Here is a 461,373-nt window from a genome sequence, read left to right as displayed (position 1 = left end):
CGTGTTCCACCATATAAAGCAATATGTCCAATTTGGTGTTATAACCAAGATAGCGTGCCACTTAAAAATGGCACGCTATCTTTTGTCCTGTCGAAAAGTAAAACTTTCGCCAAGGCTCGGTATAAGCTTTGTTTTCTTTATAACGGAGAAGTAGTGATACAACTAAAAATATATATTGACCTGTCTATTGCTTTATACTTTAAACTCTCTACTATAGAAAACCGAGAGGGAGTGGATTTATGAGAAAGAGTTATCTTTGGATTCGATCGTTTTACTGGTTGGGAGCCATTTTGGATGTTCAAAGTGAGGTGTCTGCAGGTGCTCCTGATAAATCGAAACTTTAGTCTGCTTTGGTTTGGGCAGTTAGTGTCTCAACTAGGTGACAAGGCGTATAACATTGCCCTGATGTGGTGGTTATTTGAAAAGACTGGTTCACCACTTTTTGTTAGTTCCTTTTTGATCACATCAATGCTGCCTGAGTTGATTTTGAGCCCGGTGGCCGGGGTATATATTGACCGCTGGAATAAAAAGAAAATATTGGTTGCCGCTGATTTTGGTCGCGGAATTATTATCTTAACGCTTGCGGCTCTACATCAGGCGGATCTTTTGACAACATGGCATATTTATATTGCCGCTTTGTTTATATCGCTGTGTTCGGCGTTGTTTAACCCAACTACCATGTCAGTAATACCGGTTGTCGTGGAAAAAAGCCGTCTTCAACAGGCTAATGCATTGAGTCAAATGGTAGCTGGTGCGGTGGCAATAATTGGTCCGCTATTAGGAGCTTCCAGTGTAGCCATGTTGGGTTATATGGGAGTACTTATATTTAATGGCTGTTCCTATATCATATCGGGAATTGCCGAAAGTTTTCTGCGAATAACTGTAACAGAAAATACAACGAAAGAACCGGTATTTTTCAGCCTCATGCAAGGGGTTCGCTACATTCAGGGAGATGTGCGTGTGTCAACAGCTGTAATTTTAGTTGCAATCATTCATGTGTTTGTCGGCGGCCTGGTGGTAAGCTTGCCATTTCTGGCAAACTTATTGAAGGGAAACGGTCTTGAAAATTTGGGACTGTTGCAGGCTGCCTTCGGTGGGGGAATGATTGTCGGCGCAGTTTACATTTCTAAATATAGCAGTGATAAACTCAAAAGATCATACCTTTTTTATGCTATCGTATGTATGGGAACAGGGATATTAATGTTAGGGGTACTGCAGCTAAGCTACATCCACTCAGTAGTACTTTACGGACTAGATTGTGTACTAATAGGTGTCTGTGTAGCTGGTATAAGTGTATTCTGGCGAACATTGGCACAACTTTGTGTTCCTGAGGAAATGACCGGAAGGGTTTTTAGTGTATTGTCTGCTACCGGGAATATTTCTTTACCCATTTCGATGGGGTTAGCCGGTTTGTTATTAAACTTCGTAACTCCCGTGTTACTGCTTTCTTTGGCAGGAATTTTCCTTATTCTCATTGGAATAGGAATAGAATATTATAACCGAAGCATTTTCGATGACATTAGTATCACATAAGGAAGTTATAGTACAATTATTCTTACAAGAATTCTGTTTTAGCAGTATATCGGTTTCAATAAATGGGAGTGGAGAGTATGACGTTTACCATTGGCAAATTAGCTCATAAGTTTAATCTGTCTAGAAGTACGCTGCTCTATTATGATTCCATTGGATTACTATCTCCTGCTGGAAGAGGCAACAGTAATTACCGGATATACTCCGAATCTGATTGTAAACGACTAGAGCAAATTGCTATATATCGACAAGCGGGTTTGTCTTTGCAACAAATTAAAGAGATATTAGATAGTAAGAAATGTAATGCAGCTGTTAGTTTAGAAGCAAAAATTGACGAGATAAATGAGGAAATAAATACGCTTAGGCAGCAGCAGCATTTTATTATCGAGTTTTTACAGAATAGTAAACTTTTGCAACGGATAGGTATAATACCCAAGGATGATCTGGTAGAGCTGCTGCATTCCGCCGGAATAGATGAAACGGGGCAGTGGAAACTTCATAATCAATTTGAAAATAAGTTTCCAGAAAGACATGAGGCATTTTTACAACTGCTTGGATTAAAGTCTAGTCAAATAAGTAAAATTCGGGAGTGGGCACGTAGAGAACAAAAATGATATCAGGTTTATGACGACGAAACAATAGGGTATACCAAAATTTGTTTGGTGCGAATAGACAGCCGGCAGGCATGATTTGTTTTAAGCTAAAAATATGGTAAAATATCTATGACTCTAATGTTTATCGTTGATAACTTGGAGACTAGTTTAACGAAAGGAGCTGTTACTTTATGTTTAACAATAATATGTTGGAGATTGTAGCAAGGCGGGAGGTGCGTACAAAATAATTTAGTGTATAAACCTCCCGGAAGTTACGAATAAAACTTTTGGAGGATGAAATATTGACTACTACAGATATGAAAAATTTAGGACTTAGTGAAAGATTTGTTACTAAGTCTGGTTTATATACAGGTTTGTTTATTGGCAGGGTTATTTCCCAATACAAAGACTTATACAAGGTAGTAACCGAAAAAGGTGAGTTAACAGCGGAAATTTCCGGGAAGTTTCGCTTTGATGTAAGAAATTTGTCTGATTATCCAGCCGTAGGCGATTTTGTTATGATTGACCGAACCGATGACACGGGTGGAAATGCAATTATTCACCATGTCCTGACCAGGAAAAGTGCTTTTATTCGAAAGGCCGCGGGAACAGCGAATGAAGAACAGATCGTAGCGGCAAATATTGATACGGTTTTTATCTGCATGTCGCTAAATAACGATTTCAATCTGCGCAGAGTGGAACGTTATCTTGGAATTGCTTGGGATAGTGGGGCAATTCCGGTGATCGTCCTTACCAAATCTGACTTATGTGAGGGTCTTCCTCAAAAGTTATCAGAATTGGATGCTGTCGCCTGTGGTGTTGATGTACTTGTTACATCAAGTAAGAGTGAGGATGGGTATTTATCTGTCCAAACATATCTTGGCAGTGGCAAAACGATTGCATTTATTGGTTCTTCCGGTGTTGGGAAATCGACCTTAGTTAACAGGATTATTGGTAAAAATGCGCTAGAAACCCGGCAAATAGGTAAGAACGATAAAGGCAGGCATACTACCACCAGACGGGAGCTCATTATGATTCCTAGTGGTGGAGTTGTTATTGATACTCCGGGAATGAGGGAACTCGGCCTTGAGAGTGCAGACCTGTCAAAAACCTTCGCCGATATTGATGAACTGGCAACGAAGTGCAAGTTTTATGATTGTACTCATACGAATGAGCCGAACTGTGCAGTACAAAAAGCCATAAACGACGGCTTGCTGTCTGTAGACCGGCTTGCAAATTATGTAAAGCTGAAAAAAGAGGCTAAGTATGAGGGCTTGAATTCGAAGCAGATTGAAACGGAAAAATTTACTGCGATGTTCGCAGAAGTTGGCGGAATGAAAAATGCACGAAAGTTCATCAAAGAAAGAAATAAGAACAGACAGGGTTTTTGATCTGAAAATTAATATAATATAAGCAAAAGACTTTACGGAATTTCCGTAAAGTCTTTTGCTTATTACTGTTTGGTCAGTTCTTTTGGTACATTTGTGGGTGAGATGCTTTTATATTTCTTGAACATGCGGCTAAAATAGTTGCTGTCATTAAAGCCGACGGCTAAGGCAACTTCACTGATAGGCAAATGCTGTTCCTGCAATAATACCATGGCTGTGTTCACACGCAAATGATTAACATACGCAACTGGCGGCATGCCTGTAATGCTTTTGAATAGGCGGCATAAATGGTGAGGACTAAGGTTTGCCATAGCCGCAAGGCTTTGGAGCGTAATTTTTTGATCAAAATGCTCGTCGATGTATTGTAAAACCGGACGCAACTGATGGTGCTGCCGGTAGTTGATTTCATCAGTAACGGGTATGGTGTGATTCATAAGTAAAACAAGAATGCGGTAAAAAGCGGCCTTAATCCAGAGTTCGTAGCCCGGCCTTTTCTGTTCATATACTCTGAGTACCTCCTGGATTTGGCTAATCAATTCACTATCGTTTTCAATTTTGGATTTAAAACGGATACGGTTTAAGAGCAAAGGAGTGATATATTTTGTTTGGCAAATGTCATCCTTATGACTGCGTAAAAAGTTAACATCGAGAAGGATCCAGGATTCGATGAAATGATCGCAGCAGTTTTCTATATAATGCAGGTCATTGCAATTTATAACGGCTACGTCTCCCGCGCGAATAGGTGTAACCTCAGAGTTGCAGTGAATAAGAGCATTTCCTTTCTCTACGTAGAAGACCATCAATTCCTCGTGCCAATGCTTCTTCAAAATAGGTCCCGGCTCATGATACTCTTTATGAGCGATATTAATTGGGAAGTCACTTTTAATGTTTTGGTGGATCATTTGCCCATTGCCGGCAATAATCATAAAGCAATTCCCCCTTTTTAACAACAATATCAAAATTGTGCTAAATATTAATAATATTATTCATGCCATAATTCGAATTTTCTACTATAATTGGAACATACGGAACTTGCTGAATCAATATTATCCTAGTGAAAGCTGTTTTGTCAAATACTATGTAAGGAGTGAATATATGTTTCGTTCTGTAAAAAATGTTCCCTATCTTATCTGGTTAATAGCATGTGCCCATGCCGTTGCCGATTTGGCCGTAGGTGCTTTATTTGTAGCTTTGCCCTTTTTTAAAGTGAAGTTTGGTCTCAGCTATGCTGAATTAACAGCCATTGTATTATTGCAAAACTTGACATCCTCTGTTAGTCAGCCAATTTTTGGTTACTTAAGCGATCGGAAGTCAAGACCGTGGTGGATGCCTCTTGGTTGTATAGTTACCGGGGTGGTTATGCTGATTTCTTTGAAAGTAGAGACATATCCGATGGTTCTGTTGTGTACTGCCATTAGCGGCTTTGGTAGTGCTATTTTTCATCCGGAAGCAGCGAAAATAGTCAATTGGCTAAGTGGTAACGCGAAGGGCAAGGGAGCTAGTTTGTTTTCTGTTGGCGGTAACGTAGGCTTTGCACTTGGTTCCTTATTTCTCGGAACATTGTTATTAGGGAGTCCAGCCATTCTTTATATGTTTGCATTACCTAATATTGTAATTGGAGCTTTGTTATTTTCGGTAATTAAGCATTTTAACCGTTTACCGCAGCGTCAACAAAGTAGTTCTGTTAAAGCCAAAGTGTCCGTCGCAATGAGTCTGCCCTTGCTAGCACTGCTTGGAATGGTACTTTCCAGGGCAACGGTTAATTCCGGATTGAATACTTTTATACCGTTGTACTACACATCATTTTTGCATGGAAGTCCGGCCTACGCCGCTACATTACTAACCGTGTATTTAGCAGCTGGCGCGGTGGGAACTTTACTCGGCGGGCCGCTAAGTGATCGGTACGGCAGTAAGAAAGTTATGCTGTACTCGATTTTGCCTGTTGCTCCACTCTTGTATTTATTTAAAGCAATGGATGGCTCCGGGGCGTTTATCATCCTGTCACTTATTAGTATTCTGCTGGCTGCGACTTTTACCAGCAGTCTGGTAATGGCACAAAAAATGATGCCTGGCAACGTTGCCATGGCGTCGGGGCTAACATTAGGGTTCAGTATTGGGCTTGGGGCCATGGGAGTTCTGGGGCTTGGTCATGTTGCAGATGCTGTAGGGCTGCCCTGGGTATTTAATCTGTTGTCATTTTTGCCTATAGTGGGCTTTATACTGACCTTATTTGTTCAGGATCCTGTTGATCTGTCGGGAAAGCAACCTGTACCTGAAGCGTAAGCTAGGCTTAGTCAAGATCTTATTGGAGGATTTATGAATGAGTAACAAGTATAACAATATGACGCTGGAACAGTTAGCGGCAGAATTGGCGGAGCAAAAAGAACTATTGCTACCGCGTAACTGAGAATGAGCATGTCATAAGCTCTCTAGAAAAATTGCAAAACATAAATGAGATTGCCAGCAGTTTGTAACTGCTGGCAATCTGTCATTATTTAACCTTTGTAACGAGAGGTACTCTTTATCACATTGTAGTCGCTTTTTGCAAATAGCAATGTCTTTTTTTGTATAAATATAATTAATGATTTTTTACCAAAACTGCTTATAACAAATTTTAAAAGCAGAAAAAATGCGTAATTCTATACATGAAATACCCAGGAAAAGTAAATGAAAGAATGAATATATTTGCAAAATATGGCAATTTAGTCCCGGGGTTTGACTGATATCTGAGGGTTTCTCAGAGTAATTTCATTTTTTCGATAAAATGATCTAATTTGTGTTAAGGAGGAAGAGGGTTTCGTTTCTATCAAACCCCAAAAGAGGTATTTTGTATACCTCCCTACGCTATCCTACGAAAAAATACAAAAAATATTTGTATATTTAAAAGGTTTGTAAATTGATGTAAATGCTGGAGAAAGTTATAATTATAATAGTGTGTAAAATAACTTTGAGGAGGTAAAGGCTTGATTATTAGTAGTAGCTTGAAAACCAGGTTAATTGTATTATTTGTGTTATTTGCCTTTATTCCAGCTTGTGTCGGGGGTATTGTCGGTGGCTACATAAACTCTCAATCAATAAAAGCATCGACGATTGTGGCTAATCAGACTACTGCTGAACAAATTGGCGGTGAAATCACTCGGATGGTAGACGATGCGCGCATCTTTACCGAAACCTTGGCTGTCTCGCCTACAGCTAAAACCATGGACGCTGCAACTGTTAAAGAAATGATTGTGGCGGCACAACAGAAAAACTCTGTTTTTGAACTGATTTTTGTTATGGATACAACCGGAATGCAGATTGCCAGAACCTCTGGAAATTTAGCTAATCGTGGTGACAGACCTTATTTTAAGGAAGCTATGAAAGGCAATACCTTTTTTACTGATGCCTATATTTCAGGATTTACCAATGCTCCCTGTGTGACGATATCTGTTCCGATAAAAAATAATGCTGGCCAAATTGTCGGTGTTATCGCGGCCGATGTTAGCCTAAAAGCAATATGGGAAATTGTTGATAAAAACCACATTGGCAAAAGCGGCTACGTAGATATTGTTGATAATACGGGAACTGTATTAGCACATCCTGATAAAGAACGGGTTCTTAAAAAGGAATCATTTACTACATATGATTACGTGGCAAAAGTTATCGAAGGCAAATCTGGTGCTACGGAAACAATCTCTACCCGGGGTGATAAGACCCTGACTGTTTACTCCAGTATTGCTGCAAATAAATGGGGAGTTATTGTTCACGAGCCGATGAGTGAAGTGATGGCTGCAGTATTCCAATCGGCGCTGGCTACCGGTGTAATTACTTTATTGGCCGTGCTCATTGCGCTGGTTAGTGCTTATTATGTAGCTCGTAATACAGTGCGCCCGTTGGAAAAATTGATTTTTGCAGCCGAACAAGTTGCCCGGGGAGATATGACGCATAGGATTGATATCCATGGTGTAACCGAAATAAATAAACTTACAGATGCTTTTAATACTATGATTACAGCACTTGGTACGCTTGTTAAAAAAACCTCAGCCACTGCGCAAACGGTAACTGCTGCCTCCGAAGAGTTGGCGGCTTCTTCAGGGGAAGTTGGTAAAGCCGCAGAAGAAGTGGCCATTACCATCCAAAACGTAGCAGAAGGCGCTAATAAACAAGTAAACCTGGCTGACAATTCAGCCCAGACCATTAAACAAATGGTGGAAGCTATTGCCAATACCAGTAAAGCGGCTCACGCCGTAGCGGCAGCTTCCGAGCAAAGTGAAAAAGCAGCAGAGAATGGCTCAGAGCAAATTGGTATGGCTGTTGTTAAAATGAATCAGATTCAGCAGGATGTTAGCCAGGCTACCAGCAAAATTCACGCACTAGGGGATAAATCGCGCCAGATCGGCCAAATTGTTGATGTTATTACGGGAATTGCCGGTCAAACCAACCTCTTAGCGCTTAATGCAGCGATTGAGGCCGCCCGGGCCGGTGAACAAGGACGTGGTTTTGCCGTAGTTGCTGACGAAGTCCGCAAACTAGCAGAACAGTCCGAGGCAGCGGCGCGTGAGATCGCTACTATCATCCAGGCGATTCAAAATGAAACCGTGGAAACAGTCAGCGCCATTGACAAAGGCGGCCGTGAAGTTGCGGTAGGTGTACAAGTAGTTGAAAGCTCAGGGGCTGCATTTAAAGAAATTTACGACGCTGTCAAGAATGTACGGGAAGAAGTAATACGGATAGTGTCTTTGACTGATGAACAGCAGCGGCGCAGTGTTCAAGTGGAAGAAGCTGTTCATGGTATTGCCGATGCAGCTCGCCTGAATGCTGCCAGCTCCGAACAAGTAGCAGCCGCCAGTCAGGAACAAAACGCCAGTGTCCAGGAAATTGCTGCTGCCTCTGCCGGCTTAGCGCAGATGGCAACAGAACTTCAGCAGGCAGTGTTAAAATTTAGGATGTAATACGGAAGTACTTATACATGAAATCCCTAACTGACTGTTCCAGTTAGGGATTTTTTGCATAAAATGACCTTAGAGGGCAAAATATTTACAAAAAAATATCATTAACAACCGGTTCTTGCTTTTGGAAAGTCCAGGAATGTTGTATAATGTAATGATATAGAGTGGACAACCTAAGGAGGATTTGCATGAATACCGAAATGGAAGCTGTTGATAAAGAAGTTGCGGCTAATCCGAATATGCCGTCTAATTTTATTGAAAACATTATCAACGAAGATATAAAGACAGAGAAATACGGGAAAAGAGTACACACCCGTTTTCCGCCTGAACCAAACGGATACCTACATATCGGCCACGCTAAGTCAATCTGTCTGAATTTTGGTTTAGCGCTTAAATATGGCGGTAAATGCAATTTGCGGTTTGATGATACCAACCCGACCAAAGAAGACGTTGAATATGTTGATTCTATTCAAGAAGATATAAAATGGCTGGGGTTTGATTGGGAAGACCGTAAGTTTTACGCTTCCGATTATTTTGAGAAGATTTATGAAGTGACAATAGAGCTTATAAAAAAAGGTAAGGCCTATGTCTGTGATTTGTCGGCGGAAGAAATGCGGCAATACAGGGGTACTCTTACGGAACCGGGCAAAGAAAGTCCCTATCGCAACCGGAGTGTGGAAGAAAATCTCGATTTATTCGAAAAAATGCGTGCCGGAGAATTTGCTGAAGGCAGCAGAGTTCTTCGCGCTAAAATTGATATGGCTTCCCCGAACATCAATATGCGCGACCCCGTTTTATACCGAATAATACGCATCAAGCATCATCGCACCGGTGATGAGTGGTGTATTTATCCTATGTATGACTATGCTCATCCTATCTCAGATTCGCTGGAAGGTGTAACCCATTCCATTTGTACGCTGGAATTTGAAGACCATCGTCCGTTATATGATTGGACTTTAGCGTCACTGGGAATTTATCAAAGCCAGCAAATTGAGTTTGCCCGTTTGAATTTGACCAATACTATAATGAGTAAGCGGTATTTACGCCGTCTAGTCGAAGAAGGTTATGTAAGTGGTTGGGATGACCCCAGAATGCCGACCATTTCCGGATTAAGACGGCGGGGATATACGCCGGAGTCAATTCGGGATTTCTGTGACAGAATCGGTGTTGCTAAGAGCAACAGTACGGTAGATGTAGCTTTGCTTGAACACTGTATCAGGGAAGACCTCAACACCAAAGTCGCACGGGTTATGGCTGTACTGAAGCCGCTCAAGCTGGTTATTGATAATTACCCGGAGGGACAAGTAGAGGAATTAGTGGCAGAGAACAATCCGGAGAACCCCGAGATGGGTTCGCGTACAATTCCTTTTTCCCGGGAAATATACATAGAGCAAGATGACTTTATGGAGAATCCGCCCAAAAAATATTTCCGCCTTACACCAGGCGCCGAAGTTCGTCTTAAAAATGCCTATCTGGTAAAATGTGAACAGGTTGTTAAAGATGAGCAGACCGGTGAGATTCTCGAAGTACATTGTACTTATGATCCGGATACTAAAAGCGGCAGCGGTACTGTAAGCCGTAAAGTTAAAGGTGTACTGCATTGGGTGTCTGCCGCACATGCTGTAAAAGCAGAAGTTCGCTTGTATGATTATCTGATGAAGACTGAGGAGCAAAAGGAAGAAGAAAAAGAATCAAGGGATTTCATTGATTCTTTAAACCCTAATTCTATAGAAGTGCTGAAAAATTGTTTAGTTGAACCAAGCATTAAAACTGCTCAAGCGGGAAGCAGGTTCCAGTTCTTAAGGAACGGGTATTTTGTAATGGATCGTGATTCAACGGCCGACATGCTGGTGTTTAACCGTATTGTATCTCTTAAAGATTCCTGGGCTAAGATGGAAAAGAAATAGCAGCTGAAAAGACTTTTGCCGTAAGGCAAAAGTCTTTCTGACTATACTTTTCGTAAATGCCATTTTACTATCTTAGAAGGTAAAAGCGGGGTATTATCACGTGCTGGTTTTTATAAAGTTTCTATATATAAGTTTTTTATTGCCGCCGGGATTGTTTATTGCCGCGTTGGCTTATGTAAGCTACTGGCTGTACCGGCGAAACCAGCGGGGAGTAGTTCCTTTAGTGCTAATTACCGCAATTTTGTATCTTATTTCCACGCCCTTGGTGGGAGATGCTTTAATGCGGTCGTTGGAAAGCAGGTATACTCCACCTGCTGAAGTGCAGGGGGATGCTATAGTCACTCTGGGTGGCGGGGCAACTGCCGATACACCAAATGTTCATGGCAAAGGGCATTTGATGGGATTTGCCGCCAATCGTGTACTGACGGCAGCTCAGTTGTATCATATCACTGGCGCGCCAATTATTATTTCCGGCGGCCAAGTTTTTGCCAACACCGGCAAGGAAGCCGAAATTGCCCGGCATATTTTACTTGGTTTGGGCATCCCTGATGATAAAATTATCGTAGAAGGGCAAAGCTTGAATACGACCGATAATGCTAAGTTTTCTAAGCAAATTATTGATGAACGGGGCTTTACTAACCCGATTTTGGTAACTTCAGCCTTTCATATGGATCGGTCGGTACAACAATTTGCCAAGTTTAATATCAGCGTTACACCCTATCCTACCGATTACCAAACAAATACGAGCTTTTTGTTTGAATGGCACCTATTATGGCCGCGAGCCGATGCTTTCTATAATACTCAGCTGGCAGTCAAGGAATATCTTGGACTTGCCGCTATACGCTGGTTTTAATATTGAAAAATACCTGTCGGGATCATTATGAGGGGGAGTAGGATTTTGAATATTTTACTTATTGGCGGCGGTGGACGCGAACATGCCCTGACCTGGAAATTGGCGCAAAGCCCCCGGGTAAAAAAGCTATACTGTGCGCCAGGTAATCCTGGGATTGCAGCAATAGCCGAATGTGTAGATATTGATGTAACTGACAATGAAGCGTTAGGGAAATTTGCCCTTGAGCACTCCATTGGTCTAACCGTAGTCGGTCCGGAATTGCCGTTAACCAATGGTCTTGTCGATCATTTTGCCGGTTTAGGTTTAAAAGTTTTTGGTCCTTCCCAAAAAGCGGCACAATTGGAAGGATCTAAAGCCTTTGCCAAAGAAATAATGCATAAATACAATATTCCCACTGCTGCTTCTGCTGCTTTTACCAACGCCGACAGCGCTATCGCCTATATAAAGAAACAAGGTGCGCCTATTGTAGTTAAAGCCGATGGCTTGGCGGCAGGAAAAGGCGTAGTTGTAGCCATGACAGTTAAAGAAGCGGTTGACGCAGTAAACATGATGATGTGTGATAAAGCGTTCGGTCAGGCAGGAAGCCTGGTAGTTATCGAAGAATATTTAGAGGGCGAAGAGGCCTCGCTGCTGGCATTTACTGATGGCTTTATCGTAGCGCCCATGGTAGCCGCCCAAGATCATAAGCGGATATTTGACAACGATCAGGGCCCCAACACCGGCGGTATGGGGACCTATGCTCCGGCGCCGGTTGTTACTTCTGAAATCCGTGACCAGGTAAGGCGCGAAGTATTACAGCCGGTAGTTGATGCTATGCGCCAAGAAGGCATTATCTATAAAGGCTGCCTGTATGCCGGGCTGATGATCACTGCCAAGGGCCCCAAAGTTATCGAGTTCAATGCCAGATTCGGCGACCCGGAAACCCAGGTTGTACTGCCACTTTTAGATAGTGATCTGGTGGATATAATGGAAGCTTGCGTGGATGGTAGATTAGCTGATGCCAATATAGTTTGGAAACAGCAGGCTGCTGTTTGTGTAGTACTGGCTGCCGGCGGTTATCCTGGCAGCTACAACAAAGGCGACGTCATTTCCGGAATCGGCCAGGCGGAAGCCCAAGGCGTTATGGTTTTCCATGCCGGAACAGGTACCAAAAACGGCCAGTTAGTTACAAATGGCGGCAGGGTGCTTGGCGTAACCGCCGTAGCTCAAGATATTAAAACTGCGGTAGATAAGGTATACCAAGCAGTACCAAAAATAGAATTTGCCGGCAGACAATACCGGACAGATATTGCGCACCGGGCTTTTAATCGAAAGTAAGCGATAGCCGTAGCAAAGGGAGTGCCTACTTTGGATGCAGGTTTAACAGTTGTTAATCTACTTGTTATCGTAGCTTCAGTTATTGGAATCGGTATGACCGTTATTGGTCTGCCTGGAAATTGGCTGATCTTTTTTACTGCTCTTGGTTATGGATATTTAGATAACTTTAGTCATATGAGTAGTATGGTACTCATCATCCTGTTTGCTGCTCTGGTGATCGGAGAAATCGTTGAATTTATAGCGGGTTCGCTCGGAGCGAAGAAAGAAAACGCGTCCCGTTCAGCTATCATAGCCGCTTTTATCGGCGGAATTGCCGGTGGGATTATTGGTACGGGAATTATGCCGGGGCTTGGCTCTATTGCCGGAGCTATCGGCGGGTCTTTTACTGCCGGTTACTTAGCGGAGTATTGGGCCACAGGCAGCTCAGAAAAAGCAGGACGTGTTGCCAAAAGTATTGTTATTGGCCAAACTTTGGCTATGATTTTTAAGTTAGCAATGGCCATAGGGATGGTGGTTTTTGTGATCTCCAGACTAACGTGGCAGGTCTAGAACAGGAGGAAACATATGAAACGCCGGCAAATACTCGATGCTGCCTATACTGTTTTTTCCCGTAAGGGGTATCACCGCGCCACAGTTGATGAAATTATTGCATTGGCCGATACCGGTAAAGGCACAGTATACAACTATTTTGTTAATAAGGAACAGCTATTTTACACACTTATTAAAGAACGCAGCGCTAAATTTGAAAGTGAACTTAACGATATTGCCGGGCTGTCTGAACCTTCTTTAGATAAAGTGCAGAAAGCAATCAAGGTTTTTTTGGATTTTTATGTGGAAAACGCAGATTTGTGGCGGGTGCTTATGCATGAGATGCGCGGTCTTGGACATGAAGAACCATCAAGCTTCACCGAGGCGCAGCGGGAAAAGTACCGGGAAAGATTTCGAAAAACCATTGGCGTGCTGGAACGGATTTTAGAAGAAGGTATTGAGCAGGGGACTATTAGACCCTGTAACGCACACAAAGCGGCTCACGGCCTGTTCAGCGTAATTGTCATGATGGTATTCCAGGGGTTTGTTGGCCCCAATATGGAGTCTATTGAAAAGGCAGCTCATGGCATTGCCGACACTTTTCTCTACGGTATTGTTGCCCGATAACGTGAAAAAAGGCTTGCGCCTACTGGTGCAAGCCTTTCGTTACTAACCTTAGAGAGGGATGGCTTTTTGGATATAATAATTATATTTTTTCTTTTCTTTGCCTCGTTGCTTTTCAGCATTTATCATAGTATATCAATACTCTACCCTTTACTTTTCGGGCTTAGCTGCTTTACACTTATATCCCTTCGTAGAGGCTATACCTTAACCGATTTATTGAAGATGATGGGAGACGACTCAAAAAAGTCGTTGATTGTAATTAAGATTTTTGTATTAATCGGGATAATAACGGCGGCTTGGCGGGCTTGCGGCACGATTCCCTTTATCGTGTATTACGGCATAATGTTTATGAGTGCCAAGTACTTTATAGTATCGGCGTTCCTATTGTCCTGTCTGGTGTCCTTTTTGCTTGGCACTTCTTTCGGAACCGTTGGGACAATTGGGGTAGTGCTGATAGTTTTGGCGAAGAGCGGTAACGTTGATATAAATATGGCTGCCGGTGCAATCATTGCCGGGGCTTATTTTGGCGACAGATGTTCGCCTATGTCTTCAAGCGCCAACCTTGTAGCCGCTTTGACTAACACCAAGCTGTATATCAATATTGCAAACATGAATAAGACGGCAAGCATTCCCTTTGCCCTTTCCATCTTGGGGTATGTATATTTGTCTTATACCAATCCGTTGGCTTTTTACAATAATCAAATTGTAGATGAAATAATAAATTCTTTTGATATAAGCCTGATTGTGTTGTTGCCGGCGCTCATTATACTAGTGTTTGCTGCTTTCCGGGTAGATGTGAAGCTATCAATGGGTGTCAGTATTTTATTAAGTGTATTGATTGCTCTTTTTGTTCAACACATACCGTTTCTTAAATTAATGAATTATATTGCCACAGGATACCGTATGGAAAATGGGGGCTTCTTTGCCGATATAATTCGGGGTGGCGGGTTGTATTCTATGCTGAACGTTTCCCTCATTGTGCTGATTTCTTCAGCCTATGCCGGTATCTTTCAAGGGACTGGTTTACTGAGTGACATTGAAGTTTTTTTTGAAAAAATCAGCACGAAAACCAGTGTATATCTCACGGCTGTATTGTCAAGCATAGCCACAGCCGCATTTGCCTGCAACCAAACACTGGCCGTAATGCTTAGCCATCAAATTACCCATAAACTTTATGAAAGAAATCAATTAAGCAATTACCGGTTAGCAGTTGATCTGGAGAATACGGTAATAGTAATCTCTGCACTGATTCCGTGGAATATTGCCGGCGCTGTCCCTGCGGTAATGCTATCGGCAGATGCCGGATTCATCATTTATGCTTTTTATCTATTCTTAGTACCGCTGACTAATTTAGTTGTACGAACAAAGATATAGATATATTTTTGAGGAATCGCAACCAGTAAAATAGGTCATTGATATATTCAAAATGATGTTGTATGATTAAATAAAAAAATTTTGGAGGAGCCTGTCACCAGGCTCTTTTATTGTCTAAATGAGTCTGGAAGAAGACTCTTTTTTATTTGCGTGCTTTCTTAGGTGGTTTCGGCGGGCCGGAATGAGAATTTTCATTCTCTATATATACTATTTATATGAAATAAGTAAAGTAAATGAATACAAATTAATTAAAGTATGGTAAAATTAGGAAAAAGAATATAAAGATAAATGCACCAAAAAAAATATATCGCGGAGGTATGAATATTTTTGGTTTTTGAAAAATATAATTTGTTTTGAAGTTCCGATAGGATATAGATATGTTTTTAAATCATAAGTAAGGCAATCGCCGAATTCCAATCTCATGGAAGCGGGGGACCCATTTTCGGGGTGAATCCTGTAGAACAGGTAGGGCAAATTTCTTTCTGCCCGAATCCGTCAGCTAACCTCGTAGGCGTTGAAAGAGAAGGATGTGTTGTCCTGCCAATCATTAAAGGCCATTTACGAGTCTTTAAACATTCCTTCTCGGAAGCTGATTTTGTAAAGCTACTGCGTCATGCAGGATGAGGTAGTAAAAAAACAAACTACAGTTTTAAGGAGGAATTTTGAGTGGAGAAAATTAGAATTGGCATTTTTGGGTTTGGGAAGACGGGAAAAATTATTGCTAACGAATTCCTGCATGATAATCTATTCACGCTGGAGTGGGTAGTGCGTAAAGGCTATGAGGATCACCGGAAATATGCCAGCCGCCTATTAGGTCATGAATGTGACGCAGGGGAGATTTTTTCTATTGGGGACATTGACGATAATTTTTTTGACACAAGACCAATCGATGCTCTCATAGATTTTTCAGGGCTTACCGGGCTTTACTTATACGAAAAGGCTGCGTCAGCCGGGATTCCTATTATCTCTGCGATTTCCCAATATGAGAAAGAGGAACTGGACTTATTACAGTCTTTTGCTGAGTCTGCGCCGGTGCTTTATTCTCCCAACATTACATTAGGGATTAATGTTTTGCTGGTAGCCGCTCAAATTTTACAAAAAATAGCTCCTCATGCGGATATCGAGATTGTTGAGGAACATTTTAAAGGCAAAAAAGAAGTTTCAGGAACCGCCAAAAAAATAGCAAAAGCACTTAATCTCAATGTTAAAGAACACCTACATTCAATTCGTGTTGGCGGAATCGTTGGCAGGCACGAAATCATCTTTGGGATGCCAAATCAGACAATCCGCTTGCTCCATGAAAGTATCAGCAGGGCCGCCTTTGGGCAGGGGGCAATTTTTGCCGCCAAATTTTTATTAGGTCAACCCCCTGGGTTATATACCATGGAAACAGTAATTGCGGATATGTTTAGAAAAAACATTCCGGTTTACTAACCCTTTATGATAACAGTTTTTTAATAAATCACACCCACCCGTTATACGGGTGGGTGTGATTTATTATGCTTCTTCCTTAATAACCAGTAAGACCCCGGATAAGATTAGCAAGGCGCCGATCCAAAAGGTCAAGCCAACTTGCTCCCCTAAGAAAAGCCAACCTAGCAGGGTGCCAACCACCGGTTGAAAGAAAAAGTAAAGTCCGGCGCTTGTCGCGGTAACTATTTGCAGCCCTTTGTTCCAAAGAAAGAACGCACCTGCAGTGGAGACGGTACCAATATATAGTACTCCTCCCCACACTTTGGGCTGAGTAAGAACTTGAAGATCGCTTGTTGTTATTTCGGTGACAGCAAATGGTGTAATTACTACCGTTGCAACCAATATTGCGTATGTCGTAATTACAAGTTGTGAGTAATCGTTAGGCACTCGTTTTATGAGTACAGACATTAGCGCCCAAGTAAGTGCGGCTATTGCCAATATGCCGCCGCCAAGCCGGGATGAATCGCCTAGATCACCAATGCCAACAATCATTAGAACACCTGTAGTTGCCAAACACACTGATAATGCTTTTTTAAAAGTGATTTGTTCTCCTAATAAAATACGGGCAAATATAGCCATAAACGCAGGCGTTGCCGAAGTAATTACTGCGCCCATCTGAGCCGAGGAGAGCTGTGTACCGAGAAATTGCATCCAGATTGAAATTGAGTAGCCAATTATTCCGATGGCTATAATCAGTGGAAGGTCTTTTTTTCGGATTTGCCACGACTGGCGGGTAATAAGGCCCAATATACTCAGTGTTAGCAGGGCCACAAAATAGCGCAGCCAAACTAGCTCAATTGGAGATATAACTGCAAGCACAACTTTGCTCACTACATACATACCACCCCAGATGCTTGCGGCTAGGGTCAGGTATATTTGTCCGGCATAATTCTTTATCATTAACAATCCCTCCGTCTTTTAGTCGGTTATGATTTACAGACGGAAGGCCTATGCTCAAGCAATCCTTCCGTCTTAGGAATGGATTGCTACCGGAGTATCATTTTCAAAAAGAGGCTTAAAAAGCATCCGTAATCCTCCTTTCAACGGAAAGCGTTTTTGTCTTCAGTCACATTGTATCATAAGCATGGTAACCATACTATTATTAAAAATATAAGTACTTTTTTTGTGAGAAGCAACGTAGCATTAAAGTATAACAGTCTGCACAAATTCCGGCTTTTTTCATAAATTATATTGATGGTAACAAAAACAGGCTTTATTTTACATAACGGAATTTACAAAGTGAAAATCATAAGTTATCGGTCGCAGGAGGGATTAGCAATGTACTGTACTCAATGCGGTCAGCCGGTAGCTGAAGCAAGCAAATTTTGTTGTCAATGCGGTACCAAAGTTGCTCTTGCAAGCACTCCTGGGGACAAAACTTTGGCCAGCAGTAAAGAGGACATCCTGACGGCTGTTGCCGGAGCATTGATGCAAAATGATCATCTAACCCTGACTTACAGACAGAAAACAGATATTGGAATTTATAGCACACTGGCTGACGTCAATTGGACGGTGGGAAAAAAGAAAATCGAGTATTTTGCCAGTATATTAGCGGAAGAAAATTCTCAAACGATTGTTCTTTGGGAAATGATTAAGGAAACCAGTTGCGGATTCGACCCTGTTTTTTCATTTACTACGGAGAAATTTTATAGTGATGGCAAGACTACGTCCGGAAAAATAACCGAATGCGGGACTGGCTTAGACGAAAAAGTCATTGATTATCAATGGGATTATTCTCAGATAAGCCTTCAGATTCAACATATTACCCTAGCGAAGGGATGGCGTTTTAAAAAGGTTATAAACCAGGGAAATGCTTCTTATTAAGAACTAAAATAAAACAGGCTTGCTCCTTTTCTAAAGAAAGGTGCAAGCCTGTTGCATTACAAGCTTGCTTGTTTAACCAAGGCTCTAAACAATGCCAACATGGCAGGGTATTTTTTTGCTATCATTTCGGGATGCCACTGTACGCCTAGCACAAAATGGTCGCCAGCAAGTTCAATGGCTTCGATAACCCCATCTTTAGAATAAGCTGTGATATTAAAGCCAGGAGCGGCAGTTTTCAACGCTTGATGATGAAAACTGTTAACGAGGATGTTGTCCTCGCCAATGATGGATGCCAAGGTGGATGCTGGCTTAATAGTCACAGTATGCCACAAGGCGTCTCTTTGGGTAACCTCCTGAAAGTGTTTAATGCTTGTCCCTTCAATTTGGGATATATCTTGATATAGTGTCCCGCCATAGGCAACGTTGATAATTTGTACACCGCGGCAAATGCCCAGGATAGGTTTTTTTAATTGGGCAGCTGCCTTGACTACTAACAATTCGTATTCATCCCGGACATGATTTACACAGCCCAACTTTTCCAGAGGCTCTTCTCCGTATAATTGCGGATCAACGTCAGGCCCGCCTGACATGATTAAGCCGTCAACTGCTGCAACTTGTTCGCTGATAAGAGCTGGATTTGCTACAGGTGGTAATAAAATTGGTATCCCTTCGGCTTTCGTGACGGCGTCGATGTAATCGGTATTGGCAAATGCTCTTATCATACCGGGAAGTACTGTGCCCTCAGCCAATAATGTGTTGCAAGTAATTCCAATAACTGGTTTGCGCAATATATCCATCTCCCAACGATTTTACGAATAGGGCAGGCATAAGGATGAGCAGATTGAATGCGCACCTTTATACCAATCTATTATTATTAAGTTATCGATAATAATGCAAAATTCCTTCCATATAAGAGAAAAAAGGCATGAAACTCATTTTGACAGTATTAGGCTGACCCAAAACAGATAAAAGAGGGTTTTATAAGGGAAGTTTTGAAAGATAATACCCTAATATGACTAATTGGTTATCATCAGGTTACCAATAGGTTAACCTATTGGTAACCTGATGAGTGGGATAAGTTACTGATAACTGTATTTTTTTAGTCTAATTGTGTATGTAGTGAATGTACAAATTACTTTAAAAAATGTTCATAAATAGATGTATGGCAAAAAAAATGCTGCAAAATTGTTCTGTTTGTAGTAGGATTAATCACAGATGTTGATAATTATTAAAATAAACATATGGGTCATACATGATTGTATTTGTCTCCACCCTCAGGATATACACAATATTAAAAATGTAAAAAAAATATCTTTTTCTTTATGTTATTCGGTTGGCATAAAAGTTGCAATATATTCTCATTGTTATTTATCCGATGACTAGCCTGCTCTAAGATTCCCTCTTCTCCAAACGGAATTTAAGAGCGTTTGGTAACCGGATAAGGGGACTAAATTTCAGGTAGGATTAGTCTGTTCTATAATTGTTCCGTGATTATTATATAATCGGAACCTGACAAAGGAGGTATGTGCAAGTAAGCAGATAACTGCTTTTATATAATAGGCGGCCCCAATACGAAATCGGATTATGCTTAAGGATGTTGGGTAACTCAGCCTATGATACTTGTAGTATTTATTACATAAGGAGGTAACAATTAAATGAAGCCATCAAAAATTCTTAGTCTGCTACTTGTTAGTATGTTAGCTATTGGTTTATTGCTGACAGGCTGTTCAAAGTCAAATCAAGCCAGCGGTGATAAAAAATCAAATGAAATGGTGGTAGGGCAGGATGCCAATCCGACAACCCTAGATCCGCATGATACGCAAGATACATTAGCTTTTGGTATCCAAAAGACTATGTATGAGGGACTCTTAGGCTTTGATAAAGATATGAAAGTTATACCTGTATTGGCAGAAGCTATTCCGGAAATGGCTAAAGATGCTAAAAGTCTGACCTTTAAACTCAAAAAGGGTATCAAATTCCAAGACGGAACAGATTTTAATGCCGAAGCCGTTAAGCTTAATATTGAACGTCTAAAGGATCCTGCCAATAAACTAAAGCGTGCTTCTTTGTTGGCATCAGTAGATCGTGTAGAGGTTGTTGACCCCTATACTGTCAAAATAGTATTGAACAAGCCGTTTGCGCCGGTTCTTCAGGCATTTGCACATCCTGCTACAATGATGATCTCGCCAAAGGCTATTAAGGAAAAAGGTAAAGACCTCAATCGTAATCCTGTAGGTACAGGACCGTTCCAGTTTGTTGAGTGGAAAGATGGTCAATATGTAACTGTTAAGAAATTTGACGCTTATTGGGATAAGGCTAATGCTGCCAAAGTAGACAAAATTACTTTTAAACCTGTGCCGGAAGCCGGTTCTCGGGTAGCTATGCTAAAGACAGGCGAAGTACAGTTTATCTACCCGCTGCCGTCGGAGCAAGTAGACAATGTTAAAAGCGATAGTAATATTGTAGTTGATAAGTCTCAATCCATTATTGAACGTTATGTTGTCTTGAATGTGACTCAGAAACCATTTAATGACCAACGGGTTCGTCAGGCGCTGAACTATGCCGTAGATAAAGAGGCTTTGGCCAAAGTAGTATTCAAAGGATTTGCTACACCGCCGGAGTCGGTTATTTCTTCTAAAGTATGGGGCTTCCAAAAACAACAGATGTATGCTTATGATGTAGAAAAAGCCAAAAAGTTATTAGCTGAAGCTGGCTTACCTAATGGCTTTGAAGTGACTCTCTGGACACCCAATGATCCTATGCGTGTAAAACTTGCTGAATTTGTTCAACAACAATGGCAAGCAGTTGGCGTAAAGGTCAAAATTCAGCAAATGGAATTTGTTGCTGTGACCAATGCAATGTCAGTTAAACCTGAAGATAGTAAATTACAGGCTGCTATAAATGGGTGGTCGCCGTCAACCGGTGAAGCTGACTGGGGTATTCGGCCTTTGTTAACAAAAGCCATGTTCCCGACTGCCGGATTCAATACTGGTTTTTATGTTAATGAAAATCTAGAGAAATTTGTGGTTACAGGCTTGGAATCAGGTGATGAAAAAGAACGTCTACAGGCTTATGCCGATGCACAGAAAGTAATTGTTGAAGATGCTCCCTGGGTATTCTTGACTGTGCAGGATAACATAGCAGGCAAACGTAAAAATTTGTCTAGTGTTTATGTACTTCCGGATGGTATGCTGGACGTCAGAAACGCAGAGTTCAAGTAATTGGCCGCTGGTCCAAGAATATCTTGGACCAGCGTATTGTTTTGTATAGTAAGGGAGGAAGCAAGGTGCTGATCTATATTGCTAGACGTTTAGCTGCGATGATCCCAATTCTGCTGGTAGTATCTGTGGTCATTTTTATGTTTTTGCATATGATTCCAGGGGATCCGGCGCAGGTTGTAGCCGGACCCGAAGCATCAGCACAGGATTTGGAAAACACACGGATTTTGCTTGGTCTGGATCGTCCCCTATATGAACAGTACTGGCGGTTTATATCAGGAGTTATTCAGGGTGACCTCGGAAATTCTTTCCGGACACGTGAACCGGTTTTGGATATGATTGCTGACAGGATTATGCCGACTATTACCTTGAGTCTTGCCAGTATGGTGTGGGCCATTGTCGCTGGTATGTTTTTCGGGGTGGTAGCGGCCACCAAGCGGGGTAAATGGCAAGACCAGATAACTATGTTTGGCGCTACTACGGGCATTTCAATGCCATCTTTTTGGCTGGGACTTATGCTGATTGAGCTATTTTCCGTGCAGCTAGGCTGGCTTCCCACCGGCGGTAATAATTCTATCGAGAATTATATACTGCCTGCAATCACCTTGGGTTCTCAAGTTGCTGCCATTATTGCCCGCTTTACACGTTCTAGCCTTTTGGAGACGTTGGGCGAAGATTATGTGCGTACGGCCAGAGCCAAAGGGGCTAAAGAGATGCGTGTTATTTGGCTGCATGCCTTGCGTAATGCGCTGTTGCCTGTTGTCACAATGACCGGCTTACAGTTCGGTTTTTTGCTTGGCGGCTCAGTGGTAGTGGAAGCCGTGTTTTCCTGGCCGGGTATGGGTGATATGTTGATTACCTCAGTCAGCATGCGGGACTATCCTGTTATTCAAGCCGAAATGCTGCTATTTGCCATCCAGTTTATGTTGATCAATCTGTTGGTTGACGTGCTCTATGCTGTTTTAAATCCACAGATTCGGCTAGATAGCTAAAGAGGAAAGTGAGGGAATTTAATGTCACAATCTGTTACTTCTGTAAGTACTGCTCAGGGTGCGCTAAGTCCGGCAGCAGGCGATTCACCTTTCCGTCAATTTGTCCGGAGATTTTTGCGTCAAAAGCTGGGTATTGCCGCTTTTGTTGTACTGATGATATTGTTTCTGTTATCCCTCATTGGGTCGGCAATTTCACCCTATGATCCAGTAAAGCCGGATTATAACGTATTGCTAATGCCACCTTCTGCTGAGCATTTAATGGGGACTGACGAATTTGGAAGAGACGTATTAAGCAGGGTAATTAATGGGGCCAGAATTTCTCTGGCGGTAGGTATAGGCTCAGTTCTCATAGGCTCAGTGATTGGTGCTGTTATTGGTCTTACGGCCGGCTACTATGGCGGAAGATATGACTCGCTGGTTATGCGTAGTTGTGATGTTATGTTTGCATTTCCGGGTATACTGCAGGCTATTGCCATTATTGCTATCCTGGGGCCTGGACTGTCCAATGTGGTTTGGGCGGTGGCAATTTATACTATTCCGCAGTTTATTAGAATTATCCGGGGCAGTACTTTAGCGCTGAAAAATATGATGTACATTGAAGCCGCACGGGCTATGGGAATTCCAGACTGGTCAATTATCTGGAAACATATCTTCCCAGGTACCTTTTCTATTGCTATGGTATACTTTACCATGCGGATTGGGACGGCTATTCTGATTGCAGCCTCTTTGTCGTTCCTAGGGTTGGGCGCACAGCCGCCTATGCCGGAATGGGGAGCCATGCTTAGCGGCGGCAGGCAATATTTGATGTCGGCGCCTCATGTTGCGTTATTTCCGGGACTGGCTATTTTAATCACTTGTCTGGCGTTTAACTTATTTGGTGACGGTCTGAGAGATGCGCTAGACCGTAAGATTATTGACTAAGGGGGGAGAGAGGATGGCTACGCAAGCAAAATTGTTAGATGTTAAGGATTTGAAGATTACATTTCGCAGTCAGGATACAGTTGTTACTGCAGTGACCGGAGTATCCTTTCACCTGAACCAAGGAGAAACTCTTGGTATAGTAGGGGAATCCGGCTGCGGAAAGTCGGTTACATCACTTTCAGTTATGCGGCTGTTGCCACAAGCGACGGCTAATATTGAAGGCAACATAAATTTTTGCGGACAGGATTTACTCACTCTGGCGGAGTCTGAGTTGTATAACATTCGTGGCAATCAGATTTCAATGATTTTTCAGGAACCGATGACCTCCCTAAATCCGGTATATACCATTGGGAAGCAAATTGATGAAGCTATTATGCTGCACCGCAAAATGAGTGCACGGGAAGCACGGGTTCTAACAATTGAAGTCCTGAAGAAGGTTGGTATTCCCCGAGCTGAAGATATTGCTAAAGAATATCCTTATCAATTGTCAGGAGGAATGCGTCAGCGGGTAATGATTGCCATGGCGCTTGTTTGCCAGCCTAAATTATTAATTGCTGATGAACCGACTACCGCACTTGATGTTACCATTCAGTCGCAGATTCTCAATTTGCTTCGTCAGCTACGTCAGGAAACAGGTACTTCTATTATTATGATAACCCATGACTTAGGTGTGGTAGCTGAAATGTGCGAACGCGTAGTGGTTATGTATGCGGGGCAGATTGTGGAAGAGGCTGATGTAGTTAGTCTGTTTCGTCAACCAAAACACCCCTATACCATAGGGCTCATGGAATCTATACCACAGTTAAATAAAAAAGTTGACAGGCTGGTGCCAATTCCGGGTCAGGTGCCGCCGCTTACCAATATGCCGCCAGGGTGCAGATTCGCCCCCCGTTGCCAGCATGCTATGAAACAATGCCTGACAAATAATCCTTCGTTACTACCTGTGACAGAGGGGCGTAGCTGCCGTTGCTGGTTGTATGGGAAAGGGGGCGAAACAGATGGCGCAAAATAAATTGCTGGAAGTAATGAATCTGAAAAAGTACTTTGAAATTCGCGGTGGTCTGTTAAAAAGAGTCACAGGCTATGTAAAAGCCGTTGATGATGTATCTTTCTCGGTTTATCAGGGTGAAACCTTAGGTATTGTCGGTGAATCCGGCTGCGGTAAATCTACGACAGGCAGAACCATTCTACGCTTGCTGGAACCTACGGGCGGTCAAGTATGCTTTGATGGTGTCGATCTGGCAAAACTGAGCCGGGAGGCGATGCGCCGGAAACGAAAAGACATCCAGATGGTATTTCAGGATCCGTATGCGTCACTTAATCCTCGGAGGACGGTTGCTGATATTATTGGTGAAGCTTTGCCTGCTCACGGAGTGTCAGATAAGCAGGAAATAACACGCCAGGTAAATGAGACGCTGGAACTTTGCGGCTTGACAGTTGAGCAGGGGAGGCGTTATCCCCATGAATTCTCCGGTGGTCAGCGGCAGCGGGTAGGAATAGCCCGTGCGCTTATTCTGCAGCCCAAGCTAATTATTGCCGATGAGCCAGTTTCTGCCCTGGACGTATCCATCCAGGCGCAAATCATAAATTTATTGCAGGACTTACAAGCAAAGTTGGGCCTTACCTATTTATTTATTTCTCATGACCTGTCGGTAGTTCGGCATATCAGCAAGCGGGTTGGCGTTATGTATTTGGGAAGAATGATGGAACTTGGTTCGGCCGAGCAGCTATATGCAAATCCGCGTCATCCTTATACGCAGGCGCTATTGTCTGCTATACCGCTAGCCGATCCGCTTGCGAAACGTGAACGCATTATTCTGGAAGGAGATGTACCTTCTCCGGCCAATCCGCCCCAAGGGTGCGTTTTCGCACCTCGTTGTCCCAAAGCTATGGATGTATGTAAGGCGGTTAGGCCGCAAATGACCAGTTTTACCAATGACTATCAAGTGGCTTGTCATCTTTATTCCAAGTAATAGGATTCAATCGCTACGATAAGCAACTTTTTCATAATCGGGGGAGTTTAGTCTATGGACAAAAATAAAATTACCATTATTACCCGGCATGACCATACTCTCCAGTCTATTATTGATCAATGCTATGAACTTGATATGATGGAAGATTTTAACATTGAAGGCCGTATCATTAGTCAACTTGCCTATCTACCTATTGCACAAGATTCGTTGATTGTAACCACCAGTGATCTTTTTATTCCGGCGATTAAGCCCTATCTTGCCGAAAATGCCAAAATAATTGTGGCACAACGTTGCATCAACCATACTAATATTCGTAGTATGTTAGAAATCCCCCGAGGGATGAAAGTATTGCTTGTAAACGATGGTAAAGAGCGGGCCCTTGAGACCATCGCCATGTTAAAAGAAATGGGTATTGAACTGGAGTTTTATCCCTATTATCCAGGTGAGACAACTTACCCTCAAGACATTACCATAGCTATTACACCTGGTGAAGCTAAGCTTGTGCCGTCATCTATTCCCAAGGTAATCGATATTGGCTCCCGTGTAATCGATTTAGCCACATGGATTGAGATTTATGCACATTTTAATTACGGAATGCTTGATTTGCGTAAATTAACTTCACGTTTTGTCAAATCTGTTTTTTATATTACCCAAGAACTGAGTGTTGAAATTCAAAAAGCAAATCTTCTTTCCATGCAATTAGAAGTCATTGTTGACAGGATTGAAGACGGTGTGCTGGCTATTGATGAAGAGGACATTATTCGCAGTATCAACCACAAGGCGTTGGATGTTTTGCACCTGCAAGGCCGAAATGTTATCAATCAAAAGGCTTCAGCTTGTATACCTGCACACTTTTATCAAATTATCTGGCAATTGCCTTATGAGCGAGAAGAAGTTATGAACTGGGAGGGGCAAACCTTCTTTTTCCGCAAAACGCATATTACCATTGAGGGAAGAACCTTCGGCTATCTCATTCTTTTTCGCAGAGCATCCGAAATTAATAAATTGGAGCATGATTATCGCCGCAAGCTGACCAACAAGGGGCTTTTTGCTAAATATACCTTCAATGACCTTACCGGTAGAAGCAGTTCATTCAAAAAGTTGACAGGCATTGCTGAAAAGATGGCTAAAAGTAATACCACCGTTTTATTATTAGGCGAGACGGGAACAGGAAAAGAACTGCTTGCGCAGGCTATTCATAATGCCTCTCCACGGCGGTGGGAGCCATTTGTCGGAGTCAATTTTGCAGCCATAGCTGAATCGTTACTTGAAAGTGAACTGTTTGGATATGAAGAAGGGTCATTTACCGGCGCAAAAAAAGGTGGTCATATAGGATTATTTGAGCAAGCACATAAGGGGACCCTTTTTCTGGATGAAATTGGCGATGCATCGCCGCTTATTCAAAACCGGTTATTGAGAGTGTTGCAGGAACGGGAGATCATGAAGGTTGGCGGTAACCGTGTCATTCCCATTGATATTAGAGTAATTGCCGCTACCAACCGTAATTTGGAGCAAATGGTCGGAGACGGATTGTTCCGGGCTGATCTTTATTACCGTCTAAATGTTCTTCCCCTATATATACCGCCTTTGCGAAAGCGGAAAGAAGATATTCCTTTGTTGATACAGGAGTTCATAAAACGGGTATGTCATGAGCTTAAACGACCGGCTTTTCAGTTTTCGCAGGGCGCCATCGAAATTATGCTGCAATATGGCTGGCCTGGTAATATTCGAGAACTTGAAAATGTCATACAGTACTTGGGCCACATTGTCGATGATGTTGTGTTGACTGAACATTTGTTGTTTAACAGAGAGGAAAAGTATAGTCAGGTGGCTACAGATGCTTATAATCATGAATTTGAAACAATGTACCAGTCGTATGTAAGTAAGGGGTTTATTCATGAAATGCAAGGGATTCTGCAGACTATAAAAAAAGCCAATTATGCTGTCGGCAGAAACTATATAATTAGCCAAATGAGAACCCAGGGATGGGATATAACCGAACAACAGCTTCGCTACCGTTTGCACTTGTTAAAGCAAGATAACTTACTGGAAGTCGGGCGGGGACGGCAAGGCAGCAGCCTGACAAAAAAAGGAGAGGAATTCATATGTTGGATGAAAGAATAAAAAAACTGGCGGTTAATCTTATTAATTATTCGGTTCGTCTGCAAAAGGGAGAAAAACTGCTTATTGAAGTTTTTGACGGCGGGCAAGATCTTGCCCGGGCATTAATATCTGAAGCCTATAAGGCAGGCGGTATGCCGTTTGTAACTTTCAAGAGCCAGGCTTTACAGCGGGCATTATTATTTGAATGTGATAAAGAGCAAATAGACTTAATCGCTGGTTGGGAAGCTGTGCGAATGCAGAACATGGACGCGTATATTGCTATTCGTGCCTATGACAATGTAAATGAGCTGTCTGACATTCCAGCTGAAAAATCCCTGATATACCAACAAAACTGGTGGAAGCCGGTACATACAGATGTTCGTATTGCTAAAACCAAGTGGTGTGTATTGCGGTACCCCGGACCTGCCATGGCACAGATGGCGGGCATGAGCACCGAATCATTTGCCGATTTTTATTTTAAAGTCAGCAATATGGATTACGCCAAACTGGCAGCAGCTGAGGAACCGTTGGTGAAACTTATGGAACAAACCGATCAGGTGCGTATAACCGGTCCAGGGACCGATGTGGAGTTTTCCATCAGTGGAATCCCTGTTATGAAATCCTGTGGACTGAGAAATATCCCGTGTGGAGAAGTATTTACCGCCCCGGTCAAAGACTCGGTGAACGGTGTTGTAACCTATAATTGCCCGACTATTACTCAGGGAAAGGCCTTTGATAATATTTGTCTCCGGTTTGAGAAGGGGAAAATTGTTGAGGCTACTGCCAATCATACCGCAACTTTGAATCAGATTTTGGATACTGATGAGGGAGCACGTTATATTGGTGAATTTTCCTTAGGGGTAAACCCCTATATTCATCACCCAATGCGGGATATATTATTTGATGAAAAGATTAGCGGCAGCTTTCATTTTACTCCCGGTAATGCCTATGCTACTGCTTTTAACGGCAATAAATCGGCTATTCATTGGGATTTGGTGTGCATTCAGACCCCGGCTTACGGCGGTGGAGAAATCTGGTTTGACGGCAAGCTGGTTCGCAAAGACGGAAAGTTTGTGTTGCCTGAACTGGCAGGACTTAATCCGGAAAATTGGGAGTAGAGAGAAAATAGATAATAAAACAGGCTTGCTCCTTTTTATAAGAAAGGTGCAAGCCTGTTGCAATTAGAACGCAGGTACTACTGCGCCTTGATATTTGTCATTGATAAACTTCTTAACTTCCGGTGAAGTCAGAGCTTTTGTCAGCTTCTGGATTTCAGGACGATTTTCGTCACCTTTGCGCACGGTAAGGATATTAACATAAGGGGAGTCATTTTGTTCAATAAACAGAGCGTCTTTGGTAGGAACAAGTTTGGCTTCAAGTGCATAGTTGGTATTGATCACTGCTAAGGCAACATCGTCAAGAGAGCGGGGCAGTTGCGGAGCTTCGAGTTCGCGGATTTTTACGTTTTTAGGATTTTCAGTAATATCTTTTATGGTAGCGTTAACACCGGCACCATCTTTTAGCTTAATAATTCCGGCTTTGGCTAGCAATGCTAATGCGCGTCCACCATTGGTAGGGTCGTTAGGAATACCGATTTGAGCGCCATTTTGCAGATCGTTAAGGTTTTTAATTTTCTTGGAGTAAATACCCATTGGTTCGATGTGCACTGCGGCAGTGTAGGTGAGATCCAGTTTGCGTTCGGCGCTAAATTTGGTCAGATAAGGAATGTGCTGGAAGAAGTTAGCATCAAGCTCTTTTTCAGCTACGGCAATATTGGGACGTACATAGTCGGTCATCTCAACGATAACCAAATTGATGCCTTCTTTTTCTAACAGCGGTTTAACCACATTAAGAATTTCGGCATGTGGTACAGCGGTTGCACCCACTTTGATTGTTGTTTTATCTGAAGCAGCAGGAGCGGCTGGTTGTTTGCTGCCACAACCGGCAACAAAAGCGGATAAAGCCAATATGGCGGCAATTAATAGTAAAGTAAACTTTTTCATTAAAAATTAATCCTCCTTAAAATTGCATGTAAATTACTTTATGTGCTCCTCCTTTCAGAAATAAATAAAGCCTCTTCGGCAGTCCGAAGAGGCTTTGTTGTCCAGTTCTTCATCTGCCAGGAATTAATCCTGTGGAATTGGCACCGTTCGCGTTTGCGATGGTTGCCGCGGCGTCATTGGGCCATTCCCTCAGCCAGCTCTTGATGAACAATATGTAATTTACTTGAGCTTTATATTAACATGGCGCTCAGAGACCTGTCAACAAAAAAATAAATAGTATTATTTGCCAAATAAGTGGGAATGTTTATTTTAGGGTATTTTAATTAAATAAAGAAGAAAAGAAATAAAGAAGGAAAAATTCTGCAAACAGCGAATAAGCTATGTAATAACAAGTATGTACAGGGAGGCGTAGCTGTATGACAGCAAACCCTAAGTTAAAAGACGATATTACCGACCAACTGTTCCGCGCTATTTTATCATTGAAAACCGAAGAAGAGTGCTACCAATTCTTTGAGGATGTATCTACCATTGGCGAGCTAAAATCGATGGCACAGCGGCTGGAAGTTGCCCGGCTGTTGAAAGCAGGGGTAATTTATGATGACATTGTTGCCGCAACCGGTGCCAGCACGGCAACGATCAGCCGAGTTAAACGCTGTCTGTATTACGGGGCAGATGGCTATAAGACAGTTTTGGCGCGCCTGGAAGAAGACCAGGCAGATCAGAATGGAGTGTAATTATGAATAATAATAATTTCGTGCCTCAGATTCCGTATGGCACGCGGGATTTATTACCGCGTGAAGCCAAACAGAAACGGATTGTCGAAGGCGCGCTGGCGGAACTCTTTTCCCGCTGGGGTTATGCAGAAGTTGTAACTCCGACCTTTGAGTATATGGAAACCCTGACGGTAGGTACAGGGAGTGATATTCAACAGCATGTCTTTAAGTTTTTTGATAAAAACAACCGGACTTTGGCGCTTAGGCCGGATATGACAACTCCAATTGCCCGGGTAGTGGCCACCAGGCTGAAAGAAACTCCTCTGCCTATCAGGCTGTTTTACCTCAATAACGTCTTTAGACATGAACAGGCGCAGGCTGGCAGGCAGTGCGAGTTTTATCAGGCCGGCGTTGAACTTTTGGGAGCGCCTGACCCGGCCGCGGATGCTGAAGTTGTGGCGCTGGCTGTAGAAGCTATGCTGGAGTCCGGGCTGACTAATTTTCAAATCAGTTTGGGCCAAGTTGATTTTATCAACGGCCTTATGGCAGAAAGCGGCCTGAGTCCGAAATATCAGCAAAAAGTAAAGTATGCCATGGTTAGCCGCGATTTGGTAGGGCTGGGCGAGCTCTTAGACCAAAGTGGTCTGAGCCCGGCAGCACAAGAATTGCTAAAACAGATTCCGGTATTGCATGGGCGGGACGAAATGCTGAATAAAGCATACCAGCTAACAAATAATGAACTTAGCCGGACGGCACTGGGTAACCTTGCCGACATCCGCAAGCTCTTAACAGCCTATGGTGTGGATAGCTATGTAAATTTTGATTTAGGTATTATTCGTGATTTTGATTATTATACAGGAATGGTATTCGAAGGTTATACGCCTGGCTTGGGCTTCCCGCTGTGTGGCGGCGGACGGTATGATAACATGCTGTCGGCATTCGGTGTTGATAGTCCGGCAACCGGCTTTGCCCTTGGCATTGAACGGGTGCTTTTGGCACTGGAACGCCAAGGAATTAGCGTTAGTGTTCGCAGTAAAGATGTCTATGTCGCCTGGGCCGAAAATAAGCTGGCCGAAGCCATTGCCACTGCTAATCGCTGCCGGAAAGAGGGGCGGCAGGCTGAACTGTCATTGTCGGCAGTTCCCAAGGCAAAGGCGGAAGCTGCTGCCCGCGAGCAAGGCTATGAGGAATTGATCTATATTGAGTAAACGTGTAAAACAATTTATTTCGGCAATCACTGCCCGGATTACGGAAGCAGATAGGTCTTTCGTTAAAAAGTATTTAAATAACGAACAGGCCGCTTTCTTTTGGCAGATGAACCTGCCTGATCAGCGGCATGCTTTAAATGTAGCCTATACGGCGCTTGAACTGGCCGCCGGGCACAAGGATATTGACCGTCAATTGTTGATTACTTGTGCGCTATTACATGATGTTGGTAAAGTAAAAGGCGATGTCAGTACAGCGGATAAAGTTCTTACCGTTATTTTTGATAAGTTTTCACCCGACTGGGCAAAACAATGGGGGCGACTGGGACGCGGCAGCAAAATTGATAATCTGCGGCATGCCGTCTATATCTACTACAATCACGCGGCACGCGGGGCGGCTATGCTTCGAGCCGCCGGCGTGCCGGAAAAAATTACAGAGATGATAGCCAAACATCACGAGGCGCCTGCAGCCGGAGAGCCGGCTGAGCTAAGCCTCTTAAAAACTGCCGACAGCCTTAATTAATAGCCTTTGCTTTTGTCAATAATGTTTATCATATCCCGACCCTGAATGAACCGGGCGAGATTATCGGCAAACAGTTTTAAGGCCCGGTCCAAATAAGCGGGTGACAGGGCGGCAATGTGAGGTGTAATAATAACATTCGGCATTTCCCAAAGGGGGCTTGTTTCCGGCAGCGGTTCCTGCTCGAACACGTCCAGACCGGCGCCTTGGATTAGTTCTTGGTTTAAGGCCGCTACGAGGTCAGCTTCATTAATAATATTTCCCCGGGCAATGTTAAAAACATAAGCTGTGCGCTTCATGGCGGCAAAGTGTTCAAGCCGGATTCTATTCTTGGTTTCTTCCGTGAGCGGTAAAGAAATTACTACATAATCCGCCAAGGACAGCATTTCAAGCAAACTGTCATCATCGGCGGGATAAAGTTTATCGACAAAGATTTCAGTAGTTGCCTCTCGCTTGCTGGCTAGGACGTTCATACCCAGCGATTTGGCCTTTTTGGCAATTTCACGGCCAATGGCACCTAATCCGACAATAGCGATGGTATGCTCGTGTAATTCATCTGTGGGCATCCTTTTCCATAGTTTGGCCCCTTGCTGGCGGATACTTATGTTTAGGCCACGGCTGAAGGCCAACATCATGGCAAGGATGTGTTCTGATACCGGAATTCCGTGAATACCTTTGGAATTTGTTAAAATGGTGTCGGCGGCTTGAATTTCGGGGAAAATAAGCTTTTCGACACCGGCACTTAGCGCATGTATCCACTCTAAATGAGGGGCGGCTAAGTACAATGGTTGGGTTTCCGCCCAGCCCCAGGTTACTAAGATGTGACAACCAGGCATATGTTCCATGGCATTTTTTTGGTCGGTGACAATTATATTGACATTAGGGTCGGCGGTTGTAATGACTTCTTTATGACGGTCTGCTAATTGATTGAGTACAACAACATTAAGTACAGCCATATGAAACCTCCTTATCAAGCTTATCCGTTGACGATTCGCCTTAAGACTCACATGGATGAGCGAATTTAAAAGCGGGTCTTGGATAAGGGCGGGCTCATCTTCAGAAGGTCTACACCTCTACTTGAAGCTGAGTCTACTTTATTATCCTGCCATTTACTTCTACATATGCAATTGGTTTTCCTACTGTGCAGGAAAAGATTGATAGTTTGAGTTAAAGTTTTAAATGGATAAAAAATAGTAACACAGTATTGACGATAGTGTCAGGGAGTGTTACTATATTATTATATTAATACTTTAACTAATTAAAGAAAGAAAATAACAGGAGGCTATTATGACCTCAAATGATATGGATTATCTAACAATTGCTTTGCCGAAAGGCAAGCTTTTCGATATGTCAGCTAATATGCTGGCGAAAATCGGTTATACAGCCGAAGGACTTAGCGAGAATTCCCGCAAACTGGTAATCGCTAACGAAGAACAGAAAATCCGTTTTATTATTACCAAAACTGCCGACCTTCCTACCTATGTCGAGTACGGAGCGGCTGATATCGGAATTATCGGCAAAGACGTGTTGTTAGAAGAAAACAAAGACGTTTACGAACTGCTGGATATGAAATTTGGTTTTTGCCGGATGATGGTGGCCGTACCGCAGGCTCTTAAACAAGAAAAACTGAGTGATTATGCTCATATGCGGGTAGCAACCAAATATCCCCGGGTGGCGGAAAGCTTTTTTCACAGCATTGGCATTCAGGTGGAAATTATCAAGCTGAACGGTTCAATCGAGTTAGCGCCAATGGTTGGGCTTGCGGAAATTATTGTCGACTTGGTGGAGACCGGCCGCACGCTTAGAGAAAATAATTTGGTTGAGGTTGCCCAGATTCATCCGGCAACGGCCCGGTTTATTGCTAATAGGGTAAGTTTTAAGATGAAGTTTGAGCGTATTAATAAAATGATAGAAGGGCTAAAAGCTCTGGTTGAGGAGTGAGGGGTAAGAATGAAGCGGATCCACAGCAGTTTTCTAAGCAAAGAAGAAATGACGGAAATTTTGATAAAGCCGCCATTTGATAAAGTGATGCTTGGCGCGGGTGCGCGTGCTAAAACCAAGGAGCTGTTTGGTGAAGAACTTACTGCCCGGCAGGTTGTTGAGCGAATTGTCGAGGAGGTACGGCAGCAAGGCAACGGCGGTGTGTTCAAATACACAAAGTACTTTGACGGAGCCGAACTTTCCGCCGAGACCCTGGAAGTTACTAAGGCGGAGATTGACAGCGCGATGGCCGCAGTAGACGCGGCGGTATTGGAGGCTTTAGAACTAGCTGTTGCCAATGTTAAGAAGTTTCATGCCGAGCAACTGCCAACATCTTGGCTTACGGAACGAGAGCATGGCGCTATGTTGGGTCAAAAATGTACGCCGCTCGACCGGGTGGGGATTTACGTACCGGGAGGAACAGCCGTATATCCGTCCTCGGTTATTATGAACGCTGTACCGGCGGCGGTAGCCGGGGTAAAAGAGATTATTATGGTGGTGCCGCCGGACCGGGAAGGCAAAGTGAATACCAATGTATTGGCAGCGGCGAAACTAGCCGGTGTTACCAGGATATTCAAAGTCGGCGGAGCACAGGCCGTGGCGGCGCTGGCGTTCGGGACAGAGACCATTCCGAAGGTGGACAAAATCACGGGACCTGGCAATATATTTGTAACACTTGCGAAAAAGGCCGTTTATGGCTATACCGATATCGATATGCTGGCAGGCCCCAGTGAAATTCTGATTGTTGCTGACAGCACGGCGGATCCGGAGTATGTGGCAGCTGATATGTTAAGCCAGGCCGAGCATGATGTATTAGCGTCAAGCATTCTTATAACCGACAGCTCTGAACTGGCCGGTAAAGTAGATAAGGCTGTCACCAGGCAGTTGGCCGCTTTGCCGCGCCAAGAGATTGCTGCTCAGTCTCTGGAAGACAATGGTCTAATCATTATAACTCCGACAATCAAGGATGCTGTGGAATTAGCGAACCTGTCGGCACCGGAACATTTGGAGCTGTTAACTTTAGATCCGTTTTCGCTATTGCCCTATGTAAAGCATGCTGGTGCAGTATTTATGGGAGCTTATTCGCCTGAGCCGCTTGGCGATTATTTGGCAGGTCCTAACCATGTACTGCCAACAGGCGGCACGGCCCGGTTTTATTCGGTGCTGAACGTAGAAACCTTTATGAAAAAGACCAGCATAATTGCTTATACCCAGGAGGCGCTGGCGGCGGTAAGCAAGCATGTAATCCGGCTGGCTCAGGCCGAGGGACTCGATGCTCACGCTAATGCCGTCAGAATAAGGGGGAATTGAGAATGTTTTTACCACGGGTTGGACTCGAAACTTTAAAACCTTATTCGGTAGAAGAAATAAATTGGCCGATTAAGATTGATGCCAACGAACGGCCGACCGATTTACCGCCTGCTGTTAAAGCCAAAGTTATGGAAAAATTAGCGGCATTACCCTTTAACAGGTATCCCGAAATAAGTGCACAGTCGTTAAAGACGGCTATTGGTGCAGCGTATGGTTTAACAGCAGCTAATGTCCTTATCGGCAATGGTTCCAGTGAAGTCTTAGAAGCCTTATGTTTCTCCTTTAGCGGTGCCGGGCGCAGTATTGTGTATCCCACTCCGTCGTTCTCTATGTACGGCATTTATGCCAAACTGGCTGACAGCCGGCCTGTACCGGTGGAATTAAATGCTGATTTTAGTTTGGATGCGGATAAATTACTGGCGACCGCTGCCCAGACCCAAGCCGGCGTTGTTCTTCTTTGCAATCCTAACAATCCAACAGGCACTGTGATGCCTCAGGACCAAGTGGAATACATTGTGGCCAACACCAAAAGTCTGGTTGTGGTTGACGAAGCCTATCATGAGTTTTATGGGAGCACTTCAGTAGGCTTGCTGAAAAAGTACCCTAATGTTGCTATAGCCCGTACTTTTTCCAAAGCCTACGGCCTGGCGTCTGCCCGGGTGGGTTATCTCTTGGCCAGTGAGGAAATTGCGAAAACCGCCGGAAAAGTACTTTTGCCCTATAACGTAAATGCTTTGACGCTGGCTACCGCTGAAATCGTATTCAGCATGCGTCAGTACTTTGCTGACAGTATTGCGGAAAACAGCCGTGAGCGCACGCGGATGGCTGCGGCTTTGGGTGCTATTTCCGGCATCACCGTATATCCTTCGCAAACCAACTTCCTGCTGATCAAGAGTGAAAACGCGGCAGCTATTGTTGCCCGTTTAAACGAGCGCGGCATTGGCGTTCGTGATTTTAGCACCGCTCCCGGGCTTAGCGGCTGTATCCGGATAGGTATTGGTACCCCGGCGGAAAATAACGCGGTTCTGGAGGCTATCACGTTATGAGCCGTACAGCCTGTATTGAACGCGTAAGCGGAGAAACGGCCATAAAAGTAACGTTAACTATTGACGGCAGCGGGCAGACCCAAGTAAGTACCGGCATTGGCTTTTTTGACCATATGTTAACCTTGTTGGGAAAACACGGGTTATTTGACCTTGTGGCGGAAGCCAAAGGAGATTTAGCGGTTGACGGACACCATACGGTAGAGGATATGGGAATTGTCCTGGGGCAAGCTTTGGCGAAGGCATTAGGCGACAAAACCGGTATCAAACGCTACGGCACTGCTTTTGTGCCCATGGATGAAGCCTTAGCGATGGTATCGCTGGATGTCAGCGGCCGGCCGTATTTAGTGTTTGAGGCTGTGCTGCCAAGTGAACGTGTCGGTCAGTTTGACAGTGAACTTACCGAAGAATTCTTTCGGGCGATGTCAATTCATGCCGGACTTACGCTGCATGTCCGACTGCTGTCAGGCAAGAACACCCATCATATTATTGAAGCCATTTTTAAAGCATTTGGACGGGCGCTGGATGAAGCCACCCGGCAGGACGACAGGATTAAAGGTGTTATGTCCACAAAAGGAATATTGTAAGGAGGCTGGCTATGGCGCAGGAAATTTTAGCAATTATTGATTATGGTATGGGCAATCTGCATAGCGTAGCCAAAGCGTTTGCCAGACTGAATAACGAAGCCGGGAGTCAATACGAAATTGTTGTTACGAGTGACCCGGCAGTGATCAGGCAGGCGACAAAAGCCGTGCTGCCTGGAGTGGGGGCTTTTGGCGACTGCATGGCTAACCTTGCTGATTATGGCCTTATTGACTGTATTAAAGAAGTGGCCGGACGCGGCACGCCTTTTTTTGGCATTTGTCTTGGTTTGCAATTGTTATTCGATGGCAGCGAAGAAGCTCCGGGGGTTGCAGGCTTGGGAATTTTGCCGGGAAAGGTATGTAAGATAATTGCCCCTGGTCTAAAAATCCCGCATATGGGTTGGAATAGTCTTGAACTGCGTACAGCCAGCCAGTTGTTTACCGGACTGCCGCCGGCGCCTTATGTGTATTTTGTGCACAGCTATCACGCCATACCCGAGGATGCCGGTGTAGTTACCGCAGTTACCGATTATGGGGGTGCAGTAACAGCGGCTGTTGGCTGTGGCAATGTGCAGGCCGTGCAATTCCATCCCGAAAAATCAAGTGCGGCAGGACTTACCATTTTGGCTAATTTTCTTGTACGGTAGGAGTTGAACATATGATTATTTTTCCGGCAATTGATATTCGGGGCGGGCGTTGTGTTAGGCTTACCGAAGGACGATTTGATAAAGAAACAGTTTTTGCTGATAACCCGCCGGAAATGGCGCGAAAATGGGTGGCTGCCGGGGCGGAGTATCTGCATGTGGTTGACCTGGATGGTGCGGTAGCCGGTAAGCCGGTCAACCTGGAGGTAGTCGGCGCCATCGTAAAGACAGCAATAATCCCGGTACAACTGGGCGGTGGTATTAGGACAATCGATACGATTGAACAAGTGCTGGCAGTGGGTGTCAGTCGAGTAATTTTAGGTTCTGTTGCTGTCCGTAACCCGGAATTGGTACGGGAAGCCTGCCGGCAGTTCGGCAGCAGGATTGTTGTTGGTATTGACGCCCGGGACGGTCAGGCGGCGGTTGATGGCTGGGGAACAGCCGGCGGGATTGGTGCGGAAGAATTGGCCCAAAAGATGGCGGCAGCCGGGGTTGCCCGGATTATTTACACAGACATATCCCGGGATGGTACCTTGCAAGGGGTTAATGTAGCGGCAACCGCAGCACTTGCCAAGGCAGCCGGAATTCCGGTCATTGCCTCCGGCGGCGTTAAAAGCCTGGACGATATTACTGCGCTTACTGCGGCTAACGCCGACGGCGGTATGGAAGGCGTAATCGTTGGTAAAGCCATTTATACAGGCGCTGTTGACCTGACGGCGGCCATTCGTCTAGCTAAGGAGGGAACAGTCTAATGTACACTAAGCGGATTATTCCCTGTCTTGACGTCAAAGACGGGCGGGTGGTGAAAGGGACTAATTTTGTTGGCTTACGTGATGCCGGTGACCCGGTGGAACTGGCTAAGGTCTATGACAGTAAGCTTGCCGATGAGTTGGTTTTTTTAGACATTACTGCTTCTTCCGACGGGCGTAAGACTATGGTCGACGTAGTTGAAAGAGTGGCATCCGAAGTGTTCATCCCGTTTACCGTAGGTGGCGGCATTCGTACGGTTGAGGATATCCGGGTAATGCTCAAAGCCGGAGCGGACAAAGTTTCGCTGAATACGGCAGCCGTCAAAAATCCGGAGCTTTTGGCCGAAGGTGCCAAACGGTTTGGCCGCCAGTGCATTGTGTTGGCAGTAGATGCCCGCCGGTCGGGAGACAGTACCTGGGAAGTCTATATTAACGGTGGTCGTACCCCGACAGGTATGGATGTAATCGAATGGATCAAACGCGGCGTCGAACTGGGTGCCGGGGAAATCCTTCTTACAAGTATGGATAAGGACGGAACCAAAGACGGCTATGACATACCGTTAACTAAGGCGGTATCAGAGGCTGTCAATGTGCCTGTCATTGCTTCCGGCGGAGCCGGTGAACTCGAACATTTTGGTCAAGTTTTGACAGAAGGTAAAGCCGATGCCGTGTTGGCTGCGTCGGTATTTCACTATGGGCAGTTTACTGTTGGTCAGGTTAAGGAATATCTGAAAACCTGTGGGGTTGAGGTGAGATTATGAATTTGGATAAGATAAAATATGATGCCGGCGGCTTAGTGCCGGCAATTATTCAGGATGAGGCGTCAGGAACAGTGCTCATGCTGGCCTACATGAACGCCGAGGCGGTAGCCAAAACACTGTCAACCGGAGTGACTTGGTTTTACAGTCGCAGCCGTCAAGCGCTGTGGAAAAAAGGGGAAACATCCGGACATGTGCAGGCAGTCAAAGAAATTTATTATGATTGTGATGGCGATACTCTCTTGGTTAAGGTAGTGCAAACAGGGGCTGCCTGTCATGAAGGTACCTTCTCCTGCTTTAGCCGCAGGCTGGATACCGAGGCAGAACAGGCCGCCAGACTGGTTGATCCGGATAAAGTGTATAAAGAGCCATTAGCCAGCGTGCTGTATGAACTCTATCATGTAATAAATGACCGAAAGCATAACCCCCAAGAGGGTTCGTATACCAATTACCTGTTTGAAAAAGGGCAGGACAAAATCCTGAAAAAAGTTGGCGAAGAAGCGGCTGAAACCATTATCGCTTCAAAAAATAATGACAAAGCCGAAATACTCTACGAGATGGCCGACCTCTGGTATCATTGTCTGGTACTCTTGGCTAACCACAACATTACACCAAGCGAATTGTTTGAAGAATTGAAGAAGCGCCGGAAGTAGAGATATATTGCGATTACAAAATCTTCATTAACCCCTTTTTTGGGGGGGACTCACGGAGTCCACAATAACTCCCGTAACTCCCATAACCCCGGGCCCTTTGCCGGAAAAAGCGTTCCGCAGGAGAAAAGCCAGGCGGTATTCCGTTAATAAATCCGTACTGTTTGAGCACAGCGAGTTTACGGATTTTAGGAGTACCGCCTGGCTTTTCAGCTTTTGGAGGCTTCGGGCCTAGACCTTTTGGTACTTTTGTGGCAATGACAAAAGTAAGAACCTCTTCAGCTTTATACTGGAATTATAATATCGAATTTCGGATGTACTTAATACCAAAGGACCGCGTAAGCGGTTTTTCTTATTATACTTTTAACGATTGACATAACTCCAGGAAAACTCTGATTGCTGGCGATAGCCACTTTTCTTTGTGATAAATAAGCTGGGTTTTAATAGCAAATGCAGGGCCTTGCCAGGGTAATTCAATGAGTTTTTTTCGTTTCAGTTCATCGGTGACGGCAATTTTGGGCAATACGGCAACTCCTAACCCACAGGCAGTACATTGTATAATTGCACCAACACTGGAAAGTTCCATGATGGTGGCAGGTTGGACTTGGTGTATTGCCAAGGCATTAAGAACAATAGGGCGGTAGCCACAGCCTTCGGTTGTAAGGATGAGACTTTGATTGGCTAAATCCTCCGGTCTAAGGGCTTGCTTTGCGGCAAGGGGATGCTGGGGGCTTACCACGACAGCCATAGCCTCATCATAGAGAGTGGTTACCTGCATGTCCGGCTGATGAATTTGGTCGGTAAGCGCCAGGGCGACATCGATGGCATTATCCCGCAGTAAGTTAAATAACTGCTGACAGCTTTCTGTTTGTACCCTGATTTCAATCAGCGGGTATTTACTCCGGTATTTGGTTAGTAGTTTTGGCAGTCGATTTACGCAGAGTGTTTCTGCAGCTCCAATATGTAAAACTCCCGTTTGCGGGGACAACTCTTCTTTGGCTCTTGTGCACTGGTCAAGGATGCTTATTGCATGTTTACAGAACTGCTTTCCTTCATTGGTTAAGCGCAGACTTTTGCCGAAACGTTCAAATAGCCTAACGTTCAATTCGTCTTCTAACTGCCGGATTTGGCTGGTGATATTGGATTGCGTATACCCCAGTTTCAAAGCCGCTTTAGTAAAATTGAGAGTTTGGGCTGCCGTAACAAATATCTGTAATTGTCTTAGCTCCATAACGCACTCCTTTTTAACTATTATTTATAGTGATTGATGATATAAATAACAATAATTTCTATTTATAACTATACCCATGATATACTACCCTCAAACCAAAGTCTATACAAATGAGTATAAACATGGGAGAGAGGTGGGTAACATGGATCATGTATTTTATCGTAATGTAAATAAAAACTACATGGAAGTACAATATGGTGAAGGGATATACCTGTATGATACCGATGGCAACCGCTATATGGATGCCTGTTCCGGTGCTGCCGTATCAAACCTGGGGCATGCCCATCCCCGCATCCTGGCTGCTATGGCGGAACAAGCCGGCAAGGTTGCGTTCAGTCACTTATCCAGGTGGACTTCAGGTTCTATCAAGGAATTGGCTGCGCTTGTTGGTGAACTGGCGCCGGGAACCTTAAATAAACTCTATTTAGTTTCCGGGGGATCGGAAGCGACCGAAGCTGCTTTGAAAATGGCACGCCAGTACTACTTGGAGCGTGATGGTAAATCAAGTAAATACAAGATAATTTCGCGGTGGAAGAGCTTCCATGGCAATACCATAGGGGCGTTATCCATGACCGGCGACAAACGTCGGAAAAAGTATGGTCCGCTACTATTGGATTTTCCCCATATAGCGCCAGCTTACTGCTATCGCTGTCCGTTTGGCAAAAATCAGGACAGCTGCAGTGTAGAATGTGCCTTAGATTTAGAACGGGCGTTAAAAATGGAAGGAGCCGACAATGTTGCCGCCTTTATTGCCGAAAGTGTCGGCGGTGCTGCTTGCGGTGCCATTGTTCCGCATAAAGAGTATTTTAAGATTATCCGGCAGATCTGCGATCATTATGATATATTGTACATTGACGATGAAGTAATGGCCGGATTTGGCCGTACCGGTACTATGTTCAGTATTGCCGACTGGGGCGTTGTTCCCGACATGATTTGTGTGGCTAAAGGCATGAGTGCCGGTTATTCGCCGATCGGCGGGGTTGTTGTTAAAGATGAAATTCATGCAGCCTTTAAACAGGGTTCCGGTGTTTTTGTTCATGGGCATACGTATGGTGGCAATCCCCTGTCTGCCGCTGTTTCCGTAGCTGTGGTTAAAACCTTGATCGAAGAGAACCTGGTGGAAAACTCCCGTCTAGTGGGCGAGTATCTCCTGGGTAAACTTCAGGAAAAACTGCTGCCGTATTGGTTTGTGGGGGATGTTAGAGGAAAAGGCCTGATGTTGGGCGTAGAACTTGTTAAAGACAAAGACACTAAAGAACCCTTTCAAGTTGCCTTAGGTATGGCAGAAAAATTGACTGCAGCATTAATTAAACATAGTGTTATCGTCTACCCGGGGACAGGTAGTGCAGATGGGGAAAATGGCGACCACATTCTTTTGGCACCACCCCTTACGCTGACCATAGAACAAGCTGACGAACTGGTAGCTGCCATGGCCGACGGTTTTGCCGAATTTGAAAAAAGAATTGCATTTAATAAATAAATAAGGGGGAAATAAGATGGAAAAACTGATTATTACCATTGCTCCTACCGGTAATGTGCCGACCAAGAGCATGACACCGTATGTGCCGGTTACTCCGGCGGAAATTGTAGAAGATGTTGTTGCCTGTTATGAACGGGGGGCCGCTGTCGTTCATATTCATGCCCGGGATGCCGAAGGAAAACCTACTTCGGAGCTAAATTGCTTTGCGGAAATTGTTAATGCTATCGATAGAACAGGCTGCCCGATTATTAAACAAATATCTACAGGCGCCCGCGCTGGTAAAACGGCAGAGGCCCGGGCTGAAGCACTGGCCTTAAATCCGGTATCGGCAAGTTTGTCCACCGGTTCTTCCAATTTTCCTAACTCCGCCAATCTTAACGAGCCTGGCTTAGTAGAATACCTGGCGCAAACCATGATCGAGAGAAACATCAAGCCGGAGATTGAAATTTTTGACGCTGCTATGATTAGTAATGCCCTTGATCTCAAGAAGAAAGGACTGATCAAAGAGCCACTTCAGTTTAATCTGGTATTAGGGGTTAAAGGTTCTTTACCTGCTACTCCCAAGAATCTTTTCTTCCTTGTTGAGAGTCTGCCGCCGGATGCGGTATGGAGCGTGTCAATCGTAGGGGCGCAGCACCTGCCACTGTCCGTCATGGCTATGGCGTTAGGCGGACATGTCCGGGTTGGTATCGAAGATAATATTTACTACTCCAAAGGTGTACTGGCAACAAATATTGCATTGGTGGAACGTATAGCCGGCATTGCCAAGGCTATGGGCCGGGAAATCGCTACACCGGGTGATGTAAAACGAATCTGGGGCTTAGAATAAATACAGAGGCGCAGACATTACAGTCTGCGCCTCAGAGTGTAGACAAATCCCGCTTCAGGCCGGAAGGCCAACAAGCGGGATTTGTTAATAGTTACGAGTTTCATAAATTTTGATAACATAGACGGAAAAGTTCTTGAAAAAGGCGGTAACATACCGCGCTTTTTTTTCCACATTGCTAACTTCTTTAAATTCATACACGCAAAAAGAAGCGTGAGGTAGTGTTGTACTTTCCTCAAGCCACGATAGCGAGTATAGCGCATTCCATGTCTTTCTTTCGCATCTGCGAAGACACGTTCAATGGTTTGGCTTCGGCGGCGATATAGGTCTTGGCCTTGGTGAGTATGACGGACATCCTCTGCATATTCAACGTAAGATTCCCAGATATGCCGGTTTACGACTTTTGTAAAGTTTTGGCTTTGGGTACATTGTATACGCAGTGAGCATTGGACACATATCTTGGGATTGCTTTTGTATTCCCGATAGCCTTCTCTATTTGTAGTGGAATATTTTAGCACTTGGTTATTGGGGCAGATATAGCAGTCATAGTATTCGTCATAAACATACTCGTATTTCTTAAAGTATCCTTCTTTAGTCATGGGGCGTTTGTAGGGCATAACCGGTATTTTATTTGCTTGCATAATTTCACGACATACTCCCGGCGTTTTGTAACCAGAATCGGCAACTACTGCTTTTATGTCATTAAATTTTTCAATGACATCTTGAAATACATCGGTAAACACCTGACTATCATGAACATTACCTGGGGCTGTTTTAACACCAAGAATAAAATTGTTGCGCTCACAGGCCACTGTGGCGGTGTAAGCAAAGCAACGCTCTTTTTCACCTTTATGGAACATACCACTTTCTGGGTCAGTTGTACTTTCTTTGACTTCCTTTTCTTCAATCATTGTTCCGTCAGAATCATTGTCGTTGTCATCGGTAAAAGGTTTCTTGCCATGTGATTCACGGTCAGCGTTAATTTCAATCATCAATTCACGCTTATATTTATGTACTCGATGCTGGGCCATCTTTTTAACATACTTGTTTTTATTGGCGTTGGCCTTAATATGACTAGCATCAAAAAATACAGCATCTGCTTTGATAAAACCACATTCTATGGCCTCAAATAACACTCTTTCAAAGATTTTTTCAAAGAGGTCACTTTCTTTAAACCGTCTTTCATAATTCTTCCCGAAGGTAGAAAAATGCGGTATCTTCTCCTGAAAGCCGTAGCCTAAGAACCAGCGGTAAGCAAGATTGACTTGAGCATCGCTAATTGTTTGACGCATAGATGTAATACCGTACAAAATCTGCAGTACTAGCAATTTTATCAGAACGACCGGATCGATACTGGGTCTGCCAGTAGTATCACTGTATAAATCTTTAACTTCATCATATATAAAATCGAAATTTATGCTTGCATCAACTAAGCGCAGTAAATGATCTTGTGGAACTAGCTCGCTTAGACAAACAAATTCGACTTGGTCGGTTATCACTCTGTTTTTCTTCTTAAGCACGATTATCTCTCCCAATCTCTTATTATCTCTTATTATCTCTATTTTACTATATTTCACACCAGATTAGAAGAGGTTCTCAAATATAAAAAGGCTGCCGACTTTGTCGACAGCCTGAGGCGCAGACATTACAGTCTGCGCCTTTTATCTTAATGCCTCTCCACATTTAGAATGCGAACAGGCAAATAAAGGTTGACAGGGCTAAAACAGGAGGTTTTTTGGATATAATAGAGAATTATGGTATTGATTACTGTTTTCTAGGAAAGGGGTTACTGGTTATGGCAAAAGATTGCTCGTTCGATATTGTATCAGAAGTAGACTTGCAGGAGATGGACAACGCGGTTAACCAAACAACGAAAGAAATTGGACAACGCTATGACTTCAAAGGCAGCAAAGCCGAAATGGTTTTAGACAAGGAGTCTTTGAAGCTTTCGGCGGAAGATGAGTATAAACTGGGTGCCATGTTGGATGTCCTGCGGACAAAAATGGTTAAACGTAATGTTCCTCTAAAATGTCTTGATCCGGGAAAAATCGAGTCGGCTTTTAGTGGTACCGTAAAGCAGACGATTACTATTCAAAAAGGCATCGGCAAAGAAAAAGCCAAGGCGGTAGTAAACTACATTAAAGAACAAAAGCTAAAAGTTCAGGCACAGATCATGGATGACCAAGTACGGGTAACCGGGGCTAAGAAAGATGATCTGCAAGCAGTTATGCAAAAGCTGAAGGAAAAAGACTTCGGCATTGATTTACAGTTTATTAACTTCCGCTCATAAACCTAAAATAACAACGGGATTGCATGGTGCCATTCCTCCTTCGTGAGTGCAGCAGGCAATCCCGTTTTATTGTCCTGTAGGAAAGGTTAACTATCTCCTACGCTACTGAGGACTTGCTGTCCACAATAGTGAAGGCTTTAGTCAGCCGGGTTCGGTCAAAAGTTTCCTGCACTGCGTTGCCAAGTCCCCGCAGTACAACCGCTCCGTCGTTTTGACGGGCCCGCTTCTCGATATTAACAAGCATGCCTAACCCGGTTGCATTAATGGAGGTTACCTGGGAAAAATCCATCATGAAATGCGAGTAGCCTTTGGCTATGTATTGGAGAACTGCTTCCCGGACGGAGAACGCCAATTCTCCCTGCATACTGCCTGATAAGGTGATAACTACCTCGTTATCGACAATGTTATATTCCGGATAGACCATGTTCCGATTCCTCCTTGTTTTGATTAAAGGTGAAAAAACTGATAGCGGTTTTCAGTTTACCAGCCATCGTATTAGTCTCAACAGAATTAGTGGCAAGTGAGTCCATGACGCTGGCCGTTTGTTTGGTGGCGGCTGAAACCTCTTCTGCCTGGGTGGCAGTGTTTTCGATAACAGTGGCAAGAGAATCAATTAAATCAATAATCCTGTCCGATTGTGTGACTTCTTCATCGGTAACCGACAGGACAGCACCAATGTCTGTTACTGTATTATTCACGGCGTTCAAAATATTTTCCAGGGCCAAATTAGCCTGCCCGGCGCTGGCTACGCCTGCTTCCACTTCGTTGCGGCTGCTTTGCATGGCTCTTACCGCGGCCGAGGTACTCTCCGTTACCTTTTGAATTAATGTCGCTACTTCAGCTGCTCCCTGGGTTGATTGTTCCGCTAGTTTCTGGACTTCCTTAGCTACTACCGCAAAACCGCGTCCTGCTTCACCGGCCCGGGCGGCTTCAATGGTGGCATTGAGAGATAAGAGCTTGGTTTGCGAGGCTATGGCGGTAATGGTTTCGGTAATGGCACCGATTTTGGCAATATACGCATTGAGGGCAGTCATTAATTCTTCGGTTTCCAAAGTTTTGTGCCGGATGCTGTCCATGCTTGTAACCGTATGCTCTACTGTTTCGCGACCGGACAGTGCGGTGGTAAGTGTCGTTTTGGAATTAGCTGCTGCCGAGGCTGCTTCCCGTTTGGCAATATCAATAAGTGAGGATAGTTCTAGCAAAGACTTCGATACTTCTACCACAGAGCCGGTACCGATGGCGGCGTCACGGGCAAGTTCGGAGCTGCTGGCGGCAACTTGGGCCGCGGTTGTCGATACTTGCTCAACCGAAGCCGCTGTTTCCTCTGACGAGGTGACTACCTGCTCGGCTGAGGTGGAGACCGTTTGCGCCAGCGAACGCAATTTTTTTACCATAGTATTTATGGCAATTCCCAGGCGGCCAATTTCGTCATTTGCCGTTACCGGTATTTCAGTTAATGCCAAATTACCTGCAGCTGCTTGCTCTACACAGGCCACCATAGTACCAATGTCCCGAAGTACCAGCCGCAAGAGATAGAGCACAAGGCCGATGGCTGCAAGTAAGCCGGTTACAATTAGCGTCGTGAAGGTGACAACAAGCCTATGATAGTTGGCGTCCGCCTGTTGGCACTCACGTTTAGCCAACTCCAGCTGCAGGTCCAGCAGTTCGGAAAGCTTACCGGAGACAGGTTCAATACTTGAATACAATTCTTCGATCATAAAAGAGGCTAACGCTTGTTTATCTTCTTTCATCATGATGTCGGATGCTTTAGCGAGGGCGCCATTGGCGATACCGAAAAAACCGTCAATTTCGGCAACAACATGCTGTTCGTCAACCGTCAGCGGCTGGCTCTTGTAAGCAGTCCACTGACTTTGAATCGAGCCCGCTCCTTCATTCAGTTTATTCCGTCCCAGTGCCCATGCCATATGACCGTCACTAACCTTATGGCAGGTATCAATAACCTGTATGGTAAAGGAATCGGAAATAATTTTTATATGCTGCAGCGATACAATCCGGTTATTATACATTTCTCTGAGGGCGTCATTGGAAGACTTGCTGCTTTGTAGACCGGCCACACCGACGACAATGGATAGTACCGACAGGATGGCCACAGCGGTTAGCAATTTGGCTTTTAAACTTAGTCGATTCAGCAATCGGTCTAATGCACAGTTGGCAGCAAATAATGAATTGCGAGTACATTTGCAATGATTGGCGATACGCTGTAAAAAGTTCACGGTAAGAACTCCTTTGCATCCGATTTGAAGTCTATATTAAAAACGTTAGTTTTTTCCAGACCATTATCCTCCCAGGCTTTTTTAAGGTACGGTTAACACAAGGTTAAGGTTTTGTTAAGTCTCGTTACAAGAAACAAGTAGACACGACAGACAATATAACTTTATAATTATGTTGAAATCTAAAAATAAGTTTGCCGGATAATTTGCAACTACTACAGTAGACAAGGAGAACTCGCATGGCTAAAAAAACGTCATTCAATAAGAAATGGATACTGGCAATTGTGGCAGTGTTGGCTATTATTATTTTTTATCAAATGAATCAAACCCCGGAAAAACAGCCTTCGCCTACTCCCGGTTATAACTTGGAAAAGACCGGTGCCGGGGTGGTGCTTAATTTTACCGACACGGCTTCTAAAATTCATACTGCCGTTGATACGGGTCTTGCCAATAGTAAGCTTTCTCCGAAAGAGACCAAGGAAGCCAACCGCGAGGTTCCTCGCAAGGGTGTGGAAGGTACTATCCGCTGGCATGCCCGGAGTATGCTGCTGGTACCACCGGAAAACGTGAGCCCGGAAGCAGTCGTACAGACGTTAACGCCGCTGGTTGCTAAAGCTGGCGGAAAAGTGCTTGGCACAGAACCTGATACCTATAATGGGGCCCCGGCCACCAGGATTGATGTAGGTATTAAAGATGTGTTAAATAATGAACCGCTCACATTAGTAACTGACAAGTTATATATTGTGAAAGATAAAGGCACACTGCCGCCGGAAAAACCTAAGGCGGAAGGCAACCGGGGAAAAATGGCCATACTTGTTGATGATTTTGGGTATACGCATGACCCGATTGCCGGTTATCTCGAAATGGGGCGGCCAATTACCTTTGCTGTTCTGCCCTATCGTACGTATAGCAATGAAGCTGCTTCCCGTGCTGCAGCGGCCGGTCATGTGGTTATGCTGCATTTACCGCTGGAACCCATGGCGGCAGCCGAAGCACAAGAGCCTGTTGTCATTACCGTAGACATGAGTGACGAGGAAATAAAAGAAAAGGTAACGAAAGCGATTAACTCAATCCCCGGGATTAAAGGGGTTAATAACCATCAGGGCTCGCGGGCAACGTCCGATAGACGGGTTATGAAGACCGTGCTTAGCGTTATTAAGTCAGAAAACTTGTTTTTCCTTGACAGCCGCACCAGTGGCAAAACCATAGCCGCCGAAGTTTCCCGGCAGATGGGGATCAGAACAGGGGAAAATGAATTGTTTATCGATAACAGCCCGGATATAGACTTAATAAAAAAACAACTGCGAAAAGCCATAGATATGGCTCATAAAAATGGCAGTGTAACCGTGATTGGCCATGCCCGGCCCAATACCGTTATCGCTGTGCGCGAGATGATACCTGAGATTGAAGCAGCTGGAATCCGGCTGGTGTATGTCAACCAACTGCTTAATTAATTTAAAAAAACAGACCCCGGCGATTGTGTAGAGCAATGCCGGGGTTTAGTATTTAATTTCCGGGAAGTAGTAAGCTGGCTAAGTAATACGCAGGAGCGATAATACGATTTCCAGAGCGATAAGGACAATGATGGCAATCTCCATGACTTCGGCCCGGTGGGTAACTACTTCGTCAGTCAGCAGGTTGTAACTGCGCTGAATGATTTCAACCCGCTGGTCAATACTGTCCGTCCAGTCATGGATACGCAATATGCGGAGATAGGTCGTATATACTCTGGCATAGAAAATGTCTTCGGTGATTCTAAGTGAGTTTTCTATTTCGCTGGTGATTGTTGTGATATCGGCCATAAGTTCCAAAAGCTGCCGGCGTATGCGGCGGTATTTGGCAAGCCGGCGGTAGACGATGGTACGCTCGGCTTCGGCGATAGAATCGTACATTTTATCTATTTCTTGATCGAGCAGCAGGTCGTAGTAATGTAGCTCAAGGAATTGCGCATTGGCGAATTCTAAGAGATCGGGAATATCCGGACTGCCGGTTGGATCGAACACCAGTGTCGTATTCCAGCCTAAGATGGTAAAATCGTTGGCATAGGATAAGCGATAGGCCAGTGTTTCCCGGCGTGTTTCGGGACTTACAGGCTCTTTTTCCGCCAGGAGAATCGGAACAGGATCCCAGTCTTCCTGCCATTCGCGGAAATAATATATGGTAAAGTCTTCTTCGACAGCAGGCGGGCGCTCGTGTTCAATGGCCGGTCTGATACCGGCAATGACCGTTTCTAAGGTATGCAGGAAAATAGTATCCGGAATGTGATCAAGCAAGGGTGCCAGGTCAATCAAATCCGGGTAGTTAAACTCAGGCGGCAGATTAACCCGGAGGGTAATGCTGATTACACCCAAACCATAAATTCTTGCCCGGACATCGGCAATAAACGATTTGTCGCCAATGGGAATTTGTTGTTGGGTTAAGAGAACTGTGACAGGCGGATCTTTAAAAGCGATAGCCTTGGGCGAAACACGGGTCAGACGTAACCTGGAAACATGCCCGCCGGTCGCCAGCAACGTCTCTGCCATGGCTAGATCAATAGCATTAGCCGTGTCGTATAAGCGATAGACTAAAATCGATGCCTGCATAGAGCAGCTCCTTCGTTGAAATTACAATAGTAGTATGGCTAAAACAAAGTAAAAAACACCCTGAGTGAGGCAGGGTGTTTGCATTTGTCTCGGCACAAGCCGCGTTTTCTTTATGTTAAATTAGGAACGGGTAGCTTCAAAATCTTCAGAGGAAATTTTAATCGACTGCGGCTCTGGTGCTTTGAGTACAATGGTCATGGTTGGGTCTGACCGCCTAATCCGGTGTTTTGAAGAATACGAAAGGCTCTGGAGGGTTGCACCCCCATTTTGTAATTGGATATTCATCCGTAAGTAATAGTCTGTTGGCACTTCTATCTCAATTTTTTCAGAATCTGATGAAGCGGCAATCGTATAGGTCTTGCCATAGCTGGAAATGGTGATCCGGTCTAATTGTTTGCCAAAAAACGGGTATTGCCAGAAATAATCGGGGTTTTCAATTTTGACCAATACCGTTACACGGGTCAGGTCATTGCCGTTAGCTAAAACGGTTGACGGCACAGTTGTGCCCAGCATAATAACCATACACAGGGTAAGACATATTCTTGTTATCCAAGCCATAGAAAATACCTCCAATCTCCTACATTTTAAAGTCCAAGAATATATTCTTCAAATATCCAGAGATTTCCTCTTTTTTTTTATCCTGATAGAAAGTAAAACTTTCGCCTGGATAAGGGCAACATCGACTTCCGCTTTCGCCAAAGGCTCGGCGCAAGCCGTGTTTTCTTTATGATAAAATGACAGATTTTTCTTATGTTATGTCTATTTTGGCCGCCAAAAGGCGGTATGTTTTTGTTTCAACTGCTGGCGGTCCAGTTCGGCAGGCCATAACTCGGTGGGCTTACCGCCACGCATGGCTGCGGCCAGATGGGCATAGAACGCCGGATCGGTTTGTTCCAAAGCGGCAATGCGTTCCTTGACCTCCTGGCGTTTAGTTTTACCATTAATCGGGCAGGGACTGGCAACAGGCGTCAGTCCAAGTTCAGAAATGATTTCTTTTATTTCTCTTTCCCGGAAGTATACCAAAGGGCGGATTACAGTAAGGCCGGTCCGGCTTAGGTAGGTTACCGGGGTGAATGTTTTTAGGTGGCCTGCATAAAGAAGCCCCATATAGAAAGTTTCCACGGCGTCATCGTGATGGTGTGCCAAGGCTACTTTGTTATAACCATGTTTTTTCGCGTATGTATTAACTGCACCGCGGCGGAAGAACGCACAGGTAAAACAAGGGTCCTTTCCCTGATTACTGGCGATGACTCCGGCAATATTGGCTTTTTCGGTGCCAAATGGGATATTTAGTTCCCGGCAAAAGTTTGCGATCGGAGTTGCATCAAAATTATCGGTAAACAGGGGATCAAGTGTAAAAGCGCCTAACTCAAATTTCACCGGCGCTATATCTTTAAGAACAGATAACGCGTAGGTTAATAATAAGCTGTCTTTACCTCCGGACAGGCCGACAAGAACTTTGTCGCCGTCCTGGAGCATATCGAATTCGATAATTGCCCGGATGAACCGGCTAAGATAGGCTTGCGGCAGATCTTTTTTCATTACTTATTTGGAAGCCTCGCTTTCCAGAATTTTGCCTTCAGCTAACCAGTTCCAATATTTCTTGGGAATAGCATGCTGGGCAAGTTTAATATTCTTACGGGTGGCAATATATTGCGACTGATAATAGGTTTCCCAGGCTGTGTTAAAATCCTGGCTTTCCAGATAGGGCAGATATACGGCAGCGGCTGTGTGTGTCAGCTTGCCGTCAGCCAGTAGGAGTGCCTTGTCTTCCTGGATAAACACCAGGCGGGTATTGGGATAACGCGGTACAAAACTTTTAAGAATAAGGTCTGCGGTTTGGTGAAATAGTTTGGGTTTAGCGACGAGCGTGTTGTCGGGAGCCGGATGAAACCGTATGAACCCCAGCATTTTATGTACTTCATGGGAGACTACTTTGGCCCGGGACAGAAAAACCCGGCTAATATCGCCGATGCCGCAGAAACAGTAGGAGTGCCCGTAGCGGATGGCTTGTTCGACGGCGGCAAAAATCACGGCAGCCCGGTCGTCTGACTGATACCGCAGGTTGGCGGCAATCAGCCGGGACAGAGTTTGGCCGGGAGAGCCCAGCAGCCAGGCCGCATTTAGTCCGCAGGTATCGGCGAGTTGCTTGATAGCAGACCCCAGGGCTATTTTATCAGCGTTATATATTGTGGTGTCTTTAAAGAGGCCAAGGCTGTCCTGTTCGCCATGAAAACACGGCAAGTCATTGTGGATTTGCGCCAGTAGTGCGGCTTTAATGATCGGCCATGGCGACTGTGAGCAAATGATCACGCGAGTCCCCCCATAAAGTAGACTTAGCTTCAGGTGGGATTTTAATCCCATCTGAAGGTTATGTCGCCCTTATCCAGAAACTTAGCCGCTCTAACTCCCATTTGTTGAAGATGGGAGTCTTAGAGCGAGTTAGTTCCAGGATAAAGTGAGTTGGGTATAGTTTTGCCGGCAGGGCTTGGTAAGCTTGGCTTTATCGCCATAAAACCGGCCATCAATAGTAATGAACGATAGTGCCCGCTTTAGTACAATACCGGCGTTTTTTAATTCCGCCGGCTGGCTGAAACGGTACTCACGCCGCACCCGGACAATTTTAGTTGCCGAACGCGGGCCAAGACCGGGTACTTTCAGCAGTTGGTTATAAGAAGCCTTGTTTATTTCCAGCGGGAAGATTTCCGGATGATGGAGTGCGTACGCCAGTTTGGGATCCAATTCCGGATCAAGGTTTCCGTCATGGCTAAAAATCAAATCATGATAACGAAAGCCATAGTTGCGCAGTAAAAAGTCAGACTGATATAAACGGTTTTCACGAATCAGCGGAGTCTGGCCTATTGTGGCCAGCGGTGTTCCGTCTACAGGCTGGAAAGCGCTAAAATACGCGCGTTTTAGATTATACTGACTATACAGGTTTGTTACCGACTGCAGGATATCGCGATCCGCTTCCTGGGCCGCCCCGACAATATATTGAGTAGAGTGGCTGACCCCCGGCTGATTGTGTAAGTGTTTATGTATTTTGGCCATGCCGTCCAGAATTTCACCGGCAAAATTTTTGGTTTGGCTGAGTTTTGCCAGATGGACGGCGCTGGGGGCTTCCATATTTAACGAAACTCTATTGGCGAAACCCATAGCGGCAGCGACATCGACATCAGTCGCTCCGGGCAAAATTTTCAGATGTATATAGCCGCCAAACTTATACTGACTGCGGAGAATTTCCGCGACTTGGAGCATTTCGCTCATAGTTCGGCTGGTAGAGTGGGAGACCCCGGAACTTAAAAACAGGCCTTCCACATAGTTGCGCCGGTAAAAGTCCATAAACAAACCGGCCAATTCCGCAGGCGCAAATTTGGTACGGGCAACATCGCGGTCAGCACGGTTAGGACAATACGCACAGTCCTTCACGCAATAATTGGTTAAAAGAACCTTAAATAACGAAATACAGCGGCCATCAGGCGTAAAAGAATGGCATACTCCACTGGGTGAGGCAGCGCCAATATTCCATTTTCCCGGTTTTTGTACCCGGGTAGCCGTGGAAGCGCATACATCATACTTTGCACCTTCGCCCAATATTTTTAATTTGTCTAAAGGACTCAATGTCCTCATGGTATTTCACCACCATTGTATTGTAGCTTAACGGACAGTTAAACTCAATGTTTACCCTAAAAATAAAGCTATAAAAATTATATAACAAGAACATATGTTTTGCAAACATATGTTCTTGTTATATAATGTCATATTATGGTTATAAAAGGCAGGAACAAGGGCGGATTGTGTCGAAACAAATGGTAATATTTGTGTGGAGGGCTTGGTATGCAGGTGCTTACCCGTTTTTTTACTTTTACCAACACCTTATTAAACCTGAATACGCTCAAGTCACAGCTAAGATTCTGGGGATTTATGCTGGTGCTTTTGCCCAGTATAAGTCTAATGCTTATTTTTACTTATTATGAACTGGAGAATACCAAACGGGAAAATAGTAATAAACTGCAGATGATGATTGCTATGCAGCATCTGACAATAGACACCTGGTTTGACGAACGGGCATCCGCAATCCGGGATATGGCCACTTGGCCTGGTATCAGAAGCGATATAGAGGATGTTACCGCTGTTAACAAAAGGATTAGCCAGTTTTTGATGAACCAGAGCGAATTTTTCACCGTGACGCTGGTAAATAAAGACGGCATAACCGTAGCCGATCCCTTAGCTGCTCCGGGCATCGATGTATCTGACCGGCTATATTACAGGGCGGCTAAAGAAGGGAAAGAATATATATCAGAGGTGCTGATTGGGCGGGGGGCCGCGAGCAATCAGCCTGTACTTTTATTTTCGGTTCCGGTTTACAGTGATGAATGTGAATTTAAAGGCCTGGTAGTCGGGACGGTTAAACTTACTACAATTGATAAATTTATGCGTCAGTTTCGTTTTGGCCAGACCGTCGAAACTTATTTGCTTAACCAGGACGGATTCATGATAACTGAATCGCGATTTAGGGATGAATTGAAAAAAGACGGTGTTATAGAAGATACTGCCAGGTTACATTTACAAATGAATACAGAAGCCTACCGTATGGCGAGTAAAGGGCTGTCCGGCCACGCATCCTATGTCAATTATCGCGGCAACAAAGTAATTGGAGCTTATAGCTGGATGGAATGCCGTAACTGGATTATCGTCGGAGAGGTTCACGAGAGTGAAGTATTAGAGCCGTTTTATCGGCAGATCAGTATCATGTTACTATGTTTCCTGCTGGTGGTGCTGATTTCACTGCCTTTATCCATGATACTGGCCAACAGGCTGGAGGTACCGATCAGAAGGTTGATAGATGGTGCCAGTGCGATGCAGGGCGGCGATTACAGCTATCGCATTGATCGTCAGCTTATTGATCTTTCGGTAGAAGAAATCAAACATTTATGCAATGTTTTTAATTATATGGCGGAGAACATTAGTAATAAAACTGAAAACCTGAACAGTGTTAATAAAGCGTTGATAGAAACACGCGATGCGGCCCTGGAAGCGTCTGTTGCCAAATCACAGTTTTTGGCTAACATGAGCCATGAGATTCGTACCCCGCTTAATGCTATCCTGGGTATGGGGGAGTTGTTGTGGGAAACGAACCTGACACCCGAACAGAAGAAGTATGTAGGTGTTTCCCGGCTGGCGGGTGAAAATCTGCTTAATATTGTGAATGACATTCTGGATCTGTCCAAAGTTGAAGCTGGTCAGTTGACCCTTGAACAATCGTATTTTGACTTACGTGTTTTCATAGAACAGACGATGGAAGTGTTAGCGCTTAAGGCTCACGAAAAAGGTGTGGAAATCAGCCACCATATAACAACGGGTACACCTGTCGGCCTGGTGGGAGACCCGGCCCGGCTGCGCCAGATAATCCTTAACCTGGTGGGCAATGCCGTAAAGTTTACCGAGCTTGGCGAAGTAGCCCTGGAAATTAAAATGCTTGCACAAAATCAGGATAACACGGTAGTTTTGTTATTTACTACTAGAGATACCGGGATTGGGATTCCCCAGGATATGCTTGAACATATTTTTGAACGGTTTACGCAGGTCGATTCTTCCGGAACTCGCAAATATGGCGGCACAGGCCTGGGATTAGCTATTGCCAAACATTTGTCTGAACTTATGGGAGGCCATATCTGGGTAAAAAGTACCTTGGGCAAAGGAAGTACCTTTTATTTTACGGCTGTATTTGCTTTAGGCGACGATCCTGCCTGCTTAGATACGCCGGCCACTCAGGGCTTACATGGTAATGAATATAACAGCCGCGAAGGAAAAGAGACAGTTGCCGCCAGTGAGCCGGACTCTTTGAAAATTCTATTGGTTGAGGATTCGGACGATAATATACTCTTGGTCGAATCATATCTTAAAAAGACTCCACATCAGGTGGATGTAGCTGTTAATGGCGAGGTTGCGGTGGAAAAGTTCAAACGCAGCAAGTATGATTTGATTTTAATGGATATGCAGATGCCGGTAATGGATGGATATCAGGCTACACAGTCTATCCGTGATTGGGAACGTCTCCAGCAATTACAACGGACACCCATTGTTGCCTTGACAGCGTATGCATTGCAGGATGATGCGACAAAAACCCGGGCTACAGGTTGTGACGCCCACCTTGTCAAACCGATAAAAAAGAAGGTGCTGTTAGAAGCTATAGCGCAATATGCGAGGAGGGATATGGCGTGAAACAGGTAGTTGTTGTTGATAGTGATCTTGAGGATTTGATTCCCGGTTTTTTAGCCAAACGCCAGGAAGATATTGCGGCGGTCTTGACAGCGATCCAGACTAATGATTATGAAACAATAAGAATTATAGGGCATACGCTGAAGGGAATTGGTGGTGGCTATGGATTTGATCAACTAACCGAATTGGGAGCGGCCCTTGAATTAGCGGGAAAACGACAGGAAGCAGCCCCGGCACGGGAATTGGTGCAAGCCATGAAAGACTATCTGGCGGTTATTGAAATAAAGTTTGAGTGACAAGGCGGAGGTGTAATGATGGCAATCTTAATTGTAGATGATTCACCAGACAGCAGGAATTTGATAAAACGGCTGCTAGAGAAAAACGGCTTTGCTGATATTGTCACTGCGGGCACGGCAACCGAAGCCTTTCTATTACTGGGGATGAACCAACCAACGCAGATTACATCTCAAGTTGACTTAATTATTATGGATGTGATTATGCCGGATATAGACGGTATAGAGGCTTGCTTGAAGTTAAAATCGCACGAATCTTTTAAAGACATACCGGTAATTGTAATCACCGGCAATGATAACGTTAAGACACTGGACAGAGCCTTCGCCGCGGGGGCTATGGATTTTATTACCAAGCCGGTAAAACAGCTGGAGCTAAAAGCAAGAGTTTATTCGGCGCTAAAAATTAAAAGCGAAATTGACCGGCGTAAAGCCCGGGAAGCTGAATTGGTCAAAGTACTGGCAAAATTGGAAAAGGCCAATAAAGAGTTAAGCCGCCTGTCTTCGCTGGACGGGTTAACCGGCATTGCGAACAGGCGGCATTTTGATTATATCTATGATATTGAATGGCGGCGGGCGGTTAAGTCGGGTTATGAACTGTCTGTTTTGTTTTTGGATATCGATTTTTTTAAATACTATAATGATACCTATGGCCATCAGGAAGGCGACGAATGTTTGAAAAAGTTAGCCGCCGCGGCAGGCCGGGTATTAGAGCGGCCCGGTGATTTAATCGCCCGTTATGGCGGCGAAGAGTTCGTCATAATTTTGCCGGAAACAGGCTTGGACGGTGCAATCAGTGTTGCCCGTACTATTCTTAGGGCTGTTGAAAAATGCAATATTCCCCATAGCGCATCCCAAGTAGCTGACCATGTGACGGTAAGTATCGGAGTATCCAGCGGACAGGCTGCGTTAAACGGGAAACCACAGGAGCTAATTGCGCAGGCGGATAAAGCTCTCTATGAGGCCAAACATAGTGGCCGTAATCAAATCAAAGTCTTTCAGGCTGGGTAAGGCCGGTTGATTAGATACTGCCAGAATAGTTCCAGACACGTCGGACGCAGCGGCTGACGGCTGATAGCATAAAACTGGCGCTCAATAACCGGTTCAGGTAATGGCAGGGTGATAAGCCGCCCTGATTTTAGTTCGCTTTCCACTGCCCAGGCAGAAATAAAACCGACCCCGATTTTCCCTAAAATGGCTGCTTTAACAGCCTGATTGCTGCCTGCTTCCATAACGACGGTAAGTTCGTCGGCACCAATGCCGAACCGGCTGAGTGCCTGGAGAGCCGAACTTGCCGTACCGGACGATTTTTTTCGTAGAATAAAGGGCACTGCGCGTAACCATTCCTGAGCCGGACGGTCCTGAACAGTCGCAGAAAAATCAGGATGGGCCACCAGGACGAGATTATCTGTCCATAACGGTTGGCTCTTAAGATTAGTATCATTGGTATCCGGTTTGGTGCCAACTACGGCAATGGGAATTTCGCCACGGTTAACCTTTTCTAAGATAGTGAGACTATCACCGGTTATCAGGGAGAAGGTTAACCCGTTATGCTCCTTAATAAACCCGGCCAGCAGTTGTGGCAGTATGTAATCAGCGGGAATGGTGCTGGCGCCAAGCAGTATTTTTCCGGCTGAGCCTTGAACCATGGCCTGAATTTCATTGTGGGTGCTGGCCACTAAATCATTAATTGTGCGGGTTGTTTCGTATAATTTGTCGCCATATATTGTTAGCAAAACTCCTTTGGATGTTCGTGTAAACAGCGGACATCCAAAATTTTTTTCCAGGTTATCAATATGGAAGGAGACCGTAGGCTGTGTTAACTCCAGCTTTTTTGCAGCGGCTGAAAAACTGCCTTCTTCAGCAACATGCATAAATACTGTTAGCGATTGAATATAGGACATGGTTTCACCTCATGACATTAGTGAAATTATAACAATAGTATATACGTATTTCGTGTACTACAGTAAATTTCCTGTCGAATGGCAAAATAAGCAGGATTAATTTATTTGATATATAATAATTATATACGAACTAAAAATATTTTATATGAAGGTGATAAGGTGAATTGGTTATTAATTCTTACAGGCATTGTGTTCGGTCTTGGTGCAGTTATCCTGGTGAAATTCGGCAATCCGGGGAACTATGGTTTTTGCGCGGCTTGCCAGCTCAGAGATATTGCCGGGGCGCTCGGCATTCACAGTGCAGCCACTTTACAGTATGTCAGGCCGGAAATCCTGGGTTTTGTTATCGGCGCTTTTAGTCTGTCTCAGGTTACTGGCGAATTTAAAGCGCGCGGTGGTTCTAACCCGCTGATTCGATTTATACTGGGTATGGCAATGATGATTGGTGCACTCGTGTTTTTGGGATGTCCGCTCAGGGCAATTTTACGGGTAGCAGGCGGTGACCTTAACGGTATTACCGCATTGGTTGGCTTTGTTGCCGGAATCGGTGCAGGCATCATGTTCCTGAAACGCGGTTTTAACTTAGGACGGTCACACGTACATACCGAGGGGGCCCGCTATACCGGGTATTTGGCCATAGCCGCCGCGATAGTACTGCTTATTGCTGTAAGCATCGGCGCAGGTTTCTTGAACTTCAGTGCCAAAGGCCCCGGTTCCATGCATGCTCCGATAGCGATAAGCTTGATTGCCGGTCTGGCCGCAGGCGCTTTGGCCTGGCGGACACGCATGTGCTTGAGCGGCGGTTTTCGTGACTTTATCCTGGTAGGAGATACCTCGCTGCTCAAAATATATGCCGTTATGTTCCTGGCCGCTATGGCCGGCAATATGTATTTCGGCTTCTTTAAGCTAGGCTTTGAAAATCAACCGCTTGCCCATACCATGCATGTTTGGAATTTCCTCAGCTTGTTTCTGGTCGGCTTAGCCGCTACGCTGGCCGGTGGTTGTCCGCTAAGACAATTGATTATGTCGGGTGAAGGCAGCACAGATGCCATGGTTTGTGTATTAGGCATGTTAGCCGGCGCCGGTATTGCTCACAACCTGAATCTCGCCGGTTCGCCAGCCGGTGTCAGTATCAACGGACAAGTGGCTGTACTGATCAGCATTGTTTTAGTGGCCGGTATTGGCTTGGCCTGCCGGGAAAAACTTGCATTTGTAAGCAAAGGAGTTTGATAAGATATGGCGAATGTACTTGATTTAAGAGGTTTAAGCTGTCCGATTCCGCTGATAAAGACCAAAGATGCTTTGAACGATTCGGCTGCTATTACTGTTTTAGTTGACGAGCCACCGGCTAAGGAGAATATTATTAAATTTGCCAGGTCACAGAATTTCCAGGTTGAATGTTCTGAGGCCGGCGGTGAATATACTATTAACATCTCCAAATAATTGCAATATACGATGCCGGTATGCGAAAGGGTTGGAAGATGGCAAGTTGTGTAATTACTTTTCCCTCAGTCTATCATGCTTTCCGGGCAAAAAAGTTACTAAAGGAACAAGGCATTATTACGGAGCTTATACCTATACCACGGGAACTAAGCGGTTCTTGTGAGGGATTAGCCGCTAAGGTTAATGAAGCTGATGTGGATAAAGCCGTAGAATTCCTGGGGGCGAAAGGGATAGTCATGGTGCAAAAAGGGGTTAAACTTGTACAAACGTATTAAGGCACGGATTTAGAGTCTGCCGCGGCAGGCTCTATTTTTTTCTTCCAACTGCGACAGGGAAAAGGGGAAAGTATGTAGAAAATAAATATCCGATGACTAAGCCACTCTAAGACTCCCGCTTCTTCAAGCGGGAGTTAAGAATGGCTAAGTCTACTTTATGTTTGACCCTACTGAATATTGGAGGACGTTATGCAGAATATATTTGACCGTTTGAATCCGTCTCAGCAGGAAGCTGTTGCCCATATGAATGGACCGCTGTTAATCATGGCAGGAGCCGGTTCAGGTAAAACCAAGGTACTAACAAGCCGGATCGCTCATCTCTTAGCCCAGGGAGTAGCGCCGTATAATATTTTGGCGATTACGTTTACCAATAAAGCGGCGGCCGAGATGAAGGAACGGGTGGCCGGCATTGTTGGTCTTACGGCCAAGGATATTTGGCTGAGTACCTTCCACGCTTTTTGTGCTAAGTTTCTGCGGATGGAAATAGAAAACCTGGGCGGGTATACCCGGAATTTTGTTATCTATGATGCCAGTGACTCCCAGTCGATTATCAAGACCTGCCTTAAGGAACTCAATCTTGACGAAAAGCAGTTTACGCCGTATGGTGTTCAATCAACTATCTCCAACGCCAAGAACGCCCTGCAGGATGTAAGGGAATTTACCTCGCAGGCCGACAATTTTTATAACCTGAGAGTTGCTGAAGTGTACAAGCTGTATCAGCAAAAGCTTAAAACCAACAACGCGCTGGACTTTGACGACCTCTTAATGCTGGCGGTTGAACTCCTGGAATATAATGCCACAGTTCGGGAAAAATACCAGGATAAGTTTCACTACATTTTAATTGACGAATATCAGGATACCAACCGCGCCCAATACCGGCTGGCCCGGATTCTTGCCGCCAAATACCGGAATATTTGTGTGGTAGGTGACGTTGATCAGAGCATCTACGCCTGGCGTGGCGCCGATATCCAAAATATCCTGGATTTTGAATCCGATTATCCGGATACCAAAGTTATCAAATTGGAGCAAAACTATCGCTCCACCCAGACAATCCTTGATGCCGCGAATGCCGTGATCGAGAACAACTGCAACCGCAAACCCAAATCCTTATGGACCGACAACCAGTCAGGGGAAACGATAACTCACTATCTGGCCATGGATGAGCGGGATGAAGCCCGGTATATTGCTGATAATATTGTAAAACTCAATACGGTCTACCGGACTCCGTACAAGGATATGGCCATCCTCTACCGGACGAATGCGCAGTCCCGGGCTATTGAGGAAGGGCTCAGGAATGCGGCGATACCGTACACGATGGTCGGCGGTCTCCGGTTCTATGACCGTAAAGAGATTAAAGACATTATGGGTTATATAAAAGTTATATTTAACCCGTCTGATGCCATCAGCCTGCTCAGAATTATCAACGTGCCCCGCCGGGGAATCGGTGACACTACGATCGGACGACTGCAGGAATATTCGATAAAAAATGATGTGCCGCTGTTCGACGCCGTATCCAATCCTGATTTAGTGCCAGGGCTCACCTCCAGGGCTAAACATCAGTTGGAGGCGCTGGCTGAGCTGATTTTCAACCTGATGTCTTGCCAGAACACGCTGCCGATCGCCGATTTTGTTGATAAAGTCATGCGGGATTCGGGTTATTTAGCGGAACTGGAAGCCGACAGCGATCCGCTGGCTCCCAACCGTATTGAAAACCTCAAAGAATTGGTTAGTGACGCCAAAAAGTTTGCTGAAACCGAAATCGAGAACAGCCTGGAAGATTTCTTAAGCCGTGTCTCGCTCTTGACCGACAGTGACAAAGCCGAAGACGGGGACGACCAGGTTACCGTTATGACACTGCACTCGGCCAAAGGCCTGGAATTCCCGATCGTGTTCTTAGCCGGGCTGGAAGAAGGCATTTTCCCCCATGTCCGGACACTGATGGACGAACGGGAGATCGAGGAAGAACGCCGCTTATGCTATGTCGGCATTACCCGGGCTGAGCGCAAACTCTATATATCAAATGCCCGGCAGCGGATGATTTACGGTAACATTGTCTGCTATTCGCCCTCCCGGTTCCTTGATGAAATTCCGCCGGAACTTATGGAACGGTATGCGCCGGCCCGGCCCAGTCATGCTGCTCCTGTTCAAATGCAAAACCGACCGTTTGGTGCTGCTACCATGCCGCCCAAACCGGCTCTCAAGCCGCAAATGACCTTACTAAAAGATCCTATCCCAAATACCAATAATGCCAAACCACAGAACGCAAACTGGAAAGCCGGAGAAAAGGTATATCACGCCAAATGGGGTACCGGCACCATTGTCGCCGTTACCGGCACGGGCAATAATATGCAGCTCAGCATTGCGTTTCCTAATGAAGGTATAAAAAAGCTGTTGGCCCAAATGGCGCCAATCAGCAGAGTTTAATCTACTCGTCGGGGGTTAATAGATATGAGTACCACAATACCGGACAGCTTGACGGCTGCCGCCCAGGAAATTGCAGAACTAAGAAAAATGATTAACTATCACAGCCATCGCTACTATGTACTTGACGATCCTGAGCTTACCGACAGCGAATTTGACAAGCTGCTACGGCAGCTTATTGCCATTGAGACAGCCTATCCTTCCCTGATTACCCCGGACTCACCCAGTCAGCGGGTGGGAGGCGCACCGGCGGAGGGCTTTGAGCGGGTTGCCCATCTAACCCCCATGCTGAGCTTAGGTAACACTTTTTCCGGTGCAGAGTTGAAAGCCTTTGACGCCAGGGTGCGGAGCGGGCTAGAGAGTGACAACGTAGAATATGTTGTTGAACTTAAAATCGATGGTTTAGCCATGAATCTGGTCTACGAAAATGGCCGCATGGTTCGGGGTGCGACCCGGGGGGACGGCACTTATGGCGAGGATGTTTCGACAAATATCCGTACTATCAGGTCAGTGCCGCTGGTGCTGCATGAAACTGACGGCATGCCGCCGCTGTTAGAAGTCCGCGGCGAAGTATATCTTCCCCGACGCGAATTTGACAGGCTTAACAAACTGCGGGAGGCGGCCGGAGAGCCGCTTATGGCGAATCCGCGTAACGCCGCCGCCGGTTCGATTCGCCAGCTTGACCCGAAAATTACGGCAGAGCGGGCGCTGGATATTTTCATGCATGGGTTAGGTACCGAAGAAGGGCTGGGAGTAACCACCCACTCCGCCATGCTGGAAAAGCTGCAAAAACTGGGCTTTAAAATTAACCCTAATTACCGGTTGTTTACCTCTATTGATGAAGTAATCGAATACTGTGAAAGCTGGGCGGAAAAGCGCGTTGACCTGCCATATGATATTGACGGTCTGGTTATCAAGGTCAACAAGCTGTCAAGCCAGCGGGCGTTAGGCTCCACCGCCAAAGATCCGCGCTGGGCTATCGCCTATAAGTTTCCGGCAGAGCAGGCAGCTACTATTGTTGAAGATATCTTTGTGCGGGTAGGACGGACCGGCGTGTTGACCCCTACTGCCATCCTGCGTCCGGTAAGACTGGCCGGTACTACTGTCAGCCGGGCTACACTGCATAATGCCGACTTTATTGAGGAAAAAGATATTCGCATTGGCGACACCGTCATTGTCCATAAGGCCGGAGAGATTATTCCCGAAGTGGTGTCGGTAGTCACCAACCGGCGGACAGACAGCGCGCAGCCATTTATTATGCCGACAACCTGCCCCGAATGCGGCAAGCCGATCGTGCGCGAATCAGGGGAAGTAGCCTATAAATGTGTAAACGTTCGTTGTCCGGCACTCCTGCGGGAAGGACTGATCCACTTTGTTTCCCGTGATGCTATGAATATTGACGGACTAGGCCCGGCTGTTATTGCCAGCCTGCTTGATGCCGGTTTGGTCAAAGACGCCGCCGACCTATACACCCTCAAGCCAGACGACTTAGCCGCACTGGAACGCATGGGGGAAAAATCGGCCAAGAATCTGGTTGACGCGATTGCCGCCAGCAAACAGGCAGGTTTATCCCGGGCTCTGTTCGGGCTGGGAATACGCTATGTCGGCGCCAAGGCCTCCGCGATTCTGGCCCAGCGGTACGGCGACATCGACAACGTGGCGGCAGCCGGTGTGGAAGAGCTGGTAACAATTGATGAAATCGGCCCTAAGATTGCCGAAAGCGTAGCAAGCTATTTCGCCGAGCCGGAGAATCTGGCGTACATCGAAAAACTTAAAGCCGTTGGCGTAAAATTGACCGAAGAACGTCAAACTCCGGTAAGCCAGGAACTGGCAGGCAAGACCTTTGTCCTTACCGGTACCCTGTCAATGCCGCGGAAGGAAGCCGAGAACCTGATTGCCGCCTGTGGCGGTAAAGTATCGTCTTCTGTCAGCAAAAAGACCAGCTATGTCGTAGCCGGGGAAGAAGCCGGCAGCAAACTGGATAAGGCGAATGAACTGGGCGTACCCGTATTGACTGAAGAAGAGTTCCGGAAGCTGGTACAAATGCCTGAGGCATGATATAATAATTTTTATTGAAAATAATGGCACATTTTGCTTATAGGAAGGTGAACCCTATGAAAATAACCCGCCAAGATGTTGAAAACGTGGCGTTGTTGTCGCGACTAGAGATGACGCCGGAGGAACTGGATGCGTATGCTGTACAGCTTAATGCAATTTTAGAATATGCGGATGTGTTAAATAAGCTTGATACCAAAGGCGTAGAGCCGACTGCCCATGTTCTCCCGCTCAAGAATGTCATGCGGCCAGATGAAGTCAAACCTTCACTGCCACGGGAACTGGCACTTGCCAATGCTCCCGAAGCAGAAGACGGCTATTTCAAAGTGCCTAAGATAATGGAAGGCTAATCCGAAGAAACGTTGTAACCGATTGGAGGTCAAGAAGTGGACTTATTTAAATATACAGCCCATGCCCTGCATGACATGCTGGTGAAAAAAGAAATTTCGGCCGTCGAACTGGCCAAAACGGCTTTTGCCCGCACCGACGCCGTAGAACCTAAGATTCACTCCTACATAACTGAAACCAGGGAACAAGCCTTGAATCAGGCGGCTGCTGTCGATGCCAAGCTTACCAAGGGGGAAACGATTGCACCCCTCGCCGGTATCCCTGGCGCTCTGAAAGATAATATTTGCACCAAAGGCATTAAGACAACTTGTGCGTCTAAAATTCTTGCCAACTTTGTTCCGCCTTATGATGCCACCGTGGTAGAAAAACTGGCGGCTAATGATTTTGTGCTTGTAGGTAAAACCAACTGTGACGAATTCGCCATGGGCGGTTCGACGGAGAACTCCGGCTTTTTTGCTACCCGTAACCCCTGGGATACCGACCGGGTTCCCGGCGGTTCCAGTGGCGGCTCGGCTTCGGCTGTTTCTGCCGGACAAGCTATCTGGGCACTGGGCTCTGACACCGGCGGCTCGATCCGTCAGCCTGCCGCTTATTGCGGCAACGTCGGTCTGAAACCAACCTACGGCCGTGTGTCCCGTTACGGCTTGGTCGCTTATGCTTCCTCGCTCGACCAAATCGGACCCTTTACCCGCGATGTTACCGACTGCGCGCTGGTTCTTAACGCCATCGCCGGCCATGATGCCAAAGATTCCACTTCGATTAATGCCCAAGTGCCTGATTATACCAAAGCGCTTGTAAAAGATGTCAAGGGTCTGAAAATTGGCCTGCCCCAAGAATACTTTGCCGCCGGCATTCAGCCTGAAGTGGCGGAAGCCATTCAAAAGGCAGTAGCCCAGCTTAAAGCTATGGGCGCAGAAGTCAAGGAAGTATCCTTGCCGCATACCCAGTATGCCTTACCAGCCTACTATCTCATTGCTCCTGCCGAAGCCAGCTCCAACCTGGGTCGCTATGACGGCGTAGGCTTTGGCCATCGCGCTCCCGGCAATGATATTATTGATATGTACAAAAAGACCCGCAGCGAAGGCTTCGGTGACGAAGTTAAACGCCGCATTATGCTTGGTACCTACGCTTTAAGCTCAGGCTATTATGACGCCTACTATCTCAAGGCTCTGCAAGTCCGGACATTGGTTAAACAAGACTTTGATAACGTCTTCCAGGATGTCGATGTGCTTATCGCCCCGACAGCACCGACAACTGCGTTCAAGATCGGCGAACTCAGCGACCCGCTGGCTATGTACCTGCAGGACGTTTGCACAATTCCTCTGAACCTTGCCGGTCTGCCCGGTATCTCCATCCCGTGCGGCTTTGCTCAGGGCTTACCTGTCGGCATGCAGATTATTGGCAAACCGTTGGCCGAAGCAACGATTATTCAGACGGCGTATGCCTTTGAACAAGCCAACGACTATCATACGCGTTTTGCGCCGGTAGGGGAGGTTTAATCCATGAAATACGAAACAGTTATTGGACTTGAAGTTCACTCTGAACTTAAAACCCAATCGAAAATATTCTGCGGCTGCAGCACCCGGTTCGGTTCTGATCAGAATACCAACGTTTGTCCGGTATGCCTGGGCTTGCCGGGTGTACTGCCTGTCATTAACGAAAAAGTAGTCGAATTTGCCATCCGCGCCGGTCTGGCCCTCAACTGCAAAATTCTGCCGTTCAGCAAATTTGACCGTAAAAACTACTACTACCCCGATTTGCCGAAAAACTACCAGACCTCACAGTATGACCTGCCGATCGCTGTAAACGGCTACCTGGATATTGAGGTTAACGGCGAAACCAAACGGATCGGGATTACCCGTGTCCATATGGAAGAAGACGCCGGTAAGCTGGTGCACTCAGGCACGATCAGTAACAGCGAGTACGCCCTGGTTGACTACAATCGTACCGGTGTACCGCTTATCGAGATTGTGTCCGAGCCTGATCTCCGCTCGCCGGAAGAGGCCAAAGCCTATCTGGAAAAGATGAAGAGCATTCTTCAATATATTGATGTTTCTGACTGCAAAATGGAAGAAGGCAGCCTGCGCTGCGATGCTAACATCTCTCTGCGGCCTGTCGGCACCGAACCCTTTGGTACGAAAGCCGAACTCAAGAACCTCAACTCCTTCCGTTCGGTACAACGCGGCCTGGAGTATGAAGTAGAACGGCAAACCGAGGTGCTGGAAGAAGGCGGCCGGGTTATCCAGGAAACTCGCTCCTGGGATGATAACAGAGGCGTAACCTTATCCATGCGCAGCAAGGAACAGGCGCAAGACTACCGTTATTTCCCCGAACCGGAACTGGTTCCGATTGTGACGGATGAGGCTAAAATCGAAAGCATCCGTGCCAGTCTGCCGGAATTGCCTGACGCGCGTAAAGCCAGACTGATGGCTGACATTGGCCTGTCTTCCTATGATGCCGAAACCATCACTGCCAGCCGGGCTATGGCCGACTATTTTGATGCCGCAGTGAAAGCCGGAGCCGAGGCCAAAGCGGCAGCGAACTGGCTGATGGGCGAAGTGTCCAAGCATCTTAATGCCGCTAATAAGTCCGCCGAAGACTGCCCGGTTGCGCCAGCGCAGTTGGCCGGGCTGATAGCGCTCATTGACAAAGGCACTATTTCCGGTAAAATTGCCAAGACAGTGTTTGAAGGCATGTGGGAAAGCGGGAAAGATGCGGATACCATTGTTAAAGAACAGGGTCTGGTACAAATCAGCGACGAAGGCGCCATTGTCGCCATTGTTGAGGGTGTAATTGCCGCTAATCCGCAATCTGTTGCCGATTTCAAGGCAGGAAAAGAAAAAGCCATCGGCTTCCTGGTCGGTCAGGTAATGAAACAAAGCAAAGGCCGTGCCAATCCTGAGCTTGTAAACAAACTCTTAAAAGAAAAATTAGCGTTACTTTAATATCTGTTTTGATTTAAACAGGGCGTGGACAAAACCGCGTCCTGTTTTTTCATCGTTTAGCCAAGTTTTTCTTGTGCATGAAAGCGGGTATGCACGCACATAATGGTATTGATACGTCTAAAAAAGAGGTCAAAATTTATGCTAAGAGCTACCTGGGATTTGAAAGCCGTATTGTCTGTCCATATTTTGCGCATTGCCGTGGGAATCATTATTGTCCGGCTGGTGTATCCCCTGTTTTTCGAGGCCAATTCCTTTGTTATTGAAGTGACTGACCGCCTGATTGTGTTAGCGCTGGTCGTATGGAAAGTCCGCAATACGAAAGGTGATTTGGCAGCGTTGGGCTTTTCCCTGAATAACTGGGGCGGCAATGTTGCCAAAGGCTTGGTCGGCGGGGCAGCCTTACTATTTTTTAGCATGTACAGTGAGCGCATATATACCACGGTACTGCTTGTGGCACCTACCCAGCATCCGATCGTAGCTCAGGTACAGGCCGCCGTCCATTGGCAGCAGTTAATTATCCCCCTGTTTTTAGCGGGAATTGCTGCTCCGGTCACGGAAGAAATGCTGTATAGGATGTTTACCTTTTTGCCGCTAAAAGACAAATGGGGACTATGGGGCGGAGCGTTAGTAAGTGCCGCTATTTTTGCCCTTTTCCACTTTAACGCCTATTGGCTTGTCGAAATGATTATTGTCGGCATTGGCTTTGCGCTGCTCTATTTCTGGACAGGATCGCTGGTAACTTCGATTACGGCTCATTCTTTTATTAATACAAGTAAAATAGTAATGATGTACTTAGGCGTACCGCTCTTGTAGCAGGAATTTTCCAGTGGTCGGTAGAATGACATTTATGTGGAAAAATCTACATAGATGGAGTGATTTCGTAATGTCTGAACAACAAGCTGTAAGCTGTTTGAAACCTGAAGTAAATTGCCCATGTCCTAAGACCGAGTGCGAAAACCATTCTCAATGTTGCAAATGTATAACAAATCATCGTGCTAGTGGTAAACTTACCGTCTGCATGGCCCAGATAGCAAAAAAATAATTCATGGGCACGGTCTGCGGCGTAGCGCTTAGGAGATGAAGACAAAGGGAGGACTTTTTTCATGACGATAAGTCAGGAATTGCCGATTGAAAAGCTCCGCTTCACCTGTGATGAGAAGGTTTTTAACTTTGCTACTACCGAAACATTACCACCGCTTGACGTAATGATTGGCCAGGAACGGGCGGTCAAGGCAGTGGAATTTGGCTTGTTTACCAAAAATCCCGGCTATAACATCTTTATTTCGGGATTAGTCGGCACCGGTAAAATTACTTATGCCGAAGCCTCTGTGAAAAAAGTCGCTGCCCAGCAGGAAGCGCCTACTGATTGGTGCTATGTAAATAACTTAGAAACACCGGGGCAGCCGATTGCCTTGGCTTTACCTTCCGGTATGGGATATGTTTTCAAACAGGATATGCAGGAATTAGTAGAAGACCTGAAAACAGACATCCCCAAAGTGTTTAGCAGTGAAGACTATGAACAGGCCAAGGCCGGATTGGTAAAACAATATCAGGAACAACGCTCGGTTATGGTCGATGAATTTACCCAGTATGCCGAGTCGCAAGGCATTTCCCCGCAATGGAGTTCCACCGGTTTTGTCGGTATGCCGATGGTTGGTGGCAAAGCCGTAGGACCCGAAGACTTCCAGAAGCTTGATAAAGAACAGCGTGACGCGATTGAAAAAAATATGCTGGCTGTGCATGAAAAAGGAATGGACGTTGTCCGGCGTATTCAGCTCTTAGAGCGGAGCGTCCGGGAAGAATTAAAACAGCTGGATGTCAAAATCGGTTTATTTGCTGCCGGTCACGTCATCGATGATCTTAAGGAAAAATATAAGGACTACCAGCCCGTAGTCGATTATTTAGAGGCTATCAAGCAGGATGTATCCAAGAATATCAATGAGTTTAAACCGCAAAGCGAGGAAGAAAACAATCCGCTTATGCTGTTTAAACGGCCTGCGCCGGATGCCAAAGATAAATATTCCGTTAATCTATTAGTAGATAACCGGGAAGTGCAAGGCGCTCCCGTTATCGTCGAAATTAATCCCACGTACTACAATTTAGTGGGCAGGGCGGAATATGAAACCCGCATGGGGGTTGTCAGCACCGACTACACCATGATTAAGCCGGGAGCTTTGCACAAAGCCAACGGCGGCTACCTGATTTTAAATGCCCGCGATGTGCTGACGAACGTCGGAGCCTGGGAAGCGCTCAAACGGGTGCTCAAAACCAAAAAACTGCAGATCGAAAATCTGGGCGAACAGTATGGCGTGTTAGCCATGGCTTCTCTCAAACCCCAGCCCATTCCCATCAATATAAAAGTTGTCCTTATTGGTAATCCCTATATTTATCAACTCTTATACAACTATGATGAAGACTTCCGGAAACTGTTCAAAGCCCATGCCGATTTTGATGTCGTCATGGAAAACAATCCGGTGAATATTCAAAAACTCGCTGGTTTTATCAGCTCCACCGCTCTGCGGGAAAACCTCAAGCATTTTGACAAGTCGGCAGTGGCCCGGGTAGTGGAATACAGTTCACGCCTTACCGGCTCCCAGAACAAGCTGACGACCCGCTTCAATGATGTTGTCGAGATACTGTGTGAAGCCGATGTCTGGGCAACCATGGACAACAGCCCGCTGGTTACCGCGCAGCATATTAAGAAAGCCATTGAAGAAAAACGGTACCGTTCCAATAAATACGAAGAACGCCTGCAGGAAATGTTTGCCGAAGGTCATCTGTTAATCGATACCGAAGGGGAAAAAGTAGGTCAGGTCAACGGGCTTGCCGTATTGTCGGTCGGCGAGTATATGTTCGGCAAACCATCCCGCATTACCGCGAATACTTACCTCGGCAAAAGCGGGGTAGTCAACATTGAACGCGAGACCAAAACCAGCGGCACCAGCCATACCAAGGGCGTACTGATCTTAAGCGGTTATCTTGGGCAAAAATATGCTCAGAAACATCCGCTGACCTTAACCGCCAGCTTGACCTTTGAACAATTGTATGACGGAGTTGACGGCGACAGCGCCTCCAGCACCGAATTGTATGCCATTTTATCAAGCTTGTCTGAGGCGCCGATCCAACAACAGATTGCCGTCACCGGTTCGGTTAACCAAAAAGGCGAGATTCAGCCGATCGGCGGCGCCACCGAAAAAATCGAAGGCTTCTTTTCGGTCTGCAAGCTAAAAGGATTAACCGGTAAGCAAGGGGTTATGATCCCGCATCAAAATGTCAGCAACCTGGCCTTGAGTGACGAAGTCATCGAGGCCGTAAAACAAGGAAAATTTCATATCTATCCGGTTGAGACAATTGATCACGGGATTGAAATTCTCACAGGCAAACCGGCAGGACAAATGAGTTCTGACGGCACCTACCCTGCAGGTACCATTAATGCTCTGGTCAGTCAGAAACTCAAAGAATATACCGACACTCTAATCAAGCTGGGCAAATCTGCAGAAGATAAGAAAGACTAAGCAAAGAGGGCGGAGAAACTCCGCCCTCTATTTAACATAGTTCGGTTAATTAAGTTTTCAGGAAAAGGTGAAACACGTGTCAAAACAGCAAGTAACAGCGCCGGTGGAAGCCGGTAAAACCTATAATATAGCCATTACCGGTCTCGGCCACAGCGGCGAAGGCGTAGGACGGTATCAGGACTTTACCGTCTTCGTTCCGGGGGCTCTACCCGGAGAACAAATAACAGCACAAATAACAACAGTCAAGAAAAATTATGCTGTTGGCCACATAACAGAAATAGAGGTCCCATCCCCGCACCGGATACCCCCCGAATGCAGCATTTATCAGCAATGTGGCGGCTGTCAATTGCAGCATTTAACTTATGAGGAACAGCTAAACGTCAAACGCCAGCAGGTTGTTGACGCCATTACCCGTATCGGCAAACTGCCGGACGTTACCGTTCATCCCACCCTGGGAGCGGATAACCCCTGGTACTACCGCAACAAAATGCAATTCCCGGTAGGCTTACAGCAAGGCAAAGTGGTTGTCGGCTGCTACTCGCAAGGCAGCCACGATATTGTCGATACCGATAACTGCCTAATTCAGCAACAAATCAACAATGCTATCGTCCGCGAAGTTAGAACGGTTATTGCGGAATTGGGCATTGAACCCTACAACGAACATACCGGACAAGGGGTTATTCGTCATGTCCTGGGGCGGGTAGGCACGGCAACCGGTGAAGTCATGGTAGTCCTGGTAACAGCAACCGACCGCCTGCCCAAACAAGACCAGGTTATCGAACGGCTAAAAAACAAAATCCCCGGCCTAGTCAGCCTAGTCCAAAACATTAACCCAAAGCGCACTAATATCATAATGGGCAATAAAACAGTAACCCTATGGGGACAGGATACCATCACCGACAAACTGGGCGAATTCCGCTTCGCCATATCGGCCAGATCCTTCTTCCAGGTAAACACCATCCAAGCCGAAGTCTTATACAATCAAGCCGTAAAATACGCCGGACTGACAGGCAGCGAAACTGTGATTGACGCCTACTGCGGGACAGGGACAATTACCCTGTTCCTGGCGCGAAAAGCTAAGAAAGTTTACGGCATAGAGATTGTGGAGCCAGCGATTTTGGATGCGAGGAAGAATGCCGTTAATAACAATGTGGCTAATGTTGAATTTATGGTTGGCGACGCTGTTCAGGTAATGCCGCGCTTGTTTAAGCAAGGTATTAGGCCGGATGTTATTGTTGTTGACCCGCCGCGGGCGGGGTGCGAGCAGAAGGTACTGGAGACTTTTGTGAATATGGAGCCTAAGCGGATTGTTTATGTGTCTTGTAATCCAGCTTCGCTGGCCCGGGATTTGGCTGTGCTGGCAGAAAAGGGTTATGTGGTGAAGGAAGTACAGCCTGTGGATATGTTTTCGCAGACGTTTCACGTTGAGTGCGTGGCGTTGATTTTAAGTTAATCGAATAATTGAAGGGGTAATGTTATGTTGAAACCCGCAAGCAATAGAAAAATAATTTTAGATTTAGCGGTAACTTTAGACGGATTTATCGAAGGTCCAAATGGAGAAGTTGATTGGTGTATTATGGATCCAGATATGGGCTTTAGTGATTTCCTAAATGATATTGATACAATTCTATACGGACGAAAAAGCTATGACTTGTGGGGACAGTACTCTCCAGGAAACGAGGTTTCTAATCCTGAAAAAGAAATTTGGGAGTTAGTTCACAACAAGAAGAAATATGTATTCTCAAAAACCCTAACAAAAGTGGATGGTAAAGCAGAACTAATAAATAATAATATTGAGGAAGAGGTAAATAAACTAAAAAATCAGCCTGGTAAAGATATTTGGCTTTATGGTGGCGCAAGTCTTATAACAACTTTTGTAAACCTGGGACTTGTTGATGAATATAGATTAGCTGTTCATCCTGTCATCTTGGGAGCAGGAAAGCCTTTGTTCGTTGACATAAAACAGAGAGTGGGTCTTAAGCTTACTAATGTTAAAAGATTCTCCTCGGGCGTTGTACAACTCTGTTATCAGCCATCCAATGGCATTGTTGAAAATCAGAGCGAGTTCCTTCGTGGATAAGTGGGTAGACCATAGTAACGGAGACGACATCCTTAAACGAGTCATTATCACACTTCTATCAAAACACACGTTGAGAGTATAATAATGATGACGTATTGTGGTGATAAGAAGAAATAAGAGGGTTTAGCCACAAGATGCTGTGGTTTTGGAGTGGAGATCGAGCAAAAAACGGGGTCAAAAAGTGCAATTTTTGACCCCGTTTTTTGGCCGTTTTTATAGATGACATTAGGTTTTTTGACTCCATTCTTGAATTTTTTAGAGATGGATAATAAAATGGTAAAAAATGAGTCTTTTTATAAAGCATGTAGATAAACAGGAATTTGGAGTGTAGATTATTTATAATTTGTGCAGTAATTAATGGCATCCGTAAACTCCTGCTGCAGTCAAATTATGGAGGCTATCGGCAAGCAACTTATCTCATATGTGCAACTTATATCAGGTAATTGTCTGTGAGAATTGATATTATGGAGAAAGGAGTGAAGCAAATGTCCGTTCAAACAATAGAAGCAATGGCAAAGTGGGTAGAAAATAACATAACGGAAAACCCAAGCCTGCAAGATATGTCATCATATGTTGTTTATTCACCGTACTACTGCTCTAGAAAGTTTCGGGAGCACATGGGTATGACATATAAACAATTTCTTGCCCAATGTAAATTAAAAGCTGCCGCTTATGATCTTTGCATAACTAATGACAGAATAACCGATATTGCTTTCCGATACGGGTACTCATCATCAGAATCCTTTGCAAGAGCTTTTTCTCAAGCATTTCAATGCTCGCCACGTCAATATCGGAAAACTTCCTGTCTTTCTCTTGGCTCACCCTAGTCTATAAGGCGTATTGCTCCCTCCGAATTTGTAAATGGAGGAGATAAAATGTCTGACAAGTTTGGAAGAAATGATCTCTGCTGGTGTGGCAGCGGTCGAAAATATAAGAAATGTCATGGACCTATTGAGGAACGAATTGAAAACTACCGCTTAAAGGGATATGAAGTACCTCATCGAAAATTGCTTAAAACAAAACAACAGATTGAAGGTATTCGGGAAAGCAGCAAACGAAACATCGCTTTACTGGATTTCATTGCAAATTATGTAGTTGATGGAATCACCACGGAAGAACTTGACCGGCTCATCTTTGAAAAAACCAAGGAACTGGGAGGCGTTCCAGCAACACTTAATTTTGACGGCTACCCTAAGAGCGTGTGTATCTCAATCAATGATGTTGTATGTCATGGTATCCCCTCTGATCGTGTATTCCTGCGAAACGGCGATATTGCAAATATTGATGTGTCTACAATTTACAACGGCTTTTTTTCAGATTCTTCACGCATGTTTTGTGTCGGTGCTGTTTCCGCTGAGAAACAAAAACTGGTTGATGTTGCGAAAGAGTGTGTGGAGGTGGGCATTGAACAAGTAAAACCGTGGGGATTTCTTGGAGATGTTGGGCAAGCGGTTCATGACCATGCAAGGGAAAATGGATATTCTGTTGTTCGAGAAATCGGAGGCCACGGTATTGGTCTGCAATTTCACGAAGATCCCTGGGTCGGTTATGTGACAAAGCAAGGAACAGGAATGCTCTTAGTTCCAGGACTTGTTTTTACTGTAGAGCCTATGATAAATATGGGAAAATCCAAAATAGTAACAGATAAATGCGATAATTGGACTGTTCGCACTGCTGATGGGAAGCCTTCTGCACAATGGGAAAAAACAGTTTTAGTAACCGAAACGGGTTCTGAGGTGTTGACATATTAGAATAAGTTTCCAGTTGATGAGATTCCGAAAACAATAAATGTGGAGTGTGTAGAGTTGATAGAACGGAAAGAGAAATAGTAAAAATAGAAGCGCCATTGTGTACGAAAAAGCATTCGTATACAATGGCGCTTTAGCAAAATATTACAAAATAAAAGGTTGTTTCGGGAGAATAGAGAAAAAACTCAGGTTTAAGAGAAATTATTGATGCTCTAAACCGCATTTAACCTATCGATAGACAGGCTAATCCGGCTAAAATAACCGTAGCGGCAGTTATGCGAAGTTTTGCGTCACCTTCAGCCAAAAATCGCGCACCCATTATGGCCCCTATTAGGATGCTAACTTCTCTAGCAGGGGCAACGTAACTTACTGGTGTGAAAACCATAGCAGTGAGAACAAGAATATACGATAATGGACACAAAATTGCGACACCAATAACTGAGAGGCGTTTTGTTATCCATTGATGTACTATTTCTTCGCGATTTTTCAGGGCATAGGGGAGCAGTAAAAAAGCCTGGCCGACAGTAGCTCCCCAATACATCAGTACCGGAGGAACATTTATAGTGCTGACTGAATACTTATCCCAGAGTGTGTAGCTTGCAATAAAAACGCCGGCTAAAACGGCAAACAGGACGGGTTGAGAAGCGTTTATTTTAACGTAATTTGCTGGGTTGCCCAACAGAAGAAATACACCAATCGCAATAAACACCGTACCTATTAAGGCGAGTAAAGAAGGCTGTTCTCCCAAGAATAGAATGGCTGCAAGTACGGAAATTAACGGGCCTGTGCCACGGGCTAAAGGATAAACTAGCGAAAGGTCACCCACATGGTATCCTTTATTTAATAGAAGGAAGTATCCAACATGAAGAACAGCGCTGCCCAGCATGAAAATCGTGTAATCCCAGCTAAAGGAGGATTGGGTGACCCACATTGAGCCAATGACAATTGGAATATATACTATAGAGGCGGCTGCATTGAATAGCCAAACGAAAATTGCTCCGCCACAAGCCTGCTTTGCTATAAAATTCCAGGAAGCATGGCAGAAGGCAGCACAAATGAGAAGAAATAAAGCTAGTCCGGTCATCTATAATAACTGATTGAGCTTGCTTTCAGGCTCTTTACCATTCTCTACACGTTTTATATTATTCACAAAGAAATCATATCTTTTTTTATGGAATTTGCGACCGTCCGGCATGCCTGCCGTATGGGGAGTAAGTATCACATTACCCAGACTCCGGAGCTCACTGTCAGTTGGAAGCGGTTCAGATTCAAACACATCCAGGCATGCACCTGAAATGTCCCTGTTTTTTAATGCATCTATCAGGTCTCTTTCATTGACAATCCCGCCGCGGGCTGTATTGATAAAAAGTGCGGTCTTCTTCATTTTCTTGAATACTGCTTTATTGATCAGCTGTTTGGTTTGCTGATTCAGGGACATATGTACACTTACTATGTCCGATGCGCCTACAAGAGTATCGAAATCCGTCATTTTCACAAAACCGTCAGACTGTTGAGCGGCATCTCTAGCATAAGCCAGCACATTCATATCAAAAACCCTGCAAAACTCGGCAACTTTTTTACCGATGGCGCCCAAGCCGATAATTCCAATTGTTTTGCCCTTCAATTCACTCCCTGTATAATCCAATTGACTTTCATCCATCCTGTTTTTCATGAAAGAATCAAGAAACGGTATGTTTTTATAATAAGACAATATCAGGGCCATTACATGCTCAGCCACTGCCTGGGCATTCACTCCGGCAGCATTGGCCACCCAAATGCCGTGCTGCGTACAGGCATTGATATCTACATTATCAAAGCCTGCACCCGTCTGGACCAATTTTAATTTTTTTGCTATAGACAGCAGGCTGCGGTCCACTTTTATATGTTCCGGTATGATCACCTGGCAATCTTCAATATGATGCAGCATTTCTTTTCCGGGCGGGACAATTACAATGTCCCAGTCTTCCAGAAAATGCCTTGCAATCTTTGCTTTTGCGGTCTCGGAAAAATAGCCGACCATGAGAATCTTCATTGCTAAGCCACCTTTCATGCTCTATACCATGCTTCGAAGAAAACCCGTTTGCTATTTGCAATGTTATCCTTTTAAAGAAGCAGTAATAATTGCCATATTATAAACTTCCTCTGCATTACAACCTCTTGAAAGGTCATTTATCGGTGCATTTAACCCCTGGAGAATCGGACCGTATGCCGCAAAGTTTCCAAGACGCTGAGCTATCTTATAACCAATATTACCGGCATTAATATCCGGGAATATGAAAGTGTTCGCTTCCCCGGCGACAGGAGAGCGTGACGCTTTTATTTTTGCAACCTCTTTGGAAAACGCGGCATCAAACTGTAGCTCACCGTCAATTGGAAAATCAAGATTCATACTCTTTAATTTTGCGGCTGTATTTCGCATTTTATCAACTGATTCTCCAGTGCCTGAGCCTAACGTGCTATAAGATAATAAAGCAACTTTTGGATCAATGGAAAAGACTCTTGCCGTTCTTGCCGTTTCAACAGCAATCTCGACAAGTTCATCTTCACTTGGATTCAGGTTAATGGCACAATCGGCCATAGCGTATTTTTCCTCAACATTCTCTATTTTGCGATATAGAATAAAGCTGCTGGAAACAATTTTGTTTCCAGGTGATGTTTTAATAATCTGCAGTGCCGGGCGAACGGTGTCGGCAGTAGAATAGGTTGCACCACCTAAAAGGCCGTCAGCATACCCTGTTTTTACAAGCATCGTACCGAAATAATTAGTTTTCAGCAAAGACTCCCGGCAGGTGGCCTCATCCATTTTTCCTTTTCTAAGTTCAACCATCATCAGAGCCATGGATTCTATAGCCGGATATGTTTTAGGATCTATAATTTCAATTTCATTTGTAAGAAAACCATACTTTTGCGATACCATATGTATCTCTTCTGGAGCACCTAACAGTATCGGTTCGAGGATCTTCTCTTTTTTTAAACGGCTTGCAGCCTCAAGAATTCTTGGGTCGGAACCTTCGGTGAATACTAGCTTTTGCTGTTTGGTTTTTAATTTTTCAATCATACTTTCAAACATTTTATAACCTCCATTTTTTCTTATTGGATTTTGTTTATGATTTCTCCAGTGAAAAAACGTTTGACCATCGTCTCTATTAATGATAATTTTAAACATAAAGAATATTGTTGTAAAACTCAAATATTTTGTGAACTATATTAATTATTTCTATATATCGAGAGGTGTTCTATGTATTTTCCTGGGGTTGAGGCGTTTTTAGCTATCGTACGGACCGAGAGTATAAGCAAGGCGGCCGAATTGTTGCACTTGTCACAGGCTACTGTAAGCTATCGGTTAAAGACCTTGGAGCAGGAAATGGGTGGCCTTTTGGTTGAGCGAAGAAAAGGGGCAGCCAAAATCCGTCTGACACCAAAAGGGGAGAACTTTTTTAGCATTGCGGAAAGATGGGATGCTCTCTGGCGGGAAACACAAATTTTACAGGCCAGCGGCTCTCAGTTAAGTCTGGCAATTAGCGCCGCCGAAAGTATAAGTCACTTTGTTTTGCCTCCTGTATACAGCTTGCTAAATCAGCATACCCCGCCGATCCGACTGCAAATTCGTACGCAACATACGCAGGAAGCATTTGATAGTATTGAGCGACGTGAGATGGATGTGGCATTTGTGGTGCGAGAAATAGTGTCGCCTAGTGTCACGGTGAAACCGTTTTTCTCTGAAGAAATGGTGTTGTTGCGTCTGGCTGGGCCGGGGCGGCAGGCCGGAGATACTGTTGAAATGGGAGAATTGGCGGCAGAGCACGAAGTCTTCATAAATTGGAACAGAGAGTTTCAATTCAGGCATGACCAGTGGTGGGATCCTCTTTGCCCTTCCCGTGTTCATCTGGACACGGCGGGACTCATCGCTACTTTTTTGAAGGATGCAAGACAATGGACTATAGTTCCCGCCTCTATTGGCGCACATATGATGCGGATTGGTGATTTTGTTCTTCAGAAATTATCGGCACCGGTGCCTCCAAGGATATGCTATAAGGTAACTCACAAGTTTCCCAACCAGGCTTTACACGATACCCTTCGTATTCTTGACCAGTATCTGCAAGATATATTTGGAGTGCAATGATCTGCTGACCAGTCGAGATAATAGCTGTAATTGATTCTGGGCCTGCAAACTGAAACTTAATAAAAATCAAAAGATGTTTCTTGTTTGACCTCTTTAACCGCTTCAGTGCACCAGCAAATTTGAGAAACTACAAAACATTATCTAAAAAATATTAAGCATAATAACTGAACTAATTGGCCTGACTGTCAGGGGGATGGGGTTGCTGACAACATATTCTAAAAAGACTTTAACCTTGTTGATTCAGGGTTAAAGTCTTTTAAATTCGTGGAGGAGTCAAGGTGATATTTTAGATTAGGTCACTAGGATATGTTTCTTGTTCCAATAAGGATAACTCAAGAGCTTTGACTCATTTGGCTCAACCTTGACAACCTAACCCCCTAGGCAACCAAAAACTTAAAGGGAAAATATGGATATAAAGAGAATGTAATAATAGGTTTTTTGTCAAGGAAGACGGGATTATGAATGATATTGAATATAGATGAGGAGCAGCCAAGAGAAAAGGAAAAACTGTCAGTTCACATCGTTGAAAGTTGAGTTAGCTTGATAAAAAAGTATTTAAAAAAATCGAGGTGTTTGTAATGGGAAAAGGAAGTAAGTTATTATTTGTGCTTATAATGATTTTGATAGGTACAGTTAGTATTGTAAGTGCCGAAGAAGTAAAAGTTAGCCAGGCTTATGACAAGGTGCATGCATTTTCTGATGATGGTTATGCAGTAGTTGAGAAGGATAAAAAATGGGGCATAATTGATAAGAATGGGCAGGAAATTGTGGCTCCAAGTTGTGGATATATTAGTAAAATTGCTAAGGATCTTTTTGTTAATGGCTTTGTTGCGTTGAGGCGTGATGGTAAATGTGGATATATTGATCAAACGGGTAAAATGGTTATCGAGCTTCCGTAGAGAAAAGCCACGGGGACGGTGGAAATGTCTCAAATGAAGACACAACCACCGTCCCCATGGCGTCCCATGTAAAAGTATGGAAAAAAGTTAATGATCATTAGAATTTACAAAGTTTTAAATAAATCGTATAGATCCGATTTTTAGAAATGAGGTGCAATGACTATGATATATCAATCGGATAGCAGTGGAATTAATAGTTTAAGGGGGGGTTCATTTCAAGTTAAAGTTTTTGTATACTATATGGTTATGCTTAAGAAAGGTATGCAAATCGAATTTGAAACACTAGAAGACGTCAACATTTAAAACTTAAAGAATGAAAATATTGACCAAAATAGTGAAAACTTTTTACCTTGGATATTTGAAATTCAATTAATTTTTAAGAAGGAGTTGAGCAAATGAAGCGGTTATTTGTATTAACACTGGCCGTGCTATTTTTCATTCAACTGAGTGGTACAATTGCGGCTAAAGAGAACGATCAGGAGAATCAACACGTCGCAGTAAAAATTGATGGTAAATGGGGATATATCAACAGAACGGGAAAACTGGCAATACAACCACAGTTTGATAAAGCCCAGCCGTTTAAAGAAGGACTGGCTGCTGTTAAAATTGACGGCAAGTATGGATTTATACGCGAAACCGGGGAGCTTGTAATCCAACCGCAATTTGACGATGCACGGCCTTTTATCGAAGGACGGGCTGCGGTTAAAATTAATGGAAAGTGGGGATATATCGACAAAACCGGCGAGATGGTAATCCAACCGCAGTTTCAAAGTGTATTAAGTTTTCAAGAAGGAATAGCTGTGGTTGCAATTAATAGGAAGGGCGGCGTTATCGACAAAGCGGGAAAGTTTATAGCGGAACCACAGTATGATCGGATATGGCCTTTTGAAGCAGGGATATTTAAAGAAGGACCGGCTGCTGTTGTAGTTAATGACAAACATGGTTACATAGACAAAACCGGAAAATTGGTAATAGAACCTCAATTTGACGCTACAAAAGGAAGTGGCTTTGGAGACGGATTTATTCTGAATCCGGCAGGAGAATTTCACGAAGGGCTGGCTGCTGTTAGAGTCAATAACAAGTTTTTCTATATTGATAAAACAGGTAAGACGGTAATACCGCCGAAATTTGAAATTGCGCTGGATTTTCAGGAAGGGTTGGCTGCGGTCAGAAGCAATGGCAAGTGGGGCTTTATCGATAAAACCGGGGAACTTGTAATCCAGCCGCAATTTGGCCCTACGGCACCAAGTTATTTTCAGCAAGGACTGTCTGTGGTTAGAATCAATGGCAAGTTTGGCGCTATCGACAAAACCGGCAAGGTTGTAATTCAGCCGCAATTTGATAACCGGTTTGAATTTCACGAAGGATTGGCAGCGGTTAAAATTGATAATAAGTATGGCTATATCGACAAAACCGGCAAATATGTAATCCAGCCGCAAATTGACCTTGGCCTCTATCCTTTTAGGGAAGGGCGGGCTATGATTATGATTAGAGGCAATGTCAATCCCAAGTATGGCGCTATTGACAAAACAGGCAAGATTGTAATACAACCTCAATTCGACCATGAATTTGAATTTTATGAAGGAATAGCTAAAGTAATAAACCACCACAATTATGGATACAAGTACGGATTTATTGATAAAATGGGTAATTTTATAGCACAGCCGCAATTTGACGAGGCATACAGCTTTTATAAAGGTCCTTTATATTATTATCATCCTTGACTGAAGATAAAAGGTCGGTCGCAGTACAAGGTAATTTAGTGACTTTAGATGTAAAAAAGCGGATTGCTTATGTTTCTTGTAATCTAGCTTCGCTGGCAAGGGATTTGACTGTGTTGGCTGAAAAAGGGTATGTAGTGAAGGAAGTTCAGCCGGTGGATATGTTTTCGCAGACTTTTCATGTGGAGAGTGTGGCGTTGATAGAACGGAAATAGCCTATTTTCAAAGGGTTTGAGGAGGCGAACTTCAACCCTTACACGAAATTATACAATTACATAGAATGATGGGTATTATGCGTTTTATAGCTTAGTGTTTAAGATTAGTCAAGGTGAGGGCCATCACCCGTAACACAATTAGCAGCGAAGATTTGTAAGAATATAGCAGGATATATCGTTTAGGTAGAGAAAATAGCCATAACTTACTGAAAAAGTAAGTTATGGCTATTTTTATATCGATTTATTGTAATACAGTATATATTTAACAACTCACGTAATCAGGAAGCGATAGAACTATCTCGGGCAATGAATCCACTCATTTGGGATTTATTTTGAGAGTACATTCTGGTGTCAAAGTGGGAACGTCAGACCAATGTCATAAAGCTTAACTGTAATAAAAAGGTAAATTGTTAAAAAGCAGAAAAAGTTTAGAGAAATCGTAAAAACACTTGACTTTTTAGAAGTGTCCCAATAATTGGGATGGATACCCTTTTTAGGGTATATCCTCTCATTGTTGGGTGATATAATGATGTTAAAAAAATTTATGACTTCTCTTGAAATAGCCAGAGAGCAAATTAATGATTCTCTTTTTATGCTTACCAACCGTACCAAAAGCACATATTTTACAAAAGATACTGCTAAAATGAATTTCAAGGATGCAATATACTTTATTTTAAAGGGATTAAGAAAAACGCTACAAATTGAAATAGATGATTGGTTTGAATTTTTAGGCGGGGAAAATACTATGACAAAACAAGCTTTTTCGCAACTGAGACAAAAGATTAAACCAGATGCGTTTATACAGCTGAATGAAAAATATATAACTTGGTTTTACAGCGATGATGACTTTAAGAAATATAAGGGTTATCGATTGCTTTCGATTGACGGCAGCATTACTGAAATTCCAAATACAGTTAACAGCAGAGAACATTTCGGATATTATCATAACCAAAGTGACAGGCAGCAAGCAAGGGCGATGGTATGTGTAATATATGATATAGAAAATGATATCATACTTGAATCTGATATCCGTACATGGAGAGCTGCCGAAAGAGATGTAGCAAAAGATCTTATCGAAAGGCTTGAGCTTAAAAGCTTTAAAAATGACCTATTTTTGTTCGATCGGGGTTATCCATCAAAAGATATGTTTGATTTTTTAGAAAGCAAACAATTGAAATACTTGATGAGAGTAAAGGTTAATAAATTTCATCCGGAATTTGACAAAGCAAATGATCCGGATCAACTTATCACGCTTATTCATAAAAATAAGACTTTAACAGTTCGAATCATTAATGTGATTCTGCCAACTGGTGAAGTAGAAAAGCTAGTCACCAATATTATGAATGTAGATCTAACTACTGATGATTTCAAAGTTCTCTATTTTAAACGCTGGGGAATTGAAGTTAAATACAGTCAGCTAAAAAGCAGATATGAGCTTGAAAACTTTTCAGGAGTTAACCCGATTTCTATCATGCAAGACTTTTATGCAACAATATATTTATCAAACATTATGACAATGGCAAAAGCGGAAGCAAATGAAACCGCAAAATTCAATAAAGAAGACCTGAAATACGAATATAAAGTGAACATGAATATATTAATAGCAAAGATGACGCGAACACTAATAGAGTGTTTCTATGAGGACGATCCTAAAAAACGAACCATTTTATTTAATAAAGCAATGAGTAACATAACCAAGAATCTTGTCCCCATACGACCGGACAGAAGCTTTCCTCGAAGAGAACCTTCAAGAAAAAATAAATACCCGGTTAATAAAAAACGCTCTTTGTAAAATATGTAAGTTAAGCTTTATGACATTGGTCTGACGTCCCCAGTGTCTCCCACTCTGATGTCATGAGGATGGTTTTTTAGAGGAGGATACTAGGGGCGGTTCGTTTTGTTTCCTTCTATTGTCTAATATTGTCGTTTGATCCGATGCGGAAAAACATTACCATTGGAAACGGGCGAACCGTCCCCTAGTATCTTCCTGAGGAACAATTACATAGCAAGCGGCAGCAGGTGGTTGATGCTGTTACCCGTATTGGCAAATTGCCTGAGGTCGTCGTTCATCCGACACTTGGTGCTGATACTCCCTGGTATTACCGCAATAAGATGCAGTTTCCTGTGGGGCATAAAAACGGCGAAATCGTTGTAGGCTGCTATGCCCAAGGCAGCCATGATATTGTAGATACAGATAACTGTCTGATCCAGCATCAGGTCAATAACGATATCGTCCGGGAAGTCAGGTCAGTGATCGGTGAACTCGGCATTGAACCGTATGATGAGCTTACCGGTCAAGGCATTATTCGTCATGTCCTGGGGCGGGTAGGTACGGCTACCGGCGAAGTCATGGTAGTACTGGTAACAGCAACTGACCGCCTGCCGCAGCGTGAAGCACTGATTGAACGGCTAAAAAGCAACATAGCAGGACTTGTCAGTATTGTTCAAAGCGTTAATTCTAAGCGCACCAATATCATAATGGGTAATAAAACGGTTACCCTTTGGGGGCGCGACACGATTACCGACAAGCTGGGAGAATTTAGTTTTGCCATATCAGCCAGGTCTTTTTTTCAGGTAAATACGGCCCAGGCCGAGGTGCTCTATAACCAAGCAGTAAAGTACGCCGGACTGACCGGTGCTGAAACAGTCATTGATGCTTATTGTGGCACAGGCACCATTACCCTATTCCTAGCCCGCCAAGCCGCACAGGTATACGGCATTGAGATCGTCGAACCGGCCATCATCGACGCCCGCCAAAATGCCGTCGCCAATAATGTGCCTAACGTCGAGTTCATTGTTGGCGATACCATCGACATTATGCCGCGCATGTTTAAACAGGGAATCAGACCAGACGTCATTGTCGTTGATCCACCCCGCGCCGGTTGTGAGCAAAAAGTACTGGAGACTTTTGTGCGCATGGAACCAAAGCGCATTGTCTATGTATCTTGCAACCCCGCGTCACTGGCCCGTGATTTGGCTGTTTTGAACAGCTTGGGTTATGTGGCACGAGAGATTCAGCCTGTTGATATGTTTCCACAGACGTTTCACGTGGAGTGTTGTGTTCTACTGAAAAGAACTAATTCGCTGGCGCTCAGGCCCCTCAAAATCTTATAATACTTGTAATCCAAACTGATGCGTAGATAAAATGGCATCAGTTTTTCTCATTTTTCCTACCAGAGGCAATAGTCATCGATAACTGCTGTTAGTAGTGTTGTAAGATATTGCTGTGGAACAAAAAGAGATTGTAACAATTTTAATAATATATGGTGTTCGGGCTCCTCCTCTAAAAAGTACGGTTACTATTTAAAATTAGAGGAGGCCAAGTTCATGGACATATTGGGTAAGCTGTTATTTGACCTTGAGTTGAGTGGCTTCAGTAACGTCACACAAAATAACTATCTATATCATGTCAGCCAGTTTGCAAAGTACTGTAAAAAACCGCTCCAGGATACAGATATAGAGGATGTTCGCAGATTTCTACACTATATGCGAAGATCGAAGAAACTCAGCGCTGGTACAGTGAATTACTATCACACCTGCATAAAATTTTTATTCGAAGTTACTCTGGAAAAACCGTGGAATGACAAGAAATTGCCTCGTCTTAGAGAACACAAACCATTGCCGGAAATTTTATCCCGGGAAGAAATCGATGTACTACTGGACGCTGCCATTAATCTGAAACATAAAGCAATCCTTGCTACCGTTTACGGCGGTGGTTTAAGAATCAGCGAAGTCGTCCGGCTAAAGGTTAAGGACATAGACAGCAAAACCATGCAAATCTTTATCCGTGAAAGTAAAGGGAATAAAGACCGTCGCACCCTTTTATCCGAAAAAAACCTAATGATCTTGCGTGAATACTGGAAAAACTGTGGTAAGCCCATGGATTGGCTATTTCCCGGGGAAAAACCGGGAGCACACATGACTGTGACAGCGGTACGTAATTTTTTGAAAAGAGTCTGTAAAGCTGCCAAAATTACCAAACCGGTTACTATCCATATGTTAAGACATTGCTTTGCAACTCATCTTCTGGAGTCGGGTGTCAATCTCTTTATCATCAAAATATTACTGGGACATTCCAGTATCAGCAGTACTAGCCGTTATTTACATCTGGTCAATCAGAATGCCTTTAACATCAAAAGCCCTCTGGATCTGCCGATAGGTGACAATGATGCTTGAAGTGCAGGATATCTTTAAACTCTATTGGCAGGAGTATCAAAAAAAACACCCAATGACGCCTAAGCAGTACAAGGCGATGATGAGTATCGTCAACTGCAGGACGGCGTCATTGGGGGAACATGTGGACGAATGCGAAGAGTGCGGCTATACCCAAATATCCTACAACTCTTGCCGTAATCGCCATTGTCCCAAGTGCCAAAGCTTTTTAAAAGCGAAATGGATTGATGCAAGAAAGGAAGAACTGTTGCCGGTCCCCTACTTTCACGTGGTGTTTACAATTCCGGAAGAATTAAATATGCTTACCTATCAGAACCAGGAAAAGGTGTATAAAATCCTGTTTGAGGCTGTAGCAGGGACGCTGCTGGAATTGACCGCGGATCCTAAATACTTGGGAGCGCAGATTGGCTTTACCAACATCCTTCACACATGGGGCCAAAACCTTATGTATCATCCCCATCTGCATTGCGTGGTGCCGTCTGGGGGACTAACTCCCGAAGGAAAGTTTAAAACCGGAAAAAAGAAGTTTTTCATCCCCGTAAAGGTTTTGTCGCGTAAATTCAGGGGAAAGTTCCTGGCAATGCTAAGAAAAGCCTATGATAATAATGAACTGAGTTTTTATGGCAGTATCCTCGAATATTCCTATGATCATTGTTTCCAGGATTTTTTAGATAGGCTTTACCGGAAAGAATGGGTGGTCTACTGCAAAGAGCCTTTTAATGGTCCCGGTGCTGTCATTGAGTATTTAGGCCGATATACGCACAGGGTCTGTATCTCTAACAACCGTATCCTAAATATTGACGGCGGTAATGTTACTTTCAAATGGAAGGACTATCGGGACGGCAAAATAAAGGTCATGACAATAACCGCAGAGGAATTCATTCGGCGGTTTTTGATGCATATCCTGCCGACAGGGCTTATGAAAATCCGGTACTATGGTCTTTTATCCAACCGTAATCGTGGTACAAAACTAAAACACTGCCAACAGCTAGCCGGTTATAAAAACCGCAAAGCTCAATTTAAGGAATTGCATGCGGTAGAAATCATCAAAATTCTAACGGGAAAAGATGTAAGCCTCTGCCCTTGCTGCAAAACAAGCAGACTGAGAACCATTAGAACGATTGCAAAAGGTGTTTCTCCACCCCTGGTAGCTTAACAAAATACAAAGCATTCATTCATAACCCGGTTTTTGGGGGAGGGGGAAAGTCTGCCTTGAAACAGGTGAACTTTGGCTTTACGTATCAATTTTTGCATAACTATAATCATTCGCAAGGGTAATCTTGTGAAAAAAACGATCTGGAAAATATTACGAAATTCCATAGCGAGTGCCCATAATCCGCGAATTAGTTCTTTGGTAGGAGATCGACACTTTCGCGGAGTTTAACATAAGTTTAATACAAGTGCCCAACACGGGTGCTTGTTCTTTTTTCCCGCAAAACTATCGATTCCTCGCTATTCAAAGTAAACACAGCCCTTGAAGCCAGGCGGGGACTGGGTTCATATACTGTGGGAAAATATGGGATATGTTTCCCCGGACATGGCTAGAAAACACATATGCTGCAGTATTATGTCGAAGAAGGTACGCGACAATCAGCACCCCCTTTGCAGGCTGTAACTGAAGTGAATAAATGACCTTGCTGAAGTGTTAATAGTTGTCCATTAGTTCATTATTCTTGACTAGAATATAGCTTAATCTAATACCTAAGTAGACTTGCTTTTTTGTCTACTAGTCCGAATTAAACTTTTAAATGCCCTGGTGTACAAATTCTCCAAAATGTCTTTTCTGCTTTTCCTGCAAGCATTACTTAATATTTTTGCTGTTTTAATTTCTGGCACATAGTCTACGAGATTTATTTTAAATGCCAAACTGATAAGAATGTAGGAAAGCTGGTCGAGGTGAAATTTGTAATAACCTTGACTGGCTTATTTTCATATTGCATGGATGTGTTAAATAATACGTACATCAAGAAATTGGACCAATATAGATAGAGGTAAAAGTACTTTGATGAGGTGTTTTTTGATCATCAGGCTCTTGTGGCGCGTTAACATATCGGTTGAGAATATAGAGAAGATATTTTAAAAGGTATAAGTTGATACGGTTTATTAAACTTATTTTATCTGGATTGGTAAGTGCTGAGATTGATACAGCGTTATATTTTTTTATATTTTGCAAGGATTGAAAGCTGACGGTAATTGAGTGCAGGTATGATGTTAGTCTAAAAGTATTGTGAACTTGTGAGCTTTCAACGATACAAGAGATTTGTTGGTTGGTAATGTAATCAAGACTTTCGTAGGACGCAACAACATTATGTATAATTTTTTATATGATTTGACTGTAGCACTGGATAGTGATAATATTTATATAAAAAAATATATAAAAATAGGGGGATAATTTTGCATCCAATATTAAAAGCAATTATTCCAGTAGCAAATATAATCACGAAAACATTTGGGAAAAGTTGTGAAGTGGCAATTCATGACTTGACGCAACCGGAGAATTCAGTTGTATATGTCGCCAACGGGACAGTGACTGGGCGGAAGGAGGGGCAATCATTTAATCACCTTATACGGCAAGTTTTGCTTAGTAAAAAGTTTAAAAATGATTGCACCATGAATTACACGTTCGAGACGGATGATGGGAAAAAAATTAAGTCTTCTTCTGCTTTGATTAGGAACTTGGAAGGCGAAGTGGTAGGCATGCTTTGCATCAATTATGATCTTACACTATCTTATCTCATTCAGGAGGAGTTAGAGAATTTTTTGCCCCAGACCGTTCCGGAGCCATCTGATGGGGAAGAGACGTTTGAACAAGATGTGGTTACTATTGTTGATGAGTTGATTGACAACATCATCGGGACTAAAGATGTCGGATGCTTAAAAAGGAAAGACAACCTGGAAATCATTCGTTTTATGGATGAGAAAGGAATCTTTTTAGTTAAGGGAGCTATCGATAAGGTAGCTGCTAGCATGGGTTTATCGAAAGTGACCATTTACAGTTATCTAGATGATGTGAGAGGAAAATAAGAAAGAGAGGGTAACAGCATGAAGAAAATCATACCTCAATACGGAAGTGAAAGCAAAGGCCATAACTGTCAGGAATGATTTCCCGTGGCATGCTCTATATCCGGTCAGTTACCGATTGATCAGGATACACGCAAAGTGCCAGAAGGCGGGATTGAGGAATAGGTTAAGCTGGCGCTGGCCAACGTGGAGCGCGTGTTGCAAGGGGCTGGTGCTACGCGCGCGACGTTATTCAGTGCCGGGTATATAATCGGATATTGCACACTGGGACAGGGTTAATGAGGTATACGCGAGATTTTTTGGTGACCATAAGCCTGCACGTATTGTCGTACCGGTGGGTAAACTCCATTTTGGATGTTTGGTTGAAATTGAAGCAGTTGCGGAGGTTAATGAATGAAATATGTTTGCTCAAAATGTAAGGCTACGGCAGAGGTATCTAGATGGCCGAGGGAATTGCAATTGGCATGCCGAGGCGCAGTGAAGAGATTCTGGAGTATATCTACAAATACGACATCAAAGTAATTACGGCACCGGAGGAACGCATTTTGGAAGCCAGAATGGCTCTTGCAACAAAAGGGATTATTGTGAGCCACTACAGCGGCCAAGTACGCGGTCTATTGAAATATTGCGAAATGAACGGAAAAACGTCAGACTGTCTAATCCTTATGTGTGGCTCAGGCTTTAAATCTGATCACTAAAGTGGTTTTCGAGGGCAATCTAATGAGTTTGTTAGAGGGTGGTGAAGAAAAACTCGACACAAGCTATGAACAGACCAAATAGCATTTATTTTATGTAAAAAAGCTAAAGAGACAGGAGTGGTGTATTTTTGTAATGCTGCTTTGATTGAAAAGTAGTTATCTATCAGACTTCATAGAAAAAGGAGAGTAGCAGTTTGAGAGGCCACTGAAAAACTTGTGGTTTTGACGGAGCAAAGCTCAAAGAGTACGAAACAGAAGACGACCCTTGTTCCCAAATTGGGATGAGGGTCGTCTTTTACCATTTTGGAAACCTTTATAACTTGTCTCTTACTTTATTAGTTTTAATATTCTCTTAATATTCACAGTAAAGATCGCCATCGCCCCCTGTAACTCCATGCCAACAAGACCCGACGATGACGCTACGTCATACCCGTGTCTGTGTTTGAGTTCACTATTCTTTGCTTCAATCTTGTAGCGCTCCTTTGCCTTTTCCTTGAAGTACTCGCTTTCCTGGAACGTCATTTGCTCGGTGTGCTCGCCAGATTTAATACTCACCGAGTAAGTTTTGCTTTTGGCTCCCTCTTTGTAGCACCCTTCTTTGAAAGGGCATCGCTTGCAATGCTCAATATCGAAATAGTACGTATCAGCTTGGTTTTTCCCAACGCCTTTCTTTCCTTGCCGTGCTTTTCGGATTGCCATGTGGCCAGCCTTGCACACATACATGCCCGCATCTTTATTGAATTGGAATTCGTCTTCGTTCTTTCGGCTCCCTTGCGTTATGAGAGGGTGGAGCTTGGAAATGAGCTCTATGTTATTGTTCTTGGTGTACGTTATGTTATCTTTTTCAGAGTAAGCCGCATCTCCAATGACCGTTTTGACTTCCATGCCGGCTGTCTTGCTCTTTTCAATCAGCTCCTGTAGTTGCTTACCGTCGTTTTTTTCACCCGTTGTGACGACTGCTGCCGTAATAATCCGTTCCTCAGTCATAGCAAGATGTGTTTTATATCCAAAAAATGAGGAATCTGCACTCTTATGACCGACTTTTGCATCTTGGTCCTCCGAGATCCGCAACTGCTCGAGGTCATCTGTCACCGTTTCTTTGAGCAGATTGAGAGGTTCTTTAATTTTCGGAAGCTCGCAAATGCCTCCTTCCGCTTCAATCACATCGACGAGTTTTTGGCAATAGGCGATTTCGTCTTCGAGTACACCGCTGGTATTTTTCGTTGGGAACTTCGCTTTCAAAGATTCGTCGACCTTGTAGACGGCTTTTCTCAGTTTTCGGGAACGGTCTTGCAAGATTTCTACGGGGGATTTCTGATTATAACGGGCTTGTGTATGGGTTGCATCAACAATGATTGATTTGCTGTTGATAATACCCTTTTCGATTGCGATTTCAACGGTTTTGTTTATGAGCATATCGAGCAAATTTAGATCCTTTAACCGCAGCTTCCGGAACTTTGTTAAAGAACTTGGATCAATCACCGGATCTTCCGGTGCCATGTGGAGAAAGTACTTAAACGACATGTCGTATTTGGAGCGCTCGACGATGTCAACGTCAGATAGTTCGAAGATCGTTTTGAGCAGCAAATATTTAAACATCCGAATCGGATCAATCGCATTTCTGCCGTTATCCAGACAATAACGCTCTTTCAATTCCTTATATACAAAGGAGAAATCGACAAGCTCATTGATTTGCCGCAGCATATTATCCTTGGGAATAATCAAGGTGTAGAGCTCTATATAGGGACTTAAAATCATGGATTGTTGTTGTTGAATCATTTGAATCACCTACTCCCCTTTGATACCTTTATTATACAGGAAAAAAGGTACAGCCTCCTCAGTTTTTCTTGAGGGACTATACCTTTTTGTATCAAAGGGACTTTTTCAGTGGCCTCGCAGTTTGAAACTCTTCTTTTTTTGTATATCTTTTATATAAAAAAATATATGAATGCTTGAAAAGGTATAATATACTATATATAATTTAAATTAAAGGTGAACATTAATAAGATTTGCATAATTTTTTTATATAAAACAGAGGCTTTCACCTTAAAAAAATAGGAGATGGTTATATGTTTAAGTCAAGATATGGCCAAGTTGATACACCTGCGCTTTTGATTGATGAGGATATCATGTTGGAAAATATTCATTTTATGCAAAACAAAGCTAATCAATATGGTGTGAATTTGCGGCCGCATACTAAAACACATAGAATGCCAGAATTAGCAGAACTTCAGATGCGTAAGGGAGCGGTAGGTATTACGGTTGCTAAGGTAGGTGATGCGGAGATAATGGCGGCATATGGATTAACCGATATTTTTATCGCCAATGAAATTGTAGGAATTACAAAATTAGAACGAGTCAAAGCATTAGCCGAGAAGATTACTATTCGTTTGGGAGTCGATAATGAATATCAAGTCGATCAACTAGCACAGGTTTTTAAAACGGCAAAATCACCGATTGAAGTACTGATTGAACTAGAAGTTGGTGAAAATCGGTCTGGGGTTATAACCGATGAGGCATTGCTTAGTTTAGCAAAATATATTCATAAGCAAGAAAAAGTAGTTTTAAAGGGTGTTTTTTCGCATGAAGGTCATAGTTATAAAGCTCAAGATACCGCAGACTGCTGTAATTTGGCGCTAGAAAGCCAGCGGAGAACGCTGCGTGCCGCTAATCTAATCAGAAGAGAAGGAATTGCTTTAGATATAGTGAGTATTGGTGCAACTCCTTCTCTAATGCAAACCGAAATCATCGAGGGAATTACTGAAATAAGGCCTGGAACCTATATTTTTATGGATGCTGGGCAAGGGAATGCGATAAATGATTACAGCCGTTGTGCTGCAACTGTATTGGTTACGATTATCAGTAAACCAACTGAAGAACGTGTAGTATTTGATGCAGGAGCAAAAACCTTGACCTCACAGAATCGTCCAGCTGGAATATGTGCAACAGAGGGACAAGGCTTAGTTAAGAATTCTAATAATATTCGTGTAGCAGGGTTGTTTGATGAACATGGTTTAATTTATGATCGACAGTTTAGAACAGAGGTTGAAATTGGCGATAAAATTGAAATAATCCCCAATCACATCTGTCCAACCTGCAATTTGTATGAAAAAGCCTATTTAGTTTCTAAAGGGAAAGTTTTAAAAGAAATTCCTGTATTAGGGAGAGGAAAATCTCAATAGGCCCTTGTGACCTTACCCATATTTGATGGACATGGAGAATAACCCGTATAATTGAAGAAATGGATTTATTCAAAATGAGCCAATCAAAGTATGACCGGGAATTTAAAGAACAGGTTGTTCAACGAATTGCACGAGGAGAAACAACGATTACCGAGATAGCCCAAGAATTAGAAACTGCACTATACACGATTCGCGATTGGGTCAGACAATATAAAAAGGACGGTAGTCAAGCCTTTCCTGGAAGCGGCAACTTAAAAGAAGAAGATGCCGAAATCCGAAAACTACGTAAAGAACTCTCCGATCTGAAAGAGGAAAACGCCATACTAAAAAAAGCAGCCGAGTCTTCGGTGCAGACACAGAAAAGAATTGTCAGCAGCCATCAAAGAAGTAATTTTATAAAAAACCATCGGATTTACGGTGCGCCACGGGTTGCGGCCGCCCTTCCCCCAGACCGGAAAGCTAGCGTCAATACGGTAGCAAAAATTATGCGTGAGAATGGGTTACGTCAAAAACAACGAAAAAGTATAAAGCGACCACGAACTCCAAGCATTCTCTGCCGGTAGCAGACAACCTTTTAAACCGAAATTTTATGGCAACGCATCGGAATGAAAAGTGGGTATCCGATATTACCTATACCAAAACAGATGAAGGATGGCTCTATCTAGCTGCTCTACTCGATTTATACGATCACTCCATCATTGGATGGTCTATGGACAGCCGGATGAAAACGCAACTAGTAATTTCTGCCTTAAAACACGCAGTGGACCGAACGAAAGCACCCAAGGGGCTCCTGGTCCATTCCGATCGAGGGGTTCAGTATGCCAGTAAGCGATATCAGAAGCTTCTAAAAGCCAACGGATTCCCCTGTAGCATGAGTCGAAAAGGCAACTGCTACGATAATGTACCCATGGAAGCCTTTTGGGGCAAGTTAAAAATGGAATGGCTTTATGGTGTTCGATTGAAGACGCGAGCCGATGCCAAACAGGCTGTTTTTGAATATATCGAGCTATTTAAGTCTTAGTTGGCGATGAAGTTATGGAGTTAGAAAAAAGAATGGGTGTACCAACTTTAGATGAGTTGAAAAGACAGGCAGAACGGGCCCTAAGCCAGGGGGCTATTCCCAAGTGGGTGGAAAAGATGCAGGGGGTAAAACTGGAGTTGTAGGAATTATGGACTTTGGCAAGCCAGGATACACCGTGGCTTTGCGTTTTGACATGGATGCAAATGATTTGATGGAATTAGCAGATGATTCTCATCGGCCTTTTCGGGAAAATTTTTCTTCAATAAACGAAGGGGCTATGCATGGTTGTGGGCACGATGGGCATGCTGCAATGGGGCTTGGTATTGCGGAAGTTTTGGCTGAAATGAAAGATGAATTAATCGGGAAGGTAAAGTTAATTTTCCAACCTGCCGAGGAAGGAGCCCGTGGTGCCAAGTGCATGACAGAGAAAGGTATTGTGGACGGCGTTGACTATATGTTAGGAGTGCACTTAGGTTTGAATGCACAAAAAACTGGTATGGTAGCATGTAGTTCGGCAAGCTTCCAAGAAAGTATTAAGACTAATGCCGTATTTAAAGGAATATCTGCGCATGCTGGTGCTGCTCCGCAGCAAGGGCGCAATGCATTGCTAGCTGCGGCAACGCTGCTTTAAATCTTCACGCAATCAGTCGTCATAGTAAGGGTGATACTCGTGTTAATGTCGGTGTGTTAAATGCAGGAACGGGACGTAATGTAGTGCCAGCTAATGCAGTACTAAAATTTGAAACGCGGGCAAATAACACCGCTGTAAGTCAATATATGCACGAGGAAGCGACACGTATTATTAAAGCTTCGGCAGAAATGTATGACGTTAACGTAACATTTTCTATAATGGGCCAAGGTATCAATTGCGAAAGTGATGCGGTTTTGGTTGAGCGAGTGAAATATGTAGCAACAACAACGGGTATTTTTAATGATATTCTCCCCACTGTAAATTTTGGCGGCGGTGAAAACTGCACTTTCCTCATGAAAAGGGTACAGGAATGTGGCGGACAGGCGAATTATATCATTATAGGTACTGAACTTGCGGATGGGCATCATAACTCGCGCTTTGATTTTAATGAAGATGCTATGCTTTTGGGCGTAATTTTACTGAGTAACATAGTTGAAGACATACTAGGACACTGATATAAAAAGCAAATAGATGCATATCCGATAACCATATGCGTTTTTTTGCATTCGCAAATATCCATATTGTAATGGTCGCCTCCAGAATTGCATGTATAGGAAGAAGTACAATAATAAATTATTGATAAAGAGTCTATTTTGATTTTTTTTATAAAATTTTTATACATATCATTGACCTATCTTGTAAGAATTGATAATGTTTATATAAAAAAATATATAAAGATAGGTGGATAAAGATGCATTCAATTTTAAAGGCGTATATTCCGATAGCAAATATGATCACTCAGACATTTGGGAAAAGTTGTGAAGTTGCAATTCATGATTTGACGCAGCCAGAGAGTTCAGTTGTATATGTAGCCAATGGAACTGTGACCGGTCGAAAGGAAGGACAATCCTTTAATCATCTTGTATCGCAAGTTCTACTTAGCAAAAAGTTCAAAGACGATTGCACTGTAAATTATACATTTGAGACCGAAGACGGCAAAAAGATCAAGTCTTCTTCCGCTTTAATTCGAGACCTGAAAGGTGAAGTAGTGGGCATGCTTTGCATTAACTTCGACCTATCTATATCGTATTTAATCCAGGAAGAGCTAGCAAGCTTTTTGCCTCAGACAGGTTCTGAAGCACTCGCTGCAGAGGATGAAGAAGCACTTGGACACGATGTGTTGTCTATTGTTGATGAACTTATTGATAACATCATCGGTATCAAGGAAGTCGGTAACTTAAAGAGAAAAGACAACCTGGATATCATACGCTTTATGGATGAAAAAGGGATATTCCTGGTGAAGGGCGCTGTCGACAAGGTTGCTGCAAATATGGGTTTGTCGAAGGTAACTATTTATAGTTATTTAGATGAAGTGAGAGGAAAAAAATAGACAAAAGATTAAGTGTGATGTGTTGATGAAAAGAATCATGCCGCAATATGGTATGAAACCCAAGGACATTACACTCCTGGAATATTTCAAGGGCATGCTGTATGTCTCAGGCCAGCTATCTATGGATCAAGAACTTAAAAAGTTTCGAGAGGACGGACTCGGGAGCATTCCAAACTAGCCTTGCTAAATGTGGAGTGGTTACTTCTTATAGGCGGAGCTACTTGAAACAATGTAGTATAATGCAGAGGTTATGTTTCTGATATTGGTACTAGGACAGTGTGAATAAGGTATATACAGAATTTTTTGGTGATCATAAGCCGGCAAAAAATGTAGTGCCAGTAAGTATACTTCATTTCGGGTGTATGGCAGAAATGGAAGTAATAGCGGAGGCTGAGGAAAAATGAAATATGTTTGCGCAAACTGCAAAGCTACGGCAGAAGTAACAACGCGAGCAGCTAAGTGTGATTGTGGAGGTCTTTGGAAGTTGGATTACAAACCACCGCAGTTCGATTTGTCTTTAGTGGATCGTGAGACGTGGAGTATTTTCCGTTATCGGGCTTTCATGCCTTTGGAAGGTGAGTATTGGCGTGAAATCAGCTTGGGTGAAGGGATGACTCCCATTGTTCCATTCGATGAAGATGTGCTTTTGAAAATGGATTATTTTATGCCGACTCTATCTTTTAAGGATAGAGGAGCGGCCGTATTGATTGCACATTGCAAAGCTATCGGTGTAGATTCTGTTGTGCAGGACAGCAGCGGCAATGCAGGAAACAGCGTGGCAGCATATTGCGGCAAAGCAGGTATTGACTGTGAAATTTTTGTGCCAGAAGGTACATCGCCTAAAAAGATCAATATGATTCAAGCGCATAATGGGCATGTCAATGTTGTGCCTGGTTCGCGAGATAACTGTGCAAATGTCTGCAGAGATAAAGTGGTTAAAGAAGGAAAGTATTATGCGAGTCATGTCTATAATCCGTTCTTTTATCAAGGAACAAAAACTTATATTTATGAGACTTATGAACAATTGCACAGAATACCAGCGAATATATTGATTCCTCTGGGCAACGGTACGTTGGTAATTGGAGTTATCAAAGCACTTGAAGAGCTTCTGGGAAGCGGCGTGATTGAAAAAATGCCGCAGATCATTTTGGTGCAAAGCGAGTATTGCGATCCGTTCGTCAAAGCCGTGCAAGTCAAAGCAAAAAGTGCCGCCATGAATACAACCCCCAGACCGACAATGGCGGAAGGAATTGCAATTGGCATACCGATGCGCAGTGAAGAGATTCTTGAATATATTTACAAATACGATATCAAACTCATTGCTGCGCCGGAAGATCGGATACTGGATGCCAGAATGATCCTTGCAGCTAAGGGTATATATTGCGAACATACAACTGCAGCCAACTATGCGGCCTATTTGAAATATTGCGAGGTATACGGTAAGACTTCAGACTGTCTAATTCCCATATGCGGTGCAGGGCTTAAATCCGATCATTAAAAGAAAGATTTCTGAGGCAATGGACAGTTAAAGCCGATCAGTATAAAGTGAGGCTGTATCTGTATACCAAACACATAAAGTGACACCATTGGAAAAATTATAAAAAGAGCTAGGACTCGTGACATTACTGTCGCTAATGTGCGAGCCATCTGCCCGAGAGAAACTTCAGTAATTTTTAGCAGCTAGGAAAGAGGAGAAAATATGTCCGAAATTATTGTGCTGACTGATCAGGACGTAGCAAGTCTAATCTCGTTTGACGAAAATATGCATATGGTCGAGCAAGCCTTTCATGATTATAGTTTGGGTAAGAGCTACGCATTTCCTGTTGTTAGGGAAGAAATAACAAAGCATACAGGAATTTTTGGCATCAAGTCTGGATACTTGGAATCGCAGGATGTATTGGGTTTCAAAGCAGGGGGATTCTGGACTAATAATAAGGGCAATGGATTACCGAATCATCAGTCGGCGATTATGCTGTTTAATCCTTCCACTGGTCAGCCAACTGCAATTGTCGCGGCTAATTTCGTAACTCAAGTCCGTACAGCAGCAATTGGTGCGATAGGATGTAAATATCTCGCCCGTAAAAATAGTAAGATTTTAGCAGTGATAGGTAATGGACAGCAGGGAAGAAATCAGTTGGAAGCTGCATTGACGATTTTGCCTGACATTAAAGAAGTTTATTTGTTTGATGCCTATCCTGAAGCATCTCAAAATTTGTTGCGTGATATTGTTCGTTATCCTTTAAAATTAGTCATTGCTGAAAGTGCTGAACAAGCCTGCAGAAACGCTGATGTAATCATTACTGCGACTTCCAGCTATCAACCAATTGTACTGGATGAGTGGATCAAACCTGGGACCCATATCAATGCGATTGGCACTGATACTCGTGGCAAGCAGGAACTTGATCCCCGAATTTTTGCGCGCGCAACAGTTGTGGTCGATGACATAAACCAGTGTTGCTATCTTGGAGAATGCCAGCATGCTTATGATGCAGGCATTATTACAAAAGATGCGATTTACGGACAAATTGGCGAATTGATCAACGCGAACAAGCAGGGACGCCGAACGGATGAAGAAATCACTGTTTTTGATACCACGGGAGTTGCAATTCAGGATCTAGCCACCGCTGGCTATGCTGTTTCCGAAGCTGTGAAAAAAGGCATTGGTCAGAAAATAACGCTCTAGTGTCTCGTAAGAAAATTTGTGAAAGGCAACAATGAGAGTTTGGTTAATTGCAAAAGTTTTTTTTGACATTAACCTGTAAGGAACTAAAATCATGTTGTTGACTATTGAAAAGGGGAAGGGGTCATAGTGAAAAGAATCAGTCGAAATGAATCAGTATTGTACTTATCCAATGATATCCAGCCGGTAATGACTGTGCTGTCGGGTGAGACAGTCATTTTTGAGACAGTTGATTGTTACAATGAGCAAATAACCAGTAATATGACCTTGTTTTGCGATATCAAAAAAGAAGTAAATAATCCGGCAACAGGTCCCTTGTATATTGAAGGGGCGGAGCCCGGAGACATATTAAAAATCGACATCCTAGATATCAAGGTGAACAAATGGGGAGTTATGACTGCTCGACCTGGAGATGGTGTATTGAAAGACTTCTTTACTGAGTATAAGTCGAAAGTTATACCCATCGAAGAGGAAATAGCGAAGTTCAATGAAAAAGTCAGCTTTCCCATCCAGCCAATGGTTGGAGTCATTGGGGTTGCTCCGGCGGGAGAACCGATAAAAACGACAATACCAGGTTTCCATGGCGGGAATCTTGATTGCAAAAAAATTGCAAAAGATTCGTCCGTTTATCTCCCCGTTTTTGTTCCTGGCGGTTTATTGTGCTTAGGGGATCTTCATGCTGTAATGGCGGATGGTGAAGTGGTAATATGCGGTCTGGAGACTGGTGGCGAGGTTACTGTAAGAGCAACGGTAATTAAAGGTCATAATTTATCGTTGCCACTAGTTGTAACGCCGGATACCATTAACACTATTGCCTCATGCAAAACGCTAGATGAAGCTGCATTGCTGGCAACCACCGATATGCAGAGAGTTTTAACACAACAGGCGGGAGTTGATCCCTACGATGCCGCTATGCTGCTTTCTTTGGCAGGTGAACTTGGCATTTGCCAAGTGGTGAACTCGTTGAAGACATGCAGGATGGAATTACCACTACGCGTCTTAGAGGCGTACGGATACGAACTGCCAAAATAAAGCCGAAGTTAAGCATCAAGGTACAAACGACATATGTCCATGAACCAATTACCCCCCCCCTTGTATTCAGGGTATCGCATGATACGCGAAATTAGAATTTCGCGTATCAGTATCACGATTCTATCAAATGACGAGTAGAGTGCGTGGCGTTGATACTCAAAGAATAGTCCCAATTCAAAGGTTTGCTGATTTACTAGCAATTTGATATGTGTATTTATATTCGCCTAGACTTTGTCTGGGCGTTTTTGCATTTAGGAGGGCGGTACGGTTACACGAAATTAATATAAATACTATATAAGGGGAAATTTTATGTATTTATATAGAAAAGTCATTTTAAAGTGACAACCTTTGTAGCGTGAAGATGAATCTTCGCCTAAGAAAGGTCATGACTTCAATGATCGGAGGGTTGGCCAACTTTGCATCCGATAACGCGATAAATATCTGTATAAACTACTGAGTTTGAGGAATTGACAAGTTATTAGGTACTACTTCGCAATTTTTGCCGAAGATTTTAGTTATTAAATTTATAATGGTAAATAAGCATAATTTTATATAAAACATTATATAAGTTTTGCTGAATTGTATAAAAAATATAAAAACATATTGAAATTATATATTTTTTTATATAAAATATAAATATAAGGTGATTAGCATTGCCTAATCTTATAAATTTTTATGCGTGTGCCGTTGCTTTACCTATCAAATTAAGCGGGGGGGATAAAAATCCTATTTTATGTAGAAAAAAATCTCAATAATAACATTTACTGAAATTAGGAGGCTATTATGCATTTTTACTGTGCTGAATGTGGAAAAAAATATCCTATTGAGGGACTTGATTATCAATGTGAATGTGGCGGACTTTTTAAGCTGCACAAAGAAGACGGGGAAGAAATTACTACAACGGTGACCCTGGGGGAAGTTAAAACTCCAATATTGAAGCGGAAGCTACAGGGAAAAGAAGTCTACTTAAAATTGGATTATATGCAACCAACAGGCTCTTTCAAAGATCGTGGCGCGTTTGCCATGGTTAATAAATTGAAGGAATTAGGTATTAAAGAAGTTGTTGAGGATTCTTCTGGTAACGCCGGGGCGGCATTTGCTGGGTATTGTGCCGCTGCAGGGATAAAGTGCAATATTTATCTGCCGGAAAGCACATCACCGGGCAAGATTAAGCAAATTAATGCCTATAAGGCAAACTTGGTAAAGGTACCTGGGACACGTGATGATACCGCGAAAGCAATAAAGAAGGCCGCTGAAAAAACGTATTATGCTTCACATGTTTATAATCCTCTATTCTTTGAAGGTACTAAATCCATTGCTTATGAAATTTATGAACAAATAGGCATTCCTGATTATATAGTGGTGCCCGCCGGTAATGGCACGATGCTGCTTGGCGTCTATAAAGGGTTTAAAGAAATTGGACAACTTCCTAGAATCATCGTTGTTCAAAGTAAAAATTGCTCACCGATACTCAGCAAGTTTAAAAACCAGCCAGCTGGAGAAGTAAAACCGACTGCTGCTGAGGGAATTGCAATTGGAAATCCAAAGCGGATAGACGAAATGATCGAGGCTATTAAAGAGAGCAATGGCGATATAATCGCCGTAGAGGACGATAAGGTTATCAATGCTCAGGCATTACTTGGAGAAATGGGGATTTATATTGAGGTAACTGCAGGGGCTGCTGTTGCTGGAATGCTGCAGTACTTTACCAATGATTACGATCCGAATTTGAAAATTGTTGTTCCTTTAACAGGGGTTGGACTGAAAAAATAGCGCTTCTGGCGAAACGTGGGCGATACTTCATGAAAACATAAATTCTGTAAGTATGAGCGATTAAAAATTAAAAGAAAGGGTGAAAATTTTGGATCTCAAGTCAATAATTAATAGTCCGGGAATGTGGATTGCTAGTAGCTTTATGGTCATTATGGTCGTGGTTCAATCTGCCATATTTATGAGGGAAGCCTTTCGTGCAGCAGATCAAATGGGCATTTCTCGAAAAACTTGTTTTACTGGGATGCGTGCCGCAGCAATTACCTCGATAGGGCCGGCAATGGGGCCTGTGGTAATTTTAATTTCTCTGATAAGCATTCTTGGGGCACCAACTACTTGGATGCGGCTTAACGATATTGGCGCTGCGCGTACCGAACTTCTTTCGGCCACGATAGGAGCCCAGGTAATCGGTGTGGATATACAGTCGGCAGCATATAATCTAAAAGCGTTCAGTTACTCTTTGTGGAGTATGGCTCTCACAGATATGGGTTGGATTATTGTAGCGCTGATATTAACACCTCGTATGAAACAAGCGCTCGATTCATTGACTAAGAAAACTGACAAACAATGGGTAACTCTTGTTTCGGCCGGTGCAGCAATGGGACTCTTTTCGTTTTTGACTGGAAACCAAGTTGTAGGCGTTGGCAAATCCGGCAATATTTTAGCGGCGGTCGCAGCTGCAGTAACGATGCTGCTTATTGGATTAATCAGTGACAAATATCCGCGTCTTCAGGAAATATCGTTAGGTGCTGCCATGGTTATCGGGATGTTTACCGCCGCAACCTTTTTCTAATCTAGATTTCTATACTTAAGGAGTGAAAAGACGTGGATTATAATGAAACATTCTTGAAAAGATGCATAATGGTAGGCACTATAACTTTAAGTATCGCCTTAGTGTGTAACTTTATTCCGGCAATATATATATGGATTGCATATGGAGAGATTCCAAATTTTGCTGATTTGGGAAAAATACTTGCTATTAATGCAGCGCTCCATGGACTATCTTGGCTTATGCAACCAATTTCATATTTTCCGGTTCTTGGGACCAGTGGAACATACGTGACGTGGTTGGCGGGCAGCGGAGCAGATATTAGAACCCCGGCATCCAGCATTGCGCAAAAAGCCGCTGGGGTGGAAATGGGATCGCCAGAAGGGAATGTAATATCGACACTTGCCATCACGACGTCAGTCTTTGTTACGGTTTTAATAATTACACTGTTTACTTTTATCGGTACTGCGGTAATGCCACTTCTACCCAAATTCATAATAAGCTCTTTCAAATTTATCCTACCGGCTATTTTTGCTGCAGTCTTAATGAACTTTGCGAGAAAAAACCTGGATGTTTGTGCGAGTATTGCAGTTGTTGCCTGTGGGCTTCTCTACTTACAACGCTTTGTTGTAAAGTTTCCCGATTGGCTAGCGATGCTTGTACTATTGCTGGTCGGGATATCTTTTGCTCACTTTAAATATAAACTAATACAAAAGAAGACTGTCAACAGCTAGTAAATTGGCGATTAGGGGGGTTTTTATGAACGCAAAATATGATCTGGTAATTTTCGGCGGAACAGTGATCGATCCAATAATGAACAGGGAAGAAAGATGTGAAATCGGAATTCGGGATGGTCTAATACAAGATGTCGCGGAAGAGCTCGATCGTTCGAAAGCATCGCAAACGCTAGACGCGACCGGGATGCTTGTAATCCCGGGGCTAATTGATATGCATGTCCATCTTTCTAATGTTTATCATGGTCAGTATGGTCATAAAATGCTGGCGCTGGCTGGTGTGACCACCGGACTGGATATGGCTGGACCAACTGATGAAGTCTTGGCTACCGCTAAGAAGGATGGTGCGGGAATATCAGTCGCCATATTAGATGGCATTCGTCCTGGATACAATGTTAAGGACGAAGATCCTGGCGAGGATGAATTGGAAAAGCTGATTGAGCGTTCGCATTGTAATGGTGCTATTGGCATTAAACTACGAGGTGGACACTACCCAATGACGCCGGAGGCGACGGCTCGGGCTATTAGAGTAGCCAATGAACAGAAGGCTTATGTAGCTTACCATGCGGGCAGCACTCGCTTTGGCTCAGTAGTGGAGGGTGCCTTGGAAGGGATTAACTTAGCAGCCGGCCGAGCGCTTCATTTGGCGCATGTAAACAGCTATTGCCGAGGCACTTCGCGACCAATCATGGAAGAAACGGAAGATCTGGTAAATGCGCTAATTGCCAACCCCAACATTACGTGTGAGGCTTATGTTTCTGAGTTTAATGGCACGACTGCCAAATGTTCCAATGGGCTTCCGGAAAGTCTTGTTACGAGAAGAAGTCTAATGACGCGAGGGTTTGAGGCAACGGAGAAGGGAATGGAGGAAGCCTTGAGATCGGGTTGGGCGTATGCTAATATGCCTGAAGGTGGTATTATGACCCTGAGGACAGGGGAAAAGGCCGTTGAATTCTGGCGTGAATTAAATACAGCGGCTTTCGTCAGCTTCCCAATCAATCCTCCGGAAACACGGTTTCGTTTCGCTACTGCGAAGCGAAAAGACGGATCTTTTGTCGTTGATGGAATCAGCACCGACGGAGGCGCTATTCCGCGTAATGTGATTATTCAAGTTGGACTATCCCTTGTAAAACTAAACGCATTGACAATGGCCGATTTTATATATAAGACAAGCATCCGCCCTGCTCACATTCTTGGCCTCAGCAACAAGGGCCGATTATCTCCTGGTGCAGATGCGGATATCACCATTGTTGACTTTGAACGGCAGATTCCTCGCAGCACAATTGCAAATGGTAAGATCATCATGCATGGAGGAGTAGTGTGTGGTAGTGGCTGCCGGGTACTCACTACAAAACGAGGCGAAGAGCATGTACGTTCTTATGGTTTGGAGCCCAATGTCATTGACGTCGCTAATAGTGGATTTTATCAGCGACTGGAGCAAGTACAAAGATAGAAGAAAAAGCTAAAGGATAAATGCTATAGATTAATATTTGTACTATAAAAACCTCATCAAACTGAATTCGATATGTTAAAGGGGGATTATTTCTTGAAACTTTTAATAACTTCACTTGCGTACGCGATGTTATTGATGTTCGGCGCGACGGCAGCAGCAGCGCCTGCGCAGGCGGAAAATGCTAAGCCCAATATTGCAATTTTGGCTACCGGAGGAACTATTGCAAGTCGAGGTGCCGATAGTATGGCATTAACCGATTACGGGAGTAATGCAGGAATGAAGCACCTGGGGATTCAGACTATGATCGACGCTGTGCCGGAAGTCAAAAAGTTTGCGAATATTACAGGAGAGCAAGTTTTTAATGTGGGAAGTTCCAAGCTCGCAATTGAAAACTGGCTGATATTGGCTAAACGTACCAACGAATTACTCGCTTCAAAAGATATAGATGGTGTCGTTATTACTCACGGGACCGATACAATAGAAGAAACGGCATACTTTTTAAACCTTGTCGTAAAAAGTGACAAACCCGTTGTTTTGGTCGGCGCAATGCGTCCGGCGACCGGGTTGAGCGCTGACGGTCCGCTAAACCTGGCCAATGCAGTTGCTCTAGCGGCCAGTTCCGAGGCTAAAAACAAGGGTGTTATGGTTTGCATGAACGACCAGATCAGCAGCGCTTTCGGTGTTATGAAAATGAATACAACAAATGCTGCTACATTCCAGAGCCCGAATACGGGGTATCTAGGATACATGCAAAATTTCAAACCGTTTTTCGTTTCTGCTCCGCTAAAAAAACACACATATCAAACGGAGTTTGATGTATCTGACCTAACGACACTACCGCGGGTTGAAGTAAATTTCACAACCCTGGGTTCGGACGGCGTATTAATTGACGCTGCTGTTGCCGCAGGGGCAAAAGGGATCGTCAACGCGGGTGTAGGGCATGCCAATGTGCCTGCAGCCACATTGAAAAGCCTACAGGAAGCGCAAAAAAAAGGCGTATTGATCGTCGTCGGATCAAGAGTTGACAGTGGTATTGTAACGCCAACCACAATGCATAGTAAGTCAGGATTTGTGTCAGCTATGATGCATAATGCACAAAAGGCTCGTGTTCTGCTTATGCTTGCGCTGACAAAAACTAATAATGTTATGGAAATCCAACGAATATTTGACGAATATTAATACTTGGATTCGTTGGATAAAATAGGATTTTTTGGGTAAAGCATGGGCGGTATTTGCTTAGATACTATGCCGCCCTGTGTTTTCTATTCAATCAGATATATATATTGTGAAAAATGAGGACAAAAACAGTATGAAAGAAATCATTGTTCTTAGTGACAAAGATGTCGAGAGTCTGGTTTCGTTAACAGATTGTATTCAAATAGTCAAACAAGCATTTATTCGGCATAAAGTTTGGAAATATTGCAGCACCCTAGGTAAGAAGAAATCTCCGAGGTGGGTATCCTATATAGTCCATGCTGCTCCCTTCTAGCTGGATAAAAGAGCCAAGTCACACAATTTGATGTATACAGCATACTTTATGCAATTGATTAGCGATTGACTACTCATAACTATGAGGGAAGGAAAGTAGACTTGCAGTTCACTGCCTGGCGGAAAGTTATTGTTGAGAAGCTCCGCAGCAGTGGATATAGCCGGCAGGTACAAGTATGTCTGATGGCATATTGAAATTTGGCAATTAGCGCTCTCTGATGATGAGCAAAACAATAAAAACAATCAAGGAGAAATGTTATATGCAAACTGTTAGTACGCCTTATTCCCATCAATCTAAAGGGCATTATTCTCCAGCAGTAATCCATGATGGTGTTGTATATATATCAGGTCAGTTGCCAATTAACTACGCCACCAATGAAACGTTACCTGTAGGAGGGGTGGAGGAACAAATCCTGCAGGCGCTCGCAAACCTTGAGTGTGTCTTGAAACAATGCGGAAGTTCTAAACAACAAATACTCAGGACAACGGTATATATCCCAGACGTCGCTTATTGGCCAGTTGTTAACGAGATATTTGCGGAATTTTTTGGAGAACATAAACCGGCTCGTACGGTTGTACCAACAAATACACTTCACTTCAATGCATTAATTGAAATAGATGCAATTGCTTATATTTGATGAGCGTGATGACGTTAAAGTTAACCCATTATAGTGTCGAACGTTACTATAAATATAGCCGATGGGTATCTGTATAATATAAAGCTGCTGAAATAAAATGACTAGCTGGATGAGGAGTGTTTGTTATTATGAAAGAGCTTGCATGCATACCAAAAAAAATTATTCGTTTCCAGGATACCAATGGTAACAAGCATTATGGCATTATTAACGAGGATACTATCTTTAAACTAAAAGTTGGGTTCCCGGAGATTATTAGTGGAATTTTTGAATTCAGTGGAGAGCAGCTATCCTTAAATCAGGTTAAAATTTGTGTTCCAGTAGAACCTTCAAAGGTGGTAAATTTTGGATGGACTTTTGCCGGACATGCCAAGGAGACCGGGGGTACTGCCAATTTAAAGGAACCATTCCTGTTTCTAAAGCCACCGTCTTCACTCATTGCAGATAGTGAGGTGATTTGCCTCCCGCCTTCCGACTTAACAGATAAGGTGGAACTGGAAGGAGAGATTGCAATTATTATAGGTAAGCAATGCAAAAATGTAAAAGAGGAAAATGTCTTTGATTACATTTTAGGGTATACAGTATTCAATGATGTTACTGCGAGAGATCTAACCAAAACAGACCCACAGTTTACGCGAGGTAAGGGTTTTGATACATTTGGACCGCTAGGACCATGGATTGCTACTGGAATTGATCCAACAAATTTGAGAATTACTACCACTTTAAATGGTCGGGTTGTTCAAGATGGAAATACAAGTCAAATGTCTCTGTCTATTCCATTTCTTGTTAGCTGGATTTCCAAAGTGATGACCTTAGAGCCAGGTGACATTTTAGCCCTCGGATCACCAGCGGGAACTTGTCCGATGCAGGATGGCGATACGGTAACTGTAGAGGTGGAGAATATTGGGAAGTTGACTAACTATGTAAGACGAGCTAGTTAGATTTGTGTCCTGATAATACTGGTTGTAGTGATCGACTAGACATCACCTTGATCCTTACCAAACAAATGACACAAAAGGAATTCAAAAAAAATTTCCGAGGAGTATTATAATTCCAAGAAAACAGAGAGGACAGGTATGAGAGGGGGAGTTATCCTCTCCCTCTCCTCAAGTAATGCCATGTAGTTCGGTAAGTTGCACACAATTAAAAGAGTATCATAGATATTTTAGGTGACAGCCAAAACCAAACCAGATCAGTATTATACATCAGAGTATTTAAGAAATATTAGCTACTGCCTCTTTTGATCGTAAGGAGGTGATAAAATAAATACAGCTTCAATACAATTTGGCGACTTCGTCAAAAATAAGCGGCTAAAAAAGAAAATCACACTTAAAGATCTGGCGAAAAAGTTAGATTTATCTATAGCATATTTGAGTGACATTGAAAATAATAGGCGTTACCCAATAAAGAGTAAAATTAATTTATTAATTGAAATACTTGAATTGTCACCAAAGGAGCAGGATCTTCTCTCTGACTTGGCCGGTAAAGCGCGAAACGAGGTACCTCCGGATTTGCTTGAATATATTATGGATTGGGAGGTTTCACCTTATGTTAGAGCGTCGCTTCGTAAGGCAAAGCAAAATGCTATGTCTGTTAAGGAGTGGAAGCGTATTATCGAAGAAATAGATAAAATAAGATATCAAAAATTTGAGCGCGAAGAAAGTTAGCTTATTGACTGATAAATTTATCAATCAATAAGCTTTTTTATTTTATCTGTTTTACGCAATTATGCAGAAATGCAGAAAAGTGTAAACAAAAAATACATAAAGCCCTGTGAATTCAATAAATCACTAAAACCGGCTAATTTGCTAAATGTTGTAGCGAATTAGCCGGTTTTTTTATTTCCCTCCTAAAAAAAAGGAGGGAAATAAAAATGAAATTCAAGTTTAAATTTGTAAAAGGTGAACCCGTAGAAGAGGAAGTCCATTTACACGAATAGTTTTGTCAATGTAAAAGTTGACCACCACTGCTAGAGTAAAAGTTGACCGGCTCTTGATGATTACGGTCAAAAGACAGATAATTTGGTCTAATTAAATCCGTGATCACAATCATTTAGTCATTCCCCTTGGGATGCTTTGCCTGAATTGATTGACGGAAACGATAACTTTCACCATTCATCATATGAATATCGGCTCGGTGAGTTAGTCTGTCAATCAAGGCTTCGGTCATGCGCACATCACCAAAGACCTCCGGCCATTTGTCGAAGTCCAAGTTAGTTGTGACAATTATGCTGCCCAGTTCATGTCTGGTTGAGCAAAACTGAAAGAGCAGTTCAGCGCCAGTCTTGCTAAATGGTATGTAACCAAGTTCATCGAGGATAACCAGATCATCGCGCATCCATTCTTTTTCTAGTTTTAAAAGCCGATGCTCTTCTCTGGCTGTTAGCAGTTCTTCTACCCAACGAGCTGTTTGATAAAATTTCACTTTTCGTCCCTGTTGGTAGGCGCATAAGCCTAGGGCAGAGGCTAAATGTGTTTTACCGGTTCCCGAATTGCCCATAAGAATTACGTGCCGCCGCTCGTCAAGGTATTCTCCACGCATCAGAGCGAGAATACGTGTTTTGTTTAACGTGGGGATTGCCGTAAAATCGAAGCTTTCAATGCTTTTGCTATGGGGAAACTGGGCCTGTTTTGTCCGGCGAGCAATGAGTGTCTCTTCGCGATGATCCATCTCTTGTGTGAGTAAAGCAGAAAGAAACTCCAGGTGAGACAATCCTTTGGTTTCTGCATCACGCAATATGGCGGGTAAACTGTTAGCAGCGCCAGACATTCGTAGATCCTTTAAAAAATGAGTCGTCATGGCAACCGTCATGCACTCACCCCGCCTTCGTGCAGTTGGAGATACCGATTAATCGCTGGCGGTGCTACCGGTGCAGGGAAAGAAGAGGGTATGGGCTTTGGTTCGAGGTGATTAACAGGTTTTTTGTGGCAAATCACTTCGTCTGCATAATTTTGTATGAGTTCAATGCTCACCTGGTTTTGTATCAGTGCCTTATCCAGTGCTTTGGCTAACACCGCTACTGGATATTGTTTTAAGAGAAGCAGCACTGCGACAAAGAGCTTGTCTGCGTGGTCGGAATCTTGGCGCTGAGCCAGTTGGTGATAGGCGGCAAAGGAGGCTGGCAATTCTGCCTGTCTAACCGGTTTTGCCTGACCTACTGATCGGGGTTTTCGCTCCAGTAGTTTGAAGTAATGCTCTAGGATAAAGAAGGATACGAGGGGACGGTTCGCTCTGTTTCCTTGCTGTTGGACCGGGCAGGGACAGAAGGATACGAGGGGACGGTTCGCTCTGTTTCCTTGCTGTTGGACCGGGCAGGGACAGAGGGGCAGGAAGCTTGACCAAGGGAAAGATGCTATCTAGTCAAGACAGAATTGAGAGAGAAGCGGAAGAGAAAAAGGGAGTTTGGTACTTTAAAAATAATGAGCCGTGAAATGGCTAGCTAGAAAGCTAATTTCACGGCTCATTATTTTTATGTTGTATTTTATCATTCAAGGTGCCAGATATAGTATTTTTTTCTTCAGTACCAGCGTAATATTCGGAGAAGGCACGTTTGAATTGGATAATTGCCCAACCGCGTAAATTGGAATCACCGCGCAGCATGAGATTTTTTAATATATTACACATCTGTTCTAACTCGGGGTCACAATGAGCCTCGAGTTTTTGTCTTGGTATTTGAATTTCAGATGATTCATTGCTTTTAGAAGTGGTTAATTCTATTCCTCTTAATATCCAGTCTAAAGACACATTATAATATTCGGCGACCCGAAGTAAGTATTCTAGGCTCGGTTTAGCACCATGTTCAACATTTTTAACATATGCATAGCGGTAGCCAATAGGTTCTCCAAAAGCCGTTTGGGATAAAGTGCCACGTAACAATTTTAAGCGTTGACCAATCTCGATGTATTCTTTTTCTTGATTTATTTAGATCACCCCATAAACTTTTTAGAATTTATTAGTTCTAATAAATGTTGACATAGAACTAAATGGTGCTATAATATATATATAGTTTGTATGAAGTTTATTACCCTAATCCCGTTTGTTTTGCGACGGGGATAAAGCGAGGTGAAAACGATAGTCCCAAATACCCCCCCAAGTGGAGTAACAATAACAGTGGCTATATTCTAATTACTACTGATAACAAAAAGTAGTTTTCCAAGCCTGAAATCGGGAAGCATCCAGCCGCCAAGCAACGATGCGTCCTGCAGGCCATCCAAGCCTCAACATAAGTCTGTCCCAAACAAAACCAATTTTATTATACCCCATCGGCGCAAAGACGTAAACGATTATTAAAAACTGAACCCAAAATCCATACATTTCCTGGAAATAATAAAGAAATATAGATAGCTTCCACACCTGGCGAGGATGGAAGTAGTGCGGGGTGCGTAGCGATAAAAGGCAACGAGGCACTACAAATTTGGTTACAAAAATATCGTTATATCATAGCGCAGCAACGCTATAACTTCAATGGGCTGCCTTTTTTTGTGCTGCGCTAAAGTAAATTTAAAGTGCCGGTAGAACGGTGCCATGACAAAATGCGATAGGGGACAATAATCAACCACGGTTCCAACGTCGTAAAAGAAGGGATAAGATGCGAGCCTTTTATAATTATGCTCCATTAGCACTTGCTATATCAGGAATGTTAGTTGGTCTAGCAGGCTATTACTTGGACATGGTTTTACAGATAAGTTATGAAAGGCTATTATGGGCCGGAATAGCGCTGCTGTTATGTCTAGCCGGATTTATGACCGGTGGGCTAATCCGTCGGTTGGATTTGACTTCTCATACCGATCCGGTGACAGGCTTATGGAATAGAAGGTACTTCTACCGGCGGCTGGCGGAAGAAAAGACTTGCGCGAACCGGAGAAAGACGGCGATATGTGTTGCTATGATTGATATAGATAACTTTAAGACGATTAACGATAAATACGGTCATGCCGCCGGGGATTTGGTATTGTTGGAGCTGGCGGCTATCTTTAAGAATACCGTCCGAACTACCGATATTGTTACGCGCTGGGGTGGCGATGAATTTGCCATCATCTTTTCCGGGGCTTCGTTACGGGAGGCATATGCCGTTATGGAACAAATTCGCTATAAAGTCGAGACGAAGTTTTATTTTTCCTATGGCCTGGCCATAAGCGCGGGGGTCATTCCTCTGGAGCCTGACCAAGCAGTACAAGACCTGCTGCTAACAGTCGATCAAGCCTTATATAAGGCAAAGGTCCAGAAAAACTTAGTTATTGCGCAGACGGATCTTCTATGTTAGTGTGGCGAACATTATCACCAAACCGCCAACGAGAAACTGAGATATATGATAAGATATGTGAGGCATCTGACGAGGTTTCCCGGCTTAGTAAAGAAGGTATGGATACAACCGAAGCACTCCGGCGGCTGGAGGCAGCATTAGCAGAATTTGAGTTATTTAGGTGTATACAATATAGCGGAAAGGTTCTCTAGTTTCCTGAAGTAGTAAAATTTATGGGAACAGCTATGGGCGAGCTTGCCTTGTACATGTTATATATTTCGTCGTTATATATGACACAGAGAACTGTATTATTGGTAACAACGAAAACCCTTACTAAATTCGTATTAAATTTGGCAAGGATTTTCGCTGTTTTTAGGGAAGATTAAGTTATATAAGTTGTATAGTCCTTAAGGCAGCTGTTATGGCAGGTGCTTTTTTGCGTTCATTTTCAGGAGGTAATCAGCGAAAATTTAGCTTTTATGTTCATGGAAGCGCAGTAAAAAACATTCCTTTGAGTGATGTATCAGTTAATTTTGAGCTTGTTTAAATTTAGTTTAAATAAATGATATATTGTATATGACAAAGATGGTATTATCATATTTCCGATGGTTTTTTGAGAAAGGAATGGTATTTGAGTGAGCAGCATTCTGATTGTGGATGACGATCCGCATATTCGTGAACTAATAAAAATAGTTCTCCTCAATGAAGGATTTGCGGTATACGAAGCAGTTGACGGTGTGGACGCCCTTGCCAGACTGGAAACCATAAAAGTCGATTTGATTATTTTGGATGTTATGATGCCGCATATGGACGGCTGGGAGCTTTGTCAGGAACTCCGGGAACATTATGAGTTTCCCCTTCTCATGCTCACGGCCAAGGGAGAAACCAGTCAAAAGCTGAAAGGCTTTCAACTTGGTACAGACGACTATCTGGTTAAACCCTTTGACCCGTTAGAATTAGTGGCGAGGGTAAAAGCATTGTTGAAGCGCTATCAAATTGCTACATCTCAAACTATACAAATTGGTGAATTAACGATCAACCGCAAGACCTATGAGCTGATTATCGGTACTGAAAGTCTGACCTTGCCCCTCAAGGAGTTTGAACTCTTATATAAGCTGGCAAGCTATCCCGGGAAAACATTTTCCCGGGAGCAATTAATTCAGGATATTTGGGGATATACCTTTGAAGGCAATGAACGGACACTGGATGTTCATATCAGCCGGCTGCGTGAGCGTTTTTCTGAGAACCGTTGCTCCTTTAAAATCCGAACCATCCGGGGCTTAGGGTACCGACTGGAGGTGCAGCAGTAAATATGAGAAAAAGTATCAGATTTGCCGCCGGAATCATTTTTTTGTTGGTGTTATACACAGGATGTGTCAGTATTACTTTTTTCCTTTCTTCTCAAGTTACTATTTATTCGGCTTTAGGCCTGTCCCCATTATTCATTCAGATTATGAACTCACTTTTCGGTTTATTTTTGGCTGGCGGCCTTTTCTGCCTATTAAGGTTTAACCATATGGGACGAAAAAAACAATTCTTTATGAAAACCCAAAATGCAATTGAAAAAATTGGCGCAGGAGATTTTAATGTCAAGCTCCAACTAGAATTTAACGTGCACAAGGAGTTTGAAGAACTTATGGAAAGCGTAAATAATATGGCTCTGGAATTAAGCCAATTGGAGAAAATGCGGCAAGAATTCATCTCCAACGTATCCCATGAGATCCAGTCGCCGCTTACCTCCATTCGGGGGTTTGCACACGCATTGCGTAATGATGAATTGAGCGCCGAAGAACGTTTGCGTTATGTGGAAATAATTGAGGCAGAAAGTAGTCGGCTTTCCCAATTGAGTGACAGTATGCTGAAATTAGCTTATTTGGAAGCAGAAAATAGAAAGTTTGAGCTTACCTATTTTCGGCTAGACCAACAAATTAAAGACATTATTTTGGCTTGTGAGCCCCAGTGGGCAACCAAAAATATCGATATGGAAGTTGATGTGGAAGAAATGAGTATTAATGCCAATAAAGACTTACTGAACCAGGTATGGACCAATATCATCCATAATAGCCTCAAGTTTACCTCGGAAGGTGGAAAAGTGCGGGTCGAACTTTCTCGACAGGGTAATTCTGCCATATGTAGGATATCCGATACAGGTATCGGCATGAGTGCAGAAGACCAACTCCATGTTTTCGAGCGTTTCTATAAAGCGGACAAGTCAAGGGAACGATCACATGGCGGTAACGGCTTGGGGCTTTCCATCGCCAAGAAGATCGTAGATATACATGAAGGTACAATCGGTGTACAAAGTGTATTGGGTACAGGCACTACCTTTACCGTAACCCTGTTGACAGGCAAATGAATAAGAATCATCGGAGTACAACTTCGCGACTATATTTTGCGAAGTTGTATTTTTTTTATTTATGCGGCGTGAGTTTAAATTCAGTTTAAAAAACTCCGGTATAATTACCAATAAGGTAGCGCGCGCCACTGTAGAAAGGATTAGTTGATGAGGAAAGCTAGTCGGTATCGACTGTATTCCAATTTCTAATGACACATTTGCCAAGTTTTCGAACATATGTAGTTTTAAATAGTCACCAGTTTGGCCTGGAATGTATCATGTTTCAGGTAGACTAATAAATCAATACGGAGGAAATAAGAAATGAAGGTTGTAGCGATCAACGGAAGTCCACGAAAAAGCGGAAATACAGAGTTGCTTCTCAAGGCGGTGTTGGAGCCACTAGCCGAATCTGGCTGGGAAACTGAGTTAATTCAAATTGGTGGCAAGACCATTCGGGGTTGTTGCGGATGCCATAAATGCTGGGAGAATAAAGATAAGCGCTGCATTTTCGGTGGGACCGACATTTTCAATGATACTTTCGCAAAAGCCTTGGAAGCAGATGCTATAGTTCTAGGGTCTCCAGTTTATTTTACAGATGTTACAACTGAAATGAAGGCGTTTATTGATAGAGCCGGATTTGTTGCGCTTGGTAACGATTGTGCACTGGCTGGAAAAGTCGGAGCTGCCGCAGTTACCTTACGCCGTGGTGGGTCCACTCACGCATTTGATACAATGAATCATCTATTCTTCATGTCGCAGATGGTCGTACCGGGCTCTATTTATTGGAACATGGGTTTTGGCCTGAGGCCAGGCGATGTGGTTCAGGACGAGGAGGCATTTCGTAACATGAAACACTTGGGTGAGGCCGTTAATTGGCTGGGAAAGATGATAAAAGCAGGCAATGTTCCTTATCCAGTAGTTAAAGAGGGTGAATTACCTCCCGAACCAGCGCAAAATGAATAAAGCGTTCAACTTCTGACAGTTCATCTATTCCCTTGTTATATGCGTATCTTTCCCACAGGTTGACTGAAACGATGCTGTCAATATGAAATTAGCTGGTCAACAAAAATACACCTCTCATGTTCGTATAGTTTCTCATGCGACATAAGAGGTGTTTTTTCTTTTTTTCCATACTATGGTTCAGACTAACTGTCGGCTGCCGTCTTTTGTTGTTTATAGAGATTTTTTTGCGGCAACAGCTCCCTTGGGTTTTGTGGAAGCCTGTAGTCGGCATGGTTATTGCATAATGCTGTATGGCGGGAGGCAAGCGCTGCATGGGAATTTATCAATCTGATAGGGCTATATGCATGGCCTCTGTCAGATGAGAAGTTGAAAATGCTTGTTTTATGTGTGCTGAAATGGAATGTGACTGCTTAGTCCAGTGCCTTATCAAAATGATAGAATTTATCTATTTGATAAGGTATTGCGGCGTAATTTTGGTGAAAAGGGACGGGTTTTTAGCAGCTTAAAGTGGGAAAAAATTTGTGGTTAAGCTGCCCGGGACTACATATGGCGCTTCCAGCGGACTGCCGACGCTGTTTTTGCAGTGTCTGGAATTATCTGGCATAATTCTTGCAAGATCATGATGTGAGTGCGGAGTAAAAATTGACATAGCATTTTCTTAAAGAGAGGAGTTTATAAATTGAGAAAACTAATTAACCTTGAGGTAAATGAAAAACAGCTAAAGAAAAATGCTCAGATAGCAAAGGAACGGAATATACGCATTCCAACTTTGGAACAGATGAAGAATCCTAAGAATTCTCCCAAAATAATTAAAGAGAAACTGAAAACGACTGGTCTTTGGGATATTGATCCTGTTAATTTATTTAGAATCACTTGGAAAAATGAGCCGTTAGAAACCGGCGGTTTGTATCAAGATTTACCGAATTATGTGGAAATACCTAGTGAAATTACAGGAGTAAAGGCGAGAATATTTGCAATGGCAGGTAAATTCTTTCCCATTGGTGCACATAAAGTAGGGGCAAGTTTTGCATGTTTGGTGCCAAGACTGATTACAGGCCAATTTGACCCGTCTTTTCATGAAGCGGTATGGCCATCGACGGGAAACTACTGCCGGGGCGGAGCCTATAATTCTACGTTGCTTGGCTGCAAATCGATTGCTATATTGCCGGAAAACATGAGTAAAGAACGATTTCAATGGCTAAGCAAGGTTGCTGGGGAAGTAATTGCAACACCGGGATGTGAAAGCAACGTAAAAGAAATTTACGATAAAACGTGGGAACTGAAGAGAACCAGGGAGAATGTTGTTATCTTTAACCAGTTTGGTGAGCTGGGCAATCACCTCTGGCATTACGAAGTGACCGGAAATGCCATGAACGAGATTATTCGGGCAGAGGCCGGAGAAAACGGAAAACTGGCCGGTGTATGCCTGACATCCGGATCAGCCGGTATCCTGGGTTGCGGTGATTTTCTTAAAGAGCGTTATCCTGGTGCTAAGCTTGCTGTTGGCGAGGCCGTCCAGTGCCCGACATTGCTGAACAACGGGTTTGGCGATCATCGCATTGAAGGTATTGGCGACAAACATGTGCCGTGGATTCATAATGTAAAGAACACAGATATGATTATCGGTATTGATGACATTGACAGCTTAAAAATGTTCCGCTTATTCAATGAACCGGAAGGTCGGAAATATTTACAAAGTATCGGCATCTCTGCTGACGCCATTGAAAAACTTTCATGGGTTGGTATTTCCGGCGCAGCCAATATTATCTCTTGTATTAAGTTCGCCAAATACTACGAGCTTACCGAAAACGATATTATTATGACTGTTCTTACTGATTCTGCTGAAATGTATCAATCGAGACTGGCGGAAATGGAGTCGGAGTACGGTAAATATACTTTGGCGAATGCCGCGCTGGATCATGGAATATCAGTGCTCGGACTGCGGACGGACCATGTTGAAGAATTGATTTATCAGGGTAAGAAACGTATTCATAATTTGAAGTATTATACCTGGATTGAACAGCAGATGTATGATGTAAATGAACTGAATGAGCAATGGTATGATTATGACAATTACTGGGGGAGACTGCATCAGATGGGACCAGAAGTAGATCAATTGATAAATCAATTTAATTATCTAATTGACAATTAATGTCAATTCGGGAAACCTGAATGGGAATTACAGGGGGCGTTAATATTTTCCGTGTCAATGGGGACGGGGTTATTGACAACATATACTAGGCGATAAGATAAAGCTGGGGGAGAAAGGGGTCTAGAGATCTGCTTCATAGCCCTGTATGATACAGTCTCCATTTCAATGCGCGGACCTGAAAAGCCAGGCGGTATCCTAAAATCCGTAAACTCGCTGCGTGAACAGTACGGATTTTTTAACGGAATACCGCCTGGCTTTTTTCCTGTGAATTTAAGCCGCTCTGAATGAGTAGCATTAAAATTAAATCTTGTATTTGATACAAGATTTAATTCCAATGCTTTGCAAAAAAGAAGCATTCAGTCGCCAAGCAACAAGGAAGTCAATTTTATTTACTTCCGCACTGGTCTGATATACTTAAAAAACCGTTCCGGATTAAAATAAAAGTAAATTATTCTACCGGGGGAAGTATCAAAGCAGTAACCAGTGCCTGCAAAATCAAAAGTTGCCATTGCCTTTTCAATCTTTTCCTCCACACTACGATTTTCCTGCTCATAATCGAATGGCCCATGTTCAAAAACAATATACTCGGCTTCGGGAACATCAATCATAAGCATTTGTGGTGGTACTTCGCCTTTATAATCAAAAGGAAGTCGTACACCATAACACTCTGTACGTGGAATACCCCAATCGCAGAGTCTGCCGTCCGGGTCATTAATGTACGCCATAATCTGACCGCTGCCGCCGTTAGATTCGCTCCCACCATCGTCATCCAATTTGCCCTTGATACTATCGAGTAAGCCGCAAATTGTTTCGCAGTCCTGTCCCGGAATAAGACTTTGCTTTTGCCAAAAATCCCAATACCCATTACTCTCATAGTTTTTAATGTGCAAAAATTTGTGTGCGGGAATGGTTACAAAATAAATTTTAACATCATCTGTAGATTTCATCATCCCAATCTCTCCCAATCCTAAAAAGTAGCGGTCGAAAGGGTTTATTTTTGTACGAAGAACGATAGGCTTAGGCTTTTTTCACTATCCCGAACCTCTTTTAGTGCAAAGGCTAATTTTCTATGCCGCAGATAATCCCTAAATTGCATACCCGATATTTCTTTGAATTTTCTCGTTGTATAAAATTCGGAATAACCCAGCCTACGAGAAAGAAAGCGTAGTGTCAAGGCTTCGTCATTATAATTTTTAATACATTTGTCAATTTCATCAACGATTATTTGAATTTGTTTCTGCCACTCGTACATTCGTCTATTCACCTCGTTTCAATCACCCTACATTTATTATAAAGAAATAGAGAGATTACTGCTTGATTTTACTTGCTGTTATTTCATTTTCCTCTTTTAAGTTTTACATCTTTTGGTTTTTCTGCACCTTTAGGTATCATCCATGCCCGACTATCATTTATCAGAGCGACTGTTCTTGGACCGCTTACACTAATGAAAAATGGTTGTCTTCCCAGAGGAATGAGGTACATTGAGAAGGATGCTAAAGAAGACCTACCAATTTTAATAAAGACAATTTCGGCACACAGAGCAGCAGAGTGTGCGGAGGCTTTAAAATACGTTATAACGCTATACCAAAAACTCAGAGAATATCATAGCACCCCAGATTTGCACAGGCGTAAGGAAGCAGAGATACAATCAATCATCTACCTAAATAACGTTATTAAGCGGATTAAAGAATAGTAAGCGTATTTGCCGTTATATATCTTGTCGACGAAAGCTGCTTCACAGGCTTACAATATTGACAAAATTATACTTCCTAAAGAAGAGAAATTGCTATTTGGCATCTGATGTGCAAATAGCAATTTTTGTTTTACTACTATTGAGGGGGAAAGCAAAATGTGAGAAGCTAGGGGACGTTCGAGTAGCTAGTGGATGTTCTTCTTGCTTCTCTTTTAAAATGCTTCAACGAAGCAAAATGAACGTCCGAAACCACTGAAAAAGTCAATAAATAAACAATCTTCCCTCCATTATGGTAAAATATAACTGTAGATGTTTGCCGGAATGGAGGGATTTGCTTTGCTTAGACATGTGCCTCACCAATTAAGTATATATAGCGTGCTCTATGACAAAATTCCCAACGACCATATTCTGAAGACTATCGCAGCCAAGGTTGATTATAGCATATTGCAGATTGACTCCGCTATTTATGCAGATAAGCTAAAAAAACATGGATATATCAGTGGTTTCGAACCGTCCTGTCGCTTTTCTTCTATTATATTTATTGACAGGTACTGTATTTATTGGTACATTATAGATGACGATTTTTGTCGAAATTTATACCGATAAGGAGTTTGCATGAAATCAACTGGAGTTGTTAGAAAGCTGGACGAATTAGGAAGAATTGTAATACCTATCGAATTGCGTCGTACTTTTAATATTGGTGAAAAAGACGGTCTTGAAATATTTACAGATAATGACCGTATTGTTTTACGAAAATATGAGCCTGCATGTGTATTCTGTGGAAGCGCAAAGGAAGTAATTAGTTTCAAAGGAAAAAAAGTATGTAAAGAGTGTATTTCAACAATGACTAACCAGGCTGTCTAATTTTACAGCGATGGTTCGATAAGAATATTTTCTTTCATGTTTCGAAACTAAGCCAAAGAGCGCAAAATCGGTGCTCTTTAGTACAAACTGTAGCATTATAATCTGAAAGTAATACAGGGCGTAGGTCTCTGCTCACCATTCAACTGCCTATCTACTCGGAAAGGCGGTTTTGAAAGATACGAGGGGACGGTTCGTCCTGTTTTTTTGTCCCAATAATGGATGAGTAAAGGCACGGATATTTGACCCGTTTTGGTTTAGACTTTACAATCACGTTCTTTAGATACGTCGCTTATATCATTTTTTTAGAGATAAGCTAAAACTCAAAAACTCTAAAGTCACTAAAAAAGCAACCGTCTAAAGCATCCCTGGCAATTGGAGCTTTAGACGGTTGCTTTAAATATAGTAGCTTACTTACGTACTTTTTTTCCTACTAGGATTATTGGATTGATTTGGTTATCGTTTTGTATTGTTGGAGCTGGTGGCTATCTTTAAGAATACCGTCCGGACTACCGATATTGTTACGCGTTGGGGTGGCGATGAATTTGCCATCATCTTTTCCGGGGCTTCTTTGCGGGAGGCATATGCCGTTATGGAACAAATTCGTTATAAAGTCGAGGCGAAGTTTAATTCTTCCTATGGCCTGGCCATAAGCGCGGGCGTTATTCTTCTGGAACCTGACCAAGCAGTAAAAGACCTGCTGCTAACAGTCGATCAAACCTTATATAAGGCAAAGGTCCAGAAAAACTTAGTTGTTGCGCAGGTGGATATTCCATGTTAGTGTGGCGAACATTATCAACAAACCGCCAAAGAGAAGCTGAAATATATGATAAAATACGTAAAGCATCTGACGAAGTTTCCCGGCTTAGTAAAGAAGGTATGGATACAACCGAAGCTCTCCAGCGGCTGGAGGCAGCATTAGCAGAATTTGAGTTATTTAGGTGTATACGAATATAGCGGAAAGGTTCTCTAGTTTTCTGAAGTAGTAAAATTTATGGGAACAGCTATAGGGCAAGCTTGCCTTGTACATGGTTATATATTACGCAGTTAGATATGACACAGAGATCCGTATTATTGGTAACAGCGAAAACCCCTGCCAAATTTGTATTAATTTGGCAGGGGTTTTCGCTGTTTTTAGGGAAGTATGTTTTATAAGGAATGTAAGTTCCGCGCTATGATAAAATTATTTCAAACGTTGAAGCAGTTTCGCACAACCTGACGTCTCTTAGTGTTAGTTTCTTCTTGGAACTGACAGGACCTAAATAAAAATCTTTTCTGAAAAGAGGAACCATGTTGGAACTTTACGATAAATATTCAGTACACCAGATACTAGTAAAGCCAATTCGACTATTTGCCAGTCCAAAACTAAAGGATAAAATAGATGCATTACATTGGCTGAGAGATAAAGCTGAAATTAGTGACTTAGAATATGTCTACCCGCTAGTGTTTGAAAAAAAGACGCAGCTTGGCTTAGTTGCGGCGGAAATCGTTCATGACGTGATGACAAATCTCACTGGAAAGCAATGGGGAAGTATTTATGACAAAACAAAATATTTGCGGATAGATAAAGAAAATCTCACATTCCTTCTAAAATATCCGGAGAACCTTTCAGTTCACTTATTAGGTATAGCAACATTGAATTACAACGGTTATGTTAGGGAAAAAGCACTGCGGATTTTATCCGGTGTTTCCGGTTCAGATGTAGTTCCCTATGTGCTTTTGCGAGTTTATGATTGGGTTGAGCCGATAAGGATGATTGCTTGTCATGTTTTGCGGGAGACGTTGACAGCATCGAATATAGATGCCTTAATTACAAACTTTTATCTTATTGATAAAATGAAAAACATTCTGCGAGTAGACTTAAAGATTATCCAGGCGGAAGTTATATCTTTTCTGAAAGATGAATCTGTAACTGGGAGAATTAAAGCTAATCTTAGGCATCCGAATGTTAAAACGAGGTTGCTTTGTTATTCGATTCTTGCAGATCGGATATCTAACGATAAAGATATTGTTGAATTGGCAGCTAGAGACAAGTCATTTGAAGTGAGGTTATGGCTAGTGGGAGCTATTAGTAAGCTTGAGGCCAAGCAAAAGCATGAGGTAATAAGGGTTTTGCTGCATGATAAATCGGCGAGAGTGAAGGTGGCCGTTTTAAGAAGCGCCCCGGAAATGGTTTGTAATGAGTTTAAAGAATATATATTGGAATTGGCACGTGACGAACATACATCACCAAGAGAGGCTGCCAGGTATATTGCAAAAAGCAGCTTACTGATAGAAGATGCTCCCGATTTCTATAGGGATAGAATTAGAACTCGCCCCTCCGGTGGAGCCATTCTTGGTCTGGGAGAAATACAGGCTTGGCCCACTAATGATGAAGGTTTCTATCGAGGGCAATGCCGTTTTCACAAACAGGAGTGCAGTGGGGGAACTTTTATCAAATTGAAGGTTCGAAATGGGAAAAGGATTTTCCAAGTGATGACATAGTTGTTGAGAGTAGCTTAAAGGATAAGGATGGTTCATTTCCTGATAATAACAGCTACTGGACCGCCTCCATCTGGGTGGGCCCCGATGGAGGCGGTCCAGATACATAAAACATCGGATCATTGGCTATTGACGCAATTACCCCGTTAACAACAGCTCAAGCATGCCTCGTATGATTAATGTCCGAATCTGTAAGCATAGTAGTTCTTCTATTACGAACATATCCAGTAGAATTTGCTTCCGCTTTTGCAAATAAATTGACAATTTTAGCAGTTTGCTCTGCGGTAGGTAACTTATCAACCTTCATACCACAATTATATTGCGCAAAACAGCCTGTTATAATGATATTTAATATTTAACTTGAGTATTTTTGACTCTACTTATTTGTAAAGAATTGATAAATCAAACTAAATCAGAAATGTAATTGATTACATTTCTTTCACAGCAGCTATACGTTTTCTTTCTACAAAGTAGTAGAGCGCCAACACTATTACATACCAGACGAGTCCGCAAATAATGTTAATACGAGCCCAGTCTTGTTGATATAGTGTATAGATGATGAAAAGGAGAAAAACTATGGCAAGATATGCCGAATACGGCGCAAAAGGCATTTTGTATGCCAGCTTGTCAAGCTGTTCTTTTGATAATCCTCTACGGAAACTTATTTGTGAAGCCAAAATCATTATCCATGTAAAGAAATTACAAAGTGTGCCTAAACCAGCAAAGTACATGAAAATATTTTCAGGTACGAGATAGTTTCCAAGTACGCAGAGTAAGAGAATCCCAGCAACGGCTAGTACCGAATTCATTGGAACACCATTCTTATTTGTCTTTGCTAATGCAGCAGGTGCTTGTCCTTTTTCAGCTAAATTGAATATAATTCGAACTGATCCATAAATGTTGCCATTGAAGGAAGATAAAGCTGCTGTAATTACAACGAAATTTACGATTCCAGCAGCATATTGGATTCCAAAACGGCTGAAAATGTCTACGAATGGGCTTCCAACTTTTGAAAATTCTGACCACGGATAAACAGTAATGATAATAAACACTGCGCCAACATAGAATAGCAAAATTCTCCAAAAGGTAGTATTAATAGCTGTCTTCATTGTCTCTTCTGGTTCTTTGACTTCACCAGCAGTCATTGCAATCATTTCCATCCCGCCATAAGCCCACATCGCTAGAAACAAGCATCCAGCCAATCCTTCAAGACCATTCGGAAAGAAGCCACCATGAGACCATAAGTTAGATAAACCTAAAGGAACTCCATCATTACCCAGTCCAAATAAAATAGCCGCGAGTCCCAAAATAATCATGATACAAATAGTTGCTACCTTGATCATTGCAAACCAATACTCAAATTCACCGAACACTTTTACGCTAAGCGTATTGATAGCAATCATTAAAATGAATGTTGCCGCAGCCCAAATCCACTGAGGTGTATCCGGGAACCAAAATTTCATATAGATTGCAACGGCTGTGACTTCTGACATACAAAAGATCAGTGCAGCTAATGTATAGTTCCAACCTACCAAAAATCCAGCACCTTTTCCAAGGTATTTCGAAGCATAATGACTAAATGCACCTGCGGATGGTTCGTGGACTGACAATTCGCCAAGAGCACGCATGATAAGATACATGAAGCCTCCACCTATAATATAGGCAAGTATAACGCTTGGCCCCGCCATAGTAATAGCCTTTGAAGATCCCAGAAACAAACCAACACCAATGGCGCATCCTAAAGACATTAATATTATATGCCTTTTTTCAAGTCCCTTCTGTAATCCAGATGATGTGTTTTCCATAAACAATCCTCCTTGTTCATCTTTGATCTTCTTAATATGCTCAGTTTCCCACAGTATTTCACATTGCCGACCCTGCCTGTCCCCGGTGGTTTTACGCCGCTTTTATCGACTTCTAACCTCCTTTTCTTAACGCTATGTCGTGATGGCAAGCGAGTTAGGTTACGGCAGGTTTTTGAATGGGGCAGAATACGGATTCTGGGGGGCAGGGCGCAAGTAGGATGCCAAAGAGCGGCTGAAATGGCAAATTTAATTAATATTTCGACTATTTTTGTCGCTATTCGGAATCATTTCGCAGGATCAAGTTTCTACTTCGCTCCAAAACCTATTTTCTTCCTACCACCTCCTCGCTAGTTATTCACCAATCGCCAAAATCATCCACAAGGTTCTCCGGATTGCCTAATTACCACACCCCATCACTATAATTAATCATAGCAATAACAACTGCCCGTACTTGGGGCAACACCGTAACCTTTCCAGATAGATCCATTAGGGTCACTTCGTTTTATCCCCATTGCTTACCACCTCTTTAATTATTCATTTTAACAACTGGATATACGTTTGTCTTCGTCAGTACTAGCCAAATCAACAACTGCATTATTATCATCTAGTGCCAATATAAAAGAAGAAAAAAAGTTCTACAATAAGTAGCAAAGGTCACACCTTCTGGCGAATGCTCTAGTTCATTCTGACTGAATATGTCAAAAAGGACAGTGCTGAACATTCTCGAAGGAAAAATTTTAGACAAACTCTAGCATAATTAGGGCGGTTTTATGTTGGAACAAAAAATAGCGATTCTATGGATATAAGAGGGAGCTTAACATGAATAATCTGAAAGTAGCTTTATTGCAGCTTATGCCTGAAGACACTTTAGGTGCCAACCTTCAGAAAGGCTTGAAATATTGCGCAAAATCGAAGGAAATGGGTGCGGACATTGCAGTGTTTCCTGAAATGTGGAGCGTTGGTTATAACATTCCGGAAGATATTGCTGAATTAAAAGCAAACGCTGTACCTGCTGATAGTGCATTTGTCAATTCATTTGGTAGTCTTGCAAAAGATCTCAATATGGCTATCGGAATAACCTTCCTTGAAAAGTATGATCCTTTACCAAGGAACACTCTGTGCTTGTTTGATCGTTTTGGCAACAAGGTACTTACATACTCAAAAGTACACACCTGTGATTTTGGCGATGAATGCCGATTGACAGCTGGCGATGATTTTTATGTGGCCGATTTAGACACCGAGCAAGGTACTGTAAAAATTGGTGCAATGATTTGCTATGACAGAGAGTTCCCGGAAAGTGCTAGAATACTTATGTTAAAAGGTGCAGAAATTATTTTAGTTCCAAACGCATGCCCTATGGAGATAAACCGCATATCACAACTGAGGGCAAGAGCATATGAAAACATGGTTGGCATTGCAACTGTCAATTATCCAAAAGGCCAGCCTGACTGCAACGGCCATTCTACTGCGTTCGATGGGATTGCATACAGGCCTTCTGAGTCTGCATCAAGAGATACACTTGTTATTGAAGCCGGTGAAAGGGAGGGGATTTATATAGCTGACTTTCCTGTTGATGAAATTAAAGAGTATAGAAATCGTGAAGTGCATGGCAACGCATATCGCCATCCACAGAAATATAAACTACTTACTTCCGAATATATTAAGGAGCCTTTTATCAGAAAGAATTACAGAAAATAGTTAAAGGAGAGATGTCCCACGAAATAGTCATCATAGGCATACATTTTACCTCCTAATATTTTGTTATAGAGTTTTGTAATATTTAATCATCAAAACAATCATACTGATTGTTTTGATGATTTTCGCATAATGTAGAAATACGCTTGCCTATTTCTACAAATAATTTGCACGATTCTATTTTCAGCTTTTCTTTAAGTATACGAATTATGCACGATAACCCGGTGATAATTCACAAAATAACAAAAAGAAAAGCGGGATAGTGCTTTAGTGGCACCATTCCGCTTTCTTCTTGGTTACAGAGTCTTCTTGGCAAAATGCAGAACACGTATTACAGATATAAATCACCGTACGTGTCGCGGGGACGGTTCTTTTGGCACTCGCCTTAAATCTGTGCTAAATAATGCAAGAGGTTACTTTGGTACAGATAATGGAGCTTTAAATGTATTTCCTATGTCGGTTATTCGTCGTCCTTGTCTTCGGAGTCTTTGGGTAATGGTTTAGAGGCCGCCGCCGAAGCATCAGTTTTCTCCGAACGATCGACGCCTTCCTGCCACATATGGAAACGGTACACAAGCAAATTTATTACCATTGAGGAACTGAACGCTAAATAACGAAATATTTATGTTGATTTTCACACAGTCTGACGGCCCTCCGCTTCCTTAAAAGTTTTCGCTGATCTTTGAGTTCCAGTCATATGGTTTAATTCGAATGAGTATTCAAGACTAATGGCCAGGAAGCAATGATTATTGCTTTTTTCTTTTATATCCTTAATTTTAGCATGCAAGGAAGAATTAAGAACTCAATAACTGGCGAAGATCATCAAAAGCATTTATAACTTGAAACTTTTTTCTGATTTTCACGTCTTAACTATAAGAGGCTTTGGAGGGTGAACCATGACTGAAAAAAATGACGGTGTCGAACAACACCAATTATATACATGGGAAGAGATAATTGGCAAACATCAGCATTATATATTCAACCTGGCCTTTCATTTGTGCCACAATAAAGATGATGCCGAAGATATTATGCAAGAAACATTTCTAAAAGCTTTCAAAAGCTATAGTAATTTTCGTGGAGAAGCGTCTGTTCGTACTTGGCTAACCCGTATAGTAATTAACACCTTTATCGATAACAAACGTAAAGCTGTTAAGCATGAACCTTTTTTTCAGAGCGACATAATACTGTCATCGGGCAGTAGTCCAGAAAGAGTTGTCATTAAAGGAGAAATGCAACGGTGTATTCATCATGTTCTCCAATATCATTTACCTGAAAAATATAAAACTGCTATAGTACTTCGCGACATCTATGGTTTCAGCTATGCCGCCATTGCAGAAATATTGCGAATCACAGTGGCATCTGTAAAGTCACGGCTTCACAGAGGAAGAAAACGGTATCTGGAACATTTGCAAAAGTCGGGATGCGTTGCATTTATCGAGGATTATTCTTGTTATTGCGAGGAGGCGAAAGAAGTATGTAATGAAGGTGCTGAATCGTTTTTTAGGTTATTTACTGAAAGCAATAAATAAAGGAAAAAAATGATTACTGCGTTATTTCCAGTTAAACATTATAAGAGAGAGGGTTTTTGAATGAATTGCGATACCGTACTCAAGTGCTTAGCCGCATGTGGACTAGACTGCTCCAGGTGTGCCGAATACAAAGAAGGCGAAATAAAGCATCATGCTGCAAAACTGCTTGAACTTCTTGGTAACTATAGTCGTATGGTGCCGATAAAGGCGACTCAGCACCAAGAGTTTAACCATTACCAGGAGTTTGTACAAATTTTACAGTGTTTTTCAACCGCAGGATGTAGTGGCTGTCGTAGTAATGAATGCCTTTGCCCTGTCAATTGTGAAGTAAAAACCTGTCGTAAAGAGATAGGTGTGGATTATTGCTTTCAGTGCAGTAAATATCCTTGCAATCAGACTTTTCCCACTGGCAGCCTGCGAGAACGTTGGTTAAAAAATAATAACAGAATGAAAGATATTGGACCGGTAGAATTTTATAAGGAGCAACTGAAACTTCCGAGATATTAATAGTAAAGAAAGTAGCGGCCGAGTGGAAATCCCATTTTTCCTTGTGCACTATATTAGGAGACACTTTATGGATTATTTTTATCTTGTGCTTACACAATTGGAATTTTTTACCATAATGATCTTGTTTGGAATTTTGGCAATAAAAACAACCTAACCCTTTCAAATTGCAGGAAGAAATGCTGCTAAATCATAAAATTCCTGCTGGAGGTCTTGTCTGCGACCTCGGGAGTGGACAAGGACTTACAAGCGTTATGCTCGTAAAAGATTATGGCTTCACCGTTTATGCCGCCGATTTGTGGAGTGACCCAGAGGAGAACCGCAAATTCTTTGATGAAATGGGACTTACTCGTAAACAGGTGATACCTGTTAAGGCTGACGCTGCCGACTTTCCCTTTGAGAAAGACTTTTTCGATGCGGTAGTCAGTACCGATTCGTATAATTATTGGGGCCGTGATCCGGAATACTTGGACGCAAAGCTGTTACCTTTCGTCAGAAGTGGCGGTTATCTTTACATCTGTGTTCCCGGTATGAAAAAGGATTGTTATGATAATCTTCCGAAAGAACTGCTCCTTTCATGGACACCAGAGCAGCTTGCCTATTTGCGTGACATCACCTATTGGACGGAAATGTTGAATAATAGTCGGGATGCTGAGGTAATTTCCATTTACGAGATGAAGGGAAATAATGACGAGCTTTGGGCAGATTGGATCAGGCAAGAAAATGAAATTGCGGCCAATGACCGTAAGGCGATAGGGGCTGGCGGCGGGAAATATTTGAATTTTATTGCCTTCGTCCTGCGAAAAAAATGATGGAACTGAGGCAGTAGGCTTACAACTGATTATTAAATTTATACCCCTTGCCCCAAACAGTGAGAATATATTCCCGTTTGCCTTCACTTTGCTCCAATTTCTTGCGCAGGCGGTTGATATGCACGGCCACCGTCCGGGTATCGATGGTTTTTTCGCCCCAGACTAGCGAAAACAGCTGCTCACTGGTAAACGGCCAGCCGGGATTGCGGGCCAAGCGCACCAGCACCTGAAACTCCAGTTGGGTAAGGTCCAGCGCCCTGCCGTCGAGAAAGGCCAGCGACTCTGCCAGGTTAATTTTTAGCCCCGGGAACTCCAGCACTTGCTTGCGGGTTACGGACGTGTCCGGCAGGCCGCTGCGCCGTAAGGCTGCGTTCACGCGGGCTAATAGTTCGGCTAGGCTGAACGGTTTGGTTATGTAGTCGTCACCACCAGCGTCCAGACCGCGAATTTTGTCCTGTTCTTCGCCCAGGCAGCTGAGAAACAAAATCGGGATATCGGTTTCCTGGCGCAGCACCTGGCAGATATCGACGCCGTCTCGCCCCGGCAGCTGTACATCGAGAATCAAGAGAGACGGCTCCACCTCCCGCGCCATATGGAGCGCCTCGTTACCGTCAAACGCCTGTCGGCAGTCAAAGCCGTTTTTGCTCAAATACACCGCTATAATTTCACTGATATCTTTATCATCTTCAATGATGAGAATTTTTTGCTCTACCATTACCAGCCACCTCGCTTCTATATGTTCGCGTCCGTGATTCTTACTCCTGCCGCCCGGCAGTGCGGACGAAGCAGGGTCAGCTATGGGCAAAAAACCGCATGCTGACTGGCCCGACGCCTATTTGGACAAACCCGTCGGCCAAAAAAGTTTAAACTTTGTTTAACTTTTCTCCGGCAGGGCGCTAGTTCCTAGCTTCTGTGAGGCTGCCGCCGCACGCCCGGCGTGCCGGCCAAACAGGAAAATAGAGCGGTAATAGAGAAAATAATAGCAGGAATAAAAACGGTTTCAAATTGGTTGGGAAAATGGTGTGTGTGAAGGTGGGCTCTGATAGTGAGTGAAGATTACAAACGGCCGCTGGCAGTCGGTTTGCTGGCGCTGCTTTTTTTCCTGGGAACTATCGCTTGGTCGGCCACTGGGTATAGCCAACCGACAACGGAGGTGGGCGGCTACCCGACTGTTACCCTGGACAGCTCCTGGAAGATCAGACAGGCTGACAGCCCGGAATCTAGCAGTCCGCTATATAACGATGCCGACTGGCAGACCATCCAGGTGCCGGCCAATACGCAGGAACTATTTCCCGGCCAGTCTGGGTATCTTTGGTACCGGCAATGGGTGCAACTGCCGCCCGGCAAGCCGTTGTATGACTTGGGAATTCGGCTGGGAAGAATTGCCTCCGCCGATGAAGTCTATGTGAATGGTTACCAGATTGGTAGCAGTGGTTCAGGGCGAGCAGATGAGCTGGATAATGAAAAAATCCGCATTTATCCGATCCCGGCTGCCGTTTTAGCGGCGGACGGCTATAATTTAGTGGCTATTCGGGTCAACCGATATTATTCCGATATTGGCGGACTTTACAGTGAACCGGTTGTCATCGAAGAATACAGCCAACTTATCAATCAACTGATCCGCGACCAAAGCGTTAAATTCGTGTTTAGCAGTGTATTCCTGCTGTTGGGCACGGCTTTATTATTTTTTTTCGCGATACGTCGACAGCAAAAAGAACTCCTTTTTTTTAGTCTTGGTGTTATTAGCCTGGGTGTCTACATCTTTTATGGATCCCAGTGGCGATATCATCTTGGCATGGAAACGATATACGACACGCGTCTGTATTATATATCCTTAATTACCATTGCGCCGGTTTTCGCACGGTTTGCTTATGTGTATTTAGATGGCCAGCAAAAAGAAGACAAAGCTGTTATTGATACCGTATTTGACTATTACACCAGGGGTATGCTGCTGTATGCTGTTGTAACGGACGGTTTACTGCTGCTCTATGATAATGGAACCCTTTGGTATTATTTTATAACGTTTGTTAGTCAATACCTGGGCATGCCCCTTTGCGCTATCGCCGGCCTATATTCGCTTTATCAGTTTACAATCGTTTCCTGGGACAAAAAACTATTAGTGTTTATGTTTGGTGTTGCTTTTGCCAGCGGGACGGCGGAAACGGTAGAATACGAAAGCTACATTCCAGGAAACCTCGTCATGTGGGGCGTGATGGCACTGGTATTAATCAGTACCATGATTATGGCCAACCGTTTTTTTCGGTTGCAGGACAAGGTAAAGGAATATTCTGCTGGCTTGGAAAAACTGGTTGATATCAGGACCCGGCAGCTAAAAGTTATGGAAGAATCACGCCGCCGTTTGTTGGCCAACATTTCCCACGACCTCAGAACACCGGTCAGCTCAGTGCTGGGCCACGCCGAACTCCTTATGGAGGATGTCGTTGAATCGCCGGAACAACAGCGGGCGTACATCAAACGGATTCATGACAAGATGCTCGGCTTCAACCGCCTCATTCAGGACCTGTTCGAATTGGCCAAAATTGAATCCCAGCAGGAACGCTTCCTTATGGCGCCGGTTACAGCGGAGTCTCTGGTCGAAAATATTTATCAAAAATATCTCTATGATGTTCAAAATGCCGGCATTGCCTTTGAAAACCATAGCCATATTCCGCAAAATGTCAGGCTACAGGCCGATGAAGACCGGCTCGATCAGGTGTTTGCCAACCTTATCAGCAATGCCCTGCGCTACACCTCACCGGGCGGCTGCATTGTCATCGGCTGCCGGTTGGCCGATGGGCTGCCCGCCGATTTGTCTGGTGCTGGCAACGGCCAGTTTATCTGTTTTACAGTGGCCGATGACGGCATTGGCATCGAGCCGGAGCAGGCTTCGCGCATCTTTGAACGGTTTTGCCGTGGCAAGGAAACCGCCAGGGACAACCCCTCCGAACATAGCGGCCTGGGTCTGGCCATTGCCAAAGAAATTATCCTCGCCCATAACGGCCGGATTTGGGTGGACACTACCGTAAGTCACGGTTGCACCATCCACTTTCTCTTGCCGGCTATCGAGTGAAACAGCAAAGGAAGACCTCTTCTTGCGAGGTCTTCCTTTGCTGTTTGCGCCTTTACCACTACTTTGTCGGACTTGGCACAGAGCCTAGTCCTTTTTTTGCGCCCGGGGCCAGTATCCGCCCATTGGCTGGCTGAAAAAAGTTTAAACTTTGTTTAAAATTTTGCGCTGAAATTATTGTTATAATTTTCTATAAGGTCAACAGCAATATGTTACATTACAAGCTGCTTTGGCCGCGCCGTCCAATACGCCCTATAATAGCGGCACTGCCTTAGAAGGCGCCAACCTGCCGGCAAGATAGGAGGAAATAGAACAAATTGTATAAGTCCAAACTTTTATCAATGCTCTTAACTTTTTTTATGTTTTTCAGTAATCCAAACTTCATAACCCACGTTTATGCTGATACTATGATAGATAGTACTGTCACTGCCCAAGACACCGCAGAGTTCCGTGTGGATAAATCGAAGACAGGACAAACGCCCACAGAGGATAACAATGAAAAGTATGATAATTTAACAGATAAAGAAAAAGCGTTTCAATTTGGTAACAATCTATTAGATTTTTATCTGCAGAATAGAAAAAGCTGTGGGCCGGAATGGCTCAAGATTACAGATATCCAATTTAACGTTGGCCAAGATCACAAACCAGTATATTCAATTGAAACGTTACTGCCTTGGGGAAAAGTTAGGGATAATGGTACGACCATGTTCTGGCAGGGGCGCTATGCCCACAATAGCAGCAATTCATCTACCGCTAATCTAGGACTTGGTTGGCGAAGGCTATCTCAGGATAAAAGCAATATTATCGGGTTAAATCTTTTTTATGATTATAATTTTGAATACAACCTGTCCAGGATCGGGGTAGGCGCGGAGAATTTTAACAAACTAGCAGAATACCGACTGAATTGGTATCAGCCAGTTTCAGGAAGTCGGCAGACCGGTGTTAGCTACTTAGACAACGGAATTTTGTATGAGTATATTCGAGCTGTTGCCGGCTTGGACTTTGAAGCAGGTACATCATTTAAGAATATACCGTGGTTAAAGCTTTACGCCGGTGGCTATTACTGGAACAATAAATATAACGCCGATGAAAGAGGGGTCAGACTGCGGACAAGTTTACAGATCAGCCCGCGGCTTAATATTGAAATCGGTTATTTAAACTCCAATCGAAATAGCTCTTATTATGGACAAATAAAATACCAAATGGCTGCAGGTGCAGCGCCGGCTTGGCATGGCGGCAAACAAGGCAAAGAATATCAGAACAATGATCTGAGCGAGAAATTATATCAAAAAGTTGAGCGGGAAACTGATATAAAAACTGAAACATATACAAAATTTGTAGCTTATAAAGGCAATATCCAGACAACAGTCACTAATAGTATCAATCATATGCCAATAGCGGGAGCCAGTGTACAAGCTTATCAGAATGGGACTGCCGTCAGCAATGCTGTTAAGACTGATGCAAGTGGTAACGCAGTGATTAGTGCTCTTGCTGTAGGAACATATATAATGCATGTTACTTATGGCGCTTACAATGTTACAAGCAGTTCTGTCAGTGTTACTAAAGATCAAACTGCGACGACTGCAGTAACCATGACTGTTACTGACGGCTTAGGCAGTGTGAATGTCAAACTCGCGGGAACAATATCCGCAAGTGACTATAAAGTAACAGTAACCGATAGTGCAAATGACACTTACAATGCAACATTGAACAGCAGTAACCAAACCGCGACAATTGCCGGGATTCAAGAAGGGAACTGTACTGTAGCAGTTACCACGCCGAGTGGTTATACAGCAAGCATAGATCCGAGTAGTTTCAACCTTAAAGCAGGAGACACTCAGGCAATTAATATCACTTCAACCCAGCAAACAGGTAATGTGACGATAAATCTTTCTGGCACTATGTCCGCGTCAGACTATACGGTAACCATTACCGACAGTGCCAAGGCAGACCATAAAGTAACGGTCAACAGCACTAATAAAACGGCAGCCATAGCCGGGGTTCCGGCTGGCAACTGCACTGTTACTGTTACCGCCCCCGACGGTTATCAGGCAAGTGCCAATCCTAGCAGCTTTACGCTAACAACAAGCGGTCAGGCAATTAATATCGCTTCAACTCAGCAAACAGGTAATGTGAGTATAAATCTTTCTGGTGCTATGTCAGCGTCAGACTACACGGTAACCGTTACAGACAGTACCAAGGCAGTCCATACAGCAAAAGTAAACAGCACCACTAAAACAGCTACCCTTACAGGGATTCCGGCGGGAGACTGCACGGTTAGTGTTACAGCACCTGACGGATATAACGCAAGTGCCACCCCTGCTAGCTTTACACTAACAACAAGCGGTCAGGCAATTAATATCGCTTCAGCCCCCCGGTTAACGGGTAATGTGACGATAAATCTTTCTGGCACTATGTCAGCGTCAGACTATACGGTAACCGTTACTGACAGTGACAAGGCAGATCATACAGCAAAAGTAAACAGCACCGCGACAAAGGCAAACATCGCCGGGGTGCCGGTAGGCAGCTGTACGGTTAGTGTTACCGCTCCCGACGGTTATCAGGCAACTGCCAGCCCTAGTAGTTTTACGCTAACAACAAGCGGGCAGGAGGTAATAGTTGCCAGTATTATACCAACGACAACCATTACCGCAAAGAATTATGGCGGCGAGATACTGCCGGGGCTAAAACTTCAAATTACTAATATAAGTACAGGTAAAAATACCACGGCGACAACTAATGCAAACGGGAAGGCGACGTTTAGCGGCTTAGCTGCAGGCACATATACAGCAAACTTAACCGACAGTGCAAATAATATTGTTGGAAGTAAATCAAATTTTACAGTTAATGCTGGTAGTGACACGTCGGTCAAAGTCGAGTTTGACATCGCCGCTATTGCCTATGAATTAGTAAATACTTCAGATGGTCTTGCGGATTTTATATTTGACTTACAAGTTGGCGGAATACACGTATACGATGCCGGAGATACAAAACTCGTTAAAGCGCACCAATCAACAATGACAATATTGTCAGGATATTATCTTAAAGCTGGTATAAGATATAAAGGATTTTGGTTGGATTATACGGTCAAACCCCCAACTTTCCCAGAATTTTTTATTGATGATGAAATTCCAAGTGGCTGCAGATATTTTGGATTCTTTATAGCCTACCGGGGAGATTCAATGCGTGTTAAATTATCATGGTGATGATTAGTCTGAGAAGATGACAGGGGACGGCAGACGGGTGGGGTGTAAACAATTAAGACCACCCTCGTTAATTGAAGACGGCGCTGTGAGTGTAAAGCCAATGGCAGATATTTATTTAACCTGGAAGAATATGCCATACAAGTCAATGGGGACGGAGTTATTGACACCCTATTACTAGGCGATAAGATAAAGCTGGGGGAAAAGGGATGTTACTTTTGGCATTGCCCCAAGTAACAAAAGGTCTAGCCCGAAGCCTCCAAGAGCTGAAAAGTCAGGCGGTACCCCGAGGATACAAGGGGACGCTTCGTTCTGTTTCCTTGTCCCAATAAAAGATGAGTAAAGGCACGGATATTTGCCTATGTTTGGCTCAGATTTTACAATTACATCCATTAGATACGTCGCTTATATCATATTTTAGAGATAAGTCAAAACTCTAAAAGTCACCTGAAAAAACAACCGTCTAAAGCATCCCTGGCAATGGGAGCTTTAGACGGTTGTTTAATATAATAGCTTACTTACGTATATTTTATTGCCTACTAGGGTTATTGGATCGTCCAACTAAGTAATCAAGAGATACATCGAAATAATCCGCGATTACAATTAAAGAAGGTAATGAGGGTGTATCTTGAGCACTTTCATAATTCGAGATTTGGCGTTTTCTTTACAGGAGGCATATGCTGTTATGGAACAAATTCGCTATAAAGTCGAGACGAAGTTTAATTCTTCCTATGGCCTGGCCATAAGCGCAGGCGTCATTCCTCTGGAGCCTGACCAAGCAGTACAAGACCTGCTGCTAACAGTCAATCAGGCCTTATATAAGGCAAAAGTCCAGCAAGGGGACGTTACGAAACCACTGAAAAGTCAATAAATAAGCAATCATCCCTCTATTACCCAATGCTTTCCTCAACAAAAGAATGGCTTCCGGCTACTGCCGGCTGCCGTCTTTTGTTGTTTTTTTGCGCAACAGCCCCCTTGGGTTTTGTGGAAGCCTGTATACGGTGTATGGCGGGAAGCAAGCGCTGCATGGGAATTTATCAATCTGATAGGGCCATATGCCTGGCCCTGTCAGATGAGAAATTGAAAATGCTTGTTTTATGTGTGCTGAGAGGGAATGTGACTGCTTAGTCCAGTGCCGTATCACAATGATAGAATTTATCTATTTGATAAAGTACTGCGCGTAATTTTGGTGAAAAGGGACGGGTTTTTAGCAGCTTAAAGTAGGAAAAAATTTGCGGTTAAGCTGCCCGAGACTACATATGGCGCTTCCAGCGGACAGCCGGCGCTGTTTTCGTAGTGTCTGGAATTCTATGGCATAATTCTTGCAAGATCATGATGCGAGTGCGGAGTAAACGGTTTTGACTTTACTGGTAACCATTATATTTGTGAAAGGAGGTGGAAGCGGCAGATCTTTTTGGAAATTCATGGAATCGCAGGAACCGTACCAACGCTTCCCGCTGGCTTATCCTGGTGTTGCGAGACGTCAAAAGAAAGGGTGAGATAACAAGAATGTGTTGTTCAAAAGTGACAAAAGACCGAGCATTAGAAATCGTTAGAAGATACGATCAAGTCTTAGCAATCATTAATCGGTATGGCAAGGCTAAGGAGCAACTGTTATCTATTTTGCTGGATATCCAAGCTACCTCTGGCGAAAACTACGTGGCCGAGGAATGGGCCGAAATAGTCGCCAGCCAATTGGGATTGCCGATTAGCAAGGTACATGATGTATTGACATTTTACGCTATGTTCAATATTTCACAAAAAGGAAAATACGTCATTGAAATCTGCAAAAGTACACCCTGCCATGTAACGAAAGCAGACGCAGTAGTGGCTATGTTTGAGGAAGCTCTGGGAATTAAACTTGGCGAGACCACGCCCGACAATCTGTTTACATTGATGCACACGAGCTGTGTTGGCGCCTGTGATATTGGGCCGGTTGCCAAGATTGGCGATGAAGTCTATGGTAACCTGACAGCAGCCAAGGTAGCCGAGATTGTTACTAGTTACCGGGGGGTGTCGTCATGTCAAAAATAAATAAGCTCATCTCTAACAATTGCGGCGTCATTCGCCCTGACAGTGTTGAAGACTATGTAAAAGCCGGTGGTTATGAAGGTCTGAAAAAGGCTTTTACCATGAAACCCGAAGAGATTATTGATGAAGTTAAAAAAGCTAAACTATTAGGACGCGGCGGTGCAGCATACCCTGCCGGTTCAAAATGGGAACAGCTTCTGGAAATTCCTGAGTTTCCTAAATATATTGTTATTAATGCCGACGAAGGTGAACCCGGCACTTTTAAAGATAAAATATTGTTAGCCCAAGATCCTTTACGGGTAATTGAAGGGATGACCATTGCCGGCCATGTATTTAATTCCCACGACGGCTATATTTATATTCGTGGTGAATATCGTGCTATTCAAAGAGTATTTCAAAGTGCAATTGACAATGCTGTAAAAGCCGGTTATCTTGGCAAAAACGTTATGGGTACCGGCTTTGAATTTAATATTCATATTATGACAGGTGCCGGTGCTTATGTATGCGGCGAAAACTCCGCCTTATTAAATTCTATTGAAGGCAAAGCCGGCCGTCCGCGTATTAAGCCGCCACATTTGGCTGAAGTTGGCTTATTCTTACTGCCGACACTTGTTAACAATGTTGAGTCCATTGCGAACATTCCGACGATCGTTCTTGAGGGCGGCGACAAGTATCTTAGCTATGGTACAAAAGACAGTGGCGGTACCAAGTTAATTTGCTTATCTGGTAATGTTGCTAACCGGGGCGTGTACGAAATTCCATTTGGTATTAGTTTACGGGATGCCATTTATGACCCTGAATTGGGCGGTGGCATTCCTAACGGTAAGAAACTGAAATTTTACCATTTAGGTGGTCAGTCCGGTCCTATCGGCGGTGAAGCTCAACTTGACACTACATACTGTTATAAAGCGCTTCGTAATGCCGGTTTGAGTGTAGGTTCAGGTGCAATCGTAGTAATGGACGAGGATGTTTGTGTTATTGACTACCTTAAGGGTGTTACTGAATTTTTCATTCACGAGTCTTGTGGTAAATGCACTCCTTGTCGGGAAGGCAATAAGCAGATTTACGCAATCCTTTGTAGACTTTCCGAGGGCGAAGCTTCCCAAGATGATATGGTAATACTCCGGCGCTTGATTGATATCATGACCAATGCATCCTTCTGCGGTTTGGGGCAAGCGGCAGCAGTAGCTTTAAATACTTGCTGGAAACACTTCAAATCTGAATTTGAAGATCACCTAAACAAGAAATGTCCGGCACAAGTTTGTTTTACTGAACAGGGAAGAGGTGAATAGTAATGGGTCATCATGCGTCAGATCCTAACAAAATAGTAAATATTACAATTGACGGCATTCCTGTATCGTGTCCTGAAACTACAATGATTCTGGACGCTGCCAAAATGGCTGGCATCGAAATTCCTGTGCTGTGTCATCATCCAGACCTTAAAGTACGGGCTACCTGCCGTATTTGTATAGTAGAACTGAAGGGGCAGAGAAAATTTAAGACGGCTTGCAGTAATGAAGTTTGGGACGGTGCTGAGTTTATTTCCAACAGCCCGGCAATCCGCCAAGCCAGAAAAGATATTCTTGAGCTTATTTTGGCGGAGCATCCGCAGGATTGTTTGAAATGTGTACGTAATACCAACTGTGAACTGCAAAAGTTAGCTAATGACTTTGGTCTTAGTAACCCGATTTTCAAAAATGAGCCGAAACAAATTCCAGTTGAAGATTCTAATGGCGTTATTGTCCGTGATATGGCTAAATGTGTAAAATGCGGACGCTGTGTGGAAATGTGCCAAGAAGTACAAACCGTAGGTGCAATTAACACGGCTCACCGTTCGGGAGAATATGAAGTTACTACTGCGTTTGACCGGCCGCTTCAAGATACCACTTGTGTATACTGCGGACAATGTATCTCGGTTTGTCCGGTAGGCGCTTTATATGAAAAAGATGAAACTGAAAAAGTTTGGCAGGCTATCGCTGCTACTGATAAGCATGTTGTCGTTCAGGTAGCTCCGGCTGTACGGGTAGCGCTTGGCGAAGAATTCGGAATGGCTCCTGGCAGCGTTGCAACCGGTAAAATGGTAGCCGCTTTACGACGGTTAGGCTTTGATAAGGTGTTTGATACCGACTTCTCTGCTGACGTGACCATCATGGAAGAAGGGCATGAATTGTTGGAGCGCATGGGACATGGCGGTGCACTGCCTCTGATTACCTCCTGCAGCCCAGGCTGGATTAACTTTGTTGAGACTTTCTATCCTGAGTTATTGCCAAATGTATCTAGCTGTAAATCGCCACAACAAATGTTTGGTGCATTGGTAAAATCCTACTACCCGCAAAAAGCAGGCATCGACCCCAGTAAGATTTTTTCAGTATCCATCATGCCATGTACTGCTAAAAAGTACGAAAGTGCTCGTCCGGAAATGAGCGGCAGTGGCTATCGGGATGTTGATGTTGTTCTTACTACGCGGGAATTAGCCCGGATGATTAAACAGGCTGGTTTTGACTTCAATACACTTGCTGATGAAAAATTTGATGATCCGATGGGCTTATCAACTGGTGCAGCCGTTATCTTCGGCACTTCCGGCGGTGTTATGGAAGCAGCGCTTCGTACTGTATACGAAGTTGTTACAGGCAAAGACCTTACCAATGTTGATTTTGAAGGAGTTCGCGGTTTGACTGGCGTAAAAGAAGCCGAAGTTGACTTAGAAGGTAAAAAAGTCAAGGTGGCTATTGCGAATGGCTTGAAAAATGCTCGCGTAATTCTTGATAAAATCAAGGCCGGCGAATGTGATTATCAATTTGTTGAGATTATGTGCTGTCCCGGCGGTTGTATCGGTGGCGGCGGTCAGCCTTGGGGAACAACTAAGGCTACTAAAGAAGCGCGTATGGCTGGTCTTTATCAAGCTGACCGCGATTTACCAATCAGACAGTCACATAAAAACCCGGCTGTTAAGGTATTATACGATGAGTTCCTGGGTAAACCGCTTGGCCATAAGTCTCATGAACTTCTCCACACTCATTATCGATCAAAGTCATAGGTAATTGGTTGGGTGGAAGAAAAAGATTTGTATCTTGCAATTCGGAAAAATCCCCCTAAAATATACGTAAGATATATCGAGGGAATGTGGTAACTAATTTAACAGGACGATTCCACCGTCCCTCTGTCTGTGTGCCGTACTGTATACGAAGTTGTTACAGGCAAAGACCTTACCAATGTTGATTTTGAAGGAGTTCGCGGTTTGACTGGCGTAAAAGAAGCCGAAGTTGACTTAGAAGGTAAAAAAGTCAAGGTGGCTATTGCGAATGGCTTGAAAAATGCTCGCGTAATTCTTGATAAAATCAAGGCCGGCGAATGTGATTATCAATTTGTTGAGATTATGTGCTGTCCCGGCGGTTGTATCGGTGGCGGCGGTCAGCCTTGGGGAACAACTAAGGCTACTAAAGAAGCGCGTATGGCTGGTCTTTATCAAGCTGACCGCGATTTACCAATCAGACAGTCACATAAAAACCCGGCTGTTAAGGTATTATACGATGAGTTCCTGGGTAAACCGCTTGGCCATAAGTCTCATGAACTTCTCCACACTCATTATCGATCAAAGTCATAGGTAATTGGTTGGGTGGAAGAAAAAGATTTGTATCTTGCAATTCGGAAAAATCCCCCTAAAATATACGTAAGATATATCGAGGGAATGTGGTAACTAATTTAACAGGACGATTCCACCGTCCCTCTGTCTGTGTGCTAGGGGACGTTCTTCTTGCTTCTCTTTAAAAATACTTCAACGAAGCAAAATGAACGTCCCTCCGCTTTCTTATGGTGAAAAATGCTCTCAAGCCTTGAAAATCAAGGATTGAGAGCTTCCTTTTTTTTGCGTTCCTAAGCGGGAAGATGATAGCGGCCCCGATTGCCCTGCAAATTTGGAAAGGGTGCTAGAGAACCTTCAGCCCTTTCGGTGCTCTATGTGACTGCCCCTCATTCTATCTGATAAGCACCTTCTTTATCTGTGCTGAATATCTATATCATTCGGTAAGAGGGGCACTCCTTGAATAGCAAATGAGGTGCTTCCTGTAGCAGCCCATTTTATATTTATTTCTAAGTTATTCTAATAAATACTATAAAATAATGCATAAAAGCTATTTGTATTTTATAATGTAGTGTAAATACTGAAAGATTTGAGGATGCTAATGTCGAATGAAGCTAAATTTTAAGAATAAAAAAAGTTCTTTAATAAATGAAGTACTTTTTAAAATTTTTTATATCTCTATAGGCATTGTTTCAATTATAGCTTTTATTTCTTATATAAGTGTCTATGAAAGTGAGAAGAATAAAAGATTAGAAGAACTAAGTTCTTATGTTTCAGAAAAAGTTAGAGTCAATAGTGAGATTTTTAAGCTAGCTGAAGACAATTTAAAGATTTTTCAAAAGGAATTTATGAAGCTTTATAGTTCTGATATAAAAGTGACAGAAGATGAATTTTGGTCCTACTATTTTGTTGACAGCCAAGGTGCTACAAGAATGAAGAGAGAATATTTTGATGGTGTTTATACTAAAGATGGCAATTATATTTATGGAATGTCTAGTTTTATAGGCAATAATCAAAAGGTAGATGATGCCGATTTCCAAAGAAGACTTGTACTTTCTATTAAAGTACTGTCTAAGTTAGGTCCCGCATGGACAAATCGTTTCCCTAATGTTAGTGTTGCCTTTCCAGAAAATGCAGGTATTCTTTTCTATCCAGGAGAACCTTGGGGTTTAAAGGCAAAAGCCGATCTTCCTATGAATGAACTAGGGGTTATAAAGTCTGTAAATAAGAAAGATAATCCAGATAGAAAATCTGTTTGGTCTGGGCTTTATTATGATGAAACAGCGCAAAAGTGGACAATAACCTATATGAAACCTGTAGATTTTGGAGACAAGCATCTTATAACTCCAGGGCATGATATATATTTATCTGACTTAGTAGAACGATTAGCCGAAAAGAGGGATGATGGTACCTATAATTTTATTATGAGAAAAGATGGATATTTGATAGCCCATCCTAATAATCCTGAGGAAGAAAAAAAATGGATAGGAGAACTATCCATAGACAAAATAAATATTCCTTTAGTAAAAGAAGCCTATGGATTAATTCAGAAAAATGTAGGACAAGATTACAATAAAGTAAAAATTATTGAAAGCAAAGCTTATGACAGCTATCTTGCAGTGGGTGAGATGAAAGAGCCAAAATGGTATTTAATAAGAGTTTTGCCTATGGGAAATATTAGAAATGTTGCTCATTTAGCTGCTATAAACGTTTTTATTGAGGGTATGGTTATTCTTTTTACCATTCTTTTCATAGTTTATTATGTTATGAAATACCAAGGTGAAAGGCATTTGATGAAGTTGCGACAGGCTGCTGAAGCCGTTGGCCGAGGAGAATACGATAAGGTGGCTGAAGGGGAAATTGAGCTTCCTGTGGAACTAAAAAACGAAATTGGGGTACTATCGAGAAGCTTTTATGACATGTCCATAAGTATAAAGAATTTTAAAGAAAATCTTGAAGGTATTGTGGAAGAGCGAACAAAAGCACTAGAAAAGGCAAATAATGACCTAATGAAGTTAAGCTTGCTGGATGGTCTTACAGGTATTCATAATAGAAGAGCCTTTGATAAAAGTATTAATGGCGTTTTTTTAGAGGCTAAAATGAAATTAGGAACTTTTTCGGTTATGATGATAGATATTGATTTCTTTAAAAGCTACAATGATAGATATGGACATGCTGATGGCGATGAGATTATTAAAAAGGTTGCCAATACTTTTAAAGATAATATAAGAAAAGAGGATCGTGTTTTTAGATATGGAGGAGAAGAGTTTATAGTAATTTTTAATAATTTAGAGATTAATATGGCAAAAGAAGTAGGAGAAGGAATTATAAAAGCTATACAAAATCTCAATATACCTCATGAAGAAAGTCCTTATGAAGTTATAACTGTTAGTGCAGGAATTACAGAGTATAACAATACCTTTAATAGTCCGGAAGAAATAATAAAGGCTGCAGATAAAAAGCTTTATGTGGCTAAAGGGAAAGGGCGTAATTGCTTGGAGATTTAATGGCTGAGTAGTAACAAAATTTCATCATCCCACACAGATATTGAAAATATAAATAATAACAAGTAAGCAGCCGGTTAAGGTGATTAAATTCGCCTAACCGGCTGCTATTTGCTTTGAGAAAATGCAAAGGGAAGATATGGATATAAAGAGAATGTAATATAGGGGTTCTTATCTACTACTCATTTCTATAAGAGGAGAGGCATATGAAAAAACTGCTGATTTTGACATTTGCAATATTATTTATAGTGACAAGTCTGTTAGGTTGTTCATAGGATGCGGGACGGTTCTTTTGTTTCCGCTTAAAGCCATACATTTTCAATAACCTAGATCTTGTTAAAATTCATGGAAGCGCAGGAACCGTGAACCGTCCCGTCGCTTCCCTTGGGGGCTCTCAATTGACTAGATTAGAATATCGGTTGCTTGATGATCGTGGTCAGTATCCAGTGCTCTATTACTATCAGAATATAGATGAGACGGAAATTGCGGCTCGGTTTGCTTGTGATTATTTTGTCAAAGATGCTGTAGTATATGAGCGGCAGTCATGTGCCATGGAGCCGTTAACTTATGTTGTTTATGTAAAAAAGAGCCAAGAAGTGGAGAATGACAATACCGCAGAACAACACAGGAAAGACATTCGGATTGAGATTAGGCACTTTAGAACAGAAGCTGAAGTATATCCTTTGCTGTTTACTTATGTAGTTAAGCAAAATAAGGAAGCTTTATTATATTTACAATGTGATTACTTTATATGGAGTGGGCGGGAATGGCAAAAAACATCAGCCGAGCTAGATGAGGATCGGATGGTATATGTAATTTATGCCAAGCCTGTTGAGGTGAATGATTAAATGAGCAAAAACAAACCGATATATGTTACTAGAAATAAACAGCAATCATCTTCCTTTATAAAGAGCAAAACCGGCAAAGTGGTAGGTCTTTTTTTAGCGGGAACGGTAGCAGTGTCCGGATATGTCTGGCTGAAGGAGCAAGAAGATAAACAAGATGGGCAAAATGCCCATAGCTCTGGCGGCGGAGGAAGCGGATATCATTCTTATAGTGCTGGGAGCAATGCAAAAGGTCCGGGCGGCGAAGGAATTTCATCAGGTGGTGCGGCTAAAGGCGGGATTGGCAGCAGTGCCGTAGGTGGCGGGGAGTAGCGTATGACTTACCAAAAAGTACGGGAAGCAATTTATACCCCGCTCAGGGATGAAGGGATTTTTACTTGGGATTTGATGTACGGCAGTGAATATGCTTTAGCGGCAATTCATTCGATATCACAAGGCGATAAAACGGAATTAGCCTATGCTACTGAGCAGTTAGGAGGGATATTTGCCAAAACGGCAACTGCTATACAAAGGATGGATATGCCAATTTTTCGGGAGCTAGGCATACCTGAAGTGGTAATTAATGCTTCGCGTATTCACGTGCTTGGTGCGCCGACCCTTATTGGACGGTTTGATTTCGCTAGAACAAAACGAGGGTGGAAGATGCTGGAGTTTAATAGCGATACGCCTGGCGGTATTGTTGAAGCTTTCTATGTGAATGGCCAAGTATGTGCGTACTATGGTAAGGAAGATCCGAATCGCGGTATGAATATTGGGATAAAGAGGGCTTTTGCCGAAATTACTGAACGTTATCAGGTATTAGGCTATCCTACGGCACGTGTAGTTTTTTCCGCCCTGGACTGGCATAGTGAAGACGCCGGAACAACACGCTATTTGTTGCAGCAGTCTGGGCTTAACGCCGATTTTGTGCCTCTAAAGGATTTGCATGTATATCAGGACAAGTTATGTGCGTTATGCGACGGAGATTTCCGGCCTATTGATTTACTCTACCGCTTGCATCCGCTAGGCATGCTTGGTGAAGATGTCGATACTGACGGGTTTCCCACGGGCGAGTATGTGCTTCGGCTTGTGGAAAGACGGAAACTGGGGTTGATTAACCCAGCGGCAGCCATAATATCGCAAACCAAATCGTTACAGGCTTTAATATGGAATTTACATGTTATAGATGATTTTTTTACTTCGGAGGAACAGGAAATTATTGCGGCATATATGCTGCCGACATATTATGAAAATGTTTTTTTGGGGCAGGCGGATTATGTGGCAAAACCTATTTTAGGGCGCGAAGGGGGTAATGTGCAGCTATATCATGCTGACGGAGAGTTGCTGGAAGAAGAACAGGAAGGTTGGTTCTCGAAGCAAATGGTAGTATATCAGCAGATGGTAGATTTGGAACTTATTACTGTGCCGGTAGCAGGCGGACTTTATTCAGGCCGACTGTTATGGGGTTCTTTTATAATAAATGGGAAAGCTTCTGCGATTATGGCCCGGGTTGGCGGGCGTATTACTAATGACATGTCATATTTTTTGCCTGTGGGAATGGAATAAGGGGGTTAAGACGTTTATGAGTGTACAATTGCCTAATATAATTAACTTTTTAATGTATCTAAGTACAGCTATCCCGTTGATGATTTTGGGTATTTATGTTTTTACACATACGACACCTTATGATGATTTTGCCCTAATTCGGTCAGGTGGAGAGGTAGAAAGTGTCGGCCGCGTTGATGCTGCGATTGCGGCAGCCCTGGATATTTGCGGAAAAGTTCTCGGATTAACTATGGTAATTGCCTCAGCTATTTGGCATGCCGTAAATATTAGCGATCTTTTCCTGTGGGGCGTTATCGGTATTGTTGTTGAGGTATTGGTATTTTGTTTGTTGCGCTGTATAGTGCCATTGAAAGTAATTGAGGAAATTCCTAAAGGGAATATTTCGGTTGGTTTGTTTTCGGCAACGATCAGTGTTGCTAGCGGACTGTTGTTGGCAGCACTGCTAAGCTACTAGGGGTGACGTAGGGGACATTCCTTTTCGGAAAAGCTAGGGGGCGAGCTTGCCTTGTACATGTTTTATATTTCGCCATTATATATGACACAGAGAAACGTATTATTGGTAACAACGAAAACCCCTGCCAAATTTGTATTAATTTGGCAAGGGTTTTCGCTGTTTTTAGGGAAGTATGTTTTATAAGGAATGTAAGTTCCGCGCTTAAAACGCAAAAATAGGTTGTGACACTGCAATGTATAGATTCGCTTAAACTTTAAAAGGTAAAAAGTAGAAAACCGGAGAAAATACTAACTGGGTATAATAGCTTACTGGTGGAGATACACAATGTTGATTGTCCTTCTTTTTATGACATTTTATATAACCATTCCTTTAGTATTTACAGGATATTTATTTGGCGCCTGTCTGTTCAGATCAGGCTCTATGATGTTTGCCGATTTACAGAAACTTCTGGGCTTGTTCTTTGGTATCACGGTACTTTGGGTTTATACTGAGCAAATTGTCAATGGAAGCCTGCGATTTCTAATTGAAAATCTGTTTTCGCTGTCGGGTCATTATATGGTATCTGAGGCAATACTATCTTTTCCCCTGTTAATGATGGTCATTGTTTTTTTGATTCTTATTAATCCTTGGGAATCAAAATATTCCCCCAGCTTTTCGGAGCATTTAATCGTACGTAATGCTCATAACGAAGAGGGGGAACATAATTTTTATGTTGAAAAAAATAACGAAATTTGTTCGTGCGATCCGGGATATCCAAGCCCCGGTGGAGTATAATCTTGATTTCTATCAAAAAGTGTTACAAGAAATCAACACCGTCAAGTTCAAATCTCTAAGTGATGACAGACTGCAGGAAATATCTGCGGAACTTAAAAGTCGGGTTCGCGCAGGGGCTTTATCAGACTCCCTTCTTGTGGAGTCTTTTGCGCTTGTTCGGGAAGCAGCCAAGCGGGTGTTAGGCATATACCCGTTCGATACTCAGGTTATTGCAGGCATTGCCCTACACAAGGGTAAGATAGTGGAAATGCAAACTGGTGAGGGTAAAACACTAGCCGCCGTAATGCCGGCATACTTAAATGCGTTGGCAGGCAAAGGCGTTCATGTACTCACTTTCAACGATTATCTTGCCCGAAGAGATGCGAAGTGGATGGGGCCGATATTTGAATTTTTGGGCCTTACGACCGGGTACGTCAATGAAGGCATGAGTAGAACCGCAAGACAGCAGGCCTATTCCTCCGATATAACATATGTAACGGCAAAGGAGACGGGATTTGATTACTTGCGGGATTTTTTGTGCACGGAAAAAGAGAAGCTTGTCCACCGGACATTCAATTACGCCATTGTTGATGAAGCCGACTCAATCCTTATTGATGAAGCGAGAGTCCCGCTTGTAATTGCAGGGAATGTGGGCGACAACGAGGAGACTCCTCTTTACTTAGCCAGAATAGTCCGTGGCCTTAAGCAGGGTACCGACTATGATACTGATCAGTACAGAAGTAATGTATACTTTACCGACTCAGGTCTGCTGCGGATTGAAAAAATGCTGGGATGCGGCAATCTTTATGCTTCCAAGAACCTAAGGCTACTGGCCAGGTTGAATTGCGCATTGTATGCCGAAGTGCTGATTGAAAGGGATAAAGACTATATCGTAAAAGACAACAAGGTTGAGCTTATCGATGAGTTTACCGGCCGTATTGCCGCCAACCGCCGCTGGCCGGAAAACCTTCACGCAGCGGTTGAAGCCAAAGAGGGCTTGATAGCTACATCCAGAGGAACTATTATGGGCTCTATTGCGCTGCAGTACTTTTTAAGCCTGTACCCGCGGATTTCCGGAATGACCGGAACAGCCAGTACGGCCGCAGTCGAGTTAAGAGAGTGCTATGGGATGGACGTTCTGGTAGTCCCTACGAATAAACCTTGTATTCGTAAAGATCACCCGAGCATAATCTTTACGGATAAGAGTGCTAAGCAGACAGCCCTGATCGAGGAAATCAAAAGAGTTCATGCAACGGGGCAGCCCATACTTATTGGTACAGGAAGTGTGGAAGAGTCGGAGTTGCTCACGACGGAACTAAAGAAAACGGGTATTCTGTGCCGGGTTTTAAACGCCAAAAATGATGAAATGGAAGCAAAAATAATTGCAAAGGCGGGAGAGCTCGGGGCAGTGACGGTGTCTACCAATATGGCTGGTAGGGGCATCGACATAAAGTTGGGTGGTGAATTCGAACAGGAACGAGAACGGGTAGTCGCGTTGGGGGGACTATATGTTATCGGTACTAGCCAGCATGAAAGCCGCAGGATAGATAACCAACTTAGCGGCCGGGCCGGTCGGCAGGGTGATCCGGGCGAAAGCAGATTTTTTATTAGCCTGGAAGATGATCTGATAAAAAGATATGATATTGCGAAGTTGATTCCCGTCAGAAAATTTCCAACAAAACAGGAAGCGCCGATCAACGATCCTGCTGTATTGCGCGCGGTGGAAAGAGGCCAGAGGATTGTCGAGGGATACAATTCCGACATGAGAAGGCAACTATGGAAATACTCTTTTCTTATCGAGCAGCAGCGCCGTATTATTCATACCAAACGTCAGGACATACTACTGGATAAGGGACCGTTAGATCTTTTATCGGCAAAAGCCGCTGATCGGTACTGTACGCTTCGAGATCAAATCGGGGAGGACGTTTTAAAAAAGTTTAAAAAGCAAATTACCCTTTATCAGATAAACAAATGTTGGGCTGATTATTTGGAGTATATCAGCTATGAACGGGAAGGGATACATTTGGTTGCAGTAGGCAAGAAAGACCCTCTCACCGAGTTTCACAGAATTGCCATAGAAGCATTTGATGAGATGATGGACAATATTGACTCTGAAATAGTTAGGACTTTCGAGACCGTTGCGATCGGAAAAGACGGGATCGATACGCTGAAAGCCGGCCTCAAGGGTCCTTCAGCTACCTGGACCTACCTTATTAATGACAGTCCGTATCAGTTTAGCCGACTGCCCAGCTTGATCAAAGCCGCCATAGCTAGGCATTGCAGGCCTGGGTTTTCGCTACATGCGTTGTGGGAAAAGTATTTTTGGTAAAGAATATTAAAGAGAATCTTAGATGGGCAAAATATTGGCTGATATGAAAAGTCAATGCTAAAGTGAGAGCGACATGGTGATTTTGCCGTGTCGCTTTTTTGTTTCTGAATTATCTTGTAGGGTGGAGAAGCTAGGCGACGTTCTGAAACCACTGAAAAAGTCAATAAATAAACAATTTTCCCTCCATTATGGTAAAATATAACTGTAGATGTTTGCCGGAATGGAGGGATTTGCTTTGCTTAGACATGTGCCTCAACAATTAAGTATATATAGCGTGCTATATGACAAAATTCCCAACGACCATATTCTGAAGACTATCGCAGCCAATGTTGATTTTAGTTTCATTAACGATTTACTGAAGGATTCATATTGTAAGCACCTGGGGCGGCCTGCTAAAGAGCCGGAAATGCTAGCAAAGTTACTTATCTTGCAATATCTATATAACTTATCCGATGTCAAAGTCATTGAAGAAGCTAGACTAAACTTAGCTTATATGTGGTTTTTGGGACTAAATCCCGAAGATGATTTGCCAGAAGCCAGTCTACTTACCAAGTTTAGGAGACATAGATTAAAAGAAACAAGTGTCGATGATATTATTCAGGAAGTAGTCCGCCAGTGTATAGAAAAAGGTATTATTAATGGGACCGGTCTGAGCATTGACGCCACTCATGCCAATGCAAATACAATAAAAAAAGTGCCAGAAAGAATCATGAAGCATCTAGCCAGAAGAATCATAAAGGCTATTGAGGAAGAAAACGGAGAAATCCCATCTGAGCTAATTGGCGAAGTTCCTAACTACAAGCTCATAGAGGACCACAACGAAGCGAAGCAAATTATGAAGACATATTTAGAAACCATAATCAGTAAAGCTGAAAACCATGTAGATCTCTCCATTCTGCCTAGCAGCCAAAAAGCTGTTGACGAAGCAAAGGAAATATTACAAGATCCTAAATTTATCGCACAAAAAGGAATCCGGTCACTTGTAGATAAAGATGCCCGTGTGGGGTACAAATCTCAAACAGACAGTTTTTACGGATATAAAGTAGAATTTGCAATGATCCCAGAAACGAGGATTATTACCGCAGTGACAGTTGATAACGGTGCCTATGTAGATGGTAGCAAATTTGATGAACTCTATCAGCGAAGTAAAGCATGCGGATTGACCATACAAGAGGTATATGGGGAGCTTATTTTCGAAAACCAATCTTAGATACCTTACAAACCGACTCAGTGGAAGTTATCATTCCAGTAAATTCTTGTGTCTACAAAATAGACGAAAGCAGATTTACTTACAATAAAGACAGTGATCAATGGTTTTGTGAAATGGGTAATAACACCTATAAAAAAGTGTATCAAAAATACAAAAATAGAAGTAATATTTATAAATATCATTTTGATAAATCACAATGTATTCAGTGCCCCAAACTACTCGAATGTGCTGGCAAAAACGTTAAGAAAAAAATACTAGGCGTCGGTGAACATAATGCTCAATATTATGAACATAGTCAATTTGCTAAGACTAATCAGTTTAAACTCAAGTACAAAAAACGCGCCAGTCATGAGTGGGAAAAACGGAGAAATGAAGCGTTTTCACGGATTAGATCGTGCCCGAGGGTCCGGTCTAAAAAGCATGTCGATGCAAGCCAAGCTAACGGCTTTAGCCGTAAATCTTAAAAGGATAGCAGCACTACTATCCTTTTGTGGCCATGTGTTTGGGAAACAGATGGCCAATTTTATAGCATATTGCAGATTGACTCCGCTATTTATGCAGATAAGCTAAAAAAACATGGATATATCAGTGGTTTCGAACCGTCCCGTCGCTTCCTCTAAAAGAGGATGTTAAATGTATTTGAAGAATTTGTTAGCTGAGCAGGAAATGGTATTGCGAATTGGAAGGATTGTTTGAAACCTTTCTGGGGCTATATTCAGGAGGAAGTTATGTCAAAAATTTATGATAAGTTGAAGGGCGGAGACTTGCGGTCAATCGGTAAAGCGGAAGAAGTAGTTACAGATATTTTAAATGACAAAAATCTTTTTACAGAAGTTTTTAATGGCATGTTAAGTGATGATGCACTCATTAGGATGAGATCAGCTGATGCAATTGAAAAAGTATCACGTTTGCATCCCGAGTATCTTCAGCCATTCAAACAACAAATAATTGACGAGATATCGCAAATTGGACAACAAGAAGTACAATGGCATATTGCTCAAATGTTCTCGCGACTGGAATTTCAGCCTAAATTGAAAATCGAAATGCAACCCTTACGATCTCTAAATAAAGTTCTTTTAACAGTAAAATTCAAAGAAGTAAGACGGTTGCGTCTTGTCTTACAAAAGATTGGCGGAGAGCCAGTCTTTTTGTTTACACGCCATTTCATCGCCATATATCCTGAATAGGTTGGCGGCGGAATGGGAGTAACTATGTCGAAGTTTTTTACATATGAAGAAAGACTAAGTCTTCAAAAATATCTAAAAGAAAGTCGGTCATTTAAAGAAATTGGCCGCAGACTAAAAAAGAACCCAACCACGATTTCTAGAGAGGTGCGAAAGTATCTATCTGAAGTTGCAACAGGTTATCCGGGATATCCTTACAATGCTTGCAAGAGCCGTTTCAACTGTCGGAGAAAAGGGATTTGCGGCAAGGCATGCATGAGACCATCAGCAGCTTATTGCAAGCTCTGTCAGAGATGTAATGACAACTGTCCGGAGTTCATCGAGGAAATCTGCACAGCAAGATGGAGAGTGCCGTATGTGTGCAATGGCTGCGAGCAAATTGAAAAATGCAGTTTGAAGAAAAGCTTCTATGATGCGGAGCATGCCCATGTCAAAGCCCATGAAAAAATATCGGAATCGCGCAGTGGTCTATGTGTCAGCGAAGAAGAAATTGCAAGGCTCAACGTGATCATCAGCCCTTTGGTGCAGCAGGGGCAGTCCATCCATCAGATTTATGTGTCGCATGACGATGAGCTGATGTGCAGCGAAAAGACCATCTACAACTACATTGACGCATGCCTTTTAGATGTACGCAATATTGATTTGCCCAGGAAAGTGAAGTTTCGTGAACGCTATAAAAAACCGGCCTTCAAAGTAGACAAGGGATGCAGAATCGGGAGGAACTATGAAGCGTTTGAGGAGTTCATGAAGAAATATCCAGATACAGCCATTGTTCAAATGGATACAGTCCTAGGTACGCAGGGAGGAAAGTGCTTGTTGACGATCCATTTTGTAGAGACAAGTCTGATGCTTGCATTTTTGAGAGAAGCGAATACATCGCAATCGGTGATTGATGTATACAATGATCTTGACCAAAAACTGGGCCGGGAACCATTTAGAAAGCTGTTCCCAGTCATTCTAACCGACAACGGCAGTGAGTTTTCCAACCCTAAGGCTATCGAATACGGATCCGAAAGTTACAACAAATTCCGCACACGAATTTATTATTGCGATGCCGGATGCCCTTACCAGAAAGGAGCGATAGAGGTCAATCATGGACTGATACGAAGAGTACTTCCCAAAGGGAGCAGCTTCAATCATCTGAAGCAGGAAGAAATCATCCGGATGATGGATCACATCAATTCCTATAAACGGAAAAAGCTGAACGATCGTAGTCCCTACGAAGCGTTCAGCTTTTATCACGGAGAAGAGGTTTTGCAGAAACTTGGATGCTCACCAGTTGCCGCCAAGGACATCTTGCTAAAACCTATCCTTCTCAAGAGATAAGACGATAAAAATGTGCCGCCAGCACCCATGACCATAACTGGAACAGGGGTGGATTCTCCGATTACAAAAAAATCGAGAGGGAATCGACCTCCATTTGGCATGCCCATTTTCACCATGATACTTCAGAAAAACGAAAAAATCAAACTGCATCTTGGTTACAAAAGTGGCTTTTCGTTTTCAAATCCTGCATTTCGGATACAAAAACTGCGTTTCGTTTACAAATATTCAGTTGTCAATTTACAAAATGGCGTCTCGGCTTACAAAGTGGCATCTCACTTTTCAATTAAGCGAACAAAAACGTTTGGATAATCTGAGAAGTCGCTCTTATGCGCAGTTTACCAACCTGGAAACTGCTTTGGTAAAACTGGCATCTCAGGCTTCCTTTCTTTCTTCCTTTGCCGGTCGGAGCTGATGTATGATGGTAGAGCAAGCTGGCAGCGTGGTATGTGAACAGTTGACCAGGAAACTGGACATTCTTCAGAAGATCAGCACGAATACTAAGTTTCAAATGCAATTTATTCAGCAGCGTAAAATGAAAGGCTTATTGCGGCTTTTACGGGAGCGGGCGCAATATTTGCAAGAATGGGAAACACTTATGAAAGAAACTGACAGTACTGTAATTCTTGCAACGGCTGATGAGGAAATGAAAAGGTTAATTTTGCTGATTGAAGGTAAGCTGCAGGAAATCATAGAGGACAATGATGCTGCCATAGAGGCCGCCCAAGCTGAGAAAAACCATATTGCTGCAGATTTGCGGCGGATTGATGCCGAAATAAAATTGCGAAACTCCTATGATTATCAGTGGGAGAAATTCTCTGGAAACTGGTTAAACCAAAAAGGATAGGCATAAAAATAAAAGAATGCCCTTAAGCAAGCAGTAAGTCAGATGAATATTGCCAAACAATGTTAACTTATATTGTTTGGCTATTTTTATTGATAATAAATGTATATGAGTGACAATGGGCTTCTATAAGTATTTATGATGGTTTTAGAATTTCTAATTCGCTTCCTATATAGAGAGAAATAACGTTTTCATGAATAGTTTCACAGGAAGCGTCAGGACGCTTCGAAACCACTGAAAAAGTCAATAAATAAACAACTTCCCTCTGTTATGGTAAATATAACTGTAGATATTTCCTAACGACCATGTTCTGAAGACTATAGCTGAAATAACAATAGCACCAAAATACCATGTTATTAACTGGCACTTGGTGCTATCAATGACTGTCATTGCCTATTTCGCCATTATGATAAGCTGCATCAGCTCCATCCGGGTCTTAACGGCTAACTTGCGAAAAATATTGTTAATGTGCCTTTTCACCGTGAACGGCGAGATACACAGCATGCCGGCTATTGTCGAGTTGCTGTGCCCCTCATACACCAGAAGCAACACTTCATTTTCCCGGTCGGTAAGACAATACTGCACGCTAATATTCTCGATGGACTGTTGACTTCCGCCAGCCCAGTCCGGTCCCGAAGCTACGTCCGGTTCCAAAGTCTTATTAAACAGCTTTTCATTGTAGATATAGGTAATAAAAAGAATGTTCAGCAGCAGATAAAGACCGGCGCTTATCGAATCAAAGAGGAAAAGGCCGGATGATTCAGGGGCGAAAGGATAAATGTACATCTTGAGATCCTGGCAATAGAACAGAAATAGAAACAGGATCAACCCTGCCCCCAGAGTCAACAATGCTTTTTTTGTTCCCTGGTCTGTCCCTTTCAGGCCCTTTACCAGATAACCCGTGCAACCTCCCAACGCAGAAACAGAGAGGATACTGTTCATGCCGATGCCCAGAGCTTTTCCCCACGTGGTCAATATATTAAAATCCTGATCCATAGCGTAAAGATAAATGAACAGCCAGGCCAACACATAGGATAAACCGATAACCTTAAGGCTTTTGTCAAAGAACCAATTTTTTATTTCCTTGCCCGATACTTTACCGGCCACCCTCACCCAGGTATATAAAAGTGCCACTAAGCTGATATCAGAAAAAAGCATCATGCCGACATTGATTTCCCAGACATAAAAGGAGCGATAAAAAAACAGAAAGTTGGTGACTTGGTATAAGAAAAAGGTTGCTACAAAAGCCCTCAACCATTTATATAGCGCATTTTCATATCTTTTCGCCAGCAAGACTATCAGGGTTATACCGGAAGCCCCCAACAGTAGCGAAACGGTCTGTAAAAAGAATAGCACATCCATTAAAATCTCTTCCATTACTCCTGGCCACACCCTCCATTATTATAAATTACCACCATTATACCATATAACATGCTGGGAGAAACATTAAAAAACGTGGATTTCTTGAATAGCACTAAGGTACTAACGAATAAAATGGTACCTTGGTGCTATTGTTATGTCCGGCGGTATTTAGTTCAATTATCTTTGGAGAGATTGTAGGGGCAATTATTTCAAAGGGAAGTTCTTTCCACTGTTGATAAACCAAGAAAGTATTGCTGGGAAGTTAGTTGCTGCCTAGTTGCTGATATTAATCAGCATGGTAATTTGAAGGAACTGTAAAATGCATGGGAAGTGTGCATCTTTTTTACCCTATGACTGACCAAGGTTAGTTTGTGGTCACAATATTTTGCACAGGAGGCAAGATCGTCTAAATGTAAATTGTCATTACATGGGGATAAGCGTAATTTTTGATCAAGGAGGCACTTCGTTGAAAAGAATAAATATATTTATGATATTCTTCCTGTTCTGCCAGATACTTTTGCCTGGTAGAGCATTTGCACTTACGCTTCAGGAATGTGTAGGTACTGCTCTACAAACCCATCCCGATCTGCTTGCGGCGCAAAACAAAGTGGTGACTAAACAAGCTGAGATCAAGCAGTCTCACGCTGGTACCAAACCACAATTTAGTGCAGGAGCATCGTATTCACGAACTGGCTCTGGCAGTGCCAAAAGTAACAAAAGCTATGATACCAGCGTTCAGATAGAGCAACTGGTGTACGACTTTGGCAGGACAAGTCTAAGGATCAAATCCGCCCAAGTAAGTAAAGAGGCCGCTGATGCAGACTACCTTGCTGTTCAAAAAAAGGTTATCGCCAATGTCCGGGCGGCTTACTATAGTTTAAATCAACATGAACGGCAAAATCATGTTGCCAAAACCCGTTATGATAACTATGCTAAGCGTTTCCGCTGGGCTGAATCTTACTACGGAGCTGGTACAAAAGCAAAAATCGAGGTAACCAAGGCTAAAGTCGATTTAGCTAATGCCAAGCTGGCGGTTGTCAAGACCGAATCAGCGATTGCGCAATTCAAGGCGGAACTGGCATCTGCAATGGGCCAGCCGCTGCGCCAAATTGATGCCGTTGACGACAATTTAGCCTATCAGCCCTATGATATTACTATTGAAGAGGCTATTGACCGTGCGATTGCCCATCGTCCGGAACTGATTGCCCGGCAGAAGACGGATCAATATGCCCAGTTAAATCTCGATTATCAGAAGAAAGGCTGGGAACCCAGTGTGAAGGCGTCTGCCGGCTATGGATTTTCGGGTTCAGCGCCGTTTGATGACAGCCACTGGAATGCCCGTCTTTCCCTTTCTCTGCCGCTATGGGACGGCGGTCTTACTCGCAGCAAAATTGAAGCAGCGGCGGCAGAACGCAATGTTTCTAGGGCAGAATTTGATAGTCTGAGAAATTCCGTTATGCTCGAAGTCCGCAAAGCATGGCAGGGTTTATATGAAGCAAAAGAAACCTGGACAGCGGCGCTTGCAGCAGAGACGCAGGCGAAGGAGACTCTAAATCTGGCCGAAGAACGGTATATGGCCGGTGTTGGCAATAGTCTGGAAATATCTGATGCGGTCGAGAGTTATGCAACTGCACAGACAGAAACCATTTCCGCCTTGTATCGATATAAAAGTTCACAGCTTGAACTGGAAAAGGCAATGGGGGACTAATGAATGAATTTTAAATTTAAAAAAATATTGCAATATAAAAAAATGGTACTGGGACTGGTAGTAATCTTGTTGGGGGGCGGATATTTTTTTATAACAAAGATCAGTGAGGAGGAAATACACTATAAAACGACACAAGTCTCCCGCGGCAATATCCGTTCGGTCATACAAGCGAACGGGTCCCTTGATGCTGTTGAAACAGTTGACGTGGGAACCCAGATCTCCGGTACGGTTACTAAAATATACATTAATTATAATAGCAGTGTAAAACAGGGACAGTTGATTGCGGAAATTGACTCATCCACGCAGGAAACCGAGGTTACGCAGGCCGAAGCCAGTTTGCTTACCGCTAAAGCGGATCTGATGAACTATACGGCGCTTCTTGCCAAAGCCGGTAAAGATCTTGAACGGACACAAAAGCTGGCCGCTAAAGATCTGATTGCTAAAACAGAAGTCGATGCCAACGAAAGCGCCTATCTGACCGCGCAAGCGCAAGTGGTGGCTGCTGAAGCGCGAATAAAACAATCGGAGGCTGTGCTTACTAGAGCAAAGATCAATCTGGGGTACACCAAGATTTATTCGCCCGTTGACGGTGTTGTTGTCGCTAAGCTGGTCGAGCAGGGACAAACGGTTGCGGCCAGCTATTCAACTCCCAGCATTGCCAAAATTGCAAGAGATTTAAAACAGATGCGGGTCGAAGTCAATGTGGATGAAGCGGATATCGGCGGGATTAAACAGGGCCAGAAGGCAGAATTTACCGTTGATGCCTATGGGGAAAAAAAGTTTTTTGGCGAAGTTACGCAAATCCGTCTGTCACCCAAAACGAACAATAATAATGTGGTTACCTATGCAGTGATTGTTGGCGTATCCAACGATAACGGGATACTGCTTCCCGGCATGACCGCTAAAGTATCTCTGATTGTTCAGCAGAAAAATGATATTCTGATAGTGCCAAATTCAGCATTCCGTTTTAAACCGGTTGATCCTAAACCGGTTGATCCTACTACGGATGTGGGTGATGAGAACTCGTTCTCTCAGCCGACGGTGGCAGCAGTAGCTACTCCTACCCTCTATACACTGGAGAACAAGACCATTGTTAAGAAGGAAGTGGTGAAAGGGATTACCGACGGACAGAATACGGAGATCCTGTCAGGTCTGAACGAAGGCGCGACAGTAATTACTGGAATTTTCATGGAAAAGGAAGGTAATTAGTATGGCGTTAGTTATGCTAAAAGATATCCGGAAGAGTTTTAAGGTGGATGAGGAAGAACTGGAAATTCTTCACGGCATTAACCTGTCTGTTACCAAAGGTGAGTTCCTTGCAATGATGGGCCCGTCAGGTTCGGGCAAGTCCACTACTATGAATCTCTTGGGATGCCTTGATAAACCAAGTTCCGGGGAGTACTGGCTTGATGGGCAGAATACAAGCAGCCTTGATTCCGACGCACTTGCCAGCATCCGTAATCAAATGATCGGCTTTGTGTTTCAAGGCTTTAATTTGTTGCCTAAGACCAGCGCGCTGGAGAACGTGGAACTGCCGCTTATCTATGCAGGAATGCCGCAAAATGAACGGCGCAAAAGAGCAATTGAAGCTCTTGAACTGATAGGGTTGTCAGAACGGTTGTATCATGAGCCTGCGCAGTTGTCAGGCGGCCAGCAGCAACGGGTCGCGATTGCACGCGGTATCGTGAATAAAGCGCCCATACTGTTGGCTGACGAACCTACGGGAAACCTTGATTCCAGGACCAGCGATGAAATCATGGATTTGTTTGTAAAATTGAACCGGGAATTGGACATTACCATCATTTTGGTTACCCACGAGCCGGATGTGGCGGCCTATGCAAATCGGATGATTCACTTCAAGGATGGCCGCATTATTAGCGATGAAAGGTTGAACAAATCATGATTTCCACACAGCAGATAATTAGAATCGCGATACGGGCTCTGTATAGAAACAAGACGCGGTCTATGCTGACGGCGCTCGGTATCATCATTGGGGTGGCGGCCGTCATTGCGGCATTTGCTGTCGGGCAGGGTGCAAATAAAAGCATTGATGAACAGATTGCTGCCTTTGGCAGTAATTCCGTCATGGTATTTCCTGATCACTCTGGCTTGTCTTCTTCCGGCAAAACCCACCCGCTTACGATGGATGATGCGAAAGCAATTGAACGTGAAGTATCAGGAATTAATGCAGTAGCACCGATTATAGAGTCTTCTGTAAAGTTGATTTATGGCAATACACACTGGAGCACGAATGTGACAGGCAGCAATGCCGCCTATGCAATCGTTCAGGACCGGACAATCGCCAAAGGCCGGGGCTTAAATGACAGTGATGTTCGGCAGGCTGCCAAAGTGGCTGTTCTTGGCCAGACGATTGTCGATAAGATGTTTTTTAATGAGGAACCGGTAGGCAAATCCATACGCATCAATAAAGTGCCCTTTACCGTTGTCGGCGTGGTTGCCTCGAAAGGGCGAAACACCAAAGGCAATAATCAGGACGATTTTGTCCTGGTGCCTATAACTGCGGCGCAAAGCAGACTGGTTCACGAGAATACGCCGGGGAATATCGACAATATCTTCATTAAAGGCGTTTCCATGAACTCCTTGCGATTTATTCAGCATGAGACAGAGTCATTGCTGCGTGAGCGCCATAAGATAAAAGCCGGTGAGGCCGATGACTTTGCGGTAAGAAATATAAGCCAGATTCTCGAGGCGCGGCGCAAGACAACGACCATCATGTCCATGCTGCTTGGTTCTATCGCCTTTATCTCACTTGTGGTCGGTGGGATCGGTATCATGAATATCATGCTGGTATCTGTGTCAGAGCGGACCCGGGAGATCGGAATCCGAATGTCTGTCGGTGCCAAAACCAAGGACATCCGACTGCAGTTTTTGCTGGAGGCATTTGTCTTATCCATGCTTGGCGGTATATTGGGGATTATACTGGGAGTATTTGCCGGATATATGCTGGCTTCCTTTACCGAAGCCCCACCGGTATTTACTGCCACATCCATTCTTCTGGCCTTTCTCTTCTCAGCAAGTGTTGGCATCGGGTTTGGTTATTATCCTGCCTATAAGGCTTCTTGCTTACATCCGATTGATGCATTGAAATATGAGTAAGTGTCCTTTACAGGGTATTCACCCTATGATGTAATTGTTTTAGACTGGGTGATGCCCGGTCTAACCGGGCTGGAGGTTTGTGAATATTTGCGGAAGAAAGGCTATCAAAGCCCTATTTTGATGCTTTCGGCTAAGGCTGATCTTGTTGATCGGGTACTCGGATTGGATTCAAGAGTCGATGATTATCTTGTAAAACCGTTTGAATTAGAGGCCGGGCCGGTCGTCAGGGTGACCCGGGCGAAAGCAGATTTTTTATTAGCCTGGAAGATGATCTGATAAAAAAATATGATATCGCGAAGCTAATTCCCGTCAGAAAATTTCCAACAAAACAGGAAGCGCCGATCAACGATCCTGCTGTATTGTGCGCGGTGGAAAGAGGCCAGAGGATTGTCGAGGGATACAATTCCGACATGAGAAGGCAACTATGGAAATACTCTTTTCTTATCGAGCAGCAGCGCCGTATTATTCATACCAAACGTCAGGACATACTACTGGATAAGGAATCGTTAGATCCTTTATCGGCAAAAGCCGCTGATCGGTACTGTATGCTTCGAGATCAAATCGGGGAGGACGTTTTAAAAAAGTTTAAAAAGCAAATTACCCTTTATCAGATCAACAGATGTTGGGCTGATTATTTGGACTATATCAGCTATGAACGGGAAGGGATACATTTGGTTGCAGTAGGCAAGAAAGATCCTCTTACCGAGTTTCACAGAATTGCCATAGAAGCATTTGATGAGATGATGGACAATATCGACTCTGAAATAGTTAGGACCTTCGAGACCGTTGCGATCGGAAAAGACGGGATCGATATGCTGAAAGCCGGCCTCAAGGGTCCTTCAACTACCTGGACCTACCTTATTAATGACAGTCCGTATCAGTTTAGCCGACTGCCCAGCTTGATCAAAGCCGCCATAACTAGGCATTGCAGGCCTGGGTTTTCGCTACATGCGTTGTGGGAAAAGTATTTTTGGTAAAGAAAATTAACCGAGAATCTTAGTTGGGCAAAATATTGGCTGATAGGAAAAGTCAATGCTAAAGTGAGAGCGACATGGTGATTTTGCCGTGTCGCTTTTTTGTTTCTGAATTATCTTGTAGAATGCATTGTAATAATATAACTACTATAATAATTTATAGCAGCAAGATAAAGGATTAACGGAGGAAGAATATTATGTACACATTTACAAATCAATTTATTTCCAGTCAGAATAACATGGAATTTTTGAAAGCTAGCATGATGGGGCCTAATGCCATGCGAGTAGCAGAGGAATTAGCGTCATGCCTAAACGTCAATGAGAATATGCGTATACTTGACCTCGGTTGTGGGTGCGGTCTTTCCACGCTCTTGCTGACACAAAAATACGGCGCAAAAGTTTTCGCCGCCGACTTGTGGATTTCACCGACTGAAAACTATGAGCGTTTCAAATCTATCGGGATTGACGATAAAGCCGTTCCGATTTCAGTAGACGCGACCAAAGGATTGCCTTTCGCAAACGGATATTTTGACCTGTTGTTTACTGTGGACGCTTACCATTATTTCGGTGATACGGCGGAAATGCTCCCGTCGCTCATTCCTTTTGTGAAAAAGGGCGGCTATATCGCCGTGGCTATTCCCGGCTTAAAATACGAATTTGGAAAAAATGTTCCCGATGATATGGAGCCGTTTTGGAATAGCGAGATGGAAAGAACCCTGCACTCTCTTGATTGGTGGAAAGATTTGTGGAAGAGGGCCGAGGGCATTGAAATGGTGGACAGCCGCGAAATGGCCTGTTGCAGACAGGCGTGGGAAGAATGGCTGACCGGTTCTCATCCCATTGTCGCTGAGGACATCAAAATGATGGAGGCTGAGGGCGGAAAGTATTTTAATCTTGTTCAGTTGATTGCTAAAGTCATTTGAGTGGCGACCACATAATAAGAATCCTGCCGCTTGACGGTCAACAAAAAAACGTGCGGCGGCGGGTAAACGGCAGAACGGCAAAAGCGGACGGTTTAAAACCGTCTGCTTTTTTTGCCCCCTTTTCACGTTGCAAAGCCCGGATAAACCGAGAAAAGCCACGGGACGGTGGAAATGTCTCAAATGAAGACACAACCACCGTCCCCGTGGCTTTCCTTTTGGGCATATACATCCTGCCCGTCCAAATACACCTTTCCGCTTGTCGGCACGTCCACGCCGCCGATGATGTGAAGCAATGTGGATTTGCCGGAGCCGGAGGAGCCGATGATTGCGGTAAACTCCCCCTTTTCGATTGTAAGCGAAACATGGTCAAGCGCGGTAACTTGGTTTTCGCCCTTGCCGTAGACCTTGCATAGATTTTCAATTTTTAAAAACTCCATTATGTGAGTCTCCTTTCTCATGGTTTACCCATATAATAGAACCTTCAACTTACATCTCTGTGACTTTCTGGTGAAAGATATATCATTATATCATAGCGCAGCAATGTTATAACTTCAATGGCCTGCCTTTTTTTGTGCTGCACTAAAGTAAATTTAAAGTGCCGATAGAAGGGTACCACGATAAATATGGTCATGCCGCCGGGCATTTGGTATTGTTGGAGCTGGCGGCTATCTTTAAGAATACTGCCCGGACTACCGATATTGTTACGCGTTGGGGTGGCGATGAATTTGCCATCATCTTTTCCGGGGCTTCGTTACTGGAGGCATATGCCGTTATGGACCAAATTCGCTATAAAGTCGAGGCGAAGTTTAATTCTTCCTATGGTCTGGCCATAAGCGCAGGCGCAAGTTACTCACTTATTTGTAAAGGGTAAACTTGACAAAAGAACAAGAACCATTGTACAATCTAAATATAAACGTTAGCAGTCAATGACGGCGAGTGCTAACAACATATCGGTTTAGCCGTTTCGGGATACTTAAGATTAAGTGCGAGAGAAATAACTCGTTAACACTTAAGTTTGGTATCCTTGAAGACGGTTTTTTTATTTAAAAACAATATAGATTTCCACCGCCACGGGATACGGAAGATTGGGTGTGACGCATCACACTCGCCGGCACGCGCCGAATATCCTTGTAGGCGGTTTTTTTATCGCAAAAAACGAAGGACGAACATCCAAACGCAGGAGGTTTTTTATGGGCAACAATAGATTTGAGCCCAAATTGAAAACGAAAACAATATATATAAAGAGATTTTTCAACGGCATCCCAATAATCCTATTCTGACAGCTAAGGATTGGCCGTATCCCGTGCATACAGTGTTTAATCCGGCGGCTACCATGTTCGGGTCGACCGAGTGGTATGAGAGGGAGGGGGACGTTGATGATGTGGCTTTTCCCAGCGGTTTGGTGCTGGACGATAAGACCGGCCTGCTGAAAATCTATTATGGAGGAGCGGATTCTTGCATAGCCATGGCTACCGCTTCTCTGGGCGATTTACTGGAATATATCCGGAAATGCCCCGAACCGAAAAATGAAGCTCTTTGTTGATAATAGCAGGCGGACTGATTTGCGGGTCCGAGATTCAAGGACAGTAGGTAGAATTAAGAAAGTTAGGAGTAACAAGATGAACGAGCGAAGAAATGTTGCCTTTTTGAGTACATATCCTCCACGCGAATGCGGTTTGGCTACATTTACGGAGGACCTGGTGAACGAGATTAACAAGGTAGCCTTAGTCCGACCGTACGTTGTTGCGGTTGCTGCTGGTAAAGAAGAATACGAGGACTCGCGGGTGGGATATAGGCTTAGTCAGCATGACCACGAAAGTTATCTGAGGGCTGCCCACTGGGTAAACAGCTATATCGATTTGCTGGTTATCGAGCATGAGTACGGAATATTCGGCGGAGAATGCGGCGAATATATCATCGATTTGGTCAAGAATCTGAAGATTCCTTTTGTTGTCACTACCCACACGGTACTGGAAGAACCATCAACCAAGCAACAGGCGGTTTTGCGGGAACTTGGGCAACTGAGCACGAAGTTGGTAACGATGGCTGAAAGTTCGGTCCCGATATTGGCCGGGACATACGGCATTACACCAGGTAAAATAGTGGTTATTCCCCATGGTGTTCCCAGTTTGCTAGTTGGGGCACGGGAAAAATTAAAGGTCAGTTATGACTTGAAGGATAAGCATGTCATCAGCAGTTTTGGTCTTCTCAGTCCAGCCAAAGGTCTTGAGTATGGTATTGAAGCAGTCGCGAAAGTTGTGGCGGATTTCGCTAACGTAGTTTATCTCATTTTGGGCAAGACGCATCCCTATGTCAGACAGGGAATAGGCGAAAGCTACAGGCAGAGCCTTATGGATTTGGCGGAAGGCCTCGGGGTGCGGGATAATGTCCGATTTGTCGACAAGTACCTGACCAAAGAAGAAGTGATAAAGTATCTGCACTTGTCCGACATCTACATGACGCCGTATCTATCCAAAGAACAGGCGGTCAGCGGGACGCTGGCTTACGCGGTTGGCTGTGGACGGGTCGTCGTATCCACTCCGTACCGCTACGCCCAGGAAATGCTGGGCGATGGCAGGGGGATGCTGGCTGAATTCAGGGATTCCGATTCATTAGCGTCATGCGTGAGCTATATCCTACGCAACCCTTTCCGGAAAAAGGAAATGGAGTTAAAAACTCTGGCGGTCGGGCGGATGATGACATGGGATAACGTAGCTAGGCGCTATACCCAACTGTTTATTAGAATCATAGAGGGATTCCATCCGGGCGGAGCGCTGGTGGGATAAATGAATAAATTTATAAAAACTTTTGATGATGCACATATCTTCCGGATGACCGACGATACTGGAATGTTCCAGCACGCGCGAATTAGTGTCCCGGATCTGTTGGAGGGCTACACGACCGATGACAACGCCAGAGCGCTAATAATGGCGGTGATGCTCTATGAGAAACTACAGAAGCCCGTTTACCTTGCGCTGGTTTACCGTTACCTGAGTTTCGTTTTATATGCGCAGAATGAAACCGGCCGGTTCCGAAATTTTATGAACTATAGTCGGCGATTTAAGGAAAAAGAAGGCTCAGAGGATTGTTTCGGGCGCTGCCTATGGGCCTTGGGGTATACCCAAGCATCGCCAACTATGCCCCGGGGGATAAAAGAAGCGTGTACTGATGCAGTTAATCGCGCCCTGCCCAATATCCGATCCGTTACTTGGTCGCGCGGCCAAGCGTATGCTCTGATTGGCCTTAGTCTTATCGGAAAACCTGCAGTCGACAATCTGATTTGCGAATTGGCTGACTCGCTTTTCGACCGATTTGAACACTGTGTCAGGGATGAAGAGTGGCGATGGTTTGAAGACAACATTACCTACGATAATGCAGTATTGCCGTGGGCTTTGTTCGCGGCTTACAGCCGACTGGGGCAGGACAGACTACTTCGCGTGGCGCGAAAAAGTCTGTCCTTTCTTGATTTAGTTACTTTTCGTGACGGCTATTTCCGTCCGGTGGGCTGCAACGGGTGGCTGATACGCGGTGGAGAGCCAGCGCAGTATGACGAGCAGCCTCTCGAAGCTTGTACAACTACACTGGCTCACTTGGCTGCGTATGAAGCTACTGGCGATGCAGCTATGTTGGAATTGGCCCGGAAGAGTTTCTCCTGGTATTGGGGAGAGAACTCCCGCCGAGAAGGCTTGATCGATAACGAGACAGGAGGGTGCTGCGACGGCATCACAACTGATGGTCTGAATCGAAATCAAGGGGCTGAAAGCATTGTCTGTTACGCCATTGCAGGTTTGGCGCTGGCGAAAGACGATGCTGCGGTTAGTAGGAAGTACTTGTCATTGTGCTCCCGCTAAAAATTTAGCCTCTTAGTTGAACTGGCCCTTGGACTTATAATTTGCAAAAGCTGGGCGGAGAAGGCCCACGAAAGAATGAGGAGAACAGGAATGGAAAAACGTGAATATATGAAGAAAATCGAGGCTCAGCTTACAGAATATAATGCTAAATTAGCGGAACTGCGAGGCAAGGTTCTTCAAGCCCAGACTGATATGCGGAGCGAATATCTTAGCCAAGTAAAAATGCTCGAAAGCAAACGAGATGAGCTTAGAAAAACGTATGGGCAGTTTAAGGAAGTTGGTGCAAACGCATGGGAAGATGCGAAAGAAGGGACCGAAAAAGCTTTGGCGGATCTCAAGGTGGCTTTTGATAAGGCGATAAATCGCTTTAAATGGTGATAAATCACTCCTAACCCAGACGATTGAGCGATTTTTGCCGTTAGTGAAATCCTCCGACATGATTATTGTGACCAGTCAGAACTATGTTCACCAAGTGAAAACTGAGCTTGCAGTTTCAAAAGCAACGGATGCACATATTCTGCTGGAAACCGATGCCACGCAATACGGCTCCCTGCCATCGCGCTTGCAGCGAGGTATTGTATTGGCTGGTTAATGTTTCGCGCCTCGGGCACTGAACCCATTGTGCGTATCTATGCCGAGGCAAGTGAGCCCGATCGCTTGCGCGATATCCTCGCTGAAGCGGTAGAGTATGCAAATGACGCGTAAAGTTTTTTTAGTATACCCAGGTTGGCGGCAGGGACTGAAGAATGAGGTGTATTTGTCAGAAGGGAAAGTGATTTTGATGAGCATATCCTCAAATGGAGTGACGGTTTACAGGTTGAATCCCGATGAAATCGAGCGTTTTTTGGCGGCTAAGTATGGCAGAAAAATAACGGCGGTAAATCCGGCCAGAATGGCGAACGAAATCAGAAAATAGCAATATTCAATGCGAAGTATAAAAAGCCAGATTTTTAAAAGTTGATCTGGGAATGAAAGACTAACAATATTCTGCGGAAGATAGGACGTGAAGAAATATTGAAGTCTTACCGAATCCGGAAGAAGGAGCTATTGTGGAATTAAATAGAGATGACCTTGTTATACAACCTGGGGGGAGCGAAGAATATTGGCCTGAGATATACCAGAATGTTGCCCGCGCAGACGTTAACAGAGCTCAGATAAAAAATCTGATGTTTGTTGGTAGTAAACTAAAAAATGCCAGAATTGATGAAAAAAATTGTCCCTAAGAGGAACGAAATTAAGTATTGAACCTGTCGGCTGCAAAGGGGGATAAGACATGTTTGCGATTTTACTCATCGGCTTTGTCGTGGGGGCGGCGCTGGGAAAGATTATGCCGGGGCGCGGATTAGGAGTGATCGGTGATCTTGCCCTGGGGATGTTGGGGGCTTACGCGGGTTCCATGGTTTTTAACATGTGGGATTTGGCTGCTTATGGAGTGGTTGGTTCTGCCGTTATGGCGGCATTGGGAGCGGCCTTGGCACTATGGATTTTTCGAATCCTTTTGTAAGACCCTTTTGGGAGAGGAACAAAATAAAATTGGGATTCGGTACGCAACTTATTAATAAGGGGGATGAAATTATGCCGGAGATCCCGGTTTCAGAGAACATAGCGACACATCCAATCTGGGTGAGGATGGAATCTCAAATTGCCTGGTATATTGATAAGAGCGGCTATAACAAAAAATGGTATAAGGTGCTGAAATTTTTTCAGATCACTTTGGCCATTAGTATTCCGGTCATTAGCCATGTAGACATGGCGATTACAAAATGGATTATATCGATTGAGGGTGCCTTAATCGCCATCTTTGAAAGTATACAATATATGAATCAATATGAAGTCCTTTGGATTTCACACCGATCAACGGCTGAGCGGTTGAAGCGTGAGAAGTTCCTGTTTTTATCTGCCGCTGGTCCTTATCAAGGTTTAAGTGAGAGCGAGGGCCTTACACGCTTGGCGGAGCAAGTCGAAGAACACATCTCTATTGAACAGGCCAATTGGATTAACAATCGAAACTAAGCCAGAGCCTTTGAAAGGTATTTGCGCTGCTTTGTCCATAGTTGCGCGTCGCATTGGTCGATTAGATAGTTGGAAAGGCAAAAGAGTGGTTGCACAGTGTTACGAACGGGGAGAGTGCGCTAATCGAAAGCAAGTCGAATAAACCAGTAACAATCGCTCTGGAAGAAATAGCCCAGGGTAAGATTGTTTATCAGCGGACTAAGATCGGCATAAAATAAGAGAGGTTTATTGTATCCGCAAGATCGTCCGATCAAGGGCGGGCCATTGGGCTATTGTGGCTAAAACGCTAATATAAGGAAGGAGGGGAATACTAATTGCTTTATACTGTAGAATATAATCGTCTGGAGGAGTAATATGATACATAAAAACGAAACGTCTAGTATGCCAGGGGATCCGCCCGATACATTAAGCGACGTAAGCATGGACAAAAAAAAGAAAAATATTGATGAAATGATTGAAGAATTTAACAAGAACAATCCTGCGAAAAAAAACAAAAGGAAATACCGGTAGTCTGAACCCATACATAGTATGGGAAAAAAGAAAAAGGCACCTCTTTATGTCGTATAAGAAAACTATACGAACATGAGAGGTGTATTTTTGTTTTTCCACCATTCCCTTCGGCGAATCCAAGCTATATCTTTCCGCCATTATTGATGGGTTCAACAATGAGGTAATCAGCAGTGTCATTAGCCGATCACCTAATCTGGAGCTTGCTTTTGAAACAGTCAATCAGGCTATCCGAAGCCGAAGTACGCTATACAATGCAGACCCCATTCTAACTTCACCTTGGTCATGCCCTTAAGGCTAAATCGGCGCATGTCAAAATTGCCTTTGATATTTCCAAAGACACTCTCGACTTCAACCGGCCTTAGGCTACGCATGTTTTACGTTTTCAGAAAAATTCATGAGCGAAACCTCCTAAAATGTATTCATTTAAGGGGCTTAGTCGCACATTTCCGTCTATTTGTCAACCTTTTTCTATAAAAAAAGAACAGGGTGCGCTTTTTTCGTACGCGGTTCTTTTTGGGATTTATCCTTGTCTCTAACTTAATGACATTGCCTCGGCGGTGGCTCTTTCTATGGCTTGGAACAGGCTGCCCGGGGAAATGTTACCGGATCGATCTTTTCATCCTGGCCGGATTGCAGATTGACCGTTTCAAGTATTTTGAGAAAAAGTGATACCGCAGGGTTCTGGCAGTCCTTCTTCCAGGTAGCCATGATATTACAGCAGGCTTCCTCCCCCTGCATGCCGACTAAGGAAATCCCGGCAGGAACATGGCGCGCCAGCGACGGATCTTTAGGCATGAAAGAAATGCCCATCCCTGCCTCGACATACCAGTAAACACTCTCCATATGGGTTGTCTTGCTGGCAATATTAGGTGTAAAGTTTCTGCTTGCACAAAGATTCATAAACCAGCTAAAACCGTCCGGTGTTTCCGTATCGGACAGAACAATGAAGGGGTCGGTGGCCAGGGCCGAGATATCAAGGGAAGCAACTCCCGCGTAAAGATGGTCGCCGGGCAATAAAAAGTACATAGGCGTTTTTTGAATTAGACGCTGGGCGAACCGGCCGGTTTTCAGTTCCCGGCCCATTATGATCGTGAACCCCATATCCACTTCGCCGGATTCAATAGCCTCTTCAATCATTTTAAGGGTTAACACCCGGATATCAACGCTGATTTGCGGATATAGTGAGTGGAAGCGTTTGAGCGAATACGGGAGAAAGGCATTTTCAAAACCAAAACAGCCGAGTTTCAGACTGCCACGGATGCCGCGCTGGGCCTGACGGGTTTTTTCAATAATATCGGCCATTCTGGCGATCAGTCCATTGCCCTCGCGCAATAAGGTTTTTCCGGCCGGTGTCAGCTCAAGAGACCTGTGATGACGAATAAACAGGTCAACGCCCAGCTCTGATTCGAGATCGGCAATTTGTTTACTTAGCGCCGACTGGCCAATATAAATCCTTTTAGCCGCCTCAGTGAAACTCAGACACTGGGCAACTGTTATAAAAGACTGCAAACTTCGGATATCCATGCCGTTTCCTCCTGACTGGCTAATTATCTTACTATAATCATAATATAACCGGCTGTGAAACGGTAGATGATCGGGACAATTTGCTATGATTTTTGGGAATGGTTTTAAGAATTATGAGAATTTGACGCTGTTTTCGAGCTGGGTTAACATTGAAATACAAGCGATCTGTTCATTTGGAGCACGCAAATAATATACAAATTAATTTCAATAAAAATAAATATACGAGGGAGTGGGAACATGAAAACACCACAAGAACTATTATTAGAACGCAAGACGCGGGTTCATAAAGCCGTTGCCCTGGAAAAGCCGGACAGAACGCCGGTAATATTAATGGCCGATGCTTTTTGCGCCAATCACATGGGGGTAAAGCTGTCCGACTTTTGTTCAAGCCTTGCTATCCAGAACCAAACGATACTAAACTCCGCGAAAGCTTTCGGCGATATTGACGGTATGAATGCGCCCTATGCGGCAGGGCCGCTGTTTCCGCTGATTTTTATGACCTATGTCAAACTTCCCGGCAAGGAGCTGCCCGACAATTCCCTGTGGCAGCTTGACGAAAGGGAAGTTATGGCGGTGGAAGACTATGATACTATCCTCAATAAGGGCTGGGCGCCGTTTATGCAGGATTATCTGGTCAACAGACTGCATTACCCGCTTGCCCAGACGCTGGAGGAACTGGCGCAAACACCGCAATTTGTGAAAAACTTCGAAGATGCCGGGTATATGATATATTCGCCCATTATCGCCACCGCGGTCCCGGAACTGCTCGGAGGCGGCCGTTCCTTGCCGAAATTTATGCGGGATTTGTATAAGATCCCCGATAAGGTCGAGGCTGTACTGGACGTTATCCAGCAAGAGTGCCTGGAAGCCTTGCGGCAGCAAATCCGGGCGACCAAAGCTTCCATTGTGTTTATGTCACCGGCCCGCGGAGCCAGTGAGTTTTTCTCGCCGAAGCTCTGGCAGCGTTTTATTTGGAAATACCTAAAGGAAACAGTGGACGTAATCCTGGAAGAAGGGGCGTTTGCCGATATTCACATTGACTCCAACTGGGAACGCGATCTGGAATTTTTCCGGTCGCTGCCGAAAGGCAAATGTGTTTTTGAAACCGACAGCGCTACCGATATTTACAAAGTCAAAGAAGTTATCGGCGACATGATGTGCATCAAAGGGGACGTTCCGGCTGCCAGGCTGGCGCTGGCCACCCCGGATGAAGTCTATAGCTATTCGGCCAAACTGGTGAAAGACATGGGGCCGGGTTTCATTCTCTCTTCCGGCTGCTCCATACCGCCGAACGCCAAGATTGAAAATGTCAAAGCCATGATTGCGGCCGCCACCGGCCAATAGAACATCTTTCACCACGAGTGACGTAGCCAATAGAAAATAAAGACAAAAAAATATAGTCATGATATAATATCAATAAATAATAATTTTTTCAAGCTTGGAAAGGTAGCTAGGGTTCCGCCTCTTACGAGGGCTGCGACCGAGCGCTACAGCCCGCTTTGCGGGGGCACCTATTGGCATAAAAAGCCCGAGGGGGATAGCTTGGCGTATTTAAGTGCGTCAAGATATCTCTCCGGGCTTATTTTTTTAGGAAGGGGTTGGGTGTTCATGATTGCCGATCAATATGACGTTTTTCTGTTTGATCTCGATGGTGTAATTTATCGTGATGATGTTGTTTTAGCAGGGAGTAGAAGATGTATCAGAAAACTTCGGGCACTGGGGAAAAAAGTTTATTTCTTGACGAATGATCCGCGACCAACTAGACAAGAGCTATACGATCGCCTAAAGTCAATGAAGATATCAGTGTCACAAGAAGAAATAATTACTTCTGGTTGGGCGACTGCTCAGTATCTAGCTGAAAATAATATCTCCGATGTTTTTGCAATTGCCACCGAAGGGTTTATCAGCGAATTGGAAGCCCTTGGTATTAGAACAAAAATTGAAGTTAGTTGCCAAGCCGTTGTAGCTGGTTATAATGAAAACACGAATTTTGCTCAAATTCAGCAAGCGATAAGACATCTAGAGAAAGGCTCACGATTTATTGCTACAAATGCTGATAAATCATTTCCGGGGCGAAATGGGCGATGCATTGCGACAGGGGCAATTGTTGAGATGATTCGTATGGTTAGTGGAAAACAACCGTTTATTATCGGTAAGCCATACTCTTATATTTTTTCGATTGTTTTCAGGAGAGTTGTTCCTGGTTCACGGATGGTAATGATCGGCGATAGCCTGGAAACAGATATCTTAGGAGCACATCGGCAAGGAATCGATGCTATTCTTTTATACAAAGATAAGTTACGTTTTCCGTCAAAGTACGATTATCGGATGCCAGACAATATTATTCCTAATATTTTAGATTTGTTTAAGCCTAATGTAGAAGTGAAGAATTGGAGAAATCCGGGTTTTCCATGGCCGGACGATGTAAAACCTGGTGTAGCGGCAGTAATATTTAATGCACAGCGTCAGGTATTATTGGTTAGACGTAATGACAATGGCCTGTGGAGTCTTCCGTCAGGGCACTTGGAAATTGGTGAAACGGTTATAGAAGCGATTAAACGGGAAATACAAGAAGAGACGGGTTTGATTGTGGACGTGAAGAAATTAATAGGCGTCTATTCAGATCCCGTTTCGCAGGTTTTTTCTTATCCCTCTGGCGCTACTACCCATTTCATTACCTTGAGCTTTTTATGTTGCATAACAGGTGGATGTATGCAAGCGGACTATAGTGAAATTGCTGAAGTTGCTTTCTTTGATATAAGTAATTTACCAATTAATTTACTAAAAATGCATCCGCAATGGCTAACAGATGCGTTAGTCGAGCAAAGTTTTTCTTTTCTTCGATGAATGCGTAGGAGAAATCCCGAGGACACTACAATGCTGCCGTGAAAGACTAGGGGACGTTCTCCTCTGCGTGACATCACCTATTGGACGGAAATGTTGAATAATAGTCGGGATGCTGAGGTAATTCCCATTTACGAGATGAAGGGAAATAATGACGAGCTTTGGGCAGATTGGATCAGGCAAGAAAATGAGTTGCGGTCAATGACCGTAAGGCGATAGGGGCTGGCGGCGGGAAATATTTGAATTTTATTGCCTTCGTCCTGTGAAAAAAATGATGGAACCGCAGTCAGCTTCATTACTCTGGCTTATCCGGAACATCAATATACCCTTGACCGACTAATACCGACGTGCCGCCGACTTTAATACTAGTTACGCGATTGTCCTCCTTGTGCAGCGTTACTTGTATCAGGCTAGAGCGACCGATTTCGAACCCTTGCTCGATTGTACTCGTGTAAGTTGTGTTGCCTTCTGCGATTCGGGAACCCAGGTAACCGGCAAAGGCTGTCGCTGCGGCGCCTGTGGCCGGGTCTTCAGCTATACCCAGGGCTGGTGCGAACATTCGGGCATGGAAAGATGATTCGGGACGTTCTGTTTGAGCGGTGAAAATATATATATGGGGGGCCCAATAATTTGAAAACACGCGCTCCCATTCGGACAAATTAACTTTTGCCCGCTTGACCGCCTGCAAGTCATTAACCGGTACGAATAAGAAGGGAACGCCACAGGAAACTGCTTGTGGAAAATATTCGGTTGACGTGATGTCAGAGACTGACAATGATAGTACCTTTGCGATTTCTTCTGCGGCAGGTGCTGCCGGACCGAACTCGGGAAGCATTCCGGCAGAGAGCTGAGAAAACGAGGGATTGCCGTCTTTACTGGTAATCGATACGTTGATGTCGCCAATCCCCTCCTCAAAGACGATTTCGGTAATTTCGCCACGCAGAGGAATCTCACCCGTTGCAGCTAGGATGAAAGCCGTTCCTATGGTTGGGTGCCCTGCGAAGGGAACCTCGGTTCCCGGGGTAAAGATACGCAATTTGCGAGTGTTATCCCGATTGGTTGGAGGAAATACAAAAACAGTTTCGGACAGATTGAACTCCCTTGCAATAAGTTGCATGGTTTTATCATCCAGACCTTCTGCATTGGGGAAAACTGCCAACTGATTTCCGCTGAACAGAATGTCAGTAAAGACATCCGTCGTGATGAATTGGTATCGCATACTCTAATACCTCCTGAGTTTAAGCTTGTTTTGGATCACTGTTTAGCTTATAATAGCATTCAATAATCGATCAGTAAAATTGGAAATACTCGATGATAAGTTCGAATAAACCGATTGAAGTGGCGATACCGTAAAAGAAGTGAGTAAGGAGGTTCAGTGTGGATACTAGAGAGTTGCGAACATTTGTAACGATAGCAAAACACGGCAGCTTTACAAAAGCAGCCACGGAGCTTGGCTATGCTCAGTCTACGATTACTGGACAGATACGTACATTAGAAGCTGAGCTTGGGACACGCCTTTTTGAACGCATTGGTCGACGTACATTTCTCACTTCGACAGCACAAAAGTTGATGGGCTATGCTCAAACCATCCTATCCTTGTCAAACGAAATGACCAGTCTGGCGAATCTGAACAATATGCCGCAAGGCGCTTTGCGAGTAGCCTCGTCAGAGTCTTTGCTATCGACACGATTACCAAGCTTATTAGCAGAATATCATCGGCTATATCCTTCGGTGGAGCTGATATTGAAATACGGAAATTATGGGTCTTATTTGCAGGCTTTACGGGAAAACGAGATTGATGTTTGCTTGCTATTGGACCAGCAGATCGTTGATGCTGACTTTATTCCCGTAATTGCTGTTTCCGAGCCTATTGGCCTGTTCGGGTCTCCACACCATCGATTGGCGGCATGCGGGAAGGTATCTGTGAGTGATTTGAGTGACGAAACATTGATTTTAGGCGAAGCGGATTGCAGCTACCGCAGACTATTGGAACTCAGTATGTCTAAGGAGGGAATCCGCCCTAAATCTATATTGGAAATAGATAGTGTTGAAATCATAAGGCAACTCGTAGCGGGTAATCTGGGAATTACGGTTCTGCCGCGAGTTACGGTCAGAAATTTCTTAGAGAAAAACGAACTTATAGAGCTTGAGTGGCAAGGACCACCATTTAATTTAAAAACACAATTGCTTTATCATAAAGATAAGTGGATTTCCCCGGCTTTGGAGGCTTTTCTGGAACTGTCTGCAAATTATTTTACATGAACGTTGCCCCAATCAATCTCCTGTTTAATGTGTCTGCAGTGCATTTCTAGTGAGCTACCTGACATGGTTCGGAAGCAGTGTTTGGAAGTATTGAAAAAAATAGTGTAGTATGGGTCTGAATTAAGTAAAATGCATAAGGTGATGCTGATAATATAATTTGCAAAGGCCATAATAGGAGGGAATGTAATAACTCTTATGAAGAAATTATTTATATAATATGCATTGGAAGAGGTGAGAAATATAAATGACATTTTTATGTGGGGACGAAATTTAGGTGCTGTAACTAATATTGTTAAAGCAGATGTGCATAAGCACTGGATGATACAATTGTTTATTAGTAATGATGGAAATTTGGAGATTAATGTAAATGATCAAAAAATATATTGTCGTGCCATTGTTGTTAATATGAATACAAAGCATATGTTTTATTCTGGCAACCAAATTCACTTTACGATGTTAATCAATCCAACTACTCAATTAGGAAGAGCAATGCGAGTACATTTTTTAAATGAGAAACCCTACTATATTTTATGCGAAGATATAGCAGTCGAATTGCAAAAGCAGCTTACAAGTGCTATTAGTAAGGGTGAAAACGCCGATTATTCAGAGATTATAAGAAATGTTGTCTATTGTTTTAAAGATGACAACCTCAAAGGATATGATGAAAGAACTGAGATAATATTAAGAAGGATAGACACCTGCGCTTGCGAAGAGGAAAAACATCAGGTGAAACAAATAGCAAAGGAAATGGCTCTATCTGAAAGTAGACTATCACATCTTTTCAAAGAAGAAACTGGTATTCCACTGAAAAGTTATATTGTTTTTCATAAGTTGCTAAAAGCGTATGAAAAGATATTTGATGGTGAAAGTATTACAGCTGGAGCAATAGCGGTAGGATTTGATTCTGCAGCACATTTAGCATTTACTAATAAAAAAATGACTGGAATGTCAGCAAGGGGAATTATGAAGGAAAGCAGATTTTTGAAAGTAATTCTATAAATGAATTGCTATAATATGACTATACTAAAAAGCAGGAGGTCATATTATGAAAAAGTATTTACAGACAACACATATGTTGGATTATAATTGCCATGAAATACAGCAGTTGGTGAAGAACAGAAAGTGGAAAGAAAAAGATAAATTTCAAAAAGTTCTTGAAATATACAATTTTGTCAGAGATGAAATAAAATTTGGCTATAATATTGATGATACATTACCTGCGAGCAGTGTACTAAAAGACGGCTATGGACAGTGTAATACTAAAGGAACTTTGTTTATGGCTTTACTTCGAGCCGTTGATATACCTTGTCGAATTCACGGTTTTACAATCAACAAGGAGCTGCAGAAGGGCGCTATGACAGGCTTAATGTATAAGATTGCGCCACAAAATGTTGTGCACAGCTGGGTAGAAATTTTTTTTGATGGAAATTGGTTCAATTTAGAGGGGTTCATTCTTGATGTTCCATATTTGAGTAAACTTCAAGATAAGTTTTCTGAATGCAAAGGAAGCTTTTGCGGATATGGTGTAGCAACTAATGATTTCAAAAATCCTCAAATTGATTGGAATAAAAATGATACTTATATACAAAAAGAAGGTATTAATCAAGATTTTGGCGTATTTGACTCGCCGGATGAATTCTTTAGCAAGTACAGTCAGGAGCTATCGCCGCTGAAAAAATGGTTTTATCAGCATATTGGGCGTAAGCTTATGAATCAAAATGTATCAAAAATTAGAGAGAGAGCAAGATGATGAGAAAGCAGGAGGCGGAAAACGGTTGAGGATTACAATTAGAATTGACAATTTATAATTTAGTACCGCATTCTTGACACTCTTTATTTATAATAGAATATTCTTTTTCTTGACATCGACATTCATGAATGTCATAATTATTTTTAGGAGATGATAAGAATGCCTCGAACACCTGAACAAAATAATCAAATCAGACAACAACGTAAAAATCAAATTTTGGGCGCTGCCTTTGAGGTGTATACCGAAAAAGGATTTCAAAGTATGGAAATGGGCGATGTTGCTCAAAAAGCTGATATTGGGCGAGGGACTCTTTATCATTATTATAAAAATAAGACCATGCTGATGAGAGACGTATTTGCCTTGAAACTTGAAGAAGCCAAAATTACCGCAGCAAAAACTCTTAGTACTGACCAAAAGCCAATCATCCGCTTGGAATCCTTTTTCCGTCAAGAATTAATAGCACATCTTCATCACCCTTTACGGTATCGTTTTTTTAAATATTTCTTTGAAGACGTTCATGAAGTCTATGCCGACAGTGCAGAAAAAGTTCTTCAGGACTTTGAAACAAATAATTATCAACCATTAATGACTACTTTTCAACAAGCAATAGACGATGGAACAATTAAGGCAATGAATCCGACCAGGTTGACACAGCTTTTTTGGGGAGCTTTCATAGGTATGCCTGCCTATATTGATAACAGTGATTTTTTGCAAAATCCGCAAGAATGGATTGAAGATGCAATGACGATTTTATTTGATGGCATTAAAAAGCATACCTAATTAATAATCACCCCATAGGAAGCTGCAGATACAATACCTGGATTTAAAGAAGAAAGTTACCGCGGGAAAATTGGTTATGACTTAGACCGGAAGTACAGGGGGCTGCTTTAGTTTGGTATAAAAATTATGATATATAGAATTACATTAAATGAGGTGACTTGATGCTGGATCTTAGATAATAAACAATATACTATTTATATTTTGTATACGAGTGCTCTCTTTTTGCACTTTTGTTGTGGATAGATGAAAGATAAAAATTGATAATAAATTTTGGAGGATTGAGATGAAAATAAAAATGGAATTAGGAACGGAACGTCTTAATTTGAGACCATGGAGAATTGAAGATGCACCTGCTCTATATAAGTATGCAAGCGATCCAAAAGTTGGACCAATCGCTGGTTGGCCGGTTCATACTGACGTTGAGTTCAGCAAACAAGTCATTAAAGATGTATTTTCAACAGATGGAATTTACGCAATAGTTCCAAAAGGCCAAGAAGAACCTATCGGTTGTATTGGTTTATTAATAGGCGAAGCGAGTGATTTTGGTATTGGACCAAACGAAGGAGAAATCGCGTATTGGATAGGTGTTCCTTATTGGGGTCAAGGTCTTGTACCAGAAGCTATGAGAGAATTAATGCGCTATTCTTTTAATGACTTAGGACTTAAGTCACTTTGGTGCGGATATTTTGAAGGAAACGAAAAATCAGTTCGTGCTCAAGAAAAATGTGGATTTAAATATCACAGCACTAACCTAGATAAGCCTTGGCCATTAATGGGCGATATACGTACAGAAATTATTACGTGTATCAACAAGGACGAGTGGTTAAATCAAGTATCTCCTAGTGAATAGTTGTATTAAACCTAACAAGTTTATATCAGCTTTGATTTTGTTAACGCCGGTTTATTTTTGGCCACCTACTAGTTAATTATAGCCCGGCGCTGACAATTTTAGGTATTCTATGTAACCCCCCTGTGTTAGATTGGATTTTTCAGATAGTTTTGTCCATCCAAAATGCAAATTGATATAAATTCTTTTTGTGAATTGCTTATTTCTATGATGGATGGGGTTATGCTACACCAATATTATCAATATTCTTCAAGCGTTAATCTCATAGACATATTTAGTTTAATAAATAAAATGATTGAAAAACTTTTAACTTAGGAGAGTTATATATGTTTGAAAATAAAAATATAAAGTTGCGAAAATTATCAACTAGTGATTACGCCACTTATCATGATTGGCGTAACGATATAGAGGTCATGAAAACGACTAGTCCTCAACTTGACATATACACTTTAGAAGAAACAGAACAATTTATTTCAATGATTGCTTCTCAGTCTGCTTCTAAAGGTTATATGATTGAACATAAAGAAACTGGAAAAACTGTCGGTATTGTTTCTTTAATAAACATAGATTATAAGAATCGTTCTGCCGAATGTATTATTGACATTGGTGCAAGAGATATGTGGGGTAAAGGCATTGGAACAGAAGCTATGTCTTTAATACTTGAATTTGCATTTAATGAATTAAATTTACATCGAGTATATTTAAAAGTATTTTCTTTTAATGAAAGAGCAATAAAACTCTATGAAAAAATGGGATTTATACATGAGGGTAAATTTCGACAAGCACTTTATCGTACAGGAAAATGGCATGACATTGTCATTATGAGTATTCTGAAAAATGAATACAACCAATAAACTCAAAACGCTAAAGTAACCTAAAAAAGCAACCGTTTAAAGCATCCCTGTCAATGGGAGCTTTAGACGGTTGCTTTAATATAGTTGCTTACTTACGTACATTTTATTGCCTACTAGGATTAGTGGGAAGCTAGGGGACGCTCTTCTTGCTTCTCTTTTAAAATACTTCAATGAAGCAAAACGGACGTTTCTGCCGCTTCCTGTAAATAAAAATATTGAAAAAATTTTAAAAAACATGTACAATTAATCAAGAGGTGATCGTAAGTGAACGAAGTTGAACGTTTGAAAGAGATAATGGATATAATATATCGTGAAGAGACAGTTAAATCGGAGGATTTAGAGAAAAGATTCAATGCATCATCAGTTACAATAAGGCGAGATTTAGAAAAACTAAAAAATAAAGGATTAATTATTCGCTTTCGTGGCGGAGCAATGATTGCAAAGGCAAAACTTGGTCATGAGCCATCTTTGGATGAACGCGAATCTAATAATTTACAAAAAAAACGGTTAATAGGTTTGAGGGCTGCAGAACTGATTTCTGAAGGAGAAGTAATAGCTCTAGACGTAGGTAGTACAACTTTAGAAATTGCAAAGGCATTGAGATCTCGTAAGAATATTACGGTTTTTACGCCAAGTTTGCCTATTGCCAATGTTTTTTATAATACCAATATTAATGTTTATTTAGTGGGAGGGTTACTGCAGCAAAAAGAAATGTGCTTAGGTGGACCTATTGCTAGAAGTGTTATTCGTCAATATCATTTTGATAAATTTTTTCTTGGAGTAGCAGGAATAGATGAAAATTCTAATGTGACTGATTTTGGAATGGATGAAGTTGAAACTAAAAAAGCTTTTATAGAAAGATCAGCTGAAGTGTTTGTTGTAGCTGATTTTAGTAAATTTGGGAAAAAATCATTCATTGAAATTTCAAATTATCCGACCATCAAAAATATTATTACTGATTGTGATGCTAATTCTCAAATACGAATGAATTTGCAAAAGAGAGGGGTGAATGTGATTATTGCTAATTCTGATGAGAAATAGTTTTCATAAATAATAATTTGTCGAGGAGGGTATTTGTGAGTAAAAAAGTCGCTGTTCTGGGGAGTAGTGGTGGAAACCTTTATAACTTGGGTGGTAAAGACCCCAAGAGTTTACTTGGTGAACTGATTCGACAAATCAAGAAAGCTAATCTGGAGATTGGCGCAATACAGTTTATCGCTGCAGACGCTTCCATGGATAATGTTAAACCAACGACATCGGCAAGTTTATGGGCATGGAATGGGGAAAATATTGAAATTATTTTCACAGGAACATTAAAAGAGGTTAATGAACGTGCTGCTGTTGAAGACAAAGCAATCGCTAAAATGATTGAGGAAAATGGTATTGATGGATTGATTTTAGCAAGTGCTGATCCAGAAGGAGCTAACAAAGAGACATTAGGAATTGCGGCTAAGAAAAAGCTCGTTGCGACAGGCACGGGTGGTACGTCAATGGCTAAAATTCAATCTATGGGAGTAAATGTTGTAGCAGTATCAGGCACTACTGGAACAACCAATCGAACCAGAGCTATTGCCAATGTATTTGCGCTTGCTAAGCATTGGGAAATTACCTATCATCCTGCAATTGGTGATGCTGGAGCAGAAAGTGCGGCTCAAGGAAATGTTTGGTCCAGAATAAGCGTGCGCGGAATTTTGATGGCATCTTTACCTGGCTTTATTACGATGGCTCTTACCTTAATCCTAAGTAAAGTTCCAGGGTTAGAATCTTTTGAAAAAATATTTGAAACTATGATTGGAACTTTGCCTGTTATTGTTGCGGCAATTGCGGCAAGACAAGTATCTGGGCTAAATGAAGTTGCAATTGTAGCAGGTGTTGTGACTGGAACTTTATCGGTTAGTGGAGGACTAATCGGCGGTATTATTGGTGGTATTATTGCGGGGATATTAGTGCAATACCTATTACTGAAGTGCTTGAAGTTTAACTTTCCGGCTACGACTGCCAATATTGTTGCTGGTGGTATCTCAGGATTAATTGCAGGTTTAAGTATCCATTTCTTTATCGGTCCTCTTGCTCAAATGGCCGGAGATGGAATTCGGCAACTGATTGATACAGCCTTGAGTATTAGTCCGGTGTTATGCGGAGCTGTTGCGGGCGCTTTGATATGGCCTGCGATTATTGGCGGGATGTATCATGGGGCAATTTTACCGATTGTATTACTTGAGATGGAAAAAGCAGGGAATAGCTTTTTGGGAGCTATTGATATGGTTGGTCTAGTTATGGTCTCTGCAGGCATAACATTAGCGAATATTGTGTATCCACGTGTAAAAGACGACAGAGCATTAGCGACGCCAGGATTTTTAATTAATGTTGTTTTCGGCACATTTGTGGAAGCGTCATATCCATTCATGTTTTCAAGCAAAGTAACATTTGCAGGCGCATTAATTTCAGCTTGTATAGGTGGTGTTTTTGTCGGATACTTTAACGTCAGGGGGACGGCCTATGTTCCTGCTCTTGTTGCACCTACATTATCGACAAACTGGGGTGGCTTTATTATCAGTATGTTAGCTGCTATGACCTGTGGATTCTTATTCACCCTTTTTGCAAACAAAATAAATAGAATCAGCGATAAAAAGAAAAATACTATTTTAGCATAATGCAAGATATGGAGGAAAAAATGATTAAAGCAGATATGAATAGGAAAATGGAAATTGCGCGTAAAAAAGTATGGGATGCAATTCATGCACATGGAGGAACTACTTTGTTGTCAACCGGGATTAGTGGCGATGATGCTAGAATGGCTAAAGCTGCTATTGAAGCTGGTGCAAGAATGTTAGAGCCTAATCATCCTGCAGTTGCTTTAGCTAGAGGTTATAAAGGCGTGACTAATATGCATGCGGCAGAACAAATCAGACATGAAATACCCTTACAGGAGATGGCAAAAGTGACATCTGGTGTGAGACAAGTTGCAGGTAATGATATTTATATAACAGTTGGAATTCCTGGTGGTTTTACCGAAGTTATGCCAACTATTCTTTCAGATGAAGATTTTAAGTTAATGTCGCTAGCTGGTGCTGATGGATTACATGTACACAAGACCGATTTAAAAGATCTGGAAGAGGTCGTCGAAAGAGCGCATAAATATGGACTGTTAATTGATGCTTATATTGGACGGTCAAGCGATTTACATCCTTTTGGAATACCGGCAGATACTCCAGAGGAAGTTGCTAAAGTTGCCAAATTAATGGAAAATATGGGGGTTGACTTTATTGGCCTCATGACAGGTATGAGCTATGAAGGCACTAAAGCTGGAGAGATTCCCGTTATCATTCAAGAGAGAATTCAAGCCTTGGTTGAATCTGTAAAAGTACCTACGTTAGCAGAAGGTGGTATTAATATCGTTAATCAAAAAGCTTTTCGAAATACAGGTATCAATATTTTAGTAGTGGGTACTGCAATTGATGATATGGCAGAACTTGCAGTCCGCGAAGCCGTTAAAAATTTTATTCCATAAATATTTCAAAGGTAGATGTTGAGATATGATTAAACCAATACAAAAAGAGCTTACATCGATGTACGCCGGCTAGCAAACACTCGAATATAAGCCCCGAAGAGAGGAAAATGGTGATTTCCTCTCTTCGTCTTATTATAGCATTATTATTTAATGTTTAGAAAGCAAAATATAATCTTTAGAGAGTATCGCCATGGGGGAGGTTTCATGGAATCCTTATTACCAGATTATCATCTTCATACTAATCTTTCGCGTGATGGAAAAGAACATGTTGAAAAGTTTATACGTAAAGCAATAATCCTAGGTATGAAAAGCATATGTATAACAGATCATCAAGATTATGATTACACTCGTAAAAAATTTCCATTGGATTTTAAAATGTATTTCCGGGAGATAGAGGAATGCAAAAAAAAATTTGACAAAATTATTGATGTTAGAGTAGGCGTTGAAATGGGATTAGAAGTAAATTTGGAAGATCAAATCAAAGAAAATATATTAAATATCCCTTTTGATTTTGTAATTGGATCATCTCATATGGTAAATGGAGAAGATCCTTTTTATCCAGAATTTTTCTTGAATAAAAATGAAAACCAATGTTTTGAAGAATATTTTAAAAATATAAATACCAATATAGATATTTATGATAACTTTGATGTGTATGGACATTTAGATTATATTATTAGATATGCACCTGAGAAACAAAAGAACTTCTCATATAAATTATTATCTGATATTATAGATGAAATTCTAAGCAAGCTAGTAAAAAAGGGAAAAGGGTTAGAAGTTAATACTTCAGGATGGAGATATGGATTGCCATTTTTTCATCCACAACCTCAAATTTTAAAGCGATACAGAGCATTAGGAGGCGAAATTATAACAATCGGATCAGACGCGCATTACGCTAAGCATCTAGGATATAAATTTGCTGTTGCGAGAGAAATTTTGAAAAATATAGGATTTAAATATTATTCTGTATATCGAAAAAGAATACCTGAATTTATAGGTTTATAATATTATTGATCTGCCATAGCCCTAAAGGAAGCTAGGGGACGTTCTTCTTGCTATTTATGACATCCATGACAGTCAAGTGAAATTGTTATACTAAAGTCTAGTAGAAACCACCTGATGTTTTGCTTATATAGCATACACCAGGTGGTTTTTTTATTGCCAGGCGGGGTTGAGGTGACGCTTGCGTAATAGAATTGAGAATGTATGATAGAGTGATGAAAATTGCTATAATAAAGATAGATAAAAGATTGTTAATCAGTCAGTTACGTTTGGCGGGAGGTGTGTGAAGAAGGGACATGGATCTGTTAATAACAATATTGCTGCTGCTTTTCTGCCTGCTATTTTCCAATATCGTCAGCCATTACGTTCCGTCGGTGCCGACAGCGCTTACGCAAATCGCCATTGGCATCGTGCTTGCGGTTATAAATAAGGGTATTTCCTTCGCAATAGAAACAGAATGGTTTTTGTTGCTGTTCGTCGCACCGCTGTTATACAACGACGGCAGCCGTTTCCCGCGCGAGGAATTGTGGGAAATGCGCTTGCCGATTCTGGGGAATGCCATTGTGCTGGTTATCTTAACAACGATCGGCGGCGGCTACTTTATTCACTGGCTGATACCCGGCATTCCGCTGACTGCGTCCTTTGCCCTGGCGGCTATTTTATCACCCACCGATCCTGTGGCTGTAAACGGGATTGCCAAGCGTATTCGAATTCCCCAGAAGGTATTGTCACTCGTACGGGGAGAATCGCTAATCAATGATGCATCGGGCCTGGTTGCCTTCAATTACGCAATAACAGCGGTCGTAACAGGTTATTTTTTGCTGCATGAGGCAATTCTGGATTTTTCCTATAAATTTTTGGCAGGGGCGATAGCCGGTCTGATTCTGGGCTTTCTGGTAACCTGGCTGCGGTTTGCGTTGCGCAGACAAGGCATCGCCGACGTAACCTTTCATTCGCTGCTGCAGATACTGACGCCATTCGCCGTCTATATTATTACGGAAGATTTTTTGCACGCTTCCGGCGTGATTGGCGTAGTGGCAGCCGGGATTGTGCATGCCCTGGTGAGAGAACGGACAGAAACTATGATAGCGGAAGAGCAGGTACTGACAGAGAATATCTGGTCCATTGCTTTGTTTGTGCTAAATGGCGTGGTATTCCTGTTGTTAGGATTAAATATTCCCTCCTCAATGGCGGAAGCAGTGGCTGATCCAAGCTTGAACAACTACCTGATTATCGGCTATGTTGCTGTAATCGGAACCGTTATTTTAGGCATCCGCTTTATCTGGTCCTATCTATTTTTTTATGCTGACTATTATCATGGCAGTAAAGCGAATGACGCCGTTAAACCCGATTTCCGCACGAATCTAATGATCAGTCTGACCGGAGTACGGGGCGCCGTTACTATGGCAGGCGTACTTTCCATACCCTTTTTTTTAGCGAATGGAGATGAATTTCCGCAGCGTTCGCTTATTCTCTTTCTCGCAGCCGGCGTCATTCTTTTCACTTTAATTGTGGCAACGCTGTCTTTGCCGGTTTTAAGCAAAAAAGAAGCCGGTGTAACGGAAGCCGGGGAAGAAACGGAGTTAAGCGATGCGAAGAGGAAAATTCTGTTGGAAGCGATTAAATGGATTCGACTGGAAATGAATGATGAAAATCGATTCGCAGCGTATGAATTGATTGATGAATATAAGAACAGGCTCAGGCATATCCAATCAGAACAGAGGCCGCATGATGAAAAAATATCCGAAATACGGTTGATGGCATTGAAAAAAGAAAGAGAATATATACATGCTGCCATGGCCAGGCAGGAGATAAGCGAAGCGGTGTTTGACTCCTTTGAAAAATCGTTTGACCGCCGGGAAGAAGCTCTCTCCGCCAATGTAAACTCCGGATTAATGTATCTCATTGGCAGGATGATCAGAAACTGGCGGCATTACAGAGGCAGTTCCGGCAAAACGGTCCGGGTTTTGGCTGCCGCTAAATTACGTATCGGCAATGACATCCAGGTAAAGGCGCTGCAGGCCGCCTATGAATTTTTGGAGAAATATGCCCGGGAGCATGACCGGGTCAATATGGTTTATCCGGTCATGATGAATTATAAGCAAATGATTGAGCGCCTGGAAAACCCGGATAGACAAAGCAGTGAAGAGAGAAAAGAGCAAAAAGAAGACCTGCGCATGAGGGTAATAGACATAGAACGCTCGGAAATCGGCAGAATGTTTGAGACCGGGGAAATTACCAGGGAACAGGCAAAAGAGCTAAGAAGATTTGTCAATAATATTGAAAGTGTTGTATTGTACGAATATGTTGAATAACGGGTTAATCATATTAACAAATAAATGATTTGTATGTGGAGACTATATGAAATCTAGCTGATTGGAACACACCAAAGGCTGAGAACAGAAGCGGTTCTTGGCCTTTGTTTTTTTCAGCCCTTTAATAGCTTTTTTTTACTCTCCTAGACTAAGTCTGGGAGAATTTCTGCTAAGGGGGGCGTACATTTACACGATAAGATGGGGTATTTTGCCCCCTCCCTGGTATTGGGGCGGGAATGAGCAAATGAGGGAAATCATTGGGTAGAATAGCTTTTTAAAGGGAAATATATAAATTGGTAATATTTTAACTCCTACCGATACTGGTATTAAACTGCGGGATTATCATTCTGTTATTTTCATGTATCTATAAGCGTTTACACGTGAGAAAACAAATGGAGGAGGTTAGTTCAATGGGAAATTACACAAGGGAAGAATTAGAGGAAGCACTCCGAGCCATAGCCTCGACAATCAGAAAAATCGAGAAAGTGCAGGAAAAGCCGACGCTCGGGAAATCGCAGGAAACACTGATTGAGAGAAGATTGAAAGCGATGAAGATTGCTTTGGAATTGATATCCCGTGAAATGGAGAATGCTTGAACTATGTGGAAATGCCCTAAATGTGGCCGGGAGTTCAAAAACATGGAGCAAGACCATTACTGCGGCGAACCGCCGAAGACGATAGATGCATACATCGCCTCTCAAGCAGAGAACATTCAGCCCCGTTTGCGCGAGGTTTATGCGACGATAAAAGCTGCGCTTCCAGACGCATCGGAGAAAATCTCGTGGCAGATGCCGACGTTCTGGAAAGGACAAAACCTTATACATTTTGCGGCGTCCAAGAAACACATCGGCTTGTACCCCGGCGGTGAGGCGATGACTGTTTTCGTAGATAAGCTAACGGATTATAAGACGAGCAAAGGAAGCATTCAACTGCCAAACAACAAGCCACTGCCGTTTGAACTGATAAGAGAAATCGCGCTGTGGTGCGGGAAGGAGAATGCGAAATGAGCAGATACCGGAGAAGCTCTCCGACGACTAGAGGCGGCATTAGCAGAATTTGAGTTATTTAGGTGATACGATATAGCGGAAAGATTCTCTAGTTTCCTGTAGTAGTAAAATTTATGGGAAAAGGTAGGGGTCGAGCTTGCCTTGTACTTGGTTATATATTTTGCCGTTAGTAATGACACAGAGAACCATATCATTGGTAACAACAAAAACACCTGCCAGATTTGTATTAATTTGGCAGGTGTTTTTGTGCTTTTAGGGAAGTAATATGTTTTGTAAGGGCAATGGTTGGCGAGAGTTGAAACTGTTGTAATGGAGACTATATCATGCGAAAAACAAGTAAGCGAACACAGCGACTAAAATTAGCTCAACAATGGCTTATAAAATACGAAGGGAAAAATATTGTTAAAAGTTATAGAAAACATTTTGGAGTTGACATATTGTGTGCTATTACGGAACTTCAGATATTGGGTATAACGTTTACTAATGAATACATTAACAGTGTAAAGAAAACGATTGAAGCTAATAGAATAAAACGGCAAGATAAAAAACAGGAGAATTTAGCATGTGCTGACTTTGATAATACATTTTATTATATTGCCGGATATACTTCTGGCGGCGCCCCTTACGGTATAACATGGGAAGAAGCGGAACAGCGGGTTGACAAAGATGAAGACGGAACTGGCATATGTTTATGAAAATAAAAGACTTGGTTACTGAAATGGAAATGCAGATGGATGAATATAGGACTTTGCGATGGCAGCGAAGGAATCGTCCCGATGTTTCCAAATGACTGAGATGAGGAGGCGTTCGAATGAAAACTATCCTGAAACCCTGGGTTAAACTGAAGCAGACCATCGATCATGAGGACTATGTTATGATTCAAGAGCTTCAACATTATTGCACTCAAGAAGACCAAATCACATTAAAACTTGAACTCGATTATAAACTTGGACTCACTTCTGAAAATGGTAATATTAAAACCGTAAATGAATTTATGTATTTTGATGGACAACAGCTAATTGGCTATATTGGACTTGGTAGCTGGGGCGCTGGGACGCCGATAGAGGCAAATGGCATGGTGAGTCCCGAATATAGACGCCAAGGCGTTTTTAAAACATTAAGTGAACTGGTTATCGCGGAATGGAAACGAAGAAATTCTGGTAATATGCTTTTATTAACTGACAGAAAGTCAATTTCCGGGCAGGCGTTTATTCGAGAAACTGGAGCACAGTATAAACATTCAGAATATGAAATGTATCTTAAACAAGTCGATGTAGAACCACTTCAAAGGCAATTATATGGGATTACTCTGAGAAAAGCGACCAACGACGATGCTTGCGTTATTGCACAACAAAATAGGATTTACTTTAACGAAGAAGTTCTAGATTGCAAAAACAGTCTAAGTGATAATGAAGGAGAAAGCGTTTTTGCAGAAAAAGAGACGACTATATCAATATCTGATATGATACTGCCCGAAGAGGAAGAAAAGCGGGGAATGAAGATCTATTTAGCCGAAAGAGATAGTCAAATCATTGGAAAAGTTCATCTTCAGTTGCTCCAAGGGATTGGTGGAATCTATGGCTTAGGAGTATTGCCTAAACATCGTGGAAAAGGGTATGGACGCGCAATCTTGATTATGGCAATTGAGAAGTTGCAAGAAGCAAAGGCGAGAGAGATTATGCTTCAGGTGGCTGCAGAAAACTCTAAAGCTCTCAATCTTTATACTTCCTGTGGCTTTAGCGAGATATCGACAATGGATTATTATGAAATTAGTGTATAAGCGGCATCTGATAGCCTTGCCTTTTGCAATTAGGGCGGCTATGAGACAAAATTGAGCAAAAACACCGTGCTATCCTTATGCTCCAGCTGCGGCGGCACGATCAAAGGAGAAGCTAGGCTGGACTTTCCACCACATCAGTCAGGTCTTTTGTCTGTCAAGCGCAGCATTTCTAAACGTGGAAGTCCGGACTTGCGCAAAACAGGTTTTGAAATCATCAACAGCATATGGAAAGCCAAGCCTTCTCACGACAACGCTGTTTATACTTTCATGCAGAAAAAAGATGCTGAAGGAAAGCCAGTTAAAGTAGCAAAAATCGCAGGTTTAAACTAATTTCTTCGGATTTATTATGCCTTTTTTCACCTTGTTTCAGTAATTTGCCTCTTGACAATGCTTTACAGGTTTTAATTAGCTGGTCTTTGAACCCTTGACCCCAACTTAAAAAGAAGCATATCTTGTCCAGCGACAAAGAAATGCTTCTTTTTAGTTTATTAATGTTATAAAACTAGCTACCTTATTTGCCGCACGAGAAAGGCACAATAGTAATTGGGCAAGGAGCTGCATTGACTACTCCATAGCTGACGCTGCCAAGCACTCCACCTACCACTGGATTCATTCCCCTGGATCCCATTATTATCATACGGATACCAGTTATTGCGCACCCATCTTGTGTAGGATTGTCACCAGTCGCCTCAAGGCATACCTGTTCTTTAGCATCCCCGATTCTTAATTTGAGATCATACTCAACCCCGGCATTGCGCAAAATCTCTTCAGCATCGGCTACGGTTTCACGAAAAAGTTGTTCTTGATAATCGCGGATGGTAGTATCCGAAAAAAACATTTTGGTATGCATGGTCTGGAAGCTAGGTTGAATATTTAGGATAACTATTTTTTCTTGCATCAGCTTTGCCATATTGATAGCTAAGTGTAATGCTTCAGTAGCATTTTTCGATCCATCAAAAGGAACTAAAATGTTTTTTTTCATAGATAATAACTCCTAATTTTACTTTATAGATAATATTAATTCGCCGTAAACTATAAATATCCTTTAACTCACGGTAGAATTTAGCAATTTATTATATCTATAGGTATTATCTTCCGAAAGTACACAGGACACGGATAGAGACTGAATATTTCAGTGCGGCAGAGCTGCGATGATATTAAATAAAGCTCTGGTTTTAGAAGGAGATAGAATCACCTCTGGCAGCAATTGACGAGCTCAAGGGCAATGCCGATCGAGAAAAAATAACTCTAAGCATAATTTGTCAGTTTTTCTGCAACTGGCAAATTATGCTTAGAGTTTGAAGCTGAAAGCCGAACCCAAAGTAGGTCAGCGATATGAGTATATATGATGTGGGTTGATATAAAAAAGCGACCGCCCATTATGATCGAATCTTTCGGGGCCAATCGCTCGCAGAAACTGTTTAGATACTAAAATTTTTCGATTAGACTGCGCATATTATCATCAATTGAACTTTTTGTGGTTATTCCTAAGTTTTCAACTTTTTTAGTATAATATGCTTTAACATCAGCCCATTTATAATATGTCCCTTGAAACGGTTTTAAGGCTTTGGCGAAGGGTATTTCTTTTTCGAGCAGTAACATTTTAACTAACGGTTCTTTACCCTTTGCGGTATAGACGATCCACTGGACGTTACCCGCCATTGGCCCAAAATCAGCGGTATTCCATTTTTGGACTGCCTCTTCGGTAGTAGCATATTGAATGTGTGAATTTCCGACTTCTAAGAAACATACCAACGGTATCTGGGTTTCTGCATGGGAAAAACTGAAAACTCCAATCTTATCTTTTTTTGCTAAAGCGGTGTCTACTTCCACGATCATTCTTTTTACTAATGGTGCCATAATATTGGTCGATATATTATTTGAATCCGGCGCTCCAGGTCCTTGCGCGTGATATTCTTTTGCAACCTGAATTCGTTCGAACATCTCAAGTTCATCATTGGTAAAGTACTTTTTCATATTAATATCTTTCAAACCGTCTTCTCTTAAGGACGGCCCGATAACATAAAGTTCGTAAAGAGCTGATATTGCGGTGGCCGCGTTTTTAATGACCGTTTTATTCTTTGTGTCGGTAAACTTTAGTTCACCGGAATCTAGCCGGGCCAGAAATTCAGGGGAAACTAATTGTAAGAAGATTCTTTCGGACATAGCTTTGGCAGTTTCATTTTTGGCAAATATTTCGACGTCTTTATTCCACTGTCCGTTAGATTCATAGGCAAGATATTTGGTGGCAATATCATAAGGTCTTAAATAAGGATCTCTTCCTTGTTCGTAGAAGCTTATAGTAATCTCGCCTTTATAACCGGTCGATTTTAAGCCTTCTAAGAAACCGTCTCTTGATTGTTGAGATCTGGTTACATAAGTAGCGTCGGCGATAATTGGTTTATTAGTCGCGTAAAGTGATTTGAAATTTTCGCCGGATCTTTTACCGATCTCAAACAGTTCTCTTTTTCCCATTGTTGATAAATCGCCATATTTGTCTTTTTCAAATTCGATTATTTTTTGCACTTCTGCTTTTAAAGTTTTGCCCATCTTAGTAATCTGACCGGTCTTCTCAGCTTCGGTTAATAAATCAAACCATGCTTTGTCATACTTGTAACTGGAAAGATTCCTGGAACCGTGTCTTCCTGCAATATAAATAAATGCAGGTTGATAACCGGCGGGAGGTGTAGTGTATTCTGTTTTTTCATAGGGGTAAGGGGTTTTCGAACCTAGATATAGTCTTTCGGTAGCCGCAAAACATACATTGCAAATCATTACTAGGACAAGCATAAATCCAAGTAAAATCCTTGTTTTCCTCACAATTCGATCCTCCTTGTTTTAGTTATTGTATTTCTTCCAGCTTAGCATAAAAACTATTTGGTATGCAATAACTTTTATGGTTTTTCACACCAATGTGCTCAAAAATATTGGGTTACTACTGGGGCGTTGCTGAGTAACTGGTGATTAAATGTTGGGTAAAACTAGATTTGTTAGATGGTTGACTTAAAGAATCTAGGGACGATCTTCTTGCTTCTCTTTTAAAATACTTCAACGAAGCAAAATGAACGTCCCTCCGCTTCCTTCGAAGTACCTGTCCTTCTCCGGGTTGCGTACAGGACCTTCAACCAGTTTCATAGGTTGTCCTTTAGCAGCTACTTGAATAGCTTTCATCATAGGCATACATTTTACTTCCTAATATTTTGTCATAGAGTTTTGTAATATTTAATCGTCAAAACAAAAAGAAGAGCGGGATAGTGCTTTATTGGCACCATTCCGCTTTCTGCTTGGTTACATTATATCAAAATCATACAGTCATGTACGTTGTCTTGAGTAAAACCATCATTATTTAGGCTCTAATCCAAACATGAGGTCTAATAAGTGAATGCCCTTTTTCCCGCCAAGATTGATGCCTTTAATACAGGCAATGCAATAACAGACAACTTCGTTGGAATTAATTTTATCGCAGTGTTTTTTCATTAATGCTGCCTGTTCTTTTTCCGTATGCGGAATAAAAAGACCTTCTGCGTTCTCAATGAAGCGATTTGGTGCAAACTCTCCATTTTGCTTAGGCAGCGACTCATAAAGCGAAACTCCGCAAAATCTTGTTTTATCGTATTTTTCATCTAATTCTTCAATATCAATATTCATCCTTTGTAGGATTTTTCGGACTGCTTTTTGTTGAGAGGCATTGTCATATACACGCCAGCAATCTTGCACAGCCATTTTTCTATGGCCGTAATCTGGAAAGGGGAAGTGCTTATCGCTTTCCAATAGCTCCCAAATAGAAATTGTTTTTTCAGCAGCAGAGTCTTCTTGGCAAAATGCAGAACACGTATTACAGATATAAATCACCGTATCATCATTTGTAAGCTTCTTGTGAAATGGCCTACAACATCCCCCAATTTGAATATCATAATTCTCTGAGAGATAATTCTTTATTTTCTTGCTGGCTTCTGGGGAATAGGCAGTAAATTTGCAACTAGGTAAATAAATCATTGACATCTTAGGCACTCCTTCTTAGGCATCATCATACAAAATCTATTATGCTTATAATTGTATGCCTGGAATTGTATGAAATCAATAATAAAAATGTATTGAATACATTTTATCGATTGACTTTCGCCATGGAATATAACTTTTTGTCTGACCACTAGAGTTAGAAAACATGTGAAAATCAAACAATAGGTTCCTTGCCTCTAAAGTCACCTAAAAAAGCAACCGTCTAAAGCATCCCAGCAAGGGGAGCTTTAGACGGTTGCTTTAAATATAAATAGACTCAAAGGAACGGCTTCTTTCGAGTCTGGATATTTGGTATCCGATGTGCGTACTTGTATGTATAGGTAGTTAATATAAATGTGTGCCAGTAGAGGCCGATGAATACTTTATCCCTTTTTTAAACCTTTAATGATGAGGTTTAGACCGAATAAAAAAGCATCTTGTACCTCGTTTTCTATAATATTTATTATATCAGAAGTCAATGTATCAATATCTGGATCACTTTGACATTTTTTAAACTTTTCAATAGATGCTGATTTTAATACTCCTCTCTTATTTCGTGTTTGTTCTTCCATTACACATCCTATAGTAAATTGGCTCGTTGTCAACATTGCCATTTGAGCTTCTTTTTCAGAAAAGCCAGCTCGGACAAGATATTCAATTTTAGGTGCTAATTGACTAAGATCATTATTAATAGGAATTGATCCGGCATGAAGCATTGCTCCATCTGGATAGGTTAACAGGGCATTTCTAAAGCTACATGCATTATCTATAAACCACTTCTCCCATTGTTGGGTATCTTCTGGTGTCTTAATTGTATGATGTCTAGCTATTATAGTAGCAGCCATTTCACCAAGAAGTGTTGATTTATCTTTTACATGCCAATAAAGTGACGATGATTCAACTCCTAATCTCTGTGCTAAACGCCGAGTTGTAATAGCTTCTAATCCACCTTCTTTAAGAAGTAAAAGTGCCGTATCTATGACTTCTTCACGTTTTATCTTTGCCATGATTTAAAGATCTCCTTAATCTCAAATATTAAAAACTTATCAATGATATATTATACCTAACATCATTCTTTTACAATATTTTAATGATTTGCATTAAATCATACGCCTTTTTATATTCTTTGAGACATATTGACAAAACTATCACTGATAGATTATGATAAATCTATCAGTGATAGTTTTGTGCTGATTTGTAGTCTAATATTTATATCTGAAAGGTGATAATATGAAATTCACTACGACCGCAAAGAAAGCGATCCTTGTTTTTTTGGCCATTGCCATTGGAGCCGGATTCTATTATTATTTACAACGCGATGAGGTTTCGACAGACAATGCTGTCATTGATGGCCGTACTGTCGTTATAAGTCCAAAGGTTTCCGGGTATGTGAAATCTTTGAATGTCCAAGACAACCAGATGGTCAAAGTTGGAGATGTTTTACTGGAGATTGATCCGACTGATTACATAATTCGTCGCGACCGGGCTAAAGCTTCCTTAGTAGCGGCTTTAGGCGCTGCTAAGGCTTCGCGGGACAATCTGGAGACAACCACGGTTTCCGCGCCGTCCAATGTTGATTCGGCAGCGGCACAGGTGGCGGCGGCGCAAGCGACCTGGGAAAAGTCGTTTGCTGACAGGCAGCGTATGGAGAGCCTATTAAAAGAAGGCGCCTGTTCACGACAACAGTTGGATCAAGCAGTCGCAACAGAAAAGGCCGACCGCTCCGCTCTTAACAAACTACAGGCCGATTTTCGATCAGCCAATACTGCGCCCAGTGTAATTTCGGCCGCCCAAAATACTAGCGAGCAACTACAGGCTCTGGTCAAACAGGCAGAATCTGATCTGGCGCAGGCGGAATCTGATTTGGCCAATACCAAGGTTATCGCTCCCATGGATGGCCGCATTACTAAACGCAGCGTGGAAATGGGCAATTATGTGCAGGTAGGGCAGCAGTTGACCTCGCTTGTCGGAACGGATTTATGGGTTACCGCCAACTTCAAAGAAACTCAGTTAGCGCACATACGGGTTGGACAGCCGGTTGACATCAGGATTGACGCGTATCCAAGCATAGTATTACACGGTAAGGTTGACAGTTTTCAAGCGGGAACCGGATCTCACTTTTCCTTGTTCCCAGCGGAAAATGCCACCGGCAATTTTGTTAAAATCGTACAGCGCATTCCGGTAAAAATCGTATTTGACAGCCCTCCAGACGCTGCGCTTTCCCTGGGATCAGGTATGTCAGTTACACCGACCGTATATACTGATAAGCCAGGAGCGGCAATATGAGCGACGCCACGCCAAAAGTAGCAAATCCATTCGTGGTATCAATCGTTGTCAGCCTTGCGGTCTTCTTGGAAGTGCTGGATACATCGGTTGCCAACGTTTCCCTTTCGCATATAGCCGGTGCGCTTGGAGCCAGTTCGGATGAAAGTACCTGGGTTTTGACTTCTTATTTGGTATCCAACGTCATTGTTCTGCCATTGTCAGGCTGGCTGACGGCCCTTATGGGGCGAAAAAACTTCTTTATCTTGTGCATTATCGGCTTTACGCTAGCTTCGTTTTTATGTGGTATGTCAACTTCGATGCCGATGCTGATTGTATTTCGCCTGCTGCAGGGGCTGGCCGGCGGGGGCTTACAGCCGAGCCAGCAGGCTATCATCAAAGATAGTTTTCCGCCTGAAAAGTTGGGAATGGCATTTGCGATCACGGGGATAACTACGATCTTGGCGCCTATATTGGGCCCGATGCTTGGTGGCTATATCACTGATAACTACAGTTGGCGCTGGATTTTTCTCATAAACGTGCCTGTGGGTATCTCAGCCGCTTTCCTAGTGAATATTTTGGTACAAGATCCGCCTACCGCTCAGAAACAAAAAGTCGATTCTGTGGATTACATTGGTCTTGGCTTGATCGCTCTCGGGCTTGGAGCATTGCAAATCGTTCTGGATAAAGGTCAACAGGAAGACTGGTTTGACAGTTCCTTTATTGTGGTATTTGCCTGTATAGCCGCCGTTGGTATCTTGCTGGCGATATTTTGGTTGCAGCGGCAGAAGAATCCGGTGGTCGATCTTAAGTTGTTCCGGATACCCAGTTTTACCATGCCCTGTGTCATGCTGTTTTTCGTCGGCTTTGCCCTCTATGCGAGCAACATACTGTTACCCATGCTGGCCCAAGAAAATTTTGGCTATGACGCCACGCTATCGGGAATGGTTCTTTCGCCAGGAGGGGTCGCGGTCATTTGTATGATGCCAGTGGTCGGTAGACTGGTAAAAGTGGTACAAGCAAAGTATCTGATTTCCTTTGGAATGCTGATCAGTGCTTTTGGTGCATGGACAACCGGGTTTATCACACCTCAGATAGACTACAATACTTTCGTCATCTTGCGCATCCTGCAAACCATCGGTCTGCCGTTCCTGTTTGTTCCGGTCAATACGCTTGCTTTTTCAAAAATTCCGCCGGAAAGCAGCAGTAATGCCTCGGCAATTGTTTCCCTCATAGGTAATCTAGGCGGAAGTATTGGCATTTCGCTGGTTACAAACAAACTTATTACCAGTCAGCATGTACAGCAAGCTTATCTGGTGCAGCATCTGACAATAGCTGACTCTGGCTACCGAAGCGTGCTTGCAAACTACACACAAACAATAATGAATTTAGGTGTACCATCGGCTCAGTCATCGTCGTTGGCCATGGGCCAGATATATCAGGAACTTCTCCGCCAGGCCAGTATTCTCGCCTTTCGGGATACCTACAATTTCGTCGCCGTCGTATTAGTTGTTTTGGGCATTACAGCACTATTTATGCCGGGCAATACATTGCATAAAAAGGATGCTGCCGTTTCCTTACATTAGTGATGTTTTTGCTTCTATCTTCTGGCATTTCTGCATCAAATGATCGGAGTGGCATGGACATCTGCGTAATAGGGAAAATGACCAGAAGGGGGAGATTGATTAAATGAATAAAAAGATTTTTGAGCTTGGGAAGGATTGTTACTGGAATGGCGGTGTTGGGCAGTACATAATTAAGGAAAACAATAAGTATACAGCGACCGTAGCTATGCAAGAAAATTATGTAGTCAAATTGAAACTGGATAAACAAGGAGCAATTATTTGGGAAGAATGTGATTGTTCCTGTTTTGAGGCGCCACATTGCAAACACGTGGTAGCAGTCTTTTGCGCTGTAACAGAGTGAAAGGGAGACTCGATGAGGTGCTGAGTCTTTGATGGATTTTTTGCGTAAAAGTATGAGTACTGAGGGATTGAGCTTACCGTTTAAGACTATTCGAGGTGAACCGTACTACTGGTAACGGAGGAAAACGGCTTATTGACATCTCTATTTACCAGTTGAACCACTTGGCAAACTATAAATCAAACTATGAGGGTAATATACTATGGATAAAAACAAATCACTGAATGATTATATAGCTGTTTATAAAGAGCTATTGGAACAAGGCGATATTCAAATTGCCTATGAAAATTTGCGTAAATATGTGATGGCTTTGAAAGCGCATTTTTCTAAAAAATTAGCGGACAAGTATTCCTTTGGTAATGTATCGCCCGGTTATATGGATTTTACCTATTTCCCCTTTTTCGATGATTTTTTGCGAAGCAGAATGCCGTCACCTACTGAATAGTGCAAGGTGACGGCATTTTTGACGCTTACGATTTTTCAAAGCTTTTGGAACTTAGGGATTTTATTTAACACAAGTTTCTTCTTCTTCTTCTGTATCCTCGGGGCATCCGTTACTAGGACCAATGGCAGCAATTTGTGAAACATTGATTCTTACCCTGTTTCCTTCCTCATAGAGGGTAGGGTTTATAATCTCGAGTTCTGCATTATCTCGGATTATCATTGCATCACACGTTAATTCCAGTGTAATAAACTCGTTATCATTTTCTACAAACACATCAATTTTTGGGTGAATAACTTCCGTTTTACGGTCGTGATCATCATTATTGTCTCTTATAATTTGTCCTTGTAGTACAACTCTATCATCCAATAGTATGTTTACTGAACCTACGCAATTATCAAAATCTACTTTTTTACAGCCCATTGGACATTCTCCTTTTTAAAATTATTTAGCCGTTTATCTGCTACATATTATTCAGTAAATTTCCACAATAGAACCAATTGGAACTTGCAGATAATTACAGTTAGGAAGCACTCGCTCCGGTACATGTGCGCAATACCATTCTACAGCGAATACAGGAAATGTTTAAAATTTATAAACCGTAATTAAATATGACATACTGTTGTCTTATTGCCTCTTGTACAATGAATAACAACAGGAGGTGATAATAGAAATGGTGCCATGATGGTGGGCTATCCACAATATGCCTATCAATGGTTGGTGGATAAGCGATAGCGAGGACGGAAAAACCGAAGGAAAAGGAGAGACAACATGATTACGAATACTCAAATGCTAAAATTGAAGGATAGAAGTGGCGAAAATGTCGCCAGGGCGCGAGATGTGCTGCTCAGCATGCAAGGGAAAATTGAATTTTTGCGGGATTTGAAAGTGGAAATGAATATACGTCAGGGTGCATCATCTTATGACCTACTGATGAGCGCCCAATACAATTCACTGGAAGATTTAGAGGCTTATATTATTCATCCTGTTCATGTTGAAGTAGCCAAATACATCGCAGGTGTATTGGAAACCAGCGCTGTCGTATGCTACGAATCTTAATGTGGGTATTGCTGCAGCAATGCAGGATAGGTTGACTGAAAGGAAAAACGCTAGTATAGGAAATACAGCAACAGCACGCTTTTGGGGCGTTCTGTTGCTGTATTCTCTTCCCACTACCAGTACGAAAAGAGACGTATCTGTATGACTCCGTTAAAGTATGCTGCCGAAGGATTCCTTTTCCTAAGTCAATTAATGGGCGGAAATTACTTCACCAGGAATGTTATACGGGACACAGGGACAGGTTCCAGAACAGCGCAAACAAAGAATCATTTTCCGGTGTGTTTGTTGAAATTACTCAATCAGAGCTTTTTTTGTTCTGCAAGATATTCGACAGAAAATGAATATGATTTCTTGACAAGCAAATCTGGGGCAGGTATTGTATTAACAAGTACAATATTAGGTTAGGTGCTCTGCACTGGTTCTGCCACTGCAATAAAAACGCGGCCGCGGATTTAAGCATATATTAAAAAAGGATTGAAGAATGAATACTAAAATATCAAAGATTATAAAATGCAGTATTGCCGAAGAATTGGAGATCGAAGTTGGAGACAGCTTACTCAGCATAAATGGAACTGAGATTAAAGACATAATAGACTATAAGTTTTTATTGGCAGATGAGTACATTGAGGCTGAAATAGAAAAGAAAAATGGAGAGATTTGGACTCTTGAAGTTGAAAAAGAATATCAAGAGGATTTAGGCATTGAGTTTGAAAATGGAATTATAGATGAAGCGCGAAGCTGTCATAATAATTGTCTTTTTTGTTTTATTGACCAGTTGCCGCCGGGAATGAGAAAAACGCTGTATTTTAAAGATGATGATTCAAGATTATCTTTTCTTCAAGGCAATTTTGTGACCTTAACAAATATGACGAATGACGATTTCGAAAGAATTATTCGATACCGAATCAGCCCTATCAATGTTTCGGTACATACAACTAATGCTGAGCTTAGAAAAAGAATGCTGAATAACAGATTTGCCGGAAATATTTATGAACGACTTGAGGAATTGGCGGTTGCAGGCATCAGCATGAATTGTCAGATAGTATTGTGCCCTGGCTATAATAATGGGAAAGAATTAATAAAAACAGTAAATGATCTATATAAACTATATCCTTCGATTGAAAATGTTGCGGCAGTACCGGTTGGGGTTACTAAGTTTAGGAAAAATCTGAAGGACATAACCTTATATGATGCTCAAAGCGCTAAAGCAGAACTTGACAATGTTAGTAAATTTCAGCAAAAGGCTCTGAAGGAAAATGGAACCCCCTTTATCAGACTGGCTGATGAATTCTATATGCTTTCGGGAAACGAAATTCCGGATACCGAATTTTACGGAGATTTTGAGCAAATTGAAGACGGTATAGGAATGATCAGGTTTTTTAGAGATAGTATTACTAAAAATATTAAAAAGCTTACCATTAAAGGTCAAGGGTCCTTCAGTTTGATTACAGGTGTTTCCGCCTACAATGAAATATTATGGGCTGCGAAGGCTATTGAGAAAAGAAATAACAGAATCAAAATAAATGTTCATAAAGTTATAAATGATTTTTTTGGCCCGACAATTACTGTAGCCGGACTGCTGACCGGACAGGATATTATGAAACAGATACATCCGGATAGTGTTTTCGATTATATAATAATGCCTAAGAATATGTTTAAGAGTGATGAAAATATAATGCTGGATGATGTTGCTGCTGTTGACCTGGAGACATATTTCCATAAGAAGATTTTAATTTGTGATTTTACGGGGGAAGACCTGATTCAGGTCATTACCGAACATATTTAGGCGAGCTTCTATGACTGGATTTATTCGAAAGCAAAATTTTAAAAACAGATTTCAAATGAAGCGGTGTAATTTATGAGGTGAATTTTATGAGCAAGGGTTATGTTCATATATATACAGGCAATGGCAAGGGGAAAACGACTGCTGCATTTGGTTTAGCAGTCAGAGCTGCGTGTAGCGGAAAAAAGGTCTACATTGGCCAGTTTGTGAAAGATATGAAGTATAATGAAACTAAAATTGAAAAATACTTGCCCTTAATTACTGTAGAACAATTAGGAAGAGGATGTTTTATTGATAAGCAGCCTGCTCATGAAGATAAAAGTGCCGCAGAGGAAGCACTTAATAAATGTGCAGAAATATTGAAACAGGGTAAATATCAACTGGTTATTTTAGACGAGATTAATATTGCGATATATTATGGACTGCTTGATGTGCAAAGTGTTATAGAGGTAATTCAGCAGCGTGACAATGATGTTGAGGTTGTACTTACTGGACGATATGTACCGGAATCGCTTATCGCTATTGCCGATGTAGTAACGGAAATGAAGGAGATAAAGCATTATTATTATCAGGGAGTATTAGCGCGCGAGGGAATTGAACATTGATGGACTTTTTAACAGCAGTGCAAAGAATCCAGGCCTGACGCAACTTTTTAATAAGCGCTGACCTGGAAAGGAGCATTCAAGATGAAAATAGTGGACAGGGAATTTTATAACCGGGATTCATTAATCGTGGCCCAAGAACTCCTGGGCAAGGTGCTTGTTCACGAAATAAACGGACAAAAGCTGGCTGTAAAGATTGTTGAAGCTGAAGCCTACATGGGGGTTACCGATAAGGCATCCCCTGCAAACACCGTTGGATTGAAAAGGATTAAAGAGAGAGGCGCAGGCGATGGGGCAAAAACACGGAAACACGGGGACAGGGACCGTGCTTCGGGATTTATTCTGTAAGCTAAAGTAACAAGGAGCAAAGAATCGGAATTCTTTGCTCCTTGTTTTTTGGTCAGGCAGTCTCAATTTGGCTGTCGGCCTCCAGGCCGAATTTTTGCACCGCCTGTTCGCGCATCTTGTATTTCATGATCTTGCCGGCGGCATTCATGGGGAATTCTGTTACGAAATCGATGTAATGCGGGGTTTTGTGCTTGGCCATGTGGGAGCGGATATAATCCTTAAGCTCGTCCGCCGTGATGGCTACGCCGTCTTTGAGGATGACGCAGGCCATAATCTCCTCGCCGTACTGCTTGTCGGGCACGCCAATCACCTGCACGTCCCTGACTTTGGGATGGGTATAGATGAAATCCTCAATTTCCTTGGGATAGATATTTTCGCCGCCCCGGATGATCATATCCTTAATGCGGCCGGTAATTTTGTAGTAGCCATTTTCATCACGCCTGGCCAGGTCGCCGGTATGCAGCCAGCCGTCTTTGTCAATGGCGGCGGCCGTGGCTTCGGGCATTTTGTAGTAGCCCTTCATGATGTTATAACCGCGGGCTACAAACTCGCCATCCACATTGTCGGGCAGGTCCTGGCCGGTTTGGGGATCGACGATCTTGCACTCCACGCCGGGCAAGATGCGGCCTACGGTATTGACGCGCAGCTCTACGGAATCGTCCACGCGGCTCTGGGTGCAGCCGGGCGCGGCTTCGGTCTGGCCGAACACAATGGTAATCTGCGACATGTTCATCTTGTCGACGACATCCTGCATTACCTTGACAGGACAAGGGCTGCCCGCCATAATGCCTGTCCGCATATGCGAAAAATCCGTCTGCGCAAAATCTTCATTCTCCAGCATGGCGATAAACATGGTGGGAACGCCATGGAAGCAGGTTATCTTCTCCCGGTTGATGCAGTCCAGCGAGAGTTTCGGCGAAAAATAAGGTATCGGCGACATGGTGACGCCATGCGTCATCGAGGCGGTCATAGCCAGGACCATGCCAAAGCAATGGAACATCGGCACATGAATCATCATGCGGTCGGCTGTGGAAAGGTCCATGCAGTCGCCGATGGTTTTGCCGTTGTTGATGACATTGTAGTGACTGAGCATGACCCCCTTCGGAAAGCCGGTGGTTCCCGAGGTATACTGCATGTTGCAGACATCGTGCTTGTTAATGGACCGTTCGCGGCGGTAAACCTCTTCGATGGGGACTTTACCGGCCATGGCTATGGCGTCTTCCCAGGTCAGGCAGCCTTTCTGCCTGGAGTCAACCGTAATGATATTGCGCAGGAACGGCAGGCGTTTTATGTACAGCGGCTTATCGGCCTCCGCGGTTTCAAGCTCCGGGCACAGCTCCTTAATGATAGCGACATAGTCCGAATCCTTATAGCCGTCGATCATCACCAGTGTATGGGTATCCGACTGACGCAGGAGATATTCGGCTTCGTAAATCTTGTAGGCGGTGTTTACCGTGACAAGCACTGCGCCGATCTTGGTCGTTGCCCAGAAGGCTATAAACCATTGGGGGACATTGGTTGCCCAGACGGCGACATGGTCACCCGGCTTGACGCCCAGAGCAATCAGCGCCCGGGCAAAGGTATCAACATCGTCGCGGAATTCGGCGTAGGTCCGGGTATAGTCCAGCGTGGTATAACGGAAGGCGTACTGATCGGGAAATTCAATTACCATGCGGTCAAGCACCTGGGGAAAAGTTAAGTCAATGAGCGTGTCTTTCTCCCAGACATATTTACCGGTTTTGGCGTTATTGTCGAACAGGTGGCCTTTGGCTGTGGCCTTTTCCATGAAACGGCTCATATAATTGGCGAAATTCGGGAAAACAACGCCGGCGTCATCCAGATCGTCCGCCCAGCGCTTAAGCCATTCGAGCGAAAGATAGCCGTCGTATTTGATCGAGCTTAACGCCAGCATCACGTAGTCAAGCGGCAAATCGCCCTCGCCCAGCATACGGTAACGGATGACGCCATTTTCGACAATGGAATCCTTGATGTGCACGTATTTAATATAGGCGCCGAGATTTTGCACAGTCTGACCGGGTGTCTCACCGGCAAAACGGTAGGGATGATGGATATCCCACAGCGCTGCCACTGCGTCGCTTGCCACTTGATTAAGCAGTCTGGCCAGGCGGGCCGTATCGGCATAAACACCGTTGGTTTCCACCAGCAACGTTACGCCGTGTTCTTCGGCAATGGGCACCAGGCGATTCAACGCGGCCAGCACAACGGTGTCATCCACTTCGCCGCCCGGCTGTGCTTCAAGGTCGGCCAGAATGCGGACATAGGGGGCGCCAAGCCGGGCGGCCACCAAAATATACTGCACAAGCGCCTGATGGTTTTCTTCGGCTTTTTCGGCGAATTTCAGGCAGCAGCCGGAAGACAGGCAGGGAATTTCGAGGTGAAGTTCCGAGAGTTTTTTGATCGTTTGCGGGAGCCGGGCGGCAGTGAAAGGATGGGCATGGCCGGTGAATATTTCGCAGCCCTGTCCACGGATTTCAATGCCGTCAAACCCAAGATCCTTGGCCATGGAATAGATTTCAGACCAATTAAAATTGGGACAACCAAGAGTAGAAAAAGCGAGTTTCACTGCAATCCTCCTTACAATTTTTTAGCACCGTACGAACCGGTCTGTTAGTATAGCAATACCCAAGAATAAAGAAAACACGGCTTGCGCCGAGCCTTTGGCGAGAGTGGAAGCCGATGTTGCCCTTATCCAGTCGAAAGTTTTACACTTTCTGACAGGACAAAAAAAAGCTTTCATCCCTGAGCATTCCTGCTAAGAGACGAAAGCACTGTACTTCCGTGGTACCACTCTTGTTGATATGAAAACATATCCACTCTGCGGCATTAGCCAAAATAGCCAATGCCGTCTCCTGATAACGGTTGAGCAAACCGTTCGCACCTACTCGCAGCGCCCAGGGAAAGGCGGTTGTTTTCGGTGGACTGCTCAAGGGTGAGTTTCACGACTGACCGGCGCGCTGTTTCACAGCATCCAACAGCTCTCTGGAGCGCCATACGGCAGCGTTTTTTTCCCTATCAACGCATTTACGTATATTTAAATTATTTATAAGCTACCAAATTCTACAAAATTTGTCAAGATATTTTCTAAAAACAGGGGGACAGGGACAGCTTTATTTCTATTCAAGGCTAGCAAAAATTAACAGGTCCATCGACATTTACACAGAACATATGTTCTGGTATTATGTAAATGGAGGTGGATAGTGATGAGCGAACATACTATAGATTTACTGAGTATCCCTATTTACCAGCAGATGGCTCGGATAGTTTACGTCGACCGATGTATGGTAAAGTGGGCGGGAATGCTTCTGTCTGAGCACAACGAGCAGATGAAAGAGAAAGAAAGTAAAAGCGATGGGGCTCGTTGATTTTTCTCGTTTTCCCCGTAGGAGCGTATTGTGCATCGACGTAAAATCATTTTTTGCATCTGTAGAGGCGGTTCGGCGGGGGCTTGACCCGCTAGAAGCCTATATTGCTGTAGTATCAGATTTAAGGAGAGCCGGTGCGGTCGTATTAGCCAGCAGCCCGAGGGTTAAATTGGAATATAATATCAAGACCGGAAATCGGCTCTTTGAAATTCCCAAGCGTTCCCCGATTATGGTAGTAGAACCAAATATGGCGCTATATATCAATGTGAACCAGGCAATACAGAATATATTCCGCCGATTCGTAACAGATGAAGACCTACACATCTATAGCATTGATGAGTCCATATTGGATGTTACCGCATCGCTAAATTTGTTTGGACCCGCAGAGGCGATTGCGGAAGCCATCTTAAAGACGGTGAAGGATGAGTTGGGTCTTATTGTGACTGTAGGCATTGGCGATAATCCGCTTTTGGCAAAACTGGCACTGGATAATGAAGCTAAAAAGCGTCCGCCGTGGATTGCAAAATGGACGTATGAGATGGTGCCGGAAACGGTATGGAAAATACAGCCGCTGACTGCGTTTTGGGGCATATCCAGAGGATACGATGAGAAACTCAAGCGAATGGGTATTTATACGATTGAGGGGCTGGCTCACGCCAATCCAGTGTGGTTGCAGAAAACTCTAGGTGTAATGGGGTCGCAGTTATATTACCACGCATGGGGCTTGGATGCTAGCATCATTAGCCAGAAGGAACGGCCGAAAAGTAAGTCCTATAGTAAAAACCAGATATTAATGCGGGATTATTATGTAAAAGCAGAAATTCTAATGATCATCAAGGAAATGGTGGGAGATGTATGCGCTAGGCTACGTAAACACCAGGAAAAATGCCAAGAGGTATATTTGGGAATAGGATACTCGGATAGGAATTTCAATTTGGGCTTTACTGCACGAATTAAGCTAGTTCGCCCGGAACACTCAACGGATATCATTAGTGAAGCGGCACGCGAGGAGTTTATTAAGCGGTGGCAGGGTGAACCGGTACGATCGGTAAATATTACTGCTGGGAAAATTGTGTCAGAAGGGCATGAGCAGTTGGAACTGTTTTTTGAAGGAGAAGAAAAGAACCATGCCATAGATAGAGTAGTAGATGATCTGCGGAAGCGATTTGGCAAAAAAACGATCTTTTATGCTGGATCGATGGCTGGTGGAACCTTCCTTGAACGGGCGGATTATGTGGGCGGACATAAAGGAAAAAGTGAATGATGTAAAGAGGACCGATTGCCCGCCTCTCATCAGCATGGTCATAAGTACGCATCTCTTTGCGATGTTGACCCTTTATAGAAGGAAACAGATATTGAAAATATAAATAATAACAAGTAAGCAGCCGGTTAAGGAGATTAATTCCGCCTAACCGGCTGCTTTTTGGTATGTGCCATGTGTGTCACGGGGCGGGGATTATTAATGTTTATTATGAAGGGGTAGCAGCGGGTCTTTGTTGCTTCGAAATGAACTTAAGGAAGCTACTAAGCTAACAGATCGGTTGGTCAGTTCTATTGTAATTTTCAGATGAATCTTTTATAGTATATTTTAGGGATAGTATGCAGTAATGAGCCTATGCATGTGTTTCTTTTATCAATCTAATCTTTTAATTATAAGTGATTATAATCCGAGATGAATTAGTAAGATATTATCTTTACGAGAGTGAGTTATATGAGCAAAAAAGAACGAGCATATGAGTTTTTACGGTCTCAAATTCTGAACGGGACTTATGGACCTGGTTATCGTATTATCATTGATCGAACGTGCCAGGAATTGGAAGTCAGCAGCAGTCCGGTCAGAGAAGCTATCCAACAACTGGTAGCGGAAGGCCTCGTAGAAATAATCCCTTATAGTGGGGCAATTGTAAAAAGGTTTAATGAGTGTGACTACGCAGAAGTCATGTTTGTGTTGGGAATCCTTGAGGGCGGTGCTACAGCCCTAGCCTCAAAGTTTCTCACAGAATCAGATCTGCAAAAACTAGAAGCAACGAATCAATCTATTGAACAAGCGGTTGCAGAACTAGACTTAGTTAAAGCTGCTGAATTGAATGTTCAGTTTCATGCCATTATTCATGAGCGGTGCGGCAACAATTTTTTGATCGGTAAAGTTAAACAAACGTGGCAACGCCTGTCTCAACTGCGAATAGCGGGATTTCCCTATACGCCGAAAAGGATCCCTATGTCAATTATGGAACACAAAGAATTAATCCGGTTAATAAGAGAACGTGCTCCCGGGGCAAGGATTGAAGAGTTTATCCGTCAACATAAACAGGCGATGGTGGAGGCGGTACAGAGTCGCGCCAAATTAGAGAGAGCCCGACAACTATGAATTGTTGATAGTTTATTGAAGTTAAGCATAGACAATATAGCAACTGTATTGGAACGTTAAGTTTCAGTGCAGTTTTTTATTATGTAAATATCAATAAAATGAATGACGACAAAGAAAGTTTTTCAATATAAGAAGGCAACATAACATAATGGGAATATTTAAGAGAAAGTTAAATAAAAATAATATATATAATAATACTTGAAATAATGCACGATTTAATATATTGTTTATTTACGAGACAAATAATTTTTTTAAGGAAAAGAGATAACCATAATTTGATAGGGGGATCTGGATCACACCAGTACATCAGATTTCACTGAGAGGAGAACAGGCTAAAATGTGAATGACCTATAGGGAAAAGGGAGGAGATTATAAGAATTAAGAAGACAGTTAAAAAATAAAGATATTGTATAGACAAAAATGGCATTCCAGAATGCCGGCAAATAAAATAATGCATATGTAGGCGGAGCTGTTACTACTGTAAGCAGGATGGTAATTTTGATGTTCTTTTATTTTCAAGAGGGATAGGTGAAATTATGAAACGTAAATTAATGATACTATTAGTTTCAGTTGGTATTATTCCACTATGTATTTTATCATTTTTTGCTTATTGGCAAATTAGCAATACTATGCAAGACGAATATCAACGTGTCGGAATTTCAAAGGCTGGCAGTCTGCGGCTGGAAGTGAATTCTTTGCTCCAGAAGAATATTTACGGGCTTAAAGCCATTGCTAATTCTGCTAGCGCGAAAAATATGGATATTGTTTCCGGCAAAGAGGTGCTCGTTAATGCGGCGAAAGTTTATGCTGACATTTCACCAATTGCAATTGTTAACGGGCAGGGAATGCATATCGTAAGAAATGATAATAATCGTTTGCCGGATGTATCACAGCGCCCCTATTTTAAGCAAATAATGCAAGGGTCAGATGATGTTGTTTCAGACGTTCTAATTGGGCAAACTAATGGACACCCAATGGTAATTTTAGCGACAACTATAAAAAATGAATCAGGTGCAGTAATCGGAGCTGTGCAAGGCTCACTGGATTTGACTACTTTAAGCGGTTTTATTGCGGAACGCTCAAAAGATGGGGATAAGGCTTACATTGTGGACAGGGAGGGAAAAATTCTTGCCCACCCTGATAAGGAGGTTGTAGATGAACGAAAGGACGTAGCACAGCTTGAGTATGTACAACAGGTATTAAACGGTCGTGAAGGGAACATGGATATCACGGATAGTAACGGTGAGAAGCGAATGGTAAGCTATGTACGGGATCCATATACCGGCTGGGGGATTTGCATTGAACAATCCTATGACAGATATACAGCTCAAGTACGTAAGTTAGCAATAACAGATACAACAATATTAATCGTGACGATATGTATTGTAGTTGCCATCGGATATTTCTTTGCAAAAAAAATGCTAAAGCCGATTTTAAGTTTAGTAGCGGCTACGAATGAAGTGAAAAATGGCAATCTTGTAGTAACAGTTGATAATAACTCAAATGATGAAATTGGATTGTTGGCCGAAAACTTTAGTACTATGGTTAAGAGTTTGCGGTTACTGGTTCAAAAAGTGTCTCTTTCTTCTGAGAAGGTTACTGCATCCAGTCAGCAATTAACAGCTACTTCAGAACAATCGGCACAAGCAGCAAGTCATATAGCAGATGCTGTTACCAATATTGCGGAAGAAACTACGAAACAAAATTGTATTGTAAATGACATGAATACCCTAGTCCAGCAAATGTCTGAGGATATTAGCAATGCGGTTTCTAATGTGCGACAAGCAACTGAAGCGGCAGAGCAATCGGCCGAGACTGCAACACAAGGCGAAAAGCAAATCTTCTTGGCGGTAAATCAAATGGAGAACATTGAGAAAACGGTTACTTATTCCGCTGCTGCAGTCGCTGAATTAGGGCGGCATTCCCATACAATCGGCCAAATTGTTAGTACTATTACGTCGTTGGCAAGTCAGACAAATCTTCTGGCATTGAATGCAGCAATCGAGGCTGCCCGCGCTGGTGAGGCAGGCAAAGGATTCGCCGTAGTAGCTGAGGAAGTACGGAAGTTAGCTGAACAATCAGGCGAGGCGGCAAAACAAGTCAGTGAAATCATTTCCATGATTCAGAGCGAAACAGATAACGCCGTCAAGACTATGGAATCTGGTTCCAGCGAGGTTCAGAGCGGTGTAGCGGTCATAAAAACTACAGGTGAAGCTTTTCAGAACATTGTTGTCTTAGTAAAGAAGGTACTGGAGCAAGTAATTCAAAGCAGGAAACTCCTGGAAGATACTGCTGCCAGCAGCAGCAAACTTATGGGAGCGAATCAAAAAGTCGAGAATGTAACAAAGACGACTGCCGCTCAAAGCGAAACAATTTCCGCTTCTACTCAGCAACAGTCAGCGTCGGTGGAAGAAATTGCCGCATCCAGTCAGGAACTTGCCCGTATGGCCGAGGAGCTATCTAAGCTTGTGAATCGTTTTACCTATAAATAGAGCTCCTAATTCAAACCACTGATCGATTAGGTAGTTTTCTTACGGAAAAATATGAAATTCTTTTCTTATAATTGAGCAGGAAGGGTAATATAAAGAACTAGTTGTGGTGTTTAGCGACATAATGGCTGTTTCTTCCTTTTATAGATAATCTTTTGTCTAGTTATGACAAATTAAGTTACAAAATGTAAAACTAGTTTGACAAATAGATATTATTGGAATATAATTAATTTATAAAATGGAATGCCGGAATGCCAATATGCTCGAAAAGGACTGTTAAATATGTTATCTATTCCTCAGGAAGAACAAGAATTGAATAAATTAACTGGAAACTCGGAAGTGCTTTATGGTCAAATTGTAGAACGTATCCGCATGTGGATCATGAAAGGCTATATTAAAGAAGGTGAAGTACTTCCATCGGAACGGGAATTGGCGGAATTATTTAACGTAAGCCGGATGCCTGTAAGTCAAGCGATTAAGATATTAGAATTTTTAGGTGTTGTCAAGTATATCCGCGGTAAGGGGGTATGCGTACAACAAATAGATATCAAACATTTATTAAATAGTATTGGATTTTTAGTGCTGAATCCAAAGTCCGGATTGAAAGATTTGCTTGAAACCCGTGAAGCGATTGAAATTCAGGCAGTTCGACTTGCTGCACAGCGGCGGACAAAAAATGATCTGGAAACGATGGAAGATGCACTGCTTGAGATGGAAAGAAATATTACCATGAAAAAAGATGTGAGTAATGCATCGATACGTTTTCACACAGCAATCATTGTTGCGGCGGGCAATGATGTTATTGTCAAGGTCAATGAATTTTTGATGGCCCTGTTGTTATTTTCCCGCCAAAAATCTCTTAAGGAAATTGCTCAACAAGATATTGCATTGTGTAGCCACAAAAGAATTTATCAAGCGATAGAAGAACAAAATTCCGATGAAGCTGTGCGTGCGATGTTAGAACATTTGCGCGAATTGAAGACATAATAAAAGATTTTTGAATGTACTGAATGTCGGCATTCAGTACATTCAAAATGATATGTTGTATTACAACTAGTCAATGATAGTATGTGTGATGTTAAGGCATTTTGGGTGAATAGGAGATATGATAAAAATTTTTTTAATCGAGTGGAATGCCAGCATGCCAACTATTAATAAATTTTTTTAAATTATGTTGGAATGCCGGAATTCCAATGCGCATCAGCCAAAGTGAAGTTATTGATCATATAGCAAATCGGAAAAGAGCGGTGATATTTCAATCATCATGTGTAGTTGAACTAAGGAGGATATTCTAAGCATGAACTATGGAGTAAACCATGTTGTAAATGATGCAGAATTAGTTGGCAAAATGAAGCAGTATCGATTATGGATTTTTCTCGTCATCTCCGCTACATACCTGATTTCCTATTTTCATAGGGCAGCGCCGGCGGTGGTAGGACCGGAAATCATTAAAGAATTTTCTCTAGAGCCATCTGCATTGGGATTTATCGGCTCTATGTATTTCTGGGCATATGCAGCAACCGCTTTACCGTCAGGGTTATTAGCTGATTCTTGGGGACCACGTAAGACGATAGCGGCCTTTGTTTTTCTTGCAGGTATCGGAGGGTTTGTTTTTTCCTTAGCTAACGATGTAATGAGCATGGCCTGGGGACGATTTATGATAGGTTTTGGTGTTGGTGTCGTATATGTAGCAGCTATGAGGATTCTGGCCGATTGGTACAAGCCCGACGAACTAGCTACCTATTCCGGAGTATTGTTAGCTGTCGGAAATATTGGAGCCCTTATATCTACTACTCCGTTGGTTTTTCTAATGGGTAGTGTTGGCTGGCGGAATTCTTTTAGTCTGGTAGCCGTATTGACGATGGTTGCCAGCGTGTTCGCCTACCGAGTGATCCGGAACAAACCCAATGAAATGGGTTTCCCTTCATTCCAAGAAATGTCTGGACCAGCGACGAAGGATGTCAATAAAAAAACTTCTTTGCGTGAAGCAATACAAGTGGTGTTTGGTAATAAAAAGTTCTATTTGCTTGGGCTGCTGCTTTTCTCCTTTTATGGCACTTTCATGGGGGTCGGTTCATTATGGGCTGGTCCGTATTTACAGAATATTTACGGAGTGTCCAAACAAATAGCAGGCAATATTCTCATGATGTTTCCTCTCGGTATGGTTTTTGGTTGCCCGCTATCGGGATATGTATCGGACAAAATTTTGAAATCCCGTAAGAAAGTTTTATTGTGGGGATGCATTCTCCACACCTTAAGCTATATTCCCCTGACGTTTTTTACCGACAGTTTATCCATTGTAACACTATATGCGTTGTTCTTCTGGTATGGGGTTTCTGGGGGAACCTTTGTTTCTTGCTTCGTTTGCGCTCAAGAAATTTATGAGCCGCGATTTGCGGGGACTGCTGTAGGCGCATTAAATATTTTTCTCTTTTCCGGCGGTGCATTTTACCAATATGTTATGGGAAAGGTTATTAATTCTTATGTGCCGCTTGCTTCGGGCGTATATCCGTTGGCAGCCTACCAATCAGCATTTATTATCCCGGCTTGCGGATTAATAGTAGGTATTATTGCTTTCGCCTTTTTCAAGGAAAATTGAGACAAACAAGATGATTGGGTAGGATACCTGTCAGAAAACGTTGAGTAATTAGTAATGTTAATAAGGAAGCTAACTTTTTTCGGCACGGGGTTCTGGCTTTAACTTATTCGCAGCTGTAGTCGCAAATAAGGAGAGGCCTTGATTCATAGAGCCTCTCGGATTCCGAGAGATTATATTTAACAAGGGGAGGATGTATTTATGAAAATCGTTAGTGTTGATGTGATGCAGGTTCCAAGTGGAAATTCTGGTGCGTCAAGGGGAGCCTGGTGCCCGGTTATTGTACGTGTTAATACAGACGAAGGCATCAGCGGTTTCGGTGAAGTTGGCCTTGCCTACGGTAAGGGATGGCGGGCTGGTTTTGGCATGGTGCAGGACTTTGCTGAGGTTATTATCGGAGAAGATCCCTTGAATATCGAAAAGATCTGGGAAAAACTATTTAGAAAAACATTCTGGGGTATGGGCGGTGGAACTGTCGTCAATGCCGGTATCAGTGGTATTGACATCGCCCTGTGGGATATTAAAGGAAAAGCGTTTAATCTTCCGGTTTGGCAATTACTAGGCGGAAAAACGAATGACAACCTCCGCACGTACGCTAGTCAACTGCAGTTTAATTGGGGCTCTAACCTTACCAAAGAAGCACTTATTGAGCCCGAGGAATATGCAGAGGTTACCAAAGTTGCCATGGCTGAAGGCTACGACGCTATTAAAGTTGATCCGATTGTCTTAAGCAATCAGCCGGATGGCAAAGGACCCTGGAAGATTACCGGGCCTTTGGAGAACAAGGTCATTAAGACCGTGTATGATCGGGTTGCAGCGATGCGTAAAGCCGGTGGCGATGATTTGGATATTATTATCGAGCACCATTCGAATACTGATACAGTAGCAGCGATTCAAATCGGTAAAGCCCTTGAAGATCTGCGGATATTCTATTATGAAGAACCGTGTCACCCATTGAATGCAAAATCAATGCTGGAAGTTAAAAACAATGTTAATATCCCTATAGCTTCTGGTGAAAGGATCTATACAAGATTTGGTTACCGAGAGTTCTTAGAAAATAGATCTCTTCATGTTATTCAGCCGGATATTTGTCTTTGTGGTGGTATTACCGAAGCAAAGAAAATTTGTGATATGGCATATACATATGATTGCGCTGTTCAGATTCATGTTTGCGGAAGTCCTATTTCTAAAGCTGCGGCTCTGCAAATAGAAGCAGTTATTCCAAACTTCATTATTCACGAGCATCATCAAAGAGCTCTAAATTCTGAAAGCCGGGCAACATGCCTATACGATTATCAGCCTGTTAATGGTAAATACAAAGTTCCTGATCTGCCCGGAATTGGTCAGGAATTGACACCTGAAGCAATTGCTAAATCTACAATTGTTACAGTAGCTGCTGCTAAAACTTATGGTTGAAATCAAATGAACGTGAACTTTGGCTGATCATAGCCTGCACTACCTACTATGCTTTCACAGGCGGTTCCATTATTTAATTTCAAATCTTACTTTTTCTAAACCTGAGTAGCCCATTGTTTAGGTTTTCCGCTTATTTTAGTTTCCAACAACTGAATTTTAGCGTTTCCTAAACAATGGGTTATAGTTCAGGAATAACGGGTTTTAGCGAAGGCGGCTTAGCCTATGGTGTTGGTGTACCAGCAGGATTTGACAATTGACAGAAGATACAATATGAAAACATCAATTGTGGAGAGTGTGAAATAGCAAACGCATATCTTCTCCTATAACCAATTTCTACAGTACTATCTACCGGAGTTTTTATGCCATTAGATTTGAAACGGATTTTGTTTAAAATCAAATAAATAGATGGGAAAGGATGTAGATAGACAATGAGCATGGAACAGACAAATGTTGGTACTCAAATTAGTGCCCAAGCAAAGCCTACCAACCAGCGTTGGCTGCTGGCAGCCATTTTATTTCTCGCAGTTTTTTTCTCTTACCTGGATCGGGTAAATGTTTCGGTTCTAGTGGTTGATCCAGCTTTTTTAACTGCAATGGGCATCTCAGGTGCGGTGGCAAAAGGAATGCTGATGACAACATTCTTAATTGCCTATGGTGTCGGTAATGTAATACTCAGTCCCTTAGGCGATATTTTTGGGCCCCGTAAGGCTATGGCAGTCTGTATTGTTATTTGGATTATTTCGATGGTAATCGGGGGCTTGGCGCCGACATACGCAATAATCACCATCTCACGGGTACTGCTTGGATTAGGCGAAGCTATGCACTTTCCCATGCAGAGTAAATTTATAAAACAGTGGTTTCCGCCACAGGAACGGGGAAAAGCTAATGCCGTATGGCAGACAGGTATGGCTGTAGCACCGGCCATAGCCATGCCGTTTTTTACTTGGATTATTCATCTTTCTGGCTGGCGTATGAGTTTCTTTATTCTTGCTGCCCTGAGTCTCGTTCCGTTGTTATTGGTATGGTGGTATACGGCCGACAGTCCAAGCCAAAGTAAACGCACAAACCAACTGGAAAGAGAGTACATTGAGGCAGGTCAAGCAAAAGAAGCGGCTGCCACGGGAGAAAAACAGGCAGGCGAAGAAAAGCAGGGCATTGTTGCTGCCTTCAAATCATTCGCTGATAATCGTAATTTTTGGTTGTTGACTTGTTTCTATATGATGCATGTTTCGATCTTATTTGGTACTATGACCTGGCTGCCAAGCTATTTTAAAGAGGCCAGAGGATTCTCGTGGACGGCTATGGGGATTTTGTCGTCCCTGCCTTTTGTTCTCGCAGTCGGGACAAAAATTTTATCCGGATATCTTGCCGATAAACTGCCGCGGAGATCATTAATCCTGATCTTTGAAATGGTCGGAGTCGGTGTGGGTGTCTTTTTTGCGACACAAATCGCGGATAATAATATTGCCGCAGCGTTTATGGTTCTGGGGGGAGGGGCTGTTGGACTGGGAGGTCCTGCTTCTTGGACAGTGATGCAAAGCGTTGTTCCCAGTAAAGGAGTTGCCTCTGCGGCCGGTTTAATGAATGGACTGTCGAATGGGGTTTCAGCATTAGCGCCTGTGGCTATCGGAGGATTGATCGCTTTTACTGGCACTTATGCAGGCGGACTGTCTTACCTCATCGGCTGTAGTGTTGTGGGTTGTATTATGGCAATTTTGTTGTATTTAAGGAAAATATAACATTTTTTCATCATTATCGTATTTGCCCGGTGTAGAGCTTCACCGCCATCGGACGGACTACTAATTTGTGAGAAATGTAGTTAATTTGCTAGCCAAATTGACTGCATTTCTTGTGTTTGTGAAAATGACTGATTAAGTAATAGCTAAAGACAATGAGACTGGGGGGAGAAAAACTGACTGAAGACAATAAAAAAAACCGAACCCTTTACATTCTTTGCCTTTGTCAAATTGGCGCAATGCTGATTTGGTATAATTTTGCAGCTATAATCCCTATTCTTCGTGCGGAATGGTCGATATCCAACGATCAGGCAGGTGCGCTACTATCAGCCTTCCAATTAGGCTACGTCATAGCCGTGATATTTACCGGCTGGCTCACAGATAGATATGGCGGTCGTTTGATTTTTGCCCTCAGTGCGTTTGAGACCGGGCTAGCTGGTCTCGGATTTGTATTTTTTGCTTATGACTATCAATCGGCACTTTTGTGGCGGACTTTAGCCGGATTAGGTCAAGGCGGGCTTTATATACCAGGGATAAAAATCCTTAGCTCATGGTATCCGGGAAAGGACAGGGGGCGAATTATTGGCATCTTTACTTGCTCTACTGTATTTGCTTATGCGGGTGCCTACTATCTTGCCTCCGCCTTAGCAGTGGCATATTCATGGCAAACAGGGTTGTTCTGGACAACAATTTGGGCTTTTCCATCAGCATTAGTGGTATTTTTTTTCGTAGACGAAAAAAAGACGTCTTTTGGTACGGCAGCGTTGGTTAAAGTAGAAAATAAATCTGCTTTTACACTAGCCAGCAAGGCTTTTTGGTTAATTATAACGGGTTATATAGGCCATATGTGGGAACTGTATGCTTTTTGGGGGTGGCTCGGCGCCTATATGACTTACGCTTTCACGCTTCATGGATATGAAACTTCCGTTGCTATAGGTTACGGAGGGGGAATCGCAGCGGCCTGTACTGCAATGGGAGCCATTTCTCCCGGATTGGGAGGCTGGGTGTCAGACAAATATGGTCGGTGTCTTTCTGCCACAACACTAATGCTTATAAGCGGATGCTGTGCTTTACTTTTCGGATGGCTAGCTGAATTTTCTTTGTATTTGTTAATCATAGTTGGTCTTATATATGGTTTTTTTATTGTAGCCGATTCGGCTATATACAAAGCTGGACTTACTGAATTAGTGCCAGCCTATGCCATGGGGTCTGCCTTAGGATTGCAGTCTGTACTCGGTTTTGGCATCACTATAATTACTCCGCGTTTATTTGGATTGATCGTAGATCATTACAATTGGGGGTGGGCATTTTCTTTCCTGGCTATTGGTCCTTTTTTAGGCGGTGTGTGTATGTTGCTGCTGCGTAACCATCCGGAATCATGGCAGATGGCTAGTGGGAAAAGGTAGGAAGTACCGAGGCACAATCTGCCGCAACATCCTGAAGAAATAAGATATATATACTGTTTCACCATTAAAAACGATGCTTACTATTAATCAGTAAGGAGGAGACAAATATGACAAAACAATATAATGCAGAATCAAAAATGGAAAACGTAAGACAGGGTGATAGTCTTGTACCGCAGGGACACGTTGTCGACAAAGATTTTATGAAACAAGCTGCCGGCCAGAATTTTTGAGAAGGCTATAATTGCGCCGAGGCCATTGTTAGGGCTTTTCGTAATGCTATGCAGCCGGATATTTCCGATGAAGCTTTGAGGATGGCGAGTGGCTTTGGCGGAGGAGGCCTTGGACATGCCGGCTGTCTTTGTGGTGCTTTAGCTGGCAGTATTATAGTCCTTGGAATGATTCAGGGGCGCGATAATAAAGAGCAGAGTAGAAATCCGATTTATACAAGTGCTCAAGAGTTTCATGATTTTTTCCGGGAAAAATTTGGTGCAACCTGTTGCCGCGCTCTTAATCCCCATTCTTTTGATAGTAAAGAGCATTTACGCAATTGTATAAAGATTACCGGCAATACGGCTGAATTGCTGTCTGATTATCTACGGGACAAAAGGTTTTAAGCTAGAGTTTCCGGATTAATTAATGTTGGAGGTATTGTTATGTCAGAATTGAAAAAACCATCCTCAGAAGGATGGCGTTATCTGGACCGGATTCCCTGGGAAAATCATTTGACTGCCTCCGGGGTAAAAATTAAACCCTATATTTCCCAAAAAGAGCATTGTTTAGACGTTACCTGTATGCTAGTCAAGGTGCCACCGGGAGTAGAAGTGCCAGAACATATTCATGCGAATCAAGATGATGTCCTTTTCCCTTTATCTGGCAAGGCAATTATGTGGATTGACGGTGTTGGCGATTTTCCATTAATCCCAGGAGTGGCTGTTAGAGTACCCAAAGGAGTACGTCATAAAATTTATGGCGTTAGAGAAGAATTGCTCATTCATGACGTGTTTTTTCCAGCTCTGATTTAGTTTTCAGCAAAAGAAAAATAAAAAGCAGGGTATAGTAGTAGTAACAAATACAGGTTATTAGAGTTATTTTCTCTAATAACCTGTATTTGTTTATAATTCACAGATAACGGGTCGAGACACTGGCGTTATCCCCGGGAAGCGCGAGACGGAAATAAGCTCAATGCATTGCTTCAAGCATTTTGGGATAAGTAGAAGATTGACACTTCGAATAAAGAGGGTACACTTTAAACCGTCCCTGAGTTTCATATCTAAATCACTATACCGACAATTGCTCGAAAAAAACGCATAAAAAACTGGATTTCGTACATGACGAAATCCAGTTAAAAGAATTTTATCTTTCAGGCAGATGTTGTGCGGTCCATTACACCTTATGATTTGATTGCCCACCGCAATTTGGCAGATCGAGCACGATTATTGATATGACATTCTTCTGCTGATGCCCGAATAGGATCGGGTGCTATTTCACGATAAACACCTTCACGAAAATATTGTCTAAAGGATTTTTTTACGCGACGATCTTCTCCTGAATGAAATGAAAGTATGGCAACGCGCCCACCGGGCGTCATGACATCAGGAAGTTTTTCTAAGAATTCGTCTAACACTTCAAACTCCTTATTGACATCAATTCGCAATGCTTGAAAGGTTCGTTGACAAGATTTTTTAATATCATCTTTCTTGACGTGTGGAACAAATTTCAGAGCATCTTTGATGATATTTCGAAGCTCAGTTGTTGTCGATATAATAATTCCTTTTCGAATGTTGGAAATAATAGCACGAGCGATTACCCCGGCATGAGGCTCATCAGCATTTTCTATCAGCATCTCTTGTAATTCGTCTAGCGATATTTTCTTTAAAAGACTTGCTGCAGAGTAACCCGCTTTCGGATTAAGCCTTAAGTCTAATGGCCCTTCATACTTAAATGAAAACCCTCTTTCAGGATTGTCTATTTGCATAGAAGAAATACCCAAGTCTGCCAAAACAAAATTAAATAGCCCTGATTCGGGAATGATTTGATCTATTTTAGAAAAGTTCATTTGCTTGATCTCTAAAATTTCGGGGCCATAACCCAAACGCTCTAAACGATCTTTGGTGCGCGGTAATTCAAAAGGATCTACATCAGTTGCATACAAGCGCCCCTTTGAATTTAAACATTTAAGCATCTCTATAGTATGGCCACCATAACCTAATGTTGCATCTAAACCAGTTTGTCCTGGTGTAATTTGTAAGAATTCCAATATTTCTTTAACGCAAATTGAAATATGCATACCAGCAGGAGTATTGCCCTTCTGAATAATCTTTGCCACATCATCAGCATATCGCTCTGGTTGCAGTTCCTTATATTTGTCTTTAAAATTCTTAGGGTGAGTGCCTTTATAGCGAACACGCCGCTGATATTTGGGCTCTTGCTCATCCAATGTGTGATCTGGGGCCATTCGATTCCCTCATTTTTATCATATATTTTGTACTTTTGTTACAAATTATATGATAGCAGGTACAATTTACTAAAGCAACTCCAACAGCTTACTTCTAATTTTCAGGATGGCGAAGCAAGCGAGTGGTATCGTTTTATTTACCTGACGCGGAATTCAAGAGTCGCTCATCGATCCATGAGAGGATGTACTCATTTGCAAGCAACTTGGCTCCGCACTGGCCATGCTCGCCCGCGCCTTCCTCCGAAGTAAACAACATAAAGCTTTTCTCGCAGATAAGTGCGTCGTAAAGCGGCTTTGCCTGACCGGACATCATCTTGTCCTCCTCGGCATCCACGATGAGCGTGGGGCACTGGATCTTTTTCGCGACGCCTTCCATGCTAAAGTCTTTTATCTTCAAAAGAAATTGAGCAGGGGTGTCGACTCCAAAGACGAACATGCCGTGCTCAAAACCCCATTTGAGCGTGGGATTGGTTTTTACCATTTTGTCAAAGCTTTGATTGAGTTTGTCCGGGTCGGTACTGGCCATGTCAAAAAAACGGCTATCGGGCAATAGGTTTTTAAGGGTGTCTGAAAAGCTGTATACGCCGCCGTTTGCGACGCAGGCAGCAAGGCGATGCTCATAGGCAGCCGCTCTGGGTGCCAGATATCCGCCCAGGCTTACGCCCATCAAAACGATTTTACCAGGGTCGACGCCATCAAGGGAGAGGACAAAATCTACGACGGGTGTCACGACCGCCTCATAGTCGTACCGAAAGTACAGGTGTTGCCGGTGTAAGGCCTCGCCCTGCCCCGGCCCCTCAAATACGAGGCAGTTCATGCCGTGTTCCAGGGCGGCCATGGCCATTCCGTACAGTTCTTCTTTCGTACCGTCAAAACCGGTCATTAAGATCAGCACGGGGCTCAGTTTCAATGCTTTTTGGCACTTGTAATAATGCCCGGGCAGAGTTGTTCCTTCATAGGGAATTTTGACCGGTTCAATTACCGGGTTGTTCAGTTCCATCACTTTTGCAAAACAGGCGAAGCTCGCTTCGGACAGCTCGGTGATCCTTGGATCATTTGGGTTTCCGTGCAGATAAAATTCCGCTGAACGGTAATAATTGTAGGCCCGCAGATATGTCTTTCTTGCGCTAACCGGATGCCCGTTTTTAAAATAATCGTCCGCAGCCGCGTGGAGCCTTTTTGCCGTCCCAGTCCACTCCTTGCACCAGCTGTTATCATCGCCTTCCGTTATTTTCTCTGCGGTGGTGAGGACCTCCCCGATATCAGCCATACCGTATGCCGTTTCGCTGAGCAACCTTAAAGTCTCGAAAGCAAACGAATCGTTTTTGAATATTACATTCTTCATAAGTTATCTCCCTTTCGCTGTTCTTTATTTTGTGTATTCGATTTTCCTACAACATGTTGTATAATGATAGTGTAAGCTTTAATTCGTCCGCCATCAACCGTTAATCATGGCGGGACTGTCGGATTTTTGAAAAGGGAAAGTGATAGTTTAGATGAAGCATAATTCTGAAATTACAGCGCAAACGAGGAAAAACTTGATGGAGGCGTTTTGGGACCTGTACAGCAAAGAAGGAATTGCGAAAACATCAGTGCGGGAGATCGTCGGCAAAGCCGGATACAACCGAAGCACATTTTATGAATATTTTACCGATGTCTACGATGTGCTGGAGCAAATAGAAGCCTCCATTTTACCGGATATAGAAAAGCACCAAAACATCATAACGGAAACGGGCGTTCATCTGCCACTCAAACACCTTACCGAGGTGTACAGCCGGAACAAAAAGTACTTTGTTGTCCTATTAGGGAAAAACGGCGATCCCGTTTTTAAAGAAAAGATTAAAAACGTATACAAAGCATTGTTACGGCCGCACCTTCAATCACCCGGTGCGGATGACTTTATATTGGAATGCACGTTGGAATATTCGATATCCGCTTTCCTTGGGGTGATGACGTATTGCTTTACACGGGAAGAAAACCCGGATATCGAAAAGATGGTACAGCTTCTGTGGAGCCTTATGAATGATGGCGTGATGAAAAATTTTAAGCGGAGTGCTTCAATCGAATAGCGATGGATCAAGGAAAATGGTTTTTAAATAATTGCAATAATGTTACAACAGCTATTTGACCTTCATATTTTTATTCTGAAGATTTTTTCAAAAGCACAAACTGAATATCCCCGGTGTTCAGATGGAAATAGGCTCAATACATTGCTTCAAGCATTTTGGGATACGTAAAGGATTCACACTTTAAAAATGATAACCGCCCCTGTCCTCAGACTGTCGAGGGTAGGGGCGGTTTTGCTTAATGTTAATACTATAGTTACCTTAAAGCTGCCACAGCTAAGGCACATTTTTCAATATCCGTAACGCCGCTGTCAATTAGAAAAAGGACTTTTCCTCTTATTCCGGTTTTAATAAGAGGATACAAAGGGAGGATACAAAGGGACGGTTCGTTCTGTTTCCTTGTTGACCGGGCGGGGAGGAAGTCTGGTACAGGGAAAATGCTATTTTTTTCTGAGTCAATTGATGTCAAAGCAGAATTGAGAGAGCGGAAGAAAAATTTCATGGGCTGTGAAAAATTGTGGAATATGTTTCACTGGACGTGGTTAGAAAACACTTGCTTAAATAAAATTTCAAATATACATACAATGGGTTGGACCTAAAGCTAACTAATGCTTTGGGTCCTTTTTATGGAACTGGCAAGGGTGGAAGGAATTACTGTTCGGCGATTACACTTAACCCAAATTCCTCGAATAATCCTTTGATACCTGCATCGGTTATACGCACGGCACGACCATTAGGTAATCTTTCTATCCATTTGAGTTCAAACAAGCACCTCGTAAGTGATGCTCCTAAGCTGCCTGCCAAATGACACCGGCGTTCGCTCCAGTCCAAACATTGACATGCAAAGCAGCGCCGACTTTTTTTGCTTTTTTCGACATCTACTCCAAAAGCCTGCAATTTTGCCTTACCGGCTGCACTTAAGGTAAACTCTTTTCCTGATTTTTTAATGAAATTCATTTCAAGCAGCCTATCTGTCAAGGCAACACCGATTTTACCTGCTAAATGGTCATAGCAGGTTCGGGCAAACTGTAAAGCGTGTACTTCATTTGATTCGCGAAGTGAGCGAACAGGTCTGGAAGGTGCAATCGTGTGAAGAGCCTCTAAAGCGTGTCCAACCTCACTGCTTGCAAGCCGGAAATATTTGTGCCGACCGAAAGATTCTTGAATCAGGAGACCTCCATTTACCATTTTAGCGAGATGTGTGCTGGCAGTCTGGGGCGATATCCGGGCGGAACGGGCCAGTTCGCCTGCAGGTAAGGATTTTCCGCCGAGCAAATTTAGAAGCATGGCGAGACGTGAAGGATCACCGATGAGAGAGGCAATCGCCTTAAGATCAGGGCTTAACATCATATTTGTTACCCTCCATATATAACATTCATACTTCGATTTTAGTCGAATTATTGCCGTGTTACAATAATGACAGAACAAAATATTGAAAAATATGCTGGAGGTGCAATAATTATGGGAATCCATGATAGGGCAGCCACTCAATGCAATTTTGTATATTGGAGTATTTAAAAAATAAGGAGTGAATAGTATGAGCAACATTAAAAATAACGAGATTGATTTTTATATTGACGACCATGCGGTTTTATTTGGATTGATTGCTAAATTCAGTGAAGAAATTCTTGGCGATAAAGGGTTGGAAACCTGCGGGGAGGGAGTAATCATCATGGCCAGAGAACGAGGTTTAAGGAGTGCTAAAAGATGTCTGGAGAATGGTGATGAACTGACAATTAAAAATTACCTGTGCTATGCGGAACTGTTCGATAGCGAAGGTTGGAACAAAGTAGAAATTAACGCATACGCACCTATGTACCAAACAAGCACAATCCGTTGCGGTTGGTACGATACTTGGAAGAAATACGGGTTCGAAAAATACAGTCCCATATACTGTGCGGGAATAGACAAAAATATATTATATGGTTTTAACCCGCAACTACAGCTTGAAATGGATAAGGTTTTAGCTGATGGTGATACTTGTTGCAACTTCAAGTGGATAAATTGCAGCTTTGACGATAAAGCTGAGTTTGATGCCATTATGGAGAAAAGGACACGTAATTTATCAAATATAACAAAGAAATTCCTTTATCAAGCAGGACATTTATTATCCACTTTACAAAGGACTATATATTTGGACCACGGGCTTATCGCTGGCAATACTATAATTGATAATAGTTTGGAAGCATATGCAGAGATTTTTTCAAAAGAAAAAGCTGATCTAATCCGTATAGAAGCAAAGAAAAATTTTATGATCGTTTGATTATGATGAGATATATTCATTTGATTAGAGGTAGTTACTATTAACCGGAAAAGAAATAGATTCAAATATATAAAAAGCAGGTGTACGTAATGATATTGGTTTTATTTGAAGTTACAATAAAAAAGAGTTATATGGATGGTTATCTTGCCTTAGCCGCTAATCTTAAAAATGAGCTCGTAAAAAGTGAAGGATTTATACGTTCAGAGCGCTTTTCCAGTCTTGTAAATGAAGGGAAGCTGCTTAGCCTGTCTGTTTGGGAAAACGAGGAGTCGGTAAGTAAATGGCGTAACCAAACAGAACATCGTATGAGTCAGCGACAGGGACATGATTCGATGTTTGAAAGCTACACCATTACAATTGCGTCTCAACTTCGCAGTTATAGCAATAGCGAACGGTCAGGCGCTCCGGAAGATTCCAATAGGTTATTTGGCTAGTTTCTCCATCACTTCATTATTGACTTTAGGCTTATTGGTATTGGCTTTAAGTTTAGTGACCTGTCAAGAATTTTGTGCTTTTAACCTCCGCCGGCTAACGCTATAAATCATTATTCTAAATTACAATCAAGTATCATCTGAACATGAGGGATTCCATCCTCAAGGAATTCTTCTGAAACCTGTCTAAATCCTTGCTTTTCATAAAGTTCTTTTGCATATGTCTGTGCTTCTATTTTTATAGTAGCTGCTTTCAACTTATTCTTTGCAACCTTTATCCCTTCCGAGAGAATTCTGCTGCCTATGCCACACCGTCTTTTCAAGGCAATCACTCTGCCGATTGATACCTCATCAAAGGACACGCCTTTATCAACAACCCTTAAGTATGCCTGTATTCCGTCATCATCTTTCAGATACACGTGGAATGATTGTTTATCTCTGTTATCAATCTCTTGATAAGGACAGTTTTGTTCAACAACAAACACGGCAACTCTTATCTTAAGAATTTCATACAGTTCCTCGGCTGTCAACTCTTCAAATCTTTTTACTGTAAGTTCCATTATTATCCTATCCTTCGCCTTTAAATTCTTGTTTAAATAGATGTTATATAAATTTTCTTTATATCAGCTTTCATTGTTATCAAAAAATTATACTACATTTCCCGCTATATTTCACACGATTTTGTAGACTTTGTAACGAGTATCGGAAAGTACTCTTTTCCTATGCTTGCTGCGAAATTTATTCTCCTCGAAAATCGGAATGGAAGAATCTATTCAGACGGGTGTTTTTTCTTTTCATGTTAGCACCTCTTACATGAGGTAGTTTTTTTGCCGAATTGAGACAAGCCAGTCAACAAATACTTTGCAAATAATTCCAATCGCTATGAAAACCGGAAAAGAATAAACGTACTTCCATTTTAGCATAATATAAATTCCTATCCATGCTAGGAACGGCTCGCCGACAAAAGAAAACACTGCGGACATCACAACGATTGACGTAAGATAAGTGTTCCAGCGTGGGTAATATTGATAAATAAGCATATATATCACCGGGAATACTGCGGTATCTAGTGAAAAAATGTGAGGTAGCTTAGAAAGTGTTTTTATCTGGTAATCCCATAACAGATAAGCAATCCCAATAGCGTCCATGGCGGTGGTAAAAATGAAGATTAATAGACCATACAGAAGAATTTCAATTATTTTTTTTCTGTCAACAACTTTTATCCATAAAAGCCAAAATGCAATTGGACATATTATTAAAAGCCACCACTGCCAAGTATAAAGCTCGTATTGTAACCAATGGGCATAGCGAGATTGTATGTAAAGTGAGTGTAAATCGATTAGTTTCTGAAAAACCTCATTTTCATTCATTGTATATCCTCCTAAATTAAAATTGAGTACTTATGTTATTAAGGTGTGACAGTCATACTTAATAGAAAGCAGCATACTGACGCTATAATCAATACCTTCCAGCACGAAAAATCCAATAAATATAACACTGAACAAAAGGAAACATAATGTATTAAGATCCATATAGCATCTATAAAATTGTATGGTTATGATTTGGGCCCGGTGGCAATGGTTTTGCGAGTGATAAATAATAGTATATCCGGGAAGTGACACCCGGCTCAAGATTAGTCACTTACCTCAGTTAAGCGCCGGCAATTAGCCTTAGAAGATAACTCACAATAGGTAAGTATAACGGTATCTTTAACAAAAAAGGAATCAACAACCCTCTAGAGAATGTGAGTTGGGTGCAAAAAAATACGTATTGGTAAATTTTCTCTAAACATATAAATATTGTACCAAACTGTACCATATTGTAACTAAGATGTAACATTAAATTCACGCCAATTTACACAGTATTTGGTTCCTACATCTGTTATATAATCCAGGGTAGTTTCCCACGATCGTGGAGAGTGCGGTTATTTAAGGTTTAACATGGGACAAAAGGACTTGTGTATTCTTGGCATGATATTTGCATTAATCTACTGTGTGTATTAGTCATATAGCATGATAAGGAAAGATGATGGAGGTAAGTATGGGTTATTTAGATACTGCACAAGAGTTGTATAAAGAAGCAGCTTTGACACCTCATGCAGGCCTATGTTGTGTTAGCAGCCAGGCACGCGTCTTGCCGGGGTTGACTATTCCAGGCGTGATGCAGGAAATGAATTACGGTTGTGGTACAACGGTTCATTTCGGTGATCTGCGCTCAGAAGAAACCATTCTTTACATAGGTGTGGGAGGAGGACTAGAAGCGCTGCAGTTTGCCTATTTTACTCGTCGACCCAAGGCAGTTATTGCTGTAGATAAAGTTTCCGAAATGCTCGATAAAGCCAGGATGAATTTTAACCTTGCGGTGAAAATGAATGATTGGTTCCATCCGGATTTTATTCACTTGGTACAAGGTGACGCCCTTAGTCTGCCTGTAGAAGATAAAAGCGTAGACGTTGCCGCCCAGAATTGTCTGTTTAACATTTTCGAACAAGATGACTTATCGAAGGCACTTGCAGAAATATACCGTGTTTTAAAGCCGGGTGGCAGACTTTATATATCGGACCCAATAACAACTAAGCCAATACCTAACCACTTACGAAAAGACGAACGGTTAAGGGCTATGTGTCTGTCTGGAGCTTTGTCTTATCAAGAATATCTAAATAAGATTATTGGCGTAGGGTTTGGTACAATTGAAGTAAGAGCACGACGTCCATTCCGAGTCTTGGACAAAGAGCGCTACGATGTAAGAGAGGATATACTGTTGGAATCTATTGATCTTGTAGCCTACAAAAATTCTATTCCTGTGGACGGAGCGTGCGTTTTTGCGGGCGAAACCGCTATATATGTGGGAACAAATGAATACTTTGACGACGAAAAAGGCCACATTATTAAGCGGGATGTGCCATTACCAGTTTGCCAGAAAACGGCAAATAATCTAAGAGCACTGAAAAGAAGAGATCTTTTTGTTACAGAGCCGACTTATCAGTATTCTGGTGGCGGCTGCTGTTAAGAAGGATACCGGGGGACGGTTCGTTCTGTTTCCTTCTATTGAGATTGATCGTTTTGATTATGACTCCTGTCGATATTTTCATTCAAATATTTGTCGTTTGATCCGATGCGGAGAAGCAGTACTATTGGTAACGGCAGAAAAAGTTAACTCTTGTTAAATTTATGGTGATTTGCATGGGAATGCTCTGCTGCTCCTTCGTTCCTTCTTGACAGGTCTAGTGATTTTTGATAGCATATGCTTAAAATTAATATATTGCTTGTATTTTTATCACCGGATAAAAAATACTTTAAGGGCATTGAAAATCAAACCGTAGGTACGGTGCAATTTATTGCATTATAAGGTTTGGTTTTCAATGCCTTATTGTTTTAAGGAGGAGATTTTATGTATAAAAAATTGAAGTATCTATCGCTAGATGCAAAAAAAGTTCGAGAAGAGGTATTTGTATCAGAACAAGGCTTTCAGAATGAGTTTGACAAAATTGATAATTATGCGATACATATAGTTTTTTATGAAAAAGATATGCCCGTAGCTGTCTGCAGATATTATAAAGACAAAGAAAAAAATACGTATATTATTGGCAGAATAGCAGTTTTAAAAGCACATAGAGGAAAGCATTTGGGACAATTTATTTTGGAGGTATTAGAGAAAAACATCTTATCTGAAGGTGGGAAAAAAATATCCTTATCGGCACAAGTCCAAGCGCAGTCTTTTTATAGCAAATATGGATATGTTATCAAGGGGGAAGTCTATATGGATGAAAATTGTCCGCATATCTGTATGGAAAAAATTCTATAACAATACAAAATTGGCCATCTGTTTCCAAAACAGATGGTCACAAAAGAATTTAAACGGACTGTCCCGAATACATTCTGCGCGTCTCTTCCAAGAAATTTACGATGGTAGGGGATAGCCATTTATTTTTATGATACGCAATTTGCGTAAAAACGTTTATGGGTGGGCCTTCCCAAGATACTTCTGCCAGTAGGTTTTGCTTCAACTCGTACTCAACGGTACTACGTGGTAACGCGGTGATGCCCAATCCGCTCATGACCAGTTGTTTTATGGCTTGCATATTGTTGATTTCAATGACTGAACGTGGCTGCACTCCGGATTCACGTAATAACTCGTCAATCATGGCCCTATACAGACAATTCTCTTGGGTGATTATCAGATTTTCAGTTTGAAAATCGTACAAACCGACCGTTTCTTTCCTGCGAAAAGAATGATGGGGAGCGACAACCACTACCACCGACTCTGAAAATAATGTTTCTATAACTAAATCAGGATATTGTAATTTTTTTGTCAGGAAGAAAGCTACATCTACTATATTTTCTTGTATTTGCGCATGGATTTCCTGAACAGTACCGAACTTCATGCTAATATCTGCGTGGGGATGCTCCTCCATAAACGATTTCAATATACCAGGTAACCGGGCAACACTAAAGGATTGGTTGGCTCCTATCGTAATTTTGCCTAATCCATTTTCCTTTTCCGCAAAAACCGAAACGGCTTCATTAGAAAACGCCAGTATCTTTTCTGCATAATAGAGTAATTGTTCTCCTTGGCTGGTTATTTTAATTGTATGTCCCAGCCTTTCAAAAAGCTTTATCTTAAATTCATCTTCCAAAACCTGAATATGCATGGTAACTGTCGGCTGGGCATAGCCAAGAAGTTTGGCAGCTTTGCTGAAACTTCTTGCCTTATGTACCACCAGAAAAGTTTTCAGATGTTTAATATCCATTGTTACACCGCCGATATTGCAATTTATAATTGTTTTTATTATAACTATCAATTTTACTTATATAATATAATACAGTATAGTATACATACGGTATCTTTGCAAACCTTAATACCCCAATATAAATAGAATAGGGTGATTTGATGGATAAGACAACTATTTGTACAGTAGCCGCACAGTTTGTAGAAGCATCCAAATACAATTATGTGGCAGAAGAAATTGCTATTTCACCGCGAGTAGTCGGCTTGAAAATGTTTGAGGAACCGCTTTGTGCGATCGGTTCAGCAACTGACCGTTACTTTAACGAGTTGAAAAAAAACACTGCCATCGGTGAGCATTTTCTATTGCCGCAACAATGGCTGCCGGAGGCTAAAACCGTCATTTCATTTTTCTTCCCATTCACTAAAGAAGTCAAAACTACCAATAATAGAGACAAGGTTTGGCCCTCTGACGAATGGCTGCATGCCCGTATTGAAGGGCAGGAGTTTATCAATAAGTTTGCCATCTATATAAAATCGGTGTTGCAGGACGCGGGGTATAAAGGGGTAGCCCCTTCCCTTGATGAAAGATTCTGGTCCAAAAGCGCATTCAATTCTGCTACAGTACATCCCGAAGCATCTTTTACCAGTAATTGGTCGGAGCGTCATGTCGCTTTTGTTTGCGGCTTGGGTACTTTTGGACTTTCTAAAGGTCTTATCACTTCAAAAGGTATGGCTGGAAGATTTACCAGCCTTATTACCGATTTGGAATTGACGCCTGATACGAGAAACTACCGGGACATTTACGAATATTGCAGCCATTGCGGCGCTTGTGTGAAGAAATGCCCTACCGGGGCGATTTCGTTGGAAGAAGGAAAAGATCATCCTACCTGTTGTGCATTTGTAGGAACAACAGCTGAAAAATATGCCCCTAGATACGGATGCGGAAAATGTCAGACAGGTGTTCCGTGTGAGAGTAAAATTCCTCTGCCGATGGTACGGTAATAGCATGAAGTGGGCCGTTATTCATTGTACGCGCGGTTCTCTTACAGAAAACATCAAAATAGAACAAGAATACGAGGCTGGTTTTTAGCACTCGGCATCAAAAACATTTACATCGGCCCTTCGTTACCTGCATTCTTGTCGCCAAACGTACTTAACATCGTAGTGTCCAAGTTTGATCTTCATCCTATTACTACTCCAGAAAACGATCTCCAAGCAATTTTGAAATAAAACAATATAAAATAAGTCAGGACTAGGCGGCGACGCCTTTAGTCCTGACTTATTTTTTTAGGCCTATTTAAGTCCGGCTACTAAAGCATCAAATCTAACCTGGTGTTCGTTAATCCTAGCATTAAACTTCTCTGTGAGTGTGTTTTCATGTAGCAAAGATAGGTTAATTCTTGCCGCAGCAAGTGAGCCTTCAACACCAGTCTTAAGCACTAATAGGCCGATTTTTAAGTCGCCGAGTACACCATGTTTTACTTTGGGTAGCATGGCAATTCCGGGCTCTAATGCTGCTAAGCAGGCTCCACTTATTTTTAAAGGCACTTCAATAGCAGATAAGGCTGCAGCTTGAATTTTCGCCTTACGTTCTGAAATTTCTGCAGGAGTATCCTTTGGCAATTTATAAGCGTCAAGTACGCCCTGGTAAGCAACTGCATCTCCTTCGATACAGGATGATATTTCTGCATGTAATTTCGCTAAAAGAATTTTTGTATCCTTAAAAAAATCTGGATATTTCTCACCAGTGGGGTGACCGGAAGCTGAGTCTACTGACATCTCCAGTAAGCTAATACCCATTAACCCTGACAACGCTATAACACAACCACCTGCCGGTACTACTGGTTTAGCAGTAGAAACCTTTTTAGCAAAGTCACTAATACTTAAATCTACCAGCATCCTATCATCCACCTTCTAAATATAATCAGAATAATTTCCATATCTACATCATACACTTTATTCTCTAATAATTCAGTGACAATAATCATGCGAACGGAAAAAACTACTAATAAAGATATAGTTACCTTATTTGCTAATAGCCCTAATAAATCGTAGCACAACTTAAGCGGCGTTCCCATTTGAACTGATAGGGAGAGGCGCGCCACCCGTAACACACTAACGGCGGAACTTTTGTTATGTAATAATAGCAGGATATACAGGTAGAGAAAATAGCCATAACTTACTTTAAAAAGTAAATTATGGCTATTTTTACATAGTGATCTTTGTTGGACTATAGTCCAATTTCATATGTTAGTCGCATCACCTTGTAAAAGTGTCCCATTTCATTAGTTCGCGGACCTGTTCACCATCCAGCGTATTATTTTTTAATAGCGCCTTCGCGATGTGATGGAGCTCCTCGATATGGTTTCGGATAATTTCCTCTGTTTCACCATAAGCACCTTTGATAATGTCACGAATTTCTTTATCGATGCTGAAGGAAATCTCTTCGCTATGGGTACGCTTGCGGGCAATATCCCGCCCTAAAAAAACCTCTTCACCCTGCCCGTAAGTAATAGGCCCAATTGATTTTCCCATACCATAATCGCAGACCATTTTCCGAGCAATTTCGGCAGCCTGTTTAAGGTCATTCTGGGCACCAGTGCTAATTTCATTCAATACAACGCATTCGGCAACCCGGCCGCCGAGGAAGACTTTTATTTTATCGATGAGTTCGGACTGGGTTATGAAATAGCGGTCTTCCCGCGGAAGAGTAAGAGTATAACCGCCAGCAACTCCGCGGTGGATTATCGAAACCTTGTGAAGCGGGTCGGCGTGCTCTAAAAGTAGTGTTACCAAAGCATGGCCAGCTTCATGATAAGCGGCGATCATTCTGTCTTTTTCGCTCATAACCAGGCTCTTTCTTTCCGGGCCGGCGACAACAAGGTCTATCGCTTCTTCCAAATCGTTCATAGTAATTCGGCTTTTACACGATCGAATAGCAAGAATCGCCGCCTGATTTACGAGATTGCCAATATCGGCTCCGGTAAAACCGGCGGTACGGCGGGATATGACCTCTAGATCAACATCTTCGGCTAAAGGTTTTCCTATCGTATGCACTTTTAAGATTTCCACACGGCCTTTGGCATCCGGTTTGTCTACGAAAATTCGACGGTCAAAACGGCCTGGACGCAGGAGGGCCGGATCAAGAATGTCCGGACGGTTAGTTGCGGCGATAATAATAATACTTTGTGAGGCATTAAAGCCATCCATTTCGACTAAAAGCTGGTTAAGTGTCTGTTCACGTTCATCGTGTCCGCCCCCTAATCCCGTTCCGCGTTCCCGGCCAACAGCATCAATCTCATCGATAAATACAATGCTTGGAGTTTTTTTCCTGGCTTGTCTGAAAAGGTCGCGAACTCTGGAGGCACCTACACCAACGAACATTTCCACGAACTCCGACGCACTTGTACTAAAAAACGGCACTCCGGCCTCGCCGGCTACTGCGCGAGCCAGAAGGGTTTTACCCGTACCCGGAGGTCCGTAAAGTAATATTCCTTTCGGAACTTTCGCCCCGATTTCACGGAATTTTTTTGGGTGCTTGAGAAATTCTATAATTTCCTCCATATCTTGCTTTGCTTCCACTGCTCCGGCGACATCCTTAAAGGAAACGGGGCTTTTTTTGTCATTTTTACGCAATTTAGCTTTGCTTATTCTGTTTGCCATTTGAATGACTACACCCTTTCTTGGATGTTATTGTTTTAGAAAATTATTATCGTCACTACCGGAGGTATCTTTGCCAAAATCTGCAAAATTGACAAGCATATAGCACATCCTTTGTATTTAGTATATGAATTACCTGGTAGATGTGACATAACATTGAATCATATCTGTAACCAGATTATGCAAATATCTTACTCCACCGTGCTCAAGTTTGGAAATAAAAAGACTCGAGGCAAGTTCCGTAGAACCTACCTCGGGTGAAGATGGCTGGGGAGTTATTTTGGCTCAAAAGATAATGAGAAAGCAATACTGGAAATAATTGATGATATTAGAAGAACAGTATAGCATTTCACTGGTTTTGATAAAACTTTTACACTTTTTATAAAATTTTGGTATAATTGCTGTAATTATACTTTTGCAACATATTTGATTTTTAGCACTGTCTTAGAGGCATAGACAAAGTTTAACAATATAGAAGTTAATGCAGGTAATTCCCGGTACTTTTGAGCCGTGAAGTGACCTTAGAAAAGTTGATAACGGAGGTTAAAACATGGGTGAATTTATGGAGAATAATCAGGAACTCTTAAATTTGATTGAAGAATGGGAACCAAAACTTTTGGCTCTTTCGGAAGATTCAATATCTTTTAGACCAAATAATGAAAGCTGGACAATCAAGGAGACTGTTGGACATATGGTCGATTCATCTTCTAACAATACCCATCGGATAATTCATTTACAATATCAACCTAATCCTTTGATTTATCCGGATTATGCGAATCTCGGCAATAATGATAGATGGGTTGCGATTCAGAATTATCAAGCAGAAAATTGGTATGATTTAGTTCAGTTATGGAAATATTCGAATCTCCATATTGTTCATGTAATTAATAATGTTAATATGGATAAATTAGACAATGAATGGATTACTGCACTCAATAAACGTGTGTCATTAAGAGCAATGATTATAGACTATCTAAGACATTTTAAATTACATCTTAGCGAGATTGATGAGCTAATAAACAAGTAAACGGATCATATCCCTCACGCGGCCCCCATGGATGCCAAAAGATTAAATAAAAAGACACCGTGTACTACGGTTGGCTACTGTGTCGACTGCCAAAGTGAAGATCGAATCTGCAACGATTTTGTTGTGATTAAGCGGCAGTTTAATCCGAATCGAATCAAGGTAATCATTGTGGGGGGGAGTTACGGTTATTAGTTCGTCGAAACGCATAATGTTTGAAGATGATATATTTATATAAAAAACGACTGTCTCTGTGATTCTGTATGATATAGTTATCGTAAAGGAGTATTGCAGGATATTGGCCATTAGCTGGTGTGAAAGAAATAATATCAGTTATCATCTTTAGTAGGACTTGAACGTGGACAAAACGAACTGTGATAAGAGGGATGCGTTTTGAGCAAATTATCAAAACTGCCCAACGTGGGCAAAGTGCTGGAAGAAAATCTGCTGGCTGTCGGCATTGAAACACCGGAGCAGCTTCAGAAAATTGGCGCGAAGGAAGCGTTTTTGTGCATCCGTCGCCAGCGTGACCCCGGCGCCTGCTTGCACATGCTGTACGGGATACAGGGCGCAATCCTTGGCATTCCGGATAAATTTCTGTCTGTTGATATCAAACAGGAATTAAAAGCATTTTTCCAAAGTTTATAAAAGAATAGTGAGAAGATGCTGTCCTTATGCCCCAGATGAGGCGGCGCGATCAAAAAGGAAACCTATATGGGCGGCAGTAACTATTTATTTGCATTTTGCTGTTTGAGAGAGTGTGCTGATGAGGTGAATGTTGATGAGAGCATACCAAATTAAAGTAGAGTTGATTGGTTCAAAGCCTCTTATTTGGCGTCGGGTCATTATTCCGGCAGATGTAACTTTTAAACGGTTGCATGACACGATCCAGTTTTCTATGGATTGGTGGGACAGCCATTTATATGGGTTCGAGTTTCCGCAGGAAAAGCTTCGCATCACAAATGATGAAGAAGCCTATGAACAGTTTAAGTTTTATCAAGAAAAATATAAGGGCAAAGCGCTGACCAAGCGTAATGATCCGTATGGGTTTATTGCGCGAACACTTGAAACGGCGATAAGGCAGCCGCAGACAGTAAAAATTGATCAATATCTGGATAAATATAGTACGATTACTTACGTTTATGACTTCGGTGATGATTGGCAGCACAAAATTGAGCTTGAGCAAATCATTGATGATTATGCATTTGGCTATCCGACAATTATTGAAGGTGAGGGCGCCTGTCCACCTGAGGATGTGGGCGGACTTCCGGGTTACGAGGAGTTTCTTCGTGTCTGGAATGATCCTAAGCATCCAGAGCATGAAGAATTGCGTCAATGGGGAGAAAGCCAGCATTATCGGCCGTTTGACATTGCTTTAAGAAATAATTTTCTCAAGACTTGGTTGAAGATTAAGAAGGTGAAATGAAAGTTATATATCACAAACAAAGCAGGGCAAGGATTTTTTAATAATCCTTGCCCTGCTTTTACCATAGCCAGCTATTGCTGACCTAAAGGGATATGGTGTTATGTTTGGCAGAAAAATAAAAATGCTGCCAAGGCAAATTTAGACCCTTGCGGTCTTTAAGGGAAGTATCAGGGAGAATCGGGGCGGATCTTTTTTGGGGGTTGAAAAGAACAAGGCTCTTTTGTCATTTATCCGTAAACTATTACGAATCAACAACGAAAGAGCTTTGTAGGGCTATTTTACAGGTACAACGGCTTCTTCAGTCTGAGTACGACGGCTGATGTGATATGGTAATGTAAGGATATACCATATCGGTGACGTGAAAATCAGCAAAAACAAAAACACAGTAAACAGTGGGCTGATAATTGCCATCGACAGGTAAAACGGCAGTTTCTTGAACACAAGCTCACCCCCTCCCTTTTATAAGTGAGCTAGAAATGGAAAGGTAACTTGATCTACTTGATTTATTATACACGAATAATGTTGTGAAATGAAGTACGATCTTTTGGATAAAGGATTTTCTTTTACTTAATTTTTATTGAGGCAATTCCTATCAAGATAATTAGCGCACCCGCAAGCTTATTTATGTAGCTTATGGTTTTCGGCGTAACTTTGTCACGAAAGAAGGAGATCGCACTTGTGAGAATAATCCACCAGAGTAAGGAGCCAAGAAAAACCCCAAGAGCCGCTAAAGCTGCCTTCGGCAAGGAGGTTACTAATATGGCAATACCTAAGGAAGAAAAGGTGGCAATAAAAGAGAAAATAGTTATCGGATTTGTAAGCGTGAGTAGAAATATCCCAGCGAACACTTTATACAAGTTTTTCGTAGTTTCTTTATCGATAGACGGACTTGGCGGCACAGACTGAAATGTTTTCCAACCAAGATATGCGATAAACATTCCACCTCCCCATCGGAAGGCAGTTTCATATTGATTGATAAACGAAATTAAAAAATTTAGTCCGGCGGCAGCAGCATATCCATACAGAGCGTCGGCGGTTGCTGCTCCTAGCCCTACAATTAGACCAGATATACGTCCTTTGCTTAGTGTACTCTTTATGCAAATAAGATTTACCGGACCAATTGGGGCGGCAAGAAGAAATCCACTGATAACACACTTTAAAAAGAGGATGTAGTACATGGCTGGTGCCTCCTCAACACTATATCAGTATTGCTAAGGAGGGGACCAATTATACTTGACAGACACAAGCGAATAAAGGGAGCAAGCTCGGACATAACTATAAAGCATTATAATCATCCAGGTATGTTAGGAGTCTAATATGATAGCAGATATTGTGGACAAAGCGTTGCGAAGATTTGAAGAACGTAACTGCCAGCCGGGGGTTATAAAAAGAGCGGGTAAATTTCTACATCGTCTTGTAGAACGAGGGCTCCATCCGGACCTTATTAATATCATTCAAACACGACGGTTGCACGACACCATAAATTATGTATTTACTCATTCACCGTTTTATAAACGAATACTTAATCATTCTGGCATACGCCCGGAACATATACAGGCCATTGAAGATCTGCAAAAAATTCCGTTTACTACAGTGAAAGATATTCGTCAGTGGCAGGATTTTTTGTGTGTGCCCGAGGAAAAGTTATCCGCTGTTTTTACTACTTCTGGAACAACCGGTGAACCTAAGCGGGTATATTATACTTTTAGGGAAATGCAGACTCTTTCTAATCTCTATGGTATGGCTCTGCGTATTGCTCACTCAGGTAGACTTGTGGCACTAATTGCGTTGCCGGTTGGACATGGTTTATGGATTGGGGGGGCGAGTGTACAACGGGCAGTTGAACGTGCTGGGGGGTTACCATTAAGTGTCGGTGCCAGTGATCCAGGAGAGACTATAAAATGGATGGAGCGCTTTTCGCCCAATGTAGTATTTTCCTCTCCATCCTATATGACGGCTTTGACACGGGAGGCGGAACGTATAGGGTATCGCTGCGCCCTTGACAAGATTATACTTGCAGGCGAACTCTTAACTTCTGAGCACAAAAAGTTTTTCAATGGTTATTGGGGTGCAGCAGTTTTCGATAGTTACGGATCGACGGAAATTGGGAGCGCCCAAACAATTGCCCTACCAGAATGTACTGCCTTTCATGTAAATGATCTGCATCTTATTACAGAGATTATCGATCCGGTAACCGGCAATCCGGCTAATGAAGGTGAACTGGTTTTTACTACAATCCGAAGAGAAGGTATGCCCCTAATTCGTTACCGTTCGGGAGATAAAGCGCGATGGGCCGACTGTGCGTGCTGGTTGCCCTTGAAGGCTATCCACCTACAAGGGAGAACTGATGACATGATTGTTGCGGGTGATATGAATATTTATGGCAGAGTTATTGCTGATGAGGTAGGAAAGATCGACGGTACTACGGGAAGAGTACTAATAACGGTATCCAAAGAAGGTCTTACTGATAGAATATCGGTCATGGTTGAAGGTTACGTGGCCGAAGAAAAAATACAAAAGGCTCTTTTGAGTGCTTATCCGGAGCTAGGGGAAAATATGAAAAATGGAAATCTACGCTTAGCCATTGAGAGTGTTAATAATCTGGCCTCCCAGATTAAAGACGTAAAAATCTTAGACTTAAGGTAAGGATAGGGGGAGACGAGGGACAGGTTGAAACCACTGAAAAAGTCAATAAATAACAACTTCCCTCTATTATGGTAAAATATAACTGTAGATATTTGCCGGAAATGGAGGGATTTAATTTTCTTAAAATGTGCCTCACCAATTAAGTATATATAGCGTACTCTATGACAAAATTCCCAACGACCATAATTCTGAAGACTATCGCAGCTAATATTGATTTTAGTTTCATTACTATTTACTTCTTTGCACTTAAGTAAACTTCTGGAGATGGTAACTGGGATAAAATACGGAATAACAGGAGGATTTATTTTATGGAGTTGAGGCAGCTAACAGATCGTGTTTTTTATAGCATGCATAATAAAGAGGCTGATAGGCCAGTTTTAGGATATATAAACGGGCAGAAGTATTCTTTAATGGTAGACTCAGGTAATTCTAAAAAACATGTTGAATTATTTAATGAAGCTATAAATAATGAAGGATTGAGAAAACCAGACATTATTTCTATTACTCATTGGCATTGGGATCATACTTTTGGTATGCATGCAGTGGAAGGGATTACAATTGCTCACAAAAAAACGAACGATAAATTAGCAGAAATAGCGAAGTGGAAATGGACAGATTCTGAAATGAAAAAAAGATTAGAAGCAAAGGTTGAGATTGAATTTGCTGATACTTGTATTCGTAAAGAATATCCGCTACTTTCGGAGATACGAGTAACGACCTCCGATATCTCTTATGATGGAAATATGGAAATTGATCTAGGAGATATTGTTGTAGAATTACGTCATATAGTATCTCCTCATAGTGAAGATTGTATCTTTATATTTATACCTCAAGAAAGAGTTTTATTTATTGGTGATGCCGTTGGCGTGGATTATTACAATAATTGCTATTTGGATAAAGATAAATTACGTTCTTTAATTACAGCGATTGAAGAATTTGATTTTGATATTTGTGTAATGGGACATGCTGAACCAGTAAGTAAACTGGATATTCTTAATATCATTAGTTCTCTTCTGGACCGTTAAGAAAATATGATAGTGTAAAGTAGCGTATGAAAAATGTAAGCTAATTCTATCGGTAAAAAATAGACATTGAAACTATACATTTCAATAAACTAGATCCTTTTTTTTATTCATGGAAGCGCAGGAAAATCCCAAATTGACTTTTGCTGTGGAACGGGATCTTTTTTTACTACATAAATTTTGCAGTTGCATTTCTAATCGTGTTAACATATTATTAATATAAGTACCAATATTCGCACAATAGGAGGCTGATACATATGACTAAAATTAATCGCAAGGCCATTTCTAATATCAGTTATTTTAGTTTACTAAATGTAGTTGCAGAAACTCCGGCGAAACTTTCCAGAAATGATGTCCGGCATATTGCCGATGCGGCTAATAATGCCGGTGTACTTGAAGGATTTGCAGACTGGCTGGTTACGCAAGAAGAAGTACGGCCGGAAGTTCTTAGAGCATTTCGCAATTACCTTTCAGGCGAATATCGATTAGTTTGTTAAAGAGCTGCGTCAGCTAAACCGTGTTTAGTTGACGCATTTTTTGTCTCGTTTCTATTTTGGTATATACGAAAAAAGTCATTACATGAGAAAGAATTACGCATATTTCATGCGTAATTCTTTTATTTTTTCCCCATGTTATATTGAAAGAACGCTGGTTTTTATACCTTCAAATTCTTAATTTAAAAGTAGCCAATCCTAGTGGGGCAAATTTTAAAAAGGTATCAAAAACTGGGTTTAATGGAATAATTTTGAAAATTCGACGATGTTTTGACGGTCCATACCCTATCATTTGTTTGAAGATCCATATTTTGGAAAGGCAAGCTATGCGTATAATCGATTCGTGAAGGGAGAGATGAATATGAACAATGGAAAAATTAGCCAGGCGATGGTCATTAAGTTGGACAAGGTACTACCGGAAAAGCCGGTTTTTAAGCCTGGGATCCGGCGCGCGCCGAACAGGGGGTTTAGGTTGACGACGGAGCAAACGAAAGTGGCGCTGAAAAATGCGCTGCGTTATGTCCCGGAAGAACTGCATGCGCATTTGGCGCCGGAATTTATGGAAGAGTTAAAAACATACGGGCGTATTTACGCCTACCGGTATATGCCGAAAGAGCGGATTTACGGTAGGCCTATTGATGAATACAAGGGAAACTGCATCGAAGGCAAAGCCTTTCAGGTTATGATAGACAACAATTTGGATCAGGACGTGGCGCTCTATCCATATGAACTGGTGACATACGGCGAGACCGGCAGCGTTTGTCAGAACTGGATGCAATACCAGTTGACAAAAAAATACCTGGAAGTGATGACCCGGGAGCAGACGTTGGTAGTGGCATCGGGTCATCCGCTGGGGTTATTTCCTTCTAAGCCGGATGCGCCGCGGGTTATTATTACGAATGCACTGATGGTTGGCATGTTTGACAATCACAACGACTGGGAAATTGCCGAAGAGATGGGTGTTGCCAATTACGGTCAGATGACGGCTGGCGGTTGGATGTATATCGGTCCGCAAGGGATCGTGCACGGTACTTTTAACACGATTTTGACGGCTGGCCGGCTGAAACTCGGCGTGGGCCCGGAAGATGATTTGCACGGCAAGCTGTTCGTCTCGTCCGGTCTGGGCGGTATGAGCGGCGCGCAGCCGAAAGCCGCAGAAATTGCCAACGCTGTCGGCATCATTGCCGATGTCGATATCTCTCGTATCAACACCCGGTTGGAGCAGGGGTGGGTTAGTAAGTGCAGCGATAACCTGGAGCAAGTTTTTACAATGGCCGAAACGGCACAGGCAGCCGGTAAGCCCTTGTCCATCGCATATCACGGCAATATTGTCGATTTGCTGGAATATGCGGCAGCCAATCGGAAAAAGATTGATCTATTGTCCGATCAGACATCCTGCCATGCTCCTTACGAGGGCGGTTACTGTCCGCAGGGATTGACTTTTGCCCAGCGCACGGAAATGCTGGAGCATGACCGGGAAAAATTCTGTACGCTTGTCGATCAGAGCCTGAGACATCATTTTGAATGCATCAAAACCTTGGTTGAACGGGGTACGTATTTCTTTGACTACGGCAATTCTTTCTTAAAGGCAGTATATGACGCCGGTGTAAAAGAGGTTGCCAAAAACGGTTACGACGAAAAGGACGGCTTTATTTTCCCATCGTATGTCGAGGATATTATGGGGCCGGAATTGTTCGATTACGGGTATGGTCCATTCCGTTGGGTATGCCTGAGTAGAAAGCCGGAAGACCTGCACAAAACTGACCAAGCAGCTATGTCCTGCATCAATCCGAACCGCCGCGGACAGGACCGCGACAACTATATCTGGATTCGCGACGCGGAAGAGAATGCTTTGGTTGTAGGTACCCAGGCTCGCATTTTGTATCAGGACGCTGAGGGACGCAAAAATATCGCCTTGAAATTTAATGCCATGGTGCGTAGCGGCGAGATCGGCCCGGTTATGCTAGGCCGCGATCACCACGATGTTAGCGGTACGGATTCACCGTTTAGGGAAACGTCAAATATCAAGGACGGCAGCAATGTAATGGCCGATATGGCCGTGCAATGTTTTGCAGGCGACGCGGCTCGTGGTATGAGTATGGTAGCTTTGCATAACGGCGGCGGTGTGGGCGTCGGTAAAGCCATTGATGGTGGTTTCGGCATGGTACTGGATGGCAGCGAGCGTGTAGACGCTATTTTGCAGTCAGCTATGCTGTGGGATGTTATCAGCGGTGTGGCCAGAAGGGCTTGGGCACGTAATGCCAATTCCATTTCGACCATTGCGGAATTTAACGACCGGTATGCGGGAAAAGCGCACGTAACATTGCCGTATATACCTCAGGAGAAGCTAATTGAAGACGTGGTAAAAGCTGCTTTCCAATAATAAAGTAAAGCGGTCTTGCAGCAGGGAGGGATAGAGAGCAAAGTAGTTGGTCCGATGGGTTGAAAAGTGTGAAGTAAAGTTAACCACATTGAAGTTACCAGTTAAAGCTAAATAAGGAGGCTCGTTTATGTTTGAAAAACCAATTGCCATTGTTGGAATGGATTGTAGGTTACCTAGTGCGGCATCTGTCTCTCAATTCTGGGATAACTTATACAACAAACGAAGCGGAATTGTAAGACTTTCTGGAGCTGATAAAGCTGGAATGCACGTATCAGTAGGTTATCTTGATGACGCCGATCGATTTGATTACCAACGTTTCCGGATGGGCAAGCGTGAAGCTAGCCTTATAGACCCCCAGCATCGCTTGTTTTTGACATGCGCTGCAAATGTTCTTGAGCATATTCAAAAGAGTGATTTTACTGCGGAAGATTTTGGCCGCCGTGTTGGCGTTTTTGCAAGCTGCCCGATGAATACGTACCTAAAGCATACCAAAAACCATATTGATACCAGTCTTCACACCCTTGAGGGGCTGCAAGCAACTTTGCAAAACGACAAAGACTACCTTGCTCTTCGTACGGCAAATATATTAAATTTGACGGGGCCGGCGGTGGACCTTCAAACCTCCTGCTCAAGTTCGGCCACAGCAACCCACTACGCTTGTCTCTCGCTAGCTGCTATGGACTGTGATATTGCGCTTGTAGGGGGAGCAACTGTCATGAATCCTCAACTCCGCCCATACCAATTTATTGAAGGAAGCATATTCTCTTCTGACGGTCACTGCCGGCCTTTTACAGATTATGCAACCGGGACTGTACATGGAAATGGTGTTGCGCTAGTAGCACTGAAACGATTGGATGATGCCATTCGAGATGGTAATCCTATTTTTGGGGTCATCATTTCCTCGGCAATCAACAATAACGGAAACCGGCAAGATGGAATTACTGCGCCAAGTGTAGAAGGCTGGCGTGAGGTAATGGAACGCGCACTTGAAGGTATCGATGTGGAATCGATTGGTGTCATAGAAACACATGGTACTGGGACAAGGCTTGGGGACCGTGTTGAAATGGAAGCTTTGACTAGTGTATTCTCGGCGAAAAGTCAGAAAAAAGCCTTTTGCAGTCTCGGCACGGCTAAATCTCATATTGGACACTTGGAAGCTGCATGTGGCGTAGTTAGTATTATTAAAGCTGCATGTAGCCTGACCCAAAAGAAAATTTTATCAGATATATATGATGGAGAACCGATAAATCTTGCGGATACTCCTTTCTATTTCCCGAAAGCGTGTATGCCATGGCAGGTGGAGAACGGGGCAAAACGGCGAGTATCAGTGAACTCTTCCGGGATGGGTGGGACGAATGTCCATTTGGTCATTGAAGAGCCGCCAACTGAACGAATCGCCGGTATCGGCGACTTACCAGGAAGGAAATCGGAAAAAGCGGATGTACCTCGCTGTTGGGTAATGCCACAGCCGGAAAGCAGAGATCGAAGCCTAGGCATTAAGCTGAAGGATACAGGAGATGAAATAATTTATGAGACGTTGATTAACCTTAGCTCATTTGACTGGTTAAAAGATCATGCGTTAGCTGGCTCTGCCATTGTTCCTGGCACGTATTTTGTTCATTTGTTAAGAAGTGCCGCCAGAGCCATAGATCATCAAATTACATGGAAATTGGAATCAGTGGAGTTCAAGGGAATTCTGGCTGTTACTGAAGTCAAAGCGACCCTTCGCACGTCCATATATAAGACCGCAAATGGATGGAGTATTCAGATTGAAAGCAGGGGGGCGGACAGCTGGGAATCGACTGTTCATGCTGTTGCTCTGGCCACGCCGTCTGAACCATTGCTTACAGCGAGTCCCCATCTTTCAGAGTTGCTGCGCGGCAAACAGGAAGCGCTCCGTGTTGCCGATATTTACAATAAACAACTCATTTCTGGTTTGTATCACGGCACTCATTTTCAGAAAATGCGGCACGCAGTAGAGACTCCTGTGGGAGTTTTAGGGGTAATTGCGGATTTTGAAGGTCATTTAAAGGAGCAGGTGGATAGAGAAGTATGCCTGCTTGACTCCTGCCTGCAGCTATTTCGATTTGTGCACGGTCAGAATGAAGCCGGCGGCAACAGTGGCTATCTTTTAACGTCCTTTAGGAAAATTGACATATCTGCATTGCCCTGGAGAGAGAGGCAGGGAATTTGGTGCCTGGCTAAGCGTCACCAGGAAGCAGCCGGGAATCACTATATTACTGATTTCGTATTTTTCTCTGAGGATGGTGAACCCATCGGAGAGATTCAAGGTGCTCAAGAAAGAGGTGTCGGTTATACGCCGAATGAATCAAATCCGGTTGAGGTGCCAGTCAGGGAAGTGGCGGCTGCGAAAAACGTGGGTATAAGTTTTCAACAGCTGATTGAACTATTAAAAGAGCTTGCTGCGGATTCTGTAGGGAATGCAGCGTCTGATATATTGCCGACCGATACATTGGCTGTTCTTGGGGTGGATTCGTTTGCTAGTTTGGAATTAAGTCTGGAAGTTCAAAGCCGGTTGAATTCTAAAATCGACTTCTTGCAAGAAGTGAAGCCGGAGTTTTCAATTGAGGAAATAGCTACGCGGATTCTAGACAAGCTAGGAAAGGCGGGAGCTTAAATGAAGAATGCTCTTTCATGCAGTCCCATCGATGAATGTGCAATCAAGCCTACCAGACTCGGATGCCTCATGAGCAGAAATGCGGCAGTAAACGGAGGGGGCCTAGCTTGGATTGATATTGTTCAAAACGAGCAAGTAACATATGTCGACCTTTTCAGAAGAACGCAAGTTGCTGTTGAACGGCTACAGGCAAAGAATCTGAAGCCCGGTCAAGTGGTATGCGTCGTACTAACCAGGTCCGGTGATTTCCTTCCATTGTTGATTGGTTGTATTGAGCTGGATTTAATCCTGGCACCAATCGAAGAAGACAAGAATGAGGTTAAAGCTACAATTCATAGTCTTCGCCCCCGATTGGTACTATACGCGTCTGAGTTTCCTTTAGAAGAAGAGGATATTCCGGCTAGAACGGAAGTATTATCAATCAGTGCATTTATGGAAGGTGAACAGTTTACTGACGGCACAATTATTTTTAATCCAACACTACGCTATGATTTGCGTGACTCTCCGGCCCTTCTCATAAAAACTTCCGGAACAACGGGACAGCCGAAGTTCGTAGAGTTGAGTGAAAAAAATCTGGCCTATAACAGCTATTGTCTGCAGGAAAGGTTTGCATGCAGTCAGGAAGACCGGTTCCTGTGCACACTGCCTTGGTCCCATATGAATGCAATTATGCTGACAGGTTGTCTGCCCTTGGTTGCTGGAGCGACAACCGTTTACAACAATATTACTCGCTCTTCAGACCCAATTGCTGCAATACTTGAAACCAAGGCAACAATTGCTAGTTTGACGCCGACTCTAATTGCCTTTTTATTAAAAAAACAAAAGAAGGGACAGAGTCTGAAGTCGCTTAAATTCAGTTTTTGTGGGGCAGCTCCCTTGGGGCCGGAGCTCTGGCGGTCAGGAGAAAAGAATTTGGAGTGCGATATTTATCAGGGGTATGGCCTTTCGGAAACTACTTGTTGGATTACAGCATCCACTTCCGGCCGAAAAAATGACTATTCCAATGTAGGTACGCCTTTAATAGGAGAAGTCCGCATTGATACGAGCAAAGATATTCAACTGATTACGCAAATCGATTCTTCGGAAGCTTTAACGCAAAGTATTGGTGAGATTCAGTTTAGAGGACCGCTTTTAATGTGTGGATACCGTTTTCTTGATGGGAAGCGAAGCATCAAGTTGACCAATGATGGTTTCTTTGGTACAGGGGATGTTGGTTATATCGATAAAGATAACAATATTAAGGTGGTTGGTCGGGTTAAGGAAATTATTATACGATCAGGAATTAATATAGTACCTGAAACAATTGATGCGATAGTCCGTACTCACCCATGGATTGCTGATAGTAAAACGGTCGGCATTCCAGATGAATTTCTGGGGGAGAAAATCATCACCGCTTACATCCCTAAAGCGAACTGCAACATTACCGAAATAGAGCTAAGACGGTTCACTGCCGAAAAACTGCCAAGGCTAGTTGTACCGAACAGTTTTGTAAGAGTTGCAGAGCTGCCAAGAAACAGAGTTGGCAAGATTGCACTTGGTGAGCTAAGACAAATTGTTAGTGGTGATTATGCCCAGTTGGCGTTTAAATCACTAAACACATGGAAATTTAAGAGGGATCATCCTGAAGAGCCGGAACAGATCGTTCAGGCTTTTCAGAAAAAAATTCTTATGTCTCGTCCGCTGGAGTTTGTAGCCTACTGGGGAGCTGGTCGTAAGGATTCGATTTCTGATGCCGATAAAAAAGCGATGCAGCGACTTCGAGAATTCCTGGATGCGTCAGACACTTATGCGGGGCCGCAAGCAACATTAAAGCTCATTCTTACCGATGTACATGCTATCTTAAATGGCAAGCCCAAAGATCGTGTTAATAGCTATTTGGGGGAAATTGAGAACCTCTGCCATTCTTTTGGATTTCTTAGTATTCGTTCGAGTGAATTGTGGAGAAAAGCCGGATTAGACATGACGGATGTTTCGCGTAAAGCCGAATCCATGAGGCTGTTAGATTTGTTCGATATGTATGATGTTTCTGCCGATGTTATTGACCGGCTCATTGCATCCGCCCAAAAGCATGTTGAGCAGGGGGGCGCCGATGAAGGGCTGAAACGCTATCTACTGGCTTGTCATGTGGAACGTGGGATGTTTGCCGAGGAGTTTAATGAGGCGGTTTTCCTTACTTATAATGATTCCCAGATGAATTTTCTAACGCCCCCTTTACCAACCTTTCCGATTTCTTCTTATCAACGTGACACAGCGATAAAGCCGTGGTTTTGCATGGATTGATCAGCAGCAGGCTTTAGCGCTTGATAGGGTTGGCTTAGGCAAGGTTATCCGGGGAATGAGACAGACGGGCGGCTATGTTTTTTTTTGCATAATACACTAGAACCATGATTATAAAATGGAAACGACAGTTTATTGAAGGGGATGATTTCTGAGCCAAAATAGCAAATTTGAGGATGGATGGTGAAAGCTATGGGTTATGTTAAAAGGATTTTGTTTGCTGTGTTTTTATGTTTGGCGTGCGGCAACATGTACGTCTTTGCCTGTACTGCGGTGTATGTAGGCAAAGACGTAAGCACTGACGGTTCCACGATTATTGCCAGAAGTGAGGATCAGAGTGTAGGCGCTTATAATAAATTATTCTTGGTTGTACCAAGGGTTGAGAATACTCCTGGCCGAACGCTCACGGATGTAAATGGATTTTCTATGCCTTTACCGGCCACTACCTATAAATACACTATGATTCCTGACAACTGCGATGCCGGTGACGGATTGTATCCGGCTAGTTGTTCGAATGAATGCGGCGTGTCGGTCACTGGTACGGTATCCGCAGCGCCTAATGATAAAGTTAGACAAGCGGATCCGTTTGTTGAACAAGGTTTACGGGAAGCGAGTCTTACGGCAGCAGTAGCTGCCTGTGTCACAACGGCACGTGAAGGGGTGGAGAAATTAACTTCGCTGGTGGAGACTTATGGTTCAGCGGAAGGAAATATTGTAATGATTGCCGATCAGCAAGAAGCGTGGCTTATTGAAATTTATAGCGGCCATCAATGGGCAGCGCAAAAAATGCCAACAAATAAAGTGGCTGTGTTTGGTAATCAGTTTATGCTTGGTACCGTAGATGCAACTGATAAAGAAAATTTCCTGCGCTCCAAGGATTTATTTACCCTAGCGGATCAGTTTGGCTTTGCAAAAAGAATAAATGGAAAGGTGCATTTGGCGCTAACCTATGGAGCGCCAATCAGTGATTACTCCAATACACGTTCCTGGGGTGGACACCACTTGCTTGCACCTTCGACTGATGGCGGTCCATATAACCATGATACATTTTACGAACTATTTTATACACCCGACCATAAAGTATCGCCTCTGGAAGTAATGGATGTATTACGTTATCGTTATGAAGGTACGAATTTAGACGCATCTTTACCGCAAAATAAATGGACAGTTCGCACTGTTGGTGTAGAGCGGCAGTCAGAAGTCCATGTTTTACAAATCAAGGAGGAATATCCCCGCGCGTGTTCTGCCCTGCAATGGCTATGTATGGGTAATGCCGAGCATTCTGTGTTCATTCCGGCTTTTTCGGGTATTACCGAAACGCATCCTGCCTATCAGGTAGAAGGTAAACCATATGATGACAAAGGGGCGTATTGGAAATTTAAACGCATCTGTGCATTAGCGGAGCAAAGTCGTTTCCAATATGGGCAAGGCGTAAAATCCGCTTGGAAACAGTATGAAAAGAATTCTTATCACGATATGTTGCAAGCAGAGAAAGAAATGATTGCCCTATATGCAAAAGATCCTACCGTTGGTGAAAATTATGTAACGAAGCTTGGCATGGACAGTGCCCAGAAAGCATTGGCTGAAGCGGATACTTTGTATGTTGATTTATTAACCTATATCATGAACACAACCGGCATGGTCAAACCGAAACTTGATAAAATAGGTCCTTTTGTTTATCAAGACAACAATAAGTAATACGGAGCCACGAAAGAGGAGCTGATAAGCAAGTAAGCAGCCGGTTTAGGGGATTAATTCCGCCTAACTGGCTGCTTTTAACTTGAAATAGATATTAAAAAGTAAAGTCGCCGTGTCCCATAGGTGTTGGAGCACCTATCGTACGAGCAGGTGCCAAGACACTTACACGTAACATATCCTGATACTGTAGCAACAAATGATTGGATCGCATGTGTAAGGTGAATAATCCTGCGTATGTGATCCTTTAAGTCGGGAGTAAACGATGGTTATGAGTATTGAAATGGGTGCATAAAAATGAAAAAGCTAATAGTTATCAATCGTACAATGAGGGTTGGCAAGAGTGCAGTATGTAGACAACTCATCACGAAATCTATCCTGGCAGAGTCATTACAAAAAACACAAAGTAAAGGAGTGATATGGTGAATTTAAATCGTTTTCCGCGTAGAGAATACTTGTCTGGCCCTACGCCGATCGAAAAGTTGTCCCGGTTATCCGAGGTGCTTGGCGGTCCTGATATCTATATTAAGCGGGATGATATCAGCGGAATGGCTTTAGGTGGAAACAAGCTGCGCAAGCTGGAGTTTCTGGTTGCGGATGCGCTGAGTCAGGGCGCGGACACTCTGATTACCTGTGGCGCGATTCAATCGAATCATTGCCGCCTGACTTTGGCCGCGGCAGTGAAAGAGGGTTTAAAATGCCAGCTGGTGCTCAAAGAGAATGTTCCTGGCAGCTATAATCCGCAGGCCAGCGGCAATAATCTGCTATTTAACCTGCTTGGCGCAGAAAAAGTAAAGGTTATTCCTGCCGATAAAAAGGCGGATATGGGATTGGAAATGCAAGAACTGGCCCGGACGCTGGCAGCGGAAGGCAGAAAGGCATATATTATTCCTTTGGGCGGTTCCAATGCGCTGGGAGCAATGGGGTATGCCGCGTGCGCCCTGGAGATTCTTTGCCAAAGCTGGTCGAGCCGGGTGAACTTTGATTACATTGTAAGTCCCAGTGCTAGTTCGGGAACTCACGCAGGCTTATTGGCAGGGTTCTGGGGAATGAGTAGTGATGCGCCGGTAATCGGTATTAATGTATTGCAAAAGAATGATAGGCAAAAAGACTTAGTCTATGATTTGGCCCAAAGAGTTGCCGCAGAAGCGGGGGTACATGCGACGCTTCCCAGGGAATCTGTAGTCTGTTTTGATGAATATCTTGGTGAAGGCTATTCATTGCCAACCGCTGGCATGGTGGAAGCGGTCAGGATGCTGGCCAGTATGGAAGGCATTTTGCTCGATCCTGTTTATACAGGCAAGACGATGGCCGGACTAATTGATCTGACGCGAAAAGGTTTTTTCAAACAGGGACAAAACGTGCTATTCCTGCATACCGGAGGTTCACCGGCACTCTTTAGTGCAACAGCGCTGTTTTAACGCAGCCAGTGTCGTTTTAACAGTTTGCATAACGCACCCCGACTGTCGGCAGTAGAGATATTGCCAGCAATCGGGGTGCATTATGTTATTGGGTTACGTCTGCGTAGATACCTCGTATTCAGACGGGATATTCTGTTTGGCAAGCCACCTGATGACATCCTGCAGAGCGGCAGGGTTTGTGCTAGTTGGTTCGAGGGACGAAAGTCCGGAAAGCAGTTCCGCTTTTCGGTAGGAAAGTGAGTTAAGCTTTTGGGCAATAGCTTCAATCAGATCCATATCCATGGCATCGGAATAGACTGTAGCATTCGCAATGCAGCCCTTTTCTAGCTTCAGTTGAATCTCTATGTTTCCCCAACTGAAACGCTGTTCAAAAACAATGCTAAAGCGGGGAGTTTCACCATACCGCCATTCCCAGGATGCATTCCTGCGATAAATCTCATTCAGTTCTGGCATGGAAAGATCAAAATCAAACATAAATTCCGCTGCGTCACCATACTGCCGACGAAACTGGGTCTTTAGGTTGAAGACCATTGTTTCCAGTCGAAGTCCATCCATAAAGTCACCAAGGTTGGCTACCCGAGACCGGACTGAGTCCACCCCTTTAGACTGGATTTTCTGTGGTGGAACGGTTAAATATCGCGAGAGCTTTTCCAGATCGGCACTAACAAGCAGCGTACCATGATGAAGCGCGGTACGGTCATCAAACCGATAGGCGTTCCCGGAGAACTTTTTGCCGTGGGCGATAAGGTCATTGCGTCCTGAAAACTCAGCCTTAATTCCTAGCGTTCGAATAGCCTCCAATATAACGTTCAGTTGATTTTCCAAATTATAAAGGCACCTATCCATGATAAAGGAAAAGTTGAGGTTTCCTTTATCATGGAAGACCGCTCCGCCACCTGACATTCGCCGTGTGAGCTTGCAGCCGTCCCGCTCCATTTCGGGTAGTCGGCATTCCTTCCAGGGATTTTGGTGTTTGCCGATAACCACAGTATTCTCGTTTTGCCATAGTAGAAGCAGGACCTGGCCGGCGGCAACTTTCGAGAATAAGTATTCTTCTAATGCCAAATTAAACCATGGGTCTAAGGTCTCGGAGCGGATAATGGCAATACGACTGTTAAGCAAGATGAATAGCCCTTCCCTGCACTGCCAGCGCTGCTTCCAAAATAACTTCGGCGGTAGTTGGGTGGGCATGGATAGTCTCACTAAGCTGCTTGGCGGTCAGTCCGTTTTGGATGGCCAGTGCTATTTCGGCTATCAAATCGGTTGCATGGAGGCCAATGACGCTGCCGCCGATGATTTTGCCTGTTGTTTTATCGGTGACCAGTTTGATAAAGCCGTCAGTCTCGCCATAAGTCAAGGCTTTGCCGTTCGCCATAAAGGGGAATTTGCCCACAGCGACATCCACGCCGGCTTGCTTGGCCGATTTCTCACACATACCGACTGTAGCAATTTCTGGATCAGTAAAAATAGCACTGGGAACCACAGAATAATCCATTTTACAAGGCTCACCTAAAATATTGCGTATTGCGACCAGTCCCTGATGAGAAGCTATGTGGGCCAACTGCAACTTATTTGTTACATCGCCAATCGCATAGATATGAGGAATATTGGTTTGCATCTTGTCATTTACAGCGATTCCTCGATTATGTTCGTTAAACGTAAGCGCCAGCTGTTCCAGACCAAGCCCCTCTGTATAAGGTTTGCGTCCCACAGACAGCAGGACTAATTCTGCGGCAATATATTTTGTAGCCTGATCCTGGGCGAAAGCAACCAGGCATTCTCCGGTCTCAGTTTTAACGATCTCATTGACTTTGGCGTTGGTAAAGATGCGGATGCCTCTGCTTGCAGCGTGACGGGCGTTTTCAGCACAAATGTCTTCATCACAGGCAACTAGGCATTGATCCAGCGCTTCAACAACTGAAACCTCAACGCCAAAGTTTGCGAAAATAAAGGCGAATTCCATCCCGATTACTCCGCCGCCGATAATTACCATGCTGCGAGGGAGCTTCTCCAGTTGAAGTGCCTGATCGCTGGTGATTACCTGATCTAAATCTATGCCGGGAATGGGTAGCTGGGCTGGTCTGGAGCCGGTCGCAATAATAATGTTTTTGGCTTTTACCGTTGTTTCAACGTTCTTGTGTTTTACCATGATTGTATGATCGTCCTGAAACATCCCAATACCACTAACCACTGTTACCCCGTTACGGGACAATAAGTGTTTGATGCCGCATGTTAGTTGACTGACTGCCGTGTTTTTGTGTTCCACGACTCTTTTCATATCAACTACAGCGTCTGCTGTCACTACACCGAAAGTGCCGCTGTGCTTTACTGTATTCAGAACCTGAGCCGATCTGACAAAGGACTTGGTAGGGATGCAGCCGCGATTTAGGCAAGTGCCACCCAAGGCATCCTTTTCGATTAGAACAACTTTCGCACCCATCTGTGCCGCCTTAATTGCCGATACATAACCTCCGGGCCCTCCGCCGATAATGGCGATATCACTGTCAAGTTCCTGCTTTACCGCTTTGACCAGATTGCCAAAATAGTTGAAGTCGGATGGGGCAGGGGGCTGTTGTTGGCCATCTATTGTCGCAAGCACGGTATCAGCGCTCACAGTAGCGCCTTCCTCGACCGAAAGACTCTGAATAACGCCGGAAGCGGCTGTTTTGATGACAACGGTACCTTTTTCGCCTTCAGCATCAAATAGTACGTCGCCTTCTGTTACCACTGCTCCCAATTGATGGTGCACTTTCAAAATTTTTACCGGCTTACCGGAAGTAGGAGCAGCGGTTGACAATTTGATATCAAATAGCATGATTTTTTCCTCCCGTAAAATAAATGGACCTGGCTTACGCCAAGTCCGATTGACAGTCAAAGCCTGCAAACAGAAAGAAGACATCTAATGTGAAACAACTATTTACCAAAATCAGGAGCAAATTCTGTAATAGACTCTCTGACCAGGGTAACACTGTATGCCATTGACGGGCCACCGCCAAAAGCTACCGCAACCATAGCGGCTTCCATGATCTCCTCCCTGGACGCGCCTGCTTCGAAAGCTTTGAAAACATGAAATGCGATGCAATATTCGCAGCGAGAATAAACACCAATCGCTACGCTGATTAATTCCTTGGTCTTTAGGTCCATGGTGATCGGCTTGTAGGAAGCGCCTAAAAGTGCCATAAAAGCATTGATCTGTTCACTGCTTGTCTTACTGGTTTCTGCCAGCCCATTCATGAAGCCATTGAGTAACTCACGTGGAGTTTTCGCCATAATAAACACCCCTTGCAAATAAAGTTGCTATACTAATGATTAGTATAGCAACTTTATTTGCAAGGGTCAATATTATTTTCTTGTGGTTTTGTCAATATTCTTTACCATTTTATCTAGAACTGTTTTGAAAACTGCAAACTCTTCATCGCTGATTCCCTGAGAGAAAATCCGGCTCATTGCTTCCCCTTCAGGAAGCAACTCTTCAATTCGGGTGTGGCCTTGTTCAGAAAGGGACAAATAGGTAATACGGCGATCTTGTGTGTCTTTAGTACGAATAAGAAAGTGTTCCTTCTCCATCCGGTCTACAAGCCTGACGACGGTGGAATCTTTGATGTCCATTTTATCCGCCAAATCTGTTTGACTTAGTCGTCCGTGTTTTAATAAATAATACATCGCAATCCACTGCACGCGGGTAATACCCAATGTCATTAGACGTTCGTTAAATTCCTCGGATAACTTTTTGGCTACCCGGTTGGTTATAAAAGCGACACATTCATCAACATCAAACATTATTTTACGCTCCTTATCTTTATTTAAAACAGCTTACCAGTTTGTTGTTTCCACCATCCCAATAATAGAAATAAATTGTGTGGAATTTTTGAAAAAGGCGGATGACATAATTTTTGCCAGAATAGAAAGCTGCTGGCGCTCCAGATGGAGACGCTGCTCCACTGGAATGCTTAGTCCTGTAAGAAAAATATATACTATATAGTCACTATGTGCAAATATATACAATTAATTTCATAGCCTCCGTTCTTAAAAAGGGAGGAATTCAATAGGGTGATACAGTATATATTGGATAAAAAAATTGAATGTGTCGAGGGTAAGCCAATCAAATTAAAAATGCTCGGTTTGTTCTGTTTCCTTGTATTGAAGGTTGAACATATTGATTGACTCTTGCCAAGTATGTGTCCCTCATGCATCCCGCGACAGACCTTGAAAAAATAAATAATAACAAGTAAGCAGCCGGTTATGAGATTACTCCAGGTCCTTTCTCTATTGACATTCTTTTTTCGCATCATTATACTGTTAATTAGCCAGGGAAACTAATTGCAAAAGGAATGTACCTATGGAAAAACATACTATCACAGTTCCCCCTAACCCAAGAGCGCGGTTAGGAGAAGTACTGTTACAGATATCCGATGATGTGTTAGATGCAATAAATAATGCACTGAAAGAATACCACATTTCCGAAAGCAAATTTGGTTTACTTTTGCTACTATTCAATACCAGCACGGACCAGCCGTTACAGCCTTCGGAAATTGCTAATAGGCTTGGAATCCGACGGGCATCTGTAACCAAGCAGTTAATTTGGCTGGAAGAACATCAATTGATTACAAGAACCATATGCCCTGAGGATCAAAGAATGGTTAATGTCACAATAACCGAAGAAGGTTACCGTCTTCTGGACCTCGTTCTACCGCACTACTGGCAGGCTTGCGCGAATCTCACCCAAAAATTAACAGAGGAAGAGACCGCGCGTTTGCTTGATTTGCTAATAAAAATCGGTTTATGAGTAAAAAAATCATGCACCGTTTTTATTTTCCTATTTAATTAGCCTAGCTAACTTTTTTGATGATAGAGGAGCTAATATAATCTTTATTTTTATCCCCGATAATTAGCTTGGCTAATAATTACCATGTTGACGCGGTAGCAGAAGCATCCTCAAAAGCCATGGGGCAAATGTTAAGCTAAGGGGGGGAAGTCTAGGACTTGACTGAAAACCAGTAGACAGATGACACCACTAAATATTTGAAAAGCTGAAAAGGAGGAGCGAAAATTGGACTTTGCAAAGGCAAGCGCCTATATTGAAAGCTTATATGAAAAGAGAAAATTATCGCAAAAACAATATATTGAGGATACAGAGTTGAAAAATTTTGGACCGGTTGTGGATGACGATGTTGCCAGAATGCTGCAGGTTTTAATAACGATGGCCAGACCGCGAAAAATTCTTGAGATCGGTACAAGTATTGGTTTTTCAACAGTTTCGATGGCAAAAGCGATTAAACATTACGGCGGTACAATCGTGACAATTGAAATGGATGCGGAAGTGGCTAAACAAGCGGCTAAGAATTTTGAACGTGAAGGGGTAAAAGAACAGATTGAGCTTAGAATAGGTGAGGCGCGCACAGTAACCTCAGGTATGAACGAAGAGTTTGATCTTATTTTCCAGGATGTCGGTGATAAAAAGTTGTATGGCGAAATGCTCGAGGACTACATTAGGTTGCTTAAGCCAGGAGGACTACTCATTGCCGAGGATACACTCTTTCCTGTATTTGATTTTGGTTCTGAATATGACGATTTGCCCCAAATGTGTGAGTCATTAGATATATTCAATAAAAAAATTGCGGATTGTCCGCAATTTGAGAGTACTTTGCTGCCAATAGGGGACGGTTTGACGGTAGCGGTAAAAAGAACAAGCTGAAAAGTACAACAATAGAGATTTTCGCGACGTTATGGTATAGTTAAATATTGTAAGATGTACTTGCGATTAATTTTGTTACAACAGTTAATCGGGAAAGGAGGATGTAGATATGATTAATTATAATAATTTACATTGTTTAAGGAGGAGTCTTCCTCTGTAACAGATGGAGGAAAAATGGTTAAGCAGAATTTATTAATTGAGAACATACCCGCCATTCTTTGGGGTGAAAAAAACACTAAAATAATGGTGGCTGTTCACGGAAATATGTCGAACAAAACGGATGTGCCGATTGCTATGCTTGCAGAGGAGGCAATTCCGCTAGGATATCAGGTGTTGAGCTTTGATTTGCCGCAACATGGAGATAGAAAAGAAGAACCAACGTTATGCAAGGTTCAAAATTGTGTTCAGGATCTTTGTAAAATTATGGACTTTGCCATGAAGGCGTTCAAATGAAATTAGCTTGTTTGCCTGCAGTATGGGTGTATATTTTAGTTTGCTTGCCTATAAGGAGGTTTCCCTACAACAAAGTTTGTTTTTGTCGCCTATTGTTGACATGAGCCGTATCATTGACATTATGATGACATGGGTCCAGGTAAGTAAAGAGCAATTACAGGCTGAGCAGGAAATCCCAACGCCTATTGGTCAAACTTTATATTGGGATTATTATTGTTACGTCAAAGAAAATCCTATTGTTTATTGGGAGAGTCCTACTGCCATACTTTATGGAAAAGAGGACAATCTTTGCGAATTTGATGTTGTATCTTCTTTTGCCAACAAATTTGATTGCAGCTTGGAAGTAATGGATAATGGTGAACATTACTTTCATACACCAGAACAATTGAACTTTTTTAAACAATGGTTAAAAAAATATCTTAATTAAATATTTATAGCGAGCGAGAAAATACAGCCTTATTTCAACGAGTCGGGTGACGGTTCGAAGCTACTGAAAAAGTCAATAAATAAAACACTTATCCCTCTGTTATGGTAAAATATAGCTATAGATTTTGCCGGAATGGAGGGATTTGCTTTGCTTAGACATGTGCCGTACCAATTAAGTATATATAGCGTGCTCTATGACAAAATTCCCAACGACCATTTTCTGAAGACTAAGGGTTCAGCAAGGGCAACGATGTAGGATGATTAAAATTGGATCATGTACAGAATTTATTATGTCGTAACGTGGATATTCAATTGCAAAAGGGTGAACATGAAAAAGAGGAGAAACTATTATTAGATGAATTAATCTTGATAATAATTAGTTCATTATGAAAAATAACTTTGAATGGAGGTCTTCTAATGACAAAGAAGATAGCCGTAGCTGGTAAGGGCGGCGTTGGTAAAACAACTTTTACTGCATTACTAATTAAGGAATTGTTACAGCAGCAAAAAGGAATGATTTTGGCTGTAGATGCTGATCCTAACTCCAATTTGAACGAAGCGCTGGGGATGACGGTAGACGATTCTATCGCTAATATCCTGGAGGAAGTTAGAACTGGAGATGATATCCCGGATGGAATTGGCAAAGATTCATTCGCTGAATATAGATTAAGCCAGATTATTCAAGAGGGAAATGGTATGGATCTAATTTTAATGGGATTGCCCCAGCAAAATGGTTGTTATTGTTATCCTAACAATCTTATTAGAATGTATCTGGAACGGTTACAAAAAAATTATGAATACGTCATCATTGATAACGAAGCTGGAATGGAGCATTTAAGTCGGCGTATCGTTGCAGATATCGATATGCTGTTTATCATTAGTGATACTTCTGCACGTAGTATCCGTTCGGCGGCAAAGGTGTCTGAGCTTATTCGTGTGCTAAAGATCGAAATACCCGAAGTTTATCTGATTGTCACCAAGACGGGAGAGGCTGGAATTGACCGGCTCAAAGAGGAAATAGTAAAAACAGGTTTAAATTTAATCGGTACTATTCCCTATGACGAACAAGCTGTTACCTTTGATACCGAAGGGAAACCATTGGTTGATCTGCCTGAGGACTCTCTTTCCGTTAAGGCAGTTAACGCTATTATGAAAAAAGTTGGTATTTAATGCACTTTGATGCTTCATGGCCTCGTATAGCCAATCAGTCAGGAAGAAATATAAACGATTGGGTAGAGCTTTTGCAAAAAGGAGATTTTTATGGGTAGAAAAAGGCAATTAAAGATGAAACAAGTCGAAATAAAGCATCTTGAACAATACAACCAACTGCTGCGGTATGTTTTCCAGGTAACCGATGCCGATCTGCGCAAGGTTGGCTGGGAAGGGCGGGATATCGTTAATGCCAAATCGCCGGCTTTGGAGCAGGCGGAGGTCTGGGGTTGGTTTGACGGTGATCAACTTGTGTCTCAGGTGGCGGTTTATCCATTTCAAGTACGGATATTCAATACAACGTACGACATGGGAGGACTTACCGGCGTCGGTACGTTCCCGGAATACTCCAACCAGGGTTTAATGCATAAATTGCTGTATCAGGCACTGGAAAAAATGCGCGAGAAAAAGCAATCGATTTCTTACCTGTATCCCTACTCCATCCCTTACTATCGCAGAAAGGGATGGGAGATCATTTCCGATAAAATAATTTTTGAAGTGAAGGACTATCAACTGCCAAAAAATAAACAGGTTCCCGGAGAAGTCGGCAGGGTTGGCAGCGAAAGCGATGATGTGAAAAGGGCGTATGAACGTTTTGCCTATCAAACCCACGGAGCCATGCTGCGCGGTGATTTGGCCTGGAATGAATACTGGCTGTGGGATTTGGACGATCTGATGGCCGCTGTTTACTACAATGCCGACAGGCAGCCGGACGGCTATGTTCTTTACTGGATCGCGGACGAAATATTTCACATTAAGGATATGATCTTTGTCAATGAAGAAGCCCGCAGCGGGCTTTGGAATTTTATCAGCGCCCACTTTTCGATGATTTCCAAGGTCATAGGCAATATTCATACTGACGAGCCGCTGGCCTTTTTGCTGGAGGACGCCGATATCAAAGAGGTTATCTCTCCCTATTTCATGGCCCGTATTGTGGATTTGGAGCAGTTTGTCGCCCAATATCCTTTTAAGCCGGATACCAAAGAGCGGGAATGGACATTCACCCTGGATGACCCGCTGCTTTCCTGGAATCAGGGAACCTTTACGCTCCGTATTGATACTGAAGGAAAAGGCGAAGTCTTTCGCACGACGGAGCGCAGCGACGCCAGGCTCGATATCAAAACCATGACAACGATGCTGCTAGGGTATAAGCAGCCGTACTATCTGCATAAGATCGGACGCATCACCTGCAGCCCGGAAGCGTTGGATATGCTGGAGGATGCAATTGAACAACAGACACCCTATTTCTCAGACTATTTCTAGGAATGCATTGGCACCCCATTCACGGGTTTATGTTCGCCTAGACTAGTTTAGGCGATTTTTCGTAAGGGAGATTCCCTTTACAGGATAACAACATAATCCGGATAAACTGTTGACGTTTGTACACATCCCGGATATAATAATATAACAAACATAATGTTATCAAGGGGAGTAACCGTCAAACAAAGTCGACAATTCGGCGTAAGCCCGGCTTTGTTGGCCTTTAAAGTGCTGGTGAGACCTTGCCTATAGTGGTAAGGTCTTTTTTGTTTTTAAACTGACCTTACCTAAATCTAGGCAAGGTCAGTTTTATTTCTTCATACTTATTGTGTGTTATACCTATTAAGATAAATTAATAAATGATGCCGAGTGAGGGTAGATGATGTGGATTCTATTTTTTATGTAATATGTCATCGCAAAACTAAAAGCACAGGAAAAAATTATAGGATAACAACAACAATCCGGATGGTCAAAACCATTTGGTTTATATAAAAATCCCTCTCCCTTTTAGAACCCAAGCCCAGGCTTGGGTTCATTTTTTTTAGTACAATAATATGGTATTAAAAAAAAGAGGGTCTATCTATTCGGCAAATTGAAATGATTTTATCGCTATAGTCTACAAGGTGACATTATCAAATACATGGAATTGTTGATTGTGGGGTATAATTGTGGTACAATAAAGCCACAGAAAGGAGCTGAAGGTTATGCCTCAGATTATTCCAATTCGGGATTTGAAAAATACCAGTGAAATTTCTCAAATGTGTCATGCCTCCAATGAACCTATTTTTGTGACAAAAAATGGTTATGGCGATATGGTAATTATGAGCATGAAAATGTATGAAGAAAAAATGTTTATGCTCGACGTCTATAGTAAACTCATTGCTGCCGAGGAACAGCTTGCGGAAGGAAAAGTGCTTGACGGTGACGCTTCGATAAAAAGCTTAAGAGAAAAGTATAATGTATAAACTGTTTGTTACGGAGCTTGCGCATCAAGATTTAGACAATATTGTCTCTTACATCGCCGGACAGTTGGCTAATACAAAGGCAGTCGGAGATTTTCTAGATGAAGTGGCTGCTTGTTATGGTCTTCTAAAAAGCAATCCGATGATGTATGAACGGTGTCAAGATAAACGATTGAGCAAAGAAGGTTACCGCAAAGCGGTGATTAAAAATTACGTGCTTGTGTACAAAGTCAATGAAGCTTCCGAAACTGTTTGCATTATGCGCGTTTTCTACGGCGCACAGGATTATATTAAATTAATATAAGTTGGCAGCGGTTTTAAGGCATCTGTTACGGCAGGTGTTTTTTTTGCGTCCTTTTCAGGAGGTAATCAGTAAAAAATCCGTTTTTATCAAGATTATTCCAAACAAGAGCCAAAATAGAGATTTTCGCGATGTTATGGTATAGTTAAATGTTTGCTAAAGCGGTTGGGGTGGCGACGAATTTGCCATCATCGCTAATGTGGCGCAAGCAGTGTTTAACCAATCAGCTTTAATCCAACCGCAGAGCCAAGCACAACGGCAATAGAAATAATCCTTGATAAATTCCGCGGTTCACCATATAGCAACATCCCCAATATGGTTCCTCCCGAAGCTCCAATTCCTGTCCACACCGCATAGGCTGTTCCCATGGGCAATGTTTTCATAGCAAGCGCCAGAAAAACAAAGCTTAGACCAAAGCCGGTGAACAGCAAGGCAAGTGCCTTCCAGTCGCGGTCTTTGTGCAATTTATTAATCATTGCAACTCCCATCATTTCGAAAATGCCTGCTATTATGAGGAAAAGCCAGTTCATATCATAACACCTCCGTCCTTTTCTGGTTGCTTAGCAGCTTAAGGCTGACAACTCCACTTAAGAGTAATGCAATCAAGGCGAGTTTGGCAGGTATGACAGGCGCATCGAACAATAGAATCTCCACCAATACGGTTCCTGCTGTTCCAAGCCCGACGAAAACGGCATATACCGTGCCAACGGCAATATCACGACCAGCCATAATCATCAAATAAAAGCTGATGATTATGGCAATCACTGTTCCTCCCCATTCCAAGAAGCCTTCCGCGTGTTTCATTCCAATCACCCAGCACACTTCAAAAAAAGCGGCAATAACAACGGATACCCAAGTTTTGCTCATATCTAACCCTCCAACTTTAAGTATTAGCAGAAAGAAATAATAAAACCCGGGAGAATAAGCTGCACTATTGCAGCTATTCTCCCGGGTTTTTATCCCTCCGTGAAACAGTCATAGACTGTCGTTTTCTCTCGGACCAGGCCAGCGAACTGCGGAACCCTAGAAAACTCATTAAATGATATTATACACACCAGGTTTTAGTTGTCAAGAACGTATAGCAAAATATTCGTTTCCGGTTTGCATACTACACCTCTTGATTCAGTAATCTGCGCCATATACGGAGCGGAAAGTTTGCGATATCCAACCTAATTGTCCCCGTGTATATTAAAATAATTGGACCTTGTTGTGGTTGCAATTGCATTGTATACTAAAATACAAAATGAATAAAGTTATAGTAGATAAAAAGTGTACTCTCTATCAACCATTGACGCATTATTAAAGGAGATATAAGCAGATGAACAAAGAAATACAAGTAGACGAGGCGGTTATTCATTCTTTTCATCAAATGTGGGATGAATTTCCAGGGATTGCCCGCCTGATAAATAAAGAACACGTTGTTCTTGCAGCCAATAAGGTAGCAGAAGAAAAAGGATTTACAGAAGGTATCGTATGTGCAAGAGTGGGAGCTCCGGAATCGCATAAAGGTTGTATGGCGAATGTTATGCTAAAAACACAGATAGCCCAGCTTGATAGAACAGCACAAGATAAAATCCGGGGCTGGGTACCGGTAAAGGGATATGAAGAATTATTCGTTCACTTCACATTGACAATTCCAGAAAAGAAGTAATTTTAGAAAATAAGATGTATTATGCCAGTGTGGAGAGGCGAGCAAAGAGGCGGTTTATGACGTTCCCAAATTGTCATGGAATTGATTGATCGAAAAGGACGCATAGATGCCACCATGGACATAAAACCGGGGAAAGATTATAGATAGTTGATATAGTCTTTAATAGTATGCTAAAATTAGTTTATAATTTTTAAACTGGTAAATCATAATTTAATTATATATTTAAGTTTTCTAGGGTTCCGCAGTTTGTAACTGGCAGGTCCGAGAGAAAACACACAGTTAACTGTGTACACGGAAGGATAAAAGCCTGGGAGATATTTAAAAATATTTCCATGGCTTTTTTATTTTTTATTATTGAGGAGGTATACTTAAAATGCAAAAAAATAAGGATAATTTCAATTCTTGATAGTAACAATAAAGAAGTATTAATAAAGTAACTTGAGGGGGATAAGATGATGGGTGGTTTCAGTTATAAAGATATTTATATTGAAGATGGAAGAAGGGTATTGGAAGTTAACATACTTCCGGAAAAGCATTGTAACTTTGACTGCATATTTTGTCCTATTGGAAGGTCGCAAAATAAGATAGATACTCAAAAGTCATTTGATAAAATAGATAGTTCATTGATTGAACTAGAAAGCATGATAGAAAATACAAAAGCAGAATTAATCTTTATTAACTCAAAAGGAGAAGCCTTAGTACATGATAAAATTGGTGATATTATAGACTTTATCAAAGTCAAAGGTTTACCTGTAAGACTGCTTTCGAATGGCTATTTACTAGGTAGAGATGAGTATATAAGACTTGCTAATAAATGTGATGAGGTTGTTGGAGAGATAAAAATAATAACAGAAGAAGAGTTTCAAAAAATTCAAAGACCGATTGAAGGGTATACGTTAGGAGAATATATTTCCAATATGGTTTCCTTTAATAAACAATACAAAGGGAATTTTATATTTGAAATTACTATCATTAAAGGCTACAACGATGATAAAGAATCAATTCAAAAAATAAAAAATATTATCGAGGAAATAGCTCCCAACAAGATAATTGTTGCAAGACTGGAAGATGAAAGATTTAAGAAAAAACTTGGTATAACGGATGAAAGATTTGAGGAAATTTCAAATGCATTACTAAACAGTTAGTAATGCTCAACATAAAAACGACCACTTTTTATACCAAGTGGCCGTTTTTATCTTTTGGTGCAGACTTTTTTAAAGCAGTTGTTAAAAATCAATGTGTCGCGGGGACGGTTCTTTTGACACCCTTCTTAAATCTGTGCTACAATAACGCCAGGGGGGACTTTGGCACAGATAATATACTCTGTGCAGAAAATGTTGCTGGTAATAGGGACTAATAAGAGGAGGAATTTATGAAACTATTTAACTTGCGTTTGCTGCTGGTATTGAGTTTATTAATAGCCTTCGGAACGGTAGGTTCTGTCTGGGCAGAATCTTCCAATGCAACACCTTCAGTTAACTTGAAAACAGAACAATGGACAGGGCATAGCTTCACATTTCTTGCTCTGCCTGCTGATAAGCAAGCTGCCGGATACGAAATTTTTGCAGTAGATCAGGCAACTCAAGGATTTGAGGGTGATCAATCGGTACGTATTCCTTACGCACAACATGTTGGAAAACAAGTAACAGTTTCGGAAGTAATTCCCTATCCGGCTGGTCCTAATCAGCAGGAGTTTATGGTTTATATGACAGTAAATGATACACGAGAAAAATTGGTTGGCCGAACAATGCGCGGCCAAATCGAAGGCTTAGTTTTAACAGATGATCTGACGAAAGCAAAACAACAGTTTTTGGGTAAAACCATTTATCCAAAATTTAGGGAATTAACAGGAATGTACATTCCCGGTTCAAATAAAAACCCTATGGCAGTGCCCATCCCAATTGGCAGCCCTGTTACAGTGGTGGACGTATTTGCAGGCAATCAGTCTCAGGAACCCATCTGGCTGGTTGTTTCAGTTAACGGGGAAAAGGCAATTTTGCCCATAGCTTACAGCTGGACCAATATTCCCGTTACTTCTTGGACAGGAACACAACCGTGGCAAGACGCATTGTTTAGCGAAGATCCGCGACAGACTCTCGGCTGGTCCCACAACGTTTGGTATCAAATTGAAAACGGCAATGTTGAACCAGGTATGACTAAAGGGCAAGTACTGCTTAGCTGGGGCAAACCAGTACGCTCCGAAGCAGATGATTCAATCTGGATTTATGCAAATAAAAAAATCAACTTTTCCAGCGATGTAGTAGACACCGTTGAAGATGTTTCGACTAATCAGTAGAGAATAAAGCCATTTTAAAAAATGCCTGTGCCGGAGGACTCGTTCCCGCATCAATTGGAACGGGTTCTCCTGATAGCAGGTCTTAGCCATGTTACTGGGCTGGTTCCTTTGGACATGGTGATTTATGCTTCAATAAGTGGGGTGATAGGAGTGGCTAGGCAGGCAAGAAGCAAAAGTATAACAGGAATTTATCATGTTATGCTGCGTGGCAACGAACGTAAGCCGGTTTTTCTGGATGAAGAAGACAAGCGAAAATTTATTGATATTCTGTTGCAAAAAAAAGAAGGGGAAGCTAGCCTCGTGTATGCGTATTGCGTTATGGACAACCATGTGCATATGGTTATTCACGAAGCTGGTCAGTTATTAGACAGATTTATGAAGCGGATCGGTATAACCTATGCAGCCTACTTTAATAAAAAGTACCATCGGGTTGGGCATGTGTTTCAAGACCGTTTTCGTAGTGAACCAATTAATGATGAGGCCTATTTGTTGAGTGTTATACGGTACATACATAAAAATCCGTTCGGTCCGGAATACAGTCCGTCGCCAAACTATCTTTGGAGTAGTTATCCGTCGTATATGGGCTACAAAGATAGTATGCCATTGCTGCCTGAGATGGAAGACATACTTGGGCGCTTTTATTCCGATAGGAAGAGCGCACAGCAAGGATTCCAGGAATTTCATTTGACAGAGGAGGCGCAGTACTTCTTTTTGGATATGCCAGATGAAACCGGCGAAAATGCAGAGGATATTTTAAAGGGTTTTCTGCAGAGTCAGGCATGGTCAATGGGGGATTTGAAAAAGAATGAAAATCAACTTATCGTAAAAGAGTTGATTGAGATGTTGCTTGTCCGAAGCAAAATATCAGGCAGGCAAATAGCTCAGTTGACAGGGATCAACCGGGAGAAAGTTCGGAAAATGATTGTGTCGACGGAACCGTCCCCGTGACAATATATGTCGCTGGAACCGTCCCCGCGACAGCGTGTATCCTTCCTTTAAGGATATGTATAGTAAACAAAAAAAGTAAAACCACTAGAGCCTAGTGGTTTTTGTGTTTATAGCGGCAGTATCAGTAGAAACCTATAGATAGAGCCTATTCCATTCCGGCAAGTAATTAAAAACTATGTTTTTTCTGTGGAAAACCAGTCATTTCATAAAATTCAGGGTTTAATCTAAAGTTTAATTAATTTCATTGTCATGTGAGCGTACAGATTGAAGAAATGAATTACTTTACTATACCGTCTGGACGGTATATAATGATAGTAGAATTACTTATGGAGGAGAACCCTATGACGAAGAAAACAGAAACTAAAGAACAAATACTTAGAGCTGCCGCTGAAATTATAAATGTGGAAGGCGTATTTTCTCTAACTTTAGAAGCAGTTGCAAAAAAGGCAGGCATTAGTAAAGGAGGTCTGTTATACCATTTTCCAACTAAAGATGACTTATTTAATCAAGCAGAAGAAGATATTGATATGAATACAGCATTTTTGGCGGCTGTAGCAACAAATCCAGAACTACTAAAACAGATGGCTAAGAGTTTACAGGAAGTTCATACCAATATCGAAAACGATAACATCAATCCAATCATTGCGACTATTGTCAGACTTGCAGTTGACGGTATGTATTTTAATCAACTATATGGCATGAATTTACAAGAAGATACGCGCAAAAAAGTATTAAACTATTTAATTTCTTTGACTAAGGAGGAAAAATAATGAACGGGCAAGTGTATTTAGTTGCAGCAATTGTATTAGAGGTTTTTTCTACATCTATGATGAAATACTCGGCAGGTTTTACAAAACTTTATCCGAGTATTACTTTTGCTGTCGGCATGAGTGCTTCTTTTTATGCAGTTTCTCAAGCCATGACTACAATTCCATTAAATATTGCTTATGCAGTCTGGGCTGGTATGGGGACTGTTCTGACAGCTTTAGTAGCTGTTTTTGTTTGGAAAGAATCCATTAACGTCTATAGTGGTTTTGGAATAGCATTAATTGTCATCGGTGTTGTATTGCTTAACTTAAAGGGACCAGCCCATTAAGTCATTTCCAACGAAAAGAGAGACTATCCCCGAAATCTGCAGCTACACATAGATAGGACATACTGAAAGGAGGAAATAATAATCATTGTTTCAGTTTCCTTCTTTTTCCTGACTGTTTTATTGGGTATAATATACATATAGGAGGTGGCATCATCATGACCCTCGCAGAAAAACTCTTAAAGGATTTTGAAAAATTGCCCGAAGATAAAAAACGTCAAGTGATTGATTTTGTTGAATTTCTTAACAACAAGCATCAAAACGAATTGGCAACAGCCATGGATGATATTATTCGCGAAAACAAAGAGGCGCTGCTGGAGCTGGCTAAATGATGCGCTTGCTAACGGTTACGGATATCATCCTACTGCATAAGAAACTGATAGAACAAACCGGTGGCAGTCATGGCATTCGTGACGCTGGTTTAATTGAAAGCGCGGTAACCCGCGCCTTAGCTACTTTTGATGGACAAGATCTGTATACGACGGTGAAATCAAAAATTGCGGCTGTTACCTACAGCCTGGTAAGTAACCATGGTTTTGTTGACGGCAATAAGCGAGTAGGAGTAGCCGCCATGCTATTGCTACTTCGCATCAACGGCTACCGTTTGTCCTATACACAACAAGAACTAATTACGTTGGGTCTGTCAATTGCTGACGGTTCGGCCGCTGAAAACGATATATCTGATTGGATAGAAGACCATAAACAATAGACAGCCACATGGCTGTCTATTTTGATAGGTATAAACACTTGAACGAATCTGCTGCTTTAAACTAAAACAGCAGATTCATTCAAGTGTTTCTCTTTAATCCCATTAAAATAAGAGACAAAGAACACAAGACGGAGTTGAATAAGTTGAATAAAATGAAAGAAATCGTGCCATCGACATGTCGAATGTGTCATGGCGGCTGTCAGGTAAACGTCCATTTAGAAGAAGGGCGCGTGGTGAAGGTCACAGGAAATCCTGAAAGTGTAGTCAGCAAAGGGTATCTTTGTCCAAAAGGTGCGGCTTCACCGGAACTGCTATATCACCCAGATCGTCTTACCCATCCTCTACGGCGTATAGGTGCCCGTGGCGAAAACAAATGGGAAAGAATAAGCTGGGAAGAAGCCATTCAAGAGATCGTCGAAAAACTTGCTCATATCAAACAGACGGTTGGACCTCAGTATTTTGCATTGCTGCATGGGACAACCCGGCCCTACGTCGATATGGCGAGCCGGTTTTGCAATGCCTATGGAACACCAAACTATGTCAATGTCGCCCACAACTGCATGGGGCCGAGAACAATGGCCAGCGTATTTACGATTGGCAGCATGGTGGCTCCTGTACCTGATGTTTATGAACCGGGAGGCATCACGCCGAAATGCATTGTTCTTTGGGGGAGTAATGTTACAGAAATCGGCTCGGCGCAGGGAATGAACGCCGGAATTATGAAAAGAGCCTTAATTGCGGCCGAGAAAGTGATTGTTATTGATCCGCGACGGACTAAAGAAGCTGGTAGGTCGTCACAGTGGCTACAAATAATGCCGGGAAGTGATGGGGCGCTTGCCTTGGCGATGATTCATGTGATCATTGCAGAGGATTTAATAGATCATGAATTTGTCAGAGACTATACAGTAGGTTATTCTGAATTATTGGCACATGTGGGGGAGTATTCCCCTGAGTGGGCTGAAAAGATTACCGGTGTTTCCGCAGAACAGATCCGACTGGCTGCACGAACCTACGCGTCTGTTCGTCCGGCGGCTATTTATTGGGGTAGCGCAATCGATGCGAGCAAATGTAGCTTCCAAACCGCGCGTGCTATTATGATTTTGCGAGCCATAACAGGAAATATAGACGTTCCTGGTGGCGATATCATACCGGTGCCTGTAACGAATGTGAAGCTTAAATCGCAATTTGTTAACTCGGAGATTACCGGCAAATTGCTTCTGCCAATACAGAACCATCGGTTGGCGGTAGACTCTATCGCGGCAAAGAAGCAAAGCGAATTTCTTTCGGGAAAAGGAATGGCTTCGACATTTAAATTTCTTAATGTCTTGCAGAAAAAGGCATATCCACTTCTTACCAAGCTCAGTGCAAAAAAAACTCCTGCAGCGCAACTAAAAACGCTTAGCAAGTTGCGAACTTCGAAATATCCATTGTGTCCGGTCACGCATCCGCCGACCTTTTGGAAAAGTATCACAGCTAATGATCCTTATCGTGTGCAAGCGCTTTGGATCATGGGTTCAAATCCGCTGGTCACAATGACAGACCCTCTTGAAACAGAAAAAGCTCTCAAGCTTGTCGATTTCGTTGTGGTGTCCGATTTCTTCCTAACCCCCACCGCTCACTATGCGGACATCGTTCTCCCAGCATCTATGTGGCTGGAACAGGATGATGTTGTCAACACATTCGAGCAATGGTGCGTAACAAACAGAAAAAAAGTTGCTCAAATCGGTGAAACGAGGGACGACAGGGATGTATTGATTGAAATAGCCCGGAAATTGAAACTTGAAAAGGCCTTTCCCTGGGAAAACTATCGTGCATTTGTGGATGAAATGCTGGAGCCAGCAAACCTCGATTTTGACAGTTTTTCTAATAAACAAATCATTCAAGAAAAAATGCGGTACTTAAAGTACCGCGAACAAGGATTCAATACGCCTTCGAAAAAGGTGGAGCTCTTCTCTACAACTTTACTGGACATGAACATTTCCCCGGTGCCTGTATATCGAGCTGCTGTAAGCTCAGGCGCTGTAGTTCAGAGTCGGGATAAATATCCCCTGCTTTTGACAAGTGGTGCAAAATCCATGATGTTCTTCCATAGTGAAGGTCGTCAAATCAAATCACTTAGGAAAAACAACCCTGATCCAATTCTTGAAATCAATCATTCTGCGGCAGCATCTCGGGGTATAAATGATGGAGACTGGGTGTATATTGAGACGCCGGCGTGTAGAGTAAAAATGAAAGCCCGAATCACAGATGCCGTACTTCCAGAAGTAGTCAGCGCAGCGCACGGGTGGTGGTTTCCAGAGACTCCAGATTACGGGTGGCAGAAATCAAACATCAATATGTTGTTTACAGCAGATAATTTTGATCCTGATGTTGGGTCTGAATGTCTTCGTAGTGTGTTTTGTGAAGTATACTCCGCAATGCCCGGAGCGTGGGAGGGCTAATCTTCACAGGTTATAATGGAAATATTTTTAGACGAACCGAAAACTTCGGTTAGAGTCTTGCCAAACATTCGTTTAAATGTCCTGCTTAAATGCGCAGAATCAGCAAAATTGACTTCATGAGCAGCATGAGTGAACGAGTTACCGGCAACAATCGCATTTACGGCCTTCATAAGACGGGCCCATAGGATGTATTGCCTGATTGGAATTCCAACTTCTTCTTTGAAGAGATGCATCAATCGACTTTCAGAAATATGAACTAACCGACTGAGTTCTCGTATGTTTTTCTTCTCAGGGCTGGAGCGTAGCTCGGCCAAGACCCGCTTAACCCGGGGATCGAAAAGTTTATTAGTAGGAAGAATACCGAGAATATCCTTGATTAGGAGCGCAAGAGTACGATTTGCCTCTTCAGGAGTAGCTGTGGGGTGGGATAGATTTTTCAAAGCGTGTTTTGTTTCGGATTGGACAAGTTTATCTAGGATGAAGATGGCGGATTCACAGAGAAACTTATTTTTAAGTGCTTCTGCTGTAATTGTCTCAGGTTCCAATAACAGCACAACTTGCTCTCTATTGGAGCCGGTCAATTGGTGGGATACATCTTTATCCAGAAGAATTGCATCTGTTTCAATCCAATTGTCTTCGATAAGTATTCTGAAGGTGCCTTCGATGCTTATTATGATTTCCACATAATGATGAATGTGGGGCAATGTAGAGAGGCTTTGGTCCAGAATAAGCAAGCGGCTATTCCAAAAATAAATGGTCAATACAATCCCTCCTGGCGCTTATTTCTGCAATATTTCTGTATTTCCTGCCCTCAAAGCGCGAGAAAGCTAATTTTGCGTATCAGTCGATTCTATCAATGGCATGTGCGTAGTTCACGGGGTACAGGTGGCATCAAGGCGATACTGGAACAAGGATTCGGACATATTGTCAACACAGCTTCACTGCATAATGTGGGTGTTTACCCTAAACAATTGATTACATTTTTATATTTATGATAGCACTCGAAATGTAATAAGAATTAATACAGAAAGGAAAAATATGAATATTAAACTCGAAATTATTCCCAAATATCGTATCGCATACATGAGAAATATTTGCAGTAAAGTGTATTGTGTGAATGATGAGGTGCGTGGATATGAAATATCCATTTGAAAATAAGAAAGATCAGATAGTGTCTGAGAGACACGGAAATGTATTATCTTTTTTTGATAATAATTACCGCAGTCTTCGAGCTGACTGCGGTAATTGTTTTGGTTTGTGCTGTGTTGCTTTGTATTTTTCATCTATGGAAGGCTTCCCAAGCGATAAGGAGGCAGGTCAGCCTTGCAGCAATCTGCAAGCAGATTTTCACTGTTGTATTCACAAAAACCTCGAAGAAAAGGGCTTTAAAGGGTGTATTGCTTTTGATTGTTTTGGTGCGGGGCAGAAAGTTGCTCAAGTCAATTTCGCTGGACAAGATTGGCGAAAAGGCCAAAAACTTGCAAAGCAAATGTTTGCAGTATTCCTGCTTATGCAGCAGCTACATGAATTACTTTGGTATTTGACAGAAGCGCTTACGTTAAAAGCAGCCCGTCCCATCCATTGCGATCTTAGTACCATGCGTGATGAGACCGAACACCTTACTCACCTCAGTCCTGACTCTCTTATGCAACTGGACATAGTAGCACACCGAGCAAAAGTTAATATCCTGCTTCTAAAGACCAGTGAACTTGTACGAACTGAAGTTCGCCATGGGGTAAATGCTCATTTAGGGCGTCAGAAGACTTTTGGTCAAAGAGCGGACCTCATTGCTGCTGATCTCAGAAAGGTCGATTTGAGAGGAGCTGATTTAAGAGGAGCCTGCCTTATTGCTGCCGACCTTAGAGGAAACGAGTTGTTTGGAACTGATTTCATCGGTGCGGATTTCCGAGACGCTGATATTAGAGGAGCCGACCTTTCCAAAAGTATCTTTCTCACTCAAGCCCAAATCAACGCAGCGAAGGGAGACACAAGCACAAAGTTGCCGCCATCGCTTACTCGCCCAACGCACTGGGCCTTAAAAAACATGATAAATTGACATACATATTAGATATACTGGTTGCATTGCTATTTGCCAGTATTACTTGACAATACGTTTAAAACCTCATTGATATCGGGCAATTGCGCGGAAGGGTACACTTTTACCCACATTACTTTGCCATTCTCATCAACAATGATGTTAGCCCGTTCGGAATAACCATCTTGTTCACGGAATATTCCGTAGTCCATGGCTACCTTGCCATGAGGCCAAAAGTCGGCTAGAATGCGCACCAGCTTTAATTGTAACGCATCAGCCCATATCTTTTTACAGGGCGTGGGATCGACACTAAAGCCCAGAGGTACAGTGTTAAGGCTTTGAAAGGTTTGGTAGTTTGTTTCCAGAGCGCGCATTTGGTCGGTACAGACAGGTGTCCAAGCCAAAGGATGCCAAGAAAGGAGTACTTTTTTGCCGCGGTAGTTTGTCAGAGTAACATATTGTTCATTGTTATCAGTCAAAGTAAAATTTGGCGCAGCATCGCCAACAGAAATAAGTTTCATTTCACAACCCCTTTTTGCTAAATTTACTAGTAGCGTACCCAAAAATATAGACTTGCTATGTGTAATTTGAAAGAAGCAGGGGACAGTATGACACAAGGGACGTCAGGCCGTGTAAAAACCTTCATATTTCAATCTATGGATACGAAGTCGAGTAAAAGCGCGCCGTGAGGCAGGCCACTACTCGACTTCGTATCTTCCAAACCGCTGTTTGGCAGTATTGGTTGTATGAAGCACTGAATTCGTACGTCACAACAACAGTTTTTTGGTTGTGATGGTTACGCCTCTTAAGCGACGGTGTAGATTTTTACGTCAGGGGTGGCGCTCCAGAGCGGTTTTAGCCCGACAAATACATCATTTTTAAACATTTCGCTGTCGAGATAGGCCTTTGCATTTTCAACGCTATCAAAACCATGAAGAACCTGTACATCTTCGTCGCGGATAAGAAGCTCTTTAGTAAGCGCTCCTTTGATTTGGTTTAAGAAAGGCTGCCGATAGTCCTTATAGACCTTTGCTGCTGCCGGACGATTGGCGTTGTTAATTACCATTGTGATTTCCAAGTATGCTTTTACACTCATGTTAATCCCTCCATATAGTATGTTTATGGTTTAACCACAGTCAAAGTATAACAAAGCAACTCGGAGAGGCAAATATATTAGTAATTTTATAAGTAACTAATAATTTTCATAGTAATGGCATTATAATAACTGGTCACACGTCCTACAGGGCGGGAGCTTTTTCTCTAATTGATCTTTTGTTTGTTGCCGTGACCAAAGGCAAATACTCTGGAGAATTGGTAATACAGACTTACCTTTTTCAGTCAAAGAATATTCAACTTTTGGCGGTATTTCATTATACTGCTTTCGGTTAATTAATTCATCTGCAATAAGCTCTTTCAACATAGAAGCGAGCACTGCATCGGTTATATCGCCAAGCTCTTTTCTAATTTCATTGTAACGCATAACACTATTTGCAGATAGAACACAAATAATTCTTGATTTCCATTTGCCACCAAAGATGTTAAGCCCATATTCGAGAGGACACATAATCTCTTTTTCTATTTTGGGTTCATATTTCATACTAAGCCACCTAACTCTATATTTTATAGTAACTATAGCAATCGAAAGTAATAGTGTCAACCGCAAATGGGATATAATAAAATCCACACGTAGTAGTTACTTAGTAAATGCAGGACTTGGCATCGCCTTTCTTCCGGCATATTGGCAACAAGGGAACGCTCCATTGAAAGGTGCAAAACAACTTCTTAATAAGTTGCTTGAAAGCCTCAAGTTGTTTTCATTCAAGTATGCTGCAATTGAAGTGGAATATCCTTACACTAATAAAACGATTAGCGCCATGCAACAAAGTGGAAAAATCATATCGGTAATACAGGATAAATGTAATGATGTAACTTGTTTAATAATTGTTAAGGTATAATCTTGGGTTTAAAGACAAAGAGGATGTTAGGCTGAGTTCCGTGGGGGAATAAATGTTGAAATTTTGGTTTCGCACAGTCTGACGTTCCTTAGTGGCCCTTGTGTCTGAAAAATGCTAATAGAGGACGACCTAGGTCAAGGTTTGACTTAGGTCGTCCTCTGTTTTTAAATGCACAAAAAATTTAAGTATAACGATAAAGAATAGATAATGAAGATTCAATATATATATATTTGACATAGCATTTTCTTAAAGAGAGGAGTTTATAAATTGAGAAAACTAATTAACCTTGAGGTAAATGAAAAACAGCTAAAGAAAAATGCTCAGATAGCAAAGGAACGGAATATACGCATTCCAACTTTGGAACAGATGAAGAATCCTAAGAATTCTCCCAAAATAATTAAAGAGAAACTGAAAACGACTGGTCTTTGGGATATTGATCCTGTTAATTTATTTAGAATCACTTGGAAAAATGAGCCGTTAGAAACTGGCGGTTTGTATCAAGATTTACCGAATTACATGGAAATACCTAGTGAAATTACAGGAGTAAAGGCGAGAATATTTGCAATGGCAGGTAAATTCTTTCCCATTGGTGCACATAAAGTAGGGGCAAGTTTTGCATGCTTGGTACCAAGACTGATTACAGGCCAATTTGACCCGTCTTTTCATGAAGCGGTATGGCCATCGACGGGAAACTACTGCCGGGGCGGAGCCTATAATTCTACGTTGCTTGGCTGCAAATCGATTGCTATATTGCCGGAAAACATGAGTAAAGAACGATTTCAATGGCTAAGCAAGGTTGCTGGGGAAGTAATTGCAACACCGGGATGTGAAAGCAACGTAAAAGAAATTTACGATAAAACGTGGGAACTGAAGAAAACCAGAGAGAATGTTGTCATCTTTAACCAGTTTGGTGAGCTGGGTAATCACCTCTGGCATTACGAAGTGACCGGAAATGCCATGGACGAGATTATTCGGGCCGAGGCCGGAAAAAACGGAAAACTGGCCGGTGTGTGCCTGACATCCGGATCAGCCGGTATCCTGGGTTGCGGTGATTTTCTTAAAGAGCGTTATCCCGGTGCTAAACTTGCTGTTGGCGAGGCCGTCCAGTGCCCGACATTGCTGAACAACGGGTTTGGCGATCATCGCATTGAAGGTATTGGCGACAAACATGTGCCGTGGATTCATAATGTAAAGAACACAGATATGATTATCGGTATTGATGACATTGACAGCTTAAAAATGTTCCGCTTATTCAATGAACCGGAAGGTCGGAAATATTTACAAAGTACCGGCATCTCTGCTGACGCCATTGAAAAACTCTCATGGGTTGGCATTTCCGGCGCAGCCAATATTATCTCTTGTATTAAGTTCGCCAAATACTACGAGCTTACCGAAAACGATATTATCATGACTGTTCTTACTGATTCTGCTGAAATGTATCAATCGAGACTGGCGGAAATGGAGACAGAGTACGGTAAATATACTTTGGCGAATGCCGCGCTGGATCATGGAATATCAGTGCTCGGGCTGCGGACAGATCATGTTGAAGAATTGACTTATCAGGGTAAGAAACGTATTCACAATTTGAAGTATTATACCTGGATTGAACAGCAAATGTATGATGTAAATGAACTGAATGAGCAATGGTATGATTATGACAATTACTGGGGGAGACTGCATCAGATGGGACCAGAAGTAGATCAATTGATAAATCAATTTAACTATCTGATTGACAATTAATATCAATTCGGGAAATACCTGAATGGAAATTACAGAGGTGTTAATATTTCTTCTTCTTGCTATAACTTAACAACCACCGTACCACTGGTAACGGTGAAAAATGGCCTCAACCCTTGAAAATGCAGGGTTGGGGCCGCTTTCCTGATTGCCCTACGAATGTGGAAAGTGGATGCATCTTTGGGGATGGAGTTGTCGGCATTGTTGAAAACTGATCCGTAACCCAGTATAATTTAAATGGCATTCACACTTGACGAATAATGTGAAGTATTAAATTAAGTAGATAGGCGGATACGTTATGAAAATTTCCAAGAATGATGCGTTGATATGGTTTGATTTTTTTTCACAATTGCCTGAGGAAGAGGAAATTAGTATAAAACATGAAGAAATCATTTACTCTACTTTTGCGCAGATTGAGGCAGCAGTTGATCAAAGAAATGATACCTTGATGTCCGAAATTAGAGGCTTGAAAACATTGGAAAATAGAACTTTTTTTGTGGGAAATGAAAGCAAATTCCCCCAAGGATGTCGTTCTTGCCTGTTGGGTACTGGGTTAAGTGCAATTAGGAAAACAAACAAATGTAATTTAGAGTGTAAGTTCTGTTATAATTATGGCGAACTAGAAGATATTCATCCAGTTGGAGAAGGTATGTGGGAAATTGGCGGCACAAAATATTACGAGAAGGATATTGATTTGCTGCTTTCCATTTATCAAAAACCTACTGGCATTTCCTACGTTTTTTTAGAACCTTTTATGGAAATTGAAAAATACTATTCGATTATAAAGAAATTTAGCGATGATCAAATTTATCAACATTTATACACAAATGGCACGTTAGCTACAGAAGAGACATTGAAAGCATTAGCTGAAGCCGGTCTTAATGAGATACGTTTCAACCTGGGTGCTTCTAATTGCTCGGACAAAGTAATTAAAAATATTGGCTTAGCGAAAAAATATATTAAAAGTGTAGGTATCGAAACTCCAATGACTCCTGAGTTTTTCGAAGTGTTTTTTAAGAAAAAGCAAGCAATCTTCGATACAAAACTCGATTTTATCAATTGTGCGGAATTACATTTAAATGAGAATAACATAGGTAATTATTATGGGGAAAATATGTATATTTCCCGGCATGGCTATATATCTCCAATCTGGAGTAGGGAATTAACTCTGAAATTCATGAAAATAGCTGATGAAGAAAACTGGGATTTAGCAGTTCATGATTGCTCAAACTACACAAAGTTTGCAAGAAGCTTAAATTTGAACAGCAAAGCGGGTATGTTGTTCGGAGCCAGTAATTATGCCTGTGAGTTTTCTATGATTCCATACGAAATATTTATACCAATACTGAATGATGACAATTTCAAATTTTTGAATGAAGAAGAATTGCCTGACGACTATAAACCAGAAATTATAGATTTTTAGAATATCAAAATCGTTGTTTAAATCAATCAATACACAACTACAGAACAAACCGTTGATAAGGAGGAAAGAGGAAAGATGAAAATCATCGGATTTATCGCAAGTCCACGGAACGAAGGCAATACCGCCTGGACAGTAAACAAGATACTCGAAGGTGCGAAAGAACAGGGCGCCGAAACTCAATCCTGGTATTCCAGCGATCTTGATATCAAACCGTGCCAGAGTTGTTATGGCTGCAAACAGGGCGATCAGGGTTGTATTATCAACGACGACATGCAGAAACTTTATGACGCGATTGAGCATGCCGATGCCCTTGTTCTCGGTTCGCCGGTTTACATGGGGCAGATGAGTGCTCAGGCGAAGATATTCACCGACAGGTTGTTTGCGCGATTCTCTCCGCGATTTTCTCCGTATTTCAAAGAAGAAAATGCCGCGCAAAAAAAGCTGATTCTTGTGTTTACTCAGGGTAATCCTGATCCCGGCCTGTTCCAGTTGTATTTTGATTATACGAAAAACATATTTCAGTTGCTGGAATTTGATGTTAAAGAGGTACAAGTCGTTGCCGGTATGCGAAATGAACCAGCGCAGGAAAGAAAAGATCTGCACACTGTCATGAAGGATATCGGCTCATCGTTGGTTTCGGAACAATTCCCGGAATAATGAGGATATTGCAAGATACCTATTGATTATGAAAAAAGTGGACGATGCGTTGAGAATTAAAAGCTGTCCCTGTGGAATTTTTGGTAAAATGAACAAGTGGTATGCCACCCCTTTAGTAGACAGGAAGTATGATTAACGTACAACTTGCAACTAAGGGGGTTTTTATATGTCTAGAGCTCAGTCTATAAACCCGAAAGTTCAATTGATTGATTCTTGCAAAAATTTATAGTTAGTTAGTCACAATGTTGTGCAGAAGAGTAAATGTAACAATGATACAATAACTGTAAAGCACTCGAATAATGTCGAATAGTAACTGATGGAAGGAGGAAAAAAATGAAGGATTTAATTGAAAAAGCATTTAGAGATGACAAAATAACCCGTCGTACTTTTCTTAAGGGTGTAGGTGCCATCACAGTAACCTACTCATTGGGTGCAGCTGGTGTTTTAGGCATTGACGCCCATACGGCAAATGCTGCAGAAGATGAACCTATCAAATACATTCATAGCTGTTGCACGGTAAACTGTACTTCGCGCTGCCACCTTAAAGGTCATGTGAAAGGCGGTCGTATCGTCGCAGTTTCTCCGGGGGATTTTCCAGGTAGGGATGATTATCCTAACGCTTGTCTGCGTTCGATGAGTTACGCGCAGAGGTTGCAAGATCCTAAGAATCGCGTACTTTATCCTATGAAAAGAGTAGGGCAACGGGGGGAAGGAAAGTTTGAACAAATCTCATGGGAGGAGGCTTACGACATAATTGCGGCCAAACTTATGGAAACCAAAGAAAAATATGGTGCGCAGGCTGCCTCCTTCTTTACAATGTCTGGAAACCTGGCTAAACTTGCTTGGGAATCCACTACTCGTCTGGGAGCGACTTTTGGTGGAACAACGTATATTACTGAAGGTTTAATGGGTGACCATGGCGCCAGTATGGGTATGAGGCTGGTCTATGGACAGGAACGTGGCGGTCATGATACCCGAGATTATATGAATTCAAAACTCATCATAATGTGGGGGCGTAATCTCGCCGATACACATACCAGTGATTTACGCTATCTCATCAAAGCTAGAGAAAACGGTGCTAAAGTAATAGTGATTGATCCTCGCCAGAGCAGTACTGCGGCAGTTGCTGATCAATGGATTCCCATCCGGCCGCAAACTGACCCGGCTCTTGCCTTGGGAATGATGAACTATATGATTTCCCGCAATTTACATGACGTGGCCTGGCTTAAAGCAAATAGTTGTGCACCTCTGCTTGTACGTGATGATAATGGGCAGTACCTACGGATCAATGGTTCCTATGCAATTTGGGATAATAACTCCAATAGTATTGTGCCTATGGGAATGATGGGTGCTGATCCGGTCATTACTGGAAACTATACTGGCCCAGATGGTGTATCATGCCATCCTTCTTTTGTCGATTTGGCCAAAGAAGCAGCCAAATACTCGATAAAAGTAACTGCGGAAATTTGCGGGTTGGAAGAAAGAACGGTAGAACAACTTGCTCATGAGTATGCGACGATGAAACCGGCTGGCATTCGTATGGGGCAAGGAATGCAAAGGGTCTACAATTCTTTTGCACCTTTCCGTGCGGTAGCAACTTTGGCAGCTGTAGCCGGGTATATCGGTGTCCCGGGTGGTGGGGCTTCCCATATGGGAGGAACAGCTTCTATTAATCCAATTCCTGGTGTTAACGTACCTGACTTTAACTTTGCCGAGTGGTCCAATACCGGAGGAGCACCCTTTATCCAGGAAAAAAGCTCTAACCTTTATAACAAGATGGAAAATGGTGACATTAAATTCCTTTGGATTGGTGTATCTAACTTTATAAATCAATCGCCAGACGCTAATCGTGTCATCAAAGATCTTTTACCTAAAGTACCATTTATCGTCCATGTGGATCCATACTGGACGTGGACTGGTAAATACGCTGATCTTGTTTTACCGGGAAAAACTCACTGGGAAGTCTGGGATATACTGGTACGTTCCCCATGGGTTATGCTTGATCAACCAGCGATTGCTACAATGGGTCAGAGCAAATCAGACTGTGAAATATGTACAGACGTGGCAAAGCGGATCGGACTAGGACATTTATGGAATAAAACTGACGAGGAGTGGGTGCGGACATTCATGACATCAAAACACCCTGCCTTTGCCGCATTTAATTGGGACAAGTTCGTAAAAGAAGGGATATTTGCCAGATCTGATGGTATTTTTGAACCCGTATTTTCATTTAAGGATCAGAAATATAAAACTCCAACAGGTAAGTTTGAATTCTATACGGAAAAGTTAAAGCAATTGGGCGAAGAAGTCCCAACCTATAAACGTATGCTGGAAGATCCGCAGGGGGAATTGGGTAAAAAGTTCCCGTTGGTTTGTATCAATTATCATGACAGGTTAAACGTACACAGTCAGCATATGCTTTATCCGGCTTTGAAGCTGGTTACTTCTGAACCGGAAGTCCAAATCAATACGGTAGATGCTCAGGCCAGAGGGATTGTTCATGGAGATAAAGTCAAAGTTTTCAATGATCGAGGGCACTGTATTCTGAAAGCATTTGTAATGGAAGGGATTGCTCCTGGCATAGTGGCTCTGGCAAACGGTTGGACACCAGACCAGTATATCGAAGGCAGCTTCCAGAATATAACGCACTTCACGATTAACCCTGTCGAAGAATTTATCAGCCAGACGAACTCAGCATTTTGTGATGTGCTGGTTGAAATTAAAAAAGTATAAGGTGGGGTGAATTATGTCAGAAAAACAATATGCGATGATTATTGATACAACGAGGTGTATTGGCTGCCAAACCTGTGTTGTTTGTTGCAAGATCAATCATCAGATACCGGGAGATGTTTCTTGGAATAGAGTAGAAACAATCGGCAGTAAAGTAATGTATCAACCAACGGGAAAATACCCCAATCCAGTACTTGCTTTTCGTCCTGTCTTGTGCAATCATTGTGCTAACCCCTCCTGTGTCAAAAATTGCCCGACGGGGGCGATGCATAAAGACACAAACGGCATTGTTTCAGTTAACCAAGAAATTTGTATAGGCTGTGGGTATTGCAACTGGGCTTGCCCCTACAATGCTCCTAAAATGGATAAGGTGAAAAACGTAATGCAAAAGTGCACTTTTTGTATGGAGCGTATTGAAAAGGGTGAAGTGCCCTATTGTGTTGAAGCTTGTCCAGGCAAAGCCCGAATTTTTGGTTTAATTAGTGATCCCAACAGCGAATTATCTAAATTGATTGCGGCCAAACATGCACAGCCTCTGTATCCGCAATTTGGAACAGTACCTTCTGTTTACTACATATAGGGGGGTAATTATGATAGCAACTTATTTTCCCTTTTTTGTTTTTACATTGCTAATTTGTTTATGTACAGGCACATTTGTTATGTATGCTCTTTGGCGATTTAGCGGTATTTCTTCAGAAAATGCCATCCTTAAGGCATCTCGTCAGATACTACCGGTGCTGCTGGTATGCCTGGGCATAGCCAGTATCGCAACTGCCTCGCATCTTGGGAAGCCTTTTCGTTTTCTAAATGCATTTTATAATCCAGGTTCCATGATTGCCCAAGAAGGAATTTGGTCGATGGTGTTTGGCGCTATCTTGACCTTAGTTGCTTTCCGAGTTTGGCGAGGCCAAAAAGTTCCAAAAGTGTTTTATACTCTGGGAGGTATTGCTTCGTTCCTACTTCTGCTTGCTTGTTCGTTAGTCTATGTGCGAGCAATCGGGATACCTGCTTGGAACAGCGGCATGACGATAATCTATTTCTTTGGGAGTTCTATTTTGTTAGGAGTAGCGGTTGTTTATGCTGCCAGTATGCAGCAGGCGGAAGAAACGAATCGTAAAACCATGGTTAAAGTGGCATTGATTGCTGTTGCCGCTCAAATCCTTGTAACTGCCGCCTTTACTGTTCAGTTAAAACTTGGTGTTATGAATGTTATCCTTCCACAAACCGTAGGATTAGACATTGCCCGATGGGGGATTGGTCTTTTAGCGCCAGTTGCTATTTCTTATTTAGCTTGGCGCGGTGAATTGGGCAATAAGTGTGCAGGCTGGTCATTTCTGGGTTGTGTATTGGCTGGAGAAATCTTATCTCGATTGATTTTCTTTATGCAGGGAGTGCATCTATAGAAAATAGCTAAGCAGGGAGTGAGTCGTCTCCCTGCTTCAAGCATTTAATAATTTAGAAGTAATTTGTATTAAGTTTTTTACTGTTTCTACATTGCATCCGGAATCTTTGTTATTAATAAATTGATTGCCGATTTTTATCAGTATTTTGAGTGCAACAGTGGGTTTAACTAGTATCCTATATAAAGATATATTGGAATTTAACTGATCTTATCCGTAAAGCTGCTGATTTTTAGTTTGTATCAAAAAGGGTGATAACATGGCTAAAATTATGAAACAGTATCTAAAAGAATGTGATTTATCTCCCTGTTTGCGTGAAATATTTGATAGAAAACTTGTTCCTAGTACGCTAAGGCAATTACAAAAAGGAGAAATACTTTGGCACGAAAAGGAACGGCATTCATATTGTTATTTTATTAAGAACGGTATAATCAAATTGCATGTTATTATCAAAGATGGACGGGAAAAAGCCTTGTTTTTTTATACTAACGGTTCTCTGTTGGGGTTTCAAAATCTGGCAGAAAATAAAATGACGGTTACGACGGCGACCGCCATTACACCTACCACGCTTTATGCCGTTGAGTTTTCTCAGCTTTATTCTTTTATTACCAAGCATCATGAATATTTGTCTGCGTTGACAAGCTATCTGTTTCACCATATGGCCACGGAGGCTCAGGAAATAGTTAATCTCTCCTTGTTTAACACAATGGAGAGATTGGCAGGATTATTAGTGCTTCTGGCCGATGAGTACCCCAAGAATGAACAAGGCGAAGTGTTGATTCCAATTAATAATCAGGAGTTAGCCGCTATGGTTGGTGCGTGTCGTAACAGCGTATACAATGCTCTTTCCTTATTTCAAAAGAAAAATATTATAACGAAGCATAGAGGCAGCTTAATAATCACTGACCTAGATCGTTTAAAGAGTGAAACAACAAAGAAAAAAGGATAGTATAAATGCAGATTAAACAGCTTGGTATAGTGCGTATGGATTATTTAAGCCTCCTGGTTTCAGCATTTTTTATCTATATGTATAACAATGTATTTATGGTGGTAATACCGTTACTACTAACCGCTATGGGGGGGACGGGGACGTTAGCGGGGGTACAGGCAATGCTTTTTTTAGTTACCGCTATACTTCTGCGCTTTTTTTTTGGTCCATTAGCCGATACATATGGTAGGCGTATGACAATGCTTTTGGGCAGTATCTCCTTTTTAGCTACGTCTGTTTTATTCTTACATGTAGTAGAAGTATGGCAAGTGCTTGTTTTGCGTATAGTGCAGGGGGTTGGTCTTGCAGCTTACTTTCCAGCAGCTATTGCGACGGCTGCTGCTTGTGCGGGTATCCGGAACAAAGGTGTATATATTGGTATCTTACGAATGGTGGCATCGTTTTCTTTAATGGTTGGACCCGTTATCGCGCTTTTTCTAATTCAGAATTATGGCTATCACACTTTTTTTCAAGGGATAGCAGTATCAGCATTCTTAGGTCTGTTAGCAATTTTTTTCATTCCTGCGCCGGTGCTTGGTCCTGAAAAACATGCCGGCAAGGAGAATAGCATGAGTTTGCGGCAGAAATGCAATTTCCTGCCTTTGCTAAAAAAGTGTCCTTTAATTCTTGGAACCACATTTACTACGGCAATTAGTTATGGTGTCTTTATGTCCTTTGCTGCTTTGTTTATAAAAGAACAAGCCAGTGCAATAAATGCCGGTTTCTTTTTTACGCTTTACTCAGCAGGAGGAATGGTTGCTAATGGCGTTATTGGCTGGTTATCCGATCGTTTCGGGCGCTTACAATTAATAGTCTGTTGCCTAATGTCTTTAGGCATTGGGATAATTATGTTTGCACTTCTTCCGAATGTGCTGTTTTTTCTTTATCCTGCAGGCTTGTTTTCAGGTATTGGATATTATGGAAGCATAGCTGTTTTAATGGCTTGGATGACAGAAAAAGTTGAGTCGACTGAATGTACTGCTGCACTTTCTCTCCAGCAGAATGCATTAGATTTTGGGATTGCCTTTGGTAGTGTGGTATTTGGGACTATATTGGCGTGCCTAGGCAATGGTAGCATTCTTTACCAGGTCATGGGTGTATTGTATTTAGGTTATGCCCTATTTATATTTTTTACTGAAAAGAAAGATAGTAAGCAACCAGCTTAACACTACCTTAACTTCTCAAAAAGTTACGATAACGGAGGTGTTTTTATGTTTAATTTTAGTATGCCGGAATTGGTTTTGGTTTTGGTCATTGCGTTAGTGGTTTTTGGTCCAGGGAAGTTGCCTGAAGTAGGTAAAGCTATTGGCAAGGGAATTCAGGAATTTAGAAGGGCAACAACCACACCACCTAAAGAGGAATCTCCCAAAACGATAGACATACATAGTGAGAAATCGTAAAGCTATGAAAAATTGTTCTGAGGAGGAGGCAGCTTATGGCGGGGAAGATTGTTCCACACAAGAAGCTTTGTCTGAATACTCGCTATAAGAAAATGACATGCCGCCGCTGTGCGCGAATTTGCTCTAAAGGATGTATTAGTGAGAAACTGGAATTTGATTTGAGTAAATGTGATGAGTGTGGGCTGTGCATGGCTGTTTGTCCGGCAGAGGCTATTGCAGGAGAGAATTATTCAAGGAAAGACGTGGAGAATATGCTTAATATGGCCGATTCTCCGCTAGTCTTATGCTGCAGCCGTCAGGACAAACAAAGTTGCTGGCCTTGTCTGGGTTTTCTTGATACTCGTTTATTCTTGGCTATGGCTTATAGTGGAAAAGGGAAGCGGAAGGTTGTCGTGGATAACCGGAGATGCTCTAAATGTAACCCTAAAGTGGCCGATTATTTGCAACGGCTTTTATATAATGTGAACATATTCTTACATGCTTCCGGTAAAAGCCCCATCGTTCAAGGTCAGGCTGTAAGTAATTATCCGCATAAAGAAAAAGTCGTTTCTCGCCGCGCGTTCTTTGGCAGCTTAATTGGTGATGTTATGACTGTAATAACCGAAGTGGTAAGAAGCGATGGCAATCCGGCAGAGTTATTGCCCAGACAGGAGTTCTTTAGTACTTATGTAAAGTATCATTCTTTTCCGGAGATGATGCCAACTAGCCTGTTTAATGCTATTTCTATCGGGAAAAGTTGTCATGCCTGCGGTCTTTGTGCAAAGATATGCCCTCAAAAGGCAATTGAGATTAAAGAGCAAGGCGAAGTAGTAGATTTTTATCATAGGGCGCTTACTTGTACTGGTTGCGAAGTATGTGTTGCCCACTGCCCGCAAAAAGCAATAACGCTAGTTCCGGCACATAGCTTGAAAATAACTTATGTCGCAACACATCATATGCCTCGTTGTCCGCAATGTAATAAAGTGTATCAACCAGTTGGTAATAACTCGCTTTGCTTTGAATGCTTAACGAATGATAGATGACTAGAGGAGTTATATCATGAATTGGCTGAAAAATAAGGTTTTCAAAATTCAGGTGAAAAAGTGGCTCCAGCGGGGATTTGCCGGAAGTTTAATATATTTGATCTTAGTAAACGGTGTTGCGTTGGCTTCGCCAGAAAAAACTTCAGCGGCGGCAGCGGAACCGCGGGTGATAAACAGCAGTAAAGTTAATACGCAAATCTTAGCGGGAAGTTTTTTTCAGCCGAGCCTTGTCACAAATTGGACAGAGCGTGATTTTGCGGCAGAGTATGACGCGATGAAAGCGGTCTCAATGAATCACATAATATGGCAATGGACTGTGGATACCAAGGCGAAACGGGCTTGCTATCCGACGGGGCTTCCCGGATATTCGCAAATTTTCCGCGAGGATATGGTTAAAATTTCGTTAGCCCAGGCGGATAAGAAAGGCATAAAAGTTTGGCTAGGCCTTACCGCTAATGATGATTGGTTTCGCTATTATGCAAATGATGAAAAATGGCTGGCCCATGAGGTCAGTCTTAACAAAAACATAGTTCAGGAATTATGGCAGCGCTATGGCGACAACTATGGAGATACGATTGCCGGTTTTTATATCTGGATGGAAGTGGATAACGTTCATTTTCAAAATAGCATAAAGCAAAACCGAATCGCTACGGCCTACAAGGAGGTTGCCGAGGAGGTTCATCAGGTTACAGGAAAGCCTGTGATGATTGCTCCCTATTTTACACAAAAAAGAGGACAGGATGCTTCTAACTACGCGAATATGTGGGGAAATATACTGAAAACTGCGCCTATTGATATTATTGCGCTACAAGACGGATTTGGTGGCGGAAATGGTTCAGTGACGGAAATCGGAAAGTGGCTGGCGGCTTTAAAAACGAAGATAACAGAAGTCAGGCCGCAAACAGAATTATGGAGTGACCTCGAGACGTTTACTCCCGACTTCTTACCGGCACCTATTCAGCGGGTTATTAGCCAAATTAACGCAGAACGGAGCTTTGTAAGCAATTTTACGAGCTTTAGCTTTAATCATTATGATTCGCCTAATAACGGGCATAGGATGCTATATCTCCAATACAAAAAGTATGTTGATTCGCTCCATGAGCTTTAACATACGGGACGGCCGTGGGACAAGGTCCTTAAATAATAAAAGCGGGTCTTACAAAATGTACATTATTAGTGCAGTTTGTAAGACTCGCTTTTGTTTTTTACTTGCTTATAGTAATAGTCACCATCTATTGTCAGGGAACAACAAGATTTATGTAAATTGATTGTACTTTGTACTTTTTTCAGAATAGACTGTTTTTGTTGGCGCTGATGGTATATAACGACAATGATGGAATATAATGGAAGTAAATATTGATTAGCGTTTGAAAGCGTGACAAGTAGGGTTACAAAAATATGCTGGAGAGATACTTTCACAATCAAAACTTTACAGCGGATAGGGATAAATTCGACCCTTCTAGGTAAAAAAATCCAATAAATTTGCTCATTTAGTATAGATAACAAATTTAAGGAGGGTGATTTATGTCCTGGAAAAAACTTTGTTCAGTGATGCTAGTAACAATGTTGTTCGCATCACTCCTGGTTGGTTGTGGTAGTGGTACCACTAGCAACACAGCCACCAAGTCTCTACGGTTTAGTATTGGTGCAGAACCTGAGACCTTGGATCCCCGCAAGTCTACCGGTGTCCCTGAGTCTACTGCACAAGCTCAACTCTATGAAGGGTTGGCTGCGCTGGACAGTAAAGAAACCCCTATTCCAGCAACGGCAGAGCGCTGGGAAATTTCCCCTGATGGACTGAACTACAAATTCTATATTCGTCAAAATGCAAAATGGTCCAATGGAGATCCTGTAACTGCTCACGATTTTGAGTATGCCTGGAAAGAAGTGCTGCGGCCTGAATTCGCAAGCAAATATGCTCTTCAGTTATATTATCTCAAAAACGGCGAAGCTTACAATAAAGGAAAAGCGACTGCCGATCAAGTTGGGGTAAAAGCCCTTGATGACAAAACTCTTGAGGTAACATTGGAAGCCCCTACTGCATATTTCCTGGCTTTAACAACTTTTCACACTTACTACCCTGTTAATAAAAAAATAGTTTCCACGAATGAAAAATGGGCTGCCGATCCCAAAACCATTATTGGCAACGGCCCGTTCAAAGTTAGCAACTGGGTACATCAATCCAAGTTGGAATTAGTAAAGAATGAACATTACTGGGATATTGCCAAAGTAAAAACAGATAAGGTAGATCTAATCCTGACTGATAACGCTACCACAGCACTATCCATGTTTGAAAATGGGCAGCTTGACTTCATTGACACCCCAGCTCCTCCTACTTCAGAAGTTCCGCGCCTTGCTAAAGAGAATAAATTACAAGTATTCCCCTACCTGGGAACTTACTATTATGCGTTTAACAACAGTGTTGCCCCTACTAATAATGCTAAAGTAAGAAAAGCATTGTCCCTGGCGATTGACCGGGAAGCCATTGTAAAAAATGTTACTAAAACCGAGGAAGTTGCTGCTGCTGCCTGGATACCACCCGGACTTCCTGATGCCACAGCTGGTGAAGATTTCCGTAAGGTCGGCGGCGACCTTGTAAAATACGATGTGGCAGAAGCCAAGAAACTGTTGGCTGAGGCTGGTTATCCTGACGGTAAGGGCTTCCCTGACCTGACTTTGACTTATAACACCGACGACCGCCATAAGGCGATCGCCGAAGCCATTCAGGAAATGTGGAAGAAAAACCTGGGGATTAACGTTGCTCTTACCAACCAGGAATGGAAAGTATTCATTAACAACCGTTCTCAAGGTAATTACCAAATCGCCCGCCATGGCTGGATTGGCGATTACCCGGATGCTATGACATTCAGCGACTTGTTTATTATTGGCAGCGGTAACAATAATATTCAATATAAAAATCCCGAGTATGACCAACTGGTTAAACTTGCTCAATCCACTGGCGATCAAACGGTACGGATGAAGGCTATGCACGATGCAGAGAAAATGCTGATGGAGGATGCGGCTCTTGCGCCGATCTATTATTACACCAGACCTGCGGTCGTAAAGCAAAACGTTAAAGGCTATGTTCGTTCTATTACCGGTCTCACTTACTTAAAAGAAGCCTACGTCGAGTAATGCCAGAAGAGGGGGGGGCGCTGATGGCGTACCCCCTCTTAAATCAAGGAGTGATTATTTTTGCTGCAGTATACTTTAAACCGATTTGTGTCGATGCTGGTCGTTTTGTTGGTAATTATAACTGCAACTTTTATTCTTATGCACTCAATTCCTGGCGGTCCGTTTACCGCAGAACGCGCTTTGCCGGATGCAGTAATGCGAAATATTAACGAACGTTACCATCTGAATGATCCCCTATGGAAACAATATATTGATTATCTTGGTAATATTGGTAAAGGTGATCTAGGACCATCCTTCAAGTATGAAAATCGTACAGTCAACGATATTATCGCTGAGGGCTTTCCGGTTTCGGCTCAGTTGGGCGGGATAACGGTGCTAATTGCCTTAAGCATAGGAATTCCGGCAGGAATTATCGCCGCTCTTTACCAGAATCGATGGCCGGATTATGCTACTATGTTTCTGGCCACCATTGGTATCTCAGTGCCAAACTTTATATTAGCTACGCTATTTATTTATGTGTTTGCATTAAAACTTGAGCTTCTTCCTGCGGCAATGTGGGAAGGGGTGGAGTACATGATTCTTCCGGCCTGTTCACTGGCCGGCTTATCCACTGCTTTTATTGCCCGGTTAGTACGTTCTACCATGTTGGAAGTTATGGGACAAGACTTTATTCGCACAGCGCGTGCCAAGGGGCTTACTGAGTTTTTGGTCGTTTATCGCCATGGTCTTAAAAATGCTCTTATTCCAGTAGTTACGTACCTTGGGCCGCAAATTGCAATGATATTTACTGGAAGCTTTGTTATCGAAACCATCTTTGCAGTACCAGGACTGGGACGACACTTTGTAACCAGTATTTATAATCGTGACTATACGGTAATTCTGGGGATAACCGTATTTTACAGTACCCTGCTAGTTTTTCTCAATTTTTTGGTAGATCTTGCTTATATGTTGCTTGATCCAAGAATTAAACTAGACAACAAGGAGGAGAACTGAGCATGGCGCCCAATCCAGAATTATTCAAACGCATTGATTTTATTCATGACACATCCTATGATATCGCCCGTCCCAGCACTACCTATTGGCAAGATGCCTGGCGCCGGTTGAAGAAAAATAAAATGGCCATGGCCGGCTTAGTCATGGTTTGTATCATTACTATCACAGCAATATTTGGGCCGTTTTTTACAAAATACAATTACTCCGATCAAAAATTAGAATGGGCAAACCAACCACCTTCTGCCGAGCATTGGTTAGGTACCGACAACCTTGGTCGTGATATGTTTACCCGTATACTATACGGTGCCCGCATTTCACTTTCCATAGGGATTGTTGCCAGCCTGCTAAACTTTACCATTGGTGTGGTATATGGCGGCATTTCCGGCTTCTTTGGCGGTCGGGTTGACAGTATTATGATGCGGGTTATTGATATTTTATGGGGCATTCCGCTACTTCTCTATGTTATTTTACTTATGGTTGTATTAGAACCAGGCCTCACGAATATCTTTATCGCTCTTGGTCTTGTCTACTGGTTAAAGATGGCTCGGATTGTTCGCGGCCAAATATTGTCACTTAAACAACTGGAATATATTTTAGCTGCAAGGCTGATTGGTGCCAAGCCCTGGCGTATTATCTTACGACACCTCATTCCCAACAGCATGGGGCCGATTATAGTTACGGCGACTCTTGCTATTCCGGAAGCCATATTTACGGAAGCCTTTTTAAGCTTCATCGGCTTGGGTGTAGCGGCGCCGATGGCCAGTTGGGGCGTTCTTGCCTCCGAGGGTGTTACCAGTTTGCGTTCTTACCCTTTTCAACTTTTTTGTCCAGCTGTAGCAATTAGTATTACCATGTTGTCCTTCAACTTTTTGGGGGATGGATTACGTGATGCGCTTGACCCGCGCATGCGCAAGTAAGGAGGCATAAGCGGTGCAACCAGTTCTATCTGTTGAAAATTTAAAAGTTATTTTTAATACCTATGCTGGAAAAGTGCAGGCGGTTAATGACGTAAGCTTCAGTCTGGGAAAAGGTGAGGTGCTTGGCATCGTTGGTGAGTCAGGATGCGGCAAAAGTGTTACAACCAGCGCCATTATGGGTCTCATTCCTTCACCGCCTGGTCAAATACCCAGCGGACGAATTATGTTTGAGGGAAAAGACCTTATAAAGATGAGCGAGAAAGAGCTGCGATCGATACGTGGCAATGATATCAGTATGATATTTCAGGATCCGATGACCTCGCTGAACCCTGTCTTGACTGTCGGGCTTCAACTCTCTGAAACCTTCATGCTTCATCAAGGCCTATCTAAAAAACAGGCATTGGAAAAAGCTGTAGATATGCTGCGACTAGTGGGCATTCCAGCGCCAGAATCCCGTGTTTTGCAGTATCCGCACCAGATGAGCGGCGGTATGCGGCAACGGGTCATGATTGCCATGGCTCTTGCCTGTAATCCTAAAATTCTTATTGCGGACGAACCTACCACGGCTCTTGATGTTACCATCCAAGCCCAAATCATTGACTTGATGAAAAATCTTAACCAGCAGTTGGCTACATCCATTATTCTCATAACACATGACCTTGGTGTCGTTGCAAGTATTTGCCACCGGGTGATGGTTATGTACGCTGGCAAAGCTGTGGAAATGGCGCCGCTCAAAGAACTCTACGCCAAGCCGCAGCATCCTTACACCTGGAGCTTGCTTCGCTCGGTACCTCGCCTTGATATGAAAAAAGGCAGTCTGGAATCTATAGCAGGTCAGCCGCCGGATCTACTGTCACCTCCTCCTGGCTGCACTTTTATGCCGCGTTGCCGCGTTGCCATGGAAATTTGCAAGCAACCGCCAGAGCTGGCTACGGTAGAGGAAGGGCATACCTGCCGCTGCTGGTTGGTAGATGAAAACTCACCGTATGCTCCTGCAACCCTATTTAAGGAGTGTGAGCCGGCATGAGCGACGTGTTAATGGATATACAAAACCTTACAAAATATTTTGTTGCCAAGCGATCGCTGTTTGGCAAAGCCGAGTCCTATGTAAAAGCTGTTGAGAATGTATCTTTTCAAGTGGAAAAAGGGGAAACGCTAGGGCTGGTTGGTGAGACCGGCTGCGGTAAATCAACGATTGGCCGCACCGCCGTCGGTCTATATTCTCCTACCGCCGGTCAGGTATTATTCAACGGTGAAAATGTGCATGCTGCTCTGGGTGGGAGTAACTCCTTAGCCATGCGACGAAAAATACAGATGATATTCCAGGACCCATATGCGTCCCTTAACCCACGTATGACTGTCGGTGATATTATTGGTGAGCCGATTGATATTCACGGTTTGGCTGCAAAACAGGAAAGAACCAGCCGGATCTATTATTTGCTTAAGAAGGTTGGTCTTAATCCTGAGCACGCCAGCCGTTTTCCTCATGAATTCAGCGGTGGCCAACGGCAGCGTATTGGTATCGCCCGCGCGCTGGCCGTTGATCCGGAATTCATCGTCTGTGACGAGCCTATTTCCGCGCTGGATGTATCTATCCAGGCGCAAGTAGTAAATTTACTGCAGGAACTGCAGGCGCAATTTGGTTTAACCTATCTCTTTATTGCACACGACTTGTCAATGGTTAAGCATATCAGCCGACGGGTTGCCGTTATGTATCTTGGTTCTTTGGTAGAGCTTGCCGACTGCGAAGAACTCTATAAAAATCCGCAGCACCCCTATACTCAGGCACTGCTGTCAGCTATTCCTATTCCGGATCCGGTTGTGGAACTGGAGCGTAAACGTATCATTCTTAAAGGCGATGTTCCCAGCCCGATCAATCCGCCAAGCGGCTGCAAGTTTCGCACCCGCTGCCGGTATAGCGTGGCAAGATGTGCGGAAGAAATACCGGTCTTTGTGTCGCAAAACGAGCATTATGTTGCCTGTCATTTAGTGAAAAAGAACTAAAAGAAGGATTTTCCAGAAAAGTATGGAAAATATAAAATACCCTTTTAGACTTTGTTATAAGCAACTTATCCCTCATCTCAAAGGGTTCACGGTAATACGAGCCGTAGATTTTCGCGCACATGTAATGTGAGGTTTGAGGAGGTATACTTTTATGTTAAATCAAAATGTTTTGGCGCTTGGCAAGAAGCGCTCGACTATTCGCGAAATCTTTGAATTTGGTAATCAGCGTGCAAAGATTGTAGGACGAGAAAACATCTTCGACTTTTCAATCGGCAATCCCAATGTGCCTGCACCAGATTCAGTACAAGAGGCAATTCGCGACATAATTAATACTAAGCATCCATCATCCATTCATGGCTATACTTCGGCACAGGGGAGTGAAGACTGCCGTATCGCAGTTGCGGAGTCTTTAAACGTCCGCTTTGGAACCGATTATTCAGCGAAAAATCTTTATCTTACCGTTGGTGCAGCTGCATCTCTTTCGGTCTGCTTAAAGGCATTAACAGCTTCGCCTCAGGATGAGTTTATTGTTTTTGCACCGTTTTTTCCGGAATATCAGGTATTTATTGAGCATGGAGCTGGTGCTAAGTTTGTAGTGATCCCCGCTCAGGTACAGGATTTTCAGATTAATTTCGATGAATTTGAGAAAAAATTAAACCCTCATACGAAAGGGGTAATAATTAATTCTCCTAACAATCCTTCAGGCGTAGTTTATTCGAATGAGACCATTAATCGTCTGGCCGCACTTCTTAGCACCAAGTCAGAGGAATATGGTCATCCAATTTATTTAATTTCTGATGAACCTTACCGTGAAATTATTTACGATGGAATAAAGGTTCCCTTTATTGCACCGAGCTATAAGAATACGTTGGTTTGTTATTCTTATTCTAAATCTTTGTCTCTTCCTGGAGAACGTATTGGCTATGTTTTAGTACCTAACACAGTAGACAATTTTGAAGACGTATATGCTGCTGTCTGCGGCGCTGGACGTGTGCTGGGGTATGTCTGCGCGCCATCACTATTTCAGCACGTTATTACTCGTTGCGTAGCAGATATAGCAGATATCTCTATTTACGAAAAAAATCGAAATATTTTGTTTGAAGCTTTAACTTCTATGGGGTACCACTGTGTAAAACCGGAAGGCGCATTTTATCTGTTCCCGAAAACGCTAGAAGAGAATGATTATGCATTTTGTGAACGCGCCAAAAAGTATGATCTATTGCTTGTGCCTGGTACTGGGTTCGGCGCGCCGGGTCATATGCGCATATCATACTGTGTACAAACCGAAACAGTTCAGCGTGCTCTGCCTCTGTTTGAAAAATTAGCAAAAGAGTATGGATTTTAACGAATAATTTATATGCTTGATTTATGTTCGCCTGGACTTCGGTTCAGGTGATTTTTTTTAGAAGTATCACACTCACTTAAATTACAAAAACCACTCAGCCATAATAGGACTGAGTGGGAATAGTAAGATTAATAGTAACGCCGTGAGCCAATATACCGCTCAACAAAGTAAGAGCTATCAAGTCGCGCAACAGCTATAGCTCCTTTGCTCACGCTTGTATGAAGAAATTCCCCTTCTCCAATATAAATACCAACATGCGAAGCCCCAGGTGCATAAGTTTCAAAAAAGACTAAATCGCCAGGGTACAGCTCGTTTTTTCCAATTGGATAGCCTACTTCAAACTGAATGTCGGCCGTGCGCGGCAAGTCAATACCATGCTTGGCAAAAACATACATAGTGTATCCCGAACAGTCAAAACCGTCAGGAGTAGTTCCACCCCAAACATAAGGTACACCAACATACTTTTTGGCAGTAGCGGCAATTGCATTGCCTAAGTCTCTATTGTCGTCTTTTTGCTTGGCCGAATCCTGTACCGGCTCTTTCCTTTGCTTTTCATCCGCATTTGTTTCCGCTTCTAGCGGCTCAGGCATTGCAATAGCTACTTTGTCTTGCTGAAGCAGATTCGAACTATAGCTATCATCGGTCTTTCCAAACGCGGCGCAGTTGGCAGTTAAGTTAAGCATGAGTAATACCGCTAAGGCGACGACCTTATATATTTGCACTTTTCGTATATTGTATCCCCCTCTTTCATTTTTGAAGAAAGTACAGCCTTCAAAACAATTCCATATCTATATGTCAGTGGAAGTATAGTAAATTGGACTAAAATCGAAGAAAAAATATTATGTTAATTAACTCTAATTATAAATATGCTTCTTAGTGACTTTTTGCTATTTTTGGAATATCCTAAGATAATAAGTTTTGAGTGGCTTAGGTTAAAGGACAAGCAAGCGCCCAGGCAGAGGGCGCACCAAAAAAAAGCCGCTCAACCCTGAAGGTAGAGCGGTTAACTAACTGGTTTTCCTGTTTAGATTATGGTATCGGGACAGGTTTATATTTGGCTTTATTTAGCACAATGTTTGGTATAAAGAGTAAAATAATAGCCCCGACTTGGGGCTACTTTAAATTTATCCTTCTGTTGTAGTGGTAACAACAACTGTATTCTTCATTGACTCGGCAAGCGTCTCAGATGTTGCGCCAAGGTCAACGTCGGCATCTACTGCGACAGTAAACTTAGTACCTACAGGAATATCTTGATTCTTTCCTCTGAGAAATCCGGAAAATATACCTATCGCTAGCCAGGGAACAACCATACCATGACCACCGCCGTATTTTTTTGTATCTAAAGTAAGAGGGACTTCAATATTATTCAGCGTCTTTATACGGTTTGCTTCAAGCTCAATTCCACCGCCTTTTCCCCAAGAGCCTGCACGTTTTACTTTCGTTACAATTGCTTCGCCTGTTGTACCTTTTGGGATTACAACAACGCTATTGACCACCAAATTTTCTGTAACTTTAAACATAGCTTTGTCGCCAAGATTATTTTTTCCGGAATTTACTCCGGTCATTAATTCGGCATGGAGTATTGTCCCCTTCGGAATATAGACATTTCCGGGAACTACACTGGATATCACAGGAGCTGCATCAGTTTTAGCGCTTTCTGCAGCTAGGGCAATTGGGGTTAGTAGTAATGAAAAAATAATAACTGCCACAGTTGTTAATTGGAACTTTTTACTCACAAAGATCATTCCTTTCAACTTGTCTACTTTTCTTTGATGCAAAACTATTATTTCTGTTTTTAGCCATCCAATCTACTGCGTTATAATGCCAACCAGCCTCCTTTTGAGTTATAAAATAAAAACACAGCATGTCCAATACAATGCTGTGTTCTTTGCTGTAAAAAAGCTAAAAATTAATAGAAATATAACTTATATCGAATATTATCGTATAAGAAAATTATATGGTAAAATTACATAAAAATGTGTCGATTTATCATGTTGCATATTGATAATTTTTGTAAATTAACGGTGTATTACGCTGATTACTTAAGAGAATATAAAAACATAGCCCTGTAAAAAAAGGCTTTAACCTTGTTGATTCAAGGTTAAAGCCTTTTAATTTCGTGAAGGAATTAAAGTGAAATCTTGACAATCTCGCCCCCTAGGCAACCAAAAACATAAAGGAGAAATCTAAATATAAAGAGAATGTAGTATATAGGTTTCCTGTCAGGGGACGGGAGTGTTGAAAAAAATGTTTTGAATGATACGACTATAGATGAGTGAGCAGCCAAAAGAACCCCAAAATCTGTAGGCGATAAAGGTGCGAGTGAACGGCGTCTTATCTGAATAGTTAATTAATTATATTGACTATGGCTAAACTTTTACGTATACTTAAATCATACCCTACAGGGGTATCGTATTAAAGTGGCAATCGTCTACAAAAAGGGTTACAAGTAAAACTTAAGATACGACCGCGAGGTTATTTGCAGGTGTCATTGCAGAATGGATAGATCAAGTACCGGCTTGGTTTAATTTTTATTTAAATAGGTAAGCTAGGGAAGGCGTGTGATACGGTAGATTTAACAAATATTCAAAGGAAAGCATGAGCGGGTTGCAATAGGAACCAACTCATAATTTATGTAGGAAACTTTTAAGGATGTAGGATCAGATGTAAAACTCATAAACTGGAGGTGTGATTGTTGTATGACATCACTATTGAAACAAACACGGGAAATTAACCAATTATTACAAAAAACTGAAAAGGTAGATTATAATAAGGTTGTTAAGCTTCTCAGCGAGTGCATAACCGCTAATGCTTATCTAATCGACAAGGATGGCGTAATTCTGGGATATGCTCTGTGTGAAGGATTCGAATGCGGCATTGTACTGGACGAGGTTTTAGAACAAGGCCGGTTTCCGGAAGAGTATATGAAAGTATTGAGGAGTGTACGTGAGACTACTTGCAATATTCGTCTCAGTAATAAGTGCTGTGTGTTTAGTGAGGAGATGAAATGCTCTGTTGGAGAAAAATACAGCCTTGTAGTTCCTGTGGTCGGAGTTGGTAAACGACTGGGGTCTTTAGTAATTGCCAAGTTCCATACGGAGTTTACAGAAGATGATCTAGTGTTAGCTGAATATGGTGCCACAATGCTAGGAATGGATATGCTCCGAGACAGTATAGATAAACTGGAGGAAGATACTCGCAAGAAGACTACCGTACAGGTCGCTTTAAGTACGCTTTCCTATTCCGAGAGTGACGCGATAATGAATATCCTAAGTGAACTTGATGGAGATGAGAATTTGATTGTGGCCAGCAAAATTGCTGACAGTGTTGGCATAACCAGGTCGGTTATTGTCAATGCGTTGAGAAAACTTGAGAGTGCAGGCGTAATTGAATCGAAGTCGCTAGGCATGAAAGGTACATATATAAGAATTCTCAATGATCATCTGCTTGAAGCGTTTAAAAAACAGGCGCACTAAACAGAAACCGCCTAAAGCATCCTTATCACCAAGGAGCTGTAGGCGGTTTTTATATAAGCCATCTACTAGAACGCTCTGGTAGATGGCTTATCGTTATCCCGGTGTTGATGCAGTTTACTATAAGGTCCGCTCGCATTCAGTAATTCTTGATGGGTGCCATATTCAACGATTTGACCCTTTTCCATTACTAGGATTAAATCGGCTTGCTGTATAGTTGACAGGCGGTGAGCTATGACGAAAGAAGTCCGTCCGATCATAAGTTTTTCAAGGGCTTCCTGGACAAGTTTTTCACTTTCATTGTCAAGCGCTGAGGTTGCTTCATCCAAAATGAGAATGCGCGGATTTTTAAGTATGGCTCGGGCAATGGCAATTCGTTGTCTTTGCCCGCCAGACAACTGAGAGCCGCATTCGCCAATCTGAGTTTGATAGCCATTGGGCATTTCACTGATAAATTTATGGGCATTAGCAGCTTTGGCGGCGGCAATTACATCTTCCTCTGACGCGCTTAAATTCCCATATAATATATTTTGATAGATACTTCCATTAAATAATGTGGTTTCTTGCGGTACGATGCCAATCTGAGTACGCAGGGACTCAAGGGTTACTTCTTTGATGTTGATCCCGTCAATCGTGATATGTCCGGAGATAGGATCATAAAAACGTGGTAACAGGTTAGCGATTGTTGATTTGCCGGAGCCGCTCTGGCCAACCAGGGCGACCATTTGACCTGGTTTAATAGCAAAAGACAGATTGGATAAAATTATTTCACCGGGTTTATATTCGAACGAGACATTATGAAACTCAACATATCCATTGATTGGCGGCAAATTAATGGCGCCAGGAACGTTTTGAATGTCCGGATTGGTATCAATTATGTCAAAAATTCTCTGAGCTGCAGCCAAAGCTCGTTGAATATTTCCGTAAACGTTACTAAGCCGTTTTATTGGGTTTGATAGGTTCGTTGCGTAGGTGATAAAAGCAATAAGCCATCCGGATGTTATGACCCCGTTTATTACTTGGATGCCACCGTACCAAATTATTGCTGTAACCCCAAGCGAAGCAAGGATATTTATTATCGGCGTGATAACGGATGATACTTGAACCGTTTTCATTTGGGCACGAAAGTTCTGTTCATTCTCCTGGTCAAAACGGTTTAATTCGTATTTTTCCCGAACGAATGACTGGATTACTTTTATCGATACCAGCGATTCCTGTAGAAATGCTGTAATATCTGCGGTGCGCTCCTGCAATGTTTTACTTTTGACACGAAGTTTTCTGCCGGCAATATTGATGGCTTGAAGAATAAAGGGAAAGCTTGCAAAGGTAAGTAGGGATAGTTTCCAATCAATATAAAACATAAACGCGATTGAACCAATTAATATAACAGATTGAGTGACGAATTCAACAACGTTATCAACCAGGGCGTTTTGCAGGGCGTTAACATCATTAGTGATGTAGCTCATGATGACTCCGGTTTGCTGAGATTTAAAAAATGCTAATGAAAGCCGCTGCAAATGTTTATAGATTGTCCTGCGAATATCAACAACAACCCTTTGGGCAACATAGGCCATAAAATAAGTTTGTGCATAGATAAATATGCCTTGCGCCACCATGATAACAACGATTGTTATGGCAATTGAATTGAGGGCGCCAAGGTCTTTATTAACCAGTACATTATCAGTTAAGTTGCCGATAATTCTGGGAATATATAAAGTTACTCCAGCGGAAAAACTTGTACATAGTAGAGCAAGAACCAGCCGAGGCATATACGGTTTTACAAATTTTAGCAAGCGTAGGTATAGTGTCATCAATTAACCACTTTCTAATCGCAAGTGCGATTTAACATTAATGTAAAAGTAAAAATGTCCTTTTAATTTTGGGTTGTCTAACTTTTCTTGTCGATATTTGTAAGATAAGATTATTATGTTATTTTCCTCAAAACTTTATATAATTCCTGCTAATTTTAGGTTATTCGTTCTAGGCCGTTAAGTCAGCTTTGATTAGAAAAACTTCTGTCCAGTTGATGGATTAATCTGGCAGGAGTTTGACGTTCCTTTTTTTGTCACAGTTGAACGATCTTTGTAATATCTCTTTGTGGCATATTTAACACCTTTAACACGTAGTAATTAAAAAACACAAAGAAGGGATACTTATGAAGTTATTTAAACTGACACTGTGTTCTTTAGTTATTACTACATTATTATTTGCTACAGGGGAGATAAAAGAAGAATTAGAATACTCGCGAATCGTAACGAAAGTGCCCACTACCAAAAAGGTAGTGGCGTTGACTTTTGATGACGGTCCCAGCCTGAAAACGACAGAAGAGATTTTGGCGATTCTTGATGAAAAGAAAGTGAAAGCAACTTTTTTTGTTCTTGGTCAGAATGTTGAACTGCTTCCCGGAGTACTGGCCCAAGAGATCGAAGAGGGGCACGAAGTTGGAATTCATAGTTACGACCATAGGATACTCTCTAAAATAAGCAAAGACGACGTAAAAATGGAAATCGAAAAATCGGAGAAGCTAATTGCGAAGGCAACAGTCAAACCAACTTTATTTCGTCCACCAGGTGGATCGTACAATAAATCAGTGCTAAGTGTAGTAAAAGATAAAGGGTATACTATGATTTTGTGGTCAGTTGATCCTCACGATTGGAGCAAGCCATCTGCAAAAAAAATTGTGGATGTAGTTATGAGTAAAATTAAACCGGGAAGCATTATTTTGTTACACGATCTGAAATACCCTTCACCTACCCCTGAAGCAGTTAGTATTATTATTGACCGTCTCAAAGAACAGGGCTACGAGTTTGTTACAGTTAGCGAATTATTAAAGTATTACGAAATTCAAGCTGCCATTACTTCTTTAACTGATACTATGTAAGAAAAAAATAAATGCTTTCGGAAGAAATCCGAGAGCTTCTTTTACGCCTGATAATTGGACTAGCTTACGTAATGAATGGAGAAGAAGTACCAAAGAAAAATAAGATACTATAACAAGTTCTTACTGATCTTCATAGTATTGCAGTAACTCACTTACAGTAACAAATTGATATCCGCGGGATTTAAGATTATCAATAATAAACGTTAGGGATTCTATCGTCGGCGACGGGTATTTACCATCATGTAATAAGATTATGCTACCTGGTTTTATATTTCTCATAACAGAATCGACTACCTTCCCAACAGGAGGCGAGCGCCAATCTTCGGTATCTATAGACCATAAGATAATTGAGTATCCTTTAGAGCGGGCTAAAGCTAACGTTCTTTTATTATATTTTCCGCCAGGAGGACGGAAAAGAGAGGGTTTAGGGGCAATTTCAAAAAGGGCATCCTCTGTTTTTTCAATCTCTTCCGTTATTCGATTTTCTTTTAGCGTAGTAAGCCAAGGGTGACTATATGTATGGTTTCCTATTTCATGTCCATCTTTAACCTCCTGTTCGATAAGCGCAGGAAACTTTTTGGCTCGTTCTCCCACAACAAAGAAAGTTGCCTTGACATTCTTTTCCTTTAAAATATTTAAAATTTCAGGTGTAGTTGAATTTAGGGGGCCATCATCGAAGGTAAGGGCTACAACTTTTTCATTTGTTGGAACATAATCGATAACCGGTGAAACGTCTATTAAAAAATTTTCATCTTTTACCGCTAGCAGAACCGCTATGCAGATTACATACAAATACAGCTTTTTGAATGGATTTGACTGACCCATATTTACTCCTCGCGAACCCACAACCAATTTTTGTATTCTATATGTTCTGCGAATGTAAGATATGCACATTTCCTTAAAGGACATAGAAAGGGACAAATGGGGACGGCAGACCAGTGACGGTTCTCTGACTCATCCTGCTTAAGTGTTTTTGCAGGGATGGCCGTCAGCAACAAAAACACCTGCCAAATTTGTATTAATTTGGCAGGTGCTTTCGTTGTTTTTAGGGAAGTAATATGCTTTTACAAGGAATGTAAGAATATGAGTCAGAGAACTATTCTAACTCATAAAAAGGAGATGGTCTAAATGAAATATCTATTATTAGTAGTATCAATATATTCAGGATACAATTCATTGAATAAGATTTATATTACGCATTAAAAATATTTTATAAAGATGTATGTATGTAATGGGTAGAGGGGCTGCCAGCTTTAACCGGCATCGCTTTTGTACATTCAAGGCATGTGAGCTTCAAAGGCTTCGCGGGCTTTTGTAAATAGGACTCTGCACCCCCAGGCGAAACCTGTGGTCAAGAAGATTTATATGAAAAGAGGGATTGCATGGAAAAGAAGGAATACCGTAAAGAAGAGTTGAAAAAGCGTCTGAATACGCTTCAATTTGCCGTGACTCAAGAGAATGCGACGGAAATGCCGTTTCAAAACGAGTATTGGGACAATAAGCATGAGGGGATATATGTTGATATCGTTTCAGGAGAACCCTTATTTAGTTCATTGGACAAATATAATTCCGGCTGTGGGTGGCCGAGTTTTACAAAACCACTAGCCAAAGAGAAGATCCAGGAAAATGCTGATACAAGCCATGGGATGACTCGTACGGAAGTGCGCAGTAAAAATGCAGACTCACATTTGGGACATGTATTTCCTGATGGTCCACAACCCGGAGGACTACGATATTGTATCAATTCTGCCGCGCTGCGATTTATTCCGAAAGAAGAACTGGAGAGGGAAGGCTATGGAGAGTTTCTGATATTATTTAACAAGTAATTTTCTAATTAACCCAAACAATATTGATTGTGAGGAGTTTTGATGGAATATGTACGGATAGCGACAATAGAAGATGAATTTGAGGCTCAGATTCTCCAATCGATTTTAGAAGAGCGTCAGCTTAACTACTTCCTAAAGTCCTTCTATGATAGTGCGTATGATGGCTTATTTCAAAGAAACTATGGCTGGGGAGTTATTTTTGCCTCAAAGGATAATGAGAAAGAAATACTGGAAATAATTGATGATATTAGAAAAACCGTATAACAGTTCAGACCAGCCACATCGCCAGAAAACTGCCTAAGCCGTTAATCAATCAAAAAGTGTCCTCAATGTATCGTGAACTGAAACCATGATAACTTGAGTACACTTTTAATTTTCGTCATACTCATTTGTAGGGGGAAGGAAGCAGAACTTGTTTGAAGTACTAATGTTGGAGTGATATAATAATTATAGTTATTATTTTCCAAATAACAGGTAGGAAGTGGGTGCTTTTTATGCCAAGAATATTCGGTTCAAATATAATGCTGCGGGAATATAAAATAGAGGATTTGCCTTGCTTGCGCGCCTGGGTTAACGATCCGGAAATTGTTGATAACTTATCAGATATATTCTTACATGCTCATTCGTTGAATGAAACTGAAAGATTCTTACAAATGGTTCTTGAAGGAACATCAGAAACTCAAAAGCATTTTGTTATTGCTGATATACAGACAGAAGAATATATTGGACAGATAGATATTATTAAACTTGATTGGAAAAACCGCATTGCCACAATGGGTATCGTTATCGGTAAAAAGCATCTGTTAGGGAAAGGGCTTGGAGCCGAAGCCATAAAACTGCTGGAGAGTTTTGTATTCGATAGATTAAATTTGAATAAATTGGAGTTATCTTTGCGCGATTATAATAAACGAGCGTACAAGTGCTATTTGAAGTGTGGTTTTGTAGAGGAAGGACGTTCCCGGCAAGCTTTTTACATTAACGGTCATTATACAGATGTCATTTTTATGGGTATTCTAAAAGAGGAGTATAATAAATTACGAGATCTTCAAAAGTAATACACAAAAGCTCCCCAGTGGCGGGGAGCTTTTGTATGACATCGCCACAATAAATTCGGTCATGTGCAGAATTTAATATGCCAATAAATCTAAATAATTTAATTACAGTAGGCGCTCGCATAATACATTGAGTACACAAGTTGGATTGATATTATAAGCCATATTTTGTATAATATGACTGACTGGTCAGTCGTTGAAGTGGTAATAATTCGATTCCCATCTTTGTAAAAGGTCGTGAGTTTATGTTGTCGCAACTATTTACGTGGAGAATATTTCCTTCTACCCGGGTATCTTTACTATTGGCAGTAATGCTGCTTCCTTTAGGATTTTTCCTACCGGAATGGTGGGGATGGGAAAACGGGCCGATCGAAAATACTCAAGTGATTATCCTTATCGCCGGGGCAGTATTGTCCTGGCTGGCGGCTCGCCACAATCGTGATGATAGTCAAATCTGTAAGTTATGGTTATGGACAATCCCTGTCTGGTTGATGCTTGTTGGGCGTGAGCTGAGCTGGGGTCGAGTCTTCTTTTATCCGGTCTCTGTTGGACCGGATGGTCCGATATTCCCTGCAATTCATAGAATCTGGTACGGACGATATGTTTATCCAGTCAATACCATCATTACTATTAGTACACTATGTGGCCTATGGTACAATTTTAGTTGGTCTAAGATCAAACAGTTATGGCGTATACCAGCTATTGACGGGATATTATTCGTTCTTTTTACAATAGCCGCGCAGTTTGTTTTCGAGAAAAGTCTGATTAGTGTCCTTAAGCCTTATTCGCAGCTGCTTGAAGAATGGTCTGAATTGATAGTTTATTGGTGCATGGTTAGTATTTTAGTAGTGAATGGTTTTAAAAATACGAAAGCATGTGAAACCAGCTTATTAGAATCAAATATTAAGTCGAATTCTTTTAAAAATTTTCTCAGTTAATCGTACATACTATGCCGAAGACTGTACTTGGATAGCGTACGGTGGTTTTATTTGTGATTGTTTCAAATAGATAGGTATGTTAAAATCTGACCCTATCGCGTTTGAAATTATGAAATTTTCTTAATTGACAAAATTATGTTTGAATGATAAGATACACCTGATTTTACAGGATAAGTATAAATTAAATTTTTTCAGAGGATGAATCTTCTAAAATTGTGTTTACAACGATGTATTATTATGATCTTGTTTCTCGTAGCTAATTGGCGGAGGTAGACAAATGAGTACAGCGATATTGGCGTGTCAGACTCTCAAGGGGGAACTAGAATTAGCGATTAAAAATACTAAGTCGGATTACCCTGTTTTTTATATCGAATCTGGACTGCACAATAACCCTGATTGTCTAAGAGAAAGAATACAACAAGAAATTGACCGACTTGTTTTAGATAATGTTAGCGTTATTTTGCTGCTATTTGGGTATTGTGGTCATGGTTTGCTCGGAATTAAATCTGATAGAGCTAAGCTAGTTATTCCTAAAGTGGAGGATTGTATTCCGCTATTACTAGGATCCTGTGAAAGAAAGAAATGGATTTCTCAAGAAATGGGTACCTATTTTCTTACCAAAGGTTGGCTTGAAGGTGAAAAAAATTTGTTGAATGAATATGATTACTGTTGCAAACGTTACGGGCACGCCAGAGCCTTCAAGGTTATGCAGACTATGCTTGCAAGTTATAAACGACTAATGATTATAGATACGGGAGCCTATCCTATTGATAGTATTACGCCACGAACACAGAACTTCGCTAACGAGCTAGGATTGCAGCATGAAGTTACTGACGGCTCGATACGAATAATTACCAAGCTTCTCAAAGCGCAGTGGGACGAGGAGTTCCTGGTGCTTGAAAAAGGACAAGAAATTACCTTAAATATGTCCTGAATTTCATGTAATTGTTGAGAATTTGTCATAGGAAAGGCACCTCATCTGATAGTATTTTTGCATACTCACTATAGCAGACAGTAGAGGTTTTTTTCGTTTTTTAAGAAAAATGATGATATTACTTTGATCGTTACGACATGCTCGCTTTGAGGCGATTTCGGTGCTTTGAAAGTTGAGTCATTTGAAATAATTGACAAAAGTAATTGATCAGTATAAACTACGTATAGATGTATAGATAGAATGGGTGAAAAGTGAGAGGGTATAATGAGAAGTCGCGAAACCTTAATACCGGTTTATTATCGTTTGGCAGAGGACATAAAACAACAAATTGAAGCTGGCGTGTTAAAAGATGGAGATTTGATTCCGACCGAGACGCAGCTCGGTGAGCAGTACGGGGTTAGCCGTATGACTGTTCGGCAGGGAATTAGTTTGTTGGCTGAGGCTGGTTTAATTGAAACAGTCAAAGGCAAAGGAAGCTTTGTTACTCGCCCTCGTTTAAATCAGTTGGTTATTGATCTGAAAAATAACGGTGCTGACAATGAACAATTATGTTACAAACTTATTAATGTTAATTTAATTCGAAATAAATCGGATTTAGCCACAGAATTGGGTTTTATCGGTGAAACCAACATCATTACACTTAAACGGTTATTGTTTAGAAAAAATTTACCGATCGCTATAGAAGAAAAATTTCTTCGCTATCAAAAAGGTAAGCCTTTGTTGGAAACGATGCTGGAATATGCCGATTTACCAGAATTGGTTGCAAAGCATCAAGACAGTGTACCTGTACGCAATGATGTGGTAATATCTGTGTCGGCTTTATCAACAGAACAAGCTGAATTGTTAGAAGCAAACGAAGGGCTTCCGGCATTGGTAGTGAAACAAGTAATTTTCGCTAAAGAAGATAAACCACTGGGAGTATCTGTCATGGTTTGTCATAAAGATAGATTTGAATTGAAGGCGACCTCTTATCCAATTTCAGGAAGGTTGTGAGATTGATGCTGAAAATCCAGAAAATGCTGGTTTGTGCCATGGCTAGACTGGACGATGTTACGGTGATGAATCTCGTTAAACAAGGTCTTGAGATGGGAATTAATCCCTATGTTTTATTGGAAGAAATCAGGTTGGGGACCGACCGTGTAGGTGAGCTTTACAGTAAAGGTGAATATTTTTTGTCAGACCTGATTATGGCGTCTGAAATCTTTAAAGATGTGCTTGCTTTGGTAAATCAAGACAGGGTAGTTAGAGCTATCACTTCGTATCCTACGGTCGTATTTGGTACAGTGGCAGAGGATATTCATGATATTGGCAAAAATATCACAACAGGCATTATGCGCTATAACGGATTTGATATCTGCGATTTAGGTGTTAACGTTCCTGGAGAGAAATTTGTCGAAGCTCTTAAACTGCATAATAGTCGGATTGTTTGTTTGACCGGATTGATTACTGAGGCATTTGATTCCATGAAAAACACAATACAGATGGTGGAAGAATCTGGATTGCGTTCTCAAACAACGGTAATTATCGGCGGCTTGGTCAATGAAAGTGTAAGAAAGTATACCGGAGCCGATTATTGGGCTACCGATTGTACCAAGGTAACTGAACTTTGCCGGAGTATTCTTGTGACTAAAAAGAAAATGGCTCAATCGTTATAAAGGAAGTGGACAGATGGGGACGGCAATATTGGCGTGCCAGACACTCCGAGCAGAACTGACATTAGCAGTACAGGAAACCAAGAGGGATTTTCCTATAATATATGTTGAGTCAGGTTTACATAACACACCTGAATTATTACATAAAAAAATTCAAGAAGAGATCAATCGGATTGATAATGTTGACACAATATTGCTGCTATTTGGTTATTGTGGAAATAGCCTGCTGGGTATTAAATCAAATAAGGCAAAATTAGTGCTGCCTAAAGTCGATGATTGCATTCCTTTGCTCTTAGGTTCGTGTGAAACCAGAAAGAATATATCGAAAGAGATGGGGACGTATTTTTTGACCAAAGGCTGGTTGGATTACGAGAACAACTTGCTTAAAGAATACGAGCGTTGTATTAAACGCTATGGACAGAATAGAACCTCAAAAATAATGAAAATTATGTTGGGACATTATAAACGCTTTATGCTGATTGATACGGGTGCTTATCCGTTGGAGAGCGTACTTACCTATACGAAGGATATTGCGGCGAGACTCAATCTGTATCATGATGTTACGTCAGGGTCATTGAGGTTATTCTATAAATTGTTACGTGGAGAGTGGGATGAGGAATTCCTGGTGCTTGAACCGGGAAGAGCGGTTACAATAAGTGATATTTGTGGTGGAAGTGATGCGGCTCAGACTCAAATTAGCCAAGGAACGTCTATGAATAATTTGAGCTTGAGCAAAAACAACGCCTAGAATCTCTCTAATGGGGTTCAGGGCGTTGTTTTTGTTTTAGTACAGCAGGAATAATTATAAGAAAAATAAAAAAATATTGACAAGTTAGTAAATTTTAGCTAGTCTATATATAGATGTATATACAAATCGTGTCTTAAAAAAAGATGTTTTGCTGTTTGCTCCTATGATTTGCCTATTAACATCTTTGCGATAGTAAGGATTTTAGGGGGAACAACCACAAATGAAGAGTCTTAATAAACTGGTAAATGAAGCAATTGCTGCAAGAGCAAATCATGCGGCTATTATCGAAGTAGACAAAATTAATTTTGTAGAAGATTTTAGAAAAGCATGCGAACAGAATGTTTGCAGAAAATATGCTACCAATTGGATGTGTCCGCCGGGGGTGGGTTCTTTTGCCGAGAGTAAAGCTAAAGCGTGCCGTTACCACTATGGACTTTTGATTCAAACAGTGCATCAAATGGCCAGTTCATTTGACTGGAAAGGTATGATGGCGGCTAAAAAAGCTCATGACAAAGTATTTAGAGAATTACTGGCCAATATTAAAGATAAGTATAAAATGACAGACATACTGCCGCTGAATGCGGGAGCCTGTGAACTTTGTGAACGCTGTGCCTATTTGGATAATGAAAAATGCCGGTTTCCCGAAGAAGCATTTCCATCAGTAGAAGCTTTTGGTATTGATGTAATTAACCTGGAAAAAACGTGTGGAATCCCCTACTACAATGGAAAAAATACAGTTTCTTATGTTGGTCTTATATTATTCAATTGATACAGTCGCATAGTACTCTGAAGGGTACATTATCCATTGTTATGATTACAACATGTTTCGCTACAGGTACATAAAATAGGATTTCTATGATGAGAGTAAAACGTGTATGCTGTGATTTCAGTGTCATTAGATGTTGGTATAAAATTTGCATAAATCATTTAAGTTGTACAAGGCAGCAAACATGCTTGAACTTAATGTATTATTTTTCGAAAGCAAAGGAGTGACGAGCATGCGGTTAGAAGATGTTAGCAAAACTGCTTCTGTTTTTCGCGAACTGAATGTATTTGACTGCTCGGTAATGGTATGTGATACAGAGGGAAAGATTCTTCACTATTCGCCAGCAGACACATTTCACGCAGAGGTAAAAATTGGGGAGATTGCTAAAGGCGGAGCTATGTTGGAATGCATCAGAACTAAGAAGAAAGTGGTAACTTCAATACCTACGCACGTATACGGTATTCCCTGTAAAGCTATTGTAAGGCCTGTATTTGACGAAAATCAAGAATTCATTGGTATTGTTGGTGCTGCGGTCAGTATGCAAACTCATGAAGTTTTACAGAATGCCGCACAGAATATAGCAGCAACCTCCCAAGAGTTGAGCGCAACGGTTGAAACTCTTAACATATCAGCCAGTAACCTTTCCGGTGACTTAGCACAGGTTCTCCATGATGGAGAAAAAGTTTTGAATGACATAAAAAAAACCACTGATATTTTACGCTTTGTTAGCGACGTGGCAGCTAATTCGAATTTACTAGGGCTCAATGCCGCGATTGAGGCTGCCAGAGCGGGAGAACATGGGCGTGGATTTGCAGTTGTAGCGGAGGAAATCCGGAAAATGGCTATTAATAGTGGTAATTCGGTTAAGGATATCGAGACTATTCTTAAGACCATACAGCAGGATACTAAAAAAGTAGTAGATGTATTAGTGAAAACAGCAGAATTAGGAAATGCTCAGGCTACTTCGACAGGTGAGATTTCAGCATCAATTCAGCAACTAGCCGCAACTGCGGCTGATATCCAGGAGGTTGCAGACTCTGTGTGATTAATTATTATTTTGAGGGAGTGGATTAAATGGCAGATGTAATGACTGCAGAAGAAAGACTGGTAGCTTCAATTAATCTTCAACCGGTGGATAGGGTGGTTTGTGCCCCTATTATTGAACAATATGCGGGTCAGCATGTTGGGATGACTAACCAAGAGTTCCTCTGGAATTGGGATAAAGCGCAAGCTGCTATCCAGAAAGTATGGGAAGACTATCCGGTATGGGACAGCAACGCTTATATGCTGCATGGTCGTATTGGACCGGTTGCCACAAAGTGTGGTCCCGGACGTTTCAAAATGCCAGGGAAAGAATTAGAAGAAAATGCGCAATACCAAATTCATGAATTTGAAACTATGACTCGTGAAGATTACGCAATTCTCAAAGAAAAAAGTTGGCTGGAATACCGCTTGACCTTCCTTGAAAGGGCTCATCAGGTTAGCAGGGAAGAAGTACTTGCCGGACAAAAAGAGATGGCCAAGCTTCGCCAAGATGAGATTGACCGGAGCCTTGCCAGGGGCCAAAGTTTAACCTGGGGAGCCATTATGGGTACTGTTCCGTTTGATGCATTATCGATTGTCCGCTCTATGGAGCGCTTTTATAAAGATATGTATCAGATTGCCGACCAGGTGGAAGAGTTGCTTTGGATAGTTAACGATGCAGTAATCGCCGGTTGTGAGGGAGCTGTTAAGACCACCGGAATTAACCGGGTATTTGTTGGTGGGGTCAGAGGTGCCGGCCAATTCATAAACAAAAAGAATTTTGAACGGTTTGTCTGGCCGCAATTAAAAGTTATGGTTGAAAAGTTAGTAGAAAAGGATATTGTCCCGGTTCTGCATTTCGACGCAGACTGGACAAAGAATTTAGAATACTTCCTTGATTTGCCGAAGGCTAAATTTATCCTGGAATTAGACAGTGCGACAGATATTTTTAAGGCTCACGAAATACTGAAAGGTCATTGCGCAATTAAGGGAGATGTAAGCCCATCATTATTCACGGTAGCTTCACCAAGTGAGTTGGACGAATATGCTAAAAAACTGATTACAACATTCAAAAATGGTGAAGGACTAATATACTCATCAGGCTGTAACTTGCCGATGAATGCCAAACGCGAAAATGTTGATGCATTTTTTGCTGCGGTAGAAAAATATGGTCGATATAATTAATTGCCGAACAAGGCAAAACAGTCTCACTCTATGTGGGACTGTTTTTGCACTGTTTCAAGTTAAATAATATTGCTGATATAAGTGAATGGTTGATGGGAGGAGGCTGTTTAATGCAATGCAAGTCAAAAATGATAGAACGGAATTACGAGCTTGCTCAGAAAAATTTGCGTCAAATTTTTGACAAACTGCCGCATGCAATTTTTGTAACTGACAAAGATGGTAATATACTGCTTTCCAATTCAACAACGGCATTAACTTTAGATATGTCTTTGGACCGATTGCTAAAATCCAACGTAGATGATCTGGTAAAAAAAGGCTTTTACACTAAGTCTTTTGCTATGGAGGCGGCAGAAACAAAGTGTGTTAAAAGCGGAGTATTAACAACTAAACTAGATTTTATACAATATTCGAGCAGTACACCAATATTAGATGATAATGGAGAAGTAATCCTAGTTGTAACCTACGGCAGGCCTTACAATACCCAGGAAACCTACGCTAGCCGTGAGGAGAAGGAACGAGTAAGCCGGCGTAAGCGCGAAATAGAGTATTTAAGAAGCTATGTTCTGGATACGGAAAGCATTGTGGCCGAAAGCAAGAAGATGAAGCAAGTATTATTGAAGGCTCATAATGTTGCGCAGGTAGACAGTACAGTGTTGTTAACCGGGGAATCAGGAACAGGAAAAGAGATATTGGCTAAATATATTCACCGGCACAGCAAAAGATCGGAAGAGGCATTTATTGCAGTAAACTGCGCTAATCTACCGGAAAATCTTGTAGAGTCAGAATTATTTGGCTACGAAAAGGGCGCTTTTACTGGCGCAAATGCCGAAGGAAAAGTTGGACTATTTGAAGCTGCCCATAATGGTACCTTGTTTTTAGACGAAATTGCGGAACTTCCCTTTGCGCTTCAGGCGAAACTGCTGAGAGTACTTGAAACCTGTGAAGTTCGTCGCCTTGGCAGCCATGTTGACCGGAAAATGGATTTTAGGCTTATTGCGGCAACTAATAAAAACTTAAAAAAGATGGTAGAGGAAGGCTTATTCCGGAGTGATTTATATTATCGGCTCAACGTAATACCGATTATGATTCCACCGTTGCGTGAGCGACCGGAAGATATTGTGGTGCTGGCCTTGCGTTTCCTGGAAAATTTTAATAAAAAATACGGTTTGGATGTTGAGTTTGATTCTGAGACTTTTGCAGAATTGCAAAGTTATAAGTGGCCCGGAAATGTACGGGAATTAAAAAGTGTTGTAGAACGGAAAGTAATCAGCAGCCTGCAAGATAGCCAAACAGACAATTTGATTTTTGATGCAATGGCTCAGGGGAATGAATATCAATACAATATTTTTAAATTGCTGGGCCTAAGTGGAACTTTGCGGGATGTATTGAAAACGGTTGAAAAGCAATATATCAATCATGTATTGAGGGAAACCAATGGGAAAATTGGAGAAACTGCTGAAAGCTTAGGTATTTACCGGACGGTTCTGTATCGTAAATTAAAAGAATATCAAAAGCAGAATGATGTGAAAGTTTGAGAATTAGATGAATGGATGCTCTTTAAAGAGATATCCATTTTTTATTTGTATGTGAGCTTACTGTCAATGTACCTAAAGAGGTATATTGACAGTTTTGAATTTACTGAAGATTGAATGAATTGGTACATATAATGAGGCTGTGTGAGAGAATAAATGCTTTTAAGGCTTGCTATTGCTGGGTTTTTATCTTTGATAAATTATTGGCACAAAAAATGCTATATATAGGCACGTAGTAATAATTCACACATAAAGGAGTGTAACAATGATGGCAAAATTGATAACCGCTGATCAAGCAGCAGCCTTGCTACAAGACAACATGACAGTAGCAACTACCGGTTTCGGTCTTGCAGGCTGGGCTGAAGAAATTGCGGAGGCGCTTGAGAAAAGATTTACCGGAACAGGCCAACCGAGAAATTTGACCCTTGTACATGCCTCGGCAACAGGCGACTGGAAAGACCGGGGAACAGTACGGATCGGCTATGAAGGGTTAATTAAAAGGTGGATCGGTGCCCATATCGGATCATCGGCTACTATGTCGAAGCTGGTGTCGGAAAGCAAGATCGAAGGCTATTGCTTGCCACAGGGAGTTATTGTTCAGCTTTATCGTGAAATTGCAGCAAAAAGGCCGGGTGTCCTGACTAAGGTCGGTATGGGGACTTTTGTTGATCCGCGCCTGGACGGCGGTAAAATGAACGCCAAGACAGTGGAAGATATAGTAAAATTAGTGGAATTTGACGGCGAGCAGTGGCTTTATTACAAGACTTTTCCTATTGACGTCGCAATCATCCGGGCAACTACCGCTGATGAAAGCGGCAATCTCACCACCGAAAAAGAGTCGGTTATGCTTGAAATGCTGGAATTGGCACAAGCCGTGAAAAATAACGACGGCCTAGTGCTTGCCCAGGTGGAATATCTGGCCAAAGCCGGTTCGCTGCATCCACGGGACGTTAAGGTTCCCGGCATTTTAGTTGATCACATTATTGTGGCTACAGATCAAAGATGCTGCTGGCAGACCGAGGGGCTTTACTTCAATCCTGTCTTTTGCGGTGATGTTAAGGTGCCTTTGGACAGTATTCCGGAGCTTCCTTTAACCGAACGCAAGATTATTGCCCGACGTGCTGCCATGGAGCTGGTGCCTGATGCAGTTGTAAATCTGGGAGTGGGAATTCCAAGTGATGTTGCCGCTATAGGAGCCGAAGAAAAGGTTTCGGAAATGATGACATTCACTACAGAGGCGGGAGGGATTGGCGGAGTACCGGCTAGTCTGCCTCATTTTGGTCAGTCATACAACGGAGAAGCCGTAATTGGACACGCCAATCAGTTTGACTTTTATGATGGTGGCGGTCTTGATGTAGCATTTTTGGGTTTGGCACAGGTAGATGAAGTAGGAAACGTAAATGTAAGCAAATTTAAGGGGCGGGCCATGGGACCTGGCGGTTTTATCAATGTTAGCCAAGGTTCAAAGAAGGTAGTCTATTGCGGTACTTTTACTGCCGGCGGTCTTGAAGTTGCCATTGAAGAAGGAAAACTTAACATTGTCCAGGAGGGGAAAGGTAAAAAATTCATCAATCAAGTGGAACAGATCACTTTTAGTGGGAAATATGCTGCCAAAAATAATAAGCCGGTGGTATATGTTACCGAACGTGCTGTGTTTACCCTGGAAAACGGACAGGTAACCTTAACGGAAATTGCTCCCGGTATTGATTTGGAAAAGGATGTTTTGGCATTGATGGATTTTAAACCGGTAATTTCCCCCGATTTAAAACAGATGCCGAGTGAGATATTCCAGACCAAGTGGGGTCAGCTCAAACAGATTATTGAAGCCAAAATGAAAGGTTGATGAATGATGCTTGATATGTCGCTTTCCCCTGAACAACAAAAAGTGCAGCAATTAGCCCGGGATTTTACGGCAAAATATATCATTCCAGTAGACCGTGAGTGGGACGAGATAGGGGAATTCCACGAGTTTATTCTGGAAGAAGTAAAAAAAGCCGGACTGAACTGCATGGCAGTACCCGGAGAATACGGTGGGCCTGGCTACTCATCTGTCATACAGTCCCTGGTTGCGGAAGAATGGGGTTATGGGTGCGCCGCTTTTGCCACTACTCTGGGAGGTAATGGCCTCAGCTCGTATCCGCTGGCTATTGCCGGCACAGAAGATCAAAAAAAGCTATATTATGGGCACTTGGTAAACGGCGGCATGGGAGGATTTGCCCTTACTGAGCCGAATGCCGGCTCAGATGCCGGTTCTTGTGCTACGACTGCAAAACTTGAGGGCGAAGAATGGGTACTGAATGGCACAAAATGTTTTGCCACAACTTGCGGCTATGCCAGCATTATAGTTGTGTTTGCTTCGACCGACCCCGGCAAGGGTGTTAAAGGATTGAGCGCATTCATTGTTGAGAAGGAGCGGGAAGGGGTTATTATCGGTTCTGTTGAGCATAAAATGGGCATTCGCAGCTCCAATACCGTCGAACTGCTTTTAAAAAACGTGAGAATTCCGAAGAGTCACCTTCTGGGCAAAGAAGGTGAAGGAATGAAAATTGCTATGAAAACGCTGGATATGGCCCGGCCAATTGTAGCCTCGCTCGCCGTGGGCGTTGCCCGACGGGCACTTGATGAAGCTGTAAGATTTGCAAAAGAATATCTTGATGTGAATGGTAAACCCATTGGCAGCCATCAGGCAGTGGGGTTCAAACTAGCCGATATGTCTACCCAAGTGGAAGCTGCAAGGCAACTGGTGCGAAATGCTCTTCGCCTGAAAGATGCCGGAGTTCCTTATACCAAGGAAGCAGCTATGGCTAAAACTTTTGCCACTGATGCTGCTATGCGTGTGACGGCAGATGCTGTTGAAATCATGGGACTCTATGGCTATTCCCAGGACGCTATTGTAGAAAAGCTTATGCGTGATGCTAAGGTCACCCAGATATATGAAGGCACCAATCAGGTTCAACGGATTGTAATATCCGGAATCCTGCTTAACTCATAAGTTGAGCAGGACAAATAGAGGAGGGTAACGCATGCGTTATGCATTAACAGAGGAACAACAGCTTATTCAACAGAATGCCAGGGATTTTGCCAGCGAATATGTTGAACCGGTTGCTGCTGAAATTGACCATACCGGGGCACATCCGGCAGATCTTGTTAAGAGGATGATTGAACAGGACTTCCTGGGTATTTTTATGCCAGGCGAGTATGGCGGCGCTGAAGCCGGCTATCTGAGTTATACCTTAATTATTGAGGAATTATCCCGGGTCAGCGGTGCGGTGGCAGCCATTCTTTTAAACCATGCTTCGCTGGCAGCGTATAGCATAAACCGCTGGGGTTCACCTGAGCAAAAGACGGCCTATTTATCAGCCTTATGCCAGGGTGAAAAGCTGGGAGCTTTTGCTCTCAACGAGCCGGGTGCGGCAATAGGTGCAGGCGAGCACAAAGTAACCGCGGTCAAAGATGGCGGCAATTATGTGCTCACAGGCCGCAAATGCTATGTGGCCAATGGCGGAGCTGCCGGAGTATATATTGTATTTGCCCAGACAAATACGGAAGAGGGCATAAAAGGCATCAGCGCCTTTATCGTTGATGCCACGGCAGAAGGTTTAGCGGTAGCCAGAAGCATTAAAAAGATGGGGCTTAGAGGCTGCCAGTCTGCCGAACTGATATTTGAACAGGTAAAAGTTCCGGCAGCGAATCTATTAGGTAAAGAAGGAGCAGGGATGGTGATTGCAGCCGATGCAATGGCTGCTGCCGGTATTGCTGAAGGCGCTATGGTTGTAGGCATTGCCCAGGCTGCTATGGAGGATGCCGTGAAATATGGTAAGCAGAGAATCCAGTTCCGCCGGCCAATTGCCAGCTTCCCTGCCATTCAGACCATGTTGGCCGAAATGGCTGCCAACATCCACATGCTGCGTTTAGCTGTATATGATGCTGCCGCCCTTTTGGAAAATGGCGAGCCGTTTGCTGCTGAAGCAGCCATGATCAGGCTGTTTGCCGGGCGAATTGGGCAAAGTGCGTTAATTGACGTTATCCAGATTGAAGGCGGTTATGGTTACAGCCAGGAAATGGTGGCGTCACGCCTTTATCGTGATGTCAAAGGCGTTGTAATAAAAAACAGCTCCATTGATTTCCCGGAGAAAATCATTGCCGGAAATCTGCTTTCTTGATAAATGCAGACTTAATTCAGACGGTGTTTTGACGCCGCCTGAATTCTAGTCGAAATTATCCAGGGACTTAGCTGCTCTTACTTCCGCTTGTAGAAGCGGGAGTCTTAGAGCAGGTTAGTCATCGGATAAAGAAAATATTGTGAACTGAAGGGGGCGAGGATGACACTCCTCTCCCAAATGAAGAAAGGGGTAAACCATGCAAAAGCTTCTTGTTTGCTACAAATGGGTATTGGATGAACAAGATATTAAAATAGCGGGAGATTTATCTCTCGATACCGGCAGGGCTAAATATAAAATCAGCGATTATGACAAAAATGCAATAGAAGAAGGAGCTCTTTTGGCGGAAAAGCATGGTGTCGGCGTTGAAGCTCTCACATTTGGAACGGCAGCCGCGAAACAGTCGCTTAAGGATGCTTTGTCCAGAGGCCTTGATAAAGTATATTGGATTGGCGACGCGACAAGCGAACAGGCAGATGCTTTTGTGACTGCCAATATATTAGCTGCCGCTATTAAAAAAATCGGACAATACGATTTGATTCTGTGCGGAGAAGGCAGCTCGGATTCCTATAGCCAGCAGACCGCCCCCCGGCTAGCTGCTTTGTTGGGCATCCCGGCAATTACGTTTGTGCAAAAACTTACTGTCGTTGACGGTAAAGTGGTGGCTACCCGTAAATTAGGTGATTGCATTGAAGAGATAACTGTAACCGGGCCGGCGATTGTCAGCGTTTTACCGGAAATCAACAAACCTCGCATACCCGGATTAAAACAGGTTATGGCTGCTGCAAAAAAACCGTCTGAGGAAGTTAAGATAAGTGAACTTGGTTTAAAAGCAGGGGAATTATCGCCTAAAGTGCGTGTTCTTTCCGTTAAGGGTTATGTCATGGACCGGAAAAAGGTTATCTTCAAAGAGGCTAATCAAGCCGATAATGTTGCTAAGCTAGTTGCCAGCCTTGCCCAAGAGGGCATGTGCTAGGGGAAAGGGGATTTCTAAAAATGTCAGGAATTTGGATTTACTCAGAAGATAGTGCTGTTGCCAAGCAACTGTTGACAGCAGGTCAGGAGCTTAAGAAAACCATGCAGCAGCCGGTCAATGTCATTACACTTAATGCTGAAAATGTACAAAGCTTAACCACAGCAGGTGCAGATAAAGTTTTTTTGTTGAAAGGAAATAGTATTTGGCCGGAAAGCTATGCGGGAGCTATTGCTGAGCTTTTAAGCAAAGAACAGGCAAGTGTTGTATTGGTAGGCGCTACTATGCGCGGCAAAGATCTTGCGGCCAAAATAGCGGCAATCCTAAAAACCGGTCTTGTTAGCGATGCATTAACTGTTCAATATGCTAATGATGCTATTGAAACCACACGACTGGTGTATGGCGGTTTGGCTGTGCGCACTGAGGCTTCCGCTTTGCCGGCTCTGATAACTATCCCGCCCCGGACTTTCCCTGAAACCTCTGCAGCGGCTGTACAGTGTGAAATTGTCACTGTTGAAGCAGCCAACCAAGACTCCCGGGTTACTGTCAGCAATGTATGCCCGATTGTGCGTGAAGGTGCGGACATCGCGACTGCCAATAAGATCGTTTGTGTTGGCCGTGGGCTGGCTAAACAGGAAGACGTGAAAATGGCGGAAGAGCTGGCAGCTGCCGTTGGTGGGGAAATTGGCTGTACTCGTGGTATATCCGAGGATTATCACTGGCTGCCCAGCGATCGCTATATCGGTATTTCCGGCCAAAAAGTAAAACCGGAACTTTATATCGGAATGGGAATTTCCGGTCAGGTTCAGCATGTTGTGGGAATTAGAGATTCCAAAATTATTGTTGTTATTGATACCAATGAAAAAGCTCCAATCTTTGAAGCTGCCGATTATGGCATTGTAGGAGATTTATATGAAGTTGTTCCTTTGCTGACGGCTGCACTAGAGAAAAAATAACCGGCAAGAGTTGTTGTAAAGTGGGGGAGTTATTATGTCAGATGATGAAAAATTTGATGCCATAATTATTGGTGCCGGTCCGGCCGGCACCGCCTGCGCGTATGTGCTGGCTAAGAACGGCAAAAGTGTTTTGCTGGTAGAGCGGGGTACAAGTGCAGGCAGTAAAAACGTTACCGGCGGCCGTCTGTATACGTATGCGCTGGAATTGGTGGAACCCGGCCTGTACCAGGATGCCCCGCTTGAGAGAAAAGTGGTTAGAGAACAGATTATGATGCTCGGCGCCAAAGGTGCCGTGACTATGGACTATATGGACTGCGTTTTTGGGGAAGGTATTCCCCAGTCGTATTCGGTGCTGCGTGCGCCTTTTGATGAATGGTTAGCCGGTCAGGCCGAAGCCCAGGGAGCTATGCTGGCTCCCGGTATACTTGTCGATGAGCTGATTGAAGATAGCGGCAAAATTGTCGGTATCAAAGCCGGCGACGACGAAATCTATGCAACCGTTGTCATAGCTGCTGACGGTGTTAACTCCTTTATTGCGCAAAAAGCCGGGTTGCGGAACGATATTGACGCACATAGTGTCGGGGTAGGGGCAAAAGAAATTATCGAATTGCCGGAACAAGTCATTGAAGACCGGTTTAACCTAGAGGAGAGCGAAGGGGCGGCGCGGGTATTGGTTGGCTGTGCCGGTGGAGTACTTGGCGGCGGTTTTCTGTACACCAACAAGAACAGTATTTCTCTGGGGGTAGTATTAAATCCCGCAGACCTTGCTTGCCAGGAAAAATCAATTCATGAAATTGTGCAGGAGCTAAAGATGCATCCGGCCATTTATCCACTTATTAAGGATGGTACAACTGTTGAATATGGCGCCCATCTTGTACCGGAAGTCGGATATCATGCTATGCCTAAATCTTTATACAGAGATGGACTAATCCTCGTGGGTGATGCGGCCGGTATGGTGGTTAATACCGGTACGATCATTCGCGGCATTGATCTTGCCATTGTAAGTGGTGTTGCTGCCGCACGGGCCATACTGAAAAACGAGAATGCTAGTAATATAGGCCCGGCTTATGTAAAAGAATTAGAAGATCTTGATTTAACACCAACGATGAAGCTATATGCTAACTTCCATGAGCTTATGAGCAACAGGCGGATGGTATCTGTTTATCCGGCCATGGCTAATGACATGATGAAGGTGATGTTTGCTGTTGACGGCAAACTGCCTGAGCGTATGGATAAGGCTATGCTCAAGGTATTGAAAAAGCATGTCACCTTCGGGCAACTGCTTGCCGACGGTTGGAGGGGGTTTAAAGCCATATGACAGTAAAAAAACTTTCACCAGAGGAACTTCTGGGCATGAATAAGTTCGTCGTTGATGAAGAAGAACCTCACATTGTTCTTGATAAAGCGATTTGCGCCAAATGTAAAGAAAAACCATGCCTGTTTGTTTGTCCTGCCGTGCTATATACCAAAAAGGACGGTGAGGTCAATTTTGATTATGCCGGCTGCTTGGAATGCGGAACTTGCCGTGTTGTTTGTAAAGATAAGGGGATAGTCAAGTGGACTTATCCGCGTGGTACGATGGGAGTCTCTTTTCGCTATGGGTAAAGTATTGTACCGCATCTTACCTTAGCCGACTAGAGAAGAGAGAGGATAAGCGTGAGAGGAATCGGACAGTGGGTGGCAAAACGGGCTCAATTAAGTAACGACAAAATTGCTTTAGCTTGTAAAGACCGCAAACTTACGTATAGGCAATTTAATAGCCGTATTAACCGCTTGGCAAATGGGTTAATACAATCTGGAATTCAAAAGGGAACCAGAGTTGCGGTATTCCTAATGAACGGCACCGAGCTTTTAGAAGTAATGTTCGCCTGTGCTAAGATCGGAGCTATTTTTGTTCCCATTAATTTTCGTTTGAGTATAGAGGAAACGGAGTACATTCTGCAGGATTCCGGAGCTGTCTTTTTCATTTACCATAAAGAGTATCAGCAATTAGCGGCCGAGGTTTGTGCAAAAGCCGCTATATTACAGAGCATTGTTGTAGGAGAAGAAGTTGCAGGAATTATTTCCTATGAAAATTTCTTGGGGAAATATATTGATGCAGAGCCTGAAGTTGATGTAGACGGGGATGAAGTGCATATGATTATGTACACTTCAGGAACTACCGGACGCCCGAAAGGGGCAATGCTCACACATGCGAATACATTTTGGAATATTATTCAGATTTTAATAGCGCAGCCTATTTTGGATACGGATACTACTTTTACGGTAGCTCCTATGTTTCATAGTGGAGCAATGACGATTTTAACATTAACGTTATTGTATAAAGGCGGTACTGTGATTATTACTAATAAATTTGATCCGGTACAAGTGCTGCAAAACATCGAGCAGGAAAAAATAACGTGTATGTTCCTGGTGCCGGCCATGTGGCTTGCTGTTACTCAGGTTCCTGATTTTGCTAAATATAACTTACATTCATTGCGTATTGGTATTTCTGCGGCGGCTTCTTGTCCTGCAACAGTAATAAAATTGCTGCAGAGGAAGGGGGTATCGTTAATTCAGGCTTTTGGCCTGTCCGAGGCGGCGCCGGTGGCCATTTTAACTATCCAGGACTCTGTCCGCAAAATCGGCTCTGTGGGCAAACCGGCTTTCTATGTTGATATAAGGATTGTGGATGAAAGCGGTTGTGATGTTTTGGATGAAAAAGTTGGGGAGTTATTGGTGCGGGCGCCAAATGTTATGAAAGGCTATTGGAAAAATCAAGAGGAAACACAGAAGGTCCTGCAAAACGGGTGGTTTGCCACCGGGGATTGCTTGTGGCGGGATCAAGATGGATTCCTATATGTGGCAGGCCGGAAGAAGGATGTAATTATTACTGGTGGGGAAAACGTTTATCCGGTTGAGGTTGAACAAGTTCTGTACCGGCATCCCAATATAAAAGAAGCCGCTATAGTCGGCGTATCTGATGAGAAGTGGGGGGAAGTTATAAAAGCAGTTATTGTTTTAAAAGATCCAAAGCAGCAAATAAACATTGAGGGTATTAAAGCTTTCTGTGAAGGCAAGCTGGCACGTTACAAAATGCCGAAAATCTTGGAATTTGTTTCGGCATTGCCACGTAACGCTGCAGGAAAGGTAGTGAAAAGCGCTCTGACAATGAGTAATGCCGGTTATAAAAACATATTTTTCTGAAATATCAGAGAATGTAATTGACAAAGGATATATATTTAGCTAGTATATGTATATAGATGTATATACATTAAGACAAATTTTGCTGTCATCAAATTGGAAATCATCTGTTACCCATTCATTGGCCAATAAGGGTTGTGTATGTTGAGAAATCTTATTATGGGGGGGTTATTTGTGGGGAATGAACAAAAGTTTTATGGTTGGAAATTGGTAGGTGTATTGTGGGCTTTGTATCTGCTTAACATGGGATTTCCACTGTATGGGGGTGCTGTAATTAACTCCTATATGATGAAAGAAATCACTATGGACCGCACTACTTTCGGATTAGGTTTTTCGCTCTTAAATCTATTTGTTGGTACATCAGCTATTCTTGTCGGAATGACAATTACTAAGTGGGGGGTTCGCAAGACTTTTATAATCGGTTCAGCTTTGATTGCTGCGGGTGCCTTATGGTTGTCCCTGGTTGCCACTGAGCCCTGGCATTATTTAGTAGGTTTTGGTTTTCTGACAGGCTGCGGTCTAGGATTTGGCTGTATTGTTGCCCTGTCGACAACGATTACCCGTTGGTTCGTTAAATTCCGGGGAAGAGCAATGGCATTGGCTATGACTGCATCGGGATTTGCCGGATTTATCGGAGCGCCGGCTATGAACAAACTTATTGCTTCCTCCGGAGGCAACTGGCGTTTGGCCTGGATGGTTGTAGCTGGAATTGCTGTTGTCAGCGCAATTATCGCTTGGCTCTTTGTAAAAGAACGGCCACAGGATCTCGGACAGATTCCTGATGGAAAAGAAGTGACGGAAACCGCAACTGCTGTGGCTGCAAACAATGCGTTAGTTACAAAGTATGTTTGGACACCGGCTGAAGTATATAAATCAGCTACTTACTGGCTGACCGTGTTGGCTGCGGCTGCCAGCCAATGGCCGTTTTTCTTCTTTACTGCCCACTGGATTATGCATCTAAAAGGCAAAGGAATTGCACCGGCAGATGCAGCATTTGCCATGGGCATGTTTACCATGGGCGGGATTTTCGGACGGCTGATCAGCGGCTGGCTGATGGACAAAATTGCTGCCCGCTATGTCTTTATGTTAGGTATGTGCTGTTATCTTGTCGGGTCATATCTTGCCGTGCAGGCTGCCCCTAACGCGATGATGTCGGCCTATATAGCAGCTATTTTGTACGGTGCCGGTTTTGGCTGGACCTTCGTAGCCCAAAATACTATGCTGGGCAACTTTTTCGGGCCTGCCGCTTTCCCGAAAATCAATGGCTCGCTGCAGGCAGTCACTGCAGTTATTGTTTCTTGTGCCGGTGTAGTAGGCGGGAAACTGTTTGATATGTTCCAAAGTTATACTCCGGCCTTTGAGCTTAATGCGGCTATCGGTTTTGCAGGTATTATTGTTGTGATCTTTGCAACCATGCCTAAACCGTCATCTAGTGCCAAATGTTCCGAAAGTGCATAAGTAAGAGAATTTCGTAAAAAGCATACCTTTTAGTGACAAAATGAAAAATGGGGGAGATTTTTTCATGAAGAAAACAAAATCACTAAAAAAATGGATGGCTATCATACCATTGGCACTTATGTCGATCACTATAGCTGGAATCCCGGCATTCGAGAATCCTGTACATGCTGCTGTAGCGCAGTCTTTCAGCGATGTTCCGGCAGGTCACTGGGCCTACGATGCGGTGGGTAAGTTAGTCAAGGCCGGTCTTGTTGACGGTTATACCGACAAAACATTTAAAGGCGATAGAAGCATGAGTAGGTATGAATTTTCCTTCATTGTTGCGAAAGCGCTGGACAAGTTTGAGACTGCCGATGAGAGCAATAAGGAGTTAATTGATAAACTTTCTTCTGAATTTGCCGGAGAACTTAACCGTCTGGGAGCTCGTGTGGCTAAAGTTGAAGCCAAAACTAATACCTGGATAAGCGGCGAGACTCGTTTCCGGGTAGTAGGCAATAATCCTAAGGCGCCTGGTTCAAAGAGATTGTCCGGATCTGATCAATTTGAATTCCGGCAACGGATTAAATTCTCAGGCAATATCAATGATAATATGTCTTACTTCGGGCGAATTGCTACTACCGGCGGCAATAAATTCGGTAATGCCGAATACAGTTCCGGGTCAGAAATCGCCCTTGATATGATGAATGTTACTGCCAAGAACACATTTGGATTTGATTCTATTCGTGTAGGTCGTTCTGCATTAGACTTTATAACTACTGGTCTAATTGGTAAACCCATGAATGTAGATGGTATATTGCTTACTGACCATTGGGACAAACTCAGCTTTAAGGGATGGACCGGTAATATTAAATCGAACAACTGGCTTTGGAATGCGCCTGCTAATAAGTTTACTTGGGATAATAGTGAATCCTATCAGCTCACAACGGGTCAGTTAGGCTATAAGCTATCAAAAAACTTAACCGTTAATGCCGGCTACTACTGGTCAGATGTTCCTGGAACCAGTACACTAACAGGTATGGGAACGCTAAATACTAATAGAGGATCTTTTTCAAGTTCACAAGGTTGGACATCATCTGTAACCTATAAAATGGGTAAATACACATTGTTAGGTGACTATGTGGGCAGCAAACTGGATAATGCTGCTAATATACCTGACAATCCTAAAGGTTGGGCAGTTCAGTTGAGTAACAGTCAGGGACCGGCTGCCATGTATCAAGCAGTTGGTTTGGTAAATCCCACTAAAAAAGGCACAGATGCATGGATGGTATCTTATCGCAGTGTGGATGCAGGAGCTATCCCATCCGGTGCCGGCGGATTTGATACTACCGCGGTAGCCAACCCCGCCCAGCCATACAGTGTATTTACTCACACAACCGACAATGTTAACGCATGGTTCCTGGCGTATCAAAATGTTGTTGCCAAAAATGTAGTTTTGTCACTTGAATATCAGGACTTTAAACTGAAAAATAAAGAGTTAACTAATTTGAAAGATGACAAGCTTGATAAAACCTACATGATGAAACTTGAATTCTTCTATTAAAATACAGTTGAATTAGCCACTGATTGCATAGGGACCCCGACTTGTTCGGGGTCGTCCTTTGCCTCTTTTTGCTACAAAAATTAGGTTAAGGAGGTAATAGAAGTGGATACTGAAAGAGTAGCTCTTCCTGTAGAGTCGGAAAAAGCGAGTCCGGTAAAACAGCGTGTAGTATTGATCTTGATTCTTTTAGTGACATTATTAGTTGCTTATCTTGATAGAGTCAATATTTCTGTTCTGGTTGCCGACGAAACCTTTCTCCGGGAGATGGGAATTAAAGGTGATGCGGTGGCGATAGGCTCGTTAATGTCCATGTTTTTATTTACTTATGCTATTACCAATGCCATATTAAGTCCGTTAGGCGATTGGTGGGGCCCTCGTAAGGTGATGGCCTTAGCCATTGTGTTTTGGATAGCTTCCTGTATTTATGGAGGAGTGGTATCTAGTTTTGCCGGTATGATCGTTGCAAGATGTATTTTAGGTTTGGGTGAAGGAATGCATTGGCCAATGCAAATGAAGTTTGTAAAAAACTGGTTCCCTCCACAGGAACGGGCTAGGGCAAATTCAACCTGGCTTATTGGTTTGACGGCGGGGCCGGCGTTGGCAATGCCATTCATGGTATGGATTATCGGGGCGTGGGGCTGGAGATCCAGTTTTTTTGCACTAGCGGCTATCGGTGTAATACCATTACTGCTGGTTTGGTTATTTACTACTGATCAACCTCGCGAGAACAAAAGGATTAGCTCTTCCGAACTGGAATACATTGAAAATGGGCTAATAACAGAAACAAATAGCATATTAAACAGGACAACTGAGTCGAAGTCAACAGGGGACAACTGGAAAAGCTTTTTATTGAATTTTGACTACTGGCTTTGTGTTATTTTTTATGTATTCAGTTCTTCGGCCTGGTGGGGACTGGCGACTTGGATTCCATCCTATCTCAAACAAGCCATGGGCTTTACTTGGAGTAGTATGGGTTTTTGGGCGAACGCACCCTATGCCGTAGGCATTATTTCTCTTATAGTAGCCGGTTACTTAACAGATAAAATTGAACGGAAAGCAACTTTGGGGGTACTGCATATGCTGGGCGGTGCAGTAGGAATTTTTTTTGCTGCCCACGCGACCGGACAGGTGGAAGCGGCACTTTGTCTCGTGTTAGCAGTATCTGCTCTGCTTATCGGACTGCCAGGACATTGGTCCATAATCCAAAAAGTAGTACCGGCTAGAGCGCTGGGAGCCGGCAGTGGCTTTGAGAGCGCGCTGGGCAGTCTTGGCGGTGCGATTACTCCGATGATTGTGGGCTATTTTATTAATGCGACAGGCAGTTATGTTGGCGGACTTATGTGTTTAGTAGCCTTCTGCTTGACGGGTGCGGTGGCAATGATTATTCTCTGGTTCCGCAACGTATAGCTTGTTAAAAGCAATAAGATGAATTTTGAAATAAAAGAATATATTGACAAATCACTATTGGTGCGTTACTATTTATATAGATGTATATACAACTGTAATAGGCGGATTGGAGGAATAAGTCTTAATGTTAATCATCGGAGAACTCATTAATACCAGCCGCAAAGCAATTCGCGAAGCGGTTGAAACCAGAAATGCGGCATATATCCAAGAGGTGGCCAAACAACAGGAAGAAGCTGGCGCAAACTATCTTGATGTTAACTGTGGCACTATGGTAGGCCAGGAAATCGAGTGTATGGAATGGTTGGTAAACACAATCCAGGAGATTACGGATTTGCCGTTATGTATTGACAGTCCGGATGAAAATGCTTTGCGGGCGGGTCTGGTTTTAGCAAAGACCGGTAACGGCAAGCGGATGATTAATTCAACAACTGCTGAAGAGAAACGCTACAAGGCAGTAATTCCGTTAGTAAAAGAATTTGATGCTAAGATTGTTGCGCTCTGTATCGAAGATGCGGGCATGCCGGAAACTGCCGAAGATCGTTTGCGCATTGCCAGCAAGCTGATTGACGATATGGAAAAAGAAGGAATTCGCCAGGATGACATCTATATTGATCCCTTGATTAAACCATTAAGTACTAATGACAAGTATGGTAAATCAGTATTGGATGCTATTTATGCCATTAAGAAGAAATATCCTGCCGTACATCTTACCTGTGGGTTGAGCAATATTTCTTATGGTTTTCCTAATAGAGCCGTTCTTAATCGCTTGTTTGTGGTTCAAACCATGACAGTGGGCATGGATGGCTATATATTAAACCCAACAGATAAAGCCATGATGGGTGTGGTATATGCAGGGCAGGCTTTGCTGGGGAATGACAGGTATTGTAAAAATTATCTTAAGGCGCATAGAAAAGGACTTTATGAATAACAGGTCCTACCGCCGTCGGGTAGCTTAAAAAATTAATTGAGGAGGAATTAATAATGGCAAAGATTGATTTGGTAAAAGCAGTAACTGAGTTAGAGGAAGATTTAGTAATTGAAGCCGTAAACGGACAGCTTGCAGATGGTGTGGCAGCAGTGGACATTCTTGGTCAGTTGCAAGAAGGTATGGAAGGCGTTGGCAAACTCTACGAAGCTGGTGACTATTACTTGTCCGAGCTCATTATGTCTGCAGAAGTATTCTCGAATGCAGCCGCTCTTTTAGGTTCAGCTCTTGCTGCCGGTGGAGATAAGAAAGCCATTGGCACAGTTATTTTAGGTACGGTAAAAGATGATATCCATGATATTGGTAAAAATATTGTTTCAACTATTTTGAATTGCAACGGTTTCAAAGTAGTGGATATCGGTGTTGACGCTCCTATAGAAAGTTTTATTGATGCGGTAAAAACTCATAATCCTGACGTAGTTGGCATGTTCTGCCTGTTAACAACTGCGTTTGATGTTATGAAAGAAACTGTAGCAGCAGTTAAAGATACCGGTACTAAAGCAACTGTTCTGGTTGGTGGTGGTCCGGTTGATGAAAATGTTGCCAAATGGTGCAGTGCCGATGGCTATTGCAAAAATGCCTATGATGCAGTTGAGATGTCCAGGAAGGCTTCCGGCGCTATTTAATTATTTTTCGTTACATAGTTCAAAAATGCTACTTAACAGCATAATAGTAGTGCCAATTTGTGGGGTCTAAAATCATAGGAAAAATGTAAATGATAATGTTATAATTGTGGTACTGGCGAAAAAAAATTATGTATGCAGGTACAAGGTGGGACGCGCTATGCATATTTTGCTCTTTGGTGGATTTTTAGGTTCAGGTAAGACAACCACAATTCTACAAATTGCCAAATATATTACTGAAAACAAGTGTGAAACAGTAGCTCTTATTGAAAATGAAATTGGCGAAGCGGGAATAGATGATAAGTTATTAACTGACAGCGGCCTGCAGGTAAAGCCATTATTTGGCGGCTGTGTATGCTGTCAGATTACCAGTGATCTAATAACTGCGGTAAGGGAAATAAATGAGACCATTAAGCCGGACTGGTTAATGATTGAAATGACGGGTTTGGCAATTCCCGGTAAGATTGCGCAACTGATTAATGACTACTGTAACTTTTACACCGGTTTTAAGACCATAACCATTGTTGATATGGCTCGCTGGCCTGAGTTAAAGGAAATTCTGGGGCCGCTTGTTACCGGACAGGTAGAGAAAACAGATTTTGTTATTATTAACAAGGTCGATATTGCCGGGGATGATCGGGAGGAAATTATCAACGATATCCGGGAATTAGTCAGCAACGTACCGATTAAGGTTACCAGTGCAGCCGAAAAATTACCTTCAGAGATAATTGAGGAGGTAATTCATTTTGCGTAAGTTTACCCATAAACTCACCCGTAAACTGGCACAAGCCCCCACAAATCTAACGGATGCTACGATTTTTAGTAAAAAGTATAGCATTAGTTTTAATAAGTCTGCGACCAAACAAATTATTGAGAACCTTGTAAAGCAACTGATACAGAATATTGGCAGGCCACTGTCTCACAATGGTATTATTGTTGGACATATTAAGATACTTGCCAAATTTTCAGAAGAAGAATTTTTGTTTCTATCGCTTACTAAGTTAGACCGGGTGGATGTAAAGCCATCTTTTCAATGGGAAAACGAATTGTCTGGCGAATGTAATACTATCGAATTGGATATCAACGTATTAGTCTTTGGACATAGCAAAAAGGTTATTGATGAAGTAGTTGATGGCTCACTTGCCATTTTGTACCGCGACAGTATGAGTGAATGCTGCAAGTGATTCAACAATGCTGTTTCGTCACCTAGCTTCCTTTCAGATAAGTGTGTTACATACATTTCACCAAGAGAAGAACTGTCCTTATGGAATAGTGCTCTTCTTTTGGTTTTTTATTGAATAGGAGGGGACTTACAAATGACCGGGGCAACTTCAAAGTGTATATTGCGTATTGATGGCAGAAACAAACAGATACCCTGTGAACAAAGCAAAACAATTTTGCATTCCCTTATTGAAGGTGGGGTATTTTTAGAAGCAAATTGCGGCGGCAGGGGTACTTGCGGCAAGTGTAAAATCCAAGTTGTTCGCGGTGAGGTACTAGGCAAGGAAGGAAAAAAAGTGCAGGCTGATAAAGATAATAAATATCAGGCCTGTCAGGTATATCCGCTGGGTGATGTGACAATAAAGCTAAACGATGCGGCGGCAAGTCAAAAGGGACAGACTGGCGAAATTGTTATCGACAGCAGTATGCCGCTGGTAAAGAAAGTTAGGTTGACACCGGACTATCCCACAATAGAAAACCACTATTCTTTGCAGGAAATGATTTATCAGGCAGTGGTTAAACCTGAACCGATAGTGGGTGGTTTTCGCAACATGGAGATTATGGATAATTCGGCAATTTTGCGGAATTTGAATGATGTGGTAGAAACAAAACCCGAGCATATAACGCTTACGCTGCTTGAAAATAAGATTATAGCGGTCGAGCCGCAAGACACGTCAAGCTTACTGTACGGTGTGGCCTTTGATATCGGGACAACTACTGTTGTGGGTATGCTGGTAGATATTAACGCTAAAAAAGTCGTGGCTGTATATTCTCAGAATAATCCTCAGGCATCAATGGGCGCAGACGTGATTTCGCGAATTCAAGCTACCCATGAACTGGAAGGCGGGCTGGAAAGGCTGTCCCTGCTTATCAGGCAGTGTTTAAACCAGATTATCGCTGAATTATGTAGTTTAGCTGAGGTATCTCCTAATTCTATCTATGCCGGAACCATTGCCGGTAATGCGACTATGGTTCATTTAGCGCTGGAAATTTCGCCATCAACGCTGGTACGCAAGCCCTATGCCGCATTATTTAAATATATAGCCCCTCTCAATCCAGCGGAGTTGGAGCTCAATATAAATCCGCAAGGAAAAGTTGTTGTTCTGCCTACTATCGCAAGCTTTGTCGGTTCTGATACGACGGCAGCCGTTTTGGCAATAGACCAGGATGTTTCGGAAATTCCCATGTTATTGGTGGATTTAGGAACGAACGGAGAGATGGTTATTGGAGACTGTGAGCGGCTATATGCCTGCTCGACAGCCGCCGGACCCGCTTTTGAAGGTGCACATATCCGCGATGGTATGAGGGCAGCCGAGGGGGCTATTAGTGATGTTGTTATTACTGAGAGCGATATTAATCTTACGGTGATTGGTAATACCAAGCCTGAGGGTATTTGTGGTTCAGGTTTAGTAAAAGCAGTGGCCGAGCTCATCAAAGTCGGCATTTTACAAGAAAATGGACGGTTTAATAACCCTGAGACAGCAAATTTCCCGGATTTTTTACAACAACGTCTGCAGCGGCGAGACGGTAAATGGGAATTTGTACTCAGTGCAGGGCATAATAACGCCAGTGGCAAGAATGTTGCGATTACGCAGGCTGATGTGCGCCAGCTCCAACTGGTAAAATCGTCAATCTGCACAGGTATTGAATTTTTGAAGGAAAAGTTTGGGATGAATGATCAAGTAAAGGTTTGCTTGGCAGGGGCTTTTGGCAATTATATAGACATTGATAGTGCCTTAATAATTGGGATGTTGCCAGGATGTAAGAGGGAGAATGTGATTTCTGTCGGTAATGCGGCTGGGACAGGTGCGGTTCAAGCTATGTTATCCAGCGAAAAAATGCAAAGAAGCATCGCTATTGCTCGTAAAGTCCGCTATTTGGAGTTGGCAGCGCAACCTGGTTTTCAAAATAGATTTTTGGCAAACTTGTCATTTCCTAAAGCACGATTCTAGACTAAAAGTTTATTTAGATCATTTAATGAAGTGTTAAACAAATTTGCTAATAGGTAGAACGGAAATAACTTGATAACAAGCTATAAAATAAGTGTGTCTCATGTTTGCTTAGACGTTGTCTAAGCGATTTTTTTTAGGGGTGAATACAAACCGCGCAGATTCAACAACTGGCTACAGAAAAATTAAAACAGAATTTTTGCTGCAAGAGTAAAACCCCTAGGAAATAACGTAAATGAAATATTCCTATATAAGACGCAGAATTTATTTTTTTTGCAACTTTCACTTAAAAACTAGAAAATTTGGAGAATATTGTTGACAAAATCCATTACATGCATTATTGTGATTGTTGACAAAGTCCACTAAAGGAGGGCTGGAATGGATGTAAATGATAATGTCATTCAAGATATACGGCATTTCAATCGATTTTATACAAAATTACTTGGTGTGTTGGATAGGACTGTGCTGGATACCGGATATTCTCTAACCGAAGCCCGGGTCATTATAGAAATCGGTATGCTGGGGCAGTGTATAGCAAACAATTTGGTCGATAGCCTGAAGATTGATCGCAGCTATTTGAGCAGAGTAATTGCTAAGCTTAGCAAAGAGGGACTTCTTATAAAGGAAGATTCTACTCTGGATAACAGATCAAATCTAATTAGTTTGACTGCAAAAGGTACTGAACTATATAAGCAATTAAATAAAAAATCTGATGAACAAATCGTAAGGTTATTGCAAGGATTATCGGAAAAAGAAATCAAACAGCTACATACTTCTATGTTGCTAATTTTAAAAAAATTGGAGAGGATTAATGATGATTCGATTTGAGTGTGATTATACAGAAGGTGCGCATGCGCGCATTATGAAACGATTAATGGATACCAATGAAGAGCAGACTCCGGGATACGGAATGGATGAACACTGTGAAAGAGCCAGAGCTTATATAAGAAAAGCCTGTCAGGCCGAGAATGCTGATGTACACTTTTTAGTGGGAGGAACACAGGCGAATACTACTATTATCGCTTCCATTTTGCGTCCGCATCAAGGTGCTGTTGCGGCGAGTACCGGACATATCGCAGTGCATGAAACGGGAGCGATTGAAGCTACTGGTCATAAGGTACTTACTTTACCGAGTGATGATGGGAAAATTAAGGCTGAGCAGGTAAAAGAACTATATGATGCTCACTGGAATGATGTAACCCATGAGCATATGGTACAGCCTGGCTTGGTTTATATTTCTCACCCTACCGAGAATGGAACCACTTATAGTAAATCCGAGTTGGAAGCCATAAGTAAAGTCTGCCGGGAATGTGGTATGCCGCTTGTTATGGATGGCGCGAGATTAGGATATGGTCTGACAGCCAAAGACAGTGATCTATCCTTGGCAGATATTGCTCGCCTATGCGATGTATTTTATATAGGGGGAACGAAAGTCGGTGCTCTGATGGGGGAAGCCGTAGTCATTGTAAATGATGCCTTGAAAAAAGATTTCCGGTATAGTATCAAGCAACATGGAGGAATGCTGGCTAAAGGGCGATTATTGGGAATTCAGTTTGAAACCTTATTTGAAGATGGCTTATACTATGAAATTTCTCAGCACGCTGTCGATATGGCGATGATGATTCGAGAGGCATTTGCTGAACAAGGATTTTCTTTCCGCTATGACTCTATGACCAATCAGCAGTTTCCCATTTTACCGAATGAGGCGTTACTCAAATTGAGCGAGAAATATTCTTTTTCTCATTGGGAAAAAGTTGATGCGGAAAACAGTGCTGTGAGATTTTGTACCAGTTGGGCTACGAAGAAAGAAAACGTGGAAATGCTGATCAAGGATATAAAAGCATTGTAATAAAGGAGCAAGGGCTGATAAGCAATAATGTTATTGTTCATCAGCCCTTTTTTAGGAGTAGCAGGGAAGGGTGTAATTATTTTGATTTTGCCGGTAAATAATTAAACGGAAAGAAGTGGGCAGCGGTCTCTATAGCCAAGAATTAGAAAATGTAATGAAGGAGGAAAAACTAAAATAGATTGGTAAAAAGAAAGGGCAAATGGCGAACCGGTTACTCTTTTGGTAAATTTGCGATGGGGGATTTTGTGGAATATCAAATGTTAGGGAGAACAGGGATTAAAGTAAGCGCCATTGGTATTGGCGGTGAAGGATTTGAAAACAAAAGCTATGCAGATTGCGAAACAATAATTGATTGTGCAATGAAGGAAGGTATTAATTTTTTTGATATATATAATTCAAATCCTGAAGTTAGAAATAATGTTGGCAAAGCGTTAGGTAAATATCCCCGCAGCAGTTTTGTTATTGAGGGACATCTATGTTCTGCCTGGGATAACGGACAATACCGGCGTACCAGGGATTTTAATGAAGTTGTCGATGCCTTTGAAGATTTTTTGAATAGAATGCATTTAGATCATGTTGATGTTGGAATGATTCATTATGTTGATGAGCAAAGCGATTTTGATAACATTTTTGCTGGAGAAATAATTAAGTATGCAAAAGAATTGAAAGACAAAGGCGTTATAAAGTCTTTAGGAATATCAACGCATAATACCGATATCGCATGTAGAGCAATGGACACAGGACTGATAGATGTAATTTTATTTAGTATTAATCCTGCGTATGATATGTTACCAGCCATCGAGGATGTAGATATACTATTTGAAGAACATACTTTTAAAGACAGAACTTATGAAGGCATTGATCCAAACCGTGATACGTTGTATCGTTCTTGTCAAAATGCCGGTGTTGCTTTAACAGTTATGAAAGGGTATGCTGCAGGCGTTTTGCTAAGTGATAAGCAATCGCCCTTTGAAAAAGCCCTTACCCCAGTACAATGCTTGCATTACTGTTTAACTAGACCGGCAGTTGCTTCCGTAATGATTGGGGTAGCCAATAGCAATGAAGTACTTGCAGCAACCGCCTATGTTACTGCAAGTACTAAAGAAAAAGATTATAGTGAAGTTCTGGCAAATGCGCCGAAAAGTTCATTTAGCGGCCATTGTATGTATTGTGGACACTGTGCTCCCTGTTCGAAAAAAATTGATATTGCTGCAGTTAATAAATATTTAGATTTAGCGTTGATTCAGGAAACTGTTCCGGGTACATTAAAGAATCATTATGATTTACTGGAGCATCGAGCCAATGAATGCATAGAATGCGGATTATGTATGAAAAACTGTCCCTTTGGTGTCGATGTTATAAAAAAAATGAAACAGGCGGTTACGTTATTTGGCAATTGAGGGTAAGGATGAAATAACGGTCTGTGAAATTGCTATTTGCAAGCAGGAAAATATTGCTTTTAATTGAATTATTACCAATAAATAATAATTATTGACGTAATAGTAATACATATAACTTACCAAATGATACCAACTTGTTTTTTGTTGATAATCAACTAACTAGAAGGAGGGAGCGATTGTGATAAACGGGGTTAAAAAAATGCCGATACTATTTGTCGGGCATGGATCACCGATGAATGCGATTGAAGACAATGATTATTCGAGGGCTTGGGCAAAAATAGCCAAGGAAATTCCTAGGCCCGAAGCCATCCTGTCAATTTCTGCTCACTGGAATACACATGGCACAAGAATATCCGATGCAGCCAATCCCGAAACGATTTATGATATGTATGGCTTTCCGGAGGAACTATACCAGGTTGCGTATAAAGTTAAGGGTTCGCCTGAACTCGCTCATGTGACAAAGAATTTAATCAGTAGAGACGTAAAAGTTGACAATAGCTGGGGCTGTGATCATGGTACCTGGTCTGTGTTGTGCAACATGTACCCTATGGCAGACATTCCTGTCTTTCAGCTTAGTGTAGATAGTGATAGCGGTGCGCTGGAGCATTTCCAAATCGGCCATGAAATAAGCTCGTTGCGTGAAAAAGGAGTTTTGATCTTCGGCAGTGGAAATGTTGTCCATAATCTTGCCAAAATCAATTGGAATATGGAAGGCGGGCATCCCTGGGCCGTCGAATTTGATAATTATATTATGGAAAAGATAAGTAAAAGACAGTACCAGGATGTTATACATTATGGAAAGGCAGGGAAATCCTCAGAATTAGCCTTTTTTACACCAGAACACTTTTATCCCTTGCTCTATATATTAGGAGCTTCTCGGGAGGATGACCGGCTTACGATATTCAATGATTCCTGTACGAAAGGTTCTTTGTCTATGACAAGCTATCTATTGGAGTAAAACCTCCCGGGGTTGATCCAAGAATAATTTTACATAGCACTTGCAATTCATGCAAAAGGATACTATTTTTTATTGGGAATAGGTGGAAATTAAAAAGTATAGTCGCCGTGTCCAATAGGTGCTGGAACACCTATCGGCACGAGCAGGTGTTCCAGCACCTACACGTAACAGCGAACTGTTCACGACGACAATCTTATTATACCTGTTTGCCATCTTGATTACAAGTTTTGGTAAATAGGATATAAGGATTGGCGTGTAAAGCAGGGGCTGAGCGACTGCATGCAATAATCGCTTGAATAATATCTTGATACCGGTTTGGCAGGCCGCGCTGACGGGTTCTGCTAGTTGTCTGTCCTGTATCTTGATACTGTAGCAACTAACGATAGGATCGCATGTGTAGGGTGAATAATCCTGCGTATGTGATCCTTTTTAATTTCCTCCTGTAAAAACCATGAATGGGTTTTTACAGGAGGGGCATAGAGCCTCCGTAGGGGTAAAAGGAGGGGTATTTATAGTATGGTGACGCTGCATATAGCGGATAAAAAAATTGAATGTGCCGAGGTTAAGCCAATCAAATTAACAATGCTCATTACGGCAAATGGGCAAGAGTATTTGCTGCTATACGATTGGGGCCAGAAACATTTGTATGCCGTGAATCGAGGGAAAGGGGATCAGCCGGAATTCGTCTATATTGATAAGGTAATACGGGTGGAAGAGGAACCGCGAATTAAGAGAATAGCTCAGTAGGTTTTCGTATTATTAGCTACACCCAAAAAAGTCTTTAACCCTGTTGCATCAGGGTTAAAGACTTTTTAAATTCATGGAGGAGTCCAGGCTTGTTTAAATCATCCGTATGACTATCTTGTGGAAAACATCTGTCGCGCGTCCGAGAGAATTGCCTGCTTCTTTAAGATGCTGATAAACTTCCCGGTATTTGATGGAATGTCTTACATCTGCAGCTGTTAATAACACTGCCATACCAGAGCGGTATTCCTTTACAATATTGCGTTCAGCTTCGCGTATATTATCGACGAGCTTTTGCGCCTCTAAGGTGTCTTCCTTTAGAAGGTTAGTTGCTTTCGCAAGTAAGTTAGTACCATAATGTAATTTTTGGACCATATTGATGATTGTTTCGTCTGAAGTGGCACCATAAGCGATCATTTCCTCCATCGTAGAACGAGCATACTCTACGATTTTATCCATTTCGACAGAAAGAGAATATATATCTTGTCTATCAAACGGCGTTGCAAAAGCTTCGATTAGTTTCGCTTCCATATCCATTCGTCCGGCGTCTATTTCATCCGCTTGGCGGAGCAAGTCAGTAGAAATCTGATTTGAGCCAGATTTAAGCCAATCTTCAAGAATGCCTACGCTAGCAGCGGTTGCATTCGCCTGGTTACTTAACATCTTATAAAAATCTTGTTCAACCGGGAAAAAATGTTCCCAGAATTTATTTGGCATACTACCACTCCTAGAAAATAACGGTTAACAGGTAACACACAAGTGCAGCTACTATTCCAGACAAAGGGATTGTAAATACCCAAGCTAATATTATTTCTTTGCCAATTTGCCAATTGACCATTCGATATTCATCGGCGGCTCCAACCCCCGCTACGCTACCTACGACGACGTGGGTAGTAGAAACTGGTGCTCCTGCAAGTGTAGCCAGGATAATTGATCCGCCTGAAGCTAGTTGGGAATTTAGGCTATGTATTGGCCGGATGGCGTAAATTCCGCGTCCAATCGTTTTCATGATAGACCATCCGCCCAGCAAGGTTCCGAGAAACATTACCCCCCCAGCTAATCCTCTAATCCATTCTTGCAAGATATGTCCGCTGGTATATCCTGCTGCACTTAAAGCTAGAAACATAATTCCTATAATTTTTTGAGTATCGTTAGCGCCGTGGCTATAGGCCAGCAACGCGGCTATTATCCATTGGATTTTTTTAATCCATATATTAATCTTAAAATTTGCGTTTCGCAAAATGATATTAGATATAGTTTGTAAAATAAAGGCAGCAATAAATCCCAATAGGGGAGAAATAATCAAAGCCGCAAAAATTTTTATAACTCCAATCAAATGATGGTTGGGACCGATAAGCTCATTCCAACCCCACAAGATGTGCATTATTCCGTGGGATATCCAGACTGCACCCAGTAAACCGCCGACCAGGGCGTGTGTGGAGCTTGAAGGGAAACCGAATTTCCATGTAGCCAAATTCCAAATCACTGCACCAATGACTGCAGATAGTAATATTTTTAATAATCCAGTTTCTGGTGGAATGTCAATGATTGAGGATACGGTCTCAGCGACGGCGCTGCTGCTGGTCAAGGCTCCAATCAGCCCAAATACGGCCGCCATTCCTACCGCTTTAATCGGACTGGCTGCTCCACAGGAAATGAAGGTAGCAACGACTGAACTCGCGTCATGGAGGCCATTGGTCAGTGTAAAAATTAGTGCTCCAATGATTACCAGTAGTAACAGAATTTCTATAGATATAATAAGCACCTCATTTGCTTAGCTTAACGACATCTCTGCTGAGTGCTCCGATCCTTTAATCGTCCCCTCCTCAATAAAGCCTATATTATTATACCATGATATTAAATAAGCAATCTATAATTTGGTCAGTATCACTAAATCGCTTAATTTCCCAACCACGCCCGGTAAAGAAGTTCGAATAATTGGCATGATTTTTGCATGGTAGTTTGCAAAGAACGACGTGTGCAGGAGGATTGATAGATGCTATTTTAGCCAGGCAAAATACAAATAACTTGGCCAAAGTAATCTTTCTTCGTAATTATCAATTTGATAATATAATAGAATTAGCTGCAGGGAGTTACAAGCTAAAAAAGAGCTTGTTTTTTGTGAAACCGGATAAGATGTAGCAGGGTAGCTTTGCCCCTTATCAAAATGATAGAAATTATCATTTTGATAAGGGGCAAAGCTGTATTTTTTAAGAAATTAGACTGATTTTTTAGAATTTTAAAGTCGAGAAAAGATATTGTGATAGAGTCATTCCGTACTATGTTATGGCCTATACCCGGGCCGCCAACTGTCTGGAACAAGCTGGTTCCTATGGTTCCAGATGCACTTTTGGCATGGTTTTTGCAAGATATTGGTAATGAAAAAGTGTGAGGCACAAGCGCGGAACTAGCAAAGATGCCTAGCGTTAATGGATTACCGACCAAATGACAGCAGGAGGTACAGGACCGGCCAAATAGCGAAGTAGTAAGCCATTAAAAATGGCAATGGTCCGGAGTTTCTGTGGAGCCGAATGAACAACAGCATGCAAAAACTGACGTTGCCTGGACGGCGTAAGAGGTAGGGACATGAGAGAAAATAAGACAATAGGCGGCATAATTGTTGCTGCAGGCAAAACCAAAGACGCAAGAGACCCAAATCCATTGTTGAAGATGGGCTCAATCACGGTTGTAAAAAGAATTGTTTTAACCTTTCAGCAAGCCAACATTTCGCCGATTGTAGTTATTACCGGTGATAAAGCTGAAGAAATTGAGCATGACTTAGCAGATTATGGGGTCATATTTTTACGGAATAAAGAATATGATATTTCCCGGAAGTTCGATTCTGCCAAGATTGGACTGGACTTCATACAGAATAAATGTGATCAGGTAATATTTACCCCGGTTACTACTTCCATGTTTACTCCCCAAACGTTACAAAAGATGAAGGAATGTGATAAGAAACTGATTTTACCCTTCTGTCATGGAAAATCAGGACATCCGCTCTTGCTTTCTTGTGAACTCATTCCCAGTATTTTGGCGTACGGCGGGGATATGGGGATGCAGGGAGCCATTCAAACTCTTGAGAAATACAGACTGGATGTAGAAGATGAGGGTATTCTCCGTGACATGGATAATACTCACAGGTTGAATCAACTTATCAAAAAACATAATCAGCAAATTTTGCATCCTTTTGTGAGAGTAAGTATTGAAAATGAGTCTCTGTTTTTTAATTCGCGCACAAAGCTGCTATTGATTTTGATTCAGGATACACACTCTGTTCGCAGTGCCTGCCGGCATATTGCCTTATCTTATAGCAAGGCCTGGAATATGATTAATCAGCTGGAACAGGAGTTAGGCTATGCCGTGGTTGAAAGGAAACATGGCGGCAGTAAAGGCGGGAAGACGTACTTAACAAGAAAAGGTGCCCAATTTTTGGAGAAGTTCCAGCAGTTTGAAGAAGAAGTGCGACAATATGCGAAAAATGAATTTAACAGATGTTTTATCCACAATACTTTACTATAATGCAAGTTCCTTTGACAAAGAATTTGCCGAAAAAACAACCTCCATTCTATAATGGTTTTAACACAGAATTGTTGAAATATTATGGAATAGGAGGTTGCTCTGCTTAACATAAAGATCATCTCTTATTACGTAATGTATGGGAGGCGCGATATGGAGAAGATTAGCGAATCAACCAAGAAAAAAGATCATGCAGCCAAAATAAGCGGTCGTGCTCTGTATGTGGATGATCATGTAATTGACGGTATGCTTCATGGCAAGTTATTGCATTCCGCCAAGGCCAAAGCACGTATTGTTGAGATTAAACTGCCTGAATTGCCTGAGGGGTATTTGGTTGTTGATAAGCACGATGTAACCGGTACAAATCGTGTTCACATTGTGCTTGATGATACTCCGGTTTTTGCTGAGGATACGGTGGAGTACGTTGGCGAGCCGATTTTGATGGTAGTTGGTCCGGATTTAAAAGAAGTGGAAAGAATTTTGCAGAGAATCGTTGTTGTATATGAAGAACAGGAACCACTATTGGATATGCGTAAATCAGAGGTTGCTTTTTTCAATTACAGCTATGCCAAAGGCGATATCGAAAAAGCACTGGCAGAAGCTGACCGGGTAGTAATCGAGACCTTTCAGACAGGCTATCAGGAACAGGCTTATCTGGAAACCCAGGGGATTATTGCCTATCCCCATGACGGACGTATGACGGTAAACGGATCAATGCAATGCCCCTACTATGTGCATGGTGCTGTTGCCAAGGCATTAGGCTATGATGCCAAGGAGGTTCAGGTGATTCAGGATGTTACCGGCGGCGGGTTTGGCGGTAAGGAAGCGTTTCCTTCCATAGTGGCTTGTCAGGCAGGCGTTGCTGCCAAAAAGGCAAATAAGCCGGTTAAGCTTATCTATGACCGCCGGGAGGATATGGAGTTTACTTCCAAGCGCCATCCCTCCATCTGTACCTATAAAGTAGCTATTAAAAACGGTGAGATTACCGGTATGGATATTGAGGTTTTATACAACAGTGGCGCCTATACCACACTGTCTCCGGTTGTTTTACAACGTGGCCTGATTTGTGCAAATGGTGTATACCGCATAGATAACCTTCGGGTTGCCGGACGCGCGGTCAAAACAAATACTGTGCCGTCGGGCGCCTATCGTGGCTTTGGCGCACCGCAAACATTCTTTGCCGCCGAAATGATGATGGCTCACATTGCCCGGGAACTGGGGGTAGATTCTCTTGCGCTGAAAGAGAAATACATGGTTACACAGGGCGACGCTACTTCTACCAGCGGCAAATATCATTTCCATGTACCGTTATCCGAAATGATTGCGCGGATGGATGAGCTTACCGGCTACCGGGCAAAACGCGAGTTATACAAGAAGCAAACAGGGCGCTACCGTAAAGGGATTGGGATGTCGTTGTTTTTCCACGGCTGCGGGTTTACCGGCAGTGGTGAGCGTGACTATATAAAGGCTGTGGTACAAATACGGAAAAATACCGATGACACCGTCGAGGTTCTAGCCAGCAATACCGATATCGGGCAGGGAGTGAAAACGACATTCTGCAAAATTGTTGCCGATACGCTTGGCATTGATTTTGACCGGGTACATATTGAAAACCCGGATACCGACCGGGTACCGGATTCAGGCCCGACCGTAGCCAGCCGGTCCTTAATGACAGTGGGCGGCTTGTTGCAGCGGGCCGCCAGGAAACTTAAAGAAGCGTGGCGTCCAGGTGAGGAACAGGTTATTGAGGAACATTATGTTGAACCGGATTATCTCATTCCTTTTAATCTTGAAGAGTTCAAGGGGGATGCCTACCCGACTTACTCCTGGTCTGTGAATGTCATTGAACTCTCCGTGGATACGCTTACTGCCACTCATAAGATTCTGGGGGCATGGGGCATTTATGATGTTGGTGTGCCGATTGATTTGAATATTCTTCATGGACAGATGCAAGGCGGTCTGATGCAGGGAATGGGTTATGCCTCGATGGAGCAGATGGACTACAATGATAAAGGGGTTATTCGTAATAACAGTTACAGTGATTACATTGTTCCTACCGCAGTAGACGTTCCCAAGCTGGTCACTGAATTTATAAATAATCCGTATCCCTATGGTCCCTATGGGGCTAAGGGGGCCGGGGAACTGCCGGTTGTTGGTGTTGCTCCGGCTTATATTGAAGCCATGGAAAATGCTCTGAATATTAGTATAAATAAAATACCATTTACACCGGAAGATACCATGAAAGTTTTGCAGGAGGTGAATCGATGATGATAACATTCATTCTGAATGGCAAAGAGGTTACATCCATGGCCAAAGCAAATGAGCGTTTACTCGACGTTCTGCGGAATGAGTTTGCCCTCACCGGTGTAAAGTGCGGCTGTAAGGAAGGGGAATGCGGTGCTTGTTCGATTCTTCTTGATGGCAGGTTAGTTAATTCCTGCATGGTAGCCATGGGACATGTTGCCGGCAGCCATGTTATGACTATCGAAGGGTATCGTGAAACAGAGCGCTTTGCGGTTCTGGATAAAGCATATGCGGCTGTCAGTGCGGTACAGTGCGGTTTTTGTATTCCGGGTATGATACTGGCATCGGAAAGTATTCTTGCCAAGAATCCAAATCCTACCGAGGCTGAAATCCGGGTGGGTATTTCGGGTAACCTTTGCCGCTGCACCGGTTATAATGCTATCGTGGAAGCCATTGGTAGTGCTGCAAAGGAGGGAAAGGGGTTATGGTAAATGGTTATCAGGCAACATCTTTAAAGGAAGCGTTGGACATTCTGGGCAGGGAACCCTCGGTAGTTCCTTACGGCGGCGGGACTGATTTGATGATTGAAGCAGATGACAATGCCACCTATTTGTTTCTCAGCAAAGTTCCCGAAATGAAACAGATTACAGAAGATACTGACTATGTCCGTCTTGGCGCAGCCTGTACCTTTACTGAAATTATGGAAAGTGAACTGGCGCCTTCCCTGTTAAAAGAAGCCGTATTCCAAATTGCGGCACCGGCCATCCGCAATCTTGGCACCATTGGCGGCAATATTTGTAACGGCTCGCCAAAGGCTGACAGTGCTCTGGTTTTTGTGGCGACAGACGCTAAACTTCGTCTTGCCAGCCGCAGGGGCGAGCGGGTGATTCCTATTAGTGAGTTTTATCTTGGCAGGAAAAAGACGGTTTTGGCTGAAGACGAACTGCTGGCGGAAGTTCTTATGAATAAAAGTGGTCTTGACAATTACTACTATAAAAAAGTGGGGGCCAGAGATGCGTTGGCCATTTCCCGGGTATCCTTTGCGGCTGTACTTACTACCGCAGAAGATAAAATTGTTAACTGCATGACTGCCTTCGGTGCGGTAAGTGATGTGATTATCAAAAGGGCCGATATTGATGCCCTGTTGACCGGCAAGACGCTTGCCGAGGCCAAGGCGATTAAAGAAGAATATCTTGCCGCTTATAAGCAGGCCATTGTTCCCATCAGGGGCAGAATTTCGGCAGAATACAGAAAAGCTGTCTGTATGAATTTGCTAAATGATTTTCTTTTAAGTAAGGGAATATGATGGTAAGCGGAGAGGCTGGCTTACCCGTCAGATAGCAGCAACGATTGAAAAAGTAATGAGTTGAATAAAAGTAATTGTGTTCTTGTATATTATTGACGATATGGGTCAAGAGTCTCTACCAGGATACCGTAAATAACCTGACTATAAGAATAGGTTCTTTGTGCGCCTATTTTTCATAGTCAGGTTATTTCATGCCGTTATTGAGAGCGACCGTTGCTTTACTTAACATTCTGCCAGTATCTTTATCGCCATATTATAAGGACAAGCATTCCGGAAAACAGTAACAAAGGATGAAAAATATATTTTTCATGCAAAAAGCCAAATACTATTTTATAAGGGAGAGGGTTTATCTTGTTGGAAACAGAAATGAAACAAACGTATGTTGAAAATGGTTTTTTAGATCGTTATTTCAAATTATCACAACGAGAAACCAGTCTGAAGACAGAAGTAGTGGCTGGATTAACCACCTTTATTGCCATGGCGTATCTGATTTTTGTTATTCCCGGTCAATTCTTAATTGCAGCCGGTATACCACAGGCAAGTGCGACTGCTGCTACCATTCTCTCTACCGCTGTTGCAACTTTACTTATGGGCATCTATGCTAATTTGCCGATTGCTATGGGCTCCGGTTTGGGGCTCGGTGCCGTTTTTACTTTTATTATGGTTGGCAGTATGGGGTTAAGCTGGCAAACCGCGTTAGGGGCGGTTTTTATTTCCGGGGTTCTGTTTTTTATCTTGGCGATTACCAATATAACAAAGGCAGTAATTGAGGCTATTCCAACGCTTTTAAAATCGGCCATAGGCGTTGGATTGGGTTTGTTTATTGCCTATATTGGTTTTAAAGGTGCTGGGATCATCGTTCCCGCACCGGGTACCATTTTGACCTTAGGCAGTTTAAAACAGCCAAGCGTTTTATTAGCTGTTATCGGCTTAATTATTACCAGCTTATTGATGGCAAAAAATATAAAAGGGGCTTTCTTACTAGGCATTTTAGCGACGACAATCATAGGTATGTTTATGGGGGTTGCTAAGGTGCCGACAAGTATGGGCGACATAATTTCATTTGTTCCGCCTATGCCGACCGATTCGCTCGGTCAACTGGATATCGGTGCTGCAGTAGGATATGGTTTGATATCCATTATTTTTACAATTACCATTGTGGATTTGTTTGATAATATTGGGACTTTGATTGCCATTTCGGGCAAGGCCGGGTTGCTTGATGAAAACAACAATTTGCCTGATATTAATAAAGCCTTGCTGGCCGGCTCTGCTGCAACAATGATCGGCGGTCTTTTCGGTTCTTGTACGGTAACTTCTTATATAGAAAGTGCTGCCGGTGTTGCTGCAGGCGGCAAAACCGGGTTAACTTCAGTCACGACAGGCATATTATTCTTAGCTACTTTGTTCTTAACGCCGTTAGCAGGTTTAGTTCCGGGAGCGGCAACTGCACCGGTTTTGATTATCATCGGCGCTTTAATGATTGGTGAAATTGTCCATATTGATTTCACTGACTTCACCAATGCATTGCCGGCGTTTTTAACTATTATTCTTATGCCTTTAACCTGCAGTATTGTGGAAGGAATGGCCTTTGGGTTCATCGCTTTTACTCTGCTCAAATTAGTTACCGGCAGAACTGAGGAAATACATCCCTTAATGTATGCTTTATCAGTAATTTTCGCTGTTCATCTATATATGAAATAAAGAGCAAGTGTAATGTTTGCCTTGTATAGGATGAAAGGAATTGGTAGATGGTATGGAAGAAAATAGGAAAATCATAAAGGGTAATATAGCTTTTACTCCCCGTTTTGGAAAACTGGAAGTTCGCGAAAATAGTTTTATCGTTATTGAAGGGAAACAGGTTAAGGGGATCTATTGTGAACTTCCGGCCGAGTACAAAAATATTTCTGTCACTGATTATCAAGATGCCTTAATTATTCCTGGATTGGTCGATTTGCATTTCCATGCGCCGCAGTTTGCTAACAGAGGGTTGGGATTTGATCTGGAACTCTTGCCCTGGCTGGAAGGATACACATTTCCGGAAGAAGCAAAATTTATAAATGCAGCTTACGCACAAGAGGTTTATAAAAAGGTTGTCACGGAACTCTGGAAGTGGGGCACAACCCGGGTGGTGCTTTTTGGCACTATTCATAAAGAAGCAACGGCTAAGTTAATGGAATTATTAGCACAGGCGGGTCTTGGCGGCTATGTGGGTAAAGTAAATATGGATAGAAATTCTCCCGATATTCTCATTGAGACTACCGAACAATCACTAACTGCTACGGAAGACTATATTAAAGATACTGTTGACAGGTATCAACTGGTTAAACCAATTTTAACGCCAAGATTTGTACCTACCTGCACGCCGGAATTAATGGCTGGTATCGCCAAACTGGCCAAAAAGTATAATTTGCCGGTGCAGTCGCATTTATCGGAAAATGCAGGTGAAATTGCCTGGGTCAAAGAGCTTCACCCTGAATGTCAAAACTATGCCAGTGTATATCACAAATTCGGACTATTTGGACAACAGCCGACCATAATGGCTCATTGTGTCTATAATGATGATACAGAGATCGAGTTGATGGCAAAAAGCAAAGTATATGTTGCTCATTGTCCCTATTCCAATAATAATCTGGCGAGCGGGATAGCTCCTGTCAGGAAGTATATTGATAATGGAATAATTGTGGGTTTAGGGACTGACGTGGCCGGTGGGCATGAGGTATCTATGGCCAAGGTTATGGCGATGGCTGTACAAGTTTCGAAACTGAAATGGCTGGCAACAGATAAAAAAGAGAAGTTCTTTACCATACCGGAAGTATTTTACATGGCTACAAAGGGTGGGGGAAGTTTCTTCGGCAAAGTAGGCAGCTTTGAAGACGGATATGAATTTGATGCCTTAGTTATTGACGACAGTTGCCTGGAGGTTTCAGCGTATAATCGATATTCGATAGAAGAGAGATTAAGCAGGTTCCTTTATATTGGTGATTATAAAAATATTGTTGCAAGGTATATAGCTGGTGCTAAAATTGAGCAGCCTCAATTTTAGCGCCCAATAAAAAGGCATTTGTGAAGTAAAACATAAATAAATAATCCCTCTATTATGGTAAAATATAACTGTATATATTTTCCATAATAGAGGGATTTTACTTTGCGGTGAGCCTTTAGCCGGAATAATCATGCCGATGGGAACGCGAAAAATCTCTATGGAGAACCGAAAAAACGGGCCAAGTGAATGCGGTTAAAACAAGTGATAGTAACCGATAAAGCTTACTGTATTATCGGTCAAGAACTTGTCTTACGGCCCTTGAGAGGAGGATTTAACGCTGAATACAAAAGAATTGCTTGGTTTTAAAATAGCTAGTGAATTAAAAAGTATATCTAAGGCAGCGAAAGAATTATTTATTACACCTCAAGGGCTTGGTAAAATTATTCAAAATCTTGAAAGAGAATTAGATGCCAAATTGCTGATTCGAACATCGCAAGGAATTGAACTAACAGATGCTGGCGTTATTTTGAAGGAGAAGGCTGATTTTCTTATAAAAGAATTGGAGAATATCCAGAAAGATTTTGAAATAAGAAGAAATAGAGAACATGGGAAAATTCATTTGGTTTCTTCCTATGGAATAATGCGTTACTATTCTCCTAACTGTATCCTTGAGTTCAAAAAGAAATATCCCAATATTGATTTTACCTACGAAGAATATCCTGATATTATTATTGACCAAATGATGGAAAACATGGAGGCTGACGTTGGTTTTGCGATTGAACCGGTTGATGAAAAAAAGTTTGAAAAAACAACACTTAAAACTTTTAAGCCCCAACTATTGGTCAGAAAGGAACATCCATTAGCCGGTAGAAACTTAATTATCTACAAAGATTTGGATTCTTTGAACATGATAATTGAAAGCAAAAAATTTAAAATTAATCACATTTTCTTAGATAAATGTAGAAAGCATAATGTTGCCCCCAATATACTGTTTGAGACGAGCGGATTTAGTTTATGCCATAAATTGTGTAAAACGAATGATTATGCTTCTGTTACTATCGACTTTATCAGCGAAGATATGAAGGATAGTAATTTGACTTTGATTCCGTTTGATGACAAAGAACTCACATGGTCATTTTGCTTCATTAGGAAAAAGAATACTATTCTTTCAGATGCAGGTAAAGTATTTTATGATTTCATTTATGATTGGAATAAGAAGATGAAGTAATGAGAAGTAGAAAAAAATCCTTTTAGCCATGAAACGAAAAGCTGTTACCCCATTTTTTGGATATTTATTATAATAAAATCAATAGCCTGCGCAGGTTCTTATTTTACAATCACATATGATTGTATTAATAAACAATGGTGAACCCTGTTGTTTTGATTGATTAGGAGGAAAAAATATGTCAAAAACATATCCAAAATTTAAGGCAGCAGCAGTACAAGCGGCACCTGTATATTTAGATCTAGATGCAACAGTAGAAAAATCTTGTAAAATAATTGACGAAGCCACATCTAACGGTGCAAAATTGGTTGGATTTCCGGAAGCTTTCTTGCCTGGCTACCCCTGGTTTGCCTTTATTGGCCACCCAGAATATACCAGAAAATGGTATCGTGAATTATATAAAAACGCCGTAGAGATTCCAGGACCGGCTGTTCAGAAAATCAGCCAGGCAGCCAAAAAAAATGGCGTTTATGTTTGCATTTCTTGTAGCGAAAAAGATGGTGGTTCCTTATATCTCACCCAATTGTGGTTTAATCCAAGCGGAGATTTAATGGGTAAACACAGGAAGATGAGGGTATCTGTTGCAGAAAGACTTTGCTGGGGTGACGGGCAAGGCTCAATGATGCCTGTATTTGAAACAGAAATAGGTAATCTTGGTGGATGCATGTGTTGGGAACATCAAGTACCATTAGACTTATGCGCTATGAATTCACAAAATGAGCAGGTTCATGTTGCTTCATGGCCCGGGTATTTTGACGATGAAATAGCAAGCCGTTACTATGCAATATCTACTCAAACCTTTGTTCTGATGACTTCATCCATTTATTCCGAGGAAATGAAACAGATGATTTGCGAAACACCGGAACGAAGAGAATATTTTGATACATTTAAAAGTGGCCATACTTGCATTTATGGTCCGGATGGAGAACCAATCAGTGAGATGATCCCTGCTGAAACAGAAGGGATTGCATATGCTGATATCGATATTGAAAGAATTATCGATTTTAAATACTATATTGATCCTGTAGGGCATTATTCAAATCAAAGTTTAAGTATGAATTTTAACCGTATTCCTAATCCTGTTGTAAGAAAATATGGAGATGGAAAACAAATTCCGCTTACTTTCGATGAGATCAATCCCCCTGTAGGAATAGACGAATAAGTTATTTTCGTTTTTTAAACCATTTATTCTCAAAGTTTTTGACAGAAGATACAATGTTCCGCTATTTTTATGTTGCAATTTATCTCTAAATGGGCTGCCTTGAAAACTCCCCAGGGAAGGGAGAAAAAAGGCATAGCAAATTAGGCTTACCCAAATGGGTAGGCTTAATTTTTTGCATACAGATATACTGAGGCTCTCCTTTTTTGGAATTGTTTTTATAATCTTAATAACTTATAGTCTGGCAAAAAGGATAATAACATTTCATGTCGTGTCCTCAGCAGCACGGTGCAAACGGGGCTGTACTATTTTTTATAATCAATGGGCAGAATGTAAACTATATAGTGAATTGGGGGGGGATTGTGTGCGAAAGAAATGGGTGTTCATTTCTTTTATTATATTTGCGATAGCCTGCTCTGTACTTACTTATAATAATTTCCAGAGGAGCGGCAAGCCGCTTATACCGTCCAGTAAGGATAATCGTTTTGAACGGGGTCATAATGTTCCTGGCAAGCTTTATTGGGCTGGAAGTGCACAAGATAAAATGGTTGCGCTTACCTTTGATGATGGCCCGGAAAGTAATTGGACTCCGAAAATTCTAGATATCTTGAAAACAAAAAATGTTAAAGCAACCTTTTTTGTTATTGGCCAGCAAGTGCAGCAACACCCCGATATATTGCAGCGGATGGATGAAGAGGGACACATTATTGGAAATCACACGTTTAGTCACCGGGATTTGACAAAACTGGATGCAGAGCATGTTGAACAAGAAATAGACAACTGTGCCTTAGAGATACAAAAAGTAATTGGCAAGGAACCTAGATTTGTACGGCCGCCTTTTGGTTTTCATAGTGCTATTGTAGATGATGTGGTTTATTCCAAAGATCGAATCATTATTTTATGGTCACTTGATACGAAGGACTGGACGGGATTGGATGCTGAAACGATAAAATCAAGAATATTGCCCCATATGCAAAATGGCTATATTGTACTACAGCATGATGGTAGTAATCCTAAAATAGGTGGGAGCGTTCAGGCGTTGCCGGAGATAATTGATGGTCTAAAGGCCCAGGGATATACCTTTGTTACGATATCTGAACTTTTAGATACGCAGCCGTATAAATAAATTCGTGTCCTCCTGTATTATGTTCGCCGAGACTATTCAGATCTAGGCGTTTTTTTATTATGGGGGGCTGTATTTTTGCGTATACGAAATTTCGAGGAGGATCCTCGTCTGTATAGTAAGAAAATAAGTTTATATTAAATACACTTTGTATTATTTTTTGAATTACAGGACAGGAAAAGTGAGTGATTTGGAGAAATTGCGTAGTAATGTAAAATTAAGGGAAGAATGAAGGGATGAGGTGCTGCTAACGTACGAAGCAGCCAATCACATCATATTATGCGCAAACGCCGGCACCTCAAGATATACTATATATCAGACGGTTCAACTTTCTGGCTAAAGCGAATTTGGGAATAGTTAGAGAAGTACTGCTGACCGGGGACTTGGAGTGCCGAGCTGTCTAATAATTCAAAATCAGGGAGTGAAACGCAATGTTAATTAATAAGAGCATAACTGATTTTGTCGATGATCTCGCTTCAGATTCGCCAATGCCAGGAGGCGGCGGGGTGGCCGCTTTAGCAGGCGCATTGGGAACAGGATTGGGTTTAATGGTTTGCAGTTTAACCGAAGGAAAAGAGAAATTTAAAGATGCACAAGGGGCTATTGCTAAATTTAAACAAGAAGGCATGAGGTTAAAAGAGGAATTGTTACGCGGTATTGATGGCGATGGTAATTCCTATTTAGGTATTGTTAACGCTTACAAGCTCCCCAAGAGTACCGAAACTGAATGTAATAGTAGAAAGCAAGCAGTGCAAGAGGCAACCAAGGAAGCGGCAAGATTTTCACTTTCCGTTGGCCAGAATTGCCTTCAAGTCATGAAATTTGCGATTGATGTGATTCAATATGGCAACCCGAATGCGGTCAGTGAGTCCTTCGCCTGTGGCTTACTTGCTTATGCCGGCATATATTCTGCTTTGGTAACAGTAGAAATTAATCTTGCTTCCATTCAGGATCAACGTTTTGTCAATGAGATTCTGGCAATTGATATTGCCGTAAAAGAAGAGGCTGAAGTTCTAAAAGAAAAAATTACAGGGGAAGCCGCGAATCGTATTGTAATAGCGAAATGACAGAACGAGTCTGGTGACGGTTGACGAAGGAACATAGAGATGGCATAAAAAAGCGAGTAATTTTTTATATAGTAAGTTAATATACTGAAGTACCATTATGAAATGGGAGTGGTTTTAGATGCCCGTAACACCCGATTTTCATGACATATTAGTAGTATTTGTATATAACAACCTGCCTATTTTAATGAATCCAGCTAATGCCAGGAATGTTGTGGTCTCTACTTCAATTGTGCCAATGACCCCAACGACTCCAACTACGCCAACTACGCCCACTTCAACAACTACGCTAGCCTCAACAACACCTGTTATTACTATTGATCCGAGTTTTCTACAGGCTTTACAAGCTGCGGCATTAAATAACTTTACAAATTTGGGGCTACCGCTGGATATTCAACAGATTGCGCAAAACTTCTTTTCCAATCTTCCTCCGTCTATATTAAGTTCTACAGCTACAACCACTGTCGTAACATCTACTGCGGCAACAACTATAACAGGATAGTAAGGAATTGTCATTTGTATCACAGCCGCCTGCCGGGGTCGTCCTGGCGGGCGACTTTTTTGTTATATTAGGGTATGTTGTATTGAGGATTGCTTAAGCTATTTTTAGGAGATTATTATGTTGGTTAATTTATTTACATAGATGATAATATATGATAATCTTAGTATATGGGGGATGATGACATGCCAAAAAGTGAAGCTATTCCGGAAGACGAAGCTAGGGATATAGAATTTGAAATTAAGAAAAAAATTGCTTGCGCGGGTTCTAATGTGTCTGAAATTGTACGTCGATTAAATGAAAAATACGGCACTCATGATACGGCGCCGAATATTACCCGGCAGTTGAAGCACGGGACTTTGCCGTTCTGGAAATTACTAAGAATTGCCGATGTACTGGGTTACGAACTCATATGGCGTAAGCTAGAATCCCAAACTAGGGGGGACTTAAAAAGGTTAGAATAAAAAAAATATATAAAGAGAGGTTTTTGTATGACACAAAAAAAAAGCATTTTATCACAATTAAAACGGTACGTTATCTTATTTATTGGGTCCATAATTTATGCAGTTGGTCTGGAAATCTTTTTAGTACCTAATAATGTCATTGATGGTGGTGTAGTTGGTATCGCCATTATGGCAAGCCACTTGACAGGACTGCCATTAGGATTATTTTTGATTGGTGTTAACTTACCTTTCATATATCTAGGTTATAAACAAATCGGCAAAACATTTACTCTTGCAACTTTATTTTCTATCATATCTCTATCCTATTGGAGCAATATTTTTCTGCCAATTCCCGGGCTGACAAATGATTTATTTCTGGCAGCGGTTTTTGGGGGCATTATCTTGGGAGTTGGGGTGGGCCTCATAGTTCGTTATGGAGGTTCGCTGGATGGCACCGAAATAGTAGCTATTTTATTGGACAAGCGTACGAGCTTTTCGGTGGGTGAGATTATTTTGGTAATGAATTTGTTCATTCTTTCATTCGCCGGTCTTGTGTTCGGCTGGGATAAAGCTATGTATTCCTTAGTCACTTACTTTATTGCTTCAAAGGTTATAGATATAACTATTGAAGGGTTAGATGAATCAAAAGCAGCTATTATTGTGTCTGATCAGTCACATGCTATTTCAGATGCGCTCATGGCACGCTTAGGCAGGGGCGTAACTGTGTTACATGGTGAAGGTGGATTTAGCGGAGACAAGAAGCATATTTTATATACGGTGATTACCCGATTGGAAATTTCAAAATTTAAATCTTTGGTTAAAGAAATAGATGAAAGTGCGTTTGTCACAATAAACGACGTGCATGATGTAATGGGTGGTTCATTTAAAAAGAAAGCAATTCATTAATTGAAATAAATATAGATTTATTTAGTATGTAAAAATGGAATTTATTGAAGAGGAGGCCTGAATATATGTTGGAGTTTTTGTGGTGGTTATTGCTTCTGGTGATTGGCATTGGTATTGGTTATTACATTGTGGGAGTTCAAGCGGTAATATTTATGGCGTTGGTAGGTGTACTTGGAGGCGTTTTCCTTTTAGTAGAAAAGAAGCTGCATCCAGCACTAGATGCAGAGCGAAATGAACAACTTAAAATAAATAAATAACTTTAAATTTAGCTGCATCTTTCGGGGTGCAGTTTTTTTACCCTCTCCTTTTGTTTTGCGTAAGCGACCGAGTAACTACTAAGCAGGTGGTACTAAAAAGGTGAATGGCAAAAATGTTTTGTCGATTGGCAAAAATGCAAATGTCACTAAGAATGAAAAATCCCTTGCAGCAGACGTCAATAGTAGGAAAACCATCTAAATATAAGGAATTGCCGGCTTTTAACTTTCTCTGTAAAAGGAATGGCATGCTTCTTGCTATAGAAATAATGGGAACATCAAAACTAGCACAAGAAAATCAGACTAAAGGAGTGGCGTAAAAAAATATAATAATGAACAATCAGAGCTTCGGAGATTAGTGTCAGAAAGCCGCCAAGCCTAAACGATATGGTGGTAAAGGAACTAAGTTACCAATTATACAGGAGGTAATAATATGGAAATTATTGTATGTGTCAAGCAAGTGCCTGACACCACTGAAGTAAAAATTGACCCGGCAACCAACACTCTCATCCGTCAGGGTGTACCGAGCATCGTCAATCCATTTGACAAAAATGCCATCGAAGCGGCTTTACAGCTCAAAGAACAATACGGCGGTAAAGTTACTGTCATTTCCATGGGACCACCCCAGGCTACGGAAGCTCTGCAAGAATGCCTAGCCATGGGCGCAGATGAAGCGGTATTAGTTAGCGACAGGGCTTTTGGCGGAGCTGATACATTAGCAACCAGCTATACTTTGGCGGCGGCTATCCAAAAACTTGGCACTTACGACGTCATCTTCTGCGGCAAACAGGCCATTGACGGTGACACGGCGCAGGTTGGTCCGGAAATCGCTGAACACCTTGGAGTAACACAGGTAACGTACGTGTCGAAAATGGAAATCGAAGGCGATACTGCCAAAATCGAGCGCGAAAACGAAGAAGGCTACGAAATCATCGAAGCCAAACTGCCTGTTCTTGTTTCGGTCATTAAATCACTCAACTACGAGCCGCGTTATCCGTCTGTCAAAAGCACTATGAAAGCCAAGCGGGCCCAAATACCTGTATGGACTTCCGCTGATCTTGCTGTCAATCCGGAACGACTTGGTCTTAAAGGCTCACCGACCCAAGTGCGTAAAATCTTTACTCCACCGCAACGCACCCAGGGAGTAGTCATTCAAAAAGATACGGCGCGGGAAGCTGTCACCGAACTTATACAGAAACTATCTGACGCAAAAATTGTGTAACGAGAGGGGAACGAACAATGGCTGTATTAATAACTAAAGAATGTATCGGCTGTGGTGCCTGTGAGCCGGTGTGTCCGTTCGGGGCCATCCGCATGCAAGACGGTCAAGCCGAAATCGGAGAAGCCTGCACTCAATGTGGTGCTTGTATCGATACCTGCCCTGTAGGCGCTATTAAGCGGGAAGAAGAAGCCAAACAAGTAACTATGGACAAAACGCAGTACAAAGACGTTTGGGTTTATATCGAAATCGCCGAAGGAAAACCCCGTAATGTAGGTCTTGAACTGCTCGGTGAAGGCCGTAAACTGGCTGATGCCATGGGTCAAAAACTGGCCGCGGTTATTATTGGCAACAATGTAGAGGGTGTGGCTAAAGAAGCCTTTGCGGCAGGGAGCGACCAGGTTTATCTGGTGGAAGCACCCGAGCTTGCCCGCTATAGCACCGACGGCTACACGGCGACCTTTACCGACCTGATTAACACCTACAAACCCTCAGTTATTCTTCTGGGCGCTACGAATGACGGGCGCGACCTCGGACCGAGGGTTGCCTGCCGGGTAGGTACAGGTCTTACCGCCGACTGCACCGGCCTTGGCATCGACGAAGCCACGGGACTAATAGGCTGGACCCGTCCGGCCTTTGGCGGCAACATCATGGCCACCATCCTTTGTCCTGAACACCGGCCTCAAATGGGAACCATTCGGCCGTCGGTATTCAAACGTCCTATTCCGGACTATACAAAAACCGGGGAAATAATCAGAGTAGGCAGTAAAGTCAAAGCAGAAGATATTCGTACCAAGATTATAGAAGTCGTCAAAGTAAGTACCGCATCTTGCAACCTGGAAGAAGCGGAAATCATCGTATCCGGTGGTCGTGGTATGTGCAGCCCGGAAAACTTTAGTCTGATAGAAGACCTGGCGGATGCACTGGGCGGAGCCGTAGGAGCATCCCGGGCAGCTGTTGACGCCGGCTGGAAAGCCCATATGCACCAGGTAGGACAAACAGGGAAAACGGTTGGGCCGAAGATTTACTTTGCCTGCGGCATTTCCGGAGCCATCCAACACATGGCAGGTATGTCCTCTTCCGATATTATCATCGCCATCAACAAAGATCCGGAGGCACCTATCTTCAAAGTAGCCGATTACGGCATCGTGGGCGATGTCCTCGAAGTACTACCCCTCCTGACGGAAGAATTCAGAAAGATAAAAGCAGGCCGGTAGGACGTAGAGCAATTTGTGAGAGTTAGTTATATTAAAAGCCCGTCGTGCGTTTAGCAGCACGACGGGCTTTTAGCATGAAAGGGGAACTACAGAAAAAGGCGTAGCCCTTAAAAAACTTGCTAATTCATTTTTGGGAGGGACTGAGCCAGTATTTCCGCTATGTCGAGCGTACGAACCTGTTCTTCGGCATTATTGGCTTTCGTACCATCGAGCATCATCGTCAGGCAGTACGGGCACGCGGTAGCTATGACTTCAGCGCCCGTCTCTAAAGCTTCCTTAGTTCGGGTTTCGTTAATACGTTGCTTGCCATTCCCTACTTCCTCTTCCATCCAGTTCCGTCCGCCACCGGCGCCGCAACAGAATGCACTATCCCTATTCCGATTCATTTCGGTCAGCGTTAGACCGGGTATTGCCCCAAGAACCGAACGTGGGGCTTCAAATACATCGTTGTGGCGTCCGAGGTAGCAGCCGTCATGATAGACAACCTTGGCCTTAAAGGGAGTGTCGATTTTAAGTTTGCCAGAATGAATTAGTTGAGTAAGAAACTCGGAGTGATGGGCAACTTCGAAGTCACCGCCAAAATCGGGATAATCATTTCTTAATGAATTGAAGCAGTGTGGACAGAGGGTAATGATTTTTTTAACGCCCAGTTCCTTAAATAACTCAACATTTCCTTCTGCCAGTTGTTGAAACTCAAATTCGTTGCCCAGCCTGCGGATTGTCTCACCACAGCACGGTTCATCGTTTCCAAGAACCCCAAAGTTTACTCCTGCTGCTTTGAGGACGTTTACTAGCGCTGCGCTGACCTTTTTTGCTCGTTCATCGTAAGCGCCCGCACAGCCCACATACAGTAAATATTCGGTATCTTGCGACCAAGCAGGGACGTCCAGGCCGTTCATCCAGTCACCACGGCTGCCGCGCGGGAGCTTCCAGGGATTGCCGCTTTTGTAGCAGTTAAAGGTACGTTGTACATCTTCCGGCATTTTGGCTTCGGTCATCACCATGTAGCGCCGCATATCTACAATCTTCTGGACATGCTCATTGGAGACAGGGCAGGCCTGCTCGCAAGCACGACATGTCGTACAGGACCAGATAAACTCTTCAGAAAATACGCCGTCAACTATCATTTTGTCAAGAATAGCCTGCTCATTCTCTGTAATTTCAGGTTTTTGGTCGCCTGCATTTTTGAGCTTTTCTAAAAGCGGAACCTTTTCTTCCAAATGTTCCCGCAAGTCAACATGCAAAGCGCGGGGATCCAGCGGTTTGCCGGTCTGGAAAGCCGGACATTGTTCGGTACATCTTCCGCACCTTACACAGGTATACGTATCGAAAAGCTGTTTCCAGGTAAATTCTTCTATTTTATTTGTACCAAAAGTTTCTGCCGTCTCGTCCTCGAAATCGAGTTTTGTGAGGGACCCTTTGGGTCTTAACGTATGGAAGATGGCATTGGCTGGTGCAAACGCCAGATGCAGATGTTTGGAGCCAGGAATCAGGAGGGCCATCGTTCCCATTGCCAGAAAATGTATCCACCAGGCCCCATCTGCCAGGAACCGGAGGTTATCTGGCGAAATTCCGCTCAGAAGTCCTGATACAAAGTTGGAGAAAAATGCTGCCGACCGAATCGTATCTTTTTCTCCGAGTGCAAAGTTAGCTCCATTATACACAAGGTCTCCGGTAACAATTAGACTAATTAGTCCAAGAATTACAAATGCTTCGACCGAATTCTCGATGCGATTTGGCTTTAATATGGTCCGCCGCAAGACTGCTATGATAACGCCAATATAAACTAACAAAAGAAACACTTCTTTTAAACTGATAAACAACAAATTATCGCCTATGAGAGGTACCGGGATGCCGAATAATCCCTCAACTGCCAAGTTAAGCGCACCAAAACCTAGCACTACGAAACCCCACATAATAAAAATGTGGGATACGCCGGAAAGCGGATCTTTAATCACTTTATCTTGCGCTACCACATTCGTTAGGAAATATGTAAGACGATCGCCCATACGGTCAAACCTGTTATCCGGTTTCCCATAAAGAGTATTTTTATACTTCCTAATGATCATATAAGTCATCATACCGAAGGTAACACCCATCCAGATTAATAAAACAGCAGTTTTTACCACAATTAACTCCTTCTCCTTTTCTATACTTTTTGCATGAATAATAAATACGAGCTATGATTTCTTGTGCCTCGCAGGTGACATTTTCCTCCTTCCCATGTAAAGTAATCATGCAAGAATAATGCCAAAAATGAATTCTTTCGATATATCTGAATCTTAGTTGTCTTTCATCCTATTAGAGAGGGTACTTCAATAGGCATTGTTTTTTTTAACTCTTACATGGAAAATGGCAGTTAAGTATGCATTTTTTAATAATAATGGCATTTTTGCATATTGCAAAAATGCCATTATTACTAAAAATGCATACTATTTTGTCAATTTATTTCGAATTTTGGCGATTGTAAAAGAAAAGGATTTGGTCTGAAATTGCCTTAAAAATCTGAAGAAATACACTAAAAAACCAATTTATATACTATGAGCAAGATAGTTGGCATGATATTTGCTTTAATAAAAAGTGTAATTAATAACATAGTACACTTTGATAGTGAGGAGGAAGTAGTATGCAGAGTAAAATCATTTCATCTGGCGAAGCTGTGAAACTTGTCAAATCCGGTGATACCATAGCCGTTCAAGCGTTTGTCGGTATGGCGCATCCGGAAGAATTAAGTATCATGCTGGAAAAGAGATTCTTAGAAACAGGGCATCCCACGGATTTAACCTTATTCTACTCGGCTGGTAATGGCGATGGTAAGGACAAATGTGTAAACCATTATGGGCATCCGGGATTACTTAAGAGGGTAATTGGCAGCCATTACAATCTGGCACCAAAGTTAGGAAAACTTATTGCAGAAAACCAAATTGAAGCTTACGCAATGCCACAGGGAGCAATTACTAGTTTTTATCGCAATATGGCGGGAAGAAAACCGGGTGTTATTACACATGTTGGCTTAAAGACATTCGCTGACCCCCGTGTTGAAGGCGGTAAACTTAACTCCAAAACAACAGAAGACTTGATAAAGGTCATTACTATCGACGGTCAAGAATATCTCCATTATAATCCGGTCAAAAAGTTTGATGTTGCTTTTATTCGGGGAACTACCGCTGATACCTTTGGCAATATCACCATGGAAAAAGAAGCTGCTTTGCTTGAGGCTTTCCATATCGCGCAAGCAACTAAGGCCCATGGCGGGATTGTAATCGCCCAGGTTGAACGGGTTGCTGCCAAAGGTTCGCTTCACCCTCAACATGTTAAGGTACCGGGGGTGCTGGTAGATCACATTGTAGTGGCAAAGCCGGAGTATCATTGGCAGAATAATGAAAGTTTTTATGATCCTTCGCAAAGTGGTGAATTGCGCTGCCCGCTTGAAGGGATTGCCGCTATGGAAATGAATGAGCGGAAAATTATTGCCCGGCGTTGTGCTATGGAGCTTACGCCCGATTGTGTCTTTAACCTCGGTGTCGGTATGCCCGACGGAGTGGCAACGGTAGCTAATGAAGAAGGCTTAATTGATGATATCACCTTGACGGTTGAATCCGGACCGTTAGGCGGCATTTCGGCTTCGGGTGCAAATTTCGGAGCATCTTTTAATCCCTTGGCAATTCTGGAACATCCTAATATGTTCGATCTCTACGACAGTGGCCGTCTCGACATCGCTTTTCTTGGGTTAGCCCAGGTGGATGAGGAAGGCAATATAAACGTTAGCAAGTTTGGCCCCCGCATTGCGGGTTGCGGCGGTTTTGTAAACATATCTCAAAATGCTAAAAAAGTTGTATTCTGCGGTACGTTGACAGCAGGCGGCTTAAAATTAGCTATTGAAAATGGGAAACTCAATATATTGCAGGAAGGCAAAAGCAAGAAGTTTATTAAAAAGGTTGAACAAATTACATTCAGCGGAATCTACGCTCGCGAAATGGGGCAACCAGTATTATATGTTACGGAAAGAGCCGTATTCGAATTGACTCCGGAAGGTATGATGATTACGGAAATCGCTCCAGGAATCAATCTGGAGAAGGACGTATTGTCTCAGATAGAATTCCCGATCAAGGTATCTCCTAACTTAAAAGTGATGGATGCTCGTATCTTTGCTGAAAAGCGCATGGATATTAAAGAGGAAATCTTAGCCAAGCAATAGTGACATGTTAAATTATCTAGGACAGGGAAACAGTACCTGATAGTTGAAGTTAAATACTAGGAGGATTAATTATGGCTTTATTAACGGAAGAGCAAGAAGGAATGCGCAAGCTTGTTAGCGATTTTGCCCAAAAAGAAATAGCACCTAAAGCGGCAAGCTATGATCTTACGGAGAAGTTTCCTATGGATAATTGGGTAAAAATGGCAGATATGGGTCTGGCCGGTTTGCCGATTCCGGAGAAATATAGCGGAGCAGAAGTTGACACGGTTAGTTATGTAGTGGCAATCGAAGAAATATCGAAAGCCTGCGCAGCTACCGGCGCTGTCGTGGCCATTCATACTTCAGCCGGAATTATGCCTATCTATCTGTTTGGAACAGAAGAGCAAAAAATGAAGTATATTCCCGATCTTGCGAGTGGTAAAAAAATTGGGGCATTTGCCTTAACTGAACCCGGCGCAGGCTCTGACGCATCGCGTGTGTCCACCACGGCTAAGCTGGATGGTAATGAATATGTTCTTAACGGAGCCAAATGTTTTATTTCCAATGGTGGAGTGGCCGAGACATATTGTGTATTTGCGACAGTTGACAAGAGCAAAGGTGTAAAAGGGATTACCGGTTTTATTGTAGAGAATGGAACTCCCGGATTTACGATTGGCAAAAAAGAAGAAAAAATGGGTATTCGCGCTTCCTCAACAACCGAGTTGATTTTTGAAAATTGCAGAATTCCCAAAGAGAACTTGCTTGGTAAGGAGGGGGAAGGTTTTAAAATTGCTATGGTCGTCCTGGACAGTGCCAGAATTGGCATCGGCGCTCAAGCTGTAGGTATCGCACAGGCTGCTTATGAGGAAGCGCTAAAATATTCCAAGGTACGGGAGCAATTTGGTAAACCAATCTCTGCTTTACAGGCAGTTTCGTTTATGCTTGCAGATATGGCTATTCAGATTGAAGCCGCACGGCATCTGGTTTATCATGCTGCCGCCTTGAAAGATGCCGGTTTGCCGTTCGGCAAAGAAGCAGCTATGGCCAAAACATTTGCCTCTGATACTGCCGTGAAGGTTGCCCTTGATGCCATTCAAGTCATGGGCGGTTATGGCTATTCCCGTGAATATCCGGTGGAGCGGTTATTGCGTGATGCAAAGATTACTCAAATTTACGAGGGTACTAACCAGATTCAAAGGGTAGTTATTGCCGGTCACATCCTAAAATAGTAAAGGCGGTGATGTAAATGCCTGTTCATACCTCTTTTGTTGTAGAACGACCCTATGAGGAGATTGAAATTGGGGAAAGTGCTTCCATTAGTAAAATGATTAGTGAAGCCGATATAGTTAACTTTGCTGGTATTATCGGTGACTTCAACCCTATCCATGTTAATCCTGAATATGCAAAATCTACTATGTTTGGTGAACGGATTGCTCACGGCATGCTGACAGCCTCTTTTATTTCGACACTGGTAGGATGCTGTTTGCCTGGCATTAACGCATTGTATCTTTCCCAAGAAGTGAAATTTGTCAGGCCGGTAAAAATCGGGGATACCATTACGGCTTACGCTGAGGTGGTTGAGAAAATTGATGCGAAACGCAGGTTGGTTTTGAAAACAGTAATTACAAATCAGCGAAACGAGACTGTTGTAGACGGTAAAGCGGTTGTTATGATTATGAAACCAGATTCTAAATAGAGAGTATTGGTGAATCTGTTGGGTATATCACTTATTAATGGAAGAGGGGGATTACATGAGTCAATATAATAATCTTGTGTTCGAAAAAAATGATTGCATTGGTGTGTTAACGATTAATCGTCCGAAAGTCTTAAATGCTTTGAACCGGGAAACGATGACTGAGTTGAAGGACTTAGTCGAAAAAATTGCTTTCGATAAGGATGTTGCTGTTGTCGTTATCACAGGTAGTGGCGACAAGTCATTTGTTGCTGGGGCTGATATCAGTGAGATGCGCAATATGTCGGCACTTGACGCGCGCGAATGGGGAAAATTTAGTCAGGCTGTATTTAACTCCATTGAAAATTTACCTCAGCCAGTAATTGCTGCGGTGAACGGATATGCTCTCGGTGGGGGCTGTGAACTGGCGATGAGTTGTGATATTCGCCTTGCCTCAGAAAAAGCTAAATTTGGACAACCGGAAGTATTGTTGGGTGTTGTTCCCGGTTTTGCAGGTACCCAAAGGCTGCCGAGGCTGATTGGCAAAGGGCGCGCCAAAGAACTATTGTTTACTGGCGACCAAATTGGTGCTGAAGAAGCCTATCGGTTGGGACTGGTAAACAGAGTAGTGCCTGCTGATCAGCTAGTAACTGTCGCAATGGAAATGGCAAAAAAAATCATGTCCCGTGGGCCTGTTGCAGTGCAACTTTGCAAGGCGGCAGTCAATGAAGGACTGGACATGGACTTTGAATCCGGCCAGGCCTACGAGGCAGAAGTTTTTGGCCTTTGCTTCGCAACTGCTGATCAAAAAGAAGGCATGACTGCCTTTGTTGAGAAGCGTAAAGCTCAATTCCTCGGGAAATAACTTTTATAAGCGGCGACGGGGTGACAAGCAGTCCGGCTTGTCACGCCTGATCGCTTTAAAGTGAGGATAATGGAGCAGCCTAACCGGAGTATTTCGCATTAGAGTGCAACTCAATCTTCATTATTTCAAGAAAATTTTTAAAATCAGAGTAATCCAAATATAAAAAAATATATGCAATTTAGGAGGATAATATGGAAGTAATTGGTATTTTACTGAGTTTGTGCTTACTCATGTTTTTTGCCTACCGTGGATTTTCTGTTATTTTGTTTGCTCCGGTTTTTGCTTTACTGGCTGCACTATTATCTAACATGCCAATCCTGCCGACATACACGGAGGTCTTTATGCCCAAGACGGTGGGATTCATCAAAAACTTCTTCCCAATATTTCTGCTGGGAGCTGTCTTAGGTAAGGTAATGGAAGATTCGGGTTCCGCTAGAAAAATTGCCTTAATGATTATTCGGGTTTTAGGCAAAGAGCGGGCCATAATGGCTATTATCACTGCCGGTATAGTCTTATGCTATGGCGGGGTTAGTACTCACGTTATTTCGTTTGCCGTTTACCCTTTAGCAGCGGCCTTGTTCCGGGAAGCGAATTATCCTAAACGTTTGATTCCGGCATGTATTGCCTTTGGTGGATTTGGTCTTGCTATGGATGCGCTTCCAGGCACACCACAGATTCAAAATCTAATTCCCACTATGTATTTTGGCACTGATGCTTATGCGGCGCCGGTTACGGGCATGATTGCTGCAGTTCTGCTTTTTGCTGGCGGGGTAGGATATATGGAATGGAGATGTAAAAAACTTGTCGCAGCCGGGGAAGGATATGGCGAAGGCCATATAAATGAGCCGGACTTAAGCGCAATCGATGACACTAAACTTCCCAGTGGATTCATTGCTGTTTTACCACTTCTCATAGTACTCGTCGGTAACTTCGTATTTACTCGGTGGATAGGCACTTGGGATCCTGCGATTTTAAAAGGTTTCACAACAGGTGTAACCCTTAAGAACGTAACCAGCATCTGGGCCTTGATCACGGCACTGACACTTGCCATTATTACTTGTGTTGTCATTAATTTCCCCAAATTCCGAAACGCCGAAGGTTTTGGCAAGTCTACGCAAATTGCAGTTATGGGTTCATTGCTGGCTGTCATGAATACCAGCTCGGAAGTCGGGTATGGCAGCGTTATATCTACACTGGCAGGTTTTAAAGATATCTCCCAATTTCTAATGGGAATACATATCGGCAACAGCCCGCTATTGTCAGAAGCCCTAATGACTAATGTTATTTCTGGCGTTACGGGTTCCGCATCCGGGGGCATAGGCATAACTCTCGAGCTGATGGGCAAAACCTACCTGGAGTGGGGGCTGCAAGCTGGTATTAATCCGGAGGTGCTGCACCGCATAGCTTCTTTGGCAGCCGGTGGTATGGATACGTTGCCGCACAATGGCGCTGTTATTACTGTTCTGGCTATTTGCGGTTTGACTCATAAACAGTCATATAGAGATATTTTTGCCCTTACCTTGCTAAAGACCTGTGTAGCTTTCCTTATGGTTCTACTGGTTAGTCTGTTCCCTGCGATTGTATAATTCTAGACTTCTAAGTTTGCTGTTGGATTGACTGACATTACACTTGGACAGACTCAGGAACGGTTGCGGATGGATGCCGGGCTAAGTGCGAAGAGATGTTTGGGGTGTAGGTGGTTGAACTGCTCGGTGAAGGCCGTAAACTGGCCGCCGTTATTATTGGTAACAATGCGGAAGCTGTCGCCAAAGCAGCCTTTGCGGCAGGAAGATAAATATACGGCGACCTTCACCGACCTGATTAACACCTACAAACTTAAAGGTTATCCCTATTAGCAACCCGCAAAAATCTTTGTTCGCGCTAGGTAAGAGAGCGGACAAGGTTTTTGCGGGTTTAAGAGTTAAGATGTAAATAAAATGTACAGGGAAGGAGCAGTAAATGATAAGGATGAGTAATTGGTTGACTGATATGAGTATAAAAGCAAAATTGGTATGGATGTTGATTCTGATGAGTACAGTTCCCCTTGCCATTTTTATTGCTATTAATTTTTACAGTACCTTTTCAACGGCGATTAAGACTGCCGAAGCCGATTGTCAAAAACGATCCCAGCTAGTGGATGAAAATATTAATGCGTTAGCAAAAGAAAACTTCACAGGCTTGAGAGCGCTGGCAGTTAATCCTCTTACCGGGTTATTTCTGGCCGACCCGGTAACCTATCTCCCTTCTATGAGAGAAGCGGTCATTAATACGAACAGTATTTATAAAGATGCCAATCCTACGCATATTACTAGTGCAAAAGGTATGCAAATGATTCGCAGCGATAATTTACCGGTGGTTGAGACAGGGACACGACCTTATTTCAAGAACGCTATGCAAGGGAAGGAAGTGGTTTCCGAAGTTGTAGTAAGTAGAGCTACCGGCAGGTTTGTTACCGTATTTGGTGTTCCGGTAGTGAACAAAAGCGGTTTGGTAACGGGATTGCTGCAACGAGATTATGATTTATCTGTGTTGCAGGAATTTGTAAAAAGTCAATCTGATGGTAAAATCCGTGTGTTTATCGTGGACAGAGAAGGAAAGTTATTGGCGGATTCGGCCAAAAAAGTAGAAACGGAAGCAGATAGAGTCGATATAACAAGCTATGATTTTATAAAAAGAGCATTGTCGGGTGAGTCAGGTATTACTGAAGTCGATATTGAAAAAGAAAAGAGTCTGATTAGCTTCAGACAAAATCCACAAACAGGTTGGGTTGTTGTTGCGACCATTCCCTACGACCTGGTGCGGCAGGAAAGCGTTCATTATGCTTTGGTGTACGGAGGTATTGGCATTGTACTTATTTTATTATTTGCCGGATTGGCCTTTGCTATTGCCGGACACTTTACCAGACCTTTACTTAGATTAGTGAATGCTACTTCCCATATTTCTAAGGGGAATTTAGTTGTTGAAAAACTTGACAGTACCTCTAGGGATGAGTTGGGGCTGATGGCAGAGGCTTTTAATAATATGGTGGAGAAATTGTCCCAAGTGCTGCGAAATACTCAGAATAATGCGCAAGCAGTCACGGCAGCTTCGAACCAGCTTTATGAAAGTTCGGAACAATCAGCGCAGGCGGCAAATCAAGTGGCAATTTCAATCACCGAAGTAGCTGGCGGAGCGGCTAAACAGAAAGAAGATGTGGAAAAAGCTAATCATTTTGTCAAAGACATGTCAGAACATCTGGGTATTATCACACAGAATTCTCATGGAGTTGGACTGGCAGCGTCACAAACCGCCCAAACCGCGAAGGAAGGCGGCACGGCGATCGAAAATGCCATTAAGAATATGTCCGATTTAAAAATTGCAGTGAAAGATTCGAATAATGTCATTAGTGAACTTGGGGAACGATCCAGAGAAATTGGACAAATTGTAGATACCATGTCTGGCATAGCCGGCCAAACCAATCTCTTAGCCCTAAATGCTGCCGTTGAAGCTGCCAGAGCCGGGGAGCAGGGATATGGTTTCGCTGTAGTGGCGGAAGAAGTCCGAAAATTGGCGGAGCAGTCTCAGATCGCAGCAAAAAAAATAGAGGTCTTAATTACAGATGTGCAATATAAAATAGATCAGGCCGTTAAAGTGATGGATGAAGGTTCAACGAAAACTGATATCAGCGTCAACGCGGTTAACGAGGCCGGAAATGCATTTGAAAATATTATTGAGAAGATTAATTTGCTTGCCCAAAAAATAGATAACACTGTGGAAGCAATCAGCCAAGTAAGTGTACACAGTAAGGAAATCGCCGAAGCAGTGCAGCATATTGATGCGGTTACCAGTGTACTTAATAGTGAAGCACAGACAGTTTCTGCCGCTACAGAGGAACAATCGGCAGCTATGCAGGAGATTGCTTCTCTAAGCCGGCAATTAGCTTCTATGGCAGCTGAACTCCAAAAAGTAGTAAATACTTTTCGCTTAGAAAAATAGAAATTTTGAAAAAAACTTCCTTAATGGCAAAAAGGATAAATCCATTCAAGCCATTAAGGAAGTTTTTTATATTGCAATCCAAGAAAGTTATTCAGTAATGTCTACCGTTTTTATTTGGGATGTTTTTTTATTTCGGTTTTTTTTTCGGATTAAGGTCGTTGCATCTACGCCTAAGCAATGGGACGCTTGCTTCAGCGAACCACACTCAGCTATGGCTTCTTCAATAATCTTCTTTTCTAGACAACCTACCAAATCCTTCAGGGAACGATTCGGTTGCCACAGGCGTTGTTGCGTTTCTGCAATTTGATTTCTCTCTATGGCGAGTTTTGTTAGACTCATTAAATCGGTATTGGTAGAAAACTCAGCCAGATGATGTAAATCTATGAGCGGTTCATCTACGGTAACAGTCATTCGTTCAATAAGATTGATTAGCTCGCGGATATTTCCCGGCCAGTTATAATTGAGTAAGAGCTCCATGGCAGCAGGAGAGAAACTCTTAGAACGCTTATATCGATGATTGGCCTTTTCGAGATAGTGCGCAATCAAAGGTGGAAGATCATCCTTACGTTCACATAGGGATGGAATTCTAATAGGAATAACATTTAGACGATAAAAAAGATCCTGCCTGAATAATCCTTTGGCAATCAGTTGATCAATTTTTGTATTCGTTGCTGTGATAACGCGTGTATCTACCGTTATTTCTTTTGTTCCGCCAACACGATAAAACTTATTTTCTTGCAATATATTAAGAAGTTTTGCCTGTAGTAGCAATGGCATATCCCCAATTTCATCGAGAAACAAGGTTCCATTATGGGCTAGTTCAAAAAGACCAATCTTTGATTTTTTTGCACCTGTAAAGGCACCTTCCTCATAGCCGAATAATTCAGATTCGAGCAGTGATTCAGGAATAGCGCTGCAATTTACATGGATAAAATTTCCTGAGGAATTCCGCTCACTGGCGGAATGGACAAATTTTGCCAAAGCGGTTTTACCAACACCCGATTCCCCGGTTATGAGCAAGGGTAGATCGGTGTCGGCAACTTTCATAACCAGGTCGTATAATGTTTCCATAATTCTACTCTGGCATAGGCTGCGATTAGTATCTAAGTTAGTCATTTGAATTGCTTTCAATTCCCGGCGGAGTCCTTTAGCCAAATCTTTTGCGCATTTCAATTTTTCATGTAAGATGTTTAATTCGCTGATGTCACGAACATTAGATACAACACGAATAATTCTCCCGGATTGATCAAACAAAGGGCTGCTCGATACTACCGCTTCTTTCCCATTTAGATATTTTACAGCACTACTGATTACTTTTCGCTGCTCGATGGCATGAATAGAACAAGAATAGGGGATTACATTAGTAGCAACCAATTCTTGTAAGTTTTTCTCGATGATTTCTTCTCTGGTTAGACCGGAAAGATTAACAAATGCATTGTTTATGGCGAGAACTTTTCCTGTGCCGTCAGAAACCACTACACCATCATAGGAAGTGTCAATAAACCTTTGAACACCAATAATCGAATCCGATACTTCGCACCACAAATGATCTGTGTCATGAAAATCAAGTAATTTTCTAAAGTACAGGTGAAAAGAATTCGCATCATCTGCATCCGGAATAATATCAAGGAGGAGTTTGTCTGATCTTGACGTTTTCACAATTCGTGGTATAGAGTTTTCGTTCAACCAGCTTAGTCTTAGCCATGGCAAGAGTTGAAGCGAGCTGTTGCCAACTAGTGGGTTGTTTTCTAACAAGCATTCTGCTTCTTGGTTGGCGGCGATTATTTTTCCTGACTTGTCGATATGAAGATATCCCCAGAAATGCTCCACGTATCCATCCATTAAATATCACTCCTATTATAAAATACCTACATGTTGTTTTTTTGCCAATAAACGAATGAAAAGTAAAACCAATATCTCGATCATACATTTGCAGGCTTTTGCTGGGTGAATCTGAAGATAATAGTATTAACTTCATTATTCGCGACAGGTAATGGTGAAGACTGGATAAATAATAAACTAAGCAAAAATGCAAATTATTGTTAATTTTGCACTAAATCTTTCAGGCTAAAGTTCTATGTAGTTGTAGATAATGCAAATTTTACCCTTGTTTTCAATTCGGATCGCTGTCTTTTAGTTAGAAGGAATCCAATTTATGGACGTTTATAATATTTAGTATATCATCTTATACTTTCTCTAGCAAATAAGCAAAGCTTTTCTTTAAGGATCTCATTTTTTAAAAGAAGAATCAAGGCGAAAATGCATATTATATTGCATTTTTGCCTTGATTCTTTTATTAGTCTGTTAAGTGGAAAGATTATTCATACCAGAACCTTAGTTGTATATACGGAAGATGGGATCTTTATTTATTTCTGTTAAAATCGATTAATGTCTAGGCTAATTGCTGAATTTTGCAAAATAATAGCAGGAAGATATTTGAAAGTTGTCGAATTTTCGTTTTATATGGTAAAAATAAAGAAGATTTTTTTATATAGCACGTAATATTTGATTACAAAAATTCACATTCCTTCTGAGTTGCGTTGAACAGTATGCGAACAGATTAAATGGTGGGTATTTTACTATTAGGATGGTTTTGAGAGAAAATGAAATCTGAGAAAGGCGTTTTTTGGTTTCGGTCTTTGCAAACAAAACTGTCGATTTGCATTTTGGTTACGAACTTTGTCCTGGTCATTTTTTCGATGTCACTCGTATTCGATGCTGTAAAAGTGAATAATCGGGCGAATCGCATAACAGCAATCAACAGGTGTAGCGAGTTCTTTTTTTTAACGATAGAAGCTCTTGCGTTTGAGAGGGGACGAACTAACGTCATATTATCAGAGGAAAGTCCGATTACTGATGCTAATAGGATTTTTATCGAAGAACGACGTGTGCAGGCCGATAAAAACCTAAGTATTGGTCTAGAGAAACTAAATGAAATTGATCCAGTGTCGGCTAACCTTTTGCAAAGCGAGTACGCCAAGTTTCTGAAGTTGCGGGCTAAAGCCGATATACAGGCAGAAATGAAATTTGCTGAAAGGGAAGCGGCATTTGCTGATGAATGGTTTGCGAACTCTACGACCTTTATTTTTCGCATAAAAGAAACCCTTGCAGTGTTAGGTAAAAAAGAATTGATTATTGATGATTTTGATCTTTATTATCAATTACAGTTGGCCTGCATTGAATTTAGGCTTTTCAGCGGCTATAGTGGCAGCGTATTAACAGCAGCGATAAGTCGGGGCACCACTATTCCTGGTGAAAAGTACCAAAATTTTATCGAGTCTCGAGTGAAAGCAGATTATATCTGGGCCAATATCGATAAGGATATGGCAGAATTGAATAATCCCGCGCTGGGTAGAAAGAGCGACAAGGTATTCCAGGAATACTATAATGAATATAGATCGTTTCAAAATGAAATTTTACGTCAGGCTTTGGCGGGAAAAGTCCCGAAAGACACGGTACAGCGACTGGCGGCACTATCGGTACCAGCATTTGACTCGATTTTTGACCTAATCGCTGAAGTAAGTGTTGAAAATCGGAATTATGTAGAACAAATGAAAAATAAGGCTATCCGGGGATTAGAGGTAGCTTTGCTCGAGTTCTTTCTGGTGTTGGCATTTTCTGTGTTTAGTCTCAGTTATTTTAGAATCATGTTATTCTCTCCTATGAAACGAATCATAAATGCATTGCAGAGTATCGTTAACGGACAACCGGTTTCTAATTTGGAGACAGATGCGAAAAGACAAGATGAAATAGGCTGGTTGGTTCAGGGTGTAAAAATGCTACAAGTAAGTATGGAGGAAGAACGACGACTCAAAGCAAAGAATGAGATCCTCGCTACCACGGATAACTTGACTGGATTGTATAATCGGCATATGCTGGATCAGGAAGCAGAACGTGCCCTGGCGCAGGCCGACCGTTATGAAGACCCCATTTCTATGATAGTATTTGACCTTGATCATTTTAAAAACGTTAACGACACGTGTGGTCACCTGATAGGTGATGAAGTTTTGAAACAAACGGCTCAGATTGTTAAAAAGCTTATCCGAAGGCCGGATAAGCTTTTCCGGTTTGGCGGAGAAGAGTTTCTCATCCTTATGCCAAAAACTACTGTTGACGAGGCTGCCGCAGTAGCTGAAAAAATACGCGTTGTTCTGGAAGAGAATAAGCATCCGTATGCGGGCCAGGTCACGGTCAGCATAGGCGTTGCTGAAAGATACAGGAAGGAATTTTTCAAAGACTTTTATAAACGAGCTGACGATAACTTATACCGGGCGAAAAAATACGGACGAAACCGGGTGGTACGCTCAATTGTTGCGGCGGTAAATATGATCTGGAATCCGGAATGGGAAAGTGGTCATCCTGAGATTGACAGGCAGCATCAAAAATTATTGGAGAGATCAAAAGAACTCTTTGAAATGTCCATGCTGTCAAATTCTGAATTTGAGAAAGTATTGACTATGTTGGAGACGTTGATTGAAGAAATTGATAATCATTTTTCTAGCGAAGAGCAGATACTGGAACAAATCGGCTACCCTGACGTCGAAGACCATAAGTTAATACATACACAACTGCTTACTAAAGCTGCATCGCTCAAAAATTATTATTTACAAGATGAAATCAGCACATCTTCTTTCATTTTGTTTATTCTTGACGATGTTGTTTTGGGGCATATGTTGAAAGAAGATAAGCTCTTCTTTCCCTATACTCAGAAGAAAACATAATTAACTTCATTTAGAGTCAGGCCCAAAAGCCTCAATCCTTGCGGAATGAAACGCAGGATTGAGGCTTTTTCATAGGCTAAGCACTTTGTGAACCTAGCTATATCTAAGAAACGAATAAAGGTAATCTGCCAATACAGCTATAAAAGCTGAGGCATTAGGCGGGGGTCAAACTGCAAACCACTCACCTATCCGGAGAACTGCATAATCGTATGGGGAGCGAATGCGGGCTTTGGTGAAAAAATCTCATCAAGCCAAAATTTATTTTAACACTTATTGTTAATCTCAACGGATCAAATGCTGGGAATTTTCCTCTAGTTTTTTTCCTCAAAGCTGAGAAGCATGAATGCCTCACAGCTTTGAGGAAATTCTATTTTTTAGGGCCAAATCAATCCGCCAAATCGGTCGGGAAACAGGAGGTTCAGCCAATGTCCCTGTCTTCTAAAACTTGTACCGTACATACCTATCCTGAATGTTGGAATAGCGTTTATGAATAGCAGTTATTGACAATTAAAATAAGATGATGGATAATTTACATACACTCAGTATAATTATATACTGAGTGTATGCTGGGAAATTAATCGCTTTGGGGGATGACTAATGGGCAGTCTGGTTGAAAGAAAGAAAAAGGAGATTCGTGACAGGATTATTGCCGTGGCAGGTGAGTTGTTTAATCAGCAGGGCTTTGAAAACACGACTATGGATCAAATTGCGGACAAAGCTGTTGTGGCTAGAAAAACTTTATATAATTATTTCCCCTTCAAAGAAGCCATTGCCGATGAATATGTTCGAAGCATAGCCAAAGATACAGCCCAGGAGACGCTGGAGATACTTTCCAACCTGCCTGACACAAGATCACGATTGATAGCAGCCATTAACAAACGCTATGATTGGTTGGAGTTGAACCCGGAGATTTGTAGTATTGCTTTAATGTACCGTATGAAAATTATGTTGCAGGAGCCTAATTACAAGTTTGAGCCGAGTGGCACTCAGAGTCTTATTATGGATATTTTACGTACAAGTCAAGAAATGGGAGAAATCAACGCAGACATCTCCGTTGAAAGAGTATTTGGTTTTATTGATTACATGCGTACAGTAACGGTACTAGACTGGCTAAAAGATAATACCCGGGTAAACCTTCGGGAGGAGACGGTACAACTGGTGGATTTGGTATTATACGGAGCTTTCATTCGATAAACGACAAAAAAATCAGAATAATCATTCGCTAAAGAAGGGGGTGGCCATATGCAAAATCGAATGGATAATTATGTAGCTTCCTGGAGAGAAGCTTTTCAGTTCGGCGTCAGTTTGGTTGGGGGAAAGGCTTGGAACCTATCCAGGCTGGAACGGTATGGCTTTAACGTTCCGTGTGGTTTAGTGCTTACAACTGCAGGATTTCAAGAATTTATCAACTATAATCAGCTTGGCGAGACTTTAAAATTAACCTCGCTTCAAATAAATAGTAAGAATCTGAGTGAGGCCGATCATCTCCTCTACTGCTTAAGAGAGCAAATAATAAATGCGACGATACCTCCTATGGTTGTTGAAGCCATACAGGGAAGGTTAGTTACCGAGGGATTAGCCGATAAAAGAGTAGCAGTTAGATCTTCGGCTTCAGCAGAGGATTCGCGGCAGGCATCTTTTGCCGGTATTCATGATACCTTCCTTAATATTAGAAGGTTGGAGAACATTATAGAAGCGATCAAGGGCTGCTATGCATCTCTATGGACGCCCCGGGCCGTAGCCTATCGTCGCAAACAGAACATAGACGACCACGAATTATTGCCTGCTGTCATCATTATGGAGATGGTTGAAGCCCGGTCGGCCGGGGTGGCTTTTAGCTGTGATCCTCAGAGTGGCCGTCGGGATATCTATGTGATCAATGCCAACTTCGGTCTGGGAGAATCCGTAGTAAGCGGAGCCGTAGAGCCTGACACCTACTTTGTCGCTCCCCCTGTCTATACCTTGCTGCCGGAAATTAAAGCAAAAAACTTAGGTTCCAAGTTAGGTGTGACCAGCACCAACGAAAACGGCGGGGTATATCTGGCTCCTTACGACCACCTCAGATCAGAACCGGCTTTAACCGACGAAGAAATTAAAAAATTAGGCGTATTAATAACCCGTATTTTCGACTCTCTAGGAAACGGCGAGGAACCGCAAGATATAGAGTGGGCTTTTGACGGCAGTAGCTTTGTCCTGCTCCAGGCCCGCCCGGTTACCACTTTGCCGGATTGTACCTTCGAGGCTATAAAAAATCAGCCTACTGCGTGGTCTAATGCCAATTACCGGGACGCGATTCCTATGGTCTTATCTCCTCTCCATAGACAAATAATGAAAGAGTTCATTGATACTATTTGGATTAGCACATTTTCTAATCCCGGCTACCCGGTGCCGGATGGAATTCAATTTTCCCGGATCTTTAATGGCCGCTTATACTGCAATATGTCAGCAGTATACTGGGGTCAGTACGATTGTAACGGAGCATTACCCCGTGATCTAACTTTTGTCTGGGGAGGGCACCAGCCGGAAATTGAAATCGACGATCGGAGCCCTTTCGAAGGGGAAGCAGGCGTGCAGAGGCAAAAAACTGCTATGCGAACCATGGCCCTAATTAATGAGGCCGCTGCGAATGCAAGTGACATTCTTTCAGGAGTAGCTGCCGCGATAAAAAAAATTGCCCCAGAAGGATATAAGCATTTTCCCAATCATGCGTTTATTGACAGTTTTGAGGATTTGGGTCAAATCGTTAAAGCCTATAGTGAAAAATACACCTGGTTAAGTGGAGCCGGAGGGCTGCCGTTGGGAATTTTAATGCAAAACCTGTTCGGAGTTTTAGGCCCCAAGACCCCCATGGTTATAAACGGCTTGATGGCGGGTGGAGACGCATCAATAACCAGCGCCGATCATGGGTATCGTCTGGTTGAATTGGCCGAACAGGCCCGTCGGGACGATTATGCAGTTCGATACTTCAACAACCGTCCTTTTGCCCCGCTTTTATGGGAACAGCAGCTTCCGGAAAGCTCGCCGTTTAGACAAGATTTCCAAAAATTCTTAAAAGAATATGGTCATAGAGCTATCTATGAATTGGACATCATCAACCCCCGTTGGCAGGAAGATGCTTCCTACCTATTGGATATTATAAGGACAACGATGCCTACTGCCAATCTGAACAATTTGCGAGCCCGTCAAAAAGAAAAGGGTAAGCAGGCCTGGGCGGAAATCACCGCCTTACTTCCTGCTGACAAACTGGAGGGAATTCGCAAAATGATAATAGATGCCCAGCAGGGAGCTGGATTACGGGAAATGGCCAAATCGATCCTGGTTATGGCTCTACAGCCCTATCGTTCTATGGCCTTGGAGTTGGGCGACCGTTTTGCCGGACGGAACCTTATCGATCAACCATCCGATATTTTCTTCTGTACCTGGCCTGAAATATTCTCGATATTGGGTGGGGAATGGAATGGGATGGGGCTTAAAAGCCTGGTGCAGGACCGCATTGCAACTCATAACGCCAATGATAAGATCATTCCTCCGGACATTATCCAGGGCGATAAGGCAACGTGCTCGCAACCTGCTATCATACCCTTAGGCAATTACTTGCAGGGCGTAGGAGCGGCAGCCGGTAAAGCCACTGGTACAGCCCGCTTGATTAATCATCCTGGCGAGGGAAATAAGCTGCAGCCTGGCGAGGTTATGGTGGCTCCTTCTACCGACCCGGGGTGGACTCCTCTGTTTTTGAAAGCTTGTGCTGTAGTTATGGAAACAGGAGGATATATATCGCATGGAGCAATTATTGCCAGAGAATATGGGATTCCAACCGTTATTAACGTGCCCGGAGTTATGAAGGCTATTCAAGACGGCCAGGTCGTTACCGTTGATGGGGATGAAGGACGGGTAATTTTTTAAAATGCTAGAGTGATGAAAATGGAGGTGTCTGGTAGTGAATGACGGAATTAACAAGATCATAGAGCAAAATATTAAAAGGGCAATGAAACAGGGAACATTTGACAATCTGCCCGGACAGGGCAAACCTTTGCAGCTTACCGACCTCAGCTTTGTTCCCCCCGAACAGCGTGCGGCATTTTTGGTTATGCAGAATTCAGGCTCGTTGCCACCGGAAATGGAGTTGCGTAAAGAAATCGCCAGTTTGGAAGAAAAACTACAAACTGCGGCTGGGGAAGAGAAAGCTGTTATACAGAAAAAGTTGACGGAAAAGAAGATGTTTTATGATGTCTTGATGGAACGACGCAAACGGTAAACGAAAGCGGCTCCACAGTTAGCCATGATGCCCCCAATATCATCGACAACACTTTTAGAATGATGCAGGAAGGTGAAAACAATGCCTAATGTGACGGCAAATGGAATTCAGATTGAGTATGATACTTTCGGCGATAGGTCTTCTTTAGCCTTACTATTAATCGCCGGCAATGGTGCCCAACTGCTCTTCTGGGATGCCGAGTTCTGCGAACTATTAGCGAAAACGGGCCTTTTTGTTATTCGTTTTGACAATCGCGATGCTGGTCTTTCGACAAAATTTGATGAAGCCGGAGTCCCGGATATTATGGCTGCAATCAAAGCCGCTATGGAAGGCAAGCATGTTGCAGCGGCATATTCCCTGGATGATATGGCAGACGACTGTGTGGGGTTACTTGATGCCTTGCACATTGAAAAAGCGCATATCTGCGGTGCTTCGATGGGCGGCATGATAGCCCAGGTTGCTGCTTATCGGCATCCACAGCGCGTTATGAGTCTGACTTCCATCATGTCAAACACGGGAAATCCCCATCTTCCGCAGGGAAAGCCGGACGCGATAGCTGCCGTTGTCGCACCGCCACCGGCGGAGCGCACAGCATATATTGAACACAATATGAATGTATGGCGAAAGATTTGGAGTCCCGGTTTTCCCTTTGAGGAAAAAAGAGCTCGGACATACCTGGAGAAGAACTATGACCGCTCATATTACCCACAAGGAATGGCGCGTCAAAATGTGGCTATTCTTTCCCGTGGGGATAGAACAGCATTGCTTTCATCTATTAAAGCCCCAACACTCGTCATACACGGATCCGGTGATCCGCTGATTCCAGTCGAAGCGGGAAAAGATACAGCTCGCGTAATTCCTGGGGCAAATTTATTGATCATTGACGGAATGGGGCACGATCTCCCCACGGGGGTTTGGCCGGAAATGGTAACCGCTATTTCCCGTCATATAAAACAGGCCCATTTGCAATCTCCACAACGGTTCAATAACCTTTGAAAACTAGGCGGTATAGTTCGTGAAGAAAAGGCTTATCCTTTTGTGGCACAGAATGTTCTATTGTGAGATATATCTGGCCAGATATAAATGTCATTCTGATTATCAAAAAACTGATAGACGAACATGGCTTTAAGGTTGTTGGCACAGATGAAAAACGTGAGGCAAGAATACTTGAGTTACCCCAAAATTAGCCGAGGCTGTGGAGTGGAATATATACTTTAGTGCAGAGAGGAATAGATTATTATGAATGATTCCAGAACATCTCCTTATATATCTTTTACTCGGGAAAACTGGGAAACATTGAGAATGTCTACACCACTTACTATTTCTGAAGAGGATTTAGCTAAAATGCGAGGAATTAATGAGCAAATTTCTTTAGAGGAAGTAGCGAAGATTTATTTGTCCCTTTCCAGGCTTTTAAACTTGTATGTTCTAGAAACTAGGAGACTTTATGAAGTAACCAATACATTTTTGAGTACTTTACAAAAAAAGGTTCCATACATTATAGGAATTGCAGGTAGTGTGGCTGTTGGGAAAAGTACAATAGCTCGAATTATTCAGGCATTATTAGCTAGTTGGCCGACTCAGCCAAGAGTTAGTTTAGTTACAACTGATGGTTTTTTATACCCAAACAAGCTATTAGAAGATCGAGGTATAATGAAGAGAAAAGGGTTTCCTGAAAGTTACGATGTTCGTCGAATAATCAAATTCTTGCGAGAAGTCAAATCCGGTTGTAGGGAAACCAAAGTACCGGTTTATTCGCATTTATCTTATGATATTATTCCTGGCCAATACCAACTAGTAGATCAACCAGACATATTGATAGTAGAAGGCGTGAATGTTCTACAAACTATTCAAAATCGAAAAAATAAGGGTAAGCCATATGTATTTATTTCCGATTTTTTTGATTTTACCATTTATGTTCATGCAGAGGAAAAGGATATAAAAAGATGGTATATCGAACGATTTCAGACGCTACGTCGCACTGCATTTCAAGACAAAACATCATATTTTCATCAATATACAAAGCTATCTGAGGATGAAGCCACTAATTTTGCAAAAGAAGTATGGGAAGAAATAAATGCAGTGAACTTAAAGGAAAATATTTATCCAACTATTAATCGTGCACGATTGATTATTGAGAAACGGTATGATCATTCCGTTCAAAACATAATGCTACGGAAATTATAAGGAGCAAAGTGTTCCTTGTGAAGATGCTTTACATATTACCGAATAAAAGAAATGGAAGCGGTAAACAGGATATTACAAAAAGACTGCAAGATTATCCATGCTTTTAGGTGACGCACGGTACTAAACGGCAGAAGGAGGAAAAATTATGAGTATTTTGTTTGAATCTGTAAGCATAAAGAAGATGACTCTTAAAAACCGGTTTGTCAGGTCGGCTACTTATGATGGTTTTGCTGATAACGGTCATGTATCTGATCAACAAATTAAATTTTTTTCAGAACTTGCAGAGGGCGGCGTAGGCTTAATTATTGCAGGCATAGCTTATGTTCATCCTGCGGGTCAAGTATCACCCCTCCAGAATTCTATTGCAGGAGATGAGTTTGTCGACGGTTATAAGAAGCTGACACAAGCAGTTCATGACCGGGACACTAAAATTGCATTGCAGCTGTTTCATGCCGGAAGAGATGCTGCATTATTAGAAAACCTCTTACCGTTAAAGTATACTCCTCTCGCTCCTTCCTTTATTGGCGACGATCCACACTACAAAGGCAAGTATCGTGCAATGATGGAAAGTGAAATATGGGAGATCATTCAGGCCTTTGGAGATGCGGCGGTAAGAGCAAGAGAGGCCGGATTTGATGCTGTCCAGGTTCATGGCGCTCATGCATACCTCCTAATGCAATTTCTTTCCCCAATTACAAACCATCGAGATGATCAATGGGGTGGCAGCCTGGAAAATCGTCTGCGTTTTCATCGCGAAATATACACCGACATCAGGAAAAAAGTTGGCGAGGACTATCCGATACTCATTAAGCTCGGAGTGCAAGATGGTTTTTCCGGTGGGTTTGAGTTCACTGAGGGCAAACAAGTCGCCAAAGTACTTGCGGATATAGGATTTGATGCTTTGGAAATCAGTCAGGGGTTAAGAGGAAAATCATACGAAGAAACTGAGTTTAGACCCCGGATTAATAGTCTTAAACAAGAAGCATATTTTGGAAATTGGACGCGCGAAATTAAAGGCGAAACCAATGTTCCGATTATGATGGTTGGTGGTCTTAAAACTCTGTCTTTGATGGAGGAGAAAATTCATAATAAAGAGGCCGATTTTATATCGTTATGCCGTCCATTACTCGCAGAACCAGGCTTGATTAACGATTTTAAAATTAATAAAAAGGCAAAAGCAAGATGTATTTCATGTAACCAATGTGTTGATCAAATTGTTAAGGGAAAGCAGGTTTGCTGTGTTCAAAATGCTAGAAGTTAAAATTTGGAAAATGCGATTCGCCGCTATTTTTATAATGATAATGTGCTTAATTCCCAGTATACCCTGTAGGGCAGAAGTCCCGTATACTGTTGATGTGAAAACAGTTAATCTGGGGGACAATTTTGCCAATTACTAAAACAGATGCCTGAGAAAATTACGTCATTTAGGGCATAAAAGATCACAAAGGAAGGTGTTCGAACATGAGTGTATATTTTATTGCGCACATAGGCATTAATGATTTGGCGGAATACGAAAAATATCTCGAACGCTGTGATGAGGTGTTTGCCTGCTATGGGGGCGAATATCTGGCTGTTGATGAAAATCCGGTTGTACTGGAAGGTGATTGGCCATATACAAAGACGGTACTTATACGGTTTCCTGACAAGGAGAAGTTTTACCACTGGTATGAATCGCCGGAATACCAAAGTATCCTTAAGCATCGGCTTAAGGCTGCAAAATGCGATACAGTCTTGATTGAGGGTAAGTAATTAAAAACAAAAAAGGGTGTATCTCCCTGGACTTTTCGAAGTCTGGGGATTGCTTTGTGGCAAAAATAGGGGCTATCACACTAATTTCTTAGTGCGGTAGCCCCTGTCAACGAGGATTTTCTAATCTAAATCCATGTTTTGTCGAACGATTTTTTGTCAAATACCCTTGAAAAATTTCCTAAATATACTATACTTAGAAATGGATGGCAATTGAAAATCGTCGCGACCTGAAAGTGTTAGAGCACTTTCAGGCACGCGCGGGTGACAAGCCCACCTACACGTAACAGTTTCCTGTCCACGACGACAATAATAATTATAACCAATTATTTCCTTAAATACAAGCAAAGGTATGTTCGGTTATAATAACTTGTCGCTGTGGCACGGCTGTTCAGTTGCATGCAATGGAAAACGCATAGGAATATGCAAACGCAGAAATCAAGTCGCATGTGTAGGTAGTAAGCCTCGCATGCGATTTTCAATTCCTCCAGAAAACACAGGCTGTTCGCGGGCATATTGTCCGCGGGCGGTCTGGAATCTTGGAGGGAATATAAAAATGGAAGAACAAAGAAAAATATACCGGTTAAATTCGGTAAGCAGTATTAATCGAAACGAGAAATTGATACCGTATATCCGGCTGGAAGGAAAATGGCTGAACAAATTGGGGTTTCAGCATGAACAGCAGGTTCTGGTGGAAGCCGAACCGGGGCGGGTAGTGATAAGGGAGCTAGAAAAATACAATGAATAATATTGACACCGCAGGCGAAGAAGGAATTAATTTTATACCTTTTCCCGGACTTTTCGAAGTCCGGGGATTGTTTTTTGGCAGAAAAAGGGCTATTAACTAATTTTAGTGCGACAGCCTCCTTTACGGTTGGACAATAAATTATGTTGTAGTATATAGAAAGATGCTATAATACTTATAAGTACCTGCTTGTAAATTAGTATGCTATCGTAACTTGAAAGTGAAGAGTGCAAAATGGATTTTATGCACGGTAATTAAGAGAAAATGTATGAAATGTGTTATTTATAATACTTGATTTCTTCTAAGGAGTTGTTTTTTGTGATATCTATAACTGAAATACAAAATATCATTGTACATCGATACCCTTTTTTACTGATCGACCGTATTGATGATATTGAACCGGGGAAACGTGCAGTAGGTATAAAAAATGTTACCATAAACGAAGAATTTTTTCAGGGCCATTTCCCTGGTAGGCCAATCATGCCTGGAGCAATTATTTTAGAGGCAATGTCTCAAGTTGGAGGAGTTGCAATACTTTATGCTAGCAAAAACCGAGGTTCTTTAGCATATACTACTGGAATCAATCGTGCTAGATTTAGAAAAAATGTAGTTCCTGGAGATCAATTAAAAATGGTCGCTGAAGTTACTTATTTACGCAGTAGGATGGCTAAAGTATGGGCACAAGCTTTTGTTGATGATAAAAAAGTTGCAGAAGCAGAGATTATTTTTACATATCGTGTAGATACGGAATAAGGTGAAATATTAGTTCTCCACTAAATCGTAAATGGTCGTTTGGGTTTGAATCCTTAGGTGGATGATGAGTAAATGCGGTTCCATAGTGAGATGTAGGGAGAAAAATGAAGTTAAGACCTCTTATGACAGAGAATAACTGTCATAAGAGGTCTGTTTTGTTTTTACCAACGCCGGTTAAACAATTTAAATAGGGATAATAGCCACTTATTAGCGTGGGAAATACCAAATCATGCTATTTGTGGGATTAACATTAGATTGACGATAAAGCAAAAAGTTATTACTATTAATAATATTAATGTTAATAAGTTATGTAAACGGAGGTAGCTCAATGTCATCATCCCATACTGAGAGAAAGGTCTGGATAAAACATATAACTGGGCTGCTGATCTTAAGAATATTAAAGGACAGGCCTGCTTATGGTAATCTGATTGCCGATGAAATGAAACAGGTAACCCACGATACCATCAAGCCGAATCCTAATTTTATCTATCCTTTACTACGAGAGATGGAGGAAAAAGGGTACGTGGAAGGTAGTTGGGAAAACCCCAAGACTCGTGGTAAACGTATTTATACCATTTCCGAAAGTGGCCTTGTACGCTTTCAGCAACTTAAAGAGTTAGCGCAAGCTAAGTTTTTGGAAATCGAGCGTCGTCAAAAAATAATACGAAGCTTTTTATTTGAAGAATGATTTATAGAGAAGAGGATTATTATGAGTGCACTTAAGATACTAAATAACCGCAAAACTGCAACAATTGCTGGTTCTGTAATTGCCTTGCTGCTTGTTGCCAGTGGTTGGTGGTGGATATCCTCCAGCGGGAAAGTATCGACAGATGACGCCCGAGTAAAAAATAACATTGTAAATGTTAGTACTAAGGTCCCCGGACAAGTGGAAGAACTCCTTGTAAAAGAAGGCGACCACATAGAAGCAGGTCAAGTTATTGCTAAGATTGATAGCGCTTCTCTAAAAATTCAAGTGGAGCAAGCTCAGGCTAACTTAGCGTCAGCGCAAGCAAAGTTAGCTTCATTGGAAGCAGGAAACCGGCCTCAGCAAGTAGCTCAGTCCCAGGCATCTGTGGAGCAAGCGGCTGCTAATTTAGATAATGCCCGCAAGAATTATGAACGGGCAGCAAACTTGTATCAAGACGGTGCTATGTCAGCGCAGCAACGTGATTCCGCTCAAACCGCGCTAAAAGTGGCTCAGGCACAATATGATGCAGCAGATCAGGGGCTCAGTTTGGTGAACGAAGGCGCAACTGCACAGGACCGGCAATTTGCCGAAGCCCAAGTAGCGCAGGCGGCTGCGGCACTAAAAAATGCACAATTGCAGCTAAATAACTCCGTAATCATAGCACCTATTTCAGGAACTGTCGCCAAAGCTTCCATTGATCCTGGCGAAATGGTTTCGGTGGGACAGACACTATTTAGTATTACGAATCCTTCGGATGCCTGGGTTGAGGTTAATATTGAGGAAACTGATATTGGTAAAGTACAGGTAGGTCAGCAGGTTGATTTTAAAATAGACGCCTACCCAGGTAAAAGTTTTAAAGGGGAAGTGGCTGAAGTTGGCGCTGCTACCGGATCTCAATTTGCTCTTTTGCCGTCAGATAACACAAGCGGCAACTTTACCAAAGTTACGCAGCGGATTACTGTCAAAGTTAGGGTTATTGATAACAATAATATGGAATTGAAACCGGGAATGTCTGTAGTCGCTGACATTCGTACAAGGTAGGTGGTTGTTGTGAGTACTGCAACTGTAAGCGAACAACCTAACAAATACTTTGTACTGTTTATTGTTTCCCTGGGTACGGTTTTAAGCGGCTATGTAAGCAGTTCATTAGATATTGCGTTGTCCAATATTATGAATACCTTCGGTTTTACAATGGACACCGTTACCTGGGTTCTTCTTTCATATATGATCCCATATGGTGCTACTTTGCCGATAATGGGAAAGCTAGGGGACCAGTTCGGACGCAAAAAAATGTATGTAGGCGGATTGATTTTATTCACCGTTGCAACAATGATGGTTGGATTATCCTGGAGCAGTGTTACGGTGATAATTTTTAGGATCCTACAGGGTATAGGGGCGGCGATGTTCTTCCCTAATGCGATGGCATTGGTAGCGGATGCCTTTCCGCCTAATGAACGGGGCCAGGCTATGGGGATGTGGGGTGCCCTGGCCGCATCCGGCGCGGCCCTGGGGCCGACTATCGGCGGGTATATTGTCGAATATCTAAATTGGAGAATGCTGTTTAACAGTATTGTACCAATAGCTGCCGTCGGCATTATTTTGGCAATTACCGTTTTGCGGGAATCGGAGGTGAATAATACTTCGGTTAAGATTGATTATTTCGGCGGCTTGCTGCTGGTATCAAGCTTAAGCTCTTTAATAATTATGCTAAATCGTGGGGGTAAAGAAGGTTGGACATCGCTGTATATTGTTAGCTTGTTTATCGTAATGATAGTAAGCATGGCAGCTTTTATTTTGGTTGAAAGCCGGATAAAGGACCCTTTGGTAGATATTGGTTTATTTAGAAATCCTACCTTCGTAGCAGCTAACATTGTCGGGTTCTTAACTTTTATGGCCTTAATGGGCGGCCTGTTTCTAATACCTTTCTTCCTTAGGAATATTTTAGGATATACGCCGATTCATGCTGGGTTATCACTGATTCCTCTCATTGCTTCAATGATCTTTTTAGCACCGCTGGGGGGCAAATTAGCCGATACAGCCGGTGGAAAGACGCCGACTATGTTAGGGATGCTAATTCTTTCCCTCACACTATATTCCTTTCATACTATGACAGCTGACACGAGTTACCCGTTTATCGCTATACGCCTGGTTTTCATGGGAATCGGACTAGCGCTGACTATGTCACCTTTATCTAATGCGGCTATGGCTACTTTGCCGAAAGAAAAAACCGGAGTCGGCTCCGGTGTATTCAATCTGTTTAAGAATGTTGGCGGCAGTGTTGGTATTGCCATTTTGGGGACGATGCTTGATCAGAGGCAGATATTTCACACGCAAATCTTGTCCACTTATATAGATAGTTCCTCCTCGATCGCGCAACAGGCTATTGCCGGTATCCAAGCGGGCTTAGTACAAAGCGGCATGCAATCAACGCAAGCCTATGAGGTGGCCCTTACGGTCTTACACGGCATGGTGGCAAAACAGGCAGCAGTGATGGCCTATAGTGATTTATTTATAATTGCAGCCCTGCTTGCCAGCTTAGGCATTATTGCAGCCACAATGATGAGAAATATTCCGAAAGTCAATGAAAGCAGCGAAATAACAGATGATGAACAAGAGCCGGTTCCAACAGCGATTCATTAAACACAAAAATGGAGAGAGGGCAAATTTATGAAAGCAAGAAAAGTGATGTTAAGTACCGCTGCCGGAGCGGCAATTATGCTGCAAAGCATTATTGCTTTTGCCGATCCGGTTCCAGGGTTGTCGTTAGATGACAGCGTAGCCTTAGCGCTTAAAAATAATCCAACTATAAAAATGGCAGTGGATGATCAACAAAAAGCTGAGGGAGCAATAGCTGAGGCTGAAGCAGGCAGAGCACCAACACTCTCTATCGGTGCCGGTGCCAATCGCGCTGAGGGAGCTGGGCAAGCTGTGCCGGGTACAAGCTATAACAGCTCGCTTAAAATGAATTGGACATTGTATTCCGGAGGCAGAATCGAGGGACTTGTCGATCAAGCCAAATTGAACGCAAAAAGCAGCGATCTAGGTGTTGATAAAGCTCGCGAACAAATCAAGCTGGATGCTACCACGGCCTACTATGGTGTGTTGCAGGCAGGTGACATGGTTGCCGTAAATAATGAAGCAGTTGATTCATTAACACAGCATCTTAAAACCGTCAAAGCTCAGTTTGACAGCGGGGTTATTGCTAAAGCAGATTTACTTCGCTCAGAAGTCGAGCTTGCCAATGCACAGCAGAATTTAACAAAGGCTCAAAATGCCTTTGAGATAGCAAAGTCAAATCTTAATAATGTAATCGGGGCACCGCTTGACACTCAGCAAATATTGAACAATCAATTGACTCATACCGACTTTGATTCCACGCTGGATGACTGTATAGCCTACGCATTGAATAATCGTCCGGAAATTCAGCAGTCCCAAAATGGTATAGAGGTTGCTGAAAAAGGTGTAGAGATTGCTAAAAGCGGCAATCGTCCGACCGTTACCTTCGGTGCGACTGACGGCTGGAGCGGCAATGAATTTCCAGGACAAACCAACAACTGGTCCATGAACGTTATGGCCAATTGGAACGTGTTTGACGCCGGGCTGACTAACGCCAAAGTGAATCAAAATAAGGCAGTATCAGCCAAGGCAAAAGACCAGGATACCCAGCTGCGCGGCAATATAGAACTGGAAGTACGCCAGAATTATATGAACATGCGTGAAGCCGAAGAACGCCTGCAAACAACCCAAGTTGCCGCAAATAAGGCGGAGGAGGACTTAAAAATAGCCAAAACAAAATACTATGCCGGGGTAGGCACCAATTTGGATGTTATTGATGCACAGTTGGCATTGACTCAAGCCAAGACAAACCACACTCAGGCACTGTACGATTATAACGTTAATATGGCAAAACTGGAAAAGTCTATGGGTATTAAAGTATAAAAAGAAAGAAACCTAAATTAACAGTGGGGCTGCAGATCATTCTGCAGTCCCACTTAAATTAGGTGATGTCATTATTTGATTCAAGTCAGGATGCTACACAGCCTATCACCGCGGCGAAGCGATAAACAGGTATAGGTGACAAGATTGCTTAACGGAATTTTATGTATAAGCCAGGGGAGCTCACTTGAAGGGATATAGAAAAATTTGGTATAATCTTGTTTTAGTACGATAGATTTCAACAGATGATTAATTTAAACTATTTAAAGAGAAGGGGGTTCTTATGGAGCTAAAAAAAATATCTGATAGGATTTATTATTTGACAGCAGAAGAAGAGACGGATAGACCTGTTCTTGGCTATGTTAAAGGGAACAAATATTCATTAGCTATAGATGCCGGTAATTCAGCTAAACATGTAGAAAAATTTTATTTTGAATTACATAAAGCAAATTTGAAATTGCCAGATTATACAGTGATTACTCATTGGCATTGGGATCATACATTTGGAATGCATGCAGCCGCAGGGAAGACGATTGCCGGACATGAAACAAATAACAAATTGAAAGAAGTCATGACCTGGAAATGGTCTGCTGCTGATATGAAAGCCAGACTTGAAACAGGTAAAGACATTGAATTATGTGATAGATGCATTAAGATAGAATATCCTAATAGAGAAGACATAAAAGTTATTTCTGCGGATATAGAATTCAAAGGAAGCGTAACACTTGCTTTAGGTGGAATTCATTGTGAAATCATGGAAACTAAAGCGCCGCACTCCGAAGATTCCGTATTGATTTACATACCAGAAGAAAAAACAATTTTCATCGGTGATGCAGATTGTGAAGATTATTATGATAATAATGGACAGTATGACAAAGAAAAGCTACAAGCTTTTATAGAACTAATAAAAGGAATTGAATTTAATACTTATGTGCTGGGACATGATGAACCACAAACAAAACATGAAGTAATTACATATTTAGCAGATGAATTAAGAAAGTTGCATAGATAATCGCAGGGGGCAGACGTGTCAGGGAGACGGGGTTATGATAGTGAGTAAAAAGGTATTCATTCTCCTGAAGCGATTCGGTTAATTCAAGTGTTCTGAAACAAGATGCAGGAATATAATAATCAAGTTAAGTGTTAAGAGCCTTTCGGGGCTTTTTTCTTTTATAATAACAATATAGGGGTATAAGCCAATAGGAGCTGTTTTTAAGCAGGAAGGTTGCTTACACGGAAAGCGTTTTCAAAGGCAAGGAGAAGCCTCACATGGATTGTCGGGCAAACGTTAATAATTCTATTAACTGCCGTGAGTATGTTAGTAGAGAGTATGTCCCCCAAGGCTAGTTAAAAGCTAATATCATTTTCGGTGCTTATGCTTATGTAGTTTAATGTAAGGTGAAACCAATTCAGTTGGAAAAAAATTATTATAAAATCCAGATATGGTGCAAACTTTTTATGTATTACCAGCGTCTATATAGTGTAAAACAAAGAAAGGAGCTATTTGTGCTGATGGGGGAAAGTAGCATAGAAAAATTCGCAGATTACGTTATTAAAAATAAGGAGAATCACTATCGGCTTGCTTTTAGTTACGTTAAGAATGTTGAGGACGCTTTGGATGTTGTCCAGGAGTCTATTTATAAAGCCATTTCAACTATCGATACTCTCAAAAATCCTGAGTATTTAAAAACTTGGTTTTATAAAATTTTAGTAAATACATCATTGGATTTACTTCGAAAACGAAAGAAGCTAGTCGCAGTAGATGAGGAAACTTTACTTAGTTTTGATTCAGGTACATTTGATACTTGTGAGGATATAGATCTTCATAATGCATTAGATAATTTGCCTGTTCCATACCGTAGTGTAATAGTACTTAGGTTTTTCGAGGATTTAAAAATAGAAGAGATTGCGGTTGTTTTAGATGAAAATGTTAATACAATAAAAACACGCTTATACAAATCACTTAACCTGCTGCGTGTTGAAATGAATGACAAAGGCAAGGAGGAGGACATTCATAATGGATAAAAAATTGGCTATGCTGAAAAAGGAATACATGAACGTACCTATTCCTGCGGAATTGGATTTTGTAGTAAGAAAAGCCTTAAAAGAGAATGGAGTTAATAGCAGTATGAAAAATAATAAATTTAAAAGAATAAAAATAGCAGCCGCTTCTATAGCCGCAGCACTTGTCGTACTTACTGTAGGCGTTAATACTAGCCCGGTTTTTGCAGCAGCAATGACCAAAGTACCGGTTGTAGGTAGTGTTGTGAAGGTGCTGACTTTTAGAGAATTTACCGTAAACGAAGATACCTTCAATACGAATATAAAAGTGCCGGCTGTACAAGGGTTAGAAAACAAAGCTCTGGAAAATAGCTTGAATGAAAAATACCTTGCTGAAAATAAAAAGCTGTATGAAGAATTTATGGCTGACATGGAAAACTTAAAGAAAAATGGTGGCGGTCATCTAGGCGTAAATAGCGGGTATGAAGTGAAGACCGATACCGACAGAATTCTTTCTATAGGTCGTTATGTGGTGAACACAGTGGGTTCTTCATCAACAAAAATGAAGTATGATACTATAGATAAGAAAAACGGAATCCTAATTACTTTACCAAGCTTATTTAAAGACGACCGGTATGTTGAAATTATAAGTGAAAACATTAAAAAGCAAATGATAGAACAGAATAAAGCAGATAGCAATAAGTTTTATTGGGTAGCGGGGATTGAGCAGAACGGGAATATGGAGCTATTTGAGAAAATTTCAAAGGAGCAAAACTTCTACATTAACACAGAAGGTAAATTGGTAATATCCTTTGACAAATACGAAGTTGCACCAGGCTATATGGGAATTGCTCAATTCGTTATTCCAACCGATATTATTTCAGATATTTTGGTTAGTAATGAGTATATAAAATAAGCCGGATAGGAAAGTTAGGACGATGAAATCATGGCAATAATTAAACTAGAAAGCGAAAGCTATGGGGTTAAAAAGCATGGAGTAGAAGCTTATTAGCACTCGTAAGTTAGTTGAGCCCAATATCGGGCTCTTTTTTTCCGCGCTTACCTATGGAACAAACATACGTTCCGTGCTATAATATATGTATATATATAGCAAAGTTAAGAAGGCAGGGCGAAAAAATGCAAGATCAAAAAGCCTTATGGGAAAAAATAGAGCAATTGCAGACAGAACTACATGAAATAGTAAGTAAAAAAGGGATTAATTCTCCTGAAGCAATTCGGTTGATTCAAGAGTTCAGAAACAAAATGCAGGAATATAATGATCTAGTTAAACGTTAAGAGCCTTTCGGGGCTTTTTTCTTTTATAAATACAATGCAGATATATCTTGCGGGTTCAGACAGTTATTTAAATAAGGTTAATTGTAAAACATCTGGAAGTCTATAGTCATGAAAGGATAGTAGGCGGCTGGATGTTCGTTTTAAAAACTGGGATTGGTGTAACCGTGATCACCTAATTAACATAAGATAATTCAAGAGGAGTTAAATTGGAAGGTGATAACATGAAGTACAATGGCCTAACCGGAAAGGTCGTGACACCAGGGGATCCCGAATATGACTTAGCCAGACAAGAATATAACGAAACGATAGACGCGTATCCTGCCATTATCGTGTATTGCATGAATCCATGCGATGTAGCCAATGCTATCCTCTGGTCGAGGGAACATGGATTTAGATTGCGGGTTCGATCAGGCGGCCATAACTACGAAGGATACTCAACCGGTACGGATAAATTGGTTATAGACACTTCCTGCATGAATGGCATGAAGGTGAATAACGCTAACGACACTGTTGAGATTCAGGCGGGATTGAGATTATTGCCTTTGTATGAGAGGCTTTACCAATTTGGATATACTTTCCCGGGAGGGACCTGTCCGACGGTAGCTATATCCGGATTAGTTCTGGGAGGCGGTATAGGGTTGTCGACCCGTTATTTGGGGTTGACGACAGACAGCCTTATAGAGGCTGAAATGGTTGATGCCTGGGGAAATCAGTTAACAGCGAATCACTGTTGTAATCCAGAGCTTTTCTGGGCATTGCGGGGCGCGGGTGGTGGCAATTTCGGCGTTGTAACAAGCTATAAATTTCAGTTGCTGAAAAAAGTAAACCACATAACCTTGATTAGACTAAGATGGGATAATAATATTCCGGCCAGAATCCAATTCTTACGAACATGGCAAGACTGGTTGCCTTGCCTGGATCGTCGGCTCAGTGCGTTTGGCGGGATATATAAGCTAGGAGCCTGGGTGAATGCATTTTTTTATGGGCAGCCACAGGACGCTAGACAAATTTTGGCGCCTCTTTTGCATATACCCGGAATTACCCTTGAATATATCGAAAGTGTCCCTTTTATCGACGCCATAAATATGATAGGAGCAGACTACCCTAGGCGGGACGCTTTTCAGCAAGTGGGAAGATTTGTGTATAGGCCTTTCAGGCAGGACGAATTGGAGAATCTTATCTATATTATGGATAATGCGCCTTCAAACAGAAATTCGTCCCTTCGGGTTTACTCGCTGGGGGGAGCAGTCAGAGACACAGAAACAAATGCAACAGCCTTCTACTACAGGCAGGCAAACGATATAATGGCAATCACATCTTCCTGGGAAAGCAAAGAGGAAGCTCCGCTACACGAAGAATGGGTGAAGACGAGTTTTAACTATGTATATACTATTACTCGAGGTTCGTATGTTAATTTCCCTTATAATCAAACACCGAATTATGAGTATAATTATTACGGGGAGCATATACGAAGGCTAATGCATATCAAGAAGGAATATGATCCCCATAATATTTTCAGTTTTCCGCAAAGCATAAAACCTCCGTCTTAAAAGTATGATGTGGCTGTGCGATGTTTTGCTATTAGACCCGAAGTTGAAGTAAGACCTTTATTGGATTAATAAAGCGCCCGTCTGGGCGCTGTCTTTATTTTTTTCTATCCGCCATCAACTGTACTGAGAAATTTTTGGATAGTATCCTTATATTCTAAGTTTCTTTCAATAATAGCCATGCCATGTTTTGTATTTGGGAAAATGTGTAATGACCGATAGCCTTTAGTTGCGGCGCATAAGCTTTGGGCCATTTCTATTGGTACTAGTGTATCGGCATCACCATGAAGATATAGTATTGGCGTAGTAACTTGTGCTACATATTTAACAGGAGATACTTCTTCATATAAGAAATTCGATTGACAATAGGCTGCTAAACTGGCATATTTTACGAGGATATCTATCCATAATGAAGAATTTAATCCTATCAGACTATTAAGTTTTAATGTTATCAGCTTAGTCAAGTCGCTATAGGCACTATCAGCAACGTAAAACTTAACACGTTTTGTCGATTCGTTGAGGGCTGAATGCATAAGTGCCGTGGCAGCACCCATTGAAACACCATGTACACCTATTGTGCTTTGCGGATTTTTTTCCAGAAGCCAATCGATCCATTGATCAAGATCGTATTTCTCATAGTAGCCCCAGGATACACAAGAGCCGCCACTTAACCCGTGGGCCCGTGAATCATAAATTAAAAGGTTATATCCATTACTTAAATACAGTTCTGCGAAATGAAGTCCCATGTTTTGTGTGGCTGATATGCCGTGAAGAAGGATGATTGTTTTATTGGAAGGAGTTGGACTTGGAATAAATGTCCCCTCAAGTGCATAGCCATACCGGGAGGTTATCCTAACTGACTGCCAGCCTAAAATTTCTACTCCGAATTTAAGCCGGGACTGAAGGTTCTTGTAATGTACTAAATCCATTCTGGTATTTAATACACAAAACCCATTGTGAAAGGTGATTCCACCTAAGAGAAAAATTATATTTAAGAAAATAAGTATCCATAATACCAAGCAGATACCTGTTGAAAAATAAACTTTCCGTTTTAATATTTGTAATGGAATATCCACAGGTAGTACCTCGAATTTAAAAGGAGCGTTATAATGAATATAGGGTTCCAATTTCAAATGTAAAATATTACAACTTCCTCTAAAACTGGTAAGTGAATTGCTGCCAACCTGCTAAATAAAATTAATACCCCTACACTCCCCTATCGCTATCTGGAAGGAAATTCCTGTGCTCATGTCAAGAGTTCACTCAGGGGATGCTCTGTAACCTTACCTGTTGAAGAAAGTGATTTAATTTTAGGTACATGGCAAGGGATCTGTTTTTGTGAATTTAATGGCCCGCGCAACCGCAAAGTCGTTGTTCAGGTGGTGAGTGTCTAATGCAAGTACTGATATGCTCTATTGAAATATTTATGCCAGGTGTAGGTTCATTAAAGGGTAAACGGCAGATAGTCAAAAGTATTATTGGACGAATCCGGTCACGTGTAAATGCCTCAATTGCTGAAACGGGGTATCAGGATACTTGGCAGCGAGCCGTTATTGGTGTAGCTATGGTGAGCGCTGACAGGGGGATGCTTGAAAAACAAGTTAATCTCATACGAAATATTATTGATGATTGTGGAGAAGTTGAAACGATTGAATTTTTGACCGAATATGTTTAATACGGTACAGTTTTGCGCGCGTATGCAGGGAATAAGTTGTTTGGTAGCGAAAAGAATTTAGTAAACATTTTTGGTAATACCAGTGAGCTTTAAAAACGGATGCCGAAAATGATGTCAGTAAGGATGTTCCGCCTTGGGCGGGATACTGCTGGCTTTTGCTGTAGAAAAAGGAGAGGATCATTTGTGACAACTGACGTAGTAGAAAAAGTAGAAGAAGCCAACAACAAGAAAGTAAGCTGGGAAGCTTTCGTAAAGCAGGATGTGTTAAATTTTATGATAAATCACAATCTGCAAGCCATTACCGTTGATGATGGGGCCGGGAAGAAGGGCGTCATTAAAAGAACGAGCAAAGGTGACTTTTCAGTACAAATCACTTCCAACGAAATATTATAGGACAGTGATAAACCCCATAGGAGCCGTCAGGCCTTCCCTATGGGGTGCAATTATTATATCAGTTATTAAGATTAAAATAAGTAATAAACCCTAGACGGTGATGTGAATGAGATATGTTAGCGCAACCGAGTTAGCAAAATTAGCGAAATGTGAGCGTCAACTTTATTTAGATTCTCAATATGGAGAAAGTACAGAACTTACTGCAAAATATATAAAACAGGGTAACCTTAAGCATGAGGAGTTTAGAAGATTAATTACCGGCCGGCGCGAAATTTGGTTTATTAGGTTCATCCGCTGGTTATGGAAGCTGCTATTTAGGTGAAATGATGGAGTTATTGGCATTTATTGTATTAATCATTACAATCTATTTATGGATCAAAAACAGGCGTAAAGAAAAACTTAGAATCTATTTGATAGAGCCTTACGTGAAGATTGATAATCCTATACCACTTTGTGGAGCTCCCGACGTCGTGTGGATAAATAAGCAAGAGACACTTATAGTTGCTGACTACAAAAATAGGTTTAACGTTTATGACTCTGACATTATTCAACTATCTGTATATCGGCTGTTACTTGAAAAAACGCAGCGAAACAAGGTAGCCAGGTACGGGTTCATCCATCTTAAGAATGGTAAGAGAGTAAAAGTAGATCTCCTAAGTAATGATGAAGTTATTAAACTGTATCATCGTTATCAAGGAATAACAGGCGGAACGGTAAGAACTCGTTATACCAATAGTGCGGGATACTGCCAATACTGCCGGTACGCAGGGAACTGCCGGTAGGCAAGAGGCAGATGGTGTAGAAGATAAAGGATATATTTTACAGGATGTCCTATAAAATATTTTAAATATTAATAGAAAACTATTATTTAATGATAAAAAATATTTAAAGAGAAAGGAATTCTTGATTTTATTTAGAATAAATAGGAATAGAAAGTTTTCACAGTATATCTGGTGATTATGTAGGAGGAGGAAAGTAATGTTCAATCTTTTTAAAAAAGCGCCTTGTGATGAAGCAGTTTGCATTTTGCGAAATGTTGATGATCGAATGAACGGAAAACTAGTTGATGATTTGCAGGTGAACTATCCAATTCATCAACGTATGATGAGTCACTTCGATAAACTATTTGCTAGTGAGAAGAAAATGTCTGGTGCTTGCAAACAAATGTTGGGTACGGTAACTTCGCTAAGCGAGTTTGATGTTAAAATGACACATTCAGCATATAGTCTGATAAATTTCGCTAAAGAGATGGCAGTGTTGAGTGAATCGAATCTTTCAATTGTTGAAGAAATTACAGCTAGTATGAATGATGTGAATGAGACCATTGCACATACGTCGAATAAAATGCAACACTTATCCGATTCATCTAAGAACTTGATTACAAAAAACGATGAAAGCATTGTACAGATTAGCGAAATTAATGAGCTGAAGGAAAATGTGGTGGCGGATACGACGCTAATGCGGGAACAGATTGAGCAACTTGTGGAAATGGCAACTCGCGTTAATGATATTGTAAATGGTGTTGCAGCCATTGCGGAGCAGACTAACTTGTTGGCGTTAAACGCTTCGATTGAGGCAGCCCGTGCCGGAGAATTTGGCAGAGGCTTTTCGGTAGTTGCCGACGAGATTCGCAAATTGGCTGATAGCACGAAGGGCAATCTCAATGACATGCGGGTTTTTGTCAACAATATTCAGCTTGCCGCCAAAGGAGGGCGGGAGAGTCTCAATAATACACTGCATTCTACTAATAGTATGAATGATAAATTAGATAGTATATCAGGAACGATTACGGAAAACGTTGTAATGCTCAGGGATACTATTAAAGACGTGGATGATATATCAGGCCTGATGCTACATATCAAAGAATCGGCGCACCAAGTGAATCAAGCCATGAGCTTATCAGCGCAAGATGCTGAAAAACTGCATGATATGACTCAGTCTATCCACGACGATGCTACACAAAGTGCTGATAATGCCAAGCAAATATCGAAAATTGATGAGGAACTGAGTGGCATTGTGAGAGATATGATTTCGTCACTTAATGGTGGCATCCATGCCATATCAAACGATGAGTTAATCAGTAATTTACAGAAAGCAAAAGAGGCCCATAAGAATTGGATGCGTAATCTGAAACGGATCGCGGACGAGATGAAGGTATATCCGATACAAACTAACTCAAAGCGTTGTGCTTTTGGTCATTTTTATCATGCGATAACGATTCGACAGCCGGATGTACAAAAGGAATGGTCTTCCATTGATGATATTCATAATGAACTACATATTATGGGAGACAAAATGATTGCTGCAATTAACAATAATCAATCTGTTCAGGCGCAAAATTTATACATGCAGGCAGAAGAGTTGTCGGCGAAGATATATTCTCGGATTGACAATGTGATTCGAATTATTGAACAGAAGGCTGGAGCCGGCGAAGAGGTTTTGCAATTTGCCTGAGTGCATAGCCTGATTAATGTCTAACAGGTACTTATCCGTTAACATTCTTTAAAAATGTTAGCGGATTTTTAATTTACCCCAGGTACTTAAAAGAAAAGAGGCTAAGGTGGTAGGTTTTTAAATATTGCGAATAAAGGGAATTATCTTTTAAAAAACTATTGATTTTTGCCAAGTAGTTGTTATAATGTAATCAAAGTGGTATATACAACATATCAACATATCGACATGTTGTGTAAAAAACACCTATTACTGAAATATAATAACTGAACTTGGAGTGAGGGTTATGCGGAAACTAGATAAAGAATCACCTCTACCGCTTTATTACCAATTGAAAAATATCATCTGCGAAATGATTGAAAACGAAGAATTGAAACCACACGACCCGATCCATTCCGAACGGGAACTGTGTGATTATCACAACGTCAGCAGAATGACGGTTAATAAGGCGATTACCAGCCTGGTGACTGAAGGTGTGCTTTACCGAGAACAAGGCAAGGGAACTTTTGTCGCCCCAAGCAAAGAAAAACAACAGTTGTCGAACTTGCTAGGTTTTACTGAAGAGATGCGTAACCGGGGGCTTAAAGTAGATACTAAGTTATTGTCATTCAAACGGAAATCTGCTACCAAAAAATTGCAGCAGGAATTGGAAATTGGTCAAGATCAGGATGTTTTCGAAATAATCAGGCTACGTTGTGTTTCCGGTGATCCGTATGCGTTGGAAACAGCATATATTCCGGTAGCCTTGTGCACTGGGCTGAGTGCAGAGTTACTTGATGGTAAGTCGCTATATGAAGTGTTAGACAATCAGTTTGGCCTGCAGGCTGAATACGCTTATCAAACCATCGAGCCTGTGGCTGTTAATGATTATGAAAGCGATATCCTGGCGATTAAAGAGGGCGCGTTGGCTTTGCTATTTTCCCGCCGGACCTATCTGAAAAATGATGTGCCGATGGAAGTAACCAAGGCTATTTACCGCGGTGACCGATATAAATTCGAAGTCGTTTTACACCGGTAGCCACGTTGGTTTTCCGGCGTGAAAATAAAAAACGAGGAGGTTTACAATGAAAGGCTGGTTTGGTGAACTACAGAAAATCGGTAAGGCGCTGATGCTGCCAGTAGCCGTACTCCCCGCAGCCGCACTACTCTTACGTTTTGGCGCGGATGACTTGTTGAACAGCCCTTTTATTATGAAAGCAGGGGGGGCTCTATTTGAGAATCTTGCACTTCTCTTTGCAATCGGCATAGCGGTTGGTATCGCCCACGACAACAATGGAGCCGCCGGGTTGTCAGGGTGTGTCGGGTATCTTGTTTTAACCAATGGCGTTAAAGCTATTGACCCTAAACTCAATATGAGTGTTCTCGGAGGTATTGTCGCTGGTCTTGTCGCTGGATATCTTTACAATAGGTACTACAATATAAAACTTCCCGACTATCTGCAATTTTTCGGCGGGCGACGCTTTGTGCCGCTTGTAACGGCAGCTTCGTCGGTACTGCTGGCCGGAATTTTTGGTTTAGTTATCTGGGCTCCCCTTCAGGCTGGCATTCACTCTACGGGGGAATGGATTATTGGTGCAGGCGCATTTGGCGTATTCATTTATGGCGTACTTAATCGTCTTCTTATTTTAGTAGGATTACACCATGTGTTAAACAGCTTCATCTGGTTTGTATTCGGTAACTACACTGATCAAACCGGCAAAGTCGTTACCGGCGACCTGAATCGTTTCTTTGCCGGCGACCCTACTGCGGGAATATTTATGGCCGGTATGTTCGTAATATTTATGTTTGGTCTTCCGGCTGTCGCATTGGCCATATATCACCAGGCAAAGCCTCAAAACCGTGCGGCAATAGGAGGTATGTTATTCTCGGTGGCCTTTACGGCTTTCCTTACCGGTATTACTGAACCGATCGAGTTTATGTTCGTGTTCCTTGCTCCTATGCTATACGTACTGCACGCCATTCTGACCGGCGCAGCACTGGCGGTAACTTATTCATTGGGTATTCTGCATGGTTTTGGCTTCTCCGCCGGTCTGACCGATTACCTGCTTAACTGGAAGTTCGCCACGAAGCCGCTTATGATTATACCTGTTGGTTTGGCATTTGGCGTTGTTTATTATCTAGTGTTTTCATGGGCCATAAAAACCTTTAACTTACCAACCCCCGGCCGTTATGATGAGGAAGAAACAACTGCTCTTCCCAATATGGATGTCGGTACATTCCCGACAAGGTTGCTCGAAAAACTTGGCGGCGCGGAAAATTTGCAGGCCGTAGACTCTTGCATAACTAGGTTGCGGCTGAAAGTCAAGGATGCTGATGTTATCAAGGAAGAAGAAATTAAAGCAATTGGTGCCGGAGGATTGATTCGCCACGGCAACAACGTGCAGGTAATCGTAGGCATAAAGGCTGAATTGATTGCTGACGAAATCAAGAAACTTCTACAACGTAATAAAAACATACAAGCATAACTGAAAATTGGGAGCGTTAGCTCCCGATTTTCCAATTAATACTTGGAGGAGACCAATGCAGCAGTTTAATACCGCGACAACCAACATCGATGAAGTATCCCCCTTGGAGATGGTAAGAATTTTTAACAGGGAAGACAAAAAAGTAGCTCTGGCGGTTGAAGATTGCGGGCAGTCTGTTGCGATGGCGGTGGAAGCGGCAACAGAGGCTTTGCAGGGAGGAGGCAGGCTAATTTATATTGGGTCCGGTACGCCGGGTAAGATGGGCGTTATCGATGCATCGGAGTGCCCGCCAACTTTTGGGGTAAATGATAATACCGTAATTGGCATCATATCTGGTGGAACTGATGCGGTTGTCGGCTGGTGCGAAGATACCGAAGATAATGAGCACTTGGCGATAATAGATCTCGCAGCAAAAAAATTCTCAGCGGAAGATATCCTTGTCTGTGTTAGTGCCAGCGGCAACACACCCTATGTTCTTGCCGCCGCCGCCTATGCCAGAAAACTTGGGGCTAAAACTGTTGGTCTATGTTGCTCACCCGGAGGCAAGCTGGAAAAAGTCGTCGATATTTCGATTACAGTTGATGTAGGTCCTGAGGTCATCATGGGTTCAACCCGTCTCAAGGCGGGAACAGCTCAGAAGATGGTCTTAAACATTATCTCCTCCTGTGCCATGATTCGGTTGGGAAAAACTTACGGCAACCTGATGGTTGACGTGCTTCCCTTGAATGATAAGCTTAAACGGCGTGTAGTGGAAATCGTACAGATTGCCTGCGAATGCGATGAAAGAACAGCACGTAAGGCACTGGCGAAAGCAAACAATAATGCCAAAACTGCCATTGTCATGCTGCTCAAGGGGCTGGAAGCCGAAGCGGCACAGCATTGCCTTGCGCAGCATGACGGGTACGTAAAAAAGGCGCTAAAGGGCTGAGACAATGAAAGCGATTTATAATGCAAAGGTAATAACTAATCACGGAACTCTTGTTTCCCATGCAGTAGTCTTTACTGATAAGGTTATCGCCGTAGTGCCTGACAATGAACTTGAATCTTTCGTGGTTCAGGAACGGATTGATGCTAATGGGAATTATGTTGCTCCCGGTTTTATCGATATTCATGTCCATGGTTGTGCCGGAGCCGACACGATGGATGAGGATGACGGTGCTCTTGATATTATAAGTGAAAATTTGGTGCGGACAGGAGTTACGGCTTTCTTACCTACTACAATGACCATGCCGTTCGACTCCATTGAATACATCTTAGAACGCATCCGTTCTAAGATAGGCCAAGGGAATGGCGCTGAAATAGTAGGGTGTCATCTGGAAGGGCCGTTTATCAACAAGGAATACAAAGGAGCTCAGGACAAAACCTATATGCTTAATCCTGACTTTTCAAAGATAAGGGATTATGCCGATGTAATCAAAATTGCTACCATTGCTCCCGAATTACCGGGCAGTCTTGAATTTGTCAGGCAGGCGGTGGCAGACGGCATAATCGTATCTATAGGCCATAGTGCCGCTACCTATGACCGGGCTATGACGGCAATAAAGATGGGAGCATCTCATATTACTCATACTTTTAACGCATTGGGGGCGCTCAATCACCGGCAGCCCGGCGTTATCGGTGCGCTGGCCGACAGTAATGTTACTTGCGATCTAATTGCCGATAACATCCATGTTCATCCAGCCGTCCAGAGATTGTTATTAAAGCTCACGGGTCCAGAGAAACTGATTCTGGTTAGTGACGCCATGCGAGCTACTCTTATGAAAGACGGAGAGTATGATTTGGGTGGTCAAAAGGTTTTTGTCAAGAATGGTGAGGCTCGCATGGAAAATGGTGCGCTTGCCGGGAGTGTGCTTACTTTGGGGAACGCGGTGGCTAATTTCATCGCAACCAGCGGTCTGGCGCTATCCGAGGTTATAAAGATGGTTTCTCTTAATCCGGCCAGGAGACTGGGAATTGCCGACCGCAAAGGTGCTATTGAGGCCGGCAAAGATGCCGATCTTGTTGTGCTCGACGATAACTTAGAGGTTGCTATGACCGTGGCACGGGGGCAGACAGTCTACAGGAGGTATCATATTGAGAATTGTAATTGCCAAGGATTATGAAGATATGAGCGTACGTGCGGCTATGATTGTGGCCGGACAAGTATGTCTTAAGCCGGCTAGTGTTCTTGGCCTGGCTACTGGAAGCACCCCTCTTTTGATGTATAAAAAACTTATCCGTATGCATTGCCAGGCTGGTCTTGATTTTTCTGAGGCGCTAACTTTCAATCTTGATGAATATCTCGGATTATCTTCCTCAGATGAGCATAGCTATCACTGGTATATGAATCATAATTTTTTTAACCATGTCAATGTCCAGCGGGAAAACATTCATATTCCTGACGGCATGGCACAGGATATTGAACGGGAATGCCGCGAATACGACAGAAAAATTCTGGGATGCGGCGGTATTGATCTTCAGATTTTGGGTATTGGGACAAACGGGCATATTGGTTTCAATGAGCCTGATATTAAATTTGAAGCGACAACCCATAAGGTAAAACTTGACCTGGAAACAGTAACTGCAAACTCAAGATTTTTCGCTGATTTTAATGATGTACCGCGTTACGCTATCAGTATGGGCATCAAGACAATTATGCACGCTAAGAAAATTCTGCTTTTGGCTAATGGCGAAAATAAGGCTGATGCCATCTACCGTGCAATTTATGGTGGTATTACGCCGGAGATACCGGCTTCCATTCTTCAGCTTCACCAGGATGTCACCGTTATTATTGAGCAGAGTGCGGCAAAGGATATAAGGCAAAACGTCGCTTAACGGCCGCGAAGTTATGGTAATATTTTAAGTTGAACAATGTGAGGTGCAATGATATGTTCGGTTTTTTTAATAAGCGCAAAACTTTTAGTCTGTACGCTCCGGTCAAAGGCTGTATCCAGGATGTGCAAGCGACTCCAGACGCTGTATTTAGCAGCGGCATGATGGGGGATGGTATATGTATCAATCCCGAAGGCAGTGTTATTACTGCTCCGTGTGACGGTGAAGTTATTGTTGTGCCGAAAACCCGTCATGCGGTAGCACTTAAATCAACGAACGGGGTTGAGATATTAATTCATGTAGGGCTGGATACCGTCGAACTGGGAGGGGAAGGTTTTATTAGTCATGTCCGGCAAGGCGACCAAGTCAAACTTGGTGACAAACTACTTACTTTTGATGCGCCTTTTATCAGCAGCAAGGGCAAATCTTTGGTGACACCGGTTGTCATTACCAACATGGCTAAAGTTGACCGGCTGACAAAGCACTTTGACCGCGCTGACGGAATTATATTGGAAATTATGGCTAAATAGGTCTTAGTATAAATTGTGAAGGGGATCGTTTTTATGATTAAAGTTCAGGTTGTTGTCAATCGTGCTACCGGGCTGCACGCCCGTCCGGCGGCGGTAATCGCCAAGAAAGCCTCTGGTTTTACCAGTAAGATAAGTCTTTTGGCCAATGATAAAACGGCGGATGCTAAGAGTTTGCTTGCAATTATGGGAATGGGTGTAACTCAGGGAACAGAAATCACTCTGATGGCTGATGGGGCAGATGAAAAAGAATGTATTGCTGCCTTGAGCCCGCTTATAACGGCTATGGAATAGTTGGCTGTACTTCCTATCAGGACAAAAAAAGCCTATACCCGTCAGTTGGCAGGTATAGGCTTTGCTGTTGCAAATCTTGCTTCCTAGTTAGAAAAGATGTTTCAATTCGTGAATGATATGAGCGACGCCGCTTTCATCGTTAGATTTTGCTACGTATTGACAGCACTTTTTGATTTTATCTTCGGCGTTGCCCATAGCCACGCCAATGCCGGCTATTTCCAGCATGGAAAGGTCGTTAAAGCTGTCGCCGATTGCGATTGTTTTACTGACGGGAATGTTTAGATGATCGGTAAGATGTTTAAGAGCAAAACCTTTAGAGGCGTTACTGTTTATCATTTCGAAATTATATTGTCCGGAGATAAGCATAGTTAAACCTTCTAAATTACTAAAATAATTTCGTCCTCTGGTTAGTTTGACTGGGTCGAAGGAAAGCCCCAGCATATTGTAATATTCAATATCAGTATCCACTATACTGTCAATATCTTTAACGATTCTGATGCCTTTTTGCGAGTAAATAAGACTCAATATTTTGTCCAAGGCAGCAGGATCAAGGGAAGGGTCGGCAGCTTTAGCCCTGGCAAAATCCAATTTCAGCACGTCTTCTGTAGTAGGTGACAAAAAGATAGTGTTGTCTGTGGAAATCTCATAATAGTAGTCGTTATTATGCAGCCAGCGCAGTGATGGCGCGACGAATTCCTTAGCAAGAGACATTGCCTTGAGCTTCTTTCCATCCCGGGTGAAGATAAATGAACCGTTATTCGAGATAATGTGTGCTGAAATCCCAGCCTTCTCACATACTGCTCTGGCGTCGGCATAAGTGCGCCCGGTGGCAATTGCTATTTCTAAGCCTTCCTTCTGTGCCAGTTCTAGCGCTGATAAATTTTCGGGGCTGATCTCGTGCTGTGAGTTAAGTAGCGTACCATCAAGATCGGTTACGAATAGCTTCACTTTTTCACCTCTTTATAAAGTAAGACTTGCCTCAGGTGGGGTTTTAACTCTATCTGAAGCTTAATCACACTTATCCAGGGAACTTAGTCGCTCTTACTCCCGCCTGTAGTGCGGGAGTTTTAGAGCGAGTTAGTCATCGGATAATTTTTTGGCCACAATCAGGTCAACATTGTGCTTAGCAAGCAAATCGGCAAAATCATCGGGTGGGTTGCTAGCGGTAATAACCAGGTCGATCTGCGAAAGATCGCATATTTTGAAACTGCACGTTTTTCCAAACTTGGATGAGTCAGCTAGTACTACCGCTTGTTTTGCCTGACTAATCATCTTGCGGATGACAGCGGCGTCTTCATCATGATCCACGGTAAGGCCGTGTTCTGAAAATCCAGCCGCACCGATGAAAAGCTTATCGGCAAAACATTCAGACAAGGTGTTTAGTGTCGTAGCCCCATAGAAGTAACGGTGCCTGTGACGTAGACGGCCACCCAGCATAATAAGGGTGATGTTTTCTTTAGTGGCAATTACATCGGCTACATTAATAGCGTTTGTGATAAGTGTGAAAGGTACGTCATCCAGTAGCTCAGCGCAAGCCAGCACTGTTGTTGAGGCATCGAAAATGACACAGTCACCTTGTTTTATCAGTCTGGCAGCGCATGCGGCGATATGCTGTTTTTCTTTAACATCAGTAACAATGCGTTCCGAATACGGTTTGCAGCTGTCGTGGGAAGCGGGTAGAATTGCTCCGCCGTGAGTACGAATGACAGCTCCACGATCGGCTAAGCTGACAAGATCCCTACGGGCTGTATCCCGGGAAACATCGTAAAGACGGCAGATTTCATCTGCGCTGATTCGTTTGTTTTGTTTAAGATAGTCAAGAATGGCTTGCATTCGCTCCTCTTGATACATCGAAGCCCTCCCCTGGAATTATCTTCCTATATATTTTGATTTTAATTAAGTATAAGTGTTTAGTCAAGTATTTATAATCAAATATAAGTAAAAGCATTTTTGGAATAATTTATTTGTGTAAAAACAAAAATCAAATTTGTAATAGTCGGAAATACACAAATACCCCCATCTGTAGGAAATAAAACTACAGAATGGGGGTATTGCTTATGGCGAAGTGAGGCTATACACAAGCAATGAATAAATAGAACTAATGGACGAATGAGAATACTTACAGGAATTTAATGGTCATGTCGCGATAATATTTCGCTTTGGTAGCAAATGGTTCTTTAATGAAATTCGGCTCATCCTGGATCATCTTCTCTAATGTACTTCGCTCTATAATTATATATGGCCTAATTATTCCAAACGGGGTATGAATTTCGGACGAGAGATGCCCAGTGTCGATGTGTGAAAAATTCGGCCCATCCATATAGACTGTATACTCACCCACGACCTGATCATTCTCAGTTACTTTCATTCCTACGTGGTTCTTTTTCCCAGACATAAAAGAGTTTAGAACCGAATACATTGAATGATGGTTTTGCTTAAATGCTTCAAATGCCCGTTTGTAGAATGGTACTAAATCTTCCTGGATAAATGCGTTAGTATTGTTCAAGTATATCCCTTCTTGTCATTTTATTGTTCTACTTATACACGTTACCCAAGGGCGGTAGAATATATGCATTAGCGTAGGTCGACTGTTCAGGGGTAGTTTTTTTAAGGGCAATATAGTTCACTCGAAAGCAAATTTACTAAATCATAATGAAGAATTAACATTTCTATCTTTACTAAAATGCTACACTGTATTTAGGCAACAGACATAATCTTCATAAAAGGCGGTTGATCAGAGTGAAGAATATCAGCGCTGGACTTCTTATGTATCGCTGGAAGCAAGATAAATTAGAGGTGTTATTGTGCCATCCTGGTGGTCCGCTGTATGAAGGTAAGGACAATGGGTATTGGGGCCTTCCAAAAGGAAAAGTTGAAGCTAATGAGACAATCCTGCAAGGGGCATTTCGGGAATTCGCAGAAGAAACGGGCTTCGAACCATGTATTAGCGAATTAATTTCACTAGGCAGCGTAACTGAGAAAAGCGGAAAGCTTATTTGTGTCTGGGCATTTCAGGGCAACTGCGATGCTGATCAACCAGTACAAAGCAACTTGTTTCAAATGGAATGGCCTCCTCGCTCAGGGAGAATCCAATCATTTCCGGAGGTAGATCAACTACAGTTTGTGACACCAGACATGGCTAGGATTAAGATTGAATGCATCCAGCGGCAATTTGTTGAGCGGTTAGAAAAACATTTACACTTGGGTTATCAAATTAAGGAAGCTTTATAGATTAGCTAGTAGAAACACCTATAGGGTAGAAACATAAAGGAGGCAAGGAATGAAGAGAATAGCTCTTATTGCCCACGATCAAAAAAAAGCAGAAATGCTTGCATTCGTGAAAGAACATGAAAGTGTTTTAGCTCAGCATTTTTTGCTAGCGACTGCTACTACTGGAAAAATAATCGCACAGAATACTGCTCTTACGGTAAAAACGTATTTATCAGGACCTATGGGAGGCGATCAGCAAATCGGAGCCCAAATTGCTTCTCAGGAAGTTGACATTGTGATCTTTCTTCGAGACCCATTAACTGCACAACCGCATGAACCGGATATAACGGCTTTGCTTAGAATATGCGATGTTCACAATGTTCCCGTGGCCACTAATATGCAGTGTGCGCATTTAATCTTATCCTGCTTAGGTGGAGTTATAAGAAGGTCGGCATAAGTGAGTAAAATTCAGACATTTACTAAACTGGGCTATAATAAATAGCAGCGCGCCATTGTTATGGCGTGCTGCTATTTATTATGGTGCACGGCGCATGGAGAGGATTCTTACTATGTGTATCGGCATATTTTAAGGGCAGTACTTTTAGCTGTACAAAATTGGGTATTTTACGAGCACACTTTGCTATTTGCAGTGCATATCAATAGTTAAAGGTTCTCACAGAATATAGCGATGGATCATAAGAGTTTTTTATTGTTAGGATAACCAACTCCAATTTCCATCGACCTTTAACCGCGAATTATAATGTTAACAAGACTATTCTAACATCATGGGTCAGCCATTTACGCCCTGGAATGAATGGTCAGTGTATCAATCGAATATGGAGGAGAAATAGTTTATGGAGAAAAATGGACAAAGTAAAGAAAAGAAAAAGGGAGCTGGTCTTACCACTCAAATTTTTCTTGCTCTCATTCTAGGTGTTATTTTTGGCTATACTTTTCCTACTCAGGCTCAGGCGTTAAAACCAATCGGCGACATGTTTATTCGTATGATTAAAATGATTGTTGTGCCGTTGATTTTTGGTTCGTTGATTATGGGTATTGCTGGTACCGGCGACTTCAAAAAGCTGGGGCGCCTGGGCGGTAAAGCACTCATTTGGTTTGAAGTAGCGACAACTTTGGCTCTCATTGTTGGGTTAGTGGTGGTTAACGTTTTTCAACCAGGTGTTGGACTTTCTCTCCCAACTGGTGATGCCAGTGCGGCAACCGGAGCAGCTAAAAAATCAATTGATATGGTGCAAATGATGGTCAACATTGTACCGACAAATGTAATTGATGCGGCAGCTCGTGGTGACATGCTGCAGATCATTTTATTTGCCTGTTTTTTTGGTGTAGCGGCAGCCGGCGTAGGCGCCAAAGGCGAAATAGTAATAAAATTTGCAACAAGCATAACGGAAATTATGTTTAAAGTCACTGGGTATGTTATGAAATGTGCTCCTATCGGTATCTTTGCGTTAATTGCTTATACTGTAGGTAAATTTGGTCTGGCGATGGTTATTCCTCTGGCCAAACTAATTGGTTCCTTGTATTTTGCAGTAATATTCTTTCTTACTATAGTGCTGGTAGTCGCCACTTTGGTTACTCGGGTAAATTTCTTTCATGTGGTACGGGCTCTCAAAGAGCCGCTATTAATTTCTTACTCTACTGCTGCTAGTGAAGCGGCGCTGCCGGTAGCTATGGAAAAATTAGAGAAATTTGGTGTTCCTAAACATATTGTTACTTTCGTATTACCCACAGGTTATACTTTCAACCTGGACGGTTCGACGCTATATAGTTCGCTGGCCGTTGTGTTTATTGCGCAAATGTATAATATTGACTTTCCGCTGTCAACACAATTACTGATGATGGTAACCCTGATGTTATCTACCAAAGGTATTGCCGCGGTACCAGGGGCATCGATCATTGTTATTGCTGCCACCGCTTCTGCTTTTGGGTTACCGGTAGAAGGTATCTCCATTATCCTTGGTGTTGATAGGATTATGGATATGGCCCGGACTACTTGTAATGTATTTGGTAACTGTATAGCGACTATCGTAGTAGCGCGTTGGGAGAAAGAATTACCTGATGAAATCCTGCAGGTAGCTTATGCACAAAACTATGATGATTGATTACTAAAGTGAAGAACCAATTTTAATTGGTTCTTCAGTGACTAGGAAACACTGTAATAGATTATAATGGTTAAGATGTATAAAATCAGAGAGGTTTGCCCTCTCTGATTGATTTTTTGTATAATAAGAATCAACGTAAGGTGTGTAGTACGTACAAAAATGTATATATTTACCTTACATATATACATTGCCTGGAGGATAATAACGGATGGATATTCAATTATTTCAATCATTTCTGTTAGTATCTAAACTGAGTAACATTACCAAAGCAGCCGAGATGTTGAATTTCACGCAACCAACAGTTACTGCGCAGATCCGCACGCTGGAAGAACATTATGGGGTGCGTTTATTTGAGCGTATTGGCAGGAAACTTTATATTACTGAAGCTGGGCGTGAGCTTACTTTGCATACAGAAAAGCTGTTGGCCGTTTACCGTGACATTAATACTGCAATGCAACGTTTTTCTGACATGGATAGTCCTATCAAAATAGGAGCATCGACTGCAGTTGCCAGCTATATCATTTCACCAATATTACTGGACTTTCAAAACACCGGGATGGCCGGCTCGGTTATTGTAGATATTTGCATCGACCTGCCGACAACGGTAAAAGGACTTATGGATAATACTTTTGATCTAGCTATTGTGCACAATAAAATTAACAATAGTCAAATCATCCAATTTGACCTGTCACAGGAAAAATTGGTCTGGATAGTCAAACGTGATTTATTTGCTGAAAACAACCATTGTCAAGAGGTAAGCCATTATCCTTTCATTAATTTTCGTCCTGGTTGTGTGTACCGAAGCTTGTATGAAGACGTACTGCAAGAAAAAGGGGTTCAGTCTATTATCGAATATAGCGACGCGGAAGCCATTAAACGGGCAGTGCTGGATGGAGTGGGTTCAAGTATTCTGCCCCATATATTAGTAGAACCGTTTTTAGCAGATGGAACATTAGTGGAATTTAATAATGTTCCACAGCTTACGTTCGTTATGTCTATCGCTTTTCATAAAAGTAAGGTGTTAACACCGGCTATGCGGGCTCTGCTTTTGATCTTTGCAGGACATGCCAATATTCAAAGCGACCTCACCCAATATATTGATGCTAAATCATAGGCAGTTTTTATCGTTAGGATAACCAACCCCAATTTCCATCGCCCCTTACCTGCAAGTTATAATATTAGTAAGATCATTAAGGGGGAGGAACAATGCGGGCTTGTAGTTTTGTGTGTATTATCGGCGTAGTGTACTTACTCATTAACCAATTTTACCGGGGGCTCCATTGGGAACAGCTCATCTTCGGCGGTCTTGTGGTCGTCGCCATATGGACGGATTGCGAACGCTGGCTGCGGTATAAGTTTAGGCGGCGAAAGCATGGCTGACGAGCAAAGGAAGAAGGAGTATGCTGCTCTTGCTATCATAAAAACAGGCTTGTATAAAGGGATAGGCTTAGTTTTGCGATTAGCGAAAGTTATCGTTCCTGCGATTATCTTCGTATCTATTTTGCAAACGACAACTATATTAAATACCATTGGTCAACTATTTGCCCCAATCATGCAGATGGTCGGCTTACCGGGTGAAGCAGCCATTGCATTTATCATTGGTATCTTTGCCAGTATTTACGCCGGTATTGGAGCTATGATCGTGTTACCCTTATCACGAGGAGAAGTAACTATCTTAAGTACTATGATTGCTATCTGTCATAGTGCGTTTATGGAAACGGCAGTGGTAACTGAAGCAGGCGCCAGTGGCACCTTGGTATTCTGCATGCGCTTTATCGGCGCTTTTCTAGCCGCATGGCTTATTCATGTGTCGGGGATATAGGGGGGAAGAAGATGACACTCTTAGCCACAGTATACCAAGGGCTGCTTGTTAGTCTCATAAGTGTGGGGAAACTGGCGCTTATCATTTTGCCGTTTATGGTTATGATTGAGTTTGCCAAACGGTACGGGTGGTTGGAGATCATTGCGAAGTGGTCACAGTGGTTTACTGATATCTTTCGTCTGCCCAAAACTGCTGCTTTGCCTGCCTTCGTTGGTTTATTTATTGGAATTGTGTCCGGTAGTGGCGTTATTCTGCAAACTGCCCAAGAAGAAAACTATTCTCGCAGGACGCTTAGCATCCTGTTTGTAATGGTCGGAATCTGTCATTCCTTATTTGAGGAAACGCTTCTCTTCGTAGGTATGGACGTGAATCTCATGGTAGTAGTAGGGTTTCGCCTCCTGATTGCGCTACTCTTCGCTTATCTCCTTGGGTGGATTTTAGAACGACAATGTATAAGGTTGCAGCAGAAGAGCACACTTTTATAATCGCCTAGACTTAGTCTAGGCGATTTGCTATTGGGGAGGCTTGGGGGGAATCATTTTAGAGAATAGTAAAAAGAAAACTTATTTACTCCTATAAATGGTTATAATATGATAAATATTCCTTTTTTGGAGCAGATTGATATGTGTATTAAAGTTGTACTGGACAATGTTGGTAAAAGATTTGGTGACAGGTCGCTGTTTTCAAGAATTAGTGCCGAGATCGTCAGCGGCCATTGTCTGGTCGTAACTGGCCGTAACGGCTCAGGCAAGTCCACACTACTTAAGATCATTGCTGGATTGATTCGGCCAAGCACTGGTCAGGTTCAGTTTACTTTGGACAACACCGTCATACCAAAAGAGCGAACTGCTTATGCAGGTCTTGTTTCACCTGATATGGCGATGTACAAGACACTTACCGGGATCGAAAATATTATCTTCTGGACAAAGGTATGTGGCATAGCCTGTTCCAAGTCAAGGGCGGAAGAATTATGCAATCAGGTAGGGCTGGGCGGAGCCGGGAGTGAGCAAGTTTTTACCTATTCCACAGGAATGAGACAACGGCTCAAATTTGCTGTAATACAGGCAGTTAATCCTCCGGTATGGCTCTTGGATGAGCCTTCTAGCAACTTAGATGAGCGGGGGAAAAGTATGGTAAAAGCGTTGATTACTGACGCAGTCAAAATGAATGCTGTGATTATTGCTACCAATGAAGCTGAGGAGGCTCGTTATGCCACCAGTAAGATTGAACTTTAGCAGCATAGTATGGGCAATACTGCGAAAAGACATGGTATGCGAGTTTCGAACAAGATATGCTGTCGGGGCAATTATTATGTTTGCGTTCACCACGTTATCAAGTGTCAGTATGGCTATTGCGGGGAAAGAGTTGCCGCCAACGTTTGCTGCGGCATTACTTTGGATAGTGATGTTCTTCTGCTCTATGGCTGGCTTAGCCCGGGTATTTGTGCAGGAGCACGAAACGGGAACGCTTCTGGGACTAAGGCTGTATGCGCCAAGTCTGGCTGTATTGTGTGGCAAGCTGTTGTTCAACATAGGGCTTTTAGCTGGTTTAAGTTGTCTGGTGGTACCTCTATTTGTTATTTTTCTTAACGTTACTATGGAAGAATGGCACCTATTTTCTTTGGTTTTAATACTAGGTGGCGTGGGAATTGCGGCGGTAGCAACGTTGACCGGTGCCATGGTGCTATCCGCGCGGGGCGAGCAGTCCATCTTTACTGTACTGACATTTCCTGTCCTATTGCCACAATTTCTCAGTGCAATAAATGTTTCCACAAAAATTTTGTCAGGTGAAGTACCGGGAATTGATGAACTGATATTTATGGCCGGCTATGATGCAGCGGTTATTGCCGCAGGTATGTTGTTGTTTGACTATCTTTGGCAAGATTAGGAGGACATATGAATCGGAAAACAATGGCAGTAGTAAGCGCAGTATGGTTAATGGGAGTAATTTATTCGGTGTTTTATCTGGTACCACCGGCTGCGGGGCTGGGCTATCTTGTTCGTATCGCGTTTTTTCACATCCCGGTAGCCTGGGTGTCAGTGCTTGCTTTTTTGGTTTCAGCAGCGGCAGCCGGACAATATTTGAGGACAAGGCAATTACGATATGATTGGGTAAGTGCGTGTTCGGCCAGACTCGGGCTTAGTTTTTGCCTGTTGGCTACGGTAAGTGGCGCTATGTTTGCCAAGTTAACCTGGGGGGCTTATTGGAATTGGGATCCTCGCCAAACAACAATCTTTATACTGTTTTTAATCTACGGGGCGTATATGGCGCTGCGCAGCGCCATCGAGGAAGAGGAACGCCGGGCTGTTGTGGCCGCTGTGTACGCTCTCTTATCCTTCCTTACGGTGCCGTTTCTGGTTTTCATTATTCCGCGAATGTACTTTTCTCTCCATCCTGAACCGTTGCTCAATAGTGGTGGTAAGATGCAGATGGAGCCGGTGATGTTGTATGTGTTAGCAGCGGCCATTGCCCTCTGCACAGCATTATACGGGATGCTCCTGGCCGGAAGTGTTATGGAAAAGACCATCGCCACCAAAAAGGGGCTGGATGAATGAAAAAAAGCCGGGTATTCTTACTTGCCGTTATTGTTATTTTTATTGCCTATAGCATCTTAGTGTACCAAAGCTCATTAACGACTTATGTGGATTTTGCACAGGCTAAGAGTACAAAAAGTGCGGTTCAGGTAAAAGGATCGCTCGCAACATCTAAAATTACGCAAACGGAGGATGGCCGTGCTATTGCTTTTGTGTTGCGCGATGATAATGGAGAAGAAGTAACTGTAATCTACCATGGCGTCAAACCGGAGGGCATGGAACAAGCAGCGGGTATCGTTGCTATTGGAAAATACGCCAATGGGCAATTCCAGGCAGACAAACTGCTTGTCAAGTGTCCGTCTAAATATCAGGGGAGTGTGAAGCAATGATTGGTTACGCAGCAATTGCTTTGGCGTTAGTTGTTTCCGTCGCGGCAGCGGGTCTATATTTGATATTGATCAATAATAAAAAATATAGCAGTGAAAAACTGGTGAGCATTGCTCGGGTTCTATATAGCGTATCAACTTTACTTATCGGTATTGCGGCTGTCTATCTATTCTATTTGATTTTAGGCAACAAGTTCGAGTATGCCTATGTATTCGGCTATTCCTCGCGGGAATTATCGATTGCATACAAACTGTCTGTTTTTTGGGCCGGACAAGAAGGATCGTTTTTACTGTGGCTGGTTTTTCACGCCATATTCGGAATGGTTCTATTAAAGAGGCCCGCAGCTCCTGCCGGTGTAATGCTGGTCTATTGTGTGACTCAGTCGGTTCTGTTGGTGATTCTTCTTATCAAGAGCCCGTTTATGGTGTTGTCTGAACCGCACCTGAATGGCGCTGGTCTTAATCTTCTCTTGCAAGATCCTTGGATGGTGATTCATCCGCCGGTTGTTTTTTTAGGTTACGCCGCATTAGCTGTACCGTTTGCTTATGCTATTAGCGGACTCATCACCGGTTGTCACCAGGAATGGGTGGCGCCAGCCAAAACCTGGACACTTTTTGCGTTATCCAGTCTGGGAGCAGGCATTTTTATTGGTGGTTTTTGGGCGTATAAAGTTTTGGGCTGGGGCGGCTATTGGGCCTGGGACCCTGTAGAGAATTCATCACTGGCACCGTGGCTGGCCGCAGGTGCAACGGCGCACTTACTGCTAATGGCTAAGGGCCGTGCCGGTGCTATTAGGCTTGCCTACGTTGGTGTAATTTCAAGTTTTCTCTTAGTACTGTATGGCACTTTCCTTACTCGCAGCGGAATAGTAAGCGACTTTTCTACCCATTCGTTTGCAGATGAGGGAATTGGCGGATTTTTAGGTATTGTCGTACTTGCTGCTTTAACAGTATCATTTGGATTTTATATCTTAAGACTGCCTACTATGCCTTCTGGTGAGTTATATCCGGGAGTTGCCAGCCGTGAATTCATATTAGCACTTACCGCATTGCTCTTGGTATTTTTCTGTGTAGTAGTTTTTGCCGGCATGTCAACGCCGCTTATTACTATGGCCTTCGGTAGCCCCAAAAGTGTCGGCAGTGCTTTTTACAATGATGCTGCTTTACCGTTGGCTGTAGTCATGGGGGCCGCGCTCATAATTGCGCCTGTGGTAAAAATGGGTGGTGTGTCCGGCGGTCATCCTAAACAGTACTGGTGGCTGGTATTTCCTGCGGTAATGGGAATTTCATTAGCTGACTGGATAACAATACTCGATCAGCCGCTCATTACGCTAGTTGTTTGTATGGCGATAGCAGCCGCTGCCTCTCAGCTATATTCGGCTTGGCGCCGGGGTACTTCGAAGGGAGTGGCTTGCAGTCATCTGGGGGTGGCCGTTATCTTAATCGGTATTATGACATCAGGCGCAGGAAGTAAATCCGCGATAGTAAGTTTCACCCAAGGTCTGCCGCAGCAAGTTTTCGGCGAACGGGTGACATATATAGGAACAGAGACTGAGCCAGCCGGTGAAGTAAGGTGTAATACCTTTCAGGTCGGCGCTAGCCAAGACGTTGTTCACTCGTTAACTAAGCTAAATAAAGAAGGTCAACCGGCAGCCAGGGAACCAGGCATTTATCGTCGGTTACTCTCCGATCTATATATAGCCCCTATGGTAAAAACGGAGGAGGATCATGGCCCGGAATTAATGTTGGTTAAAGGCGAATGGATAAATCAGGGCGAAGTACAATTAGCGTTCGTAAAGTTCAATATGGCAGGCATGGATGGGGATGGTCCAGTACGTGTGCAGGCTCTGATTGAAGTTAAAACCGGCTCTCTGTCTCAAGAAGTAAGACCAGAACTGACTAATAAGAACGGCCAGATTACGGGTTCGACAGTCAAAGCGCTTGATCGGTATGAAATTCATATAGTGGGACTTAAACCTGGGGAGGGAAAAGTTTTTATTGAGTTTAAAGATACCTTTATCGGCAAAGCTACAGGACAAGAGCAGCTAGAGGCTGAATTTAGCCAAAAACCTCTTATCAATCTGGTCTGGTTCGGAGCCTTCCTAATCACGGTTGGGACAGGCTGGGTTTGGAGTTACCGTTAGGTAACTCCTTTTTTTATTCATCTAGACAATTTTCACTACTTTCAATGTTGAATTCGATGTATTTGTTGCATAAGTAGATTACTGTGTGGAAATCTAAGAATGTAACAATTGAGGCCTTGTTTTAACGGGGAGGTAGACGTATTGGAATGGAAGAGGTATTTGGAAAAAAATAGTCTGAAACTAATACTTGTTGGCGTTTTAGCGGCTATGGTAGGGATGGCCGTCGCTGGCGGCGGTATTGCGTATGCCGATAAGGCCTCATTTTGTAGCAGCTGTCACTCAATGAAATATGTTGCGACAACATGGCAAGCATCAAATCACCGGCAATTTACTTGTGGTGATTGCCACTTGCCTCAAGAAAATATAGTCGAAAAAATGATGGTCAAAAACCAAACTGGAATACACGATACCTATCACGAATTCTTACGCGATTATCCTGATACGATTAGAGTAAGTGGTAAAGGTAGAGCCATCGTAGAACGTAACTGTTTACGCTGCCATGCTTACACTGTTCAGACTACATTCATGTCAACAGGCGGGCAGTCTTGCACTAAATGCCACCGAGGTATGATACACGGCCATATTGTAGTTAAGGAAGGTGTTCCTGTTGAATAGAACGCAAAAATTGCTTGTTGCATTCTTATCGTTTGTTGTGTTATTTACCGGTGTAATCATAAGCCGGGTATGGATTTTCAAGCCGCAGTCAACTGTTCAACTAGTACGACTGCCTGCGGGGGAATATGACCCCGAAATTTGGGGAAAAAGTTATCCCCTAGAATATAGCAGTTATAAGAAAAACTTAGAAATGGCTCCGTCACCTACGGGGTATGATGGCAATCTAAAAGTACAAAAAGCTGAGATGCAGCCAGAATTATATACCAACTTTAAAGGTAATCCCTTTAGCGAAGATTATACGGAGGATAGAGGCCATCCTTACGCGATGGAAGATTTGCGTGAATCTAAACGGATTGGACCTGCCGCCAAAGGAGCTTGTATAACCTGTAAAACTCCTTATCTTGAACAGGCGTACCAAGAGATGGGCTGGGGTTATGCCAGCAAACCTCTTACTGAATTGATGGATAAAGCAAAACATTCAGTTTCCTGTGCGAACTGCCATGATCCTGAGACTATGGGGCTTCGCGTTATTAACCCAGCCTTTACTGAAGCTATGCAAAAGCGAGGCATTGATGTAACCAAGGCAAGCCGGGAAGAAATGCGCAGTTACGTTTGTGCTCAGTGTCACGCTGAGTACTACTTTGAACCAGGTACTTTTAAGGTCATCTTTCCCTGGGAAAAGGGTTTAACACCTCAGCAAATGTATGAATACTACTCGACTAAACCAAATGGTTTTGTCCGGGACTTTATCCACCCAGACTCACAAGTTCCTGTACTTAAGGCACAGCATCCGGACTATGAGGAATGGCAAAACGGTGTACATGGTCAGTTTGGTGTTTCTTGTGCAGATTGTCATATGCCGTATATGAGAAAGAGCGGACAAAAGTATACTTCTCATTGGATAACCAGCCCAATGAAAACAATCAATGAATCCTGTACTCCCTGCCATACCCAAGGGAAAGAGTTACTGTATGGTCAAGTAAAGGCATTCCAGGATAATGTCTGGCAACTTCAGCATACTGCTGGTCAAACGATTGCAAGGGCGCATGGCGCTATTCAAAAGGCGGGTGCGGGTACAAATCCTAACCAGACAGAGCTTACTAATGCCCGTGAACTGTTGCGGCGTGCGCAGTGGTATTGGGACTATGTCGCGTCGGCGAACAGTATGGGTTTCCATAATCCTGTGCAAGAGCTTAATACATTAGGACAAGCAATTGATTTGGCACATCAAGCCATTGATGCTGCCAATAAGGCGGCAGGTACCAATACCCTATAACTTCAGTAACTAGCTGCTTCCTTGTTTGAAAAATTTAGTACAAAGTAATTTCGATCAGGGTGATTCCAATGTTTGTTTAGTAAAGGAAAGGGCTGCAGAGTAGTCTGCAGCCCTGTATTTTACTTCTAAACGAATAGTTAATCCATAATACGTTTTTCTCCTGTGATGGCTTGCAGGGGTTTTATGTCCTGTGTTGCCTCGAGTACTCCTAAGAATTCACCGCTTGCATCTCGTATTGCAATATATTGGATATAAACAAATTTATCACCCAGTCTGAGCCAAAAGCTCTCCTTGTCTTTCTTTCCGGACTGTAAATCCGCTGCAAGCTGCTCAACAATGTGAACACTGGCAGGTGGGTGGCAGTTTTCAACCTTTCGTCCAATAATGGTTTTTGTACGATGGAAGATACGGTCCTTCGATGCGGAAAAGAATTTGACGAGATTGTCTCTGCCAACAAAAGTTATGTCTAGTGGCAGATGGCTGAAGATTAGTTCAATTTCTTTCGGTGTGAGAATACCTGTAGCAAACTTGATAAGTCCTTGGGCATCTAGATTTTTACTTGTGTGCACATCTGTGAGTGCGGACTTATGTGGTAACCACCGGATAGCTGGCTCAATGAGACAATAGCCGATTTGATCGCTGTCTTCCTGGATAAGCAGCCAATCATTTTCGCTCAGTGTTTCCAGTAGCATGGGAAACATGATCTTATTTTCCTTAAAAATCATTTCGGTAATTTGATGCAATGATTCTTCAAATTTACTTAGAAACTGCTCTTTAGAGCTTGCCGAATAGTGCAGCGCTATTTGTTTGGTTTCCTTGAGCAGTGCCCGGATTTCATCATCTACTCCCCACATGACCTTTGGTGGTGCGGTAATGCCGTAATTTTCAAGGATGGGAAAGATAAGATTTTCTTTTCGGGTGTAGTGTTTATCAACGTCCCACAGTAAATTTATCTTTTCCAATAGTTCATTTACAACGGCTGATTCCTGTTCAAGATTGGCGGTCTTTAGCCTGGCGATAAGCGGACGAATATCTTTGTTAATCAGTTCTTCTATTGCCTGGTTTTCCTTGCGGTAAATGTCGAGAGGATGTCCTTGAGCTACATCCGTACCGGGCTTTTCGCTTAGTGCTTCCTTAAATACAGCTGCATGTACATCACAAAGGCTTTGGATTTCTTCGACAGGAATACCTTCGTTAATAAGACTTTGCTCAATCAGGGAAAGTTCTGCTGCATCCATTTCCGCAGCTATAGAATCGAAAAGGGGTTTTACTTCCTCAACACTTTTTCCTTTATGCAAGTCGAGCAGTATCCCTTTGATAATTTGCTTTCTGTGCTCCCGGTTATTTATAAGTTCACTCATTTGGTCTTCGCCCTCCATCTAATAGTTTCTTATATTTTTAGGTTAAGAGAACAAATATATTCCATGGGGAAGAGACAATCAAAGGATCTATTATAGTTTGAATTGATAAATTATCGACTATTTTTAGTCTCCTTACAAAATTTATAATCTTAACTACTTGAAAGAGCGGATTTTCTAGTTATACTGTAATTGTAGCGGAAAAGTGGGGAAGTATATTATATAAGTGATTTTATTCCATTGGGAGGTAGCCTCTTATGCGGAAAATCTGGCTTGCAGGCGGTTGTTTTTGGGGCGTTGAGGCGTATTTCTTGCAGCTCAAAGGAGTGCTGGATACAAAGGTAGGATATGGGCAAGGTACGATAGACCAGCCTACCTATCAGCAGGTATGCTCGGGTACTACCGGATATACTGAGGTCTGTGAGATTACTTATGATGAAAAGCATTTGCCATTACCGAAGCTATTGGAACATTTTTTCCGGATTATCGACCCAACTACACTAAACCGCCAAGGTCCGGACCGAGGTAATCAATATCGATCAGGAGTGTATTACTCATCTGATGACGAAAAGGAGATCATTGTAAATTTTATAAATGAAATGCAACCCCACTATATGGATCCAATTGTAGTAGAAGTTGAACCTATGAAGAGCTTTTTTCCCGCCGAGGACTATCATCAAAGGTATTTGGAAAAAACACCTGGCGGGTACTGCCATGTTAATTTAGGATTGGCGCGACCAGATGAGCGTAAATAGCAACCTGTGCTTCCGATCAAATGTTCAAGACCTGCGTAACAAATGCGTTACGCAGGTCTTGATTTACTAATAAAAAATATTAATTATAAAAACTGAGTTTCATTGAAAAAAATAGAGGAATATGCCAAAACATGGAAAACAATATAAGAGTATCCGTTTTTTAGGAGGGCTTATATTGTTGCCATCTTCTATCCATGCCAGAGTATATATTTTGATTACGATAATAGTAACAATTCCTCTGATTTTTTTTGCTTATATAAATGCAAATAATACGAAACAACGTCTTATACTTGAAAAACAACAGACTCTGACTATGATTGCAAACACGTTAGATCAGAAGGCTATTCGGTCTTATGATAGTGTTTTGGAGGAGCGAAATGCCCAAAATCTTTCGGTTGACGAAAAGCGACGGATACTTAATGAGTTTTTTCAGCCTTTCATTAATGAGGTATTTCAAAAATATCCTGGCTATGGATTGGCGTATTATCATCGCGATTACAACGTAATTGCGCTTGCGCCATATAAAGAAAATTTAATTGGAGTGCAGGCACATCCGCTTGCTTTACAGGTTTATGAAACCCAAGCAATTACTTTTGTGCAGTTAGATAGCGGTGTAATGCGGGGCGGTAAGCCGCTATTAGCAGTTATTTACCCGCTTTTGTATGAGGGTAAAGTCATTGGACATGCTGCGGTTAATATAACCATTGAAGATATTGAAAATGAATTTTATGCAGTATTAGCAAGAAACATTCTTGTTACCTTCGGGATTTGGTGTCTAATCATCATTACCATAAGATGGTGCTTTAATGGTATTGATAGATCTCTTAAGGAATTCGCAGTACAAGCTAAAGAAGCTTGTACTGACATTAGTAAATTCAAAAGTTTTCCGCCGCTTATTCCAGTATTTGCTGAAATTATCGACCTGAGGGAAAATCTAAGAAAGCGGGAACACAGTTACCGAACATTAGCAGAAAACTCTCCTGACTCAATATATCGCTTTGACCGTGACGGCAGGCTATTATACTTCAATCCCGAAGCGGAAAGACGTGTAGGGAGAAAGTTTCCGCTAGGGAGAAAGCCAGGCGAATATAGTTTTATTCCGCCCATGTATAGTCAATTTGTAGTTGAGACAGTAAAAAGAGTTGTCGAAACAGGTACTAAAGTAGAGGTCGAATATGAGAACAAAGACTTTCAAAAATGGCGAAATCGGCATTTTAAATTGACGTATATACCGGAAAAGAATTCGCGTGGTGAAGTCGAGACTGTCCTTGGTTTTTCGAGGGATGTTACCGAGATCAAACAAGCAAATGAACGTTTCTTGAAAGCCTTTAATTTAAACCCTAATCTTATGATGCTAGTATCACTTAAGGATAGGACTTATATTGATGTTAACGAGGCTTTTCTAAAGGCCTGTAGTCTTAAAAGGGAAGAAGTCGTTGGACGGTCGGTACTGGAATTAAATCTTTTTGCGGATGCAAAACAGCAAGAAGAATTGCAAAACTTACTATTTGGCCAAGGCTATATTTCGAACTATGAGTTGCAATATCGCTGCGGTGATACTGTGCGCACCGGGCTTTTGGCCTGTGAAACAATCGAAGTATTCGGTATTGCCAGTATGCTTCACGTTATAACGGACATCACCGCCAAAAAGCAGCTTGATTCTGAACTGGCTAGATTCGAGAGTTTGAATCTTATCGGCGAAATGGCAGCCAGTATAGCGCATGAAGTTCGTAATCCAATGACCGCAGTGAGAGGATATCTCCAGTTTTTTCAGCGCAGTCCAAAGTTCGTTGATTACGATGAACAGCTTGAGATCATGATTAACGAAATTGATAGGGCCAACTCAATAATTACCGAGTTTTTGTCCCTTGCGAAAAATAAGAGATCCGAATTAGAAATAGGTAATTTAAACGATATTATAAATGTTATGCAGCCTTTATTACAGGCCGACGCAATGTGTTTTGGCCATAGCCTCCGCCTAGAGACTTCACCTATCCCGGATATTCTTCTTGACAATAAAGAAATAAGGCAACTAATTTTGAATTTGGTACGAAACGCGTACGAAGCCATGGAGTTGCCCGGCAGTGTTATAATCAAGACTTACAGCAATAATGATAATATCGTTTTGGAAATTAAAGATACCGGTAAGGGTATTCCGTCTGAAATAAGACATAAGCTGGGAACGCCGTTTGTCACTACAAAAGACCAAGGAACTGGGTTAGGGTTAGCCGTCTGTTATCGCGTTGCGGAAAGGCATACAGCGGTGATAGAATTTGACAGTTCGTTAGAAGGCACTACTTTTTTTGTAAAGTTTAGAACAGAATAAGCTGCAGGATTTCATCCTTGGTGTTGTCATCAATGGGACATTCCCTTTTTGTTATACATGTGGTACGATAAAGTTTACAAGTCTAGACCTTTTGTCCAAGGAGGATTCTTACATGTTACCAGTAGAAAAGGCGGCCGTTTTTCTTATGATCATAGGGATGGAAAAAGGTCAGAAAATTATCGAAGTCATGGATAATGGTGAAATTAAAGCTGTTATTTCAGAAATTAAAAACATAAAATCGATATCGCGGGAAATACAGGAAAGTGTTATGACTGAATTTAAAGAACTTGGCTATGAAGAACAAATGAAACCTTCCGACATATTAACAATTATACGTTTTTTGTTTAATGGCAGTAAGATAAGCAAATAAGCTTAGTTAGGTGAAGAAATAGATTGTTCGGATAAGAGGAGATTCTCAACCATGTTCCCACTTATAGCGGCGTGTTTCTCGGAATTCTTATGAAGAGGAGATAAGGCTGTGAATAAAGCAAAGCTAAAAGAAGCCGAAGAAAAGTTTATCATGCAATTTCCTGGTGGATTTTCTAATCCGCAGATGATAGAACTAACGAAAAAACACAAAGTGGAAAAAATGAAAAAAATGGCACAAGATAGTTTTGCGATAGAGCGGTTTGAATTTGCCGATAATATCATAGATTCCATGGGGAAGGTTGTTAGCCAGTCTTCGCTGATTTCTGTTTTTGAAAAACCAAAGTTTAGAGATTTAATTAAAGTCTTGAGTGACAGTGAGAAAGAGCATTTAACCCATGGCCTTAAGGAATTTCTACATGGTGATCAAGCATTTGGCTTTGGGTTGATGACAGGACTACTTCAAGAGTACAAACTGGCAAAATGGCCATTATTAACGATCTATCCTATCTATTACCGGCCAAGTGTGGAAGTTTTCATCAAACCGACCACCGCGAAGGGAATAATAGAGTACTTTGAATTGACGGGAATCAAATACAATTCAACCCCAACCTTTGAATTTTATAAGTCTTATCGAGAACAAATCATGCAGATGAAACAAAAGGTTCATACTTCATTGCAGGTGGATAATGCCGCTTTTTGCGGGTTCCTAATGATGACACTAGAGAACTATTTGCATAAGGATTGAATAAATGTGAAAGAACATGGTACGATTATCTAAAGTCCTTATAGAGCGTGAAATAAACCACCCGCAGGGCCGGGTGGTTTATTCTGCTATAGGGTATCAATCTTTAATAAAATACCTTTTATAACTCAATTCCAAACAGTTTATACTTCTTTATAGAGGAATCTTCGAAACCGAGTCGGGCTACACTGTTAAAGAAATTTTAATAATAATAGAGTCAGATTTAACCAAGAAATCTAGTAGAGGCAGTGATTGGAAGAATGAAATCCAGCCAGTTAAATATAGTTATCGCATTAATGTTAGCAATGTTTTTAGGCGCAGTTGAGGGAACGGTTGTAACTACGGCTATTCCAACTATAGTAAAGGATTTGCAGGGATTTGAATTTATCAGCTTGGTATTTTCGTCCTACTTACTAACTGCAGCAATCTCAACACCTATCTACGGGAAACTGTCAGACTTATATGGAAGAAAAAATGTACTTTCAATCGGAATCATCATTTTTTTAACCGGAAGCCTTTTATGCGGACTATCACAGAGTATGTATATGCTGATTGGCTTCCGGGCAATTCAAGGGGCAGGCGCAGGTTCAATATTTACAGTAACTTATACCATCATCGGCGATATATTTACCCTGGAAGAAAGGCCGAAAATCCAAGGCTTCATAGGTACCGTATGGGGGATTGCCAGCCTTGTGGGTCCGTTTTTGGGAGGAATTTTAGTAGAGATGCTGTCTTGGCATTGGATATTTTTTATAAATATTCCATTTGGAATATTATCTATTATTCTTTTGCAAAAGAATCTAAAGGAAAAATTCACCAAGACAAAGCACAGCATTGATTTTGCAGGGACGATTACTTTATCAGCGGCAATCCTTATATTTTTGAATATCTTCATATCCAGTGAAAATATAGATATTAATCACAATATGTTTATTGCAATATCAGTTCTACTTACGATGATAATGTTAGCTGCTTTCTACAAAATAGAAAGAAAAGCCAAGGAACCGGTTATTCCTTTTGACATTTTTACTAAGACTAGCACTATTGTAAATGCCATAAGTTTTTTAGCTGCGGCTATATTAATAGGAGCCAATGTTTATCTGCCAATATATATACAGAATGTACTAGGTTTTAGTGCTAAAATGTCAGGATTGGCTCTGGCTCCCATGTCGGTTGCATGGTTAATTGCCTCCGTGATTTTGGGGAAGTGCATAATAAAATATGGAGCAAAAACAGCAATACTGATATCTAATGTTATTTTACTTATCAGCACAATCTTGATGCCTACCTTAGGGATAGATTCCTCTTTACTTGTACTCTTACTATATGTTGTCATAATGGGCGTTGGGTTTGGCGGCGCTTTTACTACTTTAACAATAATTGTGCAGGAATCCGTAGAATATAACCAACGAGGCGTTGCCACTGCGACAAATTCACTGCTTAGAACATTAGGGCAAACAATTGGTGTAAGTGTATTTGGAAGTATATTTAATTTATATATATCTAAATACTTCATCGAACTTGGTATAAAAGGTATAGATCCCAGTAATTTATATAAGTCCTCTGCATATACGGTTGCCATTACCAGCGAACAAATAAAGCTTTCTTTACACTATTCTTTACATGCTTTATTTATAATACTCATAGCGATAGCCGCCTTAACTCTGATTTTATCAATAGCAATGCCTAAAATACCAAGGGAATAGTTAAACAGTTGGGAAGTAGACTATAAGTTTGATTGTGATTTAAAAAAATCTTGACTTGAACTGCCAAATTATTCTATAATTTGATTTGAGTCAAATAATGAGGTGATAACAGTGGCTCGACCACCACAAGACCCCCAATTACGTATTACTGAAATTTTAAATGCTGCCGAACCTCTGTTTTATTCAAAAGGTTACCAGGAGACTAGTATTAGTGATATCGTAACAAACATGGGTGTAGCACACGGAACAATCTATTACTATTTTAAATCCAAAGAAGAGATATTAGAGGCGATGATTCAACGGCATCTTTTGACTTTTGTATCAGAAGTTAAAATGAAGATTCGAACTGATAGTATTACTCCAGCATGTAAAATTCAGCTCATAATCCAAATTCTCCTTAAGAGTCTTTATCGAGATAAAAATTTATCATTTGAATTTCTTTATAATGATCGCACAATTCATTTCCTTGATAAGTTAGCGCGTCAAGGAAAACAAGTAACATATCCTTTATTCCTCGAGATTGTTGAAGAAGGGAATCAAAAAAATTGCTTTCAAATACCACATCCACAAGCTGCAGTAAATATCATTCAAGCCATAATAGAGTCTTTGATTAACGAGATTTACGAAAAATCATCAAAAGAGTTGCTCGCACATCAGGTTAAACTGTCAGAAGAGCTAATTGAACGTGTTTTGGGATCGGAACAGGGAACTATAAATATCGTCATTGAATGAGATAGGTAAAACGCTATCCAGTATAATCTGGTGAGCTCTTTTTTTACCAATTAATTGACTGTAATCAATTAATTATGAAGTGTTTAAGTGATCAAAATAAACAACTCCTTTAGAATGCAATTATGGTATTTAGTAGTGGCTTAAAACTAAAATAGTAAGGAGGAATCATTATCATGTATTCGATTATCCAAGGCATTCCCGTTTCGGTAGACTCACCATTATCTCAGGAGCAAATTAGCCAATTAGTTTCCGAAATGAGGAAAGCGTGGATTTGGGAAGGACGAAGCATTGGAAAAATCGAGATTAATAGTATAGATGAAATGCTGCACGTTTATATTTATGAACCCCCGTCCGTTAAGGTTATTCCAAAGATATGAGGAGTTGGTGACTGTGATATCCAGTTAAACAATAAGGAATAAAAAAATAAGTATTGTAAACAATTGGCAGATCGTTGTCTGCCAAAACTTGTTATAAGAGGGGTTAGAAAATGGTAAGAATCAACTTTTTAACTAAGATATCTAAAAAAAAGCTGTATTACGGCTTACTTGCAGTTGGATTAAGTGTAGGTATTATTGGTATTACACTAGCTCAACATAACCGTCCACAAGCAGTAGTCGAAGAAAGTCTAACTGTACGTACTGCTATAGTTGGCGATGTTAACAGGGACATAACTGGTTATACTTATTCAGGGGAAGTCCGTGGTCGCTATGAAAGTCAATTAGCTTTTCAGGTTACTGGAAAAATTATAAAAAGAAATGTTCAACTCGGTACTGCAGTGAATACCGGTGACATATTAATGCAAATTGATTCCAGAGATATTCAACAAACGGTAAACAGCAGTTCAGCCCAAGTAGCTTCTGCCGAATCGCAACTAAAGCTTGCTGAAAGCAATCTGTATCGCTACCGCCAACTCTTAGAGACCGGTGCTATCAGCCGTGCGCAATATGATCAATACGCCAGTTCGTATGAAGTGGCAGTTGCTGGCGTTCGACAAGCTTCTGCCCAGTATGCACAGGGTTCCAATCAATTAGATTATAGTCTTTTGCGGGCCGATAAGCCGGGCGTTGTTTCCAGTATTGTTGCTGAGGCGGGCCAAGTGGTTACTGCCGGACAAATCGTCATTACAGTCGTGCAAGACGGTGAACGCGAGGTAGAAATCAGTGTCCCGGAAAATCGCATAGAAGAATTGCGTAAAGCCGGACAGATTAAAGTTGCTTTTTGGGCTTTGCCTAACGTAACAGTAAATGGCAGTATTAGAGAAATTGCCCCCATGGCAGATCAAACTACCCGTACCTTCAAAGTACGCATTAGCTTACTCAATCCTCCGTCAGAAATAAAATTGGGAATGACAGCTGCTGTAACCATAGACGATAATACGCAGCCAACAATAAATATTCCGTTAACTGCTGTCTATCAAGACGGAAATACCCCTAAAGTCTGGGTGGTAACGGAGAACGTACTCGCATTACAGCCGATTCAAGCCGGTAATATTGGCAACGGAACCATTCAAGTAATCAGCGGCCTTCGGCAAGGGGACCGGATTGTAATTGCAGGGGTACATAAACTCAAAGAAGGGCAAAAGGTAAAATTTGATGGTGATTCGTTATGAATAGCTTCAATTTAACCAAATGGTCCCTTGAGCATAAACACGTCATTTATTTCTTCATCACTCTTTTCTTCCTTGCCGGCATCTTCTCCTATAATAATTTAGGCCGTATGGAAGATCCTGACTTTACTATCAAACAAATGATTGTAACGGTTGCCTGGCCTGGGGCTACTGCTCGCCAAGTAGAAGAGCAAGTTACCGACAAGGTTGAAAAAAAGCTTCAGGATTTGCCTGGTCTTGATTACCTAAAAAGCTATTCTACTCCTGGGTTTAGTGTTATTTACGTCAATCTAAAAGATACGGTGCCCAAGGCTGAAGTTCGAAGCAGGTGGGTAGAAGCCCGCAACATGGTTAATGATATCGCCGGTACACTACCGAATGGAGTCATGCCTCCTCAGTTTAATGACCGGTTTGATGAAGTCTATGGTGTTGTGTATGCCTTAACAGGTGATGGTTATTCTTATGAAGAAATGCGGGAAAAAGCCGAAAAAATTCGTCGCATCCTTCTCGGTACTCCCAGTGTAAAAAAAGTGCAATTACTGGGGGTCCAAACGGAGAAGATCTATATTGAAATAGAAAATAGTAAGCTCGCCCAATTGGGGATCGATCCCAGTTTAATATCGGCTACCCTGCAGACGCAAAATGCTATGTCTGCCGCCGGTATGCTTGAAACGGCTTCTGATAATATGTATTTGCGGGTTACCGGTATCTTTGAGAGCCTTGAAGATCTTCGTGAAACCCCTATTCAAGCAGGCGGACGTACCTTGCGTCTAGGGGATATAGCTAAAATTACTCGTGCTTACGCGGAGCCCAGCGACCCCAAATTTTATTATAATGGTGCTCCGGCCCTGGGAATTTCGCTGGCGATGGAACCGGGTGGAAATATTCTTACCCTTGGCGAAAACCTGGATAAAACAATCAAGCAGATCAAAAAAGAACTGCCGGCAGGACTAGAGCTTCATCAGACGGTCAATCAGCCGAAAGTAGTGGAAACTTCCATTAATGAGTTTGTCAAATCGTTGGCGGAAGCTATCATTATTGTCCTTATTGTAAGCTTTGCCAGTCTTGGCGTGCGTTCCGGCATAATCGTGGCACTATGTATTCCTTTGGTTATTGCGATAGTATTTACCTTCATGAATCTTATGGGTATTGACCTGCAGAGAATATCTCTGGGAGCCCTTATCATTGCATTGGGCCTGTTAGTTGACGATGCAATTATCACTATTGAAACAATGGTTGTTAAATTAGAAGAAGGCTGGAGCAGATTTGATGCAGCTTGTTTTGCCTATACTTCTACTGCATATCCGCGGTTAACCGGTGAGCTTGTTACCGTCGCCGGGTTTATTCCTGTTGGCTTTGCGCCTGGCAGTGCATCTGAATATTGTACTTCTATCTTCTCTGTTGTCGCAATTTCGTTACTCACCTCATGGATCGTCGCCGGTACCGCCACACCATTATTAGGTTACTTATTTATAAAAATTAAGCCCCAAGCCCATGATGAAGAAAAGCATTTACATAACTCAAAATTTTATTTATTGTTTAAGAGAGTTCTAATTTGGTGCTTGGATCACCGCAAACTAGTGTTAACTGCTACCGTGGGATGCTTTTTAGCTTCTATTGGTTTACTGGGATTAGTCAGACAAGAATTTTTCCCTGCATCTACCCGTCCGGAGCTCATCATTCAGTTACAACTACCCGAAGGCGCTACTGTCAAAAGCAGTGATGAAATGGCGCGACAGTTTGCAGAAAAACTAAATGGAGATACATTGATTGATTTCTATACTTATCATGCAGGGGAAGGAGCTCCCCGTTTCGTCTTAAGTTTTGAGCCTACATTCAACAAGACTAACTTTTCCGAGTTTGTTATTGTGGCCAAAGATGCTGTGGCCCGTGACCAATTGCAGGTCAAACTAAACAAACTTTTAAAAGAGGAATTCCCTGATGTTCGGGCCCATAGTAAGGTCATCTCTAATGGCCCTAGCGCTGACTATCCGGTTATGCTGCGTGTGAAAGGTGACGACCACGACAAAGTCCGGGAAATTGCTAAACAGGTTGAAAAAATGATGGCGGCTAATCCCAGTGTAACAAGTACAAATTTAAACTGGTATGAGAAAAGTAAAGTGATACATCTGGAAATTGATCAGGATAAAGCTAGAAAGTTAGGTGTCGCTTCACAATCTCTGGCTACTTCCCTGCAAGCACAGTTATCTGGTGCGCCGATTTCCGAATTTCGGGACCGCGATAAAACCATTAGTATGGTCTTTCGCTTTGATGCCGAGAGTCGTAATGACCCATCTCATCTGAAAGACCTCAACATTCATATTGGCAACGGTAAGTATGTTCCACTTGATCAAATCGCAAAAATAAAGTTTGGTGCAGAAGAAGGGGTGATTTACCGATATAATCTAAAGCCTATGATTATCGTTCAGGCAGAAATTAGACCTGGCTTAACCGGTGACGATATTACGGAACAAGTATATAAGAATCTTGAGGAATTGCGGGCTTCGCTGCCACTTGGCTATAGTATCGAATACGATGGCTCGAAGGAGTCCAGCATCAAAGCTTCCGGGTATATCGCCAAACCTGTACCGGTAATGATCATAGCGATTATGATCCTCTTAATAATTCAACTGCAGAATATCCCTAAAATGGTATTAACATTGCTGACTGCTCCACTTGGTATTATTGGTGTTACCGTTGGACTGTTGCTAACAGGAAAGCCTATGGGCTTTGTCGTGCAGTTGGGGATTTTGGCCCTGGCCGGAATTATTATGCGAAACTCAGTCATTTTGATGGATCAGATTGACCAGCAGCAAGTTGCCGGTGAAACATTATGGGATGCCATTATTAATGCTACTCTTATACGCTTTCGGCCAATATTGCTAACAGCAGCAGCGGCTATCCTGGGAATGATCCCCTTGGTTTCCAGTATATTCTGGGGACCGATGGCGGTAGCCATTGCCGCCGGCCTGTTTGGTGCAACTGTATTGACGCTTTTGGTTTTGCCTACCATGTATGCCGCTTGGTATAAGGTAACTCCTAATCAGAGTTTGCCGAGCACCGGGGAATTAACTACTCAATCGGCTACATAATTAATTTTAAGAGGCTGAAAATGAAATACGAAAGCTAGTTAAATGATTGTTATGCCTTAGATTTATAAAGGATTTGTGGATTTTGGGATGTTTATTGTTCGCCTAAACTAATGTTGAACTGCACCTCCGAACGTTAGGTTTTACTGACATTTGGGGTGCAGTTTACTTTATTTATTTGTTTAAAACAGACAAATCAAGCCGAGTGAATTAGCCTATGTGGATGATGAAAAAAGGGGATAAGAAAAGTACAATTAAGGAGAAGTTGTAAGAAAAGTACGTCAAAACAAAGACGCCAGTAGAATAAAAAGGGGTGTTGTTTATTATGAGTCAACAGGAAATGGTCTTAGTAAACAAAGAAGAATTGCATCAGTTGATTAAGAATAAGGTAATGAAGGCCGGCTTGCCAGAAGATCACGCGCACGAAGTTGCCAATCACTTAACCTATGCAGATAGCAGAGGCGTACATTCCCATGGAGCAGTGCGGGTGGAATATTATTCAGAACGGATTTCCAAGGGTGGCAGCAATGCAAAGCCTAATTTCTCCTTTAGAAAAACAGGACCATGCACAGGTATTTACGAAGGGGACAACGCAGTAGGTATGGTTGTTGCCAAAAACGGTATGATTGAAGCCATAAAAATGGCTAAAGAAAACGGAATCGGTTTTGTCGGTATGCGTGAACTGGGACATTGCGGCACTCTTTCCTATTTCCTGAGAATGGCTACCGAAGAAAATATGATCGCCATGTCCATGTGCCAATCCGACCCGATGGTTGTACCATATGGATCCGCGGATCCATACTTCGGAACAAATCCTATCGGCTTTGCTGCTCCCTGTGCAGGCCGTTCGCCAATTGTTTTCGATATGGCTACTACAGTAGGCGCTTGGGGAAAAATTCTGGATTCCAGAGCGAAAAACAAGGCAATTCCGGAAACCTGGGCGGTAGACAAGATCGGACATCCTACTACTGATCCATTTGCTGTTGCCGGCCTTGTGGCTATTGCCGGTTCCAAGGGCTATGGCTTAATGATGATGGTCGATATTTTGTGTGGATCCTTGTTGGGCGTTCCGTTTGGAAAGCATGTAACTTCTATGTATGCTGATCTTTCTGCCGGACGTGAACTGGGACAGGTTCATCTAGTAATAAATCCAGATTATTTTTCATCTATTGATACATTCAAAAATAATGTGCGTAAAATGGTGGATGAGCTGCATGAACTTCGCCCTGCTGTTGGCTTTGACAGTGTGCTGGTTCCAGGCGAATCTTCAGAAAAGAAAGCTCAGGAATATGAACGCAATGGTATTCCTATTGTAAAAGAAATTTATGATTATCTTGTTAGTGATGATATTCATTTCAACCGCTACGAGGGTAAAAGCGCTTTTGCTTCCGACACATTAGATTAAAGAGAATGTCACGTAAAAAGCCATAACCTTTTGAACGAAAAAGCAGTAAAAAATTGTATGTTTTTACCGTTACGATTTACGTAAAAAGCCCGGAGCCTACGAATGTTTTTCTTTATAGGCTCCAGGGCTTTATTTTTTAGGGTGAAATTCTAAGAGCAGTATATTAAATTTTGCATGAATAGGATAAAAAGACATAGCATTTTTTACCCGCAACTGCCAAAAGACTTACGCGAAAAATGTAGAAGTTTAATAGACAAACATTATTTTATGGTTTTATCCTACTCGCAAAATCGTTGCTGTAAAACTTTCAGAGCAAATGAGTTTAACAAAAAAATAAGGGGGAAATTACGAATGAATAAGCCTAGTTTGAGTCTTATGCCAAAATTAATCCTTCTATTTATTACTATTTGCTTATTCCTAGTTTATGTATAGGCTGGTTTTCGTATAAAATAGCCTATTCCAAGGTAGATGAGGCCATGCTGGAAAAATCAAATGGCAATGTTGTTATGCTTAATCATACCATGTAAGGCATAAAATGGTATCTTGTGCTTCTATTAGTCTATGTATGAATAAGCAAAATGCACAAATATCATTAGCTTTTCTATATTTTTGCCAGGATAGATCAAACGTAAATTCAATAGAATTGCTACAAAAATATACTCACTTTTTTTAAAAAAACATTCATGAAAAAGCGAGTAAAATAAAAAAGCATAGCAAATAAGACAGAGTGAGACCTGTTACAGTCTTCTTAGCATTCAAGATGGGTTTTATTTGTTAATTCATAATATAATGTTAACTAAAAGTATATGCAATGTGCACAGTTGCCACATGTTTATTTTAAAATTATGCACTGGTCGAAAAATGAAAAAATTCAGTACAATTAATTTAAACAAGCAAGTTAACAGGAGTTGTCTTAGTATACAAAACGCAGAGTTGCAACTAAAATATATTAGCGGTAAAGAAACATTCTGAGGGAAAGTTTCTGAAGATTTTTTATAAATCAACTGTTCTTATTGTGACGTATTATGAGACAACCCCGAAAAATGATGTGGAAGTACGACTGAAGGGGGCGGATATTTAACTTTTTTTGCCGCAATAGGATACGGTGTAGGTATAGAGTTAGCATTCGCAATTACAGTTATGACGGAGGGAAACTATGAGTACGTTTGACTTTGGACAGGAAACCGAGAAACTCTTAAAATGGTTAGGCCAATATGGTAAAGACCCAAACGGTGGAGTCTCGCGTTTTCTTTATAAGCCAGAGTGGGTGGAGGCGCAAAAGGCATTAGAGAAGTACATGCAGCAAGCGGGGTTGCTTGTTCAGTATGATGACGTTGGAAATTTGTTTGGACGGTTAGAAGGATCAACATACAAAGATGAGACTATTCTAACAGGTTCACATGTAGATACAGTAAAAAACGGCGGTTTATACGACGGCCAATTTGGCATAATTGCGGGGATTATCGCCCTGGAATTTCTGAAAAAAGAGTTTGGTCAACCGTTGCGTAACATTGAAGTGGTTTCGATGGCCGAGGAGGAAGGAAGCCGATTCCCGTATGTTTACTGGGGTGTAAAGAATATTCTCGGTATTGCCAAACGGGAAGACGTAGAAGGAATGGTTGATTTCGACGGTATACCCTTCACTGAGGCTATGCGTAAAGCGGGCTTTCACTTCCGGCCAGAGGGAAGTATAGTACGAAACGATATAAAAGCCTTTTTGGAAGTTCATGTTGAGCAAGGGGGTGTGTTAGAGACTGAGAAAAAATCAGTTGGGGTTGTACAGCACATCGTCGGCCAACGGCGTTTTACCGTGGAGCTTACCGGTGAAGCCAACCATGCCGGTACAACACCAATGGGGTATCGTAAAGACGCACTCAAAGCAGCTAGCCGCATTATCTGCTCTATTATGGATTTGGCTGAACACTACGGTGATCCTCTGGTGGCTACGGTTGGCAAATTAGAAACCACGCCTAATATAGTAAACGTTGTTCCTGGCAAGGTATTATTTACACTTGATATCCGTCATACCCATAAAGATGTTTTGGTTAGCTTTAGTGATGAAGTCACTGCCAAAATGAGGGAAATTGCAGTAAATACCGGGGTTGGGATTGAGATTGATATGTGGATGGATGCTGCCCCGGTTCCTATGGATACAGGCATCGTAGATGTGCTAAAACGGCAATGCGAAAAAAATGGATTGAGTTATAAAATGATGCATAGTGGGGCAGGACATGATTCCCAGGTTATGGCGCCGAGAATACCGACAGCCATGTTGTTTGTGCCAAGTCACAAAGGTCTCAGTCATTCGCCACTAGAATACACCGATCCCTGTGACTTGGGAGAAGGAGTAAAGGCTCTTGTGGGAGCGCTGTATGAATTGGCTTATAAATAAAAGGAACGGACAGAGCTAACGTGTACCCTCTGTCACAGGACAGATCAAGATATTAGTAAGGGGAGGTCTTACAGTGTTTAATCTGGTTATTAAAAACGGCAGGGTTGTAACTTCAGACAGAGTTTTTGAGGCAAGTATCTGTATTAACGATGGCACCATTGCAGCCATCGTTGAACCGGGGACTGTTGTTGAGGCCGAGAAAGTTATTGATGCTAAAGGGAACTACGTTTTTCCAGGTGCAATTGACAGTCACGCCCATCTTAACGATCCTGGCTACAACTGGCGCGAGGATTATGCTCATGGTACGGCTGCGGCCGGAGTTGGGGGCTTTACCACGATTGTTGATATGCCCCTGCAGAATGAACCTGCGTTGACTGACGGCAAAATCTTTGAAAAGAAGCTGGCGCATGTTGCTCCCAATGCTTATGTGGACTACTGCTTCTGGGGAGGACTTGTTGATTACAATTTAGGTAGCCTCAAGGAACTTGATGAAAAAGGTTGCGTTGCCTTTAAGTCATTTATCGGTCCTGTTTCTCCCGATTATGTGTCTCTTACTATTGGACAAGCCAAAGAAGCTATGGAAATCTTGAAAAGTGTGGGTGCCCGTGCCGGTTTTCACTGCGAAGATTACTCCATAATCAAATGGGAAGAAGCCAGAGCCAAGCGTAAGGAAAAGAACGACTGGCAGGATTTCCTCGATTCCAGACCGGTAATTGCTGAATTTGTGGCAACTAGGAACATTATCGACCTGGCCCGGGAACTTGATGCCAAAGTTCATATCTGTCATGTCAGCCATCCCAGCGTGGCGAAGATTATACGGGATGCCCAGCTTGAAGGTGTGGATGTTACCGGTGAAACCTGCGGACATTACCTCGCATTTACTGATCAGGATGTAATTAAGAACGGCAGTTTATTCAAATGTGCACCGCCATTAAGGGAAGCTCAGGCTGTCGAGAAAATGTGGGAGTATGTAAACAACGGAACATTAAGCTGCGTTGGTTCAGACCACTCACCCTGCGAACTCAGTGAAAAAAGTGAAGCAGCTCACGGCGTCTTTGGTGCCTGGGGCGGCATCAGCGGTATCCAGAATACCATGCAGGTAGTTTTCAGCGAAGGTGTCAAAAAGAGAGGCTATTGTCCGACAATCCTGGCAAGATCACTGAGCGAAGGGCCGGCAAAAGTATTTGGGATATATGGCAAAAAAGGTGCCATTGAAGTAGGCTTTGACGCCGACCTTGTTATTCTCGATCCGGAAAAAGAATGGGAAATTACCCCGGAATCCCTGTACTATGTTAATAAAATTTCTGCCTTTGTAGGTTTAAAAGGTGTGGGATTACCTGTGTGCACACTAGTCAGAGGACAAGTTATAGCAGAAAACGGCAAGCTGGTTGGACAGAAAGGCTTTGGTAAGTTTGTAGGAAAAATAAAATAAATAAGGAGGGAATTTACCTTGAGCAAACGTTATGATGTAATCATTCGAAACGGAATGCTGGTTTGTCCTGATGGCGTAAAACAGGCAGATGTCGGTGTTTGTGATGAAAAAATTGTGGAGATTGCCCCTGAAATAGCCGGGGAGGCGAAAGAAACAATTGATGCAACAGGCAAACACGTATTTCCCGGGCTGACAGACGGTCACGTGCATTTTAATGATCCAGGCCGCACCGAATGGGAAACTATCGCAACCGGCAGCTCTGCTTTGGCAGCCGGCGGTGGCGTGGCCTACTTTGATATGCCGCTTAACTGCAGTCCATGTACACTTGATGCCAAAAACTTTAAGGCTAAACTGGCGGTGGCACAAAAGGACTCGTTGGTTGATTACGCTTTTTGGGGCGGCTTTACCCCGAAAAACCTGGATAAACTGGAAGAATTGGCTGAGTGCGGTGTAATCGGGTTTAAAGCGTTTTCCTGCTTCAGCGGTATTGACGAATTTGAAAGAGCGGATGATTACACGGCACTTGTGGGTATGGAAAAGTTAGCCAAGTTGGGATTACCATTGATGGTTCATTGTGAAAATGCAGAAATCACAAGAGATCTAACATCACTGGCTTTGGCAAATAATAAGACAACCGTTCGGGATTACTTTGCAGCTCGGCCGCCGATTACCGAAATCGAAAACGTTTCCCGCATGATAGCCTTCGCTGAGGAGACTGGCTGCAAATTAATCATTGCTCATATCAGTACGGCCAAGACAGTTGAACTAGTTAGCCAAGCCAGAAGCAGAGGTGTTGATGTTTGCTGCGAGACAATTGGTCATTATTTAATTCTTACCGATGACGATGTTGAACGGCTGGGAACGGTGGCTAAATGCTCACCACCTATTCGTGATGCGAACAATCAAACCAAGATGTGGGCCAAACTACTGAACGACGAAATCGCCTTTGTTTCCTCCGACCATTCGCCCTGTGACCCAAAACTGAAGAACGGAGAATTTTTAAAGGTTTGGGGCGGAATATCGGCTTGCCAAACGACATTATCAGGGTTGTTGACACATGCCTACCATGACCGCAAAGTTCCTCTTGCCGATATCGCTAGGCTGACTGCCCAAAATGTAAACGAAATATTTAAGATTCAAGGCAAGGGTAAAATTGCGGTAGGCTATGATGCCGACTTTGCTCTGGTAGACTTGGAGCAAGCCTTTACCTTAGAAGCTGAGAATCTATTTTACCTGCACAAAGTCAGCCCGTATGTCGGGGACCGCTTCCGTGGCACAGTAACTCAGACAATTCTCAGGGGCACAACTGTATTTAAGGGTGGCAAGATTATTTCCAAGCCTATTGGCAAACATTTGAGACCTAATATTTAAGCCGATTGTTCTTAATAGTAAGGAAATAAATGAGAGGGAAGGTGTGATTTTGCAAATGAGTGAAAATTTGGAAAATAATAACACTAAAACGGCGGAGTTTCAACATGGCACAGGAGTGGATGAATCCCTCATCCCCAAATCAGCCACAGCCAGAACAGTAGGTCCAATTGATTACATGTTTATGTGGTTAGGTGATGGTGTTAACCTAGGCAATATGACACTGGGATCAAGCTTGGTTGTCGCCGGTGTCGCAACCCTAAACATCTTTCAGACCTTTGTAGCAGCAATTATTGCCATTGGTATCATCTCAACCGTTTTTTCATTAAATGACAGGCTGGGCTATCGAACAGGGGTACCCTATGTGGTGCAACTCAGGATGTCCTTCGGTATAAAAGGATGTGTCATTTCTTCCTTGTTGCGCGGGATTCCTGCTATCATCTGGTACGGTTTTCAAAGCTGGATTGGTGGTACGGCATTAAATGAGATTGCCAAGATTGTCACGGGTGGCAGCTTTGATAATATCTTTGCTTGCTTTATAGTGCTTCAATTGGTACAGATAGTTCTTTCTCTCTATGGTTTTCATGCCATTAAATGGGTTGAATCCGTTATATCTACGGTTATAATGCTGGCCCTTCTTTATGTGTTTATCGTTCTGCTCAACTCCCATAGTGCAGTTATTGCTGAAAAATGGGTGCATGCTAAAGGCACATGGGGTCTACCGTTCTTTGCCTTCATCATGATGTTTATGGGTAATTATGCAGCAATCTTTTTGAGCGCGGCAGACTATTCAAGAGAATTAAAAACCGGAATTAGTGACGGCAAACGCGGAATGTTATACTTTTTCCCAATAGCATTAGCTTATGGATCCGTATTGTGTATCGGGGCAATGCTTGCTTCAACAACCGGCATATCCAATCCGGTAAAAGCGTTTGCGATAGTCGTTAATAACGATTATATTACCTTCCTTGTATCGGCGTTTATTGTTATGGGTGCTGTTGCCGTAAATATGGTTGCTAATATTATTCCTCCAACCTACGTAATTACCTTAATTACAAAATTGAAATATAAAGTAGCTGTTACCATATCGGGCTTACTTGCTTTAGGTGCATGTCCTTGGGTACTTGTGCAAGATTCCTCGGCCGAGGGACTCGGATTGTTCATCCTGATTTACTCTGCTTTCTTAGGACCGATTGTTTCCATCTTGTTAATTGAGTATTATGTTTTAAGAAAACAAAAGGTAAATATTGCCGATTTATACAAGGAAGACGGTCAGTTTGCCGGTTATAATCCTTGCGGGATTATTGCCATGTTGATCGGTGCCGGTGCCGCTTTTATGAAAGTAGAGCTGGCCTGGATTATTGGTTTCGTGGTCGCGGGTATTTCCTACTATCTGCTAATGAAGTATACGTATAAGGGCTCTAGTTTCAAAAAAGGTACAATATTCGAGGAAAAGAATGCGGACCTGGTGTCACAAGCGAATTTGTAAAACCATTATTTCTAATATCGCTTTTCTCAAATATTAACCAGAATCCTGCGGCAACATTCACCGTTGCCGCAGGATTATCGAGAATCAGTTGTAAAGGCACCGCACGGTTGCTTTAAAAAAAGCACTGGTGGCATTGCTAAAACATTATAAGATTAGGAGGGGGCACTATGTCGATAAATATAGGACAGTGGTTTGCTACCCTGGTGCCGATACTTGTATTACTAGTGTTGTTGCTTTACTGTAAATGGGGTGGCGATGAGGCGGCATCGGCCGGCTTGTTATTCTCCATACTCATCGCCTATTTCGTTTTTGGCGGCGGCATAGATATGATTGCTTTGGCTGTTGCTAAGGGAATGTGGTACTCGTTATCAATCATTTTGGTAGTATTTCCTGCGTTAATTATCTATGAAGTTTCACGGGAATCCGGGGCTTTTGCCGTAATTCGGGTGGGGATGCAGCGTTTTACACCTGACAAGGTCCTGCAAGTTCTGGCGGTTGGCTGGATTTTTGTTGGTTTCCTCCAGGGAATTACTGGTTTTGGCGTTCCGGTAGTTGTTGTAGCGCCACTGTTAATCGGTATGGGTGTGAAGCCGTTAACAGCGGTACTCATAACTCTGCTGGGCCAGGCATGGGGTAATACCTTCGGGACTTTGGGGTTAGCTTGGGATGGATTAATTAGTCAGGTGGAAATTAGTGATCCATTGACTATGAATAGGGCAATTATCTGGACTACCGCCATGTTAGGTATTATCAATCTCATTGTCGGGCTGCTGATAGCCGGCTTGGCCGGAGGTTCCCGGGGCGTTAGACGTAACGCCGTTACTGTACTCTTGCTGGGAGTATTGCAAGGTGCAGGACAAATGTGGCTGGCCTTACTGAATCCCATGCTTTGCAACTTTGTTGTTGCCTCCCTATCTCTGGGAGTGATTTTTGTCATCGGCAGGCTGGATTACTATCGCCAACCAATGGAGCTGTTTGATCCGGCTGAAGAAAAAGTGGATAATACACCAATTGGCAGTAAGATGACTATTCAGCAGGCGTTTATTCCGTATTTGTTTTTGATTATCATTGCCGTTGTAGTGTTATTGAACAACAGCATAAAGGACTATCTCGGGCAATGGAAGCTTTCATTAGCCTTTGCCGGAAAAACGACAGCATTAGGCTTTGAAACTCACAGCTATTCGGCTTATGCACCGCTTGCACCGCTTATTCACTCCGGCGCATTCCTGTTCTTGGCTGCTATTATTGGCTATATTTGCTATACACGGTGGGGCTATATACAAGCAGGCGGTATAGAGCGCATTTTAAAAAACTCTCTCAGCAAGACAATACCTTCAGCCATTGCCGTAATTGGTTTGATTGCTATGTCCAAGGTTATGGATGAGACAGGACAGACAACGGTACTGGCCCAGGGAGTCGCCGATGTGACTGGCGGCATCTACCCGATACTCTCGCCATTTATCGGGCTGTTAGGTACCTTTATGACTAGCAGCAATCTATCCTCTAACATATTATTCGGCGGTTTCCAACAAAAAGTCGCCTTGATGCTGCAGATCGATAAAGTTCCTTTGCTGGCGGCTCAGACTGTCGGCGGTGCTATTGGCAGTATTATTGCGCCCAGTAAGATATTGTTAGGGACAACAACTGCCGGAATTTTAGGACAGGAAGGCATTGTTATCAGAAAGGTCTTAGGGGGAGCGCTACTGCTTTGCGCGATATTTGGAGCAGTAGTATTTGCCTCATATCATTTCGGGTGGTGAGAAAAATGCAACAGATAGTGGCACTCTTGCCGGTATTTATTCTCTTTGCTTTTCCGTTGCTATACTTTGGTGGTCACTCAAGTAGTGTTGCCGGATCTGCAGCTGGGATATTGGTTTTATTTCTGGGAATGTCGGGGCCGCTTATTAAGCGCATAATTAAATAAAAGACCTAATAATGCAAAAAACGGTACCAAATGGTATGTATCATACAAGGGAGCAGGATGTGACGAAAAGTTATATCCTGTTTCTTCGTCATTAACGAGGTATGCAGGGGCTGTTTATTGACGGACTCGGTGACATATTCGCTTTTCCAATAAGAGGGTACTTCGATTATACTTGTGCTTCTTATTGTGCATTATGCACAGGAAGCTTTGGTTTTCTTTGTTGCTATGCACTGGTAGGTAACGAAATATTCAGAGTAAAATGAAAATAGTATCTATCTACGTTGAAAGCGTAAAAGAATTCGCAAAGTAATTATGATTTCAGTGTAGCCAGATCACTAGAGACATAGGCCGGTTAGGCAGATCTCTATCGAACGCACAATAGCCGAAATAGTGGAAGTGAAGGAGGTATAGTAATGTCCGGTAGTATGCAAACTAAAAAGTGTAAGTCGAGAATATTAGGGACAATTGCCAAGAAATCTGCGGTAATCTTATTGATCGTCATGAGTGTCTTTCTGTTAGCAGCCGGAATCTTTATTAAATCTTATACGGAAAAAGCTTTCATAAAGAATATTGAAGACAGTATGAATGCCAAAAGTCTAGGTGTTGCCAACCAGGTAAATGCTTTCTTTAGTGAAAAGGGAGTGCTGGTTAGGGAAATTACAACAAACCAAGCGATTGTCAATTATTTAAAGACCGCCGGTTCACGGGAGGAAGCATTAAGCAACCCATATTATGCCGATGTAATAAAATCGCTAGAGGCAATAAAAAGAACCGATAAAGATGTTGCCATGGTGTGGGTGTCCAGCGAAAAAGGCAATTTCTTAGCTGGCACAGGCAATGTTCTATCAAAACCGGATTTCAATCTGCATGAGCGGCCCTGGTATAAACCGGTTATAGCCGCCGACGGCGTTTATTATACCGATCCTTATATGGATCAGGTGTTTGGCAAAGTAATTCTGAGTGTAATGATTCAAATCAAAGACGGCCAGAATGTATTAGGTATTGTGGCTATTGACTTATTTTTAGATGCTTTGCCTGAAATAATGAAGTCTTATAAAATCGGAGAATCCGGTTATGCAATTCTACTGGCCCCGGACGGTACAATTATCTACCATCCCAATGAACAATATGTGGTTAAGGAAAAACTGACAGCAATGCCTGGTTTGCTAGGCATAATCGGCAAGAAAATGGTCGCAGGTGAAACCGGCTTGCAGACCGCAGTCATTGATAATGAAGAACAATACATCTGCTATGCCCCTGTGCCTAATGCCAAATGGTCGATAGCTACCGTTACGGCCAAAAAGGAAATATTTAAACAAGTAAATGAGTTTTTTAGTGAAATTACTATTTATTTTGTGATTGCAATTCTTGTATTAGTAGGTTTGATGTACTTTGTACTACAGTATATGTTAAAAAAACTGCCGTACTTGTCTACGATGATTAACACAATTGGCACTGGTGATTTAACTCCCCGTCTAAGTATTGAGTCCCATGACGAACTGGGAACAATAGCCCGCGAAATGAATAAAATGTTGGACTCTATCTGTCATATCATCGGCAAAGTACATACAGAGGCGGAAAAACTGGCGGTTTCCAGTGAAGAGCTTTCTATTAGCGTTAGTCAGTCAGCGCAGGCTGCCAACCAGGTAGCTACCTCTATAACCCAGGTAGCTGGTGGCACGGAAAACCAAGTAATAGTTGTTGATAATACTGCTCACGTTGTTGAACATATGTCAGATGGAATCAGGTATGTGGCCAACTGTACTGATCAGGTAGCAGAATCTTCCGCGCAAGCGGCCGAGAAGGCGAAAGCGGGTGCCCTTTCTATTGAAAAGGCGGTAAGGCAAATGCTGATGGTAGAGCAAACTGTCAATAGTTCTGCCGGTGTTGTTACTAAACTTGGCGAGCGGTCAAAAGAAATAGGGCAGATTGTAGACACAATCTCGGGAATTGCCAGTCAGACGAATCTATTGGCCCTAAACGCCGCGATAGAAGCTGCCAGGGCTGGCGAGCAAGGGCGTGGTTTTGCCGTAGTGGCGGAAGAAGTTCGCAAGCTTGCCGAGCAGTCACAGGACGCGGCCAAGAGGATAGCTGAGCTGATTAGCGAAATTCAGGGTGAGACTAATGACGCTGTTGTCGCTATGGATAGAGGTACGCAAGAGGTTAAGGTGGGAACAGAGGTCGTGAATACTGCAGGCTCGGCCTTCGGAGATATTGCGGAAATAGTAACTCACGTATCCGGTCAGGTAACGGAAATTACGGCTGCTATTCACCGGGTTGTAAGTGACAGCCAGCAAATTGTGACAGCTGTAAGGGAAATAAATGATCTCAGCAAAGAGGCAGCCGGCGAAGCCCAGACTATCTCGGCGGCCATCGAAGAACAATCGGCCTCAATGCAGCAGATGGAAATAGCCAGTAAAGGGCTTGCGGAGATTGCTCAGAGTCTTAAGGAAGTTATCAGTTCATTCAAAGTGTAGTATCTGTAGGATATTTTCATGAGTGTCTGATTAAAAGCCAATAACCCACTTAAACAAGAGGTTTAAGTGGGTTATTTACTAAGTTAAAACACAGCCCTTATGATTCGGAAAGCAGCAGCGCAAGCCGAAGCTGCAAAGAAAAATCCGGGTTGGATAAAGGCGTGTCTAATATTTCATTTAATCTGGCGATCCGGTATTTTACGGTGTTGCGGTGGATATAGAGGGCTCGGGCCGTTTCGGCGATGTCGCCCTGGCAATCTAAGTAGGCCTGGAGTGTTTGCCGAAGGATTACCTGAGTTTCCTGCTCAGGGTAAGCCAGAGATTTTAACACGCAGGTACAGAAGTGGCGGGCATGTTCCTGCGGGACAAAGCGCAAAAGTTCCGAAACCCCCTGGGAATAATAGGTGCGGAAAAATGCTATCTTGCCCTCCTTCCTGCTTTGATGGTAAATTTCTTCTGCTTCAATCCGCGAGAATGCCACAGCCTGGAGAGTATTAACCGGATTTCCTGCCGCACAGGAAATTGAAACAGAGAGATATGTGGTCATTTGATTTCTAATGAAAGCAATAGCGCTTTCTAAGTTCTCTACAGGCCTTTGTAAGAGTACCATAATTGTTTCGCTTTTCTGGCAAGAGAACAAAATAGCAGCTCGGCCTAGAATTTCAATATGACGTTCCAGCCAATCATACACAAGCGAATACAGATCAGACCGAGTAGGATTTTTGTCTTCTATTAACTCATCGATTCCTACAATCAAAAACCGGTAATAATCGGAAGAAATTAAACCAAGGTCGGTACCCTGCTCGAGAAAAACTGCGGTGTCAACAGTACTCGTGTTGTGAGTTAGCCGCCGCACAAAATCCTCCCGCATTCTCCGTTGCAGTTCTCTGAGTTTCTGATTTTTATAAAGGGAGAAAGCGGTAGCAGCGGCAGTCTGCTCAATTACAAGATAGGAGAAAGGATAAGGGATTTTTTCTTTTTCCAATATGATAAGCAAATGGGGATAGACAGAAGCGGCCCAAACGGGAAAAATCCATGCGGTAAACGGACGGGGGGCCTGAATATAGAGCGACGAGGGTATGGCTGCCGAAGGCGAGTTTTTAAATTTATCGTTGTCTTTTATAGCGGCCAACGCCTGCTTCATTTCGCTTGTTTTCTTACCCAGCGGCAGCGAGGTATCGACTATCTCAAAAAAGGGGTCTGTTAAAAATACTGTCTGGCGGATTGTTCGGCTAAGATGGGCAAGGATGGTAGAAATCGGGGTATCCTTGACTAGCATATGAGAATATTCACGTTGGACTTTCAAAGCGCTCAACAACTGTTCGTTTTCCACATTCCAGAGGTAGGAGAGGAGCTGATGGCAAGTTATTCCCAGCGTCCAGGAAACCGGGACCTGAAGCAGGGGAAATCGAAGCTTATCGGCAGTTTCGAGAATAGAAGGATCGAGTTCGTCGATAAAACGGCCCAGCTTCACGCAGACTCCGGCAATAGGGACACGGTTTAAAGCCTCGATCATCCGGCAGAAGCCGGCCGGATCATCTTTAAAGGCCATGCCGGTTGTTATTAGCAGAGAATGGGGTTTGATAAAGTTGGTAATGTCCGGAGTCTCCGAGATGTCGGCACTGTCCACTTTGCGGGACAAATCGGCAGACTGGTTTAGAAGAGTCATTTGTGAGAAGGGCGCGTTTTCTAAAAGTTCTGCAATAGAAGTCATATTCTATCTTCCAGCCATTCTATTATTTCTTCATACGCTAATCTTCCTGACTCATCGTTTAGATCTCTGTCAAAGTCGTGGACTTCTCTGTAGATGGTTATCAGGTGTGAATTCGGAATCAACTTAAGTAGAGACTTGCTCATCCGATATGGTACATCGGGGTCTAAGGTGGACGCTGCCAAAATTGTCGGCGGAAAAGACCTAAGCGTATCGTCAGTTAATGAGTATTTCGACAGATCTTCTGGTCCACAGAGGTATTTTGTCCATGTTCCTTCCTGTCGGGCCTTTATGTAGAGGGAAAATCTTGAATCCATAGGGCCATAGGTTATCGGGTAGCCTGCGATAATTTTCTCAATGCTTTCATCCGGTACTCCGGCTAACTTGTTGTAATGCTTGCTTGGGGTGTTAAATTGAATTTCACTAAGATTTGTGTAGCCATAAAGGCTTATGATTGCTGCTGGCAGTAGGGCTTTGTTTTTCATTAACCTGTCACAAAGCATAAAAGAGAGATAGGCTCCAGCCGATCTGCCAAATAACACATATTTATTATTATTTAACTTAAACACATTATCCGCATTTTTTAAAAAGAAGGAAAGTAGGTCGTGCGCTGACTTTAGAATCAGGTCCAATTTTGCTTCCGGTGCCAGAGGATAATCTAACGCCAAAAAATCATAGCCTGAGTTCAAGAATTTATTTATATAAAGTTCGGGCAAGTCGTCTCTTACACCATAAAGTAGTCCGCCGCCATGAAAATAGATGATCGTTACATTTTTTCTATTATATTTTGCCCTGTGTAGGTTTGCACTCAGTTTTATATTTTCTTCTGTTACTAAGCTGAAAATTTCTACTTCATTCATTATTTTTTCTCCCGTCAATCAATTTAAACAGTCTGGAGGCTATTTGAATTTGCAGTAGTTCCTCCGGGTCCGCAAAATCTACATTGAGCACATTTTTTATCTTGTCAATTCGATATCTTACTGTTTTAGGGTGAAGAAACAGTTTTTCAGAGGTGAGGATATAGTTTTGGTTTGTATCGAGAAAAGTTTGTAGAGTCTCAAATAGCAGTGGATACTGTTGCCTGAAGTTAGCCAGCCGGGGAGATATGAACTTCTTAAGATCGCTCAGGTTGTTTGAATCCAGGAACAGTTTGTAAATTCCCAGCTCTTCATACGGCAATATATTATTTGAATTGCGGAATAGCCTTAGTATCTTTTCTGTGTCCAAAACTTCCCTGTTTGCTTGGGGGATGTTAAGTTTTTCCACTTTCGAGCTGATGCTCACATTGTAATAGAAATCTTTAAACACATTGTTTTGAACCAAGGCCTTCATTATTTTTTCGATAGAGGACGGAGTAAGCCCGGATTTACCATCGCTATAATTAAGTATAAACACCACTACATCCAATTTTTCCAGGAAAACGATATCTTTGAAACTGGCTCTAAATTTGAGTCTAATTTGCCTTAGTGTTTGGGGCATAAGGTCTTTGTCTATATTTTTTTTCTCGTCCCGCGGATAAAGTTTTATAAGCATTACTTGATAGTACTTATGTTTGCTTATAGTAAGGGACTCCAGCACCTCGTCTATATCTTTTTTCTCGTAAAGCCGATCATTGAGTAAGTCGCTGATAATATTGTTTTTTTGTTGAAATAGATTTTGCGAGATTACATACTTTTTCAATAATTCCATTTGCAAAAATTTAACGCCGTTTTCTATTACCATGAAATCTTCTGAACTAACTTGTTCCGGCAGTTCATGGATAACCAGTTCATAGTCATCATAGCCGAGATGCGGTATATGGACTCTAATCTGCTGGCCGGTTATTTTGGGATTAGTGCTATTATAGGTCACATCTTTACGTTCATATCTGAAATGCACATACTTTTCGGTTAAAACTTCACTTGCACCCATTACTGTCACGTCAGAGAGTTCCGGGTTTGTGCTAATTTCAACCCCCTTTGTTGAGTTAATAAGGCTTACATCGCGCAGAATCATTTTTTTAAATTCATATAATATCTCGTCCATTGACGGCATTTTCAACGCCAGTTTGGTCAGCTCGCTATGAACTTCATAGTACTTGTTTAGCAGGTTCATATTTTCATTGATTATTGGTCCTAATATTTCGAGAATTATCGATTCATATTTTACATCCTTGTTAATTTGGATTAAAGGAATTACATGCTTGTCACAAAGCTCAATTATTTTATTTGGTATATGAGTAACCAGTCTGTCGATTTTAATTATGACCGCACTAATGCCGATGTTGTGGAGCTTTTCAAAAAATGCTTCCAGCTCACACTCGCTCAAATTGTGCAGGGCAAAGAAACTGGTGAGGATAACTTCACCATGACGTCCCCAGTTCGCTATATCAGTTGCCTCAAGTACATTGACACCCGTTATGTCGTTTAAAATTCCGTTTTCACCGGCTATTAATTTTGCTCCATACAATGTTTGCATTTTTAATATGTCTTTGATATTCATGTTAATACTCCTTTATCCTCATGGTATAAAAAAAGCGATATTTTTATAATTTTTATACCAATGATAATACAAAAAAATAATGCTATAATGATGGTAATTTATTTAACAAAATATTAACACAATGAAGGGGAATTGGAAATGCTATATACGGTAATTAAGAAAAATAGTTATCAAGACTCTATTAATCTTATGTTACTCACAAACTCGATTAATACTATTGCCGGTATAACAAAATGTTCCATCATGATGGGGACTGCTGCTAATAAAGACATCCTTAAAAATGGCGGACTACTTACTGCTGAAGCAGAAAGTGCAGCTCCAAGCGATATGGTAATCGTAGTCGAGACTGCAGATGAAAAGATTGTTGAAACTGTTCTTAGTGAAGCGGAGAAGTTCTTAAATGACTTAGCTGTTAAAAGAAAGAGCACCGGCGTTGAAAATGTAACCAGCATAGACGCGGCCTTAGATGAAATGCCTGATGCGAATTTAGCGCTGTTTTCTATACCGGGCGAATACGCTGCCGACGAGATTGAAAAAGCTCTGGATAAAGGTCTGAATGTATTCTCCTTCACCGATAACATCTCGCTGGAAGATGAAGTGAGACTTAAGAAGAAAGCACATGAAAAGGGACTATTATTGATGGGGCCGGACTGCGGTACCGGAATTATTTCCAGCATCCCTATAGCGTTTACAAACGTTGTAAGACCCGGCAACATCGGCATAGTTGGAGCCTCGGGAACGGGCATACAAGAAGTTACTACTATTATCGACAGGCTTGGCGGCGGTGTTGTACACGCAATCGGGACCGGCGGTCGCGATCTAAGCGCAGAGGTTAATGCCATAACCGTCCGCGATGCGATATTGGGGCTTGAACATCACGATCCTACTGATGTAATTGTAGTTATTTCCAAGCCACCGGCCAAACAAGTCCGGGATGAAATTGTAGAACTGCTGCATAGTCTTTCCAAGCCGGTAGTTGCCATATTCCTCGGCGAAAAACCGGATCACCACGAAGGCAATGTCTATTTGGCCCATACTCTCGAAGAAACTGCAATGATTGCGGTAGACCTTGCCAAGAACAGACCAGTTAAGCCTAACTATATGGAAGAAATAAATTACGAGGTAAAGACTCCGCTGGCACCGGAAAAAACAGTAAAAGGACTGTATTCGGGCGGCACGCTTGGCGCCGAAGCGGCCATGCTTATTACTGAGGCTTTGGGACTCGGTAAATTGATCAAACAAGAGGGGTATCTCCTTAATGCCAACGGATACGAAGTAATGGATTTGGGAGATGACATCTATACGCAGGGTAAACCCCATCCGATGATCGATCCGGAAGTTAGAATTAATAAGATAAGAGAATATGCAAAGGACAAAAACACCGGAGTAATCCTGCTTGACTGCGTATTAGGATACGGTTCGCATCCGGATATGGCAGGGGCCTTAGCCGATTCGATCAAGGAAGCGATACAAACAGCCAAAGAAAACGGGCGGGAACTGCATTTTGTAGCTACTGTTTGCGGTACGGAGTATGATCCGCAAAGTTACCAGTCATCAATAAAAACCCTGAAAGAATGCGGTGTATTGGTTGAAGAAAGTAATGCAAAGGCAGTAAGGCTTGCCCTTAAGCTAAAGGGTATAGACTTCAAAGAAGCAGATAAATACGTAGTAGAAAAACAGGTGGAAAAGAAAGCGCTGCCTGAAGTCAGTGACAGTGTAATTGACCTTTTAAACTCCAAACCCCGTATTGTAAATATTGGTCTTACCAGCTTTACAGAATCTATTCTGACGTATGGCGGCAGTACGGTTCAATATGATTGGAAACCGGCGGCAGGCGGCGATAAAAGACTGATCAAGATATTAAACGCTCTTGCCAAAATTGAAGAAATTGAAAAAGCCAACAATGAAGTCATAGACAAGATGAAGAGCTCACAGCCTTTCCTGGTTGATGTAGTGCCTGCGAAATCAGTAATCGCAATCTTGAATGATAAAGTGCTGCTTCACGCCGGACCACCTATCGAATACAAAAATATGACAGGTCCAATGCAAGGTTCTTGTATTGGTGCGGTATTATTCGAGGGGTGGGCCAAGGATGAAAACAGCGCCAGAGAACTACTGGAAAACGGCGGAGTAAAATTCTCACCCTGTCATCATGTGAACGCAGTAGGTCCTATGGGCGGGATTACCTCAGGCAATATGCCGGTGCTGGTAGTAAGCAACAAGCTGGATGGTTCCATTGCCTATTGCATAATGAACGAAGGTATCGGTAAAGTGCTTAGATTCGGCGCTTATTCTGAAGAAGTCTTAACCAGATTGAGATGGATGCGAGATTCTTTAGGGCCGGTATTATCGAAAGCGCTGAAGCGCAAAGCGGGCGGATTAAACCTGAATGTGCTCATTGCCAAGGCAATTACCATGGGTGATGAATTCCATCAAAGAAATATAGCTGCGTCACTTATTTTCCTCAAAGAGATTACCCCGTTAATTACGGAACTCGATATCGACCAACAAGAAAAATACAGTGTAATAAAGTTCCTGGCAGATACCGATCAATTTTTCTTAAACGTCATGATGGCGGCGGGGAAATCTATCGTGGATTGTGCGCGTAAGGTGACAAGCGGTACGGTAGTGACAACTATGGCCAGAAACGGACGAAATTTTGGCGTAAGAATAAGCGGAATGGGTGACGAATGGTTCACAGCACCGGTTAATACACCAAACGGATTGTACTTCACAGGATATTCGGAAGACGATGCTAATCCGGATATCGGTGACAGTGCCATCACAGAAACAGTGGGAGTCGGCGGCATGGCAATGGTCGCAGCCCCCGGTGTTACAAGATTTGTAGGTGCAGGCGGGTTCCATGATGCCTTAAAAGTCTCAAATGAAATGGATACAATCTGTATTGCCAATAATTCGAACTGGAGTATTCCTACTTGGGATTTCAAGGGAGCATGCCTTGGTATTGACGCCAGAAAAGTAGTTGAAACCGGTATTACACCGCTCATCAATACGGGAATAGCGCATAAAAATGCGGGAGTAGGTCAGATCGGAGCTGGTACTGTGCGCGCGCCGTTGGCTTGCTTTGAAAAAGCAGTCATTGCCTACGCGAAAAGACTATGGATAGAAGTTGAGTAGGGATGATCTAAAAAATAATAGAGAGGCAATGAGCAATCTATTGCCTCTCTATCTAAAAAACCTTGGTCTAGGGAAAGTTCATAGTAAATTTAACAACGGGCTCAATATTCAAATTCATGATTCTTTGATTTATATCGGCCGCCTCGGAACTCCATTAGCTGCCTTCGGACTGAATATCGCTGAAGAGAAATTGAAGCATGTGCTTAATTCTGTAAGAATCGGGGATTTGGTTGTAAACAAAGGAGATAAGTTAATTTTTTATAGCGGTTATGGAGCAATAACTATTTGTTACAAAGATCTTGCAGAAATAGATTTAAAGGTCCCTGAATTAAAATGCAGCGTGAAAGAGATAGCTCATAGTCGGTTATATAAATATTTAGAAACAATTGAATTTGAGAAGTATATAGGGATTGATCTAGACGAAAAAACCAGCAAGTATGTAGAGCTATTATTGCACTCCGACAAAGCAGACAGGAATGTAAATTCGATGATTATCAGTTTTTTTGCCGGCAGAGGTAAAGGCCTGACACCTAGCGGAGATGACATTCTCATCGGATTCACCCTGGCGCTTATGCTGTTTGGCCAATTCAATATTTGGAAGAAAGTGCTAGCGATGGAGGTCACCGGCGATAAAACGACCTTGGTCAGTGTGGCCTATCTCAGTGCTTTGTTAGCAGGGTATGCAAGTGAGTATTTTATACGGCTGGCAAAGCTGATAGATGACGCAGAGAGGGAAGCAATAGAAAAAACTATAAACGAAGTACGGTCATTTGGTCATACTTCAGGCAATGATACATTGTTTGGTTTTTTCTTAGGTTTAAAATTTCTAATAAATCAAGGGAAGGAGCAGTGTGAGCAGCCTAACTAGGGCAAAAGCCCAAAAGGATGTAATTAAGGGGGTTAATGTATGAGTTATCTTAATAATGTTGTTGGCTATAGAAAAGATCTGTTAATTAATCGGTCAGTAGTCAAGAAAGACAATTATGTATTACTCGACCCGGATGGTTTGGTCAAAAATGTCATTCCTGGTTTTGAGAATTGTGACATTACAATTCTCAGTTCACCCAAATTGGGAGCAAGTTTTGTCGATTATCTCGTTACCATTAACGCAGATGGCAAGAATGAACTTGGTTTCGGTGAAGACGGTATAGAAACGCTGTTTTATTTGATTGATGGCAGCCTGGAGGTTAAGGCTGGGAAGCAGTCTTGTTCTTTAGGAAAGGGTGGCTTTGTGTATTGTCCTCCCGGCACTAAACTTTACTTCCAAAACAAAAGCGGCGAAGTGGCCAAAGCATTTATGTATAAACGTGTTTACAAACGCCTGGAAGGCCATGAACCGTATGTCGTTACGGGCAATACGGAAGCAATGGAATGGACTAAGTACGAAGGCATGGAAGATGTCCTAGTCAAAGATTTCTTACCCAAAGACCTGGCCTTTGACTGCAACTTTCATATCTTGAGCTTCAAGCCAGGCGCTTCTCATGGGTATATTGAGACACATGTTCAGGAACACGGTGCTTACTGCCTGAGTGGACAAGGTATGTACAATCTGGATAATGACTGGATTCCTGTGCAAAAAGGCGACTACATTTTTATGAGCGCATATTGCCTGCAGGCCTGTTACGCCGTAGGGCGCGACGAAGACTTTGCTTATGTCTATTCCAAGGATTGTAACCGTGATGTGACCCTTTAAAAAGTTCTGTTTTTAACTGTACGGACAACGGTCTGTTACTATATTGGATTGCCCATCATAGTAAGCAACATAAAGAGGAGAGTATAAATGAAGAAACAGTTGGTTATCGCTTTAGGAGGCAATGCGCTGGGCAATACTCCTGATGAACAGAAACAAGCCGTCCTGGCCGCAGCCAAGCACATTGCAAGTCTTGTCAAAGATGGCTATAAAATCGTTATTGTTCATGGTAACGGACCGCAAGTCGGAATGATTAATCTAGCCTTTGAACTCGCTTACCAGCAAAATTCAAATGTATCTTCCATGCCATTCGCCGAATGTTGTGGCATGAGTCAGGGATATATCGGGTTCCATTTGCAAAATGCCTTGCAAAATACGTTCCAGGAACAAGGAATGACCACACATGTTTCAACAGCTATCACGCAGGTCATTGTGGACCAAAATGATCCGGCATTCCAGCATCCGACCAAACCGGTTGGCTTATTCTACTCGGAAGAAGCAGCCAAAGAGATTGAGCAGGCGAAGGGCTACACTTTTGTCGAGGATTCTGGGAGAGGCTTTAGGCGGGTTGTTCCATCACCTGAGCCGGTTGATATCAAGGAAAAAGGCACGATACGCTGTCTCATGGAAAACGGAGACGTTGTCATTGCCTGTGGCGGCGGGGGAATCCCCGTATATCGCGAAAATGGCATGCTTCACAGTGTTGACGCAGTAATTGATAAAGATAAAGCAGCCGCCAAGCTGGCTGATGTTATCAGTGCGGACACCTTCATTATTTTGACGGCGGTTCCCCGTGTTGCCATCAACTTTGGCAAACCGGAGCAAAAATGGCTGGAGCGTATTACTGTTGATGAAGCCAAAAGATATATTGAAGAAGGGCACTTTGCCCCGGGGTCTATGCTGCCAAAAGTCGAGGCAGCGATCAAGTTCGTTGAATCCAGACCTGGTCGGGAAGCCATTATAACATCCTTGGAAAATGCGTACAAAGCGGTTACCGAAGATAATGGTACGATAATCTGTTCTTAATGAACTGAGCAACTGGCGGTCAGTATAACTGGCCGCCAAATCTTTCGCTATATGTATCCGGTCTAATTTTCTGCAGTTTTTCTAAACGGAATTTTCAAAAATTACAGATTATACTCCAGGAGGAAAGATGAACAGCTTATCAAATGACAACCGTATTAAAGTAGTTGTAAATGGTCGGGAAATTGAAGTATATAACAACATGACGATTCTTCAGGCCTTGCTTCAGGAAGATATAGATATACCGCATCTTTGCAATGATATCAGGCTTGAACGCTCAAATGGCAGCTGCGGGTTATGTGTAGTTGAGATAAATGAAAACAATACCAAGCGGGATGTAAAAGCATGTCAGACCCCCATCAATGAGGGCATGGATATAACTACTAATAGTGGCAAACTGGCAAGCTATCGAAAAGTACGCCTTGAGCAAATTCTCTCCGACCACAATGCTGATTGTGTCGCTCCTTGTGTGATGACTTGTCCGGCAAATATTGATATTCAGTTATATCTTCGGCATACGGCTAACGGAAATTTTGCGGCTGCACTAGAGGTCATTAAAGACAGCAATCCTTTTCCTGTTGTTTGCGGACGTGTTTGTCCCCATCCTTGCGAGGCACAGTGCCGCCGCAACTTAGTAGATTCTCCGGTGGCCATCAATCATGTAAAACGCTTCATTGCAGACTGGGATATGGAACGTGAGCATTCCTGGACTCCACCTAAGAAACCGGCAACCGGTAAAAAAATTGCGATTGTCGGAGCAGGTCCATCCGGACTTTCTGCTGCTTATTACAGCGCGATCAACGGGCATGATGTAACCGTATTTGAACGCCAGCCGCATGCCGGGGGAATGATGCGATACGGTATTCCGGAGTATCGATTGCCGAAAGCCAATCTGGATAAGGAAATAGATATTATTAGAAGTCTGGGCGTAAAAATCATGACAGGAAAAGCGCTTGGAACGCATGTCCGTCTGGAAGACCTTCGTAGAGATTTTGATGCCGTTTATCTGGCAATAGGTTCCTGGCGGGCAACTCCCATGCAGCTTGAGGGCGAAAACCTTACAGGCGTTTGGCTGGGAATACAATATCTTGAGCAAGTCACGAAGGGCATAGATATACAACTGGGGGATACGGTTGTTGTTGGGGGTGGCAACACGGCAATTGACTGCGCGCGCACCGCTTTACGAAAAGGGGCTAAATCCGTAAAATTGATTTATCGCCGTACCCGGGAAGAAATGCCGGCAGAGCCTTATGAAATAGAGGAAGCTTGGCATGAAGGTGTGGAAATGCTTTTCTTAATGGCGCCCAATAAGATTGAAACAGCAGGCGGCAGAAAAATACTTCGCTGCATTAAAATGAAACTGGGTGAAGCTGACCGTTCCGGTCGCCGCCGTCCTGTTCCCATTGAAGGCAGCGATGAGATTGTTGAAGCAGATACCATAATCGGCGCAATCGGTCAAAGCACAGATACACAATTTCTGTATAATGATCTTCCAGTAAACCTTAACAAGTGGGGCGATATAGAAATTAACGGAAGGAGTTTTCAGACTTCCGAAAACAATATATTTGCCGGGGGAGACTGTGTTACAGGCCCGGCCACTGTGATTCAGGCTGTTGCAGCAGGTCGTCAAGCTTCGGATGCAATGGATAGTTTTATCATGAAAGGCTATATCGGCGAGCATAACATTGACTACAGCTGCAGCCGGGGTTCCATGGAAGATCTTCCGAAATGGGAATTTGAGGAAATGCCTAACATTGCGCGTTTAGCTATGCCGGCCCTATCTCTTGCCGAACGTAAAGGAAATTTTACCGAAGTTGAATTAGGCTATGATGAACAGACGGCAAAGGTAGAAGCGGCACGGTGTCTTACCTGTGGCTGTGCGGAACGCTACAGTTGTGATTTAAGAAAGGAAGCAAGCCGGCATGATATAGAGTATAAAGAACCGCTTCATGATCGGCCTTATATTCCGGTTGTAGAGGACCATCCCTTCATCGTACGGGATCATAATAAGTGCATTTCCTGTGGACTCTGTATTACTGCATGCTCTGAAATTGAAGGACCAGACGTCCTGGCATATCAGATAAAACAGGGCCGTCAGCTTGTTGGAACCAAAAGTGGTCTGCCGCTTGCGGAAACAGACTGTGTCAGCTGCGGTCAGTGCGTGAATGCTTGTCCTTGCGGCGCCTTGGACATCCGCAGTGAAAAAGGAAAAGTTTTTCGGGCAATCAGTGATCCTAATAAGGTTGTTGTCGGTTTTGTGGCTCCGGCAGTACGAAGTTTGGTTTCATCACATTTTGGCATTCCTTTTGATGAAGCTACGTCTTTTATGGCAGGCATCCTTAAAAAGCTGGAATTTGACAAAGTTTTTGACTTCTCCTTTGCTGCAGACCTAACGATTGTCGAAGAAACAACAGAATTCTTAAGCAGGGTAGCAGAAAAAGGCATTCTGCCTCAATTCACCTCTTGCTGCCCGGGATGGGTTAACTTTGTAGAACGGCGTTATCCGCAACTCATTCCGCATCTTTCCACCTGTAAATCACCGCAGCAAATGATGGGGGCAACTGTCAAGAATCATTTTGCCAAGATTTCCGGAATCGATAAAAAAGACTTGTATGTAGTTTCCATTGTTCCCTGTATCGCCAAAAAATATGAAGCTGCCCGTCCGGAGTTTGCCTCCGGCGGTATCCGGGATGTTGACGCGGTGCTTACATCAAATGAGATGCTGGAAATGTTAGACCTCAAACGTATAGCAGCTGCTGAAATTGTACCTTCCGAGTTCGATGATCCTTATAAGAGAGTTTCCGGAGCCGGGGTGCTCTTCGGTGCTTCCGGGGGTGTGGCCGAAGCCTCACTGCGTATGGCCGTTGAAAGAATTACAGGCAACGCTCTTGTCGATCAGCTTGACTTTCAGGAAATCAGGGGTTTTAAGGGGATTAAAGAAGCAACCGTTGAGGCAAAAGGGAAAAAGGTTCGGGTAGCGGTCGTCAGCGGTCTTAAAAACGTTGAGTCCATTATAGAAAAGGTGATTCAGGGAGAAGATGCTGGCTATGATCTCATTGAAGTTATGGCTTGTCCCGGTGGCTGCATCTGCGGAGCGGGTCATCCCGTACCGGAGAAGGCGGGTATATTAGTAGAGCGCCAACAGGTCCTCGTGGATATTGACAAGACCTCTGAATGCCGTAAGTCGCAGGAAAATTCTGATATTATAAGGCTTTATGCTGAGTTTTATGGTACAGCCAATTCTCATCTTGCTCATGAGCTATTGCACACCAAATATGTACCTAAGAATAGGAGAGGCGGCATATAGCGTTGTCCGAAGGGATATGGCGGATTTTGCTTTGCGCCAGTATAATAAATAAGTATTTATGATACGTGGAGAGGAGACCCGATCATGTATAAAGAGCTGAATACTACACTACGCACAATTATGACACCGGGCCCTGTTGAGGCGGAGCCGCGAGTACTGAGAGCTATGTGCACCCCGATATTGGGACAGTTTGATCCTGAATTTACCGATATTATGAACGAAACCATGGACATGCTTAGGCAAGTGTTCAGAAACTCAAATCAATGGACTTTTCCTGTTGATGGTACATCCAGGGCAGGGATCGAGGCTGTACTTTGCAGCATTATCGAACCGGAAGATAAGGTTTTGGTACCAATATATGGCCGTTTCGGACATCTGATGGTGGAAATCGCTGAGCGCTACGAGGCAGATGTTGTTACGTTAGAGACTGAGTGGGGTAATGTATTTGACCCTGAGACTGTTATTCGGGAGATTAAAAAAGTTAGGCCTAAAATTGTGGCGATAGTGCATGGGGAAACCTCTACAGGCTGCATGCAGCCATTGAAGGAGATTGGAGAAGTTTGCCGGGAATTAGATATTCTCTTTGTAGTTGATGCCGTAGCTACTGTTGGTGGAACTGAAGTCAAAGTGGATGAATGGAAAATTGATGCGGCTATTGGCGGCACGCAGAAATGCTTATCAGTCCCATCAGGCATGGCTCCTATCACTTTTAATGACAGAGTGGAAGCGCTGCTGCGTGAGCGAAAAAGAGTAGAAAGAGGATTGGCCGATCCCAGCACGTATCAAATTAAGCAATTACGGATGATTCGCAATAACTATTTTGATCTTAGTCAGTTAATGGATTATTGGGGACCGACCCGGTTAAATCATCATACGGAAGCTACGTCGATGTTGTATGCTCTGCGGGAAGGCTTGCGTATTGTGCTGGAAGAAGGGCTCGAGGCCAGGTTTGCCCGGCATAAGATGCATGAGGCAGCCCTCATTCAAGGCATCCAGGCAATGGGACTTAAGTTGTATGGAGACCCTAAGTGTAAATTGCCCGTAGTCACAGCCATTACCATCCCCGAAGGGATAGACGGTGAGGCGGTTCGTAGTACGTTGCTTCGAGATTTTGAAATTGAAATTGCAAGTTCTTTTGGACCACTTAAAGGAAAAATATGGCGGGTAGGTACGATGGGATACAGCTGCCGTAAGAAAAACGTCCTGCACTTCTTAGGGGCAATGGAAGCAGTGCTTATTCGTTGCCATGCCAAAATTCCTGCCGGGATGGCCGTTCAAGCTGCACTCGATGTGTACTCAAAGGCGGAGTCTATATAGTCGGTTTCACCTTTTACTGCCGGATGTGCCGGTATTAATCCTGCAAAATATTGTATAAAAAAAGTGGCTTAAAATCTTTACGATTTTAGCCACTTTTTGTCTTTAAGGAGATTAAAGGAAACATTATTTTATCAGGTGTGGACAATAGGTAGTATTTTGCGTTGTCTGAGAGCTAGGCGCAAACAGAAAAGCAGTTCTCTGTTTTGTAAATCAAGTCCGGTTAAGTCAACAATACGATCAAGTCTGTTAGATAGAGTATTGCGGTGAATGTATAGTTCTTTTGCTGTTTCAGTGAGATTTTTGTCAGACTCCAAGTATCTTTCAAGTGTTTTTAGAAATTCCGATTCCGTAGTGTTATCAATATGTTCAAGTTTCGAGATAATTGGATGGCATATTTGGGATAAAACTACTGTCGTTTCAGGGTCAGATAGGATATGGTAACAAGCTATCTCATAAGGCTGAACTATATGCCCGGCACCTTTGGTGACGCGCCCGATATTTAAGGAAGTTAAAGCAACATGAAAACTTCGCCGTGCTGCCATAATATCAGATTCCTGAGTACCAATACCAATAGATACTGTAAGGTTTTCAAAACTAGTGGCGAGGGCATGATGTAGATTGTTATATAAATTTTGTTCATTGTTAAAGCTGCTCATGGCTGCTACCAAAGCGATAATTTTGCCGGTACGTTCGGATATAAGTGATAGCGGAAATGTTTCGGCAATGATTTGTTGGGAGATTTTGCACAGTTGGGCTGAAAGTATAGGCCAATTGACTTCGGTTGCTGTTGTTTCCGTTTCAATAACCAAACATTTGTATCTTCTCGCCTGCGCGAGTTTGGAGTTAGTGATAATATCGGCAGTGTTTTGCTCATTTGGATTACCAAATAATATATATTCAAGCATATCACGGGAGTGTAGTTTTCGGTTTTCAGCAATAGCCTTCTGCTTTAAAAAGTCTAGAGCCGCCACTGTGCAGGCATGTTCCAACGCTACTAGTTTAATGTCTGTGAAATTGTTGTCAGGCAGGATTATTGTGATGTGGCCGAAAAATTCGTTGCTGGACATAATGGCACAAGATATACTTTGGTAGCTTGCGCCTTCAAGTGTTATTGTGTGCGTATAAGGGTTTTTGGTTCGGGATAACTTCTTTTGCAAGATGTTGTTGGGAATTTCTGGGATAAGCAGCAAATGTTCCAGTGCATGTAGCGTATTTGAATCATGTCCGGGCAAATTATCAGGCATCCAATGATTAATTAGCTGCCCGTTAATGTCGAAACACCCAGCAGGACACTGCGTGAGTTTACCTAGGTTAGTCACAATGGCATTTAATCCGCCGCCGTTAATGGCAACATCAGTTAATGTTTTATGGATTTCATTCGAACGCTGGAGCAAATAGGACTGACGGCTGGCGATACTACATATGACCGGATTGATAATCTCGGCAAAAGAGAGGCTTAAAGGAAGTTCTAGGAGTGGAAATCCCAGTTCATTTGCGAGCGCCTGTATTGTTGGGGGGATTTCCTGCAGGAACCGCTTGGTTTTAATGCCAAGACCAGCGCATCCGCGGGCATGAAGAGCTCGGATCAACTGTTCCTGCAAATCAATATCATCTTTAATTGTATAAGCTGTTGTTAAAATTAGATCTCCTGTTTTAGCCCAATCACCGATATCTGGCGCATCCATGATGTTTACAGATTTAACAGGATTATTCAATCCGGCAGAGCCGGCAGACAAAAACATGGCTTGTTCTTTAAATAGTTGTAAGACGTCTTTTATAGTAAGATCCATAGTGCACCACCTTTTAACCCGATGTACTATTATTATTCGACCTTTAATATGGCGGTTCCTGTGTATTTTGCTAATAGAACTATGCTAAACGATACTTTATTCTTTTCTTATAATTGGTTATTTTGGCGGCAATTAATGCATCTATAATAGAAACATAAACAAACCACCCATTCCGGGTGGTTTGTTCTGTTATATGGTACCAGCTTTACTGAAATCTCTTTTAATGCCCGGGTCTCCCGGTTCCCAACCGGCCGGTACGCCTTCACCGGTTGCTTCACCGTATTGAATACCTTGCAGTGTCCGGACAATTTCCCATACATTACGTCCTACTTCGCGCGGATATACAGAGTAATAGCGGATTCGTCCCTTCGGATCAATGATAAAGGATGCACGGTAAGCAGCCCCTTTGTCCTTATCCCACACGCCATAGGCGCGCGCGATGCTACCATTGCGGTCTGATAGGAGCGGGTACATTACTTTACTGGCACTGGGCGAGGTTTCAGCAAATACCTTATGGGAATATATGCTGTCAGTGCTGATAGCTATGGCATCCGCGTCGAGTTCGCGGATACAAGGATAAGCAGCGGCAACTGCCGCTAATTCCGTTGGTCAAACAAAGGTGAAGTCACTGGAATAAAAGAAAAGAAGCAGCCAGCAGCCTCGGAAGTCTTCTCGGCAAACCTTTATTTCTTGTCCACGATAGTAAGCCGGAGCACAGAATTCGGGAGCCTCCTCCTCAAGATGGAAACAGGTTATTTCTCGTGGTTGTACAGGCTGTTTTTCTTTGCAGAGATAATTATGGCTTCTAATGTTTCCTGGGTCACATTCAGCCATAGTATACACCTCCTATTATGAGCTCGATGTATAATATGATGCTGGTTATGTAAAGGTCATAAATTATTAGTAATACGAGATATTGATTTTGCGTTAAGGTTAGGAGATGGAGTTTATGCATATTAGCTTAATTAGTACTTTATTTTCGGGTATTTTTCCGCCTTTACTTAAATAGGCTGTTAATAAGAATTTATAGCTGAGGCGGTGCGAGACTGATGGAAAATGCTAAAATACAGGCGATAGGTACTGCGTTACCACAATACTCCGTATCGCAAGATATGGCAAAAGAATTCGCTTTTAGAGCTTTTAGACAGTCATTTAAAGATATAAACAGATTACTTACCATATTTGATAATAGTCAAATAAATAAACGGTATGTATCTATGCCTTTGGGGTGGTATGGTAAAGAACATTCATTTGCTGAAACTAATCAAATTTATGAGCAGGTAGGGCTAAACCTGGCGGAAAAGGCAAGTCTAGCTGCTATTTGCGAGGCGGGTATAAAACTCAATGATATAGATATGGTTATATTTGTTTCTTCTACAGGAATTGCAACCCCGACTATCGATGCAGCTCTTATTCAAAGACTTGGACTACCAGAAAATGTAAAACGTATTCCTATTTGGGGATTGGGCTGTGCTGGCGGAGTATCTGGAGTAGCACGCGCAGCTGAATTGGCTAAAACGATTAAAAGCAAATCGGTACTGTTAGTGGCGTTAGAATTATGCAGCTTGACTTTTCAGCGCGAGGATTTTTCCAAAGCAAATTTTGTCGGTGCCAGCATTTTTGGTGATGGTGCTGCCGCTGTGCTGCTTTCTGTAGGTGGAGATGGTCCAGAAATAGTAGATAGCTATAGTCATTTATTTCCGAAGTCAGCAGATATTATGGGATGGGATGTTGTAAACAGTGGTTTGAAAGTTCGATTTTCGAAAAGTATCCCGCATATTATAACGAAATACCTGCCGGAATTAATAGTAAAGGCCTGCAAAAATTGGGATGTAGATCCGAAAAAAATACAACACTATATTGTACATCCAGGTGGTGCAAAAGTCATACAAGCCTACAAAGATAGCCTTGGCTTAACAGAGGATGTTTTACAATATGCAGTTGAAACTTTATATAATTATGGCAACATCTCAAGTGCATCGGTTTTATTTGAAATGAAAGAATTTATGACTAACACTATAAGCGAAAGGCGATATGGAGTAATGTTAGCGCTGGGGCCCGGCTTTAGTGCGGAGAAAGTATTATTTAAATGGTAAAAACAATAGTCATTATTTTAGCAGTAACGATTATTTGTCAAAGGCTCATTGAATTGTATATAGCCAAGCGCAATCGCGAATTTGTTATAAAACTTGGTGCCAAAGAGTATGGAGCAAGCCATTATTATTGTTTTTTTGTATTACATATCGGCTGGATGTTAGGCTGGATAGTAGAATGCTACATTAGTGGCTGGACGTTAAATAGGTATTGGTATATTTGGTCAACATTGTTCCTACTCGCCCAACTGCTTCGGTATTGGTGCATTATTAGTTTGGGGTACTACTGGAATACCAGGATTCTAGTGATTTCGGGAATTCAACCTATATGTTGTGGCCCGTATAGATTTTTTAAGCATCCTAATTATATGGCAGTTACACTGGAAATATTGAGTGTTCCCTTGTTATGTAATGCAATTTTTACGGCCCTATTTGCAAGTTTGTGTAATGCATTTCTTCTAAAATGCATTCGCATTCCAGAAGAGGAAAAAGCAGTATATGGACAGCAGCAAAGTCTTTATAGTATGAAGTAAATGAAGAAAATAAGCTGGCACCAGGCGAAAGCCGAACCAGCTTGTTTTCTTATTTATGTACGAATATGGCTGATTACTACGAAGATATTATTTGGGTTTTGGACGTTCTGAAGACGTTCTTGGCTTGGCTGTAACTTTCGTACCTGGTTTTATCGGCGTGTTCACGCGAGCATCGGCAATTCTTTTCTCGTCTGTCACTTCGTTGATTCCTCCCTGTTGCTATTCTGATCTTTTTTGCGGGAGCTTCTTTCATCTTGTTTGTGATCTGCGTCAATCTTGTTGGGGATAGAATCGGCAACATCGACAATTCCTTGATGTTCATTGCTATTTGGCCAATTCGCTTTGTAGTCATAGGATCCGGGAATATCCTGAGGAGTATCGGAGCTGCCCCACTTTAAAACTGATTGTAACGCGTCCTCGCCGTCGAAGCCAACCCAATTGAATTCTGCGGTATCCAGAAACGAACGATGGAAGGGGGGAGCTAAAACCTCTTCCTCCAGGGGACGAGGGGTGGGATCAAGAACATCTTTTTCTGATTGGCATTCTATACAACGAGTAGCCCAGGGAACTGCCTCTAGACGCTCTATACCGATAGGTTCCCCACAATCGTCACAGATGCCGTAAGAACCGGTATGGATTTTGTCTAAGGCCGTTTCAATTTGTTCGAGGAGAACATGTTCATTATCACGCAGCGCAACATCTTTGCTTCTCTCAAATACCACATCGCCTAAATCTGCCGGGTGGTTATCATACATGGACAGTTCACCTACTGAGTCTGACATAGTATCTCTGATACCGGTTTCTTCCAGGCGGCTTATCATTTTAATTAAACTATCTTTTTCGTCGATAAGTCTATTTTCAAATCGTTTAATAACATCCGGAAGGAGGTTACTTCGCTCATTTGACATTTGTTATTGCCCCCTTAGATTGTGCTATGAATTATAGCATTTCCACCCTTATGGATTAAATAGGTGTAAAAGTTTGGTTATTATACTGGACAAATAAACTATATGATGATGGTGATTTTGTGGTCACTAGACGAAGTTCCAAGTAATAGAGTTTCCCCCCTTTGCTATTTATCGCCCTGAAGTTAGTGTTTTTTATTTATTGATGTTTTATGCCAAAACTGTATTTATTAGATGGTGCCACCAGACTGAAGATACTATTCACCAACCAGTATTTCATGTAACTGAGTTTATCGCCTCAATGCGCATATATACTCTATGAAGGTAGCAACAAGGTAAGATTTATGAGCAAAATTTAGAAGCCAGATATATAATATCTGGCCAGAGTGTAGACAAATCCCGCTTCAGGCCGGAAGGCCAACAAGCGGGATTTGTTAATAGTTACGAGTTTCATAAATTTTGATAACATAGACGGAAAAGTTCTTGAAAAAGGCGGTAACATACCGCGCTTTTTTTTCCACATTGCTAACTTCTTTAAATTCATACACGCAAAAAGAAGCGTGAGGTAGTGTTGTACTTTCCTCAAGCCACGATAGCGAGTATAGCGCATTCCATGTCTTTCTTTCGCATCTGCGAAGACACGTTCAATGGTTTGGCTTCGGCGGCGATATAGGTCTTGGCCTTGGTGAGTATGACGGACATCCTCTGCATATTCAACGTAAGATTCCCAGATATGCCGGTTTACGACTTTTGTAAAGTTTTGGCTTTGGGTACATTGTATACGCAGTGAGCATTGGACACATATCTTGGGATTGCTTTTGTATTCCCGATAGCCTTCTCTATTTGTAGTGGAATATTTTAGCACTTGGTTATTGGGGCAGATATAGCAGTCATAGTATTCGTCATAAACATACTCGTATTTCTTAAAGTATCCTTCTTTAGTCATGGGGCGTTTGTAGGGCATAACCGGTATTTTATTTGCTTGCATAATTTCACGACAACTCCCGGCGTTTTGTAACCAGAATCGGCAACTACTGCTTTTATGTCATTAAATTTTTCAATGACATCTTGAAATACATCGGTAAACACCTGACTATCATGAACATTACCTGGGGCTGTTTTAACACCAAGAATAAAATTGTTGCGCTCACAGGCCACTGTGGCGGTGTAAGCAAAGCAACGCTCTTTTTCACCTTTATGGAACATACCACTTTCTGGGTCAGTTGTACTTTCTTTGACTTCCTTTTCTTCAATCATTGTTCCGTCAGAATCATTGTCGTTGTCATCGGTAAAAGGTTTCTTGCCATGTGATTCACGGTCAGCGTTAATTTCAATCATCAATTCACGCTTATATTTATGTACTCGATGCTGGGCCATCTTTTTAACATACTTGTTTTTATTGGCGTTGGCCTTAATATGACTAGCATCAAAAAATACAGCATCTGCTTTGATAAAACCACATTCTATGGCCTCAAATAACACTCTTTCAAAGATTTTTTCAAAGAGGTCACTTTCTTTAAACCGTCTTTCATAATTCTTCCCGAAGGTAGAAAAATGCGGTATCTTCTCCTGAAAGCCGTAGCCTAAGAACCAGCGGTAAGCAAGATTGACTTGAGCATCGCTAATTGTTTGACGCATAGATGTAATACCGTACAAAATCTGCAGTACTAGCAATTTTATCAGAACGACCGGATCGATACTGGGTCTGCCAGTAGTATCACTGTATAAATCTTTAACTTCATCATATATAAAATCGAAATTTATGCTTGCATCAACTAAGCGCAGTAAATGATCTTGTGGAACTAGCTCGCTTAGACAAACAAATTCGACTTGGTCGGTTATCACTCTGTTTTTCTTCTTAAGCACGATTATCTCTCCCAATCTCTTATTATCTCTTATTATCTCTATTTTACTATATTTCACACCAGATTAGAAGAGGTTCTCAAATATAAAAAGGCTGCCGACTTTGTCGACAGCCTGGCCAGATATATAATATCTGGCTTCGTTTATATAATGGTTAATTATCTGCATAACTCTGATGGAACAATTAATTTGAAGCATTTTTATTTCTGTTCTTTTTGCATAGGTTAGTCAAAATGATATTTCGTTATTCTTGCTGATTACTGGAAGTAGCACTAGTGGTACTGCTAGTTGCAGAATTTAATTGATTTTCAGAGGTAGAGCCAAGACGGCTCTGAAGGTTTGATATGTGACGATCCATGTCTTGTGCCATATTTTGAAACATTTGCTGCGTATTTTTGTCATCTGTAGATGTTCCAAAAGTGGCATAGGTGCCTTTCGCAGATTCTGCCGCAGCTAAAGCTTTTTCCAAATCTTTTTTTACTGTCATTATTGATCCTCCTTAAAAGTAATCACTCTACTATTGTTTACCGTTTGCTGCGGTTTATTTAGGAAGTTATTGGAATCTGGGTATTTAACATGGAAGATAATTGAATAAGGACTGGTGGAACCCAGAAATTAAATCCGATTATCAAATTTAGCAATAATTATGGTCAATATTGGAAACTATATTTTAAACAGCATTTGAGGCACAGGGGTTAGTTATGGTGTATCGAAGAAGCAGCATTTAGACTGTTGGAGGGATAAAAAAGTTGATAGCAATAGGCAAAGATATACCACGAATTGAAACCAATGACAAAGTGACAGGCAATGCAAAATATAATGCCGACTATACAGCCCCTGATCTGTTATACGCAAAAATGGTTATAAGTCCATACGCCCACGCACGAATTATTAGTATTGACACTGCCGTGGCCGCAGCGGCACCAGGAGTAAAAGCTGTTCTTACCGGTACATGTTTTACTGGTCTGTATGGACAAATTTTAGCCGATCGTCCAGTCATTGCTCTTGAAAAAGTTAGATATTATGGTGAACCGGTGGCGCTGGTGGTTGCTTATAGTGAATTGGAAGCGGCCCAGGCTGCTAACCTAGTGAAAATAGAGTATGAGCCATTGCCTGTGATAAATTCTGTAACCGATGCCCTTCGGCCTGACACCCAGTGTATTCACGGCAATTTAGGCTTTTACAGTCATGTTGTTGCAGATGTTTACCCGGAACCAGGTTCCAATGTAGCGCATCGGGTAAAGATACGAAAAGGGAATATGGCGCAAGGATGGGCCAAATGTGATGTAGTAATAGAAACACAGGTATCACTCCCTCATTCTAACCATGGAGCTATTGAAACCCGCTCCGCGATTGTTGAAATACAGCAAAACGGCAGGGTAATTGTTAATTCAGGTTCTCAGGGGCCTTTTGCAGTAAAAAAATTAATGAGTACTCTATTTACTTTGGATATGGGTAAAATTATCGTCAAAACCGGGTTGGTCGGTGGCTCCTTCGGTGCTAAAACAACCGCTTATCCCGAGCTGCTCGCTTACCTGGCTTCAAAGGCGGTGGGGGGGCGTCCTGTCAAAATAACAAATACCCGGGAAGAAGATTTAGTTTCTTCACCAGGCCATATGGGGCTAGAAGCAAAAATAAAGTTTGGCGCAACCAAAGAAGGAAAGATCATTGCTGCCGAGATGCTTTATCTTATTGACAGCGGAGCTTACACAGATACTTCACCGACTATGGCTAAAGCCATTGCCGCC

The 461,373-nt window shown here is 42.4% G+C and carries 426 protein-coding genes, 8 pseudogenes, 5 riboswitches and 1 other annotated feature (1 of these 440 only partly in view); of the genes and pseudogenes, 355 read left to right on the top strand and 79 right to left on the bottom strand.

Going from position 1 to position 461,373, the window contains the following annotated elements; genetic code table 11:
• Positions 1 to 294: 294 nt before the first annotated feature.
• The 3 genes from SRRS_RS17580 to rsgA all read left to right on the top strand — a co-directional run bounded on the left by SRRS_RS17580 (position 295) and on the right by rsgA (position 3,514).
• Positions 295 to 1,533 carry an MFS transporter gene (locus SRRS_RS17580; protein WP_371362357.1) on the top strand — a complete coding sequence of 413 codons (1,239 nt, stop codon included), beginning with the start codon at positions 295 to 297 and terminating at the stop codon, positions 1,531 to 1,533.
• 77 nt (positions 1,534 to 1,610) lie between these two features.
• Positions 1,611 to 2,144 (top strand): MerR family transcriptional regulator, encoded by a 534-nt coding sequence (locus tag SRRS_RS17575; RefSeq protein ID WP_371362355.1) that lies wholly within the window; start codon positions 1,611 to 1,613, stop codon positions 2,142 to 2,144.
• Between the two features lie 281 nt (positions 2,145 to 2,425).
• Positions 2,426 to 3,514 carry a ribosome small subunit-dependent GTPase A gene (gene rsgA, locus SRRS_RS17570; protein ID WP_371362353.1) on the top strand — a complete coding sequence of 363 codons (1,089 nt, stop codon included), beginning with the start codon at positions 2,426 to 2,428 and terminating at the stop codon, positions 3,512 to 3,514.
• A gap of 62 nt (positions 3,515 to 3,576) precedes the next feature.
• On the opposite strand, the gene SRRS_RS17565 is transcribed toward rsgA, so the two are convergent.
• Positions 3,577 to 4,437: a helix-turn-helix domain-containing protein gene (locus tag SRRS_RS17565; protein ID WP_371362351.1), complete on the bottom strand. Its 861-nt coding sequence runs from the start codon at positions 4,435 to 4,437 to the stop codon at positions 3,577 to 3,579.
• Between the two features lie 169 nt (positions 4,438 to 4,606).
• Here SRRS_RS17565 and SRRS_RS17560 point away from each other — a divergent pair, with 169 nt between their 5' ends.
• From SRRS_RS17560 to SRRS_RS17520, 9 genes are all read left to right on the top strand, one after another.
• The gene (locus SRRS_RS17560; RefSeq protein ID WP_371362350.1) at positions 4,607 to 5,794 is read left to right on the top strand and encodes an MFS transporter; all 1,188 of its coding nucleotides are present in this window, start codon (positions 4,607 to 4,609) and stop codon (positions 5,792 to 5,794) included.
• Positions 5,795 to 6,474: 680 nt separating this feature from the next.
• A complete protein-coding gene (locus SRRS_RS17555) occupies positions 6,475 to 8,442 on the top strand; it encodes a methyl-accepting chemotaxis protein (protein ID WP_371362348.1) in 1,968 nt (655 codons plus the stop codon).
• A gap of 185 nt (positions 8,443 to 8,627) precedes the next feature.
• A complete protein-coding gene (locus SRRS_RS17550) occupies positions 8,628 to 10,346 on the top strand; it encodes a glutamine--tRNA ligase/YqeY domain fusion protein (protein ID WP_371362347.1) in 1,719 nt (572 codons plus the stop codon).
• Positions 10,347 to 10,446: 100 nt separating this feature from the next.
• Entirely contained in the window at positions 10,447 to 11,199 is a 753-nt protein-coding gene (locus tag SRRS_RS17545; RefSeq protein ID WP_371362346.1) for a YdcF family protein, read from the top strand.
• A 45-nt stretch (positions 11,200 to 11,244) separates the two neighbouring features.
• Complete coding sequence (gene purD, locus SRRS_RS17540; protein WP_371362345.1) at positions 11,245 to 12,516, top strand: phosphoribosylamine--glycine ligase; 1,272 nt, start codon at positions 11,245 to 11,247, stop codon at positions 12,514 to 12,516.
• A 30-nt stretch (positions 12,517 to 12,546) separates the two neighbouring features.
• Positions 12,547 to 13,065: a DUF456 domain-containing protein gene (locus SRRS_RS17535; RefSeq protein ID WP_371362344.1), complete on the top strand. Its 519-nt coding sequence runs from the start codon at positions 12,547 to 12,549 to the stop codon at positions 13,063 to 13,065.
• Positions 13,066 to 13,080: 15 nt separating this feature from the next.
• On the top strand, positions 13,081 to 13,671 hold the full coding sequence (locus SRRS_RS17530) for a TetR/AcrR family transcriptional regulator (RefSeq protein ID WP_371362343.1): 591 nt from the start codon (positions 13,081 to 13,083) through the stop codon (positions 13,669 to 13,671).
• Positions 13,672 to 13,890: 219 nt separating this feature from the next.
• Positions 13,891 to 15,042 carry a Na+/H+ antiporter NhaC family protein gene (locus SRRS_RS17525; protein WP_371362342.1) on the top strand — a complete coding sequence of 384 codons (1,152 nt, stop codon included), beginning with the start codon at positions 13,891 to 13,893 and terminating at the stop codon, positions 15,040 to 15,042.
• Positions 15,043 to 15,436: 394 nt separating this feature from the next.
• Positions 15,437 to 15,572, top strand: a riboswitch (cyclic di-AMP (ydaO/yuaA leader).
• Positions 15,573 to 15,708: 136 nt separating this feature from the next.
• On the top strand, positions 15,709 to 16,476 hold the full coding sequence (locus SRRS_RS17520) for a 4-hydroxy-tetrahydrodipicolinate reductase (protein WP_371362340.1): 768 nt from the start codon (positions 15,709 to 15,711) through the stop codon (positions 16,474 to 16,476).
• Between the two features lie 63 nt (positions 16,477 to 16,539).
• Here SRRS_RS17520 and SRRS_RS17515 read toward each other — a convergent pair whose 3' ends face one another.
• On the bottom strand, positions 16,540 to 17,415 hold the full coding sequence (locus SRRS_RS17515) for a DMT family transporter (RefSeq protein WP_371362339.1): 876 nt from the start codon (positions 17,413 to 17,415) through the stop codon (positions 16,540 to 16,542).
• A 378-nt stretch (positions 17,416 to 17,793) separates the two neighbouring features.
• Between SRRS_RS17515 and SRRS_RS17510 the strand changes: the two genes are divergently transcribed.
• Complete coding sequence (locus SRRS_RS17510) at positions 17,794 to 18,339, top strand: hypothetical protein (RefSeq protein ID WP_371362337.1); 546 nt, start codon at positions 17,794 to 17,796, stop codon at positions 18,337 to 18,339.
• A gap of 56 nt (positions 18,340 to 18,395) precedes the next feature.
• Here SRRS_RS17510 and SRRS_RS17505 read toward each other — a convergent pair whose 3' ends face one another.
• Positions 18,396 to 19,127, bottom strand: a complete 732-nt coding sequence (locus SRRS_RS17505) for a gamma-glutamyl-gamma-aminobutyrate hydrolase family protein (RefSeq protein WP_371362336.1) — start codon at positions 19,125 to 19,127, stop codon at positions 18,396 to 18,398.
• An 867-nt stretch (positions 19,128 to 19,994) separates the two neighbouring features.
• Between SRRS_RS17505 and SRRS_RS17500 the strand changes: the two genes are divergently transcribed.
• The 7 genes from SRRS_RS17500 to SRRS_RS17470 all read left to right on the top strand — a co-directional run bounded on the left by SRRS_RS17500 (position 19,995) and on the right by SRRS_RS17470 (position 28,664).
• Positions 19,995 to 21,560: a glutathione ABC transporter substrate-binding protein gene (locus SRRS_RS17500; RefSeq protein ID WP_371362335.1), complete on the top strand. Its 1,566-nt coding sequence runs from the start codon at positions 19,995 to 19,997 to the stop codon at positions 21,558 to 21,560.
• Positions 21,561 to 21,625: 65 nt separating this feature from the next.
• Entirely contained in the window at positions 21,626 to 22,549 is a 924-nt protein-coding gene (nikB, locus tag SRRS_RS17495; protein ID WP_371362333.1) for a nickel ABC transporter permease, read from the top strand.
• A 21-nt stretch (positions 22,550 to 22,570) separates the two neighbouring features.
• Positions 22,571 to 23,470, top strand: coding sequence for an ABC transporter permease subunit (locus SRRS_RS17490; RefSeq protein WP_371362331.1), 900 nt, complete (start codon positions 22,571 to 22,573; stop codon positions 23,468 to 23,470).
• 13 nt (positions 23,471 to 23,483) lie between these two features.
• Positions 23,484 to 24,482, top strand: a complete 999-nt coding sequence (locus SRRS_RS17485; RefSeq protein ID WP_371362329.1) for an ABC transporter ATP-binding protein — start codon at positions 23,484 to 23,486, stop codon at positions 24,480 to 24,482.
• A complete protein-coding gene (locus tag SRRS_RS17480; RefSeq protein ID WP_371362327.1) occupies positions 24,469 to 25,443 on the top strand; it encodes an ABC transporter ATP-binding protein in 975 nt (324 codons plus the stop codon). The genes SRRS_RS17485 and SRRS_RS17480 overlap by 14 nt, the downstream gene beginning before the upstream one ends.
• 54 nt (positions 25,444 to 25,497) lie before the next feature.
• Complete coding sequence (locus SRRS_RS17475) at positions 25,498 to 27,567, top strand: sigma 54-interacting transcriptional regulator (protein ID WP_371362326.1); 2,070 nt, start codon at positions 25,498 to 25,500, stop codon at positions 27,565 to 27,567.
• Positions 27,549 to 28,664, top strand: a complete 1,116-nt coding sequence (locus SRRS_RS17470) for an aminopeptidase (RefSeq protein WP_371362324.1) — start codon at positions 27,549 to 27,551, stop codon at positions 28,662 to 28,664. The genes SRRS_RS17475 and SRRS_RS17470 overlap by 19 nt, the downstream gene beginning before the upstream one ends.
• A gap of 63 nt (positions 28,665 to 28,727) precedes the next feature.
• On the opposite strand, the gene SRRS_RS17465 is transcribed toward SRRS_RS17470, so the two are convergent.
• On the bottom strand, positions 28,728 to 29,549 hold the full coding sequence (locus SRRS_RS17465) for a MetQ/NlpA family ABC transporter substrate-binding protein (RefSeq protein ID WP_371362323.1): 822 nt from the start codon (positions 29,547 to 29,549) through the stop codon (positions 28,728 to 28,730).
• A 106-nt stretch (positions 29,550 to 29,655) separates the two neighbouring features.
• Positions 29,656 to 29,759, bottom strand: a riboswitch (SAM riboswitch).
• Positions 29,760 to 29,965: 206 nt separating this feature from the next.
• Here SRRS_RS17465 and SRRS_RS17460 point away from each other — a divergent pair.
• The 3 genes from SRRS_RS17460 to SRRS_RS17450 are packed head-to-tail and all read left to right on the top strand — an operon-like array spanning position 29,966 to position 31,990.
• The gene (locus SRRS_RS17460; protein WP_371362321.1) at positions 29,966 to 30,283 is read left to right on the top strand and encodes a YerC/YecD family TrpR-related protein; all 318 of its coding nucleotides are present in this window, start codon (positions 29,966 to 29,968) and stop codon (positions 30,281 to 30,283) included.
• 2 nt (positions 30,284 to 30,285) lie between these two features.
• Positions 30,286 to 31,470 carry an ATP phosphoribosyltransferase regulatory subunit gene (gene hisZ / locus SRRS_RS17455; RefSeq protein WP_371362319.1) on the top strand — a complete coding sequence of 395 codons (1,185 nt, stop codon included), beginning with the start codon at positions 30,286 to 30,288 and terminating at the stop codon, positions 31,468 to 31,470.
• Entirely contained in the window at positions 31,463 to 31,990 is a 528-nt protein-coding gene (locus tag SRRS_RS17450) for an HDIG domain-containing metalloprotein (protein ID WP_371362318.1), read from the top strand. The genes hisZ and SRRS_RS17450 overlap by 8 nt, the downstream gene beginning before the upstream one ends.
• On the opposite strand, the gene SRRS_RS17445 is transcribed toward SRRS_RS17450, so the two are convergent.
• Entirely contained in the window at positions 31,987 to 32,943 is a 957-nt protein-coding gene (locus SRRS_RS17445) for a D-2-hydroxyacid dehydrogenase (RefSeq protein ID WP_371362317.1), read from the bottom strand. The genes SRRS_RS17450 and SRRS_RS17445 overlap by 4 nt on opposite strands.
• 331 nt (positions 32,944 to 33,274) lie before the next feature.
• Here SRRS_RS17445 and hisG point away from each other — a divergent pair, with 331 nt between their 5' ends.
• The 8 genes from hisG to hisIE are packed head-to-tail and all read left to right on the top strand — an operon-like array spanning position 33,275 to position 39,709.
• A complete protein-coding gene (hisG, locus tag SRRS_RS17440) occupies positions 33,275 to 33,928 on the top strand; it encodes an ATP phosphoribosyltransferase (RefSeq protein ID WP_371362316.1) in 654 nt (217 codons plus the stop codon).
• A 9-nt stretch (positions 33,929 to 33,937) separates the two neighbouring features.
• On the top strand, positions 33,938 to 35,278 hold the full coding sequence (gene hisD / locus SRRS_RS17435) for a histidinol dehydrogenase (RefSeq protein WP_371362314.1): 1,341 nt from the start codon (positions 33,938 to 33,940) through the stop codon (positions 35,276 to 35,278).
• A 2-nt stretch (positions 35,279 to 35,280) separates the two neighbouring features.
• Positions 35,281 to 36,324 (top strand): histidinol-phosphate transaminase, encoded by a 1,044-nt coding sequence (gene hisC / locus SRRS_RS17430; RefSeq protein WP_371362313.1) that lies wholly within the window; start codon positions 35,281 to 35,283, stop codon positions 36,322 to 36,324.
• The gene (gene hisB, locus SRRS_RS17425; protein WP_371362311.1) at positions 36,321 to 36,908 is read left to right on the top strand and encodes an imidazoleglycerol-phosphate dehydratase HisB; all 588 of its coding nucleotides are present in this window, start codon (positions 36,321 to 36,323) and stop codon (positions 36,906 to 36,908) included. The genes hisC and hisB overlap by 4 nt, the downstream gene beginning before the upstream one ends.
• A gap of 23 nt (positions 36,909 to 36,931) precedes the next feature.
• On the top strand, positions 36,932 to 37,552 hold the full coding sequence (hisH, locus tag SRRS_RS17420; RefSeq protein WP_371369866.1) for an imidazole glycerol phosphate synthase subunit HisH: 621 nt from the start codon (positions 36,932 to 36,934) through the stop codon (positions 37,550 to 37,552).
• An 11-nt stretch (positions 37,553 to 37,563) separates the two neighbouring features.
• Positions 37,564 to 38,301, top strand: a complete 738-nt coding sequence (gene hisA, locus SRRS_RS17415) for a 1-(5-phosphoribosyl)-5-[(5-phosphoribosylamino)methylideneamino]imidazole-4-carboxamide isomerase (protein WP_371362309.1) — start codon at positions 37,564 to 37,566, stop codon at positions 38,299 to 38,301.
• Entirely contained in the window at positions 38,301 to 39,059 is a 759-nt protein-coding gene (hisF, locus tag SRRS_RS17410; protein ID WP_371362308.1) for an imidazole glycerol phosphate synthase subunit HisF, read from the top strand. Before hisA ends, hisF begins: the two co-directional genes overlap by 1 nt.
• Positions 39,056 to 39,709, top strand: coding sequence for a bifunctional phosphoribosyl-AMP cyclohydrolase/phosphoribosyl-ATP diphosphatase HisIE (gene hisIE / locus SRRS_RS17405; protein ID WP_371362307.1), 654 nt, complete (start codon positions 39,056 to 39,058; stop codon positions 39,707 to 39,709). The genes hisF and hisIE overlap by 4 nt, the downstream gene beginning before the upstream one ends.
• 352 nt (positions 39,710 to 40,061) lie before the next feature.
• Here the strand turns inward: hisIE and SRRS_RS17400 are convergent, their stop codons facing one another.
• On the bottom strand, positions 40,062 to 40,937 hold the full coding sequence (locus tag SRRS_RS17400; protein ID WP_371362305.1) for a LysR family transcriptional regulator: 876 nt from the start codon (positions 40,935 to 40,937) through the stop codon (positions 40,062 to 40,064).
• A gap of 142 nt (positions 40,938 to 41,079) precedes the next feature.
• Here SRRS_RS17400 and SRRS_RS17395 point away from each other — a divergent pair, with 142 nt between their 5' ends.
• Together SRRS_RS17395 and SRRS_RS17390 are read left to right on the top strand one after the other, a co-directional pair.
• A complete protein-coding gene (locus SRRS_RS17395) occupies positions 41,080 to 42,417 on the top strand; it encodes an aspartate aminotransferase family protein (protein WP_371362304.1) in 1,338 nt (445 codons plus the stop codon).
• A 16-nt stretch (positions 42,418 to 42,433) separates the two neighbouring features.
• Positions 42,434 to 43,246 carry a 3-keto-5-aminohexanoate cleavage protein gene (locus tag SRRS_RS17390; RefSeq protein ID WP_371362302.1) on the top strand — a complete coding sequence of 271 codons (813 nt, stop codon included), beginning with the start codon at positions 42,434 to 42,436 and terminating at the stop codon, positions 43,244 to 43,246.
• Between the two features lie 17 nt (positions 43,247 to 43,263).
• Here the strand turns inward: SRRS_RS17390 and SRRS_RS17385 are convergent, their stop codons facing one another.
• Positions 43,264 to 44,763 (bottom strand): IS1182 family transposase, encoded by a 1,500-nt coding sequence (locus SRRS_RS17385; RefSeq protein WP_371362301.1) that lies wholly within the window; start codon positions 44,761 to 44,763, stop codon positions 43,264 to 43,266.
• Between the two features lie 215 nt (positions 44,764 to 44,978).
• Between SRRS_RS17385 and SRRS_RS17380 the strand changes: the two genes are divergently transcribed.
• Positions 44,979 to 45,533, top strand: coding sequence for a YajQ family cyclic di-GMP-binding protein (locus SRRS_RS17380; RefSeq protein WP_371362300.1), 555 nt, complete (start codon positions 44,979 to 44,981; stop codon positions 45,531 to 45,533).
• A 97-nt stretch (positions 45,534 to 45,630) separates the two neighbouring features.
• Here SRRS_RS17380 and SRRS_RS17375 read toward each other — a convergent pair whose 3' ends face one another.
• Both SRRS_RS17375 and SRRS_RS17370 read right to left on the bottom strand, forming a co-directional pair.
• Positions 45,631 to 45,957 carry an STAS domain-containing protein gene (locus SRRS_RS17375; RefSeq protein WP_371362298.1) on the bottom strand — a complete coding sequence of 109 codons (327 nt, stop codon included), beginning with the start codon at positions 45,955 to 45,957 and terminating at the stop codon, positions 45,631 to 45,633.
• A complete protein-coding gene (locus SRRS_RS17370; protein WP_371362297.1) occupies positions 45,938 to 47,767 on the bottom strand; it encodes a methyl-accepting chemotaxis protein in 1,830 nt (609 codons plus the stop codon). The genes SRRS_RS17375 and SRRS_RS17370 overlap by 20 nt, the downstream gene beginning before the upstream one ends.
• 236 nt (positions 47,768 to 48,003) lie before the next feature.
• On the opposite strand from SRRS_RS17370, the gene SRRS_RS17365 reads away from it, so the two are divergent.
• Positions 48,004 to 49,218, top strand: coding sequence for a divergent polysaccharide deacetylase family protein (locus SRRS_RS17365; protein ID WP_371362296.1), 1,215 nt, complete (start codon positions 48,004 to 48,006; stop codon positions 49,216 to 49,218).
• A 78-nt stretch (positions 49,219 to 49,296) separates the two neighbouring features.
• Here the strand turns inward: SRRS_RS17365 and SRRS_RS17360 are convergent, their stop codons facing one another.
• From SRRS_RS17360 to SRRS_RS17340, 5 genes are all read right to left on the bottom strand, one after another.
• Positions 49,297 to 50,349, bottom strand: coding sequence for a hypothetical protein (locus tag SRRS_RS17360; protein WP_371362294.1), 1,053 nt, complete (start codon positions 50,347 to 50,349; stop codon positions 49,297 to 49,299).
• Between the two features lie 120 nt (positions 50,350 to 50,469).
• Entirely contained in the window at positions 50,470 to 50,907 is a 438-nt protein-coding gene (locus SRRS_RS17355) for a hypothetical protein (protein WP_371362292.1), read from the bottom strand.
• Positions 50,908 to 51,108: 201 nt separating this feature from the next.
• On the bottom strand, positions 51,109 to 51,891 hold the full coding sequence (locus SRRS_RS17350; RefSeq protein WP_371362290.1) for a tRNA 2-thiocytidine biosynthesis TtcA family protein: 783 nt from the start codon (positions 51,889 to 51,891) through the stop codon (positions 51,109 to 51,111).
• Between the two features lie 3 nt (positions 51,892 to 51,894).
• Positions 51,895 to 52,662, bottom strand: a complete 768-nt coding sequence (locus SRRS_RS17345) for a DUF4130 domain-containing protein (protein WP_371362289.1) — start codon at positions 52,660 to 52,662, stop codon at positions 51,895 to 51,897.
• A gap of 129 nt (positions 52,663 to 52,791) precedes the next feature.
• Positions 52,792 to 53,979, bottom strand: coding sequence for a putative DNA modification/repair radical SAM protein (locus SRRS_RS17340; protein ID WP_371362288.1), 1,188 nt, complete (start codon positions 53,977 to 53,979; stop codon positions 52,792 to 52,794).
• A gap of 207 nt (positions 53,980 to 54,186) precedes the next feature.
• Here SRRS_RS17340 and SRRS_RS17335 point away from each other — a divergent pair, with 207 nt between their 5' ends.
• From SRRS_RS17335 to SRRS_RS17325, 3 genes are read left to right on the top strand one after another with little or no spacing between them, the layout of a single operon-like run.
• Positions 54,187 to 56,574, top strand: coding sequence for an ATP-binding protein (locus SRRS_RS17335; protein ID WP_371362286.1), 2,388 nt, complete (start codon positions 54,187 to 54,189; stop codon positions 56,572 to 56,574).
• Positions 56,571 to 56,867, top strand: a complete 297-nt coding sequence (locus tag SRRS_RS17330) for an Hpt domain-containing protein (RefSeq protein WP_371362285.1) — start codon at positions 56,571 to 56,573, stop codon at positions 56,865 to 56,867. The genes SRRS_RS17335 and SRRS_RS17330 overlap by 4 nt, the downstream gene beginning before the upstream one ends.
• Before the next feature lie 15 nt (positions 56,868 to 56,882).
• Positions 56,883 to 57,872: a diguanylate cyclase domain-containing protein gene (locus SRRS_RS17325; RefSeq protein WP_371362284.1), complete on the top strand. Its 990-nt coding sequence runs from the start codon at positions 56,883 to 56,885 to the stop codon at positions 57,870 to 57,872.
• Here SRRS_RS17325 and SRRS_RS17320 read toward each other — a convergent pair.
• Complete coding sequence (locus SRRS_RS17320) at positions 57,860 to 58,765, bottom strand: LysR substrate-binding domain-containing protein (protein WP_371362283.1); 906 nt, start codon at positions 58,763 to 58,765, stop codon at positions 57,860 to 57,862. The genes SRRS_RS17325 and SRRS_RS17320 overlap by 13 nt on opposite strands.
• A 159-nt stretch (positions 58,766 to 58,924) precedes the next feature.
• Between SRRS_RS17320 and yedE the strand changes: the two genes are divergently transcribed.
• The 14 genes from yedE to SRRS_RS17250 all read left to right on the top strand — a co-directional run bounded on the left by yedE (position 58,925) and on the right by SRRS_RS17250 (position 75,598).
• Positions 58,925 to 59,995, top strand: a complete 1,071-nt coding sequence (yedE, locus tag SRRS_RS17315) for a YedE family putative selenium transporter (RefSeq protein ID WP_371362282.1) — start codon at positions 58,925 to 58,927, stop codon at positions 59,993 to 59,995.
• 6 nt (positions 59,996 to 60,001) lie between these two features.
• Complete coding sequence (locus tag SRRS_RS17310) at positions 60,002 to 60,208, top strand: sulfurtransferase TusA family protein (RefSeq protein ID WP_371362281.1); 207 nt, start codon at positions 60,002 to 60,004, stop codon at positions 60,206 to 60,208.
• Positions 60,209 to 60,246: 38 nt separating this feature from the next.
• Positions 60,247 to 60,483, top strand: a complete 237-nt coding sequence (locus SRRS_RS17305) for a DUF3343 domain-containing protein (RefSeq protein ID WP_371362280.1) — start codon at positions 60,247 to 60,249, stop codon at positions 60,481 to 60,483.
• A gap of 189 nt (positions 60,484 to 60,672) precedes the next feature.
• A complete protein-coding gene (gene pcrA / locus SRRS_RS17300) occupies positions 60,673 to 62,907 on the top strand; it encodes a DNA helicase PcrA (RefSeq protein ID WP_371362279.1) in 2,235 nt (744 codons plus the stop codon).
• Between the two features lie 24 nt (positions 62,908 to 62,931).
• Positions 62,932 to 64,962, top strand: a complete 2,031-nt coding sequence (gene ligA / locus SRRS_RS17295; protein WP_371362277.1) for an NAD-dependent DNA ligase LigA — start codon at positions 62,932 to 62,934, stop codon at positions 64,960 to 64,962.
• Positions 64,963 to 65,018: 56 nt separating this feature from the next.
• Positions 65,019 to 65,309 carry an Asp-tRNA(Asn)/Glu-tRNA(Gln) amidotransferase subunit GatC gene (gatC, locus tag SRRS_RS17290; protein ID WP_371362275.1) on the top strand — a complete coding sequence of 97 codons (291 nt, stop codon included), beginning with the start codon at positions 65,019 to 65,021 and terminating at the stop codon, positions 65,307 to 65,309.
• A 36-nt stretch (positions 65,310 to 65,345) separates the two neighbouring features.
• Positions 65,346 to 66,806, top strand: coding sequence for an Asp-tRNA(Asn)/Glu-tRNA(Gln) amidotransferase subunit GatA (gatA, locus tag SRRS_RS17285; RefSeq protein ID WP_371362274.1), 1,461 nt, complete (start codon positions 65,346 to 65,348; stop codon positions 66,804 to 66,806).
• 3 nt (positions 66,807 to 66,809) lie between these two features.
• The gene (gene gatB, locus SRRS_RS17280) at positions 66,810 to 68,252 is read left to right on the top strand and encodes an Asp-tRNA(Asn)/Glu-tRNA(Gln) amidotransferase subunit GatB (protein WP_371362272.1); all 1,443 of its coding nucleotides are present in this window, start codon (positions 66,810 to 66,812) and stop codon (positions 68,250 to 68,252) included.
• Positions 68,253 to 68,390: 138 nt separating this feature from the next.
• The gene (locus tag SRRS_RS17275) at positions 68,391 to 69,065 is read left to right on the top strand and encodes a lysostaphin resistance A-like protein (protein WP_371362271.1); all 675 of its coding nucleotides are present in this window, start codon (positions 68,391 to 68,393) and stop codon (positions 69,063 to 69,065) included.
• 290 nt (positions 69,066 to 69,355) lie between these two features.
• Positions 69,356 to 71,767 carry a Lon protease family protein gene (locus tag SRRS_RS17270; RefSeq protein WP_371362269.1) on the top strand — a complete coding sequence of 804 codons (2,412 nt, stop codon included), beginning with the start codon at positions 69,356 to 69,358 and terminating at the stop codon, positions 71,765 to 71,767.
• A gap of 76 nt (positions 71,768 to 71,843) precedes the next feature.
• A complete protein-coding gene (rlmD, locus tag SRRS_RS17265) occupies positions 71,844 to 73,220 on the top strand; it encodes a 23S rRNA (uracil(1939)-C(5))-methyltransferase RlmD (protein ID WP_371362268.1) in 1,377 nt (458 codons plus the stop codon).
• 24 nt (positions 73,221 to 73,244) lie between these two features.
• Positions 73,245 to 73,847 (top strand): dihydrofolate reductase family protein, encoded by a 603-nt coding sequence (locus SRRS_RS17260; RefSeq protein WP_371362266.1) that lies wholly within the window; start codon positions 73,245 to 73,247, stop codon positions 73,845 to 73,847.
• A 485-nt stretch (positions 73,848 to 74,332) separates the two neighbouring features.
• Positions 74,333 to 74,674: a helix-turn-helix transcriptional regulator gene (locus tag SRRS_RS17255; RefSeq protein ID WP_371362264.1), complete on the top strand. Its 342-nt coding sequence runs from the start codon at positions 74,333 to 74,335 to the stop codon at positions 74,672 to 74,674.
• Positions 74,675 to 74,722: 48 nt separating this feature from the next.
• Positions 74,723 to 75,598: a methionyl aminopeptidase gene (locus SRRS_RS17250; RefSeq protein WP_371362263.1), complete on the top strand. Its 876-nt coding sequence runs from the start codon at positions 74,723 to 74,725 to the stop codon at positions 75,596 to 75,598.
• Between the two features lie 220 nt (positions 75,599 to 75,818).
• On the opposite strand, the gene SRRS_RS17245 is transcribed toward SRRS_RS17250, so the two are convergent.
• From SRRS_RS17245 to pta, 3 genes are all read right to left on the bottom strand, one after another.
• A complete protein-coding gene (locus SRRS_RS17245; protein WP_371362261.1) occupies positions 75,819 to 76,679 on the bottom strand; it encodes an EamA family transporter in 861 nt (286 codons plus the stop codon).
• Entirely contained in the window at positions 76,680 to 77,627 is a 948-nt protein-coding gene (locus tag SRRS_RS17240; RefSeq protein ID WP_371362259.1) for an NAD(P)-dependent oxidoreductase, read from the bottom strand.
• A 63-nt stretch (positions 77,628 to 77,690) separates the two neighbouring features.
• Positions 77,691 to 78,761, bottom strand: a complete 1,071-nt coding sequence (pta, locus tag SRRS_RS17235) for a phosphate acetyltransferase (protein WP_371362257.1) — start codon at positions 78,759 to 78,761, stop codon at positions 77,691 to 77,693.
• Positions 78,762 to 78,833: 72 nt separating this feature from the next.
• Here pta and SRRS_RS17230 point away from each other — a divergent pair, with 72 nt between their 5' ends.
• From SRRS_RS17230 to SRRS_RS17180, 11 genes and pseudogenes are all read left to right on the top strand, one after another.
• Entirely contained in the window at positions 78,834 to 79,718 is an 885-nt protein-coding gene (locus SRRS_RS17230; protein WP_371362255.1) for a LysR family transcriptional regulator, read from the top strand.
• A gap of 578 nt (positions 79,719 to 80,296) precedes the next feature.
• Positions 80,297 to 80,617, top strand: coding sequence for a WG repeat-containing protein (locus SRRS_RS17225; RefSeq protein WP_371362253.1), 321 nt, complete (start codon positions 80,297 to 80,299; stop codon positions 80,615 to 80,617).
• 395 nt (positions 80,618 to 81,012) lie between these two features.
• A complete protein-coding gene (locus tag SRRS_RS17220) occupies positions 81,013 to 82,341 on the top strand; it encodes a WG repeat-containing protein (RefSeq protein WP_371362251.1) in 1,329 nt (442 codons plus the stop codon).
• A 56-nt stretch (positions 82,342 to 82,397) separates the two neighbouring features.
• Positions 82,398 to 82,553 (top strand): annotated as a pseudogene (locus SRRS_RS17215) (23S rRNA (uracil(1939)-C(5))-methyltransferase RlmD); the annotation flags it as partial.
• Between the two features lie 526 nt (positions 82,554 to 83,079).
• Complete coding sequence (locus SRRS_RS17210; RefSeq protein WP_371362249.1) at positions 83,080 to 84,345, top strand: IS4 family transposase; 1,266 nt, start codon at positions 83,080 to 83,082, stop codon at positions 84,343 to 84,345.
• A 200-nt stretch (positions 84,346 to 84,545) separates the two neighbouring features.
• A pseudogene (gene rlmD / locus SRRS_RS17205) lies at positions 84,546 to 85,667 on the top strand (23S rRNA (uracil(1939)-C(5))-methyltransferase RlmD); the annotation flags it as partial.
• A gap of 213 nt (positions 85,668 to 85,880) precedes the next feature.
• Positions 85,881 to 86,729 carry a tyrosine-type recombinase/integrase gene (locus tag SRRS_RS17200; RefSeq protein ID WP_371362247.1) on the top strand — a complete coding sequence of 283 codons (849 nt, stop codon included), beginning with the start codon at positions 85,881 to 85,883 and terminating at the stop codon, positions 86,727 to 86,729.
• A complete protein-coding gene (locus SRRS_RS17195) occupies positions 86,719 to 87,882 on the top strand; it encodes an IS91 family transposase (RefSeq protein ID WP_371362245.1) in 1,164 nt (387 codons plus the stop codon). The genes SRRS_RS17200 and SRRS_RS17195 overlap by 11 nt, the downstream gene beginning before the upstream one ends.
• 1,238 nt (positions 87,883 to 89,120) lie before the next feature.
• Complete coding sequence (locus SRRS_RS17190) at positions 89,121 to 89,750, top strand: transcriptional regulator (protein WP_371362243.1); 630 nt, start codon at positions 89,121 to 89,123, stop codon at positions 89,748 to 89,750.
• Between the two features lie 253 nt (positions 89,751 to 90,003).
• Complete coding sequence (locus SRRS_RS17185) at positions 90,004 to 90,144, top strand: RidA family protein (RefSeq protein WP_371369864.1); 141 nt, start codon at positions 90,004 to 90,006, stop codon at positions 90,142 to 90,144.
• A 43-nt stretch (positions 90,145 to 90,187) separates the two neighbouring features.
• On the top strand, positions 90,188 to 90,445 hold the full coding sequence (locus SRRS_RS17180) for a hypothetical protein (protein ID WP_371362241.1): 258 nt from the start codon (positions 90,188 to 90,190) through the stop codon (positions 90,443 to 90,445).
• 327 nt (positions 90,446 to 90,772) lie between these two features.
• Here the strand turns inward: SRRS_RS17180 and SRRS_RS17175 are convergent, their stop codons facing one another.
• Positions 90,773 to 92,224 carry an IS1182 family transposase gene (locus SRRS_RS17175; protein WP_371362239.1) on the bottom strand — a complete coding sequence of 484 codons (1,452 nt, stop codon included), beginning with the start codon at positions 92,222 to 92,224 and terminating at the stop codon, positions 90,773 to 90,775.
• A gap of 290 nt (positions 92,225 to 92,514) precedes the next feature.
• On the opposite strand from SRRS_RS17175, the gene SRRS_RS17170 reads away from it, so the two are divergent.
• From SRRS_RS17170 to SRRS_RS17085, 18 genes are all read left to right on the top strand, one after another.
• Complete coding sequence (locus SRRS_RS17170) at positions 92,515 to 93,627, top strand: alanine racemase (RefSeq protein ID WP_371362237.1); 1,113 nt, start codon at positions 92,515 to 92,517, stop codon at positions 93,625 to 93,627.
• A 74-nt stretch (positions 93,628 to 93,701) separates the two neighbouring features.
• On the top strand, positions 93,702 to 94,190 hold the full coding sequence (locus SRRS_RS17165; protein WP_371362235.1) for a transposase: 489 nt from the start codon (positions 93,702 to 93,704) through the stop codon (positions 94,188 to 94,190).
• Entirely contained in the window at positions 94,181 to 94,648 is a 468-nt protein-coding gene (locus SRRS_RS17160; protein ID WP_371369862.1) for an IS3 family transposase, read from the top strand. Before SRRS_RS17165 ends, SRRS_RS17160 begins: the two co-directional genes overlap by 10 nt.
• A gap of 14 nt (positions 94,649 to 94,662) precedes the next feature.
• Entirely contained in the window at positions 94,663 to 94,791 is a 129-nt protein-coding gene (locus SRRS_RS17155) for a hypothetical protein (protein ID WP_371362233.1), read from the top strand.
• Positions 94,752 to 95,279, top strand: a complete 528-nt coding sequence (locus SRRS_RS17150) for an amidohydrolase (RefSeq protein WP_371362231.1) — start codon at positions 94,752 to 94,754, stop codon at positions 95,277 to 95,279. The genes SRRS_RS17155 and SRRS_RS17150 overlap by 40 nt, the downstream gene beginning before the upstream one ends.
• Positions 95,210 to 95,794: a peptidase dimerization domain-containing protein gene (locus SRRS_RS17145; protein WP_371369860.1), complete on the top strand. Its 585-nt coding sequence runs from the start codon at positions 95,210 to 95,212 to the stop codon at positions 95,792 to 95,794. The genes SRRS_RS17150 and SRRS_RS17145 overlap by 70 nt, the downstream gene beginning before the upstream one ends.
• Before the next feature lie 236 nt (positions 95,795 to 96,030).
• Positions 96,031 to 96,669 carry a transcriptional regulator gene (locus tag SRRS_RS17140; RefSeq protein WP_371362230.1) on the top strand — a complete coding sequence of 213 codons (639 nt, stop codon included), beginning with the start codon at positions 96,031 to 96,033 and terminating at the stop codon, positions 96,667 to 96,669.
• Positions 96,670 to 97,069: 400 nt separating this feature from the next.
• Positions 97,070 to 98,167, top strand: a complete 1,098-nt coding sequence (locus SRRS_RS17135; RefSeq protein ID WP_371362228.1) for a threonine synthase — start codon at positions 97,070 to 97,072, stop codon at positions 98,165 to 98,167.
• A gap of 201 nt (positions 98,168 to 98,368) precedes the next feature.
• On the top strand, positions 98,369 to 99,352 hold the full coding sequence (locus tag SRRS_RS17130) for an ornithine cyclodeaminase family protein (protein ID WP_371362226.1): 984 nt from the start codon (positions 98,369 to 98,371) through the stop codon (positions 99,350 to 99,352).
• Positions 99,353 to 99,478: 126 nt separating this feature from the next.
• Complete coding sequence (locus SRRS_RS17125) at positions 99,479 to 100,381, top strand: acetamidase/formamidase family protein (protein WP_371362224.1); 903 nt, start codon at positions 99,479 to 99,481, stop codon at positions 100,379 to 100,381.
• A gap of 783 nt (positions 100,382 to 101,164) precedes the next feature.
• The gene (locus tag SRRS_RS17120) at positions 101,165 to 102,154 is read left to right on the top strand and encodes a pyridoxal-phosphate dependent enzyme (RefSeq protein WP_371362222.1); all 990 of its coding nucleotides are present in this window, start codon (positions 101,165 to 101,167) and stop codon (positions 102,152 to 102,154) included.
• 88 nt (positions 102,155 to 102,242) lie between these two features.
• Entirely contained in the window at positions 102,243 to 102,944 is a 702-nt protein-coding gene (locus SRRS_RS17115; RefSeq protein ID WP_371362220.1) for a DUF5058 family protein, read from the top strand.
• 32 nt (positions 102,945 to 102,976) lie between these two features.
• The gene (locus tag SRRS_RS17110) at positions 102,977 to 103,654 is read left to right on the top strand and encodes a hypothetical protein (RefSeq protein WP_371362218.1); all 678 of its coding nucleotides are present in this window, start codon (positions 102,977 to 102,979) and stop codon (positions 103,652 to 103,654) included.
• Between the two features lie 25 nt (positions 103,655 to 103,679).
• Positions 103,680 to 105,107: an amidohydrolase family protein gene (locus SRRS_RS17105; RefSeq protein WP_371362216.1), complete on the top strand. Its 1,428-nt coding sequence runs from the start codon at positions 103,680 to 103,682 to the stop codon at positions 105,105 to 105,107.
• A 93-nt stretch (positions 105,108 to 105,200) separates the two neighbouring features.
• A complete protein-coding gene (locus SRRS_RS17100; protein WP_371362214.1) occupies positions 105,201 to 106,286 on the top strand; it encodes an asparaginase in 1,086 nt (361 codons plus the stop codon).
• A 569-nt stretch (positions 106,287 to 106,855) separates the two neighbouring features.
• Positions 106,856 to 107,233: a RidA family protein gene (locus tag SRRS_RS17095; protein ID WP_371362212.1), complete on the top strand. Its 378-nt coding sequence runs from the start codon at positions 106,856 to 106,858 to the stop codon at positions 107,231 to 107,233.
• 128 nt (positions 107,234 to 107,361) lie between these two features.
• Positions 107,362 to 108,171 (top strand): fumarylacetoacetate hydrolase family protein, encoded by an 810-nt coding sequence (locus SRRS_RS17090; RefSeq protein ID WP_371362210.1) that lies wholly within the window; start codon positions 107,362 to 107,364, stop codon positions 108,169 to 108,171.
• A gap of 321 nt (positions 108,172 to 108,492) precedes the next feature.
• Positions 108,493 to 108,897: a helix-turn-helix domain-containing protein gene (locus SRRS_RS17085; protein ID WP_371369858.1), complete on the top strand. Its 405-nt coding sequence runs from the start codon at positions 108,493 to 108,495 to the stop codon at positions 108,895 to 108,897.
• Between the two features lie 385 nt (positions 108,898 to 109,282).
• On the opposite strand, the gene istB is transcribed toward SRRS_RS17085, so the two are convergent.
• Together istB and SRRS_RS17075 are read right to left on the bottom strand one after the other, a co-directional pair.
• Positions 109,283 to 110,029 (bottom strand): IS21-like element helper ATPase IstB, encoded by a 747-nt coding sequence (gene istB / locus SRRS_RS17080; protein ID WP_371362209.1) that lies wholly within the window; start codon positions 110,027 to 110,029, stop codon positions 109,283 to 109,285.
• A gap of 654 nt (positions 110,030 to 110,683) precedes the next feature.
• Positions 110,684 to 111,106 (bottom strand): helix-turn-helix domain-containing protein, encoded by a 423-nt coding sequence (locus tag SRRS_RS17075; RefSeq protein ID WP_371362207.1) that lies wholly within the window; start codon positions 111,104 to 111,106, stop codon positions 110,684 to 110,686.
• 712 nt (positions 111,107 to 111,818) lie between these two features.
• On the opposite strand from SRRS_RS17075, the gene SRRS_RS17070 reads away from it, so the two are divergent.
• From SRRS_RS17070 to SRRS_RS17045, 6 genes are all read left to right on the top strand, one after another.
• Entirely contained in the window at positions 111,819 to 112,493 is a 675-nt protein-coding gene (locus tag SRRS_RS17070; protein WP_371362206.1) for a GGDEF domain-containing protein, read from the top strand.
• The gene (locus tag SRRS_RS17065) at positions 112,487 to 112,684 is read left to right on the top strand and encodes a hypothetical protein (RefSeq protein WP_371362204.1); all 198 of its coding nucleotides are present in this window, start codon (positions 112,487 to 112,489) and stop codon (positions 112,682 to 112,684) included. The genes SRRS_RS17070 and SRRS_RS17065 overlap by 7 nt, the downstream gene beginning before the upstream one ends.
• Positions 112,685 to 113,107: 423 nt before the next feature.
• The gene (locus SRRS_RS17060; RefSeq protein ID WP_371362202.1) at positions 113,108 to 113,782 is read left to right on the top strand and encodes a response regulator transcription factor; all 675 of its coding nucleotides are present in this window, start codon (positions 113,108 to 113,110) and stop codon (positions 113,780 to 113,782) included.
• A gap of 2 nt (positions 113,783 to 113,784) precedes the next feature.
• On the top strand, positions 113,785 to 114,828 hold the full coding sequence (locus SRRS_RS17055) for a sensor histidine kinase (RefSeq protein WP_371362200.1): 1,044 nt from the start codon (positions 113,785 to 113,787) through the stop codon (positions 114,826 to 114,828).
• A 300-nt stretch (positions 114,829 to 115,128) separates the two neighbouring features.
• Positions 115,129 to 115,770, top strand: a complete 642-nt coding sequence (locus SRRS_RS17050; RefSeq protein ID WP_371362199.1) for a flavodoxin family protein — start codon at positions 115,129 to 115,131, stop codon at positions 115,768 to 115,770.
• Positions 115,771 to 116,449: 679 nt separating this feature from the next.
• Positions 116,450 to 117,922: a pyridoxal-phosphate dependent enzyme gene (locus tag SRRS_RS17045; RefSeq protein ID WP_371362197.1), complete on the top strand. Its 1,473-nt coding sequence runs from the start codon at positions 116,450 to 116,452 to the stop codon at positions 117,920 to 117,922.
• A 389-nt stretch (positions 117,923 to 118,311) separates the two neighbouring features.
• Here SRRS_RS17045 and SRRS_RS17040 read toward each other — a convergent pair.
• Positions 118,312 to 119,174, bottom strand: a pseudogene (locus tag SRRS_RS17040) (AraC family transcriptional regulator).
• Between the two features lie 1,056 nt (positions 119,175 to 120,230).
• Between SRRS_RS17040 and SRRS_RS17035 the strand changes: the two are divergent.
• The 4 genes from SRRS_RS17035 (at position 120,231) to SRRS_RS17020 (ending at position 122,960) form a co-directional block, all read left to right on the top strand.
• Complete coding sequence (locus SRRS_RS17035) at positions 120,231 to 120,479, top strand: AbrB/MazE/SpoVT family DNA-binding domain-containing protein (RefSeq protein WP_371362195.1); 249 nt, start codon at positions 120,231 to 120,233, stop codon at positions 120,477 to 120,479.
• A 466-nt stretch (positions 120,480 to 120,945) separates the two neighbouring features.
• On the top strand, positions 120,946 to 121,257 hold the full coding sequence (locus SRRS_RS17030) for a diguanylate cyclase (RefSeq protein WP_371362194.1): 312 nt from the start codon (positions 120,946 to 120,948) through the stop codon (positions 121,255 to 121,257).
• The gene (locus SRRS_RS17025) at positions 121,251 to 121,433 is read left to right on the top strand and encodes a hypothetical protein (RefSeq protein WP_371362193.1); all 183 of its coding nucleotides are present in this window, start codon (positions 121,251 to 121,253) and stop codon (positions 121,431 to 121,433) included. The genes SRRS_RS17030 and SRRS_RS17025 overlap by 7 nt, the downstream gene beginning before the upstream one ends.
• 333 nt (positions 121,434 to 121,766) lie before the next feature.
• The gene (locus SRRS_RS17020) at positions 121,767 to 122,960 is read left to right on the top strand and encodes a HEAT repeat domain-containing protein (protein ID WP_371362192.1); all 1,194 of its coding nucleotides are present in this window, start codon (positions 121,767 to 121,769) and stop codon (positions 122,958 to 122,960) included.
• A 154-nt stretch (positions 122,961 to 123,114) separates the two neighbouring features.
• Here the strand turns inward: SRRS_RS17020 and SRRS_RS17015 are convergent, their stop codons facing one another.
• Both SRRS_RS17015 and SRRS_RS17010 read right to left on the bottom strand, forming a co-directional pair.
• The gene (locus tag SRRS_RS17015) at positions 123,115 to 123,264 is read right to left on the bottom strand and encodes a ring-opening amidohydrolase (protein WP_371362191.1); all 150 of its coding nucleotides are present in this window, start codon (positions 123,262 to 123,264) and stop codon (positions 123,115 to 123,117) included.
• Positions 123,265 to 123,385: 121 nt separating this feature from the next.
• Positions 123,386 to 124,762 carry an amino acid permease gene (locus SRRS_RS17010; protein ID WP_371362189.1) on the bottom strand — a complete coding sequence of 459 codons (1,377 nt, stop codon included), beginning with the start codon at positions 124,760 to 124,762 and terminating at the stop codon, positions 123,386 to 123,388.
• An 819-nt stretch (positions 124,763 to 125,581) separates the two neighbouring features.
• Here SRRS_RS17010 and SRRS_RS17005 point away from each other — a divergent pair.
• From SRRS_RS17005 to SRRS_RS16990, 4 genes are all read left to right on the top strand, one after another.
• Positions 125,582 to 126,460: a carbon-nitrogen hydrolase family protein gene (locus SRRS_RS17005; protein ID WP_371362188.1), complete on the top strand. Its 879-nt coding sequence runs from the start codon at positions 125,582 to 125,584 to the stop codon at positions 126,458 to 126,460.
• An 893-nt stretch (positions 126,461 to 127,353) separates the two neighbouring features.
• Positions 127,354 to 127,986, top strand: coding sequence for an RNA polymerase sigma factor (locus tag SRRS_RS17000; RefSeq protein ID WP_371362187.1), 633 nt, complete (start codon positions 127,354 to 127,356; stop codon positions 127,984 to 127,986).
• A 60-nt stretch (positions 127,987 to 128,046) separates the two neighbouring features.
• Positions 128,047 to 128,493, top strand: a complete 447-nt coding sequence (locus SRRS_RS16995; RefSeq protein WP_371362185.1) for a DUF3795 domain-containing protein — start codon at positions 128,047 to 128,049, stop codon at positions 128,491 to 128,493.
• Positions 128,494 to 128,669: 176 nt separating this feature from the next.
• Complete coding sequence (locus tag SRRS_RS16990; protein WP_371362184.1) at positions 128,670 to 129,302, top strand: cyclopropane-fatty-acyl-phospholipid synthase family protein; 633 nt, start codon at positions 128,670 to 128,672, stop codon at positions 129,300 to 129,302.
• Between the two features lie 19 nt (positions 129,303 to 129,321).
• On the opposite strand, the gene SRRS_RS16985 is transcribed toward SRRS_RS16990, so the two are convergent.
• The gene (locus SRRS_RS16985) at positions 129,322 to 130,017 is read right to left on the bottom strand and encodes a response regulator transcription factor (protein ID WP_371362183.1); all 696 of its coding nucleotides are present in this window, start codon (positions 130,015 to 130,017) and stop codon (positions 129,322 to 129,324) included.
• Positions 130,018 to 130,347: 330 nt separating this feature from the next.
• Between SRRS_RS16985 and SRRS_RS16980 the strand changes: the two genes are divergently transcribed.
• Both SRRS_RS16980 and SRRS_RS16975 read left to right on the top strand, forming a co-directional pair.
• A complete protein-coding gene (locus tag SRRS_RS16980; RefSeq protein WP_371362181.1) occupies positions 130,348 to 132,372 on the top strand; it encodes an ATP-binding protein in 2,025 nt (674 codons plus the stop codon).
• A gap of 314 nt (positions 132,373 to 132,686) precedes the next feature.
• A complete protein-coding gene (locus tag SRRS_RS16975) occupies positions 132,687 to 135,575 on the top strand; it encodes an inverse autotransporter beta domain-containing protein (RefSeq protein ID WP_371362179.1) in 2,889 nt (962 codons plus the stop codon).
• 526 nt (positions 135,576 to 136,101) lie between these two features.
• Here the strand turns inward: SRRS_RS16975 and SRRS_RS16970 are convergent.
• A complete protein-coding gene (locus SRRS_RS16970) occupies positions 136,102 to 136,224 on the bottom strand; it encodes a helix-turn-helix domain-containing protein (RefSeq protein WP_371369856.1) in 123 nt (40 codons plus the stop codon).
• A 33-nt stretch (positions 136,225 to 136,257) separates the two neighbouring features.
• On the opposite strand from SRRS_RS16970, the gene SRRS_RS16965 reads away from it, so the two are divergent.
• The 16 genes and pseudogenes from SRRS_RS16965 (at position 136,258) to SRRS_RS16890 (ending at position 154,177) form a co-directional block, all read left to right on the top strand.
• Positions 136,258 to 136,443: a hypothetical protein gene (locus tag SRRS_RS16965; protein WP_371362178.1), complete on the top strand. Its 186-nt coding sequence runs from the start codon at positions 136,258 to 136,260 to the stop codon at positions 136,441 to 136,443.
• A 653-nt stretch (positions 136,444 to 137,096) separates the two neighbouring features.
• Positions 137,097 to 137,606: an NAD(P)H-dependent oxidoreductase subunit E gene (locus SRRS_RS16960; RefSeq protein WP_371362176.1), complete on the top strand. Its 510-nt coding sequence runs from the start codon at positions 137,097 to 137,099 to the stop codon at positions 137,604 to 137,606.
• The gene (locus SRRS_RS16955; RefSeq protein WP_371362174.1) at positions 137,594 to 138,895 is read left to right on the top strand and encodes an NADH-quinone oxidoreductase subunit F; all 1,302 of its coding nucleotides are present in this window, start codon (positions 137,594 to 137,596) and stop codon (positions 138,893 to 138,895) included. The genes SRRS_RS16960 and SRRS_RS16955 overlap by 13 nt, the downstream gene beginning before the upstream one ends.
• A gap of 2 nt (positions 138,896 to 138,897) precedes the next feature.
• Positions 138,898 to 140,640, top strand: a complete 1,743-nt coding sequence (locus tag SRRS_RS16950; protein ID WP_371362173.1) for an NADH-dependent [FeFe] hydrogenase, group A6 — start codon at positions 138,898 to 138,900, stop codon at positions 140,638 to 140,640.
• Between the two features lie 201 nt (positions 140,641 to 140,841).
• Positions 140,842 to 141,207: an iron hydrogenase small subunit gene (locus tag SRRS_RS16945; protein WP_371362172.1), complete on the top strand. Its 366-nt coding sequence runs from the start codon at positions 140,842 to 140,844 to the stop codon at positions 141,205 to 141,207.
• 584 nt (positions 141,208 to 141,791) lie between these two features.
• Positions 141,792 to 143,690: a diguanylate cyclase gene (locus tag SRRS_RS16940; RefSeq protein ID WP_371362170.1), complete on the top strand. Its 1,899-nt coding sequence runs from the start codon at positions 141,792 to 141,794 to the stop codon at positions 143,688 to 143,690.
• A gap of 395 nt (positions 143,691 to 144,085) precedes the next feature.
• Positions 144,086 to 144,535 (top strand): hypothetical protein, encoded by a 450-nt coding sequence (locus SRRS_RS16935; RefSeq protein WP_371362169.1) that lies wholly within the window; start codon positions 144,086 to 144,088, stop codon positions 144,533 to 144,535.
• Complete coding sequence (locus SRRS_RS16930) at positions 144,536 to 144,844, top strand: hypothetical protein (RefSeq protein ID WP_371362168.1); 309 nt, start codon at positions 144,536 to 144,538, stop codon at positions 144,842 to 144,844.
• A 3-nt stretch (positions 144,845 to 144,847) separates the two neighbouring features.
• Positions 144,848 to 146,077, top strand: a complete 1,230-nt coding sequence (locus SRRS_RS16925) for a glutathionylspermidine synthase family protein (protein WP_371362166.1) — start codon at positions 144,848 to 144,850, stop codon at positions 146,075 to 146,077.
• 16 nt (positions 146,078 to 146,093) lie between these two features.
• Complete coding sequence (locus tag SRRS_RS16920; RefSeq protein WP_371362165.1) at positions 146,094 to 146,531, top strand: DUF350 domain-containing protein; 438 nt, start codon at positions 146,094 to 146,096, stop codon at positions 146,529 to 146,531.
• 324 nt (positions 146,532 to 146,855) lie between these two features.
• Positions 146,856 to 147,305, top strand: a complete 450-nt coding sequence (locus SRRS_RS16915; RefSeq protein ID WP_371362163.1) for a hypothetical protein — start codon at positions 146,856 to 146,858, stop codon at positions 147,303 to 147,305.
• The gene (secA2, locus tag SRRS_RS16910) at positions 147,241 to 149,613 is read left to right on the top strand and encodes an accessory Sec system translocase SecA2 (RefSeq protein ID WP_371362162.1); all 2,373 of its coding nucleotides are present in this window, start codon (positions 147,241 to 147,243) and stop codon (positions 149,611 to 149,613) included. Before SRRS_RS16915 ends, secA2 begins: the two co-directional genes overlap by 65 nt.
• Before the next feature lie 235 nt (positions 149,614 to 149,848).
• A pseudogene (locus tag SRRS_RS16905) lies at positions 149,849 to 151,393 on the top strand (IS1182 family transposase).
• 158 nt (positions 151,394 to 151,551) lie between these two features.
• A complete protein-coding gene (locus tag SRRS_RS16900) occupies positions 151,552 to 152,010 on the top strand; it encodes a hypothetical protein (RefSeq protein ID WP_371362160.1) in 459 nt (152 codons plus the stop codon).
• 24 nt (positions 152,011 to 152,034) lie between these two features.
• Complete coding sequence (locus tag SRRS_RS16895) at positions 152,035 to 153,333, top strand: IS30 family transposase (protein ID WP_371362158.1); 1,299 nt, start codon at positions 152,035 to 152,037, stop codon at positions 153,331 to 153,333.
• Positions 153,334 to 153,748: 415 nt separating this feature from the next.
• On the top strand, positions 153,749 to 154,177 hold the full coding sequence (locus SRRS_RS16890; protein ID WP_371362157.1) for a hypothetical protein: 429 nt from the start codon (positions 153,749 to 153,751) through the stop codon (positions 154,175 to 154,177).
• 390 nt (positions 154,178 to 154,567) lie between these two features.
• Here SRRS_RS16890 and SRRS_RS16885 read toward each other — a convergent pair whose 3' ends face one another.
• Positions 154,568 to 155,551 (bottom strand): response regulator transcription factor, encoded by a 984-nt coding sequence (locus SRRS_RS16885; RefSeq protein ID WP_371362156.1) that lies wholly within the window; start codon positions 155,549 to 155,551, stop codon positions 154,568 to 154,570.
• A gap of 451 nt (positions 155,552 to 156,002) precedes the next feature.
• Here SRRS_RS16885 and SRRS_RS16880 point away from each other — a divergent pair, with 451 nt between their 5' ends.
• From SRRS_RS16880 to SRRS_RS16850, 7 genes are all read left to right on the top strand, one after another.
• On the top strand, positions 156,003 to 157,244 hold the full coding sequence (locus SRRS_RS16880) for a TolC family protein (protein WP_371362154.1): 1,242 nt from the start codon (positions 156,003 to 156,005) through the stop codon (positions 157,242 to 157,244).
• Positions 157,245 to 157,247: 3 nt separating this feature from the next.
• Positions 157,248 to 158,453 (top strand): efflux RND transporter periplasmic adaptor subunit, encoded by a 1,206-nt coding sequence (locus SRRS_RS16875; RefSeq protein ID WP_371362153.1) that lies wholly within the window; start codon positions 157,248 to 157,250, stop codon positions 158,451 to 158,453.
• A gap of 1 nt (position 158,454) precedes the next feature.
• Positions 158,455 to 159,147, top strand: coding sequence for an ABC transporter ATP-binding protein (locus SRRS_RS16870; protein WP_371362152.1), 693 nt, complete (start codon positions 158,455 to 158,457; stop codon positions 159,145 to 159,147).
• Entirely contained in the window at positions 159,144 to 160,361 is a 1,218-nt protein-coding gene (locus SRRS_RS16865; protein WP_371362151.1) for an ABC transporter permease, read from the top strand. The genes SRRS_RS16870 and SRRS_RS16865 overlap by 4 nt, the downstream gene beginning before the upstream one ends.
• Positions 160,362 to 160,637 carry a response regulator gene (locus SRRS_RS16860; RefSeq protein ID WP_371362149.1) on the top strand — a complete coding sequence of 92 codons (276 nt, stop codon included), beginning with the start codon at positions 160,362 to 160,364 and terminating at the stop codon, positions 160,635 to 160,637.
• On the top strand, positions 160,565 to 161,338 hold the full coding sequence (locus SRRS_RS16855) for a hypothetical protein (RefSeq protein WP_371369855.1): 774 nt from the start codon (positions 160,565 to 160,567) through the stop codon (positions 161,336 to 161,338). Before SRRS_RS16860 ends, SRRS_RS16855 begins: the two co-directional genes overlap by 73 nt.
• A 194-nt stretch (positions 161,339 to 161,532) precedes the next feature.
• Positions 161,533 to 162,258, top strand: a complete 726-nt coding sequence (locus tag SRRS_RS16850; protein WP_371362148.1) for a cyclopropane-fatty-acyl-phospholipid synthase family protein — start codon at positions 161,533 to 161,535, stop codon at positions 162,256 to 162,258.
• A 209-nt stretch (positions 162,259 to 162,467) separates the two neighbouring features.
• On the opposite strand, the pseudogene SRRS_RS16845 reads toward SRRS_RS16850, so the two are convergent.
• Positions 162,468 to 162,695 (bottom strand): annotated as a pseudogene (locus tag SRRS_RS16845) (ATP-binding cassette domain-containing protein); the annotation flags it as partial.
• A gap of 158 nt (positions 162,696 to 162,853) precedes the next feature.
• Here SRRS_RS16845 and SRRS_RS16840 point away from each other — a divergent pair.
• From SRRS_RS16840 to SRRS_RS16780, 13 genes are all read left to right on the top strand, one after another.
• The gene (locus SRRS_RS16840; RefSeq protein ID WP_371362147.1) at positions 162,854 to 163,129 is read left to right on the top strand and encodes a GGDEF domain-containing protein; all 276 of its coding nucleotides are present in this window, start codon (positions 162,854 to 162,856) and stop codon (positions 163,127 to 163,129) included.
• 432 nt (positions 163,130 to 163,561) lie between these two features.
• Positions 163,562 to 163,801: a hypothetical protein gene (locus tag SRRS_RS16835; protein WP_371362145.1), complete on the top strand. Its 240-nt coding sequence runs from the start codon at positions 163,562 to 163,564 to the stop codon at positions 163,799 to 163,801.
• A 76-nt stretch (positions 163,802 to 163,877) separates the two neighbouring features.
• On the top strand, positions 163,878 to 165,044 hold the full coding sequence (locus SRRS_RS16830) for a glycosyltransferase family 4 protein (RefSeq protein WP_371362143.1): 1,167 nt from the start codon (positions 163,878 to 163,880) through the stop codon (positions 165,042 to 165,044).
• Positions 165,045 to 166,109 (top strand): glycosyltransferase, encoded by a 1,065-nt coding sequence (locus SRRS_RS16825; RefSeq protein WP_371362142.1) that lies wholly within the window; start codon positions 165,045 to 165,047, stop codon positions 166,107 to 166,109. It begins immediately after the preceding gene.
• A 90-nt stretch (positions 166,110 to 166,199) separates the two neighbouring features.
• Positions 166,200 to 166,487, top strand: a complete 288-nt coding sequence (locus SRRS_RS16820) for a hypothetical protein (RefSeq protein ID WP_371362141.1) — start codon at positions 166,200 to 166,202, stop codon at positions 166,485 to 166,487.
• Between the two features lie 34 nt (positions 166,488 to 166,521).
• Positions 166,522 to 166,701, top strand: coding sequence for a hypothetical protein (locus SRRS_RS16815; RefSeq protein WP_371362140.1), 180 nt, complete (start codon positions 166,522 to 166,524; stop codon positions 166,699 to 166,701).
• Positions 166,701 to 166,814 carry a hypothetical protein gene (locus tag SRRS_RS16810; protein ID WP_371362139.1) on the top strand — a complete coding sequence of 38 codons (114 nt, stop codon included), beginning with the start codon at positions 166,701 to 166,703 and terminating at the stop codon, positions 166,812 to 166,814. Before SRRS_RS16815 ends, SRRS_RS16810 begins: the two co-directional genes overlap by 1 nt.
• On the top strand, positions 166,804 to 167,025 hold the full coding sequence (locus tag SRRS_RS16805) for a hypothetical protein (RefSeq protein ID WP_371362137.1): 222 nt from the start codon (positions 166,804 to 166,806) through the stop codon (positions 167,023 to 167,025). The genes SRRS_RS16810 and SRRS_RS16805 overlap by 11 nt, the downstream gene beginning before the upstream one ends.
• A 133-nt stretch (positions 167,026 to 167,158) precedes the next feature.
• Positions 167,159 to 167,332 carry a hypothetical protein gene (locus tag SRRS_RS16800; RefSeq protein ID WP_371362136.1) on the top strand — a complete coding sequence of 58 codons (174 nt, stop codon included), beginning with the start codon at positions 167,159 to 167,161 and terminating at the stop codon, positions 167,330 to 167,332.
• 50 nt (positions 167,333 to 167,382) lie between these two features.
• Positions 167,383 to 167,613: a GlsB/YeaQ/YmgE family stress response membrane protein gene (locus SRRS_RS16795; RefSeq protein ID WP_371362134.1), complete on the top strand. Its 231-nt coding sequence runs from the start codon at positions 167,383 to 167,385 to the stop codon at positions 167,611 to 167,613.
• Positions 167,614 to 167,684: 71 nt separating this feature from the next.
• The gene (locus SRRS_RS16790) at positions 167,685 to 168,122 is read left to right on the top strand and encodes a DUF4231 domain-containing protein (protein WP_371362132.1); all 438 of its coding nucleotides are present in this window, start codon (positions 167,685 to 167,687) and stop codon (positions 168,120 to 168,122) included.
• An 89-nt stretch (positions 168,123 to 168,211) separates the two neighbouring features.
• On the top strand, positions 168,212 to 168,340 hold the full coding sequence (locus SRRS_RS16785) for a DNA-directed RNA polymerase subunit omega (protein WP_371362130.1): 129 nt from the start codon (positions 168,212 to 168,214) through the stop codon (positions 168,338 to 168,340).
• Between the two features lie 136 nt (positions 168,341 to 168,476).
• Positions 168,477 to 168,632 carry a hypothetical protein gene (locus tag SRRS_RS16780; RefSeq protein ID WP_371362129.1) on the top strand — a complete coding sequence of 52 codons (156 nt, stop codon included), beginning with the start codon at positions 168,477 to 168,479 and terminating at the stop codon, positions 168,630 to 168,632.
• Between the two features lie 224 nt (positions 168,633 to 168,856).
• On the opposite strand, the gene SRRS_RS16775 is transcribed toward SRRS_RS16780, so the two are convergent.
• Both SRRS_RS16775 and SRRS_RS16770 read right to left on the bottom strand, forming a co-directional pair.
• A complete protein-coding gene (locus SRRS_RS16775) occupies positions 168,857 to 169,003 on the bottom strand; it encodes a transposase (protein ID WP_371362128.1) in 147 nt (48 codons plus the stop codon).
• 196 nt (positions 169,004 to 169,199) lie between these two features.
• Positions 169,200 to 170,156, bottom strand: coding sequence for a LysR family transcriptional regulator (locus tag SRRS_RS16770; RefSeq protein ID WP_371362127.1), 957 nt, complete (start codon positions 170,154 to 170,156; stop codon positions 169,200 to 169,202).
• Positions 170,157 to 170,393: 237 nt separating this feature from the next.
• Between SRRS_RS16770 and SRRS_RS16765 the strand changes: the two genes are divergently transcribed.
• Together SRRS_RS16765 and SRRS_RS16760 are read left to right on the top strand one after the other, a co-directional pair.
• A complete protein-coding gene (locus tag SRRS_RS16765) occupies positions 170,394 to 171,500 on the top strand; it encodes a uroporphyrinogen decarboxylase family protein (protein WP_371362126.1) in 1,107 nt (368 codons plus the stop codon).
• Between the two features lie 198 nt (positions 171,501 to 171,698).
• Positions 171,699 to 173,003, top strand: a complete 1,305-nt coding sequence (locus tag SRRS_RS16760; RefSeq protein ID WP_371362124.1) for an HAD-IIA family hydrolase — start codon at positions 171,699 to 171,701, stop codon at positions 173,001 to 173,003.
• Between the two features lie 292 nt (positions 173,004 to 173,295).
• On the opposite strand, the gene SRRS_RS16755 is transcribed toward SRRS_RS16760, so the two are convergent.
• Entirely contained in the window at positions 173,296 to 174,219 is a 924-nt protein-coding gene (locus SRRS_RS16755) for a PhzF family phenazine biosynthesis protein (protein ID WP_371362123.1), read from the bottom strand.
• Positions 174,220 to 174,377: 158 nt separating this feature from the next.
• Between SRRS_RS16755 and SRRS_RS16750 the strand changes: the two genes are divergently transcribed.
• The 16 genes from SRRS_RS16750 to SRRS_RS16675 all read left to right on the top strand — a co-directional run bounded on the left by SRRS_RS16750 (position 174,378) and on the right by SRRS_RS16675 (position 189,441).
• Positions 174,378 to 175,262: a LysR family transcriptional regulator gene (locus tag SRRS_RS16750; protein WP_371362122.1), complete on the top strand. Its 885-nt coding sequence runs from the start codon at positions 174,378 to 174,380 to the stop codon at positions 175,260 to 175,262.
• A gap of 231 nt (positions 175,263 to 175,493) precedes the next feature.
• Positions 175,494 to 176,261, top strand: a complete 768-nt coding sequence (locus SRRS_RS16745) for a helix-turn-helix domain-containing protein (protein WP_371362121.1) — start codon at positions 175,494 to 175,496, stop codon at positions 176,259 to 176,261.
• A 46-nt stretch (positions 176,262 to 176,307) separates the two neighbouring features.
• Entirely contained in the window at positions 176,308 to 177,012 is a 705-nt protein-coding gene (locus SRRS_RS16740) for a transglutaminase family protein (RefSeq protein ID WP_371362120.1), read from the top strand.
• Positions 177,013 to 177,171: 159 nt separating this feature from the next.
• Positions 177,172 to 177,792, top strand: a complete 621-nt coding sequence (locus SRRS_RS16735) for a TetR/AcrR family transcriptional regulator (RefSeq protein WP_371362119.1) — start codon at positions 177,172 to 177,174, stop codon at positions 177,790 to 177,792.
• 283 nt (positions 177,793 to 178,075) lie between these two features.
• Positions 178,076 to 178,642: a GNAT family N-acetyltransferase gene (locus SRRS_RS16730; protein ID WP_371362118.1), complete on the top strand. Its 567-nt coding sequence runs from the start codon at positions 178,076 to 178,078 to the stop codon at positions 178,640 to 178,642.
• Between the two features lie 323 nt (positions 178,643 to 178,965).
• Complete coding sequence (locus SRRS_RS16725) at positions 178,966 to 179,493, top strand: GNAT family N-acetyltransferase (RefSeq protein ID WP_371362116.1); 528 nt, start codon at positions 178,966 to 178,968, stop codon at positions 179,491 to 179,493.
• 264 nt (positions 179,494 to 179,757) lie between these two features.
• On the top strand, positions 179,758 to 180,534 hold the full coding sequence (locus SRRS_RS16720) for a DeoR/GlpR family DNA-binding transcription regulator (RefSeq protein ID WP_371362114.1): 777 nt from the start codon (positions 179,758 to 179,760) through the stop codon (positions 180,532 to 180,534).
• A 35-nt stretch (positions 180,535 to 180,569) separates the two neighbouring features.
• On the top strand, positions 180,570 to 182,147 hold the full coding sequence (locus SRRS_RS16715; protein WP_371362113.1) for a PTS sugar transporter: 1,578 nt from the start codon (positions 180,570 to 180,572) through the stop codon (positions 182,145 to 182,147).
• A 20-nt stretch (positions 182,148 to 182,167) separates the two neighbouring features.
• Positions 182,168 to 183,004: a thiamine phosphate synthase gene (locus SRRS_RS16710; RefSeq protein WP_371362112.1), complete on the top strand. Its 837-nt coding sequence runs from the start codon at positions 182,168 to 182,170 to the stop codon at positions 183,002 to 183,004.
• Positions 183,005 to 183,208: 204 nt separating this feature from the next.
• Positions 183,209 to 184,012 (top strand): histidinol-phosphatase HisJ family protein, encoded by an 804-nt coding sequence (locus SRRS_RS16705; RefSeq protein ID WP_371362111.1) that lies wholly within the window; start codon positions 183,209 to 183,211, stop codon positions 184,010 to 184,012.
• A gap of 293 nt (positions 184,013 to 184,305) precedes the next feature.
• On the top strand, positions 184,306 to 186,324 hold the full coding sequence (locus tag SRRS_RS16700) for a Na+/H+ antiporter (protein ID WP_371362110.1): 2,019 nt from the start codon (positions 184,306 to 184,308) through the stop codon (positions 186,322 to 186,324).
• A gap of 410 nt (positions 186,325 to 186,734) precedes the next feature.
• Positions 186,735 to 186,920: a hypothetical protein gene (locus tag SRRS_RS16695; protein WP_371362109.1), complete on the top strand. Its 186-nt coding sequence runs from the start codon at positions 186,735 to 186,737 to the stop codon at positions 186,918 to 186,920.
• Positions 186,921 to 186,962: 42 nt separating this feature from the next.
• Complete coding sequence (locus tag SRRS_RS16690; protein ID WP_371362108.1) at positions 186,963 to 187,331, top strand: iron chaperone; 369 nt, start codon at positions 186,963 to 186,965, stop codon at positions 187,329 to 187,331.
• Positions 187,332 to 187,654: 323 nt separating this feature from the next.
• Positions 187,655 to 188,026 (top strand): hypothetical protein, encoded by a 372-nt coding sequence (locus SRRS_RS16685; RefSeq protein ID WP_371362106.1) that lies wholly within the window; start codon positions 187,655 to 187,657, stop codon positions 188,024 to 188,026.
• 116 nt (positions 188,027 to 188,142) lie between these two features.
• Positions 188,143 to 189,111, top strand: coding sequence for a GNAT family N-acetyltransferase (locus SRRS_RS16680; protein ID WP_371362104.1), 969 nt, complete (start codon positions 188,143 to 188,145; stop codon positions 189,109 to 189,111).
• A gap of 51 nt (positions 189,112 to 189,162) precedes the next feature.
• Positions 189,163 to 189,441 (top strand): hypothetical protein, encoded by a 279-nt coding sequence (locus SRRS_RS16675; protein WP_371362103.1) that lies wholly within the window; start codon positions 189,163 to 189,165, stop codon positions 189,439 to 189,441.
• A gap of 181 nt (positions 189,442 to 189,622) precedes the next feature.
• On the opposite strand, the gene SRRS_RS16670 is transcribed toward SRRS_RS16675, so the two are convergent.
• The 5 genes from SRRS_RS16670 to SRRS_RS16650 all read right to left on the bottom strand — a co-directional run bounded on the left by SRRS_RS16670 (position 189,623) and on the right by SRRS_RS16650 (position 194,117).
• Complete coding sequence (locus SRRS_RS16670; protein ID WP_371362101.1) at positions 189,623 to 190,093, bottom strand: universal stress protein; 471 nt, start codon at positions 190,091 to 190,093, stop codon at positions 189,623 to 189,625.
• Between the two features lie 446 nt (positions 190,094 to 190,539).
• A complete protein-coding gene (locus SRRS_RS16665; RefSeq protein ID WP_371362100.1) occupies positions 190,540 to 191,931 on the bottom strand; it encodes a histidine-type phosphatase in 1,392 nt (463 codons plus the stop codon).
• A gap of 228 nt (positions 191,932 to 192,159) precedes the next feature.
• Positions 192,160 to 192,291 (bottom strand): hypothetical protein, encoded by a 132-nt coding sequence (locus SRRS_RS16660; protein WP_371362099.1) that lies wholly within the window; start codon positions 192,289 to 192,291, stop codon positions 192,160 to 192,162.
• A gap of 162 nt (positions 192,292 to 192,453) precedes the next feature.
• Complete coding sequence (locus SRRS_RS16655) at positions 192,454 to 193,113, bottom strand: hypothetical protein (protein ID WP_371362097.1); 660 nt, start codon at positions 193,111 to 193,113, stop codon at positions 192,454 to 192,456.
• Positions 193,114 to 193,493: 380 nt separating this feature from the next.
• The gene (locus tag SRRS_RS16650; RefSeq protein WP_371362096.1) at positions 193,494 to 194,117 is read right to left on the bottom strand and encodes a TetR/AcrR family transcriptional regulator C-terminal domain-containing protein; all 624 of its coding nucleotides are present in this window, start codon (positions 194,115 to 194,117) and stop codon (positions 193,494 to 193,496) included.
• Positions 194,118 to 194,340: 223 nt separating this feature from the next.
• Between SRRS_RS16650 and SRRS_RS16645 the strand changes: the two genes are divergently transcribed.
• The 4 genes from SRRS_RS16645 (at position 194,341) to SRRS_RS16630 (ending at position 197,740) form a co-directional block, all read left to right on the top strand.
• Positions 194,341 to 195,396: an HlyD family secretion protein gene (locus SRRS_RS16645; protein WP_371362095.1), complete on the top strand. Its 1,056-nt coding sequence runs from the start codon at positions 194,341 to 194,343 to the stop codon at positions 195,394 to 195,396.
• On the top strand, positions 195,393 to 196,958 hold the full coding sequence (locus SRRS_RS16640; RefSeq protein WP_371362093.1) for a DHA2 family efflux MFS transporter permease subunit: 1,566 nt from the start codon (positions 195,393 to 195,395) through the stop codon (positions 196,956 to 196,958). The genes SRRS_RS16645 and SRRS_RS16640 overlap by 4 nt, the downstream gene beginning before the upstream one ends.
• Before the next feature lie 103 nt (positions 196,959 to 197,061).
• Positions 197,062 to 197,298, top strand: coding sequence for an SWIM zinc finger domain-containing protein (locus tag SRRS_RS16635; RefSeq protein ID WP_371362092.1), 237 nt, complete (start codon positions 197,062 to 197,064; stop codon positions 197,296 to 197,298).
• A gap of 199 nt (positions 197,299 to 197,497) precedes the next feature.
• A complete protein-coding gene (locus SRRS_RS16630) occupies positions 197,498 to 197,740 on the top strand; it encodes a hypothetical protein (RefSeq protein ID WP_371362091.1) in 243 nt (80 codons plus the stop codon).
• 60 nt (positions 197,741 to 197,800) lie between these two features.
• On the opposite strand, the gene SRRS_RS16625 is transcribed toward SRRS_RS16630, so the two are convergent.
• Positions 197,801 to 198,160, bottom strand: coding sequence for a hypothetical protein (locus SRRS_RS16625; protein ID WP_371362089.1), 360 nt, complete (start codon positions 198,158 to 198,160; stop codon positions 197,801 to 197,803).
• A gap of 348 nt (positions 198,161 to 198,508) precedes the next feature.
• Between SRRS_RS16625 and SRRS_RS16620 the strand changes: the two genes are divergently transcribed.
• From SRRS_RS16620 to SRRS_RS16605, 4 genes are all read left to right on the top strand, one after another.
• Positions 198,509 to 198,796: a Dabb family protein gene (locus tag SRRS_RS16620; RefSeq protein ID WP_371362088.1), complete on the top strand. Its 288-nt coding sequence runs from the start codon at positions 198,509 to 198,511 to the stop codon at positions 198,794 to 198,796.
• Between the two features lie 481 nt (positions 198,797 to 199,277).
• On the top strand, positions 199,278 to 200,582 hold the full coding sequence (locus tag SRRS_RS16615) for a DUF512 domain-containing protein (protein WP_371362086.1): 1,305 nt from the start codon (positions 199,278 to 199,280) through the stop codon (positions 200,580 to 200,582).
• An 86-nt stretch (positions 200,583 to 200,668) separates the two neighbouring features.
• A complete protein-coding gene (gene cobO / locus SRRS_RS16610; protein ID WP_371362084.1) occupies positions 200,669 to 201,184 on the top strand; it encodes a cob(I)yrinic acid a,c-diamide adenosyltransferase in 516 nt (171 codons plus the stop codon).
• 81 nt (positions 201,185 to 201,265) lie between these two features.
• Positions 201,266 to 201,529, top strand: coding sequence for a DNA-3-methyladenine glycosylase (locus SRRS_RS16605; protein ID WP_371362082.1), 264 nt, complete (start codon positions 201,266 to 201,268; stop codon positions 201,527 to 201,529).
• A 52-nt stretch (positions 201,530 to 201,581) separates the two neighbouring features.
• Here the strand turns inward: SRRS_RS16605 and SRRS_RS16600 are convergent, their stop codons facing one another.
• Positions 201,582 to 204,113, bottom strand: a complete 2,532-nt coding sequence (locus tag SRRS_RS16600; protein WP_371362080.1) for an AMP-binding protein — start codon at positions 204,111 to 204,113, stop codon at positions 201,582 to 201,584.
• 189 nt (positions 204,114 to 204,302) lie between these two features.
• Positions 204,303 to 204,575 (bottom strand) — a binding site (T-box leader).
• A gap of 175 nt (positions 204,576 to 204,750) precedes the next feature.
• Between SRRS_RS16600 and SRRS_RS16595 the strand changes: the two genes are divergently transcribed.
• The 12 genes and pseudogenes from SRRS_RS16595 (at position 204,751) to SRRS_RS16540 (ending at position 217,945) form a co-directional block, all read left to right on the top strand.
• The gene (locus SRRS_RS16595) at positions 204,751 to 204,912 is read left to right on the top strand and encodes a hypothetical protein (protein ID WP_371362079.1); all 162 of its coding nucleotides are present in this window, start codon (positions 204,751 to 204,753) and stop codon (positions 204,910 to 204,912) included.
• A gap of 28 nt (positions 204,913 to 204,940) precedes the next feature.
• A complete protein-coding gene (locus tag SRRS_RS16590) occupies positions 204,941 to 206,176 on the top strand; it encodes a Y-family DNA polymerase (protein WP_371362078.1) in 1,236 nt (411 codons plus the stop codon).
• 447 nt (positions 206,177 to 206,623) lie between these two features.
• Complete coding sequence (locus tag SRRS_RS16585; protein WP_371362077.1) at positions 206,624 to 207,280, top strand: GntR family transcriptional regulator; 657 nt, start codon at positions 206,624 to 206,626, stop codon at positions 207,278 to 207,280.
• A 536-nt stretch (positions 207,281 to 207,816) separates the two neighbouring features.
• A complete protein-coding gene (locus tag SRRS_RS16580) occupies positions 207,817 to 209,772 on the top strand; it encodes a methyl-accepting chemotaxis protein (RefSeq protein WP_371362076.1) in 1,956 nt (651 codons plus the stop codon).
• Positions 209,773 to 210,051: 279 nt separating this feature from the next.
• Entirely contained in the window at positions 210,052 to 210,756 is a 705-nt protein-coding gene (locus tag SRRS_RS16575) for a FadR/GntR family transcriptional regulator (protein WP_371362074.1), read from the top strand.
• 310 nt (positions 210,757 to 211,066) lie between these two features.
• Positions 211,067 to 212,368, top strand: a complete 1,302-nt coding sequence (locus tag SRRS_RS16570) for an MFS transporter (protein WP_371362072.1) — start codon at positions 211,067 to 211,069, stop codon at positions 212,366 to 212,368.
• A 198-nt stretch (positions 212,369 to 212,566) separates the two neighbouring features.
• Entirely contained in the window at positions 212,567 to 213,781 is a 1,215-nt protein-coding gene (locus SRRS_RS16565; RefSeq protein ID WP_371362070.1) for a mandelate racemase/muconate lactonizing enzyme family protein, read from the top strand.
• A gap of 428 nt (positions 213,782 to 214,209) precedes the next feature.
• Positions 214,210 to 215,520 (top strand): MFS transporter, encoded by a 1,311-nt coding sequence (locus SRRS_RS16560; RefSeq protein WP_371362069.1) that lies wholly within the window; start codon positions 214,210 to 214,212, stop codon positions 215,518 to 215,520.
• 152 nt (positions 215,521 to 215,672) lie between these two features.
• On the top strand, positions 215,673 to 216,923 hold the full coding sequence (locus tag SRRS_RS16555; RefSeq protein WP_371362068.1) for an MFS transporter: 1,251 nt from the start codon (positions 215,673 to 215,675) through the stop codon (positions 216,921 to 216,923).
• Positions 216,924 to 217,030: 107 nt separating this feature from the next.
• A complete protein-coding gene (locus SRRS_RS16550; protein ID WP_371362067.1) occupies positions 217,031 to 217,153 on the top strand; it encodes a hypothetical protein in 123 nt (40 codons plus the stop codon).
• Between the two features lie 18 nt (positions 217,154 to 217,171).
• Positions 217,172 to 217,537 (top strand): annotated as a pseudogene (locus tag SRRS_RS16545) (C-GCAxxG-C-C family protein); the annotation flags it as partial.
• A gap of 39 nt (positions 217,538 to 217,576) precedes the next feature.
• Positions 217,577 to 217,945: a cupin domain-containing protein gene (locus tag SRRS_RS16540; protein WP_371362066.1), complete on the top strand. Its 369-nt coding sequence runs from the start codon at positions 217,577 to 217,579 to the stop codon at positions 217,943 to 217,945.
• 368 nt (positions 217,946 to 218,313) lie between these two features.
• Here SRRS_RS16540 and rsmH read toward each other — a convergent pair whose 3' ends face one another.
• Both rsmH and SRRS_RS16530 read right to left on the bottom strand, forming a co-directional pair.
• Positions 218,314 to 219,378, bottom strand: a complete 1,065-nt coding sequence (gene rsmH / locus SRRS_RS16535; protein ID WP_371362064.1) for a 16S rRNA (cytosine(1402)-N(4))-methyltransferase RsmH — start codon at positions 219,376 to 219,378, stop codon at positions 218,314 to 218,316.
• Between the two features lie 133 nt (positions 219,379 to 219,511).
• On the bottom strand, positions 219,512 to 220,723 hold the full coding sequence (locus tag SRRS_RS16530; RefSeq protein ID WP_371362063.1) for an alpha/beta hydrolase family protein: 1,212 nt from the start codon (positions 220,721 to 220,723) through the stop codon (positions 219,512 to 219,514).
• 196 nt (positions 220,724 to 220,919) lie between these two features.
• Between SRRS_RS16530 and SRRS_RS16525 the strand changes: the two genes are divergently transcribed.
• On the top strand, positions 220,920 to 221,447 hold the full coding sequence (locus SRRS_RS16525) for a TetR/AcrR family transcriptional regulator (protein WP_371362062.1): 528 nt from the start codon (positions 220,920 to 220,922) through the stop codon (positions 221,445 to 221,447).
• Between the two features lie 648 nt (positions 221,448 to 222,095).
• On the opposite strand, the gene SRRS_RS16520 is transcribed toward SRRS_RS16525, so the two are convergent.
• A complete protein-coding gene (locus SRRS_RS16520) occupies positions 222,096 to 222,794 on the bottom strand; it encodes an ArsR/SmtB family transcription factor (RefSeq protein ID WP_371362061.1) in 699 nt (232 codons plus the stop codon).
• 187 nt (positions 222,795 to 222,981) lie between these two features.
• Between SRRS_RS16520 and SRRS_RS16515 the strand changes: the two genes are divergently transcribed.
• Both SRRS_RS16515 and SRRS_RS16510 read left to right on the top strand, forming a co-directional pair.
• Positions 222,982 to 223,707, top strand: a complete 726-nt coding sequence (locus tag SRRS_RS16515; RefSeq protein WP_371362059.1) for an L-2-amino-thiazoline-4-carboxylic acid hydrolase — start codon at positions 222,982 to 222,984, stop codon at positions 223,705 to 223,707.
• 89 nt (positions 223,708 to 223,796) lie between these two features.
• Positions 223,797 to 224,141, top strand: coding sequence for an antibiotic biosynthesis monooxygenase (locus SRRS_RS16510; protein ID WP_371362058.1), 345 nt, complete (start codon positions 223,797 to 223,799; stop codon positions 224,139 to 224,141).
• A gap of 110 nt (positions 224,142 to 224,251) precedes the next feature.
• Here SRRS_RS16510 and SRRS_RS16505 read toward each other — a convergent pair whose 3' ends face one another.
• Together SRRS_RS16505 and SRRS_RS16500 are read right to left on the bottom strand one after the other, a co-directional pair.
• A complete protein-coding gene (locus SRRS_RS16505; RefSeq protein ID WP_371362057.1) occupies positions 224,252 to 224,698 on the bottom strand; it encodes a GNAT family N-acetyltransferase in 447 nt (148 codons plus the stop codon).
• Between the two features lie 249 nt (positions 224,699 to 224,947).
• A complete protein-coding gene (locus SRRS_RS16500) occupies positions 224,948 to 225,508 on the bottom strand; it encodes a CBO0543 family protein (RefSeq protein WP_371362056.1) in 561 nt (186 codons plus the stop codon).
• Between the two features lie 670 nt (positions 225,509 to 226,178).
• On the opposite strand from SRRS_RS16500, the gene arsM reads away from it, so the two are divergent.
• The gene (gene arsM / locus SRRS_RS16495; RefSeq protein WP_371362055.1) at positions 226,179 to 227,147 is read left to right on the top strand and encodes an arsenosugar biosynthesis arsenite methyltransferase ArsM; all 969 of its coding nucleotides are present in this window, start codon (positions 226,179 to 226,181) and stop codon (positions 227,145 to 227,147) included.
• A gap of 381 nt (positions 227,148 to 227,528) precedes the next feature.
• A complete protein-coding gene (locus SRRS_RS16490; RefSeq protein ID WP_371362054.1) occupies positions 227,529 to 227,942 on the top strand; it encodes a GNAT family N-acetyltransferase in 414 nt (137 codons plus the stop codon).
• A 49-nt stretch (positions 227,943 to 227,991) separates the two neighbouring features.
• On the opposite strand, the gene SRRS_RS16485 is transcribed toward SRRS_RS16490, so the two are convergent.
• Positions 227,992 to 228,888 carry a LysR family transcriptional regulator gene (locus tag SRRS_RS16485; RefSeq protein WP_371362052.1) on the bottom strand — a complete coding sequence of 299 codons (897 nt, stop codon included), beginning with the start codon at positions 228,886 to 228,888 and terminating at the stop codon, positions 227,992 to 227,994.
• Between the two features lie 140 nt (positions 228,889 to 229,028).
• Here SRRS_RS16485 and SRRS_RS16480 point away from each other — a divergent pair, with 140 nt between their 5' ends.
• Together SRRS_RS16480 and SRRS_RS16475 are read left to right on the top strand one after the other, a co-directional pair.
• On the top strand, positions 229,029 to 229,868 hold the full coding sequence (locus SRRS_RS16480; RefSeq protein ID WP_371362051.1) for a 4Fe-4S binding protein: 840 nt from the start codon (positions 229,029 to 229,031) through the stop codon (positions 229,866 to 229,868).
• A gap of 9 nt (positions 229,869 to 229,877) precedes the next feature.
• Complete coding sequence (locus SRRS_RS16475; protein ID WP_371362050.1) at positions 229,878 to 230,096, top strand: hypothetical protein; 219 nt, start codon at positions 229,878 to 229,880, stop codon at positions 230,094 to 230,096.
• Between the two features lie 63 nt (positions 230,097 to 230,159).
• Here the strand turns inward: SRRS_RS16475 and SRRS_RS16470 are convergent, their stop codons facing one another.
• Positions 230,160 to 230,765, bottom strand: coding sequence for a cyclodeaminase/cyclohydrolase family protein (locus tag SRRS_RS16470; RefSeq protein ID WP_371362049.1), 606 nt, complete (start codon positions 230,763 to 230,765; stop codon positions 230,160 to 230,162).
• A gap of 360 nt (positions 230,766 to 231,125) precedes the next feature.
• Positions 231,126 to 232,514 (bottom strand): annotated as a pseudogene (ftsH, locus tag SRRS_RS16465) (ATP-dependent zinc metalloprotease FtsH); the annotation flags it as partial.
• 562 nt (positions 232,515 to 233,076) lie between these two features.
• Here ftsH and SRRS_RS16460 point away from each other — a divergent pair.
• From SRRS_RS16460 to SRRS_RS16445, 4 genes are all read left to right on the top strand, one after another.
• A complete protein-coding gene (locus tag SRRS_RS16460) occupies positions 233,077 to 233,553 on the top strand; it encodes a hypothetical protein (protein ID WP_371362048.1) in 477 nt (158 codons plus the stop codon).
• Between the two features lie 27 nt (positions 233,554 to 233,580).
• Positions 233,581 to 233,745, top strand: a complete 165-nt coding sequence (locus SRRS_RS16455; RefSeq protein ID WP_371362047.1) for an LUD domain-containing protein — start codon at positions 233,581 to 233,583, stop codon at positions 233,743 to 233,745.
• A gap of 198 nt (positions 233,746 to 233,943) precedes the next feature.
• Positions 233,944 to 234,198: a TfoX/Sxy family protein gene (locus SRRS_RS16450; protein WP_371362045.1), complete on the top strand. Its 255-nt coding sequence runs from the start codon at positions 233,944 to 233,946 to the stop codon at positions 234,196 to 234,198.
• 133 nt (positions 234,199 to 234,331) lie between these two features.
• Positions 234,332 to 234,976 carry a plasmid pRiA4b ORF-3 family protein gene (locus tag SRRS_RS16445; protein ID WP_371362044.1) on the top strand — a complete coding sequence of 215 codons (645 nt, stop codon included), beginning with the start codon at positions 234,332 to 234,334 and terminating at the stop codon, positions 234,974 to 234,976.
• 273 nt (positions 234,977 to 235,249) lie between these two features.
• Here the strand turns inward: SRRS_RS16445 and SRRS_RS16440 are convergent, their stop codons facing one another.
• Positions 235,250 to 235,417 (bottom strand): hypothetical protein, encoded by a 168-nt coding sequence (locus tag SRRS_RS16440; RefSeq protein ID WP_371362042.1) that lies wholly within the window; start codon positions 235,415 to 235,417, stop codon positions 235,250 to 235,252.
• A gap of 122 nt (positions 235,418 to 235,539) precedes the next feature.
• Positions 235,540 to 236,154 carry a LysE family translocator gene (locus SRRS_RS16435; protein WP_371362041.1) on the bottom strand — a complete coding sequence of 205 codons (615 nt, stop codon included), beginning with the start codon at positions 236,152 to 236,154 and terminating at the stop codon, positions 235,540 to 235,542.
• Between the two features lie 139 nt (positions 236,155 to 236,293).
• Between SRRS_RS16435 and SRRS_RS16430 the strand changes: the two genes are divergently transcribed.
• From SRRS_RS16430 to SRRS_RS16395, 8 genes are all read left to right on the top strand, one after another.
• Complete coding sequence (locus SRRS_RS16430) at positions 236,294 to 237,622, top strand: phenylacetate--CoA ligase family protein (RefSeq protein ID WP_371362039.1); 1,329 nt, start codon at positions 236,294 to 236,296, stop codon at positions 237,620 to 237,622.
• Positions 237,623 to 237,930: 308 nt separating this feature from the next.
• A complete protein-coding gene (locus SRRS_RS16425; protein WP_371362038.1) occupies positions 237,931 to 238,647 on the top strand; it encodes an MBL fold metallo-hydrolase in 717 nt (238 codons plus the stop codon).
• A 254-nt stretch (positions 238,648 to 238,901) separates the two neighbouring features.
• Entirely contained in the window at positions 238,902 to 239,141 is a 240-nt protein-coding gene (locus SRRS_RS16420; protein WP_371362036.1) for a hypothetical protein, read from the top strand.
• Between the two features lie 352 nt (positions 239,142 to 239,493).
• Positions 239,494 to 241,521: a urocanate hydratase gene (locus SRRS_RS16415; RefSeq protein ID WP_371362034.1), complete on the top strand. Its 2,028-nt coding sequence runs from the start codon at positions 239,494 to 239,496 to the stop codon at positions 241,519 to 241,521.
• Between the two features lie 127 nt (positions 241,522 to 241,648).
• Positions 241,649 to 244,159 carry a beta-ketoacyl synthase N-terminal-like domain-containing protein gene (locus SRRS_RS16410; RefSeq protein ID WP_371362032.1) on the top strand — a complete coding sequence of 837 codons (2,511 nt, stop codon included), beginning with the start codon at positions 241,649 to 241,651 and terminating at the stop codon, positions 244,157 to 244,159.
• The gene (locus SRRS_RS16405) at positions 244,160 to 246,439 is read left to right on the top strand and encodes a class I adenylate-forming enzyme family protein (RefSeq protein WP_371362031.1); all 2,280 of its coding nucleotides are present in this window, start codon (positions 244,160 to 244,162) and stop codon (positions 246,437 to 246,439) included. It abuts the gene before it with no gap.
• Positions 246,440 to 246,628: 189 nt separating this feature from the next.
• A complete protein-coding gene (locus SRRS_RS16400; protein ID WP_371362030.1) occupies positions 246,629 to 248,134 on the top strand; it encodes a C69 family dipeptidase in 1,506 nt (501 codons plus the stop codon).
• Between the two features lie 416 nt (positions 248,135 to 248,550).
• Positions 248,551 to 249,552: a D-cysteine desulfhydrase gene (locus SRRS_RS16395; RefSeq protein ID WP_371362029.1), complete on the top strand. Its 1,002-nt coding sequence runs from the start codon at positions 248,551 to 248,553 to the stop codon at positions 249,550 to 249,552.
• Between the two features lie 93 nt (positions 249,553 to 249,645).
• Here the strand turns inward: SRRS_RS16395 and SRRS_RS16390 are convergent, their stop codons facing one another.
• From SRRS_RS16390 to SRRS_RS16375, 4 genes are all read right to left on the bottom strand, one after another.
• Positions 249,646 to 250,674, bottom strand: a complete 1,029-nt coding sequence (locus SRRS_RS16390) for a lipoate--protein ligase (RefSeq protein ID WP_371362027.1) — start codon at positions 250,672 to 250,674, stop codon at positions 249,646 to 249,648.
• Positions 250,667 to 252,367 carry a dihydrolipoyl dehydrogenase gene (gene lpdA / locus SRRS_RS16385; protein ID WP_371362026.1) on the bottom strand — a complete coding sequence of 567 codons (1,701 nt, stop codon included), beginning with the start codon at positions 252,365 to 252,367 and terminating at the stop codon, positions 250,667 to 250,669. The genes SRRS_RS16390 and lpdA overlap by 8 nt, the downstream gene beginning before the upstream one ends.
• A gap of 98 nt (positions 252,368 to 252,465) precedes the next feature.
• On the bottom strand, positions 252,466 to 252,822 hold the full coding sequence (locus SRRS_RS16380) for a carboxymuconolactone decarboxylase family protein (RefSeq protein WP_371362025.1): 357 nt from the start codon (positions 252,820 to 252,822) through the stop codon (positions 252,466 to 252,468).
• Between the two features lie 72 nt (positions 252,823 to 252,894).
• On the bottom strand, positions 252,895 to 253,332 hold the full coding sequence (locus tag SRRS_RS16375) for a MarR family winged helix-turn-helix transcriptional regulator (protein WP_371362024.1): 438 nt from the start codon (positions 253,330 to 253,332) through the stop codon (positions 252,895 to 252,897).
• 559 nt (positions 253,333 to 253,891) lie between these two features.
• Here SRRS_RS16375 and SRRS_RS16370 point away from each other — a divergent pair.
• From SRRS_RS16370 to SRRS_RS16335, 8 genes are all read left to right on the top strand, one after another.
• On the top strand, positions 253,892 to 254,338 hold the full coding sequence (locus tag SRRS_RS16370; protein ID WP_371362023.1) for a MarR family winged helix-turn-helix transcriptional regulator: 447 nt from the start codon (positions 253,892 to 253,894) through the stop codon (positions 254,336 to 254,338).
• 264 nt (positions 254,339 to 254,602) lie between these two features.
• Entirely contained in the window at positions 254,603 to 255,247 is a 645-nt protein-coding gene (locus SRRS_RS16365; protein WP_371362022.1) for an O-methyltransferase, read from the top strand.
• Positions 255,248 to 255,421: 174 nt separating this feature from the next.
• Positions 255,422 to 255,700, top strand: coding sequence for a hypothetical protein (locus SRRS_RS16360; protein WP_371362021.1), 279 nt, complete (start codon positions 255,422 to 255,424; stop codon positions 255,698 to 255,700).
• Between the two features lie 40 nt (positions 255,701 to 255,740).
• Positions 255,741 to 256,127: an alpha/beta hydrolase gene (locus SRRS_RS16355; RefSeq protein WP_371362019.1), complete on the top strand. Its 387-nt coding sequence runs from the start codon at positions 255,741 to 255,743 to the stop codon at positions 256,125 to 256,127.
• A gap of 416 nt (positions 256,128 to 256,543) precedes the next feature.
• Positions 256,544 to 257,296 (top strand): AAA family ATPase, encoded by a 753-nt coding sequence (locus SRRS_RS16350; protein WP_371362018.1) that lies wholly within the window; start codon positions 256,544 to 256,546, stop codon positions 257,294 to 257,296.
• Between the two features lie 90 nt (positions 257,297 to 257,386).
• A complete protein-coding gene (gene eis / locus SRRS_RS16345; RefSeq protein WP_371362016.1) occupies positions 257,387 to 258,598 on the top strand; it encodes an enhanced intracellular survival protein Eis in 1,212 nt (403 codons plus the stop codon).
• 701 nt (positions 258,599 to 259,299) lie between these two features.
• On the top strand, positions 259,300 to 259,560 hold the full coding sequence (locus tag SRRS_RS16340) for a type II toxin-antitoxin system Phd/YefM family antitoxin (protein ID WP_371362014.1): 261 nt from the start codon (positions 259,300 to 259,302) through the stop codon (positions 259,558 to 259,560).
• The gene (locus SRRS_RS16335) at positions 259,553 to 259,861 is read left to right on the top strand and encodes a type II toxin-antitoxin system RelE/ParE family toxin (RefSeq protein WP_371362013.1); all 309 of its coding nucleotides are present in this window, start codon (positions 259,553 to 259,555) and stop codon (positions 259,859 to 259,861) included. The genes SRRS_RS16340 and SRRS_RS16335 overlap by 8 nt, the downstream gene beginning before the upstream one ends.
• 212 nt (positions 259,862 to 260,073) lie before the next feature.
• On the opposite strand, the gene SRRS_RS16330 is transcribed toward SRRS_RS16335, so the two are convergent.
• Together SRRS_RS16330 and SRRS_RS16325 are read right to left on the bottom strand one after the other, a co-directional pair.
• Entirely contained in the window at positions 260,074 to 260,388 is a 315-nt protein-coding gene (locus tag SRRS_RS16330; protein ID WP_371362012.1) for a multidrug efflux SMR transporter, read from the bottom strand.
• A 1-nt stretch (position 260,389) separates the two neighbouring features.
• Complete coding sequence (locus SRRS_RS16325) at positions 260,390 to 260,725, bottom strand: multidrug efflux SMR transporter (RefSeq protein ID WP_371362011.1); 336 nt, start codon at positions 260,723 to 260,725, stop codon at positions 260,390 to 260,392.
• 76 nt (positions 260,726 to 260,801) lie between these two features.
• A riboswitch (guanidine-I (ykkC/yxkD leader) is annotated at positions 260,802 to 260,896 on the bottom strand.
• Between the two features lie 280 nt (positions 260,897 to 261,176).
• Here SRRS_RS16325 and SRRS_RS16320 point away from each other — a divergent pair.
• The 9 genes from SRRS_RS16320 (at position 261,177) to SRRS_RS16280 (ending at position 268,996) form a co-directional block, all read left to right on the top strand.
• Complete coding sequence (locus SRRS_RS16320; RefSeq protein ID WP_371362010.1) at positions 261,177 to 261,509, top strand: hypothetical protein; 333 nt, start codon at positions 261,177 to 261,179, stop codon at positions 261,507 to 261,509.
• 220 nt (positions 261,510 to 261,729) lie between these two features.
• A riboswitch (guanidine-I (ykkC/yxkD leader) is annotated at positions 261,730 to 261,825 on the top strand.
• A gap of 136 nt (positions 261,826 to 261,961) precedes the next feature.
• Positions 261,962 to 262,654, top strand: coding sequence for a radical SAM protein (locus SRRS_RS16315; RefSeq protein ID WP_371362008.1), 693 nt, complete (start codon positions 261,962 to 261,964; stop codon positions 262,652 to 262,654).
• 227 nt (positions 262,655 to 262,881) lie between these two features.
• Positions 262,882 to 263,805, top strand: coding sequence for a hypothetical protein (locus tag SRRS_RS16310; protein ID WP_371362007.1), 924 nt, complete (start codon positions 262,882 to 262,884; stop codon positions 263,803 to 263,805).
• A gap of 150 nt (positions 263,806 to 263,955) precedes the next feature.
• Positions 263,956 to 264,753, top strand: a complete 798-nt coding sequence (locus SRRS_RS16305; protein ID WP_371362006.1) for a transposase — start codon at positions 263,956 to 263,958, stop codon at positions 264,751 to 264,753.
• A 341-nt stretch (positions 264,754 to 265,094) separates the two neighbouring features.
• On the top strand, positions 265,095 to 265,523 hold the full coding sequence (locus SRRS_RS16300; protein WP_371362004.1) for a TetR/AcrR family transcriptional regulator: 429 nt from the start codon (positions 265,095 to 265,097) through the stop codon (positions 265,521 to 265,523).
• Positions 265,523 to 265,849 carry a multidrug efflux SMR transporter gene (locus tag SRRS_RS16295; RefSeq protein ID WP_371362003.1) on the top strand — a complete coding sequence of 109 codons (327 nt, stop codon included), beginning with the start codon at positions 265,523 to 265,525 and terminating at the stop codon, positions 265,847 to 265,849. Before SRRS_RS16300 ends, SRRS_RS16295 begins: the two co-directional genes overlap by 1 nt.
• 155 nt (positions 265,850 to 266,004) lie before the next feature.
• Positions 266,005 to 266,178, top strand: a complete 174-nt coding sequence (locus tag SRRS_RS16290; RefSeq protein WP_371362002.1) for a DUF2281 domain-containing protein — start codon at positions 266,005 to 266,007, stop codon at positions 266,176 to 266,178.
• Positions 266,175 to 266,555 (top strand): type II toxin-antitoxin system death-on-curing family toxin, encoded by a 381-nt coding sequence (locus SRRS_RS16285; protein ID WP_371362000.1) that lies wholly within the window; start codon positions 266,175 to 266,177, stop codon positions 266,553 to 266,555. Before SRRS_RS16290 ends, SRRS_RS16285 begins: the two co-directional genes overlap by 4 nt.
• 83 nt (positions 266,556 to 266,638) lie before the next feature.
• Positions 266,639 to 268,996, top strand: coding sequence for a molybdopterin-dependent oxidoreductase (locus SRRS_RS16280; protein WP_371361998.1), 2,358 nt, complete (start codon positions 266,639 to 266,641; stop codon positions 268,994 to 268,996).
• On the opposite strand, the gene SRRS_RS16275 is transcribed toward SRRS_RS16280, so the two are convergent.
• Entirely contained in the window at positions 268,993 to 269,757 is a 765-nt protein-coding gene (locus SRRS_RS16275; protein ID WP_371361996.1) for a helix-turn-helix domain-containing protein, read from the bottom strand. The two genes, SRRS_RS16280 and SRRS_RS16275, sit on opposite strands and share 4 nt — an antisense overlap.
• A gap of 374 nt (positions 269,758 to 270,131) precedes the next feature.
• Between SRRS_RS16275 and SRRS_RS16270 the strand changes: the two genes are divergently transcribed.
• Positions 270,132 to 271,052, top strand: coding sequence for a pentapeptide repeat-containing protein (locus SRRS_RS16270; RefSeq protein WP_371361994.1), 921 nt, complete (start codon positions 270,132 to 270,134; stop codon positions 271,050 to 271,052).
• A 29-nt stretch (positions 271,053 to 271,081) separates the two neighbouring features.
• Here SRRS_RS16270 and SRRS_RS16265 read toward each other — a convergent pair whose 3' ends face one another.
• The 3 genes from SRRS_RS16265 to SRRS_RS16255 all read right to left on the bottom strand — a co-directional run bounded on the left by SRRS_RS16265 (position 271,082) and on the right by SRRS_RS16255 (position 272,628).
• Entirely contained in the window at positions 271,082 to 271,552 is a 471-nt protein-coding gene (locus tag SRRS_RS16265) for a redoxin domain-containing protein (protein WP_371361993.1), read from the bottom strand.
• 284 nt (positions 271,553 to 271,836) lie between these two features.
• A complete protein-coding gene (locus SRRS_RS16260) occupies positions 271,837 to 272,127 on the bottom strand; it encodes a hypothetical protein (protein ID WP_371361992.1) in 291 nt (96 codons plus the stop codon).
• A gap of 120 nt (positions 272,128 to 272,247) precedes the next feature.
• Positions 272,248 to 272,628, bottom strand: coding sequence for a winged helix-turn-helix transcriptional regulator (locus SRRS_RS16255; RefSeq protein WP_371361990.1), 381 nt, complete (start codon positions 272,626 to 272,628; stop codon positions 272,248 to 272,250).
• A 625-nt stretch (positions 272,629 to 273,253) separates the two neighbouring features.
• On the opposite strand from SRRS_RS16255, the gene SRRS_RS16250 reads away from it, so the two are divergent.
• The 17 genes from SRRS_RS16250 (at position 273,254) to SRRS_RS16170 (ending at position 292,737) form a co-directional block, all read left to right on the top strand.
• Complete coding sequence (locus SRRS_RS16250; protein ID WP_371361989.1) at positions 273,254 to 274,726, top strand: pyridoxal-phosphate dependent enzyme; 1,473 nt, start codon at positions 273,254 to 273,256, stop codon at positions 274,724 to 274,726.
• Positions 274,727 to 275,021: 295 nt separating this feature from the next.
• Positions 275,022 to 276,146 carry a radical SAM protein gene (locus tag SRRS_RS16245; RefSeq protein WP_371361988.1) on the top strand — a complete coding sequence of 375 codons (1,125 nt, stop codon included), beginning with the start codon at positions 275,022 to 275,024 and terminating at the stop codon, positions 276,144 to 276,146.
• Between the two features lie 75 nt (positions 276,147 to 276,221).
• A complete protein-coding gene (locus tag SRRS_RS16240; RefSeq protein ID WP_371361986.1) occupies positions 276,222 to 276,803 on the top strand; it encodes a flavodoxin family protein in 582 nt (193 codons plus the stop codon).
• Between the two features lie 333 nt (positions 276,804 to 277,136).
• Complete coding sequence (locus tag SRRS_RS16235) at positions 277,137 to 279,536, top strand: molybdopterin-dependent oxidoreductase (RefSeq protein ID WP_371361984.1); 2,400 nt, start codon at positions 277,137 to 277,139, stop codon at positions 279,534 to 279,536.
• Positions 279,537 to 279,549: 13 nt separating this feature from the next.
• Positions 279,550 to 280,113: a 4Fe-4S dicluster domain-containing protein gene (locus tag SRRS_RS16230; protein ID WP_371361983.1), complete on the top strand. Its 564-nt coding sequence runs from the start codon at positions 279,550 to 279,552 to the stop codon at positions 280,111 to 280,113.
• A 10-nt stretch (positions 280,114 to 280,123) separates the two neighbouring features.
• On the top strand, positions 280,124 to 280,936 hold the full coding sequence (locus SRRS_RS16225; protein WP_371361982.1) for a dimethyl sulfoxide reductase anchor subunit family protein: 813 nt from the start codon (positions 280,124 to 280,126) through the stop codon (positions 280,934 to 280,936).
• Between the two features lie 256 nt (positions 280,937 to 281,192).
• Complete coding sequence (locus tag SRRS_RS16220) at positions 281,193 to 281,882, top strand: Crp/Fnr family transcriptional regulator (RefSeq protein WP_371361981.1); 690 nt, start codon at positions 281,193 to 281,195, stop codon at positions 281,880 to 281,882.
• 5 nt (positions 281,883 to 281,887) lie between these two features.
• Positions 281,888 to 283,087, top strand: a complete 1,200-nt coding sequence (locus SRRS_RS16215) for an MFS transporter (RefSeq protein ID WP_371361979.1) — start codon at positions 281,888 to 281,890, stop codon at positions 283,085 to 283,087.
• A 45-nt stretch (positions 283,088 to 283,132) separates the two neighbouring features.
• Positions 283,133 to 283,321 carry a twin-arginine translocase TatA/TatE family subunit gene (tatA, locus tag SRRS_RS16210; RefSeq protein ID WP_371361978.1) on the top strand — a complete coding sequence of 63 codons (189 nt, stop codon included), beginning with the start codon at positions 283,133 to 283,135 and terminating at the stop codon, positions 283,319 to 283,321.
• 35 nt (positions 283,322 to 283,356) lie between these two features.
• A complete protein-coding gene (locus tag SRRS_RS16205) occupies positions 283,357 to 284,343 on the top strand; it encodes a 4Fe-4S binding protein (protein ID WP_371361976.1) in 987 nt (328 codons plus the stop codon).
• Between the two features lie 16 nt (positions 284,344 to 284,359).
• A complete protein-coding gene (locus SRRS_RS16200; protein WP_371361975.1) occupies positions 284,360 to 285,451 on the top strand; it encodes a DUF4434 domain-containing protein in 1,092 nt (363 codons plus the stop codon).
• Between the two features lie 416 nt (positions 285,452 to 285,867).
• The gene (locus tag SRRS_RS16195; RefSeq protein ID WP_371361973.1) at positions 285,868 to 287,478 is read left to right on the top strand and encodes a peptide ABC transporter substrate-binding protein; all 1,611 of its coding nucleotides are present in this window, start codon (positions 285,868 to 285,870) and stop codon (positions 287,476 to 287,478) included.
• 60 nt (positions 287,479 to 287,538) lie between these two features.
• Positions 287,539 to 288,471, top strand: coding sequence for an ABC transporter permease (locus SRRS_RS16190; protein WP_371361971.1), 933 nt, complete (start codon positions 287,539 to 287,541; stop codon positions 288,469 to 288,471).
• 2 nt (positions 288,472 to 288,473) lie between these two features.
• A complete protein-coding gene (locus SRRS_RS16185; RefSeq protein WP_371361970.1) occupies positions 288,474 to 289,388 on the top strand; it encodes an ABC transporter permease in 915 nt (304 codons plus the stop codon).
• A gap of 13 nt (positions 289,389 to 289,401) precedes the next feature.
• Positions 289,402 to 290,415, top strand: coding sequence for an ABC transporter ATP-binding protein (locus SRRS_RS16180; RefSeq protein ID WP_371361968.1), 1,014 nt, complete (start codon positions 289,402 to 289,404; stop codon positions 290,413 to 290,415).
• Positions 290,412 to 291,392, top strand: a complete 981-nt coding sequence (locus SRRS_RS16175) for an ABC transporter ATP-binding protein (protein WP_371361966.1) — start codon at positions 290,412 to 290,414, stop codon at positions 291,390 to 291,392. The genes SRRS_RS16180 and SRRS_RS16175 overlap by 4 nt, the downstream gene beginning before the upstream one ends.
• A gap of 151 nt (positions 291,393 to 291,543) precedes the next feature.
• Complete coding sequence (locus SRRS_RS16170) at positions 291,544 to 292,737, top strand: pyridoxal phosphate-dependent aminotransferase (protein WP_371361964.1); 1,194 nt, start codon at positions 291,544 to 291,546, stop codon at positions 292,735 to 292,737.
• 128 nt (positions 292,738 to 292,865) lie between these two features.
• Here the strand turns inward: SRRS_RS16170 and SRRS_RS16165 are convergent, their stop codons facing one another.
• Both SRRS_RS16165 and SRRS_RS16160 read right to left on the bottom strand, forming a co-directional pair.
• On the bottom strand, positions 292,866 to 293,420 hold the full coding sequence (locus tag SRRS_RS16165) for a C40 family peptidase (protein ID WP_371361963.1): 555 nt from the start codon (positions 293,418 to 293,420) through the stop codon (positions 292,866 to 292,868).
• 441 nt (positions 293,421 to 293,861) lie between these two features.
• Positions 293,862 to 294,473 carry a hypothetical protein gene (locus SRRS_RS16160; protein WP_371361961.1) on the bottom strand — a complete coding sequence of 204 codons (612 nt, stop codon included), beginning with the start codon at positions 294,471 to 294,473 and terminating at the stop codon, positions 293,862 to 293,864.
• Between the two features lie 963 nt (positions 294,474 to 295,436).
• Between SRRS_RS16160 and codY the strand changes: the two genes are divergently transcribed.
• Positions 295,437 to 296,213 (top strand): GTP-sensing pleiotropic transcriptional regulator CodY, encoded by a 777-nt coding sequence (codY, locus tag SRRS_RS16155; RefSeq protein WP_371361960.1) that lies wholly within the window; start codon positions 295,437 to 295,439, stop codon positions 296,211 to 296,213.
• Positions 296,214 to 296,278: 65 nt separating this feature from the next.
• On the opposite strand, the gene SRRS_RS16150 is transcribed toward codY, so the two are convergent.
• On the bottom strand, positions 296,279 to 298,021 hold the full coding sequence (locus SRRS_RS16150; RefSeq protein ID WP_371361959.1) for an ABC transporter ATP-binding protein: 1,743 nt from the start codon (positions 298,019 to 298,021) through the stop codon (positions 296,279 to 296,281).
• Between the two features lie 344 nt (positions 298,022 to 298,365).
• Here SRRS_RS16150 and SRRS_RS16145 point away from each other — a divergent pair, with 344 nt between their 5' ends.
• Complete coding sequence (locus SRRS_RS16145) at positions 298,366 to 299,091, top strand: polysaccharide deacetylase family protein (RefSeq protein ID WP_371361958.1); 726 nt, start codon at positions 298,366 to 298,368, stop codon at positions 299,089 to 299,091.
• Between the two features lie 120 nt (positions 299,092 to 299,211).
• Here the strand turns inward: SRRS_RS16145 and SRRS_RS16140 are convergent, their stop codons facing one another.
• Positions 299,212 to 299,916: a polysaccharide deacetylase family protein gene (locus SRRS_RS16140; protein WP_371361957.1), complete on the bottom strand. Its 705-nt coding sequence runs from the start codon at positions 299,914 to 299,916 to the stop codon at positions 299,212 to 299,214.
• Between the two features lie 557 nt (positions 299,917 to 300,473).
• On the opposite strand from SRRS_RS16140, the gene msrB reads away from it, so the two are divergent.
• From msrB to SRRS_RS15975, 33 genes are all read left to right on the top strand, one after another.
• The gene (gene msrB, locus SRRS_RS16135; protein ID WP_371361955.1) at positions 300,474 to 300,917 is read left to right on the top strand and encodes a peptide-methionine (R)-S-oxide reductase MsrB; all 444 of its coding nucleotides are present in this window, start codon (positions 300,474 to 300,476) and stop codon (positions 300,915 to 300,917) included.
• Positions 300,918 to 300,959: 42 nt separating this feature from the next.
• Positions 300,960 to 301,181 (top strand): hypothetical protein, encoded by a 222-nt coding sequence (locus SRRS_RS16130; RefSeq protein WP_371361954.1) that lies wholly within the window; start codon positions 300,960 to 300,962, stop codon positions 301,179 to 301,181.
• Positions 301,182 to 301,411: 230 nt separating this feature from the next.
• Entirely contained in the window at positions 301,412 to 301,972 is a 561-nt protein-coding gene (locus SRRS_RS16125) for a GNAT family N-acetyltransferase (protein ID WP_371361952.1), read from the top strand.
• Positions 301,973 to 302,214: 242 nt separating this feature from the next.
• A complete protein-coding gene (locus SRRS_RS16120) occupies positions 302,215 to 302,907 on the top strand; it encodes a hypothetical protein (protein ID WP_371361950.1) in 693 nt (230 codons plus the stop codon).
• Between the two features lie 277 nt (positions 302,908 to 303,184).
• Positions 303,185 to 303,841 carry a DUF1638 domain-containing protein gene (locus SRRS_RS16115; protein WP_371361948.1) on the top strand — a complete coding sequence of 219 codons (657 nt, stop codon included), beginning with the start codon at positions 303,185 to 303,187 and terminating at the stop codon, positions 303,839 to 303,841.
• A 264-nt stretch (positions 303,842 to 304,105) separates the two neighbouring features.
• Positions 304,106 to 304,834, top strand: coding sequence for a GntR family transcriptional regulator (locus SRRS_RS16110; protein WP_371361946.1), 729 nt, complete (start codon positions 304,106 to 304,108; stop codon positions 304,832 to 304,834).
• 5 nt (positions 304,835 to 304,839) lie between these two features.
• A complete protein-coding gene (locus SRRS_RS16105) occupies positions 304,840 to 305,496 on the top strand; it encodes a B12-binding domain-containing protein (protein ID WP_371361944.1) in 657 nt (218 codons plus the stop codon).
• 13 nt (positions 305,497 to 305,509) lie between these two features.
• Positions 305,510 to 306,241 carry a DUF1638 domain-containing protein gene (locus SRRS_RS16100; protein ID WP_371361942.1) on the top strand — a complete coding sequence of 244 codons (732 nt, stop codon included), beginning with the start codon at positions 305,510 to 305,512 and terminating at the stop codon, positions 306,239 to 306,241.
• Between the two features lie 220 nt (positions 306,242 to 306,461).
• A complete protein-coding gene (locus tag SRRS_RS16095) occupies positions 306,462 to 307,010 on the top strand; it encodes a DUF2284 domain-containing protein (protein ID WP_371361940.1) in 549 nt (182 codons plus the stop codon).
• Positions 307,011 to 307,239: 229 nt separating this feature from the next.
• On the top strand, positions 307,240 to 308,052 hold the full coding sequence (locus tag SRRS_RS16090; RefSeq protein ID WP_371361938.1) for a methyl-accepting chemotaxis protein: 813 nt from the start codon (positions 307,240 to 307,242) through the stop codon (positions 308,050 to 308,052).
• A gap of 29 nt (positions 308,053 to 308,081) precedes the next feature.
• Entirely contained in the window at positions 308,082 to 309,215 is a 1,134-nt protein-coding gene (locus tag SRRS_RS16085) for a uroporphyrinogen decarboxylase family protein (RefSeq protein ID WP_371361936.1), read from the top strand.
• A gap of 110 nt (positions 309,216 to 309,325) precedes the next feature.
• On the top strand, positions 309,326 to 310,750 hold the full coding sequence (locus tag SRRS_RS16080) for a sigma-54 interaction domain-containing protein (protein WP_371361934.1): 1,425 nt from the start codon (positions 309,326 to 309,328) through the stop codon (positions 310,748 to 310,750).
• Positions 310,751 to 311,015: 265 nt separating this feature from the next.
• Positions 311,016 to 312,590 carry an acyl CoA:acetate/3-ketoacid CoA transferase gene (locus SRRS_RS16075; RefSeq protein ID WP_371369853.1) on the top strand — a complete coding sequence of 525 codons (1,575 nt, stop codon included), beginning with the start codon at positions 311,016 to 311,018 and terminating at the stop codon, positions 312,588 to 312,590.
• Positions 312,591 to 312,593: 3 nt separating this feature from the next.
• Positions 312,594 to 313,739 carry an acyl-CoA dehydrogenase family protein gene (locus tag SRRS_RS16070; RefSeq protein ID WP_371361932.1) on the top strand — a complete coding sequence of 382 codons (1,146 nt, stop codon included), beginning with the start codon at positions 312,594 to 312,596 and terminating at the stop codon, positions 313,737 to 313,739.
• A gap of 31 nt (positions 313,740 to 313,770) precedes the next feature.
• Positions 313,771 to 314,910, top strand: coding sequence for an acyl-CoA dehydrogenase family protein (locus SRRS_RS16065; RefSeq protein WP_371361930.1), 1,140 nt, complete (start codon positions 313,771 to 313,773; stop codon positions 314,908 to 314,910).
• A gap of 196 nt (positions 314,911 to 315,106) precedes the next feature.
• Complete coding sequence (locus SRRS_RS16060) at positions 315,107 to 315,883, top strand: electron transfer flavoprotein beta subunit/FixA family protein (protein ID WP_371361929.1); 777 nt, start codon at positions 315,107 to 315,109, stop codon at positions 315,881 to 315,883.
• Between the two features lie 20 nt (positions 315,884 to 315,903).
• Positions 315,904 to 316,836: an electron transfer flavoprotein subunit alpha/FixB family protein gene (locus SRRS_RS16055; RefSeq protein WP_371361928.1), complete on the top strand. Its 933-nt coding sequence runs from the start codon at positions 315,904 to 315,906 to the stop codon at positions 316,834 to 316,836.
• Between the two features lie 34 nt (positions 316,837 to 316,870).
• Positions 316,871 to 318,154 (top strand): FAD-dependent oxidoreductase, encoded by a 1,284-nt coding sequence (locus SRRS_RS16050; protein ID WP_371361927.1) that lies wholly within the window; start codon positions 316,871 to 316,873, stop codon positions 318,152 to 318,154.
• Positions 318,151 to 318,441 carry a ferredoxin family protein gene (locus tag SRRS_RS16045; RefSeq protein WP_371361926.1) on the top strand — a complete coding sequence of 97 codons (291 nt, stop codon included), beginning with the start codon at positions 318,151 to 318,153 and terminating at the stop codon, positions 318,439 to 318,441. Before SRRS_RS16050 ends, SRRS_RS16045 begins: the two co-directional genes overlap by 4 nt.
• A 51-nt stretch (positions 318,442 to 318,492) precedes the next feature.
• Positions 318,493 to 320,022: a long-chain fatty acid--CoA ligase gene (locus SRRS_RS16040; protein ID WP_371361924.1), complete on the top strand. Its 1,530-nt coding sequence runs from the start codon at positions 318,493 to 318,495 to the stop codon at positions 320,020 to 320,022.
• Between the two features lie 171 nt (positions 320,023 to 320,193).
• Entirely contained in the window at positions 320,194 to 321,477 is a 1,284-nt protein-coding gene (locus SRRS_RS16035) for an MFS transporter (protein WP_371361923.1), read from the top strand.
• A 64-nt stretch (positions 321,478 to 321,541) separates the two neighbouring features.
• On the top strand, positions 321,542 to 323,017 hold the full coding sequence (locus tag SRRS_RS16030; RefSeq protein ID WP_371361922.1) for an S-layer homology domain-containing protein: 1,476 nt from the start codon (positions 321,542 to 321,544) through the stop codon (positions 323,015 to 323,017).
• 102 nt (positions 323,018 to 323,119) lie between these two features.
• Positions 323,120 to 324,424, top strand: a complete 1,305-nt coding sequence (locus SRRS_RS16025) for an MFS transporter (RefSeq protein ID WP_371361920.1) — start codon at positions 323,120 to 323,122, stop codon at positions 324,422 to 324,424.
• 124 nt (positions 324,425 to 324,548) lie between these two features.
• On the top strand, positions 324,549 to 325,352 hold the full coding sequence (locus SRRS_RS16020; RefSeq protein ID WP_371361918.1) for a methyltetrahydrofolate cobalamin methyltransferase: 804 nt from the start codon (positions 324,549 to 324,551) through the stop codon (positions 325,350 to 325,352).
• Positions 325,353 to 325,405: 53 nt separating this feature from the next.
• Complete coding sequence (locus SRRS_RS16015) at positions 325,406 to 326,035, top strand: B12-binding domain-containing protein (protein WP_371361917.1); 630 nt, start codon at positions 325,406 to 325,408, stop codon at positions 326,033 to 326,035.
• 157 nt (positions 326,036 to 326,192) lie between these two features.
• Positions 326,193 to 326,786 carry a GTP-binding protein gene (locus SRRS_RS16010; RefSeq protein WP_371361915.1) on the top strand — a complete coding sequence of 198 codons (594 nt, stop codon included), beginning with the start codon at positions 326,193 to 326,195 and terminating at the stop codon, positions 326,784 to 326,786.
• Positions 326,779 to 327,216 carry a hypothetical protein gene (locus SRRS_RS16005; protein ID WP_371361914.1) on the top strand — a complete coding sequence of 146 codons (438 nt, stop codon included), beginning with the start codon at positions 326,779 to 326,781 and terminating at the stop codon, positions 327,214 to 327,216. Before SRRS_RS16010 ends, SRRS_RS16005 begins: the two co-directional genes overlap by 8 nt.
• A 132-nt stretch (positions 327,217 to 327,348) precedes the next feature.
• On the top strand, positions 327,349 to 329,205 hold the full coding sequence (locus SRRS_RS16000; protein WP_371361913.1) for an ASKHA domain-containing protein: 1,857 nt from the start codon (positions 327,349 to 327,351) through the stop codon (positions 329,203 to 329,205).
• 375 nt (positions 329,206 to 329,580) lie between these two features.
• The gene (locus SRRS_RS15995) at positions 329,581 to 330,030 is read left to right on the top strand and encodes a MarR family winged helix-turn-helix transcriptional regulator (RefSeq protein ID WP_371361911.1); all 450 of its coding nucleotides are present in this window, start codon (positions 329,581 to 329,583) and stop codon (positions 330,028 to 330,030) included.
• Positions 330,017 to 331,051: a low specificity L-threonine aldolase gene (locus SRRS_RS15990; RefSeq protein WP_371369851.1), complete on the top strand. Its 1,035-nt coding sequence runs from the start codon at positions 330,017 to 330,019 to the stop codon at positions 331,049 to 331,051. Before SRRS_RS15995 ends, SRRS_RS15990 begins: the two co-directional genes overlap by 14 nt.
• A 245-nt stretch (positions 331,052 to 331,296) precedes the next feature.
• Complete coding sequence (locus SRRS_RS15985) at positions 331,297 to 332,451, top strand: aldo/keto reductase (RefSeq protein ID WP_371361910.1); 1,155 nt, start codon at positions 331,297 to 331,299, stop codon at positions 332,449 to 332,451.
• 178 nt (positions 332,452 to 332,629) lie between these two features.
• On the top strand, positions 332,630 to 333,409 hold the full coding sequence (ygiD, locus tag SRRS_RS15980) for a 4,5-DOPA dioxygenase extradiol (RefSeq protein WP_371361909.1): 780 nt from the start codon (positions 332,630 to 332,632) through the stop codon (positions 333,407 to 333,409).
• A gap of 516 nt (positions 333,410 to 333,925) precedes the next feature.
• Positions 333,926 to 334,156, top strand: a complete 231-nt coding sequence (locus tag SRRS_RS15975) for a hypothetical protein (protein WP_371361907.1) — start codon at positions 333,926 to 333,928, stop codon at positions 334,154 to 334,156.
• A 93-nt stretch (positions 334,157 to 334,249) separates the two neighbouring features.
• Here SRRS_RS15975 and SRRS_RS15970 read toward each other — a convergent pair whose 3' ends face one another.
• Positions 334,250 to 334,870, bottom strand: a complete 621-nt coding sequence (locus tag SRRS_RS15970; protein WP_371361905.1) for a DUF47 domain-containing protein — start codon at positions 334,868 to 334,870, stop codon at positions 334,250 to 334,252.
• 10 nt (positions 334,871 to 334,880) lie between these two features.
• The gene (locus SRRS_RS15965) at positions 334,881 to 335,918 is read right to left on the bottom strand and encodes an anion permease (protein ID WP_371361904.1); all 1,038 of its coding nucleotides are present in this window, start codon (positions 335,916 to 335,918) and stop codon (positions 334,881 to 334,883) included.
• 821 nt (positions 335,919 to 336,739) lie between these two features.
• Here SRRS_RS15965 and SRRS_RS15960 point away from each other — a divergent pair.
• The 17 genes from SRRS_RS15960 to SRRS_RS15880 all read left to right on the top strand — a co-directional run bounded on the left by SRRS_RS15960 (position 336,740) and on the right by SRRS_RS15880 (position 353,314).
• Positions 336,740 to 337,675 carry an NTP transferase domain-containing protein gene (locus SRRS_RS15960; RefSeq protein WP_371361903.1) on the top strand — a complete coding sequence of 312 codons (936 nt, stop codon included), beginning with the start codon at positions 336,740 to 336,742 and terminating at the stop codon, positions 337,673 to 337,675.
• Between the two features lie 150 nt (positions 337,676 to 337,825).
• Positions 337,826 to 339,940: a xanthine dehydrogenase family protein molybdopterin-binding subunit gene (locus SRRS_RS15955; RefSeq protein ID WP_371361902.1), complete on the top strand. Its 2,115-nt coding sequence runs from the start codon at positions 337,826 to 337,828 to the stop codon at positions 339,938 to 339,940.
• The gene (locus SRRS_RS15950) at positions 339,937 to 340,407 is read left to right on the top strand and encodes a (2Fe-2S)-binding protein (RefSeq protein ID WP_371361901.1); all 471 of its coding nucleotides are present in this window, start codon (positions 339,937 to 339,939) and stop codon (positions 340,405 to 340,407) included. The genes SRRS_RS15955 and SRRS_RS15950 overlap by 4 nt, the downstream gene beginning before the upstream one ends.
• The gene (locus SRRS_RS15945) at positions 340,401 to 341,222 is read left to right on the top strand and encodes a xanthine dehydrogenase family protein subunit M (protein ID WP_371361900.1); all 822 of its coding nucleotides are present in this window, start codon (positions 340,401 to 340,403) and stop codon (positions 341,220 to 341,222) included. The genes SRRS_RS15950 and SRRS_RS15945 overlap by 7 nt, the downstream gene beginning before the upstream one ends.
• Before the next feature lie 62 nt (positions 341,223 to 341,284).
• Positions 341,285 to 341,386, top strand: a riboswitch (purine riboswitch).
• Between the two features lie 202 nt (positions 341,387 to 341,588).
• Positions 341,589 to 342,923, top strand: a complete 1,335-nt coding sequence (locus SRRS_RS15940) for an NCS2 family permease (RefSeq protein WP_371369849.1) — start codon at positions 341,589 to 341,591, stop codon at positions 342,921 to 342,923.
• A gap of 40 nt (positions 342,924 to 342,963) precedes the next feature.
• Positions 342,964 to 344,265 (top strand): amidohydrolase family protein, encoded by a 1,302-nt coding sequence (locus tag SRRS_RS15935; RefSeq protein ID WP_371361899.1) that lies wholly within the window; start codon positions 342,964 to 342,966, stop codon positions 344,263 to 344,265.
• A 292-nt stretch (positions 344,266 to 344,557) separates the two neighbouring features.
• Positions 344,558 to 345,433, top strand: a complete 876-nt coding sequence (locus SRRS_RS15930) for a LysR family transcriptional regulator (protein WP_371361898.1) — start codon at positions 344,558 to 344,560, stop codon at positions 345,431 to 345,433.
• 175 nt (positions 345,434 to 345,608) lie between these two features.
• Positions 345,609 to 346,592, top strand: coding sequence for a carbon-nitrogen hydrolase family protein (locus SRRS_RS15925; RefSeq protein WP_371361897.1), 984 nt, complete (start codon positions 345,609 to 345,611; stop codon positions 346,590 to 346,592).
• 361 nt (positions 346,593 to 346,953) lie between these two features.
• Positions 346,954 to 347,715, top strand: coding sequence for a polysaccharide deacetylase family protein (locus SRRS_RS15920; RefSeq protein WP_371361896.1), 762 nt, complete (start codon positions 346,954 to 346,956; stop codon positions 347,713 to 347,715).
• Positions 347,716 to 348,143: 428 nt separating this feature from the next.
• Positions 348,144 to 348,779, top strand: a complete 636-nt coding sequence (locus SRRS_RS15915) for a cyclodeaminase/cyclohydrolase family protein (RefSeq protein ID WP_371361895.1) — start codon at positions 348,144 to 348,146, stop codon at positions 348,777 to 348,779.
• A gap of 118 nt (positions 348,780 to 348,897) precedes the next feature.
• Positions 348,898 to 349,278 carry a hypothetical protein gene (locus SRRS_RS15910; RefSeq protein ID WP_371361894.1) on the top strand — a complete coding sequence of 127 codons (381 nt, stop codon included), beginning with the start codon at positions 348,898 to 348,900 and terminating at the stop codon, positions 349,276 to 349,278.
• Between the two features lie 182 nt (positions 349,279 to 349,460).
• Positions 349,461 to 349,739, top strand: coding sequence for a hypothetical protein (locus SRRS_RS15905; RefSeq protein ID WP_371361892.1), 279 nt, complete (start codon positions 349,461 to 349,463; stop codon positions 349,737 to 349,739).
• Positions 349,740 to 349,766: 27 nt separating this feature from the next.
• Entirely contained in the window at positions 349,767 to 350,624 is an 858-nt protein-coding gene (locus SRRS_RS15900) for a YitT family protein (protein WP_371361891.1), read from the top strand.
• Between the two features lie 65 nt (positions 350,625 to 350,689).
• Complete coding sequence (locus tag SRRS_RS15895; RefSeq protein ID WP_371361890.1) at positions 350,690 to 350,881, top strand: hypothetical protein; 192 nt, start codon at positions 350,690 to 350,692, stop codon at positions 350,879 to 350,881.
• 104 nt (positions 350,882 to 350,985) lie between these two features.
• The gene (locus tag SRRS_RS15890) at positions 350,986 to 351,198 is read left to right on the top strand and encodes a hypothetical protein (RefSeq protein ID WP_371361889.1); all 213 of its coding nucleotides are present in this window, start codon (positions 350,986 to 350,988) and stop codon (positions 351,196 to 351,198) included.
• A gap of 113 nt (positions 351,199 to 351,311) precedes the next feature.
• Positions 351,312 to 352,100: an electron transfer flavoprotein subunit beta gene (locus SRRS_RS15885; protein WP_371361887.1), complete on the top strand. Its 789-nt coding sequence runs from the start codon at positions 351,312 to 351,314 to the stop codon at positions 352,098 to 352,100.
• A 17-nt stretch (positions 352,101 to 352,117) separates the two neighbouring features.
• Positions 352,118 to 353,314: an FAD-binding protein gene (locus SRRS_RS15880; protein WP_371361885.1), complete on the top strand. Its 1,197-nt coding sequence runs from the start codon at positions 352,118 to 352,120 to the stop codon at positions 353,312 to 353,314.
• 119 nt (positions 353,315 to 353,433) lie between these two features.
• Here the strand turns inward: SRRS_RS15880 and SRRS_RS15875 are convergent, their stop codons facing one another.
• Positions 353,434 to 355,443 (bottom strand): (Fe-S)-binding protein, encoded by a 2,010-nt coding sequence (locus SRRS_RS15875; RefSeq protein ID WP_371361883.1) that lies wholly within the window; start codon positions 355,441 to 355,443, stop codon positions 353,434 to 353,436.
• A 497-nt stretch (positions 355,444 to 355,940) separates the two neighbouring features.
• Here SRRS_RS15875 and SRRS_RS15870 point away from each other — a divergent pair, with 497 nt between their 5' ends.
• The 6 genes from SRRS_RS15870 (at position 355,941) to SRRS_RS15845 (ending at position 364,003) form a co-directional block, all read left to right on the top strand.
• Positions 355,941 to 357,512: an acyl CoA:acetate/3-ketoacid CoA transferase gene (locus SRRS_RS15870; RefSeq protein ID WP_371361882.1), complete on the top strand. Its 1,572-nt coding sequence runs from the start codon at positions 355,941 to 355,943 to the stop codon at positions 357,510 to 357,512.
• A gap of 71 nt (positions 357,513 to 357,583) precedes the next feature.
• Positions 357,584 to 358,720 (top strand): acyl-CoA dehydrogenase, encoded by a 1,137-nt coding sequence (locus SRRS_RS15865; protein ID WP_371361880.1) that lies wholly within the window; start codon positions 357,584 to 357,586, stop codon positions 358,718 to 358,720.
• A 17-nt stretch (positions 358,721 to 358,737) separates the two neighbouring features.
• Positions 358,738 to 359,187 carry a MaoC family dehydratase gene (locus SRRS_RS15860; protein ID WP_371361878.1) on the top strand — a complete coding sequence of 150 codons (450 nt, stop codon included), beginning with the start codon at positions 358,738 to 358,740 and terminating at the stop codon, positions 359,185 to 359,187.
• Positions 359,188 to 359,242: 55 nt separating this feature from the next.
• Positions 359,243 to 360,028, top strand: a complete 786-nt coding sequence (locus SRRS_RS15855) for a short-chain-enoyl-CoA hydratase (protein ID WP_371361877.1) — start codon at positions 359,243 to 359,245, stop codon at positions 360,026 to 360,028.
• A 191-nt stretch (positions 360,029 to 360,219) separates the two neighbouring features.
• Complete coding sequence (locus SRRS_RS15850; protein WP_371361875.1) at positions 360,220 to 361,614, top strand: GntP family permease; 1,395 nt, start codon at positions 360,220 to 360,222, stop codon at positions 361,612 to 361,614.
• 373 nt (positions 361,615 to 361,987) lie between these two features.
• Positions 361,988 to 364,003, top strand: a complete 2,016-nt coding sequence (locus SRRS_RS15845) for a methyl-accepting chemotaxis protein (RefSeq protein WP_371361873.1) — start codon at positions 361,988 to 361,990, stop codon at positions 364,001 to 364,003.
• Between the two features lie 87 nt (positions 364,004 to 364,090).
• Here SRRS_RS15845 and SRRS_RS15840 read toward each other — a convergent pair whose 3' ends face one another.
• On the bottom strand, positions 364,091 to 365,845 hold the full coding sequence (locus tag SRRS_RS15840; protein WP_371361871.1) for a sigma-54 interaction domain-containing protein: 1,755 nt from the start codon (positions 365,843 to 365,845) through the stop codon (positions 364,091 to 364,093).
• Between the two features lie 761 nt (positions 365,846 to 366,606).
• Between SRRS_RS15840 and SRRS_RS15835 the strand changes: the two genes are divergently transcribed.
• From SRRS_RS15835 to SRRS_RS15745, 19 genes are all read left to right on the top strand, one after another.
• Complete coding sequence (locus SRRS_RS15835) at positions 366,607 to 368,724, top strand: diguanylate cyclase (protein ID WP_371361870.1); 2,118 nt, start codon at positions 366,607 to 366,609, stop codon at positions 368,722 to 368,724.
• Positions 368,725 to 369,321: 597 nt separating this feature from the next.
• Complete coding sequence (locus SRRS_RS15830) at positions 369,322 to 369,918, top strand: TetR/AcrR family transcriptional regulator (protein ID WP_371361868.1); 597 nt, start codon at positions 369,322 to 369,324, stop codon at positions 369,916 to 369,918.
• 48 nt (positions 369,919 to 369,966) lie between these two features.
• Positions 369,967 to 372,627: a PEP/pyruvate-binding domain-containing protein gene (locus SRRS_RS15825; protein ID WP_371361867.1), complete on the top strand. Its 2,661-nt coding sequence runs from the start codon at positions 369,967 to 369,969 to the stop codon at positions 372,625 to 372,627.
• Between the two features lie 34 nt (positions 372,628 to 372,661).
• The gene (locus SRRS_RS15820; protein ID WP_371361866.1) at positions 372,662 to 372,979 is read left to right on the top strand and encodes a DnaJ family domain-containing protein; all 318 of its coding nucleotides are present in this window, start codon (positions 372,662 to 372,664) and stop codon (positions 372,977 to 372,979) included.
• A gap of 81 nt (positions 372,980 to 373,060) precedes the next feature.
• Positions 373,061 to 373,975 carry an alpha/beta fold hydrolase gene (locus SRRS_RS15815; protein ID WP_371361864.1) on the top strand — a complete coding sequence of 305 codons (915 nt, stop codon included), beginning with the start codon at positions 373,061 to 373,063 and terminating at the stop codon, positions 373,973 to 373,975.
• 243 nt (positions 373,976 to 374,218) lie between these two features.
• Positions 374,219 to 375,166: a type I pantothenate kinase gene (gene coaA, locus SRRS_RS15810; protein WP_371361862.1), complete on the top strand. Its 948-nt coding sequence runs from the start codon at positions 374,219 to 374,221 to the stop codon at positions 375,164 to 375,166.
• A 145-nt stretch (positions 375,167 to 375,311) separates the two neighbouring features.
• Complete coding sequence (locus SRRS_RS15805) at positions 375,312 to 376,427, top strand: NADH:flavin oxidoreductase (protein WP_371361860.1); 1,116 nt, start codon at positions 375,312 to 375,314, stop codon at positions 376,425 to 376,427.
• A gap of 200 nt (positions 376,428 to 376,627) precedes the next feature.
• Positions 376,628 to 376,915: a DUF1330 domain-containing protein gene (locus tag SRRS_RS15800; protein WP_371361858.1), complete on the top strand. Its 288-nt coding sequence runs from the start codon at positions 376,628 to 376,630 to the stop codon at positions 376,913 to 376,915.
• A gap of 553 nt (positions 376,916 to 377,468) precedes the next feature.
• Positions 377,469 to 377,660, top strand: a complete 192-nt coding sequence (locus tag SRRS_RS15795) for a SymE family type I addiction module toxin (RefSeq protein WP_371361856.1) — start codon at positions 377,469 to 377,471, stop codon at positions 377,658 to 377,660.
• A 315-nt stretch (positions 377,661 to 377,975) separates the two neighbouring features.
• A complete protein-coding gene (gene fabZ / locus SRRS_RS15790) occupies positions 377,976 to 378,410 on the top strand; it encodes a 3-hydroxyacyl-ACP dehydratase FabZ (RefSeq protein ID WP_371361855.1) in 435 nt (144 codons plus the stop codon).
• Positions 378,411 to 378,738: 328 nt separating this feature from the next.
• Positions 378,739 to 379,098, top strand: a complete 360-nt coding sequence (locus SRRS_RS15785; protein WP_371361853.1) for a PadR family transcriptional regulator — start codon at positions 378,739 to 378,741, stop codon at positions 379,096 to 379,098.
• Between the two features lie 21 nt (positions 379,099 to 379,119).
• Positions 379,120 to 380,139, top strand: a complete 1,020-nt coding sequence (locus SRRS_RS15780; protein WP_371361852.1) for an HlyD family secretion protein — start codon at positions 379,120 to 379,122, stop codon at positions 380,137 to 380,139.
• Between the two features lie 9 nt (positions 380,140 to 380,148).
• Positions 380,149 to 381,738 (top strand): DHA2 family efflux MFS transporter permease subunit, encoded by a 1,590-nt coding sequence (locus SRRS_RS15775; protein ID WP_371361850.1) that lies wholly within the window; start codon positions 380,149 to 380,151, stop codon positions 381,736 to 381,738.
• Between the two features lie 27 nt (positions 381,739 to 381,765).
• Positions 381,766 to 383,037, top strand: a complete 1,272-nt coding sequence (locus tag SRRS_RS15770; RefSeq protein WP_371361848.1) for a TolC family protein — start codon at positions 381,766 to 381,768, stop codon at positions 383,035 to 383,037.
• A gap of 280 nt (positions 383,038 to 383,317) precedes the next feature.
• Entirely contained in the window at positions 383,318 to 384,046 is a 729-nt protein-coding gene (locus SRRS_RS15765; RefSeq protein ID WP_371361846.1) for an MBL fold metallo-hydrolase, read from the top strand.
• A 500-nt stretch (positions 384,047 to 384,546) separates the two neighbouring features.
• Positions 384,547 to 385,059 (top strand): sigma-70 family RNA polymerase sigma factor, encoded by a 513-nt coding sequence (locus tag SRRS_RS15760; protein WP_371369848.1) that lies wholly within the window; start codon positions 384,547 to 384,549, stop codon positions 385,057 to 385,059.
• Positions 385,052 to 385,951, top strand: coding sequence for a DUF3298 domain-containing protein (locus SRRS_RS15755; RefSeq protein WP_371361844.1), 900 nt, complete (start codon positions 385,052 to 385,054; stop codon positions 385,949 to 385,951). Before SRRS_RS15760 ends, SRRS_RS15755 begins: the two co-directional genes overlap by 8 nt.
• A 221-nt stretch (positions 385,952 to 386,172) precedes the next feature.
• Positions 386,173 to 386,331 (top strand): aspartyl-phosphate phosphatase Spo0E family protein, encoded by a 159-nt coding sequence (locus tag SRRS_RS15750; RefSeq protein WP_371361842.1) that lies wholly within the window; start codon positions 386,173 to 386,175, stop codon positions 386,329 to 386,331.
• A gap of 221 nt (positions 386,332 to 386,552) precedes the next feature.
• Entirely contained in the window at positions 386,553 to 387,881 is a 1,329-nt protein-coding gene (locus SRRS_RS15745) for an FAD-binding oxidoreductase (protein ID WP_371361840.1), read from the top strand.
• Between the two features lie 104 nt (positions 387,882 to 387,985).
• On the opposite strand, the gene SRRS_RS15740 is transcribed toward SRRS_RS15745, so the two are convergent.
• Complete coding sequence (locus SRRS_RS15740; RefSeq protein WP_371361838.1) at positions 387,986 to 388,954, bottom strand: alpha/beta hydrolase; 969 nt, start codon at positions 388,952 to 388,954, stop codon at positions 387,986 to 387,988.
• Between the two features lie 96 nt (positions 388,955 to 389,050).
• On the opposite strand from SRRS_RS15740, the gene SRRS_RS15735 reads away from it, so the two are divergent.
• The 13 genes from SRRS_RS15735 (at position 389,051) to SRRS_RS15675 (ending at position 398,494) form a co-directional block, all read left to right on the top strand.
• Positions 389,051 to 389,272, top strand: a complete 222-nt coding sequence (locus SRRS_RS15735) for a YjbQ family protein (RefSeq protein WP_371369846.1) — start codon at positions 389,051 to 389,053, stop codon at positions 389,270 to 389,272.
• Positions 389,272 to 389,553, top strand: coding sequence for a DUF503 domain-containing protein (locus SRRS_RS15730; RefSeq protein ID WP_371361836.1), 282 nt, complete (start codon positions 389,272 to 389,274; stop codon positions 389,551 to 389,553). The genes SRRS_RS15735 and SRRS_RS15730 overlap by 1 nt, the downstream gene beginning before the upstream one ends.
• Positions 389,554 to 389,736: 183 nt before the next feature.
• Entirely contained in the window at positions 389,737 to 389,946 is a 210-nt protein-coding gene (locus SRRS_RS15725; RefSeq protein WP_371361834.1) for a hypothetical protein, read from the top strand.
• A gap of 106 nt (positions 389,947 to 390,052) precedes the next feature.
• Positions 390,053 to 390,268 carry a hypothetical protein gene (locus SRRS_RS15720; protein ID WP_371361832.1) on the top strand — a complete coding sequence of 72 codons (216 nt, stop codon included), beginning with the start codon at positions 390,053 to 390,055 and terminating at the stop codon, positions 390,266 to 390,268.
• A 1-nt stretch (position 390,269) separates the two neighbouring features.
• Positions 390,270 to 390,728 carry a PD-(D/E)XK nuclease family protein gene (locus tag SRRS_RS15715; RefSeq protein WP_371361830.1) on the top strand — a complete coding sequence of 153 codons (459 nt, stop codon included), beginning with the start codon at positions 390,270 to 390,272 and terminating at the stop codon, positions 390,726 to 390,728.
• 196 nt (positions 390,729 to 390,924) lie between these two features.
• Positions 390,925 to 392,400, top strand: coding sequence for a methyl-accepting chemotaxis protein (locus tag SRRS_RS15710; protein WP_371361828.1), 1,476 nt, complete (start codon positions 390,925 to 390,927; stop codon positions 392,398 to 392,400).
• A gap of 283 nt (positions 392,401 to 392,683) precedes the next feature.
• The gene (locus tag SRRS_RS15705) at positions 392,684 to 393,415 is read left to right on the top strand and encodes a GntR family transcriptional regulator (protein ID WP_371361826.1); all 732 of its coding nucleotides are present in this window, start codon (positions 392,684 to 392,686) and stop codon (positions 393,413 to 393,415) included.
• A gap of 46 nt (positions 393,416 to 393,461) precedes the next feature.
• The gene (gene nagE, locus SRRS_RS15700; RefSeq protein WP_371361824.1) at positions 393,462 to 394,862 is read left to right on the top strand and encodes an N-acetylglucosamine-specific PTS transporter subunit IIBC; all 1,401 of its coding nucleotides are present in this window, start codon (positions 393,462 to 393,464) and stop codon (positions 394,860 to 394,862) included.
• 55 nt (positions 394,863 to 394,917) lie between these two features.
• Positions 394,918 to 395,790 (top strand): N-acetylmuramic acid 6-phosphate etherase, encoded by an 873-nt coding sequence (gene murQ, locus SRRS_RS15695; RefSeq protein ID WP_371361822.1) that lies wholly within the window; start codon positions 394,918 to 394,920, stop codon positions 395,788 to 395,790.
• A gap of 4 nt (positions 395,791 to 395,794) precedes the next feature.
• The gene (gene nagA / locus SRRS_RS15690) at positions 395,795 to 396,964 is read left to right on the top strand and encodes an N-acetylglucosamine-6-phosphate deacetylase (protein ID WP_371361820.1); all 1,170 of its coding nucleotides are present in this window, start codon (positions 395,795 to 395,797) and stop codon (positions 396,962 to 396,964) included.
• Complete coding sequence (gene nagB, locus SRRS_RS15685; protein WP_371361819.1) at positions 396,936 to 397,676, top strand: glucosamine-6-phosphate deaminase; 741 nt, start codon at positions 396,936 to 396,938, stop codon at positions 397,674 to 397,676. The genes nagA and nagB overlap by 29 nt, the downstream gene beginning before the upstream one ends.
• A 53-nt stretch (positions 397,677 to 397,729) precedes the next feature.
• Positions 397,730 to 398,203 carry a PTS glucose transporter subunit IIA gene (locus SRRS_RS15680; protein WP_371361818.1) on the top strand — a complete coding sequence of 158 codons (474 nt, stop codon included), beginning with the start codon at positions 397,730 to 397,732 and terminating at the stop codon, positions 398,201 to 398,203.
• A gap of 33 nt (positions 398,204 to 398,236) precedes the next feature.
• On the top strand, positions 398,237 to 398,494 hold the full coding sequence (locus SRRS_RS15675; RefSeq protein WP_371361817.1) for an HPr family phosphocarrier protein: 258 nt from the start codon (positions 398,237 to 398,239) through the stop codon (positions 398,492 to 398,494).
• A gap of 87 nt (positions 398,495 to 398,581) precedes the next feature.
• Here the strand turns inward: SRRS_RS15675 and SRRS_RS15670 are convergent, their stop codons facing one another.
• The 3 genes from SRRS_RS15670 to SRRS_RS15660 all read right to left on the bottom strand — a co-directional run bounded on the left by SRRS_RS15670 (position 398,582) and on the right by SRRS_RS15660 (position 401,000).
• Entirely contained in the window at positions 398,582 to 399,442 is an 861-nt protein-coding gene (locus SRRS_RS15670) for a Cof-type HAD-IIB family hydrolase (RefSeq protein WP_371361816.1), read from the bottom strand.
• A 129-nt stretch (positions 399,443 to 399,571) separates the two neighbouring features.
• The gene (locus SRRS_RS15665) at positions 399,572 to 400,345 is read right to left on the bottom strand and encodes a DeoR/GlpR family DNA-binding transcription regulator (protein WP_371361814.1); all 774 of its coding nucleotides are present in this window, start codon (positions 400,343 to 400,345) and stop codon (positions 399,572 to 399,574) included.
• A gap of 268 nt (positions 400,346 to 400,613) precedes the next feature.
• Positions 400,614 to 401,000 carry a hypothetical protein gene (locus SRRS_RS15660; RefSeq protein ID WP_371361812.1) on the bottom strand — a complete coding sequence of 129 codons (387 nt, stop codon included), beginning with the start codon at positions 400,998 to 401,000 and terminating at the stop codon, positions 400,614 to 400,616.
• Positions 401,001 to 401,233: 233 nt separating this feature from the next.
• On the opposite strand from SRRS_RS15660, the gene SRRS_RS15655 reads away from it, so the two are divergent.
• The 14 genes from SRRS_RS15655 (at position 401,234) to SRRS_RS15590 (ending at position 412,604) form a co-directional block, all read left to right on the top strand.
• Positions 401,234 to 401,725, top strand: coding sequence for an NUDIX domain-containing protein (locus tag SRRS_RS15655; RefSeq protein ID WP_371361811.1), 492 nt, complete (start codon positions 401,234 to 401,236; stop codon positions 401,723 to 401,725).
• 49 nt (positions 401,726 to 401,774) lie between these two features.
• A complete protein-coding gene (mgsA, locus tag SRRS_RS15650; protein ID WP_371361809.1) occupies positions 401,775 to 402,161 on the top strand; it encodes a methylglyoxal synthase in 387 nt (128 codons plus the stop codon).
• A gap of 397 nt (positions 402,162 to 402,558) precedes the next feature.
• The gene (locus tag SRRS_RS15645) at positions 402,559 to 403,827 is read left to right on the top strand and encodes a dicarboxylate/amino acid:cation symporter (protein ID WP_371361808.1); all 1,269 of its coding nucleotides are present in this window, start codon (positions 402,559 to 402,561) and stop codon (positions 403,825 to 403,827) included.
• Positions 403,828 to 404,035: 208 nt separating this feature from the next.
• The gene (locus tag SRRS_RS15640) at positions 404,036 to 404,941 is read left to right on the top strand and encodes a LysR family transcriptional regulator (RefSeq protein ID WP_371361806.1); all 906 of its coding nucleotides are present in this window, start codon (positions 404,036 to 404,038) and stop codon (positions 404,939 to 404,941) included.
• Positions 404,942 to 405,033: 92 nt separating this feature from the next.
• A complete protein-coding gene (locus tag SRRS_RS15635) occupies positions 405,034 to 405,207 on the top strand; it encodes a hypothetical protein (RefSeq protein ID WP_371361804.1) in 174 nt (57 codons plus the stop codon).
• The gene (locus SRRS_RS15630; RefSeq protein WP_371361802.1) at positions 405,200 to 405,649 is read left to right on the top strand and encodes a nucleoside recognition domain-containing protein; all 450 of its coding nucleotides are present in this window, start codon (positions 405,200 to 405,202) and stop codon (positions 405,647 to 405,649) included. The genes SRRS_RS15635 and SRRS_RS15630 overlap by 8 nt, the downstream gene beginning before the upstream one ends.
• A gap of 11 nt (positions 405,650 to 405,660) precedes the next feature.
• Positions 405,661 to 406,134, top strand: coding sequence for a nucleoside recognition domain-containing protein (locus tag SRRS_RS15625; RefSeq protein WP_371361801.1), 474 nt, complete (start codon positions 405,661 to 405,663; stop codon positions 406,132 to 406,134).
• A gap of 138 nt (positions 406,135 to 406,272) precedes the next feature.
• Positions 406,273 to 406,884 carry an ATP-binding cassette domain-containing protein gene (locus SRRS_RS15620; protein ID WP_371361800.1) on the top strand — a complete coding sequence of 204 codons (612 nt, stop codon included), beginning with the start codon at positions 406,273 to 406,275 and terminating at the stop codon, positions 406,882 to 406,884.
• On the top strand, positions 406,859 to 407,536 hold the full coding sequence (locus SRRS_RS15615; RefSeq protein WP_371361798.1) for a heme exporter protein CcmB: 678 nt from the start codon (positions 406,859 to 406,861) through the stop codon (positions 407,534 to 407,536). Before SRRS_RS15620 ends, SRRS_RS15615 begins: the two co-directional genes overlap by 26 nt.
• A gap of 23 nt (positions 407,537 to 407,559) precedes the next feature.
• Positions 407,560 to 408,204, top strand: coding sequence for a cytochrome c biogenesis protein (locus SRRS_RS15610; RefSeq protein ID WP_371369844.1), 645 nt, complete (start codon positions 407,560 to 407,562; stop codon positions 408,202 to 408,204).
• The gene (locus SRRS_RS15605) at positions 408,201 to 408,572 is read left to right on the top strand and encodes a cytochrome c maturation protein CcmE (RefSeq protein WP_371361797.1); all 372 of its coding nucleotides are present in this window, start codon (positions 408,201 to 408,203) and stop codon (positions 408,570 to 408,572) included. The genes SRRS_RS15610 and SRRS_RS15605 overlap by 4 nt, the downstream gene beginning before the upstream one ends.
• Positions 408,569 to 410,713, top strand: a complete 2,145-nt coding sequence (gene ccsA, locus SRRS_RS15600; RefSeq protein WP_371361796.1) for a cytochrome c biogenesis protein CcsA — start codon at positions 408,569 to 408,571, stop codon at positions 410,711 to 410,713. Before SRRS_RS15605 ends, ccsA begins: the two co-directional genes overlap by 4 nt.
• A gap of 141 nt (positions 410,714 to 410,854) precedes the next feature.
• A complete protein-coding gene (locus SRRS_RS15595) occupies positions 410,855 to 411,328 on the top strand; it encodes a cytochrome c3 family protein (RefSeq protein ID WP_371361794.1) in 474 nt (157 codons plus the stop codon).
• Entirely contained in the window at positions 411,321 to 412,604 is a 1,284-nt protein-coding gene (locus SRRS_RS15590; protein WP_371361792.1) for an ammonia-forming cytochrome c nitrite reductase subunit c552, read from the top strand. The genes SRRS_RS15595 and SRRS_RS15590 overlap by 8 nt, the downstream gene beginning before the upstream one ends.
• Before the next feature lie 137 nt (positions 412,605 to 412,741).
• Here SRRS_RS15590 and SRRS_RS15585 read toward each other — a convergent pair whose 3' ends face one another.
• The gene (locus SRRS_RS15585) at positions 412,742 to 413,965 is read right to left on the bottom strand and encodes a DUF438 domain-containing protein (protein ID WP_371361791.1); all 1,224 of its coding nucleotides are present in this window, start codon (positions 413,963 to 413,965) and stop codon (positions 412,742 to 412,744) included.
• 254 nt (positions 413,966 to 414,219) lie between these two features.
• Here SRRS_RS15585 and msrA point away from each other — a divergent pair, with 254 nt between their 5' ends.
• From msrA to SRRS_RS15500, 17 genes are all read left to right on the top strand, one after another.
• On the top strand, positions 414,220 to 414,717 hold the full coding sequence (gene msrA, locus SRRS_RS15580; RefSeq protein ID WP_371361790.1) for a peptide-methionine (S)-S-oxide reductase MsrA: 498 nt from the start codon (positions 414,220 to 414,222) through the stop codon (positions 414,715 to 414,717).
• A 175-nt stretch (positions 414,718 to 414,892) separates the two neighbouring features.
• Positions 414,893 to 417,043, top strand: coding sequence for a PAS domain S-box protein (locus tag SRRS_RS15575; protein WP_371361789.1), 2,151 nt, complete (start codon positions 414,893 to 414,895; stop codon positions 417,041 to 417,043).
• Positions 417,044 to 417,155: 112 nt separating this feature from the next.
• Positions 417,156 to 417,413: a hypothetical protein gene (locus SRRS_RS15570; RefSeq protein ID WP_371361788.1), complete on the top strand. Its 258-nt coding sequence runs from the start codon at positions 417,156 to 417,158 to the stop codon at positions 417,411 to 417,413.
• 108 nt (positions 417,414 to 417,521) lie between these two features.
• The gene (locus SRRS_RS15565; protein ID WP_371361786.1) at positions 417,522 to 418,157 is read left to right on the top strand and encodes a hypothetical protein; all 636 of its coding nucleotides are present in this window, start codon (positions 417,522 to 417,524) and stop codon (positions 418,155 to 418,157) included.
• 245 nt (positions 418,158 to 418,402) lie between these two features.
• Complete coding sequence (locus tag SRRS_RS15560; protein ID WP_371361785.1) at positions 418,403 to 419,860, top strand: MDR family MFS transporter; 1,458 nt, start codon at positions 418,403 to 418,405, stop codon at positions 419,858 to 419,860.
• A gap of 111 nt (positions 419,861 to 419,971) precedes the next feature.
• The gene (locus tag SRRS_RS15555) at positions 419,972 to 420,592 is read left to right on the top strand and encodes a TetR/AcrR family transcriptional regulator (RefSeq protein ID WP_371361784.1); all 621 of its coding nucleotides are present in this window, start codon (positions 419,972 to 419,974) and stop codon (positions 420,590 to 420,592) included.
• A 173-nt stretch (positions 420,593 to 420,765) separates the two neighbouring features.
• Entirely contained in the window at positions 420,766 to 420,969 is a 204-nt protein-coding gene (locus SRRS_RS15550) for a hypothetical protein (RefSeq protein WP_371361783.1), read from the top strand.
• Positions 420,970 to 421,079: 110 nt separating this feature from the next.
• Entirely contained in the window at positions 421,080 to 422,201 is a 1,122-nt protein-coding gene (locus SRRS_RS15545; RefSeq protein WP_371361781.1) for an efflux RND transporter periplasmic adaptor subunit, read from the top strand.
• Positions 422,198 to 425,290 carry an efflux RND transporter permease subunit gene (locus SRRS_RS15540; protein ID WP_371361779.1) on the top strand — a complete coding sequence of 1,031 codons (3,093 nt, stop codon included), beginning with the start codon at positions 422,198 to 422,200 and terminating at the stop codon, positions 425,288 to 425,290. Before SRRS_RS15545 ends, SRRS_RS15540 begins: the two co-directional genes overlap by 4 nt.
• 322 nt (positions 425,291 to 425,612) lie before the next feature.
• Positions 425,613 to 426,692: an ureidoglycolate dehydrogenase gene (gene allD / locus SRRS_RS15535; RefSeq protein ID WP_371361778.1), complete on the top strand. Its 1,080-nt coding sequence runs from the start codon at positions 425,613 to 425,615 to the stop codon at positions 426,690 to 426,692.
• A gap of 1,156 nt (positions 426,693 to 427,848) precedes the next feature.
• On the top strand, positions 427,849 to 429,084 hold the full coding sequence (gene allC / locus SRRS_RS15530; RefSeq protein ID WP_371361776.1) for an allantoate deiminase: 1,236 nt from the start codon (positions 427,849 to 427,851) through the stop codon (positions 429,082 to 429,084).
• A 73-nt stretch (positions 429,085 to 429,157) separates the two neighbouring features.
• Positions 429,158 to 430,516: an allantoinase AllB gene (gene allB / locus SRRS_RS15525; protein WP_371361774.1), complete on the top strand. Its 1,359-nt coding sequence runs from the start codon at positions 429,158 to 429,160 to the stop codon at positions 430,514 to 430,516.
• Positions 430,517 to 430,534: 18 nt separating this feature from the next.
• Positions 430,535 to 431,887 carry an allantoinase AllB gene (gene allB / locus SRRS_RS15520; protein WP_371361773.1) on the top strand — a complete coding sequence of 451 codons (1,353 nt, stop codon included), beginning with the start codon at positions 430,535 to 430,537 and terminating at the stop codon, positions 431,885 to 431,887.
• A 55-nt stretch (positions 431,888 to 431,942) separates the two neighbouring features.
• The gene (locus SRRS_RS15515) at positions 431,943 to 433,373 is read left to right on the top strand and encodes an NCS1 family transporter (protein WP_371361771.1); all 1,431 of its coding nucleotides are present in this window, start codon (positions 431,943 to 431,945) and stop codon (positions 433,371 to 433,373) included.
• A gap of 167 nt (positions 433,374 to 433,540) precedes the next feature.
• Positions 433,541 to 435,133: an L-lactate permease gene (locus tag SRRS_RS15510; RefSeq protein WP_371361769.1), complete on the top strand. Its 1,593-nt coding sequence runs from the start codon at positions 433,541 to 433,543 to the stop codon at positions 435,131 to 435,133.
• Between the two features lie 5 nt (positions 435,134 to 435,138).
• Complete coding sequence (locus SRRS_RS15505) at positions 435,139 to 435,297, top strand: hypothetical protein (RefSeq protein WP_371361768.1); 159 nt, start codon at positions 435,139 to 435,141, stop codon at positions 435,295 to 435,297.
• 413 nt (positions 435,298 to 435,710) lie between these two features.
• A complete protein-coding gene (locus SRRS_RS15500) occupies positions 435,711 to 437,774 on the top strand; it encodes a methyl-accepting chemotaxis protein (protein ID WP_371361766.1) in 2,064 nt (687 codons plus the stop codon).
• A 97-nt stretch (positions 437,775 to 437,871) separates the two neighbouring features.
• On the opposite strand, the gene SRRS_RS15495 is transcribed toward SRRS_RS15500, so the two are convergent.
• Genes SRRS_RS15495 through SRRS_RS15485 form a run of 3 tightly spaced genes read right to left on the bottom strand, consistent with a single transcriptional unit; the run spans position 437,872 to position 441,966 of the window.
• The gene (locus SRRS_RS15495) at positions 437,872 to 439,488 is read right to left on the bottom strand and encodes a PucR family transcriptional regulator (RefSeq protein ID WP_371361765.1); all 1,617 of its coding nucleotides are present in this window, start codon (positions 439,486 to 439,488) and stop codon (positions 437,872 to 437,874) included.
• Positions 439,485 to 440,345 (bottom strand): alpha/beta hydrolase, encoded by an 861-nt coding sequence (locus tag SRRS_RS15490; protein WP_371361764.1) that lies wholly within the window; start codon positions 440,343 to 440,345, stop codon positions 439,485 to 439,487. The genes SRRS_RS15495 and SRRS_RS15490 overlap by 4 nt, the downstream gene beginning before the upstream one ends.
• Positions 440,338 to 441,966 (bottom strand): PucR family transcriptional regulator, encoded by a 1,629-nt coding sequence (locus SRRS_RS15485; RefSeq protein WP_371361763.1) that lies wholly within the window; start codon positions 441,964 to 441,966, stop codon positions 440,338 to 440,340. The genes SRRS_RS15490 and SRRS_RS15485 overlap by 8 nt, the downstream gene beginning before the upstream one ends.
• Before the next feature lie 138 nt (positions 441,967 to 442,104).
• Here SRRS_RS15485 and fdrA point away from each other — a divergent pair, with 138 nt between their 5' ends.
• The 6 genes from fdrA to SRRS_RS15455 all read left to right on the top strand — a co-directional run bounded on the left by fdrA (position 442,105) and on the right by SRRS_RS15455 (position 452,441).
• Positions 442,105 to 445,104 carry an acyl-CoA synthetase FdrA gene (gene fdrA / locus SRRS_RS15480; protein WP_371361762.1) on the top strand — a complete coding sequence of 1,000 codons (3,000 nt, stop codon included), beginning with the start codon at positions 442,105 to 442,107 and terminating at the stop codon, positions 445,102 to 445,104.
• Positions 445,105 to 445,132: 28 nt separating this feature from the next.
• Positions 445,133 to 445,972 carry a DUF2877 domain-containing protein gene (locus SRRS_RS15475; protein ID WP_371361761.1) on the top strand — a complete coding sequence of 280 codons (840 nt, stop codon included), beginning with the start codon at positions 445,133 to 445,135 and terminating at the stop codon, positions 445,970 to 445,972.
• Positions 445,973 to 446,011: 39 nt separating this feature from the next.
• Positions 446,012 to 446,797: a (S)-ureidoglycine aminohydrolase gene (gene allE, locus SRRS_RS15470; RefSeq protein WP_371361760.1), complete on the top strand. Its 786-nt coding sequence runs from the start codon at positions 446,012 to 446,014 to the stop codon at positions 446,795 to 446,797.
• 87 nt (positions 446,798 to 446,884) lie between these two features.
• Positions 446,885 to 447,820 (top strand): carbamate kinase, encoded by a 936-nt coding sequence (gene arcC, locus SRRS_RS15465; RefSeq protein WP_371361758.1) that lies wholly within the window; start codon positions 446,885 to 446,887, stop codon positions 447,818 to 447,820.
• Between the two features lie 127 nt (positions 447,821 to 447,947).
• Positions 447,948 to 451,124, top strand: a complete 3,177-nt coding sequence (locus SRRS_RS15460; protein ID WP_371361756.1) for a [FeFe] hydrogenase, group A — start codon at positions 447,948 to 447,950, stop codon at positions 451,122 to 451,124.
• 84 nt (positions 451,125 to 451,208) lie between these two features.
• Complete coding sequence (locus tag SRRS_RS15455; RefSeq protein WP_371361755.1) at positions 451,209 to 452,441, top strand: alanine--glyoxylate aminotransferase family protein; 1,233 nt, start codon at positions 451,209 to 451,211, stop codon at positions 452,439 to 452,441.
• Positions 452,442 to 452,572: 131 nt separating this feature from the next.
• On the opposite strand, the gene SRRS_RS15450 is transcribed toward SRRS_RS15455, so the two are convergent.
• On the bottom strand, positions 452,573 to 454,231 hold the full coding sequence (locus SRRS_RS15450; RefSeq protein WP_371361753.1) for a PucR family transcriptional regulator: 1,659 nt from the start codon (positions 454,229 to 454,231) through the stop codon (positions 452,573 to 452,575).
• A gap of 189 nt (positions 454,232 to 454,420) precedes the next feature.
• Positions 454,421 to 455,065, bottom strand: a complete 645-nt coding sequence (locus tag SRRS_RS15445; protein WP_371361752.1) for a peroxiredoxin — start codon at positions 455,063 to 455,065, stop codon at positions 454,421 to 454,423.
• A 215-nt stretch (positions 455,066 to 455,280) separates the two neighbouring features.
• Here SRRS_RS15445 and SRRS_RS15440 point away from each other — a divergent pair, with 215 nt between their 5' ends.
• Together SRRS_RS15440 and SRRS_RS15435 are read left to right on the top strand one after the other, a co-directional pair.
• Positions 455,281 to 456,327 (top strand): type III polyketide synthase, encoded by a 1,047-nt coding sequence (locus SRRS_RS15440; protein ID WP_371361751.1) that lies wholly within the window; start codon positions 455,281 to 455,283, stop codon positions 456,325 to 456,327.
• Positions 456,321 to 456,857: an isoprenylcysteine carboxyl methyltransferase family protein gene (locus SRRS_RS15435; RefSeq protein WP_371361750.1), complete on the top strand. Its 537-nt coding sequence runs from the start codon at positions 456,321 to 456,323 to the stop codon at positions 456,855 to 456,857. Before SRRS_RS15440 ends, SRRS_RS15435 begins: the two co-directional genes overlap by 7 nt.
• A 194-nt stretch (positions 456,858 to 457,051) precedes the next feature.
• Here the strand turns inward: SRRS_RS15435 and SRRS_RS15430 are convergent, their stop codons facing one another.
• The 3 genes and pseudogenes from SRRS_RS15430 to SRRS_RS15420 form a co-directional block, all read right to left on the bottom strand.
• Positions 457,052 to 457,765 carry a TraR/DksA C4-type zinc finger protein gene (locus SRRS_RS15430; RefSeq protein WP_371361748.1) on the bottom strand — a complete coding sequence of 238 codons (714 nt, stop codon included), beginning with the start codon at positions 457,763 to 457,765 and terminating at the stop codon, positions 457,052 to 457,054.
• Positions 457,766 to 458,117: 352 nt separating this feature from the next.
• Positions 458,118 to 459,628, bottom strand: a pseudogene (locus SRRS_RS15425) (IS1182 family transposase).
• A gap of 241 nt (positions 459,629 to 459,869) precedes the next feature.
• Positions 459,870 to 460,112 (bottom strand): DUF1657 domain-containing protein, encoded by a 243-nt coding sequence (locus SRRS_RS15420; RefSeq protein WP_371361746.1) that lies wholly within the window; start codon positions 460,110 to 460,112, stop codon positions 459,870 to 459,872.
• Positions 460,113 to 460,374: 262 nt separating this feature from the next.
• Here SRRS_RS15420 and SRRS_RS15415 point away from each other — a divergent pair, with 262 nt between their 5' ends.
• Positions 460,375 to 461,373: the beginning of a xanthine dehydrogenase family protein molybdopterin-binding subunit gene (locus SRRS_RS15415; protein ID WP_371361745.1), read on the top strand. 1,329 nt of this gene lie beyond the right edge of the window; the window shows 999 of its 2,328 coding nt (coding positions 1-999); its start codon is at positions 460,375 to 460,377; its stop codon lies beyond the right edge, outside the window.

The organism is Sporomusa rhizae (assembly GCF_041428845.1).
Classification (GTDB): domain Bacteria; phylum Bacillota; class Negativicutes; order Sporomusales; family Sporomusaceae; genus Sporomusa; species Sporomusa rhizae.
The sequence above is the reverse complement of the archived record's forward strand: the minus strand, read 5'-3'. Positions and strand labels throughout refer to the sequence as shown.

Coding starts and splice junctions, on each gene's coding strand:
- SRRS_RS17580 (WP_371362357.1), top strand. CDS start 295: ATGTTCAAAGTGAGGTGTCTGCAGGTGCTCCTGATAAATCGAAACTTT.
- SRRS_RS17575 (WP_371362355.1), top strand. CDS start 1,611: ATGACGTTTACCATTGGCAAATTAGCTCATAAGTTTAATCTGTCTAGA.
- SRRS_RS17565 (WP_371362351.1), bottom strand. CDS start 4,437: ATGATTATTGCCGGCAATGGGCAAATGATCCACCAAAACATTAAAAGT.
- SRRS_RS17560 (WP_371362350.1), top strand. CDS start 4,607: ATGTTTCGTTCTGTAAAAAATGTTCCCTATCTTATCTGGTTAATAGCA.
- SRRS_RS17550 (WP_371362347.1), top strand. CDS start 8,628: ATGAATACCGAAATGGAAGCTGTTGATAAAGAAGTTGCGGCTAATCCG.
- SRRS_RS17530 (WP_371362343.1), top strand. CDS start 13,081: ATGAAACGCCGGCAAATACTCGATGCTGCCTATACTGTTTTTTCCCGT.
- SRRS_RS17525 (WP_371362342.1), top strand. CDS start 13,891: ATGATGGGAGACGACTCAAAAAAGTCGTTGATTGTAATTAAGATTTTT.
- SRRS_RS17515 (WP_371362339.1), bottom strand. CDS start 17,415: ATGATAAAGAATTATGCCGGACAAATATACCTGACCCTAGCCGCAAGC.
- SRRS_RS17510 (WP_371362337.1), top strand. CDS start 17,794: ATGTACTGTACTCAATGCGGTCAGCCGGTAGCTGAAGCAAGCAAATTT.
- SRRS_RS17500 (WP_371362335.1), top strand. CDS start 19,995: ATGAAGCCATCAAAAATTCTTAGTCTGCTACTTGTTAGTATGTTAGCT.
- SRRS_RS17490 (WP_371362331.1), top strand. CDS start 22,571: ATGTCACAATCTGTTACTTCTGTAAGTACTGCTCAGGGTGCGCTAAGT.
- SRRS_RS17485 (WP_371362329.1), top strand. CDS start 23,484: ATGGCTACGCAAGCAAAATTGTTAGATGTTAAGGATTTGAAGATTACA.
- SRRS_RS17480 (WP_371362327.1), top strand. CDS start 24,469: ATGGCGCAAAATAAATTGCTGGAAGTAATGAATCTGAAAAAGTACTTT.
- SRRS_RS17475 (WP_371362326.1), top strand. CDS start 25,498: ATGGACAAAAATAAAATTACCATTATTACCCGGCATGACCATACTCTC.
- SRRS_RS17470 (WP_371362324.1), top strand. CDS start 27,549: ATGTTGGATGAAAGAATAAAAAAACTGGCGGTTAATCTTATTAATTAT.
- SRRS_RS17465 (WP_371362323.1), bottom strand. CDS start 29,549: ATGAAAAAGTTTACTTTACTATTAATTGCCGCCATATTGGCTTTATCC.
- SRRS_RS17460 (WP_371362321.1), top strand. CDS start 29,966: ATGACAGCAAACCCTAAGTTAAAAGACGATATTACCGACCAACTGTTC.
- hisZ (WP_371362319.1), top strand. CDS start 30,286: ATGAATAATAATAATTTCGTGCCTCAGATTCCGTATGGCACGCGGGAT.
- SRRS_RS17445 (WP_371362317.1), bottom strand. CDS start 32,943: ATGGCTGTACTTAATGTTGTTGTACTCAATCAATTAGCAGACCGTCAT.
- hisG (WP_371362316.1), top strand. CDS start 33,275: ATGACCTCAAATGATATGGATTATCTAACAATTGCTTTGCCGAAAGGC.
- hisD (WP_371362314.1), top strand. CDS start 33,938: ATGAAGCGGATCCACAGCAGTTTTCTAAGCAAAGAAGAAATGACGGAA.
- hisC (WP_371362313.1), top strand. CDS start 35,281: ATGTTTTTACCACGGGTTGGACTCGAAACTTTAAAACCTTATTCGGTA.
- hisB (WP_371362311.1), top strand. CDS start 36,321: ATGAGCCGTACAGCCTGTATTGAACGCGTAAGCGGAGAAACGGCCATA.
- hisA (WP_371362309.1), top strand. CDS start 37,564: ATGATTATTTTTCCGGCAATTGATATTCGGGGCGGGCGTTGTGTTAGG.
- hisF (WP_371362308.1), top strand. CDS start 38,301: ATGTACACTAAGCGGATTATTCCCTGTCTTGACGTCAAAGACGGGCGG.
- hisIE (WP_371362307.1), top strand. CDS start 39,056: ATGAATTTGGATAAGATAAAATATGATGCCGGCGGCTTAGTGCCGGCA.
- SRRS_RS17400 (WP_371362305.1), bottom strand. CDS start 40,937: ATGGAGCTAAGACAATTACAGATATTTGTTACGGCAGCCCAAACTCTC.
- SRRS_RS17395 (WP_371362304.1), top strand. CDS start 41,080: ATGGATCATGTATTTTATCGTAATGTAAATAAAAACTACATGGAAGTA.
- SRRS_RS17390 (WP_371362302.1), top strand. CDS start 42,434: ATGGAAAAACTGATTATTACCATTGCTCCTACCGGTAATGTGCCGACC.
- SRRS_RS17375 (WP_371362298.1), bottom strand. CDS start 45,957: ATGGTCTATCCGGAATATAACATTGTCGATAACGAGGTAGTTATCACC.
- SRRS_RS17365 (WP_371362296.1), top strand. CDS start 48,004: ATGGCTAAAAAAACGTCATTCAATAAGAAATGGATACTGGCAATTGTG.
- SRRS_RS17360 (WP_371362294.1), bottom strand. CDS start 50,349: ATGCAGGCATCGATTTTAGTCTATCGCTTATACGACACGGCTAATGCT.
- SRRS_RS17355 (WP_371362292.1), bottom strand. CDS start 50,907: ATGGCTTGGATAACAAGAATATGTCTTACCCTGTGTATGGTTATTATG.
- SRRS_RS17350 (WP_371362290.1), bottom strand. CDS start 51,891: ATGAAAAAAGATCTGCCGCAAGCCTATCTTAGCCGGTTCATCCGGGCA.
- SRRS_RS17340 (WP_371362288.1), bottom strand. CDS start 53,979: ATGAGGACATTGAGTCCTTTAGACAAATTAAAAATATTGGGCGAAGGT.
- SRRS_RS17335 (WP_371362286.1), top strand. CDS start 54,187: ATGCAGGTGCTTACCCGTTTTTTTACTTTTACCAACACCTTATTAAAC.
- SRRS_RS17325 (WP_371362284.1), top strand. CDS start 56,883: ATGATGGCAATCTTAATTGTAGATGATTCACCAGACAGCAGGAATTTG.
- SRRS_RS17320 (WP_371362283.1), bottom strand. CDS start 58,765: ATGTCCTATATTCAATCGCTAACAGTATTTATGCATGTTGCTGAAGAA.
- SRRS_RS17310 (WP_371362281.1), top strand. CDS start 60,002: ATGGCGAATGTACTTGATTTAAGAGGTTTAAGCTGTCCGATTCCGCTG.
- SRRS_RS17305 (WP_371362280.1), top strand. CDS start 60,247: ATGGCAAGTTGTGTAATTACTTTTCCCTCAGTCTATCATGCTTTCCGG.
- pcrA (WP_371362279.1), top strand. CDS start 60,673: ATGCAGAATATATTTGACCGTTTGAATCCGTCTCAGCAGGAAGCTGTT.
- ligA (WP_371362277.1), top strand. CDS start 62,932: ATGAGTACCACAATACCGGACAGCTTGACGGCTGCCGCCCAGGAAATT.
- gatC (WP_371362275.1), top strand. CDS start 65,019: ATGAAAATAACCCGCCAAGATGTTGAAAACGTGGCGTTGTTGTCGCGA.
- gatB (WP_371362272.1), top strand. CDS start 66,810: ATGAAATACGAAACAGTTATTGGACTTGAAGTTCACTCTGAACTTAAA.
- SRRS_RS17275 (WP_371362271.1), top strand. CDS start 68,391: ATGCTAAGAGCTACCTGGGATTTGAAAGCCGTATTGTCTGTCCATATT.
- SRRS_RS17270 (WP_371362269.1), top strand. CDS start 69,356: ATGACGATAAGTCAGGAATTGCCGATTGAAAAGCTCCGCTTCACCTGT.
- SRRS_RS17260 (WP_371362266.1), top strand. CDS start 73,245: ATGTTGAAACCCGCAAGCAATAGAAAAATAATTTTAGATTTAGCGGTA.
- SRRS_RS17255 (WP_371362264.1), top strand. CDS start 74,333: ATGTCCGTTCAAACAATAGAAGCAATGGCAAAGTGGGTAGAAAATAAC.
- SRRS_RS17250 (WP_371362263.1), top strand. CDS start 74,723: ATGTCTGACAAGTTTGGAAGAAATGATCTCTGCTGGTGTGGCAGCGGT.
- SRRS_RS17245 (WP_371362261.1), bottom strand. CDS start 76,679: ATGACCGGACTAGCTTTATTTCTTCTCATTTGTGCTGCCTTCTGCCAT.
- SRRS_RS17240 (WP_371362259.1), bottom strand. CDS start 77,627: ATGAAGATTCTCATGGTCGGCTATTTTTCCGAGACCGCAAAAGCAAAG.
- pta (WP_371362257.1), bottom strand. CDS start 78,761: ATGTTTAAAATTATCATTAATAGAGACGATGGTCAAACGTTTTTTCAC.
- SRRS_RS17230 (WP_371362255.1), top strand. CDS start 78,834: ATGTATTTTCCTGGGGTTGAGGCGTTTTTAGCTATCGTACGGACCGAG.
- SRRS_RS17225 (WP_371362253.1), top strand. CDS start 80,297: ATGGGAAAAGGAAGTAAGTTATTATTTGTGCTTATAATGATTTTGATA.
- SRRS_RS17220 (WP_371362251.1), top strand. CDS start 81,013: ATGAAGCGGTTATTTGTATTAACACTGGCCGTGCTATTTTTCATTCAA.
- SRRS_RS17210 (WP_371362249.1), top strand. CDS start 83,080: ATGATGTTAAAAAAATTTATGACTTCTCTTGAAATAGCCAGAGAGCAA.
- SRRS_RS17200 (WP_371362247.1), top strand. CDS start 85,881: ATGGACATATTGGGTAAGCTGTTATTTGACCTTGAGTTGAGTGGCTTC.
- SRRS_RS17195 (WP_371362245.1), top strand. CDS start 86,719: ATGATGCTTGAAGTGCAGGATATCTTTAAACTCTATTGGCAGGAGTAT.
- SRRS_RS17180 (WP_371362241.1), top strand. CDS start 90,188: ATGGCCGAGGGAATTGCAATTGGCATGCCGAGGCGCAGTGAAGAGATT.
- SRRS_RS17175 (WP_371362239.1), bottom strand. CDS start 92,224: ATGATTCAACAACAACAATCCATGATTTTAAGTCCCTATATAGAGCTC.
- SRRS_RS17170 (WP_371362237.1), top strand. CDS start 92,515: ATGTTTAAGTCAAGATATGGCCAAGTTGATACACCTGCGCTTTTGATT.
- SRRS_RS17165 (WP_371362235.1), top strand. CDS start 93,702: ATGAGCCAATCAAAGTATGACCGGGAATTTAAAGAACAGGTTGTTCAA.
- SRRS_RS17155 (WP_371362233.1), top strand. CDS start 94,663: ATGGAGTTAGAAAAAAGAATGGGTGTACCAACTTTAGATGAGTTGAAA.
- SRRS_RS17140 (WP_371362230.1), top strand. CDS start 96,031: ATGCATTCAATTTTAAAGGCGTATATTCCGATAGCAAATATGATCACT.
- SRRS_RS17135 (WP_371362228.1), top strand. CDS start 97,070: ATGAAATATGTTTGCGCAAACTGCAAAGCTACGGCAGAAGTAACAACG.
- SRRS_RS17130 (WP_371362226.1), top strand. CDS start 98,369: ATGTCCGAAATTATTGTGCTGACTGATCAGGACGTAGCAAGTCTAATC.
- SRRS_RS17120 (WP_371362222.1), top strand. CDS start 101,165: ATGCATTTTTACTGTGCTGAATGTGGAAAAAAATATCCTATTGAGGGA.
- SRRS_RS17105 (WP_371362216.1), top strand. CDS start 103,680: ATGAACGCAAAATATGATCTGGTAATTTTCGGCGGAACAGTGATCGAT.
- SRRS_RS17095 (WP_371362212.1), top strand. CDS start 106,856: ATGCAAACTGTTAGTACGCCTTATTCCCATCAATCTAAAGGGCATTAT.
- SRRS_RS17090 (WP_371362210.1), top strand. CDS start 107,362: ATGAAAGAGCTTGCATGCATACCAAAAAAAATTATTCGTTTCCAGGAT.
- istB (WP_371362209.1), bottom strand. CDS start 110,029: ATGACGACTCATTTTTTAAAGGATCTACGAATGTCTGGCGCTGCTAAC.
- SRRS_RS17070 (WP_371362206.1), top strand. CDS start 111,819: ATGCGAGCCTTTTATAATTATGCTCCATTAGCACTTGCTATATCAGGA.
- SRRS_RS17065 (WP_371362204.1), top strand. CDS start 112,487: ATGTTAGTGTGGCGAACATTATCACCAAACCGCCAACGAGAAACTGAG.
- SRRS_RS17055 (WP_371362200.1), top strand. CDS start 113,785: ATGAGAAAAAGTATCAGATTTGCCGCCGGAATCATTTTTTTGTTGGTG.
- SRRS_RS17050 (WP_371362199.1), top strand. CDS start 115,129: ATGAAGGTTGTAGCGATCAACGGAAGTCCACGAAAAAGCGGAAATACA.
- SRRS_RS17035 (WP_371362195.1), top strand. CDS start 120,231: ATGAAATCAACTGGAGTTGTTAGAAAGCTGGACGAATTAGGAAGAATT.
- SRRS_RS17025 (WP_371362193.1), top strand. CDS start 121,251: ATGTTAGTGTGGCGAACATTATCAACAAACCGCCAAAGAGAAGCTGAA.
- SRRS_RS17020 (WP_371362192.1), top strand. CDS start 121,767: ATGTTGGAACTTTACGATAAATATTCAGTACACCAGATACTAGTAAAG.
- SRRS_RS17015 (WP_371362191.1), bottom strand. CDS start 123,264: ATGAAGGTTGATAAGTTACCTACCGCAGAGCAAACTGCTAAAATTGTC.
- SRRS_RS17010 (WP_371362189.1), bottom strand. CDS start 124,762: ATGGAAAACACATCATCTGGATTACAGAAGGGACTTGAAAAAAGGCAT.
- SRRS_RS17005 (WP_371362188.1), top strand. CDS start 125,582: ATGAATAATCTGAAAGTAGCTTTATTGCAGCTTATGCCTGAAGACACT.
- SRRS_RS17000 (WP_371362187.1), top strand. CDS start 127,354: ATGACTGAAAAAAATGACGGTGTCGAACAACACCAATTATATACATGG.
- SRRS_RS16995 (WP_371362185.1), top strand. CDS start 128,047: ATGAATTGCGATACCGTACTCAAGTGCTTAGCCGCATGTGGACTAGAC.
- SRRS_RS16990 (WP_371362184.1), top strand. CDS start 128,670: ATGCTGCTAAATCATAAAATTCCTGCTGGAGGTCTTGTCTGCGACCTC.
- SRRS_RS16985 (WP_371362183.1), bottom strand. CDS start 130,017: ATGGTAGAGCAAAAAATTCTCATCATTGAAGATGATAAAGATATCAGT.
- SRRS_RS16965 (WP_371362178.1), top strand. CDS start 136,258: ATGGAACAAATTCGCTATAAAGTCGAGACGAAGTTTAATTCTTCCTAT.
- SRRS_RS16955 (WP_371362174.1), top strand. CDS start 137,594: ATGTCAAAAATAAATAAGCTCATCTCTAACAATTGCGGCGTCATTCGC.
- SRRS_RS16950 (WP_371362173.1), top strand. CDS start 138,898: ATGGGTCATCATGCGTCAGATCCTAACAAAATAGTAAATATTACAATT.
- SRRS_RS16940 (WP_371362170.1), top strand. CDS start 141,792: ATGAAGCTAAATTTTAAGAATAAAAAAAGTTCTTTAATAAATGAAGTA.
- SRRS_RS16930 (WP_371362168.1), top strand. CDS start 144,536: ATGAGCAAAAACAAACCGATATATGTTACTAGAAATAAACAGCAATCA.
- SRRS_RS16925 (WP_371362166.1), top strand. CDS start 144,848: ATGACTTACCAAAAAGTACGGGAAGCAATTTATACCCCGCTCAGGGAT.
- SRRS_RS16920 (WP_371362165.1), top strand. CDS start 146,094: ATGAGTGTACAATTGCCTAATATAATTAACTTTTTAATGTATCTAAGT.
- SRRS_RS16915 (WP_371362163.1), top strand. CDS start 146,856: ATGTTGATTGTCCTTCTTTTTATGACATTTTATATAACCATTCCTTTA.
- secA2 (WP_371362162.1), top strand. CDS start 147,241: ATGTTGAAAAAAATAACGAAATTTGTTCGTGCGATCCGGGATATCCAA.
- SRRS_RS16900 (WP_371362160.1), top strand. CDS start 151,552: ATGTCAAAAATTTATGATAAGTTGAAGGGCGGAGACTTGCGGTCAATC.
- SRRS_RS16895 (WP_371362158.1), top strand. CDS start 152,035: ATGTCGAAGTTTTTTACATATGAAGAAAGACTAAGTCTTCAAAAATAT.
- SRRS_RS16890 (WP_371362157.1), top strand. CDS start 153,749: ATGATGGTAGAGCAAGCTGGCAGCGTGGTATGTGAACAGTTGACCAGG.
- SRRS_RS16885 (WP_371362156.1), bottom strand. CDS start 155,551: ATGGAAGAGATTTTAATGGATGTGCTATTCTTTTTACAGACCGTTTCG.
- SRRS_RS16875 (WP_371362153.1), top strand. CDS start 157,248: ATGAATTTTAAATTTAAAAAAATATTGCAATATAAAAAAATGGTACTG.
- SRRS_RS16870 (WP_371362152.1), top strand. CDS start 158,455: ATGGCGTTAGTTATGCTAAAAGATATCCGGAAGAGTTTTAAGGTGGAT.
- SRRS_RS16865 (WP_371362151.1), top strand. CDS start 159,144: ATGATTTCCACACAGCAGATAATTAGAATCGCGATACGGGCTCTGTAT.
- SRRS_RS16850 (WP_371362148.1), top strand. CDS start 161,533: ATGTACACATTTACAAATCAATTTATTTCCAGTCAGAATAACATGGAA.
- SRRS_RS16830 (WP_371362143.1), top strand. CDS start 163,878: ATGAACGAGCGAAGAAATGTTGCCTTTTTGAGTACATATCCTCCACGC.
- SRRS_RS16825 (WP_371362142.1), top strand. CDS start 165,045: ATGAATAAATTTATAAAAACTTTTGATGATGCACATATCTTCCGGATG.
- SRRS_RS16820 (WP_371362141.1), top strand. CDS start 166,200: ATGGAAAAACGTGAATATATGAAGAAAATCGAGGCTCAGCTTACAGAA.
- SRRS_RS16810 (WP_371362139.1), top strand. CDS start 166,701: ATGTTTCGCGCCTCGGGCACTGAACCCATTGTGCGTATCTATGCCGAG.
- SRRS_RS16805 (WP_371362137.1), top strand. CDS start 166,804: ATGACGCGTAAAGTTTTTTTAGTATACCCAGGTTGGCGGCAGGGACTG.
- SRRS_RS16795 (WP_371362134.1), top strand. CDS start 167,383: ATGTTTGCGATTTTACTCATCGGCTTTGTCGTGGGGGCGGCGCTGGGA.
- SRRS_RS16790 (WP_371362132.1), top strand. CDS start 167,685: ATGCCGGAGATCCCGGTTTCAGAGAACATAGCGACACATCCAATCTGG.
- SRRS_RS16780 (WP_371362129.1), top strand. CDS start 168,477: ATGATACATAAAAACGAAACGTCTAGTATGCCAGGGGATCCGCCCGAT.
- SRRS_RS16775 (WP_371362128.1), bottom strand. CDS start 169,003: ATGCGTAGCCTAAGGCCGGTTGAAGTCGAGAGTGTCTTTGGAAATATC.
- SRRS_RS16770 (WP_371362127.1), bottom strand. CDS start 170,156: ATGGATATCCGAAGTTTGCAGTCTTTTATAACAGTTGCCCAGTGTCTG.
- SRRS_RS16765 (WP_371362126.1), top strand. CDS start 170,394: ATGAAAACACCACAAGAACTATTATTAGAACGCAAGACGCGGGTTCAT.
- SRRS_RS16755 (WP_371362123.1), bottom strand. CDS start 174,219: ATGCGATACCAATTCATCACGACGGATGTCTTTACTGACATTCTGTTC.
- SRRS_RS16740 (WP_371362120.1), top strand. CDS start 176,308: ATGAAAAAGTATTTACAGACAACACATATGTTGGATTATAATTGCCAT.
- SRRS_RS16735 (WP_371362119.1), top strand. CDS start 177,172: ATGCCTCGAACACCTGAACAAAATAATCAAATCAGACAACAACGTAAA.
- SRRS_RS16730 (WP_371362118.1), top strand. CDS start 178,076: ATGAAAATAAAAATGGAATTAGGAACGGAACGTCTTAATTTGAGACCA.
- SRRS_RS16725 (WP_371362116.1), top strand. CDS start 178,966: ATGTTTGAAAATAAAAATATAAAGTTGCGAAAATTATCAACTAGTGAT.
- SRRS_RS16710 (WP_371362112.1), top strand. CDS start 182,168: ATGATTAAAGCAGATATGAATAGGAAAATGGAAATTGCGCGTAAAAAA.
- SRRS_RS16705 (WP_371362111.1), top strand. CDS start 183,209: ATGGAATCCTTATTACCAGATTATCATCTTCATACTAATCTTTCGCGT.
- SRRS_RS16700 (WP_371362110.1), top strand. CDS start 184,306: ATGGATCTGTTAATAACAATATTGCTGCTGCTTTTCTGCCTGCTATTT.
- SRRS_RS16695 (WP_371362109.1), top strand. CDS start 186,735: ATGGGAAATTACACAAGGGAAGAATTAGAGGAAGCACTCCGAGCCATA.
- SRRS_RS16690 (WP_371362108.1), top strand. CDS start 186,963: ATGGAGCAAGACCATTACTGCGGCGAACCGCCGAAGACGATAGATGCA.
- SRRS_RS16685 (WP_371362106.1), top strand. CDS start 187,655: ATGCGAAAAACAAGTAAGCGAACACAGCGACTAAAATTAGCTCAACAA.
- SRRS_RS16680 (WP_371362104.1), top strand. CDS start 188,143: ATGAAAACTATCCTGAAACCCTGGGTTAAACTGAAGCAGACCATCGAT.
- SRRS_RS16670 (WP_371362101.1), bottom strand. CDS start 190,093: ATGAAAAAAAACATTTTAGTTCCTTTTGATGGATCGAAAAATGCTACT.
- SRRS_RS16660 (WP_371362099.1), bottom strand. CDS start 192,291: ATGCCTATGATGAAAGCTATTCAAGTAGCTGCTAAAGGACAACCTATG.
- SRRS_RS16655 (WP_371362097.1), bottom strand. CDS start 193,113: ATGTCAATGATTTATTTACCTAGTTGCAAATTTACTGCCTATTCCCCA.
- SRRS_RS16650 (WP_371362096.1), bottom strand. CDS start 194,117: ATGGCAAAGATAAAACGTGAAGAAGTCATAGATACGGCACTTTTACTT.
- SRRS_RS16645 (WP_371362095.1), top strand. CDS start 194,341: ATGAAATTCACTACGACCGCAAAGAAAGCGATCCTTGTTTTTTTGGCC.
- SRRS_RS16640 (WP_371362093.1), top strand. CDS start 195,393: ATGAGCGACGCCACGCCAAAAGTAGCAAATCCATTCGTGGTATCAATC.
- SRRS_RS16635 (WP_371362092.1), top strand. CDS start 197,062: ATGAATAAAAAGATTTTTGAGCTTGGGAAGGATTGTTACTGGAATGGC.
- SRRS_RS16630 (WP_371362091.1), top strand. CDS start 197,498: ATGGATAAAAACAAATCACTGAATGATTATATAGCTGTTTATAAAGAG.
- SRRS_RS16625 (WP_371362089.1), bottom strand. CDS start 198,160: ATGGGCTGTAAAAAAGTAGATTTTGATAATTGCGTAGGTTCAGTAAAC.
- SRRS_RS16620 (WP_371362088.1), top strand. CDS start 198,509: ATGATTACGAATACTCAAATGCTAAAATTGAAGGATAGAAGTGGCGAA.
- SRRS_RS16615 (WP_371362086.1), top strand. CDS start 199,278: ATGAATACTAAAATATCAAAGATTATAAAATGCAGTATTGCCGAAGAA.
- cobO (WP_371362084.1), top strand. CDS start 200,669: ATGAGCAAGGGTTATGTTCATATATATACAGGCAATGGCAAGGGGAAA.
- SRRS_RS16605 (WP_371362082.1), top strand. CDS start 201,266: ATGAAAATAGTGGACAGGGAATTTTATAACCGGGATTCATTAATCGTG.
- SRRS_RS16595 (WP_371362079.1), top strand. CDS start 204,751: ATGAGCGAACATACTATAGATTTACTGAGTATCCCTATTTACCAGCAG.
- SRRS_RS16585 (WP_371362077.1), top strand. CDS start 206,624: ATGAGCAAAAAAGAACGAGCATATGAGTTTTTACGGTCTCAAATTCTG.
- SRRS_RS16580 (WP_371362076.1), top strand. CDS start 207,817: ATGAAACGTAAATTAATGATACTATTAGTTTCAGTTGGTATTATTCCA.
- SRRS_RS16575 (WP_371362074.1), top strand. CDS start 210,052: ATGTTATCTATTCCTCAGGAAGAACAAGAATTGAATAAATTAACTGGA.
- SRRS_RS16570 (WP_371362072.1), top strand. CDS start 211,067: ATGAACTATGGAGTAAACCATGTTGTAAATGATGCAGAATTAGTTGGC.
- SRRS_RS16565 (WP_371362070.1), top strand. CDS start 212,567: ATGAAAATCGTTAGTGTTGATGTGATGCAGGTTCCAAGTGGAAATTCT.
- SRRS_RS16560 (WP_371362069.1), top strand. CDS start 214,210: ATGAGCATGGAACAGACAAATGTTGGTACTCAAATTAGTGCCCAAGCA.
- SRRS_RS16555 (WP_371362068.1), top strand. CDS start 215,673: ATGAGACTGGGGGGAGAAAAACTGACTGAAGACAATAAAAAAAACCGA.
- SRRS_RS16550 (WP_371362067.1), top strand. CDS start 217,031: ATGACAAAACAATATAATGCAGAATCAAAAATGGAAAACGTAAGACAG.
- SRRS_RS16540 (WP_371362066.1), top strand. CDS start 217,577: ATGTCAGAATTGAAAAAACCATCCTCAGAAGGATGGCGTTATCTGGAC.
- rsmH (WP_371362064.1), bottom strand. CDS start 219,378: ATGGCCCCAGATCACACATTGGATGAGCAAGAGCCCAAATATCAGCGG.
- SRRS_RS16530 (WP_371362063.1), bottom strand. CDS start 220,723: ATGAAGAATGTAATATTCAAAAACGATTCGTTTGCTTTCGAGACTTTA.
- SRRS_RS16525 (WP_371362062.1), top strand. CDS start 220,920: ATGGAGGCGTTTTGGGACCTGTACAGCAAAGAAGGAATTGCGAAAACA.
- SRRS_RS16520 (WP_371362061.1), bottom strand. CDS start 222,794: ATGATGTTAAGCCCTGATCTTAAGGCGATTGCCTCTCTCATCGGTGAT.
- SRRS_RS16515 (WP_371362059.1), top strand. CDS start 222,982: ATGAGCAACATTAAAAATAACGAGATTGATTTTTATATTGACGACCAT.
- SRRS_RS16510 (WP_371362058.1), top strand. CDS start 223,797: ATGATATTGGTTTTATTTGAAGTTACAATAAAAAAGAGTTATATGGAT.
- SRRS_RS16505 (WP_371362057.1), bottom strand. CDS start 224,698: ATGGAACTTACAGTAAAAAGATTTGAAGAGTTGACAGCCGAGGAACTG.
- SRRS_RS16500 (WP_371362056.1), bottom strand. CDS start 225,508: ATGAATGAAAATGAGGTTTTTCAGAAACTAATCGATTTACACTCACTT.
- arsM (WP_371362055.1), top strand. CDS start 226,179: ATGGGTTATTTAGATACTGCACAAGAGTTGTATAAAGAAGCAGCTTTG.
- SRRS_RS16490 (WP_371362054.1), top strand. CDS start 227,529: ATGTATAAAAAATTGAAGTATCTATCGCTAGATGCAAAAAAAGTTCGA.
- SRRS_RS16485 (WP_371362052.1), bottom strand. CDS start 228,888: ATGGATATTAAACATCTGAAAACTTTTCTGGTGGTACATAAGGCAAGA.
- SRRS_RS16480 (WP_371362051.1), top strand. CDS start 229,029: ATGGATAAGACAACTATTTGTACAGTAGCCGCACAGTTTGTAGAAGCA.
- SRRS_RS16470 (WP_371362049.1), bottom strand. CDS start 230,765: ATGCTGGTAGATTTAAGTATTAGTGACTTTGCTAAAAAGGTTTCTACT.
- SRRS_RS16460 (WP_371362048.1), top strand. CDS start 233,077: ATGGGTGAATTTATGGAGAATAATCAGGAACTCTTAAATTTGATTGAA.
- SRRS_RS16455 (WP_371362047.1), top strand. CDS start 233,581: ATGGATGCCAAAAGATTAAATAAAAAGACACCGTGTACTACGGTTGGC.
- SRRS_RS16445 (WP_371362044.1), top strand. CDS start 234,332: ATGAGAGCATACCAAATTAAAGTAGAGTTGATTGGTTCAAAGCCTCTT.
- SRRS_RS16435 (WP_371362041.1), bottom strand. CDS start 236,154: ATGTACTACATCCTCTTTTTAAAGTGTGTTATCAGTGGATTTCTTCTT.
- SRRS_RS16430 (WP_371362039.1), top strand. CDS start 236,294: ATGATAGCAGATATTGTGGACAAAGCGTTGCGAAGATTTGAAGAACGT.
- SRRS_RS16425 (WP_371362038.1), top strand. CDS start 237,931: ATGGAGTTGAGGCAGCTAACAGATCGTGTTTTTTATAGCATGCATAAT.
- SRRS_RS16420 (WP_371362036.1), top strand. CDS start 238,902: ATGACTAAAATTAATCGCAAGGCCATTTCTAATATCAGTTATTTTAGT.
- SRRS_RS16415 (WP_371362034.1), top strand. CDS start 239,494: ATGAATATGAACAATGGAAAAATTAGCCAGGCGATGGTCATTAAGTTG.
- SRRS_RS16410 (WP_371362032.1), top strand. CDS start 241,649: ATGTTTGAAAAACCAATTGCCATTGTTGGAATGGATTGTAGGTTACCT.
- SRRS_RS16405 (WP_371362031.1), top strand. CDS start 244,160: ATGAAGAATGCTCTTTCATGCAGTCCCATCGATGAATGTGCAATCAAG.
- SRRS_RS16400 (WP_371362030.1), top strand. CDS start 246,629: ATGGGTTATGTTAAAAGGATTTTGTTTGCTGTGTTTTTATGTTTGGCG.
- SRRS_RS16395 (WP_371362029.1), top strand. CDS start 248,551: ATGGTGAATTTAAATCGTTTTCCGCGTAGAGAATACTTGTCTGGCCCT.
- lpdA (WP_371362026.1), bottom strand. CDS start 252,367: ATGCTATTTGATATCAAATTGTCAACCGCTGCTCCTACTTCCGGTAAG.
- SRRS_RS16380 (WP_371362025.1), bottom strand. CDS start 252,822: ATGGCGAAAACTCCACGTGAGTTACTCAATGGCTTCATGAATGGGCTG.
- SRRS_RS16375 (WP_371362024.1), bottom strand. CDS start 253,332: ATGTTTGATGTTGATGAATGTGTCGCTTTTATAACCAACCGGGTAGCC.
- SRRS_RS16370 (WP_371362023.1), top strand. CDS start 253,892: ATGGAAAAACATACTATCACAGTTCCCCCTAACCCAAGAGCGCGGTTA.
- SRRS_RS16360 (WP_371362021.1), top strand. CDS start 255,422: ATGGTTAAGCAGAATTTATTAATTGAGAACATACCCGCCATTCTTTGG.
- SRRS_RS16350 (WP_371362018.1), top strand. CDS start 256,544: ATGACAAAGAAGATAGCCGTAGCTGGTAAGGGCGGCGTTGGTAAAACA.
- eis (WP_371362016.1), top strand. CDS start 257,387: ATGGGTAGAAAAAGGCAATTAAAGATGAAACAAGTCGAAATAAAGCAT.
- SRRS_RS16340 (WP_371362014.1), top strand. CDS start 259,300: ATGCCTCAGATTATTCCAATTCGGGATTTGAAAAATACCAGTGAAATT.
- SRRS_RS16335 (WP_371362013.1), top strand. CDS start 259,553: ATGTATAAACTGTTTGTTACGGAGCTTGCGCATCAAGATTTAGACAAT.
- SRRS_RS16330 (WP_371362012.1), bottom strand. CDS start 260,388: ATGAACTGGCTTTTCCTCATAATAGCAGGCATTTTCGAAATGATGGGA.
- SRRS_RS16325 (WP_371362011.1), bottom strand. CDS start 260,725: ATGAGCAAAACTTGGGTATCCGTTGTTATTGCCGCTTTTTTTGAAGTG.
- SRRS_RS16320 (WP_371362010.1), top strand. CDS start 261,177: ATGAACAAAGAAATACAAGTAGACGAGGCGGTTATTCATTCTTTTCAT.
- SRRS_RS16315 (WP_371362008.1), top strand. CDS start 261,962: ATGATGGGTGGTTTCAGTTATAAAGATATTTATATTGAAGATGGAAGA.
- SRRS_RS16310 (WP_371362007.1), top strand. CDS start 262,882: ATGAAACTATTTAACTTGCGTTTGCTGCTGGTATTGAGTTTATTAATA.
- SRRS_RS16300 (WP_371362004.1), top strand. CDS start 265,095: ATGACGAAGAAAACAGAAACTAAAGAACAAATACTTAGAGCTGCCGCT.
- SRRS_RS16295 (WP_371362003.1), top strand. CDS start 265,523: ATGAACGGGCAAGTGTATTTAGTTGCAGCAATTGTATTAGAGGTTTTT.
- SRRS_RS16290 (WP_371362002.1), top strand. CDS start 266,005: ATGACCCTCGCAGAAAAACTCTTAAAGGATTTTGAAAAATTGCCCGAA.
- SRRS_RS16285 (WP_371362000.1), top strand. CDS start 266,175: ATGATGCGCTTGCTAACGGTTACGGATATCATCCTACTGCATAAGAAA.
- SRRS_RS16270 (WP_371361994.1), top strand. CDS start 270,132: ATGAAATATCCATTTGAAAATAAGAAAGATCAGATAGTGTCTGAGAGA.
- SRRS_RS16265 (WP_371361993.1), bottom strand. CDS start 271,552: ATGAAACTTATTTCTGTTGGCGATGCTGCGCCAAATTTTACTTTGACT.
- SRRS_RS16260 (WP_371361992.1), bottom strand. CDS start 272,127: ATGAGTGTAAAAGCATACTTGGAAATCACAATGGTAATTAACAACGCC.
- SRRS_RS16255 (WP_371361990.1), bottom strand. CDS start 272,628: ATGAAATATGAACCCAAAATAGAAAAAGAGATTATGTGTCCTCTCGAA.
- SRRS_RS16245 (WP_371361988.1), top strand. CDS start 275,022: ATGAAAATTTCCAAGAATGATGCGTTGATATGGTTTGATTTTTTTTCA.
- SRRS_RS16240 (WP_371361986.1), top strand. CDS start 276,222: ATGAAAATCATCGGATTTATCGCAAGTCCACGGAACGAAGGCAATACC.
- SRRS_RS16235 (WP_371361984.1), top strand. CDS start 277,137: ATGAAGGATTTAATTGAAAAAGCATTTAGAGATGACAAAATAACCCGT.
- SRRS_RS16230 (WP_371361983.1), top strand. CDS start 279,550: ATGTCAGAAAAACAATATGCGATGATTATTGATACAACGAGGTGTATT.
- SRRS_RS16225 (WP_371361982.1), top strand. CDS start 280,124: ATGATAGCAACTTATTTTCCCTTTTTTGTTTTTACATTGCTAATTTGT.
- SRRS_RS16220 (WP_371361981.1), top strand. CDS start 281,193: ATGGCTAAAATTATGAAACAGTATCTAAAAGAATGTGATTTATCTCCC.
- SRRS_RS16215 (WP_371361979.1), top strand. CDS start 281,888: ATGCAGATTAAACAGCTTGGTATAGTGCGTATGGATTATTTAAGCCTC.
- tatA (WP_371361978.1), top strand. CDS start 283,133: ATGTTTAATTTTAGTATGCCGGAATTGGTTTTGGTTTTGGTCATTGCG.
- SRRS_RS16205 (WP_371361976.1), top strand. CDS start 283,357: ATGGCGGGGAAGATTGTTCCACACAAGAAGCTTTGTCTGAATACTCGC.
- SRRS_RS16200 (WP_371361975.1), top strand. CDS start 284,360: ATGAATTGGCTGAAAAATAAGGTTTTCAAAATTCAGGTGAAAAAGTGG.
- SRRS_RS16195 (WP_371361973.1), top strand. CDS start 285,868: ATGTCCTGGAAAAAACTTTGTTCAGTGATGCTAGTAACAATGTTGTTC.
- SRRS_RS16185 (WP_371361970.1), top strand. CDS start 288,474: ATGGCGCCCAATCCAGAATTATTCAAACGCATTGATTTTATTCATGAC.
- SRRS_RS16175 (WP_371361966.1), top strand. CDS start 290,412: ATGAGCGACGTGTTAATGGATATACAAAACCTTACAAAATATTTTGTT.
- SRRS_RS16170 (WP_371361964.1), top strand. CDS start 291,544: ATGTTAAATCAAAATGTTTTGGCGCTTGGCAAGAAGCGCTCGACTATT.
- SRRS_RS16165 (WP_371361963.1), bottom strand. CDS start 293,420: ATGCTTAACTTAACTGCCAACTGCGCCGCGTTTGGAAAGACCGATGAT.
- codY (WP_371361960.1), top strand. CDS start 295,437: ATGACATCACTATTGAAACAAACACGGGAAATTAACCAATTATTACAA.
- SRRS_RS16150 (WP_371361959.1), bottom strand. CDS start 298,021: ATGACACTATACCTACGCTTGCTAAAATTTGTAAAACCGTATATGCCT.
- SRRS_RS16145 (WP_371361958.1), top strand. CDS start 298,366: ATGAAGTTATTTAAACTGACACTGTGTTCTTTAGTTATTACTACATTA.
- SRRS_RS16140 (WP_371361957.1), bottom strand. CDS start 299,916: ATGGGTCAGTCAAATCCATTCAAAAAGCTGTATTTGTATGTAATCTGC.
- msrB (WP_371361955.1), top strand. CDS start 300,474: ATGGAAAAGAAGGAATACCGTAAAGAAGAGTTGAAAAAGCGTCTGAAT.
- SRRS_RS16130 (WP_371361954.1), top strand. CDS start 300,960: ATGGAATATGTACGGATAGCGACAATAGAAGATGAATTTGAGGCTCAG.
- SRRS_RS16125 (WP_371361952.1), top strand. CDS start 301,412: ATGCCAAGAATATTCGGTTCAAATATAATGCTGCGGGAATATAAAATA.
- SRRS_RS16120 (WP_371361950.1), top strand. CDS start 302,215: ATGTTGTCGCAACTATTTACGTGGAGAATATTTCCTTCTACCCGGGTA.
- SRRS_RS16115 (WP_371361948.1), top strand. CDS start 303,185: ATGAGTACAGCGATATTGGCGTGTCAGACTCTCAAGGGGGAACTAGAA.
- SRRS_RS16110 (WP_371361946.1), top strand. CDS start 304,106: ATGAGAAGTCGCGAAACCTTAATACCGGTTTATTATCGTTTGGCAGAG.
- SRRS_RS16105 (WP_371361944.1), top strand. CDS start 304,840: ATGCTGAAAATCCAGAAAATGCTGGTTTGTGCCATGGCTAGACTGGAC.
- SRRS_RS16100 (WP_371361942.1), top strand. CDS start 305,510: ATGGGGACGGCAATATTGGCGTGCCAGACACTCCGAGCAGAACTGACA.
- SRRS_RS16095 (WP_371361940.1), top strand. CDS start 306,462: ATGAAGAGTCTTAATAAACTGGTAAATGAAGCAATTGCTGCAAGAGCA.
- SRRS_RS16090 (WP_371361938.1), top strand. CDS start 307,240: ATGCGGTTAGAAGATGTTAGCAAAACTGCTTCTGTTTTTCGCGAACTG.
- SRRS_RS16085 (WP_371361936.1), top strand. CDS start 308,082: ATGGCAGATGTAATGACTGCAGAAGAAAGACTGGTAGCTTCAATTAAT.
- SRRS_RS16080 (WP_371361934.1), top strand. CDS start 309,326: ATGCAATGCAAGTCAAAAATGATAGAACGGAATTACGAGCTTGCTCAG.
- SRRS_RS16075 (WP_371369853.1), top strand. CDS start 311,016: ATGGCAAAATTGATAACCGCTGATCAAGCAGCAGCCTTGCTACAAGAC.
- SRRS_RS16070 (WP_371361932.1), top strand. CDS start 312,594: ATGATGCTTGATATGTCGCTTTCCCCTGAACAACAAAAAGTGCAGCAA.
- SRRS_RS16065 (WP_371361930.1), top strand. CDS start 313,771: ATGCGTTATGCATTAACAGAGGAACAACAGCTTATTCAACAGAATGCC.
- SRRS_RS16060 (WP_371361929.1), top strand. CDS start 315,107: ATGCAAAAGCTTCTTGTTTGCTACAAATGGGTATTGGATGAACAAGAT.
- SRRS_RS16055 (WP_371361928.1), top strand. CDS start 315,904: ATGTCAGGAATTTGGATTTACTCAGAAGATAGTGCTGTTGCCAAGCAA.
- SRRS_RS16050 (WP_371361927.1), top strand. CDS start 316,871: ATGTCAGATGATGAAAAATTTGATGCCATAATTATTGGTGCCGGTCCG.
- SRRS_RS16045 (WP_371361926.1), top strand. CDS start 318,151: ATGACAGTAAAAAAACTTTCACCAGAGGAACTTCTGGGCATGAATAAG.
- SRRS_RS16030 (WP_371361922.1), top strand. CDS start 321,542: ATGAAGAAAACAAAATCACTAAAAAAATGGATGGCTATCATACCATTG.
- SRRS_RS16020 (WP_371361918.1), top strand. CDS start 324,549: ATGTTAATCATCGGAGAACTCATTAATACCAGCCGCAAAGCAATTCGC.
- SRRS_RS16015 (WP_371361917.1), top strand. CDS start 325,406: ATGGCAAAGATTGATTTGGTAAAAGCAGTAACTGAGTTAGAGGAAGAT.
- SRRS_RS16010 (WP_371361915.1), top strand. CDS start 326,193: ATGCATATTTTGCTCTTTGGTGGATTTTTAGGTTCAGGTAAGACAACC.
- SRRS_RS16000 (WP_371361913.1), top strand. CDS start 327,349: ATGACCGGGGCAACTTCAAAGTGTATATTGCGTATTGATGGCAGAAAC.
- SRRS_RS15995 (WP_371361911.1), top strand. CDS start 329,581: ATGGATGTAAATGATAATGTCATTCAAGATATACGGCATTTCAATCGA.
- SRRS_RS15990 (WP_371369851.1), top strand. CDS start 330,017: ATGATTCGATTTGAGTGTGATTATACAGAAGGTGCGCATGCGCGCATT.
- SRRS_RS15975 (WP_371361907.1), top strand. CDS start 333,926: ATGGTGACGCTGCATATAGCGGATAAAAAAATTGAATGTGCCGAGGTT.
- SRRS_RS15970 (WP_371361905.1), bottom strand. CDS start 334,870: ATGCCAAATAAATTCTGGGAACATTTTTTCCCGGTTGAACAAGATTTT.
- SRRS_RS15960 (WP_371361903.1), top strand. CDS start 336,740: ATGAGAGAAAATAAGACAATAGGCGGCATAATTGTTGCTGCAGGCAAA.
- SRRS_RS15955 (WP_371361902.1), top strand. CDS start 337,826: ATGGAGAAGATTAGCGAATCAACCAAGAAAAAAGATCATGCAGCCAAA.
- SRRS_RS15950 (WP_371361901.1), top strand. CDS start 339,937: ATGATGATAACATTCATTCTGAATGGCAAAGAGGTTACATCCATGGCC.
- SRRS_RS15945 (WP_371361900.1), top strand. CDS start 340,401: ATGGTAAATGGTTATCAGGCAACATCTTTAAAGGAAGCGTTGGACATT.
- SRRS_RS15940 (WP_371369849.1), top strand. CDS start 341,589: ATGAAACAAACGTATGTTGAAAATGGTTTTTTAGATCGTTATTTCAAA.
- SRRS_RS15925 (WP_371361897.1), top strand. CDS start 345,609: ATGTCAAAAACATATCCAAAATTTAAGGCAGCAGCAGTACAAGCGGCA.
- SRRS_RS15915 (WP_371361895.1), top strand. CDS start 348,144: ATGTTAATTAATAAGAGCATAACTGATTTTGTCGATGATCTCGCTTCA.
- SRRS_RS15910 (WP_371361894.1), top strand. CDS start 348,898: ATGCCCGTAACACCCGATTTTCATGACATATTAGTAGTATTTGTATAT.
- SRRS_RS15905 (WP_371361892.1), top strand. CDS start 349,461: ATGCCAAAAAGTGAAGCTATTCCGGAAGACGAAGCTAGGGATATAGAA.
- SRRS_RS15900 (WP_371361891.1), top strand. CDS start 349,767: ATGACACAAAAAAAAAGCATTTTATCACAATTAAAACGGTACGTTATC.
- SRRS_RS15895 (WP_371361890.1), top strand. CDS start 350,690: ATGTTGGAGTTTTTGTGGTGGTTATTGCTTCTGGTGATTGGCATTGGT.
- SRRS_RS15890 (WP_371361889.1), top strand. CDS start 350,986: ATGGCAAAAATGTTTTGTCGATTGGCAAAAATGCAAATGTCACTAAGA.
- SRRS_RS15885 (WP_371361887.1), top strand. CDS start 351,312: ATGGAAATTATTGTATGTGTCAAGCAAGTGCCTGACACCACTGAAGTA.
- SRRS_RS15880 (WP_371361885.1), top strand. CDS start 352,118: ATGGCTGTATTAATAACTAAAGAATGTATCGGCTGTGGTGCCTGTGAG.
- SRRS_RS15870 (WP_371361882.1), top strand. CDS start 355,941: ATGCAGAGTAAAATCATTTCATCTGGCGAAGCTGTGAAACTTGTCAAA.
- SRRS_RS15865 (WP_371361880.1), top strand. CDS start 357,584: ATGGCTTTATTAACGGAAGAGCAAGAAGGAATGCGCAAGCTTGTTAGC.
- SRRS_RS15860 (WP_371361878.1), top strand. CDS start 358,738: ATGCCTGTTCATACCTCTTTTGTTGTAGAACGACCCTATGAGGAGATT.
- SRRS_RS15855 (WP_371361877.1), top strand. CDS start 359,243: ATGAGTCAATATAATAATCTTGTGTTCGAAAAAAATGATTGCATTGGT.
- SRRS_RS15850 (WP_371361875.1), top strand. CDS start 360,220: ATGGAAGTAATTGGTATTTTACTGAGTTTGTGCTTACTCATGTTTTTT.
- SRRS_RS15845 (WP_371361873.1), top strand. CDS start 361,988: ATGATAAGGATGAGTAATTGGTTGACTGATATGAGTATAAAAGCAAAA.
- SRRS_RS15840 (WP_371361871.1), bottom strand. CDS start 365,845: ATGGATGGATACGTGGAGCATTTCTGGGGATATCTTCATATCGACAAG.
- SRRS_RS15835 (WP_371361870.1), top strand. CDS start 366,607: ATGAAATCTGAGAAAGGCGTTTTTTGGTTTCGGTCTTTGCAAACAAAA.
- SRRS_RS15830 (WP_371361868.1), top strand. CDS start 369,322: ATGGGCAGTCTGGTTGAAAGAAAGAAAAAGGAGATTCGTGACAGGATT.
- SRRS_RS15825 (WP_371361867.1), top strand. CDS start 369,967: ATGCAAAATCGAATGGATAATTATGTAGCTTCCTGGAGAGAAGCTTTT.
- SRRS_RS15815 (WP_371361864.1), top strand. CDS start 373,061: ATGCCTAATGTGACGGCAAATGGAATTCAGATTGAGTATGATACTTTC.
- coaA (WP_371361862.1), top strand. CDS start 374,219: ATGAATGATTCCAGAACATCTCCTTATATATCTTTTACTCGGGAAAAC.
- SRRS_RS15805 (WP_371361860.1), top strand. CDS start 375,312: ATGAGTATTTTGTTTGAATCTGTAAGCATAAAGAAGATGACTCTTAAA.
- SRRS_RS15800 (WP_371361858.1), top strand. CDS start 376,628: ATGAGTGTATATTTTATTGCGCACATAGGCATTAATGATTTGGCGGAA.
- SRRS_RS15795 (WP_371361856.1), top strand. CDS start 377,469: ATGGAAGAACAAAGAAAAATATACCGGTTAAATTCGGTAAGCAGTATT.
- SRRS_RS15785 (WP_371361853.1), top strand. CDS start 378,739: ATGTCATCATCCCATACTGAGAGAAAGGTCTGGATAAAACATATAACT.
- SRRS_RS15780 (WP_371361852.1), top strand. CDS start 379,120: ATGAGTGCACTTAAGATACTAAATAACCGCAAAACTGCAACAATTGCT.
- SRRS_RS15770 (WP_371361848.1), top strand. CDS start 381,766: ATGAAAGCAAGAAAAGTGATGTTAAGTACCGCTGCCGGAGCGGCAATT.
- SRRS_RS15765 (WP_371361846.1), top strand. CDS start 383,318: ATGGAGCTAAAAAAAATATCTGATAGGATTTATTATTTGACAGCAGAA.
- SRRS_RS15760 (WP_371369848.1), top strand. CDS start 384,547: ATGGGGGAAAGTAGCATAGAAAAATTCGCAGATTACGTTATTAAAAAT.
- SRRS_RS15755 (WP_371361844.1), top strand. CDS start 385,052: ATGGATAAAAAATTGGCTATGCTGAAAAAGGAATACATGAACGTACCT.
- SRRS_RS15750 (WP_371361842.1), top strand. CDS start 386,173: ATGCAAGATCAAAAAGCCTTATGGGAAAAAATAGAGCAATTGCAGACA.
- SRRS_RS15745 (WP_371361840.1), top strand. CDS start 386,553: ATGAAGTACAATGGCCTAACCGGAAAGGTCGTGACACCAGGGGATCCC.
- SRRS_RS15730 (WP_371361836.1), top strand. CDS start 389,272: ATGCAAGTACTGATATGCTCTATTGAAATATTTATGCCAGGTGTAGGT.
- SRRS_RS15720 (WP_371361832.1), top strand. CDS start 390,053: ATGAGATATGTTAGCGCAACCGAGTTAGCAAAATTAGCGAAATGTGAG.
- SRRS_RS15715 (WP_371361830.1), top strand. CDS start 390,270: ATGATGGAGTTATTGGCATTTATTGTATTAATCATTACAATCTATTTA.
- SRRS_RS15710 (WP_371361828.1), top strand. CDS start 390,925: ATGTTCAATCTTTTTAAAAAAGCGCCTTGTGATGAAGCAGTTTGCATT.
- SRRS_RS15705 (WP_371361826.1), top strand. CDS start 392,684: ATGCGGAAACTAGATAAAGAATCACCTCTACCGCTTTATTACCAATTG.
- nagE (WP_371361824.1), top strand. CDS start 393,462: ATGAAAGGCTGGTTTGGTGAACTACAGAAAATCGGTAAGGCGCTGATG.
- murQ (WP_371361822.1), top strand. CDS start 394,918: ATGCAGCAGTTTAATACCGCGACAACCAACATCGATGAAGTATCCCCC.
- nagA (WP_371361820.1), top strand. CDS start 395,795: ATGAAAGCGATTTATAATGCAAAGGTAATAACTAATCACGGAACTCTT.
- SRRS_RS15680 (WP_371361818.1), top strand. CDS start 397,730: ATGTTCGGTTTTTTTAATAAGCGCAAAACTTTTAGTCTGTACGCTCCG.
- SRRS_RS15675 (WP_371361817.1), top strand. CDS start 398,237: ATGATTAAAGTTCAGGTTGTTGTCAATCGTGCTACCGGGCTGCACGCC.
- SRRS_RS15665 (WP_371361814.1), bottom strand. CDS start 400,345: ATGTATCAAGAGGAGCGAATGCAAGCCATTCTTGACTATCTTAAACAA.
- mgsA (WP_371361809.1), top strand. CDS start 401,775: ATGAAGAGAATAGCTCTTATTGCCCACGATCAAAAAAAAGCAGAAATG.
- SRRS_RS15645 (WP_371361808.1), top strand. CDS start 402,559: ATGGAGAAAAATGGACAAAGTAAAGAAAAGAAAAAGGGAGCTGGTCTT.
- SRRS_RS15640 (WP_371361806.1), top strand. CDS start 404,036: ATGGATATTCAATTATTTCAATCATTTCTGTTAGTATCTAAACTGAGT.
- SRRS_RS15635 (WP_371361804.1), top strand. CDS start 405,034: ATGCGGGCTTGTAGTTTTGTGTGTATTATCGGCGTAGTGTACTTACTC.
- SRRS_RS15630 (WP_371361802.1), top strand. CDS start 405,200: ATGGCTGACGAGCAAAGGAAGAAGGAGTATGCTGCTCTTGCTATCATA.
- SRRS_RS15625 (WP_371361801.1), top strand. CDS start 405,661: ATGACACTCTTAGCCACAGTATACCAAGGGCTGCTTGTTAGTCTCATA.
- SRRS_RS15620 (WP_371361800.1), top strand. CDS start 406,273: ATGTGTATTAAAGTTGTACTGGACAATGTTGGTAAAAGATTTGGTGAC.
- SRRS_RS15615 (WP_371361798.1), top strand. CDS start 406,859: ATGCCACCAGTAAGATTGAACTTTAGCAGCATAGTATGGGCAATACTG.
- SRRS_RS15610 (WP_371369844.1), top strand. CDS start 407,560: ATGGCAGTAGTAAGCGCAGTATGGTTAATGGGAGTAATTTATTCGGTG.
- SRRS_RS15605 (WP_371361797.1), top strand. CDS start 408,201: ATGAAAAAAAGCCGGGTATTCTTACTTGCCGTTATTGTTATTTTTATT.
- ccsA (WP_371361796.1), top strand. CDS start 408,569: ATGATTGGTTACGCAGCAATTGCTTTGGCGTTAGTTGTTTCCGTCGCG.
- SRRS_RS15585 (WP_371361791.1), bottom strand. CDS start 413,965: ATGAGTGAACTTATAAATAACCGGGAGCACAGAAAGCAAATTATCAAA.
- msrA (WP_371361790.1), top strand. CDS start 414,220: ATGCGGAAAATCTGGCTTGCAGGCGGTTGTTTTTGGGGCGTTGAGGCG.
- SRRS_RS15570 (WP_371361788.1), top strand. CDS start 417,156: ATGTTACCAGTAGAAAAGGCGGCCGTTTTTCTTATGATCATAGGGATG.
- SRRS_RS15550 (WP_371361783.1), top strand. CDS start 420,766: ATGTATTCGATTATCCAAGGCATTCCCGTTTCGGTAGACTCACCATTA.
- SRRS_RS15545 (WP_371361781.1), top strand. CDS start 421,080: ATGGTAAGAATCAACTTTTTAACTAAGATATCTAAAAAAAAGCTGTAT.
- SRRS_RS15540 (WP_371361779.1), top strand. CDS start 422,198: ATGAATAGCTTCAATTTAACCAAATGGTCCCTTGAGCATAAACACGTC.
- allD (WP_371361778.1), top strand. CDS start 425,613: ATGAGTCAACAGGAAATGGTCTTAGTAAACAAAGAAGAATTGCATCAG.
- allC (WP_371361776.1), top strand. CDS start 427,849: ATGAGTACGTTTGACTTTGGACAGGAAACCGAGAAACTCTTAAAATGG.
- SRRS_RS15515 (WP_371361771.1), top strand. CDS start 431,943: ATGAGTGAAAATTTGGAAAATAATAACACTAAAACGGCGGAGTTTCAA.
- SRRS_RS15510 (WP_371361769.1), top strand. CDS start 433,541: ATGTCGATAAATATAGGACAGTGGTTTGCTACCCTGGTGCCGATACTT.
- SRRS_RS15505 (WP_371361768.1), top strand. CDS start 435,139: ATGCAACAGATAGTGGCACTCTTGCCGGTATTTATTCTCTTTGCTTTT.
- SRRS_RS15500 (WP_371361766.1), top strand. CDS start 435,711: ATGTCCGGTAGTATGCAAACTAAAAAGTGTAAGTCGAGAATATTAGGG.
- SRRS_RS15495 (WP_371361765.1), bottom strand. CDS start 439,488: ATGACTTCTATTGCAGAACTTTTAGAAAACGCGCCCTTCTCACAAATG.
- SRRS_RS15490 (WP_371361764.1), bottom strand. CDS start 440,345: ATGAATGAAGTAGAAATTTTCAGCTTAGTAACAGAAGAAAATATAAAA.
- SRRS_RS15485 (WP_371361763.1), bottom strand. CDS start 441,966: ATGAATATCAAAGACATATTAAAAATGCAAACATTGTATGGAGCAAAA.
- fdrA (WP_371361762.1), top strand. CDS start 442,105: ATGCTATATACGGTAATTAAGAAAAATAGTTATCAAGACTCTATTAAT.
- SRRS_RS15475 (WP_371361761.1), top strand. CDS start 445,133: ATGAGCAATCTATTGCCTCTCTATCTAAAAAACCTTGGTCTAGGGAAA.
- allE (WP_371361760.1), top strand. CDS start 446,012: ATGAGTTATCTTAATAATGTTGTTGGCTATAGAAAAGATCTGTTAATT.
- arcC (WP_371361758.1), top strand. CDS start 446,885: ATGAAGAAACAGTTGGTTATCGCTTTAGGAGGCAATGCGCTGGGCAAT.
- SRRS_RS15460 (WP_371361756.1), top strand. CDS start 447,948: ATGAACAGCTTATCAAATGACAACCGTATTAAAGTAGTTGTAAATGGT.
- SRRS_RS15455 (WP_371361755.1), top strand. CDS start 451,209: ATGTATAAAGAGCTGAATACTACACTACGCACAATTATGACACCGGGC.
- SRRS_RS15450 (WP_371361753.1), bottom strand. CDS start 454,231: ATGGATCTTACTATAAAAGACGTCTTACAACTATTTAAAGAACAAGCC.
- SRRS_RS15440 (WP_371361751.1), top strand. CDS start 455,281: ATGGAAAATGCTAAAATACAGGCGATAGGTACTGCGTTACCACAATAC.
- SRRS_RS15435 (WP_371361750.1), top strand. CDS start 456,321: ATGGTAAAAACAATAGTCATTATTTTAGCAGTAACGATTATTTGTCAA.
- SRRS_RS15430 (WP_371361748.1), bottom strand. CDS start 457,765: ATGTCAAATGAGCGAAGTAACCTCCTTCCGGATGTTATTAAACGATTT.
- SRRS_RS15420 (WP_371361746.1), bottom strand. CDS start 460,112: ATGACAGTAAAAAAAGATTTGGAAAAAGCTTTAGCTGCGGCAGAATCT.